This window comes from Campylobacter showae, assembly GCF_900573985.1.
GTDB lineage: Bacteria > Campylobacterota > Campylobacteria > Campylobacterales > Campylobacteraceae > Campylobacter_A > Campylobacter_A showae_E.
Genome location: NZ_UWOK01000001.1, coordinates 857,854 through 1,319,226, shown reverse-complemented (window position 1 = coordinate 1,319,226; position 461,373 = coordinate 857,854). Strand labels below are relative to the sequence as shown.

At 45.2% G+C, this 461,373-nt stretch carries 446 protein-coding genes, 5 tRNA genes, 6 rRNA genes, 1 other RNA gene and 4 pseudogenes (1 of these 462 only partly in view); 157 read left to right on the top strand and 305 right to left on the bottom strand.

Annotation, left to right across the window (positions count from 1 at the left end; genetic code table 11):
* Positions 1-95: 95 nt before the first annotated feature.
* Positions 96-605, top strand: a complete 510-nt coding sequence (locus EE116_RS06610; protein ID WP_122873758.1) for a hypothetical protein — start codon at positions 96-98, stop codon at positions 603-605.
* Here the strand turns inward: EE116_RS06610 and EE116_RS06605 are convergent, their stop codons facing one another.
* The gene (locus EE116_RS06605; protein WP_122863615.1) at positions 606-890 is read right to left on the bottom strand and encodes a hypothetical protein; all 285 of its coding nucleotides are present in this window, start codon (positions 888-890) and stop codon (positions 606-608) included. It abuts the gene before it with no gap.
* A complete protein-coding gene (gene rsmH / locus EE116_RS06600) occupies positions 880-1,812 on the bottom strand; it encodes a 16S rRNA (cytosine(1402)-N(4))-methyltransferase RsmH (protein ID WP_122873757.1) in 933 nt (310 codons plus the stop codon). The genes EE116_RS06605 and rsmH overlap by 11 nt, the downstream gene beginning before the upstream one ends.
* 54 nt (positions 1,813-1,866) lie before the next feature.
* Between rsmH and EE116_RS06595 the strand changes: the two genes are divergently transcribed.
* The 5 genes from EE116_RS06595 (at position 1,867) to EE116_RS06575 (ending at position 7,615) form a co-directional block, all read left to right on the top strand.
* Entirely contained in the window at positions 1,867-2,454 is a 588-nt protein-coding gene (locus EE116_RS06595) for a class II aldolase and adducin N-terminal domain-containing protein (protein WP_122873756.1), read from the top strand.
* Positions 2,455-2,573: 119 nt separating this feature from the next.
* A complete protein-coding gene (locus EE116_RS06590) occupies positions 2,574-4,037 on the top strand; it encodes a peptidylprolyl isomerase (protein ID WP_122873755.1) in 1,464 nt (487 codons plus the stop codon).
* 16 nt (positions 4,038-4,053) lie between these two features.
* A complete protein-coding gene (gene ftsA / locus EE116_RS06585) occupies positions 4,054-5,484 on the top strand; it encodes a cell division protein FtsA (protein ID WP_002948629.1) in 1,431 nt (476 codons plus the stop codon).
* Between the two features lie 18 nt (positions 5,485-5,502).
* A complete protein-coding gene (gene ftsZ, locus EE116_RS06580; RefSeq protein WP_009496063.1) occupies positions 5,503-6,657 on the top strand; it encodes a cell division protein FtsZ in 1,155 nt (384 codons plus the stop codon).
* Between the two features lie 283 nt (positions 6,658-6,940).
* On the top strand, positions 6,941-7,615 hold the full coding sequence (locus EE116_RS06575; RefSeq protein ID WP_206159240.1) for a hypothetical protein: 675 nt from the start codon (positions 6,941-6,943) through the stop codon (positions 7,613-7,615).
* Positions 7,616-7,901: 286 nt separating this feature from the next.
* On the opposite strand, the pseudogene EE116_RS06570 reads toward EE116_RS06575, so the two are convergent.
* The 18 genes and pseudogenes from EE116_RS06570 to rpmH form a co-directional block, all read right to left on the bottom strand.
* Positions 7,902-8,123: pseudogene (locus tag EE116_RS06570) on the bottom strand (suppressor of fused domain protein); the annotation flags it as partial.
* 136 nt (positions 8,124-8,259) lie between these two features.
* Entirely contained in the window at positions 8,260-8,553 is a 294-nt protein-coding gene (locus EE116_RS06565; RefSeq protein ID WP_122873754.1) for a metal-sulfur cluster assembly factor, read from the bottom strand.
* Complete coding sequence (locus EE116_RS06560; protein WP_122873753.1) at positions 8,550-9,752, bottom strand: peptidase M50; 1,203 nt, start codon at positions 9,750-9,752, stop codon at positions 8,550-8,552. Before EE116_RS06560 ends, EE116_RS06565 begins: the two co-directional genes overlap by 4 nt.
* An 8-nt stretch (positions 9,753-9,760) precedes the next feature.
* Positions 9,761-10,099 (bottom strand): hypothetical protein, encoded by a 339-nt coding sequence (locus tag EE116_RS06555; protein WP_122873752.1) that lies wholly within the window; start codon positions 10,097-10,099, stop codon positions 9,761-9,763.
* A 205-nt stretch (positions 10,100-10,304) separates the two neighbouring features.
* Positions 10,305-10,490 carry a peptide ABC transporter ATP-binding protein gene (locus EE116_RS06550; RefSeq protein ID WP_122873751.1) on the bottom strand — a complete coding sequence of 62 codons (186 nt, stop codon included), beginning with the start codon at positions 10,488-10,490 and terminating at the stop codon, positions 10,305-10,307.
* 175 nt (positions 10,491-10,665) lie between these two features.
* Positions 10,666-12,204: a bifunctional phosphoribosylaminoimidazolecarboxamide formyltransferase/IMP cyclohydrolase gene (gene purH, locus EE116_RS06540; protein ID WP_122873749.1), complete on the bottom strand. Its 1,539-nt coding sequence runs from the start codon at positions 12,202-12,204 to the stop codon at positions 10,666-10,668.
* 278 nt (positions 12,205-12,482) lie between these two features.
* On the bottom strand, positions 12,483-13,223 hold the full coding sequence (locus EE116_RS06535) for a TerB family tellurite resistance protein (protein WP_122873748.1): 741 nt from the start codon (positions 13,221-13,223) through the stop codon (positions 12,483-12,485).
* Positions 13,224-13,227: 4 nt separating this feature from the next.
* The gene (locus EE116_RS06530; RefSeq protein WP_122873747.1) at positions 13,228-14,286 is read right to left on the bottom strand and encodes an SDH family Clp fold serine proteinase; all 1,059 of its coding nucleotides are present in this window, start codon (positions 14,284-14,286) and stop codon (positions 13,228-13,230) included.
* A 162-nt stretch (positions 14,287-14,448) separates the two neighbouring features.
* Positions 14,449-16,638, bottom strand: a complete 2,190-nt coding sequence (gene purL, locus EE116_RS06520) for a phosphoribosylformylglycinamidine synthase subunit PurL (protein ID WP_122873745.1) — start codon at positions 16,636-16,638, stop codon at positions 14,449-14,451.
* Positions 16,639-16,982: 344 nt separating this feature from the next.
* On the bottom strand, positions 16,983-17,735 hold the full coding sequence (locus EE116_RS06515) for a DUF8095 domain-containing protein (protein ID WP_122873744.1): 753 nt from the start codon (positions 17,733-17,735) through the stop codon (positions 16,983-16,985).
* 10 nt (positions 17,736-17,745) lie between these two features.
* Positions 17,746-18,483, bottom strand: coding sequence for a DUF8095 domain-containing protein (locus EE116_RS06510; protein WP_122873743.1), 738 nt, complete (start codon positions 18,481-18,483; stop codon positions 17,746-17,748).
* 32 nt (positions 18,484-18,515) lie between these two features.
* The gene (locus EE116_RS06505) at positions 18,516-19,253 is read right to left on the bottom strand and encodes a DUF8095 domain-containing protein (protein ID WP_241091651.1); all 738 of its coding nucleotides are present in this window, start codon (positions 19,251-19,253) and stop codon (positions 18,516-18,518) included.
* 31 nt (positions 19,254-19,284) lie between these two features.
* Complete coding sequence (gene mnmE / locus EE116_RS06500; protein WP_122873742.1) at positions 19,285-20,604, bottom strand: tRNA uridine-5-carboxymethylaminomethyl(34) synthesis GTPase MnmE; 1,320 nt, start codon at positions 20,602-20,604, stop codon at positions 19,285-19,287.
* Positions 20,601-21,743, bottom strand: a complete 1,143-nt coding sequence (locus EE116_RS06495; protein ID WP_122873741.1) for a Jag N-terminal domain-containing protein — start codon at positions 21,741-21,743, stop codon at positions 20,601-20,603. The genes mnmE and EE116_RS06495 overlap by 4 nt, the downstream gene beginning before the upstream one ends.
* On the bottom strand, positions 21,743-23,293 hold the full coding sequence (gene yidC, locus EE116_RS06490) for a membrane protein insertase YidC (RefSeq protein WP_241091693.1): 1,551 nt from the start codon (positions 23,291-23,293) through the stop codon (positions 21,743-21,745). The genes EE116_RS06495 and yidC overlap by 1 nt, the downstream gene beginning before the upstream one ends.
* Before the next feature lie 11 nt (positions 23,294-23,304).
* Positions 23,305-23,646, bottom strand: a complete 342-nt coding sequence (gene yidD, locus EE116_RS06485; RefSeq protein WP_002946838.1) for a membrane protein insertion efficiency factor YidD — start codon at positions 23,644-23,646, stop codon at positions 23,305-23,307.
* Positions 23,647-23,648: 2 nt separating this feature from the next.
* Positions 23,649-23,993 carry a ribonuclease P protein component gene (gene rnpA / locus EE116_RS06480; RefSeq protein ID WP_298789827.1) on the bottom strand — a complete coding sequence of 115 codons (345 nt, stop codon included), beginning with the start codon at positions 23,991-23,993 and terminating at the stop codon, positions 23,649-23,651.
* A complete protein-coding gene (gene rpmH / locus EE116_RS06475; protein ID WP_002946826.1) occupies positions 23,981-24,115 on the bottom strand; it encodes a 50S ribosomal protein L34 in 135 nt (44 codons plus the stop codon). Before rpmH ends, rnpA begins: the two co-directional genes overlap by 13 nt.
* A 135-nt stretch (positions 24,116-24,250) precedes the next feature.
* Here rpmH and EE116_RS06470 point away from each other — a divergent pair, with 135 nt between their 5' ends.
* The 3 genes from EE116_RS06470 to EE116_RS06460 are packed head-to-tail and all read left to right on the top strand — an operon-like array spanning position 24,251 to position 26,592.
* Positions 24,251-24,727, top strand: a complete 477-nt coding sequence (locus EE116_RS06470) for a GNAT family N-acetyltransferase (RefSeq protein WP_122873739.1) — start codon at positions 24,251-24,253, stop codon at positions 24,725-24,727.
* Between the two features lie 39 nt (positions 24,728-24,766).
* On the top strand, positions 24,767-25,396 hold the full coding sequence (locus tag EE116_RS06465) for a uracil-DNA glycosylase (RefSeq protein ID WP_122873738.1): 630 nt from the start codon (positions 24,767-24,769) through the stop codon (positions 25,394-25,396).
* Complete coding sequence (locus tag EE116_RS06460) at positions 25,393-26,592, top strand: hypothetical protein (protein WP_122873737.1); 1,200 nt, start codon at positions 25,393-25,395, stop codon at positions 26,590-26,592. The genes EE116_RS06465 and EE116_RS06460 overlap by 4 nt, the downstream gene beginning before the upstream one ends.
* Here the strand turns inward: EE116_RS06460 and EE116_RS06455 are convergent.
* From EE116_RS06455 to EE116_RS06390, 14 genes are all read right to left on the bottom strand, one after another.
* Complete coding sequence (locus tag EE116_RS06455; protein ID WP_122873736.1) at positions 26,580-26,978, bottom strand: YbgC/FadM family acyl-CoA thioesterase; 399 nt, start codon at positions 26,976-26,978, stop codon at positions 26,580-26,582. The two genes, EE116_RS06460 and EE116_RS06455, sit on opposite strands and share 13 nt — an antisense overlap.
* A 9-nt stretch (positions 26,979-26,987) precedes the next feature.
* A complete protein-coding gene (locus EE116_RS06450; protein ID WP_122873735.1) occupies positions 26,988-28,010 on the bottom strand; it encodes a hypothetical protein in 1,023 nt (340 codons plus the stop codon).
* Between the two features lie 9 nt (positions 28,011-28,019).
* Positions 28,020-28,874: a cell surface protein gene (locus EE116_RS06445; protein WP_122873734.1), complete on the bottom strand. Its 855-nt coding sequence runs from the start codon at positions 28,872-28,874 to the stop codon at positions 28,020-28,022.
* 298 nt (positions 28,875-29,172) lie between these two features.
* Positions 29,173-29,700: a threonine/serine exporter family protein gene (locus EE116_RS06440; RefSeq protein WP_122873733.1), complete on the bottom strand. Its 528-nt coding sequence runs from the start codon at positions 29,698-29,700 to the stop codon at positions 29,173-29,175.
* On the bottom strand, positions 29,693-30,475 hold the full coding sequence (locus EE116_RS06435; protein ID WP_122873732.1) for a threonine/serine exporter family protein: 783 nt from the start codon (positions 30,473-30,475) through the stop codon (positions 29,693-29,695). Before EE116_RS06435 ends, EE116_RS06440 begins: the two co-directional genes overlap by 8 nt.
* Positions 30,472-30,939, bottom strand: a complete 468-nt coding sequence (locus tag EE116_RS06430) for a DUF4149 domain-containing protein (RefSeq protein WP_122873731.1) — start codon at positions 30,937-30,939, stop codon at positions 30,472-30,474. The genes EE116_RS06435 and EE116_RS06430 overlap by 4 nt, the downstream gene beginning before the upstream one ends.
* Positions 30,940-31,094: 155 nt before the next feature.
* A complete protein-coding gene (prmC, locus tag EE116_RS06425) occupies positions 31,095-31,943 on the bottom strand; it encodes a peptide chain release factor N(5)-glutamine methyltransferase (RefSeq protein ID WP_122873730.1) in 849 nt (282 codons plus the stop codon).
* Positions 31,930-33,135 carry a M48 family metallopeptidase gene (locus tag EE116_RS06420; RefSeq protein ID WP_122873729.1) on the bottom strand — a complete coding sequence of 402 codons (1,206 nt, stop codon included), beginning with the start codon at positions 33,133-33,135 and terminating at the stop codon, positions 31,930-31,932. Before EE116_RS06420 ends, prmC begins: the two co-directional genes overlap by 14 nt.
* An 8-nt stretch (positions 33,136-33,143) precedes the next feature.
* Entirely contained in the window at positions 33,144-34,274 is a 1,131-nt protein-coding gene (locus EE116_RS06415; RefSeq protein WP_122873728.1) for a WD40 repeat domain-containing protein, read from the bottom strand.
* A gap of 5 nt (positions 34,275-34,279) precedes the next feature.
* On the bottom strand, positions 34,280-35,641 hold the full coding sequence (locus EE116_RS06410) for a sodium-dependent transporter (RefSeq protein WP_122873727.1): 1,362 nt from the start codon (positions 35,639-35,641) through the stop codon (positions 34,280-34,282).
* A gap of 169 nt (positions 35,642-35,810) precedes the next feature.
* On the bottom strand, positions 35,811-37,751 hold the full coding sequence (locus EE116_RS06405) for a BCCT family transporter (RefSeq protein WP_122873726.1): 1,941 nt from the start codon (positions 37,749-37,751) through the stop codon (positions 35,811-35,813).
* Positions 37,752-37,889: 138 nt separating this feature from the next.
* A complete protein-coding gene (locus EE116_RS06400; protein WP_122873725.1) occupies positions 37,890-39,347 on the bottom strand; it encodes a DKNYY domain-containing protein in 1,458 nt (485 codons plus the stop codon).
* A complete protein-coding gene (locus EE116_RS06395) occupies positions 39,344-40,858 on the bottom strand; it encodes a DKNYY domain-containing protein (RefSeq protein WP_122873724.1) in 1,515 nt (504 codons plus the stop codon). Before EE116_RS06395 ends, EE116_RS06400 begins: the two co-directional genes overlap by 4 nt.
* Entirely contained in the window at positions 40,852-41,070 is a 219-nt protein-coding gene (locus EE116_RS06390) for a hypothetical protein (RefSeq protein ID WP_122873723.1), read from the bottom strand. The genes EE116_RS06395 and EE116_RS06390 overlap by 7 nt, the downstream gene beginning before the upstream one ends.
* Before the next feature lie 597 nt (positions 41,071-41,667).
* Between EE116_RS06390 and EE116_RS06385 the strand changes: the two genes are divergently transcribed.
* Positions 41,668-43,104 carry a catalase gene (locus EE116_RS06385; RefSeq protein WP_122873722.1) on the top strand — a complete coding sequence of 479 codons (1,437 nt, stop codon included), beginning with the start codon at positions 41,668-41,670 and terminating at the stop codon, positions 43,102-43,104.
* Complete coding sequence (locus EE116_RS06380; protein WP_122873721.1) at positions 43,101-43,589, top strand: ankyrin repeat domain-containing protein; 489 nt, start codon at positions 43,101-43,103, stop codon at positions 43,587-43,589. Before EE116_RS06385 ends, EE116_RS06380 begins: the two co-directional genes overlap by 4 nt.
* A gap of 1,002 nt (positions 43,590-44,591) precedes the next feature.
* Here EE116_RS06380 and hisD read toward each other — a convergent pair.
* Genes hisD through EE116_RS06345 form a run of 6 tightly spaced genes read right to left on the bottom strand, consistent with a single transcriptional unit; the run spans position 44,592 to position 51,336 of the window.
* The gene (hisD, locus tag EE116_RS06370) at positions 44,592-45,887 is read right to left on the bottom strand and encodes a histidinol dehydrogenase (RefSeq protein ID WP_122873720.1); all 1,296 of its coding nucleotides are present in this window, start codon (positions 45,885-45,887) and stop codon (positions 44,592-44,594) included.
* On the bottom strand, positions 45,884-47,008 hold the full coding sequence (locus EE116_RS06365) for a 1-aminocyclopropane-1-carboxylate deaminase (RefSeq protein WP_122873719.1): 1,125 nt from the start codon (positions 47,006-47,008) through the stop codon (positions 45,884-45,886). The genes hisD and EE116_RS06365 overlap by 4 nt, the downstream gene beginning before the upstream one ends.
* A gap of 40 nt (positions 47,009-47,048) precedes the next feature.
* Positions 47,049-48,116 (bottom strand): OmpA family protein, encoded by a 1,068-nt coding sequence (locus EE116_RS06360; protein ID WP_122873718.1) that lies wholly within the window; start codon positions 48,114-48,116, stop codon positions 47,049-47,051.
* Positions 48,103-49,440, bottom strand: coding sequence for a MotA/TolQ/ExbB proton channel family protein (locus EE116_RS06355; protein WP_122873717.1), 1,338 nt, complete (start codon positions 49,438-49,440; stop codon positions 48,103-48,105). Before EE116_RS06355 ends, EE116_RS06360 begins: the two co-directional genes overlap by 14 nt.
* 8 nt (positions 49,441-49,448) lie before the next feature.
* The gene (fbaA, locus tag EE116_RS06350) at positions 49,449-50,513 is read right to left on the bottom strand and encodes a class II fructose-bisphosphate aldolase (RefSeq protein ID WP_122873716.1); all 1,065 of its coding nucleotides are present in this window, start codon (positions 50,511-50,513) and stop codon (positions 49,449-49,451) included.
* Between the two features lie 10 nt (positions 50,514-50,523).
* Complete coding sequence (locus EE116_RS06345; protein WP_122873715.1) at positions 50,524-51,336, bottom strand: peptidylprolyl isomerase; 813 nt, start codon at positions 51,334-51,336, stop codon at positions 50,524-50,526.
* Positions 51,337-51,445: 109 nt separating this feature from the next.
* Between EE116_RS06345 and nth the strand changes: the two genes are divergently transcribed.
* Entirely contained in the window at positions 51,446-52,081 is a 636-nt protein-coding gene (nth, locus tag EE116_RS06340; protein ID WP_122873714.1) for an endonuclease III, read from the top strand.
* 392 nt (positions 52,082-52,473) lie between these two features.
* On the opposite strand, the gene EE116_RS06335 is transcribed toward nth, so the two are convergent.
* The 8 genes from EE116_RS06335 to EE116_RS06300 all read right to left on the bottom strand — a co-directional run bounded on the left by EE116_RS06335 (position 52,474) and on the right by EE116_RS06300 (position 59,264).
* Complete coding sequence (locus tag EE116_RS06335) at positions 52,474-53,751, bottom strand: M20/M25/M40 family metallo-hydrolase (protein WP_122873713.1); 1,278 nt, start codon at positions 53,749-53,751, stop codon at positions 52,474-52,476.
* 15 nt (positions 53,752-53,766) lie between these two features.
* Positions 53,767-54,027, bottom strand: a complete 261-nt coding sequence (locus tag EE116_RS06330; RefSeq protein WP_122867530.1) for a heavy-metal-associated domain-containing protein — start codon at positions 54,025-54,027, stop codon at positions 53,767-53,769.
* On the bottom strand, positions 54,020-54,349 hold the full coding sequence (locus EE116_RS06325) for a hypothetical protein (RefSeq protein WP_002946762.1): 330 nt from the start codon (positions 54,347-54,349) through the stop codon (positions 54,020-54,022). Before EE116_RS06325 ends, EE116_RS06330 begins: the two co-directional genes overlap by 8 nt.
* Positions 54,346-55,419 carry a transglutaminase-like domain-containing protein gene (locus EE116_RS06320; RefSeq protein WP_122873712.1) on the bottom strand — a complete coding sequence of 358 codons (1,074 nt, stop codon included), beginning with the start codon at positions 55,417-55,419 and terminating at the stop codon, positions 54,346-54,348. The genes EE116_RS06325 and EE116_RS06320 overlap by 4 nt, the downstream gene beginning before the upstream one ends.
* Before the next feature lie 425 nt (positions 55,420-55,844).
* Positions 55,845-56,717 carry a carbon-nitrogen hydrolase gene (locus EE116_RS06315; protein ID WP_122873711.1) on the bottom strand — a complete coding sequence of 291 codons (873 nt, stop codon included), beginning with the start codon at positions 56,715-56,717 and terminating at the stop codon, positions 55,845-55,847.
* A gap of 100 nt (positions 56,718-56,817) precedes the next feature.
* Positions 56,818-57,285, bottom strand: coding sequence for a low molecular weight protein-tyrosine-phosphatase (locus EE116_RS06310; protein WP_122873710.1), 468 nt, complete (start codon positions 57,283-57,285; stop codon positions 56,818-56,820).
* 14 nt (positions 57,286-57,299) lie between these two features.
* Positions 57,300-58,220, bottom strand: a complete 921-nt coding sequence (locus tag EE116_RS06305) for a cation diffusion facilitator family transporter (RefSeq protein ID WP_122873709.1) — start codon at positions 58,218-58,220, stop codon at positions 57,300-57,302.
* Entirely contained in the window at positions 58,221-59,264 is a 1,044-nt protein-coding gene (locus EE116_RS06300) for an agmatine deiminase family protein (RefSeq protein ID WP_122873708.1), read from the bottom strand.
* A 155-nt stretch (positions 59,265-59,419) separates the two neighbouring features.
* Here EE116_RS06300 and EE116_RS06295 point away from each other — a divergent pair, with 155 nt between their 5' ends.
* The 4 genes from EE116_RS06295 to EE116_RS06280 all read left to right on the top strand — a co-directional run bounded on the left by EE116_RS06295 (position 59,420) and on the right by EE116_RS06280 (position 62,665).
* On the top strand, positions 59,420-60,073 hold the full coding sequence (locus EE116_RS06295) for an amino acid ABC transporter permease (RefSeq protein ID WP_122873707.1): 654 nt from the start codon (positions 59,420-59,422) through the stop codon (positions 60,071-60,073).
* Positions 60,060-60,734, top strand: a complete 675-nt coding sequence (locus EE116_RS06290) for an amino acid ABC transporter permease (protein WP_122873706.1) — start codon at positions 60,060-60,062, stop codon at positions 60,732-60,734. The genes EE116_RS06295 and EE116_RS06290 overlap by 14 nt, the downstream gene beginning before the upstream one ends.
* Before the next feature lie 8 nt (positions 60,735-60,742).
* On the top strand, positions 60,743-61,477 hold the full coding sequence (locus tag EE116_RS06285; protein WP_122873705.1) for an amino acid ABC transporter ATP-binding protein: 735 nt from the start codon (positions 60,743-60,745) through the stop codon (positions 61,475-61,477).
* 351 nt (positions 61,478-61,828) lie between these two features.
* Entirely contained in the window at positions 61,829-62,665 is an 837-nt protein-coding gene (locus EE116_RS06280; RefSeq protein WP_122873704.1) for a cysteine ABC transporter substrate-binding protein, read from the top strand.
* A gap of 345 nt (positions 62,666-63,010) precedes the next feature.
* On the opposite strand, the gene groL is transcribed toward EE116_RS06280, so the two are convergent.
* Together groL and groES are read right to left on the bottom strand one after the other, a co-directional pair.
* A complete protein-coding gene (gene groL / locus EE116_RS06275; protein ID WP_122873703.1) occupies positions 63,011-64,645 on the bottom strand; it encodes a chaperonin GroEL in 1,635 nt (544 codons plus the stop codon).
* A gap of 22 nt (positions 64,646-64,667) precedes the next feature.
* Entirely contained in the window at positions 64,668-64,928 is a 261-nt protein-coding gene (gene groES / locus EE116_RS06270; protein ID WP_122873702.1) for a co-chaperone GroES, read from the bottom strand.
* A gap of 171 nt (positions 64,929-65,099) precedes the next feature.
* Between groES and EE116_RS06265 the strand changes: the two genes are divergently transcribed.
* Positions 65,100-67,685, top strand: coding sequence for a translocation/assembly module TamB domain-containing protein (locus tag EE116_RS06265; RefSeq protein WP_122873701.1), 2,586 nt, complete (start codon positions 65,100-65,102; stop codon positions 67,683-67,685).
* Positions 67,686-68,266: 581 nt separating this feature from the next.
* On the opposite strand, the gene EE116_RS06260 is transcribed toward EE116_RS06265, so the two are convergent.
* The 6 genes from EE116_RS06260 to EE116_RS13300 are packed head-to-tail and all read right to left on the bottom strand — an operon-like array spanning position 68,267 to position 74,065.
* Positions 68,267-68,896: a tetratricopeptide repeat protein gene (locus EE116_RS06260; RefSeq protein WP_122873700.1), complete on the bottom strand. Its 630-nt coding sequence runs from the start codon at positions 68,894-68,896 to the stop codon at positions 68,267-68,269.
* Between the two features lie 9 nt (positions 68,897-68,905).
* Complete coding sequence (locus tag EE116_RS06255) at positions 68,906-69,553, bottom strand: tetratricopeptide repeat protein (protein ID WP_122873699.1); 648 nt, start codon at positions 69,551-69,553, stop codon at positions 68,906-68,908.
* A 9-nt stretch (positions 69,554-69,562) separates the two neighbouring features.
* Entirely contained in the window at positions 69,563-70,195 is a 633-nt protein-coding gene (locus tag EE116_RS06250; RefSeq protein ID WP_122873698.1) for a tetratricopeptide repeat protein, read from the bottom strand.
* 52 nt (positions 70,196-70,247) lie between these two features.
* Positions 70,248-70,847 (bottom strand): NUDIX domain-containing protein, encoded by a 600-nt coding sequence (locus EE116_RS06245; RefSeq protein WP_122873697.1) that lies wholly within the window; start codon positions 70,845-70,847, stop codon positions 70,248-70,250.
* Entirely contained in the window at positions 70,832-72,205 is a 1,374-nt protein-coding gene (gene mgtE / locus EE116_RS06240; protein WP_122874449.1) for a magnesium transporter, read from the bottom strand. Before mgtE ends, EE116_RS06245 begins: the two co-directional genes overlap by 16 nt.
* A gap of 3 nt (positions 72,206-72,208) precedes the next feature.
* Entirely contained in the window at positions 72,209-74,065 is a 1,857-nt protein-coding gene (locus tag EE116_RS13300; RefSeq protein ID WP_163028038.1) for a peptidoglycan DD-metalloendopeptidase family protein, read from the bottom strand.
* Positions 74,066-74,179: 114 nt separating this feature from the next.
* On the opposite strand from EE116_RS13300, the gene EE116_RS06225 reads away from it, so the two are divergent.
* From EE116_RS06225 to EE116_RS06210, 4 genes are all read left to right on the top strand, one after another.
* On the top strand, positions 74,180-74,896 hold the full coding sequence (locus EE116_RS06225) for a plasminogen-binding N-terminal domain-containing protein (RefSeq protein WP_122873694.1): 717 nt from the start codon (positions 74,180-74,182) through the stop codon (positions 74,894-74,896).
* Positions 74,896-76,278 carry an FAD-linked oxidase C-terminal domain-containing protein gene (locus EE116_RS06220; protein ID WP_122873693.1) on the top strand — a complete coding sequence of 461 codons (1,383 nt, stop codon included), beginning with the start codon at positions 74,896-74,898 and terminating at the stop codon, positions 76,276-76,278. Before EE116_RS06225 ends, EE116_RS06220 begins: the two co-directional genes overlap by 1 nt.
* 191 nt (positions 76,279-76,469) lie before the next feature.
* Positions 76,470-76,862, top strand: a complete 393-nt coding sequence (locus EE116_RS06215) for a hypothetical protein (RefSeq protein ID WP_163028037.1) — start codon at positions 76,470-76,472, stop codon at positions 76,860-76,862.
* Between the two features lie 9 nt (positions 76,863-76,871).
* Positions 76,872-77,702, top strand: coding sequence for a YihY family inner membrane protein (locus tag EE116_RS06210; protein WP_122873691.1), 831 nt, complete (start codon positions 76,872-76,874; stop codon positions 77,700-77,702).
* Here EE116_RS06210 and EE116_RS06205 read toward each other — a convergent pair.
* The 12 genes from EE116_RS06205 to EE116_RS06150 form a co-directional block, all read right to left on the bottom strand.
* Positions 77,699-78,973, bottom strand: coding sequence for a ComEC/Rec2 family competence protein (locus tag EE116_RS06205; protein WP_122873690.1), 1,275 nt, complete (start codon positions 78,971-78,973; stop codon positions 77,699-77,701). The genes EE116_RS06210 and EE116_RS06205 overlap by 4 nt on opposite strands.
* A 23-nt stretch (positions 78,974-78,996) precedes the next feature.
* On the bottom strand, positions 78,997-80,406 hold the full coding sequence (locus tag EE116_RS06200) for a replicative DNA helicase (RefSeq protein ID WP_122873689.1): 1,410 nt from the start codon (positions 80,404-80,406) through the stop codon (positions 78,997-78,999).
* A 269-nt stretch (positions 80,407-80,675) separates the two neighbouring features.
* Complete coding sequence (gene ispG / locus EE116_RS06195) at positions 80,676-81,734, bottom strand: flavodoxin-dependent (E)-4-hydroxy-3-methylbut-2-enyl-diphosphate synthase (RefSeq protein ID WP_122873688.1); 1,059 nt, start codon at positions 81,732-81,734, stop codon at positions 80,676-80,678.
* Positions 81,735-81,805: 71 nt separating this feature from the next.
* Entirely contained in the window at positions 81,806-82,924 is a 1,119-nt protein-coding gene (locus EE116_RS06190) for a hypothetical protein (RefSeq protein WP_122873687.1), read from the bottom strand.
* 9 nt (positions 82,925-82,933) lie between these two features.
* Positions 82,934-84,400: an MBOAT family O-acyltransferase gene (locus EE116_RS06185; protein WP_122873686.1), complete on the bottom strand. Its 1,467-nt coding sequence runs from the start codon at positions 84,398-84,400 to the stop codon at positions 82,934-82,936.
* Positions 84,401-84,991: 591 nt separating this feature from the next.
* Positions 84,992-85,735, bottom strand: coding sequence for a DUF4272 domain-containing protein (locus tag EE116_RS06180; RefSeq protein ID WP_122873685.1), 744 nt, complete (start codon positions 85,733-85,735; stop codon positions 84,992-84,994).
* A gap of 235 nt (positions 85,736-85,970) precedes the next feature.
* Positions 85,971-86,603 (bottom strand): DUF417 family protein, encoded by a 633-nt coding sequence (locus tag EE116_RS06175; protein ID WP_002946673.1) that lies wholly within the window; start codon positions 86,601-86,603, stop codon positions 85,971-85,973.
* 442 nt (positions 86,604-87,045) lie between these two features.
* Positions 87,046-89,145: a primosomal protein N' gene (locus EE116_RS06170; protein ID WP_122873684.1), complete on the bottom strand. Its 2,100-nt coding sequence runs from the start codon at positions 89,143-89,145 to the stop codon at positions 87,046-87,048.
* A complete protein-coding gene (locus EE116_RS13050) occupies positions 89,145-89,561 on the bottom strand; it encodes a type II secretion system protein (RefSeq protein ID WP_163028036.1) in 417 nt (138 codons plus the stop codon). Before EE116_RS13050 ends, EE116_RS06170 begins: the two co-directional genes overlap by 1 nt.
* A 620-nt stretch (positions 89,562-90,181) precedes the next feature.
* Positions 90,182-90,685, bottom strand: a complete 504-nt coding sequence (locus tag EE116_RS06160; protein WP_122873682.1) for a type IV pilin protein — start codon at positions 90,683-90,685, stop codon at positions 90,182-90,184.
* Positions 90,686-90,817: 132 nt separating this feature from the next.
* Positions 90,818-91,042 carry a hypothetical protein gene (locus EE116_RS06155; RefSeq protein ID WP_002946662.1) on the bottom strand — a complete coding sequence of 75 codons (225 nt, stop codon included), beginning with the start codon at positions 91,040-91,042 and terminating at the stop codon, positions 90,818-90,820.
* A gap of 7 nt (positions 91,043-91,049) precedes the next feature.
* A complete protein-coding gene (locus EE116_RS06150; protein WP_002946661.1) occupies positions 91,050-91,283 on the bottom strand; it encodes a hypothetical protein in 234 nt (77 codons plus the stop codon).
* Positions 91,284-91,350: 67 nt separating this feature from the next.
* On the opposite strand from EE116_RS06150, the gene uvrB reads away from it, so the two are divergent.
* Positions 91,351-93,327: an excinuclease ABC subunit UvrB gene (gene uvrB / locus EE116_RS06145; RefSeq protein ID WP_122873681.1), complete on the top strand. Its 1,977-nt coding sequence runs from the start codon at positions 91,351-91,353 to the stop codon at positions 93,325-93,327.
* A 682-nt stretch (positions 93,328-94,009) separates the two neighbouring features.
* On the opposite strand, the gene EE116_RS06140 is transcribed toward uvrB, so the two are convergent.
* Complete coding sequence (locus EE116_RS06140; RefSeq protein WP_122873680.1) at positions 94,010-94,714, bottom strand: metallophosphoesterase; 705 nt, start codon at positions 94,712-94,714, stop codon at positions 94,010-94,012.
* Between the two features lie 297 nt (positions 94,715-95,011).
* Here EE116_RS06140 and EE116_RS06135 point away from each other — a divergent pair, with 297 nt between their 5' ends.
* Positions 95,012-97,468, top strand: coding sequence for a molybdopterin-dependent oxidoreductase (locus EE116_RS06135; protein ID WP_122873679.1), 2,457 nt, complete (start codon positions 95,012-95,014; stop codon positions 97,466-97,468).
* Positions 97,469-97,658: 190 nt separating this feature from the next.
* Here the strand turns inward: EE116_RS06135 and EE116_RS06130 are convergent, their stop codons facing one another.
* From EE116_RS06130 to rpmB, 6 genes are all read right to left on the bottom strand, one after another.
* The gene (locus EE116_RS06130) at positions 97,659-98,342 is read right to left on the bottom strand and encodes a hypothetical protein (protein ID WP_241091495.1); all 684 of its coding nucleotides are present in this window, start codon (positions 98,340-98,342) and stop codon (positions 97,659-97,661) included.
* A 104-nt stretch (positions 98,343-98,446) separates the two neighbouring features.
* Positions 98,447-99,058: a LysE/ArgO family amino acid transporter gene (locus EE116_RS06125; RefSeq protein ID WP_122873678.1), complete on the bottom strand. Its 612-nt coding sequence runs from the start codon at positions 99,056-99,058 to the stop codon at positions 98,447-98,449.
* 329 nt (positions 99,059-99,387) lie between these two features.
* On the bottom strand, positions 99,388-101,481 hold the full coding sequence (locus EE116_RS06120) for an RNA degradosome polyphosphate kinase (protein WP_122873677.1): 2,094 nt from the start codon (positions 101,479-101,481) through the stop codon (positions 99,388-99,390).
* Positions 101,482-101,863: 382 nt separating this feature from the next.
* Entirely contained in the window at positions 101,864-102,088 is a 225-nt protein-coding gene (locus tag EE116_RS06115) for an HP1242/YdcH family protein (protein WP_002946649.1), read from the bottom strand.
* A gap of 211 nt (positions 102,089-102,299) precedes the next feature.
* Positions 102,300-103,424, bottom strand: coding sequence for a potassium channel family protein (locus EE116_RS06110; RefSeq protein ID WP_420886350.1), 1,125 nt, complete (start codon positions 103,422-103,424; stop codon positions 102,300-102,302).
* A 27-nt stretch (positions 103,425-103,451) separates the two neighbouring features.
* Positions 103,452-103,643 (bottom strand): 50S ribosomal protein L28, encoded by a 192-nt coding sequence (gene rpmB / locus EE116_RS06105; protein WP_002945979.1) that lies wholly within the window; start codon positions 103,641-103,643, stop codon positions 103,452-103,454.
* Positions 103,644-103,855: 212 nt separating this feature from the next.
* On the opposite strand from rpmB, the gene EE116_RS06100 reads away from it, so the two are divergent.
* The 3 genes from EE116_RS06100 to EE116_RS06090 are packed head-to-tail and all read left to right on the top strand — an operon-like array spanning position 103,856 to position 106,805.
* A complete protein-coding gene (locus EE116_RS06100) occupies positions 103,856-105,214 on the top strand; it encodes an STAS domain-containing protein (RefSeq protein ID WP_122873675.1) in 1,359 nt (452 codons plus the stop codon).
* An 11-nt stretch (positions 105,215-105,225) separates the two neighbouring features.
* Positions 105,226-105,873: a ribulose-phosphate 3-epimerase gene (rpe, locus tag EE116_RS06095; protein ID WP_122873674.1), complete on the top strand. Its 648-nt coding sequence runs from the start codon at positions 105,226-105,228 to the stop codon at positions 105,871-105,873.
* Positions 105,870-106,805, top strand: a complete 936-nt coding sequence (locus tag EE116_RS06090) for a 3'-5' exonuclease (RefSeq protein WP_122873673.1) — start codon at positions 105,870-105,872, stop codon at positions 106,803-106,805. Before rpe ends, EE116_RS06090 begins: the two co-directional genes overlap by 4 nt.
* A 123-nt stretch (positions 106,806-106,928) precedes the next feature.
* Here the strand turns inward: EE116_RS06090 and cysE are convergent, their stop codons facing one another.
* The 16 genes from cysE to yajC all read right to left on the bottom strand — a co-directional run bounded on the left by cysE (position 106,929) and on the right by yajC (position 124,664).
* The gene (gene cysE / locus EE116_RS06085) at positions 106,929-107,465 is read right to left on the bottom strand and encodes a serine O-acetyltransferase (RefSeq protein ID WP_420886354.1); all 537 of its coding nucleotides are present in this window, start codon (positions 107,463-107,465) and stop codon (positions 106,929-106,931) included.
* Positions 107,466-107,475: 10 nt separating this feature from the next.
* Positions 107,476-108,387 carry a cysteine synthase A gene (gene cysK, locus EE116_RS06080; RefSeq protein WP_122873671.1) on the bottom strand — a complete coding sequence of 304 codons (912 nt, stop codon included), beginning with the start codon at positions 108,385-108,387 and terminating at the stop codon, positions 107,476-107,478.
* Between the two features lie 94 nt (positions 108,388-108,481).
* Positions 108,482-109,375 (bottom strand): Gfo/Idh/MocA family protein, encoded by an 894-nt coding sequence (locus tag EE116_RS06075; protein WP_122873670.1) that lies wholly within the window; start codon positions 109,373-109,375, stop codon positions 108,482-108,484.
* Complete coding sequence (locus EE116_RS06070) at positions 109,368-110,453, bottom strand: DegT/DnrJ/EryC1/StrS family aminotransferase (RefSeq protein ID WP_122873669.1); 1,086 nt, start codon at positions 110,451-110,453, stop codon at positions 109,368-109,370. The genes EE116_RS06075 and EE116_RS06070 overlap by 8 nt, the downstream gene beginning before the upstream one ends.
* A gap of 8 nt (positions 110,454-110,461) precedes the next feature.
* The gene (locus tag EE116_RS06065) at positions 110,462-111,130 is read right to left on the bottom strand and encodes a 3-methyladenine DNA glycosylase (protein WP_122873668.1); all 669 of its coding nucleotides are present in this window, start codon (positions 111,128-111,130) and stop codon (positions 110,462-110,464) included.
* 134 nt (positions 111,131-111,264) lie between these two features.
* Complete coding sequence (locus tag EE116_RS06060; RefSeq protein WP_122874448.1) at positions 111,265-112,080, bottom strand: TIGR00282 family metallophosphoesterase; 816 nt, start codon at positions 112,078-112,080, stop codon at positions 111,265-111,267.
* On the bottom strand, positions 112,080-112,841 hold the full coding sequence (locus tag EE116_RS06055) for an ATP-binding protein (RefSeq protein WP_122873667.1): 762 nt from the start codon (positions 112,839-112,841) through the stop codon (positions 112,080-112,082). Before EE116_RS06055 ends, EE116_RS06060 begins: the two co-directional genes overlap by 1 nt.
* Positions 112,838-115,795, bottom strand: a complete 2,958-nt coding sequence (gene mfd / locus EE116_RS06050; protein ID WP_122873666.1) for a transcription-repair coupling factor — start codon at positions 115,793-115,795, stop codon at positions 112,838-112,840. The genes EE116_RS06055 and mfd overlap by 4 nt, the downstream gene beginning before the upstream one ends.
* The gene (locus tag EE116_RS06045) at positions 115,785-116,939 is read right to left on the bottom strand and encodes a folylpolyglutamate synthase/dihydrofolate synthase family protein (protein ID WP_122873665.1); all 1,155 of its coding nucleotides are present in this window, start codon (positions 116,937-116,939) and stop codon (positions 115,785-115,787) included. The genes mfd and EE116_RS06045 overlap by 11 nt, the downstream gene beginning before the upstream one ends.
* The gene (locus tag EE116_RS06040) at positions 116,939-118,474 is read right to left on the bottom strand and encodes a GGDEF domain-containing protein (RefSeq protein WP_122873664.1); all 1,536 of its coding nucleotides are present in this window, start codon (positions 118,472-118,474) and stop codon (positions 116,939-116,941) included. The genes EE116_RS06045 and EE116_RS06040 overlap by 1 nt, the downstream gene beginning before the upstream one ends.
* Complete coding sequence (lptE, locus tag EE116_RS06035) at positions 118,464-118,997, bottom strand: LPS assembly lipoprotein LptE (protein WP_122873663.1); 534 nt, start codon at positions 118,995-118,997, stop codon at positions 118,464-118,466. Before lptE ends, EE116_RS06040 begins: the two co-directional genes overlap by 11 nt.
* Before the next feature lie 3 nt (positions 118,998-119,000).
* Positions 119,001-121,472, bottom strand: coding sequence for a leucine--tRNA ligase (gene leuS, locus EE116_RS06030; RefSeq protein WP_122873662.1), 2,472 nt, complete (start codon positions 121,470-121,472; stop codon positions 119,001-119,003).
* A gap of 8 nt (positions 121,473-121,480) precedes the next feature.
* Entirely contained in the window at positions 121,481-121,819 is a 339-nt protein-coding gene (locus EE116_RS06025; protein WP_122873661.1) for a DUF6394 family protein, read from the bottom strand.
* 9 nt (positions 121,820-121,828) lie between these two features.
* Positions 121,829-122,800, bottom strand: coding sequence for a protein translocase subunit SecF (gene secF / locus EE116_RS06020; protein WP_122873660.1), 972 nt, complete (start codon positions 122,798-122,800; stop codon positions 121,829-121,831).
* Positions 122,801-124,381, bottom strand: coding sequence for a protein translocase subunit SecD (gene secD / locus EE116_RS06015; protein ID WP_122873659.1), 1,581 nt, complete (start codon positions 124,379-124,381; stop codon positions 122,801-122,803).
* Positions 124,374-124,664, bottom strand: a complete 291-nt coding sequence (yajC, locus tag EE116_RS06010) for a preprotein translocase subunit YajC (RefSeq protein WP_122873658.1) — start codon at positions 124,662-124,664, stop codon at positions 124,374-124,376. The genes secD and yajC overlap by 8 nt, the downstream gene beginning before the upstream one ends.
* Here yajC and EE116_RS06005 point away from each other — a divergent pair.
* The gene (locus tag EE116_RS06005) at positions 124,637-125,938 is read left to right on the top strand and encodes an apolipoprotein N-acyltransferase (RefSeq protein WP_122873657.1); all 1,302 of its coding nucleotides are present in this window, start codon (positions 124,637-124,639) and stop codon (positions 125,936-125,938) included. The genes yajC and EE116_RS06005 overlap by 28 nt on opposite strands.
* Positions 125,939-125,949: 11 nt before the next feature.
* Here the strand turns inward: EE116_RS06005 and EE116_RS06000 are convergent, their stop codons facing one another.
* On the bottom strand, positions 125,950-126,543 hold the full coding sequence (locus EE116_RS06000; protein WP_122873656.1) for a hypothetical protein: 594 nt from the start codon (positions 126,541-126,543) through the stop codon (positions 125,950-125,952).
* Positions 126,544-126,676: 133 nt separating this feature from the next.
* Positions 126,677-127,879, bottom strand: coding sequence for a methionine adenosyltransferase (metK, locus tag EE116_RS05995; protein WP_122873655.1), 1,203 nt, complete (start codon positions 127,877-127,879; stop codon positions 126,677-126,679).
* 142 nt (positions 127,880-128,021) lie between these two features.
* Between metK and sstT the strand changes: the two genes are divergently transcribed.
* The 4 genes from sstT (at position 128,022) to EE116_RS05970 (ending at position 134,996) form a co-directional block, all read left to right on the top strand.
* On the top strand, positions 128,022-129,326 hold the full coding sequence (gene sstT / locus EE116_RS05990) for a serine/threonine transporter SstT (RefSeq protein WP_122873654.1): 1,305 nt from the start codon (positions 128,022-128,024) through the stop codon (positions 129,324-129,326).
* A 15-nt stretch (positions 129,327-129,341) separates the two neighbouring features.
* Positions 129,342-131,063: a M3 family oligoendopeptidase gene (locus tag EE116_RS05985; protein WP_122873653.1), complete on the top strand. Its 1,722-nt coding sequence runs from the start codon at positions 129,342-129,344 to the stop codon at positions 131,061-131,063.
* 174 nt (positions 131,064-131,237) lie between these two features.
* The gene (locus tag EE116_RS05980) at positions 131,238-131,675 is read left to right on the top strand and encodes a hypothetical protein (RefSeq protein ID WP_122874447.1); all 438 of its coding nucleotides are present in this window, start codon (positions 131,238-131,240) and stop codon (positions 131,673-131,675) included.
* 360 nt (positions 131,676-132,035) lie between these two features.
* On the top strand, positions 132,036-134,996 hold the full coding sequence (locus EE116_RS05970; RefSeq protein ID WP_122873651.1) for a TonB-dependent hemoglobin/transferrin/lactoferrin family receptor: 2,961 nt from the start codon (positions 132,036-132,038) through the stop codon (positions 134,994-134,996).
* Positions 134,997-135,217: 221 nt separating this feature from the next.
* Here EE116_RS05970 and EE116_RS05965 read toward each other — a convergent pair whose 3' ends face one another.
* The gene (locus tag EE116_RS05965) at positions 135,218-136,090 is read right to left on the bottom strand and encodes a LysR family transcriptional regulator (RefSeq protein ID WP_122873650.1); all 873 of its coding nucleotides are present in this window, start codon (positions 136,088-136,090) and stop codon (positions 135,218-135,220) included.
* Between the two features lie 164 nt (positions 136,091-136,254).
* Here EE116_RS05965 and EE116_RS05960 point away from each other — a divergent pair, with 164 nt between their 5' ends.
* Genes EE116_RS05960 through EE116_RS05895 form a run of 15 tightly spaced genes read left to right on the top strand, consistent with a single transcriptional unit; the run spans position 136,255 to position 147,914 of the window.
* Positions 136,255-138,339, top strand: a complete 2,085-nt coding sequence (locus EE116_RS05960) for an ATP-dependent helicase (RefSeq protein ID WP_122873649.1) — start codon at positions 136,255-136,257, stop codon at positions 138,337-138,339.
* Position 138,340: 1 nt separating this feature from the next.
* The gene (locus tag EE116_RS12455; RefSeq protein ID WP_163028035.1) at positions 138,341-138,478 is read left to right on the top strand and encodes a hypothetical protein; all 138 of its coding nucleotides are present in this window, start codon (positions 138,341-138,343) and stop codon (positions 138,476-138,478) included.
* Positions 138,475-139,296, top strand: a complete 822-nt coding sequence (gene truB, locus EE116_RS05955) for a tRNA pseudouridine(55) synthase TruB (protein ID WP_122873648.1) — start codon at positions 138,475-138,477, stop codon at positions 139,294-139,296. The genes EE116_RS12455 and truB overlap by 4 nt, the downstream gene beginning before the upstream one ends.
* Entirely contained in the window at positions 139,290-139,520 is a 231-nt protein-coding gene (csrA, locus tag EE116_RS05950) for a carbon storage regulator CsrA (protein WP_002946591.1), read from the top strand. The genes truB and csrA overlap by 7 nt, the downstream gene beginning before the upstream one ends.
* Complete coding sequence (locus EE116_RS05945) at positions 139,520-140,263, top strand: 4-(cytidine 5'-diphospho)-2-C-methyl-D-erythritol kinase (RefSeq protein WP_122873647.1); 744 nt, start codon at positions 139,520-139,522, stop codon at positions 140,261-140,263. Before csrA ends, EE116_RS05945 begins: the two co-directional genes overlap by 1 nt.
* Before the next feature lie 10 nt (positions 140,264-140,273).
* The gene (gene smpB / locus EE116_RS05940) at positions 140,274-140,729 is read left to right on the top strand and encodes an SsrA-binding protein SmpB (RefSeq protein ID WP_002946587.1); all 456 of its coding nucleotides are present in this window, start codon (positions 140,274-140,276) and stop codon (positions 140,727-140,729) included.
* A gap of 9 nt (positions 140,730-140,738) precedes the next feature.
* Positions 140,739-140,951: a tautomerase family protein gene (locus EE116_RS05935; protein WP_122873646.1), complete on the top strand. Its 213-nt coding sequence runs from the start codon at positions 140,739-140,741 to the stop codon at positions 140,949-140,951.
* A gap of 1 nt (position 140,952) precedes the next feature.
* Positions 140,953-141,567: a TlpA family protein disulfide reductase gene (locus EE116_RS05930; RefSeq protein WP_122873645.1), complete on the top strand. Its 615-nt coding sequence runs from the start codon at positions 140,953-140,955 to the stop codon at positions 141,565-141,567.
* On the top strand, positions 141,557-141,868 hold the full coding sequence (locus tag EE116_RS05925) for an ATP-dependent Clp protease adaptor ClpS (RefSeq protein WP_122873644.1): 312 nt from the start codon (positions 141,557-141,559) through the stop codon (positions 141,866-141,868). Before EE116_RS05930 ends, EE116_RS05925 begins: the two co-directional genes overlap by 11 nt.
* 43 nt (positions 141,869-141,911) lie before the next feature.
* Positions 141,912-144,077, top strand: coding sequence for an AAA family ATPase (locus EE116_RS05920; RefSeq protein WP_122873643.1), 2,166 nt, complete (start codon positions 141,912-141,914; stop codon positions 144,075-144,077).
* An 18-nt stretch (positions 144,078-144,095) separates the two neighbouring features.
* Positions 144,096-144,755, top strand: a complete 660-nt coding sequence (gene aat / locus EE116_RS05915) for a leucyl/phenylalanyl-tRNA--protein transferase (RefSeq protein ID WP_122873642.1) — start codon at positions 144,096-144,098, stop codon at positions 144,753-144,755.
* 55 nt (positions 144,756-144,810) lie between these two features.
* Positions 144,811-145,248 (top strand): flagellar basal body rod protein FlgB, encoded by a 438-nt coding sequence (flgB, locus tag EE116_RS05910; RefSeq protein ID WP_122873641.1) that lies wholly within the window; start codon positions 144,811-144,813, stop codon positions 145,246-145,248.
* 9 nt (positions 145,249-145,257) lie between these two features.
* On the top strand, positions 145,258-145,755 hold the full coding sequence (gene flgC / locus EE116_RS05905) for a flagellar basal body rod protein FlgC (protein ID WP_122873640.1): 498 nt from the start codon (positions 145,258-145,260) through the stop codon (positions 145,753-145,755).
* Positions 145,756-145,760: 5 nt separating this feature from the next.
* Complete coding sequence (fliE, locus tag EE116_RS05900) at positions 145,761-146,063, top strand: flagellar hook-basal body complex protein FliE (RefSeq protein WP_122873639.1); 303 nt, start codon at positions 145,761-145,763, stop codon at positions 146,061-146,063.
* Between the two features lie 3 nt (positions 146,064-146,066).
* Positions 146,067-147,914 (top strand): penicillin-binding transpeptidase domain-containing protein, encoded by a 1,848-nt coding sequence (locus tag EE116_RS05895; RefSeq protein WP_122873638.1) that lies wholly within the window; start codon positions 146,067-146,069, stop codon positions 147,912-147,914.
* Between the two features lie 919 nt (positions 147,915-148,833).
* Here the strand turns inward: EE116_RS05895 and rrf (EE116_RS05890) are convergent.
* The 10 genes from rrf (EE116_RS05890) to EE116_RS05845 all read right to left on the bottom strand — a co-directional run bounded on the left by rrf (EE116_RS05890) (position 148,834) and on the right by EE116_RS05845 (position 159,202).
* A 5S ribosomal RNA gene (gene rrf / locus EE116_RS05890) occupies positions 148,834-148,952 on the bottom strand.
* 169 nt (positions 148,953-149,121) lie between these two features.
* Positions 149,122-152,027: ribosomal RNA gene (locus EE116_RS05885) — 23S ribosomal RNA — on the bottom strand.
* Between the two features lie 485 nt (positions 152,028-152,512).
* Positions 152,513-152,588: transfer RNA gene (locus tag EE116_RS05880), tRNA-Ala, on the bottom strand.
* 12 nt (positions 152,589-152,600) lie between these two features.
* Positions 152,601-152,677, bottom strand: a tRNA-Ile gene (locus EE116_RS05875).
* Between the two features lie 119 nt (positions 152,678-152,796).
* Positions 152,797-154,307 (bottom strand): 16S ribosomal RNA (locus tag EE116_RS05870).
* Together the 16S, 23S and 5S rRNA genes with 2 tRNA genes alongside form the textbook arrangement of a ribosomal RNA operon.
* 269 nt (positions 154,308-154,576) lie before the next feature.
* A complete protein-coding gene (locus tag EE116_RS05865) occupies positions 154,577-155,890 on the bottom strand; it encodes a DUF945 family protein (protein ID WP_122873637.1) in 1,314 nt (437 codons plus the stop codon).
* Positions 155,887-156,459 (bottom strand): DedA family protein, encoded by a 573-nt coding sequence (locus EE116_RS05860; protein ID WP_122873636.1) that lies wholly within the window; start codon positions 156,457-156,459, stop codon positions 155,887-155,889. The genes EE116_RS05865 and EE116_RS05860 overlap by 4 nt, the downstream gene beginning before the upstream one ends.
* A 9-nt stretch (positions 156,460-156,468) precedes the next feature.
* Complete coding sequence (locus EE116_RS05855) at positions 156,469-157,059, bottom strand: lipid-binding SYLF domain-containing protein (protein WP_122873635.1); 591 nt, start codon at positions 157,057-157,059, stop codon at positions 156,469-156,471.
* A gap of 18 nt (positions 157,060-157,077) precedes the next feature.
* Positions 157,078-158,631, bottom strand: coding sequence for a ribonuclease Y (gene rny / locus EE116_RS05850; RefSeq protein WP_122873634.1), 1,554 nt, complete (start codon positions 158,629-158,631; stop codon positions 157,078-157,080).
* Complete coding sequence (locus tag EE116_RS05845) at positions 158,564-159,202, bottom strand: 5-formyltetrahydrofolate cyclo-ligase (RefSeq protein WP_122873633.1); 639 nt, start codon at positions 159,200-159,202, stop codon at positions 158,564-158,566. The genes rny and EE116_RS05845 overlap by 68 nt, the downstream gene beginning before the upstream one ends.
* A gap of 52 nt (positions 159,203-159,254) precedes the next feature.
* Between EE116_RS05845 and EE116_RS05840 the strand changes: the two genes are divergently transcribed.
* From EE116_RS05840 to EE116_RS05830, 3 genes are all read left to right on the top strand, one after another.
* Positions 159,255-159,839, top strand: a complete 585-nt coding sequence (locus tag EE116_RS05840; protein ID WP_122873632.1) for a TlpA family protein disulfide reductase — start codon at positions 159,255-159,257, stop codon at positions 159,837-159,839.
* On the top strand, positions 159,839-160,708 hold the full coding sequence (gene ftsY / locus EE116_RS05835) for a signal recognition particle-docking protein FtsY (RefSeq protein ID WP_122873631.1): 870 nt from the start codon (positions 159,839-159,841) through the stop codon (positions 160,706-160,708). Before EE116_RS05840 ends, ftsY begins: the two co-directional genes overlap by 1 nt.
* 107 nt (positions 160,709-160,815) lie before the next feature.
* A complete protein-coding gene (locus EE116_RS05830; RefSeq protein WP_122873630.1) occupies positions 160,816-161,511 on the top strand; it encodes a suppressor of fused domain protein in 696 nt (231 codons plus the stop codon).
* Positions 161,512-161,797: 286 nt separating this feature from the next.
* On the opposite strand, the gene EE116_RS12595 is transcribed toward EE116_RS05830, so the two are convergent.
* The 6 genes from EE116_RS12595 to pgp3 form a co-directional block, all read right to left on the bottom strand.
* Positions 161,798-163,417: a hypothetical protein gene (locus EE116_RS12595; RefSeq protein WP_206159239.1), complete on the bottom strand. Its 1,620-nt coding sequence runs from the start codon at positions 163,415-163,417 to the stop codon at positions 161,798-161,800.
* A gap of 240 nt (positions 163,418-163,657) precedes the next feature.
* A complete protein-coding gene (locus EE116_RS05820; RefSeq protein WP_122873629.1) occupies positions 163,658-164,830 on the bottom strand; it encodes a sensor histidine kinase in 1,173 nt (390 codons plus the stop codon).
* Positions 164,818-165,090 carry a hypothetical protein gene (locus EE116_RS05815; RefSeq protein WP_122873628.1) on the bottom strand — a complete coding sequence of 91 codons (273 nt, stop codon included), beginning with the start codon at positions 165,088-165,090 and terminating at the stop codon, positions 164,818-164,820. The genes EE116_RS05820 and EE116_RS05815 overlap by 13 nt, the downstream gene beginning before the upstream one ends.
* Positions 165,083-165,745: a response regulator transcription factor gene (locus EE116_RS05810; RefSeq protein WP_122873627.1), complete on the bottom strand. Its 663-nt coding sequence runs from the start codon at positions 165,743-165,745 to the stop codon at positions 165,083-165,085. The genes EE116_RS05815 and EE116_RS05810 overlap by 8 nt, the downstream gene beginning before the upstream one ends.
* Positions 165,746-166,023: 278 nt before the next feature.
* A complete protein-coding gene (locus EE116_RS05805; protein ID WP_122873626.1) occupies positions 166,024-166,470 on the bottom strand; it encodes a DUF1104 domain-containing protein in 447 nt (148 codons plus the stop codon).
* Positions 166,471-166,524: 54 nt separating this feature from the next.
* Complete coding sequence (gene pgp3 / locus EE116_RS05800; protein ID WP_122873625.1) at positions 166,525-167,364, bottom strand: peptidoglycan metallopeptidase Pgp3; 840 nt, start codon at positions 167,362-167,364, stop codon at positions 166,525-166,527.
* A 92-nt stretch (positions 167,365-167,456) separates the two neighbouring features.
* On the opposite strand from pgp3, the gene EE116_RS05795 reads away from it, so the two are divergent.
* Positions 167,457-168,122 carry a lipid-binding SYLF domain-containing protein gene (locus EE116_RS05795; protein ID WP_122873624.1) on the top strand — a complete coding sequence of 222 codons (666 nt, stop codon included), beginning with the start codon at positions 167,457-167,459 and terminating at the stop codon, positions 168,120-168,122.
* Positions 168,123-168,151: 29 nt separating this feature from the next.
* Here the strand turns inward: EE116_RS05795 and EE116_RS05790 are convergent, their stop codons facing one another.
* Positions 168,152-168,361 (bottom strand): hypothetical protein, encoded by a 210-nt coding sequence (locus EE116_RS05790; RefSeq protein WP_002945385.1) that lies wholly within the window; start codon positions 168,359-168,361, stop codon positions 168,152-168,154.
* A 160-nt stretch (positions 168,362-168,521) separates the two neighbouring features.
* Here EE116_RS05790 and EE116_RS05785 point away from each other — a divergent pair, with 160 nt between their 5' ends.
* From EE116_RS05785 to modD, 10 genes are all read left to right on the top strand, one after another.
* Positions 168,522-168,959 carry a Fur family transcriptional regulator gene (locus tag EE116_RS05785; RefSeq protein ID WP_122873623.1) on the top strand — a complete coding sequence of 146 codons (438 nt, stop codon included), beginning with the start codon at positions 168,522-168,524 and terminating at the stop codon, positions 168,957-168,959.
* 109 nt (positions 168,960-169,068) lie between these two features.
* Positions 169,069-169,410, top strand: a complete 342-nt coding sequence (locus EE116_RS05780) for an HMA2 domain-containing protein (RefSeq protein ID WP_002946902.1) — start codon at positions 169,069-169,071, stop codon at positions 169,408-169,410.
* Positions 169,407-170,054: an aminotransferase gene (locus tag EE116_RS05775; RefSeq protein WP_122873622.1), complete on the top strand. Its 648-nt coding sequence runs from the start codon at positions 169,407-169,409 to the stop codon at positions 170,052-170,054. The genes EE116_RS05780 and EE116_RS05775 overlap by 4 nt, the downstream gene beginning before the upstream one ends.
* Before the next feature lie 22 nt (positions 170,055-170,076).
* The gene (locus EE116_RS05770; protein ID WP_122873621.1) at positions 170,077-170,469 is read left to right on the top strand and encodes a hypothetical protein; all 393 of its coding nucleotides are present in this window, start codon (positions 170,077-170,079) and stop codon (positions 170,467-170,469) included.
* Positions 170,470-170,481: 12 nt separating this feature from the next.
* Complete coding sequence (locus EE116_RS05765) at positions 170,482-170,787, top strand: magnetosome protein MamC family protein (protein WP_231679322.1); 306 nt, start codon at positions 170,482-170,484, stop codon at positions 170,785-170,787.
* On the top strand, positions 170,784-171,128 hold the full coding sequence (locus EE116_RS05760) for a hypothetical protein (RefSeq protein WP_002946910.1): 345 nt from the start codon (positions 170,784-170,786) through the stop codon (positions 171,126-171,128). The genes EE116_RS05765 and EE116_RS05760 overlap by 4 nt, the downstream gene beginning before the upstream one ends.
* Entirely contained in the window at positions 171,112-173,187 is a 2,076-nt protein-coding gene (locus tag EE116_RS05755) for a heavy metal translocating P-type ATPase (RefSeq protein ID WP_122873620.1), read from the top strand. The genes EE116_RS05760 and EE116_RS05755 overlap by 17 nt, the downstream gene beginning before the upstream one ends.
* 41 nt (positions 173,188-173,228) lie before the next feature.
* Complete coding sequence (locus tag EE116_RS05750) at positions 173,229-174,665, top strand: alanine/glycine:cation symporter family protein (protein WP_241091692.1); 1,437 nt, start codon at positions 173,229-173,231, stop codon at positions 174,663-174,665.
* On the top strand, positions 174,662-174,946 hold the full coding sequence (locus EE116_RS05745) for a helicase (protein ID WP_122873618.1): 285 nt from the start codon (positions 174,662-174,664) through the stop codon (positions 174,944-174,946). Before EE116_RS05750 ends, EE116_RS05745 begins: the two co-directional genes overlap by 4 nt.
* The gene (modD, locus tag EE116_RS05740) at positions 174,930-175,772 is read left to right on the top strand and encodes a ModD protein (protein ID WP_122873617.1); all 843 of its coding nucleotides are present in this window, start codon (positions 174,930-174,932) and stop codon (positions 175,770-175,772) included. Before EE116_RS05745 ends, modD begins: the two co-directional genes overlap by 17 nt.
* Before the next feature lie 319 nt (positions 175,773-176,091).
* On the opposite strand, the gene EE116_RS05735 is transcribed toward modD, so the two are convergent.
* The 38 genes from EE116_RS05735 to mqnE all read right to left on the bottom strand — a co-directional run bounded on the left by EE116_RS05735 (position 176,092) and on the right by mqnE (position 212,154).
* Positions 176,092-176,973, bottom strand: a complete 882-nt coding sequence (locus EE116_RS05735; protein ID WP_122873616.1) for an EamA/DMT transporter family protein — start codon at positions 176,971-176,973, stop codon at positions 176,092-176,094.
* Between the two features lie 154 nt (positions 176,974-177,127).
* The gene (locus tag EE116_RS05730; RefSeq protein WP_122873615.1) at positions 177,128-179,392 is read right to left on the bottom strand and encodes a TonB-dependent receptor domain-containing protein; all 2,265 of its coding nucleotides are present in this window, start codon (positions 179,390-179,392) and stop codon (positions 177,128-177,130) included.
* A 203-nt stretch (positions 179,393-179,595) separates the two neighbouring features.
* Positions 179,596-180,456, bottom strand: a complete 861-nt coding sequence (locus EE116_RS05725) for an energy transducer TonB (protein WP_122873614.1) — start codon at positions 180,454-180,456, stop codon at positions 179,596-179,598.
* On the bottom strand, positions 180,456-180,848 hold the full coding sequence (locus tag EE116_RS05720) for a biopolymer transporter ExbD (RefSeq protein ID WP_002950784.1): 393 nt from the start codon (positions 180,846-180,848) through the stop codon (positions 180,456-180,458). Before EE116_RS05720 ends, EE116_RS05725 begins: the two co-directional genes overlap by 1 nt.
* The gene (locus EE116_RS05715) at positions 180,841-181,668 is read right to left on the bottom strand and encodes a MotA/TolQ/ExbB proton channel family protein (RefSeq protein WP_122873613.1); all 828 of its coding nucleotides are present in this window, start codon (positions 181,666-181,668) and stop codon (positions 180,841-180,843) included. The genes EE116_RS05720 and EE116_RS05715 overlap by 8 nt, the downstream gene beginning before the upstream one ends.
* A 9-nt stretch (positions 181,669-181,677) precedes the next feature.
* A complete protein-coding gene (locus EE116_RS05710) occupies positions 181,678-182,502 on the bottom strand; it encodes a ChaN family lipoprotein (RefSeq protein WP_122873612.1) in 825 nt (274 codons plus the stop codon).
* 83 nt (positions 182,503-182,585) lie between these two features.
* The gene (locus EE116_RS05705; protein WP_122873611.1) at positions 182,586-183,239 is read right to left on the bottom strand and encodes a thiamine phosphate synthase; all 654 of its coding nucleotides are present in this window, start codon (positions 183,237-183,239) and stop codon (positions 182,586-182,588) included.
* 48 nt (positions 183,240-183,287) lie between these two features.
* The gene (gene thiH / locus EE116_RS05700; RefSeq protein WP_241091691.1) at positions 183,288-184,421 is read right to left on the bottom strand and encodes a 2-iminoacetate synthase ThiH; all 1,134 of its coding nucleotides are present in this window, start codon (positions 184,419-184,421) and stop codon (positions 183,288-183,290) included.
* 241 nt (positions 184,422-184,662) lie between these two features.
* Positions 184,663-185,439 carry a thiazole synthase gene (locus EE116_RS05695; RefSeq protein WP_122873609.1) on the bottom strand — a complete coding sequence of 259 codons (777 nt, stop codon included), beginning with the start codon at positions 185,437-185,439 and terminating at the stop codon, positions 184,663-184,665.
* Between the two features lies 1 nt (position 185,440).
* Entirely contained in the window at positions 185,441-185,635 is a 195-nt protein-coding gene (gene thiS, locus EE116_RS05690; RefSeq protein ID WP_122873608.1) for a sulfur carrier protein ThiS, read from the bottom strand.
* Between the two features lie 88 nt (positions 185,636-185,723).
* On the bottom strand, positions 185,724-187,955 hold the full coding sequence (locus EE116_RS05685; RefSeq protein ID WP_122873607.1) for an MMPL family transporter: 2,232 nt from the start codon (positions 187,953-187,955) through the stop codon (positions 185,724-185,726).
* The gene (locus tag EE116_RS05680) at positions 187,952-188,473 is read right to left on the bottom strand and encodes a LolA family protein (protein ID WP_122873606.1); all 522 of its coding nucleotides are present in this window, start codon (positions 188,471-188,473) and stop codon (positions 187,952-187,954) included. Before EE116_RS05680 ends, EE116_RS05685 begins: the two co-directional genes overlap by 4 nt.
* Complete coding sequence (locus EE116_RS05675; protein WP_122873605.1) at positions 188,448-188,879, bottom strand: acyl-CoA thioesterase; 432 nt, start codon at positions 188,877-188,879, stop codon at positions 188,448-188,450. Before EE116_RS05675 ends, EE116_RS05680 begins: the two co-directional genes overlap by 26 nt.
* A gap of 1 nt (position 188,880) precedes the next feature.
* Entirely contained in the window at positions 188,881-190,578 is a 1,698-nt protein-coding gene (locus tag EE116_RS05670; protein WP_122873604.1) for a glycosyltransferase family 2 protein, read from the bottom strand.
* A complete protein-coding gene (locus EE116_RS05665; protein ID WP_122873603.1) occupies positions 190,575-192,254 on the bottom strand; it encodes an AMP-binding protein in 1,680 nt (559 codons plus the stop codon). The genes EE116_RS05670 and EE116_RS05665 overlap by 4 nt, the downstream gene beginning before the upstream one ends.
* Complete coding sequence (locus EE116_RS05660; protein WP_122873602.1) at positions 192,244-192,780, bottom strand: COG4648 family protein; 537 nt, start codon at positions 192,778-192,780, stop codon at positions 192,244-192,246. Before EE116_RS05660 ends, EE116_RS05665 begins: the two co-directional genes overlap by 11 nt.
* Positions 192,764-193,015 (bottom strand): acyl carrier protein, encoded by a 252-nt coding sequence (locus tag EE116_RS05655; protein ID WP_002946939.1) that lies wholly within the window; start codon positions 193,013-193,015, stop codon positions 192,764-192,766. The genes EE116_RS05660 and EE116_RS05655 overlap by 17 nt, the downstream gene beginning before the upstream one ends.
* 2 nt (positions 193,016-193,017) lie before the next feature.
* Positions 193,018-193,275 carry a phosphopantetheine-binding protein gene (locus tag EE116_RS05650; protein ID WP_122873601.1) on the bottom strand — a complete coding sequence of 86 codons (258 nt, stop codon included), beginning with the start codon at positions 193,273-193,275 and terminating at the stop codon, positions 193,018-193,020.
* Positions 193,272-194,024 carry a lysophospholipid acyltransferase family protein gene (locus EE116_RS05645; protein WP_122873600.1) on the bottom strand — a complete coding sequence of 251 codons (753 nt, stop codon included), beginning with the start codon at positions 194,022-194,024 and terminating at the stop codon, positions 193,272-193,274. Before EE116_RS05645 ends, EE116_RS05650 begins: the two co-directional genes overlap by 4 nt.
* Positions 194,002-194,682, bottom strand: a complete 681-nt coding sequence (locus EE116_RS05640) for a beta-ketoacyl synthase chain length factor (protein ID WP_122873599.1) — start codon at positions 194,680-194,682, stop codon at positions 194,002-194,004. Before EE116_RS05640 ends, EE116_RS05645 begins: the two co-directional genes overlap by 23 nt.
* A gap of 16 nt (positions 194,683-194,698) precedes the next feature.
* Positions 194,699-195,118, bottom strand: coding sequence for an excinuclease ABC subunit A (locus tag EE116_RS05635; RefSeq protein WP_122873598.1), 420 nt, complete (start codon positions 195,116-195,118; stop codon positions 194,699-194,701).
* A 9-nt stretch (positions 195,119-195,127) separates the two neighbouring features.
* Positions 195,128-195,580 (bottom strand): excinuclease ATPase subunit, encoded by a 453-nt coding sequence (locus EE116_RS05630; protein WP_122873597.1) that lies wholly within the window; start codon positions 195,578-195,580, stop codon positions 195,128-195,130.
* 16 nt (positions 195,581-195,596) lie between these two features.
* A complete protein-coding gene (locus EE116_RS05625) occupies positions 195,597-196,838 on the bottom strand; it encodes a beta-ketoacyl-ACP synthase (protein ID WP_122874445.1) in 1,242 nt (413 codons plus the stop codon).
* Positions 196,838-197,551 carry a 3-oxoacyl-ACP reductase FabG gene (gene fabG / locus EE116_RS05620; protein WP_122873596.1) on the bottom strand — a complete coding sequence of 238 codons (714 nt, stop codon included), beginning with the start codon at positions 197,549-197,551 and terminating at the stop codon, positions 196,838-196,840. Before fabG ends, EE116_RS05625 begins: the two co-directional genes overlap by 1 nt.
* The gene (locus tag EE116_RS05615) at positions 197,544-197,984 is read right to left on the bottom strand and encodes a hotdog family protein (protein ID WP_122873595.1); all 441 of its coding nucleotides are present in this window, start codon (positions 197,982-197,984) and stop codon (positions 197,544-197,546) included. The genes fabG and EE116_RS05615 overlap by 8 nt, the downstream gene beginning before the upstream one ends.
* Complete coding sequence (locus EE116_RS05610; protein WP_122873594.1) at positions 197,981-199,147, bottom strand: beta-ketoacyl synthase N-terminal-like domain-containing protein; 1,167 nt, start codon at positions 199,145-199,147, stop codon at positions 197,981-197,983. The genes EE116_RS05615 and EE116_RS05610 overlap by 4 nt, the downstream gene beginning before the upstream one ends.
* Entirely contained in the window at positions 199,134-199,529 is a 396-nt protein-coding gene (locus EE116_RS05605) for a hypothetical protein (RefSeq protein ID WP_122873593.1), read from the bottom strand. Before EE116_RS05605 ends, EE116_RS05610 begins: the two co-directional genes overlap by 14 nt.
* 590 nt (positions 199,530-200,119) lie before the next feature.
* The gene (locus EE116_RS13220; protein ID WP_122873592.1) at positions 200,120-200,698 is read right to left on the bottom strand and encodes a ComEA family DNA-binding protein; all 579 of its coding nucleotides are present in this window, start codon (positions 200,696-200,698) and stop codon (positions 200,120-200,122) included.
* Between the two features lie 767 nt (positions 200,699-201,465).
* Positions 201,466-201,584, bottom strand: a 5S ribosomal RNA gene (gene rrf / locus EE116_RS05595).
* Positions 201,585-201,753: 169 nt separating this feature from the next.
* Positions 201,754-204,659: ribosomal RNA gene (locus EE116_RS05590) — 23S ribosomal RNA — on the bottom strand.
* Positions 204,660-205,144: 485 nt separating this feature from the next.
* A tRNA-Ala gene (locus tag EE116_RS05585) sits at positions 205,145-205,220 on the bottom strand.
* Between the two features lie 12 nt (positions 205,221-205,232).
* Positions 205,233-205,309 (bottom strand) — tRNA-Ile (locus tag EE116_RS05580).
* Positions 205,310-205,428: 119 nt separating this feature from the next.
* Positions 205,429-206,939 (bottom strand): 16S ribosomal RNA (locus EE116_RS05575).
* A gap of 471 nt (positions 206,940-207,410) precedes the next feature.
* Positions 207,411-208,103, bottom strand: a complete 693-nt coding sequence (locus tag EE116_RS05570) for a prepilin-type N-terminal cleavage/methylation domain-containing protein (RefSeq protein WP_122873591.1) — start codon at positions 208,101-208,103, stop codon at positions 207,411-207,413.
* A gap of 12 nt (positions 208,104-208,115) precedes the next feature.
* Positions 208,116-209,315 (bottom strand): ArnT family glycosyltransferase, encoded by a 1,200-nt coding sequence (locus tag EE116_RS05565; RefSeq protein WP_122873590.1) that lies wholly within the window; start codon positions 209,313-209,315, stop codon positions 208,116-208,118.
* A gap of 15 nt (positions 209,316-209,330) precedes the next feature.
* A complete protein-coding gene (locus EE116_RS05560) occupies positions 209,331-209,771 on the bottom strand; it encodes a phosphoribosyltransferase (RefSeq protein ID WP_002950644.1) in 441 nt (146 codons plus the stop codon).
* A 9-nt stretch (positions 209,772-209,780) separates the two neighbouring features.
* Positions 209,781-211,073, bottom strand: a complete 1,293-nt coding sequence (locus tag EE116_RS05555; RefSeq protein WP_122873589.1) for an NCS2 family permease — start codon at positions 211,071-211,073, stop codon at positions 209,781-209,783.
* Positions 211,074-211,083: 10 nt separating this feature from the next.
* Positions 211,084-212,154 (bottom strand): aminofutalosine synthase MqnE, encoded by a 1,071-nt coding sequence (mqnE, locus tag EE116_RS05550; protein ID WP_122873588.1) that lies wholly within the window; start codon positions 212,152-212,154, stop codon positions 211,084-211,086.
* A 111-nt stretch (positions 212,155-212,265) separates the two neighbouring features.
* Here mqnE and EE116_RS05545 point away from each other — a divergent pair, with 111 nt between their 5' ends.
* The 5 genes from EE116_RS05545 (at position 212,266) to EE116_RS05525 (ending at position 219,475) form a co-directional block, all read left to right on the top strand.
* Positions 212,266-214,722: an HD domain-containing protein gene (locus EE116_RS05545; RefSeq protein WP_122873587.1), complete on the top strand. Its 2,457-nt coding sequence runs from the start codon at positions 212,266-212,268 to the stop codon at positions 214,720-214,722.
* Positions 214,723-214,724: 2 nt separating this feature from the next.
* A complete protein-coding gene (glmS, locus tag EE116_RS05540; RefSeq protein WP_122873586.1) occupies positions 214,725-216,560 on the top strand; it encodes a glutamine--fructose-6-phosphate transaminase (isomerizing) in 1,836 nt (611 codons plus the stop codon).
* Between the two features lie 144 nt (positions 216,561-216,704).
* Positions 216,705-217,127 (top strand): hypothetical protein, encoded by a 423-nt coding sequence (locus EE116_RS05535; protein WP_122873585.1) that lies wholly within the window; start codon positions 216,705-216,707, stop codon positions 217,125-217,127.
* 102 nt (positions 217,128-217,229) lie between these two features.
* Positions 217,230-218,366 carry a cytochrome C gene (locus tag EE116_RS05530; protein ID WP_122873584.1) on the top strand — a complete coding sequence of 379 codons (1,137 nt, stop codon included), beginning with the start codon at positions 217,230-217,232 and terminating at the stop codon, positions 218,364-218,366.
* A 50-nt stretch (positions 218,367-218,416) separates the two neighbouring features.
* Complete coding sequence (locus EE116_RS05525) at positions 218,417-219,475, top strand: hypothetical protein (protein WP_122873583.1); 1,059 nt, start codon at positions 218,417-218,419, stop codon at positions 219,473-219,475.
* Positions 219,476-219,700: 225 nt separating this feature from the next.
* Here the strand turns inward: EE116_RS05525 and EE116_RS05520 are convergent, their stop codons facing one another.
* Positions 219,701-220,537, bottom strand: a complete 837-nt coding sequence (locus EE116_RS05520) for a tetratricopeptide repeat protein (protein ID WP_241091649.1) — start codon at positions 220,535-220,537, stop codon at positions 219,701-219,703.
* Between the two features lie 130 nt (positions 220,538-220,667).
* Between EE116_RS05520 and EE116_RS05515 the strand changes: the two genes are divergently transcribed.
* The gene (locus EE116_RS05515) at positions 220,668-221,039 is read left to right on the top strand and encodes an HIT family protein (protein ID WP_122873581.1); all 372 of its coding nucleotides are present in this window, start codon (positions 220,668-220,670) and stop codon (positions 221,037-221,039) included.
* Positions 221,032-221,883, top strand: coding sequence for a cache domain-containing protein (locus EE116_RS05510; RefSeq protein ID WP_122873580.1), 852 nt, complete (start codon positions 221,032-221,034; stop codon positions 221,881-221,883). The genes EE116_RS05515 and EE116_RS05510 overlap by 8 nt, the downstream gene beginning before the upstream one ends.
* Here EE116_RS05510 and EE116_RS05505 read toward each other — a convergent pair.
* From EE116_RS05505 to phsA, 5 genes are all read right to left on the bottom strand, one after another.
* Positions 221,880-223,004 carry a sensor histidine kinase gene (locus EE116_RS05505; RefSeq protein WP_122873579.1) on the bottom strand — a complete coding sequence of 375 codons (1,125 nt, stop codon included), beginning with the start codon at positions 223,002-223,004 and terminating at the stop codon, positions 221,880-221,882. The genes EE116_RS05510 and EE116_RS05505 overlap by 4 nt on opposite strands.
* Positions 222,988-223,656: a response regulator transcription factor gene (locus EE116_RS05500; protein ID WP_122873578.1), complete on the bottom strand. Its 669-nt coding sequence runs from the start codon at positions 223,654-223,656 to the stop codon at positions 222,988-222,990. The genes EE116_RS05505 and EE116_RS05500 overlap by 17 nt, the downstream gene beginning before the upstream one ends.
* 124 nt (positions 223,657-223,780) lie before the next feature.
* The gene (nrfD, locus tag EE116_RS05495) at positions 223,781-224,752 is read right to left on the bottom strand and encodes an NrfD/PsrC family molybdoenzyme membrane anchor subunit (RefSeq protein ID WP_122873577.1); all 972 of its coding nucleotides are present in this window, start codon (positions 224,750-224,752) and stop codon (positions 223,781-223,783) included.
* Entirely contained in the window at positions 224,745-225,314 is a 570-nt protein-coding gene (locus EE116_RS05490; RefSeq protein WP_122873576.1) for a 4Fe-4S dicluster domain-containing protein, read from the bottom strand. The genes nrfD and EE116_RS05490 overlap by 8 nt, the downstream gene beginning before the upstream one ends.
* A 10-nt stretch (positions 225,315-225,324) precedes the next feature.
* Entirely contained in the window at positions 225,325-227,613 is a 2,289-nt protein-coding gene (phsA, locus tag EE116_RS05485; RefSeq protein ID WP_122873575.1) for a thiosulfate reductase PhsA, read from the bottom strand.
* A 300-nt stretch (positions 227,614-227,913) separates the two neighbouring features.
* Between phsA and EE116_RS05480 the strand changes: the two genes are divergently transcribed.
* The 3 genes from EE116_RS05480 to EE116_RS05470 all read left to right on the top strand — a co-directional run bounded on the left by EE116_RS05480 (position 227,914) and on the right by EE116_RS05470 (position 232,071).
* Positions 227,914-228,477 carry an RBBP9/YdeN family alpha/beta hydrolase gene (locus EE116_RS05480; RefSeq protein WP_122873574.1) on the top strand — a complete coding sequence of 188 codons (564 nt, stop codon included), beginning with the start codon at positions 227,914-227,916 and terminating at the stop codon, positions 228,475-228,477.
* A gap of 85 nt (positions 228,478-228,562) precedes the next feature.
* Positions 228,563-231,640, top strand: a complete 3,078-nt coding sequence (gene ccsA / locus EE116_RS05475) for a cytochrome c biogenesis protein CcsA (RefSeq protein WP_122873573.1) — start codon at positions 228,563-228,565, stop codon at positions 231,638-231,640.
* Positions 231,640-232,071 (top strand): fatty-acid--CoA ligase, encoded by a 432-nt coding sequence (locus tag EE116_RS05470; RefSeq protein ID WP_241091648.1) that lies wholly within the window; start codon positions 231,640-231,642, stop codon positions 232,069-232,071. The genes ccsA and EE116_RS05470 overlap by 1 nt, the downstream gene beginning before the upstream one ends.
* Positions 232,072-232,204: 133 nt before the next feature.
* On the opposite strand, the gene EE116_RS05465 is transcribed toward EE116_RS05470, so the two are convergent.
* From EE116_RS05465 to EE116_RS05450, 4 genes are all read right to left on the bottom strand, one after another.
* Positions 232,205-232,702: a phosphatidylglycerophosphatase A family protein gene (locus tag EE116_RS05465; protein WP_122873572.1), complete on the bottom strand. Its 498-nt coding sequence runs from the start codon at positions 232,700-232,702 to the stop codon at positions 232,205-232,207.
* A gap of 572 nt (positions 232,703-233,274) precedes the next feature.
* On the bottom strand, positions 233,275-234,459 hold the full coding sequence (locus tag EE116_RS05460; protein ID WP_122873571.1) for a sulfate adenylyltransferase: 1,185 nt from the start codon (positions 234,457-234,459) through the stop codon (positions 233,275-233,277).
* Positions 234,437-235,363 carry a response regulator gene (locus EE116_RS05455; RefSeq protein ID WP_122873570.1) on the bottom strand — a complete coding sequence of 309 codons (927 nt, stop codon included), beginning with the start codon at positions 235,361-235,363 and terminating at the stop codon, positions 234,437-234,439. Before EE116_RS05455 ends, EE116_RS05460 begins: the two co-directional genes overlap by 23 nt.
* An 18-nt stretch (positions 235,364-235,381) precedes the next feature.
* Positions 235,382-236,512 (bottom strand): bifunctional 2-C-methyl-D-erythritol 4-phosphate cytidylyltransferase/2-C-methyl-D-erythritol 2,4-cyclodiphosphate synthase, encoded by a 1,131-nt coding sequence (locus EE116_RS05450; RefSeq protein WP_122873569.1) that lies wholly within the window; start codon positions 236,510-236,512, stop codon positions 235,382-235,384.
* Between the two features lie 99 nt (positions 236,513-236,611).
* Between EE116_RS05450 and thiC the strand changes: the two genes are divergently transcribed.
* The 5 genes from thiC (at position 236,612) to EE116_RS05425 (ending at position 241,528) form a co-directional block, all read left to right on the top strand.
* Positions 236,612-237,946 carry a phosphomethylpyrimidine synthase ThiC gene (gene thiC / locus EE116_RS05445; protein WP_122873568.1) on the top strand — a complete coding sequence of 445 codons (1,335 nt, stop codon included), beginning with the start codon at positions 236,612-236,614 and terminating at the stop codon, positions 237,944-237,946.
* Positions 237,936-239,036, top strand: coding sequence for an Mrp/NBP35 family ATP-binding protein (locus EE116_RS05440; RefSeq protein WP_122873567.1), 1,101 nt, complete (start codon positions 237,936-237,938; stop codon positions 239,034-239,036). The genes thiC and EE116_RS05440 overlap by 11 nt, the downstream gene beginning before the upstream one ends.
* Before the next feature lie 77 nt (positions 239,037-239,113).
* Entirely contained in the window at positions 239,114-239,380 is a 267-nt protein-coding gene (locus tag EE116_RS05435) for an ACT domain-containing protein (protein WP_005871308.1), read from the top strand.
* A gap of 9 nt (positions 239,381-239,389) precedes the next feature.
* The gene (locus tag EE116_RS05430) at positions 239,390-240,727 is read left to right on the top strand and encodes a PFL family protein (RefSeq protein WP_122873566.1); all 1,338 of its coding nucleotides are present in this window, start codon (positions 239,390-239,392) and stop codon (positions 240,725-240,727) included.
* Positions 240,728-240,835: 108 nt separating this feature from the next.
* Positions 240,836-241,528 carry a cytochrome-c oxidase gene (locus EE116_RS05425; protein ID WP_122873565.1) on the top strand — a complete coding sequence of 231 codons (693 nt, stop codon included), beginning with the start codon at positions 240,836-240,838 and terminating at the stop codon, positions 241,526-241,528.
* A gap of 80 nt (positions 241,529-241,608) precedes the next feature.
* Here the strand turns inward: EE116_RS05425 and EE116_RS05420 are convergent, their stop codons facing one another.
* Positions 241,609-242,448: an alpha/beta hydrolase gene (locus tag EE116_RS05420; RefSeq protein WP_122873564.1), complete on the bottom strand. Its 840-nt coding sequence runs from the start codon at positions 242,446-242,448 to the stop codon at positions 241,609-241,611.
* A gap of 2 nt (positions 242,449-242,450) precedes the next feature.
* Positions 242,451-243,302, bottom strand: a complete 852-nt coding sequence (locus EE116_RS05415) for a radical SAM protein (protein ID WP_122873563.1) — start codon at positions 243,300-243,302, stop codon at positions 242,451-242,453.
* Between the two features lie 229 nt (positions 243,303-243,531).
* Here EE116_RS05415 and EE116_RS05410 point away from each other — a divergent pair, with 229 nt between their 5' ends.
* A complete protein-coding gene (locus EE116_RS05410) occupies positions 243,532-245,121 on the top strand; it encodes an ABC-F family ATP-binding cassette domain-containing protein (RefSeq protein WP_122873562.1) in 1,590 nt (529 codons plus the stop codon).
* A 598-nt stretch (positions 245,122-245,719) separates the two neighbouring features.
* Here EE116_RS05410 and msrA read toward each other — a convergent pair.
* Positions 245,720-246,832: a peptide-methionine (S)-S-oxide reductase MsrA gene (gene msrA, locus EE116_RS05405; protein WP_122873561.1), complete on the bottom strand. Its 1,113-nt coding sequence runs from the start codon at positions 246,830-246,832 to the stop codon at positions 245,720-245,722.
* 563 nt (positions 246,833-247,395) lie between these two features.
* A complete protein-coding gene (locus EE116_RS05400; RefSeq protein WP_122873560.1) occupies positions 247,396-248,016 on the bottom strand; it encodes an IMPACT family protein in 621 nt (206 codons plus the stop codon).
* Between the two features lie 97 nt (positions 248,017-248,113).
* On the opposite strand from EE116_RS05400, the gene EE116_RS05395 reads away from it, so the two are divergent.
* From EE116_RS05395 to EE116_RS05325, 17 genes are all read left to right on the top strand, one after another.
* On the top strand, positions 248,114-249,697 hold the full coding sequence (locus EE116_RS05395) for a cyclic peptide export ABC transporter (protein WP_122873559.1): 1,584 nt from the start codon (positions 248,114-248,116) through the stop codon (positions 249,695-249,697).
* 56 nt (positions 249,698-249,753) lie between these two features.
* On the top strand, positions 249,754-250,023 hold the full coding sequence (locus tag EE116_RS05390; protein ID WP_122873558.1) for a DUF2470 domain-containing protein: 270 nt from the start codon (positions 249,754-249,756) through the stop codon (positions 250,021-250,023).
* A 345-nt stretch (positions 250,024-250,368) separates the two neighbouring features.
* Positions 250,369-251,094 carry a TonB-dependent receptor gene (locus tag EE116_RS12755; protein ID WP_241091647.1) on the top strand — a complete coding sequence of 242 codons (726 nt, stop codon included), beginning with the start codon at positions 250,369-250,371 and terminating at the stop codon, positions 251,092-251,094.
* Complete coding sequence (locus EE116_RS12750; RefSeq protein WP_338120540.1) at positions 251,067-252,086, top strand: TonB-dependent receptor domain-containing protein; 1,020 nt, start codon at positions 251,067-251,069, stop codon at positions 252,084-252,086. Before EE116_RS12755 ends, EE116_RS12750 begins: the two co-directional genes overlap by 28 nt.
* Positions 252,087-252,099: 13 nt before the next feature.
* Complete coding sequence (locus EE116_RS13045) at positions 252,100-252,414, top strand: TonB-dependent receptor domain-containing protein (protein ID WP_277418947.1); 315 nt, start codon at positions 252,100-252,102, stop codon at positions 252,412-252,414.
* A 175-nt stretch (positions 252,415-252,589) separates the two neighbouring features.
* Positions 252,590-253,219, top strand: coding sequence for a MotA/TolQ/ExbB proton channel family protein (locus EE116_RS05380; RefSeq protein WP_122873557.1), 630 nt, complete (start codon positions 252,590-252,592; stop codon positions 253,217-253,219).
* Positions 253,197-253,619 (top strand): ExbD/TolR family protein, encoded by a 423-nt coding sequence (locus tag EE116_RS05375; RefSeq protein WP_122873556.1) that lies wholly within the window; start codon positions 253,197-253,199, stop codon positions 253,617-253,619. Before EE116_RS05380 ends, EE116_RS05375 begins: the two co-directional genes overlap by 23 nt.
* Before the next feature lie 50 nt (positions 253,620-253,669).
* Entirely contained in the window at positions 253,670-255,742 is a 2,073-nt protein-coding gene (locus EE116_RS05370) for a TonB-dependent receptor (protein ID WP_122873555.1), read from the top strand.
* A complete protein-coding gene (locus EE116_RS05365) occupies positions 255,732-256,712 on the top strand; it encodes a FecCD family ABC transporter permease (RefSeq protein WP_122873554.1) in 981 nt (326 codons plus the stop codon). Before EE116_RS05370 ends, EE116_RS05365 begins: the two co-directional genes overlap by 11 nt.
* Position 256,713: 1 nt before the next feature.
* Complete coding sequence (locus tag EE116_RS05360) at positions 256,714-257,481, top strand: ABC transporter ATP-binding protein (protein WP_122873553.1); 768 nt, start codon at positions 256,714-256,716, stop codon at positions 257,479-257,481.
* A gap of 30 nt (positions 257,482-257,511) precedes the next feature.
* The gene (locus tag EE116_RS05355) at positions 257,512-258,333 is read left to right on the top strand and encodes an ABC transporter substrate-binding protein (protein WP_122873552.1); all 822 of its coding nucleotides are present in this window, start codon (positions 257,512-257,514) and stop codon (positions 258,331-258,333) included.
* Positions 258,333-259,118, top strand: a complete 786-nt coding sequence (locus EE116_RS05350) for an energy transducer TonB (RefSeq protein WP_122873551.1) — start codon at positions 258,333-258,335, stop codon at positions 259,116-259,118. The genes EE116_RS05355 and EE116_RS05350 overlap by 1 nt, the downstream gene beginning before the upstream one ends.
* Positions 259,119-260,342: a radical SAM protein gene (locus EE116_RS05345; RefSeq protein ID WP_122873550.1), complete on the top strand. Its 1,224-nt coding sequence runs from the start codon at positions 259,119-259,121 to the stop codon at positions 260,340-260,342.
* Positions 260,339-260,848, top strand: a complete 510-nt coding sequence (locus EE116_RS05340) for a flavodoxin family protein (protein WP_122873549.1) — start codon at positions 260,339-260,341, stop codon at positions 260,846-260,848. Before EE116_RS05345 ends, EE116_RS05340 begins: the two co-directional genes overlap by 4 nt.
* A 566-nt stretch (positions 260,849-261,414) precedes the next feature.
* The gene (galU, locus tag EE116_RS05335; RefSeq protein WP_122873548.1) at positions 261,415-262,248 is read left to right on the top strand and encodes a UTP--glucose-1-phosphate uridylyltransferase GalU; all 834 of its coding nucleotides are present in this window, start codon (positions 261,415-261,417) and stop codon (positions 262,246-262,248) included.
* The gene (locus EE116_RS05330) at positions 262,235-263,464 is read left to right on the top strand and encodes a glucose-6-phosphate isomerase (RefSeq protein ID WP_122873547.1); all 1,230 of its coding nucleotides are present in this window, start codon (positions 262,235-262,237) and stop codon (positions 263,462-263,464) included. Before galU ends, EE116_RS05330 begins: the two co-directional genes overlap by 14 nt.
* A gap of 715 nt (positions 263,465-264,179) precedes the next feature.
* Complete coding sequence (locus EE116_RS05325; RefSeq protein ID WP_122873546.1) at positions 264,180-264,617, top strand: Dps family protein; 438 nt, start codon at positions 264,180-264,182, stop codon at positions 264,615-264,617.
* 1,117 nt (positions 264,618-265,734) lie between these two features.
* On the opposite strand, the gene EE116_RS05315 is transcribed toward EE116_RS05325, so the two are convergent.
* The 12 genes from EE116_RS05315 to napA form a co-directional block, all read right to left on the bottom strand.
* Positions 265,735-266,925, bottom strand: a complete 1,191-nt coding sequence (locus tag EE116_RS05315) for a major outer membrane protein (RefSeq protein WP_122873545.1) — start codon at positions 266,923-266,925, stop codon at positions 265,735-265,737.
* A 178-nt stretch (positions 266,926-267,103) separates the two neighbouring features.
* Complete coding sequence (locus EE116_RS05310; protein WP_241091646.1) at positions 267,104-267,667, bottom strand: c-type cytochrome; 564 nt, start codon at positions 267,665-267,667, stop codon at positions 267,104-267,106.
* Positions 267,668-267,748: 81 nt separating this feature from the next.
* Entirely contained in the window at positions 267,749-268,936 is a 1,188-nt protein-coding gene (locus EE116_RS05305; protein WP_122873543.1) for a porin, read from the bottom strand.
* A 304-nt stretch (positions 268,937-269,240) separates the two neighbouring features.
* Positions 269,241-269,723, bottom strand: coding sequence for a hypothetical protein (locus EE116_RS05300; RefSeq protein WP_241091645.1), 483 nt, complete (start codon positions 269,721-269,723; stop codon positions 269,241-269,243).
* Positions 269,695-270,330, bottom strand: a complete 636-nt coding sequence (locus EE116_RS05295) for a hydrogenase-4 component G (RefSeq protein ID WP_122873541.1) — start codon at positions 270,328-270,330, stop codon at positions 269,695-269,697. The genes EE116_RS05300 and EE116_RS05295 overlap by 29 nt, the downstream gene beginning before the upstream one ends.
* A 69-nt stretch (positions 270,331-270,399) precedes the next feature.
* Entirely contained in the window at positions 270,400-270,747 is a 348-nt protein-coding gene (locus EE116_RS05290; RefSeq protein WP_122873540.1) for a chaperone NapD, read from the bottom strand.
* Complete coding sequence (locus EE116_RS05285; RefSeq protein ID WP_122873539.1) at positions 270,744-271,715, bottom strand: WD40 repeat domain-containing protein; 972 nt, start codon at positions 271,713-271,715, stop codon at positions 270,744-270,746. The genes EE116_RS05290 and EE116_RS05285 overlap by 4 nt, the downstream gene beginning before the upstream one ends.
* Positions 271,712-272,182, bottom strand: a complete 471-nt coding sequence (locus EE116_RS05280; protein WP_122873538.1) for a 4Fe-4S dicluster domain-containing protein — start codon at positions 272,180-272,182, stop codon at positions 271,712-271,714. Before EE116_RS05280 ends, EE116_RS05285 begins: the two co-directional genes overlap by 4 nt.
* Complete coding sequence (locus EE116_RS05275) at positions 272,179-272,778, bottom strand: nitrate reductase cytochrome c-type subunit (protein ID WP_122873537.1); 600 nt, start codon at positions 272,776-272,778, stop codon at positions 272,179-272,181. Before EE116_RS05275 ends, EE116_RS05280 begins: the two co-directional genes overlap by 4 nt.
* Positions 272,775-273,575, bottom strand: a complete 801-nt coding sequence (gene napH / locus EE116_RS05270) for a quinol dehydrogenase ferredoxin subunit NapH (protein ID WP_122873536.1) — start codon at positions 273,573-273,575, stop codon at positions 272,775-272,777. Before napH ends, EE116_RS05275 begins: the two co-directional genes overlap by 4 nt.
* Positions 273,572-274,336, bottom strand: coding sequence for a ferredoxin-type protein NapG (gene napG, locus EE116_RS05265; protein WP_122873535.1), 765 nt, complete (start codon positions 274,334-274,336; stop codon positions 273,572-273,574). Before napG ends, napH begins: the two co-directional genes overlap by 4 nt.
* Positions 274,337-274,338: 2 nt before the next feature.
* Positions 274,339-277,125: a nitrate reductase catalytic subunit NapA gene (napA, locus tag EE116_RS05260; protein ID WP_122873534.1), complete on the bottom strand. Its 2,787-nt coding sequence runs from the start codon at positions 277,123-277,125 to the stop codon at positions 274,339-274,341.
* 608 nt (positions 277,126-277,733) lie between these two features.
* Between napA and EE116_RS05255 the strand changes: the two genes are divergently transcribed.
* Positions 277,734-278,249: a ClbS/DfsB family four-helix bundle protein gene (locus EE116_RS05255; protein WP_122873533.1), complete on the top strand. Its 516-nt coding sequence runs from the start codon at positions 277,734-277,736 to the stop codon at positions 278,247-278,249.
* A 126-nt stretch (positions 278,250-278,375) separates the two neighbouring features.
* Positions 278,376-279,131 (top strand): hypothetical protein, encoded by a 756-nt coding sequence (locus tag EE116_RS05250; protein WP_241091644.1) that lies wholly within the window; start codon positions 278,376-278,378, stop codon positions 279,129-279,131.
* Positions 279,132-279,450: 319 nt separating this feature from the next.
* Here EE116_RS05250 and EE116_RS05245 read toward each other — a convergent pair whose 3' ends face one another.
* The 5 genes from EE116_RS05245 to panB form a co-directional block, all read right to left on the bottom strand.
* Positions 279,451-280,785: an OprD family outer membrane porin gene (locus EE116_RS05245; protein ID WP_122873532.1), complete on the bottom strand. Its 1,335-nt coding sequence runs from the start codon at positions 280,783-280,785 to the stop codon at positions 279,451-279,453.
* A gap of 151 nt (positions 280,786-280,936) precedes the next feature.
* Positions 280,937-281,977, bottom strand: coding sequence for an AI-2E family transporter (locus EE116_RS05240; protein ID WP_122873531.1), 1,041 nt, complete (start codon positions 281,975-281,977; stop codon positions 280,937-280,939).
* Positions 281,978-282,254: 277 nt separating this feature from the next.
* The gene (gene ruvB, locus EE116_RS05235) at positions 282,255-283,274 is read right to left on the bottom strand and encodes a Holliday junction branch migration DNA helicase RuvB (protein ID WP_122873530.1); all 1,020 of its coding nucleotides are present in this window, start codon (positions 283,272-283,274) and stop codon (positions 282,255-282,257) included.
* Positions 283,275-283,530: 256 nt separating this feature from the next.
* A complete protein-coding gene (locus EE116_RS05230) occupies positions 283,531-284,418 on the bottom strand; it encodes a tetratricopeptide repeat protein (protein WP_122873529.1) in 888 nt (295 codons plus the stop codon).
* A gap of 196 nt (positions 284,419-284,614) precedes the next feature.
* The gene (gene panB / locus EE116_RS05225; protein WP_122873528.1) at positions 284,615-285,418 is read right to left on the bottom strand and encodes a 3-methyl-2-oxobutanoate hydroxymethyltransferase; all 804 of its coding nucleotides are present in this window, start codon (positions 285,416-285,418) and stop codon (positions 284,615-284,617) included.
* Between the two features lie 84 nt (positions 285,419-285,502).
* Between panB and EE116_RS05220 the strand changes: the two genes are divergently transcribed.
* Both EE116_RS05220 and ssrA read left to right on the top strand, forming a co-directional pair.
* On the top strand, positions 285,503-285,910 hold the full coding sequence (locus EE116_RS05220) for an Hpt domain-containing protein (RefSeq protein WP_122873527.1): 408 nt from the start codon (positions 285,503-285,505) through the stop codon (positions 285,908-285,910).
* A 66-nt stretch (positions 285,911-285,976) separates the two neighbouring features.
* Positions 285,977-286,334: a transfer-messenger RNA gene (ssrA, locus tag EE116_RS05215) on the top strand.
* Between the two features lie 291 nt (positions 286,335-286,625).
* Here ssrA and EE116_RS05210 read toward each other — a convergent pair.
* The 8 genes from EE116_RS05210 to EE116_RS05175 form a co-directional block, all read right to left on the bottom strand.
* The gene (locus EE116_RS05210) at positions 286,626-287,345 is read right to left on the bottom strand and encodes a fumarate reductase iron-sulfur subunit (RefSeq protein WP_122873526.1); all 720 of its coding nucleotides are present in this window, start codon (positions 287,343-287,345) and stop codon (positions 286,626-286,628) included.
* Positions 287,338-289,356, bottom strand: coding sequence for a fumarate reductase flavoprotein subunit (locus tag EE116_RS05205; RefSeq protein ID WP_122873525.1), 2,019 nt, complete (start codon positions 289,354-289,356; stop codon positions 287,338-287,340). The genes EE116_RS05210 and EE116_RS05205 overlap by 8 nt, the downstream gene beginning before the upstream one ends.
* A gap of 18 nt (positions 289,357-289,374) precedes the next feature.
* On the bottom strand, positions 289,375-290,073 hold the full coding sequence (locus EE116_RS05200; protein WP_122873524.1) for a fumarate reductase cytochrome b subunit: 699 nt from the start codon (positions 290,071-290,073) through the stop codon (positions 289,375-289,377).
* 105 nt (positions 290,074-290,178) lie between these two features.
* Positions 290,179-290,994 (bottom strand): prolipoprotein diacylglyceryl transferase, encoded by an 816-nt coding sequence (gene lgt / locus EE116_RS05195; protein WP_122873523.1) that lies wholly within the window; start codon positions 290,992-290,994, stop codon positions 290,179-290,181.
* On the bottom strand, positions 290,991-291,548 hold the full coding sequence (locus EE116_RS05190; RefSeq protein WP_122873522.1) for a hypothetical protein: 558 nt from the start codon (positions 291,546-291,548) through the stop codon (positions 290,991-290,993). The genes lgt and EE116_RS05190 overlap by 4 nt, the downstream gene beginning before the upstream one ends.
* 49 nt (positions 291,549-291,597) lie before the next feature.
* Complete coding sequence (locus EE116_RS05185; RefSeq protein WP_122873521.1) at positions 291,598-293,757, bottom strand: heavy metal translocating P-type ATPase; 2,160 nt, start codon at positions 293,755-293,757, stop codon at positions 291,598-291,600.
* Entirely contained in the window at positions 293,757-293,960 is a 204-nt protein-coding gene (locus tag EE116_RS05180) for a heavy-metal-associated domain-containing protein (protein ID WP_002953060.1), read from the bottom strand. Before EE116_RS05180 ends, EE116_RS05185 begins: the two co-directional genes overlap by 1 nt.
* Positions 293,957-294,511, bottom strand: coding sequence for a GNAT family N-acetyltransferase (locus EE116_RS05175; RefSeq protein WP_122873520.1), 555 nt, complete (start codon positions 294,509-294,511; stop codon positions 293,957-293,959). The genes EE116_RS05180 and EE116_RS05175 overlap by 4 nt, the downstream gene beginning before the upstream one ends.
* A gap of 117 nt (positions 294,512-294,628) precedes the next feature.
* Here EE116_RS05175 and EE116_RS05170 point away from each other — a divergent pair, with 117 nt between their 5' ends.
* The 3 genes from EE116_RS05170 to EE116_RS05160 all read left to right on the top strand — a co-directional run bounded on the left by EE116_RS05170 (position 294,629) and on the right by EE116_RS05160 (position 297,331).
* On the top strand, positions 294,629-295,336 hold the full coding sequence (locus EE116_RS05170) for a YebC/PmpR family DNA-binding transcriptional regulator (protein ID WP_122873519.1): 708 nt from the start codon (positions 294,629-294,631) through the stop codon (positions 295,334-295,336).
* A 14-nt stretch (positions 295,337-295,350) separates the two neighbouring features.
* Complete coding sequence (locus tag EE116_RS05165; RefSeq protein ID WP_122873518.1) at positions 295,351-295,845, top strand: peptidylprolyl isomerase; 495 nt, start codon at positions 295,351-295,353, stop codon at positions 295,843-295,845.
* Positions 295,846-295,960: 115 nt separating this feature from the next.
* Positions 295,961-297,331 carry a cation:dicarboxylate symporter family transporter gene (locus EE116_RS05160; RefSeq protein ID WP_122873517.1) on the top strand — a complete coding sequence of 457 codons (1,371 nt, stop codon included), beginning with the start codon at positions 295,961-295,963 and terminating at the stop codon, positions 297,329-297,331.
* A 49-nt stretch (positions 297,332-297,380) separates the two neighbouring features.
* Here the strand turns inward: EE116_RS05160 and EE116_RS05155 are convergent, their stop codons facing one another.
* Positions 297,381-298,091 (bottom strand): DUF6882 domain-containing protein, encoded by a 711-nt coding sequence (locus EE116_RS05155; RefSeq protein WP_122873516.1) that lies wholly within the window; start codon positions 298,089-298,091, stop codon positions 297,381-297,383.
* A gap of 136 nt (positions 298,092-298,227) precedes the next feature.
* Here EE116_RS05155 and pepT point away from each other — a divergent pair, with 136 nt between their 5' ends.
* Together pepT and EE116_RS05145 are read left to right on the top strand one after the other, a co-directional pair.
* Positions 298,228-299,463 (top strand): peptidase T, encoded by a 1,236-nt coding sequence (gene pepT, locus EE116_RS05150; RefSeq protein ID WP_122873515.1) that lies wholly within the window; start codon positions 298,228-298,230, stop codon positions 299,461-299,463.
* Positions 299,464-299,847: 384 nt separating this feature from the next.
* On the top strand, positions 299,848-300,417 hold the full coding sequence (locus tag EE116_RS05145) for a tetratricopeptide repeat protein (protein WP_122873514.1): 570 nt from the start codon (positions 299,848-299,850) through the stop codon (positions 300,415-300,417).
* Between the two features lie 191 nt (positions 300,418-300,608).
* On the opposite strand, the gene dcuC is transcribed toward EE116_RS05145, so the two are convergent.
* The gene (gene dcuC / locus EE116_RS05140) at positions 300,609-301,916 is read right to left on the bottom strand and encodes a C4-dicarboxylate transporter DcuC (RefSeq protein WP_122873513.1); all 1,308 of its coding nucleotides are present in this window, start codon (positions 301,914-301,916) and stop codon (positions 300,609-300,611) included.
* 1 nt (position 301,917) lies between these two features.
* Here dcuC and EE116_RS05135 point away from each other — a divergent pair, with 1 nt between their 5' ends.
* On the top strand, positions 301,918-302,112 hold the full coding sequence (locus EE116_RS05135) for a hypothetical protein (RefSeq protein ID WP_241091643.1): 195 nt from the start codon (positions 301,918-301,920) through the stop codon (positions 302,110-302,112).
* Here the strand turns inward: EE116_RS05135 and pepE are convergent.
* Entirely contained in the window at positions 302,109-302,819 is a 711-nt protein-coding gene (pepE, locus tag EE116_RS05130) for a dipeptidase PepE (RefSeq protein WP_122873511.1), read from the bottom strand. The genes EE116_RS05135 and pepE overlap by 4 nt on opposite strands.
* 251 nt (positions 302,820-303,070) lie before the next feature.
* Here pepE and EE116_RS05125 point away from each other — a divergent pair, with 251 nt between their 5' ends.
* Positions 303,071-304,513: a nicotinate phosphoribosyltransferase gene (locus EE116_RS05125; protein ID WP_122873510.1), complete on the top strand. Its 1,443-nt coding sequence runs from the start codon at positions 303,071-303,073 to the stop codon at positions 304,511-304,513.
* Between the two features lie 1,776 nt (positions 304,514-306,289).
* Here the strand turns inward: EE116_RS05125 and EE116_RS05120 are convergent.
* From EE116_RS05120 to EE116_RS05090, 7 genes are all read right to left on the bottom strand, one after another.
* On the bottom strand, positions 306,290-306,556 hold the full coding sequence (locus EE116_RS05120; RefSeq protein WP_122873509.1) for a Txe/YoeB family addiction module toxin: 267 nt from the start codon (positions 306,554-306,556) through the stop codon (positions 306,290-306,292).
* Positions 306,549-306,818, bottom strand: coding sequence for a type II toxin-antitoxin system RelB/DinJ family antitoxin (locus tag EE116_RS05115; RefSeq protein WP_122873508.1), 270 nt, complete (start codon positions 306,816-306,818; stop codon positions 306,549-306,551). Before EE116_RS05115 ends, EE116_RS05120 begins: the two co-directional genes overlap by 8 nt.
* Positions 306,819-308,003: 1,185 nt before the next feature.
* A complete protein-coding gene (locus EE116_RS05110) occupies positions 308,004-309,887 on the bottom strand; it encodes a nuclease-related domain-containing DEAD/DEAH box helicase (RefSeq protein ID WP_241091642.1) in 1,884 nt (627 codons plus the stop codon).
* Between the two features lie 49 nt (positions 309,888-309,936).
* Entirely contained in the window at positions 309,937-310,182 is a 246-nt protein-coding gene (locus EE116_RS05105) for a hypothetical protein (protein ID WP_122873507.1), read from the bottom strand.
* Positions 310,179-310,526 (bottom strand): type II toxin-antitoxin system HicB family antitoxin, encoded by a 348-nt coding sequence (locus EE116_RS05100; RefSeq protein ID WP_122873506.1) that lies wholly within the window; start codon positions 310,524-310,526, stop codon positions 310,179-310,181. Before EE116_RS05100 ends, EE116_RS05105 begins: the two co-directional genes overlap by 4 nt.
* Positions 310,523-310,753 (bottom strand): type II toxin-antitoxin system HicA family toxin, encoded by a 231-nt coding sequence (locus tag EE116_RS05095; protein WP_122873505.1) that lies wholly within the window; start codon positions 310,751-310,753, stop codon positions 310,523-310,525. The genes EE116_RS05100 and EE116_RS05095 overlap by 4 nt, the downstream gene beginning before the upstream one ends.
* Before the next feature lie 150 nt (positions 310,754-310,903).
* Positions 310,904-311,497 carry a metallophosphoesterase family protein gene (locus tag EE116_RS05090; RefSeq protein WP_122873504.1) on the bottom strand — a complete coding sequence of 198 codons (594 nt, stop codon included), beginning with the start codon at positions 311,495-311,497 and terminating at the stop codon, positions 310,904-310,906.
* Positions 311,498-311,692: 195 nt separating this feature from the next.
* Here EE116_RS05090 and EE116_RS05085 point away from each other — a divergent pair, with 195 nt between their 5' ends.
* From EE116_RS05085 to EE116_RS05075, 3 genes are all read left to right on the top strand, one after another.
* Positions 311,693-312,067, top strand: a complete 375-nt coding sequence (locus tag EE116_RS05085; RefSeq protein ID WP_122873503.1) for a hypothetical protein — start codon at positions 311,693-311,695, stop codon at positions 312,065-312,067.
* A 133-nt stretch (positions 312,068-312,200) separates the two neighbouring features.
* A complete protein-coding gene (locus tag EE116_RS05080; protein WP_122873502.1) occupies positions 312,201-312,878 on the top strand; it encodes a metallophosphoesterase in 678 nt (225 codons plus the stop codon).
* Between the two features lie 256 nt (positions 312,879-313,134).
* Complete coding sequence (locus tag EE116_RS05075; RefSeq protein ID WP_122874441.1) at positions 313,135-313,788, top strand: metallophosphoesterase; 654 nt, start codon at positions 313,135-313,137, stop codon at positions 313,786-313,788.
* A 226-nt stretch (positions 313,789-314,014) separates the two neighbouring features.
* On the opposite strand, the gene EE116_RS05070 is transcribed toward EE116_RS05075, so the two are convergent.
* Both EE116_RS05070 and EE116_RS05065 read right to left on the bottom strand, forming a co-directional pair.
* Entirely contained in the window at positions 314,015-314,509 is a 495-nt protein-coding gene (locus EE116_RS05070) for a hypothetical protein (RefSeq protein WP_122873501.1), read from the bottom strand.
* A 46-nt stretch (positions 314,510-314,555) separates the two neighbouring features.
* Complete coding sequence (locus tag EE116_RS05065; protein WP_122873500.1) at positions 314,556-314,975, bottom strand: hypothetical protein; 420 nt, start codon at positions 314,973-314,975, stop codon at positions 314,556-314,558.
* Between the two features lie 157 nt (positions 314,976-315,132).
* On the opposite strand from EE116_RS05065, the gene EE116_RS05060 reads away from it, so the two are divergent.
* Positions 315,133-315,579: a helix-turn-helix domain-containing protein gene (locus tag EE116_RS05060; RefSeq protein ID WP_122873499.1), complete on the top strand. Its 447-nt coding sequence runs from the start codon at positions 315,133-315,135 to the stop codon at positions 315,577-315,579.
* A 51-nt stretch (positions 315,580-315,630) separates the two neighbouring features.
* Here EE116_RS05060 and EE116_RS05055 read toward each other — a convergent pair whose 3' ends face one another.
* From EE116_RS05055 to EE116_RS13215, 18 genes and pseudogenes are all read right to left on the bottom strand, one after another.
* The gene (locus EE116_RS05055) at positions 315,631-317,112 is read right to left on the bottom strand and encodes a type IV secretory system conjugative DNA transfer family protein (protein WP_122873498.1); all 1,482 of its coding nucleotides are present in this window, start codon (positions 317,110-317,112) and stop codon (positions 315,631-315,633) included.
* 213 nt (positions 317,113-317,325) lie between these two features.
* Complete coding sequence (locus tag EE116_RS05050; protein WP_122873497.1) at positions 317,326-317,724, bottom strand: hypothetical protein; 399 nt, start codon at positions 317,722-317,724, stop codon at positions 317,326-317,328.
* Positions 317,725-317,795: 71 nt separating this feature from the next.
* The gene (locus EE116_RS12590; RefSeq protein WP_206159238.1) at positions 317,796-318,896 is read right to left on the bottom strand and encodes a hypothetical protein; all 1,101 of its coding nucleotides are present in this window, start codon (positions 318,894-318,896) and stop codon (positions 317,796-317,798) included.
* A 16-nt stretch (positions 318,897-318,912) separates the two neighbouring features.
* Positions 318,913-319,347: a tetratricopeptide repeat protein gene (locus EE116_RS05040; protein ID WP_122873496.1), complete on the bottom strand. Its 435-nt coding sequence runs from the start codon at positions 319,345-319,347 to the stop codon at positions 318,913-318,915.
* A 94-nt stretch (positions 319,348-319,441) separates the two neighbouring features.
* Positions 319,442-319,885 (bottom strand): Lcl C-terminal domain-containing protein, encoded by a 444-nt coding sequence (locus EE116_RS05035; RefSeq protein ID WP_122873495.1) that lies wholly within the window; start codon positions 319,883-319,885, stop codon positions 319,442-319,444.
* Positions 319,886-319,915: 30 nt separating this feature from the next.
* A complete protein-coding gene (locus EE116_RS12585; RefSeq protein ID WP_122873494.1) occupies positions 319,916-320,872 on the bottom strand; it encodes an Lcl C-terminal domain-containing protein in 957 nt (318 codons plus the stop codon).
* Positions 320,873-320,929: 57 nt separating this feature from the next.
* A complete protein-coding gene (locus EE116_RS05025) occupies positions 320,930-322,081 on the bottom strand; it encodes an Lcl C-terminal domain-containing protein (RefSeq protein WP_122873493.1) in 1,152 nt (383 codons plus the stop codon).
* A 470-nt stretch (positions 322,082-322,551) separates the two neighbouring features.
* Positions 322,552-322,944 carry a hypothetical protein gene (locus EE116_RS05020; protein WP_122873492.1) on the bottom strand — a complete coding sequence of 131 codons (393 nt, stop codon included), beginning with the start codon at positions 322,942-322,944 and terminating at the stop codon, positions 322,552-322,554.
* A 12-nt stretch (positions 322,945-322,956) separates the two neighbouring features.
* A complete protein-coding gene (locus EE116_RS05015; RefSeq protein ID WP_122873491.1) occupies positions 322,957-323,235 on the bottom strand; it encodes a hypothetical protein in 279 nt (92 codons plus the stop codon).
* A 23-nt stretch (positions 323,236-323,258) separates the two neighbouring features.
* Positions 323,259-323,708, bottom strand: coding sequence for an Lcl C-terminal domain-containing protein (locus tag EE116_RS05010; protein WP_122873490.1), 450 nt, complete (start codon positions 323,706-323,708; stop codon positions 323,259-323,261).
* A gap of 9 nt (positions 323,709-323,717) precedes the next feature.
* Complete coding sequence (locus EE116_RS05005; RefSeq protein ID WP_122873489.1) at positions 323,718-326,012, bottom strand: Lcl C-terminal domain-containing protein; 2,295 nt, start codon at positions 326,010-326,012, stop codon at positions 323,718-323,720.
* Complete coding sequence (locus EE116_RS05000; protein ID WP_122873488.1) at positions 326,009-327,328, bottom strand: 5-methylcytosine restriction system specificity protein McrC; 1,320 nt, start codon at positions 327,326-327,328, stop codon at positions 326,009-326,011. Before EE116_RS05000 ends, EE116_RS05005 begins: the two co-directional genes overlap by 4 nt.
* Before the next feature lie 4 nt (positions 327,329-327,332).
* Positions 327,333-328,955, bottom strand: coding sequence for an McrB family protein (locus EE116_RS04995; protein WP_122873487.1), 1,623 nt, complete (start codon positions 328,953-328,955; stop codon positions 327,333-327,335).
* Between the two features lie 101 nt (positions 328,956-329,056).
* Positions 329,057-329,509 carry an Lcl C-terminal domain-containing protein gene (locus EE116_RS04990; RefSeq protein WP_122873486.1) on the bottom strand — a complete coding sequence of 151 codons (453 nt, stop codon included), beginning with the start codon at positions 329,507-329,509 and terminating at the stop codon, positions 329,057-329,059.
* Positions 329,510-329,538: 29 nt separating this feature from the next.
* Positions 329,539-330,105, bottom strand: a complete 567-nt coding sequence (locus EE116_RS04985; RefSeq protein WP_122873485.1) for an Lcl C-terminal domain-containing protein — start codon at positions 330,103-330,105, stop codon at positions 329,539-329,541.
* An 18-nt stretch (positions 330,106-330,123) separates the two neighbouring features.
* Positions 330,124-330,513 (bottom strand): TM2 domain-containing protein, encoded by a 390-nt coding sequence (locus EE116_RS04980; RefSeq protein WP_122873484.1) that lies wholly within the window; start codon positions 330,511-330,513, stop codon positions 330,124-330,126.
* Between the two features lie 21 nt (positions 330,514-330,534).
* Positions 330,535-330,942 (bottom strand): TM2 domain-containing protein, encoded by a 408-nt coding sequence (locus EE116_RS04975; RefSeq protein ID WP_122873483.1) that lies wholly within the window; start codon positions 330,940-330,942, stop codon positions 330,535-330,537.
* 194 nt (positions 330,943-331,136) lie between these two features.
* Positions 331,137-331,233, bottom strand: a pseudogene (locus tag EE116_RS13215) (NINE protein); the annotation flags it as partial.
* 807 nt (positions 331,234-332,040) lie between these two features.
* Between EE116_RS13215 and EE116_RS04965 the strand changes: the two are divergent.
* From EE116_RS04965 to EE116_RS04950, 4 genes are all read left to right on the top strand, one after another.
* Complete coding sequence (locus tag EE116_RS04965) at positions 332,041-332,499, top strand: hypothetical protein (RefSeq protein ID WP_122873482.1); 459 nt, start codon at positions 332,041-332,043, stop codon at positions 332,497-332,499.
* A 65-nt stretch (positions 332,500-332,564) separates the two neighbouring features.
* Positions 332,565-333,377: a mobilization protein gene (locus EE116_RS04960; RefSeq protein WP_241091640.1), complete on the top strand. Its 813-nt coding sequence runs from the start codon at positions 332,565-332,567 to the stop codon at positions 333,375-333,377.
* A gap of 162 nt (positions 333,378-333,539) precedes the next feature.
* The gene (locus tag EE116_RS04955) at positions 333,540-334,670 is read left to right on the top strand and encodes a Y-family DNA polymerase (RefSeq protein WP_277418963.1); all 1,131 of its coding nucleotides are present in this window, start codon (positions 333,540-333,542) and stop codon (positions 334,668-334,670) included.
* Positions 334,671-334,742: 72 nt separating this feature from the next.
* Positions 334,743-335,159 (top strand): hypothetical protein, encoded by a 417-nt coding sequence (locus EE116_RS04950; RefSeq protein ID WP_122873480.1) that lies wholly within the window; start codon positions 334,743-334,745, stop codon positions 335,157-335,159.
* Here the strand turns inward: EE116_RS04950 and EE116_RS13210 are convergent.
* Complete coding sequence (locus tag EE116_RS13210; RefSeq protein ID WP_420886349.1) at positions 335,156-335,569, bottom strand: transposase; 414 nt, start codon at positions 335,567-335,569, stop codon at positions 335,156-335,158. The two genes, EE116_RS04950 and EE116_RS13210, sit on opposite strands and share 4 nt — an antisense overlap.
* Between EE116_RS13210 and EE116_RS04940 the strand changes: the two genes are divergently transcribed.
* On the top strand, positions 335,478-337,349 hold the full coding sequence (locus EE116_RS04940) for a site-specific integrase (protein WP_241091638.1): 1,872 nt from the start codon (positions 335,478-335,480) through the stop codon (positions 337,347-337,349). The genes EE116_RS13210 and EE116_RS04940 overlap by 92 nt on opposite strands.
* Before the next feature lie 458 nt (positions 337,350-337,807).
* Here the strand turns inward: EE116_RS04940 and EE116_RS04935 are convergent, their stop codons facing one another.
* The 8 genes from EE116_RS04935 to EE116_RS04895 form a co-directional block, all read right to left on the bottom strand.
* On the bottom strand, positions 337,808-338,320 hold the full coding sequence (locus tag EE116_RS04935; protein WP_122873478.1) for a hypothetical protein: 513 nt from the start codon (positions 338,318-338,320) through the stop codon (positions 337,808-337,810).
* A gap of 119 nt (positions 338,321-338,439) precedes the next feature.
* Positions 338,440-339,513 carry an ABC transporter substrate-binding protein gene (locus EE116_RS04930; RefSeq protein ID WP_122873477.1) on the bottom strand — a complete coding sequence of 358 codons (1,074 nt, stop codon included), beginning with the start codon at positions 339,511-339,513 and terminating at the stop codon, positions 338,440-338,442.
* 17 nt (positions 339,514-339,530) lie between these two features.
* On the bottom strand, positions 339,531-340,478 hold the full coding sequence (locus tag EE116_RS04925; RefSeq protein WP_009649659.1) for an aldo/keto reductase: 948 nt from the start codon (positions 340,476-340,478) through the stop codon (positions 339,531-339,533).
* 23 nt (positions 340,479-340,501) lie between these two features.
* Complete coding sequence (locus EE116_RS04920; protein WP_009649680.1) at positions 340,502-341,287, bottom strand: ABC transporter ATP-binding protein; 786 nt, start codon at positions 341,285-341,287, stop codon at positions 340,502-340,504.
* Positions 341,284-342,306: a FecCD family ABC transporter permease gene (locus EE116_RS04915; protein WP_009649720.1), complete on the bottom strand. Its 1,023-nt coding sequence runs from the start codon at positions 342,304-342,306 to the stop codon at positions 341,284-341,286. Before EE116_RS04915 ends, EE116_RS04920 begins: the two co-directional genes overlap by 4 nt.
* A gap of 41 nt (positions 342,307-342,347) precedes the next feature.
* On the bottom strand, positions 342,348-342,650 hold the full coding sequence (locus tag EE116_RS04910; RefSeq protein WP_122873476.1) for a hypothetical protein: 303 nt from the start codon (positions 342,648-342,650) through the stop codon (positions 342,348-342,350).
* 97 nt (positions 342,651-342,747) lie between these two features.
* The gene (gene ttdA / locus EE116_RS04900; protein WP_122873475.1) at positions 342,748-343,647 is read right to left on the bottom strand and encodes a L(+)-tartrate dehydratase subunit alpha; all 900 of its coding nucleotides are present in this window, start codon (positions 343,645-343,647) and stop codon (positions 342,748-342,750) included.
* Complete coding sequence (locus EE116_RS04895; protein WP_241091637.1) at positions 343,640-344,080, bottom strand: ribosomal maturation YjgA family protein; 441 nt, start codon at positions 344,078-344,080, stop codon at positions 343,640-343,642. Before EE116_RS04895 ends, ttdA begins: the two co-directional genes overlap by 8 nt.
* Before the next feature lie 243 nt (positions 344,081-344,323).
* Between EE116_RS04895 and EE116_RS04890 the strand changes: the two genes are divergently transcribed.
* From EE116_RS04890 to EE116_RS04875, 4 genes are read left to right on the top strand one after another with little or no spacing between them, the layout of a single operon-like run.
* Positions 344,324-345,382 carry a GNAT family N-acetyltransferase gene (locus EE116_RS04890; RefSeq protein WP_122863437.1) on the top strand — a complete coding sequence of 353 codons (1,059 nt, stop codon included), beginning with the start codon at positions 344,324-344,326 and terminating at the stop codon, positions 345,380-345,382.
* Positions 345,360-345,728 (top strand): ASCH domain-containing protein, encoded by a 369-nt coding sequence (locus tag EE116_RS04885; RefSeq protein WP_103580452.1) that lies wholly within the window; start codon positions 345,360-345,362, stop codon positions 345,726-345,728. Before EE116_RS04890 ends, EE116_RS04885 begins: the two co-directional genes overlap by 23 nt.
* 10 nt (positions 345,729-345,738) lie before the next feature.
* Positions 345,739-346,653 carry a hypothetical protein gene (locus EE116_RS04880; protein WP_232037819.1) on the top strand — a complete coding sequence of 305 codons (915 nt, stop codon included), beginning with the start codon at positions 345,739-345,741 and terminating at the stop codon, positions 346,651-346,653.
* On the top strand, positions 346,640-347,113 hold the full coding sequence (locus EE116_RS04875; protein WP_122863436.1) for a GNAT family N-acetyltransferase: 474 nt from the start codon (positions 346,640-346,642) through the stop codon (positions 347,111-347,113). The genes EE116_RS04880 and EE116_RS04875 overlap by 14 nt, the downstream gene beginning before the upstream one ends.
* Before the next feature lie 2 nt (positions 347,114-347,115).
* On the opposite strand, the gene EE116_RS04870 is transcribed toward EE116_RS04875, so the two are convergent.
* The 6 genes from EE116_RS04870 to EE116_RS04845 all read right to left on the bottom strand — a co-directional run bounded on the left by EE116_RS04870 (position 347,116) and on the right by EE116_RS04845 (position 352,558).
* Positions 347,116-347,430: a hypothetical protein gene (locus tag EE116_RS04870; RefSeq protein ID WP_122863435.1), complete on the bottom strand. Its 315-nt coding sequence runs from the start codon at positions 347,428-347,430 to the stop codon at positions 347,116-347,118.
* A gap of 96 nt (positions 347,431-347,526) precedes the next feature.
* A complete protein-coding gene (gene larB, locus EE116_RS04865; RefSeq protein WP_122873474.1) occupies positions 347,527-348,273 on the bottom strand; it encodes a nickel pincer cofactor biosynthesis protein LarB in 747 nt (248 codons plus the stop codon).
* Complete coding sequence (gene larE / locus EE116_RS04860) at positions 348,260-349,039, bottom strand: ATP-dependent sacrificial sulfur transferase LarE (protein ID WP_122873473.1); 780 nt, start codon at positions 349,037-349,039, stop codon at positions 348,260-348,262. The genes larB and larE overlap by 14 nt, the downstream gene beginning before the upstream one ends.
* Positions 349,011-350,429, bottom strand: a complete 1,419-nt coding sequence (larC, locus tag EE116_RS04855; RefSeq protein ID WP_122873472.1) for a nickel pincer cofactor biosynthesis protein LarC — start codon at positions 350,427-350,429, stop codon at positions 349,011-349,013. Before larC ends, larE begins: the two co-directional genes overlap by 29 nt.
* 2 nt (positions 350,430-350,431) lie before the next feature.
* On the bottom strand, positions 350,432-351,682 hold the full coding sequence (locus EE116_RS04850; RefSeq protein ID WP_122873471.1) for a lactate racemase domain-containing protein: 1,251 nt from the start codon (positions 351,680-351,682) through the stop codon (positions 350,432-350,434).
* Between the two features lie 156 nt (positions 351,683-351,838).
* Positions 351,839-352,558, bottom strand: coding sequence for a DUF1722 domain-containing protein (locus EE116_RS04845; protein ID WP_083827858.1), 720 nt, complete (start codon positions 352,556-352,558; stop codon positions 351,839-351,841).
* A gap of 4 nt (positions 352,559-352,562) precedes the next feature.
* On the opposite strand from EE116_RS04845, the gene EE116_RS13040 reads away from it, so the two are divergent.
* Complete coding sequence (locus tag EE116_RS13040; RefSeq protein ID WP_122873470.1) at positions 352,563-352,802, top strand: restriction endonuclease; 240 nt, start codon at positions 352,563-352,565, stop codon at positions 352,800-352,802.
* 304 nt (positions 352,803-353,106) lie between these two features.
* On the top strand, positions 353,107-354,321 hold the full coding sequence (locus EE116_RS04830; protein WP_122873468.1) for an ATP-binding protein: 1,215 nt from the start codon (positions 353,107-353,109) through the stop codon (positions 354,319-354,321).
* A 58-nt stretch (positions 354,322-354,379) separates the two neighbouring features.
* Here the strand turns inward: EE116_RS04830 and EE116_RS04825 are convergent, their stop codons facing one another.
* The gene (locus EE116_RS04825; protein WP_241091636.1) at positions 354,380-354,616 is read right to left on the bottom strand and encodes a hypothetical protein; all 237 of its coding nucleotides are present in this window, start codon (positions 354,614-354,616) and stop codon (positions 354,380-354,382) included.
* A 450-nt stretch (positions 354,617-355,066) separates the two neighbouring features.
* Here EE116_RS04825 and EE116_RS13035 point away from each other — a divergent pair, with 450 nt between their 5' ends.
* Both EE116_RS13035 and EE116_RS04815 read left to right on the top strand, forming a co-directional pair.
* On the top strand, positions 355,067-355,198 hold the full coding sequence (locus EE116_RS13035) for a hypothetical protein (RefSeq protein WP_277418946.1): 132 nt from the start codon (positions 355,067-355,069) through the stop codon (positions 355,196-355,198).
* Positions 355,191-355,499 carry a YolD-like family protein gene (locus tag EE116_RS04815; protein ID WP_002951954.1) on the top strand — a complete coding sequence of 103 codons (309 nt, stop codon included), beginning with the start codon at positions 355,191-355,193 and terminating at the stop codon, positions 355,497-355,499. Before EE116_RS13035 ends, EE116_RS04815 begins: the two co-directional genes overlap by 8 nt.
* A 291-nt stretch (positions 355,500-355,790) precedes the next feature.
* Here the strand turns inward: EE116_RS04815 and EE116_RS04810 are convergent, their stop codons facing one another.
* The 12 genes from EE116_RS04810 to EE116_RS04755 all read right to left on the bottom strand — a co-directional run bounded on the left by EE116_RS04810 (position 355,791) and on the right by EE116_RS04755 (position 364,705).
* Positions 355,791-357,407 carry a tyrosine-type recombinase/integrase gene (locus EE116_RS04810; RefSeq protein ID WP_122873467.1) on the bottom strand — a complete coding sequence of 539 codons (1,617 nt, stop codon included), beginning with the start codon at positions 357,405-357,407 and terminating at the stop codon, positions 355,791-355,793.
* Positions 357,408-357,482: 75 nt separating this feature from the next.
* Complete coding sequence (locus EE116_RS04805; RefSeq protein WP_122873466.1) at positions 357,483-358,790, bottom strand: tyrosine-type recombinase/integrase; 1,308 nt, start codon at positions 358,788-358,790, stop codon at positions 357,483-357,485.
* 154 nt (positions 358,791-358,944) lie between these two features.
* Positions 358,945-359,035, bottom strand: a tRNA-Ser gene (locus EE116_RS04800).
* 143 nt (positions 359,036-359,178) lie between these two features.
* Positions 359,179-359,421 carry a helix-hairpin-helix domain-containing protein gene (locus EE116_RS04795; RefSeq protein ID WP_122873465.1) on the bottom strand — a complete coding sequence of 81 codons (243 nt, stop codon included), beginning with the start codon at positions 359,419-359,421 and terminating at the stop codon, positions 359,179-359,181.
* 213 nt (positions 359,422-359,634) lie between these two features.
* Positions 359,635-360,321, bottom strand: coding sequence for an orotidine-5'-phosphate decarboxylase (pyrF, locus tag EE116_RS04790; protein WP_122873464.1), 687 nt, complete (start codon positions 360,319-360,321; stop codon positions 359,635-359,637).
* Positions 360,318-360,713 (bottom strand): transcription antitermination factor NusB, encoded by a 396-nt coding sequence (gene nusB, locus EE116_RS04785; RefSeq protein ID WP_122866360.1) that lies wholly within the window; start codon positions 360,711-360,713, stop codon positions 360,318-360,320. The genes pyrF and nusB overlap by 4 nt, the downstream gene beginning before the upstream one ends.
* Before the next feature lies 1 nt (position 360,714).
* The gene (ribH, locus tag EE116_RS04780; protein ID WP_021090940.1) at positions 360,715-361,185 is read right to left on the bottom strand and encodes a 6,7-dimethyl-8-ribityllumazine synthase; all 471 of its coding nucleotides are present in this window, start codon (positions 361,183-361,185) and stop codon (positions 360,715-360,717) included.
* Positions 361,186-361,202: 17 nt separating this feature from the next.
* Positions 361,203-362,321: a cation diffusion facilitator family transporter gene (locus EE116_RS04775; protein WP_122873463.1), complete on the bottom strand. Its 1,119-nt coding sequence runs from the start codon at positions 362,319-362,321 to the stop codon at positions 361,203-361,205.
* Between the two features lie 9 nt (positions 362,322-362,330).
* Positions 362,331-362,654 (bottom strand): DMT family transporter, encoded by a 324-nt coding sequence (locus EE116_RS04770; protein WP_122873462.1) that lies wholly within the window; start codon positions 362,652-362,654, stop codon positions 362,331-362,333.
* On the bottom strand, positions 362,651-362,980 hold the full coding sequence (locus EE116_RS04765) for a DMT family transporter (protein ID WP_122873461.1): 330 nt from the start codon (positions 362,978-362,980) through the stop codon (positions 362,651-362,653). The genes EE116_RS04770 and EE116_RS04765 overlap by 4 nt, the downstream gene beginning before the upstream one ends.
* The gene (kdsA, locus tag EE116_RS04760) at positions 362,970-363,776 is read right to left on the bottom strand and encodes a 3-deoxy-8-phosphooctulonate synthase (protein ID WP_241091635.1); all 807 of its coding nucleotides are present in this window, start codon (positions 363,774-363,776) and stop codon (positions 362,970-362,972) included. Before kdsA ends, EE116_RS04765 begins: the two co-directional genes overlap by 11 nt.
* Positions 363,776-364,705 carry a DMT family transporter gene (locus EE116_RS04755; RefSeq protein WP_122873459.1) on the bottom strand — a complete coding sequence of 310 codons (930 nt, stop codon included), beginning with the start codon at positions 364,703-364,705 and terminating at the stop codon, positions 363,776-363,778. Before EE116_RS04755 ends, kdsA begins: the two co-directional genes overlap by 1 nt.
* Positions 364,706-364,807: 102 nt before the next feature.
* Here EE116_RS04755 and der point away from each other — a divergent pair, with 102 nt between their 5' ends.
* The 6 genes from der to EE116_RS04720 all read left to right on the top strand — a co-directional run bounded on the left by der (position 364,808) and on the right by EE116_RS04720 (position 372,211).
* A complete protein-coding gene (gene der / locus EE116_RS04750) occupies positions 364,808-366,211 on the top strand; it encodes a ribosome biogenesis GTPase Der (RefSeq protein WP_122873458.1) in 1,404 nt (467 codons plus the stop codon).
* Positions 366,204-366,731, top strand: coding sequence for a shikimate kinase (locus EE116_RS04745; RefSeq protein ID WP_122873457.1), 528 nt, complete (start codon positions 366,204-366,206; stop codon positions 366,729-366,731). The genes der and EE116_RS04745 overlap by 8 nt, the downstream gene beginning before the upstream one ends.
* A gap of 303 nt (positions 366,732-367,034) precedes the next feature.
* Entirely contained in the window at positions 367,035-368,117 is a 1,083-nt protein-coding gene (gene trpS, locus EE116_RS04735; RefSeq protein ID WP_338120524.1) for a tryptophan--tRNA ligase, read from the top strand.
* A 15-nt stretch (positions 368,118-368,132) separates the two neighbouring features.
* On the top strand, positions 368,133-368,573 hold the full coding sequence (locus tag EE116_RS04730; protein WP_122873454.1) for a copper resistance protein CopD: 441 nt from the start codon (positions 368,133-368,135) through the stop codon (positions 368,571-368,573).
* A gap of 9 nt (positions 368,574-368,582) precedes the next feature.
* Positions 368,583-369,827: a serine--tRNA ligase gene (serS, locus tag EE116_RS04725; RefSeq protein ID WP_122873453.1), complete on the top strand. Its 1,245-nt coding sequence runs from the start codon at positions 368,583-368,585 to the stop codon at positions 369,825-369,827.
* Entirely contained in the window at positions 369,827-372,211 is a 2,385-nt protein-coding gene (locus EE116_RS04720) for a tetratricopeptide repeat protein (protein ID WP_122873452.1), read from the top strand. The genes serS and EE116_RS04720 overlap by 1 nt, the downstream gene beginning before the upstream one ends.
* Positions 372,212-372,435: 224 nt before the next feature.
* Here EE116_RS04720 and EE116_RS04715 read toward each other — a convergent pair whose 3' ends face one another.
* The 27 genes from EE116_RS04715 to EE116_RS04585 form a co-directional block, all read right to left on the bottom strand.
* Positions 372,436-373,134, bottom strand: a complete 699-nt coding sequence (locus EE116_RS04715; protein ID WP_122873451.1) for a vWA domain-containing protein — start codon at positions 373,132-373,134, stop codon at positions 372,436-372,438.
* A 194-nt stretch (positions 373,135-373,328) separates the two neighbouring features.
* Positions 373,329-374,846 (bottom strand): 2-isopropylmalate synthase, encoded by a 1,518-nt coding sequence (locus EE116_RS04710; protein ID WP_122873450.1) that lies wholly within the window; start codon positions 374,844-374,846, stop codon positions 373,329-373,331.
* A gap of 123 nt (positions 374,847-374,969) precedes the next feature.
* On the bottom strand, positions 374,970-375,749 hold the full coding sequence (pssA, locus tag EE116_RS04705) for a CDP-diacylglycerol--serine O-phosphatidyltransferase (protein ID WP_122873449.1): 780 nt from the start codon (positions 375,747-375,749) through the stop codon (positions 374,970-374,972).
* On the bottom strand, positions 375,730-376,374 hold the full coding sequence (locus tag EE116_RS04700) for a phosphatidylserine decarboxylase (RefSeq protein ID WP_122873448.1): 645 nt from the start codon (positions 376,372-376,374) through the stop codon (positions 375,730-375,732). Before EE116_RS04700 ends, pssA begins: the two co-directional genes overlap by 20 nt.
* Positions 376,375-376,378: 4 nt before the next feature.
* Positions 376,379-378,307, bottom strand: a complete 1,929-nt coding sequence (gene ftsH / locus EE116_RS04695) for an ATP-dependent zinc metalloprotease FtsH (protein WP_122873447.1) — start codon at positions 378,305-378,307, stop codon at positions 376,379-376,381.
* Between the two features lie 18 nt (positions 378,308-378,325).
* Positions 378,326-379,156, bottom strand: a complete 831-nt coding sequence (locus EE116_RS04690; RefSeq protein ID WP_122873446.1) for a 50S ribosomal protein L11 methyltransferase — start codon at positions 379,154-379,156, stop codon at positions 378,326-378,328.
* A 12-nt stretch (positions 379,157-379,168) separates the two neighbouring features.
* On the bottom strand, positions 379,169-379,534 hold the full coding sequence (locus EE116_RS04685) for a chemotaxis response regulator CheY (RefSeq protein ID WP_002952918.1): 366 nt from the start codon (positions 379,532-379,534) through the stop codon (positions 379,169-379,171).
* A 66-nt stretch (positions 379,535-379,600) separates the two neighbouring features.
* On the bottom strand, positions 379,601-380,311 hold the full coding sequence (gene hisA / locus EE116_RS04680) for a 1-(5-phosphoribosyl)-5-[(5-phosphoribosylamino)methylideneamino]imidazole-4-carboxamide isomerase (protein WP_122873445.1): 711 nt from the start codon (positions 380,309-380,311) through the stop codon (positions 379,601-379,603).
* Positions 380,311-380,922: an imidazole glycerol phosphate synthase subunit HisH gene (gene hisH, locus EE116_RS04675; protein WP_122873444.1), complete on the bottom strand. Its 612-nt coding sequence runs from the start codon at positions 380,920-380,922 to the stop codon at positions 380,311-380,313. The genes hisA and hisH overlap by 1 nt, the downstream gene beginning before the upstream one ends.
* Positions 380,919-381,815 carry a PDC sensor domain-containing protein gene (locus EE116_RS04670; RefSeq protein WP_122873443.1) on the bottom strand — a complete coding sequence of 299 codons (897 nt, stop codon included), beginning with the start codon at positions 381,813-381,815 and terminating at the stop codon, positions 380,919-380,921. The genes hisH and EE116_RS04670 overlap by 4 nt, the downstream gene beginning before the upstream one ends.
* Before the next feature lie 2 nt (positions 381,816-381,817).
* On the bottom strand, positions 381,818-383,596 hold the full coding sequence (pglF, locus tag EE116_RS04665) for a UDP-N-acetylglucosamine 4,6-dehydratase (configuration-retaining) (RefSeq protein ID WP_122873442.1): 1,779 nt from the start codon (positions 383,594-383,596) through the stop codon (positions 381,818-381,820).
* Entirely contained in the window at positions 383,597-384,685 is a 1,089-nt protein-coding gene (gene pglE, locus EE116_RS04660) for a UDP-N-acetylbacillosamine transaminase (protein WP_122873441.1), read from the bottom strand.
* A gap of 258 nt (positions 384,686-384,943) precedes the next feature.
* A complete protein-coding gene (pglD, locus tag EE116_RS04655; RefSeq protein ID WP_122873440.1) occupies positions 384,944-385,537 on the bottom strand; it encodes a UDP-N-acetylbacillosamine N-acetyltransferase in 594 nt (197 codons plus the stop codon).
* On the bottom strand, positions 385,524-386,129 hold the full coding sequence (pglC, locus tag EE116_RS04650; RefSeq protein WP_122873439.1) for an undecaprenyl phosphate N,N'-diacetylbacillosamine 1-phosphate transferase: 606 nt from the start codon (positions 386,127-386,129) through the stop codon (positions 385,524-385,526). The genes pglD and pglC overlap by 14 nt, the downstream gene beginning before the upstream one ends.
* Positions 386,122-387,249 carry a N,N'-diacetylbacillosaminyl-diphospho-undecaprenol alpha-1,3-N-acetylgalactosaminyltransferase gene (gene pglA / locus EE116_RS04645; RefSeq protein ID WP_122873438.1) on the bottom strand — a complete coding sequence of 376 codons (1,128 nt, stop codon included), beginning with the start codon at positions 387,247-387,249 and terminating at the stop codon, positions 386,122-386,124. Before pglA ends, pglC begins: the two co-directional genes overlap by 8 nt.
* Positions 387,250-387,308: 59 nt before the next feature.
* The gene (locus EE116_RS04640) at positions 387,309-389,669 is read right to left on the bottom strand and encodes an STT3 domain-containing protein (protein WP_122873437.1); all 2,361 of its coding nucleotides are present in this window, start codon (positions 389,667-389,669) and stop codon (positions 387,309-387,311) included.
* On the bottom strand, positions 389,659-390,786 hold the full coding sequence (gene pglJ / locus EE116_RS04635; RefSeq protein ID WP_122873436.1) for an N-acetylgalactosamine-N,N'-diacetylbacillosaminyl-diphospho-undecaprenol 4-alpha-N-acetylgalactosaminyltransferase: 1,128 nt from the start codon (positions 390,784-390,786) through the stop codon (positions 389,659-389,661). The genes EE116_RS04640 and pglJ overlap by 11 nt, the downstream gene beginning before the upstream one ends.
* Positions 390,783-391,766, bottom strand: coding sequence for a glycosyltransferase family 2 protein (locus tag EE116_RS04630; protein WP_122873435.1), 984 nt, complete (start codon positions 391,764-391,766; stop codon positions 390,783-390,785). Before EE116_RS04630 ends, pglJ begins: the two co-directional genes overlap by 4 nt.
* Before the next feature lies 1 nt (position 391,767).
* The gene (locus EE116_RS04625) at positions 391,768-392,832 is read right to left on the bottom strand and encodes a glycosyltransferase (protein WP_122873434.1); all 1,065 of its coding nucleotides are present in this window, start codon (positions 392,830-392,832) and stop codon (positions 391,768-391,770) included.
* Positions 392,833-392,925: 93 nt separating this feature from the next.
* On the bottom strand, positions 392,926-393,681 hold the full coding sequence (locus EE116_RS04620; RefSeq protein ID WP_122873433.1) for a glycosyltransferase family 25 protein: 756 nt from the start codon (positions 393,679-393,681) through the stop codon (positions 392,926-392,928).
* A complete protein-coding gene (locus tag EE116_RS04615) occupies positions 393,678-395,192 on the bottom strand; it encodes an MATE family efflux transporter (RefSeq protein WP_122873432.1) in 1,515 nt (504 codons plus the stop codon). Before EE116_RS04615 ends, EE116_RS04620 begins: the two co-directional genes overlap by 4 nt.
* Positions 395,192-396,424: a Vi polysaccharide biosynthesis UDP-N-acetylglucosamine C-6 dehydrogenase TviB gene (gene tviB / locus EE116_RS04610; protein WP_122873431.1), complete on the bottom strand. Its 1,233-nt coding sequence runs from the start codon at positions 396,422-396,424 to the stop codon at positions 395,192-395,194. Before tviB ends, EE116_RS04615 begins: the two co-directional genes overlap by 1 nt.
* Positions 396,421-396,864, bottom strand: coding sequence for an ecotin family protein (locus tag EE116_RS04605; protein ID WP_122873430.1), 444 nt, complete (start codon positions 396,862-396,864; stop codon positions 396,421-396,423). The genes tviB and EE116_RS04605 overlap by 4 nt, the downstream gene beginning before the upstream one ends.
* Positions 396,861-398,183 (bottom strand): UDP-glucose dehydrogenase family protein, encoded by a 1,323-nt coding sequence (locus EE116_RS04600; RefSeq protein ID WP_163028059.1) that lies wholly within the window; start codon positions 398,181-398,183, stop codon positions 396,861-396,863. The genes EE116_RS04605 and EE116_RS04600 overlap by 4 nt, the downstream gene beginning before the upstream one ends.
* Entirely contained in the window at positions 398,180-399,166 is a 987-nt protein-coding gene (gene galE / locus EE116_RS04595; RefSeq protein WP_122873428.1) for a UDP-glucose 4-epimerase GalE, read from the bottom strand. The genes EE116_RS04600 and galE overlap by 4 nt, the downstream gene beginning before the upstream one ends.
* 181 nt (positions 399,167-399,347) lie before the next feature.
* Positions 399,348-400,259 (bottom strand): DNA ligase, encoded by a 912-nt coding sequence (locus EE116_RS04590; RefSeq protein ID WP_122873427.1) that lies wholly within the window; start codon positions 400,257-400,259, stop codon positions 399,348-399,350.
* Positions 400,256-401,314, bottom strand: coding sequence for an NAD-dependent epimerase (locus tag EE116_RS04585; RefSeq protein WP_122873426.1), 1,059 nt, complete (start codon positions 401,312-401,314; stop codon positions 400,256-400,258). Before EE116_RS04585 ends, EE116_RS04590 begins: the two co-directional genes overlap by 4 nt.
* Positions 401,315-401,535: 221 nt before the next feature.
* Between EE116_RS04585 and EE116_RS04580 the strand changes: the two genes are divergently transcribed.
* Positions 401,536-402,858, top strand: coding sequence for a right-handed parallel beta-helix repeat-containing protein (locus tag EE116_RS04580; protein ID WP_122873425.1), 1,323 nt, complete (start codon positions 401,536-401,538; stop codon positions 402,856-402,858).
* Between the two features lie 17 nt (positions 402,859-402,875).
* On the opposite strand, the gene EE116_RS13030 is transcribed toward EE116_RS04580, so the two are convergent.
* Positions 402,876-403,001 (bottom strand): hypothetical protein, encoded by a 126-nt coding sequence (locus EE116_RS13030; protein ID WP_277418945.1) that lies wholly within the window; start codon positions 402,999-403,001, stop codon positions 402,876-402,878.
* Positions 403,002-403,159: 158 nt separating this feature from the next.
* Positions 403,160-404,077 carry a 3'-5' exonuclease gene (locus EE116_RS04575; protein WP_122873424.1) on the bottom strand — a complete coding sequence of 306 codons (918 nt, stop codon included), beginning with the start codon at positions 404,075-404,077 and terminating at the stop codon, positions 403,160-403,162.
* Between the two features lie 63 nt (positions 404,078-404,140).
* Between EE116_RS04575 and waaC the strand changes: the two genes are divergently transcribed.
* The 4 genes from waaC to rfaQ are packed head-to-tail and all read left to right on the top strand — an operon-like array spanning position 404,141 to position 407,856.
* The gene (gene waaC / locus EE116_RS04570) at positions 404,141-405,127 is read left to right on the top strand and encodes a lipopolysaccharide heptosyltransferase I (RefSeq protein ID WP_122873423.1); all 987 of its coding nucleotides are present in this window, start codon (positions 404,141-404,143) and stop codon (positions 405,125-405,127) included.
* Positions 405,120-406,013 carry a lipid A biosynthesis lauroyl acyltransferase gene (locus EE116_RS04565; protein ID WP_122873422.1) on the top strand — a complete coding sequence of 298 codons (894 nt, stop codon included), beginning with the start codon at positions 405,120-405,122 and terminating at the stop codon, positions 406,011-406,013. Before waaC ends, EE116_RS04565 begins: the two co-directional genes overlap by 8 nt.
* On the top strand, positions 406,007-406,771 hold the full coding sequence (locus EE116_RS04560; RefSeq protein ID WP_122873421.1) for a glycosyltransferase family 2 protein: 765 nt from the start codon (positions 406,007-406,009) through the stop codon (positions 406,769-406,771). The genes EE116_RS04565 and EE116_RS04560 overlap by 7 nt, the downstream gene beginning before the upstream one ends.
* Positions 406,768-407,856 carry a putative lipopolysaccharide heptosyltransferase III gene (gene rfaQ, locus EE116_RS04555; protein ID WP_122873420.1) on the top strand — a complete coding sequence of 363 codons (1,089 nt, stop codon included), beginning with the start codon at positions 406,768-406,770 and terminating at the stop codon, positions 407,854-407,856. The genes EE116_RS04560 and rfaQ overlap by 4 nt, the downstream gene beginning before the upstream one ends.
* Positions 407,857-408,221: 365 nt before the next feature.
* On the opposite strand, the gene EE116_RS04550 is transcribed toward rfaQ, so the two are convergent.
* The 3 genes from EE116_RS04550 to EE116_RS04540 form a co-directional block, all read right to left on the bottom strand.
* A complete protein-coding gene (locus EE116_RS04550; protein WP_122873419.1) occupies positions 408,222-408,986 on the bottom strand; it encodes a hypothetical protein in 765 nt (254 codons plus the stop codon).
* 175 nt (positions 408,987-409,161) lie between these two features.
* Complete coding sequence (locus EE116_RS04545; protein ID WP_122873418.1) at positions 409,162-409,920, bottom strand: polysaccharide deacetylase family protein; 759 nt, start codon at positions 409,918-409,920, stop codon at positions 409,162-409,164.
* Positions 409,910-411,247, bottom strand: coding sequence for a hypothetical protein (locus EE116_RS04540; RefSeq protein ID WP_122873417.1), 1,338 nt, complete (start codon positions 411,245-411,247; stop codon positions 409,910-409,912). Before EE116_RS04540 ends, EE116_RS04545 begins: the two co-directional genes overlap by 11 nt.
* A 163-nt stretch (positions 411,248-411,410) precedes the next feature.
* Between EE116_RS04540 and EE116_RS04535 the strand changes: the two genes are divergently transcribed.
* A complete protein-coding gene (locus tag EE116_RS04535) occupies positions 411,411-412,700 on the top strand; it encodes a glycosyltransferase family 9 protein (protein WP_122873416.1) in 1,290 nt (429 codons plus the stop codon).
* Here the strand turns inward: EE116_RS04535 and EE116_RS04530 are convergent.
* Genes EE116_RS04530 through EE116_RS04515 form a run of 4 tightly spaced genes read right to left on the bottom strand, consistent with a single transcriptional unit; the run spans position 412,648 to position 416,873 of the window.
* A complete protein-coding gene (locus tag EE116_RS04530) occupies positions 412,648-413,835 on the bottom strand; it encodes a glycosyltransferase family 4 protein (protein ID WP_122873415.1) in 1,188 nt (395 codons plus the stop codon). The two genes, EE116_RS04535 and EE116_RS04530, sit on opposite strands and share 53 nt — an antisense overlap.
* Positions 413,832-414,905, bottom strand: coding sequence for a glycosyltransferase family 9 protein (locus EE116_RS04525; protein WP_122873414.1), 1,074 nt, complete (start codon positions 414,903-414,905; stop codon positions 413,832-413,834). The genes EE116_RS04530 and EE116_RS04525 overlap by 4 nt, the downstream gene beginning before the upstream one ends.
* Positions 414,892-415,944, bottom strand: a complete 1,053-nt coding sequence (locus EE116_RS04520; protein ID WP_122873413.1) for a glycosyltransferase family 4 protein — start codon at positions 415,942-415,944, stop codon at positions 414,892-414,894. Before EE116_RS04520 ends, EE116_RS04525 begins: the two co-directional genes overlap by 14 nt.
* Positions 415,941-416,873 (bottom strand): glycosyltransferase family 9 protein, encoded by a 933-nt coding sequence (locus EE116_RS04515; protein WP_122873412.1) that lies wholly within the window; start codon positions 416,871-416,873, stop codon positions 415,941-415,943. The genes EE116_RS04520 and EE116_RS04515 overlap by 4 nt, the downstream gene beginning before the upstream one ends.
* Positions 416,874-417,006: 133 nt before the next feature.
* Here EE116_RS04515 and EE116_RS04510 point away from each other — a divergent pair, with 133 nt between their 5' ends.
* Together EE116_RS04510 and EE116_RS04505 are read left to right on the top strand one after the other, a co-directional pair.
* A complete protein-coding gene (locus EE116_RS04510) occupies positions 417,007-418,038 on the top strand; it encodes a glycosyltransferase family 4 protein (protein ID WP_122873411.1) in 1,032 nt (343 codons plus the stop codon).
* Positions 418,022-419,194: a glycosyltransferase family 9 protein gene (locus tag EE116_RS04505; RefSeq protein ID WP_338120523.1), complete on the top strand. Its 1,173-nt coding sequence runs from the start codon at positions 418,022-418,024 to the stop codon at positions 419,192-419,194. Before EE116_RS04510 ends, EE116_RS04505 begins: the two co-directional genes overlap by 17 nt.
* A 259-nt stretch (positions 419,195-419,453) precedes the next feature.
* On the opposite strand, the gene EE116_RS04500 is transcribed toward EE116_RS04505, so the two are convergent.
* The 6 genes from EE116_RS04500 to gmhB form a co-directional block, all read right to left on the bottom strand.
* Complete coding sequence (locus EE116_RS04500; RefSeq protein ID WP_122873410.1) at positions 419,454-419,762, bottom strand: YolD-like family protein; 309 nt, start codon at positions 419,760-419,762, stop codon at positions 419,454-419,456.
* Positions 419,755-421,017 carry a Y-family DNA polymerase gene (locus EE116_RS04495; RefSeq protein ID WP_122873409.1) on the bottom strand — a complete coding sequence of 421 codons (1,263 nt, stop codon included), beginning with the start codon at positions 421,015-421,017 and terminating at the stop codon, positions 419,755-419,757. The genes EE116_RS04500 and EE116_RS04495 overlap by 8 nt, the downstream gene beginning before the upstream one ends.
* Before the next feature lie 94 nt (positions 421,018-421,111).
* Entirely contained in the window at positions 421,112-421,678 is a 567-nt protein-coding gene (gene gmhA, locus EE116_RS04490) for a D-sedoheptulose 7-phosphate isomerase (protein WP_122873408.1), read from the bottom strand.
* The gene (rfaE1, locus tag EE116_RS04485; protein WP_122873407.1) at positions 421,665-423,071 is read right to left on the bottom strand and encodes a D-glycero-beta-D-manno-heptose-7-phosphate kinase; all 1,407 of its coding nucleotides are present in this window, start codon (positions 423,069-423,071) and stop codon (positions 421,665-421,667) included. Before rfaE1 ends, gmhA begins: the two co-directional genes overlap by 14 nt.
* Positions 423,064-424,050 carry an ADP-glyceromanno-heptose 6-epimerase gene (rfaD, locus tag EE116_RS04480; RefSeq protein WP_122873406.1) on the bottom strand — a complete coding sequence of 329 codons (987 nt, stop codon included), beginning with the start codon at positions 424,048-424,050 and terminating at the stop codon, positions 423,064-423,066. The genes rfaE1 and rfaD overlap by 8 nt, the downstream gene beginning before the upstream one ends.
* Complete coding sequence (gene gmhB / locus EE116_RS04475; protein WP_122873405.1) at positions 424,047-424,571, bottom strand: D-glycero-beta-D-manno-heptose 1,7-bisphosphate 7-phosphatase; 525 nt, start codon at positions 424,569-424,571, stop codon at positions 424,047-424,049. The genes rfaD and gmhB overlap by 4 nt, the downstream gene beginning before the upstream one ends.
* Before the next feature lie 140 nt (positions 424,572-424,711).
* On the opposite strand from gmhB, the gene EE116_RS04470 reads away from it, so the two are divergent.
* Positions 424,712-425,017 carry a c-type cytochrome gene (locus EE116_RS04470; RefSeq protein WP_122873404.1) on the top strand — a complete coding sequence of 102 codons (306 nt, stop codon included), beginning with the start codon at positions 424,712-424,714 and terminating at the stop codon, positions 425,015-425,017.
* A 142-nt stretch (positions 425,018-425,159) separates the two neighbouring features.
* Positions 425,160-425,462, top strand: a complete 303-nt coding sequence (locus EE116_RS04465) for a c-type cytochrome (protein WP_122873403.1) — start codon at positions 425,160-425,162, stop codon at positions 425,460-425,462.
* Between the two features lie 222 nt (positions 425,463-425,684).
* On the opposite strand, the gene EE116_RS04460 is transcribed toward EE116_RS04465, so the two are convergent.
* The 4 genes from EE116_RS04460 to EE116_RS04450 form a co-directional block, all read right to left on the bottom strand.
* Positions 425,685-426,233 (bottom strand): NAD(P)H-dependent oxidoreductase, encoded by a 549-nt coding sequence (locus tag EE116_RS04460; protein ID WP_122873402.1) that lies wholly within the window; start codon positions 426,231-426,233, stop codon positions 425,685-425,687.
* Between the two features lie 466 nt (positions 426,234-426,699).
* Positions 426,700-426,855 (bottom strand): hypothetical protein, encoded by a 156-nt coding sequence (locus EE116_RS12445; protein WP_163028032.1) that lies wholly within the window; start codon positions 426,853-426,855, stop codon positions 426,700-426,702.
* Positions 426,852-427,064 carry a cbb3-type cytochrome oxidase assembly protein CcoS gene (ccoS, locus tag EE116_RS04455; protein ID WP_002949952.1) on the bottom strand — a complete coding sequence of 71 codons (213 nt, stop codon included), beginning with the start codon at positions 427,062-427,064 and terminating at the stop codon, positions 426,852-426,854. Before ccoS ends, EE116_RS12445 begins: the two co-directional genes overlap by 4 nt.
* On the bottom strand, positions 427,061-429,463 hold the full coding sequence (locus EE116_RS04450; protein ID WP_122873401.1) for a heavy metal translocating P-type ATPase: 2,403 nt from the start codon (positions 429,461-429,463) through the stop codon (positions 427,061-427,063). The genes ccoS and EE116_RS04450 overlap by 4 nt, the downstream gene beginning before the upstream one ends.
* Before the next feature lie 61 nt (positions 429,464-429,524).
* On the opposite strand from EE116_RS04450, the gene EE116_RS04445 reads away from it, so the two are divergent.
* On the top strand, positions 429,525-429,758 hold the full coding sequence (locus EE116_RS04445) for a hypothetical protein (protein WP_122873400.1): 234 nt from the start codon (positions 429,525-429,527) through the stop codon (positions 429,756-429,758).
* Positions 429,759-429,782: 24 nt separating this feature from the next.
* Here the strand turns inward: EE116_RS04445 and EE116_RS04440 are convergent, their stop codons facing one another.
* From EE116_RS04440 to EE116_RS13025, 3 genes are all read right to left on the bottom strand, one after another.
* Positions 429,783-430,199 (bottom strand): hypothetical protein, encoded by a 417-nt coding sequence (locus EE116_RS04440; protein WP_163028031.1) that lies wholly within the window; start codon positions 430,197-430,199, stop codon positions 429,783-429,785.
* Positions 430,200-430,348: 149 nt separating this feature from the next.
* Positions 430,349-431,182 (bottom strand): cation diffusion facilitator family transporter, encoded by an 834-nt coding sequence (locus EE116_RS04435; protein ID WP_277418962.1) that lies wholly within the window; start codon positions 431,180-431,182, stop codon positions 430,349-430,351.
* Complete coding sequence (locus tag EE116_RS13025; RefSeq protein ID WP_277418944.1) at positions 431,121-431,459, bottom strand: cation efflux transmembrane domain-containing protein; 339 nt, start codon at positions 431,457-431,459, stop codon at positions 431,121-431,123. Before EE116_RS13025 ends, EE116_RS04435 begins: the two co-directional genes overlap by 62 nt.
* A gap of 142 nt (positions 431,460-431,601) precedes the next feature.
* Here EE116_RS13025 and rho point away from each other — a divergent pair, with 142 nt between their 5' ends.
* Entirely contained in the window at positions 431,602-432,948 is a 1,347-nt protein-coding gene (gene rho / locus EE116_RS04430) for a transcription termination factor Rho (RefSeq protein ID WP_122873398.1), read from the top strand.
* Between the two features lie 531 nt (positions 432,949-433,479).
* Here the strand turns inward: rho and EE116_RS04425 are convergent.
* The 5 genes from EE116_RS04425 to nusA form a co-directional block, all read right to left on the bottom strand.
* Positions 433,480-434,514: a minor capsid protein gene (locus EE116_RS04425; RefSeq protein WP_277418961.1), complete on the bottom strand. Its 1,035-nt coding sequence runs from the start codon at positions 434,512-434,514 to the stop codon at positions 433,480-433,482.
* 28 nt (positions 434,515-434,542) lie between these two features.
* Entirely contained in the window at positions 434,543-437,128 is a 2,586-nt protein-coding gene (locus EE116_RS04420) for a DNA polymerase III subunit gamma/tau (RefSeq protein WP_122873396.1), read from the bottom strand.
* A gap of 538 nt (positions 437,129-437,666) precedes the next feature.
* Positions 437,667-438,050, bottom strand: a complete 384-nt coding sequence (locus tag EE116_RS04415) for a hypothetical protein (RefSeq protein ID WP_163028029.1) — start codon at positions 438,048-438,050, stop codon at positions 437,667-437,669.
* Between the two features lie 333 nt (positions 438,051-438,383).
* A complete protein-coding gene (locus tag EE116_RS04410; protein ID WP_122873394.1) occupies positions 438,384-438,803 on the bottom strand; it encodes a hypothetical protein in 420 nt (139 codons plus the stop codon).
* A gap of 342 nt (positions 438,804-439,145) precedes the next feature.
* Positions 439,146-440,246 carry a transcription termination factor NusA gene (gene nusA, locus EE116_RS04405; RefSeq protein ID WP_122873393.1) on the bottom strand — a complete coding sequence of 367 codons (1,101 nt, stop codon included), beginning with the start codon at positions 440,244-440,246 and terminating at the stop codon, positions 439,146-439,148.
* Between the two features lie 148 nt (positions 440,247-440,394).
* Here nusA and EE116_RS04400 point away from each other — a divergent pair, with 148 nt between their 5' ends.
* From EE116_RS04400 to EE116_RS04365, 8 genes are read left to right on the top strand one after another with little or no spacing between them, the layout of a single operon-like run.
* Entirely contained in the window at positions 440,395-440,637 is a 243-nt protein-coding gene (locus EE116_RS04400) for an HP0268 family nuclease (RefSeq protein WP_122873392.1), read from the top strand.
* Between the two features lie 8 nt (positions 440,638-440,645).
* Positions 440,646-441,947 carry a tRNA (N6-isopentenyl adenosine(37)-C2)-methylthiotransferase MiaB gene (gene miaB / locus EE116_RS04395; protein WP_122873391.1) on the top strand — a complete coding sequence of 434 codons (1,302 nt, stop codon included), beginning with the start codon at positions 440,646-440,648 and terminating at the stop codon, positions 441,945-441,947.
* A complete protein-coding gene (locus tag EE116_RS04390) occupies positions 441,937-442,563 on the top strand; it encodes a lysophospholipid acyltransferase family protein (RefSeq protein WP_122873390.1) in 627 nt (208 codons plus the stop codon). The genes miaB and EE116_RS04390 overlap by 11 nt, the downstream gene beginning before the upstream one ends.
* Positions 442,560-443,012: a hypothetical protein gene (locus tag EE116_RS04385; protein WP_122873389.1), complete on the top strand. Its 453-nt coding sequence runs from the start codon at positions 442,560-442,562 to the stop codon at positions 443,010-443,012. Before EE116_RS04390 ends, EE116_RS04385 begins: the two co-directional genes overlap by 4 nt.
* A 56-nt stretch (positions 443,013-443,068) precedes the next feature.
* Positions 443,069-444,070: a hypothetical protein gene (locus tag EE116_RS04380; protein ID WP_122873388.1), complete on the top strand. Its 1,002-nt coding sequence runs from the start codon at positions 443,069-443,071 to the stop codon at positions 444,068-444,070.
* Positions 444,063-444,587: a hypothetical protein gene (locus tag EE116_RS04375; protein ID WP_122873387.1), complete on the top strand. Its 525-nt coding sequence runs from the start codon at positions 444,063-444,065 to the stop codon at positions 444,585-444,587. Before EE116_RS04380 ends, EE116_RS04375 begins: the two co-directional genes overlap by 8 nt.
* Positions 444,580-445,107, top strand: coding sequence for a hypothetical protein (locus tag EE116_RS04370; RefSeq protein WP_122873386.1), 528 nt, complete (start codon positions 444,580-444,582; stop codon positions 445,105-445,107). Before EE116_RS04375 ends, EE116_RS04370 begins: the two co-directional genes overlap by 8 nt.
* A 60-nt stretch (positions 445,108-445,167) precedes the next feature.
* Positions 445,168-446,520, top strand: coding sequence for a DUF438 domain-containing protein (locus EE116_RS04365; protein ID WP_122873385.1), 1,353 nt, complete (start codon positions 445,168-445,170; stop codon positions 446,518-446,520).
* A gap of 85 nt (positions 446,521-446,605) precedes the next feature.
* Here EE116_RS04365 and EE116_RS04360 read toward each other — a convergent pair whose 3' ends face one another.
* From EE116_RS04360 to panC, 4 genes and pseudogenes are all read right to left on the bottom strand, one after another.
* Entirely contained in the window at positions 446,606-447,238 is a 633-nt protein-coding gene (locus EE116_RS04360; RefSeq protein WP_122873384.1) for a DUF2971 domain-containing protein, read from the bottom strand.
* A gap of 430 nt (positions 447,239-447,668) precedes the next feature.
* Complete coding sequence (gene tilS, locus EE116_RS04350) at positions 447,669-448,655, bottom strand: tRNA lysidine(34) synthetase TilS (protein ID WP_122873383.1); 987 nt, start codon at positions 448,653-448,655, stop codon at positions 447,669-447,671.
* Position 448,656: 1 nt separating this feature from the next.
* Positions 448,657-449,963: pseudogene (gene rimO / locus EE116_RS04345) on the bottom strand (30S ribosomal protein S12 methylthiotransferase RimO).
* Position 449,964: 1 nt separating this feature from the next.
* The gene (panC, locus tag EE116_RS04340; RefSeq protein ID WP_122873382.1) at positions 449,965-450,786 is read right to left on the bottom strand and encodes a pantoate--beta-alanine ligase; all 822 of its coding nucleotides are present in this window, start codon (positions 450,784-450,786) and stop codon (positions 449,965-449,967) included.
* Positions 450,787-450,893: 107 nt separating this feature from the next.
* Between panC and prfB the strand changes: the two genes are divergently transcribed.
* From prfB to EE116_RS04320, 4 genes are read left to right on the top strand one after another with little or no spacing between them, the layout of a single operon-like run.
* Positions 450,894-451,994: a peptide chain release factor 2 gene (gene prfB, locus EE116_RS04335; RefSeq protein ID WP_122866430.1), complete on the top strand. Its 1,101-nt coding sequence runs from the start codon at positions 450,894-450,896 to the stop codon at positions 451,992-451,994.
* Between the two features lie 11 nt (positions 451,995-452,005).
* Positions 452,006-452,311, top strand: coding sequence for a type II secretion system protein (locus tag EE116_RS04330; protein ID WP_122873381.1), 306 nt, complete (start codon positions 452,006-452,008; stop codon positions 452,309-452,311).
* Positions 452,308-453,651, top strand: coding sequence for an FAD-dependent oxidoreductase (locus EE116_RS04325; protein WP_122873380.1), 1,344 nt, complete (start codon positions 452,308-452,310; stop codon positions 453,649-453,651). The genes EE116_RS04330 and EE116_RS04325 overlap by 4 nt, the downstream gene beginning before the upstream one ends.
* A gap of 19 nt (positions 453,652-453,670) precedes the next feature.
* A complete protein-coding gene (locus EE116_RS04320) occupies positions 453,671-454,279 on the top strand; it encodes a tetratricopeptide repeat protein (RefSeq protein ID WP_122873379.1) in 609 nt (202 codons plus the stop codon).
* A gap of 362 nt (positions 454,280-454,641) precedes the next feature.
* Here the strand turns inward: EE116_RS04320 and EE116_RS04315 are convergent, their stop codons facing one another.
* Positions 454,642-456,654 (bottom strand): TonB-dependent receptor domain-containing protein, encoded by a 2,013-nt coding sequence (locus tag EE116_RS04315; protein WP_122873378.1) that lies wholly within the window; start codon positions 456,652-456,654, stop codon positions 454,642-454,644.
* A gap of 216 nt (positions 456,655-456,870) precedes the next feature.
* Between EE116_RS04315 and exbB the strand changes: the two genes are divergently transcribed.
* The 6 genes and pseudogenes from exbB to EE116_RS12730 all read left to right on the top strand — a co-directional run.
* Positions 456,871-457,299, top strand: coding sequence for a TonB-system energizer ExbB (exbB, locus tag EE116_RS04310; RefSeq protein WP_002952142.1), 429 nt, complete (start codon positions 456,871-456,873; stop codon positions 457,297-457,299).
* A complete protein-coding gene (gene exbD, locus EE116_RS04305; protein WP_002950018.1) occupies positions 457,292-457,669 on the top strand; it encodes a TonB system transport protein ExbD in 378 nt (125 codons plus the stop codon). Before exbB ends, exbD begins: the two co-directional genes overlap by 8 nt.
* The gene (locus EE116_RS13020; protein ID WP_122873377.1) at positions 457,635-458,480 is read left to right on the top strand and encodes an energy transducer TonB; all 846 of its coding nucleotides are present in this window, start codon (positions 457,635-457,637) and stop codon (positions 458,478-458,480) included. Before exbD ends, EE116_RS13020 begins: the two co-directional genes overlap by 35 nt.
* Positions 458,481-458,988: 508 nt before the next feature.
* Positions 458,989-460,344, top strand: a complete 1,356-nt coding sequence (purB, locus tag EE116_RS04290) for an adenylosuccinate lyase (RefSeq protein WP_122873375.1) — start codon at positions 458,989-458,991, stop codon at positions 460,342-460,344.
* Between the two features lie 372 nt (positions 460,345-460,716).
* Positions 460,717-460,941 carry an anion permease gene (locus tag EE116_RS13015; protein ID WP_277418943.1) on the top strand — a complete coding sequence of 75 codons (225 nt, stop codon included), beginning with the start codon at positions 460,717-460,719 and terminating at the stop codon, positions 460,939-460,941.
* A gap of 43 nt (positions 460,942-460,984) precedes the next feature.
* Positions 460,985-461,373 (top strand): annotated as a pseudogene (locus EE116_RS12730) (DASS family sodium-coupled anion symporter); it runs 747 nt beyond the window's last position.

Below are 461,373 nucleotides of genomic sequence, written 5' to 3'. Positions count from 1 at the left end.
ATACTCTTAAAAAAGCGTTGCTTTAAGGCCAAATTTTAGCTTGGATTACGAAGTTTTTGCTATAATTGAGGCTAAATTTAAGGATAATCATAAATATGAAAAATAACACGTTTAAAAATTTAATCCTAGAAAATATCTTTGTTATCTCGAAGCAACCCGTGCTGTTTCGCGATCTGCTCGAGGCAAACTGCCTTTTTAACGAAGGCATGTTAGTAGATCCTGCTAAGCTAAATTTTAAATTTCGCTACGCAAGAACTTACCTAGTTTACGGGCTTTTGTGCTTTGTCGTGTTTTTTATTTTACTGCTTTTAACGCATCATATTTTTACTAAGCTTGACTTTCACCTCTCGATCGTTAGCGCCGTGGTGGGCACTTCAGCCGTTTTTATCGGCTTTGATATGTTTAAAATTTGGGCGAGAAAAGCCGTGAGCAAAGAGCTCATAAAAAAAGCTTGGAGCGTGCATTTTCCGTATTTTAGCTACGAAAAATACTCCACGAAAGTCGAGATGATCTACAACGAAGCGGTAAAAAACGAGATCCCGCGCAAAGACTTGGAGCAATACGTCCTAGAGCGCCTAGTTGCGCAGTCTGAAGCCGGGATTTAGCTATTGCAGGATGAGCGGGTCTAAAATTTGATTTTTGTATTTCATTCTCTCGAGTTTTAAGCGAAGCTCTCTATTTTCTTCGAGCAAGACGTCGCGTTTGCCGCTTAGATCGCCGATTTCGCGACTGATGTAATAAATTTGATTCGTGATGTAAATTTTAGGTAAAAACAAAGCAAGCGCGATAAAAAGCCCGAGATACGCCGTCGCTAACGTTTTGTAGTCTAAATTTCGTTCCTTTTTTTGCTCGCCGCCGCTAAACTCTAAAACCTCGTTTTTATCTTGCATTTTTACCTCTTGAAATTTTAAAAATCCTCATTTTCGCGCAGCTTGAGCGCGGATTTGCCTTGATCTCGGCAGCGCATGGCGTTATTGCCTTTTTACTGACTATTTTACCCAGCGCGTTATCCCCTCCGCACGTGCATCTAAGGGCTTGCGGCGGACAAATGCAGCTTTGCGCCCACTGTCTAAATTTATTTTTTACGATGCGATCTTCTAGCGAATGAAAGCTAATTATCGCCACAACGCACTCGTCGATCTGCGAGTCCTCGATGCTTTGTAGTAAATTTTGCAGCTCGCCAAGCTCATTGTTTACCTCTATCCTTATCGCCTGAAAAGCTAACGTCGCCGCGCTAACGCTGCGTCCATTTATACCTTTTAGCCCGATTATTTGCGCGAGATGTTCGGCGCTTTTTATCTCGCCGCTTTGCCTGGCTTCTATGATTTTAGCAGCAAATTTAGCCGGATTTGGCAGCTCGCCATAGTCAGCAAATATACGCTCTAGCTCTTTTGCGCTATAAAAATTTACAACGTCGTAAGCTGAAAATTTAGCCTGCGCGTCCATGCGCATATCTAAATTTTCACTCTTTAGTCCAAAGCCGCGCTCATTTTTATCTAGCTGCAGCGACGAAACGCCGATGTCGGCTAGGATACCGCGAATTTGACCTTGTTCCACTTTGCTCAAAATTTCTGAAAATTTACTCTTAAAAATTTGCGCTCTTTGACCGAATTTTTTCAGTCTTTCGGAGCTAAATTTGATCGCTTCTTCGTCTTGATCGCAGGCTATCAAATTTACGTTTTGATTTTGCTCTAAAATCGCGCTGGAATGCCCGCCGTATCCGAGCGTACAATCAACAATCGCGCCACTTTTTATATCCTCAAAAGCTCGTAAAACTTCATCAAGCAGCACGGGAACGTGTGGGGAGTTCAAATTTAGCCTTTATTTTTTGTGTATAATAACAAAAAAAGTTTATAAAAGGTTAAAATGGACTTAAAATACTGCGCAAGCGAGATCAGCAAAATCGCTCTTTCGATGTTTAGAAAAAACTTTTTCGGCGTCTTTCACGGCTCTATCTCGGCCAGGATTTTGCATGATTCGTTTTTGATAAACAAAAGAACGACGATTTTTGACAACCTCAAAGAAGAAGATTTGATAATGTTAAACTCAAAAAGGGATTATCGCTGGAACGACGCGAGCATAGACGCAGACATCCACCTAAATATATACAAAAATATAAATGAGGCCAAATATGTCTGCTACGCCATGCCGCCCTACCTAACGGCTTATACTTTGGGTCATTCTTTTATTCGCCCGAGGGATTTTTTTGGTTATATCAAGCATCACGAGATCCCGATTTATGATCCAAAACAGTTTGACGACTGGTATGAGCGCGCGGATACAGAAATTTATCGCTATATGTTAGAGAATAAAACTAACATAATGGTTATCAAAGGATACGGTGTATACGTGCATAGCAGGACCCCGTATCAGCTTGCAAAAGACGTCGCGATCCTTGAAAATACGTGTAAATTGCTAAGCATAGCTCGCCTTTACGAATCTGAACGAAACTAACGTCTTTAAAAATGTTAATTTTTTTGAAATTTTATCGATAAAAAGCGCGTTTTTAAGGTGATATTTACGATATTTCAGTAAAATAATGCATAAAATTTTTATGAATTTGAAGGAATTAGATGATAACTTGGATGCAAAAGCATAGAAAATACCTCGTCGTGACGATCTGGGTAAGCACGATAGCCTTCGTCGGAGCAGGCTTCGTCGGATGGGGAGCATACGATCTAAACGCGAGCAGAGCTACCTCGGTGGCTAAGGTCGGGCACAGAAATATAAGCATCCAAGAGTTTCAAAACAGATACGGTCAGCTTCACGCATACTATAGTCAGCTTTTTGACGGACAGCTAAGTGACGAAAAGGCAAGCGAGCTAGGCATTGAAAATTTAGCTTTAGAGGCGTTAGTAAACGATGCTATGCTTTTAAATTTCGCAGATGATTTGGGGCTGGGCGTAAACGACGAAGATATAGTAAAATACATAATCGCAGATCAAAATTTCCACTCAAACGGCAAATTTGACAAAGAGCTTTACAAAAATACTTTAAAAAGAGCCAGAACTACTGAAAGCGAATACGAGGAAAGCCTAAAAAACGTAATACTTTTAGACAAGCTAAGACATGCTATAAATTTACCCGCAAACGCTCAAGATATAGATATGCTAACGGCTAGCTTTTTGATGCAGGATAAAATCTCTATGAAAGTCGTAGAGGCTGGCGCAGACGAAATAAAAATAGATGAAGATGCGCTAAAAAAACTCTGGGAAGAGCACAAAAACGAATACAAAACCATGACCGAATTTAAGCTTGATACCAAATTTATCCCAGCTATATCAAGCGATTCAAATACTAACGAGCTAACAGAATTTTACAACAAAAACAAAAACGAATATAAAGGTAGTGACGACAAGATAAAAGAATTTGAGGCTGTTAAAGATGAAGTACTAAAAGACTACAATCTCAAACAAACTAAAAAAGTCGCCCTTGAAGAGTATCTAAAAATCAAGAAAGACGAGAAGCAGGCAGACGTATCGATAGCTACATTTGAAGATAATGCGAGCTTGCCGATGGACGAGCTAAAACTAGCAAAAAAAGGCGATACCCTAAAGCCGTTTGAATACGAAGACGGCTATATGATAGTAAAGGTAAAAGAGATCGTAGCGCCGAGAGTAATGAGTTTTGACGAGGCGAGGGATCAAATTTTAGAACTTTATAAAGAGCAAAAAACTAAAGAAATCGTAGAAGCAAAAGCAAAAGAGTTGCTTGAAAAAGGATTTAAAGGTACCGACATAGGGTTTGTCAGTAGAGATACCGTAAAAGCTGAAGACGGACTAAGTGAGGGCGAGTTTAATATATTCGTCAATCGCCTGTTTGAAAAAGGCGGCAAAAAGGGCTATGTGTTGCTTGACGACAAGGCTGTAGTCTACGAGGTAACGGAACAAAAACTAACAAATAGCGAAAAAGAGAAAGAATATAAAGAAATAATAACGCAAAATGTAGGTTACTTGAAAAATAATGAGCTCATTAGGGATTTAACGGCTGTATTAGCCAAGCGTTATCAAGTAACGAATTATTATACAAAAAAATAATAAGAAGGTATCTGTTTTGAGTACTAAAATTTTAGGTATTGACGTAGGCTCTGTTCAAATTTGCGCTGTGATAGGCCAGCACGATGAAACAGGACTTAAAATAATCGGAATAGGAACTGCAAAAACTCAAGGTATAAAAAAGGGCGTAATAACAAATATCGAGCTCGCATCAAAATCAATAAAAAGCGCTTTAATAGACGCTCAAAGAGTGGCCGGCACAAGATACGAAAAAGTAGTGGTTTCAATCTCGGGAGCCTATACAAAAAGCGTTGACAGTAACGGCGTGGTAAACGTTCCCACGTATGAAATAGGCATAAAAGAGATACAACGCTCGATGTCTGAGTCTGAGCGAAGAGCGCAGATACATAGCGACTACGAGAAGCTACATATACTTCCTTATAATTTTAAAGTAGACGATCAAGAGCATATAGAAGATCCTTTGGGTATGAACGGTAGCAGGCTTGAGGTGCAAACGCACATCATAATGGCGCAAAAATCATCTCTTAGTAACCTAAGAAAAGCGTTAAATTTGGCTGGAGTCGAGCCTGATAATATCGTACTTTCCAGCTACGCTTCGGCTATCGCGACGCTAAATCAAGATGAAAAAGATTTGGGTGTAGCATTTATAGATATGGGTGGCGCAACTTGCAATATGATAATTCACTCTGGAAATTCGATAAGATATAACGAATTTTTAGGCATAGGTTCGTCAAATATAACCAATGATCTATCAGCAGCGCTTCATACGCCTATTTTAAAAGCTGAAGATATAAAATTAAATTACGGAATTTTGCTAAATAATGCCAACGAACTAGTTGAGATCCCGCCTATTAACGAAGATGGCAAGGTTCAGGAAGTATCTCTTGACGTTATTTCAAACGTCATATATGCAAGAGCCGAAGAGACGCTAATGATACTTGCAAAAATGCTCGAAGATAGCGGATATAAAAATTCAATAGCCGCAGGCGTAGTTCTTACCGGCGGCATGACTAAACTTGAAGGTATCAGAGAGCTTGCTATAGCAGTATTTGATAATATGCCGGTGCGAATAGCAAGACCAAAGGAAATGGAAGGGCTATATGAAATTTTAAGAGATCCGGCAAATTCTTGTGCGATCGGACTTTGTATGTACGGTGCAGGCTACTTTACGCCTTATGAAATCGACTCTGAAAAGAAAATGCGATATAAAGACGAGATTGTAGTAAAAAATAAGATTTTAAAAGATATAGTCTACGACAATGGAGTAAAAATCGAAGATAAAAAAAATATCGAAGAAGTCGATAATAAAATCTTTAGAGGAAGTACTCTGGATGATAACTATATAGATGATTTAAGAATCGATGACGACAGAACTTTACAAGACGAACTAAATGAAGATTTAAATAAAAAAGAAAAAAAACCAAATATTTTTTCTGTGATTTGGAATAAAATAACACAACTATTTTAAAAGGAGATTGGATCAACTATGGGTAACTTTATGGTAGAAGAGAAAAAGCCTTCATACGGCGCAAAGATAAAAGTAGTAGGCGTAGGCGGTGGTGGTGGAAATATGATAAATCATATTATTAGAGAAAAAGGCGATGAAATGGATATCGATCTAATAGTCGCTAATACCGATGTAAAAGCACTTGACAGCTCTTTGGCCTTTACTAAACTGCAGCTTGGAGAGAAGATCACAAAAGGTCTTGGTGCTGGTATGAATCCGGACGTAGGAACTAAAGCCGCTCAAGAAAGTTACGAAGAGATCAAATCTACACTTGAGTACTCAGATATCGTATTTATAGCATCAGGCCTTGGAGGCGGTACCGGTACAGGCGCAGCTCCGGTGGTAGCACAGGCAGCTAAAGAAATTGGCGCCTTAACTATCTCAGTTGTTACTATGCCGTTTGATTTTGAGGGTAAAAAGCGCTACAATCTAGCCCTAAAAGGTCTTAACGAGCTAAAAAAAGAGTCCGACTCTATAGTTGTGATACCAAACCAAAGACTAAAATCCCTTATAGACAAAAAAGCTGGTATAAAAGAAAGTTTTAAAATAGTTGATAACGTTTTAGCTCGAGCCGTCAGCGGTATGTGTACCATAGTTCTTGATTCGGGAAATAGCGACATAAACTCTGACTTTGCAGACGTTAAAAAAGTAATGGAACATCGCGGTATGGCGCTGCTTGGCATAGGCGAATCAGAAGGTGAAGGCGCAGCCCAGGAAGCAATCAAAAACGCAATACAATCTCCACTACTAAGCGACATTACCATAAACGGCGCAGTGGGCGTTCTGGTACACTTCAAATATCACCCAGACTCTCCTTTTAGCGATATAGAAGAGGCTATGTGCCTAGTACAAAATGCTGTCGATGATGATGCAGATATTATATTCGGTACGACAAGCGACGAAAGTTTTGAAAATAACAAAATTCAAGTTACTATAATAGCCACCGGCTTTAGAGACAAAGAGGAAGAAAGACCTACGCCCGTAGCCTCTACGCCCGACGCTGCATTTAAAAAGTCAAGAAATCCGATTCTAGATGAAAGAATCAGCAGACTAAAGGTTAGCGGCGGATACAATAGCGAAGAAGCAACTAATATGCTAGAAACGCCATCGTATATCAGAAACCAAATGGATTAATGAATAAGGATTGGTCTTCCAATCCTTTAAAAATTTAAAACATAATAATTAGGTGGCAAGTTAAATTTTATATTATTCTAAATTTGGTCAAAAATTAAGTTGCAAGTAGTAAATTGATTTTTTAACAAATTATACTATATTTCGTTAGTCACAATATATTCAGGATATTCTTATTCTACAATAAAATTATTCCACTAAAAATAATTTCAAAAACATAGTTTTAGATTTTATACTACCCCAAAAACACTATAATATAATGCCAAAAGCAAACCCAATCTAGCGAGTGCGATCTATCGCAGATGTCAGCGAACAGCGCGTGTATCACATAATCTTTCCGCGAGGCTACTTCGGCGCGCCCTATGCGCCGCATCTGGCGAAATACCATCCAACCTGGCGGTTTGAGGGCAGCGAGGCAGGATATAAGCTCGGCGGGGTTTTGGATGAGGCGAACGGCGATGCGCAAAATCCCCTATTTCATCTTATCACGCTTGATCCGCTGCCCCGCGACTTGCCCGTGCGATCGCTATCCCGCTTAACTCTCGCCGCGCACGTTAGAGAGATAAACGAAGGCGAGATAGTCTTTTACGAGCACGACGCGCAGGGTATACCGCGGCGTATCGGAGACAGGACACAGGTCGAATACGCCTTTGAAGAACCGATAAAGGAGTGCGAGGTCGCTCTGGCGCCTACGCCGGCGCGCTGGGCGGCTCAGGACTGGGGGATGTCAAATAGTAGGCAAAACCTCGCGCGCATCGGCGGCGAGCCATCATGGATACAGGGCGCCTTGGTGCCGACGTGCCCGATATGCGGCGAAAAGATGGAGTTTTTGATGCAGCTTGATAGCGAGCTTCCAACCTGCGAACAAGGCGGCGAGGTATATTTCGGCAGTGGCGGGATTTTATACGTGTTTTGGTGTGAGCGGACGCGGGTGAGCGGGTTTTTTATGCAGTGTACGTGAGTAAATTTGCTTTTTATAAATTAACCAATAAAATTTGAGCGTATTTGTGTATAACCAAAAATCAGCTAAATATGTTGCTGCAAATCCAATCATTTCGTGTTTGTGTAAGATGAGATTTTAGGCAAAGCCAAACAGGTTAAATTTTACTGATTTTTATGAGAAATCGGATATATAAATTAGAAATTAATAGCAAAAGAGATAAAAATAGCCAGCAAGGACTAGCAAATTTCCGGCCACTACTTACTGCCAAGGCTAAATTTGCCTTACCGATCTGATTGCTATTAAATCAAACGTATTCTTTCGTTCGCTTTAAATCGGTGATTAGTAAAGGATTATCCTCGCGCATCATGTTTATCAAACGCTCTACGCGCTGCGTAGTCGGGTCTTTGCGTAGCCAGTCTAGCTCGCGCTGCGTAATGCCGACCATTTGTAAAAACTCGACTCTGCCGTTTGGCGTATCTATGCCGCCTAGCACTGGATCGGGCGCGAAGGCGACGCTATCCAGCTCATCATTCGTATTTAGGCACCAATACGAGCTTGTCTGGACAAGACAATCGCGCCCCGAACAAGCTTATAAACAGATTAAAACCGAGGTCAAATTTTGCCGAGCTGTCGGCTAAATTTGACCTTACATAACGCCAAAATCACGCTCCCAGCGCCGCCCTCACCTCGTCGCTCGCCATCTCGATACTCCACGCAGGCTCCCACACGAGGTCTATCTCGCACTCTTTTACTCCGTCGACATTCAGCACCGCCGTCTCCACCCAGCCCAGTATCATCTCATGCAGCGGGCATGAGCGCGTAGATAGCGTCATCGTGACCTTTGCTTTGCCGTTCTCGTCGCAAACCGCGTCGTAAATCAGTCCTAATGACACGATATCAAAGCCAACCTCGGGATCGACGATGTTTGAGAGCGCATCGTATATTTTTTCTTTCATTTTTCTTCCTTTACTCCAAATTTCGTAAATTTAAAAACATTTATCATATTTATCGCGACTAAAACGATACTGACGAGCAGGCAAGCCACGCCGCAGTGCGCGAGCGATTTTATCTCCAGCCAGACGCCAAGCTCATAAAGCACGAGACCAAGAGCATTAAAGCCGATACCGATATATGCTGGCTTTTTAAGTATCATCTGATCTAGCAGCGGCACCTTTGTTTTACCCACAAAGGGCGCTACGTAGTGATACCAGATGAGAAACGGCGCAATCTTGTAAAGATGAGCCGCGATGAAGGCGAATAAAAATCCGTAAATCAGCATAAACACCGCCATATCGTATCTATCCGCCGCAATCAATACGCAAAAAAGTACAAAGGCCGCGAGCGAAAGAGCGATATTAACGTTCCAGTAGTCGTATGCTTTGCGAACGCGCTTTTTTAGGATATGTAGCGCCTCGGCGACGAAGCAAACGATCGCTGCTCCAAACGCAAAGTACGCGTAAATTTCGCTAAGAAAGAGCAAAATGCCGGCAAAAATATAAAACCCGAAGGCAAATTTACTAAGCGTAAATTTTAGATCGTGCGCCAGGGCAAACATCGGTAGCAGCACGGTCGCCACGCCTACGATGATGAAAAAAACAAAGCCGAGTACGAAATAGACGTGAAATTTAAGCGCGAACATAAAATCCATCGGCAAAGTGCCCGAAAGTATCATCAAAAGGCAAAATCCAAGCGAGATGCCGGCGAGTAAAAATACCGCCGAAACAAAGAGCATAAATGATGCGAAGCTCTTTTTTTCATTGTCCATAAAGCTAACGATATAGGTCGTGCCAAAAAACAGCAGCGCAAGAAAAAGCGCCATGCCGCCGCCGTGCATGAAGCCCGTTTTGCCGCTGATCATCCCGTAGCTCATCGACGCCACGCCCGCGCAGTAAAGGGCTAAATTTGCCACCGCGCCCTTGATCGTCGAAAACGGCTTTTCTAAGATCACCGAAGTGAGCTGATAAAGCGCGCCGATGATGATGCTCATAACAAAGCCGACGAAAAACACGTGTAAAAATCCCGCCGTCTCAAGCCCCGCGATCGTCTCAAAATCCGCCGCGAAAAAGGCGGGAATGCTCGCGATCAAAAAGCAAATGCCCGCGATAAAATAACCGCCGACTAGCTTAAAAGGCGGCGCAAAGGTGTTTAAAAGCATAGCTTATCTCAGTGGCAAAGGCTTGTGTCTACGTTCTTGACGTCCGCGCCCTGCTTTAGGCTAAAGGTCATCTTGACCGCCCCGCCCTCCAGATCCTCGCGCTCGATGTCAAACTGCTCCTGTATTTTAGGGATCAGTCCGGCTGGAAATTTATGATTTACCATCACGATTTTGGTGTTTTGGTTTGCAAATTTGATCGCCACCAGCGCGTTTACCATAGGCTCGGGCGGTACGCACGGACGGCTGTCAAAGCCGACGAAATCCACTCCGCCTTCGCTATATTTATAAAACGGCACCGTTGCGCCCTCGGCGTTAAACTGCTCGGCGTCTTTGAAAAAATCGCTCATTTTTTTATCCTTATTTTAAATTTGGATAATTATACTCTTATTTTGCATGCGAGCGTCTTGACTTTGCTTAAGGGATTAAATTTTAAATTTGACGGCCGCGGAGTCAAATTTGAGCGGCAAAACCCGAGCGTTGATGTGTGAAATTTGAGATGAGATAAAATTTGGCGGCGCAAATTTGACCGCCGATTAAAAGACAAAGCACCGCCTAGCAGTACTGCTTGTAGCCTTTTTTACAGAGCTGTTTTTTGCCCTCTTGTTTTAGGATTTCGTTTTTGCTCTCGCCGTTATAGGTCGAGTTTTGGTCGCTGCCGCCGACCTTTTCGCCGTTTACGTAGATATTAGCCGCATATAACCCAGCCAAAAATACCAAGAAAATCAAAATTTGCTTCATAAATCGCTTTCAATTAAATTTAATCTCCAAAGCGCAAGCAAATCGCAGTCCAAATTTAAAAGCGAGCAAGTAAAATTTGAGAAAAGCGGAGCAAGAGGGCCGCTAATCAATAAGCTTAAAGCGGCAAAACGGCGCAGTCAAATTTACGCCGCCTCGCCGCAAAAACGATCAAATTTTAGTGTAAAAAGTGGCGCACACCCGTAAAATACATCGCCATGCCGTGCTCGTTTGCCGCCTGCACGACCTCGTCGTCGCGGATGCTACCGCCCGGCTGTATCACGGCCTTTACGCCAGCCTCGCTTGCGATATCTATGCTGTCGCGGAACGGGAAAAATGCCTCGCTAGCAAGCGCGCAACCGCGTAAATCAAGCCCCATATCGCGCGCCTTCGCCACGGCCGCACGCGCGGCGTCCACGCGGCTAGTCATACCCATACCGATGGCGACTACGGCGCTGTTTTTCACGTAGACGACGCAGTTGCTTTTCGTGAGTGCCGCAACCTTCCACGCGATCTCAAGGTCTTTTAGCTCAGACTCGCTGGCTGCACGCGCGGTTTGTAGTTTCATATTTTCTAGCTCGCTAGCTTTCACCTCGTCGCTTTGCTGATAGACAAAGCCGCCGTCAACGTGCTTAAAGTCGTATTTGTCGTTTGCGCGCTGTAAAAATTTATTGCCCTGGGTGAAAATTTTGATGCGTTTTTTGGCTTCAAATACCGCAAGCGCGTCCTCGTCCACATTTGCGGCGATGATGACCTCGACGTAGATTTCGTTGATTTTCTCTGCCAAGGCGCGGTCTAGCGTGCCGTTTATCGCTACGACGCCGCCGTATGCACTGACGGGATCGCATTTTAGCGCTTCTACGTAGCTTTCTAGCAGATTTGATTTTACGGCAAAGCCGCAGGCGTTAGCGTGCTTGACGATGGCGACCGCAGGCGCGGTATCAAAGCTGCTTGCAAGCGCCAAAGCGGCATTGATGTCGGTAATGTTGTTAAAGCTAGCTTCGCCTTTTAGCGCGGTGAAGTTGTTGCTGAAAAAATAATCAAACTCGTATAGCGCGCCCTTTTGGTGCGGGTTTTCGCCGTAGCGCGCGTCAAAAACCTTGCTGCCAGCGATAAATTTCATCTCGCCAAAGCCCTCGTTAAAGCGCTCGTTCATATAGTTTGCGATCATCGAGTCGTAGGCCGCGGTGTGTTCGTAGGCTTTTATCATCAGATTTCGCCTAAAAGCGGCCTTTTCGCTCTCGTCCGCACCCCCTATGACTCGTAAGATCTCGTCATAATCAAGCGGACTCGTGACGATATAAACGCTAGCGAAATTTTTAGCCGCCGATCGCACCATCGCAGGGCCGCCGATGTCGATGTTTTCGATGATCTCGTCAAAATCATCGGTGCGGATGGTGGTTTGTTTAAACGGGTATAAATTTACGCAGACCAGATCGATGCCGCCGATGCCGTATTGCGCGGCTTGGCTTACGTGGTTTGCGTCGTTTCGCTTGTGCAATATCCCGCCGTGGATTTTTGGGTGCAGGGTTTTCACGCGCCCCTCAAACATCTCGGGCGAGCCCGTGTATTCGCTCACTTCGACCGCTTTTACGCCATGCTCTTTTAGCAGTTTGTGCGTACCGCCCGTACTTAGTATCTCAAAACCGAGTCGCTCGAGTCCTTTTGCAAACTCTACGATGCCTTCTTTGTCGCTGACGCTGATTAATGCTCTCATTTATATTCCTTTCTTTATCGGTTTGTCCTTTGAGTGCTTTTTCGAGATCTTGCAAAATTTTCGCTCCGCAGGCTATATGCCTAGCGCACGCTCAATTTTGCTTCAAAACTCGAAAAATCATCTCAAAATACCGCGCCGAAATTTGATTAAATTTTAAGAACCCAAAAGCGTAGAATTTTGAGATGGATTTAAATGTTGTGCAGAAAATTTGGGCAAGGCTAGACAGATAGTCTGGCGCAGTCCCAAATTTTCAAACTCATTTAAAGACACTCAAAAGGCTAGCTTTTTTGTTTTATGGTTTCATACGCCTCATTTATCTCTTGCAGTTTTCTGGTACTCTTTTCTATCATCTCCTCGCTCTCGCCGCGCCCCATAAGGATATCGGGATGATATTTTTTCACCAGTTCGCGGTAGCGCTTTTTTACTTCGTCAAACGGCGCGCCCTCTTTTAGCCCAAGCACTGCATATGGGCTTTTCGTGCGCATTTCGTAAGGATTACGCCGCGTCTGCCTTTGATCGTAAAATGCCTCAAACCTCGCCAGTATCGCTTCAAAAATGCCCTCGTCAAGCCCAAATCCTGAGGCGATCTGCTCGATGATATTGCGTTCGCTTTTGCTAAATTCGCCGTCTATATAGGCTAAATTTAACAAAAACGATATCTTCGCAGCTGCGGCATCTTGGCTAAGACGGAAGCGATCTCTGTACTTCCGCGCGATAAAATAGGCATTATGCACCGTCTCTTTTTCGCGGTTATAGATCTGCTTTAGCTCCGCTCTCATCGCTGCGTCGTTACCGAGCCTTAGCGTGATATCATCTAGCGTCTCGCTGATGAGGCGAGCCTCTAGCTCGTTTACCCTGCCGTCGCTTTTAGCGACTTTAGCAAGCAGGCTAACTAGAAATTTAGCCTCTTCAAACATCGCCTTTTTTTGCGAGCCGCCTAAATTTACGGGATTTTGACTAAAATTTGAAACCAGATAATAAATCCCGTAAAATATCAAAAACCAAAAAATGAAACTCAAAATATCACCATAAATGATAAATCGTATTTTTGAGTTTGCCGCCCACTAGCTCGTTCTTGCGCCACGAGCTCTCGTCGTTCATCACGTTCCAGCGGCGCTCATCGGGGCGATAAAACCAGTCTTTGTCGATCTGATAATAAATCTGCTTGCCGTTTGCCTCGATGATGTTTGCGATGTTGTTGTCGTGGTAGCTGTTCTCGTCGTAGTCGGTAAAGGCGCGCTGCCCCATCTCGGAGTAAAGAAGCGTTAGCTCTTGGAGCATCTCGTTTAGCTCGTTGTCCATCTTTTGCACGTGCAGTCCGATCTCCTCGGCCTCGCGGAAAAGTATAGGATAATCATGCGCCGGATAGTCGCTGTTTAGGCGCTCGGAGATGTTTTGGATCTTTGATTCGTCGTTCATATGGTAGCGCAAAAGCTCGCAGCAAATCTTTAGCGAGAGCGAGCTGGCGCGGTCTACGGCGCCAAAAACCAGCGGATGGATGTAGTTGTATAGCGATTTATACGGGTTTTCGTCGTTGTCCTTTTCGTGCATTTTCCACAGCTTTATCACGCGGTTTAGCTCGTCCATCGACACGCTAACGCGCTCGTTGCCGTTGTCTATCGGGCTCATCGCGTGCTTTAGCGAGGTATCGACGGCTGTTAGATACGCTAGCGGACCCATCACGATCTCGTTTGCGCCAAGCGCCATCATCGTCGCGGCCGACGCGCAGTTAGCCGGAATGAGAGCGGTGATGTTTTTGCAGTAGTTTCGCAGGGTACTGATGATACGAAGCGCTGCGATACCGCTGCCGCCGTCGCTTTTGATAAACAAAAACGCATTTTCTATCTTTTTGCCCTTTAAAATTTCATACATCGCGCTCGCGTCGTTGCCGCAGACGCTGCCCGCGTTCGAGTTGTAATAGGTGATGAGCGTGCCGCCCAGTTTGGCCTCGACCGCCTTTAGTACCTGCTGAGTCTCGCTAAATAGCACCGGCGGCTTAGCTACGCTTTTTTGATCCATTCCCCTGCCCTCCTTTTGCGGCTGTTCTTCTTCTTTGTTGTTTAAAAAGTCTTTCCAAGACATCTACTTTCCTTTCAAATTTTGGTTAAATTTTCACGGTTTTTTAATATCGCTTGTAAAATTTGGCACTAAAATGCTTGAGCAAACGCTGCCTAGACGAGTCAAATTTAGTAAGCGCGTCAAATTTGCGCCGCACAAATTTAACCTGCCCAGCGGCGTCAAATTTTAGTCCTCTTGGCGGATGATTGCGGCAAATTTATTAAAATAGACCTCGCTCACGTCGCTTAGCTTTTCCTCGATATCGTTTAGTTTAAATTTATCTCCACCCACGCTACCGATTTTTTCAAATTTGACGCCGTGTTTAGCGGCTAGGGATTCAAATTTAGCCTCGTCTCTTACGCCGACGATCGCACGCGAAAAGCTCTCATCAAAGATGAAATTTGGCTTTTTAACGTCAAATTTGCACTCCGCGCCAAGCCCGCTTAGGCATGCCATTTTTGCTAGCGTTATGGCTACGCCGCCCACGCCTACGCTGTTTGCAAACTCTAGCACGCCCGATTTATTTGCCTCGATGACTAGGTTCCACAGCGCGCGCTCTTTTTTGTAGTCTACCGCAGCTAGCTCGCCGCCCACCGCGTCAAATAGCGCCTTAGCGTAAAGCGACGCAGCAAATTCGCCCTTCGTCTCGCCAAGCACGTATATCGCCGTACCGGCGCGCGTAAAGACGCCCGGAAGGCTCGCGTTTGCGTCCTCGTTTACGCCCACCGTCACGATCGCGGGCGTCGGATAGACGCTCACGCCCTCAGTGTCGTTATATAGGCTCACGTTGCCGCTCACAACTGGCGTATTTAGCTCGCGGCAAGCCTCTTTGATACCCTCGCAGCCCTGCGCGAACTGCCACATAACCTCGGGATTTTGCGGGTTGCCGTAGTTTAGGCAGTCGGTGATGGCTAGAGGCGTCGCTCCGCTCATCGCGACCTTTCGTCCAGCCGCCGCGACCGCTCTAGCCGCGCCGTTTTTGGGGTCAACGAAATTCGCCCTCGGGTCGCACTGTGCCGCCATCGCGATCGCCCTGCCCGTTTCTTTTACGCGGATAACCGCGGCTCCCAGAAGCCCCGGCTGCTTGATGGTGTTTGTTTGGATGTTTGCGTCGTATTGATCGTAGATTAGCGACTTGTTTAGCACCTCTGGCTCGCTAAGTAGCTTCCAAAACGCGGTTTTATTATCGACGTTTTCAGGGATTTGTAAATTTTTGATTTCGTCTAGGTATTTTGGGCGCGCAGCCGGTCGGTCAAGCACCGGAGAGGCCTCGCTCAGCGGCGCTATTGGTATCTCGCCCGCTAGCTCGCCGTGCCAATAAAGCTCCATCACGCCGCTATCTGTCACCTCGCCGATGATCTCGGCGTCGAGATCCCATTTTTTAAATATCTCGAGTATATTTTGCTCGCAGCCTTTTTTGGCACAGATGAGCATACGCTCCTGAGACTCGCTTAGCATTAGCTCATAAGGCGTCATGCCCGTCTCGCGCATAGGCACGCGGTCTAGATACATCTTCATGCCGCTGCCGCTGCGTCCGGCCATCTCAAAGCTGCTCGAAGTAAGCCCCGCCGCGCCCATATCCTGGATGCCTACGACGTAGTCGGTTTTAAAGAGCTCCAAGCACGCCTCCATCAGCAGCTTTTCGGCAAACGGATCGCCCACCTGCACGGTCGGGCGCAGAGATTTGTTCGCGTCGTTAAAGCTATCGCTGGCCATCACCGCGCCTCCAAGCCCGTCGCGGCCGGTCTTTGAGCCGACGTAGATCACGGGATTGCCGATACCTTCGGCCCTTCCGTAAAATATCTCGTCGCTCTTACAAAGCCCGAGCGCAAATGCGTTTACTAGGATGTTGCCGTTAAAGCTAGGATCAAACGTCGTCTCGCCGCCGATAGTAGGTATGCCCATGCAGTTGCCGTAGTGAGCGATGCCCGCGACCGCGCCTTTTAGCAGGTAGCGCTGTTTTTTCGCGTTTTCGCTCTCGCCGCGCACTTCGCCGAATCGCAGCGAGTTCATATTCGCAACGACTCTCGCGCCCATCGTAAATACGTCGCGCAGTATCCCGCCCACGCCCGTCGCCGCGCCCTGAAAAGGCTCGATGAAACTCGGGTGGTTGTGGCTCTCCATCTTAAACACCGCTGCGATGCCGCCTCCGACGTCGATGACGCCCGCGTTCTCGCCCGGACCCTGGATCACCCACGGAGCTTTAGTCGGGAAGCCGTTTAGGTACTTTTTGCTCGACTTGTAGCTGCAGTGCTCGCTCCACATCGCAGAAAATATCCCAAGCTCGAGCAAATTGGGCTCTCTGCCTAGGATCTTTAGGATCTCTTCGTACTCTTGGTCGCTGATTTTGTGCGCTTTTACGGTAGCTTTATCCATTTTTAGCCTTTAAAAAATTTTGGTTGATTTTACTTAAATTTGCATAAAAAGATGATAAACCAAAGGAGCGAAAACAGAACAAATTTGACGAATAAAATAAGAGTCTAAACTTCATATAGCAAGCTAAAATGTTATATTTGTAGTTATTGATTCGGCTCTAAATTTAACCGAAAAATTGGCATTTTTGCGGTGCGGGTCTTGGCGAGCGGCTCAAATTTTAGACAAATGCCAAATTTGAAGCAACTGTGGAAAATTAAAAATTTAAGCATATTAGTACCCTAAATTTGACGTAAGTAAGCCGGGTTCTGCGTCAAATTCGGCGGGCGATTGCCCGCCGCAAACGACTACTTGTTCGGCATGCTATAGTAGCAAAGTATGTTTAGCAGGATACGTCCTTGCTTTTTGAGGTCTTGATCGATGACGTCTTGTTTAAATTTCGCAGAGGTCGCCTGCTCTTTAGCTTCGGCTAGTTTGCTACCTGACAGGTTAAATTTAAAGTCCAGATTTTTTATCTCAAAGCCCTTGTTTCCGACTATCTTCGCGTCGATCACGGTAGCGAAAAACTCGTCAGACGCGCCCACGTAGTAGTTAGTCACGCTTCTAGCGCTTATAGGTTCGCCGCTAAAAAACGCCTTGCAAACGGGAGATTTTTGCGCGCTATAAATCACGCTCTCAAGGATCCCGCCGCCAAATTCGTAAAACTTAAATTTCTTTGAGTTTTGTAGCTTTTTTATCTCGTCTTTATCGCTCAAATCTACATTTTTACCGCTATCCAGATCAATCACTATCAGGGTTTTTACGCCGTCCCCGCTCGCATAAACCGCACCTAGCTGCCTACTCGCCGAGTCGCTCTCGCCCGGCGCCTTTACCTCGGCCCTACCCATGTAATCGCCGAATTTTTCCACGGTTTTGCCGCCGCTAGTCTCATAGACCGTGGTTTCGGTTATAAATCCGATCTCTTGTATGCTGGCGTCGTTTTCCATATACGTACGCCACGCTCTCTCGCCGCCCATATCGCCGGTAATACCCGCACAACCGCTAAACGCTAATGCCGCAACAGCCGCCGCTACCGTCTTAAAAATCATCGTATTTTTCATTTTATTCTCTTTACTTCTCGCTCAAAGAGCAAATTTGACTAAGCCTCGGCTCATACCTGCGCAACTCGTTTTGGATTTTTTCCTCAAATTTAGGCGTTTTTTCGGCGACTTCTCGCAAGCCGTCGGAATTTGTAAAATTTTTTATCTGAGATTTTAAAAGTAGCGCGCCGCTTTTGGATGAAATTTTTGCCTGCGTTATAACGGCCGTAAAATACCGTTTTTCTAAATTTTGCGCGTCGTAGTGGCTAGATACGGATTTCACGCTCACGCTGCCGCCTTTTTGAAATGCCTCGCAAACTGAAATCGGCGCCTCAAAAACCGCTACCATCGTCAAATTTGAGCTAAATTCGTAAAATTTGATCCGCCGAGCGCCCCGAAGCTCGGTTACGCTTGCTTCATCTTTTAGATCAAACTCCGCCTCGGTATCGGCATCTTTTAGCATAAACGCTCTATCGCCGCTTTTGTAGACGGCTCCGAGCCTAAAAGGCAGCCTGGAGCCGTCTTTTTTAGTGAGCGCAAAGCCGGTAGCCTCGCCGTCCTCAGGCTGAGTGCGAAAATCACGCGAGAAAAACGCCGTCAAAAAGGCAACCTCTCTAACGGCGCCGTCAGTATCCAGATATCTCGTCCAGTTATCCTCGGGAACGTCGATATTTGAGATGTCGCGCTCTGCTTTGTTTGCGCTGCTAGCGACACCCGCACAACCGCAAAACGCCAACGCCGCAACAGCCGCTAGAAATAAGTTTTTCATCTCGCGTTCGCGTTTAAATTTGATAAAAGCGATCAGTTTTTAGGCGCGGCGCAAACGATATTTGATAGGATTTGCTCCTGTTTTTTAGCGTCGGCGTCTATGACTTTGTTCCTAAATTCCGCAGATCGAGCCCGCGTCTGCGTGCTAGCTAGCTTGCTGTCGCTAACGAAAAATTTAAAGTCTAGATTTTTGATCTCGGCGCTTTTGCCCTTTTTCACTCCGATATCCATCAGGGTCGCGAAAAATTCGCTATTATTGGCGCTTTCTTTATCGTAATAATTAGTCACGGCATGAGCCTTTACCGCCTTACCCGCCGCAAAACTCTCGCACACCGCGCCCGAGTCCGCGCTAAAAACTACGCTCTCTAATATGCCGCCGCCAAACTGATAAAATTTGACCTTTTTAGCCCCTCTTAGAGTCGCAAGCTCGTTTTTATCGCGCATATTTATGTACTGATAACCAAATTTCTCTTTATCGTTAAGCTCCAAAACTATAAATGAAATACCGTTTTGCGCGTACATATCGCCAAGCTTCAGGTTTTGACCGTCTTTTTTTATGAGCGCCATACCGATGATATCGCCGTTTTTTTGCGCATAAGTTGCGCTCAAATTTTCCGAGAAAAATGCTATATTGCCGACGCTGCCATCATTTTCTAGATATTTGATCCAGTCCGGCGCAGGCGATACTACGTTAGCCGCTATATGATCCTGTGAAGGCATGCAACCGCCCAGCAACGCAGCTATAGCGGCTATAGATAAGATTTTTTTCACTATTTTTTCCTTTTTTATAGAGTAAATTTCGTTATTTGCCGAGGCAAAAGTTGCTAAACATTTCGTCTAAAATTTCGCTTCTCTCAAACGGCTTTGTGATCGACGAGATTTGCTCTATCGCCGCATTTAGCTCATAAGCAAAAAGCTCAAGCTCAGACTCGACAAGCAAATTTAACGCTCTTTTTAAAGCCTCGCTCGCCGCTTCGCAGCTTAAAATTTGACGAGTGGAGTTTAGTAGTATCTCGCTCGTCTCCTGAGCGTCGAGATAGGTTTTTAGATTGCTTATTATCTCGTCAGTTCCTTGCTTTGCGCAAATTTTTATCGGATTTTCGGGACTTGTAAATTTAACGCCGAGGTCGCATTTATTTAGAACGTAAAAAATCTTTTTTTGTGAGTTTTTTAAAAGCTCCAGGATCTCGTTATCCTGCTCGTCCGCCTCCTGCGACGCATCAAAGACAGCCAAGATGACGTCGGCCTCCTCGATAGCTCGCAGAGAATACGAAATGCCGATTTGCTCGATTTTACCCGCGTTTTTGCGGATGCCTGCCGTATCGATGATACGCACTAGATGAGTGCCGATTTTTAGGGCTTCCTCGATGCTGTCCCTAGTCGTGCCGGCCTCGTCGCTGATGATCGCGCGCTCGTAGGATAAAAGCGAGTTTAAAATCGAGCTTTTGCCGACGTTTGGCTTGCCTACTATCGCGATTTTAAAGCCCTCGAGCAACCCTTTTCTGCTCTGGCTTATGGCGACGATTTTATCTAGTTTAGCGCTGTTTTGTTTTAGCATTTGGCTGATACTTTCTAGCAGATCGGCAGGCAGATCATCGTCGGCATAGTCGATGCTAGTCTCCACAAATGCCAGAGTTTTTACGAGCTCGGAGCGGATTTCATTTGCAAATTTAGCTAGATCGCCTCTCATCGTGCGGGCAATGATTTTGACGCTATCCTCGCTTTTTGCGTTTATGAGCGAGTTTATCGCTTCGATCTTGCTAAAATCCATCTTGCCGTTTATGAGCGCTCGCTTGCTAAACTCTCCTGCGCGGGCGAGTCTGGCGCCGTTTTTTATAAGCTCGCCCAGGATCAAATTTGCCACCACTAGCCCGCCGTGGAGCTGAAACTCCACCACGTCCTCGCCCGTGAAGCTGTGCGGAGCTTTAAAATAAATAAGCAAGGCTTCGTCGATGAGCTCGCCTTCGGCGTAAATTTTAGTTAGAGTAGCGTAACGCGGGGTAAGAGAGGTGATTTTGGTGAGTTTTAGAGCCAGACCAAGGGCATCTGCGCCGCTTAGCCTGATGATGGAGATCGAGCCTACGCCATGCGCGGTGGCGACGGCGGCTATGGTCTCGTTCATTTTTTGATAAAGTCGTTCACGACTACGAACTGCCCGTCGCTATTTGACTTTACGCTTACGTATTTGTCGGGGAATTTTTCGCGCAGTTTTTCAAGAGCGATCTTAACCAAAACGCCATCTAAAGACTTGGTTTTAGCCTTGCCCGTTTCCTCCACGCGCTCGATTATTCCCTTTAGATACTGATCGATCGCGGCTTCTTGATTTTGCAAAAATTGCGCGATCTCAAGACGCACGGCAAGGCCGTATTTCGAGCTGATCCAGTTATAGAGCAGATATGAGATCGCCTTGTATCGGTAGCCCTCTTTGCCGATGAGTAGCGCCGCATCCTCGCCGTCAAGCTCGATTATTACGGTCTCGTCGTCAAATTTGCGCACGTCTATCTTATCTATCGTAAAGAAATTTCCGCCAAAGAGCTTTTCTACGCCCTGCTTTATCTCGGGAAGTACTTTATCGATGTCGGCTTTTGGTTTTTGCTCTTTTTGTTTTTGAGCCAATCCGCGGTCGGCGCGAGAGTCTTGTTTTTCTTTTTTAGCTAAATTTGGCGCGGCTTGCGTCAAATTTGCCTCGCCGCCGGAAGCTTGCGAGCCTAAATTTTCGCCGCTTCCCGCTTTTTCCTCGCCTTCGTAAAAGTCGTTTTTATTAAAGGTATCGATGATCGAGTGATCAAGGATGCTTTTGCCGCTCTCTTTTTTGGGTTGTTCTTTTTTATGCAACTCTTTTTCTTTTGCTTGAGGTTCTTTTTGCGGTTGCGATTCTTCGACTTTAGACTCGTTTACCGCGCCAGTTTCGCTTTGCTTCGCCGCATGATTTTTATGATGATCGTGGCGATTTTTATGATTTTTTTTCTTTTCGTTTCGGTGATTTTGCTCTTCGCCGGAGTTCTCTTTTTTCTTAAATTCTTTCTTTTTTTCGCCGCCGTTTTCTTTATGACCGTTTTCGCGAGCGGCTTGAGGGGCTTTTTTTGCTTCTTTATGCACGCTCTCTTTTACCGCTTCGATGATCGCCGTTTTTTTGAAAAATCCCAAAAAACCGGGGCTCGGGTTTTGTAAAATTTTGATATCAAGCTCCGTGACGGAGCAGTTTAGCTCCTGCGCGGCCTTTTGAAAAGCCTCTTGTAGATTTTCAGCTTCGATTCGCATTAGGCCTTTACCTCGGCTTTCTTGTGCTTTTCAAAGAGCTTGTTTACGAAAACTTGCTGGATGACCGAGCAGACGTTGTTTACGAACCAGTAAAGCGTAAGTCCCGCAGGGAAAGTCACAAAGAAAAACGTAAAGATAAGCGGTAAAAATTTCATTATCTTTTCTTGCATCGGATCGCTAAAGGTCGTCGGCGTGAGCTTTTGCTGAAGGAACATCGTCGCACCCATCAAAATAGGCAGCACAAAATACGGATCCATCACCGAAAGGTCGTGTATCCAGAGTATCCACGGCGCTGCTTTTAGCTCGATCGCGTTTAGTAGTACGCGGTAAATCGCAAAGAAAATCGGAATCTGCATAAGTATCGGCAAGCAGCCGCCCATCGGATTTGCACCGTTTTTCTTATATAGCTCCATCATGTGCATATTTAGCTTTTGCGGATCGCCTTTGTATTTGGCTTGTAGCTCTTTTACCTTCGGCGCTAGATCTTTTAGCTTGTTCATCGATAGCATGCCTTTGTAGGTTAGCGGGAAAAGCACGATCCTGATAACCAGCGTCAGAACGACGATCGCCCAGCCCCAGTTACCGATATAGCCGTAAAGTAAATTTAAGAATGCAAACATCGGCTTTGCGATAAAGGTAAACCAGCCGTACTCGATGACGTCTACGAGCTCCTCGTTGATCTGACTTAGAGTAGCGTGGTCTTTGGCGCCGATGTAGCCTTTGGCTTTAAAATTTTGCTCGCCTTTTACGAATATTACGGCATTGCCCGCGCCGTCTTTTGAAACGACGGGATTTAAGAGTCCGTCAAATTTAAAAAATAAAGCCGTGTAGTATCTGTCGCTTGCTGCGGCTATATTTACGTTATTAAAGCTCTCGGTCGCGTCTACGTCGCCGTCCTCGATGATGGTTAGTTTACCGTCGTTATGCTTAAGAAGTGCGCCATGCACGGTGTAGCTGTCGATCGCGACGCTTGGACGAAAGCCCGGAGTCACGTAGTATTCGCCCGCGCTCACGCTAAGGTCTAGATCGTAGCTTCCGTTTGGATAAAACGTGATCTTTTTGGTTACGCTAGAGCCCTCTAAATTTTGCGTTAAAACTATAGTTTTTGGCTCACTAGTTAAATTTATTTCGCTAACGTCGCTTGCGTAGGCTACCTTAAATGCTTGCTCGTTTAAAGCCTTATCGCTAAAGCGTACCTCAAGCGGCAGCGGCTGCGTGCCGGCTAGCTCTATGCGCTCGCCCTCGGCGTTTTTATATTTTTCGTCGTTTAGATAAAATTTCGAAATCCTGCCCAGCTCATCTATGCGCGCCTCAAAGTGCTCGCCCTTTATCACAGCGATCTCGCGGCTTTGCGTCGCTACGGCTTGCGGAGCGCTAGTAGCCGATGCGGTATTTGTACTCGAAGCGGCATTTGCTTGGCTTGATTGCTGCGCAGCTACGGTTTGGTTTTGATCTAACGGCAAATTTTTAGGAATAAAAAAATAATCGTAAGCGATAAAAAAGATAAAAGATAAAACGGTCGCTAATAACACGCGTTTTTGAACTGACATATTGTCTAACACTATTTTTCCTTTTGAAAGTCTAAATTTTTAATAACGTAGAATTTATTTTTTTTATACGGGACAAACCAAAATGCGATATGTGATTTTAAATTTTGATTGGATATAAAAAAAGAGTTGAAATTTTTACTGATGACGGGGTAGTCGATGCCGCCTTTAAAGAGTTGATTACAGCGTAAAATTCTAAAAATAACCGCGAAGAGCGCTGAGAAAAAGCCGTTAAATTTGAACTGCCAAACAGCAAATTCAGAGCACGAGGGATAGTATCTGCAAGACTTCGGAGTAAATTTGGAGATATAATCTTGATACGCTTTTATCAAAAATAAAATAGCTTGTTTTATCATTTTCATATGCCTGATTTTATACATCCGAGTTTTTTCATAGCCCAAGAGATATTTTTTTTGAGCTTTAAAAACGAGCTTTTATCTAGCCCGTTTTTAACGACTATCACGTAAATGCCGTCCGCAAGCTCGTTTGAAATCTCGACGACGACCGCTCGCAAAAGCCTTTTACATCGGTTGCGAACGACGGCTTTGCCCACCTTTTTGCTGGCTACGACGGCTAGTTTGTTTTCATTGCAAGGCTTAAAAAAGACTATTGCCTCCTCGCAGTGCCATTTGATGGCCTCTTTGTAGACGCTTGAAAACTCCTTTTGGCTGCTTATAGAGCTAAATTTGCTTAAACGGCCAATCTTGCTCTGCCTTTTGCGCGTCTTGCGTTTAGCACTTTGCGGCCGTTTTTAGTTTTCATGCGGACGCGAAACCCGTGAGTGCGTTTTCTAGGGGTTTTATGAGGTTGGTATGTTCTTTTCATAAATTTTTCCTTATGGTGATTTTGATATAAGTCGGTGATTTTATCAACAAATCGCTTAAAATCCTTTTAATAAATTTTTAAACTTCGTTTTAAAATAATAAAAATATAATCGCTTATTAAAATTTAGGAGCAAATTTGCCTTACGTTATTAGAAAAGCCGTTAGAGCGGACATTACAGCCGTTTGCGAGCTGGTTAAAGAACTAGCCAAATACGAAAAAATGAGCGATGAAGTAAAATTTACGCCCGAAATTTTCGCGGAGTCTGTTTTTGAGAAAAACTATGCCATGATTTTAGTCTGCGAAACAGAAGGCAAAATCATAGCTTACGCCATATATTTTTACACCTTTTCCACCTTTTTGGGACTTGGCGGGATGTACTTAGAGGATCTATACGTCCAAAAAGAGTATCGCAACAAAGGCATAGGAAAAGAGTTTTTTAAATGTTTAGCCAAAATTTGCAAGGACGAAAACCTCCAACGCCTCGAGTGGGCGTGCCTGCACTGGAACGAGCCGGGCATCAAATTTTACGAAAAAATGGGCGCAAAAAACCAGTCCGAGCAGTGGCGAAACTACCGCTTGGACGGTGAAAATTTAAGCAAACTCGCGCTTTGATTTATCTGTTTTTAACGCCCTTTTGGATATCATCGCGCGATGAGTTACGCAAACGAAATTTTAAGAGAACTTTACTATCTTAGGGCATTCGGATATAAATTTGCCGATTTTTCGCCTTCGACAGCGGCCTTGCCGAGAAGTCTTGCCGAGCTAAACGCAAGCATCAAAGAGTGCAATCTCTGCGAGCTTTGCAATAGCGCAAACCACGCGCTAACGGGACTTGGGGATAAAAACGCCAAAGTAGTTTTCGTATTTGATGCGCCAAATACCGCCGAGGATGCGAGCGGAGAGTTTTTGGTGGGCGACGATAAGTTTTTGCAAAATTTAAAAGACATAGCAGGTCTTGAGAAAAACGAAATTTACGTCACGAGCCTGCTAAAATGCAAGCCCGCAGCCAAAGTTCCGACAAACGCCTACGAGCTTTGCGAGCCGTATTTTAGCGCGGAAGCTCGTCTAGTCGCGTCAAAGCTCATCGTAGCGCTTGGTGAAGAGGTTTTTTACAAAATGATAAAACAAAGCGCGCAAAGCTTTGAAACCATAAGGGGAAACATAATGAAATTTAAACACTCGGCCCTGCTGGCGACCTATTCGCCGACCGTCGTAGCGAAAAATCCAAGCAAAAAAGAGCTGTTTTTCAGCGATCTAAAAAAGATAAAAGAGTACCTATGAGAAAAATTTTAACCGCTTTACTGATCTGTTCGGCGCTATTTGCCAGGAGTGACAAGCCATCCGATATCCCGCCTGCAAGCGAAATTTATATAAATTTAGAACCCGTAAAATGTAACGATACATGTTTGTTAGAACTCGTTAGAGAGGGTCTTTTGCACAGTTTTTTAGCTCGCTATGAAGGCAGCTCGAATCAAGAAATTTTACAAGCTTTTAACGCGCTAAACGGCTCATACGTAAACGCCGGCACCGAGAGCCTGACGCCAAGCTCAAACGCCGAGTTTAAGATCGCCGTCATCATCCCGCAGGATAGCATAAAAAGCTACGCCGGCGTCGTCTCAAACGCGGTTATCGCCTACGTCGTCAGGCAAAACGCTGCCATCGACGTTAAATTTTACAACATCGGCAACGAGGCTCCAAGCGCTATCGACGGCGCCCTAGCACGCGCTAAAAGCGAAAATATCGCCTATATCATCGCGCCGTTTACGCCTGTAGGCGCAAAATACCTAAACGAGGTTTTAGATCCATCTATGACTGCTTTTGTGCCGACTTTGCACATCTCTAGCGTCGATTCTCCTCAGGATAATTTGATATTTGGCGGTATAGACTACAAAGGGCAAGTTGAAAAGCTACTAAATTTCTCAAACGGCCAAGTCGCGGCATTTTCTGACGGTAGCGCGCTAGGAGCGGCGCTAAATCGCTACGCTGACGAGTTTAGCGGCGGACTAGCCTACGAAAACGAGATCGCAAGCGGCGCGACCGATCTAAAGCCGATGTTATCCGGCAACTCAAGGCTAAGCGGCGCGACAGTTTTTCTAAACGTTCCGCTCGTAAAAGCCTCGATGGTAAGCTCTCAAATGCGCCTTTACGACGTCAAATTTAACGCTCTTTTAAGTACCCAGATCAACTACGCGCCGAGCATCTTTAAACTCACGCAACCGCAAGATAGAGAAAAGCTCTACATTGCCAACTCGATCTCCAAAACCGACGGCGCGCTGGACTCAAATAACGAAATTTTGGGGCAAAATTTAAACTTCAACTGGGTGGGCTACTCCGCTAGCGCCGGGCTCGACTACATCTATGCAACCTACCTAAACCGCGGCGCGCAGAGGCTTTTTAGCCAGAGCGTCGAGGACTCGCAAATCATCTATGATACGAAGGTTTTAAAAGCCGGCGAATACGGCTTTTACGAGCAATAAGAGGAGAGAAAATCCACTATCTCCTCGCTCATCTTAGCAGGCCTTAGGTTGCTAACAAACGCGACCTCGACGTCCGCTTCAAAGATGAGCTCAGGCTGGCATTCGCCGCTTAAATTTGCGATTTTATAAATTTTTTGATTTATGAGCGCGGAGGCTTTTTTTAGGCTTGCCACGCTCGTTTTTACCTCGAGCAGATCGCCCAGGACGGCCGGTTTTTTAAATTTCGCTCGAATCTCGCTCACGACAAAATGCCCGTCCTTGCTAAAAGGCTTAACCTCCGAGTTAAAAAACATCTGGCTGCGCGCCCTTTCGCAATATTTTATATAGTTTGCGTGATAGACTATGCCGCCCGCATCGGTATCTTCGTAGTAGATTCGTATTTTCAAGGCTGCTCCTTAGGCTTTTAGATCAAGCTCTATTTTACCTAGTTTTCTTAAAAGCTCCATTATATCTGTTCCTTTTTCGCGTTCGGCTTTCAGGAAATTTTCAAAGAATTCTCGTCTGATGTCTTTATCTACGTATGTTTTGCTTTTACTTGTGGCTTGGATGGGTTTAAACGCCGTCGCCTCGCTTGTATTTTCCTTAAATTCAGCCCTGCCCTCAAGCAGGTTTTGTATATCCAGACCCTTTTCTATCGCATCTCGAACGAATTTTATAAACGCCTTTTTGCTCTGCTTGTCCTTATACTCGATACTCTCAAGCTCCCTAAACTCCACGGGAGCCTTGTTTTTATTAATGACTATCGTGATATTTTCACCATCTACGGATATTCTTTCCGCGCCGCTCTCGCCCAAACGCTTCAGCACGGTATATTCAGCCCACCTATCCTTAAACTCGTCCACGCTCATATCGGAGTCGAGGATTTCCATCCCCCTATTCCCTGCATTATATTCTATGCCCAAAAATGGGTATTCGTGGTTTATGTATTTTTTCGCAAATTCATCAACATTTGTCGTATCGTATCCCGCCAAATCCCGATTAAGTTTATCGAAACCAAACGCCCCGCTACTATTTATAAATTTCTTCAGATTTTCCGCTTCGCTCCTACTAAAAGAGCCGTCTAACCCGCTTATCTTACCCCATACGCTTATCTTTTCGTCCAGAGTATATCCGCTCAGAGAAAATATGCCTCGTATATTAGCCGGTGCGCCGGGCGGGAGATTTTTTATCTCCCTGATGGCCGCTTCCATCTCTTTGATGTTAAAGTCTACGTAGGCACCTTTTAGGCTTGATACGTTTTCGCTATTTTTTGGGTTCGCTTGATTTGTCGAATTTGGCTGCGCGACCGCCATATTCGAAGCCTGATTTGAGGTTAAATTTATAGCCTCTTTTTCCTCGCGTGCTTTTAAATTTCGCTCATGAGCGCTACTAAAATCATAATTTACGTTTGCGTTAAATCCGTTTATACCGCTTATCATATTAATCCTTTATGCCTTTACGTCAAATTTACCTAGCCTTGCTAGTTGATTTAAAATTTCAGTTATATCCGTCCCCTTTTCCTGTTCGGCTTTCAGGAAATTCTCGAAAAACTCTCGTCTGATGTCTTTATCTACGTATGTTTTGCTTTTGCTCGTGGCTTGGATGGGTTTAAATTTGGCTTCTCTATTTTGCTTGGCTAAATTTTCGTTGTATTCTCTCATCTCTTGATTGATTTTTGCTACGGCTTCTTTGTGGGCTTTCGTGGTTTTCTCGATATCTTCCGCGTAGAGTTTTTTAAATTCTTCTATACTGATGTCGGTTCTTTGCAGCAAAGCAGCTCCGACGTCGCCCATCGCAGCGTCTTCAGGCAAAGAGTCTTTAAAAGCTCTCAGCTCCTCTTCCTCCTCCTTTGTTCCGAGCCCCAGCATTTTACCCGAGATAGTTGGTTTACCGTCTATGGATTTGCTTTTTAGCCACCACGAATACGAATCTAGAGTAAAATCAACGACCTTTTCCTTTGCATCCAGCTCATCTCTCATTATCATCTCATGCATCTGTCCGGGCGCGTATTTTTGGGCTAGCATCGCGTCGATTTTCTCTATGGTTTTGGTTATCCAGCCCTCTTCGCTCCTATCAAAATTGATATTTTCAGCCGCAAATATCTCGTAGGTAGTTTTATTCATATACGCTTGCGCTATGCGCGCATCCTCGTCGCTTTGCACGCTTTTTTGAGGCGTTTTATTTAAAATTTGCATATCAAAAGGAGCGATTTTAGCGGCGCTTGCTTGAGCTTTTTGCAGGTCGGCTTTTGTTTCGAAATTCGGCTGATAACCCGCCGAGTTTAAATTTATGCCTTCTATCATTTTTAAATCCTTTTAAATTTAGATTTTAAGATAAATCGGTAAATTTGAGAAAAAATTTAGGGTAAAGATAAGGAAGGATATCAAATTTAGCTCCCGTTTCGAGAGCTAAATTTAATCCAAATTTGAACGCAAAAAAGATAAGCGGAAGTATCTTGCGATGAATTTAAATGTTTTCTACTTCGCTATGCTTGCAGCTAAATAGAAGAAGTAAATTTCCTCCCAAGACTAGACATATAGTCTGTCGCAGGGCAAAATTTTCTAGCCTATTTAAAGACGCTTAAAAGACGCCGCACAAAATTTACTTTTCGCTGGGCTTTCTCGTCGCCAGATCGCACTTGGCGCCTCTGGTTATCATCAACGACTGATCGTAAAACAAAATAAGCACCACAGAAACGCCCACGCCAAGCGCTAGCGAGACAGTCGTGGTCGTGATCGCGTTATCGAAAAATATGATTAGATATTCATTTTTCTTAGCGATATCAGGCTCGTTTAGAAACGAAAACAGCGCCAAGATGCCCTTATACGCATAGACTCCCGGTACCATCGGCAAAAGTGCGGGAAACGCGATGATTTCGGCCGGCACCTTAAGCCGTTTGGCAAAGAGCATACCTAAAATCCCGCTTAAAAAAGAGACGATAAGGGTGGCTACGCTGATGTTAAAAAATCCCATCTGCATGATCCAAAAGCGGCTAGCGTGCGCAAATGCCGCAAGTAGCGCACAAAAGGCGAGAGTTCTTTTTGGCGGAGAGCTAGCGTAGGCAAAGCCAAGCCCCGCCACCGCGGCAAAAGCGCCGTCTATAAGAGTCGCAGTCAAAAGCTCAAACATGTAAAATCTCCGCATTGCTAAGCGAGAGCGTGATATAGACGCCCACTGCTATGCAAAGTATCAGGATGCCCGTACTCACGGCCCTGCTGATACCCACAAGCGTGTTGTCGTTTAGGATATCAAAGACCGAGTTTATGAGAAAAACGCCCGGCATCAAAAATAGTATCGACGAGCCGATCGCCACGTCGCTAGTGTGCGTAAAGCCGTAAAATACGCCAAGATAGGCGATAAACGAGACCGCAAACGAGACTAGGACGTACTGGATTTTTAAATTTACGCCCATTTTAGCAAGCGCAAATCTAAGGCTATAGCCGACCAGAGTCGCGAAAAATACGCAAGCTACCGAGCCCATATCGCCGCCAAAAAGCTTGCAAAAAGCCGCATTTGCAAAGCTGATCAAAATAAGCGAGCTTGCAAATTTATTCGCTCCTATTCGCATGACGCCCTCAAACTGCTCTTTGGCCTCGTCTAGGCTCAAATTTTCATCCAAGATCCGCCAGCTAAGCGACGAAAGCTCGGAAATGCGGCTAAAGCTCACCTGCCCCAGCGGGATCTTTTTTACGTAGGTTCGGCGCAGGGAGTTATCGGCCGAGTCCATGACGCTAATCGTAAAATACTTCACGAAAATCGTCACGCTAACGTCGTAGCCGTAGCGCCTAGCCACGCGGTCTACGCACTTTTCGACGCGCGCGGTGTAGGTGCCCGCGCTCACCATCTCCGCCGTGTAGTCAGAGAGAAAATCGGTTAAAATTTGGATGTCGGGCTTTGCGCTCATTTTTCGGCAATTTTAAATTTGATAAAAAACAAAGCTAGCTGCGCAAACAGCATCAGCTTCATCGTCCACTCGCTAGCCGCGTGCATCTGCCTAAACTCGGCCGTCTGCGTCGCCGCCTCGCCAGCCGTCTGCGCGTCCATGACGAAAGGCGTGAAGTAAAATACGAACGAGAGCGCAAGGGCTAAATTTATCGCGCAAAGCATACCCATGCTAAATTTAGCGGCGAATTTGACGCTAGATCTAAACGAAGCAAGCTCGTAAAGCGCGGCTATGACGCTAACGGCCAGCAAGGCGTAGTTAAATTTGACAAATATCGTAGCCATCAGTTTGCCGCTTTGAAACTGCGTGAGTACGCCCTCGCCAAGTATGCTCTGCGGATAAAAAATCGTCGGCGCAACCAGAGCGCCCAGAGCCAGCTCCGTGCCGATGAGCGCGCCAAGAAGCAAAAAATAAACGCTTTTCATAATTTTCCTTTTTTTGATTTACTGCCCGCATTTTAGGGTTATAGCATTTAAAATTCGCTAAATTTGAGTTAGAAGAGCGGGAATTTGCAAGCCCAAAATTTGATGCAAGCTCGGTCAAATTTGGTTTTTCGGCAAAGTCCGAACCGCGTGCAAATTTAAAAATTCGCAAATATATTTTTAGCGACGAATCCGCGGTCAAATCCGGCTAAATCCTGATAAAACTCTGCCTCGAAGCCGTTAAATTTAAGCGCGTTTTGCATGCTTTCTCGCTGATCGTAGCCTATCTCGCAGGCCAGGTATTTTACGCCGCGATTTTTAGCAACGAGGATAATGTTTTTTAAGATCTCATCGCCAGCCGCGCCGCCAAAGAGCGCCTCGTGCGGCTCATTTAGTACGAATTTATCAAGCCTGTAGTCCCGCGAGATGTAGGGCGGATTTGAAACGAGCAGGTCAAATTGCCCGTAAATTTGATCCAGATACGCGCATTTTACGAACTCTATCCTATCCTCTACGCCAAATTTCGCCGCGTTTTGCCGAGCTAAATTTAACGCCTCGTCGCTGATATCGGAGGCTATGATTTTAGCGTTTGAGTTTAGTGCGAGGCAAATGCTGATTATCCCGCTTCCCGTGCCTATCTCGGCAACTAGCGGCGGCCCCTTTGGGGCGGGTAAATTTGATAAAATTTCAAGAGATTTTTCAACTAAAATTTCAGTCTCGGGGCGTGGGACCAAAACACCCTTTTTTACGCTAAAGCTAAGTCCATAAAAGCCCGCCTCGCCCGTGATATACTCTAGCGGCTCGTGATTTGCAAAGCGTTTTGCCAGCGCGAAAAACCCCTCCGCGTCCTCTAGCTCGCGGGTTAAATTTAAAAATATCCACTCGATTTTTACGCCGAGGTGTCGCATCAAAAGCGCCTTGGCTACGCGCGCGGGATTTGCGCCGTTTATCTCGCACGCTGGAGTTATCTGCGAGGCGGCGGCTTTTAGCGCGTCATTTATCGTCATTTTCCAGCTTGCTTATACGCTCAAAGAGGCTTGGATGCGAGTGATAGAAAAAGGCGTAGAGCGAATGAGCCTTCGGGAAGGCCTTGTTTTCGGAGCCTAGCTTTTTTAGCGCGCTTATCATGTCGGCCTTGTTTGAAACCTCGCCAGCGAATTTATCGGCGCCAAATTCGTTTGCGCGGCTAAAATACGAGCTAATAGGCGAAAATAAAAATCCGAAAATTGGCGAAAAAAGCAGTAAAAACACGATCACTCCGCCGCCTGCCGGGCTGAGCCCTAGGGCGTCGTACGCCGAGTCAGGGATGTTGCCAAATATAAAAAACATCACAAAAAGCATAACCGCGCTTAGAGCGATCATTTTTAGGATATCTTTGTGCTTAAAGTGCCCCAGTTCATGCCCCAAAACGGCGATTATCTCGGCAAGACTTAGTTTTTTAACAAGCGTGTCAAAAAGCACCACGCGCTTAGTCGCGCCAAGGCCGCCAAAATAGGCGTTTAGACGGTTGTCGCGCTTGCTAGCGTCTATCGTAAAAACGCCGCTACTTTTAAAGCCGCACTGCATCAAAAGCCCTTCTATACGACTTTTTAGCTCACCCTCTTCCAGTGGCTGCATCTTGTTAAAGATAGGCGCGATTAGCGTCGGGTAGATGAGATTTATCACGAGCGCGACTCCAAAGCTCAGCAAAAACGCCCAAAACCACCAAAAATCGCCCAAAAATCCAATGCAAAGCAGCACCAGCCATACAAACAGCGTGCCAAACACCAACGTTAGCACAAGCGTTTTAGCTAGATCGAGCGCGAAAATTTTAGGCGTTACGTTTGAAAAGCCGAGCCTTTTGTCTTTGACGAAGGTTTCGTAGATATTTAGCGGTAGCTCCAGCAGCGACGAGATGATCAAAAAGCTCATCACAAAGATGATATGATCTCGCAGTTCTCCCGTTTTGTAGGCGCTCTCATACAGCTCGCCCAGCCCCCAGCACGCCCACATCACAAATATCGCGGCGTGATAAAACAGGCTTGTTATCTCAAATTTTTGATTCGTTATCGCGGCTGCGGCGGCGGTTTCGTATTCATTCTGCTCTAGCACGACGGCGGGCTTTTTCGCCTCCGAGCGGATGAAGTTTATCTGCAAAATCGCCAAAATCGCCTTTGCGGCGACGTAAAAAAAGTAAATTCCGAGTAAAAAATAAAACATATTTTTCCTTAAATTTTATAAAGGCTAAAGCAGCCGTAGTCGGTGCGCACGGCCAAAAATTCCTCGCCGTTTATGTGCTCAAATTTCGCCTCGCAGCGCTTCACGACGTGCGAGAGCTCAAAGCTAAGCTGCAAATTTCCGCTTTTTAGGTCAATGACGCGGGCTTTGTCGTAGCTAACTAGCGCGAGTCGCGAACCGTCCGCGCTAATGCAAAACTCGTCCGCTTCGGTGCATTCGCCCTGCAACCACGCGGGCTTTAACCGCTCGCCGCTTACAGCATCAAGGCAACCTAGCTTGCTCGTGTAGCGCTCCTTGCCCAGCACCGAGCCGTCCGCTAAAAAGCAAATTTTATCAAAAATGCCAAAATCGCCTCTGATCTCGTTTAAAATTTCTCCATTTAGCGTGCTTAAAATTTTGATCTCGTTTTGCTTGCAGCAAAGCGCGAGCCGCGTGCCGTTAGCGTCGAGCGCAGCACAAAGGATCGGCGAGTAGTTTTTCATTTCGGATTTGTATTCGGCCAAAGGCGAAATCTCGCCGCCGCGCAAAGTAAAAATTTGACCAAACATCGCAAACGCCGCCGTATCTTTCGCAACGCAAACGAAACTCGTAAATTCTTTGCTATTTTTAAAGCTCAACCCTTGAGAGAGATCGTTAAATTCGCCGCTCGAGGGATCAAATTTGAATATAAAATGATCCAGATCCAAAAGCAAAATTTCGCCCGCGCGCTCCGCCTGCCACGCAAGCGGCTTTGGCAAGAGGGTCTGCTGCTTTACGGCGCCGCTCGCGTTCAGCCTGACGAGAAAATCATCCAGTGCGCCGCCCTCTTTGTAGCCGCCGCATTTATAGACGAAAAGATCATCGCCAGCGCCCGCAAAGGCTAGCGCGCCCGTGTATCCGCCGCCGATATATACGTGCAAACTCGCTTCGCCCGCTTTTGCGTCCGCGTTTTGCAGGACGTAGCCTTTTTTTAAGCTCTCCCACTCCTTTTTCACGCAGGCTTTTTGCGCTTCGCCAGCGCTAGCAAACTCCTTTTGCGTCTGCCTCGTTTTGCCGTTTTTGATGCTCTCGCTAAGTAAAATTTGACCCTCTACGCGCAAATTTAGGCGATCGCCGTTAGATAAATTTACGAGACTTGCCATCAAATTTACTTTAAAAAATTATCGTAAAACGAGCTGATAAAAAGCACCAAAATGATAAACGGTACGACAAATTTGATATACCAAAACCAGATATTTACGAGTTTTGCGTATTTTTCGCTGCCTTGCATTATCTCGCGTTTGGCTTCGTCTTTTAGCACCCAGCCGACAAATATCGCGCATCCTAGCGAAGTCAGCACGAAAAATATCGTAGCGCTGATGGCGTCGTATGCGTCAAAGATATTTTTACCGAAAATTTTAACGTCCGCAAGCAGATTCGTAGCCATCAAGGACGGTAAATTTCCAAATATAAATATCGTGCCTAGCACCAGCAAAATCGCGCTTTTGCGTTTGATTTTAAATTTCTCCTGAAGCGTCGTGATGATAACCTCGTAGATCGGCAGCGAGGTCGTGAGCGCGGCGATCATCAGCAGCGCAAAAAACGCGACTGCGAAAAATCCGCCAAAAGGCATATGCGAAAAAACGATCGGCAAGCTCTTAAACACGAGGCTTGGGCCGCTATCGGGCGAGACGCCGTAGCTAAAGAGCGACGGAAATATCATAAAGCCCGCAAGCACGGCGATGAGGGTGTTTAGGATGCCCGTGATGATCGAGATTTTAACCAGCCCTTCGTCCTTTTTAACAAAGCTTGAAAGCGTAATCATCACGCCAAAACCAAGCGAAAGCGCGAAAAATACCTGCCCCAAAACCTCGACAAAAAGCTTTAAATTTATCTTTGAAAAATCTGGCGTGAGGTAAAATTTAATTCCCTGCGCCACGCCATCTAAGGTCAAGTTTTTTACGATCATCACGATCATCAGCACGAAAAGTAGCGGCATGAGGTACTTCGCCGAGCGCTCTATACCGCCGACTGCGCCCTGCACCAAGATCGCGTAGTTTACGAGCACGAACACGAGCGTCGCAAAGCTAATAGCCAGCGGATCGCTCACGATATTTTGCTCGTAAAACGCGCTCGTAGCCTCAAAGCTCAGCACCTGCGAGAGATCGAGCATACCAAATGCGATCTGCGCGATGTAGTTTAGCACCCAGCCGCCGATAACCATGTAGTATGCCATGATGCCAAATGCCCCAAGCAGCCCCATCCAGCCCACGATTTTCCATGCCGGATTTATATTTTTACCGCCAAATGCGTCCACGGAGTTGCATTTTAGGCGTCTACCGATCGCATTTTCAGCCAAAATCATCGGTATACCGATCACGATCATCGCGATGCAAAACACGAGCACGTAGGCGCCGCCGCCGTTTTGCCCGACCAGATACGGGAAACGCCACGTCGCGCCAAAACCGACCGTAGCTCCTGCAACGGCTAAAATGTATGTGAGTTTTGAACTCCACGATTTTCTATCCATCTGTATACCTTTGTGAAAAAGAGAGATTATATAAAAATTTTATTTAAAGTTTTTAGAACCATCTTTAAAATTTAAAACAAATCCGGATTAAAATTTGTAAATATTATTAGAAAAAGGCTACTTGGCATAAATTTAAAGGCGTAAATTTATGCAAATTTACGCCAAATTATTATTTTCTAACTACATGCAAGAACTGCATATGTTTGCGGTATTGCTCGATGACGTCGTTTATCAGCGTGGCCTCGCTCCAACCAAGCACGTCGTAGTCTTGACCGCCCTCTTTTAGATATACCTCGGCTCTGTAGTAAAGATCGTCGCCTTCAAGCTCTCTAGTGTAGTCCGGGCTCTGGCTTTTGGTGAGATATACGCCGTATCTAAAGTCCATCTCGTCGCCAAGCCCGACGTTTAAATTTACGAAATTTTCAGCTTTTGTTACATTTGCCTCAAGGCCGTTTTTGGCAAATTCATCTTTTAGCTCGTTAAAGGCTTTTAGCACGACTTCGTTTAGAAATTTACTGCCGTCTTTTTTGCTAGGTAGCGTGATGATCGCACTTAGACGCTCTTGCCACGGCTTTGAAAGATCGCTAAGAGGCATGTTGTTAAAGTTATTTGTCTCTTTTTTGGTCACATCGACGCGCAGCGCCTTAAATAGCCCGTAAATGGCGCCAAGTAGCACTATGGCAAACGGCAGCGCCGTAGCGATAGTAAGCGCTTGAAGCGAGCCAAGGCCGCCGGCTAGCATCAAAAATGCCGCCACGACGCCCACTGTAACGCCCCAAAAGACCTTTTGCCAAACCGGCGTATCGTCCTTGCCGTTTGAGCAAAGCATGTTCATCACGATCGCCGCTGAGTCGGCCGAAGTGACGAAAAATATGACGATCATAAAGACCGCGATCGTGCTTAGCACGCCTGAGAAGCTAAATTTTTCTAAAAACATAAAAAGCGCCGAAGCCGAGTCGGAATTTACGGTCGTAGCAAGCTCGCTAAATCCGCCCTGAACAAGCGCGATCGCCGAGTTACCAAAAAAGCTCATCCAAGCAAAGGTAAAACCAGTTGGCACGAAAAGTACGCCGATCACAAATTCTCTTATCGTCCTGCCCTTTGAAATTTTGGCGATAAAAAGCCCCACAAACGGCGACCAAGATAGCCACCAAGCCCAGTATAGCAGCGTCCAACCGCCAAGCCAGCTCTCATTTTGCCTCTCGTAGGCGTAGAGGTTAAAGGTGTTTGAAATAAGCGTCGAGACGTAGTCGCCGCTATTTTGCACAAACGACTTTAAAAGCTGCGTCGTATCGCCTAAAAATAGTATCAAAAACATAAAACATATAGCTAGCGCGATGTTTGAGTTTGATAAAATTTTAATCCCTTTATCTACGCCGCTTGCCGCTGAGATGGTCGCTGCAAAACAAAGCACGATAAGAAGCGTGATATGCATAGTCGGCAGGCCAAAAACGTGCGTAAGGCCCGCATTTACCTGAAGTACACCGTATCCTAGCGATGTCGCCACGCCAAATAGCGTCGCCACGACGGCAAATGTGTCGATAGCGTTGCCTATCTTGCCGTAAATTTTATCTCCGATGATCGGATAAAACGCCGATCTAAGCGTGAGCGGCAAGCCGTGTCTATACGAGAAAAAGGCGAGAATTAACGCCACGATAGCATAGACCGACCATGCGCCCATACCCCAGTGAAAGAAGGTGATATTCATCGCAAGTTTTTGCGCTGCGATAGTTTGCGCGTCGCCGAGCGGCGGATTTAGATAGTGCATGAGCGGCTCGGCCACGCCAAAAAATACAAGCCCGATGCCCATGCCGGCGGCAAAAAGCATAGAAAACCACGAGATATTTTTGTGCTCCGGCTTTACGTGATCGGCTCCCAGTTTGATCTCGCCAAGCTTGCTAAAGCCAAGGATGATGATGCTTAGAAGTATGACGGCGACGGCCAGGATGTAAAACCAGCCAAATTTGGCCGCGATGTAGTTTTGCATACCTTTAAAAAACTCATTTGAGAAATTTGGAAATATTGCTGCAAATGCCGTTATTAAAAATATGACAACAAGCGATGGGATAAACACCGAGTTGTTAAATTTAGACCTTTGAAATTTGATCATTTTTCTCCTTTTTGTAAATTTCAGCTTCACTTTAAAATAACAAAAAAGAGTAAATATGTCAAATTTACTCCTTAAATTTTTGGCTAAATTTAAGGAGTAAACCACTGCAAAAAGGCGTTTTGAAAATTTACATCAAATTTATATGAAGTCTCTTTTTGCGCTTCTAGCTTTTGTCACTCCAAAAATGATCGCAACGATAAAAGCGATGCCAAATGTGATATAAAGTATGATGGTCGGCTTTTCTACCTCGATGCGAGATATCGCCACCTCCTCGCCGCTAGCAGGTACTAGCGCGCCGGTTTTTATAAGCTCGTAAATATCTTTTGCCTCTAGATTCTTGCCCTGAAAGTGCGGCGGCCTGGTTAAAATTTCAACCGCTCCAAGATCAACCACCTCATAAACGCTATGCTTTATGCCATAAAATGGCTTTATCTTGCTAAAAAAATAGAGCTTATCGCCGTTTGCATATACAGCGCCATACTCGCCATCTTTTACCAGCCCTATCTCACGCCAAGAGCTATTTGGGGCAAATTTATATAAAGAGACTGTTTGCGCCACTAAGTGCCTGCCGTGCTTTGAGCGCTGCCACTCTTCGCCTTGCTGTAAAAAATACGCTGAACTCTCATCTACAAAAACGTCAGCAAAGAGCCTTTTTAACTCGCCTTTTAGCTGGTAGTCTGAAATTTTAGCCTGTTCGTTTTTACTGCCATCCCAAAAGTAAATTCCATCTTTGCTGGCAAAAAGAGGCCAAAACGAGTGCACGTTATCCACGCTATAAATGGCGCTATAAGGCATATTTTGGGTGCTAAATTTACGCTCATTTGCAAACGCCGCCCCACTTTTTGGCTCAAAAAGATATTCTATATCGTGCTTTGGGTCGTAGCATATCTGGCGCGTCCCATCTGTGTAGCTTGTATCAAGCTTATAAAAGCCTAAAAATAGGCTTTTGCCGTCTGTGTAATATCCGCTAGGAGCGCCATTTTCTGCCGTGATGTATCTTAGCTCGCTAGGCTGCGCGTCAAGCTTTTCGCCCTTGTAGTAAAGCGTGCCGCCATCTCTTGCAAAGCCAGCGTCAAATATAGGCTCTAAATTTGCACTTTCAACCAGCTTTGTCCTATAAAAATATGAGCTATCATCGTAGCTTTTTATAAAAACGTGAGCAAGGTTTTTCATAATGGCACTAAATTCGCTAAATCCCGCCTCTTTCTCGCTTCTAGTGCTGCAATAATAGCTTATCTTGCCGTCACTTATATAGCCATTGCCAAGCACTTTGGCACTTTTTGGATCAAGACCAGGCAAAATTTCTCTAGCGCAATAGACGCTGTTTTTATCAGCCGCCACGTTTGAGTAATCATACGCGTGTTTTAGCTTTAAGACCCTAAAACTAGCCTCATCGACGCCTTTTAGCTCATACTTGCCACTACCTGAAATTTGAACGTAAATTTTACCCTCAGGCGAGCGGTAAAACTCGCTACTATCAATGTTTGAAAAGCCTCTTTGATACTCTCCCTCACACCACAGATAAAGCATTGCCAAAACAAAACATAGCGTCAAAATGACAAAAAGAAAAAGTATCTTAGTCGCAATTTTTCTCATAATCTATAATCATCTACCCTTTTTTTAAGCTTATTTGCTTGCTTTTTATTTTTAAAAATAGCGCCAACCACCGAGACTATAAATGCAATGGCTAAAAATATCCAGTAGGCATATTTTTGCGAGTAATCATCAAAGTCGCTTATCGCATCGATCACCACCTCGCCTTCAGTCGGCGTCATAGCGCCTTGATCTACCATTTTTACTATCTCATCAAGTTTTAAATTCTTAACATTTGAGTCATAAGGACGAGTGAGAATTTCAACCACGCCAAGGTCGTTTATATCATAAACACTGCTGTTAAAACGCCAGCCGTAGCCAACATTATCAAAATAATATGTCTTATCGCCGTTTGCATAGACCGCTCCGTAGCCATCGTTTCTTACAAGACCTATCTTTCGCCACTGCTCTTTTGTATCAAGCCTTACGATAGACGTGTGGCGCGAGCTTAGGCTGTGGTTATTTTTTGTGTTGTGCCAAATTTCATAGGTTTTTAAAAAATATGTCTTGCCATCACTTATCACCACGTCGCCATATAGCGGCGTTATCTCGCCTTTAAACGGATCATCGCCATCCCTTACAAACTCACCCTCATCTATGCTGTTATACCACTGCCACTTTCGCTCCCAGTGATAGATACCGCCTTTACCGCGAAAAAGAGCGTGATAGGCGTGCTTATCTTCTAGGTTAAAAAGTGGCTCGTATGGGGCAAATTTTGGGTCAAATTCATGATCATTTGCATAGACCATGCCAGAATTTGGCTCATAAAGATAGTGAATGCGCCATATCTCGCCGATATCACGCATTTGTGGGCTAAATTTGATCCCTAATTTTGTGCTGTCATAATAGACATTTTCTCCGTCAGTCGTAAAATGCACGCTCTTTCTGCCAGATACCTGCTCGATATATCGCATTTTGCTGGCATTTGCGCGATCTAGCTCTTTGCCCTCATGATAGACCTTTACTCCGTCGCTTGCATAGCCAAAGCCCAAGATCGCTGCTAAATTTGTGTTATTAACCTCTCTAAATTTATAGATATGAGTTTGCGCTTTTGGAGTATTAAACATTTTATGTGAGAAGATGTCCCAAAACTCTTTAAGTGCGGATATTTCGAGGTTTGTCTCGCTTACGCTATCGCAAAAATATGTTATCTTGCCATCGCCAAAGTAGCCATTGCCAAGCGCTCTAACGCCATTTGGATCAAGCCCGCTCATCACGAGATTACCGCAATACACCGCCTTATCGCTAGCGCCAACGTTTCTGTTGTCGTATTTGCCGGTGTCAATGTATCTAAATTTACTAGCCCTCACGCCTATTAGCTCAAATTTACCGCCGCTTGGCACCATGGCATAGACCTTGTCATCTTTGACGTAAAAAAAGCTATTATTTAGCTCTTTACTATCGCCAATATCGTCATCTAAAATAGAAACTAACCCAAAGATAAAAAAGTAGGTAGCAAAAAATATTACAACAATGGCGATCATTACGGAAATTAGCGGATGTTTTTTTAACATTTTAGCTCCTCGGCGATCTCAAGCACTTCAAAATAGTCGTTTTCAAGCTCTTCTAGCTCGTTATAAAGCGCGGTAAGGCCTACTTCTTGATAAATTTTAGAGTCGCTTGCTAGCAAAACGCCGCTCTTTTCATTTATGCTAAAATTTATACCGTTTAAAATTTCATCTGCGCCATTTTTTTTACTAACGTCTATCAGGTCATTTAATACCATTTTCTCTCATTTTTAAAATTTTTCGCGATTATATCAAAAGCGAGCTAAAACCAAATTTTGTTATAATCGCAGCATAAATTTATACTTTTAAGCAAGCGCTTTATGAATCTTTCTATGAAAAAATTATTAATTCCTATATTTTTTAGAGATAGTCTTAAAACTAACGATACAAAAGACGCAATAGAGTAAACCGATCACCGGTAAATATTTATTTGGCTCAATTAAACTTAAGAAATTCTCTTTCTTCTTCCTTTTAAATTTAGATAATCTACGCTTAGTACGAGTGAAGTTGAATTAAAACCTCTTTTCTTTTAGTTCAATAGCGTTATTTTCAAATTTTAGTCAAATTAGATACTTTTGAGACCTCTATATCCATAGGCTACGTACTTATTTTTACTTCGCTACGTTTGTTATTTTTAAGAACGCAGCTCTCATCGCAACCTACTGCTTCCTTGAATGTAGTTAAGTTATAGATAGCCTTTTTCTATAGCTCCAAATTTATAAGATTATTTATTAGTAATTTTTATTATTTAATAAAAATTTTATTCTAAATAAGTATAATTCCGAAATAACAATTTTTATTAAAAAGGAAAGAATATGAAAAAACTAACTACCACTTCAGGCAATCCGATAGCCGACAATCAAAACTCGCTCACCGCGGGCAGCCGCGGCGGCATAATGCTGCAAGATTATCAACTACTTGAAAAGCTAGCCCACCAAAACAGAGAACGCATCCCGGAAAGAGCCGTCCATGCAAAAGGTAGCGCTGCGTACGGTACTCTAGAGATCACGCACGATATCTCACGCTATACCAAAGCAAACGTCTTGCAAAAAGGCGAGAAAACGAGGCTGTTCCTGAGATTTTCTACCGTAGCCGGAGAGGCCGGAGCGGCCGATGCCGAGCGCGACGTAAGGGGCTTTGCGATTAAATTTTACACAAAAGATGGTAACTGGGACTTGGTCGGAAACAACACTCCAATTTTTTTCATCAAAGACCCGTATAAATTCCCCGATTTCATCCATACTCAAAAACGCGACCCGCGCACGCATCTACGTTCAAACGAAGCCGCTTGGGATTTTTGGAGTTTGAGCCCTGAAACTATGCATCAAGTTACGATTTTAATGAGCGACCGCGGCATACCTGCTAGCTACCGCCATATGCATGGATTTGGCAGCCACACCTATAGCTTGATAAATGACAAAAACGAGAGATTCTGGGTCAAATTTCACCTCAAAACTCGTCAAGGCATTAAAAATTTAACCAACGATGAAGCCGCGCAAATAATCGCAAAAGACAGGGAGAGCAACCAAAGAGACCTCTTTGAAAGCATAGAAAAAGGAGATTTTCCAAGTTGGGATTTTAAAATCCAAATAATGACCCAAGATCAAGCAAAAAGCGTCAAATTTAACCCGTTTGATCTAACCAAAACATGGTCGCATAAGGAATTTCCGCTTATCGACGTTGGCGTCATGACGCTAAATGAAAATCCTAAAAATTATTTCAACGAAGTAGAGCAAGCCGCATTTAGCCCGTCAAATATAGTCCCTGGTATCAGCTTTAGCCCCGATAAAATGCTTCAAGCCAGAATCTTTAGCTATCCGGACGCTCAAAGATACCGCATAGGCACGCACTACGCGCAGCTAAGCGTAAATCGTCCGATAAGCGAAATAAACACCTACGTCGTGGGCGGTGCGATGAATAACGGAATGTATGAACTCGACGACAAGGCCTACTATGAGCCAAACAGCTTTGGCGGCGGCAAAGAAGATAGAAGCCTGCTAGAGCCTGATATAAATTTAGAAGGCGCAATGCAAAGATACGACCATAGAGCCGAGGATCAGGATTATTACTCACAACCTAGAGCGCTTTTTGCACTAATGAACGATAGCCAAAAATCACAGCTTTTTAGCAATATCGCAGAGAGCATGGCTGGTGTGAGCGAAGCGATAAAAGAGCGCGCAATAGGGCATTTTGAGCAAATCTCGCCAGAGTACGCAAACGGCGTCAAAGCAGCGCTAAAGGCTAAAATTTGACAAATTTAACGCAGGCTGAAGAGCAAAGATATAGCGAACTTTGCGCCATGGCGCTTGATTTTGCCAGACAAGACGAAGCAGACGAGCTAGAAAAAATGATAAAGGCGGGGCTTAGCGTAAATTTAAAATCAGCCAAAGGCGATACGCTTTTGATGCTGGCTAGTTACAACAATGCTCTAAATACCGTAAATGTGCTGCTCTCAAACGGCGCTAGAGTAGATGAACGCAACGATCGCGGGCAAACTCCGCTTGCGGGCGCTGCGTTTAAGGGGCACTTAGATGTAGTAAAAGCGCTAGTTGATGCTGGGGCTGATATCGAAGCAAATAATGGTCTGGGCATGACGCCTTGGGCTTTTGCGGTGATGTTTGGTAGAAGCGAAACGGCAAAATTTTTACTTAGCAAACGTAAAAAAGAAAATATATTTCAAAAACTAGCGGTTAAATTTTTAGAAATTTTTAGCAACAAGAGTGCAAAAACTGCCTAAATTTAACTCATTTACAACCTTCTAAACTCCGTCTGATTTACGGCGGGGTTTAGAAACTTTAAGACAGGCGGCTAAAAATAGACAACGGTAACGTATTTTTGCAAATTTGCTCAATTTTAAGCAACAGCATGTGCAAGGCTGATTTGCGGCGATTACGCAAGCTTGTAAAGGGTTAAATTTAGCGGCTCTGTTAGTCCAAAACGCCAAATTCTATGTACCCTTCCATCGCGACAAATAAAAAATCGGGACTGCAAAAATAGCAATACTCGGGGATATTTTCAACCGTAAATTTTAAGAAATCGTAAAAATACTCGGACGCAATTTTAACTCCTGCGCCGGTTAGATTGTCGCGGACATAGTTTATCTCGCCGTTTAAAATTTTACTTTGTACACTTGGATTTGAGCTTAGAAAATTTTTAATATCGGCAAAATTTTTGTAACCAGCCGTTTTATAGTCTTTTAAAATTTACAAAACGGGCTTTAAGCCGACAAAAGTAAAATTTCGCTCTATAAACTCCGGCTCCATCGTCACTAACACGCCACTTTTGACCTAAATTTGACAAAAAAGCAAGCATTTCATCACTCGCTGAAATGAAATTTGAAATTAGATTTTTCGGGCTCAATTGTTTCCTTTTGCAAGATTGGCGTAAAATTTGGCAATCCGCTTGCTTGTTTTGTAAATTTCACACGCTAAACTTGCGGCAAAGAATTCGCAAAAACCGTAAATTTAAACAAAAAGGCGTTATATCTTGAGATGATTTTTGAAGTTACGACGTAAAAATAAAACGCAGCAAACCGATCGTCCGTGAGTATTTATTTTTACTAGCCCTTTAAAAAGCACTCAAAAACTACTCAAAAGTCACGGCGAATTTAAAATTTATCTAAAAAAGCAAGAGATATTATATCTTAGAGAGATTTGCGAAAAATAGGCGTAGACTGGACAAGCCAGTCCGTCAAGCCGATTTTTCGCGAGTTCCGTTAAAAGCTCCCAAGAGATGATATCTATTTCAAAGCCTCAAGTCTAACCGCGACCGAACGCTTATGCGCTCCGAGCCCCTCGGCATCGGCTAGCTTCATGCACGCGTTTCCCAGCTCGCTTATGCCTTTTGCATTTAGCGAGATGAGCGAGGTGCGCTTCATGAAATTTTCAACCCCCAGAGGCGAGTAAAATCTCGCGCTACCGCCAGTCGGGAGCGTATGGTTCGGCCCAGCCAGATAGTCGCCCATCGCTTCAGGCGTAAAATGCCCGATAAATATCGCGCCGGCGTGCCTGATCTGCCTAGCCAGCTCCATCGCGTCGTTTGTCGCGATCTCTAAATGCTCGGGCGCTAGCTCGTTAGCCAATCTCACGCACTCATCCAGGTCGCTAGCTACGATGATAGCGCCCTTTTTATCGATACTAACCTGCGCGATGGGCTGCCTAGCTAGAGTCTTGATCTCCTCGTTTATATGCCTTTGCACCGCCGCGCCGAAGGCTTGGTTGGGCGTGATGAGCACGGCACTGGCCATCTCGTCGTGCTCGGCCTGCGAGAGTAGATCCACGGCGATGTGGCGAGGGTCTGCGCTCTCGTCGGCGATGACGCAGATCTCGCTAGGGCCCGCGATCATATCGATATTTACTTCGCCGTAGACGAGTTTTTTAGCCGTCGCGACGTATATGTTGCCAGGACCCGTGATGACGTCGGTTTTTTTGATCGTTTGCGTGCCGTAGGCCATCGCCGCAACCGCCGACGCACCACCGACTTTATAGGCTTCCTTGATGCCGCAGATATGCATGGCGGCTAGAAGCAGCGTATTTACCTTGCCCCCGACGGCAGGCGTGCAGACTGCGATCTCTCCAACTCCCGCAACTAGAGCCGGGACCGCGTTCATGAGAAGCGAGCTAGGATAGGCGGCCTTGCCTCCTGGGATATATAGTCCCGCGCGGTCTAGCGGAGTGTACTTGGCGCCTAGCAAAACGCCGTGTTCGTCGTGCTCCATCCAGGTTTTTGGCAGACCCTTTTCGTGGTAGCTTTTTATGCGCTCAAAGGCTAAATTTAACGCGTTTCGCAGGCAGCTATCTATGCCGTCATACGCCTTTTGCATCTCTTCAGTGCCGATTTTTAGGCTATTTGCGTCGGGTTTCCAGCGGTCAAATTTCTCTATCTGCTCAAAGAGTGCCTCGTCGCCTCTAGCGCGCACGTCCTCAAGTATCTGCGAAACGGCGGGCATAACCGCGCTCATATCGCCGTTTGAGCGGTTTACCAAAGCCGCAAAATAGTCCTTAAAATTTTCGTTGCTAGTGAGTAAAAACTTCATCTCGTCTCCTTAAATTTTCTTTCGTATCTTAGTTTTTGACTGATATTTCCGAGCGCGCCGCCTTGGTGGATGTATAAAATCTCGTTTTTAAACGCGCCCAGGTTTGCCATCATCGTTAAAAAGCCGACCGGATCGTAAATGAGCTCAAATTCTATCCCCGTTTGCTCGCATACTTCGCGCCAAATTTGATAAAGCTCCAGCTTTAGATCGCCGAAATGATATTTCTTAGGCGGCTGCAAAATGCGCGCCTTCGAGTTTGGCGTCAGCGCTTCGATCTCGCTTTTTAGGTAGTCTGCGTCGCCCACGCAAGGACAGGTAAAAACGTCAAATTTGACGTGCTTAGCTAAAAATGCCGCCGACGTGCCGGTACCTGAAGGCAAAAATATATCCACGACTTTACCCTCCGCATCCGCCCAGCGCTCTATCTGCCTAGCCTGCGAGATAAAGCCCGTCTCCGCCTGCGGCTGCCAAACGCCCTCGTTTATAAAAAGCGAATCGCCGATGAAGCAATCCTGCGCGGCGGGTAAATTTGAGCTTGTTTGGTCTGTGGATTTTTTTAAATTTGAGTTTTTATGGCTTACAAATTCGCCGAAATTTGCGCTTGCGAGCTTTGCCGATCCGTCAAATTTGATCAAATTTTCTCTGCCTAGATTTTGTAAATTCGGCGCGATCTCGGCTTGCGAATTCGGCATATTTTTCGCGCTTAAATTCGTATCCGTAAAGCTGCATCGTTCGTCAAATTTATCCAAATTTAACCCGTTTCTATCAAAAGCATCCGTCAAATTTACAGCCTCATCGCCGTAAATCTCGCCCTTTTTTAGGCCGGCTAGTTCGTAAGCTAGAGCCCTAGCCTGTACCCGTCTATCTTTATCTATATAGATTTTCATCCCGTTTTCAAGGGCGAATTTAAAATTTCCGATCGGATTTTCTGCTAAATTTGAGTTTAAATTTGAAACTACGTAGTGAAACTCTAAGCCCTTCATCTTGGCAAAGACGCTTAGGCTATACATCGCGTTTGACTGGCTAGAGCCATAGCTAACGACGCGCTTTATACCGCCAAGACCAGCATGCAAAAAATACTCCAGCTTTCTAGCTTTATTGCCGTTAAATTCGCCGTCCATCAGATCGTCGCGAAGTACGTAAAACTCGAGTCCGTTAAATTTAGTCTTTTGAATACTTTTGATTTTGCCGCTCCAAGAGATCTTGCATCTCTTTCATCGACTCTTTGTCCGAGATCGAAAATTTGATCTCGATGCGCCTTGAGGCGTCGGGGTCTTCTTTGCCGTTTTTCATCACCAGATCGCTAAAACTGCGCCCGCTAGCGATAAGATAGTGCTCTAGGCGCTTGTCCTTGTTCCACGAGTAGATAAAATCCAGCACCGAATACGCGCGCTTTTGCGACAGATCAAGGTTGTACATGTAGCTACCTACGGAGTTCGTATGCCCCTCGATCACGATCCTATCGATGTGTTTTGCGATCTCTTCGTTATTTAAAATCGCTTCGAAATAAGTCTGCAAAATTTCCTTTAGGCGCGCTTTTGCTTCGTCTCTTAGCTCGTACGAGCCCGTGTCAAAAAGTATAGACTCGGGCAATGATACGACGCCAGAGCTAGGATCTATGCTGACCTTGTTTCCGAGCTTGGCGCGTAAATTTGATATGACGTTTGAGCGAAGCGAGCTGATGTCTTTGATCTTGTCTTTTGTTTTATTAAAATCCTCTTCCAGCGCGGCAAATTTTGAGATTTCATCGCCGTATTTTGCGTTTAGCTCGTTTAGCGCCTCGTCTTTTTGCGCTAAAACTTGCCCTAGCTGCACCACTCTATCCTGCAAATCCGCGATAGTTTTGTTTGCGTCGTTTAGATTTATCTCGTAGGTTTGGGTTAGATTCGTGAGTTCGTTTTTCTCTTTTTTAACGCCTTCAAGCATCTCGTTTACGAGCCTGTTTATGTCGGCAAGCTCTTTGTTTTCGCTCTTTGCGCGGTCCAAATTTGAAAAAATTTCTTTTATGACGTTTTCTTTACGGACGAGCTCGCTTTGTGATGAGGCGATTTGCTTCTCGCGCTCGCTCAAATCTTTTTGTAGTTTTGCCAGATCGCTTTGGCTAAGGACGTATTTTACGACGACGGCACCGATGATGAGCATAAAAACAAACATCAGCCCAGCCATCAGGTCCGCATACGATATCCAAAAGGTCTGGTCTCCGCTTTTGTTCTCGTTACGCGTTTTCATCTAGCATACTCGCCTTTTCGATGGTTTGCAAGATCTCATTCGCCTCTTTATCAAGCTCGTCGATGTCTTGCTTTAGCCCTTCAATGAGCGCGCTATTATCATCATAAGCCTCGATTGCTTCATCATCAAAGGCCTTTTTAAATGCCTGTACGCCGTCAATCAAGCTCTCTTTAAAGCCATCCATTGCAAGTTTTTGTTTTTCTAAGATTTCACTACTAAATTTAGAAAGAGACTCACTGAAATTTTTAACATTATACTCTAGTTCGCCCACGCTCTTTTCGAGCCTTGCGATACGCTCGCCGCCCACATCGTAGAGGCGGTTGTACTGCTCGGCAAATTTTAGTTGCATATCTTTGATGTTGCCGTTAAATTTATTGATAACGTTCAAGATTTCGGCATGGACTTTGATAAGATCTTTTTGATCCTTCGAGGATTTTAGCAGCGTATTCATCGTTTGTTTGATGTGTTCGCCGCTTAGTTTGACAGCCTCTTCTTCGTTTTTCAAGATATTTGTAAAAGTTTTAAATTTAGCCTCGATAGTCTTATCAAGCTCCTCAAAGAACTCGGCGTTACTAACATGCTCAAAGATCACTCCGATCTTTTCAAAGTGTCTTAAATTCTCTTGCAAATATCTTCTATCAAGCTCCTCTTTCGTCCAGAAAAAGCCGCTAGTAGCATTTTTTTGTCTTCGCACTAGCGTTTCAAATTTGCTCGTTCCGTATTTTTCAAAAAATATCCACCAAAGCGCTAAAAAAATACCGTAAATAGAGATGTAAAACGCAGTCGCCACGCCGCTAAGAAGGGTTGAAATTTCAGTTTCGAGCTCGGTAGTATTTGAAGAGTTAAACTCAGGCATAGAAACCGCGATACTGATAAATGTTCCCAAAATACCCAGCATCGGAAAGATACCCGCACCCACGGAAGCAAAATTTTCGTTACGTAAATTCCTGGTGTAATAGGCGACAAATTCGTCAAATCCTGCGTTTGACTTCGTATCTTTGCCTATAACTAAAAGATGTTTGATGATGTATTCTTTTAGATTTCGCTTAAAATCAGCCCCGCTTTGCTCAAAATAGCAGCAAGCAAGTTCGGCGCTATTTTTAGCAAAGATTAGCGAAATCACCCAAATAATACCCATCATAATAACCGTGTGTAGGCCGATTTGAAAATCTATATACCCAAAAAACCCAAGAAGCGCGACGAGATATATCGCCGTCGGCAAAAATATAATTTTCGTATATACGAAAAAAGATTGCCTGCCTTTTACCTCAGGCAACGCCAAATCGGTGAAATTATCGTTTCTCGCTTCTTTTTTGGGTTCCATTGTAAGCCTTAATTTCTATTTAAGCAGTTTAAATCTTCAAATGCAGTTAGCAGGCGTTTTACCATCGACTCCTCGCCGCTTCGTAGCCATTTGCGCGGATCGTAGTACTTTTTGTTCGGTTTGTCGTCGCCTTCAGGGTTGCCGATTTGACCTTGTAGATAGGCTCTGTTTTTTAGCTCGTACGCTCTCACGCCGTCCCAAAACGCCCACTGCGTATCGGTGTCGATGTTCATCTTTACTACGCCGTAGCTGACGGCATCTTTGATATCCTTTAGCTCACTACCGCTACCGCCGTGAAAGACGAAATTTACGGGTTTATCGGTTAGGGTTTGAAATTTATCCGCAACGTATGCTTGTGAGTTTTTCAAAATTTCCGGTCGAAGCACGACGTTGCCAGGCTTATACACGCCGTGAACGTTACCAAAGCTGGCCGCTATGCTAAATCTATCGCTGATTTTACTTAGTCGCTCATATGCCCGCGCGACGTCTTCAGGCTGCGTATAAAGAAGCGCATTATCAACACCCGTGTTATCCACGCCGTCCTCTTCGCCGCCGGTTACGCCAAGCTCGATTTCTAGGCTGATGCCAAGCTCGCTAAGCTCTTTTAGATACTTCTCGCAAGTGCTTAAATTTTCCTCCAAGCTCTCTTCGCTAAGATCAAGCATATGCGAGCTAAAAAGCGGCACGCCGTGAGCCTTTTTATATTCGCGACTAAATTTAACCAGCTCGTCGATCCACGGCAGTAGCTTTCTAGCCGCATGATCGGTGTGTAGGATCACCGGTACGCCGTAAGCTTTGGCCAGCAGATGAACGTGCTGCGCGCCTGCTACTGCGCCTAGCACATCGGCATTCCCGCAAGCTTTGCCGGCATAAAAGCCGGCTCCGCCGTTACTAAACTGGATGATAACGGGTGAGTTAGCCGCCTTCGCCGCTTCTAAAACAGCATTTACCGAGTCGCTTCCGACCACGTTTACCGCAGGTATGGCAAAGCCCTGCTCCTTTGCGTATTTATACAGCCTAGTTACGTCATCGCCGCTTAAAACGCCGGCTTTTACTACGTCTAAAACACCCATTTTATCGACCTTATTTATATTCTACTTTAGCTTTTGAGCGAAGCTCGTCGCCTCTTTTTCTGATATCGTTTCTAAATTTCTCCATCTTTAGGTTGCCCTCGATTTGAGGTTTAACCTCGTTTAGACCTACAGTACCGGCAGCTTTGCTATCCTCTTTTAGGATTACGTGGTAGCCGAAATTTGATTTAACAGGTTTTTGAGTTACTTCGCCTTTTTTAAGCGCAAATGCAGCGTCCGCGAAAGGTTTTACCATTTGAGATTGGCCAAACCAACCTAGTTCGCCGCCGTTAGCCGCAGAGCCTTGATCGGTAGATTTAGATTTTGCTAGCTCTTCGAATTTTTTAACCAGCTCGTCGCCTTTTAGACCTTTTAGCGCAACTATTATGTCGTTTGCGTCTTTTTCAGTAGCCACTAGGATATGTTTAGCTCTTACTTGTGCAGGCACGGCAAATTCGGCTTTATTTTTGTTATAAAAGTCGCTGATCTCGCCTTCGCTAACTTTGATATTATCGAAAATTCTCTTCATCCAAAGATCAAGCGCAAGGTTGTTTTTTAGCTCTTCAAGCGCAGCTTTGTATTCGTCGGTTTTTTCTAGTCCGCTCTTTTTAGCCTCGTCTAGAAGTAGTTTTCTGTTGATAGTCTCATCGATCACTTTTTTTTGAGTGTCTTTAGGTAGTTGCTCTAGTGTTACGCCAGGCATAGCAGCAAGCGTGAAAGCTACATCCTTATCGGTTACTTTTGTTCCGTTTACGGTGGCGTACTCCGCCGCACTTAGGCTTAGAGCCGCAGCCAAACTAAGAGATGCGAATAAAATTTTATTCATCTTTGTTCCTTAAATTTAGATTTTTGCGAGGGTGATTATAGCAGGAAAGTCATTAAATATAAGTTATAATTCATCGAAAATTTAAATAAAAACGGCTAAAATCGGCGCTATGAGAACGAAAAAAGATATAAACGCTATCAAAAATTTATTTTTAGAAAATTTCAAAGACGCGGGCAGCGAGCTTAAATTTGGCAACCTTTACGAGCTGCTAGTATGCGTGATGTTAAGCGCGCAGTGCACCGATAAGCGCGTAAATTTGATCACACCTTCGCTTTTTGAAGCATACCCGGACATCGCGAGCCTAGCGCAGGCAAATCTCGGAAGCGTAAAAGCGCTAATAAATTCCTGTAGCTTTTTTAACAACAAGGCCGAAAATTTGATCAAGATGGCAAAGAGCGTGATGAGCGAATTTGACGGCGAGATACCAACGACCGAAAAGGAGCTGATGAGTCTAGCCGGTGTGGGTCAAAAGACCGCACACGTCGTGCTGATCGAGCATTTCGGATCAAATTTGATGGCGGTGGATACGCACGTCTTTCGCGTGGCGCATAGGCTTGGTCTTAGTAGGGGCAAGACGCCCGAAGCCGTCGAGCTTGATCTAACTAAAGCCTTTAAAACGCAACTAAATACGCTTCATCAAGCGATGGTGCTTTTTGGCCGCTACACCTGTAAAGCGATCAAGCCAAACTGCAAGGAATGCTTTTTAAACGAGCTATGCAGCAGTAAAGATAAGAATTTTCCGTAAATTTAAGCCTGTAAACGCGGAACTAAATTTTACGGGTTAAATTTGATGTTTTAAAATAGCGAAGCAAAAGAGCTTTTTAACACCGCCTATCACATAAGACGTTAAGGTAACAACATATCTTTGACACAAAGGCAAGCGTCACACACTTAAAATTTTAATAGAGTCAAATTTGCGTTTTCAGGGTACGGGTCTCGGCGAGGAAAATTTGAAGCCGAATTTACAAATTTGGTAAAAGTTGGCCTCAAATTTGGATTAGAAACGACGAGGCGAAGTATCTTGCGATGAATTTAAATGTTGCGACGAAATTTTCGACCGAAGATAGAACATATAGTTCATCGAGGGAGAAAATTTCTAGCTCATTTAAAGGCGCGCAAGAGACAAGCCGTTCCGTGCTACTGAAGTCTAGCGATTATATTTCTTACGACTTCCGCTATCATCTCCACCGACGCTATCTCACAGTGCTCATTCACGGAGTGTGGCGAGTGGATATTAGGGCCTATGGAGCAGGCTTGCAGCTCGGGCTGTTTTGCAACCAGTACGCCGCACTCAAGGCCTGCGTGCACGGCGGCAAATTTGGCCTGCGGCTTTTGTTTTTGCAACTCCTCAAGCACCAGATGCGCGAAGTCGCTGATGCGCGGCGCCCAGTTCGCCGAGCGGTCGGTTACTCTAACCTCAAAGCCCAGCGCGCTAGCAAGAGTAGCGGTCTCAAAGCCTAGATTTTCGAGCCCCTCGCGCTTCATCGCGCGCCCGAAAAAATCAAATTCAATCACTTCGCCCTTTTGCTTGACGGTCGAGAGATTTATGCTTTCGTTTACCATGTCAAGCTGCGTGTCGTAGCTGCGCACGCCCTGAGCGAAGGAGTTAATTAGCGCCAAAATTTTGCCGCTGTTTACCAGCACGTCCGCTTCGCCCTCGCCTAGGTTCTTTACCCGCGCTAGGCCGCGCTGCGCCGGCTCATGCGCGCACAGCGCCTTACAAACGGCGTTTGCGGGGATCGAGTTGCTCCTCTCGCCAAAATCCAGACTGATTAGCTCGCAGCCCTCCTCGGCGAGAAATTTCGCCAGCAGCTTCGTTGCGTTTGGGATATTTTTGTGTATCTCGTTGCCCGAATGCCCGCCGCTAAGCCCCGTGACACCGATCTCGTAAATTTTACCGCTCTTTTTGATGGTCTGCGCGCTGATTTTTGCGCTCACGTTTATGCCGCCCGCACACCCTAGCGTCACGCGGTCGTCCTCTTCGCTGTCTAAATTTAGCAGATTCGGCGATAAAATTTTACCTTTAAAGGCGTTTGCACCCACGAGTCCGACCTCTTCGTCGTTGGTAAATAAGCACTCTAAATTTGCAAACTCCCGCATCGCGCCCATCATCATCGCCACGCCGATGCCATCGTCAGCGCCCAGAGTCGAGTTTTTCGCCCTTAGGATGCCGTTTTCTTCGATGAGCTCTAAATTTGGCGCCGTGCCCACGCAGACCATGTCGTAGTGGCTTTGCAGGCAGATTTTAGGCTCGCCCTTTACGGCGTGGATATTGCCCGCCTCATCGACGTTCACGCTAAAGCCAAGGCAGCGCGAAAAATCCGCCAAAAACTCCCTCATCTGCTCCGTCTCGTAGCTGCAGTGAGGTATCTCGCACAGCTTCTTAAAATCATTCATAACTTCGTTTTTTTGCATGTTTGCTCCTTAAATTTACTTAACTATCTCGCCCGTATAACCCGTCGTCGCCACCGCATCTAGCAGCTGCTTCTCGCTCACGCCGTCTTTCGTCTCGACGCGGGCGGTTTTATCGTGCAGACTAGCCTTGGCGCTGATGACGCCGTCTACCTTTAGCAGGGCTTTTCGCACCATCGCCGTACACAGCGGGCAGTGCATTCCCTCGACTTTGATAACAAAATTTTGATTTGCAAACGCCATGCTTGCAAGCAGTAAAATAGATAGAATTTTATTCATAAATTTTTCCTAAAACTTCGGGGTATGATAGCAGAATAATCACAAAAACAGCTAAAAAAACGTAGATAAAAATCCACTTTTTGCGGCGATTTGCGAGGTCGCAGGATTTTGGCTTTTTGAAAAAATAAAACGCGCTCGCCGCAAAACAGATCGCGGCAAGTGCGGTAAAATAGGGCCTTAGCTCGGTTAAGCTCTCGATAGCTTCCGAGCTAAGCAGGCTAAACGAAGCGCCGAAAATCAAAAACAAAAGCGCGGGCAGGCAGCAAAGAGTCGCCGCCAGCGCGCTCGCGACCGACGCAAGAGCTAGCCAAAAGCCCTTCATTTGACCTCTTGCGACTTGTAGTCGTAGCTAAAATCTTTTGGAGAATAGTAATTTAGCACGTTGTCGTCCACTTCGCCGTAAGGATAGCCGAAGTTATTTAGCGGAAATTCCGCAGGTTTTGGCGATAGGACAAAGTCGCGCGCATCGTTAAAGCCGATCCAGCACATCTCCCAGTTGCCAAACAAAAACTCGCGCACTTTGGCAAGCTTGCTGTCGTCGTTACTTAGCTTCTCGCCCAGGCGCACTTTAGCGACGTCCGCAGGATCGACAGGGATCCAGCCGTGGCCTTTGAGATAAAATTCCGCCCTGCAGTGTTGACCGCCCGAGATCGCTGCGAGCCCCTTCTCATCGGCCTTTCCCATCTCGTTTGAAAATCTGCTCTGTCCCACTCTGATGCCAAAAATCTCGCGCGCAGGGATGCCTACGGCTCTGCAAAGCCCCACGAATACGGAGTTTATGTCGGTGCATTTGCCCACCAGCTTGCCGCTTTCAAGTATCGCTTTTACGTCGCCCGTGCCGCAGCCTAGGACGCTGTTGTCGCGCTGCATGGTGTTTGCCACCCACGTGTAGATCGCCTTTGCGCGCTCCAGATCGCCTTTGATGCCTTTAGTTATTTCATCGGCTTTTTGCTTTACGATGCCGTTATTTGGGATGTGCTGAGTAGGTTTTAGATAAAATTCCGTCTCCGGGCTTAGCTTTTCGTTCGGGTTAAATTTGACCTTGCTAAAATCGGCGTTTCGCTCGAAGGTCTCGACTCTAAATTTAACGCTAAGCGTCGGCTTTGCCACCTCGGCGTAGTCCACGTAAAGCGTCGGGATCGCGTCGTAGTTCACCGACGGATTAGCGAAATTGCCGTCAAATTTGATATCGCTTACGCTCTGATACTCTCTGATGAACGGCAGCGGTATCCACAGCCTGGTTTTCTTGCCTGCCTCTAAAATTTCGTGATTTAAAGTAAGGTCGAAAACCCTCTTGTTGCCCATGGCCTTGCTGCCTCCGAAAACGGTGCTCGGAGTTGCCATAACGGCGCCTAAAATCGCAGTGTTTCTTAAAAAATCGCGTCTTTGCATGAAATGCCTTGTATAAATAATAGCTGCCCCGCAACTCTTGGGCGGTATTTTACTAACGAAAGGCTAAATTTGGCTTTAAACAGGGGTGTTTTCACGTACTGTTTGGGCGTGGTCAAATTTTGGATAATTTTTTAAATTTTACCGGCCGAGACCTGTACCGAGAAAGTGCTAAATTTGGTTTGGTTAAAATTTATGTTGTTAAGTTGTATTTATTTGCATAGCGGCTTAATTTTAGAATTTTTAAGCTGCTGGTCTAGGTGGGTCAAATTTAAGCACTTAACTTCAAATTTGAATAGAAAAAGTTAAGGCGAAGTGTCGTGAGATGATTTTTGGGGTTGTGCGGTAAAATTTTGGCGAAGATAGAACGCGTAGTTCATCGAGCCAAAATTTTACAAACTCCGCAAAAAGCGCTCGCGAGACAAGCCTCAGTCGATAAATCTTTTTGTTAAATTTGCGTACGCATCTATTCTTCGGTCTCTCAAAAACGGCCAAATCCTGCGCACTTCTTCGCTTCTGGTCATATCGATCTCTACGATATGGCAAAGCTCGCTCTGGCTATCGGCGCGGAAAAGCTCCTCGCCCTGCGCGCCAAAAACAAAGCTGTTGCCCCAAAATTTGATCCCCTCCATCACGCCGCTTTCGTCGCCTTCAAAACCCACGCGGTTTACGGCTATCACGGGTAGGCCGTTTGCGACCGCATGTCCGCGCTGCACGGCGACCCAGGCCTCTAGTTGGCGCGATTTTTCCGCCTCCTCGTCGCCCTCGAACCAGCCGATCGCGGTCGGATAGATGAGCAGCTTCGCGCCGCGCAGAGCCATGAGGCGCGCAGCCTCGGGATACCACTGATCCCAGCACACCAAAAGCCCGAGTCTACCTACGCTCGTATCGATCGGCTCAAAGCCGATGTCGCCCGGAGTAAAGTAAAATTTCTCGTAAAAGCCCGGGTCGTCCGGGATGTGCATTTTGCGGTATTTACCCGCGACGCTGCCGTCTTTTTCAAAGACGAATGCGGTGTTGTGATACAGGCCGTCCGCGCGCTTTTCAAATAACGAAGTGACGAGCACGACGCCGTTTTGACGCGCTACCTCACCCCAAAATTTGACGTCGTTTTCCCAGCCCTCGGCAAGATCAAAAAACCTCGTCTCCTCGCTCTGGCAAAAATACTGCGTCTGGTGCAGCTCCTGCAGCACGACAAGCTCCGCTCCGCCGCTGCTAGCCTCACGCACAAGCTCAAGCGTCCTTTGCACGGTTGCGTCTTTGGTGCCGTGAAATTTTTGTTGGATTAGCGCTACTTTCATATTTTTCCTTACGATTTAAAATTTCAAAATTATATCAAAGCGGGGATAAATTAGGGCTTGAACGGCTGATCTGGCGAGCAAATTTCGCCGCGCTAGCCGCTTATAAAATTTGCTTTAGACTCTCAAGCAAGCCCGCGCAAGAGCGCGAAACGTCCTCGTAGCAACGCTCAAAATCGCGAGTGTAATATGGATCGGCGATTATTTTGCCGCTTGAGGCTTCGCTAAATTCGAGCAGAAATTTTACTTTTTCGTCAAATTTAGTCCCAGAGCCGAATTTTCGCTTTAGAGTCCTTAAATTTTCATCGTCCATTATCAAAATAAGATCGCTGCTATCAAAATCCTTTTGCGTTATCAAGGTCGCTTTGTGGGGCGTCACGGGTACGCCGTTTTGTTTCAAAACCCGCACAGTTTCGTAGTACGGCGGCTCGCCTATCTCGTCCTCGTGCGTGGCGCGCGAGTCGATGCTAATACGCCCCGTCAGACCCGCATTCTCGCTCAAATTTTGCATAACCGACTGCGCCATAGTCGAGCGGCAAATATTTCCGTGGCAGACGAATAAAATTTTCATATTTTTCCTTTGATTTAGCACTCGCACGAGCCGTTTTGATCGTCGCACGGATCAAGGTGCGTCGTGATCTGCCATTCAAACTCGCCGTATTTAGCCCTGATAGCGGCTTCTATCTCGTCTGAAATTTTGTGCGCGTCGTAAAGCGAAATTTCGCGATTAAAGACTAGATGAACCGCGACGTAGTAGATGTTTGCGCTCTTTCTGGTAGCTAGGCCGTGATAGCTTGCTATCTGAGGGCGCGAGCGGATTATCTCCTCGATTTGCGCCGTTATTTCGGGCTCTAGCGCGCGGTCTAGCAGCACGCCTACGCTTTCTTTCATCAAATTTATCGCGCTAACGGCGATGTAGCCGCTAATTACTATACCAAAAACGGCGTCTATCGCGGCAAATCCCGTAAATTCGACCAAGATAAGCGAGGCGATAACGGCTAGGTTGCTAAAAAGGTCGCTTTTATAGTGTAGCGCGTCGGCCCTAACGATCAAATTTCTCGTGCGGCGAGCGACGCGGGAGAGGTAGGCGACCAGCAGCCCCGTAACCGCGACCGATAGCGCCATCGCATAGAGCGAAAAAGCCGTATCTACGGGCGCTTGCTCCGTTTGCAGCTTACGCACGCTCTCGTAAAATATAAACGCGCCGGCACCCACGATCAAAACGCCCTCAAACATCGCCGCAAGCGCTTCTAGCTTGGCGTAGCCGAAGTTAAATTTAGCATCAGGCGCAGCTTGGGATTTACGAATGGCGAAGAAATTTAGCACGGAAACTAGCAGGTCAAGCATCGAATCGATCGCCGAACTAAGCACCGCTACCGAACCGCCGATCAAACCAGCGGCAAATTTAATCAAGGCCAATGCAAACGCCGTCGCGCCCGCGACTATCACGGCTCTGCGGCCTAAAATTTCATTTTGCCTTTTTATACCGGCATTGTTTAGTTGCATTTAGATTTCGCTTTCGGCTTCGCTCGCACCGCTATACTTGTTTTCCGCTTCACTTCGTTCGCTAGAAACATACTTCGCTTCGCTATACTTATTTTGACTCGAGCAGTGCAGCGAGCCGTTTTGACGCACAAAAACAAGCGAATCCACGCCGATTATCTTGTGATCAGGTAACTCCCGCGCCAGTCGATCAAGCACGATTTTATCGTTATCGTCGCCGTATGTCGGAACGATAACGGCGCCGTTTATAAAGATAAAATTCGCATACGTGCAGCCAAGCCTCTTGCCGCCGTAAAATTTAGCCTTGGGAAGCGGCAACGGCACGAGCTTAAAGCCCGTGTTTTCAAGCTCTTTTTTCATCGCACCTAGCTCCTCGAAATGCTCGTCATTTGGATCGTCGCAGCATGCGTACGCGATGGTATCAGGATCGATAAAACGCGCCAGAGTATCGACGTGACTGTCGGTGTCGTCGCCTTTTATAAAGCCGTTTTTAAGCCATATCACGCGATCAAGACCGAAAAGCTCCTTAAGCCGTGCCTCGATCTGATCTTTGTTTAGATGAGAGTTGCGGTTGTCGTTTAGCAGGCACTTCTCGGTCGTTAGCAGCGTGCCGCGCCCGTTAAAATCGATACTGCCGCCCTCAAGCACGAGATCGATACTGCGCAAATCGCTTTTAAAACGTTTGGCAAGCTCTAAATTTACGGCGTTATCTTTCGAGCTTTCAAATTTGCCGCCCCAAGCGTTAAATTTGAAATCATAGCTGACGATTTTAGCGCCGTCCTGCACGTCTATCATGCCGTAGTCGCGTATCCACGTATCGTCGGTGTCGATTTTTACGAACTCCACGTTATTAAATTTAGCAAATCGCTCCGCAAAAATCCTCTCCTCAGGGCAGATCAAAACGACCTTTTGAAACGGTATGATCGCGGCGACCAGACTCTCGTAGGCGTCTAAAATTTCATTTAGATACGGCTTCCAGTCGGTGTTTTCGTGCGGAAGCGATAAAAATATCAGCTCTTGTTTTTCCCACTCTGCAAACGCTCTCAAATTCGTCCTTTATTTAAATAATTTCTATCAAAATTTAGGAGTTATGATACCTTTTGCAAGCTTAAATTTTAAAATAAATCATACAAAATTAGTTTTAAATTTAGTTTGCTTTCGCTACAATCTCGCGAAATTATCAAAAAGAAGCTAAAAAATTTATGGATTTTGAGTTTATAAAAGAATTTACGCCGATGTTCGTAAAGGCGGGCATTTTCACCGTCAAGCTCTCGCTTTACGGCATCTTGCTCTCGCTTGTTATCGGCATATTTTGCACGCTGGTTAAATTTTACAAGGTCAAGATCCTGATGCCTATCGTAAACGGCTACATCGAGGTTTCCAGAAACACGCCGCTGCTTATACAGCTTTTTTTCCTCTACTACGGACTTAGCAAATTCGGGCTAAATTTGAGCGCTTTTACCTGCGCGGTCGCGGGGCTTGCGTTTCTAGGCGGCAGCTATATGGCGGAGAGTTTTCGCCTTGGCTTTGAGGCGGTGAAAAAGACGCAGATCGAGACCGCGCTTAGCGTCGCGCTCACGCAGGGGCAAATTTTACGCTACGTTATCCTGCCTCAGGCTTTTAGCGTCTCGATCCCTTCGATCGCGGCTAACGTCATCTTTCTCATCAAAGAAACCTCAGTTATCAGCATTATCGCCCTGCCCGACTTGGTCTATGCGACCAAGGACATCATCGGGCTTTACTACATGACCGATGAGGCGCTTTTTATGCTCGTCGTTAGCTATTTGATTATCATTTTGCCGATATCTTTGGCGTTATTTTGGCTTGAAAAAAGGATGAGAGTTGGACGGAGTTAGTATTTTATTCGACCCGCTGGTCTTAAAGCGGCTGATTTTCGAGGGGCTGTGGATGAGCGTGCAAATTTCAGCCATCTCGATCGCCATCTCTCTTGTTTTAGGCACGTTTTTGGGCGTGCTGATGAGCTCAAAAAACAAATTTATCTTTTTCGTGCTAAAAATTTGCCTCGAAATCGTTCGCATCATGCCTCAAATCGTCTGGCTATTTTTGTTTTACTACGGCGCGAGCAAGGCATTTGGGCTTGATATTTCCAAATTTAACGCCTCGCTCATCGTATTTAGCTTGTGGGGCGTGTTTGAGATGATGGATATCGTGCGCGGCGCGATCGTTTCGATACCGAGGCATCAGTTTGAAAGCGCGGCGGCGTTGGCGCTTAGCAAGGCTCAAATTTATCTTTACGTCGTGATCCCGTTAGCCACGCGCCGCCTAGTGCCCGCGGGCGTAAATTTGCTAAGCCGCATCATCAAAACCACTCCGATCGTCGCCCTCATCGGCGTACCCGACCTGCTAAAAGTCGGACAGCAAACGATCGAGACCGCGAGCCTAACCGCCAACCCAACCGTGCCGTTTTGGATATACGGCTTTATATTTTTATTATATTTTCTCGTCTGCTATCCTATCTCAAAACTATCCAAGATACTTGAAAACAGATGGGCATAAGGAATCAAATGAGCGAAATTTTAAAACTCTCAAATTTAAGCAAATCTTACGGCGACTTGCAGGTGTTAAAAGGTATCGACCTTAGCGTCAAAAACGGCGAAGTAGTCGTGATCCTAGGGCCATCAGGATGTGGCAAAAGTACGACTCTGCGCTGCATAAACGGTCTTGAGCCATTTGATGGCGGACAGATAGAGATAGCCGGCGAAAAGATCGATAAAGACTACAAAGACTGGATCAAAATCCGCCAAAAAGTGGGCATGGTTTTTCAAAACTACGAGCTGTTTGACCATATGAACGTCATCGAAAACATCGTGCTAGGCCCGGTAAAGGCGCAAAAAAGAAGCCGTGAAGAGGTCGAAAAAGAAGCCGAGGCGTGGCTGGAAAAAGTAGGCCTAAAACACAAAAAATACGCCTATCCAAAGGAGCTTAGCGGCGGGCAAAAGCAACGCATCGCTATCGTGCGAGCGCTTTGCATGAGGCCCGAGATCATGCTATTTGACGAGATAACGGCCTCACTAGACCCCGAGATCGTGCGCGAGGTGCTAGACGTCGTCATAAACCTCGCAAAAGAGGGCATGACGATGCTAGTCGTAACGCACGAGATGGGCTTTGCTCGCTCGGTGGCAAATCGTATCGTCTTTATGGATGAGGGCAAGATCGTCGAAGAGAGTGAGCCTGAGGCATTTTTCACACATCCAAAAAGCGAACGAGCGAAGAAATTTTTAAATTTATTTTCGTTTTAGCGGCCTAAATTTGACGTTTTTTAGGCTAAATTTGAAAGCTTTTCGTCAAATTTAGCTGTTAAGTTCTTGTGCTTTCGTTAAATTCAAATAACCTAAATTTAACATCCTAACTTTAACTCAAATTTACTCAAAATAACCGGCTCAAATTTGATCTGCTAGCCATTTCTTAAATTTAAAATTAAATTTGCAAATTTATATTGAGTAAATTTTACACTCCATTTTAGATATAGAGTTACGTTTTTAAACAAAATTGGATTATTCTCTGCGCCCGTCGTCCAAAAAAGTACAATTTTAGTCGCATTTTAGCCAAGCTTTTGTATATTTTGCGCACTTTATTTTAAAGGAGAAAGAATGAGAAAACTTCTGTTTTCATTTTTGGCAACATTCGCCGCCGTCTTTCTAACGGGTCAGGCTAATTTGCAGGCTGCCGAAGCTGACGTTTTGGCTAAAATCAAAGAGCGCGGATACGTGCGTGTGGGCGTCTTTAGCGACAAACCGCCGTTTGGCTACGTCGATAAAGAGGGCAAAAACCAAGGCTATGACGTCTATTTTGCCAAACGCATCGCAAAGGATCTGCTAGGGGACGAGAGCAAGGTTAAATTTGAGCTCGTAGAGGCAGCAGGCCGCGTAGAAGTGCTAGTAGCCGACAAGGTCGACATCACTTTGGCAAATTTCACCAAAACCCCTGAGCGTGCTAGAGTCGTTGATTTTGCGCTTCCGTATATGAAGGTGTCGCTTGGCGTAGTTAGCCCAGACGGCGCGGTCATAAAAAGCGTGGATGAGCTAAAAGGCAAAAAACTAATCGTCAATAAAGGCACGACCGCGGATGCGTATTTCACGAAAAATCACCCTGACATCGAGCTTCTAAAATACGACCAAAATACAGAAACTTTCGCCGCCCTAGTCGATAAAAGAGGCGTAGCGCTAGCGCACGATAACGCGCTGCTTTTTGCGTGGGCTAAAGAAAATCCTGGATTTACCGTCGGTATCGAGGCTCTAGGCGAGGTCGATGTCATCGCGCCTGCTGTCAAAAAAGGCAACAAAGCGCTACTTGAGTGGCTAAATAACGAGATCGTGGAGCTAGGCAAGGAAAATTTCTTCCACAAAGACTACGACGCTACGCTAAAACCGATCTACGGCGATAGCGTAAATCCAGAATCTCTCGTCGTCGAAGGCGGCAAACTATAAAACCCAAAGTCGGAAGAAATTCCGACTTTTTCATTCTATACATTTTAAAATTTAAAGCATTAGGTAAATTTACCACCAGCACAACCTATCGTTTCGATATTTTAAATACGACTAAAATTTTACGCTTGCTTATTATTAAAGCAAATTTGATCCGAAAAATACAATAAATGAACCGCCAAATTTAAGCTCACATATCAAAGTTTGTAAATTTTAATCACTATAGAATTCAAGGATATTTTTTAATTATTAGAAAGGATAGTTTTGTGGATTTTCCTTGTACAATTTGCAAGGAAATTTTAAAGAAAAACCTGCGGAAAGCCGAAGCTCTCCGCAGATAAAGGTGTATTACATCATTCCGCCCATACCGCCCATTCCGCCCATATCAGGCATCGCAGGCATCGGTTTATCCTCTTTTAGCTCGCTTATAGTAGCTTCCGTAGTTAAAAGCAGGCTCGCCACGCTAACCGCGTTTTGAAGAGCCACGCGCTCGACCTTGACCGGGTCGATGATACCGGCTTTAAACATATCCACATACTCGCCCGCAGCTGCATTAAAGCCGTAGTTGTCGTCTTTGCTAACGCTTACGGAGTTTGCTACTACGCCCGCGTCAAATCCCGCGTTTTCAGCGATCTGGCGTAGCGGAGCGGTTAGAGCGCGTCTTACGATATCTGCGCCGATAGCTTCGTCGCCGCTTAGTTTTAGATCTACTTTTGCGCTCGCTTTGATAAACGCAGCGCCGCCGCCGATCACGATGCCCTCTTCTACGGCCGCCTTAGTCGCGCTTAGAGCGTCGTCTACGCGGTCTTTTTTCTCTTTCATCTCGGTCTCAGTAGCCGCTCCGACCTTGATAACCGCTACGCCGCCGCTTAGTTTAGCTAGGCGCTCTTGTAGTTTTTCCTTGTCGTAGTCGCTCGTGGTTTCTGCGATTTGAGCTTTTATCTGGATGATTCTAGCGTCGATTGCCGACTTCTCGCCTGCACCGTTTACGATAGTCGTATTATCCTTGTCGATGATGACGCTTGAAGCTTGACCCAGGTCGCTTAGAGTCGCACTTTCTAGCGTTCTGCCTAGCTCTTCGCTCACTACTTCGCCGCCAGTTAATATCGCGATATCCTCAAGCATCGCTTTTCTGCGATCGCCAAAGCCAGGAGCCTTAACCGCAGAGATATTTAGCACGCCGCGAAGCTTGTTTACTACTAGCGTCGCAAGCGCCTCGCCCTCAATATCTTCAGCGATGATTAGCAGCGGTTTGCCCGTTTTTTGGATCTGTTCAAGCACAGGTAGTAGATCTTTTAAATTTGTAATCTTCTTATCAAATAGCAATATGAACGGATTGCTTAGCTCAACCTGCATCTTTTCGGCGTTTGTGATGAAGTACGGGCTTAGATATCCGCGGTCAAACTGCATACCCTCGACCACGTTTAGCTCGTCGTGGATGGATTTTGCTTCCTCTACGGTGATGACGCCGTCTTTGCCGACTTTTTCCATCGCGTCAGCGATCAGTCCGCCGATAGCAGAGTCTGAATTTGCCGAGATAGTGGCTACTTGCGCGATCTCTTTTTTATCGGTTACTTTGCGCGATAGGCTTTTTAGCTCGGCGATTATAGCTGCGGCCTCTTTATCCATACCGCGTTTTACCTCGACCGGATTTGCGCCTGCGGTGATGTTTCTTAAGCCCTCTTTAAAGATAGAGTGCGCCAAAACCGTAGCTGTAGTCGTACCGTCGCCCGCCTCGTCGTTTGTTTTGCTAGCGACCTCTTTTACTAGGCCTGCGCCCATGTTTTCTAGAGCGTCTTTTAGCTCGACCTCTTTAGCTACGCTCACGCCGTCTTTGGTGATCGCAGGAGCGCCGAAGCTCTTTTGCACTAGTACGTTTCTGCCGCGAGGCCCCATCGTTACTTTTACCGCGTCGTTTAGTTTTCTAACGCCTTCGTATAGTCTATTTCTAGCCTCGTCTGAAAAAAATATCTCTTTTGCCATTTTTATTCCTTTAAAATTTAGATTATTTTAAAACACCCAAAACATCTTCGATTTTTAGAACCAAATATGTTTTACCATCAAGCACGACCTCGGTGCCGCCGTATTTAGCGAAAACTACGCTATCGCCCACGCTCACGCCTTCTACCTCGCTTGATACCGCCAAAACCTTACCGCTTAAAGGTTTTTCTTTTGCATTATCGGGTATAATGATGCCCGAAGCGGTCGTTTTGATGTCCTCAAGACGCTCGACTAAGACTCGTTTGCCTAACGGTTGAAAATTCATGATTCATCCTTTATGGTTTGATTTTACTTTTTAGCACTCTTTTGTTTTGAGTGATGAAATTATAGTCAAATTTTTAGAATTTGTCAATAATTTAGCTAAAATTCTTAACAAGTCTTAGTATAATCGGCTCAAGTTTCATAATAAAATTAAACTAAATCTAAAGGATAGACGATGAAAATTTTAGGCGCCATACTCGGACTAGTTTTTGCTTTGCTTATCGCAGCTTACGTTGCGGCCTTTACGGATTTTGGCAACGGTTTTGTTAAACCGTATGCCCAAAATTTGATTAAAGAAAAAAGCGGATTTGACGTCAAATTTGATAAATTTCAGATCCGTCCGACGAGCGTAGATATCGTAGCTAACGTAAACGGCGAGATCGTAGCGAACGTAAACGGCGGGCTTTCGATTTTTTCGCAAAGCCTCGATCTAAAATACGACGTCGCCGTTAGCGATCTAAAAAGCCTGGGCGTCAAGCTAAACGAAGCTATGAAAATCTCGGGCATCGCAAAGGGCAAATTTAGCGATTTCGCCGCTAGCGGAGTAGGCCAAATGCTAGGCTCAAACATAAGCTTCGACGCAAATTTAAAGGACTACAAGCCGCTTTCTTTAAAGCTCGACGCCAAAAATTTAGAGGTCGAAAAAGCTCTAGCGCTAGCCGGCCAGCCTATCTACGCGCGCGGTAAAATCTCCGCCGTCGCAAATATAGTAGAAAGCGGCGGCAAGCCAAACGGCACTGCAAATATCGATATCTTGGACGTCAAAACCGATAACGCGCTCATCGCAAAGGATTTTAACGTCACTCTGCCGTCAAATTTCGCCGCAAACGGCAAAATCGTAGCCGACGTCAAAGACGGCATCGTAAACGCCAAAAGCGCGGTGATCACGCCGCTAGCGACGATCGGCAGCGACAAGACGATCTACGATCCAAACTCAAACACCCTAAGCAGCGACGTCAAGCTCATCGTGGACGATCTAGCCAAATTTGAGCCCGTCGTGGGGCAAAAACTTAGCGGCGCGTTTAAAGCAAACGGCAACGTCATTGCCACCGCCGGCGAGCTAAAAAACTTCGACGTCAAGATTGAAGGCTTTGGCGGTAACGTCGATGCGGTGCTAAACGGCGGCAAGCTAATCGCAAAAATCAGCTCGCTAAAACTTGACGAACTCGTTAAAATCGCTGCTTTCCCGGCATTTGTCGGCGGAACGATCAGCGGCGAAGCGGTGCTAAACGACGTACATAACACGCAAAATATCTCGGGCTCGGTTAAGCTCGCCACCAAAAACGCGCGGCTAAACCCGGCCGAGCTAAAACAGGTCGCAAAGGAGATAAATTTGAGCAAGTCTCTAGCCTTTGAACTAAACGCAAACGCCGACGTTGCAAGCTCAAAAGCCAAATTTGACGCCTCGCTAAACTCCGAGCTTTTAAAACTAAAAAGCCTAAGCGGCGTTTACGGACTGGATGATAAAAACGCGGACGTCAAATTTGACGCGGGTATCGATGATCTGGGTAAATTTGAAGAGCTAATCGGCAAAAAGCTATCGGGCAAAGTGGACGTAAAAGGCGCAGTAAAACTCGTAAATAACGCGCTTAGCGAGCTAGTTCTAAACGCAAACGCTCTAGGCGGCAAGATCGACGCGAACCTCAAAAACGAAAAACTCGCGGCAAATCTAAGCGCGCTTTCGCTCAAAGACGCATTTACGCTGGCTGCGCTGCCAAACTACGCCGACGCCGTGATCGACGGAACGGTAAACCTAAGCGGGCTCGATCCGAAAAATCTCAGCGGTACGGCTAAATTTAACGTCAAAAACGGCATAGTAAATAGTGCGGTCGTAGCAAAAGAACTAGATAAGCGCTTTCCAAACGGCACGAAATTTGACGCTAACGCGGACGTCGTTATAAACGGCGGCAAGGCAAAATTTGACGCCGCAGCAAACCTCGTCTCAAACGCAAACAAGAACCTAATAGCGCTAAAAAATCTAAAAGGCGACTACGAGCTTGAAAGCGGCTCGGCGAAGGCGGACTTTGAGCTTAGCATAAGAGAGCTAAAAGAGATCGAGTTTTTGGTCGGGCGACCGCTTTACGGGCCTTTGCTGATTATCGGCGACGCGACGAAAACTGGCGAAAAGCTAAGCGCAAACGTAAATTCGCGACTCTTTAACGGCGATCTTAAGGCGGTCTTAAAAGACGACATCCTAAACGCAAATTTAAAAAGCTTCACCGCCAAAGGCCTCACCGACTTTTTAGGCCTCTCGCACGTCTATGACGGCACTGGCGATATGACGATGGACTACAACCTCGTCTCGCAAAAAGGTAAATTTGACGTCACCGTAAATGACGGCAAGCTAGCAAAGACCGATTTTACCGAGCAGGTAAGAACCTTCACGGGACGCGACATCACGAGCGAAATCTATAAAAACAGCAAAATAAAAGGCACGATAAATAAAAATCTCATCGACTTTAACGCCGACATGAACGCGACTAGAAGCCACGTCTGGGTAACTAGCGGCAAGTACGACATGGCGACAAAAGCCGTCAATGTACCGATAAAGATGAACTACGAAAAAACCGACATCGACATCACAGTCACGGGCACTAGCGACAACCCGAAATACACGATCGGCTCGGACTACCTAAAGGGCAAGGCGGTCAAAGAGCTGGATAGATTTTTGGATAAGAAATTCGGCAAGGACGACGAAAATGGCACCACGGGCGATGCGAAAAAAGATGCGATAAAAGGGCTTCTCAAAGGGCTATTTTAGGTAAATTTGAGCTAAGCGCGGCGGTAAATTTGACGCCGAATTTGAGTAAAATAAGTTCGGTAAGTGCAGCAAATTTAAGCTGGAGCTTGCTTGCTCGGTGTGGCAAATTTGAGCTGCTGCTCGGCTAAATTTGGTCGCTTGACTAGGCGGTCAAATTTACGATTTGCTAGGCGGTAAATTTGAAAGCCGCTTTGCGGTCGCCAAATTTGACGACATCGTTGTCTGATTTGATTTTGGACTTTGTTGCTTAAATTTACGGTTTGGTTTTAGAGGCTGCAGTCAAATTTGACACACACTATTTCGCCGTTAAATTTAAACTGCGAAGAGTTAAATCGGATCAAATTTGATTTTACCGAGCAAGACGACAAATTTAATTCAGACACGATTCAAACGAATTTTGTGCAGCAGGTATGTAGCAAAAAGAAGTAAATCTTAAACGAGAAATCTCAGCGAAAGCAAACTCCGCAAAGCCCGGAGTCAAATAAACGCTTGCCTAAAAATTAAAACAGCGGCTAGTTAAATTTGCCGCCAAATTTAAGCCCCGCTCGTCAGGCAAGCAAAATGGAGCGAGGCGCGAAATCTTATTTCGCCTTCTTGACGAGTTCTCTAAATTTAACGCAGCCTTCCGTATATCCGTAGTCGCAAGCGGTCCCGTAGATATCCATCGCTTTTTTCATGTCATTTTCGCTCTTTTCGTATCCTTGCGCGAGCATATAGCAGCCTTGCGAATCCTTGTGGTCGCAGGCTAGCGAGTAATATTTGCGGACTTTTTGCGGATCTTTTTCGCCGCCGTATTCGCCGCTATGATGAGCAGCCGCCCTATAGCACGCCTCGCCGACTCCGCCCTCGCAGGCTTTTTCATAAAGCGCCGCCGCCTTTTCGTAGTCTACCTGAGAGATTTGCCACAGTATGGTCCCCTCGTACACCGCGGCTACGGCCGTGCAGCCGTCCATATCGCCCATATCGCAGGCCTTTTTATATAGCGCAAAGATCTTTTCGCCGCTGTCATCGTCGCTATATGAGAGCCCCTGCTCGCCCAAAAACGCCGCCATATAGCAGCCGGCGGCATTTTTATCGTCGTTGCAAGATTTTTCAAACAGTCGTGCGCCGTTTTCGAAGTCCGATTTTTTTAGATAAATTTTCGTGGCTTGTTCAAAGTTCCCGCCAAAAGCCGCCGCCGCTAAGATCGCGGCTAAAATAATCTTTCTCAACGCATCCTCCTATTTGCTAAATTTTTTAGATTTGGCGCAGCCGCGGCCAAGGCCGTTTTCGCAAGCAAGGCCGTAATATTTCGCCGCCTCGGCGCTATTTTTAGGCGTTCCGTCGCCTGATTCGTAGATATCGGCCGCGTTGTAGCAGCCCTCGGCCTCTCTTGCTTCGCAGGCTAGTTTATAGTATTTTAGCGCATCGGCGAATTTCGAGGCGTTGTCGTGCTTCTTAGCTATCTTTAGGCAAGCCTCCCCGTCTTTGCTCTCGCATGCTTTTTCATAAAATTCAGCTGATTTTTCCGTATCGTCTGGCTCTACGACAAAATTATCGTTTGACGGCGTAGAGTCGTAAAAATCGCCCGCCGCCGAGCAAGCTTTAGCGTAGCCAAGACTGCAAGCGCTTTTATAAAGCTCAAAAACTTCGCTGTTTATTTGCGCATACTCGTCATCGTCTTTTAGGTCGTATGTTTGATAGGCTTTTAGCTGCGCGGCTATGTAGCAAGCGACGGCGTTTTTATCCTCGCGGCACGATTTTTCGTAGAGTTTGGGCACGTTTTTATCGCCCATATCTTGCAGGTATTTTTTAGTAGCGATTTCAAAATTCGTCTGCGCGGCCGCCAATCCGGCTAAAATCAAAACGAGATAAATTTTCTTAAACATAGCGGCTCCTTATTTTTTGTTTTTGTAAAGTTTTCTAAAATCGGCGCAAGATCCCCTAGAGCCGTAGTCGCAAGCTAACCCGTAAAAATCCATCGCCTTCGTCTCGTCTTTTTTTACGCCCTCGCCCCTTTCGTACATATCAGCTATCGCGTGGCAGCCGCTCGCGTCCTCGTACTTGCACGCGGTTTCGTAAAATTTAGACGCTTTGGCTAAATTTTGCTCCACGCCCCTGCCTTCGTCGTAGTATCCGGCCACTCTCGCGCACGCGGCGCCTACTTTGCCCTCGCAAGCTTTTTCGTGAAATTTCATCGCCTTTTTATAGTCGGTTTCTTGTCCGGCCTGTCCGTTTTCGTAGATGTCGCCCAGAGATTTGCATCCGTCCATATCGCCCGCATCGCAAGCCTTTGAAAACTGCTCGAAGCCTTTTGCCTCGCTAGAGTTTTGCGAATAGGCATTCATGTTTATAAAGCCCGCGGCATAGCAGCCTACTATGTTTTTCTCCTCGTAGCAAGACTTCTCAAAGAGCTTTAAGGCGTTGTCGTAGTTGTTTTGAGCTAGCTCCGCACTCGCCTCCTCGAAAGCAGGCACGGCGGCAAAGGCAGCGGACGCCAAAAAAGCGACGCAAACAATTTTCTTTAGCATTTGTTTTCCTTAAATTTGATTATTTTTCGTGAAATCTAAAATTTGACGCAAACTATCTGCCCATTCTATCAAAAAACCACATAAAAGCAAACATCAGCCCCGTGGCCTTGGTTTTGGTTTCGTCGAACATAAACTCGCGCGCCCGCTCAAGTGGCACGTAAACAGGCTCGATATTTTCGCCGTCTATGCCGCCGCCCTCGCCGATCTTCATCGCGTCGTTTATCACGGCAAAAAACATCGTTTGCTTCGCTCCGCCAAACCCCAGCGCGCCGCGAGTGGATGTTATGCGCTCGACCTTGCTCACGGCAAAGCCCGTCTCCTCGGCGATCTCCTCGATGACGGTCTGCTCCTCGCTCTTGCCTTTATCCATCAGACCCGCGCAAAGCTCGTACGTATAGCCCTCGTCGCCCTTTTGCGTCAAATTTAGTTCGCGTCCGTCTTGCAGGTTAAACCAAACGGCGGGGCGAAACTGCTTAACCAGCAAAAACGCGTCCTTGTCCTCGTGATAAAGCAGTACCGAGACGCTATCGTGGGCCTTGATACACTCCCATCTGACGGACTTTTCGCACAGATCAAAGGAAATTTGATACGGCTTTACGTAGCGCGGGGAGGTTAAATTTTCTATCTTGATATTTTTTACAGAAGTATCCATTTTGCCAGTCCTAAAAAGCTAAAAAAGCCGACCGTATCGGTAACGGTGGTAAGCAGTACGGCGGAGCCTACGGCGGGATCGATGTCAAATTTCTTTAAGCTTAGCGGTATCAAAGTACCGAAAAATCCTGCGAAAAACAAATTTATCAGCATCGAAGCGCCGATAACGACGCCAAGCATCGGGCGGTTAAACCATAAAGAAGCGATAACGCCCATCAAAAACGCAAAGGTTAGTCCGTTTATAAGCGCGATACCAACCTCGCGTTTTAGCGCATTTGCAGCGTTTTTAAACTCGATTTCTCCCAGAGTTAGTCGGCGCACGGTAACCGTAAGCGCCTGCGTGCCGGTGTTTCCGCCCATGGATGCTACGATTGGCATCAGTACCGCGAGCGCTACGTAGCTGGCTATCGTCTCGTCAAAAAGCCCGATGATCGAGGAGCTAATAAGTGCGGTAAATAAATTTATAAGCAGCCAAACGGCGCGCGCGCGAGTGGCCTTAATCAGGCTCGTATCCTCTTCCTCAGCCTCGTCGTCGACGCCGGCTAGGTTATAAATTTGCTCCGTGGCGCTTTCTTTTATAAAGTCGTGGATATCGTCGGTGGTGATACGACCTAGCAAATAGCCCTTGCTATCTACGACTGCGATCGAGTTCATATCGTAGTTTTCGACCGTTTCTACGACCGTCTCGATAGGCTCGTTATCTACGGCTACGTTGGGCTTATACTTATCCTCTTCGCTCTTTGCGATGATCTCTCTTAAGGTTTGGTTAAAGTCAAATAGTATCAGATCCTCAAGCGGCACCGCATGGAGCAAAACGCCCTTTTTATCGGTGATAAAAAGCTGCGAGACGTTTTCTAGTTTGCCCTCTTCTTTCTCGCGCCTTAGCCGCTCTACCGCCGTTTTTAGCTGCTCGTCGATATGCGCACTAAAAAGCTCCGTCTGCATAAACGCGCCCGCCTCGCCCTCGTCGTAGCTGCGGATACGTAAAATCTCCTCCTGGTCGTCCTTATCCAGACCGTCAAAGAGCTCCTTGGCTTTTTGTTCGTCGATCTCCTCGATATACTCCAAAAGCTCGGCGGCGTCGTCGCTCTCTAGCTCCTCGATCGCCTCGATGATTTTGTCGCTGGGTATCTGCTCGATCACGTCCTTTAACATGTGATCGGGCATCTCCATCGCTACGTCGCCCAGGATCTCGGGGTCGAGCTTTTCGAGATATTCGCCAAAGAGCTCCTCATCGTGCTTTTTAAGCGTTTTTAGGTGCTGGGCGAGGTCGGCGGGGCTTAGCTCCTTATCGATCGTCTCGTTTAGGTGCGAGTCTAGCAGTTCTTTGGCTTCGTTTAATTGCTCGTTTTCTTCCATCATTTACTTCTTTTTGTCGCTTGACTCGGCGGTTTTATCTTTTGATTTGGTCTTTTTGTCGGCGGCGTCTTTTTGCTTTCTAGACTTATCTTTGCTGGCGTTTACGTCCTTTTTCTTTTTGGACTCGGTTTTGGTTTCTTTATTTGTTTTATCCTTTTTCTTATCCGTCTGTTTTGGTTTGTCTTTATTTTTAGCGGACGAATTTGACTCTGACTTTTTCGCCTCTTTGCTTGATTTTTTTGGCTCGGCTTTGCTTGTCGCCTTGCTTGCGGCTTTTGCGGAGGTCAAATTTGACTCTGGTTTTGCAGATTTTGCCGCGGCTAAATTTGCCGTCTCGTTCGCGTCCGTTTTGGTTCCAGAGGAGTTGCTTTCTGCTTTGGGCTGCTCCGTTAAATTTGACTCGGACTTGGTTAAATTTGAGTCCGTCAAATTTGCATCATCGGCGCTGCTTGCAAGCTCGCTCGTCAAATTTGCTTCGATTTTGGTTGCATTGTCTTCCTTGTTGTTACCCTTTATCTCTTTTGTCAAATTTATATCGGTTTTTAAAGAGCCAATGTTAGTTAAATTTTCCTCTGCTCTTTTCGTCTCCGTAGTTAAATTTAAATCTCCGCTAGAAAAGGTAGAATTTGCATCCGTCATCGTCAAATTTACGTCTGTTTTTGGCTCGGTTATAGGATGCTCCCAGTCCATCGCCGCATCAAATTTCTGCTCTTTTTCAGGGATTTCATCCTTGTTGGCATACTCTTTTATCTTGTTTTCAAACTGTTTTATATATTTTTGAAATTTAGCGCTTTCATTTAAGGCAAATACGCTTTTAGCTACCTTTATCTCGGTCTCCGGGTTTATAGCGTTACCGTTTTTATAAACGCCGAAATGCAGGTGCGAACCCGTACTCATGCCCGTGTTTCCTACATATGCTATGAGCTGACCTTGTTTGACCTTAACGCCGCTTTTTATACTTTTAGCAAAGCCGCTAGTGTGCGCATATAGCGTCTCGTAACCGCTAGTGTGACCTAGTATTACTACCTTGCCGTAGCCGCTTTTAGTACCGACGAATTTAACCGTACCCTCGCCTGCGGCCTTTATAGGAGTGCCCTTAGGAGCGCCGTAGTCCACGCCTAGATGGGCCTTATAGCGCTTTAGTATCGGATGATAGCGCTTGGGCGTAAAAGGCGAGGTAATACGAGCGTTTGCGATCGGCCTAGTTAGCAAAAATTTATCGTTTTTCTTACCGCTTTTGTCGTAGTATTTGTTTTCATATTTATAAACAGTGTATTTTTTACCGCTGATTTCGATCGTCGCCCAGTATATCTCAGGAGAGCCAAACGTGCGTCCCAGTCTCATCTTTTGCGTATACTCCATCGCGAGCCTGTCGCCTTTTTTTAGCTTCGTAAACTCTTTAGCACCCACTTCGCTTCTCATAGCTAGATAAAATCCATGCGCCAGCGCCGCGCTACCCGTAGCTTCTAGTATATCTTGCGAAGGATTCGAGACGATCGGCATACTAAGTACGCGCCTATAAGTCTGATACGAAATCGATGAGAGCTGAAATTTAAATTTACCCTCTTCGTCTTTATAAATTTGCGCTTGAAGCTCTTCGTTTATGGGTATGAGAACTTGTTTTAATCCGCCGCTTTCGTCCCTTAAAATTTGATACGGAATACCTGCAGTTATCTCGCTCACAAACTTCTTATCGTCCGAATCCATATCGTAATAAAGAGAAAGCGGAATGGAATTTTTCTCCAAAAAAGTTAAAAACGTATCTCCGCTAGGCCAATTAAGCTCCTCGACGGTAGATTGTATAGGTGCGGCGGCGAATAAATTTACCGCCAGCAGTAAAGCTAATGAAAATTTCTTCATAAAATCCCTTGATTTAAAAGTCGTATTTTACTCGAAAATTACTTACATTTTGCAAAACTAAGCCAGTTTCAGATATAATGAGCGCTAAAATTTCAAACTTTCAGGAGATAAATTTTGAAAAAATTTCTTTTATTTTTAGCGGCGGCTTGCCTTAGCTTTGCGGCCGAGTTTTCGATGAGAGAGTATAAAACCCCGCTAATAAGCGTGGATGAGGGCGTAGGCACGATCATAGACGGCTCGGACATCGTCGTAGGCAGTAGCGGCGTCGTGATGCATAAATTTGAAGGCTCTCAAAGCTCTATCATAGCTCGCGCGGTTGTCACGCAAAAAGGCGGCGGCTTTGCGAAGGTGCGATTCGAGGTATTTGACACGCTAGCGCAAAAAGCCCTACCGATACCTGGCATAATGCCTAAAAGCGGCGACGAGATCATCCTAAACTACCTCTACAACCGCTCGCTCATCGTTGTACCAAACAAAGAAATTTACACCGAAGTAACGAATGCGTTTAAAGACATCACCTTTATCCACCCAGATATCGTGGGATCGTATCTAAGCTACGAGTATAAGCCAAACCCTAGCCGCGACGACTTTCGCAAAATGTGCTCCCAAAGCGCTGCCGGGCTTATTTTCATCGCTATGAACAATGAAGCGCTTTTTGCCGACTGCCAGAGTTTCGAGCCGCTAAAACGCTTCCAAAGTGGCGCGGTCAAGTACTACCAGCTGCCTTTCTACACTCGCGTCAAGGATATCGATACGGTATTTTGGAAATGGGGCTCGGAGCAAATCAGCGACTTTGACCGCCACTACAAAGCTCTTTTGAAAGAGAAATGATGCACGAAAAACACGCTAATTTTTTTGTAAATTTACTAGGCTCGGATAACGCCTACTTCGACGACGCGCACAGGATCGCATACTGCTACGATGCTACTAGAAAGCGCCATTTGCCTGACGGCGTGCTTTTCCCTAGAGACGAGCGCGACGTAAGCGAGATTTTAAAATACTGCAACGAAAATAAAATCATAATCGTGCCTAGGGGCGCTGGCAGCGGCTTTACGGGAGGTGCGCTAGCGCACGAGGGCGGCGTGGTGCTTGCATTTGAAAAGCACATGAACAAAATCCTAGAAATCGACATGCAAAACATGGTCGCAGTCGTGCAACCTGGCTGTATAAATATAAATTTGCAGCGCGAAGCCGAGAAGCTAGGTCTTTTCTATCCGCCAGATCCCGCCAGCCAGGAGTACTCGACGCTAGGCGGCAACGTCAGCGAAAACGCGGGCGGCATGCGCGCCGCAAAATACGGCATCACCAAAGACTACGTCATGGCGCTGCGAGCGGTGCTGCCTAACGGCGAGGTGATCAGAGCCGGCAAACGCACGATAAAAGACGTCGCCGGATACAATATCGCGGGCATTCTCATCGCCAGCGAGGGCACGCTAGCGGTAATAACCGAGATCACGCTAAAACTCATCGCAAAGCCTAAATTTAGAAAAACGGCGATGGGAATTTTCCCTAGCGTAAACGCTGCGATGAACGCCGTTTATAAGACGATGGCCGCAGGCGTGACGCCCGTAGCCATGGAGTTTTTAGACGCGCTTTGCATACGTGCGGTCGAGACTAAATTTAACAAAGGCCTACCGCAAGACGCGGGCGCGCTGCTCATCACCGACGTAGACGGCGACGTTTTAGACGGCCTAGAGCAGGATCTAGCCACGATAGAGCGAGTGTTTAGAGAAAACGGCGCTAGCGAATTTAGACGCGCCAAAGACGAGAGCGAGCGAAACGACATCTGGTTTGCCCGCCGCAACTGCTCGCAGGCGATAAATATCTACGGAAATTTAAAGCTAAACGAGGATATCACGGTGCCGCGCTCAAAGCTGCCCGAGCTGCTTGAGCGCATCGGCGGCGTCGCGGAAAGATACGGCGTACAGGTGCCGTGCTTTGGCCACACCGGCGATGGCAACGTGCACACCAACGTCATGGTCGTAGATAGAGCCGATCCGGTGCAGGTAGAGAGCGGCCACAAGGCGATCGAGGAAATTTTTAAGATCGCGGTGGAGCTTGGCGGCACGCTTAGCGGCGAACACGGCATAGGTATCAGCAAGGCTGAGTTTATGCCGCTTGCCTTTACGGACGCCGAGATGGAGCTTTTTAGAAGTATCAAAAAGGCATTTGATCCAAATAACATCCTAAACCCTTTTAAAATGGGGTTGTAAATTTGGCGCAAGGCGTAGCTGATTTTTTAAAAATAGTCCTTGACATCTTGGTAATTATTTTTATGGTTGTAGTGCTTTTTAGGAAAAATGACGAAATATCCTTTAAATACGTTGATTGTGAAGATTTATTTATACGCCCCGATCCGTTTTTAAAGATAATGTACTTTTTAATGTTCTCATGTTGCGGCACAATGTCGCTATTAGGCCGAGCAGCAGATGGAAATTTATTCGCCGACTACCATCTGCTGTTATTTCTTTACGATATGCTGTCGGTTTGCCTGTTGGCTTTCGCTTTTTATACCCTGATGCAAAAAGGCATAAGAGTTAAGCAAGACGGCATCTCAAAAGAGATAGGATTGTTTGGCTTTAAACGCGCCTATGAAGTTAAATTTGACGAAATGATTTATGATGTCGGAGTTGCCTTCAGGAACAATGAAAAAGTATTCAAAATAAAAAGCGAGAGCGGCGATACCAAATTTGGGTTTAGGCTATTGTATGCGAGAAAAGACATGGATGATTTAGAAAAAATGATACGAAAAAACGTCAAATTTAAAAACCTTAAACCCATAAGCAGTTACATTTAAGGACCCAAAATGAACCCGCAAAAATTTGAAAAGATAAAACAAACGCTTAAAATTTGGCTCACGGCGATGCTAAAGATCAAGGACAAGCAGCTGCTGCACTACGCATCAAGCCTGAGCTTTCATACGATGCTCTCCATCATCCCCGTGCTGCTCATCTCGCTTTCGCTCTTTACGCAGATGCCAAGCTTTAGCGTCTATTACGCCAAGATCAAGGAATTTATATTCGCCCAGCTACTACCGTCAAACCAAGACGCGATCTCAAACTACATCGAGACTTTTTTGCAAAACAGCTCGAGCCTTGGCATCCTCGGCCTTGGCGCGATTATCTTTACCTCGATCATGTTTTTTGCCGATTACGAATACGTCATCAACCGCATCATGCACACGAGTAGCCGCAAATTTTGGAACTCGCTGAGTGCTTATTGGACGCTCATTACGCTAGCTCCCTTAGGGCTTGGACTTAGTTTTTATCTCTCAAATTTATTTCAAGATATGCTAAACTCCAGCGCCTACACGAAGTGGATAAATTTTCTAAGCATTTTTCCCTACCTCATCATTTGGGCGATATTTTGCGTGACGTATCTCATCTCGATAAACCGCCAAATCGCCCTAAAAAACGCGCTTTTTAGCTCATTCGTCGCCTCGCTCATCTGGTATCTTGGCAAAAGTATCTTCGTCTTTTACGCCGCAAACAACAAAACCTATCTTAGCATCTACGGTTCGTTTTCGGTGGTGCTGCTCTTTTTCGTGTGGATTTACGTGTCGTGGATCATATTTCTCTACGGCGTGAAGCTGTGCGCGTATCTGGAAAAAGTAGGCGTCGAAGACAAAGAAGCTTAAAAAAGCGCGACAAAGCAGAGTAAATTTAGCGGCACGATAACGGCGGCTAAAATTTTGTTTTTGACGCTCGATAAACTCAGCGCGTTGTAAAGCAAAAACAGCCAAAACGGCACGCTCAAATTTACCCCCTTTGCGCGCCACGAGAGAAATTCTAGTAGGTATTCGTCAAGCGCGCCGCCAGCGCCAAACGCATGCAAAAGCGCGCTAATCGGATAAAACAAGCTAAAAAGCGGCGTGAGCGGCAAGACGGCTAGCTGCTGGGCGCTCACGAGCGGAAAAAAGTAAACCACTGGCAAAATCATCCCCGAAAATACCCAAAAATTTAGCAAGATAGCGTTTGTCAAATTTGAAAACCGCTCGCCAAAGTGCCGCAAATACAGATAAATATAAAACACACCCATACACGAAAAATAAAATCCTACGCTAAAAAGCAGGCTCGGCATCAGCGCCACGGCGGCGCAAATCACCGTAAAAAGCAGCTCAAAGCTAACGACGCGCACGTTTCTAGCGAGCAAAAATAGAGCCAGTAAGCTCATCAAAAACGCCCGCAAAAAGGACGGCACGAAGCCGATCAAGGCAAGATAACAAAACAAAACCGCAAAAATCGCGGCCGAGAGGTCAAATTTGGCGTTTCGATACGGAAAATACCGCGCCTGAAAATAGCGGTAAATCGGGCGCATGATAAAATATAACGCCACAAAAATCAGTCCCAAATGATAACCCGAGATCGCGATGAGGTGCGCAACGCCGTAGAAATTTACGTCTTGGCGCAGCTCCTTGCCCACGGGTGCAGCCAGAAACAGCGCCGTAAAAAGTTCGGTCATTTTCTCGTTTTCGTGTTGCGCGGCAATAAACTCAAAAATTTTATCGTAAATTCGCTCCTCGCTCGCGGCGTACCTAAGCTGCGTCACGCCGTAGCTAGGCATAAAAAACGAGCCGCTTAGGTACTCTTTAAATTTGACGTTTTTGTTTTCGGCGCCGATTAAAATTTGCTCGTTCGCTCCCGCGTCAAAGTCCGTTTGCGTCGTAGTGTAAAAGCTAAAATCATTCGTTTTTAGCTTTAAAACGCGGTAAATTTTGCCTTTTACGTTCGTTTTTTCGTAGTTTTGTAAAATTTTAGCTTGCAGGATAACGCCGTTTTGGGATTTAAATTCGCAAAATTTATAGTAGCTAAAGCCCAAATTTAGCGCAAAAACGAGCGCGCACGCAAGGCAAAATACATAAACCTCGCGCGCGTTTTCAAAGATAGATTTACGTTGCGGCTTTTGCAAAATTTAAGCTTAAAGGGCGCATTTTAGGCGTTTGGGTTAAACTCCGCCACGTGCGCGGCGCCAAAGCTCTTATCGACAAAGCGCGTAAATTCCTTCTGAAATATTACCTCCACCGTGCCGACCGGGCCGTTTCGGTTCTTGCCCACGATGATCTCGGCATCCTCTTCGATCTTGTTTGGGACGAATTTACGCACATACTCCTTGCCCTCGGCGTGCGCCTTTTTCTCGGCCTCCTTCTCCTCCTGCTCGCGGTAAACCTCGTCTCGGTACACGAAAAGTATCATGTCGGCGTCCTGCTCGATGGCGCCTGATTCGCGTAGGTCGCTTAGCATCGGGCGCTTGTTGGCGCGGGACTCTAGGCTACGGTTTAGCTGGCTAAGCGCGATGATAGGCATGTCTAGCTCGCGCGCTAGTAGCTTTAGTCCGCGCGAGATTTCGGCGATCTGTAGGTGGCGATCGGAGAAATTTGACGTCGCCATCATGAGGCCGATGTAGTCGATGACGCACAGCGTGATCTCGGGGTGAGCAGACTTGAGCTTGCGCATCTGCGTGCGGATCTGATGGATATTTACGTAGCCGCTATCGTAGACGAAAAGCTTGCGGCTAGCCATATCATCGCACGCGTCGCTTAGGCGCGACCACTCCTCGTCGTCCATTTTAGCAGTCATTATGTTTTGTAGCGGGATCGATGTTTTGGCGCTTAGCATACGCAGCATGATCTGCTCGGCCGGCATCTCAAGAGAGAAAAATACGACTCCGCCGCCGCGCATCAGCACGTGGTTCATCAAATTTAGGCAGATCGTGGTTTTTCCCATACCCGGGCGCGCTGCGATGATGATGAGATCGCCGTGTTTAAAGCCCTTCGTCATCTCGTTTAGCTGGCGAAATCCCGTGTCGATACCCACGATATCCTTATCCTCGAGCAGTTTTTGCTTTTCTAGGTGTGCGATGACGTCTGCGATGATGACAGCAGCGTCCTTTACGACACCCGCGCTCTGCCCGTCCACTAGCGAATAAAAACTCTGACTCAGCTCGTCCACCATATCGCGGCTAGGCTTGTCCTCGCTCACTTTGCTAGGTATCTGGTGCGCGATTTTGACGAGGCTTCGCTTGATCGATTTTTCTTTGATCTCGGCGGCGTATTTTTTCACATCCAGGATCGAGTTCGTGCCGATGATCTCGCTCATCACGTTCTCATCAAATTTACTTCCTAATTTGGTTTTTAAAAATCCCGTTTCTACGGGCAAATTTTCATTCAGACACTTTACCATCGCGTCGTAAACGTCGCCGTGAGCGCGCAGATAAAAGTCAAACGGGCTGATGATATCGAAAATCTCGCTTAGATTGTCCGCGCTATAGATGATGGACGCGAGGATCGCGCGCTCCATATCTAGATCATAGAGATTGTGCATATCGATGTTTTCTTTTGCCATTTTCGTATCCTTTAGTTTTGTTAAATTTGCCTGCGTTTGGGCGGATTTTATAAAATTTGAATTCAATTTTGACGCTTGCTCGTAAATTTGCTTTAGATTTGAACGGTCAAATTTGAGTTAGCGCCATAAAGAGCGTGGTTTCGCAGGCTCGCACTGATAAATAGAGTTCAAATTTGACGAACAAATTTAAACCCGAGCCAGAGGCAAATTTATCGGCTCAAATTTGACCGAGCCGAGCGTCGCCAAACGTCAAATTTGACGCCTGAAATTTACGCCCGCGACTTTATCTCGTCGTCGATCTCGAGTAAAAATCTATCGACTAGCTCGCCCTCGGGCAGCCTCGCGACCACCTCGCCTTTGCGCATTATCATACCGTTTCCTTTGCCAAAGGCTATCGCCACGTCCGCGCCCTTAGCCTCGCCGATCGCGTTTACGACGCAGCCCATCACCGAGACGTTTAGCGGCTCTTTGATGTGTTTGGTTTTTTCTTCGACGAGCTTTACCGCAGCCATCAGATCAGCCTGCAAACGCCCGCAGGTCGGACATGAGATGATATTTAGCCCCTCTTTTTGGCGGCCGCTGTCTTTTAGGATCGCTTTTGCGACCTTGATCTCTTCTTCTAGCTCGCCCGTGATGCTAACTCGCATCGTATCGCCGATGCCCTCCAGTAGCAGTCCGCCTAGCGCGATCGCAGACTTTATCGTCGCGTGAAAGCTAGTGCCAGCCTCCGTAACGCCGAGGTGAAACGGATACGCCACAAGCGGCCGAAGCGCACGGTAAGCGGCCATCGTGCGCTCGACGTCGCTTGATTTTAGCGAGATTTTGATATCGGTAAAATCAAAATCCTCGAGCAAATTTATGTTATAAAGCGCGCTTTGCACCATCGCTTCGACCGTGCGGCCGTATCTGTCCTCAAACTGCTTTTCTAGCGATCCTGAGTTTACGCCGATGCGGATGGGCAGATTTCGCTGCTTGCACGCGTCCACGACGGCTTTGATGTTCTTTTTTGAGCCGATATTGCCCGGGTTTATGCGGATAGCGTCGACGAACTCGCTAACTATCACGGCGTAGTTGTGGTTAAAGTGGATGTCGGCGACGACGGGCAGCGGGCTAGCTTTTACGACCTCACGCAGTGCGGCGGTGTCCTCTTTGTCAAACACGGCGCAGCGCACGATATCGCAGCCGGCAAAATAAAGCCGCTGTATCTGCTCTAGCGTGCCTTTTACGTCTTTGGTCTTGCTAAATGTCATCGACTGCACCGATATGGGCGCGTCTCCGCCTATTTTTACATCGCGGATTTTTATCTGTTTCGTGGGGTATCTTTGCAAATTTGGCCTTTAAATTTTATTGTGCGATTATATAAAATCTTGGCTTTTAAATAAATTTACCGCCCCAAAACCTACTCGCCAAAAACCTCGCGCCTATACTCCCGCGTATCTATAAATTTAGCCCTCAGGCTCTTTTGATTTTCTACGTGCGCGTCTATGTTTTTGCTAGTTATCTCTACACCTAGCCCCGCGTGCTCGCCCCGCCCCGACAAGAACTCCAGCATCATATCGCCGAGCCTTGCGTTATAGTGGCTAGCTTCCCAGTAGTACGGCGAAATTTGGCCTGCGTTTTTAGGTAGCTCCTGAGTCGTTATCTCGTTATAAAGGCCAAAATCCACTATCCTAAACGGCCTCTTTCCAAGTCGCTGGGCAACCTCTTCGTTTACGGCCGTTATCTGTTTTTTCCACTCATACCATGCCGCGTCAAGCCCGACTCTGTAGTCCATAACTTCAAGCAGCCTAGCATGTAGCGGACTTATAGCGATATCAAGGGTTATATTATTTTCGTGAGCATCCGTTAAAATCTCGATAAAATTTTCATAAGACAGCCTTGATACCTCGTCTCTTTTGCGTTCAGCCATATATCCGCTCTCTATCTTTTTTACGGAGTATTCACGGTAGCCCCCGTTTCTTCGCACCTCTTCTAGCAGCGACGCCTCGGTCCGTCTGCCGTCAGGCTCAAAGAGCGGAGTTTTGCCGTATTTTAGGACAGTCGCTACCGAGTCGCGAAGCGTCTGGAAGCTAAATAAAATTTTATACGCGCTATGATTTTTAAAATACTCCTCGAAATCATCGGCCTTGCTACCGCCGCCTAGCATCGTCTTGTCGTCAAAAACGAGCAACGCCTGCTTTAAATTTCCTTGTTTTATCGCCCATTTTAGATAGGCTTTAGCTTCGTTTAGATTGCTTCCCGATACAGCCGCGTTAAAGGCGGGCTGCATGAAATACCTATGCGCCGAATTTAGAGCCGTTTGAGGGCGAGAGTTTCCTAAAAATATCGACGCGGGCCTGATTTTTTGAATCTTTAAAACCTTCATAAAGCGCGACTGCAAATCCTCTCTGGGCTTATTTTTAAAGATATCCGTATCGTAAATCCTGTATGGATCGACCAGGTAGTTAAAAACCGCCACGAGCGCGAAAATCAAAGCCGCCGCGGCCAAAAAGCTAAACGTCCATTTTTTAAATTTCATACGATTTTCCTAAAAGTTAAAATATAAAAATTGAGACATTTTGTGCAAATTTAAAACGCCCAGCGTAAAACAAAGCACGGCTAGGGTCAAATTTAGCCCGCCGAGTCTAAAGCCTTGCAGTTTTTGCGCAGAGTTTTTAAATAGCAGCGCTACCGCAAAACCAGCGATAAGGTAGTAGAACAAGGTGTTTGTGCTGTCTATTTGTATATTTGGATTCCACTCGCCAAATTTTACGCCGTACTCCCTCAAAAAACCGACCTTTTTCTCTAGCCGCGAATTTAGAGTTAGTCCGCCGCCTAGGCCAAACATCCCCTTTAGCACCTTTAGCGCGTCGTCCCACTCCTTTGCTCTAAAAAACACCCATGCGATATTTACGAAGTTAAAGGTTATAAACCAAGCTATGAATTTATTTAGTCTAAAGCCCAGCTCGCTCCAAATCCTTTGGACGATCAAAGCCGCGCCGTGCAGACATCCCCAAAATACAAACGTCCAGCCCGCCCCGTGCCAGATGCCCCCTATCACGAAGGTAGCAGCTAAATTTACGTACGTTCTCGCCTTGCCCCTGCGGTTGCCTCCCAGCGGGATATAGACGTAATCTCTCAAAAAACGGCTTAGCGTGATATGCCACCTGCGCCAAAAATCCTGAATATTTAAAGCCTTGTAAGGCGAGTTGAAATTTATCGGGAGTTTGATGTTAAAAAGCAGCGCCGCGCCGATCGCCATATCGCAGTATCCGCTAAAATCAAAATAGAGCTGAAACGTGTAGCTAAGGCTAGTCGCCCAAGCTTCGATCAAATTTAAGCTCGCGGCCATGTCAAAGCCCTCGGTCGCCCAAACGGCGAAAGTATCGGCGATAACGACCTTTTTAAAAAGCCCGATAGAAAATATAAAAAGCCCAAGAGCGATATTTTTGTAGTTGATTATTTTATTTTTAGCTTTTGCAAACTGCGGCATCATCTCCTCGTGATGTACGATGGGGCCGGCGATTAGCTGCGGAAAAAACGTAACAAACAAGCAGTAATTTAAAAAATCATACCGCTTCGCGCTCTCTTCTGCCGCGCTATCTACCAGATACGCGATCTGCTGAAACGTAAAAAACGAAATAGCAAGCGGCAGGAGTAAATTTAGGTGCGATATCTGCGTACCGAAGGCGAAATTTACGTTGCCGATCAAAAAATCGGAGTACTTAAAATACCCAAGCAAAGCCAAATTTGCCGCGATACCAAGAGCAAGGAGAATTTTTTTTGAAATTTTAGGATTATTTTTACAAAGCTCTAGCCCAAAAGAGTAGTTAAATATCATCGAGCCTACTATTAGCGGTAGATACGCGATGTTCCACCAGCTGTAAAAAAATAGCGACGATAGCACCAAAAAGCCTTTCGCCGCTTCGCTAAGGCGCTTTTTATTTAAGAAAAAATATACGAAAAAAGTTATGGGCAAAAATAAAAATATAAATTCGTAAGAGTTAAAAAGCATTATCCATCCATTGATTTTTAGCGCAATTATAATAAACATTATTTAATATTTAAACAAAATAAAAATTAATTAATTGCTACCGAGCAAAAACTAAACGCACAAGCGGCCAAATTTGAAGCAAGGACGTAAAAATAGTCTGCCAAAGTTGCAACTTAAATTTGAGCGAAATGACGCAAGAGGCGGTATCGCGAAGTTAGACTAGGCGCGGATGAAATTTGCGGGCGGAGCGTATGCTTGATATGTAATAAAGCAAATTTTAAACGCAACGACGTATAGCAAAGAGAAACAACACACAAAGATAAAGCGAAATTTAATTTTTAAGCGTAGGCTAGTTTAAATTTGAGTTAAAGAATACAAGAACGGCAGTATCGCGAAGCTAGACTAAGCGACTTAAAATTTTACGATGGTGATTATTGTGCATGAGTAGCGACCGAATATAGCGATGCGAGAAAATACCGCTACACGGAAATAAGGTGCAGTATTTTTTCTTTAGACGAGGCGGAAATGAGCCGAATGAAGGAGCGTATATTATAATACGTGACTGAAATTCGGCGAAATTTCCAACGACGTATAAAGGAAAAAGACGCGCCGCTAGGTATTTAAGTCCGGATAATCCCACGCATTATATTCGTCAGTTAGATTATCATTTTCGTCCCCCTTGCAGCACAGCCACTCTAGCCCGCCGCGCCTCTCCATCACGACCTCTTCGTCGAGCCCCGCGCAGTCTGAGCCGTGCACGCGGGCATTGACGCACGCCCAGTGGTAACGATAGACGAGATCAAGCGCTTGCAGGATTTCATCAGTACCCCGCAGCTTCACGCGCTCCGAAAAATCACCGCCGATAAAGGTATCCATCACAAATTTGCAGTCGCAGATCTCGTTTGGGAAATTTAGCTCCTCTACGAGACCCATGGCCCACATCAGCGCCCACAGCGACTCGTATTTCCAGCCCATATTTACGGCCTCGTTATAGCTCGCCTCGCCCTGCACGACGCGGCGTTCCATGCGCGTTAGCTTGTCTATGCACCCAAAGCGATTATCCAAAAAGTCCTTCGTGCCCTGCTTGTCTTCGTCGGTTAGCTCGCCGTTATCTCTGATCGTGCAAGCACACATTATCGCGGCAAACGAGCAGATCGCACGGGCGATAACCTCGTCCTTTTCGCGCGGAGTGATCTCACCCGTCTCATATCGTAGCGGCAGATGGTCAATGTACGGCACGCCTTGGGATTTTAAAATTTCTATGCTTATATCCTTGCGCTCCTGCGCGGTCTTGCCGATCTTTGCGGCGTTTGCGCTATTTTTGCCGCCTCTTTTGAAAAAATCGAAAAATGCCATATTTTCTCCTTTAAATTTAGGGCTGCATTTTACCTAATCTCCGCTTATAGCAGCATTTTACGCGTACACGGTTTGCTAAATTTAACGAGCGAGCAAACAGATAAAATTGATTTGGTATATATTGAAAAAGCAAAGTAATTTTGTAACGAAATAGTAAAAAGTAGAGATGAGAAAAACGGCCGCGAGCGGAGAAATAACTAAATTTAGGTCTACCGCTCGCTAAAATCTGCAAATTTTACTTAGCCGAGCAGCTTTTGCAGCACTCCAAAATCCTGCGAGCCGCATTTGAGGCTACGATTAGTCCCGCAGCAGACATTATTATATCTTTTAGCACCAGTCGTCCGGCACCCGATAGATACGGGAAGCCGTGATTAGGACTTTCAGTGATGCCAAGTGCTGGATTGCCTAGATTTGGCACCCAAGTCTCAGGCGTCGTTATCAAAAAGCTAAGCGTTACGATAGACATGCCAAACGTCAGCAGTCCGCCGATAAGCCCTAGTTTAGGGAACCAAATGCCAAGCAGCACGAGCGTACCGATAGTGCAGATCATCGCGCCGATCAGATACGAAACCGCGTAAGTACCGTTTTGTTTATGCCACTCGATGTTTTTAGGCACGACCAAGCCTTCCGGATTTTTGTGCAGGTTGTACTCGGCGACCATTTTGCCCTTGCCGTTATCTACGATATCTTTTTTGCTATACATGTAGCTAAAAAACGGGCTGTTGGTTACAAACGGCACGATGCCGTCGGCCTCGTATTGCACGACTTTGAGTCCGCCTATCCACGCCATCACGATGAAAATCGCGACGCTAACGTAGTTTACGAAATATTTTTGCGAGCCTGCTAGGGCTTGTAAAAATTTTTGCATTAAGTTCCTTTAGGGTGATTTTTATAATTTTAATTAGACTGTATATTTAAGGCTAGATAAAATTATAACGGGATTATATATAAATCATATAAAATTCTGCTTAAAAAGATAAGCATTATCATAAATGAAAACTTTAATTACATTTTAGTTTTGATTTAAGTAAGATTTTAAATTCATAATATCTTTATCTGCAAATAGCAATCAAAACACACTAAAGACTATTTGATAGATTTGGCTGGTCTACGTGAGCGGATTAATAGCAAAACTTGCGTTAAATTTAAGACTTAATCTCTAGCCGCCAAAACCAAAACTAGCTCGTTTTAGCTTAAATTTTGACACCAAGCCGAATGTGAAATTTGATTTTACAAACCTTGCAAAACATTTAAGACGCTTTCTAGCCACCCAAATTAAACATCGAAAATCAAACGAAAAGAAATCAAATTTACGAAAAATTTATCGGATCCATATCGACGTCAAAGCCGTGCGCGGCACAGATGCGAGCGGCTTTTATGAGCGGAGCGTGCGAGGCGCAACGCAGCAAAATCTCAAAACGGTATTTGCCGCCAAGTATTTCGATCGCGCACTTGCCGTGTCCGACTATCTCGAGCGAGGTTTCGGCGGCGCGCAAATTTTCAAGCTCGGCTACGCAAATTTCAAGCCTTTGTTTTACCGCCTGCTCGCTTTTTTCAGAAACGACAACCCGCAAAAGCCTAGCAAACGGCGGATATATCGGCTCTCTAGCAAGAATCTCCTCAGCCAAAAACGCATCGTAATCCGTGATAAAATTTTCAAAAAACTCCCGCTGCCTACTCTGCACGACCACGCGCCCCTCACCCGAGCGTCCTGCCCTGCCCGCCACCTGCATTGCCAGCGCCAATGTCCGCTCGCGAGCGCGAAAATCAGGGAAGTTTAATAGCTCATCGACGCCCATGATGACAGCAAGATCCACGTTGTGGTAGTCGTGCCCCTTACTCAACATCTGCGTGCCAACGAGCGCGTCTATCTCGCCTGCATTAAAGGCTTTTAGCGTCTTTTCGAGCTTATTTTGCGTCGTGATCTCGTCGCGGTCGAATTTCTCGATCCTTGCCGCTGGAAACGCCGAGCGCAAGGCCTCCGTTAGCTCGTCGGTGCCGATTTTTTTCGCCTCGATCATCTCGCTACCGCACTTCTCGCACGAGCACGTCGCAGCTGTCGTAAAGCCGCAGTACTGGCACTTTAGCACATTTCGTTTCTTATAAAAGCTCATCCCGACGCTACAAAATGGGCACTTTATAGTACTGCCGCACTCGCGGCACGACAGATAGCGGAAGTTTGCGCGCGTCGGTAAAAATACGACCGCCTGCTTACTGCTCGCAAAACTCGCCGCAAGCTCGCCTAGGATCATATCGCTTGCCCCCGTCTCACTCTCGTCGTAGATAAATTTTTTCTCGCTTTTAAAAAACGTTCCCCTTAGCCTAAAATGAGGCTGCTTTTTGAAGCTCACGACGCTCGGAGTAGCAGAGCCTAGCACGACTTTGACGTCAAATTTGCTCGCTAAAAATAGCGCGAGGTCGCGGGCGTTATAGTGCGGATTTTGCGCGGATTTGTAGCTGTCGTCGTGCTCCTCGTCGACGATGATGAGTCCAAGCTCGCTAAATGGCAAAAACAGCGCTGAGCGCGCGCCTGCGATCAAATTTATCTCGCGACTCTGAAATTTTTGCAGGATTTCGCCGCGTTTTTTTGGGGTTATTTTGGAGTGCCAGACTCCGAATTTTTCGCCAAAATAGCTCTTTAGCCGCTTCGTCATCTGAGGCGTTAGCGAGATTTCAGGCATCAAAAGCAAAACTTGTTTGCCCGCGAGTAGATATTCGCGGATAAGGGAAAAATAAATCTCGCTTTTACCGCTCCCCGTATCGCCGAAAATCAAACTCGTTTTGTGAATTTTGGCAAAATTTAGCGCCTCTTGCTGGTCTTGGTTTAGGCTTGGGATTTTTGGGAAAAACTCGGATATATTTAGGTGGTCGAAAGCCGTTTTGGGCAACTGCTCAGAGGTATTAAATTTTAATTCAGTAGCAACGTTCCCATTTGAGTTCAAATTTTCCTGATAGTCGCCGCTATTTAAATTTTCAGGCAAATTTGACTGCGATGTTTCGTTTAATTCCGTAGTCAAATTTAACTCTTTGCTATCGTCAAATTTGACATCTAAGTTATCGTTTAGCTCATTTTTGTCGCTCAAAATTTGCACCTTCGTCAAATTTTGCAAGCAAGGCGCTTCAATTTCTAGTGGATTAAAAAGCCCAGCCGCAACAGATAAATTTACGACATAGTAATGCGAGATAAATTTCAAAAGAGAGATTTGTATCGGTGTAAGCGTGGCGGGTAAAATTTCTAAAATTTCAAGCGTTTTAAAATTCGGCTCGGCTACGCTTTGGAGGACATAGCCGATAGTTTTTTTATTTTTTATATTGATTAAGACTTGGGTAAAATTGGGTATTTTAAAATCTGAACAATATGTAAGCGGCTTAAGGTTTAAGCCGCTCGGAATTATTTGGTAGTAGGGCATTACTCCGTCAATTGTTTGCAGAGTTTGTCGTTTTTTGGGCAACTAAAAGAGCCATCGGCAGTATCATAAGCAAAATCTACGCTTTGATTTTTATTTAACGCAAAGGTATATACAGTCCTGCTGCCTGTCGTGCCTCCTTTTTTCCACCCAGATACATCAGAAGCGCCTTTTTCTTTTATACCGTTTTGCAAAACATTAGCAAAAATATTCGTTGCTCCAGATTTTTCAAGGCTATCATAAGTAAATTTGCCAGATAGCATATCAGTATTATGCTTATTTATTATACCGCTTCGTATCGAGGCTATATCACTTCTAGCTTTAACGAGCACCGCATCATCTCTCGTTACAAACAATCTAGGCACAGCAATACTAGCTAGTATTCCAATAACAACTATTACAAATACTAGTTCAAGCATCGTAAATCCACGCTTCATAATAACCTCTTGACGTTTTTAAATTTTTGGAAAATTATACCACTTTATATTAAAAAATAGCTTTTGATCCAACAGGGTATTCACTGTTTTTTAAACTGATAAAATCATTATTTCTTTCAAGAACCTTACAATAGTTTATAATTACGCTTGGATCTAGCTTTATAACTACATGACTGGCGGCGTCTTTTATAAAGCGGAATTTTAACACGCAGTCTTTAGTCTTAAATATCAAATACTGTGCGGGTAAGTAGCATTATTTAGATTGACACTACCGCCAAAAGAAACGCTTGGAACGTTCGTCATATCTTTTATATCGTTTGATATCCCGCCTTACGAGGCATTATACGCCATCACATCGCTCATAAGCTGTTTTGTATTGGCTAAAATTTGAACGAAATTCGCATCATCTCTAGCAAGAGTCAAGCAAGGAATCGCAAAATGTGGTAAGTATCCCCAAGATAACTATAACAAATATGAGCCCTATCATAGTAAATGCGTATCTCATATCTTTTCCTAGATAAATTTAGGGCTAAATTAAAAAAAGCCCAAAACTTGCTAAGGCAAGCTTGGGCTTTAATTATTAAGCTTATTTTTTCTAAAAATTAGAATTTAACGTTTATACCGCTGATCGCAACCTCGCCAGCGCCGCTCTCTGTAATAGCTCCAGTTGTTTTATGTGAGAAAGTAAATTTGCCTTTTACTAAAGTATCAACACCTTTGCTAGCTAAGACCTTTTTGCATATTTCTGTAGTCTTATCAGTGCCCCCTTCTACCTTTAAGTGAGCAGGCTTACCTGTAGTACCATCAATAGTTGGAACCAAAGTAACTTTCACGCATTTTTTACCGGCAGCTACTATTTCGTCTGTAAGGGCTGCACCACCGTTACTAAGCTGAACATTTGTCATACCACTTAATTTTGTAGCAAATTCACCTTGTGAAGTATAATAAGCACCCAAGTCACTGATTAGTGTAGTTAAGTTTGTTCCAGCTTTTGCTATCTCAGCGTCATCTCTAGTCGCAGTTAGTCTTGGGATAGCTACAGCAGCCAAAATACCTAGTATAACGATCACGAAGATCAACTCAATCATTGTAAAACCTTTTCTCATATGAGACTCCTTGTGTTTATTTCTGCATACACTTATGCAGTTGGCGGGATTATATAGATAATTAGCTTAAAAATAGATTAAAATGAAATCTTTTTATATGGGTGCGTGTAAAAAAGTAATCTAGGATAAAATTTAACTTATTTCTTTACTTACTTTTTGGGCCAAAGAGCGCAGATCGCGCTCCTGCTGATAGTTTTCATAGCATTTTTGGACAAAGGCGCTTAGTAGCTCTTTGACGTCGAGATATTTTTTGCCTCCGGTAAAGGTCTCCCACTCTTTTTCAAAATTTTGGGCAAAGTCGTCCTCGAGGCTGATGTTGTAGAATGTGGAAGCTATTTTTACCGTTATTTTTTTCATTGTTTATTTATTTTCCCAGTACCGCTTCGATCTTGCGGATAACGTCGTCGCTCTCGGTGTTTTTGGTTCTCAGGTCTTCTTCTAGGCGGGCGATTTGATTTGTTTTAGCTTCGTTTTGGGCTTTGACGCTGATTAGTTCGTTGCGTAGAGACTCGTTTTCTTCGCAGATTTCGTTATATCTAGCCAGCAGGTCGTTTACCTTGTCGGTTAGGGTGTTTAGTACTTTATCGTTATCAAACATCTTTTTCCTTAGTTTTGGTATAATTTTACGTAATTGTAACAAAAAAAGCTGATTTTTAAGGTAAAAAATGAAAAATTTTGAAATTTCGTCCAAATTTAGCCCGAGCGAGGATCAGGCCCGCGCAGTCGCTAACATAGTAGCCTCCGTAAGATCTGGCAACAAATATCAAACGCTTTTAGGTGTCACGGGCTCAGGCAAGACCTTTACGATGGCAAACGTTATACGCGAGCTAAATATGCCAACGCTAATCATGACGCACAACAAGTCCCTTGCCGCGCAGCTTTATAGCGAATTTAAGGGCTTTTTCCCTAAAAATCACGTGGAGTATTTCATCAGCTACTACGACTACTATCAGCCCGAAGCCTACATCCCGCGTCAAGACCTTTTCATCGAAAAGGACAGCTCCGTAAACGAAGAGCTCGAGCGTCTGCGCCTATCTGCGACGGCGAGCTTGCTTAGCTTTGACGACGTCGTGTGCGTGGCGTCGGTGTCGGCCAACTACGGCTTAGGTAATCCTAGCGAATACCAAGGCATGGTCGCGTATCTGGGCGTGGGCGAAAATATCAATCAGCGCGCGCTACTGCAAAAGCTCGTCGATATGGGCTACAAGCGAAACGATAACTACTTCGACCTAGGCGACTTTCGCGTAAACGGCGACGTGGTGGACGTCTATCCCGCATACTGGGGAGACGAAGCGCTTCGTATAGAGTTTTTCGGCGACGAGATAGACGCTATGTATCACTTTGACGTGCTGGAAAACAAAAAACTAAAAGACGTGGGTAAATTTACGCTTTATGCCACGAGTCAGTTTATCGTGGGCGCAGACCGCCTAAAAATCGCCATCAAACAGATAGAAGAGGAGCTAGAAGAGCGGCTAAAAGAATTTAACGAGCAAGGCAAGCTCGTCGAGGCTCAGCGCCTAAAACAACGAGTGGAGTTTGACCTAGAAATGATGAGCAGCACGGGCATGTGCAAGGGCATCGAAAACTACGCGCGCCACCTAACCGGGCAAAAGGCAGGAGAGACGCCCTACTCTATGTTTGATTATTTCGAACTTGGCGGCAAGGACTATCTAGTCATCGTGGACGAAAGCCACGTGAGCCTGCCGCAGTTTCGCGGGATGTACGCGGGTGACCGTAGCCGAAAAGAGGTGCTGGTGGAGTACGGATTTCGTCTCCCGTCCGCGCTTGATAACCGTCCGCTTAAATTTGACGAGTTTATAAACAAACGCGCCAAATTTCTTTTCGTCTCGGCGACCCCGAACGAATACGAGATAAATTTAAGCCGCGGCCACGTCTACGAGCAAATTTTACGCCCGACGGGACTGCTAGATCCCTTAATCGAGATAAAAGACAGCGAAAATCAGGTGGAGATTTTATTTGACGAGGCAAAAAAAACCATCGAGAGAAACGAGCGCGTACTAGTCACCGTGCTTACCAAAAAGATGGCCGAGGAGCTCAGTCGCTACTACACCGAGCTTGGCATCAAGGTCAAATACATGCACTCCGATATCGACGCCGTCGAGCGAAACGAGATCATCCGCGGACTGCGCGGAGGCGAGTTTGATATGCTTATCGGCATAAATTTGCTAAGAGAAGGGCTTGATCTGCCCGAGGTTAGCCTCATAGCCATCATGGACGCCGATAAGGAAGGCTTTTTGCGCTCAACGACGAGCCTCATACAAACGATGGGGCGCGCGGCTAGAAACGTAAACGGACGAGTGCTGATGTTTGCCAAAAAGATCACCAAATCCATGCAAGAAGCGATGGATACGACGCTAGCTCGCCGCAAGATGCAGGACGAATACAACCGCGCTCACGGCATCGTCCCGCGCTCTGCTAGCCGGAACATCGAAGAGAGCCTGCACGTCGAGGATGAGGGCGAGATATATAAACGCGGCAAAAATCTAGAAAAAATGCCTGCCGCCGAGCGAGCGAGCATAATCAAAGAACTAAGAAAGCAGATGCTAGAAGCCGCCGAGCAGCTGGAGTTTGAGAAGGCGGCGGCGTTGCGCGACGAAATCGCCAAAATCCGTAAACTTTAAAATTGGCGGCTTGTCTTTTTCCGCCATACTTCGTTACCGGCTCAGTCGGCTTCGGTCACGGACGACCAGTCCGCTCCCTCGCCTCGCTCGCCGCTGCCTCGTCTGACGAAAAAACACTTCGCCTTATCGTTTTGCGTTCAAATTTGGGGTCCAATTTGGCTAAATTTGTAAATTTGGCTTCAAATTTTACTCACCGAGATCCGCATCTTGAGAATACTAAATTTGGCTTCAAAGAATTTTTAAATTTTATGAGCGAAAAGCTTTCGTCCCGAAAATTTGAGCTGAGTTTGTAACGAAGCCAAATTTTCGTGCCGCGATTTATCGTGGGCGCGAGCGACAACCGCTTTGAGTGAGTAAAATTTTAAAAATTTTATAAAACTTATACTAAAATTAGTCCCTTACACAAAGAATAACCGTTTAAGATTACTCTTTGCTTGTTGTAAAAGAGGTGAGGCTTGGATTTTGCTTCCTTTGCGGTCGCAACTGCAAAGCAGAGCGTAATTCAAGTCCTTCCCCCTTAACAAAGAAGCAAGACGGCGTCAAACAATCATTTTCGTTTAAAGAAATTTAAGGACATAACGTTAAATTTGACCAAAAACTAAATTTAATACTTTATAGACTCGAGTCTCGGTGCATAAAATTTCAAATTTTAGTCAAATTTAGCCTCAAATTTCAGCAAATTTTACTCTCCGTCCTCGATATTTTCCTGCATAAAAACCCGCATACTCGGAAACTCGAGCGCGCAAAGACAGCCAAAATCTTGCTTATAAACGCAGCCCGTGTCGATATTTGCGCTAAATTCCGTGATATCGGGGCTAGCGATCGGCGTATGGCCGTAGACATTAAAGACGCCTTCGTTTTGGCTAAAATCGCCTCTGCCGCAAAGTACATGCCGCCTAAACTCCGCCGCGCTATCGCCGTGCGAGTTACGTAGCGCCCACATCCGCCCAATCGCCGAATGCGACGCGACGAGCCGCCTGCCTTGTGCGTTTTTGAACTCGGCAAACTCCAAGTAAAGCGGTAAATTTGATAAAAACTCTATATGTGCGAGCTTCTGGGTGCGGATAGCTTTATCGTAGGAGGCGAAAGTCTGCGCGCCGCCATTTAGGTAAAACCAGCGCGGATCATTAGGCATTTCGCCACGTAAAAATGCGTCCTTGTGTTGCAAAAGGCGGTATTCGTGATTGCCCATCACAGCCGCGTAGCCTCGCTGCATCGCTAGCTGCACGACCTCAAAGCTACCATTTCCGCGGTCTATCAGGTCGCCGACGAAGCAAATTTTAGAATCAGCGCCGCGTGGCAAGCGATCTATAAGTGCGCAGAGGGTTTTATAACAGCCGTGAACGTCGCCGATAAGATAAATTTGGTCGCCATAATCATTTAACATTTTTATTTGCCTATCTTAAATTTGGCTCAAATTTTAGCCATTTTTTATAAATTTTACAGTCGCTTTTACGCTCTTATACGCTTAAAACCAAACAATACCTACTAAAAATCACATTTTTTATATACTTTTTATTCTTTATCTCTTATAATATCATATAACTATAAAATTAGTTTTTATATTTCAAGGAGGTTTAATAAATAACGCCGACGGCTTCAAATTTGGTCATAGGCTTGGCCGAGAGTATACTTAACGCAACACCAAAGACGAGATAACCAAATTTCATTTCAAGGGAGAAAAATGAAAAGACGAAATTTCTTAAAGCTTAGCGCGCTAGCCGGCGTCAGCCTGCAAGCTAACAGGATAGAGGGCGTCACTCAGACACTTTTTGATCAGAAAAAGGTTTTTTGCGCAAATAGATTCGGTCCGTTTTACGCAAACGTAGTCAGCGGACAGATAACTAGCATAGATCCTTTTGAGGCGGATAAATTCCCGAGCACTTTAAATAACGCCGTCGCAGACTGCGTCCAAAACGAAAGCAGAGTACTATATCCTTGCGTTAGAAAGAGTTATTTGGAGAAAAAAGGACCAAATAAACCCGAGCTTAGAGGCGAGGAGGAATTCGTAAGAGTTAGCTGGGATACGGCGCTTGATCTAGCCGCAAAAGCTCTAAAAGAAAATTTTGAAAAGTACGGCCCCGAGAGCATCTATGGAGAGTGCTACTGGTGGGGCGGCAGCGGTAAAGTCAGCTGGGGTAGAGCTACGGCTAGAAGGATGCTAACGATACTAGGCGGCTTCGTCTCAGAGGACGGCAACTACTCCTATGGTGCTGGTCACGTTATCATGCCTCACGTTATCGGAACTATCGAGCCAAACGAAGTTCCTACGAAATGGGAAGCGGTACTAAAGTCTGCTAAAACGATAGTTTTTTGGGGAAGCAATCCCGTAGTAACCAATGAAATAGGCGTAGGCGCTCCAACTCACGAGGGCTACGACGTGTATGCCAAGCTAAAAGATATGAATGCAAAAGGCGAAAAGAAAATTTACGCCGTAGATACCTATAAAAACGATACGATCAGGTATCTAAACTCGGACTTTATAGGAGTGGTGCCGGGGACGGATACGGCCATGATGATAGGCATGTGCCACTATCTATACGAAAATAAACTATACGACGAAGCCTTTATAGGCAAATACACCGTTGGATTTAATAAATTTAAAGATTATTTCCTAGGCACTAACGACAAGGTGGTTAAAAATTTAGACTGGGCTAGCAAAATTTGCGGCGTAAGCGTCAAAAAGCTAGAGGAGCTATGCGTGTCGCTAGCTAAAAACGAGTCTTTGATAATAAGCGGTTTTGCTATCCAAAGACAAGATCACGGAGAGCAGTCATATTGGGCTCTCATCACGCTAGCCTCGATGCTAGGATACATAGGCAAGGAGGGCTGCGGCTTTATGACTTGCGATCAGGGGCATAAAACCAGCACGGATAGCTTTATCGCACCGGCTCTAAAAGGCCTAAGCTCGGTTCCTAGCGAAAAATACACCACAGAAAATAGCCCTTGGGTAAAAAACAAAGGCTACGTCATGCCAAACAGCAGAATAATAGACGCACTCCTAAATCCGGGCCAAGAGATGCAAAGAAACGGCGAAATTTATAAACTCCCGCATATGAGAGTTTCCGTAAGCGCTAGCGGCTCGATATTTACGAGACATCAGGATATAAACCGCGCGGTACAAGCATGGAAAAAGCTCGATACCGTGATAACCATAGAGCCTTATTGGACTAGCGGAGCTAAGCTCAGCGACATAGTCCTGCCTGCAGCTATCGAGCCTGAGAGAAACGACATAGAGCAGTCAAACGCTACTGGCGAGTATATCTTTGCCATAAAACAAGCCGTTCAGCCTATGGGCGAGAGCAGGAGCGATTTTGAAATTTGCAAAGGAATTTGCAAGAGATGGGGCATGGAAGAGGTATTTACCGAGGGCAAGACCGAGATGGAGTGGATAAAAGAAATTTTCGCCGACGCCATGGACCAAGCCAAAGCGCTCGGATACGATAATCTGCCTACGTTTGACGAGTTTTGGGAGAAAGGATACGTAAAATTCGACAAAAAAGACGAAGAGAAAAAATACTACACTAGATTTGCGAATTTTAGAGAAAATCCGAATAAATTTAGACTCGGAACGCCATCGGGAAAGATCGAGATTTACTCGCCCGTCATCGCAAAAATGAAATACGACGACTGCCTAGGGCATCCGGCATGGTTTGAGCCTACCGAGTGGCTTGGCGATAAAGAAAAAACAAAGAAATATCCACTCGCACTAAATACTCCGCACTCTCGCTTTAGGCTACACTCTCAGCTAGATAACTCCATAGTTAGAAAATACGCTGAAGTAAACGGAAGAGAGCCTATATTTATCAGCCAAAGCGCGGCCAAGAAGCGCGGCATCGCAACAGGAGACGTGGTTAGGGTGTTTAACGACAGGGGCGAAATTTTATGCGGAGCGATAGTGAGCGACATAACCCAAGACGACGTCGTAATCATATGCGAAGGCGCATGGTACGACCCCGAAGTCTACGGCAAAAAGAGCCTGTGCCAGCACGGATGCGTAAACGTGCTCACAAAAGACAAAGGCACGAGCAAGCTAGCGCAAAGCAACATCGCGCATACGAATTTAGTCCAAGTCGAAAAATATAAAGGCGCAATAAGACCTATCAGAGCGTTTTCAAAACCAAAAATCATAGGCGCTTAAATTTACGGCGGGGCTTAGGCTCCGCCGTTTTTGAATGTTATTATCTCCGCGGTTTATCAGATCAGCCGTAAAGCAAATTTTAGAATCAGCACCACATGGGAAACAATCTATCATGGGCAAAGGGTTTTACAGCAGCCATGAACGTCGCCAATGAAGTAAATTTATCCTTTATTTTACTAAATTTTAGCGGTTACTGACGATAATCTTTGTCGAAAAGCTTATCTAGACTGTCTTTTCTGTATTCCAAGCCCTTCAAGATCGCCTCCACGCCATCTCTAGTTAGATCGCGGAATTTGACGCCTTCAAAATCAAAATACACCGTCATCCCGTTATCGCTGATTTTAATAATCCGCATAGCATATTGAGAAAGACTAAATTTATCTACACCTACGCAATTTATTAGCTCGTCGGCATATTTAGCAATTATATCCTTTATAATCATTTTTGATTTATACTGCTGCTCAGTCGCATAAGTAGCCACGCTCGGAGCTAGTTTTTCAATGTTTTTCTCATAGGCCTTAAATTTATCGGTCTTAGTTACCGTCCCATTTCTTGAAGTTTCAAGGACAGATTTTAAAAACTCTATATTCAAATTTATCATAGCATAGGCATCGACCTTTATCCAGTCCAGCGCATCCTTATCAGCGTTGATATATGGGTTAAATTTGCTCGGCAAACGCATTTTTGACGCGTTTAAATTTCGCCAAAATTTTTCGTGAGCCTCCTGGCTAAATTTAATCTGCCCGCCTGCAACATCTATCGCAACCTTTCTAGCTATATGTAAATTTTCGCTAGTTGAGCTTCCGTCGCCTTTTGATGCTATGCCGCACCCGCAAAATATCAGCGCAATCATAAAAATAATCAGCTTTTTCATCGCTTCTCCTGTAAACATAATTTTGCGAAATTTTACTACCGCAAGCATTAAATTTTACTTGCAAAATACGCGCAAGCTAAATTTCGCATCAAATTTGAGCACCCTCACTCGCCGACAACTAACATCACGCCAAGCGCTATCATAGTAACGCCGACGAAAAATTCCAAAATTTTCCACGCGGCGGGGTTTTTAAACAGCGGCGCCAAAAACCTAGCTCCGTATCCGAGCGAAAAGAAAAACGCAAACGACGCGCACATCGCGCCCATACCAAAGAGTCCCGCACTCTCGCTAAATTTCGTAGAAACCAAGCCAAGAAGCACGACCGTGTCAAGATATACGTGCGGATTTAACCACGTAAAAGCTAGCGTTAGAAGCGCCGTTTTAGCCGCACCGCGCGTATCCTCGCCGCCGGCTGCTAGAGCATGCGATGCGCTAAATGCGCTATAAAGGCCACGAATTCCGTAAATGCTCAAAAAGACAAATCCGCCCCAAAGCGCGGCGGTTTTGATGATGGGATAGCGCTCAACCACGTAGCCAAACCCCGATACGCCCGCAAAGATCAGTGCAGCGTCGCTAAGCGCGCAGATAGCGCAAACTAGAAAAACATGCTGTTTTTTGATGCCTTGTTTTAGCACGAAGGCATTTTGAGCTCCGATGGGTAAAATCAGCGAGAGCCCGAGCGAAAAACCAGAGAAAAAGGCATTGAAAGAGTTCATTTTATCCCTTAAATTCGGCGTATTTTGGTGTTTTTCAAATTTTGACCGAAATGCGTGCGACAAAAAGCTCGGCGAAGTAAAATTCGCGACATGCGGAGATTTCTGTAAATTTGTGAGTTAAATTTTAACAGCATCAAGGTGCAGGTCTCGGTGGGTAAAATTTGAAGTCAAAATTTACAAATCGACTTCAAATTTGAATATAAAACGACAAGGTGAAATATTTTTGTTCTAGACGAGGCGCTTTTAAATTTGGCGACGGGAGTTGCCATATAGGTAATGACCGAGCCGAATTTACAAGTAACGAAGTATAGAGCAAAAAGACGAGCCGCTCAACTTTCTTTTAGCAGTTTCGCCACCATCTGCTCGCTCTTCCCCTTATCGGTATCCTTTTTCGTCGCCTTATATATCCCGCTCACGTACTCCTCGAGCACCTCTTGCGAGTTTATACGCGCGTCGCCCTCTTTCGGTCTTACCTTGGCATATTCGCCGCTGTTTTGCAACTCAAACGCTAGCTCGTTATCGCTAAGCTGCAAGCGCAAAAACTCCAGCAAACGCTCTTGCAAATTTTTATCGATTATCGGCGTCATGAGCTCTAGGCGGCGCTCGAGATTTCTCGGCATCCAGTCAGCGGATGCGATGTAAATTTGAGGGTCGGCGTGCCTAAAATAAAATACCCTCGCGTGCTCAAGGTATTTGCCGATGAGCGATCTCACGCGGATATTTTCGCTTAGGCCTTTCACGCCAGGACGCACGCAGCAGATGCCGCGCACGATGAGATCGATCTTCACGCCCGCGCTACTTGCCTTTACCAGCGCGTCCACGATGTCGCTATCGACTAGCGCGTTCATCTTGGCCACGATCCTGCCCTGCTCGCCGTGCGCGGTCTCGGTCTTTATCATCTCTAGCACGCGCTCTTTTATCTGCATCGGCGACATGGAAAGCGTCTGCAAACGGCGGTTTTTAGAAAAACCCGAAAGTATGTGAAAAAACGTCGTCGTATCGCTCGCAAACTCCGCCCTGCTCGTAAAATAGCTCACGTCGGTGTAAATTTTCGCCGAGCCGCCGTTGTAGTTGCCCGTGGATAGATGCATGTAAAATTTGAGCTTGCCGCCCTCCTGGCGGATGACTTGGCTCACTTTTGCGTGCACCTTAAAGCCCGTGATGCCGTATATCACGTGTGCGCCGGCGTCCTCTAGAGCCTTTGCCCAGTGTAGGTTGTTTTCCTCGTCAAACCTCGCCTTTAGCTCGACCATCACGGTTACCTGCTTGCCGTCGTTTGCGGCGTCGATGAGAGCCTGGATGATAGGCGAGTTTTTATCGACGCGGTAGAGCGTCATGCGGATCGAGATCACGCGCGGATCCTTGCTCGCCTCCCTGATAAACTGCACGACGGGATCAAAGCTCTCGTAGGGATGCACGACTAGCACGTCTTCTTTATCGATGACGTCAAACATCGAGAGATGAGTGCTAAAAGGCGGCAATGTCTTTGGCGCGTACGGCGGTAGGCAAAGGTACGAAAATTCTTTATTTCCCACGATTTGCCAGAGCGAATTTAGCGTGAGCGGGACGGTGTACTCGTAGATATCCTTATAAAAAATCTTCATATGCGAGTTTAGAAACTCGACTATCTCGGCGTCGGCGTCCTTTTGTATCTGCATGCGGACAAAGGCGCCCTTGCGGCGTAGCTTGAGCCCTTGCTCGAGGATCATCATAAAATCATCGGCCTCTTCTTCCTCGATGACGATATCGGCGTTTCGCGTGACCCTAAACGCCGCCGAACTAAGCAGCTTGTAACCCGGAAAAATCTCTTCTGCGTGGCGGTGTACGATCGTTTCTATCGGCACGTAGACGTTGTCGGCCGCTTGATAAAATCTCGGCAAAACGCGCGAGATGCGTATCATGCCAAATTTTATAATCTCTGGACTATCCGCGTCGGCAAGCTTAACGGCTAGGCTAAAGCTAAGGTTGTTTAGATGAGGATACGGGTGCGTGGCGTCAACCGCGATAGGCACGATGACGGGCAGGATATTTGAGAAAAAATACTCGTCGCATTTAGCGCGAAGTTCGGGCGAGATTTCGTCGTAATTTTTCATAAAAAGCCCGTTTTGCGCGAGCTCTTTTAATGCGTCTTTATAGTGTTTTTCCACGAGCGCGAGTTCGTCTTTGATGTATTTTCTGATCTCTCTTAGCTGCTCGAGCGGACTCATGCCGTCGCTACCGCTAGCTGCGACTCCCGCGGCAAAAAGCTGCTTTAGTCCCGCGATGCGGATCATATAAAATTCATCCAAATTCGTCATATAAATCGCGATAAATTTTAGCTTTTCAAGCGGCGGCAACGCCTTTTCGCATTGAGCTAAAACGCGCGAGTTAAAGCGCAACCAGCTAAGCTCGCGGTTGATAAAAACGCTCTTTGTCTCATCCATTTTCCATCCTTTTTAAACTTTTATAAATTTTAGCGAATTTTATCTTAAATCACGGTCTTTCCGAAAAGTGCGAGTTTGTGTCGTAATAAACAAAAAAATTAAGCTTCGGCAAAAATAGGCAAGAAAATAAGATGGAATATATTTGGGCGGTTATTATTTTATGCGTCGGAATGGCGGTTTTTGGGTACTCAAAAAGATTTCGATGTAGCCGCGTTGTAAATTTGAAAACAAATTTATATTTTGCATCAAATCTGGTGTTTTTGCAGCGATTTTGCATTCTGGTTTTGAGTTAAATTTGGCGCGATTTGCAGCTAATCAAAGATAAAAATTTGAGAGAATTTGAGGCAGAAAACGGCGGTACAAATCGTCCGCCGCTATTAAATTAAAGATTATTTTCTTTTTTATACTCGGCTAAAAAGGCGTAAATTTCGTCTTTTAGTCTGAGTTTTTCGCGTTTTAGAGCATCCACTTCCGCATCGTTATAAACGTTGCCTTTTTGCATCTCGGCGATCTTTTCGTCTAGGTCGTTGTGTTTGTCGAAAAGCGACGTAAATCTCGCATTCGTGCCTTTTAGCTTGGTTATAAGCTCTCTGTCTTCATGAAACATATCTGCTCCTTTGATGGATTAAATTTTAATTTAATTTTAGCGAATGTTATTTTAAGAGCTGGTTAAAAACGCGCCGTATTTGGGCGATTTGGCAAATTTTACCTAGCCTACGTCAAGCTTAAATTTATCAAATTTTATGGCACCGATGAATTGTTTTTGCGTCAAATTTGCAGTGATTTTGCAACGTAAATTTACCGTGCAAAGCTCAAATTTAAACGTACTTTAGCTCTTCTGGCTTATGCTTGCTTTTTATGACGCGTTTGGTTAGGCGTATCGACTCGCCGGTGCCGATAACAAGCAGCTTCGTGCCTGTGCCTATCAGCGTATCGCCCTTTGGCATCGGGATAAATTTGTTATTTACGTCTTTGATGCCAACGACGTCGGCGTTTGTTATATTTCGCAGGTTAGTTTCTTTTAGGCGTTTAAAGCGCACCCACGAATAATCAGGCACCAATATCTCCTCGATGTCGATCGGCGAGTCTTGCTTATACAAAAACTGCTCGAGCAAATTTTCCATATCCGGACGTACGCTCATCGCGCTAAGGCGCTGGGCGACGAGTTTTGACGGGCTCACGACGCTGTTTGCGCCGAGCTTTTTTAGGCGCTCGGTATCGTCTTGGTTATCGGAGTTTGTCATTATAAAATACGGCTTTTTGCGCCCGATTTCTTTTTCAAACAGCCTTACTGTTGCGATGAGAGCGATGTTGTCAGCGATATTTGGACTTAGCGTGATCATGCCTTTTGCGCTTGAAAAATGCGTCTTTAAAAGCGCCGTTTGCGTGTGCGGCTGAGAGACGATATAGTATGGATACTTGTATTTTTCCGCGATTTCCGGCAGATCCTCACGCGGATCAATAACGATAAATGGGATGTGATTTTCCCTAAATTCGCGGCTTAATTCCATTGTGTATTGGTTGTGATAGCAGATGACAAAGTGGTTTTTTAACCTTGCGATTTTATATAACATTCGTCTTTCCTTTATGATCGCTACGAGCGCGCCTTTTTTTAAAACTTCGAGCATCAAACCCGTAGAAAACGTAAAAACGGCAAAGCCTAGCAAAATAAAAGTGATAGTAAAAATCCGGCCGGCCGGAGAAATAGGCGCGACCTCGGTAAAACCGACGGTCGTAAAAGTCATACCGGCCTGATAAATCGCGTCTATCAGGCTAAAATTATCGATCGTGACATAGCCCATAGCCCCGACCATCATCATCAAAACGACTAAGATGAGCGGTAAGCGAAACGGGCGAAGTTGTTCGTAAAGTTCGGTATTAAGACTAATTTGAGGTTTTGCAGAACTTGACCAGTTGAGGAATTTTAAAATCTTTCTAAACAAAGACAACTCCTCAAATTTGCGGTAAATTTAGCGTGACTGTTTTCTCATTGTTCTTAGCGTAGAAGCAGCTACTTTGATCTTTCTCGTAGTGCCGTCCTCTAGCGTAACGCGGATGGTTCTTAGGTTTGGCAAAAACCTTCTTTTCGTTCTATTTTTCGCGTGGCTGACATTGTTGCCTACCATCGGACCTTTGCCTGTTATTGCGCATACTCTTGACATATTTGTTTCCTTAAAAATAAAAATTTCTGCTGATTTTATCCAAAATAAACAAAATAAAAGCTTAAAGCCGCTTTTACAAACGCGTTAGTTTTTAAACTGAATTTATGGATAAAAAAGCTAAAATAACAAAATTTAAACACGGTTAAATTTTAAAAAATTACCGGCTCGATTTACGTAAAAAATATCATTTTTTTAGGAAATTCTTTTATCTTATGAGATTAGATTTTAAAGACGACGTAGCTATATTTTATCCTTCCGGCTTTTTAGACGGCGATATCGATAAATACGAAATCAGCGACGCAAATATAAAATATCTACGCCAAAAAGCTCCGCGTCATATCCTAATATCGCTTAAAAATACCGTTTATTTTAACAAGGTAGGCTTTAATCTAATCCTTGAATCCGTCTCAAGAATAACAAAGGAAAATGACGCCGATATAGGCTTTTGCGACTACAATGAGATAAAATTTAAAGCGCTCAAAAGAATGTCTAAAGACGTTTTAAATTTATCTTTTTTCGAGACGCTAAACGTCGCTCTGCTTTTTTGGGGAGCATTTGAATCTGAAAATAAACAAATCATAGTTTTTAATGCCGATATCGAGCAAAAGCGCCAGATTGCGCTAACATTATCGGGGCGCGGATACAAACCGACTATCGCAAAAGACGAGGAAGAATTTAATCGTTTACATAAAGATTTTGAGTGCGCCATCCGCCTGACCGACATCAAATCAAATAAAAAAGAATTATCCACTACCCTTAAAGAAAACGTAGTGGTTTACGAGATAAACGGCTTTATAGACTCGGAATTTGCAGACAAATTCGCTTATAAAAGTTTCCTGCAATCGCTAAAAATCGGCTTTAAATTTTTTGTTTTTGATATGAAAAAATCAAGTTTTATAAATATTCACGGCGTGTCGTTTTTGGCAAAACTCGCGATGGAGTGTGCCGATAGCGGTGCAACCATAGCTATGTGCGGACTAAAAAAGCCTAACGTCTCAAAAGCGCTACTTCATGATTTAGAGGACTGCGGGATACTACTTTACGATACGATCCAGGATTTTTTCAATGACGACGCGACAATAGAAGGCGGCGGTAGCATAGAAGACGAAAAACCTAAAAATATAACAAAAGAATTAATAGATCTTTTACCGGATATCTTAAAAGTAGTGATGGACACGCTAGCCTCTTTATCAAATTTACCTATTTCTCGTAATAGCACCGAAGTAACAAATTTTAGTTGCGACGAGGAGAAATTTTGCATGGGCTCGGTAGCGTTTTACGGCGAGATGAACGCCAAATTTATCCTCTGCGTCGAAAAAAACGCCGTTAGTAGTATCTGCAAAATTTTACTCCAAGAAGGCGGTGAAGCAAGCATAACCGAAGCATATGCAGACCTGCTTAGCGTCATCTCAGACCGCATTGAGGCATGGCTAAAGAGCCGAAAGATAGAGGCGAATTTCACCTTGCCGCATGTTTTTGAAGAGATCAAAGAGGAAGACAAAAAAAACAAAGGCGCCCTCGTACGACTCGATATAGACGGCATGGACGCGATATTTTTTCTAAGCAAATAAAGGACACTAAAATGTATGTAGCACCGAGTATTTTATCGGCGGATTTTGGAAATTTAAGGGCTGAGATCGAGGCCATCTGCGAAGCCGGAGCCGATCTTGTACATGTTGACGTGATGGACGGGCATTTCGTGCCAAATTTAACCATCGGCCCCGTCGTCGTAAACGCCGTAGCCAAGGCTGCTACAAAGCCGCTAGATATACATCTGATGGTTCAAAACAACACCTTTTTCGCCGATCTTTTTTTGCCTCTGAAGCCTAAATTTTTAAGCTTTCACATCGAGGAGGAAAAGCATCCGCTACGCTTAATCGATCACATCCGAAGCCACGGCGTAGGACCCGCTATCGTGCTAAACCCGCACACGCCGGTCACAGCGATCGAGCACATCGTAAATGAGGTCGATATGGTGCTGCTAATGAGCGTAAATCCGGGATTTGGCGGTCAAAAATTTATCCCTTCGGTACTCGAAAAAGCCCGTAGCTTACGCGAAATGATCGAGCGCAAAAACGCCAAATGCATGATCGAAGTCGACGGAGGCGTGACAGGACTAAACGTCGCGCAGCTAGACGAAGCGGGCGTGGATATCGTCGTGGCGGGCAGTTATATATTTTCGTCAAATTCATACGAGCACTCTATCCGCTCGCTAAAGCTCGAGTTTTGAACCAAGATTTTGAAAATTTACTAGCCGTCATCGCCAAGCGAAACGTGCCCTACGCGGACTTCGTCGCCGCAACCAAGCAAATGGACGAATATGCCGAGCTTTTTGATGTTCGCGACGTGCAGATGTGGCGCGCGCTGGGGCTTGATATAACCCGCACCGCAAAAAACCAAATCGAGCTAAAAACGCGGCGCAATGAGATAAAAGATCAAATTTTTTGCGTCGTGGATATAGAAACTAGCGGCGGCATAAATAGCGGCCAGATCATAGAAATCGGCGCACTAAAGCTACAAAATGGCGAAATAATCGGCAAATTTGAAACATTCGTGTATGCGCCGTACGTCCCGGAAAATATCAGCGAACTAACGGGAATCACCGCAGAGCACCTAAAAAACGCGCCAAGCCTTGCCTTTGTCATGGAGCAGTTTAAAGTCTTTTTGGGTCAGAGCGTTTTCGTAGCACACAACGTCCGCTTTGACTACGGCTTTATCAGCGCGACGCTGGAGGCGCTAGGATACGGAGAGCTACTAAACCGCAAACTCTGCACGATCGACCTAGCCCGCCGCACTATCGCCTCGCCAAAATACGGTCTAGGAACGCTAAAAGAACTTTTAGGCATCGACAATACCCATCATAGAGCCCTAAGCGACGCTATCGCGGCGGCTGAAATATTTAAACACTCACTGCAAAAGCTCCCGAGCGAAGTAAAAACAACCGAGGATCTAATAGAGTTTAGCAAATCAGCCAAGACGATGAAACGACTCAAGATCACGACGAACGAAGCCGGCGAGCCGGTCAAATTTGACGACGCTGTGCAGGCTGATAAATTTGACGATAATAAAAATTTGAGCGCCGCGAATGATGCGCAAAATTTAAACATCGGCAGTAAAACACAAAAAGCAAAAGAGCCGAAACTTCCGATATTTGAGGAGTAAATTTGGCTCAAATTTGCTGCAAATTCTACTGCCCAAATTAAATTTGCCGAATTTAAATCTCGCCGTTTATTTAAATTTTAAAATTTGATGAAATAAAAAAGTTTGAGCCGGCGTAAATTTGACCTACTCGCCGACTCGTTCTCCGTTTATCCGCACGATCCTAGCAGGAATTCCTACGACCGTAGCATTATCGGGCACGTCTTTTAGCACGACCGAGTTCGCGCCTATTTTTACGTTTTCGCCGATTAGGATATTTCCCAGCACCTTTGCGCCGGCTGCTATCGTGACGCCGTTTTTTACGGTCGGGTGGCGCTTGCAGCACTCTTTGCCCGTACCGCCCAGGGTTACTTGATGATAGATCAGCACGTCATCGCCCACCTCGGCCGTCTCGCCGATAACCACGCCCATGCCGTGATCGATAAAAAGCCGCCTGCCGATCTTGGCGCCCGGATGTATCTCGATGCCCGTTAAAAAGCGAGACATCTGCGAGACGAAGCGCGCCGTAAATCGCCAATTTTTAACATGCAAAAAGTGCGCGAATCTATGAAAAAAGACGGCATGGATGCCAGGAGTGTTTACGAGGATCGCCCCGTAGCAGCACGAGGCTACCGACGGGTCCTTTTCGCGTACGGTCGCGACTAGTTCGTTTAGCTCAGCTATCAGTCCCAAATCACGCCTCGTAAAGCGGGGTACTAAGATACCTCTCGCCGTTATCAGGAGCTATGAAAAGCACCTTTTTGCCCTTACCTAGTCTCTTTGCGACCTTCACCGCAGCCGCCAGAGCCGCGCCGCCCGAGATACCCAGCAGGATACCTTCATCTTTAGCCAGCTTTCTAGCCGTCTCAAAGGCCTCATCGTTATCTACGCGCTCTATCTCGTCGATATAGGCGGTCTCGAGCGTAGCCGGGATAAAGCCCGCTCCTATGCCTTGGATCTTATGCGGACCCGGTTTTTCGCCGGAGATCACGGCAGAGTCGTTTGGCTCGACGGCGACGATTTTAGTCTTATAGCCGTTTGCTTTTAGCGCTCTAGCCGTGCCACTTAGCGTGCCGCCAGTGCCTACGCCGGCTACAAACGCGTCAAGCTCTTCAAAATCATCCATGATCTCTTTTGCAGTCGTTAGCTCGTGAGCCTGTGGGTTAAATTTATTTTCAAACTGGCTTAGCATTACGTAGCCTTTTTCACGCACGAGCTCGGTCGCTTTTTCGATCGCGCCCTTCATGCCCTTTGCGCCCTCGGTTAGCACGAGCTCCGCGCCGTAAGCCTTTTGCAGCTTGCGTCTTTCTATACTCATGGTTTCTGGCATCACTAGCACGACCTTGTATCCTAGCGCCGCACTGACCATAGCCGCGCCTATGCCGGTGTTGCCGCTAGTTGGCTCCACGATGACGTCGCCTTTTTTTAGCGCGCCCTCTTTTTGCATGCCTAGGATCATATTTGCAGCGATTCTATCTTTTACCGAGCCGCCCGGGTTAAAAAACTCAAGCTTTGCATAAATTTCAGCCATGCCCTCTTCGTGCACGCTGTTTATCCTTACGATCGGGGTTTTACCGATGGTTTGGACGATGTTTTCATATATCATTTAGACTCCTTTTGAAAAAATCGTGTAATAATAACTTCTTTTTCTATAAATATAAATAAAAAAATAAATTTTCTTTTATAATTCAGCTTAAAATTTAGCTCGCGTTCTCTATAATTTTTAGCGTTTTTAGGCTGTCCTTTATGCTAGCGCCCGAGCTTTGCCCGCTGCCTAGTAGGCGCACGAAGTCCTCCAGCTCGCTTGTTAGCGGATCGGTTCTTTTGACGAATATATTTTGCATTTTGCACGCGCTCGCGCCAAATTCGCTAAATTTAATAAGACTCTGATTTAGCAAATCAGCCTCGTAAACCGCCCCTTTGCACGCAACCTCGACCGTTCTTTTGCGTCTATGCGCGAGCCAGCTAGTGGCGATGAGAGCCGTTATCTCGCCCTCAATCTCAAACGACAAAACCGCGTTGTCTTCAAATTTGGCGTGGATTTTGCGCGAGCATTTTATATCGGCTCTTTTTATCTCTTTGCCGCTTAAAAACCTAATGAGATCTATATCGTGCACGGCTAGATCAGCCAGTATCCCAACGTCTGCGATACGCTGTGGAAATGGCGCGTTTCTAGTTATTTGCACGCTGTAAATTTCCTCGTTTTCAAGCTCTTTTTTTAGAGCCGCGATCGCTGGATTAAAGCGCTCGACGTGCCCGACGACTACCTTTAGATTTCGCTTTTGCGCTTCGTCAAGTAAAATTTGAGCGTCTGCGGCATTTGCGCAAACGGGCTTTTCGATGAGCAAATTTAGCCCCTTTTGCATGCATTTTAGCGCCGCTTCTTTATGTAGCGAGGTCGGCGTAGCGATGACGGCGGCGTCTAAATTTTCGCTCTCTAGCATCTCGTCAAGACCCAAGTAAATTTTTTGCGCGAAATTTTCCTTGCAAAACGGATCGCAAAGAGCGGCTATCTGCACGCCAGCGACGTTTTGTAGCGCGCGGTAGTGGTTTTTGCCCATGACGCCAAGACCTATGAGCGCAAATTTAAGCATTATTTATAACCTCGATGACATAGTCTTGCTCCTCTTTGGTTACAAACGCAGACATCGGTAGCGCCATTATATCCTGCGCTACCGCTTCACTCACGGCAAAATCCCCAAGCTTATAGCCAAGATCCTTAAACACCTCTTGCAAATGCAGTGGCACGGGGTAATAAACTCCCGTCGGCACGCCTTTTTGCGCGCAGATTTCTAGCATTTTCGCTCTATCTTTTACGCGGATGCAGTACTGCGCCCACGCCGAGACGTTGCCCTCCGCGACGAAAGGCGCTACGACGCCCTTTAGTTCGCCAGTATATCTCGCCGCGATCTCTTGGCGTCTTGCGATTTCGGCGTCAAGGTATTTTAGCTTGACGTTTAAAATGCCCGCCTGGATGGCGTCGAGTCTGCCGTTTATACCGATGTATTTGTGGATGTAGCGCTCGGACTGGCCGTGATTTAGCAGGATGCGTATCTTTTTGTTTAGGGCGTCGTCGTCGGTAAATATCGCTCCGCCGTCGCCGTAGCAACCAAGCGGCTTAGCCGGGAAAAACGAGGTCGTAGCGATGCGCGAGAGGTTGCAGGATTTTACGCAGTTTTGACTCGCGCCGAAGCTTTGCGCGGCGTCCTCGATGACGACTAGATCGTGCTTTTGCGCAACGGCATTTATCGCCGTCATATCCGCCGCCTGCCCAAAAAGCGACACCGGCACGATAGCCTTGGTCTTTGGCGTGATCTTTGCTTCGATCAAATTTGGATCGATGTTATACGTCCTCTCGTCGATATCGACAAATACGGGCTTTGCGCCCAGAAACGCTATCATCTCGGCCGTAGCGATAAAGGTAAAAGGCGTCGTGATGACCTCGTCGCCGGGCTTTATATCAAGCGCCATAAAGGCTAACAGCAGCGCGTCCGTGCCGCTACTGCAAGCTATCGCGTGCTTTGCGCCGCTAAATTTAGCCAGATTTTCCTCCAGCTCGCCGACCTTGCCGCCGATATAGACCGAGCTATCTAGCACCTCTTTGATCTGCTCGTCGATTTCGTTTTTGTATTTTTGATACTGAGCTTGTAAATTTATAAAATTTATCTTCATCCTTGCTCCTATTTTATAGATTTTAGTATTTCTTCGCCGGCATCGTCTAGCCTCTTTCCGTTAAAGTGCGCCTTGCAAAACTCCACTATCTTGCCGTGAAATTTGGCGTAAATTTCATTCATGCCTAACTCGCGTCCGTATGCTTTGCAAATCTGCTCGCTATCTACGGCCTCTAGCCACTCCTGCGCCTCTTCATAGCTTTCAAACCCATATCCCAAAAAGCTCAAAATCCGCAAAGCGTAACTATCTACGACCATCACGTCGCGTCCGCACGCGTAGCAAAGCACCGCGTCGCAGGTCTCTGCGCCGATGCCTTTGACGCCAAGCAGCCACTCTCGGCTTACGTTTTCTTTGAAATTTTCAAAATCGCCGAATTTTTTAAAAATCGCGTCACAAAGCGTTTTTAGGCGTTTTGCCTTTGTGTTGTAAAAGCCGCTTGGTTTTATGAGCAAGGCTAGCTCGGCCGCGGGAGTTTTTACGATGCCCTCAACGCTCATCAAATTTGCGTTTTTTAGATTATTTAGCGCCTTGTCCGCATTTTTCCAGTTGGTATTTTGTATCAAAACGGCACCCACAACGACCTCGAAGGTGCCCGCATTTGGCCACCAAAGAGGGCCGTCCGCGTCAGCCTTTACGCCCGCGTTTTTTAGCGCTAAAAAAAGCTGCGTGCTATCCATAGTTTTTCCTTTTTTCTTTGTTTTTAGCAAATTTTACGCCAGACTATTGCTCAAATTTTACCTCCAAAACGCCGCCGCGCTTAAATTTGAGTAAAAGCCGTCGCTAGCCTTGTGCGGCTCAAATTTGCGCTCGTTTATATAAATTTAACCGCTCGCTGCACCAAAGGCTCGCTAACTCCGTCTATCACGCGGACCTTAAAGGCATCCGTGCAGCGCCCGCCGTCAAATTCAAACACGACCATTTGAAAGATTCGCCTGCATTTTTCATTTACCTTAAACGAGTGCTTTAGCCCCGTTAAAAAGCTCTTCACCGGCGCTTCAGCATCCATGCCGATGACGCCGTCAAATGCCCCACTAAGCCCTACGTCGCTCACGTATGCGGTGCCGCTAACTATTTGCAAATCATCGGTGCCAACGTGCGTGTGAGTGCCCGCTATGGCTCCTATTCGCCCGCAAAATAGACTAAAAAAGGCGTTTTTCTCACTCGTGGCCTCGGCGTGAAAGTCTATGAGGATATTTTCGCTCTCGCACTCCTCTAGCGCGCGCTCGGCCTCCAAAAAGGCGTTGTTCGTATGCGGCAAGCCGTAGTGCCCCATCAAATTTACCACGCTTAGGCTCTTGCCCTCTTTACTCAAATTTATCGCGCCGCGCCCCGCAGTTCCCGTGAAGTGATTATACGGGCGAATGATAGGCAGGGCGTCCATCAACGCGACTACGTCTTTTTTATCAAAGCTATGATTGCCGCCCGTGATCGCGTCGATACCGCACTCTAGCAGCTCATGCGCGTTTGTTGCGGTTAGGCCAAAGCCGCCGCTTGCATTTTCGGCGTTTGCGACGATAAAGTCAAGCTCAAACTCGCGCTTAAATTTTGGCAAATTTTGTATAACAGCGCTTCGTCCTGCGCGTCCGACGATATCGCCGACAAAGCCCACTCTAGTCAAATTTGCCATCAAATTTTATCTTTATAGCTCAGATAAAACTGCCTCGCGGTGCGTCCAGAGCGGCTCGCGCGAAGCTGTGCGTATTGCTTAGCTAGCTCGTGAAGCATGGCTCTGTCGCCAACGAAATCTTTAAAATAAAAATCAACTATCTTTAGATAGTCCGTAAAGCTGCCCTGATAAAAGCTGAGCCAAAGCCCGAATCTATCGCTAAGCGCGATCTTTTCTTCGACCGCGTCGCTATAGTGCAGCTCCGTCTCGCCGACTTTTGCACCCTCGTTGTCGCTTTTTAGTTCGCTGATCAGGTGGCGGCGGTTTGAGGTGGCGTAGACTAGCACGTTTTTAGGCGCCTTTTCGATCGAGCCCTCAAGCACGGGTTTTAAAAATTTATAGCTCATGTCTCCCGCCTCAAAGCTAAGGTCGTCGCAAAAAATGATAAATTTAAAACTGCTATCCCTAATCTCGTAAATGATCTCGGGTATCATCTCCAGCTCGTCGTTTTTTAGCTCAATTAGCCGCAAGCCATCTGGGTAAAATTTAGTAAAAACGGCCTTAACCAGGCTGCTTTTACCGCAGCCTCGCGCACCCCACAGTATCGCGTGATTTGCGCCCTTGCCTTCTAAAAAATTTCGCGTATTTTCTACGAGCTCTTCTTTTTGCTTTTCAATCCCGATAAGCCCGTCAAGCTGCGTAAAATCAACGTCTATCACGCCTTTTAATGCGCCGAATTTACGCCTATAAATCGCTGCGGCAGTCGTGTTCCAGTCTATCATTTTTCCGCCCGTCCTTTGTTTAGTTTTCTAAGATAGATCAAGATCTCCTCTATCACGTCATCATCGTCTTTGCTCTTTGATCTTAGCCTGGTTTGCTCGCCGTTTTGCGCGGTTAGTACGATATTTTGCTCGGCATTTGAGATGGCTTTAAAGCCCGCTTTTATCGCTAAAATTTTAATTATAATGAGACTTAAAAACTGCTTGGTGTAGATGTCGGGCTTGCCGAATCTATCCTCGATCTCGCCCTCTATCCCGTAAACCTCGGCCACCTCTTTGCACTTGCTAAGCCGTCTATAAAGCTCCAGACGCAGCCTATCCTCGCCGATAAACTCCGAGTTTAAAAACGCGTTTATGCTGAGTTTCAGATCGATTTTTGCGCTTTCAAAGCTCTCTTTATTTAGCAGTTTATTTATCTCTTCTTCGAGCATTTTGATGTAGAGCGAGTAGCCGATCGCCTCGATATGGCCGCTTTGAGCTTCGCCCACCAGGTTGCCGCCGCCTCTGATTTCCAGATCATGGTAGGCTAGCACGCTGCCCGAGCCCAAAAACGAGTTGCTCTCAAGCGCGACTAGGCGTTTTAGCGCGTCCGCGCTTAGGGCGTTTTTGTCTTCGACCAGGAAGTAGCAATACGCCTGCTTGTCGCTCCTGCCGACGCGTCCGCGTAGCTGATGCAAGTCTGCGATACCGAATTTATTCGCGCCCTCGATGATGATGGTGTTTACGTTTGGCAGATGGATGCCGCTTTCTACGATACTAGTGCTTAGCAGCACGTCGTATTCGCCGTTTTCAAACTTCATCATCTCCTCTTCGGTCGTTTTGGCGTCGATCTTGGAGTGCAGCGTGAGGATGCGTAAATTTGGCATGATGTCTAAAATTTGCTTTTTTGCTTGAGGCATCGTGGCGATGTGGTTGTGGATATAAAAAATTTGCCCGCCGCGGCGCAGTTCGCGCATGATGGCCTCTTTTACCGCCTTTTCGTCCCACTCGCGCACGCTGGTTCGCACGTCTAGGCGCGAGCTTGGCGGAGTTTGTAGGACGGAATAGCCCTTGACGCTTGAAAGCGCCATATTTAGGCTGCGCGGTATCGGGGTTGCGCTCATAGATAGCACGTGCGAGGCGCTTGAAATTTCTTTTAGTTTTTCTTTTTGCTTGACGCCGAATTTATGCTCCTCATCAATGATGATGAGGCCTAAATTTGACGGCTTAACCGATAAAAGCGAGTGCGTACCCACGCAAACGCAAGGCTGTCCCGCCTCCAGCGCCTTAACCGCAGCCACTTTTTCCTTTGCGCTCGTGAAACGGTCAAGTTTAAAGACGCTAACGTCAAATTTGCCCAGCCGCTCTTTTAGGCTTTTAAAATGTTGCGAACTAAGAAGCGTCGTCGGCACGAAAAATAGCGCCTGAAAGCCCGATTTTACGCATTTAAATATCGCGTTCATAGCAACCTCGGTTTTACCGAATCCCACATCGCCGCTAAGCAACCTATCCATCACCTTGCCGCTTTTTAGGTCGTTTGCGATGTCGCTTGATGCGCGCTCCTGATCTCTCGTGTAGGCAAAGCCCGCGTTTTGCAAGAAATTTAGATACTCCGCATCGTCTTTTTCGATGATTTCGCCGCGGATTAGCTCGCGCTGGGCAGCTAGTGAAATAATCTTTGACGCGATTACGAAAAGCTTGGCTCTAACTTTTTCTTTTATCTTGGCAAAATTTGCCTTGCCCAGGCGGTCTAAAACCGCGATACTGCCGCTACCCGCGACGTATCTGTCGATCAAATTTAAATGCTCGACGGGCAAAAGCAGCTTATCCTCGTTTTGATAAACGATCACGACGAACTCGCGCGTCCTGCCTAGCACCGTTAGCTTTTCAAGCCCCGTAAATTTGCCGATGCCGTACTCCTCGTGCACGACGTAGTCGCCCGCCTTTAGCTCGTCGATCGCTAGACTCGGTTTTTTGGCGCGCTTTTTCTTTTCAAATTTGTTTAGCGATACGATGATTTCACTTGGTGAGACCAAATTTAACGCCGCTTCGGTTTGCACGAACTCGACGTTTTTGTATTCGCTTAAATTTAATGCGTTAAAAAGACCCTCGTTGCGCGCTAAAACCTTGATTTTTTTATTTTTATTTAGCTCGAAAAAATCGGCGTTTAAAGTTACGCTTAAGTCTTTATAAACTTTAGCTGCGGGCAATACTGGCAAATTTGCCACATCGCCTAGATCCCGCTCAAAGTCGTCAAATTTTTTCGTTAAAACCGTTTTAAATTCGCGCGTATAGTCGATAAATCCATCTATCGCCCAAAATCCGAGCGTCTTTAGGTCGCTGATTAGCGCGTCCGTTTGCATATCTTTTATTTTTTCGGAGGTTTTTTTAAACTCGGCCTCGCCCAGAGCCGCGATAAAAGGCGAAATTTCAACGCTTTTTAGTTCGGTTTTGTTTGAAATTTGCGTCTGCGTGCTGTAGTGCCTGATACTCTCTATCTCATCGTCAAATAGCAAAATGCGGTTTGGCTCCTGCGCGCCGACGCAAAAAATATCTATAATCTCGCCGCGAACGCAAAACTCGCCCTCGCTCTCCACGATACCCACCGCCTCGTAGCCAAAGCGCAGTAGCTTTTGGGTTAGCTCTTTTGGATCGATTTTATCGCCGAAATTTAGCGTTAGCTTTTGTAGATGTTTTTTGCCCGGAAGTTTGTTTAGAACCGTGCAAACGGGGCTGATGAGGAGCTTTTTGCCCTCGAATTCGTAAAATTTGGCTAACTCGGATGATAGCTCGAAAAGCTCGGCGCTAAAGCTGCGCAGATCATCACCCTCGCGCGCTCTAAAATCGGGCAATCTAAAGACCTTAAGCCCGGCAAATTCCGCCGCGCTAAGAGCCGCGATAGCCTCCTTATCGTCCTCGCAGACGAGCAGCTGCGCATCGCCTCCGTTTAAAAAATACTCAAAAACCTCACTTTGCACCGCGGTACCTTTTTAAGAAGGCTTCCACGAGGTAAAACGACCCGAACGCCAGATACTCCTCGTCCGCACGCACGTCCGTAAAGTCCGCAAACTCAATATCTAGCTGGCGCAAAGCCTCTTTCACCTGCTCCGTCGCAAGCTCGCGGCCCGGCGTCTCGTACTCGATGATGTAGGTCTTTTTGACGATTGGCCTGATCGCCTTTATGACGGCTTTTATGTCCTTGTCCGCAAAGGCGTTAAAGATCAAATTTAGCTTTTTGCCCTCAAATTTTTTAGCTAGGGCTTGCGCCGCCATCTCATTGTGTCCGACGTCGATCGTTACGTTTGGCGCGATCTTTTCGCAGCGTCCGCTTAGATCTAGCGCGCCTAAATTTGATAAATTTAAGCTAAATCCAAGCTCCTTAAACGCCGAAGAGCTAAGAGTCAAATTTGAGCGCAAAAACTTGGGCAAGCCGAATTTCTCCGCGTAAATTTTAATCTCGTTTTTATCCTCGTTGGTCAAATTTTGGGAAGCGAATTTGAGCGTCGCACCTTTTTTATCGGCGATTTTTCGCGCGATACTGGCGCAAAGCTCGCTCATATCATCATTTATCAAAGCAACGTCCGCCATCGCGTTAAATTTAGTCGTCGCGATCCGCTCTAGCGTATCGCCCAGCAGCGCCGTGTGGTCAAAACCGATCGGAGTAAAGAGGCTAAGGCGCTTGTCAAACACGTTCGTAGCGTCAAATTCGCCGCCTACGCCAGCCTCGCAAACGAAAAAGTCGCACCCCTCAAAAAGCGGAGCGCAAAGCAACGTCGCGTACTCGAAATACGAAAGCGAACGCGCGACCTCGGGGGGCAAAATTTTAATCAGCTTCTCGTGAGCCGTCTCGAGCGCGTCCGCGCTAGCTACGGCGCCGTTCATCCAAAATCTCTCGCGAAACTCGAAAATATGCGGGCTCGTATAGTGGCCGACGCTATGACCGCGCGCGAGCATTTGCGCTAAAAATCGCCCCGTGCTACCCTTACCGTTCGTGCCGATAAGATGGATGATTTTTGGTATTTTAAACGCGCCCTGCACGAATTTAAAGGCATTCGGCATGCGCGCGCGGTTGATTTCCTTGTAAAAAAGGGGTTTGTTTTCTAAAAAATATTCGAGTTTCATTAAATTTTAGGCATTACCTGATCTCTGCCGTTTTGCTTAGCCTGGTATAGCATTTTATCCGAAGCTTCTAGTACGGCTGCTTGGCTTTGATTTTGGCTGCGTATCGCAACGCCGCAACTCACCGTAACGCTAATGCGCTCGTCTTTGTATAAAAATTTGGAGTTTTTTAGCACATCGCGCACCTTGTCCGCAAACTCTATACTCTGTGCTATATCAAACCCCGGCAACAAAACCACAAACTCCTCGCCGCCGTATCTAGCTACGAAATCGACTTCCCTAGAGTTACCCCTAAGAGTTTTTCCTACGCTTGCTATTATTACGTCGCCGGCGTCGTGCCCGTATATATCGTTTATATTTTTAAAATGATCTATGTCAAAAAAACACACGGCATAGTCGGCATTTTGTTGTAAAAAATCAATCTCTAAACGCCCAAGCTCTTCCATTAACGCTTTTTTAGTCGCTGTTTTAGTTAAAAAATCCTCTTTACTCTCGGCTTTCGCGCTTTCTAACTCTACTTCTAGCCTGCTAACTTTAGCTTGTAGTTCTTGTATAGTTTGCTGATCGCTTAGCATCTGCTCGCCCAATTGTTTAACCTCGACGTCCAGGGTATCGGCGATATTTTTTAACTTATCCCTGATCCCCTCGAAACTATCTTCGTTTAAATTTATCGAATTTAGATCGTTTTTGATAAACTGCATCTGGCTTGAACTTTTAGAAGAACTGCTGATCAGGCTTGCTATTTGATCGTTTATACCGTCCAAAACCTTATCCAGCGATCCGACTTTCGTAGAAATCTCGGCCCTATCAAGTTCGATACGCTTTTTGGTCAAAATTTCTATATTTTTTCTAGTAGCAAAATCCTCCAGAAGATTTGGATCGCCTTTTAAAACTTTATTTACTTTTTCTATTTCGCCGTCGATTTTATCGGTGATAGAAGGTCTTAGCATATCCGATATGAGCGGGACTAGTTTTTCGCAAGCCTGCTCTTTCGTCAAAACATCCTCAAGCTCAGCAACGATATCTTTTAAGTCGCTAAAATTTTTAACACCGTAAACGCCCAATCTTTTCAAAAAACTATCGTCGTAATCAGTTAAAAAATCGAACCATTTATCTTTTATTCTATCTATAGCTTGCGCATCTAGTCTTCTATTTAGAGCTTCCGAGCTTGCTTCGGCTAAATTTTTAGCATTTTTATTATGCAACGAAGCTACGGCCTGAAAAACCTTTTTATTCATAGCTACGAGCGCATTTATTAGTTTTGGATACTCGGCAAGCCCGGGCGAATTTAGCCTAGCCGCCATAAAAGCAAAAAGCTCGTCCAAGTTTCTTACGTTTTTTTGTTTTAGTTGCGCCTTAAGCTCATCGTTTAGGCGAGCCGAGTATTTTTCAAGCTTCTGACAATCAGGCACTATTACGCCGTTTTTTTTCGCTATCTCGCAAAAAACCTCGGCGTAGTTATCCGGAGTTAGCATGAGCCCGCGCTCTTTCATGGTCTGGATAGATTCTTTTATGACTTGGCTGACGCTAGTCGCCATTTTTTAGCCCTTTTACCGCAAGCACGGCGATATATTCGTCAAAAGCCTCCTGCGAAGCCTCTTTTATGGCGTTGTATTTTTCGCTCTCACTGATAACGCCGTCGGCAAATCTAGTATCCCTTACCTTTTGCGAAACGGTAAAGTCGTGCTCGCCAGAAGTAGTCACCGATAGTATCTTGCCGCCTTTTAACTTGGTGTCGAAATTGAGCGTTAGTATCGCCTTATACGACGTCACATAGCCGTTTTCATCATATAATAGCGCTTGGTAGTTAAGCGATTTGATCGAGACGGTTATCGCCGTAGGCTCGTTTTTATCGTAGCTCATGCGCTTGCCTAGCCTTGTTACGATACCCTCTAGTACGCTATCTTTGATCCAAACGCTGTTTTTAGGCTCTTCTTTGCTTATTAGCACATTTACGTATACACGGTCGCCCATTATGTCGTTCGTAATCTTTGAGACGGGCTTATAACCACATCCAACCAAGATGAAAGTTGCCAAAAGTAGTAAAATTTTTATCTTCACGATTTAGCCTTTTATTACAAAATTTACGAGTTTGCCGTTCACGTAAATTTGTTTTATTATTTCTTTTCCTTCTAGCCATTTAGCCGCACTTTGTCTAGCTAGAGCTAAAACCTCGTCATCGCCTGCGCTACTCGGCGCTTCAAATTCGCCGCGTCTCTTGCCGTTAACTGTGATAGCCAAATTTAAGCTATCTTTTTCAAAAACCTCGTCCAAAATAGTTATCGGAGCAAAATTTGCCCTGCCAAATAACTTCTCACTAAGCTCGTTTGCGACGTGCGGCACGATAGGTTCTAGCAAATTTAAGATGATAAAAAACGCTTCCGTCGTTACGTCCTGATTATCCTGTGCGTTTACGGCATTTAGAGCCTCCATGCAGGCGGCGATTAGGGTGTTAAACGTAAAATTTTCCTCGTAAACGTCGTTTGATTTTTTAAGCGCTTCATAAACCTTCATACGCGCGTATTTTTCTTCTTTGCTCAAATTTGCGTGCGTTATCTGTGGGATTTGCATGCATCTTTTTACGCCCGAGCTTCGTTCGTATAGGCGGTTTATAAATCTAAACGCGCCCTCGACCGCACTGTCGTTCCACTCAAGCTCTTTTTGCGGAGGCGCGGCAAATAGGATAAAAAGCCTAGCCGTATCGGCGCCGTATTTATGTATGATGTCATCTGGATCGACCACGTTGCCTTTGCTTTTACTCATTTTTTTGCCGTCTTTTAGTACCATGCCCTGAGTAAGCAGGCGCTCAAACGGCTCGTCGTCTCTGAGGTAGCCTAGATCTCGCAAAGCCTTTTGGAAAAATCTCGCGTAAAGCAGGTGTAAGATCGCATGCTCGATACCGCCGATGTACTGATCCACATTCATCCAATAATTCACGCTTTTAGCGTCAAATGCGCGTTCTTGCCACGTTTTTTCATCGCTCGCATATCTAGCAAAATACCAGCTACTCTCGAAAAACGTATCCATCGTATCGGTTTCGCGCACAGCCTCACCGCCGCATTTTGGGCATTTGACGTGTTTCCAGCTCTCGTGTTTATCGAGCGGATTTCCTTCGCCTGTTATCTGCACGTCGTCAGGTAGCGTCACCGGCAGATTTTCGATCTTTTCAGGCACGACGCCACAGCACTTGCAGTGCACCATCGGTATTGGAGCGCCCCAGTAGCGCTGCCTAGAGATACCCCAGTCGCGGATCTTAAAATTTACGACGCGTTTGCCGATCTTGTCCGCTTCAAATTTTTCTATGATTTTTAGTTTGGCCTCTTCGCTGCCAAGACCGTTTATGAGTGGCGAATTTATAGATATTCCGTATTCCGTTAGCGCCTTGCCGCCCTCAAATTCGCCCTGCGCAGGTTTAACTACCCACTTTATAGGTAGGTCAAATTTACTCGCAAACTCATAGTCGCGCTCATCGTGAGCCGGCACCGCCATAACCGCGCCGCTACCGTAGTCCGCTAAAACGAAATTTGCCACCCAAACCGGCACTTTTTCTCCGGTTAGCGGATGCAGGACGTTGATGCCTAAAAATAGACCGTCTTTTTCGCTAGCTTGGCGTTCTCTCGGACTTTGATTTAAAATTTTTCTAATTCTCTCAGCTTTATTCGCCTCTAGTTTACCGCTGTCAAGTAGTCTTTTTACTATCTTATGCTCAGGCGCCAAGGCTGCATAGCTAACGCCGTAAATCGTATCTGGGCGCGTAGTAAATACCTCAAAGCCATCTATCTGGTCGCCGCCTTCTAAAATTTGCTTCGACTCCTCGTCAAGCTCAAATTTAAACTCCAAGCCAAAGCTCTTGCCGATCCAATTTTCCTGCATCGTGAGCACTTGAGACGGCCATTTGCCCTCAAGGCGCTTTAGGTCGTCTAGTAGCTCCTGCGCGTAGTCGGTGATCTTTAGATAGTAGCCAGGTAGCTCGCGCTGGATCACGGCGTTACCGCATCTCCAGCAGCATCCGTCCTCGACTTGCTCGTTTGCAAGCACGGTTTGGTCGTATTCGCACCAGTTTACGACCGCGCTTTTGCGGTAGACCAGCCCTTTTTCGTACATTTTGATGAAAAATTCTTGTTCAAATTTAGTATAAAGCGGATCAGACGTCGCAAATTCGCGCTTTTTAGAAAAGCTAAGTCCTAGCGTTTCAAGCTCTCCGCGCATGTAGTCTATATTTTCGTAAGTCCAAATTTTAGGATGGATTTTGTGCTTTATCGCCGCATTTTCCGCAGGCATGCCGAAGCTATCAAAGCCGATCGGATGAAGGACGTTGTAGCCGCGCTTGCGGTAGTAGCGAGCCAAGGCATCGCCGATGGTGTAGTTTCTCACGTGTCCCATATGGATACGTCCGCTAGGATACGGAAACATGCTTAGGATATATTTTTTAGGCAGACTATAGTCGTCTTTGGGCTCAAATTCGCCGTTTTTACTCCAAATTTCTTGCCATTTTTTTTCTATTTTCGCCGGCTCGTATTTTAAAATTTCACTCATTTTTACTCCTAAAATTCTTCTTGCGTCTTGCCGGACTCGACCAAAACAAGCGCCAAAGAAAAGACGTTTGCTATCGCGGCGCCGATCGTTAGCGAATACGCCATGTGCGCGTTGCCGTTTACCTGAAGTAGCACAAAAGCCGGAATAAGGTGCAAATCAGCCACTAGCGAGCTAGCAAAAAGCTCGGCGGCAAAGACGTTTTTGACGCCGATTTTTAGCAGCGTCGAGATCACGTTTACGCTCGCCGCCACAAATAGCGCAATCTCGTTTTTATCGTACAAAAACCCCGCCGTCGTCGTCAGGCTCATAAGCGCGAAAAATATATAAACAACCTTGCCCCAGTTCATCGCTTCTCCTTATATAGTGCCTTTTTCAAACATCGCGCGTTGCTTGTCTTTCTCTCTTTGTACGCGCGCCTTTTCCGCTTCCATAGCGCGGTATTTCTCCACGCTAAATTTAAACCACAAAAGCATAGGCGCAGCGACGAATATCGAGCTAAGCGTACCGATGACTATGCCCACTATCAGCGCCAAAGAAAATCCGTGTATCATATCTCCGCCGAACAAAAATAGCACGACGACCGTGATGAGCGTGGTGCCCGAGGTGAGTATCGTTCTAGTTAGCGTCGCAGAGACTGATTCGTTTATTATCGTATCAAGATGCGTGCTCTTGCTGGTTTTGATATTTTCTCTGATACGGTCAAAGACGATGATCGTATCGTTTAGCGAGTAGCCTACGACCGTAAGGATCGCCGCAAGAGTGTCCAAATTTACGTCGATAGCAAAAAAGCTGATCGCGCCCATCGTGATCACGACGTCGTGTATCTCCGAGGCCACCGCCGCCATTGCAAATCTCCACTCAAATCTAAACGCGATGTAGATCAAGATGCCCACGAGTGAGATCGCAAGCGCCATCACGCCTTTTTCGCGTAGCTCGTCGCCGACTTTAGGCCCGACTACGTCCGTACGGCGGATCTCAAATTTACCCGTATCTTTTAAAAGTTCGGCTACGCTAGCTCCGACGTCGCTACCTAAATTTGAGTTTGCTCCCGAAAATCTAATCGTAACTTCTTCCGCTGAGCCAAATTCCGTAACGCTGGCGTTTTTATAGGCTTCGTCTTTTGCTAAAGCCGCGCGAATTTTATCTAGCGAGACCGCGCTATCGTATTTCACCTGAATGAGCGTACCGCCCGAAAAGTCGATGCCGTAGTTAAAACCTTTCGTCGCCATCAAAAAAAGCGAACCGAAAAACAGCACGGCAGAGACGGCGAGCGCGATGTAGCGCTTGCTCATAAAATCATAAACATGTGCCTTTGAGAAAAATTGCATTTATACCCTTTTATAACCGAACCAAAACCGCGTGTTACCGCTTTTTTCTATTTTATTTATAATCGTATCAAACATACCGTGAGTACCCAAGATTGCCGTTATCATCGAGGCGATGATACCTATGCCCATAGTAACGGCAAAGCCCTTCACAGGTCCCGTACCGTAGGCGTAAAGCACGACCGAGGTGATAAGCGTGGTCAAATTTGCGTCTATGATCGCACTCATCGCGTTTTCGTATCCCTTTTTCACGCTCGTTGCGATACTAGCCCCGTCGCGCAGCAGCTCTCTGATACGCTCGTTTATGATGACGTTGGCATCCACGGCCATACCGATGGTTAGCACTATACCGGCCATTCCCGGTAGCGTTAAAGCCGCGCCGAACATCGCCATCACGGCGACTAGTATCAAGATATTTGCGACAAGCGCTATATTTGCCAAAATGCCGCTAAATCCGTAATAAGCTATCATAAACAGCACAACCAAAACCGAAGCCGACGCAAGCGCGATCATAGATTGCCTTATGCTATCTGCACCCAGGCTCGGTCCTACGCTTCGTTTTTCTAGCATTTTTACCGGAGCTAAAAGAGCGCCGCTTCTAAGAGCGATAGCTACGTCGTGAGCCTCCTCGACGCTAAATCCGCCGCTTATCTGGCCGCTTCCGCCGCCGATTCTCTCGTTTATCGACGGAGCCGAGTAAACCCTACCGTCAAGCACGATAGCTAGGCGTTTGCCGACGTTTGCGCCGGTAAAATCGCCGAAAATTCTAGCTCCCTCGGCGTTTAAAGTAAAGCTGATGATAGGCGAGTTCGTGCGCTGATCAAAGGCGACTCTAGCGTCCGTTAGCATCGCGCCGTCAAGTACGGGGATGTTTTTTACGACGTATTTTATCTGCTCGTTTTTGACGTCCGGATAGACGATGTCGCCGTAGCTCTCAGCCTCGGCCTCGCTCATAGAGTTTGCCTGCGACTGGCGCTTTTCATCGACGGCCATTAGCTGGAGGTGTGCGGCTTTTGCGATGAGATCGCGTGCTCGCTGCTCATCAGCCGCCGTTTTGATGCCAGGAAGCTCGACTAGGATATTATCCTTGCCCTGTCTTGCTACCGTAGGCTCGGCTAGACCGAACTGATCGAGTCGGTTTCTGATAGTTTCTACCGCTTGATTTATCGCGTATTCGATAGTTTCGGCCTTCTCCGCGTCAGTTAGACCGACAGAGTATTTTAGACCGTCTTTTTGTACGTTAAGACCCTTGATGTCTTTTAGCATGCCGTCGATTTTAGCGGCTTCGTCCGCGTCTAGTAGCTCAAAGTCCACCTTATCCTCGCGAATCTTAAAGCTATCGATCAAAACGTCCTCTTTTTTCGCAAAATAGTTCACACTAGCGGCTATCGACTTGATCTTTGAGTGCACGGCCTCCTCGGTCTCAACGCCAAGAAGCATATGAAGTCCACCCTGCAAATCAAGCCCTAGACTGATTTTAGACCCGCCCAGCTTGTCCGTAAACGACGGCGCGGAAAAGATAATGCCGAAAATCAAAGCCAGAGCAAAGATGATCAGCCTATACGTTATTTTGCCGTTACGCATTTGCTTTCGTCTCTGTTTTTTCTATTTTTCTTGCGACAAATTCGCGTGAAACGCGCACAATTACGTCGTCGTTAAGCTTAACTCTGATAAAATCCTCTTCCGGTTTTATCACCTCGCAGATTAGTCCGCCGCTAGTTATGATCTTGTCGCCTTTTTCGAGTGCGGCTAGCATCGCGGCATGAGCTTTTTGCTGTTTTTGCTGCGGTCTGATAACCAAAAAATAAAATATCGCGAAAAGCACAACTGGAAACAATAATGAAGCTACGAAATTTCCTTCTTGCATGGGGTTCCTTGATAAAAAAAATTTTAAGCCCCTATTTTAGCACTAAAATTATAATAAAAGCCTTTGTTGGCGCGATTTTAATCTCAAATTTTATACTAGCCGACGTTTTAGGCGGCGAAATTTTAAATTTTATCTCGCCGTTTTTTTCGATCGCGGGCTTTTATTTGCTACTCAAATTTGACCGTTGCAGCTTTTTTTGGACGGGATTTTTTATCGGGATTATTTGGTTTTACTGGATCAGCTTTAGCCTCGTTTATTACGAGCTTAGCTACCTCATCCCGCTTGAGATTTTAGCTATCGGGCTAATTTACGGCGCGCTGTTTTTGATAGCGGGCATCCCGGCTCAAATTTGGCTAAAGGCTTTGCTGCTTATCTTGGTTTCAAATATCCACCCCTTCGGCTTTAATTGGCTAAATTTAGAAGCCGTTTTCGTGCCGGGAATTTTTGCGCCAAATTTGCTCGCCCTTGCGTTTATTTTCGCCGCGATTTTGTGCCTGTTTTACGTCAAAAACCGCTTCAAATTTATCGCTTTTGGCGTGCTTTTAGCCTGCGCAGTGCAGTATGGTACGCCAAATTTTAAAACTCTGCCTTTTGAAATAAAGCTCGCAAACACCGAGGTTCCGCAAGAGCTAAAGTGGCAAAAGCAGCTAAAAAACGAATTTATAAATCAAAATTTAGCCATCATAGATGAGGCGATAAACGCGGGATTTAGGGCGGTTATTTTGCCTGAGAGCGCCTTTCCCGTCTATATGACGCACGAGCGAAATCTCATCTCCGAACTACTGGAAAAATCGCAAAAAATCGCTATCGTCGCGGGCGCGCTAGCTCGCGAAAACGGCGCCAACTACAACTCGGCGTTTTTCTTTGACCGCGGTAAGGTGCGGCGGCTGGATAAATTTATCCTCGTGCCCTTTGGCGAGGAGATCCCGCTACCGGCATTTGCGCGAGATTTGATAAATAAGATATTTTTTGGCGGCGCGAAGGATTTTGAGACGGCGAGCGCTCCTAGCGACTACGAGATAGATGGCGTAAAAATCAGAAACGCGATCTGCTACGAAGCGACGCGGGACGAGCTATTTGAGGGCGAATTTGACGTAATGATCGCGGTTACTAATAACGGCTGGTTCGTGCCTAGCACCGAGTCCTTTTTACAGCGAAATTTAATCAAATACTACGCGACGAAATACAACAAAGCAATCTATCACAGCGTAAACGGTTCGCCGTCTGAGATAATCACGCCAAAACAAGGCTTACTCGATAAATTTTTCAGATAAATTTGCTAAATTTAGGCGTTTTTGCGTTTGCGAAATAGCAACCGAATTTGCAACGCTACGTAAAATATGCAAGCTGCCACAATAATCAAAAATATAAAATCAATCGTCATCTGCCAAAACAGCTCGCTGGGAGACCTCAACACCCATTCGTATTCAGGCGAGTATCTTGGATTGCGATAACCGATATAGGTGCCGTGAAAGTCCAAATTTATCGTCAATACCGTAGCAAAAATACCAAAAATAGAAACAAATGCTCTGCTTGCGACACTTTGTTTTTTTACGGCCTTTGCCATGGCGACCCTACCGGCCCTATGACACAAAAAGCAACCCATGTAAACAACAAGCGTGATGACCTTGACAACCCCCATATAAGCGATATAAAGTGCGGCTTTTTGAGTAAAATCGGTATGAGTAAAGGCTCGCTCTACTGCGGGGTAAATTTTAAGCATAGCTTCCACGAAATCCCTGGCCAAAAAGGAGCGAGCCAGAACGTCAAAAGGCAACACAAAAATACCTAACGCGCAAATAAAATAAAAAGCGCAAAGCCCGAGCAAAAAGAGTCCGAGCGTCTTGTTTACACCGTTTTGGTTTGTTGCCGTTTGCATTTTAATTCTCTTTAAAATTTGTCGCGCGGTTTTTGGAGTAAAATTTAAGACGTAAAGCGGGACGAAATTTCATACGAAGCCTTAAATTTGAGGGTAAATTTAAGCCCGCGTTAAATTTAGCGGGCTTGAGAGATTATTTAATCAAAGCCTTGAAAGTATCAACCGCATCAAGCTTTTCCCACGGATATTTGGCGTTTCCGACTTGACCTTTGGCTGCTACTTTAGCGTATAAAAACGTATCTTTGCCGGGTTTATCCAGGCCGAATTTGTTCGTGATCCAGCGCGGAGTGAGGGCGAAATTTTCGCTAACGAAATTTGACAGCATATCGTCGTTTACGCCGGCGATCTGCGTGCCCATCGTATCGACGCTAACAGAGGTAGGCTTTGCCATACCGATAGCGTAGCTTAGCTGGACGATGCATTTTTTAGCAAGGCCCGCAGCAACGATATTTTTAGCTATCCAGCGCGCCGCATAAAGACCGCTGCGATCGACTTTCGTGTAGTCCTTGCTGCTTTGCGCGCCGCCGCCTATCGGGCTATATCCGCCAAAACTATCCACGATGAGTTTGCGGCCGGTTAGTCCGCTGTCGTGAAGCGAGCTGTGATTTACGTAGCGGCCGGTCGGATTGATGTAGATGAGCGTTTTGCTCTTGTCATATAGGCCCTTTGGCAAGCCTGCATCGTCGATGAGAGTTTGCACTAGAGCGCGCAGCTCCTCGATCTTCATCGTCTCGACACAAGGGGCCGAAACTACGATAGTATGGATGCTTTGCGGCTTGCAGCTTTCAAAGTTGTCTTTGGTGCCGTAGTCTACCGTGACCTGAGTTTTGATATCGACGCCGAGTTTATCGGGATTAGCTTTGGCAAATTTATAAACCTTATCGCAAAGCATTCTGGCGTATGTTATGGCTGCAGGCATATATTCGTTCGCTTCGCAGCTAGCAAAGCCAAACATTATGCCCTGATCCCCGGCGCCTATCTCGCCGCCTTCTTGATCGACGCCTTGGTTTATATCCGCACTTTGCTGATTTATGCAGATTTTTATCTCGACGTCGTCTGGGTGCAGGCACTGCTCTCTGGTAAATTTAGACTTACCGTCGTAGCCGATCTTAGCCAGTGCGTTTTTAACGATACCTTCGTAGTCTTTAAAGCTTAACTTGACTTTAGAGTTTATCTCTCCGCCTATTATAATGTTTTTACCCGCGACGAAAACTTCGCTAGCGACGCGGCCGTTTGGATCTTGCATCAAGATCGTATCGACGATACTGTCGGCGATGATGTCGGCGCATTTATCCGGGTGGCCCGGGCTCACAACCTCTGAAGTAAATAAATACATACTTTTCCTTTATGAAAATTAATCTCGCAATTGTAACATTTCATAATAAAATTCAAATTAATCTCGCTCAAAGCTTGTAAATTCCGCGTAAATTCGGCTATAATCCTAAACTAAAATTAAATTTTAAGGCAAGGACACTAGAATGTTTAGCAAACTGGCAAAAAGGTTCGCCGACGGAAATTTGATCGTTCAAATTTTGATCGGCATAGCTCTAGGCGCCGTTATCGGCTTTTGGACACACTATCAGGCGGCTCCTTATAACGAGCTAATCGCAAAAGGCGTGAGCGACGCAGCGCAATTAGCCGCAGCAAAAAAAGACCTAACCGACGTGGCAAATTCGGTCGCAAACTCCATCGCCGTTTTGGGCAACCTCTTTGTCGGCGCGCTTAAAGCTATCGCGCCTATCCTAGTTTTCGTACTAGTTGCGACGTCTATCATCGTAAAAGAATTCGGCCACGCAAAAGGTATGCAAAAGGTAGTTACGCTTTACCTAGTCGGCACTTTTCTAGCTGCAGTAGTTGCGGTTGTCGCTAGCTTTCTTTTCCCGATGGAGCTCGTGCTAAAAGGCGTAGAAAGCGCAAATATGAGTGCTCCGCAAGGTATCGTCGATGTCTTAAAAGACCTCATCTTTAAGATGGTTCAAAACCCTATCAGCGCGCTTTCTAGCGGCAACTACATAGGCATCATCACTTGGGCCGTGGGCGGCGGTATTGCGATGAGATTTTGCACGCAAGAAACTAAAAAAGTATTCCAAGATGTCAGCGACGGCGTGACTAAAATCGTTAGATTTATCATCCGCCTAGCGCCATTTGGTATCTTTGGCCTAGTTACTATCAGCATCCACGAGACAGGCTTTGAGGCGCTTGCGGGCTACCTAAAACTAATCCTCGTTCTAGTGGGCGCGATGGCTTTCGTTTCCTTCGTCGTTTACCCTGCGATGGTGTTTGTAGTTACTAAGAAAAACCCTTATCCATTAGTGATGACTTGCGTTAGAGAGAGCGCGGTTACGGCGTTTTTCACTCGCTCGTCTGCGGCAAATATCCCGGTAAATATGGCGCTTTGCAAAAAACTAGGGCTAAAAGAGGAGCTCTACTCAATCTCGATCCCGCTAGGAGCTACAATAAACATGGGCGGCGCAGCCGTAACTATCGGTATCTTGGCGCTTGCGGCGGTAAACTCGATCCCGTCTATCACCGTTGATTTTGGCGACGCGTTACTGCTTTGCTTTATCTCGGCTCTGGGCGCTTGCGGAGCTTCCGGCGTCGCTGGCGGCTCGCTACTGCTAGTGCCGCTTGCTTGCGCGCTATTTGGTATCGGTAACGACATCGCGATGCAGGTTGTCGGCGTAGGATTTATCATCGGCGTGATCCAAGACTCGGTAGAAACAGCCGTAAATAGCGCCTCAGACGTGCTTTTCACCGCCGTAGCTTCAGAGACCATAGAGTAAATTTAAGGCCGCAAAATGAACGTTTGGGACTTGACCCCGCTTTTTAAAAACGAAAAAGAGCTGGAGATTTCGGCTCTTTTGTTACAAAACGAGTGCGAAAAATTTGAAGCCAAATACTCGGATAAATTTTTAAATTTAAGCGACGAGGAGTTTTTTGCCGCGCTTAACGAGTATGAAAATTTACTAGAAAACATCGCTCGCGTGCAAATTTACGTGAGCCTAGTTTTTTCAAAAGATACCTCAAAGGGTGCGTTTTACGCTAAATTTGACGAGCTTAGCTCAAAGGCGCAAAATCATCTGCTCTTTTTCGAGCTTAAATTTAACGAATTTGACGAAGCCAGACAAAACAAAATCATCGCCAAAAGCGCGAGACTTGGCTACTATCTAGATAGTATCGCAAAAGAAAAAGCCCACCAGCTAAGCCTAAAAGAGGAGCAAATTTTACTCCGCACGGCAAACACGGGCGCGGAGGGCTTCTCGCGGCTTTTTGACGAGACGCTAAGCGCGCTTAAGTTTAAATTTAAAGGCAAGATGCTAGGCGAAGAGGAGATTTTATCCAAGCTTCACAGCCCAGACCGCGCCGAGCGAAAGGCGGCCGCAAAGAGCCTCTCTGGCGGCCTAGCGCCGCAGCAGCATCTGCTTAGCTACATCTATAATATGATAAAAACCAGCCTAAAAACTAGCTGCGAACTGCGGAAATTCGACCTACCCGAAAGCCCGCGGCATTTCTCAAACCAAACGACCAAAGCTAGCGTGGACGCGCTCATAAAGGCGGCCGAGACGAGCTTTGATCTGCCGATTAAATTTTATGAGAAAAAGCGCAAAATTTTAGGTTTTAAAAAGCTTTACGACTACGATAGATACGCGCCGCTGGGCGAGAGTAAGAGCGTTTATAAATTTGAAGAGTGCAAAAAAATCGTGCTCGAGACCTTTTCCAAATTTAGTCCAAAATTCGGCGATATAGCCGCTCGCGCGTTTAAAGAGGGCTGGATCGACGTTTATCCTGCCGAAAATAAACGAGGCGGCGCCTTTTCGCAGTCAGGCGTCGCAAAGGCCCATCCTTACGTGCTTTTAAATCACACCGACGAGAGGCGGGATCTTTTTACCCTAGCGCACGAGTTAGGCCACGCCGCGCATCAAAATCTAGCCTATGAAAGCGTAGGATTTCTAAACGCCGACACGCCGCTAACTACGGCGGAGACGGCATCGGTCTTTTGCGAGATGCTGGTTTTCGATCACATCAAAAGCACGCTAAAAGGCAGAGAAAAAACTGCCCTACTCGCGGGCAAGATCGAGGATATCTTCGCCACGCTCTATCGCCAGATAAACTTCACGACCTTTGAGCGCCGAGTCCACGCTCACGAGGGCGAGATCAGCGCCGAGGAGCTAAATAAAATTTGGCTCGAAGAGAGCGCAAAGATGTTTGGGTCAAGCGTCACGCTAAACGACTACTACAAAATTTGGTGGAGCTACATCCCGCACTTTATCCATACGCCGTTTTACTGCTATGCCTACTCGTACGCGCAGCTTTTGGTGCTGGCGATTTTCGGGCTTTATAAAAGCGGCAAATGCGAAAATTTCGTGCAAATTTACACCGAGTTTTTAAGCGCGGGCGGTTCGCGCTCGCCAAAAGAGCTGGTCGGGATGTTTGGCTTTGATATAGAAAACGCTGCGTTTTGGCAAATCGGCATAAACGAGGTTAGAAAGCTAGTGGAGGAGTTTTGCAAAGAAGCGTAGCAGGCGCAAATTTGACGCGCTTTTGGGAGTAAATTTAAAAGCGCGGCTAAATTTGACGAGCCAAACCGAGTCAAAGGCGACAAATTTGACGCTAAATTTTGCGTTTATTTGAAGCCAAATTCGGCGTGGCTACTACGGGCGACAAATTTGAGAAAAGGTACAAAAGGGGGCAAAATGCTTGATGAGATTTTAGACGACGAGAGATTTGCGGCGATGATGAAGGAGCACGTTTTTGAGTGCGTGGAGTATCTGCTAAAAAACGATCGCTCCTTTTCGGCGATGGCTAACCTTGATCTGGTTAAATTTAACCCCAAGCTGCCGGAGTATATTAAGAGCACTTTTACGGCGCCGGTTATCGTCTTTACTCTTGCCGGCTACACCTTTAGCAGCGCCAAGCTAACTCCGGACGAGCTAAGCTTTGAGGCAGGATTTGGCAAAGAAAATTTCGCCAGCGTCGTTAGCTTTCCGCTTGGAGCGATCGTGCAAATTTTAGTTGAAAATAGCCCGATTTTGGTAAATTTTTCTATTTACAAATCCCAAAAAAATCAGCTCGAAAAGTCGATGTCGGCACTAATGTCAAACCCAAATAATAAAGATCTGTTTAAAAAGTAAGCAAATTTTTACCCGCCGTTTTGCTCACGCTGTTTTTATAGATTTATTTTATGCGCATTTCCTTGATTTGAGCCGTGCAATATTAGTTTTGCAGGAGCAGACGGCTTTACAGCGCTTACTGCGCTTTGCTTTTCGACAGATACAAGCTTCATCTTAAATTTACTAAATTTGCTTAAGCAAAATATTATCCTATTTGTACCGGTTTTACCAACAACAATCCTTTTATTCCTTAATATAAAAAATTGATTTATAATTTTTAAGATAAACAACTCATTTTTAATCAAACTATAAATAAATATTTATTATCATTTCGCCTTTATAGCAAATGAATATCAAAACTAGCGTTAATAAGGACGGAAAATGAATCATCTTAAATTTTCTCTTGCCGCTTTGCTTATTTTGTCGAATTTAAATGCAAAAGAGGCCGAAGTCGAGCTAAAGGAAGTAACGGTTAGCGGCGAAGCGGAGGCGCAAAGCGATCCGATGCAAAAAAAAGTCGGCCAAAACGTAAAAAGCTCCAAAGAACTAACCAAAACGCAGGTCTCAGACAACAGAGACCTCGTGCGATACGAAACGGGCGTAACGACGGTGGAGGCCGGGCGTTTTGGTCAAAGCGGCTACGCGATAAGAGGCGTGGAGGAAAACCGCGTGGCTATCACGGTAGACGGCCTGCATCAAGCCCAAACGCTAAGCTCGCAAGGCTTTAAGGAGCTATTTGAAGGATACGGAAACTTTAACAACACCCGCAACGGCGTAGAGTTTGAAACGCTAAAACAAGCCACTATTTCAAAAGGTGCAGACTCCGTTCGTACGGGCTCTGGCTCTCTAGGCGGCTCCGTGATGTTTGAAACAAAAGACGCAAGGGATCTTTTGCTAGATAAGGACTACTTCTACGGCTACAAAGGCGGCTACAATACCGCCGATAATCAAACCATGCACTCGCATACCTTAGCCGGTAGGTTTAAGTGGTTTGACATCCTAGCCGTACAAACTAAGCGCAGACACCACGAGACGGAAAACTACGGTTACAAGGGTTATGACGATAGCGTGCTAGGCAGAACCAGAGAAAAGGCCGACCCGTACTATATCAAAAAAACGAGCAGCCTCATCAAGCTAGGTTTTCAGCCTCACGAGGAGCATAGATTTACCTTTATGTCAGATACCTACAAAAACCGATCTCAAGGCAAAGACCTATCATACACGCTTACGCTTTCTAGCAACAGGGACGAGATCATAGATACCGGTCTAAGATACAACGACGATATGATGGATAGGAAAAATCGCGCTTTTGCCTATGAAAATTTTAGCGAAACTCCGTTGTGGGATACGATGAAATTTACATACTCCAACCAAAAAATCAAATCCCGCGCCAGAACCGAGGAACACTGCCAAGCAGGAGAAAACTGCGCTGAAATTTCAAATCCTATCGGACTTCAGGTTAAAAACAACAAGGTTGTCGATAAGTACGGCGGCGAAGTAACTTTACAACGAACACAGGAAATCGACCCCCAGTACGGCGGACTAACGTGGGTAAACAGACTCGTAGATAGCCAAGGAGCCGTCCATGATCAGAATAAATTTAGCATCAATCAAAACGTAAGCAACACGTGGCTTGACTGCTCGGTATTTGACTGCTCTCAGCCAAATATCGACGTGCTAAAATACGACTACGCCACCGACCAGTACGTCAAATCAACCGTTCCACTAGATAAAAGCTATACCGACGCAAGCACGGGCAAGACCTTTAAACAAAGCTCGCAGAGCGGATACCTAATCACTCCATACGGCAAGGGCTACTTAAGCCGCGACTGGAAAGAGCGCGATCTAGACACGAACACCAAACAGTTTAACCTAGACTTTAACAAATACGCCAAAACGGGCGACGTAGAGCACGATATCGCATACGGACTAAGCTTTGCTAAAACCGAAAAATCCATGACCAATAAGCAAGGCTACGATGCTACGAGCAGCCGGTGGTGGGCGCCTAAGACGCTAGGCACGGATTTTACCGGCACGCCGTATACGTGCGAAAATGCTCCGCTCACGCTGCTTTACGCGCTTTGCCCTAGAACCGAACCGCTCACGTCGTTTTTAATCCCGGTTAAAACAAAAGAAGGCGCTTTGTATCTAAACGACGATATGCGCGTAAACGACTGGCTGGGGATAAATTTAGGCTACCGCTACGACAAGATAAAATATAAACCAAACTACGTCCCGGGCTCTACGCCTAAAATCCCGGACGATATGGTGCTAGGCCTTTTCGTACCGTATAATCCTAGCCCAGAGCCAAAATGGTGGGACTACGCGGATAGAGACGAGTGGAAAAGGGCGTATGACGTGTGGAAGCAAGAAGCACCTAATAACGCGCTAGCAAATATAAAATACATAGCCCAAAATAAAAAATTTACCAACAGCTCTTATGCTATCGGAGCCGACATCGATCCGCTAGATTACTTTAGAGTACAGCTAAAATACTCCAAAGGCTTTAGAGCGCCGACCACGGACGAGCTATATTTGGCGTTTAAACATCCTGATTTTACCATCCAACCAAATCCGGATCTAAAGCCCGAAATAGCTAAGACAAAAGAGCTTGCATTGACGCTGCACGAGGATAAAAGCTTTATAACCACTAGCTTTTTTGAGACCAAATACGATAACTTTATCGATCTAATCTCGCTAGGCACTAAAAGCTACGCCACGGGCGGTGGCGGCAACACCATACCTTTTGCACTATACGGCAACGTAAACCGTAGCAAAGCAACCGTACGCGGCTTTGAGATAAACTCTATGCTTCATTTTGGTCAAATTTCAGACTCGTTAAAGGGCTTTCACGCTAGCTACAAGCTAACGATGCAAAAAGGCAGAGTACAAACCGATAACGACGGTAAAGTGCCGATGAATGCCATCCAGCCGACCACTGCGATCTATGGTCTAGGATACGCAAGCCCGGCGGATAAATTCGGCGCCGACATCTACGTCACTAGCGTCGCATCTAAAAAAGAAAAAGACACCTATAATATGTTCTGGCGTCTAGATACCGACCCGTACGGAAACCCATATAATACAAACAGCTACTCAAAATGGCGAAGCAATGCCTACACCCTAGTAGACGTCGTAACCTATGTACGTCCGATTAAAAATTTGACGTTTAGGCTAGGCGTTTATAACCTAACTAACGAAAAATATATCACTTGGGACGCTGCGCGCTCTATCAGGCCTTTTGGTACTATGAACATGATCGATAGAACCACGGGTCTAGGTATCAACCGCTTCTACTCGGCTGGTAGAAATTTCAGGCTAAACTGGGAATTTACATTCTAAACCGCATTTTATTCAGACGGGCTCTTGCCCGTCTCCTTGCTTTTATTCTTATATACTTTCCATTCAAATTTGACCGTAAATTTGGAAGTTATAAAATCGTCAAACCAAGATCATCTCCAGGTTCGGCAAGGATATTTTGCGCCAAATTTTCGCAAGAGTATTTAAATTTACGCGCCGAAAAGGCTAAATTTAGCCAAATTTGACACTTTCTCTAAAGCAGATTAAAAATTAAAACTAGTCTTAATCTTTAAAAATTTATGCAACGCTTCCTCGTTTTCTTTTAACGCGGCGGCATAAACCGAGCGAGTGAGCTTAAATTTAGAGATGTTTATCTCAAACAACCTGCCGTTTTTTAGCTCGTTTTCGATCAAAAATCTCGGTAAAAACGCCACGTACGTATCGGCATGGTTTGACGCCAACGCGCGGCAGACCATTATCGAGCCGTCTAGCGAATACGCCACGTCAAGCGCATGTGCGTCCACGCCGTGCTTATGCAAGATATCATCCAGATAAGTTCGCGTCCTATCTTTGATAAATTTAAACTTAATAAGCTCCTCTGGCTTCACGCTTTCGGCGATTTTTTTATTAGAGACCAAAATCAGCTCGTAGTCGAATAGTTTTTTAACGAGCAAGCTGCTATCAAGCGATTGCTCAAGGATAATAGCGATGTCGCTGCGGCGGTCTTTTAGGTAGTTTATGAGCTCGTTTTGCTCTTTTATCCTGATATCTAGCTCGCTGCCTACGCTTTGCGAGATTTTATCCAGCAGTATAGAGATGACCGCCTCAGCGATGAGCTGCGTGGTAGCGATGACTAGCGGCACTTTATCGGTTTTTATGCGCGCCAGCTCGTCTTTAAAGCGAAACATCGCGCTCTCAAACTGAGTACAGAGTTTATAAAATTTCTCGCCCTCGTGAGTTAGGACGATGCCGTTTTTCTTACGCATTATTAGCGTGGTTTGTAGCATCTCCTCGAGCTTTTTCATCTGGAGAGTAACTGCTGGCTGCGAGATGCCCAGCGCCCTTGAGGCTTTTGAGAAGCTTCTTTCTTTCACTATCTCCATAAAGGTATAAAATTTACTAAAATCATTGATCATATCGGGCTCCTTATTATTATATCAGCTTATAAAATCATATTTTTAATATTGTATTGATTTATATCTAAAAACGCTCTTAATCAGACCCAAATTTAAATCAGCGGCGATTTTTAAGCTTATTTTGTTAGAATTTAATCATTTTAATAAATAAAGCAGGAATTTTAATGCCCGATTTACTAGACGAACTAAACGAAAGCCAGCGCGAGGCCGCCTCGCATACGGACGGAGCGATGCTGATTTTAGCCGGGGCCGGCAGCGGTAAAACCAAAACCATCACCACTCGCCTAGCCTATCTCATAAGCGAGCTAGGTATCCCGCCTTCAAATACCCTAACGCTAACCTTCACCAACAAAGCCGCAAGTGAAATGCGAACCCGTGCGCTAAAAATGCTAGGCGACGCAGGTAAAAATTTCACTCCGCTACTTTGCACTTTCCACAAATTCGGGCTTTTGTTTTTAAAATTTTACATCGACCGTCTAAAGCGCAAAAACAACTTCGTTATCATCGACACGGACGATAAAAAGCGGATTTTAAAAGGCTTTGAGGGCGATATTCCAACCTCGGTGCTAGCTAGCGAGATCTCAAATTTTAAAAACTCGCTTCTAAGCGTAGAAGAGGTGCTAAATCACGGCGGTATGTTTGCAAACGGGCATAATTTCAAAGACGGCTACCACGCAAAGCTAGCGAACATCTACAAACTCTACGAAGAGTATCTAGCCGCAAATAACCTCGTGGATTTTGACGACCTGCTTTGCCTTAGCTATAAAATTTTAGACGAGGATGAAGCTCTAGCGCGCGAGATCTCGCACAGGTACGCCTACGTTATGGTGGACGAATATCAAGACACCAACGACTTACAGTATAAGCTCCTGCGCAAACTCTGCTGCACGCACGAAAATATCGCTGTCGTGGGCGATGATGATCAGAGTATCTACGGCTGGCGCGGCGCAAGAATCGAAAATATATTAAATTTTAAAGACCAGTTTAAAGACGTCAAGGTCATAAGGCTAGAGCAAAACTACCGCTCGACGAGTCAAATTTTACGCGCGGCAAACGAGCTCATCGACCATAACAGAAACCGCCTAGGTAAAGAGCTAAAAAGCACCAAAGAAGGCGGCGAGGACGTCGCGCTAATGGAATCAGACGACGAAACGATGGAGAGTCTAAAGGTAGCCAAACGCATCAAAAAGCTGCTTGATAGCGGCGCGCAGGCTAGCGATATCGCGATCTTGTACCGCATAAACGCCCTCTCCCGCTCGCTCGAAGAAGGCCTAACCAAAGAAAAAATCCCGTATAAAATGGTCGGCGGAGTTAAATTCTACGAGCGCGCCGAGGTCAAAGACGTCATCAGCTACCTAAGACTGGTCGCAAACGAGAACGACGACTTCTCGCTAAAGCGCGTCATTAACCGTCCAAAGCGCGGTCTTGGCAAGGTAAGCCTCGCAAAGATCGAAAAGATTGCCTTCGAGCATAAATTTTCGCTATTTGAAGCGATATCTAGCCTGGACGAAAACGACAAGGATCTAAGCAAAAAGATCGTCTCAAGCCTGGGCGAATTTGCGGCAAATTTAAGAGAGCTAAAAGAGTGCGACTCGCCGTACGAGCTAGTGGATAAACTAGAAGCGAAATTCGGCATCAAAAAATACTACGAGAGCCTACCCGACGGCTCCGAGCGCGTGGCGAACATTGACGAGTTTTACGCTACGATCAAGGATCAAATCAAGCAAAATCCAAGCTTTTCTATCGAGGAGTTTTTAAACGAGATCGCGCTACAAAGCGAGCAGGATAACATCGGCGGCGAGGCGATCTCGATCATGAGTATCCACGCGAGCAAAGGGCTTGAGTTTGAGCATCTTTTCGTGATCGGGCTTGAAGAGGGATTTTTCCCGCTTCTAGGAGAGGGTAGCGACATCGAGGAGGAGCGACGCCTAGCCTACGTCGCCATCACCCGTGCCAAAAAAACCCTGACGCTAAGCTTTGTAAATTCGCGCTTTTATAAGGGCCAGCGAACGAGGCTGGAAAAGAGCAGATTTTTAAGCGAAGCAGGCGTTTGCAGCGGCAGCCTCATCATCCAAACGCAAACTCAAACCGCAGGCGAATACAAAAAAGGTGACCTCGTCAAGCACAAAATTTTCGGTATCGGGCGCGTGACGGCGGTAACAAAGATTAAAAAAGAGCTAAAGCTAACGATAAATTTCGGCGGAATCAGCCGCGAGATAATGTCTAGCTTCGTCGAAAAAGCGGTGTAAAATGGGTAAATTTGAGGCTAGTCGTGCCAAATTCAGCGTTAAATTTGATCAAATTTATGTGCTCAAATTTGACGCTCGCGGCTCAAATTTAAAAAACGCCGCAAATTTAGCTCAGACTCCAAAGGTCAAATTTAAATGAACGCGCTTTTTGTCGCAAATAAGCCAGCAGGCATAAGCTCAAATCATTTTTTAAGCAGGCTAAAGCGCAAATACGGCGTCAAAAAAGCTGGCTTTTCGGGCACGCTTGATCCCTTTGCCAGCGGCTGCCTGATCGTGGCTCTAGGCAATCACACGCGGCTTTTTAACTACATAGATAAAACGCCCAAAATCTACGAAGCGACTATGTGGCTAGGAGCCGTAAGCGCTAGCCTAGATAACGAAAATATCGAGGAGATCACGCTTTGTCCGCCGTTAAATTTAGCCGACATAAAAGCGGCGCTAAGCGAACTAAAAGGCGAGATCGCCTACGTACCGCCCAAATTTAGCGCCAAGCACGTGGGCGGCAAGCGTGCGTATGAACTAGCAAGAGCGGGCGAGGAGTTTGAACTAAAAAGCCAAACAATGAGCGTTTTTGACGTAAATTTGACTGCGTATATGCATCCGTTTTTGAGCTTTCGCATTAGCGTTAGCGAGGGCTCGTACGTGCGCTCGTACGCTCAAATTTTAGCCGAAAAGCTTGGCGCGAGAGCCACTCTAAGCGCGCTAAAACGCGTGAGCGAGGGTAAATTTGTTTACGAAAACGAGCGATTTTTAAATCCGCTTGATTTTATCTCATTGCCGCGAAACAAATATCTTGGCGACCCCGCAGACGTAATGCTGGGCAAAAAACTGAGCGTAGAAAAGCTAAAATTTGGCGCCGAAGGGCTATATTTAATAAACTTTGATGATTTTTTTAGTATCATTGAAATCAAAGACGAAACCGTAACATATAAACTAAATAAGGTCGAAAAATGCTAATACTCGCAAGAAAAGAAGACGAAAGCATAATGCTGGGAAACGATATCAAAATCACGGTCGTAGGCATCTCAAAAGGCGGCGTAAAAATCGGCATCGACGCGCCTAAAAATATGATGATCCTGCGCTCTGAGCTAGTAGAAGACGTAGCGGCGGAAAACAAACAGGCCCTAAACGGCGCGGGCGAAGCGAGCCTAAAAGAGCTGAGCGATAAAATCGTAAAATAATGAAAAGCTACTCGAAAATCAACTCCTTTTTAAAGATCGTCGGCACTCGCGGCAACTACCACGAGATCGTCTCTCGCTTTATTTTAAGGCGCGAAATTTACGATGAAATTTTCTTTGAAAAATCTAGCGGCTTCGCACTTGAGTGCGATAACGAAAATATCGAAAATAATATCGTTTTAAAGGCCAAATTTGAGCTAGAAAAAGCGGGCTTTAAAAACGAGCTAAATGAGTTTTTCGCCTCGCATAAAATCGTGATAAAAAAGCAAATCCCTTTAGGCGCGGGTCTAGGCGGAGGCAGCTCAAACGCGGCTACGTTTTTAAAGATGGCGAACGAGGAGTTAAATTTAAAACTAACTCGCGAAAATTTGATGAAAATAGGCGCAAATATCGGCGCGGACGTGGCATTTTTCGCTAGCGATTTCAATGCGGCAAACGTCGGCGGTATCGGCGAGATAATAAGCGATTTTGACGACGAAGTGCCAGAGGTAGAAATTTTAACGCCGAGCGTATTTTGCTCGACGCCTGCGGTTTACGGCGAATTTAGGGCAAATTTTATGGATAGCATCGACGTAAATCTAGCGGCAAAAATGCGCGAGATGGCGACGGCGCAGCTACTGGAGCGGTACGAAAATCGCAAGCTAAACGATCTTTTTGCGCCGTGCTTTAAAATTTATCCGCAGATGGATAAATTTAAAGATTTTTTCCTAAGCGGTAGCGGCGCGAGCGTGTTTTTCTTAAAATAAAAGGTAAAAAATGGGTAAGGATTTAGCCAAAAATAAAAAGGCGCTGTTTGACTTTAGCATCATCGAGACCTTCGAGGCGGGCATCGTGCTAAAAGGCAGCGAGGTAAAGGCTCTACGGGCGGGCCGCGCAAACCTAAAGGATAGCTTCGCGCGCGTGATAAAGGGCGAACTGTTTTTGCTAAACGCGCACATCAGCCACCTAAACACGACGCACTCGGCGTTTCGCCCGGACGAAAGGGCTCCTAGAAAGCTGCTGATGCACCGCAAGCAGATAGATAAAATTTTCGGCCAAGTCACGCAAGAGGGTCTCACGCTAGTCGTTTTAGCGCTCTATCTAAACGATAAAAACATCGTAAAGGCGCGGGTTGCGCTAGCAAAAGGTAAAAATTTGCACGATAAGCGCGAGACGATAAAACGCAAAGAAGCCGACAAAGAAGCGCGCGCGGCGATGAAAAAATACGCTTAAGGAAAACCGATGCCCTACGTAAATATAAAAATCACAAAAGAAAAAGAAGTAGTAAGCGCCGAGCAAAAGCGCGCGATAATAGCGGGCGTAACGAAACTGCTGGGCGATACGCTAAAGCGCGACGCGAGCAGAACAGTCGTCGTGATAGAGGAAGTCAGCACCGACGACTACGGATTTGGCGGCGAAAGCATAACCGAGCTAAGATCAAAACAAGGAAAATAATATGAAAAAAAACATAAAGGCGATTTTGGCGGCTTTGGTCTGCGCGATATTTTTAGCAGGCTGCGGCGAGGATGAGACGGCGAAAGCCCCCGTAAAAATAGAGGGCTATAAAACAGGCGAGGAGATCGCGCTAAAGAGCGTGTTTGGCAAAGATCTCACGCTAAAGCGCGTCGAGGGAGGCTTTGTGATCAAGGGCGACGAGGATAAAATTTTGATGTTTGATATATTCGGCACGTTTTGTCCGCCGTGTCAAAAAGAAGCTCCCGATCTCACCAAATTTCAGATCGACAATCTAAACGACTTTACGATCGTGGGGCTAACGCACTTTGAAAACGTCACGAACGAGTACGTCGTGGAAAATTTCGCGCAAAAATACAACGCCTTTTACTTTATCTCAAACGATATAAAGACAAACGACAAGCTTTCGGCGCAAATTTTAGAGGATATAAAATACGAGCGGCTTGAGAGCGTGCCGATAAAAATGGTGCTAAAAGGCGGCGTATATCAGGAGCTAACCGACGTAGATAGCGGGAAATTCGGCGTGAAATACTACCTAGGCGGCATCCATCTAGACGCGATGACGAAGGATTTTGAAAGAATAAAAAATGCCCGCTAAAACCGCCACCGAGCGGGAGCACGGCATAGACGTAAAGGAAAAACCTGAATTTCCGCGCAAATTTAAGGTTATTTTACTAAACGACGACGTTACGAGTATGGATTTCGTCGTGAGCGTGTTGGTTGAGATTTTTCACCACACAGCCCAAAGCGCGGCAACCGTGATGTTAAAAATCCACAACGAAGGCAGCGGGGTGGCGGGCGTCTATACTAAAGAGATCGCCCAAACAAAACAAAACCAAACGCTAAAAGCCGCAGCCGCCGCGGGCTACCCGCTAAAAGCTGTCGTCGAGGAAGAATAGCCCGCAAAAACGGGCGCGCAAAAGGCGCAAAGAGGAGGAAATGATGTTTGACTCGGATTTAAGCTATCTTTTGGAAAAGGCCGGGCAGTTTGCCTACTCGAATTTTCACGAGTATCTAACCAGCGAGCACGTGCTTTTCGTGCTGGTAAATTTAAACGAAGAGACTAGAGATATCCTAGCAGAAGCTGGACTCACCGACGTCGAGGGACTAAAAAGCGATCTAAAAAACTATCTACTGCAAACCAACGAGCAGGTGCCGCACCACAAACAGCCGCGCATGACGGTGCTTTTGGAACAAATTTTTAAAGAGCTAAACACAGAGCTAAAAGATAAAAACGTCGGCATCAGGGATTTGCTATTTAAAATCGCGGCCAGAGGCGACACGTACGGGGCTAAAATTTTAGAATTTTACGACGTCGATCCGCAAAAGATAAAACAACACGCAAAAGACGACAAGCAGTCTCGCGCTAAAAGCTTCCAAAACCTCGCCAAATACTCGTCAAATTTAACCAAACTAGCCGCCGAGGGCAAAATAGACCCGATCATCGGGCGAGAAAACGAGCTAGCAAGGCTAATGCAAACGCTAAGCCGCCGAAAGAAAAATAATCCTATCCTAGTGGGCGAAGCGGGCGTTGGCAAAACAGCCGTAGTCGAGGGGCTCGCGCTAAAAATCGCAAGCGGCGAAGTGCCGCAACGGCTAAAACAGGCGCAAATTTTCGCACTAGACATCGGCGCGATGATAGCTGGCACGAAGTATCGCGGCGACTTTGAAAAACGTCTAAAAGACGTGATGGACGAGGTGGCCGAGCAAGAAGACGCGATAGTCTTTATCGATGAAATCCACACTATCGTGGGCGCGGGAGCCACGAACGGCGGCGGGCTTGATATGTCAAATTTACTAAAACCGGCTCTCGCAAACGGCTCGCTTCGCTGCATCGGAGCGACGACGTATGCGGAGTATCGCAGCTTTTTTGAAAAAGAAAAAGCCCTCTCGCGCAGATTTGCTAAAATCGACGTCGTAGAGCCTAGCACAGACGAGAGCGTCGAGATCCTAAAAGGACTTCGCGCCAAATACGAGAGCTTTCACGGCGTCAAATTTAGCGACGAAATTTTAGCCAAAAGCGTGGAGCTAGCCAAAAAATACTTAAACGATAGATTTTTGCCAGATAGCGCCATCGATCTTATCGACGAGGTCGGCGCAGCTCTAGCCCTGCAAAACAAAAGCAAAACCGTAAAAATGTCCGATCTAAGCGCGGTTTTAAGCAAGATGGCAAATATCCCGGATACAAATCTAAAATCTGACGCCGCGGCAAATTTGAAAAACCTAGCCCAGAGGTTAAAGTCTGAAATTTTCGGTCAAGACGATGCCGTCGATACGCTAGTGGCGGCAATCAAGCGCTCCTATGCGGGGCTAAAGCAGCCAAACGCACCCGTTGGAGTGTTTTTATTTACAGGCTCAAGCGGCGTAGGCAAAAGCGAGCTAAGCGCGGCTCTAGCGCGAAATTTGGGCGTGCACTTCGAGCGGTTTGATATGAGCGAATATATGGAGAAACACAGCGTCTCGCGTCTCATCGGCGCGCCTCCGGGATATGTAGGTTTTGAAGAGGGCGGCATACTCACAAACACCGTTAAAAAGCACCCTTATAGCGTGATTTTATTTGACGAGATCGAAAAGGCCAGCGACGAGATGATAAACGTCTTTTTGCAAATTTTTGACGGCGCTAGCCTCACCGATAACACGGGCGCAAAGAGCGATTTTCGCAACGCCGTCATCATAATGAGCTCAAATTTGGGCTCAAAAGAAGCTCCGACGCTGGGCTTTAGCAAAGACGAAAGCGGTAAAGCGGACTCGGCGGTAAAGGGTTTTTTTAGCCCCGAGTTTCGCAACCGAATCGATAAAATCGTGCATTTTAACGACCTTAGCAAGAACGCGCTAAGCCTCATCGCGCAAAAGATCATCAACGAGATAAACTCAAGCCTAGCCGAGAAAAAAGTTGTCCTAAAAGCCTCCGCCGAAGCTAAAAAGTACCTATGGCAAAAGGGCTATAGCAAGGAATTCGGCGCGCGAAATCTAAAACGCCTAGTGCAAGACGAGATCTCGACCAAGCTTAGCGACGAGATACTTTTCGGCGCGCTAAAAAACGGCGGCGTCGCAAATATCGGGCTAAAAAACGGCGAGCTGGCGTTTAAATTTGAAGCTTTAAAATAAGCGGTCGCGGGGTCAAATTTGGAAAAAATTTATAACTTTCCCGACCCCGCAAACGCCCCTGCAAACTCCCCTTTAGCCGTCGGCGGCGATCTAAGCGCCGATGCTCTTTTGCAAGCTTACGACAAAGGCATTTTCCCGTGGTTTTTGCCCGGTGAGCCCATATACTGGTGGTCGCCAGATCCCCGTGCGGTGCTGATTCCAGGTGAAGTGCGCGTGCAAAAAAGCATAAAATCCGCGCTTAAAAAATTTGAAGTGCGGTTTGATTACGACTTTGAAAATTTCCTAAAAATCTGCAAAAGCGAGCGCGAAAAACGCGAACCCACGTGGCTATCGGGAGACATCGTGCGCGCCTACGTAAATTTGCACCGCCTGGGCATATCGCATAGCGTAGAGGTATACGAAGACGGCGAGCTAGCGGGTGGGCTTTACGGGCAAATTTTTGGCAAGGTTTTTTGCGGCGAAAGTATGATTAGTCTAAAAACCGGCGCGTCAAAAGTCGCCCTCATCGCGCTTTGCCGCGCTTTAGAGCCGTTTGATTTTCTCATCGACTGCCAGGTTATGAACGATCATCTAAAATTTATGGGCGCAAAGGCGATAAGGCGAAGCGAGTTTTTAGCCAAATTTAACGAGCTAAAAAATCAGCCTAGCGGCTTTGGCGAATTTAAAAATTTACTCTAGTTTTGGAACGTCTTTTGCTTATTATCTCGCAAAATTTAGAGAAAAAGGCAGGAAAATGTTCGCAGGCATCCAAACCTCAAAATCAAAACCGCTCGTAGAAAGCGCGCTGGCAAGCAGAAATTTACGCCAGCAGATGATTTCTAGCAACATAGCAAACATCGATACGCCTTTTTACAAAGCCCGCGACATCGCGTTTGAAGCGGCTCTGTCGCAAACGGCGCAAGAAATCTACGGCAAAGACGAAAATAAAATTTTAAAACTCGCGCAAACGGACGGCGCGCATTTTCCTCGCGTGGATTTTCCGGCATCAAACGGGGCAACGATATTTTTACGCGACGGGCATATGGCGCGAAACGACGCAAACACCGTCGATCTAGACGTCGAGACGACCGAGCTTAGCAAAAACGCGATAATGATAACCGCGCTTGATCGCGCCATGAGGCAAAGCGGCCAGATATTTAAAAACGTGGTTGATGCCAGCAGCAAAATTTAAGGATAGATTATGAGTAATTATTTAAACGACTTTGATATCAGCGGATACGGACTAAGCGCACAGCGCTTTAGGATGAACGTCATTAGCTCCAACATCGCCAACGCAAACACCGTGCGAACGGCGGAAGGCGGTCCGTATAGACGCCGCGAGGTGATATTTAAGGCGGTTGATTTTGATAGCGTACTAAACGACGAAGTGGCAAAAAAACACAACTTGCTCGAATACGAAAATCCGCTAGACGATAAATTCTATACAAAAGACGCAAAACCTGCTATAATGAGCGTCGTAGTTGACAAGATAGTGCGCGACGACAAGGATTTTAAGCTAAAATACGATCCGTCTCACCCCGACGCCGACGCGAGGGGCTACGTAGCGTACCCAAACATCAATCCCGTCATCGAAATGGCGGATCTGATCGAAGCTACGCGCGCCTATCAGGCAAACGTTTCGGCATTTCAATCGGCTAAAACGATCGCTCAAAGCGCGTTAGAATTATTACAAGGTTAAATTTTATGACAAACATAGATAAAATCGGCTCGGTTGCTTCGCCGTTTGAAAAAAAAGAAGCAAATACTCTGCAAAATCAAAAAGGCGAGCTAAATTTCGGCGACGTGCTAGATAGCTCGCTAAAAGAGCTAAACGAGATACAAATCAACGCAGACAAAGCCATCGCCGATCTAGCAACGGGCGAGGTAAAAGACCTGCACCAAGCCGCTATCGCTATTGGCAAGGCCGACACGTCGATGAAGCTTATGCTAGAGATCCGCAATAAGGCTCTAAGCGCGTATAAAGAAATCTCAAGAACGCAAATTTAACCCTTGAATCAGCGAAAATCAAAAACAATCGCTTTATTTGCGTTTATTTTATTTTTTATCTGCATATTTTTGGCAGTTATCTTTTACCGCGCAAATATCGAAAGACGCCTGCCAAAACTGGAAACCAGCGACATAAACACAGCCCTACGCGGCAACATCATCACAAAGGACGGATTTAGCATCACCGGTAGCCAAAAGCTCTACAAAGTGATGATAGATACTAGAAATATCGACCCCGATAAAAAAGATTTATTTATCAAGCTTTACTGCATATATAGCGGCGACGATATCAAGCGCGTAACTAAAATCATCAACAGCCAAAAAGGCGCCGTTACGCTATCCTATAAGATCGACGCCAAGGGTGCGGCCTATCTGCAAGAGCTATCAAAAAAGCTGTATAGAAAAAAAATCTTTATCCCGTATGAAGACCCAAACACCGGAGCTGCGATACTGCGTAATATGAGCATAATAGAAAGCGGCGAAAGCAGACAATACGTTGCCGCCGACGCACTCACGCCGATGATAGGCTACGTAAAAAAGGTCGAAAAAGACGGCATCACCAAAACAGAGGGCGTAAAAGGCGTAGAAAAAGCCTACGAATACTACATCTCCTCGATCCAAGACGCCAAACTGCTAGGCCCGAAAGACATCGGAAACAACATCATCCTTACGAGCGATTCAAATTTGGCCAACCGCGTGGACGGATACGATATCATCCTAAACGCCTCGCTTAAATTTCAAACCAGACTAGAGCAAATCATCGATGAAAAGAAAGAATTTCTAAACGCAAAAGAGATAATCGTAGGCGTCATGGACTCAAAAACGGGCGGTCTGCTAGCACTTGCCAGCACCTCTAGATATAGCCCCTCAAACATCAGAAAACAAGACTACAAGTCGCTAAACTCCTCGGCAACGGAGTACGCATACGAGGTCGGCTCGGTTTTTAAACCGTTTATTTTTGCCCTCCTTTTAGCAAACGACAAAATCAATCCGCTCGAGCGCATAAACACCTACAACGGCGTCTATCAACTAGGAAAACGCACGATAAAAGATACGCACCCAGAGCCCTTCCTCACAGCCGAAGACATCATCGTATATAGCTCAAATATCGGCATGATACAAATCGCCCAGCGCCTAGACGGTTCCCAAATTTATTCAGGCCTTCTAAATTTCGGCTTCACGCAAAAAACAGGCATCGATATGCCATACGAACAGATCGGAAATATGCCGCCGGTAGCCAAGCTAAATTCGCAAATTTACAAGGCCACGATCAGCTACGGATACGGCTTGCAAGCGACTTTTATCCAGCTTCTAAAGGCGTATAACGTATTTAATAATAAAGGCGTAATGGTGACGCCAAAAGTCGTGGACTCGCTCTATAAAGACGGCAAATTTTTCGTCGTAAACGACCCAAAGCCAGTCGAAGCCATAAGCCAAGAAGCAGCCGAAAGAATGAAGCGCATCCTAATAAAAACCGTCGAGATCGGCACCGGCAAAAGAGCAAAGGTGGAAGGTCTAGAAATCGGCGGAAAAACAGGTACCGCACACATAGCCACGACCGGGGGCTACGCAAATACCTACAATGGCTCGTTTTTCGGATTTGTCAACGACTCGCAGGGCAATAGCTATACGATCGGGGTTTTAGCCAGAGAACCAAAAAAACCGTATTATTATTTCGGCGCCCAAAGCGCGCTACCGACCTTTAGAGCAGCCGTAGAGCTAATGGTAGAAGAGGGATTTTTAAAGCCCGATGAAAATTTGACCGCGCCTGAGCAAGCCGCGCCGCCAGCAGAAAATACAGAGAAAAAAACCACAAACTCAAATTCTAAAAGCAAGCAAAAAAAGAATTAACTCTCAATCACCCATATACAATATTAAATTAGACTTAACGGAACTTAATTTAAATATAAGAAGTATTAAGTTGCTATGAAAAACATGAAAACCAAGTGTATAATCCGTTCAAGAATTTCTAAGCTAAATTTATAGAAATCTTATAGCATTTTTATCTGATATAGAAGCTCTAAAATAGCATAATTTTCCAAAGTCTCAGAAAAACAGTCAATAAAATAAGCAAATTGAGAAACTTTAACAGTATCGGTATTAGTTCACCAACAGAGTAGCTCATGACTATTTGGTATAAACTTTGCCGTCCATTTTAAACATACCGTTCCGATTGGAGTAATGAGTTAGTAAAAGCGGCTTTCCCAATCTCAAAGCAAAGCTTCTAGGCGGGCTTGGAAATCTCACCGCAAGATTTACTTATTTTTTACTTCTAAAAGTTTTTAACTTATCTTGAGTCTAAAAAGCATAAAACCTAGCTTAACACACCCAAGTTGGATACTCAGCCAACTACACTAAAAGCTCTCTATGGAATAAAGGCAAAAATGCTAAACAAAAATAAGATAATGGTTTGAGCTATTAATTATAGTTTCTTAATAAAATCCCAGACAATGCAATCCACCCAAACATATTTCATAAGACATAAAAACAAAAACAGACTAATGTGATACATACCCTAAAACAATTCAAAAAAGAATATGATTGAAGCAATTCGAAAGACATAACGTAAGAAATAAAATATAAATTTAAAAAGTCAAAAACAAATATCCAAAAACAAATTATAAAGCCAAGATAGAGATACAAAAACCAGTTAAAATAAAAAACCAAAAAACAAATTTGTAAAAATATACAATATATTACAAGAGAACTAAATCAAAGAATAAAGAATGTAATGTAAAAAGTATAAAGGAATAAAAGCATAAAAAAACAAAGCCCGCAACGACCTACTTTCCCGACATCCCAGTAAGGGAGAGTATCATCAGCCAGGACGAGCTTAGCTTCTTGGTTCGAGATGGAGCAAGGCGTTTCCTCGTCTGTATAGTCACGGGCAGTGTTAAAGAAATAAACTATATTAATTTACTTCTTTAACACTGCTATTTAATTGTTAAAAATCAAATCTCATTTTAACTAAAACAAGATCTTGATAAGGTATAGATTAGATATTTTATTTCGAATTTTCGAAATAAAATTACCCTTAACAAGGAAGTGATGCTTATTAAAAGATAAGCAGACGAGCTATTAGTACTGGTCAGCTAAAGGACTTTCATCCATTACACACCCAGCCTATCAAACTTATAGTCTATAAGAGCTCTTAAAAGAAGATTCATCTTGGAGTTGGCTTCCTGCTTAGATGCTTTCAGCGGTTATCACATCCCGACATAGCTACCCAGCGCTACCCTTGGCAGGATAACTGGTACACCAGTGGTCGGTTCAACCCGGTCCTCTCGTACTAGGGTCAACTCTCCTCAATCTTCTTGCGCCCACGGCAGATAGGGACCGAACTGTCTCACGACGTTCTGAACCCAGCTCGCGTACCGCTTTAAATGGCGAACAGCCATACCCTTGGGACCTGCTCCAGCCCCAGGATGCGATGAGCCGACATCGAGGTGCCAAACCTCCCCGTCGATGTGAGCTCTTGGGGGAGATCAGCCTGTTATCCCCGGGGTACCTTTTATCCTTTGAGCGATGGCCCTTCCACACAGAACCACCGGATCACTAAGACCGACTTTCGTCCCTGCTTGACGTGTATGTCTCGCAGTTAAGCTGGCTTTTGCCTTTATACTCTGCGAACGATTTCCAACCGTTCTGAGCCAACCTTTGTAAGCCTCCGTTACATTTTGGGAGGCGACCGCCCCAGTCAAACTACCCACCAGACATTGTCCTACTTGAGGATAACTCAAGCTAGTTAGCTATCAGAATAAAAAAGAGTGGTATCTCAACAACGGCTCACCATAAACTGGCGTCTATGGATCAAAGCCTCCCACCTATCCTGCACATTTTTATCCCAATAGCAGTGTCAAGCTGTAGTAAAGGTCCACGGGGTCTTTCCGTCTTGCCGCGGGTAGGAGGAATTTTCACCTCCACTACAATTTCACTGGATCCCTCTTCGAGACAGCTCCCATCTCGTTACGCCATTCATGCAGGTCGATATTTAATCGACAAGGAATTTCGCTACCTTAGGACCGTTATAGTTACGGCCGCCGTTTACTCGGGCTTCGATCAAACGCTTCGCAGAGCTAACGTCATCAATTAACCTTCGAGCACCGGGCAGGCGTCACACCCTATACATCCTCTTACGAGTTAGCAGAGTGCTGTGTTTTTGGTAAACAGTCGGGAGGGACTCTTTGTTGTAACCTTCAATGCTTACGGAGTAAATCCTTCACAAAGTTAGGCACACCTTATACCGAAGATACGGTGCTATTTTGCAGAGTTCCTTGAAGAGAGTTCTTCCACGCGCCTTAGAATACTCATCCCACCCACCTGTGTCGGTTTACGGTACGGGCAACTATAACTAAACTTAGAAACTTTTCTTGGCTCGACAGTATCAGCAATTCGCTATCCATTCCGAAGAACTTCAAACGCCTGTGGGGTCTCGGCTTAAAAAGATCCGGATTTGCCTGGATCTTAACCTACACCTTTCGACTAGCACTACCATCCGCTAGCTTGCTTAACTCTAAGCGTCCTTCCATCGCACATTATAGTTGGCATTGGAATATTAACCAATTTTCCATCGCATACCCCTTTCGGACTTTGCTTAGGACCCGGCTAACCCTACGATGACGAGCATCGCGTAGGAAACCTTGGGTTTACGGCGTTGGGGATTCTCACCCCAATTATCGCTACTCATGCCTGCATGCTCACTTGCATTCGCTCCAGCGCTCCTTACCGGTACACCTTCGACGCTGAATGCAACGCTCTCCTACCACTTAGTAAAACTAAGTCTAAAGCTTCGGTACTCATTTTAGCCCCGTTATATTTTCCGCGCAGAATCACTAGACCAGTGAGCTATTACGCTTTCTTTAAAGGATGGCTGCTTCTAAGCCAACCTCCTGGTTGTTTAAGTAACTCCACATCGTTTTCCACTTAAATGAGATTTAGGGACCTTAGCTGTTAGTCTGGGTTGTTCCCCTCTCGACGACGGATTTTATCACTCGCCGCCTGACTGCCATGATTACACACTAGGTATTCGGAGTTTGATAGGGTTTGGTACATTGGTGTATGCCCTAGCCCATTCAGTGCTCTACCCCCCAGTGTTACTACATGACGCTATACCTAAATATATTTCGGAGAGAACCAGCTATCACGATGTTTGATTGACCTTTCACCCCTATCCACAAGTCATCCCAAGGCTTTTCAACGCCAGCGGGTTGGGTCCTCCACCGGCTCTTACACCGGCTTCAACCTGCTCATGGATAGATCACATCGTTTCGGGTCTGCAGCATCTGACTAAACGCCCTATTAAGACTCGCTTTCGCTACGGCTCCGGGTTTCCTTAACCTCGCCAGACACCACAACTCGCAGGCTCATTATGCAAAAGGCAGTCCATAACACGTCATAAAGAATCGTGCTCTGAATGATTGTAAGTAAATGGTTTCAGGTTCTATTTCACTCTGATCACCTCAGTTCTTTTCACCTTTCCCTCACGGTACTTGTGCGCTATCGGTCTAGTAGTAGTATTTAGGGTTGGATCGTGGTCGACCCGGCTTCAGACAGAATATCACGTGTTCCGCCCTACTCAGGATACTGCTAAGTAAAACAAAGCTTTCATATACGGGAGTATCACCCTCTATGCTTAATCTTTCCAGATTATTCTATTAGCTAAGTTTAGTCTATATCGCAGTCCTACAACCCCGTTAGTAAACTAACGGTTTGCCCTCTTACGCGTTCGCTCGCCGCTACTAGCGTAATCTCTTTTGATTTCTTTTCCTGAGGGTACTAAGATGTTTCAATTCCCCTCGTTCGCTCCATATTAGGTAGTTAAGCTCACGCTTAACTGGGTTGCCCCATTCAGAAATTCCCGGATCAAAGCCCCTTGACGGCTCCCCGAGACTTATCGCAGCCTGGCACGTCTTTCATCGCCTCTACTAGCCAAGGCATCCACCACTTACTCTTAGTAGCTTACCTTTTATTAGTATATAATATATTCTAATTCGCATCACTTCCTTGTTAAAGGTAACTCATAAATTTAAGATTTCATAACTAAGCCTCAAATTTAAGATCTATTACTAAATTTAAATCTCTAGCTTTTAAGACGGAAAGCATTGACTAATATCTAGGTAAGTTTTAAATCCTGTGATATCTTGTGACGTCAAACTTCTGCATTAAGCAAATAAGCAAGATCTTTAAATCTTTAACAAGTCCTGTAAAATTGTTTTATTTATTAAAACTTGATTGTGACTTTTAACAATGATAAACTAAATAACGTTTAGACTTCGCAGACTAGCAAAGCTAGTCTTTGCGACCAAGGGCTAAAAAGCCCTTTGGAAACCCCTAAAGCACACCGCTTCTTTCGAAAGCGCCGTAAAAATAAAGAGTCTATTTCGACAAAGTCTAAACTAAATATTTAATAAAAATACTTAGTTTAGACTTTTTTGATGTTAAACTAATCATGGTGGAGAATAGCGGGATCGAACCGCTGACCTCCTGCGTGCAAAGCAGGCGCTCTCCCAGCTGAGCTAATTCCCCAATTAAATTCTCTGGTGGGCCTAACAAGACTTGAACTTGTGACCTCACCCTTATCAGGGGTGCACTCTAACCAGCTGAGCTATAGGCCCCTATAGGTTTGCGTCAATCTTTCAAAACTAAACAAGGTCGATTGAGTAGATTATCTATAGCGATAACCTAAATTTTCCTTTGACGAATATCTTGTGAGAGAATATTCGTTGTACTCTAGAAAGGAGGTGATCCAACCGCAGGTTCTCCTACGGTTACCTTGTTACGACTTCACCCCAGTCGCTGATTCCACTGTGGACCATAACCAGTTTGGTATTTGGGCTTCGAGTGAAATCAACTCCCATGGTGTGACGGGCGGTGAGTACAAGACCCGGGAACGTATTCACCGTAGCATGGCTGATCTACGATTACTAGCGATTCCGGCTTCATGGAGTCGAGTTGCAGACTCCAATCCGAACTGGGACATATTTTATAGATTTGCTCCATCTCGCGATATTGCGTCTCATTGTATATGCCATTGTAGCACGTGTGTCGCCCCGGACATAAGGGCCATGATGACTTGACGTCGTCCACACCTTCCTCCTCCTTGCGAAGGCAGTCTCATTAGAGTGCTCGGCCGAACCGTTAGCAACTAATGACGTGGGTTGCGCTCGTTGCGGGACTTAACCCAACATCTCACGACACGAGCTGACGACAGCCGTGCAGCACCTGTCTTAACATTTCTGCAAGCAGATACTCTTCCATCTCTGGATGATTTGTTAGATATCAAGTCCGGGTAAGGTTCTTCGCGTATCTTCGAATTAAACCACATGCTCCACCGCTTGTGCGGGTCCCCGTCTATTCCTTTGAGTTTTAATCTTGCGACCGTACTCCCCAGGCGGTATACTTAATCCGTTAGGTGCATTACTGCCTCGACTAGCGAAGCAACAACTAGTATACATCGTTTAGGGCGTGGACTACCAGGGTATCTAATCCTGTTTGCTCCCCACGCTTTCACGCATTAGCGTCAGTTAAGTTCCAGCAGATCGCTTTCGCAATGGGTATTCTTCTTGATCTCTACGGATTTTACCCCTACACCAAGAATTCCATCTGCCTCTCCCTTACTCTAGATTATCAGTTTCCCAAGCAGTTTAACGGTTAAGCCGTTAGATTTCACAAGAGACTTGATAATCCGCCTACGCGTCCTTTACGCCCAGTGATTCCGAGTAACGCTTGCACCCTCCGTATTACCGCGGCTGCTGGCACGGAGTTAGCCGGTGCTTATTCCTTGGGTACCGTCATAATTCTTTCCCAAGAAAAGGAGTTTACGCTCCGAAAAGTGTCATCCTCCACGCGGCGTTGCTGCTTCAGGGTTTCCCCCATTGAGCAATATTCCCTACTGCTGCCTCCCGTAGGAGTCTGGACCGTGTCTCAGTTCCAGTGTGACTGATCATCCTCTCAGACCAGTTACGCGTCATAGCCTTGGTAAGCCATTACCTTACCAACTAGCTGATACGATATAGCCCTATCCATTACCGAAAAACTTTCCCGTATCTACTTATATAGATACGGAGTATAAGGTATTAGCAGTCGTTTCCAACTGTTGTCCCTTAGTAATGGGCAAGTTAGCTATATATTACTCACCCGTGCGCCACTAAGATTAAATAGCAAGCTACTTAATCTCCGTTCGACTTGCATGTATTAGGCACGCCGCCAGCGTTCACTCTGAGCCAGGATCAAACTCTCCATATTAAATTACCTAAATCATTAAAGATATTAGGATTTTATTATGAAGTTTTAATCAAAAAACTTTAATTTTATTAATTAGTTTTATCTCTTATCTACTTTCCAAGGAAAGCCTGATAAAAGATTGGCTCAATCGATCACTTGTTTAGATTTCAAAGATTGACTAATTAGTTTAACAGTGTTAATTTAAAAAACTCGCTTTCTGTGAAGCGGAAAGTGAATTATATAGAAAACATGCTTAAACAAACATAAAATTTGTCTAAGCATGCTAAATTTTATTGAAGAAGAGATTTTAAGGATAAATTTTCATTAAAGATCAAGTCTTGCGTTCTTTTATTGTATTTAAAGATAGTTACGTATTTGCCGCCGTTTTCTATAAATAGTCCGCCGTTTACGAGCATAGCATCTATCCCCTCTTTTTCCTCGCTGCTGCCGAATACAAACCCGCCAGGCGTCGTATCAAGCTCGATTTTACCGCTAAAATTTATAGCGGTCGGGATATTTTCGAGCAGATTTTGAGTATCTATACCGTCCGGATCGATAGAAATCTCAAAATTTGAGACATAGCTCTTGCCGGCCACATTTTTAAAATTTAAATTTTCAAAGGTAAGTTTCGGCGCTCTTTTTATAAATTTATCAAGTGCTTGCATTATCGCCGCAAGCTGAGCTTCAGGCTCTCCCTTCGCGTTAATAATATCTTCAAACGCGCCTTTATCTAAATTTGAAAATTTCGTTTTGATCAAAAAGTCTTTAAATTCATATTTTCCATATTTTATTTTCTCTATAGTGCTCGTATCATCCTGCGTTAGAGTATCGCTTAGCACGGTTAGTTTTGAGTCGCTCGCTATCTTTCCGATCTGCAACGCCTCAGCGCCTGAAATGACGTCTATACCGCCGAGTTCAAATTTATAAGTGCTATTTACAAGCGCTTTAGAGATCATTTTCGGCTCGATCGGCGTTTCGTACTTCACGTCATAGTCGATATTTTTGATCTTTATAGCGACGCCTTGTTTGCTAGCAAAGTCGATAAAGTCGTTTACGAAAGAGACTCCGGTTATTTTCTTTTCGCCGTTTATATCAAAATTTAAAAACGATTTGGCAAGATTTAGCTTATTGCCGTCTTGTTCTTTTTGCACTCCGACTAGCTCAAAGACGAATTTTTTATCTCCTCCAGAAGCGCCGTCGGCGTGAAATTTGATAGGTCTAGTCGTATCAAATATCTCTTTTATGAAATTTTTATACGGATCGTTTAAAAACTCGGCATCGCCCGCAACTTCAAATTTACCTAGCAAGCTGTCAAAGCCGTGCGAGATATTCATGTCGATTTTTATTGTTAGATCCTCTGGTGCACCGTACTCTTCGCCAAGAGAGACGAGCTCGTTTATGTAGTTTTTAGACAAAACTACATCGTAGTTTGCGTGCGACTTTAGCAGACCGCCCTCAAATACGCTGTTTTTGACCTCCATACCGTTTGCTTTGATTAGGTTCAAAGCCTCGTTGTACTTTTCCTCCACCTTGTTTGCGTTAAATTTTAGCCCGCCAAAAACCACGCCGGCTATAATCACCAATACAATGAGTAACTTTTTCATTCCGACCTTCCTTTCTTTTTTGTTGCTTGTTGTAGATATACCCAGATGAGCGTCAGTAGCGAAAACATCGCAACCGGCATCAGCCAGCCGTTTTCGCCCATAAAATCCCACGCCCGCTCAAACGCCTCGCCCGCCCAAAAGCTACCAAGCCCGAGCAAAATCGCCCAAGCTACCGCGCTAATAACGTTTATCACGCTAAATTTAGCGAACGAATACTTCGTAAGCCCGATAGCAAGCGGGATGAGAGTCTTTAGTCCGTAGATAAATTTTTTGAAAAATATTATTTTATTTCCGTGTTTTTTAAACAAAATTTGAGAAAAGGCAAGCTTACGTTTATGTCTAGCCAGATACGGCATCACGGCCGCGCGGTTATACCTGCTGACATAAAAAAGCAGCGTATCGCCGATAGCGTTAGCTGCGGCTGCCAGCACGATACTCACGGTTATGTCCATCTTGCCTAGATGAGCTAGCACGCCGGCCGCGATGATAGCAACCATGCCTCCTCCAAGCGAATATAAAAACACTATCACGTACCCGTAGGTCGATAGCGAGGTTAGCATCTCTTGCAAATTTGGCCTTTAGTATTTTGAGATAGCGCCCATTAGCGCGTTATATCCATAGCTATCCATCCTTAGAGGCGCGTCGCTAGTTTTAGCCAGCACCGCTCCGCCAAAGCTCGCCCCGGCAAAAAATCCGTCGTTGTCCGTATACGCGTAGATATCGCTAGTAAAGCTAAAATCGCTCACTCTACCGTAAAATTTGCCCGTATCGGCAAATGCAAACGATGCGTCGGCGTTTATCGTGATTTTGGCATCTTTTATGTCGGCTACGAGGCTATCTTTTAGGATAAATAGCACGAGCGAGCTATTTTCGTAGCCAACTTGCAGCCCGATACTGCCGCCGCTGATATCCACGACCATCATTTCGCTAGGCGCGTACGGGTTTCCCACGAGCATCACGCCCTTGCCGTGCATGCCGCCCAGTACGAAGCCGACTTTAGTAATGCTCGGAAAAACGACGACCGCTTTTGCGTTTTGAAGCAAAGACTTAACCGGCGCATCAGAGTTTTTACGCATCGTCGTCGTAAAAGAATTTGATGCGTTTAGCACGAGTTCGTCGTTTGCCACGAGCGCTAAAACGCAAAAAATCGCTAGTAAAATTTTTCTCATTTTCTACCTGAATTTGACCTATTTCGCCATTTCTATGGCTCTAGTTTCTCGGATCACGTTTACCTTGATCTCGCCCGGATACTGCACCTTGCTCTCGATCTCGGCGGCGATTTCTTTGGCTACGAGCACCGCTTCGTCGTCGTTTATGAGCTTGGCGTTTGCGATGACGCGGATCTCGCGACCGGCGTTTATCGCGTATGCCTGCTTGATACCCTCTTTGCTTTTTGCGATGTTTTCTATCTCTTCGACACGTTTTAGGAAGCTTTCAAGCACCTCTCTGCGCGCTCCGGGGCGAGCCGCGCTTAGAGCGTCCGCGGCGCAAACGGCGGCGCTTTCTACGCTAGTTGCCTCCTCGTGTCCATGGTGGGCGTAGATGGCGTTTATGACTACAGGATGTTCTTTGTAGCGTTTGCAAATTTCAGCACCCAAATCGACGTGACTACCCTCAAATTCATGCGTCAAGGCCTTGCCGATATCGTGCAGCAAGCCCGCTCTTTTGGCTAGCTTTTCGTCTCCGCCCGTTTCAGCCGCGATGATACCCGCTAGATGGGCTACCTCGAGGCTGTGCGCTAGGGCGTTTTGTCCGTAGCTGGCTCTAAATTTTAGCTTGCCGATTAGTTTCATTATCTCCGGATGGATTTTGCTAAGACCCAGATCTATGACGATATTTTCGCCCTCCTCTAGGATCGATGCTTCAAATTCTTCGCATACTTTTTTGTGTAGATCTTCTATCCTTGCAGGCTGTATTCGGCCGTCTTGTACTAAAAGCTCTATCACGCGCGTAGCAATCGCCCTTCTATAGAGGTTAAAACTGCTTAGCGTGATAGCGTGCGGCATATCGTCGATGATGATATCTACGCCTAGCACCATTTCTAGGGTCTTGATATTGCGCCCCTCTTTGCCGATTATGCGTCCTTTTAGCTCGTCGTTTTTGATATCCACGACATTTATCAGACGTTCGGCGGCAAATTCCCCCGCAAATCGCGACGTAGCCTGCGCCAAAATATAATTCACGCGTTTTTTAGCCTCGCGTTTGGCCTCCTCCTCGTGTTTTCGCACGATGTGAGCGATCTCGGCGCGGCTTTTTTCCTCTACTTTTTTTAGTACCTCTTCGCGCGCCTCTTCTTGCGTTAGGCCGGCGGCGTGCTCAAGTACCTTTAGCGCTTCTTGCAGTTTGGCTTGATAGCTTGCTTTTAGCCCAAGCCCCTCTTCATAGACGCTTTTTGCTTCATTTCGGGATTTTTCTAGCTCAGCTCTGCTTTCGTTTAAAATTTCTTGCTCGTTTAGCAGAGTTTGCTCTTTTTTACCGATCTCTTCAAATTTTTGCGTGTACTCTTTTTGTAGTTTTACGGTTTTGTCGTCGTATTTTTTCTTGGCTTCAAATTCAGCCTCTTGGACTTGGATTTTAGCGTCTTTTAGCGTGCGCTCGGCCTCAAATTCTATAGCTTTAGCCTTTGCTTTAGCCTGCTCTAAAAATATATTGTAGTTAGCGTCATTGATTTTTTTAGCGATGAGATAGCCTGCGCCAACGCCCGCCGCACCTGCTCCTAAGCCGATTAAAATATCTATCATAGATTCCTCTTTTTACGTAAATTTTGCTCGGGGTCAGGTAAAAATCACAAGTAACATCGTGATCTTCAGATATGATTTCATTAGTAAAATTGTCTAAAATTTCAACGAATATCAAGGTAGGTCGGTAAGGCAAATTTGCAAAAAATCTATCGTAAAAACCTTTACCGTGCCCTATTCGCGCCATATTTCCGTCCACCCCGAGAGTCGGAACTATAGCTACGTCTATACGCTTTTTAAATATCTTGGTGCTTAGCGGCTCTTTTACGCCAAATTTCGTCCGAGATACAAGCGGTAGCCTGAATTTTACCATTTCTAAACTAATACCAAGCATAAACGGAACGAAAATTTCATACTTTTTAGCTAGCTCGCGCCTCAAAATGTAGCAATTTGGCTCATAAGAAAGCGGATTAAATATCAAAATCCGTTTCGCTTTAAGCTCGGTTAGCAAATTTAAAAGCGGCTTAAACATCTTGTAGTGTTTCGCTCGCGCAGAAATTTGAACCTCTTTTTTCAAAATCCGTTTCGCGTCGCGCCTGAACTCTTCTTTTATCAAATTTAACGCTCGTTTCATAAATTTTATGTATAATTCAAGCCTAAAACCAATCTTAGACAGGAATTATTAAATGAAAATAAATCTTTTGATTATACCATTTTTAGCACTATTTTTAAGCGGTTGCGACAATGAAAATGTAAGCGACGCAAACAGAACTAGCGACGCGACGCCGACAACAACCACGTCTGCTCCGACTCAAAGCCAAAGCGCAAGCACAAGCATAGAAGCGCCGTTTGAGCTAACGCTAATGGACGAGAGCAAGATGACGCTACAAAAATTTGACAAAGGCTTTAAAGTCGAGGGCAATGACGAGGCGATTTTGTTTAACTTTTTCGCCACCTGGTGTCCGCCGTGCAAGGCAGAAATCCCGCACCTAAACAACCTAAGCGATAAATTTAAAGGCAAGCTAAAAATCGTAAGCGTATTAATGGAAGACAAGTCAAAAGACGAGATAGACGCGTTTATGAAGAAATTTAAAATAAATTTCGGCATTAGCTACGGCGAAAACAACTTCCTCTTCGCAAAGGCTCTAGGCGGAGTCGTAGGCATCCCGTACATGGTGCTTTATAAGCCAAATGGCGAATACGCCACGCACTACGTCGGACTCGTGCCAGAAGAGATGCTAGAAAGCGATATAAATAAGGTAATCAACTAATGTTTGGCTTTTTAAAAAAAGGGCTTGATAAGACGCTTGCGGCGATCCGCTCGTCAAAACCTGCCGATAAAAAAATCTCAAAGGAAATTTTAGAAGAGATTTTGCTCGAAGCCGACATCGCCTACGAGATCGTCGAGGAGGTCCTCTACTACCTGCCGCCGCAAAACGAAGTAAAAAAAGACGATCTGAAGCGGCTTTTAAATACCTATTTCATATACGAAAACGAGCGCGAGGCAAAAGTCGGAAAGCCTTTCGTGGAGCTTATTTTGGGCGTCAACGGAGCTGGCAAAACGACCACGATCGCAAAGCTTGCAAATTTATATAAAAATGAAGGCAAAAGCGTTATTTTAGGCGCCTGTGATACGTTTAGAGCTGGCGCCATCGAGCAGCTACGTCAGTGGGCTATCAGAACTGACGTTCCTATCGTCGCTACGCAGCAGGGTCACGATCCGTCTGCGGTCGCCTTTGACGTTATCAGCTCGGCCGTCGCCAAAAATCTCGACAACGTAATCCTCGACACCGCCGGCCGCCTGCAAAATCAAACAAATTTAGCGGGCGAGCTAAGCAAGATCGTCCGCATCGCAGACAGAGCCTATGCAGGCGCACCGCACCGCAAGATTCTCATCCTCGACGGTACTCAAGGCAACGCAGGCCTCGCTCAAGCAAAGGCCTTTAACGACATCGTGAGTCTTGACGGCGTCATCATCACCAAGCTTGACGGCACCCCAAAGGGCGGAGCGCTTTTTGGCGTCGCGCGCGAGCTAGAGCTGCCGATACTCTACATCGGCACCGGCGAGACGATGAACGATCTAGTCAAATTTGACCCGCACGATTTCGTAGATACTATCGTGGATGAAATTTACGCCTAGATCTCGCGGGCGTAAATTTTAGCTTTTTAAATTTATCCCCTCCACTGAAATTTGCAAATTTTATATATAATAACCCCGCTTAACGCAATCTAATAAAAGGCATAAAAATGACGACGCAAGAGTACGAGGCTAAATTTAGCGAGGACGATGCACCCGGCTGGGACGCGATAACAGGCGCGCTAGAAAAAATCTACGATCCCGCAAACGAGCGCCACTATGCATCTCGGCTGCATGCGAGTCTGGGCGGCGAGGATTACCTGGACGGTGTCAGTATATTTGACTCCATCAAAGGCACACCGCACCGCCACCTCGTGAGCTTTGGCATGAGCGAGCTTTACTATGATCCCCAAAGCTCTCAGGAAGAATTTAGCGGCTGGGGATTTGAGTTTAGTATGCGCGTCGCTCCGTTTGCGGACGATCCGGGCTCAAAGTCCTGCGATGATACAGTAGTCCCGCATGAGCCTTTTTGGGCGATATCTCTTATGCAAAATCTCGCCAAATACGTCTATAACAGCAAAAAATGGTTCGAGGCTTATCATTTTATACCGACCAATTCGCCTCTGCGCCTTAATACCGATACGAAACTAGTAGGCGTCGCCTTCGCGCCAGATCCAGTGCTAGGCGGTATAGATACGCCAAACGGTAGAGTCGAGTTTTTACAAATGGTCGGCATTACGCAGCGCGAGCTAGACTGGCTACGCAAAGACCCGACTACGCAGCGCGTAGAGCGTTTGATAAACATGATGCGCGAGGATAATCCTTTACTAATCACCGATTTAAAGCGAACGAAAGAATACGTTTGATTTAATAGCAATCAGATCGGTAAGGCAAATTTAGCCTTGGCAGTAAGTAGTGGCCGGAAATTTGCTAGTCCTTGCTGGCTATTTTTATCTCTTTTGCTATTAATTTCTAATTTATATATCCGATTTCTCATAAAAATCAGTAAAATTTAACCTGTTTGGCTTTGCCTAAAATCTCATCTTACACAAACACGAAATGATTGGATTTGCAGCAACATATTTAGCTGATTTTTGGTTATACACAAATACGCTCAAATTTTATTGGTTAATTTATAAAAAGCAAATTTACTCACGTACACTGCATAAAAAACCCGCTCACCCGCGTCCGCTCACACCAAAACACGTATAAAATCCCGCCACTGCCGAAATATACCTCGCCGCCTTGTTCGCAGGTTGGAAGCTCGCTATCAAGCTGCATCAAAAACTCCATCTTTTCGCCGCATATCGGGCACGTCGGCACCAAGGCGCCCTGTATCCATGATGGCTCGCCGCCGATGCGCGCGAGGTTTTGCCTACTATTTGACATCCCCCAGTCCTGAGCCGCCCAGCGCGCCGGCGTAGGCGCCAGAGCGACCTCGCACTCCTTTATCGGTTCTTCAAAGGCGTATTCGACCTGTGTCCTGTCTCCGATACGCCGCGGTATACCCTGCGCGTCGTGCTCGTAAAAGACTATCTCGCCTTCGTTTATCTCTCTAACGTGCGCGGCGAGAGTTAAGCGGGATAGCGATCGCACGGGCAAGTCGCGGGGCAGCGGATCAAGCGTGATAAGATGAAATAGGGGATTTTGCGCATCGCCGTTCGCCTCATCCAAAACCCCGCCGAGCTTATATCCTGCCTCGCTGCCCTCAAACCGCCAGGTTGGATGGTATTTCGCCAGATGCGGCGCATAGGGCGCGCCGAAGTAGCCTCGCGGAAAGATTATGTGATACACGCGCTGTTCGCAGTATCTTTTGAGCCTGAATTTCTTGCCGCCAAAGCAAATTTCATCGTTTGGCGCTTTTTGTGATTTATCAGAGTCGGATTCGTTTGAGTTAAATTTAGAGCCGTATTCAGCCGCGCACGCTTTAAGATTTTCGCTCGCTTGAGCTTGCTTGGCACCGCTGCATTCGTTTGCATCCGTTTTTAAAATTTCATCCGCTGCCGCTTGAGCTTCGCCGTCTGCGTCAAATTTAACCCGCTCAAAAGTAAATCCCACGGCCTCCAGCCAGTAGCCAATATAATCTAACAGGTCGCACGGACGGTCGAAGAAGTCCTCTGCAAGCGCGAACTCGCAGGCTAATTTTACGTTTCGAGGATCGCGGGTCTGAAGCAGGCAGCTAAAAATTTTTTGCCGCTCATCCCTGCTCGTCCGCGGATCCGCAAGCTTCTCGCGCCAGATTTGCGAGCTCTCGTAGCTAAGTTCGCGCCACGGATACTCCGCGTAATACGCGCTCTCGCTCGGCTGCAGTTTAAAAAGCTCGCCCAGATACGGGTGCAAAAACGGTGCGAACTCGAGACTTGCCATGGCGATGACCTCTTCGGCGTTTTTCCAGCGCGCGCTCTTTTCATCTCTGCCGCGTTGCCGTACACTTTTGCCTGCGCTTTCGTCTGCCCGCGCCGAGCGTGCATTTTCTCCCGTCTGCGCCGCACTTTTGTCCTGCTTTGTTTTGCGCCACCCTGCTGCTTCTTCGCGTAAAATTTCAACCGCCGTGGCGATCAGAGCTTTAAAATCATCCTCGCCTACATAGCCCAGAGCGTCCTTTAGCAGCGTCCCGCCCTCTTGTCGCCCGCGCAGCAGGCTATCCGCTAGCGTAAAATATGCTGCCGCGTCTCCTTGCAGCCGCCAAAACCACTCGTATAAATCTGGCACTCTAAAGCCGTCGCGTTCGAAATCCCGCGCTAAATTTAGCGCCTCATCCCGCTTGTCCATACTTATTTTCCTTTATAGTTTTATCGCAAATTTTACCGGAATTTTATCTTGCTTTTGCGCCAAATTTAAAGCCATCGGTTGCGGAAAGATTAAGCTTTAAGATAATTCAAGAATCATGCGGATTAGGCGATACGAAAACCAAAATTTCATCTCGCAAACCGCAAATCAAACCTGCTTAAATTCGACGCTGCAAAAGCAGGTTTAAATTTACGGTTCAAAAACCGACCTTGCGCCACCCTCTTAAATTTTCATCGCGCTCCCGCCAAACTCCACGCGAAACTCGGTTAGCCCCTCGCTGCTTTTACACGAGATTTTAAACCCAAGCTCCTCGCAAAATGTTTTGACGATATGAAGCCCGATGCCAAAGCCGCCGTTTCGCTCGTCAAACCGCGTATAAAGCTCGAAAATCCGCGGCAAATTTTCCTTCGCGATACCTGCGCCGCTGTTTGAGATCGTGAGTGCTGCGGGAGTTAAATTTACGCTTACCGAGCCGTTTTCGTCGCAGTATTTTATGGCGTTGCTGAGCAGATTATCTATGATTTTTCTCGTTTTTTTATAGGACGAGCGTAGCTGCACTTCGGCGATTTGAGTGCTTAGGTTTATATTTTTTTGCTCCAAATTTAGTCCAAAATACCCGATCCTCTCGCGCACCAGCTCGCTCAGGCTAAAGCTCGTCGCCGCGCCGTCCTCTTTGCCGCTAAGCTTTACTAGCGTGAGGTCCTCGTATAGCGTCGAGATCGTTTTGGAGGCTGTTTTTATGTTGTTTAGATATTTTTTCGGATCGGTTTCAAACATCTCGATACTCATCAAAATAACACTAAGAGGCGTGTTTATCTCGTGCGTCGCATCCCTGATAAAGCCGTTTAAAAAGTCGATGCGGCGATAAAGCGGACGCAGCGAAAGACGTATGATAAAATAAGCTATGATTAAAATAGCAAGAAGTATCATAAACGAGAAAAATATTATTTTGAGTTTTAGCGTGAGAATCGCAAACTCGGGATCCGCGACCTTGACGGCGACGTAGTACTCCTCCTCGCCGAGGCGATTTTTGAGGTAAAACTGCACCACCGAGCTCGTTCCGTCCTTGTATCTTTGCGGCATGCCCTCGCGCGGCTCAAAGTCGTCCTCGATCTCCTCGCCCGTTTTTAAATTTACAGCAAAAGCCTCGACGTCGTCGAAATCATCGTCGTCTATCTCGCCGTTTTTTTGCAGTTTATTTTGCAGGTGATGCTGCAAATCTCGCACGATAAAGACGTCGCGATCGAGTATAAAATGCTTCTCGCGCTCGTAAAACATCTGCGCGAAAAAGACCAAAAATGCGGCGCTCGTGATGAAGTAAAGTAAAAATATAGGCAAAATTTGACGGTCCGAAAGTGCTGCAAAGGCTTTTTTAAGAGGTTTTAGCAAGGACATTTGCCACCTTTTGGGTTAAATTTGAGAGTATTTTGCGGACGTAAATTTTGATGTTTAAAACAGTAAAAGTTTTGCGCAAATTTGGATAAAATTTGAGGCTCGCCCCCTGCCCTTTGCCACGCGGTAGCCGTAAATTTAATAAAATTCGGCGCTAAATTTTGAAATCTAGAGCCGCAAATTTCATAAAAATATCGCGTAAATTTAGTAGCGTTTTTAGCCCAAAACCCAAACCTCCGAACGACCGTAAAAAGCTTAAACATATTTATAGCCTAGCTTTGAGGCGCTAACGATACGCTCTTTGCCTAAAATTTTACGCAGCTCCGCGATATAAACGCGCAAACTAAGCTCGCTAGGACTCTCGTCGTAGTCCCAAATTTGAGAATAAATCTCCTCTCTGCTTAAAAATTTATCCTGATTTTTTAGCAAAAGTGCGAGCAGCCTAGACTGTTTTTTAGGCATCGAGACAGCCTTGCCGTCACGAAATAGCAAGCCCTGATTCATATCAAAGCCCAAATTTTCGCCCAGATTTATCAGCTCGTTTTTGTTATGTACGAAGGTGCGTTTTAGCAGATTTTGCACGCGCAGATGCAGTTCCTTTAGCTCAAAAGGTTTTTTGATGTAGTCGTCGCACCCGCTAGTAAAGCCGGTTTGCACGTCATCAAGCGTATTTAGCGAGGTCGTAAATATACAAGGCGTGTTTTTGCCTGCGTTTCGCAGCTCCCCAAGTAGCGCAAAGCCGCTGCCGCCAATGATCTTGACGTCAAATATCCAAAGATCGAAGTTACTTTCATAAGCCAAATTTAACGCATCGTCGTAGCTTTTCGCGCCCGCAGTCTCGTAGCCCTGCGCCTCCAGATACGCGCGCATCATCTCAAGCAGCATATTTTCGTCCTCGACGATCAAAATTTTACTCATTTTCGCTCCGTTTTGGTTTGTTTTTGTCGTTTTACGGCGTTTTACCCGCTTGATTTTCGGGTTTTATTTATCCTGCTTGTAAGGCTCGTTTTCATCTGAGATTTTCAAAGAGCGCTCAAATTTAGCTACAAATAAATCCTGCGTAAATTTATCAAATTTCATCTAAATTCCAGGGTAAAATTTCATAAATTTACGTCGTCGCCAAAATGCTTAAATTTGTAAAAAGCGGGGCAAATTTAAACGAAAATCCGCCCCGAAAAGCCTAAAAAAGGCCGAATTTACTCTTTACTGCGCGGCATATGAGAGCCTTTGCCGTCTTTATCTTTTATAAATCCGCCCTTAAAATCATGCTTAAATTTCTTGTGAAAATCATCGTCGTTATCGTGATCTTTTAGCTCGATATCAAGCCTTTTAGCCTCCGCCACGCTTAGCAAGCCAACCTTGTCATTGTAGTTTTTTCGAAAATCCTGCATGAAATTTTGCCTATCGGCGACGCTCATGGCATCCATTTTCTTTACCATCTCGGCTTTTAGCCCGCGCTTAGCCTCTTTTGCCTCGTATCTTAGTTTGCCCGCGCGTTTGTCTATCTCAAACGCTACCTCGCTAAGCGTCTTTGCATCGGCGTTTGCGACCATTTTATAAAGCTCGTCGTTCGTGCTATTTTCAAGCGACGCGGCAAAAAGCCCGCCCGCAACCAACATACTAATCAAAACTACTTTTTTCATTTTCTCTCCTTTAAAAAGATGAGCGAAGTTTAAAGAAAAGTCGTGAAAAAAATGTTAATTTAAAATTTCGTTGATTTTTTTGACGAAATTTAGCGGATTTACCTGCACGCCGCCGGCGATCACGCCAAAGTGTAGGTGCGGCCCGCTCACTCGTCCGCTAGCGCCGCTAAGCGCGATGATATCGCCTTTTTTGACGCTTTGTCCGACTTTGACGTTTAGCGCGCTTAGATGATAGTACTGCGTGTAAATGCCCTCGCCGTGATCTATAACCACAGATCCGCCCGCGTAGTATCGATCTTTTGCGATGGCGACTACGCCGTCGTTTGCCGCGATCACGGACGTGCCGACCGCTGCCCTAAAGTCCGTGCCGCCGTGGTAGCTTTTTAAAGTGCCGTTAAACACGCGCGCAGTGCCGAACGGACTTGTGACCGCCGAGCTCATCGGTAGGATAAATTTAGAGATAAATTTTAGCCCGGCATTAGCTGTGGCATAGATTTTATTCGCCTCCTCGCGCTCCTCCTCGATGCGCTTTAGCACCTCTTTTGGAGGCGTCACCTTGCTGCCTTCGACAGTTATTTTTTCTTTTTTGTATTCGCCCTCTACGATCTTAAAAACTATCGTCTCATCGCCGCTTTTAACCCCATTTATTAGCTTTATTTCGCCCTTTTGGCGGTATCCCGCGGAAACGACGGCAAATTTTAGATTTTCATCGCCAGGCACGCTAAGCCAGCGCTTTTTCTTGCCGTCGATGCTTAAATTTCCGGCAAATTTTGCCTCAACTTGCACTATCTCCACGTCACCGTTTACGATAGACTGAGTTTCGCTCGGCGCGCTGCCCTGCACTTTTGCGCTCAAATTTAAACAAATCAAAACGGCTAAAATAATTTTTTTCATTTATATCCTTTACGTAAATTTAACGAATAATTTTTAAATTTAATAAAAAAATACTATAATAGCGGGTGAATTTTACGAAAAAGGAAACGAAAATGAAAAGATTTTTAAAGCTTGCCGCTTGCGCGCTTTTGCTCGGTCAGCTTGCTTATGCGGATTTTACGCAAAATCAAAAAGTACGAACTTCATTTGATATCTTAAATGATCTAGGCTCTAGAAAACTGCTAAATTTAAAGGATACCAGCGAAATAAGAGGCATCATGGTTATCCCTGAGGTAGTTAGCGGCGGTCTAGTGGTGACGACTCATACTGGAGACGGTATATTCGTCGGCAGAAATGATGAAAATGAATGGAGCAGTCCGATATTTATAAATTTTAAAGGCGGCGGCATAGGCCTGCAAGGCGGCTATAAATCAACCGACCTTGTTGTGCTTTTTAAATCAAGAAGGTCGTACGCAGGACTAATAAACGGCAAAGGTCAAATTGATCTTAGCGCCGATGCCGTAGTGTTAGCCGCCGGCGAAAAAGCTGGCATAATGAGCGACCTGCCTGAAATTACGGCCTGGGCTACGCTTAGAGGTAAAAGTAGAGGCCTTTTTGCAGGCGTTAGCATAAATACGTCTCTAGTCGTAGTCGACAAGCAGGCTACGTATGATTACTACGATAGAATGTACGATATGGAGGACATCTACAACAACTCTCCAAAAGATTCTAGATATACAAAAACGCTAAAGGAAGTATTGAATAAATATTTTAAATGATTAAGCAGAAAAACGGTTTGGCCTAGCGGCTAAACCGTATAAAGAGAGACGAATCTTTTTTTATTAATCGGCGAAAACTGAGTCATATACTCAAACGCCTCTTCATAATCTCCGTCGGTATATTTTGCGACCTCTTCGATAAGTTCGAAAAGCTCTTCATCGTCAAGCGATTCAAAATTGCCTCGGTTTTCCAAAACCTCTAGCAAAACCGCTTCAAGCTCTAGCTCGTCATACGTCATGGCTTCCCTTTTAAATTTTTTGCGGAATTATGCCAAAATAACCTTTATAACCGCTTAGTCAAAATCTCTATTTTTTGAGAATTGGTCTTAAATTTATCGCATTATCAGCTTTTTTTTACTATAATAAAAAGTAATTTTAATCGGCTGAAACGGTGGCAAAATGCACACTTTTGATAAATTTTATATGAAATTTTTAGAGCTTTTGCGGGATTACGGATATAAAAATTCCGCGGCAAAAGAGCAAATTTTAAAAATTTTATTTTCCAGCGACGAGCACCTTAGCGCGAGCGAAATACAAAATAAAATCAAGAGCGAATTTAGACGAAATGTGAGCCTCACGGCGATCTATCAGTTTTTAAATTTTTTGCAGGACTTCGGTTTCGTTTTAAGCTTTGAAGAGAACGGGATAAATAAATTCGAGCTAAATTTAAAGTCGCATCACGACCATCTAATCTGCATAAAATGCGGCGCGGCGGAGAGTTTTTTCGATAAATATATAGAAGAAAAACAAGATCAAATTTGTTTAAATTTGGGCTTTAAACTCGAAGGCCATGCGATGATTTTATACGGAATTTGTCCAAAGTGCCAAAACAAATAGCCTATTTTGCGCCTATTTATCAAAAATGATTTGATAACGATATGCAAAAAAGTTTCAGTTAAATTTAAGCGTAGCAAATAGATAATACGCCAAAAAATAAAGGAGAAACATGAGCGCAGCACCACATATACCATCGGAGTTAGTCTTACGCATAGCTTCGTATTTTACGCCGATCCACCACGTCGCAGGCCGCCTAAGAGTCCGCGTCAGCAGCGATATCAAAAAAGAAGCGGACAGCTTACCGTTAGAAAAAATAGATCAAACGATCAAGCAAATAGACGGCATAAAAAACGTTAAATTTAACAAGCTAATCGGCTCCGCAACGATCGAATACGACCACGAAATTTTCCCGAAAAAGATGTGGGACGATCTGCTAAAAGGCCAAAATTTACACGAAATCTCAGCCCTCATCAACAATCTAGCTCAAAAAGCTACCGGCGGCGCAAGATGAACGAGGAGCTAAAGCAAGCCGCAAATGCGGTGTTTTTACTAGAGTCGCAGGGGGTTAAATTTTACGAAAACGTCTGCAAAAAAGATGAAATTTTTGATCAAATTTTAGCGGTTAGACGAAGCGGACTGGAGCTTTTAAAATCCTACGCAGACCCTGCCGATCCGCAAGTTTTTTGCGCTTTAGCGTGCGAGGATCTTGACGCTTGCTTTATAAAAGCCCTAAACTACGAGCTTGAGCTAAACGCATTTTATGAAAATTTGACCGACAGCCTGAGCGATGAAAACTTTAAAGACGTCTGCTTTAGGCTCTGGGCTACGTCAAATAACGAATACATTCCGGCTCTCAAAGCAAAACTGGCTCAAATTTTAGCCGCGCAGTTTCAAGGCACAGGTGACACCAATCAAGAGGAACAAGTGCAAACGGCTCAAAATCCGAGCGAAAATATCTTAAACGCTTTTGATTCGGATGGCTTTAAACAAATCAGTCAAACGCTAGAGCGCATAGGCTCTGGACAAGGCAGCAAAGAGGACGCTATCGCGCTTTTAAACAATCCGAATTTTTCGTTTTTCGGCGGACTAGCGCTGGGCGGCCTAGCCAGTATGATGCTAAGTAAAAATTTAGACAAAAATAAAGATAAAGAATAAAATTCAACATAAAGGATAAAAAATGGCATTACCATTTATCGCAGGAGCAATCTTAGGAGGTTTAGCCGTCGCGGCTTTTAACAATAAAGACAAAATCAAATCAACCATTGAAACCGGACTAGATAAAGGCAAAGAATTTGCCGAAAACGCAAAAGAATTTGCCGAGAAAAAAATAGGCGAAGCAAAAGAGTACGCCGAGAAAAAATTTGCTAAAACAAGCGAAGAAAAAGCCGAAACAAAAAAACGTACAAGACGCACGAGCGCCGAAGTAGCAGCCGAAAAAGAGAGCGAAAAAACAAAATCTAAGAAAAAAAGCGCTCCAAGAGCTAAAAAAGCTCCGGCAAAAGCGGCTACACAAACCGAAATTTTAGCCGAAGATATCGCAAACGCGCTTGAACCGAATTTAGAAAAATAATAAAGGTATAGAATGAATTTAACATCAACAACCAGACTCCCAGTAGATCATATGATAAGCGGCGCGCTAATCGGCGCGATAGCAGCGGGCGGCGTAGAAATACTAAACTATAAAAAAGGCAAGGTCAGCAAGACGCAGGCCGTAGCTAAAACGACTAAAATCGCTATCCAAGGCGGTATCGTCACGGCGTGCGCTATCAGCGCATCAAACAAACTAGTCTCGGCGCGCTATCTTGCGGCTGCGGCAACCGTTGCCGTCGGTATCGCAGGCGTGGTTGCGACGGAGAAACTAATCAAAAATTTAGAGGAAAGTAAATGAAAAACCCATACATCAATCAAACTCAAACAGTAAATCAGCTAAACGACGACGGCAGCACGACGACTACGACGACTACGGTAAAGACTACCGGCGCGCCAAGCGCGTTTGACCGCGGCATAAACGACGCGCTAAAAGACTTTGTCCCGGCAAATTTTAACGCGGCAGGCTTTATAAAAGGTGCGCTCATAGGCGGCGTCGTGGCATACGTGCTAACAAACGAAAACGCGCAAAAAGCGCTATTTTCAGCTATCGCAAAGGGTTCAAATTTGCTTCAAGCAGGATTTGAAGAACTAAAAGAGCGATTTGAAGACGTAAAGGCCGAAATTGACTCCCAAAAATAACGTTCGCATCGCGCACCTGACTAAAAACCGCGTGCGCTTCGTCAGCGAACGCATCGGCGAGGACTGCGACGAGAGCCGCTTGGAGGCTCAAATTTCGGAGTTTAGGTACGCAAAAAGCGTCAGGGTAAACAAAAAAGCAAAAAGTATCATCGTCGGCTTTGAATCAAATTTAAACGAGATCAAAGAGTTCATCGAAAATTTGCCGATCGCAAATTTTAACAAGCGCAAAAATAGCCCGAGCAAGGCTGAGATTTATAAGGCGGCAACGGCTCTAGCCATCACGCCTCTTATAAATAACAACGGCGTAAAGGCTATGGCTAGTCTGATAGCCGCAGCTCCGCTGTTAAAAGAAGGCGCAAGCGAAGCCGTAAACGAAGGCATAACCTCAAAAGTACTCGAAGCCACCGCAGTGGGCGTGAGCTTAGCTAGGCGCGACTTTTTAGCGGCAAATAGCACAAATCTCATGCTAACCATCGGCGAATACATGGAAGAAAGCGCCGTACACCGCAGCGACGACCTCATCAAAGAGCTAGCCCGCCCAAACATCGAAGAAGTCTGGATCGAGATAAATGATCACGGTAAAAAATCTCTCAAAAAAATCCCGACCGTCGACATTAAAGTAGGCGACATCGTAGTCGTCGGCACAGGCGAGAGCATCGGCATCGACGGCTACATCGTGGAAGGCACCGCAAGCGTAAATCAAGTCTCGATGACGGGTGAGGCAGAACCCGTCAAAAAAGAGCGCGGCGACCGCGTGATGAGCGGAACCGTCGTCGAGGACGGACGTATAAAAATCTGGGCCGAGAGCATAGCCGCCGAGAGCGCGACTGCTAGGATAAAATCCTACATTCAAAGCTCGCTAAACGAAAAATCGGCCGTCGGACTAAAGGCCACGAAGCTAGCCGACAAACTAGTGCCTGTGACGTTAAGTCTAGCCGGCGTTTCGTATCTGCTTAGCCGCGATATGACGCGCGTAGCTAGCGTCTTGCAGGCGGACTACTCCTGCGCACTAAAGCTAGCCACACCCGTAGCATTTAAATCAAGCATCTCAAAAGCCGGCCGCAACGGCGTACTGATAAAGGGCGCCAAAGCTATCGAAGCGCTAGCGAGCGCCGATACTTTCGTCTTTGATAAAACGGGCACGCTAACGCACGGCAGCCTAAGCGTCGTCAAGGTTCACTCGTTTAAAAAAGAATTTACCGAGGCGCAGCTCTTAAATTTGACCGCAAGCGCAGAGGAGCACTACTTCCACCCGGTAGCCGAGGCTATCGTAAAGGCCGCTAGAGAGATAGGCTTTCATCACATTCACCACGACGAGGTCGAGTTTATCGTCGCTCACGGCGTAAAAACATACGTAGGCGGCAAAGAGGTCGTGATCGGCTCGCGGCATTTTTTAGAGGACGACGAGCAAATTTCATTTAGCAAACACGAAGAAATCATAAAAAGCGAAGTAGATAGCGGGCTCACGCTGCTTTACGTAGGCTACGACAAGGAGCTCTTAGGCGTCATCGCCATGCGCGACACCATGCGAGAAAACGCCGCGCAAACGCTAGCAAAGCTACGAAAACTCGGCGTAAAAGAGTTAATCATGCTAACGGGCGACGTGCAATCTAAAGCCGATCAGGTAGCAAGCGAGCTAGGTATCGATAGAGTCTATGCAAACTGCCTACCTACCGATAAAGCAGGCATTATCGAGCAGCTAAAAGCCGAAGGTAAAAAAGTAGCCTTCGTCGGAGACGGTATCAACGATGCGCCAAGCCTCACCAAGGCGCACGTAGGTATCAGCATGCAAAAGGGCGCCGATATCGCAAAAGCCACCGCCGACATCAGCCTACTAAAAGACGACATCGGCTCAGTCGCCGTTGCAAAAGACGTCGCAAATAAAACTATGAGGCTGATAAATACGAATTTTAACGCCACCGTCGGCATAAACTCGCTCATCTTAGCGGGCGCTACGTTTGGCCTTTTTAACCCTATCGCCACAGCCGTTTTACACAACGGCACGACGATCGGACTGCTGGCAAATTCGATGAAAGGCGTCAAGATAGGCGCGAAGTAAATTTGAAGGAATGACGGTTGATAGATAAAATTTTAAAATTTATGAACGACGAGATGTCGCTAGCCAACGACTTTTTATACGGCTATTTTTTGGTTATCGTGCTCGTTCTTACCGGTATTTATTTTAGCTATATTACTAGATTCGTGCAGTTTAGGATGTTTTTCGAGGCGTGCAAAGTCCTAGTCGAGAAAAAGGACAAATACAACAAGCACCACCTCACGCCTTTTCAAGCGCTTATGATCTCCACCGCCTCGCGCGTGGGCATCGGAAATATCGCCGGCATCTCCGCCGCTATCGTAGCTGGAGGACCTGGCGCGCTATTTTGGATGTGTTTGATGGCGTTTTTGGGCGCGGCTTCAGCATTTGCCGAGAGTACGCTAGCTCAAATTTACAAGACCAAAGACGTATTCGGCTTTAAGGGCGGCCCGGCATACTACATCAAAAACGGCCTAGGCATCAAGTGGATGGCAAGTCTTTTTGCCGTCATTCTCATCATCACGTACGCATACGGATTTAACGGCCTGCAAAGCTACACCATGACCTCCGCCTTTCAAATTTACTACGACCAAAGCGCGGGTGCTACGAGCTTTAGCGATAGCGGCCTACCCGTGGGTATCGGTATTATCCTAACAGCATTTGCGGCGGTGATGTTTTTTAGTAAGAGTCACGTCATCGGCAAGGTTAGCTCTTATATCGTGCCTTTTATGGCGCTTGCTTATATCTTGCTAGCCTTTATCGCGATATGCTTAAATTTAGACAAGCTCCCGTCCGTCTTTGATATGATTATAAAAAGCGCCTTTGATTTTAAGGCGATATTCGGCGGATTTGCCGGTAGCGTGATCGTCTACGGTATCAAGCGCGGACTGTTTTCAAACGAAGCGGGCATGGGTTCTGCGCCAAACGCAGCAGCCGCTGCCCACACTAGCCACCCCGTAAAGCAAGGACTCGTGCAGGCGATGGCGGTTTTTATAGATATGACGATCTGCGTGGCTTCCGGTATGATAGTGCTTTTCTCGCAGGCTTATATCACAAAGCAAACGGATGCCGGCGGCGAGCCGCTCACCGCTCTTCCTTTAGTTCAGGCTGCTATGCGCGAGTACTTCGGCGAGATAGGGCTACACTTTACGACGCTTGCGGTGGTACTTTTTGCTATCACGTCGCTGATCGGCAACTACTACTACGCACAGGCAAATATCAAATACCTCACCAAAAACCACAAAATCGCCATAGCCTTTAAGCTAACGGCGGTCGCGATGATATTTGTCGGAGCGCAGATGAACCTAACTATCTCCTGGAATATCGCCGATATCACGATGGCGGCGATGGCTACGATAAATATCGCTGCGATCTTTATGCTATCAAAAGTCATGATAAAAGCCCTAAAAGACTACGAATCGCAAAGAAAAGCGGGGCTAAATCCGGAATTTGACCCTGAAAGCATAGGCATCGCAAACACAACTTGCTGGAGAAAAAAATGAACATAAACGGACAACTTTTAAATTTACAAACCCATAGAAAAGTCGCAAAAATCGGCATGAGCGTCACTCTAGCCACAGTTTGCCTAACGGCGCTGGGACTTAAAGGCAGAAACAAAAGCCGCTGCGAGAAGCTACATACGATCGCAGGTATCGCATTCGTGGGCTTTTCGCTCTATCACGCGGGGCTTTACGAAAACGGCATCTTTAGAAATATGATCGTAAACGCAAATAAGAAAAACGCCGAGGCAAAAAGGCTAGCAAGCGATGATCAAGATAAGTGATGCAGAAATTTTAGCCTACATCGGCGAAGACCTGCCCTACTTTGATCTTACAACCTCGCTTCAAGGCATCCGTAAAAACGCCGTTTTAACCATACTGCCGCGCGAGGACGTGACGGTTAGCTGCGTAGACGTAGCGGCGGGTGTCGCGCGTTTGCTAGACTGCAAGGCACAAATTTGCGTCCCAAACTCCGCCGTCGTAGCCGCAAAAGAGCCGATCGTAAAAATCAGCGGCAGCTACGACGGCGTACACAAAGCCTGGAAGTTAGCGCAAATTTGCCTAGAGTACGCCTGCAAGATCGCCACCTACGCAAGAGCGATGAACGAGGCGGCAAAAAACGTAAATCCAAAATGCGAAATCCTAGCCACGCGCAAGAGTTTCCCGTTTGCTAAGAAATTTTGCCTAAAAGCCGTGCTTGAGGGCGGCTGCGGCATACATAGACTAAATTTGAGCGATAGCGTGCTGTTTTTTAAAAATCACATCAAGGCTTACGATTCGTATGATGAGTTTTTGGCTCAAATTTCAACCTTTAAAGCAAAAGCTCCCGAACGTAAAATCGCCGCCGAATGCGAAAATTTAGACGACTGCGAAGCGCTTTTAAGAGCGGGCACCGACGTCGTGCAGTGCGATAAATTTACGCTAGAAGCGGTAAAGCGAGCAGTAGACTTGCGAGATAAAATCGCTCCAAACGCAGCCCTAGTCGCAAGCGGCGGGATAAATCTAAAAAACGTCCGAGAATTTGCTAGCGCCGGCGCGGACGCACTCGTTACGTCAGCGATGTACACGCAAGGCATGGCCGACATTACCGCGGTTTTAGAGATAGTATAATTTGCAAATTTGACGGACTCTTTGGCGCGTCAAATTTGCGCTTGAGTTTAACGTATAGCTATCTCAAACTTTCTTATTTTCTACCCCCTTCCACAAAGGTTTCCTTGTATAGGTGATCTCATTTTATCGCGTGGTAAAATAGGCCACTAAACTACTGCTCAAACATAAGCATATAAGTTTAGCCAAAATAAATAAAGCGCTATGTATATTAATACTTTAAAACTCAATCTTAAAATACTTACCGCAAGCCAACCCAAAGCGGCAATGTTTTATCTCGCCGCTAGTTTTAAATTTTAGCTAAATTTGGCTTCAAATTTAGCTATTTTGCCTCTACGCTTGCTCGCTCATAGTGTGCGATGATTTTGTTGTGAATGAGTAGCGAGATATAAATCACAGTACCGCCTAGGCAGAGTCTTAGTATGTCCGCGTCTTTGTGCCAAAATACTAAATTTACGATGATGGCCGCAGGTATGAGAGCGTTATTCATGATAGCTAGAGTGCCGCTATCTACCTCGCATGCGCCTTTGTTCCATAAAAAGTATCCTAGACCGCTAGCTCCGATGCCTAGCCAAAGCAGTACTGCGCCTTGCGTGAGGTCGAGGTTGATTTTTTCAGGATTGCCAAACATAGCAAAGGCTATGCCCGTAACCGCCGCGGCCCCTACGAAAAAGTAGCCAAAAACCCCTCTTTGCTCGTTAAAATCGCGCTTTTCTAGCAAAAATTTATACGCACTCTGTCCGACGCCAAAGCATAAATTTGCCCCCTGCACGAGCAAAAATCCGTGCCAAAAGCCGCTATTTACGTTACCGTACTTGATGATGAGCGCGCCTAAAACCGCCGTGCCAACGCTAAACAGATACAGCAGCCTAAGCCTACCTGCGAGCACATCGTAAACCACGCTCACGTAAAACGGCGTAAATATCGTAAAGAGCGCGACCTCGGCGACGCTAAGGTAGGCAAACGAGTTGTAGTAAAAGATATACATCGCGCCGATCTGAATCGCGCCGATCGCGGCTACTTTGGCGTAGAGGGCGAGATTTTGCACGATAAAATCCTTAATCATAAAGGGCAAAAATACGCCAAGCGCTAGCGCTACGCGCGAAAATGCGGCGAAGTAGCTATCCACTCGCCCCGCCAAAAACTCGCCGATGAGGCTAAAACTAAACGCCCAAAGCACCGTAACAAAGATCAATTTTTTCACGTATTCTCCATTTTGAGCTAAATTTCGTCTGAAATAGTAGCAAAATAGGCTTAAATTTATATGCAGTCAAATTTAGCAAAAAAAGATTATGTAGGTCAATTTTAGAGCAGAAACCAAGAGCGCCGCTTTTATCGCGGCGACTCGGTCGTTAAATTTAATATCTATACTCAAAACTTCCCAGTATCGTCCTACCCCTGGCAGCATTGTTAAAGATAGTGATATCGTCGTTAAATACGTCGCTTGAGTAAGATGAGTTATAAGTATAAAGCGCATCCATGTAGTTTTTGTCGAATATGTTTTGCACTTCAAATTTAAAGGTTAAATTTTTAATCGGCTCGAAGGTGAGGTAAAAATCGAAAATAGTCGGGATTTTTGGCAGTTCTTGCGTATTGATAATCTTAAATCTCGGATCATTTTCGTCAAAAGCACCCCAGTTAAATTTAGGATTTATCCTTTTTGCCTTACCAGTAATTTTGGCTATAGAACCAATAACTAACTTTTCATTAAAAAGCCTAGTTCCAACGTCTATCGTAGCGTAATATTTCGGCAGTTCGCTAAACTGTGTAGTTCCACTAGCAGGTCCGTTCGTCCAGTCTAGCGCAAAACTATCTGAGGGCTGATAGGAGGATTTTTGACGAGTGTATGAGGCTTTGGCGTAAAATACGTCCATATCGTATAAAAACTCAAGCTCAAAGCCTTTTAAGGTGGCTTTGTCATTTAATCTAGCCAAAAACATCGTAACGTCGCCGCCAGCATTTGTGTAGCCGATTATCCTGTCGTAGATAAAATTTTTTATTTTAGTGTTATAGTAAACAGCTTTAAGCCCAAAAACGTCATCGTCTGAAAAAATACCGTGCTTGTGGCTATTAAAGCCGATCTGATAGGTTTTTGCCGTTTCTGGTTTTAGCCCGGTGTTTATATCTTCATAAACAGAGCCGGAAGAAAAAAGTTCCTGTACGTTTAGCGGCCTAGTCGTCCTTTCGTAGCTGATAAACGGCGAAAACAACTCGTCAATCTTGGCTGAAGCCATAAGAGAATAGTTTAAATCGGTATCTTTTCTTTTAAAGTCTCCGGCCTCTTGTGGAGAGCAGTAAGGATTCCCTGCTAAGCATTTGCCTTTTATACCGCTCGTTTTCCAATTTACGAGATTTAAATTTGCATCGAAGGTAAAAATGTCGTACTCAAGCGAATTATCTAAATAATAATTAAATATCTTTTGTTTACCGTTTGGTATAGGATACGCCGTTCTAAGCGTAGAGTACGCCTCGTCTCCCGTAATGCGTTTATATTCGTTATTTAGGGCATTTATGCCTAGTTTTGAGCTAAATTTAAGCTTATCTGTTATATCAAACAAAAAGGTATTGCTAAGATCAAAAACCAGAGAACTATTTTTAAATTTCATCCCTTTTTCAAGATCCGCCCACGCCAGTCTTGCTTTTTTATCGTAAATTTGTCTGATTTTATTATAAGATAAGAGCAAATTTATATCGATCAGGTCAGAATACGGATCAAAACGATAATCAAGCTGATAGTTGTCGCTGGTTATATCTCTTTTAGCTAGATAATTGCTATACCTCCTGTATGTCAAAATAGCTTTGTTTATCTCACTATCGTATTCCAGCTTAAAAAGATAGCTTTTAGGACGCTGCTCCAGCGAATCGGTATCTAACGCCGTAGGCAAATCAGGCATGCCGTCTCCGTCGATGTCTTTATCATTGTCTTTTATTTTGCCACCGCCGCCTATCTTATAGTCTTGCGAGATTTTTTTACCGCTATATCCAAAAAGTACGCCCAGGCTTTGTCCGCCGTCAAATTCTTTTTTTGCCGCGACACTACCCATATAGCTTGGCCCCACGCCGTTTGAGCCATAGCTATATCTACCTAAAAAGCCAAAAATGTGGTCGTCAGTTATAACGTCATTTATGCCTATGGTTCTAAAATTCGCACTTCCCATAAGTCCGTTTTGAGCACCGCTAAAACTTCCTCTCTCGATGTCTATACCTACTAGGAAATTTTGATCTATGAGTGCTCCAAAGGCTGAAGTGCCAATGTTGCCGGTAAAGTTATGAACCCCACCCGTATCGCTCGACGTACCGTAATAAGTCTGTGTAACTCCATCTATCATCGTGTTTACGCGCCCAAGCCCTGTAAGCCCGCGGATATTTACGGACACGCTGCCCTGGGATTGGTCTATTTGCGTGTAGCTGCCTGGCAAGCTTCTGACTACGGAGTCTATACTTTGATTTTCGCTTCTAATATCCTCTCGCGAACTAACGGCTCCAGGCGTCGAAAACGCCTTTTCGCTATTTTTGACCTCAGTAGCCGAGACTTCCAAGGTACTAAAATCGACGTCTTTTGCGTCAGCGCTCGCTAAACAAATAGCCAATATGCAAGCTATGTTAAATTTAAAACTATTCATAATGCTTCCTTCTAGATTATTTTTTATACGCGGACGTCAGGCGGCTTAAATTTGAAAGCGTCGATAACTTCTATGACTATATGGTAAGCCGTATCAAAATCATTATCTTATCATTTAAGAATTGTATCACCGCATATATAAATTTTTACTTATACCGGTTATCTTTATTTAACTCTTTTTAAACTATGGCACGATAGATAAATTTATTTTTTTGAGGCTTTATATTTTTTTATATTAAATTCGATTGGAAAATTTAACGTCAGATCGTGATCTGAGCCCATCATTTCACTAGGAGGTGACGGCAGGGGTGAAGCGCGGCTAAAAAGCTCCGTCGCTTCGTTGTTTAAAATCTCAAATTTGCTCCCTTTAGTCAATAAAACGCTTAGCACTTCGCCGTTAGCTGCTATTTTTACTTTTACGTAAACGACACCTTCAAATCCACTTAGAAGAGCGTCGCTCGGGTATTTTTTGTGCTTGTTTAAGTGGGACACAACCATACCTTGCCAACTTTTTTTATCTGCGCCGGAACCTGCAAAACTGCCGACTATCCTAGTTCCGCTACCGCTAACGGGCGCCGAAGCTACGTTATCCTTGGCTACGGAGTTTATATCCGAGTCCAAATTTGAAACTTTTTGTGTGTCTTCATTGCTTTTTTTGTTTGTTTCCTTGGCGATTTTTACTGGTTTTTTTACTATTTTCTTCGGTTTTATTTTAGGTTTTATTTTTTTTGGCGTTTCCTGTTTTTTTACGACTTCGATTTGAGATTTTATCTCCTCTAACGAGGCTACCTCTGGCTTTTCCTCTTCTTTGGCCTCTGTTTCTTCAGGTTGCGGTGCGGAGGATTTTTGAGAATTTACGGCGATCTCTTTGAAATCGCCTATCGACAGATCTGAAATTATCATAATCGACTCGATTTGGTCGTTTTTTATCGGATAATCAAAGCCACCGAAATTCTGCTCCAAATTTATAGCCTTGCCGCTATTTGCGATAAAAACAAAAAGCGCCGCATGCAACGCTGAAGCAAGAATAAAAGCAAATACCCAAGCAAGACGTGGAATTTTCATCAGTTTACAACCTTTGTCGAAAAGGCTATTTTGGTATATCCGGCTATCTTCACTCGCTCGACGGCATTGATCAAAATCTCATAAGGCACGCTTTTATCGACGTGAAAATACACTATCGCCTCATAGTTGCGTCCGCTTTTTATATCCAGCGCCTGCGCGATATTCTCCGCTAAAACGGCTTGACTGCCCAAATAAATTTCGAATTTATCGTTTATGCTTAAGATTATAGGCTTATTTACATCCTCTTTTTGTTTGGCAACAGATTTTGGCAGCTCGACTTTCACAGAACTGGTTACTATGGGCGTAACTACCATAAATATAATCAAAAGTACTAGCATAACGTCGATAAAAGGCGTTACGTTTATCTCGCTTAGCTCTTCTTCGCTATTCATTTTCCGCAGCCAGTCTATCAAATATCAAATAAATTTGAGAACTAAGCAGCCCTAAATGAGCATTAAATTTAACGCTACACCGCACCAGATAGTTATAAACCAAAACTGCTGGTATCGCGGCTACGAGTCCAAGAGCTGTGGCAAAAAGCGCCTCTGCAATACCAGGAGCCACCACGCTTAGGCTGGCGTTGTTGCTGTTTGCTATACCCACAAAGCTGTTCATTATGCCCCAAACCGTCCCAAAAAGCCCGACAAAAGGTGCAGACGAGCCGATGCTAGCGAGCACTCCAACCCACCCTCTCATCACGTTCGCGAGCGACGATTTTTTAAGATCAAGCCTTTGTTTTACTCGCGATTTCATATTTTCGTCAAATTTGACGCTTTTTTTGCTCTCATCCTCAAGTTCTCTTATAAAATCCACTGCAAAACTCTTTTTCTTTAACTTTAAAACCCGCCAATCAGACGCATCTTTTACAGTGTTTTCGTCAAATTTGAGTCTACGAAATGCCAGCTTAAACTGGATAAATTTGACGATAAAAATCGTCCACGTAATGACGGAAAATAAAATCAAAACGCATATAACAATCTTTACGACTATATGTGCGTTCTTAAAAAGCGAAATAAATGACAAATCTATGCTCGGCGCCTGAGAATTTGAGGCGATGTCGGTCAAATTTTGTTCCGCGCCAAATTTCAAGCCAGTTTGAGATGAATTTACATCAAACGCTACTTGGCTATCGCTTGATTTTTCAAATTCGCTTACGTTATTTTCACCAAACAACAAACAAAAAGAAAAAATAATCACTAAAATTTTAGCCATCTCGTACCTTTATTTAAATTTCCATAGATAATCAACCTCTTTAGCACTCGTATCGTCGCCATCAAAGCCTAAAAACAAAGTTTTAAATTTCTTTTTCGTTTTAAAATCCATAAGATGAAGCGGCACCCCTATGTCCTTTTGGACGTGATACCTCCCAGCTATAAGCAAAGCGAAATTTGCAGATTTATTTACGACGTCAGCCATCCTACGATCTTTGTACTGCTGAGCCTGGACAAGCTTCTGTATATCTTGCTTATTTACGCCTCCGTGCACTCTACCGACGATTTTCACGATAGCTTCTTGAACGCTTTTGGATGCGGAAAATTTACCCGATATAGGCTGGGCACCGGCAAATATCAGCTTTATTTCGTCTTCGCTTAAATTTGCGCACTTGATGTTAGCGCTATAAAATGCTGTTTCTAACACTCCTTTGTAATGCCTTAACTCCCACATTTTATCATTCCATTTTATAGCTTTAATCAATTCACCCGAACGAGTTTTTTTATCCAGGCCATCCGCATATTTTTGCTTATCGCCTCCAAGCATCTCAAAAGCGACGTCTATGTTTTTATTTTTTGAAAGCGCTTTGATGAGTAAAATTTCGGCCAAATGGTGGTCAAAGTCATCGTGTAGCTCGCCTACCAGTAAAATATCAGCATCTAACACTTCGACAATAAAGCCGTCAAAATCCATCGTTTTATTTGTACTTAGATTGACGATTTTAGCCGTAGCCTTGATATCATCTAGCTTTTGTGGCGTGACTTCATATTTGCCGCTACATCCAACCAAAAATAGAGCAAAGATAAGAAAAATAACGATTTTTAAAGTATTCATTTTTATTCCTATTATCAGTTATTTTAGATAATGACTATAGTATAAAATTTGTTATTAAAGTAGTATTAATCAAAATTAAAAAATTAACTCAAAAATCCCCGCATCATATACGCTCCGGCTACGCCCGCATCCTTGATCTCGCTTAGATTTTCAAAATTTATCCCACCGATAGCGTAGGTTTTTATGCTTAATTTCTCGCAAATCTCCCGTAAAAATTTAAGCCCCCTGCCTCGCTCTAGCGCGTGAGAAGGCGTATCAAAAATATGTCCCGCCACGACGTAATCAGCGCCTAGTTCCTGCGCCGATGAAGCCTGCTCTAAAGAGTGGACCGAAACGCCGATTTTAAGTTTTTGCGTTAAATTTGACCCGCAAATGTCGCCGCCTCTCTCTTTGTCCGAGCGTGCGCCGTCAAATTTAGCCAAATCTCTCAAATTTATAGCCGACTCGCCACTTAACGCCGCAAATTTAGTAAAGGGAAGGTGTAGCTCACAGACGCCTAGTTTGCTCGCGACGTTTGCGTAAGTGTGCAAAATAAGCCGCGCACCAGAGCCACACTCAGCGATGATCTCAAGCGTTTTTCGGGCTAAATTTTCGTATTCATCCTCGGACAGATCGCTCTCCCTGAGCAAAATTTTATCCGCCTTGCCGCTTTGCGCTACCCACCTAACATCAGCGAAAAAATCCTCGCTCAAGCGGCGATTCGTCACCCAAACGAGCTCAAATTTGTCAAATTCCATCGCCATTTACCTCAAGAGCCAAATTTTACGCCCGCAAAAACCGCCGCCCTAAACGTAAATATGCTCGCTCATCACGGGCTGCAAATTTAGCCCACGCACCGCGCCCAATATCTCCTCAACCGAGCGCGCGTCGCTGATCTCAAACTGCTCGTCGCCCTTTTTGGCCTTATCCGAGTGCGTCCCAACGCCCGTGCTAACGCCGGCTGAGATTTTGTTCGCGGCGACTGCGATGACGCCGTCACGAAACCTGGCCAGCTCGCGCGTGGAGATCGTAATATTTGCGTAGGGCAAAAAGAGGCGGTACGCGCAGATGACCTGAAACAGCGCCCTCTCGTCAACATCTCGCGGGCCGACGTGAGCCTTGTTTATCGCGGGGCGCAGGCGCGGGCAAGATAGCGCGATCTCGGCGTGCGGATACTTTTGCTGTATAAAATGCGCGTGCAGCGCGGTGGCTAGAGCGTCCTTTCTAAAGTCGTCAAGGCCCAAAAGCGCGGCAAATCCGACGCTGCGCATGCCGCCCATGAGAGCGCGCTCCTGGGCGTGGAAGCGGTAGGCAAACGAGCGCTTGACGCCGCCTAGGTGAAATCTCGCATACGCCGCCGGGTCGTAAGTTTCTTGAAAAACCACGACGTAGTCCGCGCCGCAACCGTGTAAAAACGCGTATTCGTCGGCATTTAGCGGATAGATCTCGATTCCGACGTTGCTAAAAAGCCTAGACGCCTCTTTGCAAACCTCACCGATATAGCCCAGGTCGCTTTTTTTCGCGCTTTCGCCGGTTAGGATCAGCACGTCTTTTAGCCCGCTTTTTGCGATATTTGCTAGCTCTGTCGCCGCCTCGTCCGCCTTTAGCCGCACGCGCGAGATCTTATTTCGCGAGCTAAAGCCGCAGTAAACGCAGTCGCTATCGCAAAAATTTGAGATATAAAGCGGCGTAAAAAACTGCACCGAGTTGCCAAACTGCCTGCGCGTCCTATCTCGCGCCGCTTCCGCCATCTCGCCTAAAAATGCGCCCGCAGCAGGGCTTAGAAGCGCTTTTAGTCCCTCTGCGCCTAGATTTTCCTCGTTTAGAGCGCGCCTAACGTCACCGGCGTCAAATTTCGCATAGTCGTAGTCTTCGCGCGCCGCTAGCACCCGCCGCATCAGCGCTTCATCTATGCGCTGCGCGCCGCCAGCATACTCCATCACGTCTATATTTTTCAAATATTTCTCCGTTTTTTATCTAAATTTCGAGCGTTAAATTTGATCGTTTTTAGGGCGCGAGGCGGCAAATTTTACGCGCCTAGACCCGCGCCTTTTCGGCGCTAAATTTAAAACCGCGCGAAATCGTCAAATTTAAAATTCGCAGGATTTAACGAGGTGAATTTTATCCTCGCCCGCATCAAATTTGACGCCGTTTTTCATGCCGTCAAATTTAAAGCCAAATTTACTCCAAAAATCCCGTCAGCGGACTCGATGCCCGCGCGCTTTCGCTCACACCACCAAGCCCGGATAGATACGCCAGCCTGCCCGCCTGTATCGCCAGCGCAAATGCCCGCGCCATAGTTTTTACGTCGCCGGCAGTCGCGATAGCGGTGTTTGCCATCACGGCCGCGCAGCCCATCTGCATTGCTTCGCACGCTTGCGCGGGAGTGCCGATACCCGCATCTACGATCACGGGCAGGTCTATCTCGGCGAGCAAAATTTTTATAAATTCGCGCGTACAAAGGCCTTTGTTCGTCCCGATCGGAGCGCCAAGCGGCATCACGCACGCAGCCCCCGCCGAGGCTAGATCGCGCGCGACGTTTAGGTCGGGATACATATAGGGCATCACGACAAAGCCCATGTTTGCGAGCTTTTCGGTCGCTTTTATCGTCTCGTAGTTGTCGGGCAGCAGGTATTTGCTGTCTCTGATAACCTCAACCTTCACGAGGTCGCCGCAGCCGGCCTCGCGCGCTAGCTTTGCGATACGCACGCACTCATCGGCATTTCTAGCGCCTGAGGTGTTTGGTAGCAGCGTCACGCCCTTTGGGATAAAATCTAAGATATTTTCTACCCCGCCCTCGTTCACGCGCCGAAGCGCCAGCGTCACGATCTGCGCGCCCGCCTCGTGCACCGCGGCCTCCAAAAGAGGTAGCGAAAATTTACCCGATCCCAGGATAAAACGCGAGCTAAATTTATGCCCGCCAAGTTCTAAAATATCGTCTTTTTCGTCATTTTTCATCTCAGCCTCCGCCTACAAAATGCACTATCTCGGCCGAGTCGCCGTCTCGTAGCACCGTATCAAATTTATCCTTGGGCAAGATTTCGCCGTTTAGCTCGACTGCGATGCGCTCAGGCTTTAGTCCCTTTGCGGCGAGCAGCTGCGCTACGGTTTTGCCGATAAACTCGCCCCCGTCTTTGCCGTTTATTTTTAGCATTTTCTTTCCGTTTTATTAAATTTAGCGCGCCCGTGTGGGTCAAATTTCGCGCTGCGTAAGCTCGCGATTATACCTCTTTTTGCTAAATTTAAGCCAAATTTTTCATCGCAAGCATGCAGGCGGCAAGCCCGTAAAAAGCGACGCAAAGGCTAACGGCTAGTCCAAAAATGCTAACTGCGGGCGTCTGGCTAAAACTAAGCGCAAAAAACGAGATAAAGCTCGTGATAAACGCGGCAAATATCCCAAATACGCGCTCTCGCCGCGATAAGTCCTCGTTTAGCGCAAAGATAAGATAATCGATCCCGACCGCGCTTGCCAAGATAAGCCCGAAAATCGCAAAAATATTTACGTGAACGCCGAGCGCCGTAAAGCCGCAAAGCACGACCAGCACGCCAAGCGCGATGACGCTCATAACCAAAAGCGAGCGCGCCGCTCCAAAAAACGCCCACAAAAGCACAAATGCAACCAAAAACGCGCCGCCCTTTAGCACCGCGGCCCAGGCCTTAGCCTCAGTCAAATTTTGATTTAGCGCGCCGACGAAATCCACGCTAAATGCGCCGTTTGATTTTAAAATTTCATCCGTTTTCGCGCTGCTCTCTAGCCCCTCGGCGTATACCGCACTGCTGTTTTTGCTCGGTAAAAATCGAGTTAAATTTTTTGCCGCGTCAAATTCTAAAATCTCGCTAACGCCGATAGTTTGCGCGTTTGCGATCTTTTCTAGCTCGGATTTTACCAGCTCGCTAGGCAAGCCAAACTGAGCGTAAATTTTAAATATTTCCTCTTCCTGCGCGGCTTCTTTAAAGATATTTTTTACATTTTCCTGCTCGGCCAGACTTAGGATAAATTTAGAAATCGAGGCATAGTCTTTGACGAGATTTGCCTGCTTTAGCTCGCGCATTAGCCTCTTTTCATCGCTGGCTATATCACTGCCGCCCTTTAGCACGATGATGGAGTTTTGCGGCGCGGCGCCCGTTATCTCGCTGATCTTTTTAGACTGCTCCAGTAGCTGCGCGGGCGAGTTTGCATAGTCCTTGATCTGCTCTGGCGCGCTTAGGCTTTTAAAATTTAGAGCCAAAATTCCCGCGCAAAGCGCAAACGCGGCAAGTAAAATTTTTAAATTTATCGCTCCCGCCGCGCGCTCGCAAAGTCTCGCAAATTTATCAAAAAATCTCGAAAACACGGCGCTTTGGGAAAACGTCGCGCCCTCAAAAACAAAAGGCAGGCAAAAATATGTAAATAAAAACGCCCCAAGCAGCGTAAATAGCGAAAATATCGCAGTTTGACGCAGTAGCTCAAGCGATGAAAAGGCAAAAACGCCGTATCCGCTCATCGTGATGCAAAGTCCGAGCAAGAAAATTTTAAGCATCGGGCGCACGCTCTCAGCCGCCACGGGCGCGTTTTGATTTTTACCCAGCCAGTGCAGCGCAAAATCAAACATAAGGCCCACGAGGCTCGTTCCGATAACCACGACCATGACGCTAAGGCTCTCGTAGATCAAAAGCGAAACCGCAAGTCCGCACGCAAAGCCAAAAATTGCGACGAAAATGACGCAAAAAATGCGCAAATTTTTAAATGCGAGCAGCAAAAAAATCGCGCAAAAACTAAGCGAAACCGCGCTCATAACGGCGCTTTCCTTGTCGCCGCCCGCTTTTCCGTAGGCTCCGTATAGCGCGCCGCAGCTAGCGTAAACCAGCACTGCGTCCCCAGCCGCGAGCTCGCGTACGCTTTCATAAAATTTGATCAAATTTCGCGGCTCGTAGCTGGGCTTTAGGCGCGCTTTTACGAGGTAAAATTTACCGCCCTCATGCGCGGCTTCCAGCATCAAATTTGACAAATTTAGGCTGATTTTTGAGCTCTCTAGGCTCATATGCGAGCTTAAGGCAAAAAAATCATCTTTCGCGTTAAGCGGCTTAAAAGCGAATTGATTAAATAAATTTTGCGCGCTTTGTTTGAAAAACTCGTTTTTGTCTTTTACTAAAAGTTCATAGGTTTGCTCGTTTAAAAGCGCGATCTTTAGGGCATTTAGCTGAGTTAGATAGGAGGTTAAATTTACGTCCTGCTTTGCGCGGTACTCTTCAAAAACTCCGCTTTGTTCGGCTAAATTTTCGCTTTTTTCTAAAAACTCAGGCGAATTTGAAGCCAGCAAAAACTCGTTTGAAGCGCTATCGAGCATCGATTTTAGCGCGGTTTGCTCGGAGGAGTTTTCAAAATTTACGAGAGAAAAAATATCCGCGTTTATCTTTTTAGTGTTCGTGATACAAACGGCGAGTGCGGCTAAAAACGTCGCTAAAAAGATAAAAAAATGCGCGGATTTTTTCATTTTACGTTGTAAAAATCATTTACCGTTTTATCGCCGCTAACCTCGTTTAACACGATCTTGCGGACGAATTTATCGCCTCCTACTAAGATTCGCGTAAAGATTTGCTTTAGCAGTAGATTTTTGGGCGTCAGCTCTATTTTCCAGTTGTTTTTATCGCCCGAGATTTTAAAGATAAATTCCTTCTCAAGCTCGTCTTTATCAAGCTTTATGATAGATAAAAAGAGCTTTTTATCAAAATTTTGATCGATTTTTATGAGCTGGTTGCCGCTTTTTTGAAAGATACCGCGCTCGTTTATGACGATGCTCACCGCGATCGGGCTTAGCGTGTCGTAGAGCAGTTCGCTTTGACTGAGTTCAAATTTGCCGTAGCTTTTAAACTCCACGTTAAAACCGCTCAAAAACTTCGTCTGAGCAAAATCGCCGCTGATGTTTTGCGTTTTGATTTGAGATTTTATCTCATTAAAATCAAGCCCCATCAGGCTCGCAGCCAAACTAAAAATTATCGCTATTTTTTTCATTTATATACCTTTTTATTGCATTTTGTAGCTCTTGCGGGATTTCAAAGCACGTCTGCATCGCGCGCATATCCACGGCCGCCTGCGAGCTCGCGCCCGTGCACAGCGTCTCGCCTGTTTTGGCGCTTTTTACGACGTAGCCGATTCTTAAAAAGCACTCGCACTCCTTTAGCGTCGCCTCAACCTCGATTTCATCGCCGAAAAATACGGGTTTTACGTATTTCGCCTCGATTTTTACGATCGGGTAGGCGTAGCCGTCCGCTCTCATCGCCTCGTAGTCGTAGCCTATCTCCTCTAGCAGCGCGCATCTAGCCGTCTCGAAATACTTCACATAGTTGCCGTGCCACACGACGTTCATACTGTCCACGTCGTAAAACTGCGCCTTTAGCGCGACTGATTTTGATATCATCTCATCTCCAAAAATCAAAAAAATTAAACCACTGCGTAGGCGTTTGCTTGCAGCGATTTTCCAGCTCGCGGACGTAAATTTGTAGATACTGGCGCGCTGAGGCGGCCTTATCTCGCCCTAGCTTTACGGCGCTTGCTAACGGCACTAGCTCGATCCTAAATTTGCCGCCGATCTTTTGACACCACAGCGAGCTTATCTTTACGCCTAAAATCCCCGCGATGAGGTATGGACCGTAGTTAAAGCCGGCCTCATTGCCCAGAAATTTCACGCGCGTGGCCTTATCGCCGCCAAGAGGCGTCCTGTCGCCCATTATGCCGATATGCTCGCCGCTTTCGACGATATTTTTTAGCTCCAGCATCGCGGCCACGTCTAGCTTATTTACCGCCATCATGCGCACGCTGCCGTCATTTTTGCTGATTTCGCGCAGCACTTCGTTAAATTTGCGCGAGTTCTCGTCATAGGTCAAAATCACCATCCTAAAGCCATCGACCCGCGCAGCCAAAGCCTTGCAAATTTCGACGTTTCCAAGGTGCGCCGTGAGCAAAATTTGCCCCTTTTTCGCGCCGATTAGTTCGCTTTTTATGCGCTCTAGATCAATGATTTCTAGCTCGTCATCCTTGATCTTGCCTTTCCAGACTCTAAATTTATCGCAGATAGCGCCGCCAAAGGCTTCAAAATGACTAAAAACGCTCGTTCCTTTTAGCGTCTGCGCGCCGGCAAAAACGCTTAAATTTAGCCTAAATGCCGCGATGTTCTCGCGCTCGTTTTTTGAAAATATATAATAAAACCAAACCACGATTTTAACGATAAACTTTAGCGCAAACTCAGGCAAAATTTGTACTAAAAATAGGCTAAGCCTTAAAAAAAACGCCCCTCCTCTTTCCTGCTTTTTCCACCATAGATTTTGCTCGGCGTTTTCCAGAGGTTCTACGGAAATTTGAGCGTTCGCCCCATTTTTTTCGCTCGAATTTAACCCGCACGCTCGCCAAATTTTACCCAGCGCAAATTTAGGCAGAGAAAAGAAGCATTTTGCGTGCATGAGGCTGATTAGCGCGTTATCGCGTAGCATCTTAAAGTGCGAAACGCCGCCCTTTTCGTAGCGTACGCACGTATCGATCCAGCGCACGTCGATGCCCTGTCTTACGGCATTTACGAGGATCTCGATGTCAAATTCCATCCTATTTGTTTTGCTTTTTGCCGCCGCTTTTTTAAGCTGCTCTAAAGGATAGACGCGAAAGCCGCACATAGCGTCTTTGACGCCAAGGCTTAGCGTATTTATCGCGACCCAAAAATTCGTGATCTTTCTGCCGTAAACGCGGGATTTTGGCGCATCCTCGCCGTAGATGGGATTTGCGCAGACGATACTTTGCGGGTGCGTCTCGCTCTGCCTCAAAAACTCGCCGATGAGCGCAGCGTCGTGCTGAAAATCGGCGTCGATTTGTAAAACGTGGCTAAAGCCGCGATTTAGAGCAAATTTAAACCCGTCCTTCATCGCGATGCCCTTGCCGCCGTTTTGCGCGCGCGTGAGCAGCAAGATCCCCTCCGTGCGCTCAAGCTCCGCTAAGATTAGCTTGCTCGCCTCGTCCGAGCCGTCGTCCACGACGATAACGGGCAACTCGTATGTTTTTAGTGCGGCGATCAGGGCTTTGATATTTTGCGGGTGATTGTAAAAGGGCACTAAAAACGCAAATTTATTCAAAGCGCCGCCCTGCCGACCGAGCACTTTTCGCCGTTGCAAAATAGCTCAAAGTAAAGCTTGCCGCCGCGTTTTTCAAAACAAACGCGAAGTGCGTCGCCAGGTCTTACAAATTTCATAAATTTTAGATTTTCCACCGTATTAAGACCACTAACGTCGATACCTACGCCGCTAGCTAGCTCAAAGACGTAATCAAGCTGCATAAATCCCGGCAGTAGCGGTAAATTTGGAAAATGGCTCTCGAAAATCTCGAGACCTGCGTGCATGATAGCGCTAAATTCGTATTTTTGCGCGTGCTTTTCGAGCCGATCGCCGTTTTCGTCAAATTTGACGCTGTTATCGTTTGTGCCGCAGCTTAAACCACTCTCCAAATTTTGGCCGCTTCCATAAATTTGACCGCCGCAAATTTCGCCCGCTTCATTTACGCGCCCGCCGCTCCAGACGGGTTTGGGACTAGCAAATAGCGTGTTTTCAAATTCGCTTTTTTCAAATTTACCCTGCTGGTTTCGCGGCATTTTTTCTACTATTTTAAAGTATCGGACGCTGTTTTTAAACTCAAGCTTCAAAAGCTCTTTTAGCTCGGCTACTGCGCCTTTTTTGCCTATTTTTCTAAATTTTTTTAGCCCTTCGCCGTTAAGCTGCAAAAGCGCGGCGATGCGCTTAAATTTCGGATGCGGCGCGCAGTAGCAGTCCGCGAGCAGGCCGCTTTCTAGTAGCTTTGCTTCGATACTCTCCAGGCTCACGCGCTTGTCGTTTAGCTTCACGATGCGGTCTATCCTACCTTGTAGCGCGAGGCGGCCCTCGTCGATGCTGGCCGCGTCGTTAGTCTGAAAAAACTCGCACCAAGGCGAGCTCACGTTTAGCGCACCTCTATCGTCCAGCCCCGCATTCACCGCGCCAAATAGCCCAAGCCCGTCGCCGCAGTCTTTTGCCACTATGCCAGTTTCCGTGCTGCCGTAGATTTCGATGATACGCGCGTCGCAGATTCGGCCTAGCTCGCCTCTTAGCTCCTTTTTTAGCGGCGAACCCGCACTTACGATCCCGCTTAAGCCTTTTAGCGCGCTTGCGGCGGGACTTTGAGCCAGAGTTCTAAGTAGCACCGGACTAGCGATAAATACGTGATTTGCAAGGTCTAAACCCAAAATCGCCTCTGGATAGTTTAGCTCGTCCGCGATGACGCGCGCACCCAGCACCAGAGGCAAAAAGACCTTAAACGTTAGCCCAAACATGTGCCTATGCGAAACGCTCGAAAAAAAGGTATTTCGCTCGCTAAAACTTAGCTCGGCGGCTAAATACTCGCTCTCTTTTATCATCTGCGCGAGCGTTTTTTCTATCATCTTGCTTTTGCCGCTAGAGCCCGAAGTTTGCAGATAAAATTTAGCCTGCGGATCAAATTTAAGCCCTTTCGCAGGCTCGTTTGCAAGAAAATTTAAAAAATTTTCGTCGTTTACGGCGGTCAAATTTGTCTCATAAACCGGCTTTGCCAGCACGCAAGGTGCGGCACCCGCCAAAAGCGAGCCGAAAAACGCAGCGTAAAATTTAAACGCGTCGTCAATGTAAATTTGCAGCTCCTTTACGCCGTTTTTTTCTAAAAACGCGGCAAATCTAAGACACGCATCAAAGACGTCGCGCGAGTCGTCCGCAAATCTAAAATTTTTTAAATTTTCTTCAAAGCTCATCGCTCTTTATAAATCTCTTTCTAAATAAAATTTCCCCGAAAAACAGCGCCCCCATCAGCGCGTAAGATACCGCGCCGCTATAAACGCTCCAGTAAAGTTTATCCTCCATCAATGCTAGCGCGAGCGATATGGCGGCGTTAAAAACAAAAAAAGCGCACCAAATTTTGGTCAAATTTCGCGTATAAACCACGCCTTTTTCGTCCAAATTTGGCTCTTTTAGTTTTGCGATTTTGGTGATGACGGCTTCGTTTTTTAGGCTAAAAGCAAAAAACACCAAAAAAGCCAAACTCACCAAAACCGGGTAAAGGTACGCCAAAAATCCGCCCCTAAAAATCATACAAACTATGAAAAAAACGGCCGCCGCGATACTAAGCCTCCTCTCAAAGCCGCTTGAATACGCCCCGCGCGCTATCCATAGCACAGCCAGCGCCCAAACGACCCAAAATGCAAAATCGCCCGCGAAAAATAGCGCGAATGGGTAGATGACGCTAACTACGCTTAGGGCGATTTTAAGCTTGCTCGTCAAATTTTTTAGCCACCGCGTTTACGATGTCTTCGAGCGTTTTTACGTTTTTAAAGTCTTCAGGCATCAATCGGTGGCCCGTTTTGCGCTTGATGTGATCTATAAGATCGATCGCGTCGATGCTATCTATCTGCAAATCCTCGTAAATGCGCGTTTGCGGCGTGATTTTAGCCTCGTCGATCTCAAAAAGCTGCACTAGCGCGGACTTTAAAATCTCAAAAATTTCTTCCTGTTTCATCGTTATTTCCTGTTTTCAAAGATATATTGCGCGAGGCTTTTTACGCTGTAAAAAATCTCTTTTAAATTTGCGGTTTTAGAATCAAGCACTAGGCCGTAGTTTTTTTGCACCGCAAGGCCAAGCTCGAGCGCATCGACGCTATCAAGACCTAGCCCTTCGTTAAAAAGCGGCGCGTTTTCGTCGATATCGCTCGGTTTCATATCCTCCAAATTTAAGCTCTTTATGATGAGCTCTTTTATCTCCTCTATTAGTTCGTTCATTGTTTAAACTCCTTTGTATAATTTTCGCTGATAAAAGCGTGCAGCTCTCTGGCCCTGATCGGATTTGGCCTATCCGCGCAAAATCCGTCCAAATTTAGCCTAAAAAGCTCTTTGAACTCGTATTTTATCATAACGCTCGGGGTTTTGTACCAAGGCTCGTGTTTTTTGAGACTGGGCGGATCCATTTTAATGGCGATGGCGACTAGCTGTTTTGCCGCATTTACAGCGATATAGGCGGCTGCTTTGTGAAATACGATCTCACCCGCCGTGCGCGTACCTTCTGGAAATATTATCAAACTCTCACCGCTTTTTAGCGCATCCGCGCTCTTTTGCAAGAGCTCCTCGTTTGCCGTGTTTAGGATGTAGCCGCAGGATTTTATTGCGGGAGCTAAGAAAATATTTTTACCAAGGCCCCCTTTTACCACGCAGTTTGCGCGGCGGATGAGCGCTATCAAAAATACGACGTCTAAAAGCGACGGGTGGTTTGCGATGATTATCTGCGAGGCGGAGCCAAGCCCCAAAGGAAGGTCAAATTTGGTGCGCTGATAGCCGCAAATTTGAGTAGAAAATATAAAAAATCTCCAAGCCAGACGCACCAAATCTCGGCAAAAATTTCTGACAAATTTAAATTTATAAAGCCCAAGAAGCGCAACCGGAACAAAGATCAAATTTCCAAGCGCGCAGATGAGTCCAAATAGCGCGAAATTCGCCCCGACTATAAAAATTTTAAACCCGTGACGAGGGCTCATAATCCCACCGCCAAGCGGAGTTTTTATCCACGCTTTGCCAAGAGCATTTTTGCTTCGGATCGAAATTTTGCAGGAATTTAACGAGCAAATTTTCATCCGTTTTGCCGTCCGGCTCGCCTTGAGACAAACTCAAATTTTCGCCCTCGCTAACTAGCAAACAAACCATACAAGAGGGCGCAAACTCGTCAAAATACTCCTGCGAAATACTCTCGTGATAGGCTAAAACTAGAGCGTTTTTGGCTCCGCTTTTTAGCATCAGATGCGCCTGCACCAAAGCGTACTCTAGCGGCGCGTATGCAGAAACGGCCGAGATTTCGCTACGATTTTTAAAATTTATCGCCAGAAGCGAGGAAAGGGCGTTGTGTACCGAGAGCGAAAACGAGGTCGGCGATATGAGCTCGCCGTGAGCTAGCGTATTTTGTAGCTCAAAACAGCGATTTATCTCGCCCTCATAAGAGCTAAAAACGATAGGCATATCAAGCGGCGCGATGTTTTTGGTTAGATCAAAGGCGCACTTTGCCGCGCGGCTAAGCCTACGGCGCTCAAGCGGGGGCACGTGCGAGACATCAAGCTCCCTCTCGTATGCCGCCAGCTTCGCGTCCTGCGAGCCGTTAAAAACAACCGCGTCGAAAAAATCGAGTTTAAAATTTAGCCTCATTCGCCCCTCTCGCCGCTTATTTTGCTATATCGCCTTTTAGCGTTACACCCGCCATCAAAGCGCCCGCACCGCACTGAAACTGCGTTTTGGAGTCAAAGGGTTGTTTTTTGTAGTAGCCGGTTAAATTTACTACCCTCGCGCCACCCTCTTGCACCGCGCGCTCTTGGAAAGTTTTTATCGCCGACAAAAACGCCCACTGGCACGCCTCTTTGTCGCTTTTGTTAAAGGCGTTGGTTTTTTTGTTAGCCATTAGGCCGCTTTTGATGATGCCGCCTTTCGTACCCGAGCCAAAGCTTAGCTTGATGTTTGGATCTAGCACCTCTTTTGCTTTCGGCGAGCTTAGCGCCTCCTCGATCGAAAAGTGATGCACGTCGTCGCGCGCGCTCAAATTTAAAGCCAAGGCGCAAACGCCTGCTAAAACTAATAATTTTTTCATTTTTTCTCCTTATTTCAAATTTGCTTTCAACGCCACCGCAGTCGCCATATTTCCGACCGCGCATTGAAATTTATCCTTGCTGTCTAGCAGCTTTTCTTTAAAATTTCCTCGCATGTTCACAACGCTGCTTTTGCCCGCGTTTTTCGCCGCCGTTTGCAGATCGACCAAAACCTTAACGAAAACGTATTCGCAAGACTCCTTGTAGTTATCCTCGCGCTGGTCTTTTACCGCGTCGCCGAAACCATCTTCCTCGACCGCGCGGTATTTGTTGCTACGCCTTTGCGATTTTACGGGCTCTAGCTCTTCGTCCGTCTGCTTAGAAAACTGCAAGCTTATATCTTTTAGCAGATACTTCTTTGCGAATTTAGACTCCAGCGCGCTTGCGATATCGTGCTCGTAAAACTCATCCTTTGCCGCCGCAAAAGAGAAAATCAAAAGCAAAACGGCTAAAATTTGCTTCATATTTTACCTTCAAATTTTAAATTCTTTTAAATATCAGCGAGGTATTTACTCCGCCAAAAGCAAAGTTGTTGCTCATAACAAAATCCGTATCTATCGCTGTTTGCTCGGTCAGGTAAAATAGCGGCGCGCAACTAGGATCGACGCTGGTCAAATTTATCGTCGGGAAAAATCTTTTCTCCCGCATCATCATCACGCTAAATATCGCCTCCAAACCGCCGCAAGCTCCTAGCGTATGACCTAGGTAGCTTTTTAGCGAGCTGATAGCGATCTTATCGCCGAAAAGTTCGTTTGTAGCGATACTCTCGGCGATGTCGCCCTGCTTGGTCGCCGTGGCGTGAGCGTTTACGTAGCCGATCTTTCCCGGCGTTAAATTTGCATCTTTTAAAGCTAGAGCCATCGCGCCTTTCATCGTTGCGCTTTGCGGGCGCGTGACGTGCGAGCCGTCGCAGTTTGAGCCAAAGCCCACGACCTCGGCGTAAATTTTAGCCCCGCGCTTTACGGCGCTCTCTTCGCTCTCTAGCAAAAGCATCCCAGCACCCTCGCCAAGCACCAGCCCATCGCGCTCCTCGTCAAACGGAGTAGGCGAAATTTCAGGCGAGCCGTTTTTCACGCTAGTGGCGTAGAGCATGTCAAACACGTATGCCTCGCTCGGGCACAACTCCTCTGCCCCGCCTGCTAGCATCATGTCGATCTTGCCGCTTTTGATACTCTCGTAGGCGTATCCGATCGCGTGCGAGCCGCTCGTACACGCCGATGACGTCGGGATAATACGCCCTTTTAGCGAGTAAAAAAGCGCGATATTCGCCGCCGTGGTGTGAGGCATCATCTTGATGTAGGTGTTGGCGTTGCACTCGTTTTCGCCGCGCTCTAGCAGCTTTGCCATCGCTAGTATCGACTCGGTGCTGCCCGTAGACGAACCGCATGCGACGCCTAGTCTGCCCTCTTGCACGCTAGGATCGAGGCTCGCGGCGTCTAAATTTTCACCCCGCATTAGCCCCGCGTCTCTTAGCGCCAGCCCCGCCGCCTCGACGCTATACATAGAAACAGTGCCCAGGCTCCTTAACTGCTTGCGGTCCCACGAACTAGGGCACTCATAGTCCTCTATGGGTGCAGCTAGGCGGGTGTTTAGATCGGCGTATCTATCCCACTGAGACATGTATCTCACGGCGTTTTGGCCGAGCTCAAATTTAGCCCTTATCTCTTCCCAGCTCTTGCCAAAGGCGCTCACCATACCCATACCCGTTATAAAAACTCGCATCAGCAAAACCCTCCGTTTACGCCGATAACCTGCCTCGTTATGTAGGCTGCGCCCTTGCTTAGTAAAAACTCGACCAAAGGCGCAACCTCGTCTGCTTTGCCAGCTCTTTTAGCCGGGATGGCCTTTAAAATCTCCTCCATCGGCAAGCCGCCGTCCGTCATATCAGTCTCGATGAGTCCGGGTGCGATACAGTTTACGGTGATATTTCGCGAGGCAAGCTCGACGGCGAGGGACTTTGCTGCGCCGATGAGGCCTGCTTTGCTAGCCGCGTAGTTGCTCTGTCCGCGGTTGCCGATGACGCCTGAGACCGAGCTCATGACGACGATACGAGCGGGCTTTTTAGCGCGAATCATAGGCATGAGAGCGGGTTTTAGGACGTTATAGAAGCCGTTTAAATTCGTATCTACGACACTAAACCAATCCTCGTCCTCAATGCCGACAAAGGTGTTATCGCGCGTGATGCCGGCGTTTAGCACGACAGCGTAATAAGCTCCGTTTGCCTCTATATCGGCCTCGATCGCCGCCCTTGCCGCCTCGGTATCTGCGACGTCAAATTTTAAAGCAATCAAATTTAACTCGTTTTGTAAATTTAATAGTCGCTCGCTCGTGCTTTTGCCGTGCAATACAACCTCGTATCCCGCTGCCGCCAGCCGCCTAGCCACCGCTTCGCCGATGCCGCGACTCGAGCCCGTTATCAGCACTCTTTTACTCATCTAGTATCCTTTTTACGTATTCCTCGTCCGGGCTTAGCACATTTAGCGTCGCGCGCGCCCCAAGCTCGCCGTTTACGTAAAGCTCACAGTCGTAAACGCCAAAACCGCTTGCGTCTTGTATCGAGCAAGCCGCCTCGATGAGGACCTCGTCTCCTGCCGTTAAAAACGGCTTAAATATCTCAAATTTTCTACTGCCTAGCAAAAAACCCAGGCCAAATTTCATACCTTTTAGCTCGCGCATCTTTGAGTCGTAGATACCCAGCGACTGCGCCATCATCTCGACGGTTTTGTGCATGGCGAATTTGCCGTTTGAAAGAAATTTATTATCCTCTTTTATCACGCTTTTGGTTTTTATGCGACCCTCTTCAAATTTAAGCACCTCGTCAATAAAAACGATCGCCGTACCGTGCGGGAGATAGTCTCCTAGGCTCATTTCGCCCTCCCAAACACGATCGCCGCATTATCTCCACCAAATGCAAATGACAGCGACATCGCCGAATTTACGACCGCTCTTTGGCCAAATTTTACCAAATTTATCCCCTCTATCTCATCATCGTAAACGCCGTCGTAAACGTGCGGCGGCAGCGCGGTTTCGCCTCTAGCGCAAAGCATGGCACAAAGCGCGCTCTCGATGGCTCCTGCGGCTCCTAACGTGTGGCCGATCAGAGATTTAACAGAGCTAGCAAAAACGCTCGGCATGAGCGAATGCACGATCTTTGCCTCGATTTTATCGTTTGCCTGCGTGCCGGTACCGTGCAAATTTATATAATCTACGCTGCTTAAATTTGCCGCCTCAAGCGCCTTTTGCACGCACTGCGTTTGCATCTGCCCGCTAAAATCGGGCTGCGTCATATGAAACGCGTCGCAGTTTGAGTGCTCGCCCGCGATAACTAAGTTTGAGATTTCATCCCTGCTCGCCACGAAAAAGGCCGCCCCTTCGCCGATATTTATACCGTCGCGATTTTTGGAAAACGGATTGGTCTCTCGTGCACTTAGGATGCCTAGGCTATCAAAGCCGTTGATCGTGAGCGTGTTTAAGCTATCCACGCCGCCGCAGATCACCGCGTCGCAAATGCCGGACTCCAGTAGCCTTTTTGCCGTTATGATAGCCTTGACGCCAGACGTACAGGCTGTCGAGACGGAAAAAGCCACGGAACTAAGCCCGTAAAAATCGGCAATAAATTCGGACGGGTTGGCTAGAGAGTTGCGATTTATGCCAAATTTTGAAGCGTCGAAAAACCCCGTCGCGGCAAAATCCTTAAATGTTTCGTAGTTTTCCTCCACGCCGCTAGTAGTCGTACCCACGACCACGCCGACGCGATTTTTGCTGTATTTTTTGATAGCGTCTCGCACTTCTTTATCGATCTGCAAAAGCGCACTTAAAACTAGAGCGTTCGTGCGTGTTTGCAGGTGTTTTGGCGTATTTTGGCTAAATTTAGCCAGATGCACGCCGACCTTGCCGAGGATAAAGCTTTTATCCACCCTAAAGCCTTCGCAAACGCTCAAAAATCTCTTTTCTCCGCATAAATTTGCAAAATTTTCCTCTGCATCGGCTCCGGCTGCGCTGATGATGGCTGGCTTACTAACGTATATCAAGAGCTCTTACCTTAAAATTTTCGTTATTTACCGTTATGGCAGCCTCTTTTTGATTTGATTTTATGGCGCTCAGAATCTTTACAAAAAGCTCGTTGTATGTGCTATTTGGTGGTAAAAAGCCTATAGCTTCAAAATCGCCACTCGGTCTCAAAACTCGTCTAGCCAGCGGAGTGCCCATGGAGTTTATCATCGTAAAATAATAGTCCTCTTTTTCGTGCGAAATATAGAGCAAATTTGAGCCGCTTTGCGAAGTCACTTCAAATTCGCGTTTATCGAAATTTACGATCTGCGGAACATCAAATTTAGCCTTAGCCGTACATCCGCCGAGCACAAATGCCACCGCAAAAATAGATATAAATTTTAAAACTTTTTTAAAACTCACCCTTTGGTCGCCTTATTAAATTTTGTTTGTTTTAGAATAATGCACAGATTATATCTTTTTAACCTTTAAAAACAACGCAGGGTACAAAATTTGGTCCCTCAAGATTTTTTTTAATAAAATTTGTCGGACTTTGATAAAAATTTTAGCAACGAGATTTCGGTTTTAAAAAATGCAGCAATGTAAATTTGGTAGCTGTGCTTTTAAAATTGACATATTTCAATTGTACGCATAGATCCGCGTACGGAGAATTAAATTTGGCATTGTCAGCTGTGGCACTATATTGCAACTTTCAAAATAACACCACCAAAATATATTGTTTTTACAGCCATTAACCATCCATAATAAAGATAACAGCAGCCGGTTTTTAAGTTGCTTGCTTACTGGTAGACATTTTTATTGTTTTTTGACTAACATTTACCAATGGCGATTAATGTCAGATATAGCACTTTAATTTTGCATTTATAGTGATTTAATCGGTTGTGGAGGGTGTATATAATCAGAAAGCATTGCGTAAATCCCTTCAGATTATTTGCCAAAAAGGATTTACACAGTTTAATTTATAGGCTCAAATTTGAGCTACACAACATAGACTATTCTGATTTTTTCTTTGTAGGTTTTTTAGCTTCAACTTCCTTGCCTACATTTTCTTCAACCTTCTTTTTTGAAACTTTTGTCTTGGTCTTAGCCTCATCAATATCTTTTTCTATTTTATCTTCACCGGATTTTACTTTATTTTTTATACTTTTAGAAGCCTTTTCTTCTATGTCCGCTTTAGATTTATCCACATCTTTTACAGGCGCAGCTATTTTGTCTTCTACATCTTTTGTTTTTTTAGCGACTTCTTTTTTGCCCTGTTTTACTTTGTCGGTCACATCATTGACTTCTTTTGCCTTTTTGGATACTTTATCGCTTGTAGGCATTACGCTCGTGCCGCTCGTAGATATGTCGCCTTTTAAATTTTCAAAAGTCTTATCGCCGATACCGTTTACGTTTTTAATATCCTCTATGCTTTCAAATTTGTTTGTTTTTCTGTATTCAATAATAGCATCAGCCTTTGCTGCACCAATGCCGTTTAAGCTCATAAGTTCCTCTTTTGTAGCAGTATTTAAATTTATAGCGGCAAATACCATCGAAGCGCATGCCAACATTGATAACATAAATTTGTTCATAGTTTTTCCTTTTTAAAAAATTATTTCACATTCTACCAAAAAATAATTATAAAATTATTAAAAAATATTATTAATATAAACCAGTGCTGCAAATGTATTTAAGCAAATCAACTTCTAAATGAAAATCTAAAAAAGCTTAATATTAGTGTAACCAAGGGCCACAAAAAACGTAGTGTAAGCAAAACACATTTTAATCCCACCATTTTCCCCTAAAAATACTTGAATAAAGTTTAATTATAGCTTGAGTACATTTTAAGGTATTTGGCTTGAATTTTTCCTTACTTTAGTTTTAATCTGTCACCCTTTTATCGTATGCAAATAAAATATAGCACATTGATTGCGAGATTATTGCATAAATTACTTTATCGTAAAGCGATGTTATCTACTGACTAAAATGACTTTTGCTTTATGTTATGATTTACCTTCAAAAAATATCATACACCACAAAAGACTTCCATTGCACTATGGCCAACTTTAGAACTTCTATTCGTTAGGCGACCTTCCTCTTTGGATTCAGCTCATCCTATCACAAACTACTTTTTCACGCCATGGTCTTTACCTGACACCCTTAAAATATAACGCACTAACAGTAGCCATACAGCTTCGACTTGCACAAATCAATCCCACACAAATCCACAGCACACACAACCACCTATATCATCCTCATGTAAAATTTAATAGCATCACTCTTAGACACTAGATAAACACACTTTAGAATAAAGAATGTAATGTAAAAAGTATAAAGGAATAAAAGCATAAAAAAACAAAGCCCGCAACGACCTACTTTCCCGACATCCCAGTAAGGGAGAGTATCATCAGCCAGGACGAGCTTAGCTTCTTGGTTCGAGATGGAGCAAGGCGTTTCCTCGTCTGTATAGTCACGGGCAGTGTTAAAGAAATAAACTATATTAATTTACTTCTTTAACACTGCTATTTAATTGTTAAAAATCAAATCTCATTTTAACTAAAACAAGATCTTGATAAGGTATAGATTAGATATTTTATTTCGAATTTTCGAAATAAAATTACCCTTAACAAGGAAGTGATGCTTATTAAAAGATAAGCAGACGAGCTATTAGTACTGGTCAGCTAAAGGACTTTCATCCATTACACACCCAGCCTATCAAACTTATAGTCTATAAGAGCTCTTAAAAGAAGATTCATCTTGGAGTTGGCTTCCTGCTTAGATGCTTTCAGCGGTTATCACATCCCGACATAGCTACCCAGCGCTACCCTTGGCAGGATAACTGGTACACCAGTGGTCGGTTCAACCCGGTCCTCTCGTACTAGGGTCAACTCTCCTCAATCTTCTTGCGCCCACGGCAGATAGGGACCGAACTGTCTCACGACGTTCTGAACCCAGCTCGCGTACCGCTTTAAATGGCGAACAGCCATACCCTTGGGACCTGCTCCAGCCCCAGGATGCGATGAGCCGACATCGAGGTGCCAAACCTCCCCGTCGATGTGAGCTCTTGGGGGAGATCAGCCTGTTATCCCCGGGGTACCTTTTATCCTTTGAGCGATGGCCCTTCCACACAGAACCACCGGATCACTAAGACCGACTTTCGTCCCTGCTTGACGTGTATGTCTCGCAGTTAAGCTGGCTTTTGCCTTTATACTCTGCGAACGATTTCCAACCGTTCTGAGCCAACCTTTGTAAGCCTCCGTTACATTTTGGGAGGCGACCGCCCCAGTCAAACTACCCACCAGACATTGTCCTACTTGAGGATAACTCAAGCTAGTTAGCTATCAGAATAAAAAAGAGTGGTATCTCAACAACGGCTCACCATAAACTGGCGTCTATGGATCAAAGCCTCCCACCTATCCTGCACATTTTTATCCCAATAGCAGTGTCAAGCTGTAGTAAAGGTCCACGGGGTCTTTCCGTCTTGCCGCGGGTAGGAGGAATTTTCACCTCCACTACAATTTCACTGGATCCCTCTTCGAGACAGCTCCCATCTCGTTACGCCATTCATGCAGGTCGATATTTAATCGACAAGGAATTTCGCTACCTTAGGACCGTTATAGTTACGGCCGCCGTTTACTCGGGCTTCGATCAAACGCTTCGCAGAGCTAACGTCATCAATTAACCTTCGAGCACCGGGCAGGCGTCACACCCTATACATCCTCTTACGAGTTAGCAGAGTGCTGTGTTTTTGGTAAACAGTCGGGAGGGACTCTTTGTTGTAACCTTCAATGCTTACGGAGTAAATCCTTCACAAAGTTAGGCACACCTTATACCGAAGATACGGTGCTATTTTGCAGAGTTCCTTGAAGAGAGTTCTTCCACGCGCCTTAGAATACTCATCCCACCCACCTGTGTCGGTTTACGGTACGGGCAACTATAACTAAACTTAGAAACTTTTCTTGGCTCGACAGTATCAGCAATTCGCTATCCATTCCGAAGAACTTCAAACGCCTGTGGGGTCTCGGCTTAAAAAGATCCGGATTTGCCTGGATCTTAACCTACACCTTTCGACTAGCACTACCATCCGCTAGCTTGCTTAACTCTAAGCGTCCTTCCATCGCACATTATAGTTGGCATTGGAATATTAACCAATTTTCCATCGCATACCCCTTTCGGACTTTGCTTAGGACCCGGCTAACCCTACGATGACGAGCATCGCGTAGGAAACCTTGGGTTTACGGCGTTGGGGATTCTCACCCCAATTATCGCTACTCATGCCTGCATGCTCACTTGCATTCGCTCCAGCGCTCCTTACCGGTACACCTTCGACGCTGAATGCAACGCTCTCCTACCACTTAGTAAAACTAAGTCTAAAGCTTCGGTACTCATTTTAGCCCCGTTATATTTTCCGCGCAGAATCACTAGACCAGTGAGCTATTACGCTTTCTTTAAAGGATGGCTGCTTCTAAGCCAACCTCCTGGTTGTTTAAGTAACTCCACATCGTTTTCCACTTAAATGAGATTTAGGGACCTTAGCTGTTAGTCTGGGTTGTTCCCCTCTCGACGACGGATTTTATCACTCGCCGCCTGACTGCCATGATTACACACTAGGTATTCGGAGTTTGATAGGGTTTGGTACATTGGTGTATGCCCTAGCCCATTCAGTGCTCTACCCCCCAGTGTTACTACATGACGCTATACCTAAATATATTTCGGAGAGAACCAGCTATCACGATGTTTGATTGACCTTTCACCCCTATCCACAAGTCATCCCAAGGCTTTTCAACGCCAGCGGGTTGGGTCCTCCACCGGCTCTTACACCGGCTTCAACCTGCTCATGGATAGATCACATCGTTTCGGGTCTGCAGCATCTGACTAAACGCCCTATTAAGACTCGCTTTCGCTACGGCTCCGGGTTTCCTTAACCTCGCCAGACACCACAACTCGCAGGCTCATTATGCAAAAGGCAGTCCATAACACGTCATAAAGAATCGTGCTCTGAATGATTGTAAGTAAATGGTTTCAGGTTCTATTTCACTCTGATCACCTCAGTTCTTTTCACCTTTCCCTCACGGTACTTGTGCGCTATCGGTCTAGTAGTAGTATTTAGGGTTGGATCGTGGTCGACCCGGCTTCAGACAGAATATCACGTGTTCCGCCCTACTCAGGATACTGCTAAGTAAAACAAAGCTTTCATATACGGGAGTATCACCCTCTATGCTTAATCTTTCCAGATTATTCTATTAGCTAAGTTTAGTCTATATCGCAGTCCTACAACCCCGTTAGTAAACTAACGGTTTGCCCTCTTACGCGTTCGCTCGCCGCTACTAGCGTAATCTCTTTTGATTTCTTTTCCTGAGGGTACTAAGATGTTTCAATTCCCCTCGTTCGCTCCATATTAGGTAGTTAAGCTCACGCTTAACTGGGTTGCCCCATTCAGAAATTCCCGGATCAAAGCCCCTTGACGGCTCCCCGAGACTTATCGCAGCCTGGCACGTCTTTCATCGCCTCTACTAGCCAAGGCATCCACCACTTACTCTTAGTAGCTTACCTTTTATTAGTATATAATATATTCTAATTCGCATCACTTCCTTGTTAAAGGTAACTCATAAATTTAAGATTTCATAACTAAGCCTCAAATTTAAGATCTATTACTAAATTTAAATCTCTAGCTTTTAAGACGGAAAGCATTGACTAATATCTAGGTAAGTTTTAAATCCTGTGATATCTTGTGACGTCAAACTTCTGCATTAAGCAAATAAGCAAGATCTTTAAATCTTTAACAAGTCCTGTAAAATTGTTTTATTTATTAAAACTTGATTGTGACTTTTAACAATGATAAACTAAATAACGTTTAGACTTCGCAGACTAGCAAAGCTAGTCTTTGCGACCAAGGGCTAAAAAGCCCTTTGGAAACCCCTAAAGCACACCGCTTCTTTCGAAAGCGCCGTAAAAATAAAGAGTCTATTTCGACAAAGTCTAAACTAAATATTTAATAAAAATACTTAGTTTAGACTTTTTTGATGTTAAACTAATCATGGTGGAGAATAGCGGGATCGAACCGCTGACCTCCTGCGTGCAAAGCAGGCGCTCTCCCAGCTGAGCTAATTCCCCAATTAAATTCTCTGGTGGGCCTAACAAGACTTGAACTTGTGACCTCACCCTTATCAGGGGTGCACTCTAACCAGCTGAGCTATAGGCCCCTATAGGTTTGCGTCAATCTTTCAAAACTAAACAAGGTCGATTGAGTAGATTATCTATAGCGATAACCTAAATTTTCCTTTGACGAATATCTTGTGAGAGAATATTCGTTGTACTCTAGAAAGGAGGTGATCCAACCGCAGGTTCTCCTACGGTTACCTTGTTACGACTTCACCCCAGTCGCTGATTCCACTGTGGACCATAACCAGTTTGGTATTTGGGCTTCGAGTGAAATCAACTCCCATGGTGTGACGGGCGGTGAGTACAAGACCCGGGAACGTATTCACCGTAGCATGGCTGATCTACGATTACTAGCGATTCCGGCTTCATGGAGTCGAGTTGCAGACTCCAATCCGAACTGGGACATATTTTATAGATTTGCTCCATCTCGCGATATTGCGTCTCATTGTATATGCCATTGTAGCACGTGTGTCGCCCCGGACATAAGGGCCATGATGACTTGACGTCGTCCACACCTTCCTCCTCCTTGCGAAGGCAGTCTCATTAGAGTGCTCGGCCGAACCGTTAGCAACTAATGACGTGGGTTGCGCTCGTTGCGGGACTTAACCCAACATCTCACGACACGAGCTGACGACAGCCGTGCAGCACCTGTCTTAACATTTCTGCAAGCAGATACTCTTCCATCTCTGGATGATTTGTTAGATATCAAGTCCGGGTAAGGTTCTTCGCGTATCTTCGAATTAAACCACATGCTCCACCGCTTGTGCGGGTCCCCGTCTATTCCTTTGAGTTTTAATCTTGCGACCGTACTCCCCAGGCGGTATACTTAATCCGTTAGGTGCATTACTGCCTCGACTAGCGAAGCAACAACTAGTATACATCGTTTAGGGCGTGGACTACCAGGGTATCTAATCCTGTTTGCTCCCCACGCTTTCACGCATTAGCGTCAGTTAAGTTCCAGCAGATCGCTTTCGCAATGGGTATTCTTCTTGATCTCTACGGATTTTACCCCTACACCAAGAATTCCATCTGCCTCTCCCTTACTCTAGATTATCAGTTTCCCAAGCAGTTTAACGGTTAAGCCGTTAGATTTCACAAGAGACTTGATAATCCGCCTACGCGTCCTTTACGCCCAGTGATTCCGAGTAACGCTTGCACCCTCCGTATTACCGCGGCTGCTGGCACGGAGTTAGCCGGTGCTTATTCCTTGGGTACCGTCATAATTCTTTCCCAAGAAAAGGAGTTTACGCTCCGAAAAGTGTCATCCTCCACGCGGCGTTGCTGCTTCAGGGTTTCCCCCATTGAGCAATATTCCCTACTGCTGCCTCCCGTAGGAGTCTGGACCGTGTCTCAGTTCCAGTGTGACTGATCATCCTCTCAGACCAGTTACGCGTCATAGCCTTGGTAAGCCATTACCTTACCAACTAGCTGATACGATATAGCCCTATCCATTACCGAAAAACTTTCCCGTATCTACTTATATAGATACGGAGTATAAGGTATTAGCAGTCGTTTCCAACTGTTGTCCCTTAGTAATGGGCAAGTTAGCTATATATTACTCACCCGTGCGCCACTAAGATTAAATAGCAAGCTACTTAATCTCCGTTCGACTTGCATGTATTAGGCACGCCGCCAGCGTTCACTCTGAGCCAGGATCAAACTCTCCATATTAACCTTCTTTAGCGCAAAGCAAAGCTTTGCTAAGAAGCAACGCTAAAGACTAAGATTGCTCACGCAATCTAAATTAGCGTTTAGCTAAATCAAATTTAATTGATTTAGAATTTATATGAAGTTTTAATCAAAAAACTTTAATTTTATTAATTAGTTTTATCTCTTATCTACTTTCCAGGGAAAGCCTGATAAAAGATTGGCTCAATCGATCACTTGTTTAGATTTCAAAGATTGACTAATTAGTTTAACAGTGTTAATTTAAAAAACATAATTTAAGAGCTAGTTTCAAAAACTCTCAAAAATTAGAGAATTGTTTATTTAACTCAAAATTAAAACTTACGATATTAAAAGAAAAGGCTTTATTAACGTGAAAGTTAAAGGTGGTTTCTCAATTCGTGAGCTCGAATTATACAAGCAATATACTTAAAAGAAGCTGAAGAAACACACAAGGTAGAAATAAATTTATTTAAATCAATACGAAACTCTAGTAAAGCCCGTTTCAGGTGTTATATATATAGTAGCATTTTTATCAGCAGTTCCTATGGAAATAAAACAATTATCACTTGCAATCAATATTCTATCATATCCCCTTGTAGCGCCCCCACCACCTGTCGTGCTAGCCTTTTTCATAGGGCGACCAAATTCATCAAACGATATTGATGTTGTATTGGCAGCGCCACAGCCATTCGATAAATCAATTCTTGTTATTCCGAATTTTTTTGTTATATTATATTTGCTATCTGCATTATTGCAACCTCCGCCCGAGGCGCCACTACTCCATCCTGCACTCATAATTTTTGAAGGATTTTGAGGATCTCTTGCAGCCTCATTAGAACTATTTAAATTCCCCGTAAAACCCCCTACTCCGTCAAAGTAAACACTATATGTCCAATCCGTATTCTTACTACCACAAAATCCACCTGTGTTAAAAGAAAGAGTCCACCTTTGTCTATACCATTGTGTATCATTGGCCGGATTTGCCAAATCTATACTAAATTTATTATCTTGCATAGCAAGATGCTGAGTATATCTGATATGAGATGCTATTTGATCGACAGCTTCAGCGAGATTATCACGTTCAAGTCTTGGTATCACCATAGCAGCTAAAATTCCTATAACAACAATAACAATGACAAGCTCTAGCATAGTAAAAGCTTTTTTCATTAAATTTATCCCCTAATCATCTTTTATAATTTTAAAATTTGCGATTTTTACGCCAAATTTATAGACCGCTATATTACCATAATTATCTTTCTGGTCCAAAATTGCTAATCGCAAATTTGCGTCCGGCCGCGTATCTATGCCGTAAAATTTAAGTCTCAAATCTAGCTTTTTATCGTCCGTGAAAATTTTTTCTACGCCCTCATTTTTTAGCTCTTTTGCAAGCTCTTTTGCTACATGATATCTGTAAACAAAATGCTTGGTCGGATCTTTTAGCACGCCGTAAAGCGTTTCATTAAAAAGTACAAACAAAAACCCAACGAGCAAAGAAAACGCGGCAAATGAAGCTAAAATTTTATATCCACGTCTAAACATCGGTAGTCTTACACGGTACGAGCTAAAAAATACCCGAACCAAAATCGGCACCGAAATAACGCAAAAAGGCAGGTAGTTTTCGAGCTCCAGTCGCTGCCTGATCGACAAAAACAAGCAAAACAAAAATGCCGTTATGCAGACGAACCAGAGCAAATTTTTAGTCTCTTTTATCCAAATTCTATACATCGCATAGACGAAATAGACAAAGATAAAAGGCGAAAACGCGGCGGCAAAAATACTCACGGTATCAAGCAGATGACCCCTAGGCTTGCCGCCCGAGTCAAATCCGTAAAGATAAAAGCAAAGCGCGAAAAGTAGCGCCGCAACCCACGCCATCTTAGCGTCGCGCCTATAGACGGCAAATATAAAAATGGCCGAAAAATAAACTAAAAACGCGCCGCTAATAAAAGGCAATACACACAAAAGCGCGTAAAAAGCGAGCATTTTGCGTAGTTGATAGAGATAAATGCTCAAAAGCGAGAGCGCGATTATGATGCCGGCATCGTTTACCAAGATCGCCGACGCCATCGTCGCAGGAAGCAGTACAAACACGACCGCGCTTACTACTCGGTCAAATTTGCGTTTTAAAATTTGCTTTGATACCTTGTAGAGTAGCGCGACGCTAAAAATGTGGCAAATAACAAAAGGAAGGCGCAAAGCATAGTCGTTTTGCCCGAAAATCTCGACCGAAAATCTAGCCAAAACAGCTGAAATTTTAGGCGAGTTATAAAACGCATCTGCCTCGTAGTAGCTAATGCTAAGCGTGCTAATCGCATACGACAAAAAGCAAAAATCAATAAGGCAGATGATAAAAAGTAAAAACGTTTCCGAGCGCAACATGGCTAAATTTTAGGCTTAAATTTGCTCTTCCCAGAAAAACTCTATCCACTCATGCGCCTCTCTTACCGTAAAATCAGGCAACAAAAGCGCTTTTCGTTTATAAAAGATAGTCGCGATCTTTAGCTCGATATGCGGGAAGCGCTTTAAAAGCTCTTGTTTTATGGCTACCATACTCTCCCCCGTGTCGATCATGTCGTCCACTATCAAAATTTTATTAAATTTAGATAGATCAGGGATGTTAAAGATATCGATGGTATCGAGCTTTTGCGTCTCTTCGTAGTGGATTGAGTTTAGCGTAAAAAGATTACGGTTATTTAGCAAGCTCGCTAAAAAATGTCCCAAAGTAAGTCCGCCGCGGGCAATCGCCAAAATCACCTCGGGCTCGAAATTTGCTTTGATATCTCGCACCATTATTTTTACGTCTTTGTGAAATTCCTCAAACGGATACTTTAGCATATTTTCTCCTTAATGCACTAAAAATACAATAAAACTAATGAGCGCAAGCACTATGACGCCGATATTTACGTACTCCCACTCGCGTCTCATGATACGGACCAACAGATACGCCATAAATCCAAACGAAAGTCCCGTCGTGATCGAGTACGTAAGAGGCATCAAGATAACTATCAAAAACGTCGAGATGGCGATGGCCGGATCTTTAAAATTTATATTTCCAAGCTCGCTAAACATCAGCACGCCGACCATCACAAGTATCGGATATATCGCGTTTGAAGGTATCGCTTTAAAAAGCGGCAGCATGAAAATCGTAAACACAAAACATAGCCCGCAAAACACCGCCGTTAGTCCCGTTTTACCGCCCTCCTCGACGCCGCTAGCACTCTCGGCAAACGACGTCGTCGTACTAACGCCTACTAGCGAACCAACCATCGTCGCTACCGCGTCAGCTTCGAGGGTTTTTTCTAGTTTTTCCACGCCTTTTTGATTGCTCTCATCAAAGATCCCCGCTCTATTTCCCACGCCCGCTAGCGTGCCGATAGAGTCGAAAAGATCGGTCACGAAAAAGGTAATGATCACCGGAAGCAGAGCAAAAGATAACGCGCCCATGATATCAAGCTCTAAAAATATCGGCGATATCGAGGCCGGTAGCGAGATAAATTCTTTCGGATAAGGCGCGATACCGAAAATCCAAGCGATCACCGATGTCGTAAATACCGCGATGATGAATGCGCCCTTAACCTTCCACGCCCAAAAAAGTATAACGAAAAACAGTCCCACAAAGCCCAAAATAACGTTTGGATCTTTTAAATTTCCAAGTCCGACCAGCACCGCGTCGTTATTTACGACTACGCCCATTTGCTGAAGCCCGACGAAAGCGATAAAGGCGCCTATGCCCGCGCTTATCGAGCGTCTGACGTCATCGGGAATAGATTTTAAGACCCAGATTCTAAAATTTGTAAAAGATAGCACTACGAAAATTATACCCGAGATAAAAACCACGCCCAGAGCCGTCTGCCACGGTATTTGCATGCCTAGTACGAGACCAAAGGTAAAATACGCGTTCAGCCCCATTCCCACGCTCATAGCCACGGGCGTGTTCGCCCATATGCCGTTTAGCACGGTAGCGATCACCGTAATGAGCGCCGTAGCCGTGATGAGCGCATCCATCGGCATGCCGGTTTTGCTCATGATTATCGCGTTTACGGGCACGATATACATCATCGTTAAAAAGGTCGTGAGTCCCGCGCTAAACTCGGTCTTTACGCTAGTGCCGTTTTGCTTGAGTTTAAAAAAATCCAATTCCGCCTCCTTAGTTATCGTAAATTTTTAGTTCGTTATACAAGCTATCTCGCTCGACGGGGAAAAAGCCCGAAGTCTGAATGAGATCGGTAAAATTTCTAAGACTCATACCGCTTGCCGATTTCGCTCCGGCCGCGCTTTGGATGCTCTCTTTTTCTATCGTGCCATCTAGATCATCAGCACCGAATTCTTGCGCGACCATGGCTAAATTTATCGTCGAGGTCGCCCAGTACGCCTTGATGTGTGCGACGTTATCGAGCACTAGGCGCGAGATCGCAAAGGTCTTTAAAATTTCGGCCGAGCCGGGATAGTTTTCCACTTTTAGATAGTTGTTGTCGCGCTGATAAACAAGCGGGATAAAGGCGTTAAATCCGCCAGTTTTGTCCTGTAAATCGCGAATCCTCAGCATATGATCGATGCGGTTTTGCCTGCTTTCTACGTGGCCAAACAGCATCGTGGCGTTGCTTTCTCTGCCCTTTTCGTGCCAAAGGCGGTGGATTTTGAGCCAGTTTTCCGAGCTCACCTTGCCTTTACAGATTTTACGTCTAACCTCTTCGTCAAAGATCTCCGCTCCGCCGCCTGGCATCGAGTCCACGCCGTATTCGAGCATTTTTTTCACTACTTCTTCGTAGCTAAAGCCGTGTTTTCGCGAGAGGAAATCAACCTCCGCGGCAGTTAGCGCTTTGACGTGGATTTGAGGGTATTTTTCCTTTATTTTTTTAAAAATTTCCAAATACCACTGCCACGACGTCTCAGGATTATGCGCCGAGACGATATGTATCTCTTTTGCGCCGCCGGCGACGCTTTTTTCGACGATTTTTAGGATCTCATCGTGGCTCATCGTATATGGGTTTGGGTTTTTGCGGTTTGCCGAAAACGCGCAAAATTTACACACGTCCGCGCAGATGTTGGTCGGATTTATATGCCGATTTACGTTAAAAAACACCTTTTTGCCGTGCAGTTTTCGCCGTTTGGCATTTGCGAATTTACCCAGCGTAAAAAGGTCTAAGTCGTACAAGCCTGCGCATTCGTCTGCGTCCAGACGCTCGCCGCTTTGGAGTTTTTCTATTAAATTTGTCAAATTGTATTCCGAAAATAGATATTAAACGGCGATTATATGTTAAAAAAGCTTTGTTTTTGCAAAATTTTAGTATCATCGGATAAAATTTACACAAAAAGACGGCGGTAAAAAGTGGCTTTAAAAGGAAATTTAAGCGGCGTTTTGGGCGGCGCAAATTTGGCCTCGCAGCTAAAAAAGCTTCAGGGCAAGGGCTTTGCAAATTTCATCGCAAAGCAAAGCGACGAGCTAATAAAAGCTCTATGCGCGCGGGTTTTGGACGAGATTTTCGCGGACTTTAACCCAGACATCGATTTTATCCCGTTTTGCGTCATCGCTACCGAAAAGTACGCCGATAATCTCATCTCCACAAGCTCGGTTTTAGAAGTTTTACTCGTCTTTAAAGAAAACGCCGGCTTTAACGTCAAATTTATCCTAAAAAAAATAGTCGCCGCGCTGGAGGGCTCAAATTTAAAGCTAAATATTAAAATTTGCGAGTTGGACGAGATTTTCGAATCTCACAAAAACGACCACAAAGCAAAGGCCGCGTTTAGCCGCATCCGCTATATCTGCGGCTCGCGGACGCTTTATAAGGCCGCCCGGTCGGAGATTTATAAAACTCGCGAGTTTAACGCGCAGGAAAATCTCAAATTTTACGCCAAAAACCTAGGCGCCTTTAACGAGATCCCGAACATAAAGCAAGAACCCGATCTTAAAAACGACCTTGGCGGCACAAACGACATCTACTACCTAAACTGCGCTCTAAACGGCTTTGAAAACGAGATCAGCATGCGCTCGCAGGCTCTAAAATTTATCGACGAAAAGGAACTTAGCGCGCTAAATTTGGCGGCTGATTTTATCCTTTGCGTAAAATCGGCGCAAAATTTAACCTCCGACTCCGACGTTTTCGATCCGTCTAAGCTAAACGAGATCACCGCACTCATGCAAACCAAGTCCAAAAAAACGCAAGAAAACAGCAGCGTCATCTCGCAAAAACTCTTTTCCTGCATGCATTCAGTCGCCGTTTTCTCGCGCTATCTGGTCGCTAGCTTTTACAGGAGCAAATTTACAAGCGGGGTTAAATTTAGCCAGTTGCGAGCCGCGCAGCTAAAAAACGGATTTTATAGGTTTGAAAATACGATTTACGTCCCGCTACACGTCCGCCCTAGGCCTCTAAATGCAGTGCTCAAGCAGCTTTTAGCCCTCGGCGATGCGGAGTATAAATTTGACGTTGGGACGATCTTTTACCTAAAACGCGCGCAAATCAGCAAAGAGGACGCCGAGGATTCGCTCGCGCTTTTTAGAAAAATTTTGATGCGAAACCACGCTCACTGCATTATCAAGGCGCTTTTAGACGCGGAGATTTTACCCGTTTTGGTTAAACCGCTCGAGCACGCCGTAAATTTGGCCGAATTTGACGGCTACCATAAATTTAGCGTCGGCGAGCACTGCGTGCTAAGTGTCAAATTTGCCGAAAATATCAAAGACAAATTCGTAAAATCGCTTTGCGACGAGCTTTGCATCGAGGGGCGCACGCTGCTAAAGCTAGCCTTGCTGCTACATGACGCGGGCAAGGGGCTAGGCGGCGATCACTCGGTCGTTGGCTCAAATGTCTTTCGCGCCTACGCCGCAAAGCTAAATTTGAGCGCAAAGGCCGTAAATATCGGCGTTACGCTCGTGCGCTACCACACGCTGATGAACGACGTGGCAAACCGCGAGGACATCTATGATCAGCGCACGATTTTTAGCTTTATCTCAAAACTAGGCGATCCGCAAACGCTAAAACTCTCCTACATCGTCGCTTATTGCGTGATAAGCGCGACCGACGAAAAGCTCTATACGCCATATCTGGCGCGACTTTTGCGCGAGCTTTACGGCATTTGTTTGCAAAGCTTCGAGGATGAAAATCTGCTAGACGAAGCTTCAAGGCGCGTAAAAAAGGAGCTTAGCATCAGGCGAAACGCTAAATTTGCAGCCTTAAGCGAAAATTTGAAAGAGAAAATTTTCGCCATACGCTCAAATTTACTCTTCGCCAAATACCAGCCAGCAGATATCATCAGCATCGCCTGGGCCGCGCAAAACGCAGATAAACTAAGCATACAGGTACAAAATCACCAAAGCCTAAGCATCGAAATTTACGCGCAAAACTACCCGAATTTAGCGGTTTTGCTCTCGTCTTTGGCGCATCTTGATCTTGGATTTATGGAGATTTTCGAGCTGTTTGACGGTAAATTTTACGTCAAGCTGGAGTTTAACAAAAACGTAAAATCAAGCGAGCTAGAAACCTTAAAAAACCTCATCGAAATCTCGCTAAAAAGCGGAGCCTCGGCGCAGATAAATCATCCGACAATACTAAAAGGCGAGCTAAATTTCGACCAGGGCCACTCGCAAGAGTACGCGAAGCTGGGCATAAACGCAAAAGATCAGCGCGGGCTGATGGCTTACGTATTGGGAGTTTTTAAGGAATTTGATGTAAAAATAGCCAACGCCAGAATCCAAACCGTAAAAAACAGGACGCGAAATTTGCTGCTTATACAAAAGCGCGAGGGCGTGGATTTGGGCGAAATTTTAAAATTATTAGAAAGCGAGTAAACATGTGCGGAATCGTCGGTTACGTCGGCAATAGAGAAAAAAGGGAGTTTATTTTAAACGGATTAAAAGAGCTTGAGTACCGCGGCTACGACAGCGCCGGCATGGCGGTGATGAGCCTGGATGGCGGTTGCGACAAATGCGCGCAGGAGATCGCCTTTTTCAAAGCCATCGGCAAGCTTGAAAATTTAGCCAAAAAATCAGAGGGCTTTAGCTCTAGCGGTGAAGGCGTCGCGATCGGTCATACGCGCTGGGCTACGCACGGCAAACCCACCGAGATCAACGCTCACCCGCACCTGGGCGAGCACTCTTTCGTCGTTCATAACGGCATCATTGAAAACTACAAAGAGCTAAAAGAGGAGCTTGAAGCAAAGGGCGTTAGCTTCCTTAGCCAAACCGACACCGAAGTCATCGTGCATCTTTTTGAGGAAAATTTAAAAACCATCGGCGAACCGTTTAAGGCATACGAAGCCACGGTAGCGCGCCTGCATGGCGCATACGCGACGCTACTGATCACCAAAACGGCTCCTGGGAAAATATTTTTCGCCAAGGACGCCGCGCCGCTAGCTATCGGCAAAAGCGAGGGCAAAGAGGTATTTTTCGCCTCCTCGGACGCCCCGCTAATCGGCCTAGCCAAAGAGGTGTGCTATCTGGACGACAAAAGCTACGGATTTGTTAGCATTGACGAGATCGCGGTTTTTAAAGACGCAAAAAAACTAAGCCCGAGCTTTGCCGCGCTGCCTGCGGATAAAAGCTATGCGCAAAAAGAGGGCTACCGCTTTTTCATGGAAAAAGAGATCTACGAACAAAGCGCGGTCGTAAGCGAAACGCTAATGGGACGCGTCAAAGAGGATGCGGTAGGTCTTGAAAATTTAACGAACGAGTATCTACGAAATATCGACGATATCGTGATCTGCGCGTGCGGCACTAGCTATCATGCGGCACTTACTGCTAGCTACCTTTTCGAGCGCCTAGCAGACACTAGAGCCAAGGTCGAGATCGCGAGCGAATTTCGCTATAGACGCCCAAAACTAAACAAAAACGCCCTTTTTATCGTCATCTCGCAAAGCGGCGAAACCGCCGACACCCTAGAAGCGCTAAAAATCGCCAAGCAAGCGGGACTAAAGACGCTAGCTATCTGCAACGTCGATAACTCCTCGATCGTGCGCCTAGCGGACGACACTCTGCTCACTCGCGCCGGCATCGAAAAGGGCGTAGCCAGCACCAAAGCCTTCGCCACGCAGGTCGTAACGCTGTGGATGCTAGCGCTGCAAATCGCGCAGGCTAAGGCATCGATAAGTAAAGACGAATTAAAAAGCGAGATCGCAGCACTCCTGCACGTTCCGCAAATTTTAAATATCAGCAAAGAGCCGCAAGAGCGCATCCGCCGCCTAGCCAAGCACTATTTGCACGGCCACGGCTTCTTTTTCATCGGGCGAGATATATTTTATCCGCTAGCGCTAGAAGGCGCGCTAAAGCTCAAAGAGATCTCCTATCTGCACGCCGAGGGCTATCCAGCTGGCGAGATGAAGCACGGCCCTATCGCACTTGCCGATGAGAGGCTCTTTACGGTCGCGCTAATGCCAAAAACCGTCCTCTACGAAAAAACCAAAAGCAACGTCGAGGAGCTAGCCGCTCGCGACGCCTATATACTTGCTATCAGCCCCGAGGAGTTCGAGCTTAGCGACGATTTTATCAAAACGAGTAAGCAAGCTCACCCGATGAGCGAGTTTTTCGAGATGATGATCATCTTGCAGCTTTTTGCGCTAGAGATCGCCGTGAGGCTAGGCAACGACGTGGATATGCCGCGAAACCTTGCTAAAAGCGTTACGGTAGAGTAAATTTAGTAGGCGAAATTTGACGGACGACGCTAAATTTCGCTTTTAATCCTAATCTGCAAATTTAGGCGAGAGGTTCACTCGCCTAAATTTCTCTCAAATTTTATTCTAAATTGAAATACAAATTTATCGGTGCCCGGGAGAATCATGCAAAATTTAAACGAAAAATATGAAATTTATCAAAAAAGGCTAGATAAAAAGGCGCTCCGCCTCACGTCGCTGATGAACGACGCAAAATGGCTCAAGCTCTGCGAAATTTTAGATGTCTCTGGCTGCAAGGGCTTACGCATAAAACTACTATCAAGCGGCGAAGAGATCACGCTCGTCTGCGGTTTTGGGTGCTTACAGGACGGGTATTTTGACTGCGCAAACGGAGCTATTTTGTTTAAAGATCTGCACTGGGTTTTCGTGCCTAAATTTTACGAACAAACGCGTATGAATAGAGCCGAAAAGCTCGCCTCAAATTTTATCCCAAATCCACTTAAAGCGGTGCTGGACGCCATGACAAAGGCGGGTAAATTTGACTACGAAATAGACGAAAGCGGGCTAAAAATTTACGGATATAGATAAATTTAGCGCAGGTAAACGGAGTCAAATTTAAAGCCACGCTTGCTCGCCAAATGCTACAAAATTTGATAAAATTTGACGAAATTTAAACTCAAGGGAGCAAATATGGGCGCTCATCTATGTCCAAAATGCGGCAAAAACACGATATATTTCGACGGAATCTGCCACTCGTGCGGACAAAGGCAGAGGCGGGATGAAATTTTAAACCTAAGCGCCGACGATGTAGAAGCGATGATCCTAAAAATAGCAGACCGCATAGACGAGATCGAAAAATGGGATGAGATTTGCAATGATTTTTGGGCGCTTTTTAGCCTGCTGGACATCCACGATCCAAGGATCGCGCGAGCCGCGGCAGCAAAGGAAATCTACTATCCGCCAGAGCTCTACTTCGGTGCGCCAGAGGATGTAAAAGACGCACTCATAACAAAACTAAACTCACTAGAGGACAACTCCAAAAACGTACTAAATCACCTTCTTTGCGCGCTTGCCTGGCAGGGCGGCGAGCAGACGGCCGAGCTTTTTTATGAACTGTATAAAAACCCGAAGCCCTGGCGTAAAAAGCTCTACGTGGGCACCGAGTTTTACGCAAAAATCGGCGGATGGGAGTTTGATGAGACGGGCGAGCGAAAATCGCTAGTTTTTGAAAAGTGCCTCACCGCAGTGCGCGTAAAAGATGGCGAGATCGAGAGCCAAGACGCAAATTTAAACCCAAACCAAAACACGGATGAGCCCGTGCAGATCGGCGAGCCTACGGGCCAAAAGTGCGAGTTTTGCGGCTGTGAGATACTGGATATGTTGCGACTAAAGGCCACTGATCCGCGGCTTGCGTTTTTAAATTTAAAGCACGACGCGATATTTCGCTGTTGCCCGACCTGCGTCGGTTCGGTCAGATATTTTTGCAAGCGCGGCCCAGACGGCGAGATAGAGCTAACCCATGATGGCGAAGGATTTGACGAAAGCTACTTTTCGCAGGAGGATTTTACGCGTCTGTGCGGTATGAAATTTAAACTAGGCGGCGAAGTGTCGCCGTTTTACGGCTGCTTTAGCGAGCTTGATACGACCGTGGGCGGCTATCCGCAGTGGGTGCAGGACGCCGAGTATCTAACCTGCCCTAGTTGCGGCGGGACGATGAAGCATCTAGCGCAGATCCCATTTGGCGAGATGATACAGGGCGAGGGAATCATATACGTGCAAATTTGCGAGAAATGCGAGGTTTTGGGCGGCTGTTTTCAGTGCACGTGAGGCGGACCAATTAGCTATAATGCGAGTAAAATTTGATTTAAGGAGAAAATATGGGGTTATTTGGTTTTGGTAAAAAAGCTGAAAAAGCGCAAATTCCAAGCACTTTTGCCGGCAGAGTGGATAAATTTTGGACGGAATTTAGCGGCGTGATAGATGAGATCAAGGCCGATTTGGCAGCGGAGGAGTTTGAAAAGGCGATGCGAAAGACCGACGAGAAGCTTCGTATCTGCCTTGCAGAGCCATATTTTATGACTGGGCTTGCGGGCGATAAGCTCGATCTGGTGCTAACTCCCGAGGGCATGAGGCACCGCCTATTTTGGCTAAATTTTATTAAAAACGCTATGCCAAAGCAGCTTGAGAACAGAATGCTCTGCACGCTCGGAAAGCCGCGCGCGCCACGAGGTATCGGCGGGATAGAGATGTATGGCACGAGCGTAAACGCCGAGGAGTCGATGATCTACGCGCAGTTTAACGAAAGCGACGTGGATATCAAAATTTACAATGCAAATTTAGCGGCTCTGCTCGCACAGGACGAGGGCAAGGCCTACAATCTTAGCTTTATCCTGCTTGACAATATGATCGGCGAAACGGCGATCATAAATACGCTAGGCGAGCTTGAGGTGCTAGCCGAGCCCGAAGAAAACGGCGTGCCGCTAAGCGAATTCGCCGATCTGGTCGATGAGAAATTTGGCGAAAAAGCCGCTCGCGAACCGCTAAAGAATTTTTTCAGCTACGAGATGGAGCCTCGCGGAAGCGAGGTGCGCGAGGACGTGATCGTGGGCACCACCTGCCTGACCAATATCGTAAATCAGTATCTAAACGGCGAGCGCGACATCTACAATGAAGCTTACGAGCTTGGCATCAAATTTTGCTTTCTTAGCATAGGTAACGGCGGCGATATGCAGGCGGGCTTTGATCTGCGAAATAAAATCGAGGACGAGGAGCTAGAAAGCTGTGGCTCGTTTTTGGAGATAATCGGCGGCGCAACGGGGCAAAGGCGCGCATATATCGATCTAATCTGCTACGACGAGGAAAGACTAAAAGAAAAAGTAAGCGAGCTTTGCAAAAAATACGGCGCGAATATACAAATCCACGACTTTAAGCGGTAAATTTAGCTACGGGCATCAAATTTATTTTGGATTTGCGCGCCCACGCTATTTTAATTTTGGCGCTAAATTTTACTTTTTTGATGTTGGTTGCGGCGGATTATTCCGCCCACTTCTACTAGCTCAAAAGCAACATTTAACAAACATCACAGCGTATGTGGCTCTAAATCTCTCTGTGCTAGCTGTATTTTTAAATTTACAGCAGCAAGGCCTATTTGCCCATTCATCTCAACGCAAATTTTTTAGATACTGGCACGCACTAAATTCCCCAAGCTTACAACCTCTATCGTAAAGTTCTTTGGCGGCGTTTTTATTCTTTTCTACGCCCATGCCTTTTTCGTAGGCAAAGCCCAAATTTGAGCAGGCTAGCGCACTCGCGCCCGAGCAAGCGTTAGTAAAGAGCACAACGGCTCTTTCGTAGTCTTTCTCTACGCCCTCGCCCTTAAAATAGCAAACCCCAAGATCAGCGCAAGAGTCCACGTGTCCGCGCTCGCAAGAGGCCGCAAATATCTGCGCCGCCCTTGCTGCATCCCTTTCTACGCCGTCACCCATCGCGTAGCTTAGGCCAAGATTGTAGCACGCCGTTTCCTCGCCTAGCTTGCAGGCTTTGGCAAACAACTCGTTAGTTTTTTTGCCGTCAGGATAGACGCCAAGCCCCTTGCCGTAGCTATACGCCAGGCTCGCGCACCCCTCGCCTACGTCCTTTTCGCAGGCTTTAGCAAAAAGCTCGTTTGCCTTTTTGTGATCTTGCACCGTGCCCTGCCCGCTTTGGTAAAGTAGCCCCAGATATACGCAGGCTTTGTCCGCACCCAGCCCGCAAGCCTTGTCGTAGTATCGCACGGCTTTTGTAAATACCTTATCAAATTCGTAAAAATACCCAAGTCCTGCGCAATACATCGCGTTTTTCTCGCCGCCTTCATCACAGGCAAGCTCTAAGTTTTTAATCGCGAGCGATAATCTTTTACAAATTTCATCGTTTCCCTTCTTGCACTCCTTGCTAAGATCAGCCAGCTCGCCCCCAAAAGACAGTGCCGCAAAAAACGCAAGCAAAATAAAACGTCTCATAAGCTCAAATTTCCTTTCAAATTTTATAAATTGACCGCCGTAAAACGCCGAAGCCAAGATGCCTGAAGTATAAATTTAAAAAGATTAAAATTCAAATTTGGCTAAAATCGCTATCAAAAAGGAGCTTAAAATGATTTTTGAAGACGAGCTGATTTTCGTCGAGCGAGAAACGAGCGAGATACCGTGGGTAAAAATTTTTACCAAAACACCGTTTAAGGAGCTCACCGACTGCGACGATGCGACGCAAAAAAGGGTATTTGAAGCAGTTTTAACGACCGAAAAAGTAATGAGAAAATTTTACAGTCCAACCAAAATAAACATCGCAAGCTTTGCAAACTACGTGCCGCGCGTGCATTTTCACGTGATGGCGAGGTTTGAGAGCGATAGCTTTTTCCCCGAGTCCATGTGGGGCAAAAAGCAGCGCAAGGGCGAGCTAAATTTACCTGATTTTGCCGAGTTTTCTCAAATTTTAGCGCGCGAGCTAGGCAGAGCCCGTGAATAAAAAGATACTTCTAACGCTCGCGATCATCGTAGTAGCAGGCGTTTTAATGGTCTATAAGGCGCGCTGGGACGAGCAAACGCAAACGGAAAATATCAAAAAATTTCTCGACTTTCAAACGCAAATTTTAAATAAAAACATAGAAGAGGAAAAACTCTCCGCAATGACGGTTGCGACGCTGCTAGCGCAAAACGAACACGTGAAAAAATGTATGAGCCAAAATAACCGCCAAATGTGCCTAGAGACGCTTGGAGAATTTACAAAAACGCTAAGCAAGGTGCCGATCTACGAAAACGCCAAATTTCACATCCACACGCCTGAAATGAGGAGCTTTGCTAGGAGCTGGATACCGCTGTATAACGACGATCTAACGAACTTTCGCCACCTGCTAGCCGAGGCCAAAAACGGCGTAGCCGCAGGCATCGAGGTCGGTCGCGCGGGAGTTTTCATTAGGTCGGTCGCGCCGATATTCGAGGATAAAAAGATGCTCGGCAGTATCGAAGTGCTGCTTGATTTTAAACATTTGAGCGACTTTTTTGCGCAGCAAGGGCTCGGACTTTTCGTATTGCTCGACGCCCGCGGCGATCTGCCCTATCAAAACAGCAGCGACGAGGGCATCATCGAGGGCTTTCATTTCGTAAATAAGAGCTACGCGAATTTAAACGTCTTGCCGATGCTAAAGGATATCAAATTTAAAAGCGGCGGATTTTATCAGACGGATTCGCACGCCTTTACCGTCCAGCCGATGAACGACGCAAAGGGCGAGCGCGTGGGCTACTTCGTGATTTATTTTAACTCGGACTCAAAAGAGCGAAATTTAGCAAAACTCGGCGTTTGGTTTGATTAGTCAAGCAGGCTTTTTGAGTACGGCGAAAATTTGTAGGTAAAGACGCTGCCTTTGCCCAGTTCGCTTTTAACGCCGTACTCCACGCCGTTTTTCACGCAGATGCTTTGCACGATATTTAGCCCTAGCCCAAAGCCGCCCTGCACGCCTTCGTCTCTGACGTAGCGTTTCCAAATTTTACTCGTATCTTTTATGCCTTCGCCCTCGTCCTCGACTACGAGCACGATTTTGCCGCTTTTTTCAAAAAGGCGCAAATTTATTATCCCTCCTTCGCGGCTGTATTTTACGGCGTTGCTTAGGTTGTTGTCGATCAGTCTGCCCGCCTCTATCTTGCTCATGAAAATTTGCAAATCAGGCTCGATGAAGTCGTAAATTTTGATATTTTTCGCCATCGCGATACCGCGCATATACCGCGCTCGCTCGAGGCTAAATTCGCTCAAATTTAAAATCTCTGGCGGAAATAAAATGTATCCGCGCTTGATGTAGTATTCGGTATCCTCATATGTAACTTGCATTTGCTTTAGGGCCGAGCGCATGCGGGTGACGTATTTGTTATCAAGACCTAGCATCTCGAGGTTTATGCCGATGACTCCCAGCGGAGTTTTTAGCTCGTGCATCGCGTCGTTAAAAAAGTTATTCATATATTTTTTAGCGTCTTTGTAGGGCTTTATGCCGCTAACAAACGACAAATAAAGCGCGAAAAATACGACCACGAGCGCAAACGCTAGAGTTAGAGCCGTGACAAATAAAATCCTAGCCACGTTTTGCTTTTTGGCTAGCACCAGATAATAAAACTCGCCGTCCGCGCGAAAATAGGTTTTGTAAAAAAGATGTCCGTTTTCTTGCCTGGTGATAAATTTTAAATCGCTCGGGCGCGCGTCCAAATTTGAGACGACTTGCTTTTCTTTGAGATCAAAAACGCCGTATTTATATGTGAGCGAGATAGGCAAAGTCTTGTTTTTATCGAGCGCTTTGCGGATTTTGCCCTCGTACTCGAGTAGCTCGAACATATTTTTTGAGTATTCGTCTTTGGAGCTTAAATTTATAATCTCGTAGCTTTGAAATATAAACAAAGCCATGATGATAAAAGTGGCTAAAATAGGGATTTTAAGATTTTGAAACATCTATCTTATAGCCTAGTCCGCGCGCTGATTTTATAAACTCCGGAGTCGTTTTTTGACGGATTTTTAGTATATGCATGCGCACGTCGGCGGGGTCGATCTCCTTATCGTTCCACACTTCGGCTCGCAACCTTTCGATGCCTACGAAGCTGTTTTTATGAAATAGCAAACACTCGATGATAGCAAATTCTCTCGTACTTAGCTCGACGGGCTCGCCTTTAAATTTGAGCCGTTTTTTAGCCGTATCGAGGCTAAAGTTTTCGTCGATAGCGATCAAGTTTTTATCGTCTCTGCCGTGATATTTTCGCATTAGCTCGTTTACTCTAAATTTTAACTCGGCTAGTTCAAATGGCTTTTTTAGATACTCGTTACAGCCCAGCTCGTATCCGACCGCCATATCGTCTATATCTACAAGCGAGGTCATTATCATTATGGGCGTTTCGCATCCGATATCTTTGGCGTATTTTATCACCTCGTGCCCGCTGATGTGCGGGACCTTGATATCAAGTATCAGCAGGTGATAAAAGCCCGCCGCTATCTTGTCGCAGGCTACCTTGCCATCGGCAGCCTCATCCACCTCGTAGCCAAGACTTTCTAGGTATTCGCTAACGCTCTCACGATATACGAAGTCGTCCTCAAGCAGTAAAATTTTCATAAATTCTCCGAATTTTATCGCAATATTTTAAGGGAGATGATAGCTAAAAATGATTTTGGATCGTCTGAATTTAAAAAGGCCCGGCGAGTTTACCGAGCCTAATGCGTATAGTTTAGCCTAAATTTCACGCGCCCGTGAAAACTTGACCGGCATAAACTATATAGTATCTTAGCATCACGACGCCGCAGATAACTACAAGAGAGTTTGCTATGATGTAGCCCACTCTATAAGCGTGATTTTTAAGAGCCGTTAGCGCTATGGTGATAGGGGTCAAAAGTCCGATACCCACGACGCCTATCCAAAATATTAACGCGTATTGTCCGGTGCTTAGAGCTTGTTTTGCGGCGACCGCGCTAGCTCCGCCCTCAAAATATAGTCCCAAAAATAGTATAGCTATAAGCGGTATCTCGAAAAGTACGGCACGCAAATCCATAACCAAAAGATACTTCACGTTGTCTTCGTTAAGAAGGTGTTTGAAGCAAAAAAGTCCGACCAAGATGTTTGTCGCTACGCCTGAGCTAAAGCCTGATGTTAGGAACAAGATTGGCAGAATCGGCGTATTCCAAAGCGGAAGCTTCGTAATCGCGCTAAGCAAAAAGCCCGTATATATACCCACGCCGATCGCAAGACCGAAAAGCGCCATCTCGACTATCTTTGAAAGAGGCGCAAAAGAGCGAATCAGCCTAGAAATAGGACGTAAAATCGCTAGAATTTTATACTTTTCTATCTCTTCTTCAAAAATAATTACCGCAAAAAGGTAAGCCAGCGGCGTATAAAGCAGCAATAACGCAACGCCGATAGACATAACCGAGCCGAAGTTATACTTAATCAAAATCCAGTAAAAACTAAGCGGTTTGCCAAGGTCAAGCACCAAAAGCGCAAGGCCCACGGTAATCGTTATAGGAGCCACTAGAGCGCCCGCCTTTACCATCGCGTCCCATATGCTGCCGTCTTGTTTTTTGTGGTAGTTCCACTTAACAAGCAATGCAACCATCATCGCGCCTGCGGACAAACCCGCCAAAAATAGATAAACCGCTATCGGCCACGGCCAGTAAATTTCGTTATATTGCGCTACGCTTCCCCACATATTATTCATGGCTTCCTCCTTTGCGGTTAGCTATCATAGCAAGCTTCGGTTTGGTTTTAAGCTCGGCTTTAGGATAGTAGTGAGCTTTATTATTTAAAATTTTACTTACTTCGCTGTTTGGATCATTTATATCGCCGAATGCCAAAGCATCGGTCGGACAAACGGTCACGCACGCAGGCTGCTCGCCTACGCTGACTCTAGTTTCAAAGCAAAACGTACATTTGCCTATCTCGCCGGTTTTTGGCTCGACGTAGCGAGCGTCGTAAGGACAGGCCAGGATGCAGTATTTGCAAGATACGCAGGTAGAGTGATCTAGCAGCACGATGCCCTCCGCCGTCTGAAAGCTAGCTCCAGTAGGGCAAACCGCCACGCACGGAGCATCCTCGCACATCACGCAGCTGTGTCTGCTAAAGTCGGTTTTTAAATTTGGGAATTTGCCCTTTATCTGCGAATGGACTTGAAGTCTAAAAACGCCTCTAGGCACTTCGTTTTCGCTCCTGCAAGCCACCGAGCACGCTTGGCAGCCTATGCAGAGGTTTTCGTCATGTATCATTCTATACGCTTTTTTCATCTTTTTTCCTTTACGCTTTTATTATCTTGACGCCGACGTTTCGCACCATCGTGGAGGCGACGGGGCCGATCACGGTAGGATCTAGTAGCTTGCTTTGATTCGTTCCTACGCCGTTCGTGCGTTTTAGTCCGGCGCTTTCGTGACCGAAACCGTGATAGACGAAAAGCGTATCTTCTCTGATGCCTTCAGTCAGCATCACGCTTGCTTTTTCTTTTGCGGTTTTGCTTTGCAAGGTTATTTTGTCGCCGTCTTTTAGCCCGTATTTTTTCGCGGTATTGGGATGTATCCAAACGGGCGCGCTACTCATCAGGTCGTTTAAAAATTCGACGTTTTGCGTGTGGCCGTTGGTATGTATCGGCGTTTTACCGCTCATTAGACAAAGCTCCTCGCCGAAAAATACGTCCATGCCCTCGGCGTTTAAGCAGCCGTATCCCGGAAACTGCTTTTCGACCTTTTCGCTAAAGAGCTCGATCTTACCGCTATCGGTTTTAAATTTGACCTGCGATTCCATCAGCCCGTCGTCGCCCACGAACTGCTGCGCGTAAGGGAATTTTTTCGTAAATTCTTTTACGCTATCTTTTTCTCTAAACAAAATCCCCGGCACCTTCCACGTGACGTAGCCGTCTTTAACCAGCTTCGCCAAAAGCTCGGCGTTTCCCTTTACTTGCTGCATTCGCCACTCATCCATCGTATTTGAAGTATATAGCTCGTCTATTTTCATCCTGCGGGCTAACTCTCTAAAGATATCGTAGCCGTTTTTAGTATCGCCTACGGGATCTACGACCTTATTTCTTATCATATATGCGGGTTTTAGGCCAGATTTATCCTCGATACCTTCGTCGCGCTCCAGATAGGTGCTCTCAGGCAGTATCACGTCCGCCCATATCGCAAAATCGCTCATATAAATATCCGAACAAACGATAAAGTCAAGCTTTTTAAGGCTTTCTATCGTAGTTTGCGTACCTGCGACGTTGATAGGGTGGTTAAACCTTATGCTAAACCAGCCTTTTACGGGATAAGGCTTCTCGCTTAGTATGGCTTGCGGGATCTCCATCAAAACGCCGTGGCTTCTGCTGACGAATTTGTTTCGTCCGTCCTCGCCCGCAGCGTCTATTCTAGGCACTTTAGGTACTTTTATCGCGGCGTCCGGGTTTGTGATCTCAGGGATTAGCTCTTCGCCGATTAGTTTGTTGTAAAATTTAGCCTTTTTACCGCCAAAAATTCCGCCCTTTTTCTCCCAGTTGCCCATCATCGCGTTTGCCGTCATTATGGCTCTGGTGCGGATGTATTCGGCTCTAGTTGTAGTGGTGTTGTGACCGAAGTCGATGATGACTTTAGGTGCGGCTTTCCAGATTTCGCCAGCGATTCGCTCGACCGTTTTTGCAGGTATTCCCGTGATCTTTTCTTGCCACTGCGGAGTTGTGTCTTTGGTCGCTTCTACGACTTTGTCAAATCCGATCGTAAATTTCTCTATAAATTCTTTATCGTATGTGCCATTTTTGATCCATGTATGGATAAGGGCTAAAACAAATGCTAGATCAGTTCCCGGTTTTACGGGTAGCCACTCGTCGGCTTTTGAGGCTACGACGCTAAAGCGCGGATCTAAAACCAGCAGCTTGGTATCTTCTTTCGCGGCCATTTTAGCTAGCTTTTTAGCGTCGGCGATGACGATGCCTTCAAAGAGATTGTGCCCGAAATTTACGACGTATTTTGCGTTGCCGAAGTCTCTTTTTAACTTCGCATCGCCGTACATATGCTCGCAAACCATCTGATAGGTGATCGGACAACAGGAAAAGTGAGAAAAGCAGTTTGGCGAACCGTATGCGCTAGCAAAGGTCGTCATTAGCTTGTGCGTTTGGCTTGATTTTGCCGTAAATACAAAGCTCTCGGGACCGTATTTTTCCTTGATTTCTAGCATTTTTTTAGCGACTAGATCTAGTGCCTCGTCCCAGCCCGCCTCGCGCCATTTGTTTTCGCCGCGCTCGCCTACTCTGATGAGCGGTTTTACGATGCGCTGCGGATCGTAGAGCTGATTGTGCCCGCTGCCGCCCCTTGCGCACACGGAAGTCGCCGTGCCGCCTACTTTGCCGTTGCCTTGGATAAAGACGGTTTTGCCGTCTACGACCTTGGCCTCGATAGGACAGCGAGAAGAGCACATCTCGCAAAAACTATAAACGGTCTTATCGCCGCCTTCTAGCGCTTTGGCGCCGACTGCGCCTAAAGTACCGGGCGCGTAAGTCATCGCAAGCAAGCCCGTGGCCGTGGATGCTTTTAAGAAATTTCGCCTCGAAGTATCCATTTTTTCTCCCTTTTTGAAATAAATTTGCCGAAATCTTAAATAATCAACGTAAATTATACGTAAATTTTTCGTATCAATATAAATTTTAATTGATAACGACTATTTCGTTTTTTAGGGAACAAGCTTAAATTTAACTTCAAATTTGTCAAATTTACAAATATCAAATTTTAACGGTTGATGATATTTAATCTGCCGTTTACTTAAATTTATAACTTAAAAAGTATTCTTGCGATTCGCGTCAAAAATTATTTTAATTTTATTTGTATATAATTCGCGTATTTTTTCAAAAAGGCAAATTTAATGAAAAAGCAAATTTACGTCATTCACGGCTACGACGCTTCTCCGCAAAGTCACTGGTTTTCCTGGTTTAAAGAAAAGATGCGCGGCCTTGCCGAGGTGGAAATTTTAAAGATGCCAAACCCGCAAACACCGAAGCTAAACGAGTGGCTAGAAACAATGAAGCAAAACGTAAATTTGGGAGAGAATTCATTTATCATCGCTCACAGCCTAGGCACGATAACTAGCCTAAATTTTCTTAGCGGTTTTGCAAATTTGCCCAAATTCGGCGGTCTAGTCCTTGTATCGCCGTTTGACGAGCCGATTAAGGAATTTGCTATATTAAATGAATTTTGCGAGCCGCAAATCGCCTATGAAAAGATAAAATCAGCGGCGAATTTTATAAAAGTAATAGCCGCAAAAGACGACTATATCGTGCCTTGCGAGCTTAGCCTAAAGGTAGCGAGAAATTTAGGCGTAACGCCCGATATCTTTGAAAAAGGCGGACACTTTATGAGCGCGGACGGTTTTAGCGAATTTGAGTTTATATTAAATTTATTTAAACTTAAAGACGAAAAATTATCATAAAATAATAACTAAAAAGTAAGTTTATTTAAAAAAAATTACTATAATGTGCATTTTGATTTACTAAATTTATGTTCAAGGATCTGTTTTGAGCGAGTTAAAATCCCTATTTTTCAGTATGACGTCAGCCGTCGTGCTACTTATTATATTTGCTATCGGTAGCGGCGCGGCAACGATAATAGAAAGCTACTACGACACAAAAAGCGCGTGGGCGGCGGTTTACGGAGCGAGTTGGTTCGCTTTAGTGCAGGTGCTTTTAGGTATAAATTTGGCTTACAATATTTTTAGATACAACCTTTTAAGAAAAGAAAAACTACCCGTTTTGATATTTCACGTTAGCTTTTTGTTTATGCTACTTGGCGCGGCAATGACGCGATATCTTGGCTTTGAGGGCAACATCCACATCAGAGAAAACGAAACCTCAAACGCGGTATTCGGATCCGTTTCCAGAATAGAAATCGCAGCCGAAAAAGACGGTCAAATTTACTCAAACTCAATCCCGAAACAAATCACTTCCGTCGGCTCAAACGACTTTAACTTGCCGCTTGAAATCGCGGGAAAAAAAGCAAATTTAACCTTTGACGGATACTACAAAAAGGCCGAAACCGAGTACTACGAAGCGGAAAAAGGCGAACCGCTCGTTAGGCTTGCGGTCTCAAGCCCGGACTCAAAAGAAGAAATAAGCCTGCAAGCCGGCGAAACTCGCGAGGTAGGCGGCGTTAGCTTTGCATTCGACGCGCAGCCGTTACTTGAAAATTTCGTCAAAATCGAGCTAAAAGATGGTAAATTTTATCTAACTTCGAACCAAAATATCGGCTACTTTACGATGACGACCAACGAAAAAGGCGAGTACGCGAAAGACCAAGCGACCGAGTTTTTACCGATGCAGCTCTATACGGTCACGGACGTAAATTTCGTTCCAAAATCATTGCTAACCAAGGCGGCCAAGCGAGTCGTGAGCAAAAACGGCGAATACGACGCATTGGTGGCAAATTTGACGTTTGACGGGCAAACCCAGCAGCTCATGCTCTATGAAAACAGCTACATACCTGCTAAAGCTAAGATCGACGGCGTGCTTTTTAACGTTTATTGGGGCTCAAAGATGGTCGAGCTTCCATTTTCTTTAAAACTTGAGGACTTCGAGCTTAAGCGCTATCCGGGTTCAAATTCGCCGATGAGCTACTCTAGCGACGTCATCGTCGAGGACTCTAGGACCGGAAACTACCCGTATAAAATTTATATGAACCACGTACTAGATCACGACGGATATAGATTTTTCCAAAGCAGCTACGACCAAGACGAGCTTGGCACCGTACTATCGGTAAACCGCGACCCGGGCAAGATTCCGACCTATGTCGGCTACTTTTTGCTGGGACTGGGACTATTTTTTAACGTCGTAAATCCTCGCTCGCGCTTTAGAAAACTAGCTAAAATGATAAACGAGGATGCCGTTAAAAAAGTCGCGAGCTTTGTGATAGTGGCCTGCTTTGCGGCATTTGCTCCAAGCAAAACCTACGCAGCCGATAACGCTAGAAATATCGATGCAAACCATGCCAAAGAGCTTTCGACGCTAATCATCCAAAGCGCCGACGGAAGAATGAAGCCTTTTGATACCGTAGCAAGGGAAATTTTAAACAAGATCCACCGCAGCGATACGCTAGACGGCCTAAATGCAAACCAAGCCATACTTTCTATGATGATAAACGCTCCGTACTGGCGCGACGTGCCGATAATCTATGTCGGAAATAAAGAGCTAAAAAAACTAATCGGCATAGATGAAAAGGCCAAATACGCGAGCTACAACGACTTTTTTGAAAGCGACAAAGACGGTAAAATCACCTACAAACTCAACAAATTTGCCGAAGCAGCAAACCGCAAAACGCCAGGCGAGCGAGGTACGTTCGATAAAGACTTGCAAAAAGTAGACGAGCGCCTAAATATCCTTTATATGGTGTTTATAGGCGAAGTTTTTACGATGTTTCCAAAGATGGACGACCCGAATAACAAATGGTACGGTATAGCTTCGGCTATGATGTACCTTCCTAAAAACGAGAGCGAGCCGATCGGCAGGATGCTAAGGAGCTATTTCACTAGCGTTGCCGAAGCTACAGAAAACAACAACTGGCGCCGAGCAAATCAAGCTCTAGCCGAGATCAAAACCTATCAGCAAGAACACGGCAAAGCGGTCATCCCGGGCGAAAAACGCATCGAGATGGAGCTGTTTTTTAACGAGTATAAAATTTTCGAATCGCTAACGCCGGTATATCTTTTGGCTGGGTTTGGCCTTTTGTGCTTCGTGTTTGCTAAGATGGCAAGGCCTAAACTAAATATCAAATGGCTATTTGGTATCGTTTACGGCGTAAATATCTTGGCATTTTTACTGCATACTTTCGGCATCGGCATACGCTGGTATATCGCTGAGCACGCACCGTGGAGCAACGCCTACGAGTCGATGATTTATATCGCTTGGGCGCTTAGCTTATCAGGCCTCGTGTTCTCGCGCCAAAGCCCGATAGCTATGGCTCTAACCTCGATTTTAGCGGGCGTTACGCTATTTGTCGCACACCTTAGCTGGATGGATCCGCAGATCACTACTCTAGTGCCCGTACTTCAGAGCTACTGGCTAACGATCCACGTTTCAGTCATCACGGCTAGCTACGGATTTTTGGGACTTTGCTCGCTGCTGGGTATGTTTACGCTCGTACTTTTTGCCCTGCAAGGCGGCAAAGAGCATAAGGAAATTTCGCGAAATATCCTAGAGGCTACCCGTATAAACGAGATGGCGATGATACTAGGCCTTAGCCTGCTTACGATGGGAAACTTCCTAGGTGGCGTTTGGGCGAACGAAAGCTGGGGTCGCTACTGGGGTTGGGATAGCAAGGAGACGTGGGCGCTGGTTTCTATTTTGGTCTATGCGGCGGTTTTACACATCAGATTTATCCCTAAGCTAAACAGCCAGTACGCATTTGCCGTGACTTCGATGTTTGCTTATTGGTCGATCATAATGACCTATTTTGGCGTAAACTTCTACCTAAGCGGTATGCACTCGTATGCTGCGGGCGAGCCGATACCGGTGCCTACTTTTGTGTGGGTTGGTGCGCTTTTGATGGTCTTGATCGCGGTTTTGGCGTACTTTAGAAAGCCCGATAAAACGGTAAAACTATAATGAATCAAACTACGATAGTAATAATTCTAGCGACGATTCTTTTGATGCTCGTCGCTTCCCTTGTTTTTATGGCGGTTAAGCTAGGTAGCGACAAAATCGCGGCCAATAATGCGGCAAAAGAAGCCGCCAATCGAGGCATCACACTAGATGATTTACTCGCCGTAGCAAACGATCCAGGCACTAGCAAAAATAAGTTATTTTCTATTTTGAGGACATTTTCTTCAAATTTTAGGTTACCGCCTAAAAAAGACGGCGTAGCGCCCGAGGATGCAAAAGAGTATTTAAATTTTATTCTAGCTATAGCTTCACATAAAAACGCTGACGCCAAACTAATAGCTTTTATGACTAACGAACTAAAAAAGAAAAATCCTGAATACGCAAGAGAGATCGACGCCTATGAACAAAAAGGCATGGCGCAAGCAAAAAAATAAGCTCGCGCCGATTTCTTTTTCTTCAAACTTCACTATCCGTCGCTATGATTTAAAATAACCGTAAAAGTTTCCAAATTGGCGGTAAAATTTACCGGATTTGATTTGACAACCGCCCAAAAATCGCCGAATAACCCTACTTCACAAACGGCAGCTCAAATTTAATCCACTCATAGTCAAGCCCGATCTTCGTCACGGCCTCGTAGCAAATCGTGCTAAGAAGCCCCGCAAAAAGCCCTGCTAGCATATCGTCGCCCATCACGCCGAGTCCGCCCTTGACATCCCTATCGATGCGCCCGATCACGGAAGGTTTCCAGATATCAAACACCCTAAAAAACAGAACCGAGAGCGCAAACTGCACCGCCGTAGCGCTGCTGATAGATATCGCCAGCCAAACGCCCGCAACCTCGTCTATCACGATGCTGCCGTGATCGTGCATGCCGGTTTTTGCTTCATAATCGTCGATGATCTTTATGCTATATAAAAAAAGGCAAATCGAAACCAAAAATAGCGTGGAAGCGGGCAAGATCGTCAAAATCCCAAACGCCGCGACCGCGCCCGCTATCGAGCCTACCGTGCCGGGAGCTTTGGGGCTTAGGCCGGCGCCAAAAAACGTTAAAAACAACCTTTGCATATTTTTCCTTGAAATCAAATTTAAATCATAAACGGCGCACTTTTACTCGCCGATTTTTAGTACGATTTTAGCAAATTTAGCTTGCAAATTTCAAAATTCGGACGTCAAATTTGCGCCAAACTCGGATATTTTCAAATTTAAAAACACGGGCCGCTAAATTTGAACCAAAACCGCAAATTTTACTCAGGCTTTTAGCTCTCAAATTTTGACAACAAGCACACCCGTGCCTGCGCAAAAACCCGCACCTTTAAAACATCAAATTTGACGCCAAGTACGGCACGACGTCTCTTGCAAACAAAGTCGCAAGCCGCCCAGCGCCATAAATAAACAACACTAAATTTAAGTTTTTGCGGTGCGGGTCTGGGCGAGTAAATTTAAAGCCCGAATTTACAAAAACTTGGTTATAAATTTGAGCGCGAGAATTTTAGGTGTAGTATCGTGAAACAAATTTAAATGCCTTACTTCGCCTACGGATCAAATTTAACAAATATAAGACACGTGCTAAAATTTGCCGACTCTGCAAAAAATGCCTGCTAGACTAACCGCTTTTGCCAAAATCTCAGAAAGCAAATTTAAGTCAGCGACGTCGTCTGATAAAGCTTCATCAAATTTTCGTAAAACTCCCTCTCCGTCTGCTTTTCGAGCAGTCCGTTGCTAGGGAAAAGATCGTCGCAAAGCTTTTGGATATTTTCAAATCGGTTCGGGAAAAGCTCGCTCAGTATCATCGCCGAGATGTCGCGCCGCATGAGGATCGCAGGCGGCAAGATACCCGCTAGCAGCAGCGTTTTTAGCGTCTGGGCGTGGTATTTGATGTGGTGGTGCTGGCCGTGCGGGCAGGTCTTGGTGCTAACTAGCGTCTTGCACTCGTCGCAGTAGACGAGCTCGGGCAGCACGACGATATCTAAATTTAGATCGTTTTTATATCGCTCTAGCACCGTGTGGGCGACGTTGTGATCGTAAAACATCCCGATACCCGCGTGATTTTGCCCCACTATGAGCTTATGAGCGCCTAGCCTATGCGCCGCGATGCACTCTAGCGTCGGATTTAGGTGCGAGCTAAAGAGATTTGAGTTCTCAAAAGGCACGATGATCAGGCGGTTTTTGGGGACGTAGTTTTGGATGAAGTACTCCAGCACGCTTTTTTTGAGCAAAAAGCTCATCATCTCGTCCGCGCCGTGGCTTTTTAGTAAAAATAGCAACACCAGATCGGAGCTATCTATCGTCATCCTGATTAGGCGCTCGTGCGCGCGGTTAAAGGGCTCCGCGGTTAGCATGATCGCCGAGACCTTGCGGACGTTTTGCTCTCTTTTGACCTCTTCGATCAGTTTTCTTACCTCGGCTAGCTTGTCGTCGTAGATTTTTATCTCGCCGCTCACGGCCAGTTCGCCGCTTTGGCTTTGTTGCGCGGGCGCGGCTTCGTTGGCGCGAAAGATATTTTGCGAGCTTTTTTCGGCGTTAAATTTAAAAACCTCGCCGACCTCGATATACCCAACCACCTTGCCGCCGTTGATAAGCTCGATATGATCGCCCTTTGAGGCGTTTTTTATCGTTTCTTGGTTGCGCTTGCCGTGCGGCGCAAAGATAAAAGTATATGGCATCGGTTCGCCGGCCAAAAAGCCCGTTTCGTAGATCTCGTTCGCCTCTTTTTCATTCATCAGGCGGTTAAATTTGCTAAAAATTTGATTTTCTATGAGATCAAGCGCGCCGAAAGCCTCGTCGTTTATCCAAACGGCGTTATTTTTTCTTGACGACGTCATATTTTTTCCTCTTTTCCCAAAGCGATTTGCGCGAGATGCCTAGCTTTTTGCTAAGCTCGGTATCGGGGTATTTGTCCTGATAGTTTACGATGATGTGCTTGATGTAGTCGTCGATCGTCAAAATTTCGTCGATTTGGAAATTTTTCTCGTCGCTTGCGATGTTTAGCGTCTCCATCGGCGCTTCTTCGTTAGGATTGGTCGAGCTTGCGATGAGCTTGCGTTTAGCGGCGAGAGATACGATCTGATTTTTGGCCTCTTGACGTAAAATTTGAAAATTTGAAAAATACAAAAGCGTGCGCGGATTTGCCGCGGCTATGGCCTCTAAGTCGATGCCTGGCTCTAGCGGGACGTATTTGAAGCTCAAATTTAGCGCCTTTGCGTACTCGAAAACGAAATTATCGGCGTTTATCATTTTATTGCACTTTATGAGAAGCGGCAGCTTTATGCGCTTAAAGTCGAAATTTAGCGCCGAGACGGCCTTAAAATGATAGTTTAAGTAGTCCTGATAGGTCTTTATAAATGTTTGCAGCCGCCTAAACTCCTCAAAATGCTTGATCTTTCGCACCAGCTCCTCGATCATAAACGGCTTTTGTATGTAGTCGCTAGCGCCCGCTTTTATCGGGATCGAGACGGTGTCATTGCTGATGTACGTGATGAGCAGGATGACGACGGAGTCTTTAAATTTTTGTATGATTTTTAGCGTCTCGTCGCCCGCAAACGCGCTAGAGAGCAGCACCACGTCAAAGTGCACGTCCTTAGCGCCCTCCTTTGCCCTCTGCTCAGGCTCGCTTTTCATCGCATCCATCGCGCTTCTTGTGATCTCGCACTCATAGCCTAGATTTTCCAGCTTTGAGGCGATGCTTTGGGCTAGGTAGATTTCGTTTTCTATTATCAAAACTCTCATTTTTTTACTTTCGTCGTTTTATTTTTGCGTCCAGTCGTAAATTTTTAGACTCGCCGACGCCGTAGCGGCTATGCCCTCGCCTCGCCCGGTAAAGCCCAGCTTTTCGGTCGTCGTGGCCTTTACGTTTATGCGGCTCGGGGTCAAATTTAGCGCATTTGCGATGTTTATTTCCATCGCAGATTTAAATTTGCTAAGCTTTGGTCGCTCGGCTATGACGGTGACATCGGCATTAATAAGCTCAAATCCGACGCTTTGAACCAGCCTATATGCTTCTTTTAGTAACATAGCTGAGTCTGCCCCCTTAAATTTATCGTCGATATCGGGGAAATGCTCGCCTATATCGCCCAGACCGGCGGCTCCCAGTATCGCGTCGATGAGCGCGTGGATAGCTACGTCGCCGTCGGAGTGAGCCTTTAAATTTCGCTCAAAAGGGATTTTTTCGCCGCCGATTGTTACGAAACTTCCCTCTTTTTTCTCTTCTTCAAAGGCATGCACGTCAAAGCCGTTTCCCACGTAAATTTCGCTTGACGGCGCACCAAGGCCGCAAATTTTAGAAAGGTCGTCTTTAAATGTGATTTTTCTAGCGTTTTCATCGCCCTGCATGTACCAAATTTTACCGCCCGCAGCCGCTATTGCCGAGCTATCGTCGGTGCAAATTTGACCCGCTTCAAGCGCGCTTTTTAGCATCTCCGTGCGCGAGAGTTGCGGCGTCTGGATGAGCTTGATCTGCTCTCTATCGACGGCCTGGGAGCCTAGATAAACGGTATCTGGCACTTTTAGCGCAGGCACGACGCAGTCGGCGTTTTGGATGCCGCCTATGATGCGCGAGAAAAGCTCGGCACTAATCATCGGACGAGCGATGTCGCTCACCAAAACATACTCGCTTTGGACGAGTTTAAGAGCATTTTTTAGGCTCTCTTGACGGGTCGCACCGCCTTTTACGAAGCGATACGTTGGGGCAAATTTGCTCATATATTTTTCCTCGTTTGAGGCAATGATTATCTCTTTAAAAGCATAATGCGAGCTTAAATTTTTAGCGGCAAAGAGCCATAGCGGATCGCCTCCGACGCGCAACCACTGCTTTTTAACGGGCATCTCAAAACGGCTAGAGCTTCCAGCTCCGAGCATTATCAGCGTAACGTCTAGCAAAATTTCTCCTTTGGCAAAGTGTTACGATATTATACATCCTAAAAGCTTGTTTTTATCTTTTTTGAGTAAGATTAGAACCAAAATTTTAAGGAGCGAAACATGAAAGAATTTCGGGTCAAATTTGACTCCGCCGACAAAACTCCAACGCAGATGTACTACGCTAAAAAAGGCGTTATAACGCCCGAGATGAACTACGTAGCGCAAGCTGAAATGCTAGATCCCGAGCTCGTTAGAAGCGAGATCGCCGCGGGCAAGATGATAATCCCCGCTAACATCCATCACGAAAATTTGCTCCCGATGGCGATCGGCAGGGAGGCCAAAACCAAAATCAACGCAAATATCGGCAACTCAAGCCTAAGTAGCGATATCTGCGCCGAGCTTGAAAAGCTGCAAATTTGCCTAAAATACGGCGCCGACACGGTCATGGATCTAAGCACGGGCGGTGATCTGGATGCCATTAGAAGCGCTATAATCGCAAATTCGACCGTCCCCATAGGCACCGTGCCGATGTATCAGATCATCCACGATATAAAAGAAGTCGAAAATTTAACGACGGACGACATCCTAAAAACGCTCGAAAAACAGGCGCGTCAGGGCGTTAGCTACTTTACTATACACGCGGGCTTTTTGCTCAAATTTATGCCGCTGGTCGCAAAGCGAAAGATGGGTATCGTTAGTCGCGGCGGTAGCTTAACAGCTAGCTGGATGATGCACCATCACAAGGAAAACCCGTTTTACGAGGCCTTTGACGATATTTTAGAAATTTGCGCCGCTCACGACGTCGCGCTATCTCTAGGCGACGGGTTGCGTCCCGGCTGCTTATACGACGCGACCGATGAGGCTCAGCTTAGCGAGCTGCGGGTTTTAGGCGAGCTAACGCTGCGCGCATGGGAGAAAAACGTACAGGTGATGATCGAGGGGCCGGGTCATATTCCTTTAAACCAAATAGAGTATAATATGAAAATCGAACGCGAGCTGTGCCACGGCGCGCCTTTTTACGTGCTAGGACCGTTGCCTACGGACATCGGCGCGGGGTATGATCACATCACTTCGGCTATCGGCGGGACGATGGCGGCCTTTTACGGAGCCTCGATGCTGTGCTACGTGACGCCTAAAGAGCACCTTGGTTTGCCAAACTCAAACGATGTGAGAGATGGCATCGTAGCGCATAAGATCGCCGCTCACGCAGCCGACGTCGCGCTAGGCAAAGCAGGCGCGATAGAGCGAGATCACGCGATGAGCGATGCTAGATACGCTTTTGACTGGAACAGGCAGTTTGAGCTAAGCCTAGATCCCGAGAGAGCGCGCGAGCTACACGATGAGAGCTTGCCGCAAGAGTCGTTTAAAAAGGCGGAATTTTGCTCGATGTGCGGGCCTAAATTTTGCGCGTATAAAATTTCGAAAAATCTAACGAAGGAGAAAAATGTTAAGTAAAGAGGATGTCTTAAATAGACTAAAAGGCGTGATATATCCGGGCTTTGAGAAAGATATCGTGAGCTTTGGATTCGTAAAAAACGTCGAAATCGGCGAGAAAATTTTAATCGAGGTCGAGATCGTAAGCTCAAATCCGGATGTAGCAAACGAGCTGCGAACCGACATAAAGCGCGTGATGGGCTCAAACGAGTGCGTCATCAATATCATCCAACCAAAAATCCCAGAGGAAAAAAGCAACAGCCAAAGCGGTAAAAACATCGCTCCGCAGATCAAAAATTTCGTAATGGTAAGCTCGGGCAAAGGCGGCGTGGGCAAGAGCACTACGACGCTAAATTTAGCTATCTCGATGGCAAAACTAGGCAAAAAAGTAGGCATCCTAGACGCCGACATCTACGGCCCAAATATCCCTAGAATGCTGGGCGAAGTGGGCACGCAGCCTCAAGTCGTCGGCAACAAGCTAAAACCGATCCTAACTCACGGCGTCGAGATGATGAGCATGGGCGTGCTAATGGAAGAAGGCATGAGCCTCATCTGGCGCGGCTCGATGATCATGAAAGCTATCGAGCAGCTGCTAAAAGACGTATTTTGGAGCGAGCTTGACGTGCTGTTTCTGGATATGCCTCCGGGAACGGGCGACGCACAGCTAACTCTGGCTCAAAGCGTACCGGTGACTGCTGGCGTGTGCGTCACGACGCCGCAAGTGGTAGCCCTAGATGACAGCAAAAGAGCACTTGATATGTTTGAGAAGCTTCACATCCCGATCGCGGGCATAGTGGAAAACATGAGCGGATTTATCTGCCCTGAAAGTGGCAAGGAGTATGATATATTCGGCAAAGGCACGACCGAGGAGGTAGCAAAAGCCTATAGTACCGAAGTGCTAGCCGAAATCCCTATCGAGCCTGCCGTTAGAGTCGGCGGCGACAGCGGCAAGCCGGTGAGCTTTTACGAGCCAAACTCGGTCACGGCTAAACGCTACGAAAAAGCGGCGGCTAGGCTGTGGGAGATAATCGAAAATATCAACAATGACGGCGGCGCGGACAACTCGTCTATCCAGCCCGTGATGGACGGCAAGAGTGCTTGCTCGAAGTAAAATTTAAAATCTAAAGCCCGAATTTGATCAAATTTGGGCTTTAACTCTCGCAAATTTACAAATTTAGGAGAACGACGATGAAAGCGATCGTAACGGTGATCGGTAAGGACAAGGTTGGCATTGTGGCGGGCGTTTCGGCTAAGCTCGCGCAGCTTGGGCTAAACATAGACGATATCAGCCAGACGGTTTTGGATGAGTTTTTTACGATGATGGCGGTGGTTTCCAGTGAGGAAAAGCAGGACTTCACGGCTCTGCGCGAGGAGCTAAACGAGCTAGGCGAAAAGTTAAAAGTAAAGATAAATATCCAAAGCTCGGCGATCTTTGACGCCATGCACAACATCTAAGGCGCACAAATGGACATCAAAAACGTAACCGAAACGATCGCGATGATCGAGGAGCAAAATTTCGACATCCGCACGATCACGATGGGTATCAGCCTGCTTGACTGCATCGATCCCGATATCGACAAAGCAGCGGAGAAAATTTACGCCAAGATCACCGACAAGGCGCGCGATCTCGTAAAGGTCGGTAATGAAATTTCGGCAGAGCTTGGCATTCCGATCGTAAATAAACGCGTCTGCGTAACGCCTATCGCCATCATCGGCGCGGCGACGGATGCTGCAGACTACGTCCCGCTAGCTAAGGCGATGGACGAGGCGGCGAAAAAGGTCGGTATCGACTTTATCGGCGGCTTTTCGGCGCTCGTACAAAAGGGCTACGCAAAGGGCGATAAAATTTTAATCGACTCCATCCCCGCCGCGCTCGCCGCGACGCAAAAGGTCTGCTCGTCGGTAAATATCGGCTCGACCAAGACGGGCATAAATATGAGCGCGGTCGCCGACATGGGGCGCGTGATCAAAGAAACCGCGCGGCTTTCGGATCTAGGTGCGGCAAAGCTAGTCGTGTTTGCCAACGCCGTCGAGGATAATCCCTTTATGGCGGGCGCATTTCACGGCGTGGGAGAGGCAGAAGTCGTCATAAACGTGGGCGTTAGCGGCCCCGGCGTCGTTAAGCGCGCGCTTGAGAAGGTGCGCGGAGCGAGCTTTGACGTGGTCGCAGAAACCGTGAAAAAGACGGCGTTTAAGATCACGCGTATCGGACAGCTCGTCGGTCAAATGGCGTCTGAGCGGCTGGGCGTGAAATTTGGCATCGTCGATCTCTCGCTAGCTCCGACTCCGGCGGTGGGCGATTCGGTCGCGCGCGTGCTTGAGGAGATGGGCTTAGAGCGAGTCGGTACGCACGGCACAACCGCGGCTCTGGCACTGCTAAACGACGCGGTCAAAAAAGGCGGCGTGATGGCGTGCAACCAAGTAGGCGGGCTTAGCGGCGCATTTATCCCCGTCTCGGAGGATGAGGGTATGATCGCCGCGGTGCGCGCAGGATCGCTAAATTTGGAAAAGCTCGAAGCGATGACCGCGATCTGCTCGGTGGGGCTCGATATGATCGCAATCCCGCAGGATACGCCCGAGCAGACGATCGCCGCGATCATAGCCGACGAGGCCGCGATCGGCGTGATAAATCAAAAAACGACCGCCGTGCGCATCATCCCAAAAGGTAAAGAGGGCGACACACTGGAATTTGGCGGGCTTCTGGGTAGCGCGCCCGTGATGAGCGTAAATAAAAACTCATCGGCGGACTTCATCGCCCGCGGCGGCCAGATCCCCGCGCCTATTCATAGTTTTAAAAACTAAATTTACAAAGTCCGCTCAAATTTGCGGACTTTATCTTTCAAATTTATACGCGATGTTTAATATCTTTTAGTTAAAATAACGCCAAAAATTTACGTCAAGGATCTATAAATGAAAATTTTACGTTTTTTAGCGGCGCTTTGTTTTGGCGCGGCGGTAGCATCGGCGGCTGGTGACGGCAAGGTAACGAGCATCGATATTTACGTGACGCCGTACTACTCGGCAAATGCCGGCAAGGCTGAACATGTAAAGGTTTACGACAAGATAGATGGGCTGCTAAAAAGCGGTACGCTAGAGGACTTTATGAGCGCGGAAAAGATCGTGCAGGACGCTCCGCAGATGGTCACGCCGATGACTCTTTTCGTGCTTTCGGCTCGCGCTTACGATCTTGACCTGCGCGACGAGGCGGTGTTTTGGTTTTATAACGCTAAAAACCGCGCGATCTTGCTAAGAGAGATTATAAATTTGGACGACGGTAGATTTTTTGAGGTCAAAAGCGCGATAGGAGCGTTTATCAAGCTAGTGGGCGACGTGGTAAATCCATACGCGTTTTGCGACATCAAAAAGCAGCAAGATATCGCCGCAAAATCGCTTGAGTGGAGCAAGGCAAACGTCTATGAAGCTATGTTTTTACCGGAGTTTGAGTCGCCTCATGCAGACAGAAAAGAAGCTCTCGCAAAAGCAATAGAAGCCCTAGAGGCACGCGCGCAAAAAGAAAAAGATTATTTTCTGGACGAGGAAAATTTGGCTAAATTTAAAGCCATGCGCAAGCAAAATAGAACCGACGAGAGGTTTTGTTTTTAGGATGCAAAGCGGGCTTTAACCCCCGTTTTCGTCAAATTTAACTAAGCTAGCCGCGTCAAATTTACCGCCGCAGCCCCGCTCTACTCGTCCAGCTTCTGCGCTAATTTTTCCCAAAGCTCGCTTAGACCCAGGATATCGTTATGACCGGCGTTTAGCTCGTAAATTTGATCTCCGGGTTTTAGAAATTTAAATAGCCTGCGCGAGTTATCCACGCCGATTAGCTCATCGTGCTCGCCGTGAAATATCGTCACCGGCCCGCCAAAAGCACCGACGAACTCAAACGTAGGAATTTTATATTTGATTAAAAATTTCGGCACAAAGGGCATTTTCTCGCGCGCCAGATCCTCTAGGCTAAAATAAGGCGCGATCAAAATCAGCCGCTTAGCGCCGTATTTTTGCGCCGCGCGAGCCGCTAGCCCGCTACCCACCGAGTAGCCCACTGCCGCGACCTCGCCCGCGTCATACTCGCGCAAAACCGTCTGCATCATCACGTCCGCATCCGCATAAAGCTGCTCCTGCGAGCTTATCTCGCCGCCGCTCTTGCCGTAGCCTCGGTAGTCAAATAGATAAAAATCATAGCCCAAATCCGTAAAATACCGCGCATACTTGCCCCAGCCTTGCAGATTGCCCGCATTACCGTGAAAAAATATCGCCGCGCCGTTTTTTGCCTTACGTTCACCGTTCGCGTCGCTATAAATTTGCCCGCCGTCCCTGCTCTGCGCTAAAAATTTTAGCCCGCTTATCCACGTGCCGTTTGCGTCCAGTCTTATCTCCTCAAACGGCTGGTCAAAGCTAAAATCATGGTTTGACTCAAGCTTGCTCGGGAAAAATATCAGCCGCTCCTGAAAAAAATAAAGCAGTGCCAAAAGCGCCATATATAGGATCAAAACCATAATGCCAAGCCGTAAAATTACGTTCATTTTTACCTTTCAAATTTATCTGCGCCAGATTTTCTCCGCTCAAAAAATATCCTAACCCTATCGCCGCCATCGCTTCCGAATTTCTCCCGTGCCGCGAGCCTGATCTCGCCAGCTAGCCGCTCGAAATAGCCATCATCTCCAAATAGATAAATTTGCTTATAAAGCGGCAAAAGCGCGGGGAAATTTCGCCCGATGAAAGCTAAAATTTTATCCCTAAAATTTGGATAGAGATTTAGCCTATCAAACCAAATCTCGTCCGCCGCGTCGCCGTAGCGGGATATGATATCAAAAACTGGCGTGATCTGCGGGAAAATCGGCGCGACGAAGATATATGTTTTAACTCCCGCGGCGCGCAGTTTTTTTATCGCTGCGATCCTTGCTGCTACGGGGCTCGCGCGAGGCTCCAGCGTGCGGCGTAAGCTTTCGTCTACCACGCTCAAACTCATGCCTATGCGGACGTTTGGCATGGTTTGCAGCAGATCTATGTCGCGCTTCACAAGGCTTGATTTGGTTAAAATTTGCAGGTTTGTATCCGAGCCCGCTAACGCTTCAAGGACTTTTCGCGTAGCTCCAAAGCGCGCCTCGTACGGATTATAGCAGTCGGTGACCGAGCTCATAAATACGCGCTCGTTGCCGTGTGAGGCAGCAAATTTAACTAAGCTTGCCGTATCAAATTCCTTCGCGTCCAAAAACTCGCCCCACGCCTCCTCGTGCCCCGTGACACCGCGCATAAACTCGGCGTAGCAGTAGATGCAGCCGTGCGGGCAGCCTATGTACGGGTTGATCGCATAGCCGCCGCTGCCGATTTTGGAGCGCGAGAGGATATTTTTGGCACGGATTTTTGCGACTTGCATTTGATTTTTGCCTTTAGTTGCTCGGATTTTTAGGAGAGATTTTAGCGAAAATTTGGACTTTAAGCTAAAACGACGCAGTTTTACCGATAAAAAGATAAACTTATCAAATCTAAGCTCGTTTTATAACCTACCCAAGTAGCACGCTACGCCGTTTTGCCGAAGTTTATACTGATTTTAAACGACTTTTTGGCAAAATCTACGGTTTAAAAAGTCAAATTTAAGGAAAAATATGCTTGAAGTCAAAAATTTATTAATGAGATTTAACGCGCAGCTGCTATTTGAGGACGTAAATTTAAAACTCACTCGCGGCAATCGCTACGGACTCATCGGCGCAAACGGCGCGGGAAAATCGACGTTTTTAAAAATCCTCTCAGGCGAGATCGAAGCAAACAGCGGCGAGATCGTCATCGAAAACGGGCTAAAAGTAGGCGTGCTAGGGCAAGATCAGTTCGCGTTTGAAAACTTTAGCGTCAAAGACGCCGTACTATACGGCAACAAACGCCTATATGACGCCGTCAAAGAAAAAGAAAAGCTCTACATGAGCGAGGAGTTTACCGACGCTATAAACGACCGCCTAGCGCAGCTTGAAATGATAAGCGCCGAGGAGGATCCTAGCTACGAGTACGAGGTGCGCATCGAGAAAATCCTAAGCTCGCTTGGTTTTAGCGACTTTGAAAAGCCGATGAGCGAGGTCGAAAACTCGGATAAATTTAAAGTCCTGCTCGCTCAAGTGCTATTTCCAAAGCCGGACATTCTTTTCCTCGACGAGCCCACCAACAACCTTGATATCGATAGCATAAAATGGCTAGAAAACGAGCTAAACCGCCACGAGGGCACGATGGTGCTAATCAGCCACGACCGCCACTTCTTAAACGCGGTTTGCACGCATATCCTAGACGTGGATTTTAAGAAAATCAGGCAGTTTGCGGGCAACTACGACGACTGGTACATTGCCTCGACGCTGGTTGCCAAACAGCACGAGATGGAGCGCGACAAAAAGCTAAAAGAAAAAGAGGAGCTGGAGAAATTTATCGCACGATTCTCCGCAAACGCGAGCAAAGCCCGTCAAGCCACCAGCCGCCAAAAGCAACTAAACAAACTCGACATCGAGGAGATCAAAGTATCAAGCAGACGCGATCCTAGCATACTTTTCCGCACCAAGCGCGACATCGGCAACGAGATCCTAGAGGTGCGCGGCGTCAGCAAAAAATACGACAAGGTTTTATTTGAAAATTTTAGCTTCAAGCTCGAAAAGAACGACAAAGTCGCTATCATCGGCGCAAACGGCGTGGGCAAAAGCACGCTGGCTAAAATCATCATCGGCGAGGTCGCTCCGGATAGCGGCGACGTGCACGTGGGCGCTACGATAGAGCCTAGCTATTTTGCGCAGGATACGACAAACAAAATCACCGGCGAGCTCAAACTCTACGAGTGGCTGCAAGACGAAAACAACAAGGACCTAGACGAGATCCGCAAGTGCCTAGGCCGCATGCTGTTTAGCGGCGCCGAGCAGGAAAAATCGGTCGGCAGCCTAAGCGGCGGCGAGAAACACCGCCTAATGCTAAGCCGCCTGATGCTAGAGCGCGGCAACCTACTCGTGCTAGACGAGCCAAACAACCACCTCGACCTTGAGGCCATCATCGCTCTAGGCGAGGCGCTGTATAAATTCGTCGGCAACGTCATCTGCGTGAGCCACGACCGCGAGCTCATCGACGCCTTTGCTAACCGCATCATCCATCTAAAAGGTAACAGTGAGGTCATCGATTTTAAGGGAACTTTTGAAGAATACGCCGCGATGAACGAGGGAGCGACGTCTTAAATTTATCTTTTTTTGATTTTAGCTTTGATTTGGCGGGCAAATTTGATGCTCGCTAAATTTAAAAGCAAATCCAAGCAGCAAATTTAGCTCCGTTTTACTGCTTGGATTTAAATTTTACTCGCACAGACCTGCACCGCGAAAGTGGTAAATTCGGTTTGATCAAATTTGACGCCATGTGTTAAAACCTCTCTACACAAAAACGATTGTTTGAAGTCGTCTTACTTCTTTGTTAAGGGGGAAGGGGCTTAAATTACGCTCTGCTTTGCAGTTGCGAGCGTAGCGAAGCAAAAGAGCTCCCTCCCCCTTAACGATCCCTTATCCCCTACGACGTGAGAAGTTGCTGCACTGCGTGCAGGTTAAATTTGACGCTATCGCGTCGCGTGTTTTAAATTTACATTTTCAAGATATGGGTCTCGGTGAGTAAAATTTGAAGCCGAAATTTACAAATTTGACTTCAAATTTGAACGTAAAACGATAAGGTGAAGTATTTTGAGATGATTTTTGGGGTTTTGAAGTTAAAATTTGACGAAGATAAGGCATATAGCCTATCGAGTCAAATTTTAACAAAATCCACAAAAAGCGCTCAAAAGACAAGCCGCTACTTTTTAGAATATTGAGAGTCGAGATACGGTATCAGATACCCATACCCCTGCTTCTCCATCTCATCCTTCGGCACAAACCTCAGCGCGGCGCCGTTTATGCAGTATCTTAGCCCTCCTTTGTCGCGCGGACCATCGTCAAATACATGCCCCAAATGCGAGTCCGACATCGCGGTTTTGACCTCGGTGCGCACCATGCCGTACGATAGATCGGACTTTTCGGCGATCAGGCTAGCATCTATCGGCTTCGTAAAGCTCGGCCACCCGCAGCCCGCGTCAAATTTATCATACGAGCTAAAAAGCGGCTGACCGTTTGTGATATCGACGTAGATGCCGATGCGCTCCTCGGCGTTTAGCTCGCTGCTGTGCGGTCGCTCGGTCGCGGCGTGCTTTACGACCTCATATGAGATGGCGCTGAGCTCATTTTTTAGCGCAGCGTCGTCTTTGTTTTTGTAGTTTTGCAGATTTTGCTTCATATCGCGCTTTTTGTCGCTCAAAATTTCGCCCTTTTTAGGCAGGCTCTCAAAGGTCACGTGGCAGTAGCCGTGCGGGTTTTTGTCCAGGTAGTCCTGATGATACTCCTCGGCTTTGTAGATATTTTCTAGTGGCGCGACCTCGGTTACGATGGGCGCTTTGTAGTTTTTTTGTTGCTCGGAGATAAAGGCTCTGATCGCCGGCTCGTCCGCCGCATCGGTGTAGTAAATACCCGTACGGTACTGCGTGCCGCGGTCGCCGCCTTGCTTGTTTAGGCTAGTGGGATCTATGGTGTTAAAGTAAAATTTGAGCAAATGCGGCAGGTCGATCACGTACTCGTCGTATTCGACCCAGACGGCCTCGGCGGCGTTCGTATCGCCCGTGCAGACCTGCTCGTAGCTAGGGTTTGGCACCTTTGAGTTTGCGTAGCCCGTGTAGGTGCTAACCACGCCCGGAAGCTGCTTGAGATAGGCCTCCGTGCCCCAAAAGCAACCGCCTGCCAGTACGATCGTTTTGTTCGCGGCCGCAGGCTCTTTTGTTTTATGATTCATCTGTTCTCCTTGTAAATTTAAAAATATACCTAAAAATAGCGCCAAAGCACCGACTATTCCTACTGTTTTTAACGTTTTGCCAAGCATTTTCGCTCCTTGTGGCTTAAATTTTTGATTAAATTTGATTCGGGCAAATTTGGCTTCAAATTTGACGGTTTTGCATTTTACGCACCGAGACCCGCATCTTGAAACTGCTAAATTTGGGTTGGTTAAATTTAGCGTTGCGAGTTTGGTTTCCTTGCGTAAATTAACCTTTCTTGTTAAGGGGGAAGGGGCTTGAATTACGAAGTCGCTCCCTTCCCCCTTAACGGATCCCCCAACCCCTACGACGTGAGAGGTTGCTGCACTACGTGCAGGTTTAATTTCAGCGCTTACGCGCTTCAAATTTTAAATTTGCATTTTCAAGATGCAGATCTCGGTGGGTAAAATTTACAAATTTGACTTCAAATTTGATCGCAAAAAAGATAAGGCGAAGTATCGCGAGATGATTTTTCGAGTTTTGAAGCAAAATTGAGCGTGCGCTAGGCATATAGCCTGCGGAGTGAAAATTTTGCGAAATCTCGGAAAAGCGCTCGCGAGACAAGCCTTAGCCAAAATCAGCAAAATTATAACCGTCTAGCATAAACCCAACGTGAATTTTGCCTCTTAATTTATTCTCGCGCGGCTAACGGCAAGGCGTAAAATTTAAACCCCTCCTGCTCAAACCCGCTCGCAAATGCCTGAAATTCCTCAAATTCGGCGCTGCTAAACTCCGCTCGCCAGATCGCACCCCCTTCGTTAAATTCGCGCTCAAAGCCTAGATTTCGCTTTTCAAAATAGTGCTCAAAGCGCGAGCCAAGCGCGTACGGCGTAAAAAACAGGCAAAGCGATTTTATCTCAAATTTAACCAGCGCCCCGCAGCCCTCAGCCTCCTCTATCGCCGCATTTGCCGCTGTGCCATAAGCTCGCACGAGCCCGCCCGTACCTAGCTTTATCCCGCCAAAATACCGAACGATGAGCGCGCCCGCGTTTACGAGCTGGGCGCCTCTAAGCGCATTTAGCGAGGGCTGTCCGCTCGTGCCCTTTGGCTCGCCGTCGTCGCTTTGATTTTCCACTATCTGACCGTAGCCGTTTCGCTCGCGCAGCGCCCACACGACGTGCGCGGCCTTTGGATGCTCGGCCTTTAGCCGCTCGTGAAGGGCTTTAAACTCGCAGATCGGGCACAAAAAACACAAAAACGTCGATTTTTTGGCTTCAGTTTTGGTCGATACGACCCGCAAAACCGTTTGCAAATTTCTCCTTTAAATAAAGCCCGATTTTAGCGAAATTTTAAAAATATTCTTATAAAATGGCGACTAAAATGAAATAAGCTCTCAAAAAAGAATGAAAATGTTTAAAAAAATATCAAAAAAAACGTTTTGGCAAATCATCGCTATGATCGTTTCCAGCGCCGTTTTTAGCGGCTCGGGGATCTTAATACTAGCCTTTATCAACAAATACCTCTTAAATTTAAAAGAACAAGACGCTCAAATTTTGCTCGCGTTTTTCGCGCTTTTGATTTTGTTTTTGGGCTTTTCGGTGCTCTCGCGTATCGCTCTTAGCGTGATCGGCAACGACTTTGTCTACGAGCTGCGAGCCAAAACGATAAAACGGATCCTAGATACCGCAAATCAAAAAATCGTAGCCGCGGGCAAGTCAAATTTGATCGCCTCGCTCTCAAGCGACGTGCGCAGCCTAACCGACGGCTTTATGCAGGTGCCAAGCATTATCCAAGGCGTGCTTATCATCGGCGCGACGGGCGCTTACGTGCTTTACATCTCGGCCGAGATTTTCGTGTTTTTGGTGCTTTGGATGAGCGCGGCGACATGGATTTGCCGATACTTCATCAAAAATATCCACAAATACTACGAACAATGCCGTAACGGCGAGGATGCGCTGTACCGCGACTATCAGACCTGCATCGAGGGGCATAGGGAGCTTAGCTTAAATTTAGCCCGCGCAAAGCGGCTTTTTTGGAACCGCTTTATCCCAAACGCAAAAAGCCTGCGCGAAAACATCGTAAAAGCCGAGATCCATCAATCCTTTATGAGCAACTGGCTAAACACCGTGATGTTAGGCGCCGTGGGTATCGAGATATATTTTTGCCTAGCCTACGACGCCGCAAGCCTGCAAGACGCGATCACGGTTGCGCTAGCGATACTTTTTTTGCGAGCGCCTCTCATGATGCTGCTTTACTCGGTGCCTAGCGTATTTCGCGCGCGTATCGCTTACGAGCGGCTAAAAAAGCTAGACCTAGCGCCATTTGAGCCGGAATTTGAGCTGGGCGAGACGGCTCCGCAAATTTGGCAAAAACTGCGCCTAAAAGATATAAATTTCGCCTACGATGAGGGGAGCGAATTTGCGCTAAAGGATATAAATTTAGAGATCAGACGCGGCGAGACGGTGTTTTTGATCGGTAAAAACGGAAGCGGCAAAAGTACGCTATTTATGATTTTAGCAGGGCTTTTAGCGCCAAAAAGCGGCGAGATGTTCGCAGATGACGTCAAGATCACCGAGTCAAATTTAAAAAGCTACGCAAACACGATCAGCGCGGTGTTTAGCGACTTTTATCTCTTTGACGAAGTGATGAGCGACGATGAGACGCTGATAGAGGGGCTGCTAAAAAAGATGTCGATAGAAAACAAAGTAAGCGTAAAAGACGGGAATTTTAGCACGCTAAATCTCTCCCAAGGCCAAAAAAAGCGCCTCGCGATGGTCGCGGCGTTGCTTGAAAAGCGTAATTTTTTGATCCTTGACGAGTGGGCGGCCGATCAAGACCCCGAGTTTAGGCGGCATTTTTATACGGAGTTTTTGCCAGGGCTTAAGGCGCAAGGCTATACTGTTTTTGCGATCAGCCACGACGATGCGTATTTTGATGCGGCGGATAAAATTTACGAGATACGAAACGGGCAAATCGCGCTCGTTAAGGGCTAAATTTCAGCTAAAGATGGTTAAAATAACGGATATCATTTTAAAATCAAGGAGACATAATGCAGCTAAGCGAAGAGGCAAGAGAAGCCAAAGACATGGCGCTAGGTATGATGAATGATAACTTCATCGGCCTTACAGAGGATATGTGCGCGAAATTTGGCGGCTTTACGAACCCGCAAAACGTCAAAATGACCGATATCACCGAGGACGGCATGCACATCGCGTGCGATGAGGGCGAGGTCTTCGTGCCGTTTGAGAAAAAAGCCGAACTAACGGTCGAGAGCCTACGCGACGAGGTCATAAACGTCGTAAACAGCATGGAGGGGTAAACCTCCTCTGCTCCATTAGCAGTAGCACAAATTTACTGTGTCTGCTTGCTTTTATATCAAATTTAACCCTCAAATTTACTCCACTTCAAATTTATTTTAAAACCTTTCAAATTCGGCCTTTAAATTTCACGATTTAAACGCGCAACATCGTCCGTAAAACTAAATCTAAAATCTCACGAGCGTCGTTATAATCGTAAATCAAAATTATAAGAATTGATTTTTATTATTAATTAATACCAAAAATAGTAAAATAACGAGAATTTTTATCATTATTAATTATAATAAAACAAAGGGAGCCAAAATGAGCAAAAAAGATTAGGCGCGCAAGGCGGCAAATTTATACTTTTGTCGCTCGTTGCAGCCGCGAGCCTAAACGCGCAAACCCAAAACGTCACGCTTGATGCCGCCATAGTAACGGCGACGGGCTTTGAAAGCGCACTAAAAGAAGAGACCAGAAATATATTCGTCGTAACCAAAACAGACATCGAAGCCTACGGCTACCGCACGATAAAAGAGCTCGTAGAAAAGATCCCTAGCGTCAATTTCGTCAGCACTTCAAGCTTAGGCGAAAACATAGATATGCGCGGGCAAGGCATGCGCGGAGACGGCGCGACGCCAACCATGGCCGTAAAAATCATGCTAAACGGAGTGCCGATAAATATGGTTGATGCGGCGCACGGCATCATACCGCTTGAGATGATCGCGATCGAGGACGTCGAGCAGGTCGAAGTGATGCCAGGAGGCGGGGCCGTGCTATACGGCAGCGGCACTAGAGGCGGCGTGGTAAATATCATCACCAAGCAAAGACCGCGAGATTTTTTCGCAAACGTAAGCTCAAAAATCGGCTCGTATAGCTACCGCGACGCCACAGCAACCGTCGGCGGAAACGTGAGCGAGGATCTGTTTTTAAAATTTAGCGGCAAAGCATTCGGTCAAAAAGGCTACAGACACGACTACAAGGAGCGCGGATACTACCTAAGCGGCGGGCCAAACTACAAATTTAACGACTCCCACTCGCTAAATTTGACGCCTAGCATATTTAAATCAAAAAGGAACGATCCGGCACCCTAACCCAGGATCAAGTTTCGCAAAACCGCAGACAAAACGCCAATAACGGCCTAACAAAGCTTTTTGAAAACGAAAAAATCGACGTAAACGCCGTTTATGAGGGTAAATTTAACGACTTTTACTCGGTAAATTTGATGCCGTATTATCAAAAAATCAAAATCAAAACCTCATCGACCGAGTCGGCTCGCGGCGTGCGCTATCCGATGGAGGGGCTTTTCGGCGATAAAAAATACGGCGTAAATTTTAAAAATAAGCTTGACTACGGCAGCGGCGAGTTTATCTTCGGCTACGACTACGAGCAAAACAAGGGCGAAAGAGAGTCGCACTATGCCGTAAAAATGTCGCCAGTGATGAGTATGAAGCACGATACGACGCTCGATCTAGAAAAGACCACTCACGCGCTTTATTTTATGGAAAAGCATAAATTTACCAAGCTTTTCGACCTAAGCTTCGGGTATAGATTTGAGCTCGCGCAGTACGAGGCGAGCAGAGTTTCTGATATGAAAGGCTTTAGAAACGGCATGCCTTTTCCTCCGATGACCAGCTACAACGCCATAAGCGACGGCAGAGATATCGACAACCACGCGTTTGAGTTTACGCCCAATTTCAGATACTCAGACACGGGAAACGTATATTTTAAATTTGAGCGCGGCTACATCTCGCCCTCGCCTTCTCAACTAACCGACAAAGATCAGATCACTAAACAATACAAATTTAACGACCTAAAATCTGAAAAATTTAACACCTACGAGATCGGGCTAAAAGATCACGTCGCGAGCATGCCGGTAAACGCTACCGTGTTTTTAACCGATACTAGCGACGAGATAGCCTATGCCGAGCTCGGGGCCAATCACGGAGACGCTTGGAAATACTACAACATCGCAAAAACCAGACGCTACGGATTTGAGTTTTTTAGCAGGCAAAATCTCTTTGATAAGCTGATTTTGAGCCAGTCGTACGCCTACGTAAACGCCACGATCAAAAAAAGGCGATAACGCCGGCAAAGAGGTGCCCTACGTTTCAAAACACAAATTTATATTCGGCGCGGACTACGAGATCGTGAACGACTTGCACTTGTTTGCGGACTATAAATTTTACTCAAAGAAAAAGGACGTAAACTACGACAACATCTCCTCTCGCAGCATCGTGGACGCAGGCGTTTCGTATAAATTTAAAAACGGATTTGGCATAACAGGAGGCGTAAAAAATCTCTTTAACAAAAAATACTACGACTACCAAGGCAAAAACAACCAAACCGGCATCTACGAGTACAGTCCGGCAAACGAGAGAAACTACTACGTAGAGTTTAAGTACACCTACTAAACCGCTAAATTTAGGGCTCTGTACCCTAAATTTGCCTTTTTGGACGCTCCGTTTTTCTGCGAAACGTTATTTGGATTTTATTATCTAACGTTATGAAATACCGTCAAATTTTATTACCGATTAATGATAGCAGCGGTATAATAAACCGCTTTTGATAATTAATATTAGGATTAAAATGTTTGAGTATATAGAAGTCGGCGGTATATTTATGTGGCCGATATTTTGCCTCTCGGTGCTCGGTATTGCGGTGCTTCTTGAAAAGGGAGCGTATTTTTTATTTACCGAGATAGACGCGACTAGTTCGTTTAAGATCAAGCTTTGCAATCTTATTTTAGAAGGCGACTACGCAAAAATCAAAGAGTTTTGCAAAAGCTACAAAAACTCGCTTGCCAAAACCGCGCTTTTCGTAGCGGAAAATTTGGGCGAAGGTGCAAGCAAAACGCAGATCGACTACATCGCCGAGGAGGCCGTATCCATGCAGCTAACCTCGCTTGAGCGGCGCACGTGGATACTGGGGCTTTGCGCGAGCGCGAGCCCGCAGCTAGGGCTACTGGGCACCATAGTTGGTATGATAAAGGCCTTTAGCGGACTTAGCGGCGGAGTGGACGCTCCGCTCGTTGCGGTCGGTATCTCCGAGGCGCTTTATACGACGGCTTTTGGGCTTATAGTGGCGATTCCTTGCGTGATATTTTTTCTCATGATTAGCAAGAAAATAGATTTCATCCTAAACGACCTAAACCGCATTATGAGCCTGTTTGGACGCAGTTTTGAAAGGAGAAGCTGTGAAGTATGTCCGCAGAAATAAGACCAGATACGCCGGCATCTCGATGCTAAATCTGATCGACGTGATATTCGTGCTTTTGCTATTTTTTATGGTTACGACCTCTTTTAATAAATTTGCCCATATCGACATCGCCCTACCCCAAAGCGCGTCAAATTTAGACGAAAAAGATACCAAAAACGTCGAGGTTTTTTATCTGCTTAGCGGCGAAGTGCTTTTAAGCGTAGGCGGCGAGCAAAAGAGCCTAAATTTGACGGATCTAGCCGCTCAAATCGCAAATTTAACCCCAAAGCAAAAAGAGAGCGTCAAACTAAACGCCGATGAAGCGATAAACTACGGCGAGGTCGTAAATTTGATCTCTATTTTAAAAGATAGCGGTACGCAAAACGTCGAGCTAAATATCAAGAAAAAGCCCAAAGGATAGAAAATGAGCCTAGTTTTATCTCCCTGTAAATTTAACCAAGGAGAGTAACTATGATTGCCAGATCAAGCAAAGGAGCTATCGCGCTTTCGCTGATAGCGAGCATAAATTTATACGCCGCAGAGGGCGGCTCTACGAGACTAGACGCCACCGTCATAACTACGACGGGCTTTGAGAGTGCGCTAAAAGACGAGGTTAGAAACGTAACCGTTATAACCGCAAAAGAGATAGAGGATAGGGGATACCGCGATATCAAAGAAGCGCTAGAAAAAGCTCCCGGCGTCAGCCTAAACGGCAACAACGTAGATATGCGCGGACAAGGCTCCAGAAGGAGCTCGTCGGCTAGATCTACTACGACCGTAAAGGTGATGGTGGACGGCGTCGCGCTAAACATGATAGACACTACGCCTACTAGAATCCCCGTAGATATGATACCTATCGAGGACGTAGATAGGATAGAGATAGTCCCGGGAGGCGGCACCGTGCTATACGGCAGCGGTACGATGGGAGGCGTGATAAACATCATCACCAAAAAGAGCAAAAAGAAATTTTACGCGGGCGTCTCTAGCAAGCTAGCCTCCTACTCCTATAAAGACGTAGCCCTAAACGTCGGCGGCGGAGTGACGGACGCGCTATCTTTAAAACTAAACGCGAAAAAATCGGACTCAAACGGATATAGACGCGGGGATAAAACCAAAGAGGACTACGTCTCGGGCGGCCTAACCTATCAGATAACGGACGATCGGGCGCTATCTATCGACTCAAGCTATTTTAAAGACAAAAGCCGCACCACCGGCGCTCTAAGCAAAGCTCAGCTAGAGCAAGACAGAAGGCAAGCGGGATCAAGCAAAACCGACTATCTAAACAAAAGAGTTAGCGTAAACGCCGACTACTCTATAAATTTAAACGACGCGCTGACGTTTAATCTATCGCCTTATTATCAAAAACTCACCATGGACTCGTATAGCGCCTACAAAGACGGCGGCAGCGGAGAGCTAGGGCTAACCGATAAACAAGCCGGAGCTAAATTTAAGGGCAAATACGGCTACGGCAGCGGAGATTTTATATTCGGCTACGATTTTTTAAGACAAGAGGCCAAAAGATCTATACGCTCAAAATCCACCGGAAGACGCGGCCCTGTCATGGTAAGCGCCGACGTCACGACCAAATTTGACGTAGAAAAGAAAACGCATTCGTTTTACTTACTAGAAAAGCACGACTTCACCGATCAGTTTTCTTTGAGCGCGGGATATAGGTTCGAGCTAGCTAGAAACGATATGGATAGACGCTCAAAATCCGTCGTAAAGATGACGCCTGGCCGGACGATAACTAGCGATTCGTCCTTTAAAGGCAAGAAAAACTCGGACAACCACGCCTTTGAGATAACGCCTAGCTTTAAATACTCAGACACCGGCAACGTTTATTTTAAATTTGAGCGCGGCTTCGTCTCGCCGTCGCCCGTTCAGTTCGTCGATAAGCCAAACAGAACCGACTACGTAGTAAATAATCTAAAATCAGAAACCTACCAAACCTACGAGCTTGGCGTGAGGGATATGATCTATGATAATTTCATAAGCGCGACCGTGTTTTTAACCGATACGAAAAACGAAATCTACACCAGAACGCTAACTAACAACATAACCGACGGCTGGTTTTTTATAAATTTAGACGACGTTAGGAGATACGGAGCCGAGCTCTACGCCGAGCAGCAAATTTTAGACAACTTAAAAACCAGCCAGACCTTCTCCTACGTAAAAGCCGAATTTAAAAAAGGCAACAACAAAGGCATGGAGGTGCCGACCGTACAAAAGAGCAAATTTGTCGCTAGCATCGACTACGAGCCGATCAAGGATTTAAATTTACTCCTTGACGTCAAATACCTATCAAAGCTAAAAAGGGCTATCTACTCGGGCGTGACGGACATATCTGGCTACGAGACGCAAACCGTATCCAGAACGCTAGTAGATCTTGGGGCGAAGTATAAATTTAAAGGCGGATTTTCAGTCTCTGCGGGAGTTAAAAATTTATTCAACAAAAAATATAACGCCTATCAAAGCGAGCTAGAGGACATATACGAGCCTGCCGACGAGAGAAACTACTACGTAGAGTTTAAGTATGCCTACTAAAAACGGAGTTACGGCGGTTTTGGCGGCGCTTACGGCGCTGCTTTTTATATTTTCGCTTAGCCTCGGCGGCGCCGATATCTCGTGGCAAGATATAATCAAATTTGCAAGCGGCGGCGAGATAGACGAGATAAAGGAAACCATCCTGCTAGAAATCCGCCTTCCACGCGTCATAATGGCCTTTTTGATCGGTATGCTTTTAGCAAGCTCCGGCGTCGTCGTGCAAAGCGTATTTTTAAATCCGCTAGCAGACCCCTACATCATCGGTATCGCCTCCGCCGCGACCTTTGGCGCCGTGGTGGCCTATCTTTTAAAATTGCCCGATTTTTACTACGGAGTGTTTGCATTTTTCAGCGCGGCGATACTTTCGGTGCTGATCTTTAAACTCTCCAAAAAAGGCAAATCCATCGCCACGCTTCTTATTATAGGCATCGCGTTTTCGTCGTTTTTGGGTGCATTTACGAGCTTTGCGACCTACCTCATCGGCGAGGATAGTTTTAAGATAGTAGCGTGGATGATGGGCTACGTGGGCTCTGCCAACTGGGAAAAGATCGCCTACATCAGCGTTCCTCTCGTGCTATCTATGGCGTATTTTTACTTTAAGCGATTTGAGCTAAACGTCATATTAAGCGGCGACGAGGAGGCTCAAAGCCTAGGCGTGGACGTAGAAAAGATGAAAAAACGCCTACTTATCGTTTCATCCTTAGCCGTGGCGTTTTCGGTAGCGTTTACGGGCATGATAGGCTTTGTTGGACTAATCATCCCGCATACGCTGCGCATGATACTAAAGACCTCGAGCAACATCGTTTTGATACCTATTAGCGCCTTTGCGGGCGGGTTTTTCCTGCTAGCCTGCGACACGATAGGCAAAAGCGTCCTAAGCCCGACCGAGATACCTATCGGCGTGGTTACGGCGTTTTTCGGCGCTCCGTTTTTTCTATTTTTAGCTATCCGCTCAAGCAGGAGCATTTAAAGTGAAAATAGAAAAACTATGCTTTAGCTACGGCAAAAAAGAGATACTAAAAAACGTAAATTTAAGCCTCAAAAATGGTCGTTTCGTAGGGATTTTGGGTCCAAACGGCTGCGGCAAATCCACTCTTTTAAAAAATATCCTAAGAATTTTATCGCCAAATAGCGGCGTAATAACACTGGAAAACAAAAAGCTGGAGGATTATTCGCTAAAAGAGCTGGCTAAAATTTTAGGCTTCGTCCCGCAAAAAACGGTTTTAAGCATGCCTCTTACGGTCGAGGACATCGTGCTAACGGGGCGCTTTTGCCATCTAAAAAGCCAGTTTAGCGGATACGACGCAAACGACGTAGCCAAAACCTACGAGATCATGCGCCTACTTGACGTAGAGCGGTTCGCCAAACGCAGCGCCCACTCTTTAAGCGGCGGCGAATTTCAGCGCGTACTGCTAGCTAGAGCGCTAGTTAGCGAGCCAAAGATTTTGCTTCTTGACGAGCCTACGAGCGCGCTGGATCTAAACTACGGGGTTCAGATGCTAAAGATCTGCGAGAATTTGACCGCGGAGCTAAATTTACTCTCCGTAGCCGTGCTGCACGATCTAAATTTGGCCGCTATGTTTTGCGACGAACTCGTGATGCTAAAAGACGGCGAGATACGCTATACAGGCACGGCAAAGCAGCTTTATACGAAAGAAATTTTACATGAAATTTACGGACTAAACTGCGAAATTTTAGAACACGACGGCATGCCGTTCGTAGTGCCAATAAAGCGATAAATTTACAAATCAAATTTGAAAGGATTTTCTATGAAAAAAATAGCCGCACTTTTACTTGCTGCCAGTTGTCTTTTGGCAAATTTAACCGCAAACGCGCCCAAAAAACTAGTCGTACTAGACCCATCGGTCGTCGAGATAGTCTATATGCTAGGCGCGCAGGATCAGCTAGCGGCCATCGCTACGCTTCAGTTTTCTAAAATTTGGCCCGAGGATCAAACCGTAAAGCTAAAAAGCGTAGGCACGTACACAAAGCCAAATATCGAGCAGATCGTCGAGCTAAAGCCTGATCTTGTTATCACCAGCTTTCACTCGGCAAACGTAAACGAGAGCCTTGCTAAATTTAACCTAAAAACCCTCACGCTAAAAGCCGATAGCGTCGGCGATATCTACAAAAATATCGAAGAAATCGGCAAAGTAACGGGCAAAGAGCAAAAAGCGAGCGAAGTCGTAAGCGAGATAAAATCCAAAATCGACTCTTTTGCAAACAGCGAAGTAAAAGGCAAAAAAATACTCGCAGTATTTTCCTCGACGCCGCTTACCGGCTTTAGCTCAAAGACGCTGCCGGGCGATATCTTTAACAAACTAGGACTAAAAAACATCGCCGATAACGTAGAGGGCTCGACTCCGATCGTCTCGACCGAGTTTATCTTGTCGCAAAATCCGGACTTCATCGTCGTTATCGGCGGTATGGGCGGTGATGGCGAAAATTTCCTAAAACAAAATCCGGTGCTTAAAAAAACGGCCGCCGCAAAAAACGGCAAAGTGCTCACCGTGCCCTCCTCGATGCTACTTAGAGGAACGCCTCGCATAGGCGAAGCCGTAGATAAATTTTACGAGATGCTAAGCAAATAATGCGCTATTTTCTAGTCTCGCTCGTCTTAAATTTAGCTCTGCTTTTTTTGCCGTTAAACTCGCGCCAGATAGAGAGCGCAAAACCGCAAGAAACGATAAAGATCAAGCTAAATTTGACGCAAGAAGAGCCTAGTAAAGAGACTAGAGAGTATGTGCCGCCTCAAAGCGCCGAGCCGCTAGAAAAACCTATGGAATGGCCGCAAGAAACGCAGCCTCAACCGGTCAAATTTGAGCCTGAGCCCGAGCCCGAAATTTTAAAGCCCGAGCCAAAGCCGGTAGAGCCGGAATTCAAAAAGCCAAAGGAGGAGAAAAAGCAACCCCCAAAGCCCAAAATAAAAAAGCAAATCTCGCCAAAGCCGGCGCAAGCGGTAAAAGACGAGCCTAAATTTGAACCAGCACCAGCGCCCATGCCGACTCAAATTTTACCCGCCGAGCAAAGCGCGCAGCTTAGCTCAAATTTAACCCCTGCAAAGCAGCCCGCCGCGCAAGATAGCGGCGAAGCAAAAGAGCAAAACGCATGCAAAGAGGGCGTGGGCTTTACCGTGGCGCGCGAACCCGAGGCCAAATACCCCAAAAAAGCGCTCATGCTGCGGCTAAGCGGGACGTTTAGAGTCGAAGTAGATTTTAAATTTGACGGAGAGATAAAGATCATAGCCGTTCGCGGGAAAAATAAAATTTTTAACGACGAAGCGGTGAAAATAACAAAGGAGTTAGAAATTAAAGCGTTAAAAAATATATCACACTGTATAATTACCAAACCTTACGAGTTCAAAACGGAGGAATAGATGTTTGAAACCAGGCAAAAAGGGCACGCCGGACCGACGCGTCCTAAAAAGATAAAGATGGCGACTAACGCCGAGGTCGAGAAATTTTTAACCGAGGAGCTGCCGACGCAAAAGGACGGCGTGATATATATCCACGTGCCATTTTGCGATAATATCTGCTCGTTTTGCTCGATGAACCGCACGAAGCTAGAAGACGAGCTAGATAGCTACACGCAGTATCTACTGGGCGAGACCAGGAAATACGGTAAATTCCCGTATTTACAAGCCAAAGATATCCGCAGCGTCTATTTTGGCGGCGGAACTCCAACGATACTAAAAGAAAAGCACCTTGAGCCTATTATCATGGCTCTGCGATCAAATTTTAATATCTCGGACGACTGCGAATTTAGCCTAGAAACCACGCTGCATAATCTAAATTTGAGCAAAGTGCGCCTACTAGAAAGCCTAGGCGTAAACCGCTTTAGCATCGGCGTGCAGACCTTTTCGGACAAAGGTCGCAAGCTGCTAAATCGCGTCCACGACAAAAAAGGCGCGATAGAGCATCTAAAGATGATCAAGCAAAATTTTAGCGGCATGGTTTGCACGGATATTATATTTAACTACCCTGAGCAAACGATAGACGAAGTGCTAGAAGACGCCCGCCTAGTCGATGAGCTAAAGATCGACAGCACGAGCTTTTATTCGCTTCAGCTTTTTGAAAAATCGCAGCTCGCAAAGACGGTCTCGCAGGACTACTACGACGTAAATTACGAGCATAAGCTGCACAACGCTTTCTTTGAAAAGCTGCTGGGCACTGGCAACTACGAGGTACTAGAGCATACTAAATTTAATCGCATAGGCCGCGACCGCTATCAGTATATCCGCCTAAGCCACGAGGGCGCCGATATCCTGCCGCTAGGAAGAGGCTCGGGCGGAAGGCTAGGCTACTACGACATCTATAACGCAAAAGAAAAAATGCGCATGATAAACAAAGTAGACGACAAACAGCGTGCCGAAGCGCGACTAAAAAGCCTCTTTATGTACCCAAAAATCGACATCGCGCAGGTAAAAAGCCTAGTTAGCGATGAGACGTTTGACGCGCTAATGGAGTTTTTCAAAAAATGCGAAAGCAAAGGCTATATGCACATAGAAAACGGCTTTTTAAACTACACAACCGACGGCGTATTTTGGGGTATGTCGATCGGCACTGAAGTAGCAAATATCTCACAAAAGGACTTTGAATGAAAAAAATAGTTATCTACACGAGCGCGACCGGAAATACCGAGAAAGTCGGTCTTGCCATAGCAAACGAGCTTGGCTGCGAAGCGGTCAAATTTAGCGAGGATCTGCATCTGGATTTGGATCGCTACGACTTTATCGCGCTTGGATTTTACGTCGATAAGGGCGATGCCGAGCCTAAATTTAAACGCTTTTTGCGCGAGATAAAGGGCAAAAAAGTGGGCGTATTTATGACGCTAGGCATGGATCCCGAGCACGAGCACGCGATGAACTGCCTAGAAAAGGCAAAAGTCGTATTGCGCGAGGGCGAAAATGAAATTTTACGCGAGTTTTACTGTCAAGGCGCAATCGATCCAAAAGTCATCGAGCAGCTACGCAAAATGGGCGAAGCAGCGCCAAACGACCCGCGCTACGCCGTAACTCCGGAGCGCGAAGCCAGATGGGCTAGAGCCGCAACTCACCCAGACGCAAACGACCTAGAAAACGCTAAAGCAGCGTTTAAAGGGATATAAAATTGCCGCCGCCTGGCGGTAAAATTTGCTCAAAAAACGGGTGCATTTTAAACTCATAAATTTGCGCCCTATTTTTAGCTTTACTTTAAATTTTACTCACCGAGACCCGTATCTTGAAAACTATAAATTTGCAAATTTAATTCCAACAAAATTTCCAAAATCTGCGACGCTTTGCGCGAGCAAAGCAGTGTCGCTACCTTAAACGTGCAGTGGGGTTAGAGAGGGCTTGGGAGAGGAAGGGGCGACGCTTCGTAAGTAGAATCCCCTTCCTCTCCCAATAAAAGAGGAAAGCTTTAATTTGATAGAAGCTACAAATACGTAACGTTAAATTTGATGAAAACAAATTAGCACCATAGAGATGCAAATATCGGCAAGTAAAATTTGCAATTTTAACTTCAAATTTGAACATCAAGAATTAAGGCAACGTACCGTGAGATGACTTTTAGTAATTTCACTTCGTTACCCCCCCCCTGCAAGGCAAGCCGCAAATTTATCGCCAAATCATCCTTAATACTCCAAATTAGCCAAAACTCGCTATAATCTCCTAAAAAATCAAAAGGAAAATCATGATACAAACTTGTTTATTTCCCGCTGCGGGCTACGGCACGAGATTTTTGCCTGCGACCAAATCGCTGCCAAAAGAGATGCTGCCGATCCTCACAAAACCGCTGATCCACTACGGCGTGGACGAGGCGCTGGAGGCCGGCATGAAAAATATGGCGTTTATCACAGGCCGCGGCAAGCGCGCGCTGGAGGATTATTTTGATATCAGCTATGAGCTAGAGCATCAGATCTCTGGTACGAACAAAGAACACCTACTCGTCGATATCCGCGAACTGATGGCGCGCTGCACGTTTTCATTCACGCGCCAAGAGAGCATGAGAGGCCTAGGAAACGCCATCCACACGGGCAAAGTCCTCGTACGAGACGAGCCGTTTGGCGTGGTGCTAGCAGATGACCTATGCATCAATGAAGATGGCGAAGGCGTGCTATCTCAAATGGTAAAAATCTACGAGAAGTACCGCTGCAGCGTCGTCGCCGTGATGGAAGTGCCGATCGAGCAGAGCAAAAACTACGGCATCGTCACGGGTCGCGCGATCGAGGACGATCTGCTCATGGTTAGCGACATGGTCGAAAAACCGGACCCAAAAGAAGCTCCGAGCAACCTAGCCGTCATCGGTCGCTATATCCTGACGCCCGATATTTTCACTATCCTAGAGCGCACCAAGCCCGGCAAAAACGGCGAAGTGCAGATCACCGACGCGCTAAAAGAGCAAGCCAAAGACGGCATGGTGCTGGCGTATAAATTTAAAGGCAAGCGCTTTGACTGCGGTAGCGTTGAGGGCTTCGTGCAGGCGACCAATTTCTTCTACGAGCTAGGCAAAAATGCTAAAAAATGAGCTATTTTTCGAGCGTACGCCGCTAAGCGCGATCGGCTCCTACGCCAAACGCATGAACGACGAGCTAAAAGGCGGCGAGATCGGCTACTATCACCTGCCCGAAATCGGCGCAAATTTACTAAGCGAAATCGCCGAGTTTGAAACGACGCTCGCGCACGTAAAAAGCGTAGTGCTAGTAGGCATCGGCGGTAGCAGTCTAGGCGTCAAGGCGCTAAAAACGATGCTCTCAAGCGCAAAAAGGAGCCGCGAGCGAGAGCTTTATTTTCTTGATAACGTAGACGCCTTTAGCTTTGAAAGCGTTTGCGAAAGTGTCAAATTTTACGAAACGCTTTTTATCATCTCGTCAAAATCGGGCACCACGATCGAGACGATCACGCTATTTAAGTGCATTTTAGAGCGCTTTAAACCCTCAAATTTGAGCGCAAATTTTATCGTCATCACCGATCCCGCCTCGCCGCTAGAAGCCTACGCGAAGCAAAACGGTATCAAATTTTTTAATATCCCTAAAAACGTCGGCGGCAGATTTAGCGTGCTTAGCGCGATCGGTCTGGTACCGCTAATGCTATGCGGATACGACGCGGCGGCGCTGCTAGAAGGCGCGCGAGCGTGTAAAAGACGATTTTTAGAGGACGGCGACGATACGCTGCTACAAAAAGCCTACCACTACGCGACGCACAAAAACGCCAAGATCAACGTGATATTTAGCTACGGCGATAGGTTTTTGGAGTTTAATGACTGGTACGTGCAGCTGTGGGCGGAGAGCCTGGGCAAGAAAAAGGGCTACAAACGCTACGGACTCACACCCGTCGGACTCATCGGTTCGCGCGATCAGCACAGCTTTTTGCAGCTCATCATGGACGGCGTGAAGGACAAAACGGTAAGCTTCATCAAGGTAGCCGTCGCGGACGCAAACACGGCGATACCGAGCATTAGCCTAAACGGCCTTGAGGGCTGCGACTTCGTAAACGGGCTAAATTTGGGCGAGCTAATCAACGCCCAGTGCAGCGCCACCATGCATGCGCTCGTGCAAGAAGGCATCAGCGTGGACGTCATCGAGCTTGAGCGGCTAGACGAGGCGAGCGCGGGATTTTTGATTTATTATTTCGAACTTCTCACGTCGGCTACTGGCATAATGCTAGGCATAAACACTTACGATCAGCCGGGCGTCGAGGTCGGCAAGCGCATACTAAAGACGATGCTGACAGCCGGAAAATAAAGGCTGCGGCGTAAATTTATGCGGATTTTGCTTTATGAAGCTGCGGCAAATAAGCCGTTAGTCTCGCAATTTTTTGAGCTGACGGCTCAAATTTGTGGTATTTTTGGTAAATTTGAGTTTAAATTTGCCCTGGCTTTATTTTGGCATATTTGAGGCGGAAATTTAACGCGCATCCACCAATACCAGCAAACGAACGACTAATCTCCACTACCCTATACGCTTTTATTTCGTTTTTGCAGTGTTGATAACTCAAGGCGTAAATTTGGCGCAACGTTGCGTGATCTTTAGTCTTTGCCAAAGTTGTGCGAATAAATTTATCGGCAAATTTGCTAGATTTTACTTTTTCGATACCGCTGGCTTGATCATAAATATTATTTGGCAAACACACTTATAGACAAATTTAACAGCTTCTGCTGTATATCATCCTATAATTTGCAATATAAATTTCTAAACTTTTGCCCTCTCATTACCAAAACTTTCTTTCTGGGTATTTTTGGCATGTTTAGTGAAATTTAAAAACCTACCAAAGAACGTGGACCTATTCGATCAAAAAAATTTTTATACCCCGTAGTAATATTTATCAACACTTGACAAAGTAATGTATTCTAAATTCTCAAAAAGTCTTCACAAACAATAATTTTTATTATTTGCAAATTATTTTTCTTTAAGTTTTATATGCTATAATTTCGTCACAAATCAAATCAAAGGAGACAAAATGTCAAAAGTTGTTACCCAGTTAAATCAAATCCAAGCTGACGCTCATGCGTTATTCGTTAAATTTCACGACTACCACTGGTATGTAAAAGGTATTCAGTTCTTTAGCGTACACGAATACACCGAAAAAGCGTACGAAGATATGGCAGAGATATTTGATGACGTCGCTGAGCGCGCTATACAGCTAGGCGGTAGAGCTATCACCAAAACAGAAGAGCTAAACAAGTTAGCTCATCCAAAAACAGATAACAAAGATAGCTACACCCCAACCGAGGTTTTAAAAGGCGTTTTGGCCGAGTACGAGCACTTGCTGGGCGAATTTAAAAAGCTAGAAGAAGTCGCTGAGGAAGCAAAAGACAGCACGACCGTAACTATGGCGCAAGATCAAATCGCCAAATACGAAAAAGCTATCTGGATGCTAAAAGCTACTTTGGCATAATTTTCGGGGCGAAAGCCCCTTTTTCTATTCTTTTTTTCTTTCAAATTTTAATTTCTACAAAATATCAACTTAGTTATCTTTAACATTTTCAAAACAAGCAGAAACTTAATACTCCAAAAAATCAACTTAAGCTCAACGAAGCTTAATACAAACATAAATAGCATTGAGTTGCAATGAGAACTATATTTTAAAAAGTAACGAGCCAAGCGAAGTTAAAAATAAGCATATAGTTAGTTTCAGAATTTCAGAGACGAAATTTAGAGAATTTTATAATATTTTTTATTTAGTATAGAAGATAATAAAATAGCGGATTTTACTAAAATCTTAGAAAAAAGAATCAACAAAACAACTAAAAACATCAGAATTTTAGTATCAAAAAAGTGCGAGCCCTTAAAGAGTAACGAGCGTAGCGAAGTTAAAATAAGTAATTTTAGCGACAAGATAGAGATTTTTAAAAGCAAGAAAGGTAGTGGTAAATAAAACACATGTATTTGGAATGCGAAAGCATGACGGCAAGATCTATGCCCAAATAATTAAAAACTACTCTACAAATGAGCTAATACCGATACTATATTTATTGAGACCATTGGAAACGCCTATGATGGTTAGGTTGACTAGCGAGCAAAGACTCATTGTAGAGTAAAATATTCAAAGAATGAACTAGTTTGCTATTTTGCAAGAAGCCAGCAGTAAAACCACATAAAAGGTCGAGAAAATTTTGGGATTATGTTAGATTGTCTAAATTTAAAAGAATCTTCTCTAAAGCATAGTAACACCGTAGTGACTACAGGAAGTCTAAGAAAAAGAGAGTTTTTGCTTCATTAAAAGAGCGTGAATTTAGGCTCAATAACAGTAAATATACAAAAACTTTCTATCATATTTTACCAAAGATGACAAGAGAGAATCCTCCTTAACTTATCTTGAGCCTAAAATTAGTTTATCATATAATGTAGTGATTTGGATGTTTTATTTGGGTGTTTTTGCTTGCAAATTTTATCAAGTACTTTTTAGATAACTTTAAAAGTCAAGTAAGGATTTGTACCTTATTTTTTTGAAAAGTATAACATAAAGACCCATAGAAAGGATATATCTCGGGATAAACCCGAGATATTTAAAATTAGAATGTGTATTTAGCTTGGAATCTTAGCTGTTTAGTCTTGTCTTTTGAGTCATCTTGGTGCTTGTTAATCTCATACGCATAGAAGCTTGAGAACTGAAGTTTAGCACTATAGTCATAAGTTAGTCTTGCTACATACTCTTGATATTTCTCTTTATCGCCTGAAGCAAGTTTAACTTTACCGTTAGAGTAATCGCCGCCCACTCTAAATTTCTCAGCAAAAGTGTATCCTGCCTTTAAGAACCAGAAGTTTGCTTTACCCTCAAGAGCAGTATAGTCAAGAGCAGATTTTATCTCGCCTACATCTATGAATGAACCTTGATCCTCTAAGCTTACAAAACCTTTAGCTTTGTCGTGAACTTTGTAGCCTATATAACCGGCAGCTACATCAGCGCCAAATACTTTTGTACCAAGCTCACCTGCATAGAAATCCGTATCTTTAAAGTTAACGCCAACATTATTGTCTATATCAGCGTGTGCATATTGAACTTGAGCGCCAATATTTACATCATCAGTAACATTAAGACTAAAGTTTACGTCACCTATGATGAGGTTAACAGAATCAACCAAAGATGCATACCATAGTTGGAAGCTTACCGGATCATAAGAGCCAATAGCGGCTACCGCATATAGGTTGTTATTAAAGATACCAGGGGCATTAGTGTAAATAGCGCCATCGCTCTCGCCGTTATTTTCTAATGCATCAAAAGCAAATGCAGTTAGAGTCAAGCCTGTAATATCTCTATTTTCAACTCTGACGCCAGTGCCTACAGCATCATCAGTAAAGAATGAACCTATGGTTTGCTTGCCTGCAGTTATTGTAGTGTTACCTACGTTATATCCAAGGTAAAATTCTTTTACGTTAAATGGACTTGTTGTATCTGTTCTATCGCTGCGTCCATCTGCATTAAAAGCTGAGCTATCATTAGAGTTGTATCTAAGCGTCAAAACACCAAAGAAATTATCATCTAAAGCAGCTTTAAAAGAAAATTCTGATTTAAATTGGTGATGTGCAGTCGTATTATCTTTTACGCCGTTAGCTTGCTTAACTGTAACGTTATTATATCTATATCTTGCATATCCAGAAAGATCTACATTTTTGATCGCCTCTTCAAGCGGCGTAGCACTCGCTACAGTTGAAAAAGCACCTAGTGCAACCAAAGCAGCCAATGAAATTTTAGCAATTTTCATTATTTTCTCCTCAAATAAGATTTAATATTTTAGAATCTTAACATAATGTAGCCTTTAACAAGCTTAAAAATTTTATATTTCTTTGGAATATTACCGAGCGTTTACTAAAATATACTATAGAGATTTAAAATTTGAAATATTTTTAACATGCCGAGCCAAATCGACTCGGCAAATTGGATTATTTTAAGTAGCTTCCTTGAGTAGGAGTAGTAGAGACGTCAGAGTTTTCCTGTTCGCTTCCCTTATATTGCAAAGCATCTTTGCCCTTTAAAAAGGCAATAATTGCCCCAAGGTCGCTATATTTTGTTTTAGCGGCAACGGTTTTCATTAGATTTCTCATATTTCCGCCATAGTCAGAATCGTTTAGATAACCAGAAAAAGCAGCCTCTATATCCTCTGCACTTACTTTAGTTAACTTTTTGGATGTGCCATAAGCTCTTTTATTCCCATCTTCGCCGTGACAAGAAGCGCAATTTTTAGCATACAGTTCGCGACCTTTTTCCACGCTATACCTTCTTTTGGTATCTACGCCGATATTTAAAAACTTGCCGCCACTATCAGTCTCAGGAGCTTTTTCATAAACGTTTATACTTATATTTTCGTCTTTAGAATATTTTTCTACCAAACTTTTTAGCTCTTTTGCAAATTCACCCTTTGCCTCGAATATATAACTCGGCTCGTCTGCAGCATTTAAAGAAAAAGTCAAAAGACATGCTAAAAGCGAAAAATGCATAAATTTCATGAAAAACCTTTTTGATAAATTTAAAAATCCCAAGCAAGGGAAATTTTGCTTGGGATTATAGCATAAAACTAGCTTTTTTGATTAGAAGCTGTATTTGGCTTCGAATCTTATGCGGTCGTGTTTATTTTTATGATCTCCGTCTTTTTCTTTAGCTGCTGCATAGAATGTAGAGAAATTAAGCTTTTTGCTGTAAGCATAGCTGCCGCCGACGTTCCACTCGTCTCTATCAACTCTCTTATTGTATCTATAGCTATAGCCTTTACCGTCTATATAGTTAGCATACAAACCAAATTCATTAAATTTATATGACGCTCCGATAAACCAATAGTCGTTTTTGCCTTTGATATTGTTATAGTATTGAGCGCTACCGTTCATTACAGAGTTAAGTAATTTGCCCGGATTGATTAATTTGCCGTTATCTTCAACAGTTACGAAAGATTTTTTATCGTCTTTGGCCTTATAGTAGATATAACCAGCATTTAAACCGACTCCGGCAAATCCTACGTCACCTTTAGCAGCAAAGAAATTTGCATCGCCAAAGTTATTGTCGTCTGATTCGTTGTGAACATATTGTGCTTGTAAGCCTAGTTTTACCGCATCTAGATCAAATTTCAAAGCCGCATCAGCTGCAAATAAATTTGCGGTATCCTCAAGGTATGCCCACCAAGCTTTAAAGTTTACAGGATCATAGCTTCCCATTGCACCCACGCCATAGTAGTTAAGGCTTTTTGATCCTGCTAGGCCTGATAGTAGTCGACCGTCATAGTCAATGCTATCGGTTTCAAGTGCGTCAAAAGCAACACCAACCAAAGTAAGACCTGATATATCAGTGTTTTGTACTCTTAAGCCAGTTCCTACCAAATCATCGTCAAAATATGTTTTAACAAATTGCTTGCCAGCTGTTATTGTAGTATTGTTTATGTTGTAGCCAAGATAAAATTCTCTTACACCAAATGAGCTTGTAGTATTGGTGGTATCGCCATTAAATCCAGAACCGTCACTTGCTGCGTATCTTAGACCCAATACGCCAAAGAAGTTGTCGTCAAGAGCAGCCTTAAAAGTACCTACAAATCTGAAGTTATGATTTGCATTATTTTTGTTGAATGCGCCTGGCATACCATTCCAGCGGACTTTATTGTGAGTATATCTATATCTTGCAAATCCAGAAAAATCTACATCTTTAATAGCTTCTTCAAGCGGAGTAGCATTTAAAGTAGAGAAAGCGCCTAGCGCAACCAAAGCAGCTAAAGAAATTTTAGCGAGTTTCATAAGTTCTCCTTTATAAAAGTTTTATAGTCATAATTTTAGCACAAAATCGGTCGTGGTAAGCTTAATGCAAAAATTTGACATAAATAATCATAAAACACGAATATATCAAGCTGTTTTAAGGCTATTTTTGATACTTAATATTATTAAAATAAGAATACTGCCAACAAAGCTTAAATATGAAAGCTTAATTTCAAGGATTTTTGCGAGATAAAAAGATAAAAAAGGGGACGCACATCCCCTTCTTAAAAGGAGTTCTAACTTTGATTGCTTGTGAGAATTATAAAATATTTCGGTAAATCAACGGCTAATCAAAGCTGATATTTTCACTTTTTGGAACATCAATTAGAATTTTTTTGTTGCTTTCTTGTTGCTGTGGGCTTTTTACAGAGTTTGTGCTTTTAAATTTCGCCACTTTTTTTACTTTATGCGTAACGTGGTGCGCTCCGCTTTTTATAAGTAGCATCTCTGTAACGAGACCGCCCGAAACGCTAGCATAAACGGTATCTCCGCTAGAAAAGTAAAATTTATCCGCACAGTACTTGCCGCTAGGCAGCTTGCCGTTTGATACGTCGATTGATTTTATATCGTAGCAGTATCTGCCGCCGTCGTAGGTTACGCTTGATATCACGCCGCGCAATGAGCCCTTAGCGGGCGCAGGTTTTTGAACGACTGGTTTTTGGACAACTTTTGGTGGCGGTTTTTGCTCAAAAAAAGCACAACCACTAAAAACCAGCAAAACGGCGACTAAATTTAAAAACTTAAGCCTGAACACTGAGTACGTTCCCACCGAGTTCGGCTATTCTTTTATCTACGGCTTGCGTTGCCTTTTCTATCGTTTTTTGCGAAATTTCAGGCAGTTTACCACCCCAAATTTTCTCAGCCTCTTTAAAGCCCCTTAGCATGCCTTCTTTTCCAGCTTCTAGCTTTTGCAAGTCGTCTCCTGCGGCGCTAATAATAAAATTTGAAATCCTATCCGCGGTGTTTGTGATACCGAAAAATCCATTCTCGCTCACTAGATCGCTGGCTTCGCTTTGGCTTAGTTGCGTTATAGGCTTGCCTTCATAGCCGATAGATTTAAAATCGACGCCGGACAAGATATCATTTAGGGAATTTATACTTTTGCTTTGAGCACCAAAAATGTCACTAAATTTTGCAGAGCCATTAAAAGCTGAAACCTGAGATAAAAAATTTGAACTCGAATTTGAGTCCGCTCTAGCTTGAAAATGCGACAAATAGCTATTCGTTAGCTGCTTTACGTCGATATTTGCATAGGCTTCTTGCATTCTTTTGATATTTTCGTTTTGATCTACGCTTGCCGAGTTTTGGACGTTCTGCACATCGTAGCGAGGTTGCGGGATGTATAGATTTTGGGGTAAGCCGTTCATGCTTTGCATTTTTTATCCTTTAGATTTTATTCTGTATTATATATCGTCAAATTTAGGATAAAGTTAACGGGTAAAAAATTATTTTACCCTATCGCCGACGTGGCCGTTATATACGATATCCTTAGCGTCGATATTTTCGTCAAGTAAAATCTCGCTTATCTTGCCGCTTTTTTTGATGCTTTCGATATCTTTTTCCAAGTCCTCTTGATAGCTATATATCATAGCGGCCCCAGCTACGCCCTCGACGCTTTCTAGCGCCTTAAAAAGCTCTATCTCGCCATCTAAATTTTCCGCGCTCATCACGACTACGATTTTGCCCTCTTGCGATGCGATAACCTCGCAGCCTTTTACTTGTTCGATTCTTTTAGCTACCTCGGCAGCTTCGTTTCCGTCTTTGGTATATACTATCGCACTTGATATGTTCATTTTACGCTCCAAAATTTAACCTCTTTTTCGTACGCGACGCTGATTAGCCTGCCGCTATCGGAGAGGTAAATTTCATTTAAAATTTGCTGTCCGGTTTTTACGGTCGCGAGTTTTGTTTTGCTTGCGATGTCGTAGACCAAGATATCGCTCTCTTCGCCGTTCATATACGCTAGCGTTTTGGCGTCGTCGCTAAGCCCCGTCGCATAAACGATAAAATCAGACTTAAAATAGCTCATCGAGCCGTTAAAAACGCCTGCTTGTTTGTCGATACAGCCCACGGCTACGACGTCATTTTTGTAGTCAATGTCGTACATATTGTCTTTAAAGAAATTTAGCGTTTGCTCGGTTTGGCGAGTTTTTAGATTATAGATATAAATCACGCCACTTTCGGCTCCGATAGCGATTTTGTCGCGGGTTTTGTTGATCTCAAAATCAACGTAAAGCGCGATAGAAAATTTATGTTTAAAGACCGCTTTTTTACTCTCTAGGTCGATATAGTAAATTTCATTGCCAAAGTCCGATACTACCGCCGTTTTTTCATCTATGAAAAAGGCTTTTTTAGCGGATTTATTAGCTAGGTGCATATTGCTAACCTCGTTCCAGCCATTGTTTTCTTTTTTAAAAACGTATAAATAGCGCTCATTGTAGTCCATCTCGGTTAAAACCAAAAGCATATCGCCCAAACGGTCGATACTAAAAACTTTCGCGGGCTCTTCGTCGCTAAAGTGTGTTTTGACCGTACGAAATTTGATCGGTTCTAAAAATTTATCCGCCTTTATGTCGTAAATATCAAGCTCGCCGCCGTCCGTGCCTAGATATAAAATTTCATCTATCAAATTTGAGCTTATCACGTTTGCGCCGGCTTTTATGACCTTATCAGGTTGTGATATCTCAAGCGGTGCCGCCGCTAAATTTGCGGTCAAATTTAAGCAAAAAATCGCCGTAAAAAATAAAATAAATTTTCTCATAACGCCTCCATTTTGATACTATTTGCGAAGCAAACTTCCATACACTGCGCGCAGCCCGTGCATTTTTGATTTACGCTCGGGCGAAAAACGCCTAAAAAATCGATCGCTCTAAATCTGCAAACGTCCTGACAGCTACAGCAAATCGTGCCGTTCCACGCAAGGCAACTATGCACATCTATAAAAATTTTAGCTTCGATTTTAGCTGCAAATTTTAAATTTAAAACCTCTCGTCCCGTCTCCTCGCAAGCGAGCGCGCACTCTTTACAAAAGTTGCATCCCAAGGACTTAAATTTAAAATTTACTCTCTCGTTTTCAAAACTCAAAAGCTCTCTATCGCAAGCGCTAACGCAAGGCGCTTCGCAATCCACACAATTAAATTCGCCGCAAAAATAAGGCGGAGCGATAAATTTTTGAGCGGTTTTGCCGCCCAAAAATTTAGCAAATAGTTCGCGTCTGGATACGCTCACCTAACGCCTTCGTTTAGTACGTCTAACAGATTGGAATGCTGAGACGAGTTAGCGTCGCGGTACTCCGGCTTAAAGTTATTTTTAAACTTAGCCTCTACATTCGCCTGTGGTACGTGGCAAACGGTACAGTTAAAGCGGTCGTCGCTAAGCTTACCGTCGAGGTCTTTTTTGTTTCTTATGCTATAAAGGTGCGATTTAGGGATCGCGGTCGCGCCGACGTCTTTTGCGACTTCAGGCATATGGCATGTAACGCACATATTATTATCCGCAGTTATCGGTATCAAACCCTCTAAATCATGAGGTATCATCGGCGGCGCATTTTCAAAAGAGCGCTCATATCTTTGCGCTTCACCTGCGGCAGGTTTCGTCCAGTTGATATCGGCTAGCTTTACCTCTTCTTCGTCCATAACGTCGTTAGCCGAACGCAAGATATTTAGATCCTTAGCTTCTTTGCTATCGGATGATTTTGATTTATTTTTTTGCTCTACTTTTTGAGTTTGTACGGAGCTAGATGATTTTTGTTCTTCTTTAGCTTCGGCATATCCCGAAAATACGAGGACGGCGCACGCCAATCCCGCCAAAATTCTCGCCTTCATTGATTTTTCTCCTTTAGTAAATTTTTAATATTAAATTTGAGCGCGTCGTCGTCGCAGACGTCGATACAGCGTCCGCAGCTGATGCACTCGCTCGAGGTTATAAACCCGCTTTGCTTGCCTATGATGCCAAGCACTTGGTTTTCCGGGCAGATTAGCTTACATTTCATACAGTTGGTGCAGCTAGCCACGTCGTGCTTTACTCTAATAAGGGCAAATTTGCCGGCTATCGCGTAAAAAGCGCCTAGCGGACAAAGCTTTGAGCAGACTAATCTATCGCCGGTAAACGCGTCTATCGCAAACACCCCAAACGCCACGAACAACCACAACGTGCCGCCGTAGATGACTCCGCGCTGAATAATGCCGATAAAGCTAACGCCCTCAAACGCCGGAGCCGAAGTGACTAGCGAGATAAAAAGCGTAAATCCTAAAACGTAATATCTCGCGCTTCGCGTGAAATTTACGAATTTTTTATCTTTATCGTAGCCAAGCTTTACTCGGACCCAGCGAGCGGTTTCAGTGATGATATTTACCGGGCAAACCCAGCTGCAAAATGCGCGCGGAGCGACGATCGCGTAAAAAGCAAATACGATAGCGGCCCCGACAAGAGCGCCCGAAGCAATACTAAAACTAGCTAGATATAACTGCAAAACGGCAAACGGATCGCTAAGAGGAACAACTCCAAAAAGCAAAGATGAGCTGAGATTGCCTTGTAAAATTTTAATTCCGTAGTAGTTGCTCGCAAAAAACAGCCCTAGGATCAAAATTTGACTTATCCTTCTTAAAATCAAATATTTCATAGCAAATCTCCGCTATTTAGATAGTCGTTTAGCTTTTTCTCATCAGTTTTAAACTCTTTTGGCTCAGCGTCTTTTAGCTTTTTATCCGCGCCCTCGACCCAGCCTTTTACGTACTGTTCGTTGCTAGAGCCAAGTCCTATCTCGCGCGGAAGCACGAAGATAGAAGCCTTTGGCGTCACGCAAACTTGCTCGCACATGCCGCAGCCAGTGCAGTAGTCGGCGTCCACGACCGGTTTAAAAAACGCATGCTTTTGCGTGCGTTCGTTGCGGACATATTCAAGCCTTAACGCTTTATCTATCAAAGGACAGGCGCGGTAGCAAGCGTCGCAGCGAAGCCCCTCGTAAGCGATGCAGAAATTTGGATCCAGCACCGCGATACCCATTTGCGCTTTGTTTATATTTAGCTTGCCGTTATCCTCGCTCACCAGCTTCGTATCTAGAGCTCCGGTCGGACAGGCGACCGTGCACGGGATATCCGTACACATATAGCAAGGGATATTTCGCGGAGTATAAAACGGAGTGCCATAAGGCAATCCGTCGTCTAAATCCGCAAGCTTAAGCGTATCCCAAGGACAGGCTTCTACGCAAAGCCCGCAGCGTATGCACTCGCTAAGGAAATTTTTCTCCTTTAAAGCACCCGGCGGCCTGATGAGTAGAGTTTGGGCTTTAGCCGTCGTTTGCGTACTCCAGATAAAGCCGCCCGCGAGAACCAAACTAATCGCTTTTAACCCAAATTTTAAAGCCTCTCTTCTATTTTGCATTATTAAGCCTTGTAAATTTTAACCGCGCATTTTTTATAGTCCGTCTCTTTTGAGATCGGGCAAGTCGCATCTAAGCAGACTTTGTTGATATATACGTTTTCATCGAAAAACGGCACGTACACTAGGCCCGAAGGAGTTTTATTTCGTCCGCGCAGATCCAGTCTTGCTTTTACCTTACCGCGGCGAGACTCGATCCAAACTACGTCGTTATGTTGTAAATTTAGCTTCTGCGCATCGCCTTCGTGCATGTAGCAAAGCGCTTCAGGTACGGCGCGGTAAAGCTCAGGAACGCGCATAGTCATAGTGCCGGTATGCCAGTGCTCCAAGACGCGGCCCGTGCATAGCCAGAAAGGATACGTAGTATCAGGCATCTCGCAAGGATCCATATAAGGACGGAAGAAAATTTTGGCTTTATTAGCGATAGAAAATTTCTCGTCTCCGCTAGTTACTTTGGTCAAATCGCCTTTTTGCAACTTGGCTTTTTTATTGCCGTAGAATGCAAACTGCTTGCCATCCTCGGCAAATTTTTTCGCATACGGATCGTATTTAGCGTTAAATCTCCACTGAGTCTCTTTTCCGTCTACGACGGGCCACCTTAGTCCGCGCACTTTGTGATAGGTATCAAAGTCTGCTAAGTCGTGTCCGTGGCCGATACCGAATTTGCGATAGTCTTCCCAAAGGTATTTTTGGATGAAAAATCCGTATCCGTTAAATACTTTGCCGTCGCTGCCTATTATCTTTCTGCTATCGCCGAAAACCTCAGAGTTATCAAAGTCCTCCATTATCGCGTCTTTTGCAGGGTAGCTCTTAGCTTCTTCGTTTGCGAAAAGCACGTCAAATAGCGTATCTTCTTCGCTATAACCCATAGCTTTTGCCTCTTCTAGCACGCTTGGAAGCGTTAGCTTATCATCCACCTTTTGTTCGCCCCAAACCTCTTTTAGCTTAAAGCGTTTAGCAAATTCCAGCATCTGCCAAGTATCGCTCATCGCTTCGCCTACCGGAAGGACTTGCTGACGCCAGTGCTGCGTTCTACGCTCGGCGTTACCGTACGCGCCCCATTTTTCGTAAATCATCGCGGTAGGCAAGATTAGGTCGGCAACCTTAGCCGAGATGCCCGGATACGGGTCCGAGACGATGATAAAATTATCCATCTCTCTAGCGGCTTTTATCCAGTGGTTTGCGTTTGCGGTATTTTGCCACGGGTTATTTACCTGAACCCACGCCCATTTCATCTTTCCGTCTTCCATATCGCGCATCATTTTTACGTAGTGGGAGGCGATTTTCGGATTTAGCGTATTTTTAGGCAGTTTCCAAATTTTCTCGCTTATTTCGCGGTGTTCGGCGTTGTCTACGACCATATCCGCAGGCAAGCGGTGAACGAAAGTACCGACCTCGCGAGCCGTACCGCATGCGCTTGGTTGTCCTGTTAGAGAAAACGCTCCGTCGCCCGGTTTTGCGTGTTTGCCAAGTAGCATATGCACCATATAGGCTTGCTCGTTTACCCATGTGCCGCGTTGGTGTTGGTTAAAGCCCATCGTCCAAAAGCTCACTACTTTTCTACCTTTTTCGATGTACCAGTCGGCTAGTTGCTTTAGTTTTTTCTTAAATTCTTCCAAATCCTCGTTCGGATCGCCTTTTATTAGCGGAGCGGAGAAGTCAAGCGTATAAGGTTTAAGAGCTTCTTTAAATTCTTCAAACGTGATTTGCCAGTGCTTGCCCGCGGTAGCCGTATTTTTATTTTCTAGCACGTCTCCCTCTTTATAGCCTAGATAGCCCAAAGTTACGCCTTCGTTTTTGCTTAGTTTCTTATGAAGCTCTGTCTCTACGACGTCCTTTTCGTTTGAGTAGTTAGGGTGGTTTGGATTATTTCTAAGTCCGTAGCCGATATCGGCAGGCCCCGTCGCAAACACGCAGTGGCTATTTACGTAGTCCCAATCAATGGCTTCAGGGTGATTATAAACGATCTCGTGAGCGATGTAGTTCCAGATAGCGACGTCTGATGAAGGAGCAAAGATAATCTCCGTATCGGCTATATTTGACGTCCTAGTCGAATACGTACTTAAATTTACGACCTTTACGCGCTCCGGATCGCTTAGCTTTTTATCGCTAACGCGCGCCCAAAGTATCGGGTGCATCTCGGCCATATTAGCGCCCCAAGCCACGATAGTATCGGTTAGCTCTATGTCGTCGTAGCAGCCCGCAGGCTCGTCGATACCGAAAGTCTGCATAAATCCGACGACCGCGGACGCCATACAGTGGCGAGCATTCGGGTCAATAGAGTTGCTTCTAATACCCGCTTTCCATAGTTTGACGGCTGCATAACCCTCTAAAATAGTGTATTGACCCGAGCCGAAAACGCAGGCTGAATGCACGCCGTTTTTCTTCATGGTCTCTTTATATTTTTCCGCCATGATGTCAAAGGCTTTTTCCCAGCTAATAGGCTTAAATTTGCCTTTTTTATCAAATTCGCCCTTTTCGTTCACGCGCAAAAGCGGCTGAGTGATGCGGTCTGCGCCGTACATGATCTTGGCGTTAAAGTAGCCTTTGATGCAGTTTAGGCCACGGTTTACCGGCGCTTCAGGGTCGCCCTTGACGGCTACGATTTTGCCCTCTTTGGTTGCGATCATTACGCCGCAGCCAGTTCCGCAGAACCTACATGCGGCTTTATCCCAGCGCCAGCCCTTTTCGGCGGCGTTTTGCGCAGCTGCCATAGAGCTAGGCAGCGCTATACCGGCACTCGCGCAAGCAGCCGAAGCGGCGGCGCTTTTTATAAAATCTCGTCGATCCATTTTCTCTCCTCGTTTATTTTTTAAGATAGTTCTTAAAAATCAGGCGGATATTAACCGTTACAACCTAAATTTAAGTTGATTAAAAATAATTAATTCTTTGGCAGTATTTGGGGTTTAAATTAAGACCAAAATTATCTTTATTTTGCCTATTTTAGGGCTAATGCTTAAAATTACGTATAAATATAAAATCTTATATTTACAAAAATCAATATGCTTTTTGATAACAAAACCCATAATATCCCAGAAACTTTTTTTAAAATATAAATTTAACGTGTAGATCCGTAACAATTTTAAGACACAAATATAAATTTTTATATCTAGGTTCAAAACTACTGCATATTTTTAATTTTAAGCCTTAAAAACGGCTAATTTTAGGCTAAATTATCAAAGGTATAAAATTTATTAAAATTCAAGACCGTAAAACTCACAAATTTGAAATTTGATCAAATTTGAGCTGTATATTTAAGTTTTATTTTTAATTTTTAAAATATAAATATAAATTAAATTTTACCTTTTATATTTTGTAGCTTTTGGTAATACCCGCATCTTTAAAGCGTAAATTTAATAACGCGCTGTAAAATTTGCTCAAATTTAACCAAGGATAAAAAATGCCGCGACCGACGAATAAAATAGACTTACTAAGCGCTTCAGAGACAAATTTTAAAAAGCTTTTATCGCTAGTTGAAAGCATGAACAAGGCAGAGCAAGAGGCTAAATTTGACTTCGAGGATAGGGATAAATGCGTCCGCGACGTGCTCGCGCACCTTTACGAGTGGCATTTGCTTTTGATAAATTTTATCCAAAAGAACCTAAGCGGTGAGCGGGCTTCGTTTTTACCCGAGCCGTACAACTGGAAAACCTACCCGCAGATGAACATGCAAATTTGGCGAAAGCACCAAGATACACCGCTTTACGAGGCTAAAACTCTGCTGGCGCAAACACACGAAAAAGTAATGCATCTTACGGCAAATTTTAGCGACGAGGAGCTTTTTGCTCGCGGATATTTTAACTTCACGGGCAACCTAAATCTCGCCGCCTACGTCACCGGCAGCACCTCATCACACTACGACTGGGCGACAAAAAAGATAAGAAAACACAAAAGAAGTCTAAAAGCTAGCTTGTGATCTGCCGCTTTACTAGTCAAATTTAGGCAAACAAATTCGCCAAATTCGGTCGCTCATTGCTTTAAATGCGTCTTAACATTAAGCTAAATTTAGCTAGATTTAGTCTTTTAAATTTTAGGAGAACGAATGAAAATAAAATTTTCTCTCATAGCTGCCGTTTTGGCGCTAACGGGATGCGGCGATAACAACATCGATATCGTGAAAAACTACACGCTGCCGTTTAAAAAGTCAATGACGATAGGCGCTGCCGTCGACGGCTACAAAGGCTGCCAAAACGTAAAGTGGGAAGACGTTAGCGGAAACGATCTAAAGCTGGTAAAAGTAACTTGCGAGGTTAGTAGCGACATACTCAAAGCGGAATTTGACAAACAAAACGCTCGCTACGAAGAGGCCGTACAAAAAGCCAAAGACGACGCGCAAAAAAGCCTAGAAAAGACGCTAGAGCGGATAATAAACAACTACAACGAACTAAAAACCGAAGGCAGCAGCGACGCAAACAAAGAGGAGATGCTGGCGCTGGCAAATAAATTTTGTAAATACGACGAAGAAAAAGCAAAGAAAAGTAGCTTCAGCGCGCCCGTAAACTGCGATAACGACGCGATCGCGGACGAGCTCGCAAACAAATACAAGCTAAACGGCAATGCCTTTTTATTTAGCACCTTCGTAAGCCAGTTTCAATGGGCCGCGTTTGATTCGCAACGCCCGCCAAAACCGATATTTTTCGGAGATATGCCAAAGCAGATAAACTCGCGCTCGTACGAGCTCAAATTTATCATCAATACCGACAAAACCGTCGATATCGACCGCAAAGCCGTGATGATAGAGGACGGCGAACGCAAGGAGATCGGTAGCGGCGTACTCGGTAAATTTTACGAAAGATAGGCCTTCATTTACAGCTTGCACGGGCTAACGATTTGCCCTTGCAAGCTTAAATTTACGTTTGCTTTTGGCCGACACGCACAAAGCATGAAAGCAAATTAGATCGCTACGGACAAATTTTAGTCTTTAAATCCACGCTATTTTTTCAAATCCCACTTTATCAAATTTAACTGTTCTTGATTTTATCTTTTAAATTTAAGTGCAAATTTACTCAAAAGATCAAATTTATGCAGGTTTTACGAGGTCAAATTTGCGCATAAAACGCAAGAAAAACAAAAAAGAAGTAGCGGACGCGTCAAATTTGCGTCCGCGTGGCTAAAAGCTAGTTTAGAAGGTTAAATTTATATCCGACTTGTAGCCAAAGCTCGTTGTTATCGGTCTTTTTGACTGCACCCATAGCATCAAAGTTCTTTCTCTCAAGAGCCGTGTAGGTGACGCTTGCGCTTAGCCCTTTGACCCACGGCATATCGTAGCTAGCCTGCGCCGCCCAGCCTTGGACGTTCATGTGCGTGTTAGCCGCGGTCGGACCGGCGTTGCGGTGAGGGGCATCTTGCTTGCCTTTTACTAGATGAAGTTTCGCTTTTAGGCCCTCGGCGCCGACTTCTTTAAAGTCGTACTCAAACAAAAGCTTATGCGTATTCATACCCGCATATCCTGTAAACACGAAAGGTCCGCGAATAGGAAGCAGCGTGTATGAGCCGGGGCCGTTACCTAGACCAAACGCCAAAGCGTCGTTGTCGCCGACGGTCGTATAGGCGTAAGAGGCGCTAAAGCCCACGAAATCATAAATCCCCGCTCTTAGGCCGATCATATTTCCGTCGTAGTTTAGATCTTCCAGGCCTCTTGTAGTGCGAGAGCCTTTGTACATCGCGTCAAATCCGAGTTTAAAGTCGCCGACGGGTACTTTATAGTTGGCCTCGGCTAGGTAAAAGTTGATGTCGCCTTGCAGCGCGCCGCGCCTAAGATCGGTCACTCTAGCGTATGCGCCGGTTAGTTTTAGATTCGGTATGCTTTGGTTGATGACCGCGCCGGTAAAGATATTATCAAACTCGTACGCCACGGGTCCCATACCGCCGACGATGACTCTATCTTTAAAGTGCGGAGCGCGCCCCTCTTTACCGCCCGTTACGACGGCGCTTCTGCCTTGGAATTTATAATACCAGCCGCCGATCAGAGTTGTGTTTGGGATGTCTTTATTTACGATCGTTAGACCCTCAAATGCCTCTTTAAACGCGCGAGTCGGATTGCCCGCTACTAGCGGAGTATTTACGTATTGACGGCCGAATTTTATATCGGTCTGCCCTATACCGTAGCCCAGATACGCTTCAGACATTACCGCACCTTGCGTTCTCCACTCTTTATCGTATAGAGTGCCGCTTTTTCTCATGCTGTTAAACGGCAAGAAGTTGCCCTGCCCCGTAACTCCGAGCCTAAAGCCGTAAAACGGATCGGTCACGTATCCGAGCTCAAGCTGTATAGACGTCAGCTGCTCATCGTGTATCGGCGCGCGCTCGTCTTTTTGATCGACGTAGGTGGCTTGGATCTTGCCTGCTAGTTTTCCTTTGGTGAACGCCTCTCCAAAGGTGTCGGCTGCGTTTGCGGCGCCTAAAAAGCCAAGCGCCAAAACAGCGGCTAAACTTAGTTTTGCTAGTTTCATAAAAACTCCTTGGTTAAATTTAGCAAATTTACGTTCCGCAAATTGAATGCGGAACATTAATTTTTATATTTAAGGATTATAGCACAGAAAATAATAAAATCCGTGTTAGATTTGTGATATTTGCTAAAAATATCGCCAAATTTAGGCAAATTTAGACGACTGAGTGCTCTTTAAGCAATGTATAAAGCTTGATAGTCGAGATAAAAAACGTCACGATCGCAGGACCTAAGATAAGTCCCCAAAAGCCAAACGTCGAGATACCCGCTATCATCGAGAAAAATAGCAGCAGTTCGTTGATTTTGGTCGGGATTTTTACGAGCTTGTCGTTGATAAATTTAATCACGATCGGCTTTAAAAACGTATCTGCGACGATAGATATCGCGACGATAGTATAGACGGCGATGACGATCGCAGCCGCGGTGTTGCCGTTAGCAAACTCGTAAAGGCTAATAGGCCCCCACGCGAGCAAACCGCCAACGACTGGCACGAGCGAAGTAAAGGCAAAGAGTATGCCCATCAAAAAGCCGTTGTAGCCGTACGAAATCGTGATGATAGCAAAGAGGCAACCCTGCAAAATCGCGTTTAAAACGATAGAGTAAAGCACGACGCTCATGACGTTGGCCACTTCGCTAAGTATAAACTCGCTCTCGCTCTCTTTCATCGGAAGCGCGCTTTTTAGGTAGCCCACGAGCTCGCTACCGTAAAGCACCGCAAAAAAGAAAAACACGAGGATGAAAATCATGTCGATGAGAAATTTTACGCTTGATTTGCCGATGCCGCCAAGGCTAGAAAGCACGTTGCTAGATATCGCTCCGATGTCGATGTCTGCGATCATCTCTTTGATTTTTGGTTCTAGAAATTTGATCGGTTCGGGTAGCTGAAAATTCCCGCTTTGAAAATAATTTAGCGTATTTGTTATGTAGCCGGTGTTAAAGTTTGCGGCGTGTTTGGCGATCTCGATCACGGCGTACAAAAGCGGCGCGATAAATAGCGAAAACAGCGCTAGCGTCGTAAGAGCCGCCGAGAGCGTTCTTTTGCCCTTCGTTAGTTGCAAAAATTTGACGTTGACGTTTGAGGTGGCGACGGCTAGCAAGGCGGCGATAAAGATGTTTAGCAAAAACGGCTTAAAAAGGTACACGACAAGCGCCAACGCACAAAGAGCGAAGATACCGAAAAACACTCGATTATTCATTTTTTTTCCTTTGAGGGGCTTATTATATCAGATTTTGCGGGGTTTTGCGGACAGGCGGCACTTGGGCGCGGTAGTCTTATGACGGCTGATAAATTTGAAGCGAAATTTGAGCGGGTTAAATTTTCTGTGTACTTTTAAATCGAGCATATAACGAATGCGGTCAAATTTGACGGCCGACTAACCAGACGGCAGCAAATTTAAAAGCTCAAATTTTACTTACCGACGGCTTTAGACAGATTTAGCAAAAAGCAACCATCTGAGTAGAGTCAAATTTGCATCACTCCTCAAACAATCCCTTTTGCGTATCGCCGTCAAATTTGAGCTTAAACACCTCGTAGGCTTTTGCACTAGCTAGCCTGCCTTTAGCGGTGCGCTCGATGTAGCCGTTAGCGAGCAGATAGGGCTCGATCACGTCCTCGACCGTGCCCTCGTCTTCGCTTAGAGCCGCCGCGATCGTACTTAGCCCCATCGGGCGACGTTTGGCGGCGAGAAGGATTTCTAGGTACTTGATATCCATCTCGTCAAATCCTATGTCGTTTACGCCAAGCGCGTCCAGAGCCTCTTTGGCGCGAGGTTGCGAGATGATGGCTTCGTCGTTTACTTCGGCAAAGTCTCTTATGCGCTTTAGTAGCCGTAGCGCGATCCTGGGCGTAGCGCGCGAGCGAGCGGCAACCTCGAGAGCGGCGGCTTTTTCGCACTCTTTGCCAAGCTTTACCGAGGCGATCTGCACGATACGGGCCAGCTCCTCGCGGGTATAAAACTGTAGCCTAAAATCCATCCCGAATCTATCTCGCAGGGGTGCCGAAATCATACCCGCGCGCGTCGTAGCGCTGATGAGCGTAAATTTAGGCAGGTCGATCTTGATAGTCTGCGCCGCAGGCCCCGAGCCTATAATGATATCTAGGCGAAAGTCCTCCATCGCAGGATACAGCACCTCCTCGATCGCGGGGCTTAGGCGATGTATCTCGTCGATAAAGAGCACGTCGCCCTCTTGGAGGTTGGTTAGCACCGCCGCCAGATCGCCGCTTTTTTCTATCATGGGTGCGGCCGTCATCTTGATACTCACACCCATTTCGTTTGCGATGATGTGCGCCAGCGTCGTCTTACCAAGGCCCGGAGGCCCATAGAAAAGCACATGGTCTAGGCACTCGCCGCGCTTTTTAGCAGCTTTTATAAAGACGCCTAAGTTTTGCTTGATCTTTTCCTGCCCGATGTAGTCCTCAAAGCGCGTGGGGCGCAGCGACACCTCAAAATCGTTTTCAAAGCTTATTTTTTCTATTTCGACTATTCTATCCATTTTTTCGGCTCTGTTTTTCGTAAATTTGCCGCATTTTACAAAATTTTGGGTAAGTTTTGGCTTTCGCCTTTGTTCAAATTTGACTCGGCATTCAGCGGTAAATTTAGGAGATGAGGTGATTAAATTTGAATAAAAACGGCAAATTTAAGGCGGTGGAGTCAAATTTGACTCCGTAAGGGCTAAGGTTTCAAAACCAAACAAAGCTCAAATTTATCCGCCTCGCCGAAGCGGATAAATCTCAAAAATCAGCCCGAGCTTAAAACTCCGCTATCCTCGCTTTTAAAAGCTTGCAATCGCTATCGTTGCCAAATTTACAACCCTCCGCGATAGACTCGAATTTTTCGTAAATTTCGATATTTTTCTCGTAGTTTTCAAAGCCCAGAGCCCTGCAGCCGTCGTCGTTGCCGAGCTTGCAAGCGCGCGAATAGCCGTCGTACGCGTCGTAAACCGCAAACTTCACGCCCTGCGCGTGCTCGTAAACATAACCCAGAGCATAGCAGCCAAGCGCGTTTTTCATGTAACACGAAGTGTCAAAGGCCTTGTGCGCGCTTGCTAGATCGCGCTCTGCGCCCAGCCCCTCGTGCATCATCCTGCCGTAGTTGTAGCAGCCCGCGCCGTCAAATTTCCTGCACGCTTTGGCGTACAAATTTACGGATTTTTTGAGATCGTTTTGCGATTCATAGATGAGGCCGAGGTTGTTGCAAGCCGCCTCAGAGCCCAGCTCGCAGCCTTTTTCGTAGAGGCGAAATATTTTATTTTCATCCTTGGTGCCAAAAACTTCCTTGACGTTTAAAAGCGCCAGATCAAAGCAGCCCGTGCCGTTTCCCAGCTCGCACGATTTCTCAAAGAAAAGCTCGGCTTTTTCGTTGCTTTCCTGGGCTCCAAGCCCGCTAAAATGCATACTGCCCAGCGCCGCGCAACTCATCGCGTCGCCCTCCTCGCAAAGCGGCGATAAAATCTTAAAAGCAGCGTCATAATCGGCATTTTCGATAGCCTGTCTCGCGGCCTCCTCGCGCTTAGAAAACCGCTTCTCATTCTGCGTTTGCTCGTTTTGCTCGCCTAGGCTATCGATGCCTAGCCCAAAATTCGGATTTGAGGCCATTAGCGCGCTAAAAAACGCCGCTAAAATCAATAAAATTTTCAAAACTCGCTCCTTGTTTTTAATCTAGCCTTGTTTTGATAGCCAAATTTGCCCGTCAAATTTGGCGAGGGGCGGGTAAATGCAAGTGATCAAATTTAACCCAAACTCTACTCGCCAAATTTAACGCCTAAGGACCAAATTTGCCGCCGTTTGCCGGGTGATCAAATTTACCCCGCCGACTAGATTTGCCCAAAACAAGCTAAATTTTATACTCGAACTCCTCGCTCGGAAAGGTCTTTTTTCTAACTTCGCGAGCGTAGGCTTCTACCGCCGTTCGCACCAAATTTGCTCCGTCAAGATAGCGCTTGACGAATTTTGGCTTAAACTCGTCAAAAAAGCCGAGCATATCGCTCCACACGAGCACTTGTCCGTCTACGTCGGCACCTGCGCCGATACCGGTGATGGGCATTTGTACGCTCTTTGCGACCTTTGCCGCAACCGGGCTTAGCGTGCCCTCGACCACGGCCGAAAACGCTCCAGCACGCTCGAGCGTTTTCGCCTCGTCGATCAAGCGCGCTTCGTCAGCCTCGCTGCGTCCTTTTATCTTGTAGCCGCCTTCGTTTCGCACGAACTGAGGCATGAGTCCGATGTGAGCCATCACGTTTATACCCTCGCCAACGAGCCTTTTTACGATGGGAGCGGCTTTTAGACCGCCTTCAAATTTGACGGCGTCCGCGCCCGCTTTGATAAATTTAGTCGCGTTTTTTAGTGCGGATTTTTCATCCTGATAGCTGCCAAATGGCATATCGGCCACGACAAAAGCGCGCTTTGCGCCCTGCAAAACGGCCTTAACGTGATAAAGCGCGTCGTTCATTTTTAAGCTAAGGGTGTCTTTTTTGCCGTTAAAGCTCATATTTAGACTGTCGCCAACCAAGATAATATCGACGTAATCATCAAAAAGCCGCGCAAAAAGAGCGTCATAAGCGGTGATCATAACGATAGGCTCTACACCCTTTTTATTAATTATATCATTAATTGTAACTTTTTTGTCATTTTCTAGCATAAATTTTTCCTTAAATTTCGGTATTTTATTTTTAATTTTATCAAAAAAATGTTACAATCACGATAATAGTTTTAAGGAAAATAAATGGGAATACTAAGAAGCCTTGAGATAGACTACTCTTACGACATCGTGGAGGAGTTTTTGTCGCATTACTCCTTGATGTGCGATCTGATGGAACCACTCATCATAGGGCTCACCAGACCGGATAGGTATAGTGGCTATATCGGCGAGCTTTTTAGAATTTTTCATAATATTAAGTCTGCTGCAGGCTTTATGAAGCTTGATCCTATATTAAAATTAACTACGCTAGCAGAGGAAATTTGCGGCGAAGCAAGGGAACTACAAGGGCCCGCAAACGATGACTTTGTAGACTGGTTGCTTTTGTTGAGCGACCAGTTTAATAGATACAAAAACGATATAGAAAACGATGCCGAGTTTTTCAGTCTGTTGGACGCCAATATCGTAAAAATCCCTCAAAAACTAGACGTTTGACAAAAAATACAAAAAATAATATAATCCACAACCTTTAAAACGAGGCTAAATTTAGCCTATTCTTACGGGAGCGACTTGGCTTCGACAGGAGCAGAGCGGTCACGGTGGCACGTCGCTTTGAGCAAAGCGTAAAAAGCTCAAATAAATTTAAACGCAAACAACGTTAACTACGCTCCTGCTTACGCTAAAGCTGCGTAAGTTCAGTTGAGCCTCGCCTAGTCCGATACTAGCTAAGATAACAGCGAGTAACCCTAGCTAGCGTAGGTTGGCGGCCTGACGAGCTGCTAGCCGAAATCTTGTCTTAGTCTAAAATAAGGTTTTGGAAAGTGAGCCCTTTTAGATGAAATTTTCACTTTTGCTAAACGTGTAGAGGCTGCGATCGGTTTGTTTTTGGACAGGGGTTCGATCCCCCTCGCTTCCACCAAGTGTCATTTTATAATATTTCAAAATCTACTAAAACACAAATTTAAAGACATTTTTACCTTTATCATACTTTTAAAAAATAAGCCCGATCAGACCAAAGATGCTACTATCAAATCAAATTTTTATTAAAGCAAAATTTGGCGTTTTTGTATGTCCATGTTTTTCAAAAAATCACATACGGCATAGATCATCAAAATTTAAATAAATTTGACAATAAAAATTTGAGAGAAGTAAAATAGAAATAGAAGTAAAATTTGAAGTTAAATTTAAAAGGGGTCCTAAGACCCCTTGGCTACTTTATTACAGCCATCTTTCTGCGCATATATGCGATCCTGCTTTGAAGTGGAAGGTGTTTAGGGCAGTTATCCTCGCAGCCTAGCAAAGTCATACAGCCAAACACGCCGTCATCGTCGCCGATAAGCTCGTAAAAGTCCTCGTCGGTTCGCTTATCAAGCGCGTCGATTTTAAATCTAGCTACGCGGTTAAGTCCGACCGCACCGATGAAATCAGGCCTCATGATAGCCGTACCGCACGCAGCTACGCAGATACCACACTCGATGCAGCGGTCAAGCTCAAATACCTCTTGCGCGACTTCAGGCTCGACTTTTTCCTCAAGCTTGGAGATATCGGTCTCGTGGTCTGTGTGTATCCAGCTCTCCACGCGCTTACTCATCGCATTCATCCAGTTGCCGGTGTCTACGCTTAAGTCTTTTAGTAACTTAAATACTGGCAAAGGCATAAGCTCGATCACGCCGCCTGGATAGTCTTTAGTTAGCGTACGGCAAGCAAGCTTTGGCGTACCGTTAACTAGCATACCGCAGCTTCCGCAGATACCGGCGCGGCAAACGAAGTCAAAGCTAAGATCCGGGTCAAATTTCTCGCGAATTTGATTTAACGCTATAAAAAGCGTCATGCCGTCGGTTTCTTCTAGCTCGTAGGTCGCGAAATGCGGCTTTGAAATTTTGCTTAACGGATTATATTTAAATGCTTTTATGGTTATTTTTCTACTCATATCCTATTCCTGCTCTTTCGTTTGGTGCTTTATATTTAGGCTGAAGATCATAGTGCATTAGCGCTTCTTGGATCTCATATCTGCCTTTGCCTTCGGCTTCCATTTTGGCGCGGATCTCATCGACCTGCGCTTGGCGCACGGCGCTATCCGGGTGCTCGATGATGTTGCCCTTAGCTCCGTATCCGCGGAATGCCGGCGGAATTTCCATTTTCATAATATCAAGCGGCTCATACACGATAGTCGGTAGCGTATCGCCCTCTTTCCAGCTAGTTAGAGTTCTGTTTAGCCAGTTTAGGTCGTCGCGTTTCGGATAGTCTTCGCGGTAGTGCGCTCCGCGGCTCTCGGTGCGATCAAGCGCGCCTTTTGCGATACAAAGGGCCAGTTTTAGCATCTTTGGTACGCGGTAGGCTTCCTCAAGCTCAGGGTTGCCAAATAGTGCTTTGTTTGCGACTTTAACGTCTAAAGATTGTTTATAAAGCTCTTCTAGCTCTTTTACCGCTACGGCTAGACCTTCACCCGTTCTAAAGATCGCCACGTGCTCCCACATGATATCTTTCATCTTATTTTTTATCTCAAATACGTTAAATTTGCCCTCTTTTTCGACAAGGCTCTTTAGATAGTCTTCCTCTTTTTTAACGAATTTTTCGATGTCGTTAGTATTTATCTCGATCTCGTGGCTACCGCAGTAGTCAGCAAAATAATCACCCACGATCATGCCTGCGACGACCGTTTCCGAAACAGAGTTACCGCCTAGACGGTTAAATCCGTGCATATCCCAGCATGCTGCCTCGCCGGCGCTAAATAGACCCGCTAGCGTCGGGCTCTCGCCTGTAGGCTTAGTTTTTATGCCGCCCATTGAGTAGTGCTGCATAGGCAGGATCGGCGCCCAGCCTTTACCGCGCTGACGTCCGTTCTCGTCAGTATATACTTCGGTATCGGCAGGATCGATGCCGTTAAAGATTTCGCAAATTTCTTGAACGTCGCGTAAGTTTTTCTCGATATGCTCGCGTCCAAGGATCGAGATATCTAGCCAAACGTGCTCGGCGTAAGGGCCTTTTACACCTTTACCTTTTTTAATATGCTCCATGATGCGGCGGCTTACGACGTCGCGGCTAGCTAGTTCTTTCTTCTCAGGTTCGTAGTCGGGCATAAAGCGATATCCATCCACATCGCGTAAAATTCCGCCGTCGCCGCGGCAACCTTCTGTTAGCAAGATACCGCTCGGAACGATCGGAGTCGGGTGAAACTGCACCGCTTCCATGTTTCCTAGTTGCGCTACGCCCGTCTCAAGAGCGATAGCAGCGCCAATACCTTCACAAACTACGGCGTTTGTGGTGTGTTTATAGACCCTACCGTAGCCGCCCGTAGCGATCAATGTGCCTTTTGCGACGTATGCCGTGATCTCGCCATTTACCAGATCGCGAACGATCGCGCCATAACAGCGGTTGTTTGCGTGGATTAGCGCGATAGCTTCTTTTCTATCGTGGATTTCGACGTTATGTTTTAGCGCTTCGTTTGCTACGGCAAAAAGCATCGTGTGACCCGTAGCATCCGCCGTAAAGCAGGTTCTCCATTTTTTAGTTCCGCCAAAGTCGCGACTGTGGATTAGTCCATGGACTTCTTCTTTTTCTACGATAGTCGTTTTTTGAGCGTTGATGATAGCGCTTCTCTCGCCTTTTGTGATACGAGTCCAAGGCACGCCCCAAGCCGCTAGCTCGCGGATCGCCTTAGGCGCGGTTTGACAAAACATACGTGCAACTTGCTGGTCGCAGCCCCAGTCGCTACCTTTTACCGTGTCGGCAAAGTGTACGTCCTCGTTGTCGCCTTCGCTCATTTTTGAATTTCCCAAAGAGGCTTGCATGCCGCCTTGTGCAGCCGCAGAGTGCGAGCGCTTAACGGGAATTAGGCTTAAAACTACCGTACTTAGCCCCTTTTCTCCAGCGGCAACGGCAGCGCGAAGCCCCGCTAGACCGCCTCCGATAACCAATGCATCATAATATTTTACGTTCATTTTTTAAAGCTCCTTTTCCTAAAGACTGATCCACACGAAATCGGCGATCAGCGCGATGACCGCGAGCACTCCAAAAACCGCAAATATCGCTGTTTTGGCTTTATTTCTTTTTGCGAACATCTCTTGTTTGTTTACTCCGTCGATGCTTATCCATTTTACGTATAGGCGGTACATTCCCACGCTAGCGTGAACGACCATAAATACAAGTAAAGCGAAGTAAAAAATTTCTAGTTGATGAAATGCAGCCGCTGATTTATCGGCAGTGATGTGTCCGCCGAAGATTATATCGACTAGGTGCGCGCTAGCTGCGAAAAATAGAGCAAAACCGGTCAAAAACTGAAACCACCAAAGCGTAGTGTCAAGGTGCTTCATGCGGTCTTTGTGACCTCTAAACATGATGTATTGTCTATAGTTTGCAGGGAATTTTCTCATCGCTAAAAATGCGTGAGCGATAAAAACGACGAATATTACCGCAGCGATAACGTTAGTGATCCACCACGTAGCCTCGCCGAATAAAAATTTAGCCTCCGCAAAACCTACAACGGCGTTAAATGCGCCTTTGCCGAATAAAATGGTAGAGGTAAATACCATGTGGCACAAAATAAAACAGGCCAAAATCAGTCCCGTTATACTTTGCCATCTGTCCCAAACGGCAGGAGTACGACTTTTTTTCGTATCCGCTTGCCTACCCAAGAAGCCCTCGATTAGCCCACTCATGAGCCCTCCTATAAAATTGAGATAAGTTATCATAACTTAAAAGAAAATTAAATTATGACACTATAAAAACGGCGTAATAGTATCGTAAATTACTTTAAAAACCTTTTAAAACTTTGTATATTTTTTATTTAAGATAAGATAAAGGAAAATACCGCATGCAAACATCAATAAAGATAGTATTTGCCCCATAGAAAAATTTAAAAATACAAAGCCGATCCCAAAATCAGGCTCTCTAAAGAACTCGCATACAAACCTAGCAAAGGTATAAAGTATGGCATAAAGAGCGATAAGTTCGCCGTCAAATTTTTTAAATTTTCTATAAACAAAAAGGATAGCAAAAACTGCAAGCCCCTCCAAAACGGCTTCGTAAATTTGCGATGGATGGCGCATCTGTCCTGCGACGTTGATCGCCCATGAGACGTCCGTGATACGACCGAAAAGCTCTTGATTTAAAAAATTTCCGATGCGACCGAAAAAATATCCAAGCGGGATGCTAAGCGCGACGAGGTCTAAAAGCTGCCACAAATTTTGCTTAAATTTACGGCAAAAAGCCCATGTCGCTATCAAAAACCCGACCACCGCGCCGTGATAGCTCATACCGCGAATGCCGACAAATTCACCGTTGTGAAAGGGGTTAAAAATCTGCCAAGGATGAGTGAGATAATAAGCGGTATTTGGATCATAAATGACGATGTAGCCCAGCCTCGCGCCCAGTATCACGCCGATTTCCACCCAAAAGAAATAATTATCAAGCATCGAATTTGAAATTTGCATATTATCGCGCTTGACGATAAATTTAGCCACCCCGAGCGCCACGAGCAGCGCCAGGACGTACATTATCCCGTACCAGTGCACCTTGATGCCAAACAGCTCAAACGCGACCGGATCGAAATTTATATAAAAGTCGTTCCACCAACTCATCTAGGTACGACTTTGACTTTTAGCGTATTTTCTATGCCGTTCGCAAAATCCTCGAAAAGATACCCCATCGCGCGATAAAATTTACTTTTTGCTTCGTTTTGCAGGACCGGGGCTAGCTTTTTAGCGTAGGGTAGCAGATACGAGCTTAGTAAAACGCCCAGAATTTCCTTCGTTAGCTCGTCTTGTTTTAGCTCGACGACGGAGGAGAAAAACGAAAGCTCGTTTGTTGCGCTATCAAGCGCGCTGACATTTAAATTCGGGCTAAATTTACATTTTTTATAAAAGCCCTCCAGGCGCGCCTTATCGCCCTCGAAAAAAAACTCCGCGTTAAAATATTTTTTCAAATTTGCGAAGTCTTTCGCGATCTCTTCTATACTCTCGCCTTTTACCGACTCCTCGTATAGCTCGCGCCCCTTGGCGTTTGCTTCGCTGTCGTTTGTTATTATCCATTTCGGATTTTTATTTAGCTCGCTAAAAAGCTTCGTGCTCGGCGGCAAAGCGAAATTTAACGCAAATATTCTTGCGATCACGGCATAAAATTTACCCAAATTCATCATTTTCCTTTGTATTTTTTGCGGGATTTTACAAAATTTAGGCTAAATTTTAGATTTGTTTAAATCGTAATCTGATCGAATTTAACACGACCGTGACCGAGCTAAAGCACATCGCCGCAGCCCCGTAAACAGGCGTTAGCATGAGTCCTAACGGCGCTAAAACTCCGGCCGCGACGGGGATGCAAACGGCGTTATAAACAAACGCCCAAAACAAATTTTGCCTTATCGTTTTCATTGTTTCTCTGGCTAAATTTATCGTAGAAACCGCGCTTTTTAGGTCATTTTTTACTAGCACTATGTCGCCGGCCTCTTTTGCGATGTCCGCGCCGCTACTCATCGCGATGCCGGCATTTGCTTGTTTTAGCGGTGCGGCGTCGTTGATACCGTCGCCGACAAACAGCACCGCACCCTCTTCTTGCAGGCGTTTTATGGTTTCAAATTTTTCATTAGGCAACATACCGGCAAAGACCTTTTCTACGCCTAGCTTGCACGCTACGTTTTTAGCGGTGAAGGCGTTATCCCCGGTTAGCATCACCGGCGTTACGCCGGCGCTTTTTAGGCTTTGCATAGCCTGCACGGCGTCGTCCTTTACCCTGTCGCTAAGCGCTATAAATCCAACGTAAATTTTATCCACGGCTGCGAGTATTACGCCGTTTCCTTCGTTTTGTGCTTTGGCAATTTGCTCTTTGGCCTGCGCGCTTATCTCCACGCCAAGCTCGCTCAAAAATGCCTCGTTGCCTGCTATCACGCTATCATCGTCGCTCTTTACGCCGCGTCCCGCGATATTTTCAAAGCCCTTTTCGTCGCCTAAAATTTTAAGCCCTAGCTCGTTTGCGTATCTAACGATAGCAGTTGATATCGGGTGCGAGCTTTTGGCCTCTAGCGCGGCGATTTTGGCTAAATTTTCATCGTTTATATCGGTAAAATTTACCGAAATTTCGCCCTTAGTTAGCGTGCCAGTTTTATCAAATACCGCGTATTTCACGCCGCCAAGAACCTCTAAAACTTCGGGATTTTTGATGAGGATTCCGTTTTTAGCGCCTAGAGATAGCGAGGAGACGATAGCTATCGGGGTAGCTAACCCCAGCGCGCAAGGACACGAGATAATCAGCACGCAAACCGCGCTTAGCACGCCTTGCAGCGCATTTCCCGTAAGCGCAAACCACGCAAAAAACGTAACGACGGCGATAGCGATCACGCTAGGCACGAAGATATTTGCCACGCGGTCGGCAAAGCGGCTAATAGGCATCTTTTTGCTCGACGCGTCGCTTAAGAGTTCTAAAATTTGCGACAAAAGCGTCTGGCTAGCGAGCTTTGTAACCTTTACGTTGATGTAGCCGTTTAAATTTATAGTTCCGGCATTAACCTCGTCGCCTTGTTTCTTGTAGACGGGCAGGCTCTCGCCCGTTAGCATCGAGGTATCGATCTCTGCGCCGCCGTTTATCACGACTCCGTCGCAAGGCACCGCGTAGCCACTCTTTACGACCGCGATGTCGCCTATTTTTAGGCTCACGGCATCCACTTCCAGCGCGCTGCCGTCTTTTTGTAGTACGAGAGCGGTCTTTGGCGACATATTCATGAGAGATTTTATATAATCGCCTGCCCGAGCTTTTGAGCGCTCTTCTAAAAATTTACCCAGCAGCACGAAAGCCGTTATCATAGCCGCGCCCGAGACGTAGAGGTGGCGCATGTTTTCAGGTAGGCGCTCGCCCGCGATAAAAACTCCCATCGAGTACGCAAGCGCCGTGCTTGTTCCCAGCGCGACGAGTACGTTCATGTCGAAGTTTTTGTTTTTCAGCGCGCCGTAAGCATGGATGAAAAAATCCCGCCCGCACGTAGCTATCGTAATAAAGGCAAGTGCCAGCATGATAGCTGATTTTGCCACACTTGGCTGCTCGCTCATCTCAATCGCCATGATCACCGCGCTAAAAGCTGCAGCGGCTAGGAAATTTCGGCGTAAATTTAAAATATGTTTCTCGCGTTTGGCTTCAAATTCCGCCAAATCTTTGGCCACGCCGTAGCCTAGTTTTTTTATTTTTTCCTCTATCGCGGCTTGCACTTCGGCGCTTTCTATGATAAATTCACCCGAGCCGTTTGCAAAGCTGACCTTCGCATCTATCACGCCCGAGATCTTTTTAGTTACGCGCTCGATGGCGTTTGAGCAGTTTACGCAGGTCATGCCCGCGATGTTTAGTTTGATATTTTGCATCAAATTTTCCCTATGACGCTAAATCCCAAATCATCCAGCTCCTCTTTAAATTTCGCCTCGTCCTTGCCGTCTAAATTTACGCTCACGACCCTTGGTTCTACGCTTAGATCGACCTTTATCTCGCCGTATTCATCACCAAGAGCGTTTTTTATGGTGTTTGCGCAGTTTTCGCAGTGGATGTTAGCAACCTTAAATTTAGTCATTTTATCTCCTTTATCATGTGGTAGTATTTGTGAGAATTTATGATCATTTCGCAGTCGGTCTCAAAGCCCAAACGCTCGTAAAAAGCCATGGTTTTAGGCTTTTTTTCATCGACGATGAGAGCTACTTTTTTGATATTTCGTTTTGGCGCGAGGGTAAAGATAAATTTGATCAGCTCTTTTGCTATACCTCGTCCGCGAAATCTCTCGTCCACGGCGAGACTATCGATATATAGCTCGTCCGCGAAGCACTCGGTCTGCGGAAATTCGCTTAAACCGAGCGTTTGCAAATGCGTCCTAATAGGCCCATCTAGCGCATCGATCTCGCCTCCGTCGTAAGCGCAAATCGCCCCCGCGATCTCGCCGTCAAATTTGAAAACAAAAACGTTGTTGTAGCTTAGGCGGTTTATCTCGCTTCTAAAAAATTTATGCAAAATTTCATCGCTCTTAACGGGGTCGCTCACGCCGCTAAGCGTAAATGCGATGTCCTCCATGGCTAAATTTAACAGCTCTATGCAGCGCGCGGCGTCGTCTTTTCGGGCATTTAAAATCATACGCGGATTATAGGACTTAAAGCTAAATTTTTTGCTAATACGCTCAAAACCTCGTATTTTTAAAAAAATGCAAAATTTTTTTAGATATAATTGGGCAAAAATTTTTAAAGGAACGAAATGGGACGAGCGTTTGAATATAGGCGCGCCGCGAAGGAAGCGCGCTGGGACAAGATGAGCAAGGTTTTTCCAAAACTCGCAAAAGCCATAACCGTGGCAGCTAAAGAGGGCGGCACCGAGCCTGATATGAACCCGAAACTTCGCGCCGCGATAGCTGCAGCCAAGGCGCAAAATATGCCAAAAGACAACATCGATGCGGCGATAAAACGCGCCAGCGGCAAGGATAGCGCGGATATCAAGACTATCTTTTACGACGGCAAGGGTGCGCACGGCGTGCAGATCATCGTCGAGTGTGCTACTGATAACCCGACTCGCACGGTCGCTAACGTCAAGGCGATATTTAGTAAAAACGGCGGCGAAATCCTGCCTAGCGGAAGCTTAAATTTCATGTTTACGAGAAAGAGCGTTTTCGAGCTTGATATGCCAGCAAAAGAGCTTGACGAGATCGAGCTAGAGCTCATCGACTTTGGTCTAACCGAGATCGAGGAAGAAGACGGCGTGCTCTATATCTACGGCGATTACGCAAGCTTTGGCACGATAAGCGAAGGCATCGAAAAGCTAGGACTAGAGGCTAAAAAAGCAAGCCTGCAGTACATCGCAAACTCGCCGGTAAGCCTAGACGAAGAGCAAATGAACGAACTAGAAAAGCTACTCGATAAGCTCGAGGACGACGACGACGTACAAGCGGTTTATACAAATATCGAATAAATTTAAGGAACAAAATGAGAAACGACGAACTAAAAATCTACGACATCGACGCGGCCGAGCTTGCTAAGCTCAAATTTGCCGTGATCCACACCGAAAAAGGCGATATGAAGCTCGAGCTCTACGGCGACGAAGCGCCGCAAGCGGTGACGAATTTCGCGCACCTAGCCAAAAGCGGCTTTTACGATGGGCTAAATTTCCACCGCGTGATCCCAAATTTCGTGATCCAGGGCGGCTGCCCGCACGGCACGGGAATCGGTGGACCGGGCTGGCGCATCAAATGCGAGTGCGTAGGCCAAAAACACAAGCATAAACGCGGAGCGCTATCTATGGCGCACGCCGGACGCGATACGGGCGGCAGTCAGTTTTTCGTCTGCCACAGCGCGCAGCCGCACCTTGACGGCGTACATACGGTGTTTGGACAGATCGTGGACGAGCCGAGCCTAAAGACTCTAGATAGCGTCAGGCAAGGCGATAAGATAAACTCGATCGAAATTTTAGAGAGTTTGTAAAATTTGATGAAATTTGCGGCGGCGGGTAAAATTTGACCAAAATCGCCGCGATTTTATCTTTTTATATAAATTTATTTGTTAAAATAGCTTTTTAATAATTTTTAAAGGACACCTCTTGAACCCAAGCGTTTCAAACGCGGCAAAACCGCAAAAACCTTTTCTTATTAGAATGTTTACCAACCTCGCGTTTTGGGTCGTTTTCGGCATCATCGCCGGTATCGCGGTCGGTATGATTTTCCCCGACCTAGGCATCGCGAGCAAGCCGGGCATCGACTACTTTATCAAAGCTTTAAAAGCGCTCATAGGACCAATTATCTTCCTCACGATCGTCTCAGGCATCATTGGACTTGAGAGTATGAAGGAACTGGGCTCTATCGGACTTAAGGGTTTTATCTACTTTGAGGTCGTTAGCACCATAGCGCTTGCCGTGGGTATAATCTTTGGCGAGACGCTAAGGCCGGGTCACGATATGCACCTTGACTACACGCAACTTGACGCCTCTAGCGTAGAAAAATTTACGAGCCAAGCCTCAAATATAGACGCAAATAGCGGAATTTTAGCGCATACGCTTCATATTTTACGCGGCGCTGTACCGGTTGACGGTATCTTCCCTTACGTGCATCTACTTGATCCGTTTATCAAATCAAACACGCTTCAGGTGCTATTTTTGGCGATCGTTACGGCTGTTGCGATCTCGTTTTTAAAGCACGACTACAAAAAGAAGATCCTAAAACCGCTTGAAATCGTTCAGCACTGGGTGCTAAAACTGCTTACGATTTTGATGCTATTTAGCCCGGTTGCGGCATTTTCAGCGATGGCGTTTTTGATCGGCAAATTCGGCATTAACTCACTTTTAGGTATGCTTGAGCTACTTTTCGTTATGGCGATTGCAAGCTTATTTTTTATATTCGTCGTTCTGGGTATAATTTGCTATTTTGCAAAGGTTAATATCTTTAAATTTATGCGCTTCATCGCAAAAGAAGTCCTGATCGTGTTTGCGACGAGCTCCTCGGAGACCGCGCTAGCTCCGCTCATGCAAAAGCTCGAAGCAGCTGGCATCCACAGGGGCGCGGTCGGACTCATCATACCGACTGGATATTCGTTTAACCTCGACTGCACGAACATCTACCTATCGCTTAGCGTTATTTTCCTCGCTCAAGCCTTCGATATCCCGCTAACAATCGAGCATTTGATACAAATTCTCGTCATCTTGATGGTAACGAGCAAGGGCGCCGTCGGCGTCACGGGCTCTGGATTTATCATACTTGCCGGTACGCTTGCCGCGCTTCCTAGCGCAGGTATTCCTGTCGTTACGGTTGCAGTGCTGCTTGGCGTGGATAAATTTATGTCCGAGATGCGCGCGGTCGGAAACCTCTGCGGTAACGCCGTAGGCTGCCTAATCATCTCAATCTGGGATAAAAAAGTAGATATGGAGAAATTCCGCTACGCCCTCGATCATCCGGACGAGTTTCACTTCCATTCGTAAATTTAAGGCGGTGGGCTTTTAGCTCATCGCCTCGCTCAAACTACCCAAATTAAAATTCGTATTTAAACTCCGAAATCCTGCCCTTATCGTCAAATTTAATAAAAAGCTCTTTTTCGAATTTAGCTACGATTTCGTCTTTGCCTTTTTTAAAAAATCCGCCCTTTTCGACGTTTTCATCAAATTTGACTCCGTTAAATTCCAAAAAGCTTTTGATAAAAATTTTGTGATCGACGTCGTGATTTTGTATGCAGCCGCTTGCGATTTTAACAAACTCGTGCGCGCCAAGAGGCTCAAAAAGAGAGGCCGGCGCATCGGTGATCGCTACAAACGCGCAGCCCTTATCGTGCCTGCAGCCGTAGTAGCATAAATTTTCGCCCACAGCTCCGCATGCGGCGATGCAAAGCGTATGGCCGTTAAAGGTTTCATCAAGCTCAAAGCTAGGCTCGCTAAAAGCCTGCAAGTCCCACTCCGCCCCAGCGCGCAACACCTCCGCCGAAAATCGCGTCGCCTCCTCGCCAAAGTTATTTACGTTCGCGTGCCCCCACAGCCACGTGTCGCTCACGTTTGACTCGCTGCCGATAAACTGTATCTTGTAAATTTGATCGCCGAAAGCTATCTCGCAGCGATCAAAATCCACGTTCCAGCCGAGGTTGCCGACGATATCCGCAAATCTACCTTGCACCGCAGCCATCTTGCCCAGCGTCGCCGAAAACACCTGATGAAAGTCCGAAAAGTCGCCTACGTAGCGTAAATTTCGCATTTTTGCTCCTTTAAATTTAGTTTGCGAATTATACCGATTAAATTTTAAACTTGCCAAAAAATATTAAAATTTTATTTTAAGCTTAATTAAAAGATAGTATAATTTCATAAATTTTATCTCAAATTTAGGAGCAAACATGGACATAGTCGAGAGATTTTTACGCTATACGAAGATCAACACAACGACAAACCGCGAAGCGGGCGCGGCGGGCGTGATGCCTTCAAACCCTACCGAGCACGATCTAGCAAAGCTGATAGAAAGCGAGCTAAAAGAGCTTGGCCTGCAAAATATAAAAAGACGAGAAAACGCCATAACCACGGCCGTTTTGCCGTCAAACTCCTCTAAAAGGCTGCCGTCTGTGGCGTTTTTTGCGCACCTTGATACGAGCGCGGAGCAAAAAAACGACACGAAAGCGCAAATCGTGCGCTACGAGGGCGGCGATGTCACGCTAAACAAAGAGCTGGGCATAACGCTAAAGCAAAGCGAATTTCCAGAGCTTGCTAACTACGTCGGAGACGACCTCATCGTAACGGACGGCACCAGCCTGCTAGGTGCGGATGACAAGGCCGCGATCGCCGCCATCGTAAACGCCGCGCAGTTTTTCATACAAAACCCGCAAATAGAGCACGGCGACGTGACGTTTGGCTTTTTACCCGACGAGGAGCAAGGCCTGCGCGGAGCCAAGGCGCTTGATATCTCGGAGATAAAGGCCGATTTTGCTTACTGCCTGGACTGCTGCGGTATCGGCGAGCTGATTTACCAAAACTGGAACGCAGGCGACGCGGTCGTGACTTTTACCGGGCAGTCCGCGCACCCGATGAATGCCAAGGGCAAGCTGGTAAATTCATTGTTGCTCGCGCATAAATTTATCTCGATGCTACCGGGCGGCGAAGCACCCGAGTACACGGACGGCGTCGAGGGATACTACTGGGTCAAGGAGCTATCTGGCAACAGCGCAAAGACCGTGCTAAAGCTCGACGTTCGCGAATTTAACGAGGCAAAATACGCGCAGCGCATGGCGTTTTTACAAGATCTTTCCGACTCGTTTACTAAAATTTACGGCGCGCACAGAATTCAAATCAGTCTAAAAGACCGCTACAAAAACGTATTTAACTACCTAGCGGACGGCGAAAACAGCCTGCCCGTCGTCGCGGCAAAACAAGCCTACGCTCGGCTAAACATAGAGCCAAAAGTCATACCGATGCGAGGCGGCTACGACGGCGCCGTCATCTCGGAAAAAGGCATACCGTGCCCAAATCTCTTTACCGGCGCGCACAACTTTCACTCCATCTACGAATACCTGCCGGTAAAATCGCTACGCGCGGCCAGCAACGTCGTCTGCGAGATCGTAAAAATCATAGCAGAGAAATAAACCGGGTCAAATTTGAGGGCGAATTCGCTCTCAAATTGTAAAAGTCAAACTGAAATTTACGCGTTCTTTGAAAATGCCGGTTTTTAAATTTATGCGCTTTTTGGTAAGCGTGCTTTGCACTCAAATTTTTAGGCTACTTTTTTAAATTTGCGATCCGTAGCCGAGACAAATTTAGCTCGACTCACTCGGGCTTACGGCAGCGTTTTGCCCGCCCGAGCACCGTAAATCCGATCAGGGTCAAATTTCAACCGCCTCTTATCTTACGCTCCGAGACACGCCCCTTTACGGCGCTAGCCCAAATTTACGTAAAATTTAACCCGCTCGCCCGAATTTAAGCTCGCTTTGCGTAAAATGCGAAAGCAAATTTAAATAGGAGCAAATTTGATGAAAAAGATATTTTTACCGCTAATCGCGGCTTCGGTTTTGGCTGTCGGCGCCGACATAAACGCGTTGCAAAAGCAGTGCGACGGCGGAAACGGCGCAAGCTGCTACGAGCTTGGAGTTTTATACGATAACGGGCGAGATGGAGCCGTGCAAGACTATCAAAAGGCGGCCGAACTCTACTCAAAGGCGTGCAAGCTAGGTAGCGGCGCAGGCTGCTCAAATTTGGGCTTTTTATACGACAACGGAAGCGGTGTAGCGCAGGACGGCAAAAAAGCCGCCGAGCTTTACGCAAAGGCGTGCGATATGGGCGATGAGGCGGGCTGCTCAAATTTGGGCTTTGCCTACGCAAACGGACGCGGCATGAAGCAAGACTACGCAAAAGCTAGCGAATTTTACGCCAAAGCCTGCGACATGGGTAATGGCGGCGGATGCTACAACCTAGGCAACCTATACGCGCAAGGACGAGGCGTCAAAGAGGACGCAAATACGGCCGAAAAATACCTCAAAAAAGCGTGCGAAATGGAGCCCGAGCTAGCCTGCGACCGATATAAAAAATTTATCCAAAGATAGCACGGCCGCCTTTGCGCGGCAAATTTGACTCGGTAAATTTGATAGAAAAAGCGCTTGTTTGAGAGAAACGAGGTGTGCAAGGATTAAATTTAACTAATTTTCTAAAATTTAGAGATTTAAAAAAGGGTGACAAACGCCTTTCACGTAAAAAAGTCGGCAAGGCGCCGACTTTATCAAATTTAACTCTAAATTTAGAGCATAAAAAACGCTATAACACACACGGCTATCGCCATCGCAGGAGCCGTTCGCTTAGCTATCTCGACCGGGCTAACCATAGCTAGACCCGCGCACACGATCGCTGCACCCGCGATAGGAGACGACGAGCGGCCTAGCGCGCCAGAGATCGCAGCAGCCATACCTAGCTTATCCTGCGCGAAGCCAAGATCTGCGGCATGAACGGTGATAGCTTGGTTAAACGCCATCGTAGCGGCATCGCCAGAGCCGGTGACCGTACCCATGAGATACGGCACGAAAGTACCGCCGTAGCGCACGAACTCCTGAGAGTGCTTTAGCCACTCGGTGACCGCATCGATCGCGCCGCACGCCTTTAGACCCGCGACGAAAACGCCGGCGGCGATGATGATACCCATGACCTCAGCGTAGGCGCTACCCATACCGTTAAAAAACTCCTTGGTGATCTTTTCCGGGCTCGTCCACGTGATGAAAACCGCGATGATAGCGCCAAGGATCATAGCCTCGGCCACGCCCATCTTCGTCCATGCTAGCCATGAGATTTTATTTAAGCCGGTGCCGCCGACGACTAGGATAACTAGCGGGATGAGAGGCGCTAGAGCAAATAGCAAATTTACCTTCGTCTGCGTCGCTTCGCCGGCGTTGCTTGTAGATTTAGGCGAAAAATCCTGCCCTTTTTGATAATCTTTAAAGATAATCGCCGTCAAGCTAATCACGATCAAAACGACGATACCGGCGGCTACGGCGTTTGGAAACTGCACGCCGATGACGTCTTGGACGGTGTAGGCTTCGTTTGTCTTTTTAACCATGTCGGTTACGAAGATGTTGTGCGCAGAGCCCGGGCTTAGCACGCCGCCAAACGTACCGGCAAACACCGCCGCTCCCGCCATCGCAGGACGTACGCCAGAGGCCATCAAAAGCGGTATCATCGTAGCTCCCACCGCAGCCGAGCAGCCCGCAGCCGACGGTATCGCGATATTGATGAAATAAGTCAGCACGAATGTAGTCGGAATCAGCAAAAATCCGATATTTTTCATCGGCTTCGTAAGTAGCAAAACTAGGTGCTGGTCGCACTTAGTAACCTTCATAACGTAAGCAAAGCCCATGCTAGCGCAAATCGCCTTGATAAGCCCCGCCGAAGTCATCGACTTCGTAAAGCTCTCAAGCGCTCCGAGCGGATTTAGGCAGATGACGCAGAGTACGAGTCCCACGCCGATGAGCACGGTTTTGGTCTCTCTTTTTTTGACCAATAAAAACACGACGGCGATCAAGCCTATGACCGCACAGATTAGCTTAGCAGTAGCCATTTTGTCCCCTTTCGTTTTGTGTTTTATACCTGTTTCAAATTTGACTCAAATTTACGCCGTTTGGATTTTGCGCGCTAGTTTCGAGTCAAATTTAATCTTTTTATTTTTGTCGCCGATCGGTACCCAATCCAAATTTGAAAGCTTTTCTAAAACCGTTTCAAATTTGAAATTTGAGCCGCGAATCGAAAACGGCTAAAATTTAAAGCTATCTCCGACCTTTATGAGCTCGGTTTCTTTTTGATACGCCATTTTTAAAACGCAGCTTTCATCCATACCCATCACGGTCGCATTTTCGCCTTTTATCCTTAGAGCCGTGCCTTCAGGCAGCGCGTAGATCAGGCTTTTTTGATTTACTATCAAAAACTCCTCCAGCCTCTCCTCCCTGCTTTCGCCGTTATGTCCGGCGATCTTGCCGCTGATAAAATGCGGATTTATCTGATGCGGGAAGATATTTAACGCGTCAAAGCTCTTTGGCATGATGATAGGCATGTCGTTTGTCGTCATCATCGTGCTTCCCGCGACGTTTGCGCCCGCACTCCAGCCAAAATACGGCACTCCGGCCTCCACTCTTTGCCTGATAGCTTCGACTAAATCAAATTTATAAAGATAGTAAAGCAGTGCAAAGGTATTTCCGCCGCCGATGCAGATGGCTTTGGCCTCGGCTACGGCGCGTTTTGGATCGCTAAATTTATGGATGGACGCGATATTTTTGTATTCCAGGCAGTCGATGACCTTTTGCTCGTACTCGTCGTTTGTGCGGCGAACTCCTGCATACGGGATGAAAAGCACCTGCTCGTCCCAAACCTCGCACTCTTTTAAAAAGTCGTATATCCAGTTTTTACAGTGCTTAAGATAGCCCGTATCCTTGTAGCTTGAGCTGCTTAAAAGCAAGGCTTGCTTCATAAAATCCTCCTAAATTTACAGATTTCATATTCTTAAAACTCAAAAAAGTAATTTAAAATATAAAAATAATATAAAAATTTTTTTTAAATAAAAACTTTAAAACTATATGCTAATAGAGCTTAAAAACCGATAAAAAGTGATAATATTATGAGATTAAATAATATATTTGTTAAAAACCGTTCCGCTAAATTTCAGCGTCTCGCAAGCCGCGGGGTTATATCATTATCAAATTTTAACGAGAAAGGGCAAAAATGACGCAGTTTGACGCAAGAAACGTCAGCATGGTGATGGATTTTTACGAACTTACGATGGCGGAGGGGTATTTTAAAAGCGGGGACCAGCCGCGAGTGGCGTTTGACGTTTTTTACCGCAAAGTGCCTAGCGGCGGCGGTTTTGCGATATTTGCGGGACTTGAGCAAATCATTGAGTACGTAGAAAATTTTCGCTTTGAGGATAGCGACGTAGCTTATCTGCGCTCGTTAAATTTATTTAGCGAGGATTTTTTGGATTACCTGCGTAAATTTCGCTTTAGAGGCGATATATACGCATTTGCCGAAGGCACGATCATCTATCCGCAAGAGCCGTTTATAACCGTCGTGGCCTCGCCTATCGACGCGCAGCTCATAGAAACCGCGATCCTATCGCAGATAAACCACCAAAGCCTCATCGCGACCAAAGCTAGGCGCATCGTAAAAGCCGCAGACGGCAGGAGCGTGTTTGACTTCGGCGCCAGACGCGCGCATAACTTCGACGCGGCCGTATACGGCGCTAGAGCGGCCTATATCGGCGGCGTGGACGGCACGGCGACGGTTTTGGCGGCTAAGGCTTTTAGTATACCGACGACCGGCACGATGGCGCACAGCTGGGTGATGTATTTTGGCGACGAATTTGAAGCCTTTAAGCGCTACGCCCTGCTCTATCCGGGCTCCGCTTCGCTGCTCGTAGATACCTACGACGTGCTGCATAGCGGCGTGCCAAATGCGATAAAAACGGCAAAAGAAGTGCTTGAACCCATGGGTAAGCGTCTAAAAGCCGTTAGGCTAGACTCGGGCGACCTAGCGTATCTATCTAAAAAAACCCGCGCGATGCTAGATGCGGCGGGGCTACAAGACTGCAAAATCATCGTCTCAAACAGCCTGGATGAATACACCATCGCCTCGATTTTAACCCAAGGCGGACGCATAGACGGCTTTGGCGTGGGCGAACGACTGATAACGTCAAAAAGCGATCCGGTTTTCGGCGGAGTCTATAAACTAGTCGCAGTCGAAAAAGAAGGCATTTTTAGCCCGCGTATAAAGGTCTCGGAGGCCGTAGAAAAGATGACTAACCCGGGTCTAAAAAAGGTCTGGCGCATATATAAAGGCGGTCAAGCCGTCGCCGATTTGATCACGAACGCGGACGAAACGCCCGACCTCTCAAAACCCTACCGCTACATAGATCCCGATAGGCCGTGGAAGGAGCTGTATTTTGAGGGTTGCACGGCGCGGCAGCTACAAAATCTAGTCGTAAAAGACGGCAAGCGCGCAGCCGAGCCGGTAAATTTATCGCAAATCAGAGACTACGTAAAAAAGCAGCTCGAAAATGAAATTTGGCAGGAAGAGCAGCGCTTTGAAAACCCGCACAAACACTACGTCGATATGAGCGTGGGGTACTACGAGATGAAGATGAGTCTTTTGCGCAGTACAAAAAAATAAATAAAAAAACAGGCGGCTTAACTTTTACGGTAATTTTTATCGCACAAACACAAGTTTATAGATGCGAGAGACTAAGCCGCTCGTTAAATTTTCATATCGACAAAAAAAAAGTAGCAAAATAACGGTTTTCGCTTTTTAATATCAACCTATTTATTTGAAATGCGGTCCGATTTTAGAAATTTAACTTGCAATACCCTTGCAAAGCTAAATTTGGATAAAAAAAATTAGCTTATTTTGATTTCACTTTTAGTGCAAATTTTATTTTTTAATATTTTTAAAATCCAAATTTACGCGCAAAACCGCCCAAAATAGCATAGAATAAAAAGTATCTGCAAGTTTAAAATTAGCTTGATTTTACGGACTTAAACAGCTTGCGATACTTTATACATATCACAAGATCTGTCGTCCGAAAATCAAAGTATCGCTTTAGCTCGTCGCGCCTCGTCGCAGCTTTGACTAGGCTTATTTCGCCTATTTGCTATAATAATTCCTTTGGGCTTATTCACTACTTTACTACGAAACTCGTAGATAAAATTTACCGCCATTAGACATTATTTTAATGCTAGATTGTCGCTATCGCTTACAAAATACGGTTTATCTTTAACTTGGATTACTGATCCGTGCTAATAATTTGGGTATTGTATATCATTTTGGCTGACTTGGATGTGTAAAATTTGACTGTTTTTATTGGATAGTCAGAGAAAATATCAGCAAAAAACACTGCTGGTAGTTTCTTTTTATTGCCGTAACTTACTGGGTTTTCTGTACGCTTCTTGAAGTAGTGGCGGACAGAGAGGGACACTCCGCCGTACTATAAAATTTTTCTATCATTTACCACCTTTCTAAGCCCTAAATACGGGGATTTATACTATATGATATTGTATAATTTTTTACCTTTATTTACAATTATTTTTCTATCACAGACTCATCTATTTCTACAACAAGCAAAATACCGATATATCAAGATTATAAGTAATTTTATAGTTAAAAAACTGTACTAAATTTTGGAACAAGCTTTAGGAGCATTTGAGTTCACAATTCAAATCTCTTTTAGGGTATACGATTAAAATCTCTTTTTAAAATATACATAAGCATGCGTAAAACATAAGAATATTTTATCTTATTTCGTATATACTTATAAAAATAAATACTAGAGAATACATTTATTCAAACAAGATTAAAAGTATTTAAAAGCGGTAATTCTTTGGCACTGAGGCTTCTAAAAAGCCTAAAATTAGGCAACTTTAAAGAATTTACACTAAAGAGCCTTAATGATAACGAAGTGGTTTAACTCCGGTCAAAGAGGATAAGTAGAGCGAATTCTTTAAGACGCTAGATGAGCTAAAAGATGCGAGCGTTAAATTAAAAGAATTGAACAGGCTTTACCGCAAGAGCGAAATTTTGCATTTAAATTATACTAATATGATGCAGTTCAAATCGTGATAATCTTTCACTATTTCTTAAAAAAGCGTGAAAGACGCCAAGCAATGAGCTAAAACGAGCTAGAAAAATACTAAAGCGTTACGCATGGGTTAATTCCCATTATGACGATCACTCTTAAAATTTCAATTTTTCAAACTACTTTACCATAAAATTTACTTATACTTCCGCTTAAAAACGCCAGCAACGGCGCATTTTTATCTAAAACGGCGACAACTTAGGTAAAATTTATGAGTTTTTCAAGCTATCCTCTCAGATGCGTTAGCGTTGGGGCTTACAGCCTCCGTGCGGCATCTAGCCGGCGATGCGATCCTCTTGGCATCGGCTTAGCTAAAATTACTTCTCTTTGTAATGCGTTCCGACTTGTAAAATTTGCACCGTATCGCCCTTGGTCCTATAAACGATGCGGTTTTTACCGTCTATCCTGCGAGAGTAGCAACCGCTTAGATCGCCTTTTAGCGCTTCGGGCTTGCCTATACCTTCTGCTTCATTACCTCTAACGATGTCTTTGATGAGTATATTTATCTTCGCAAAAAGCTTCTTGTCGCTAGTAAAATTTAGGTAATTATCCCATGCGTCGGGATAAAACTCGATATTAAGCATCGGCTAAACTCTCAAGCTCGCTTAGATTTTTTCTTATCATCTTTACCTTGCCGCTATCTATATTTTCTATCACGCTTTTTAGATACTTCGCGTCTATTTCGTCTTTTTGCGCCGTTATGGCAAAGGGTATGGCTTGCTTATTTACCGATTGCTTTAAAAATAGCTTTATCGCCGTACCAAGATCAAGCCCGAGCTCTTTAAAGAGTTTATCGGCTTCGTTTTTGAGTTCTTTATCTACTCTAAATTGTATTAATGCATTCATTTATATGACCTTTGAAGTTAAATTGACCGCATTATAGCATATTTTTATATCCGACTCTCCTCGTATGCGTATTCCTCGTAAATTTCATCGTAACTCTCGTCAAGAAATCGCCTCACTATAAGAAAAGTCGTTTTGTATACCGGTTTTTATGTCGATTTGGTTTTTTTGGCATTAGTGCTGCTTCCTCGCATGTTTTACCCTGCGACAAGCACCTCTTAAAACCCGCCTCACACACATAAGCAATAGTCCATATTTATGTTTTTATTAAAAACCGGCCTTGTAATATCAATGGGTAAAGTCGGCATCAAGCCGCAAGCCTTGGCGAGGCATATTTTTTACTACCTGTTACTCCTTCCCGGTCACAGCCTCTCTAGCATCCTTTAGCTTCTCTTGTAGCAGATATCTTACGATAACCATTTGCTCAACGCTGAGGTCTTTTAGCTCATAGGCGTTCGTTCGGTTTTTAAAGTTAAATTCCGCTATCTCTTTTATAAATTAGGCAAACAAGCTTTTATTTGGCTCGCCGCTATCTAAATTTTGACCTTCATTTCGAAGTATCGGTAGCCTGCTCTCAAACCTATCCAAATCAAATGAAGTAGAAAAATAGATAAAAAATCCTTCCCTAAAAGCTCCACTACGGCATATTTATCGGTAGCTTCTTTTTATCTCCTCTCTTTTGTTTACACGCTCTTTGCATTTTCGTTTTGAATAACTCGCAACTCTCGTCTCGCCCAAAGGTATAATAGCTACGTTGCTTAATGTTTTAAATTTTCTCATTTTATTTTTCTCGTTTTCTAAATTTGCTATACGGGGGGGGGGGGGGGTAAATTTGTCTATTCGCTATTTCGAAGTAGCCTTTAGAGCCCTTAACTCATCTTGCTTATATCGTCTTTATTGATGCAGTCTCTCGCTCTGTCCTTAAATATATCGTCGTCAATATTTTTTAGATAATCCTGATAACTCTCGTTTTTTGATTTGAAATTCCCTATAAGCCCTAAACTTATGTCGTAGCATCCTATCAACACTGCGACGGACCTGGGCAAGGTAAGCTCTAGCCTCACCCTGCCGAACTTCGTCAAATTTAAGTTTGAGAGTATAAATTTACGTCCAAGATGAGCAAAGACTGCGAGCCTGAATTTAACCTTGCGGCAAGAAACGCCGTAAGCCCAAATTTAAAGCTAAATCTTACCCAAATAGCCCTGCTATTATAGCAAACAGTTCGCTTCCGGCCACCACTAGCTCGGCTCCGTCTTTTATATCTCTTAGCACGGGTTTTATGGAGGCTAGTTTTATTTTTGAGCTTGCGGTTTTTTCGTCTTTACTTGGCCCTTCGGCAGCTTTTGCTATGCTTGCGTATTTTTTTATCGTTTCTATTACGCTTTTAATCTCATCGGGTAAATTTTCGTCAAGTTTTTCCGGAATCGAAACGTATAAATTTTCCTTGCTTCTAGTTAATAAAACATAAATTTTTCTATAAAATAGCTTGCGGTCGTTTTTTAGCGTCGTTTGCAGAAACGGCAAAAAGTTGTGTATAACGATATTTTGAGCTTCAAGGCCTTTGATAGATTGCATTGTAAGCACGTCTATGTTTTTATCTTTTGGCAAGGCGTATTCTTTTATGGCCTCGACCGATTTTTTACTATTGCTTAAAACTACGCTAGTTTCGTTTATGGGCAAGGACTCTAAAACGCCTCTAAGCTGCGCAAAGTCATCCATAGCCCTTACGTTTACGCTTCCGTCTTGCAGTACGCATTCGATGTCTTCCAGAAAGCTTTTATCTAGGTAAAAGCTGTTTTTATAGTAGGTATTTATCGCGCTATCGTTTTGCAAGATTTCAAATGCGCACCTAGCGATATTTGACGGCGTTCGGTAGACGTTTTTTAGGTTTTTTACCCGCCCTCTCATATCTATGCGCTCAAATTTTGGATGATGAAAGATATCAGCGATGCTATTCATCGTATAGGGGTAAAATTTCTGCGCCTCGTCTATAAAAAACACGCAGTCTTTTATCTCCTCGTAAATAACCCTCATAAATCCCGCCGGCATATCCTGCGTCTCGTCGCAAAGGACATAATCGATCGGATGTTTTGCCAGATGAGCGCTAAATTTAGCTCTAAATTCAGTTATGGCTTCATCCGTTTCAAAGATTTTGTATTTTTCATCTAGGCTCGTCTTTTCGTCGATACCAAGTTTAGCCTCGTCAAATCCTATGCGATTTAAAAGCGAGATAATGGAGTATACGGCTATACTTTGCTTCATAAACCTATCGCCAAAGCTTGATCTTATGTTTTCGGCTAGGTTTTTGTTAAAACAAAGCACTAAAAATTTCTCGCTATCGTCTCGCTCTAGCCTATTTGCGACGAAATTTGCTAAAATCATCGTCTTGCCCGTGCCGGCCACGCCCCTTATCACGCGAAAGCCGCCTGTATAGCCGCTCATGATACTAAGCTGCTTACGGTCAAAAAAAATAATCTCGTCTTTCGTAATTATCGGGATGATTTTTTGTTTTAGCTTGCTTTGACTGACTAGCATTTGTGAGATTTTTAGAAACTCTTTTTTGTTTGGGATGTGATCCGCAACGGATGAGTGGAAAAACCTGGCAAATATGTCGTTGTTGTTAGCTAAATCATCTTTAAAAAATGTATGGTTTTTAAAGTTTTTATAGCTTGGATTTTTTTCATAAAATTTATCGGCCTCATCCTTGCTAACGGACGGAAAGATTACTCGGTATTCCACGTTTATCGGTACTTTTTTAAGTTCGGACTGGATTTTAGCAAGCAGCATTCTTTGATAAATTTTAACCTGCTCGTAAGGGTCGTTTGCGCTATCTATCTGATTTAAATTTGACCAGTTTTTGACCTCGATGACGTAGATACCAAATACAGGATGAAGCAATAGCAGATCAATCTCCTTTGATGAGCCTGCCGCATCATCAAGCGTGGCTTTTGGGATGAGATAGTAGTTCTCATCGCCTTTGGAGTTTAAAATTTTGCCTATGGCTTCAAATACGTCCGCCTCGCCTTGCTCGCCTTTAAAAATTTTACTAAATATGCTTTTTATTATGTTCAAGGGATTTCCTTTGTTAAATTTGAAGTATTATAGCGGTTTTTAAAAATGTTTACTTGCCGGTATTTATAAATATCTTGCAAAATTTCTCCCAATCGTGCAGATAAACCAGCCTCTCACCATCTATCTCCTTGCCGTTTTCGTCGACAAACACGCCTTGCGTCGAGCCAAGACTCTTTTTGAGCCAAAATTCGTAAAACGGCAACCTTTTAATATCGCTTTCTTTGACGCCAGAGTAGTAGCCGTTTGAAAATATCTCAAGTCCGAAGTAGGTTTTTTGTTTAGCCTGCTCTCTCATAGAGATAATGCTCTCCTGGCGGTATCGCTAAGCCAAGCCGAGCGGTTGTTGGTTATTTTATCTATGGCGTTGATTATGGATTCGGGCATAGTGATATTGATGCGTTTAAATTTTGTATCGTCGCCGGGCTCGATTATTTTTACGCCCTCTTTTAGGTCCGTTTCTATGACGAATCTAAAAGCCTTTTTTACGTCCGCTATCGCTTCAGCCTCATTTTCGCCGTCGCCCATAACCAAAGGATAATCTTTATATCTAGCCAGATATCCGCCGCCTTCGTCCTTTGATAGCTTTTTGACTATGATCTCGTAAGGCAAATTCATGTAGTATTCAACGTCTTTTTTCATTGATCGTCCTTTAACGCTTTTAAAACTATTTTTACGTAAATCGGCTTGATCGGGCGTTTATACGGTATGGTTATCGTATCTTTGCCCGACTTTCTAAACTGCCAATGGCTTGAACCGTTATTTGAGGCGCTATATCCTTCGTTTTCTAGTAAAATTTTAAGCGTCTCAAACCTAACGTTAAGAGGATTTTGGGTAAGTTCGCGTATCAATTTATCTTTTTTGCTCACCTTAAATCCTTATTTTTAGTAAGTATTATATACACATCTAGCTTACTTTATTTTTAATGTTTCAATCGTTCTAAAAATTTTAAACGACGTAGCTTATCAAAAAACCAATTCGTAACTCGCACTAAAGCCATTTTTTCAGTTAGAGGCGTTTTATATCTCCACGACGATAATCTTCGGTTCTTTTAAATTCCTATCGCAACCGGGATTATAAATCGTGGTATACTTTAGCCTGCATATATTTTTTATAGGATTATGGGTATGCCCGCAAAGAAGGATTTTTGGGCTTATGACTTGTTTGCCGATAGCATTATAAAGTTTTTCGCTACCGTAATCATTGCCGCTAGCACCCACGGAAGCCTTCGTGTAGGCAGGCGGAACATGCGAAAGTAAAACATCGCACTGAGTAAATTTTTCATAATTAGGCCTCAAATATGGAACACAGCCGAATTTTACTCCGTCTATTTCTTTTACGGCGTTGTCTGCGTAAACTTTTGGGATATCGTTTAACCACTCTTGCTCGTAGGCCAGCCCTACGTCGTGATTTCCGCTGCAAACAAATACAGGTTTAGTAAAATTTGTAATCCATTTGCTAACGTAAGCTATCTGCGGAGCTATCCCGCCCTCGTCAAAAGCGTCGATAAAATCGCCCGTTATACAAATAACGTCGAAATTTGATTCAGTATCTTTGATAAATTTGAACCACGATTTATTAAAATGCAGATCTGTCGCATGGAGAATTTTCATTGGGAAGCCTTGAAATTTATTGGAATTTTAACATGGGTCGAATAAAAATATGATTACGTGAAGTCCAATTTTATGGGCTTTTAACAATATCAATAAATAAATTTACGATTTTTCTCATGCGTGACCCGTTTTTGCTTGCATCCATTCTCGTGATTCGATACACTGCCCTTATAACTTCAATAAAAAGGAGAACTCATGGTTAGATATACAGATTTTTTCAAAAACTGTAGTATCATTTTTTGTGGTGAATATTTTCAAGTTGCGGGCTATATCGGGCTAAAATTTTATCAGCTCAATCTGCCAAACGACCCCTGGATGTGGGAGAACAGCGATGAAACGCTGGAAAAAATAGAGTTTGATGAAAAAGCAGGAGAATACTTGTGTTTCATTGAGACGTCTTATTTTTCGGATCACAGCTACTACTGTTTCGTAAAATACAAGCTTGAAGACGGCGAAGATTCGAAAGTATTTCGCGTCAAGAGCTACGAGTTCGTTCATCCGCAGGACTCAAAGCGCATAGAAGAGCTGGAAGAAATTGTTAGAAACAGCGAAGGGGTATACTTGAAATAATTTTTCAGCTGAAATTTGTACAAATTACTACAAATTTCAGCCAATTTTTATCTTTTATGAATAAAATTCCACTACCTTTATACAAAAAACTTAACCCAAAAATTTTCCACAAATTTACGCACAAGAACCAAAAATGATAAAGATAAAACATATAAACGAAGATAACTATGCGCGGATTTTCGTATTCGGCGATCTGCACGGCAGTCTCGGGCTTTTTGAGCTGATGATTGAAAAGATAAATTTAACAAAAAGCGATTTGGTTATAATCCTAGGCGACAGCTGCGACCGAGGTGAGGATACGATCGGACTGTATCAAAGATATATCGAGCTAATCAAAGACGGATACAACCTACTTCACGTGCTTGGAAATCACGAAAAGATGATGTTTGACGGATTTTTCGGTTGCGATCCGATGGAGTATCAAATTTGGATCAAAAACGGCGGAAACAAGACGAAGAAATCAATTTGTAAGAGAAATTTAAGTAGATTTTCTCTTACTTGGCTCAAAAATTTCATCAGCAATATGCCCCACGTCGTAAGCTCTGAAAAAAGCATATTCGTCCACGCAGCCTTTGACGGCGGCAAAAGCGAAGAGGAGCAGGACGAGGACTACGTACTATGGAGTATAGAGCCCTTTTGGGAGAGTAATAATACGGGTAAGAGGATATTTCACGGGCACGTCGCAAGCGAAGAAAATAGGATAACCAGACGCGAAAATAACGTCTTTTCGATGGACGTAGGGGCCGTGTTTTTCAAGCGCCTAGTTATCATGGAAATAAAAAGCGGCGCGAAATTTGAAGTAAGCCTATAAGTCTAAATTTAAGCATAAATTTAGCATTTTAATAGGATAAATGCAGCTAGGCTTGTAAATTTAGCAAGGTTGCGTAAGCCGTACCCGTCTCAAAATCTAGAGCAAATTTAAAGCCGCACGGCTTATACCGTCTTAAATTTAATCCAAAAGCCAAAAAACAGGCAAATTCGCAAATTTGGGCAATCTTTTACGAATTTGAGCGTCAAGGATTATTTGCTTGGCCGCCGTAAATTTTAAATACATTTTAGGAAAAACGATGATTTATTTTACCTCCGATTTGCATTTCGGACATAGTAGTATCATGAAATTTCATCCATGCTTTAGGCCTTTTTCTGGCGTAGAGGAGATGGATAGGGCGCTCATTCGCCTCTGGAACTCGCGCGTAAATCCCTGCGACACGGTTTATAACATAGGCGATCTAAGCTTTCACAAGGATATGCAGACCAGCATATCAATCTTTAGCAAGCTAAACGGAAAGCACGTCCTAGTGCTAGGAAATCACGATGAAGCGATAAAAAAGCGCAAAGACGAGCTACTAGGCATAAAAAAGCAAGACGGCAACGCGCTGTTTGAGGAAATTTGCGAATACAAAGATATAACCGTGCAGCACGGACAGGATAAATTTCGCCTCGTGCTCTTTCACTATCCGCTAGCCGAGTGGAACGCATGCCACCACGGCGCGATCCAGCTCTACGGCCATATCCACGCAAATATCGCAAATATAAAAGGCAAGGCGCTAAACGTCGGCTACGACCTGCACGGCAAGATTTTAAGCTTTGAGGAAATTTATGATTTCGTTAAAGACCTGCCGCCGTTTGAGTATAGCGAACATAGGATGTTTAGTGAAGAAGATAGCGTAGAGAGCCGGAGCGCAAGGATAAAAGAGGTTTTGGAAAAAAATAACACATAGAGGATGTATTTTAACGGTTAAATATATTGATATCCATGAAATACTAGGAGTATTTGCGTATTGAGATAGCCTTTAATCGGCTATCTCAAATCTCGCTACAACTATAAAATAAACAGGATAAATACTGACTGTTACATTGTAAAATAATATCAAGAACAATACTTGGGGCTTTATATTTTAAAACAGAGTATTAATAAATTTTACCCAGTAACATATAGCCATAACGTCATTTATATATTTTTAAAGCATAGGCCGTGATTTTGGTATTAGTATAAGTATCTCTTTCTTGTTTTACATTTACCCCACCAAAAAATCCTTTAGTTACTTTAGCATCGCCGTAAACGGTTCCAGAGTTTGTTGATTCATTTTCTATTACTAAGCCATTGGCGCCCAGTTTAACAGCTTGCTCCCTAATGTTAATATCGGTATCCAAAGAATCTTCTTCGCATGCGCTCACTTGTCCTAATATCTGATAATTTATGCGCTGTAAATGAAAAGCCGGAATATCAGGGCATATGCTTTTTAAATATTCAAGTCTTTGCTCTTTCTTTTTTCTTTTTTTAGCATCGATGATTCCGATTTGTGCAAAAGTCAAAAAATAGTCAAAAACTATTGATGCAAATAAAACAACGCCAGATTTCCATTCCGTCAAAGCACTAAATATAAAAACCAAAGCAACGAAATTTACAAACCCAAAAAAACAAACCTTAAGCAATAACATAAAATTTCCTCCTATAAATTAAAATAAACACGATCTGTTGCCAAGATCACCTTAGATTAAATTTAAATGTGCCCCTGCTTGTTACTATTTTTATATTTTCTACAGCGCATTCCACAGTGTTAAATCCAACAGTCTCACCAAAATCAAGCCTCACTACTCTTTGATCCGGTATTTGCCTAACGCCCTCATTTGTAACTTCGTCAAATGCGTCGTTACCGGTAAACATAGAAAGAAGTGTTGAAGCAAGCGCCGCATATACTTTTTCATAATCTATGAGCATACATTCTCCATCATTAACTGTCGATTTAGAAAGGTCAACGGTTAAAGAACCATTATATAAAGACTTTATCTCAATATAATTAACGTTATTATTCTTGCGCACAAATCTTATGTCTATCGGCGCATCTTTTCCAAACGCTAACGACGCTCCAAACAATAAAACAAAAACTAAAAACAACTTTTTCATAAAATTCTCCTATATGAATTTAAAATAAAGAATAATTTTTATAAAAATTATTCTTGTAGGATACTAAAATTTATCAATTTTTGCCGTATAGAATAAATATTTCTAATAGCATAATATTGCTCAATATAATTCAAAAGTTACCCGCAAAGGATAAATTATGCAAATATACGAGCGTATAAATCAGATCCTAAAAAACAAAGGCTTAAAGAAAAAAGACTTTTTAAATAGATTTCTTTCTCTAAATCCGACTCTAAAAAGTAGCGGCGAAAGTCCGTCGATACCATCTATCTACAACTACCTAAGCGGCAACAGAGAGATCAAAGCCGAGCTAATTCCATTTATCGCCAAGGCTCTTGAGGTTAGCGAACAAGAGCTTTTTTTAGACGACGATAACTCGGCCGATCTGCTAAAAGGGCTACTAAATAGGCAAGGCCAGAGCTCGGCGCTAAACCGTAAAAATCAGCTCATCATGGAGCTGCTTAGCCTTTGCGAATATGCCTCCGAGCCGCTTTTGGAGCGGATTTTAGGCGTACTTGAAAAAAACAAAGAAGTATGCATTCAGGGTATGAAGCAGCTCTCCGATATAAATTTGAACAGACTTTAGTATGCCTTAATCACGACTTAGGCCTCGCAACTACCCATCGCCCCTGCCGCATTAAATTCCAAGCACACTATCTTTTAGCTCACCAATTTTCTCCTTTCCGCTCTTTACGTCCACGAGGGTTATCTGCCCGTTTCTAAAATGCCATTCGTTAAATTTCATCACGCATCCTTTGGCTTTTTTTTCGAGTATTTTTTCTTGTAGTTTATTTATGAGCTCAAACTCATACGTTGCCTCGCGCTTCTCGATCTCGTCTATAAACATCGGCTTTAGCAAATTTCTCTCACCGTCATGTAAACACTCAAAAGGCTTTAGTTTAGAGCAGTTTACCGCGTCCGCGCCGATGGTAAACAAGCTTTTGTTTTTCATCAGATATATGTCTACCATATTTCCTATCAAGGCTTCGTATTTATCATATCCCAGCTCCTTTTTTAGAGTGGATTCGTTTTGAAAGGCGAGGATAAGTTCGACCTTACTTTGGCGCAAAATTTCCTCGTGAAAATTTGAGTTTTTGCCGGCGATTTTTGCCGTTTCATCTAAAAATAAGCTAATAGGGATCAAATTTTTCCCACCGGCTCTTTTGATAAAGCTCGGAATAAAGCTATCTAAAAGCATAGCCAAAGTTTGGCTACTTGAGTTTATCGCGTTAAACACGACTATCTTGCCTTCGTTTAGATACTGCGAGATACTGTTTTTGTTGGCGTTTACCGTCTCGTCGTCGGCTAGTTCGTTGATAACGGTAGCCATGATGGAGAGATTTCTAAAGTCATTTATTACCCTTTCCTCGTTTTTTGCTTTAGTAAGATCAAATCTACCCATAATATCGATCAAATTTTGCTTAGACGCTAGCAGATCTTTAAGCCTCAGGCGAACCTCTTTTTTCTCGTTTACGACTTGGTCTAGGTTTAATTTCAAGTCGCCGTTAACGCTTGCTAAAAATTCGGTAAATTTTAAAATATCCTGCGTCAAATTTCTTATAGTGTGGATATTGAACGGATATGCGTCGCTTAGGCGGACGGCTTGAGCAAAACCCCTTATGTTATGTTTTCCAACGATGTCCGTAAATTCGCCCAATGCTTTTAAAAAGTTAAATATACTCAGCGTCAAATTTGCGCCGTATTCTTGCCAAAAACTATCTATGGTTTTCATAAGAGAGCTAGTGGTATTTTTAAAGTCTCTGCCCGAGATATCTTTGATCAAATTTATCTTTTCGCCAAGAAACGTTCCGACAACGACGACATCCTTTAACCTGCCCGCTCTTTTAGCCAGAGCCTTAACCGCGCTCTCTTCGCAACCTTTGTAGTCAAACACGAATATTCCATGCCCTCTTTGCATCCTGTCGAGCAAATTTGGATATATCATCGAAGTAGTTTTGCCGCAACCAGTCTCGCCGATGATAGCAGCGTGAGTGAAGTTGCAAGGGATTATGAGATTGCCCTCCTTGCAAATTTGCGCGTCTTCTTCTTGTTTGGCAAATCCTATCTCGCCAGAGCTTTGCTCTCCCTCTTCGTACCTTAAAAAACCTATCGGTCTCATCTTTTCTCCTTTGTTTTGAAATTATGATGGAATTGTCGCATCTTTCTTTCAGAAGCTTCTGAATGACGCGCCTGTCGGGGTTTGATTAAAAATTTGAGATAAAAAATGGAAGGTAAATTTGAGAAAATTAAGGCAAAAGAGGTAAAAAAATAGCAGAAAGGTAAAAACTAGAGTTAAATTTAAAGGGCGCGGTAATATTTGCGCCCAAATTTACTATAAATGCAGCAAAAACATCAAAAAAACGCCAAATATCGTCCCAAAAACAAATGCCTCAAGCCTAATAAGGGAGATGTTTTTTATAAACTTATTCATAGATTTTATAAAAGTATTTTGAGCGCGGGTGTATTCTATTGCTCTTTGTCTTAGCAAATAGGTGCACGGAAAGATATTTTCCTTAAAGTAGGAAACGCAGTCTTGTAGTCTCTCGACGGTTTCTTTAGGGTCGTCTATGCCTATACCGGCCGTTGCTAGTACGAATTTTATCTCTAGCGCCTCGACGGAGTTTTGGGTTTCGTCGGCAAATTTATCGTATTTTTCCTTGATATAGGCGATTATCTCCTCGCCGCTTTTCCCGGCTATTTCGCTTTGCGCGCTATCTTGTGGTTCTTGCATATCTTCTCCTTTGTAAAAATATGCAAGAATTATAGCTTTAGTCTTTCAGAAGCTTTTGAAAGCCGCCACTGCTACATTTTAGGATGAAATAGATCGTTTATGAAATTTGGATTTAGCATAAACATCATGGAGTAAAAGGTTAAAATTTGAGCCGTCGTTTCCTCGTCTTCTTTGGCATTTGGACTAACGAGTAAAATTTCGTCTTTCTTATTTTTGTTTAAGATATGTTTGCACTCTTTTAAAAACTCTATTAGTTTATCTGAAAACAGCCCCATGACATGCAGGGTCTTATCTTGGATCTTGATAGCTATTTTTTCTTTGAAGTCTATTAGGGTGATTGGATTTGAGGTTAAATTTTGCGTAAAAAAAGCCATTGTAGGCGATGCTAATTTGACCGGTGATGGGGCGGCATACATCATTGCGGATGAGGTAGCACTAGGCGTATTTACAGCGGGCAAAGGTTTGCCAACTATTATTTTATAAGCTTTGGCTGCATTTAAAGATATATCCTCAAAAAGTTCATCGTCAAATTTTGCCTTTAGAATACCGCTTAAAGAAATTTCTGAATCAACCACCGAAAAAAACGGTAAGTAAAATAGCTCAGAACAATCTTTGTCTATTTTAAATACCTTGTCCATTACTTTCAAGAAATTATTTTCGCATATCGGAAGCCAAATTCTACAATCATCGTTGCAAGAAGTAATGGCCAAATACTTATTAACGGCCAATTTTATAAACTGAGCTTTTTGAAGCCTTCTTTCTTTATCTTTGCAAATTTGAGAAATAGCGTTAGGCGTAGGTATTTTAATCTTTTTCTCTAAGTCGCCGATATTTAATTTAATGGTTTTTGTTTTACCGTTTTCTTTAACTTTGCTCTTCAGTAGCCCATCCAGCAAGGACTCCATAGGTACTTTCAAATAACCTTCTTTGGCAACTGAATTATCTCCTTCTTTGGCAACTGAATTATCTCCTTCTTTGGCAACTGAATTATCTCCTATATAATCAAAAAACGCCTCAAAGTGCTCGCGTTTATTTTTAAAAAATTCTATGTAGTTACTGTTTTTTAAAAAACTATTCTCTATTTCGCCTCTACCTTGTTTATATATTATGTACAGTTGTTCGTATGTAGCGGTGAGTTTCGTGCTTGCGTTTAATGCGTCTTTTTTGTTCATATTTTATTCCTTAAATCTAAAATTCAAGCGATAAGTCGTCTTCATTACTCTTATTAAAAATTCCTCGAAAAGGATGTTTTTTAAGTTCTATCTCGTAAAGCTCATTTTCGATTTTTTCCCTTAGATGTTCGTCGTCGCAGTCTAAAGCCTCAAGCGCTTCCTTGAGCAACTTTTGAGCTTCGTCGAGCTTATCTTGCCTCGCAAGGCAAACGGCGAGCCTGTAAAGACATCTGGCAAGCTGATCCTGCGGGACTTTGCGAACTATGTCTTTTAGCTCGCAAATCGCCTCTTCTTTTTCCTTCTTTGAAATTTTAAGCTCCAAAAGTCCCAAATTTAGCTCAAAAGCGCGCTCGAAAAGATTGTTTTCCATAGCAACGGCGATGTGCTGTTTATAAAAGCGTTTTTTATCAAATTTAACGCTTAGAGACGTTGTTCTTTTTAGATTGTTCATTTTTGTTCCTTTGGGCTGAATTATACCAAATTTAGGCTTTATAATGTCCTGAAAGCGGCAAACATTCACCGCCTCAAGGCCGAAATTTTAAATTTTAGTAGTTTCGGACGCAGCGGATGAAGTGGCGATCTGAAGATCTTTCGAAGTCGCCGTAGCTACCGTCTATAAAATTCACATTCCATATACAATTCCTACTGATTACACTTTTTTCACTTGTCCAATATTTCCCAGATTCGATATTTTTAAAGGCTTCGTTTATCGCTGGATTATACCTACCATCGTCGGTAATGCTCAAAAGTTCGAATCTAGTAGGCAGCCTCCAGTCCGAATATCCGGCTAGACCTAGCTTTTCGCAATAGCGTCTAGAGTCATTCCATTCGTATTTATAAGTAGTGTTGTCCTGCCACATTAATCTCCCAAGCTTGTCTTCCTCGCATATTACGACTCTTTTATCGTCGTCCCTATGACAAACAGCTTTTAAGGCTTCGGAGTTCGCTGATACAAAAAGTAGCGCTATAGCTATTAAATATTTATTCATAGATTATCCTTTATTTTTAATTTTCTAATATCAATACTCTCTCACGCATCTTGCAAAGCAATCAGCATTCTCTCCGGCCCAGCCGACGCCGCCGAATAAATCAAAACTGATAAGCAGCATGATGGACGGATATTCTGCGTGCTTCGTATTGCTCCAGTACAAACCGGTTTCGAAGTTTTTAAAAACAGGATTTATGGATCCGCTAGAATAATAGCGACCATCAGTTATACTTATCAGCTCTTTCCTGCTAGGTAGTTTCCAGTCGCTAAAGCCTGCAAATTTTAAATCCTTGCAGTATTGTTTTGCTTCATCTAACGTCCCTTTAAATATTTCGGCGCCGTCTTGCCACATTAGTCTATACGCCGTGTCTATCACAACCTCTTTAACATCGTTTCGACGCATAAAGTTGTTATGTTCCAACAAAATATAATCGGATGACACTATTTTGGGTTCAGCCAAATTTGAAATTACCTTCAAAATATCATCCAATACTTTAGGTTCATTGCTTTTAGGTCGCATATTTTGACCTGCTTGAGGGGATTTAACAACCCTAACGCAACGAATGTAATAACGATTGGTTAATTTAATACCCCATACCCCTTCGCTACCTTTAAAACTTACGGCCCATGCATTGGACGAATCGGCGGAATTTTTTACGGAACTCCAGTAATATGCCGATTTGGCGTTCTTAAAAGCTTCGTTTATAGTTAACTTGTTTTCGCTATCGGCAGTGATACTTAAAAGCTCCGATCTAGTAGGCAATCTCCAATCTGAACGACCGGCCAAATTTAGATCCTCGCAATAGCGGCCCGCCTCATCCCAAGTGCCTTGAAAAATTTCCGCTCCATCCTGCCATTCAAGCTTACCTAGTTTTGCTTCCTCGCATATTACGATATTTTCAGCGTCATTTTTATCGCAAAACGCCTTTAAGGCTTCGGCATTTAAGGTTACACAAAATAGCGTTAAGGTTATAAAAAATTTATTCACGAATTTTTCCTTTATTTTAATCTTATTTATACAGCTGTTTCTACGGAAACTTCAAAATCAATACCGTCTAACGCATCGTACAAAACTTTTACCGGACGCGCTACTCCAACCTTCGTATCCGAATTTAAAATTTACGACCCAAGCATTAGGTGAGCTATCCGCGCTTTTCATAGAGCTCCAGTATCGATCCTGCTTAACGTTTTTAAAGGTGCCGTTTATAGCTGGATGATCCTTGCTATCGTCAATGATGCTCAAAAGCTCAGATCTTGTAGGCAGGCTCCAGTCGTCATACCATGCAAAATTTAAGTTTTCACAGTAATGCTTAGCTTCGTCCCATGTGCCCTCAAATATTTTATCATCGTCTTGCCACATCAATCTATAAGTAGTATCCACTACGGTTCTTTCACTATCGTCACGATACGTCACTTCATAACTTGAAGGCATCGTTTCGGACTGAGTTAAATTTGGAGTTTGTGTCCTAGAGTTAGATGCATAAGAAAACATTTCATTATAGTATATGATCATGGGGACAAACCGGGAAGAGGATTTATGTTTTTCAATATCTTCCTTCATCATTTCAACGACAGCTAATTTTATACCAAGAGCCTTTTGACCATTCAATGTTGGAATTTCTTTGTCTATTAGGCTAGTAGGAATAGCCTCAGATAACATTAAGGAAAATAGACAGTTTCTTTCTTTTGTTTTTTCTTGATAGCATTGCATTGTAGCTTCTGCAAAAGCATGGATAATTGCTTTTGTATGCTTGTCGGCGCTTACTTTTTCTTCGCTTATTGACTTTAGTAGATCCAACATTTTTTTGCTGCGTATTTTGAGGTATTTATACTCAGAATTTATCAAACTATAATTCATAAGCAGAACCGACCGTTTAAAATCCGTCTCTACTCCCAAGCCAAGCATATATTGCTCTCCCAGCTTTTGGCACGCTTCGTAAAAGCCTCTATAACAGTATTTGGTCCTAAATTTAGCTAGTTCTTTATACTTGCCATTTCTCAAAAGCCCATCAGGATCTTCATCCATATACTCGTTAAAAACTCTTTTATAAGCCTCTCCTTTTAATGCAGGCGGAAGTCCGGCTTTTTTAAATTCTGACTTGTAAAACTCTTCGGCCTCAACTTCACTCATCTGATCGGCAGTTGCACCTACGGCGAAGATTGCAAAAAGTGCTATAAACGCTAGAATTTTTTTCATTTTTGCTCCTAAAATTAATAGTTGCGTACGCAACGAACGAAATTTCGATCGTTAGCTCCGCCGTAATTGTCACTATCCCGTGCATATTTTATCTTTGATACAAATAAAAAAGATGAAGATTTTGGATGCTTTGTAGAGCTCCATAGATATTGTTCTTCTGTGTTTTTGAAAAACATTGTTCTTGTTTTTATTTGGTATCCTCAAAAACTCATCCTTGCTCGGTAGCCTTCAATTCGAGTATCCCGTGAAATTTAAATTTTCGCAGTAACGTTTCGCTGTGCTCTAATCGCCTTCAAATATATCCGCTCCGTCTTGCCACATCAGCTTATATACGCTATCTATCACGATGTTTTTGCTATCGTCGCGGTATATATCCGCTTACTTTTTAGACTCATGTTTGCTATCTATGCTGCCAAGCAGGGCATTGACCTCGTCAATCTCATTTTGCGAGAGCTTTTTATTGAGCTCTTTTATTTTAAAAAAACCGCCAAAAATTTAAAAATCTTAGATTCCGCCTCGCCGTTTCGCTTTAAATCCAGAGCCGCTAGGCCAGGAAATACCACTTCATCATAATCTTTTTTTGTTAAGCCCAGCATATCGGTTGGAAGCATGGTGCTATAAACAAGCGCTATCGCGCATGCGTCTTTTACTCCGATATTATCTTTACAATCCGAAGCGTAGGCTCTAAATTTACTATTTATGACTTTTACTACTTCTTCGTCCGGATATTTGGCTAGCTCGTCCGCTATGTCCAAGGTTAGTTTATAATACTCCCTAAGCCCTTCGTATTTGGTGTTTTTTATAGCATATTCTATATATTTTTTAGCATCACTAAAATTTATTTGAGTATATAGTCCGACCATAAAATCCCCGCCTTAATCGCCGCAAGCCTCGGGCAAGCCTCTTTTGCAGTAGAATAGTTGCATTTCGCCGATTTTTTTAAAGTTATGATTATCCCAGTCGTCGAAAGGCTCGTTTCGGTATTGCGTAAATACGGTATCATACGCCTTGCCTTTTAGTGGAGTTGGCATACCACCTAAAAGCCTATCGGCGCCCCTACTAAAGGCCGAACCCACGTCGTCTAAAAATCCCTTTGCGCCCGCCAAACTAGCAAGCGCAACCAAAAGTACAAAAGGCGCAATTAACTTTTTCATATTTTCTTTCTAAAATTTAAATTTTATTGATGATCTCTCACGCAGCGCACGAAATTTGACTTATCTAGCTCGCTCCAATTATCTCCGCCTCGTTTGAAAACGACTATCCACGCACGGTTTTTATCGCCTTCAAATTTATCCCCGCTCCAGTAAGACGCGCCGACTCGGGCTATGTATTTAAACTCTCTTTTTATAGCCGGTTCATATCTGCTTTTATCGGCTATGCTTAAAATTTCAGCCTTATTCGGTAGTCTCCAGCCGGCGTATCCAGCAAAATTTAGATTCTCGCAGTAGTCTTTAGCCTGCTCAAACGTAGCCTCTGCTATCTTTGTGCCGTCTTGCCACATTAGATTTCCAAGCTTTTTGTCTGCGCATACGACAACCTCGTTGGCGTCGTCTCTTTGACACCGCGGCGTTATCTCCGCCGCGTTTAAAAGAGCGCAAAATGCTGCTAGAAAGATAAATTTTTTCATATTTTCTCCTTATTTTAAATTTCTCACGCAGCGTGCGAAGCTATCTGCCGAGTTTATCTTGACCCAGTTGTCAAAGCCACTACCAAACTGCACGACCCAGACTCCGCCGGCATCAAAGCTAGCTCCGGTCGAGCTCCAATACGAGCCGTATTTATCGCCGCCCTCTTTGCCAACGTGTTTAAACGCCTTGTTTATAGCCGGTTTATATCTGCCGTAGTCGGTTATACTTAAAAGCTCGCTGGCGCTTGGCAATCTCCAGTCCGAGTAACCGCCGTAGTTTAAATTTTCGCAGTAGCTCACGGCGTCTTTATACGAACCTTTAAAAATTTCCGCCGCATCTTGCCACGCTAAACCATAAATCGCATCTACGACGATGCCCGAGTTTGCGTCTATGCTAAAACCGTCGGTGAATTTGTATTTTTTGCCTAAAATTTGCAAATTTGACTGCGGCATTGTGGACGCAGGCGTTTGCTGAGGCAAGGAAGCTTGCGGCGCCTGAGTTTGACTTGGGATATATTCTTTAAATATATCTCTCTTGTATTCTAGAAAATGAGAAATATCGGCTTGTTCCCTGGCTGCGCTACTATCCGCAAATATACTAACAGCAACAAGAGAAAGCTCAACCGGACTACGCTCTTTGCCGTCCAGCGTAAGGCTACCGACCTGACTAGGAAGCATTTCCGATAAATTCATAAAAATTATGCAAGCCGAGTAATCTTTTTCCAAGCAAGCTGTAAGTGTTCCTATATACATTTGCTTGGCGATCGCAAGCTCTTTGCCTTTACCCGCATTGCTCTTCTTTGCCGTTATTATAAATCCGATGTTTTGAGCAACCCTATCTTTTAGATACTCATAATCCGTATTTTTAGCAACGTGGTTAAAAAGATTTTGAGCTGATTCGAAATCCACGTCTAATCCTATGCCCAGCATGAAATTTTCTCCCAGCCTCATGCAGGCCTCCAAAACGCCTTTTTGGCAATACCCCAAACTCGTTTCATTAAAATTCTTGAAATCTTCTTTAAGCCAAAACGTATTGGAGTCTCTTATATACCCCTTGCGCTCGTCTTCATATCTGCTTTTAGGAAGTGATTCAAACTTAAAATTTTGTTTTATATTTTGTTGCGAGCTTTGGTCTAAATTTTGCTTACTTGTATTTTTAAAGTAAGCCTTGATCTTATCTGTCAAATACGGTTCTACCTCTCGGTAAGTTAAAGTATATTTGTCTGAGCTTGCGCTGTTGGACAGATAGAATGTATCGATTGAACCCTGATCTATTATAAAATAATCATTTACGATTTTTATATTCGCTTTGTCTTTTACGGTTTTAATTTCTTGCAAGCGTTCATTAGCATAGGAACCATATCCATATTTGTCTAAATTATCCGCTATATGCTTTTTAATAGCCGCAGCCAAACCCACTTTATTTTTTACAATATCTGAGGTTGGTATCTCCTTTTCGCCTATGTAAATTTGCGATTCAAAAGCAGGATGAGCCGTACCACAAGCATCATAATGATCATAATTTCCTATCAATACCATATCTTTATAGACATAATAAACATTTCTACTAGATGTTCTCCCTTGGCTACTACAAAAAAATCCATGATCGGTTTTAACGAAATCCTCTATCATTCTTTCGGCATATTCTTTAAGATCGGCAGTCTTTATGAGCGGATATTGAACGCTCATATCTTCATGACACTCATAGGCTTCACCTTCATCGTTATATTTTCTTTTCTGACAAACAAGGCCTTTAAAAATCGGCACATGAAGCTTTTGTTTCAAAGTCTCCTCTCTAATATCTCCGCTTTTTGAGGTAATTTTTATTTTGACTTCATCTACGGAAAGTAGCTTAATATCGACTTTTTTTGCATAATCATCGTATGCTCTACAAGAAACACCCGATACGTCAAAATCGATTTTTTCAAGCCTATCGTCCATATTGCATCCAAAACGATTAGGGCCCATGGTTACCTCCCAGCTCCCCTGCTCTTTTCCGCCCGTTGCTTTTGTCGGTTTTAGCGCTGTTAATATAACACTGACATTGGAGTCGTCCGACGAATATACCACCTGGCTTCCATACCAAAATTTAGCGTCTATTTTGCCGTATTGCGTTTCTTGAGCTTGCGGACTTGAAGCTCCCTCATCGCTTCGGCTCTCGGCTACGCTTTGCCGTTCGCTTGCTTTGGCTGTAGCTTTTGCGCCGCCGGTACCGGTATCTTTTAAAATACTTCCAAATTTTACGGCGTTTGCCAATTGAAAACATAAGCCTACCGCCAATGCGACCATTAGAAATTTTTTCATTTTATCTCCTTGAAGTTTTTCTTTATAGCATTGACTAAATTCGATTTAAAATCGATAATACGCCGCTCAAATTCTTTTTCATAGGTATTTTCATCATCTGAAGCGTTAAAAATACTTAATAAAAAAACGGGTTCTTTTTCTTGTTTTTTATCTTGAAAAATTACTTTATTCGGAAAGCTACTTTGAGCATATATCAAAATCCCCATTTCTGCTTTGTAGGCCGCGATATATTTACCGATTTGGACTAAATTTGATATATCGGTTTCGTTGCAAGGGCTATTTTTATTACAAAAATGCCTATATTTAGCATCTAAAACGGCTAAAATTTTCCCTTGTTCGTCTGTTATCGCAAAATCAGGTTTCAAATTTGAGTCCGGAATTTTATACTGCGTTTCTAGCCTAAAATTACCGCCAAATTTGTCTAATACGCTTCTTATGAGCCTCTCGACATAAAGCTCAAAAAGATTAGGCGCATATAGCAAATAACCAAAATTTAGATTTTTGACGGCGTTTTCGTTCACGCATCTTGAATCTTGTAAAATGATAACTCTGGCGATTTGTAGAGCGATTTTGTAGTCTTTATAAAGCTCGTTCATCACGGATTTTGAGTTTAAGGCTACGTTTATATCTTTTACGCTTTTCATCTCGCCGTTAGCGTTAGCTAGCAAAAAATTTCTAATCTCCTTATCGTAAAGCGCAAATTTAGGGTTTTTTCTAACCAAGATATCGTAAGCTTTTAAAAGCACCCTTGCGACCACTTCGTCGGGCACTCGCGAGCTTTTGCGGCTTGAAATTTTACCCATAAAGGGCTGATCTTTTTTGATGAAATTTTTAACGTCAAGGCTTCCGTGCAGGGCGTAGTCTCTAAAAGGAATCTTTTTATAAACGCTTGGGAAGCCGCTTAGCTTGGCTAGCTTTAAGCGGCTGATAAATGAGGCATAAAGGACGTAGTCCATAGGAATGTCGCCGCTTGCGCCTGCGACGCTACCGCCAGAGCTAAAAAACGACGAGTCGATAGTTTTTAAAAGCTCGGCTTCTAGTTCTTTGCCGAAACGAGAGTTTATGACGTACTCTTGCCCCTCAAAGGTAAAACGGCCTATATAGTTGCCGAATATATAGTTACCGTCTTCGCACTTTTTAAGGATATAGTGCGCATCTTCTTCTTGATGCGTTTTTTTATTTTTTACTATTTTCGGCTTAAATTTATCGTGCCGTCCGTTTAAAAAGATTACATCCGTCTTGCCTTTTGCCAGCTCGTCAAAGGTGATTTCTTTTTGATACTCGGTGTACTTGCAGCGGCTATTATCTTCAAACATCGCATTAGCCTACGAAAATTTTCTTAGCCGTTTCTAGCTTTTTCTCTACTTCGCCGTCGCTAAACTGCGTTCTTATGTATTCGCATAAGATCGGTTCTATATGCCTATCCCAAATTTCTTGCTCGCTCATTTTGGCTTTTTTTAGAAAATACGAGTGTCCGATCTCGTAAGCTCTGCCTAAATTTAAGCCGTCTTGCTCTTGCTTGCCGTTTAGCTCATACGTTTCGCTAGTAATATATTTATTTAAATTTTCGCATTTTTCTTTATAGCCGCTGTATTTTTTATCCAAATCGTTTAAAACATCATAATCGCACTCCATCAAAATCCACGTAAAGCGCCTTCTTAGAGCCAAGTCAAAGCAGTCTATGCTCTTATCCACGTCGTTCATCATACCGATGAAATAGATATTTGCAGGTATAAAGAACTCTTGATTGCTTAACGGAAAGTTTTTGGTCTTTATGCTTTCTCCGCGGTAATTTTCCTCCAAAAGCGATAACGTCTCGCCAAATACCGCCGCTATGTCAGCTCTGTTTATCTCATCTACTATGAAAAAGAAATTTTCTTTATCGTTTTGCGCTGCTTTTAAACAAAATTCTTTAAATATGCCGTTTGTCAAAGCCAAATTTAAATTTCCGTTTTGTATCCCGACCGGTTTTATGCCGTCTATAAAATCCTCGTATTCAAAGCCGCTGTGAAACTGCACCCATTCGGCTCTAGCGCGATTTGGGTCTAAAATATCGAGGCGGTCTTTTACGAATTTCGTCTTGCCGGTTCCGGGCGCGCCGTAGTAGATGATATTTTTTGAGTCGTTTTGTGTTAAGCTATAAAAAGCTCCTACTATTTTGCCGACTTGTCTGTAAATACCCGAGTTTTTGTCAAACAACTCTTTGCTGCTACCATCTAAGCTATTTTTAAATTTATCCCAATCTATTTCAAAGCTTTTTAGCGGCTCATAGTTTTCTTTTATAAAAAGTTTAATCTTGCAAACGAATTTATTTATTTCATAGCATTCTTTTAGTTTTTCGGCTAAGTCATCATCTATATCTATACATTTTTGATTATGATTGTACGATAACTCCCAGGATTTATTGTTTAAAAAATTACCGCAGAAGTAGTCAAGTAATTTTTTAAATATATTCATATATATGATAGTTTTATTGTCGGCATCTTTTAATTTAAAACTGCAAATTTCCAAAATTTCGCAAAACGCTTCGTATAAAATTTCAAAATCCTCTTTTTTAAGCTCTTGAAATTTGTATAGTAAAATAGAGATACTTGTATTGAACTGGTCTTTTAACCCAAAATCACTATCTATTTTAAGTTTCTCAATATTTGGTATATAGTTGCTAAAATTTTCAATTTCACCGCTTTTGCATAGATGAAACATTTTATTTGCTTCCTCGTAGCATTTCTCTAGTGTAGTTTCAAATTTATCAGAAAAATTCTTACCGGAAAAAGATCTTTTATTGGTTGCTTTTTGGTTTTCTTTTTTTGTATATAAGATAACGTCCCCCTTGCGAGCATCCCAATCAAAATCCTTAAACACTTTCAAATTTCCCTTGCAGTCGACGATCCTACTAAAAATCTCATTTATCTTTAGTATCTGCTCAGCAGTAAAGTTATTCATTTTATTCTCCAAAATTTAAAAAGCTCCCATAATGGGAGCAAAAAAGCTTTTTTAAAGTACCGCCGCTAAGTCCGAATTTCTCAAAAAAGAAATTTCAAAAATCAATCCTGCCGGACGCACCGCACGAAGTTGCGATTAGAAACGTCGCCCCAGCGAGCGCCACCGTACCTGATATTCACGATCCAAGCGAAAGACGAGCCGTCGGCGCTTTTAGTCTGGCTCCAATAATACGGATCGTCAGAGTCTACTATGTATTTAAAAGCGGTATTTAGAGCGGGGTTGGATCTTGCTTTATCCGTTATGCTTAGCAGCTCAACTCTCGTAGGTAGCCGCCAGTCTTTGTACCCGACTAGGCTTACTAGCTTGCAGTATTCTTGCGCCTGCTCCCACGTTCCTTCAAAGTTTTGCTTCTCGTCCTGCCACATTAGTCTTCCTAGTTTCTTTTCGCTACATACCACTACGTTTTTATCGTTATCTCGGTAGCACGTAGGACTTAGCGCCTCTGCATTTAGCAGACCGCAAAACAGCAAGGAAGCGGCTATATATCTTTTCATACTTTTTCCTTTATCTAAATTTTCAAAAATCAATACTGCCGGACGCACCGCACGAAGTAGCGATAAGAAACGCCGCTCCAGCCAACGCCGCCGAACCAGAAATCCACGAGCCACGCACGAGACGAGTCGTCGGCACGCCCAGTAGAGCTCCAGTACCGGCCGTAGCTTTTCTCGCCTTTGTCGTTCGTCTCGTATGCGACGTTTTTAAAGGCTTTGTTTATAGCGGGGTTAAACCTAGTATCGTCCGTGATACTTAAAAGCTCGTTTGCCGTGGGCAGTCTCCAGTCATCAAAACCGGCAAAATTTAAATCATCGCAGTAGCGAACCGCCTCGGCGTAGGTCATAGGCTTATCGTGCGAGTTTTGCTCCTCAATAGAAGGGATAATAAGCGGGGACATATCCTTCCCATAGCTATCCTGCCACATCAGCTTATATACGTCATCCTTGACGACATTCAGAAGGTTATCTCTGCTAAAGCCCGCAGTGACGTCGTCTTCGTCGCCGACGGTCTTTTTGATAAAACCGATAGGGTCAAAGCCAAACGCCGCGCTAGAGCACAGCAGGCATGCTAGCAGGGCGGAAGTAAATTTAGTCATGTTTTCATCCTTTTAAATTTAGCCTAAGAAAAAGGCCGAGATTTTTTTGAAATTGTCCTTTTTAATGCCGAAATATACCAAAAATATATCCGCCAGCCACCACAAAAGCAAGGCGGCAAGGGCGATAGCGGCCTCGTCGGGATTGGTTTTTGACGCCCTTGCCATGCCGACTGCTAACACGAACTTCAAAACCCCCGCGCCGCCGTCGCCCTTATAAAACCTATCAAACCCTATAAAGCCGAACAAAATGCTTATGATAAGACCCAAGATAGGACTTTTTAGCTGTGAGGTTAGCGGCTTTAGATCGGGCATATTGCCTGCCGCCTCGGCTCTATCTAGCTCGTTTTTAACGATCATCAGATGAGTGTCTGAAACCTTACCTTTAAATAACAGATACGAATTACCCACTATTTTTCCTTTAAATTTGGCTTACAAAGAAGCCATTATTTTTTTGAAATTGTCTTTTTTGATGCCCATATAGACCAAAAATAGATCGGCAATACACCAAATAAGACTCGCAAAACTAATCATCATCGCCATAGCCGCCAGATCCTCATCGCCCTTTTGTCCCGCTTGCACGGCAAAAAACATCGGCGCAATGCAAAGGATTATTTTGAGTATTCCAAGTCCGACATCGCCCTTATAGAGCCTATCTACACCAAGCCAGCCGAATAAAAATCCAAGCACCAGTCCGACCATAGGGCTTTTAAGCGCAGTAGCCGTCAGGGTCAAATCAGGCCTCTTGCCAGCTGCTTCGGCTTTATCCAGCTCGCTTTTTATAACCATCAGATGAGTATCTGAAACTTTGCCTTGAAACAGCATATACGCGTTGTTCATTTTTCTTCTTTGGATTAAATTTTAAATTCGTCTATTTAGATTGTCTTTTTTGATACCGATATAAACCAAAAACAAGTCCGCAAAACACCAAATAAGACCTGCGCACATAATCACGGACGCAACCATCAGCGCTGCGTCGCTATTTGTTTTTGTAGCTGATGCGAACAGCAGAGCCGGTGCGACACAAAGTAAAATTTTAAATACACCAAGCATTATGTCGCCCTTATAAAACCTATCTACGCCCAGCCAGCCTAGAAAAAGGCCGAGTACGAGACCTATGGCCGGAGATTTTGGGCTTGCGGGTAATTTTGATAAATTTGAAGTCGTGTTCGTAGTTTGCCCGGTTTGTTTCTCGCTTGTGGCGGGTTCAAATTTGGTTTGTAAATTTATATTTTCTTTGGATATATTCGTTTTGAGCTCTTGTTTGAGGGATTGCGTCTCTTTATTTAAATTTATCGCGCTTTCTTTTGTCTCGCTAATAAAATTTTGTGCAGCGACTTCTTTTTCGTCGTTTAATTTTACGTTTGTATTTTTATCACTACTCAAAGCTTGCATTATTTTGTTGAAGTTATCCTTTTTGATACCGAGAAATACCAGACTTATATCCATAAAGTACCACACGAGCCCTATAATAGCCAATGGAAACGCGCCTAAGATGACTGCTAAGATAGGCAACATAGAACAAATAAGTAACTTAAATACCGATAGTCCCATATCACCCTTATAAATCCTATCTGATCCAAGCCAGCCTAGAAAGACGCTGATAGCAAGCCCTATGTTTGGTGATGAAAGCGTGGGGACTACCGATAAAACATCAATTTTATGCCCTTCAGCCTCCAATTTTTCGATTTTGTTTTTGATTCCTATCAGATTTGCGTCCGACACCTTGTCTTTAAGTAACATAAACGAACAAATGTCCATTTTATTTTCCTTTCTATATGAATAAATTTATGAAATTATATCCTAATTTATATATTATTTGAATAAAAATAAAATGTTCTAAATCTGAAATGTGGATTACGCTAAAAACCTTATAATTAATACAGGAAATTGGCGAACAAGCCGATTTTCAAATTTAAACAAAAAGGAGGAATTGCCATGAAAAATGGTAATCCTAAAATATTTAGTAGTCTCGAGGAGGCCAGGACCTACTACGCCTCTCTTTCGAGAAAGTTGCTAGCTAAAAAGGAAGATACGCTTTTTAGACTCGCCAAAATCAATGCGGAAATGGAAAATTTGGAAAAGAATTTTCGCGAATACAGCCTTGCATTGCCGCTCTGCGATCAAAAAAGATACTATCTATCGATGCTAATCGATATGGAACGGACGTCAAAAAAGGGCGCGCCGGAAAACACAAACTACACGGTCGCCGATATAGATGGGCTCATCGAGGTACTCAACAAAGATGCGGCTAGGCCTATTTCTAGCATATCGGCACCTCCGTCGCAGTCGGCTAACGAAAACTATACCGGCAAAGAAAACAAACAGTCGGCTACCGCGACTTCTACCGACTCTACCGACAAGAAAGCGGAGGTCGGGGATGGCAAGAAAAAGTAGCCTATCTAACGGTATCCATAATGGATACCACGCTAACGACGATAAATTTAAAAAAGGAGACAAAAATGTCAGTTTTAAAAAATAATCGGTTTACAAGTAAAATGACGTGTTTTAAAATTCAGCGTAGCGCGCCTAACGCCTTTGCACACAACGATCGCAGCCAAACGGTGGATCACGCATATCCGCAGTTTTCGCATCTCAACGAAGTCGACGCGAGTGCGTTTCTCGCCGAAGAAAAATACCTATGTATGCTTACGCAGGCGATCCAAAACTACATAGCTAGGACGGGTCAAAGAGTTCAAGTCGATCCAAAAAACATCAGACGCTCGGCCATAGTACTGATTGAAGACCGCCATACTCTAGACGACATCGGGCGGCTTTGCGATGTAATAGAGAGAAAATACGGATGGCGCACGATACAAATCGCTATCCATAGGGATGAAGGCCACTTCGACGAGAACGGCGTTTGGCATCCAAATGTGCACGCGCATATCGAATTTTTCGTGCTTGGAGCGGATGGGGTAAATCTTTATAAAAGCCGCGACTTTGGGCCCTTAAAGATGAAGGAGCTACAAACTCTAGCCGCAAACGTTTTAGGCATGCGTCGAGGCGTCAATTACTCCGCTATCGGCCAAACGCCTAGAAAAGGGTTGCCTCATCAAGCGTATAGAATTTTGGCCCAAACAATCTCGCAATTTACAGCCAAAGTGGAAAATCTAGAAAAAAAGGTTGCCCGAAAAGGCGCGCAGATCGAGGAGCTAAAAAAGCATATCAATGCGCTTCAGAATCAAAACGACGAAGGACTTGAACAGGCTGAAGGCCAAAAAGCGCTAAGAAAAATATTTGAGCGCATACGCTATCACATAGACGATATTTAGCCGCCACCGTGAGTATCTGACTTGGATACTCACACTCACGATATCCACAAAAAAACAAAAATTTAACCCCCCTCCTTTTTTCGTAAATTTAAGTCATAATTTTTACCGATTTTTTCTATAATCCCATTATGAAAAACAAAAACCGAATTTGCCGAAAATGAAATTTCAACCTTAAACCAAAGCAAGAATTTAACCCCAAGCATCTACGCCGTCATCGATCTAAAATCCTTCTACGCCTCGGTCGAGTGCGTGGAGCGAGGGCTTGATCCCTTTGAGACGAATTTAGTCGTCGCAGACGCCAGCAGGGGCGAGGGTAGCGTGTGTCTAGCCGTTAGCCCCGCACTAAAGGCTCTTGGCGTAAAAAACAGATGCAGGCTGTTTGAAATACCTAAAAATATAAAATATATAATTGCGTCGCCCAGGATGCAGTTTTACATCGACTACGCGGCTAAAATTTACGGCATATACCTAAAATACGTAGCCAAAGACGACATCTACGTCTACTCCATCGACGAGGCCTTTATCGACCTCACCTCGTATCTAGAATTTTATAAACTAGAAGCTAGAGCCATGGCAAAGATGATAATGGACGACATCCTAAAAACCACGGGTGTAACGCCGACCTGCGGCATGGGGACGAATCTATATCTAGCCAAAATAGCCCTTGACATCCTAGCCAAACACAGCGAGGATAATATCGCTTTTTTAGACGAAGCTCTCTATAAAGAAAAGCTCTGGACGCACCAGCCGCTAAATGATTTTTGGCGCATAGGCAAGCAAACTAGGGCTAAGCTTGAGCGATACGGGATATTTTGCATGAAGGATATGGCAAACGCGCCATTTAGCCTGCTTGAAAGAGTGTTTGGCATCGACGCCTATATCGCGCTAGATCACGCAAACGGTATCGAGCCCACCACTATAGCGGACATCAAGGCCTATAAGCCCTCTACCAAATCATACTTTAGCTCTGAAATTTTACCCAGGGACTACGAGAGGCTAGAGGCTCTAATCGTGCTAAAAGAGATGACCGATAGGCTAGCTCTAAAGATGATAAACGAGGAGGTGCGGGCTAGCGGGCTCACTATAAATATCAAATTTGCGGGCAAAAACGAGCCCGCACAAAGAGCCACGGTAAGGTTTAAAACGCCTAGCAACATCGCTAGCGTGCTCATGGACGCGGCGCAGGAGCTATACCTAAAAAAGATAAAAAATGCAGGCCTCATCAGACAAATCGGCATATCTGCAAACGACGTCGTAAAGGAAAGCAAAACCGAAAAAAGCGGTATTATGTAGCAAACGCACAAGACTTTCATTATAAAATCCGCTAAAATTCAGCCTATTATAGCATATCGCAAAGGATTTTATATGGCCGAAACTCACGTAATATCCGCTCTCGTTAGTAAACACTCTGAGCTTCAAGGAAGTATCAAATATCATAAAGAAATCGTTTTAAAGCTAAAATCGGAGCTTGAAACTATAGATAAGGCTATTGCGATATTCGACCCTAGTTATAAAACTACGTTCATTCGGGCTAAAAGGATTAGTAATGCTTCGTATTTTCCTCACGGTGAGCTAAATCGTAGGATTATAGAGTGTTTAAAGATAAAGCCTAGCACTGTAAATGAAATAGCCGAGTATGTTTTTAAAGACGAGAAAGTAGACGATGCTCTCATCGCCAAATATAAGCAAAACATATCCTCTTTAATTTCAAAACTCATAAAAAGAGGAACTGCCTCGTTATTTACCGACAATAGAGTAAAATTTTATAAGATAGCTTCTTAAGCTCCAAGCCTCTCGGCTACTCTATGATTGCCTTGCCAGTAACCGCAAAACTCGTTAGATATTGAGTTGTCGGCTAGGCATCTTGATAAAATATCGTCCATTATTGCTTTATTATCTAGCCTTCTTGTGTCCTCTCTATAAGCTATTTCGTTAGCATAGTTTGAAAGATAAAGCGTTCCTAGTTTATGGCATTGACCGTATTGCAAACGTCTAAATCTAGCGTTAAAGCTTTCCGATTGGTTATTGTTTTCTCCGTTAGAGCACTTGGTACTTATGCTTTTAAAAGCCAAGGAGGCCAAAAGTATCAAAGAGCATGATATGCTTGGCAGATATATAAATTTAGATGGACTACTATCACTAAATTTGTTTTTAAAACAGAGTTTAAAAGAAGATAGCTTGCCCAGTGTCATATCAAAAGAGGTTGATGATATCTGCAAAAAGCTATCTTGCGCCGATCCTCAAACCAAAAAGTTTCTTGGCAAAAGAGTGCTTGAGGCAACGATAGATAACATAAATCACATATCATATAAGATGTGCAAAAACCAAAAGCTACTAAATGATAAGCAACAAGCATTTGTGCCACTTAGCAAAAAGCATAAGAGCACAAATTTAGATGATGGCACCAAAGATGAGATAGCAAAGGGCATTAAAGAGGCTAACATAGATAGCTATCAAGACGACATAGAGGCTTTAAAAAAGCAGAATTTGGTGCTACCTTTTACTAAAAAGTCTTTAAAGCACTCTGTTTGTGAGCTAAGAGATGCTATAAATGAGCTAGCTAGGCAAAAGGGGGCACTCACACAAAACGATATCCTAAGAATATTTGGTTGTGAGCTATCGCCAGATGGAGATAACGAGCTAAGCGATGATCTAAAATTTGGATATGGAAATTTAAATGATCCTACCTTTGGTGGTAAGGTGAAGCTATATAAGGCAGATAAATATGAAGATAAAGGTATAGTTTTAAGTGATATTGAGGCTAAAGATCTTGCGATAGATGACACAAGTGATGCTAGTGGCATGACTTTCAATGAAGCTATAAATTTCTTTCAAAAGCTCTTCTCAAATAGAGCTAAAAGTCTTAGATACAAACTAGACTCTTCTACTAAAAATGAGAGTAAAGCTAACTTGGTCACGCTAAATAGCGCATTTAAAAACTATATATCAAACACAAGCATTTCAAATAACTGGAGTGATAGCACATTTGGCCTTGTTAGACATGTAGGGCGGTTAATGTCTATGAAATTTGGCGACGAGCTAGACATCAAAAAGATAAAAAGAGATGACTTACTAAATTTTAGAAATGTCTTACTACAACTACCAACCAAGCTCTCTCAAAATAGTCTCTATAAAGATAAAAGCTTAGATGAGATCATAGCTTTAGCAAAAGATAGACCAAAAATTTCTAAATCAACTATCAAGAAATATATTGTTAGAGTTAGTGAGTTTTTTAAATACTGCTACGATAGCGACTATATAGATAAGAATCCAGCTATAGATCTACAAATAAATTTAAACCAAGATGACGTTACAAATAAAAATCCTTACGAAGATAGTGACGTAAACGCACTTTTGGATATTGTGAACAAGATCAGATCAAGTGGTGATACTAAAAGTCAAAGAATTAGCAAAGATGAGCTATTTTTCGTTACCCATATAGCAGCTTATTCTGGCATGAGACTAAATGAGATAATCCAGTTAAACACAGATGACATAGTTGAAAAATATAACATAGTATGCTTTAGTTTAAATACAAAAATAGATGTAAAAACAGGCAAGAGCAAGACTTTAAAGACCAGAAACTCTGTAAGGATAGTTCCTATCCACTCTAAGTTAAGTAGCATTGGGCTATTTGAATTTATAGAGAATAAAAAGAAGCTAGCTAAGCAAAGTGGCAAAGCAGTTAGGCTATTTAGCTGTGACAATAAAGACTTTTCTGAGTATTTTAGAAAGAAGATCAATACTAAAGTTATAAAAGATGATGATAAGACAAGGACATTTCACTCATTTAGACACACTTTCATAAACAAGCTCATTCAAAGTGGTCAAAGGGTCGAGCATATAGCTGCTCTTGTAGGGCATGAACAACAATACAAAATCACTATGAATACTTATGGGGAGCCAGTAACTCCGAAAATTCTAAAGGATCTAGTTGAAGAGGTAAATTTTTATCAAGGAGGGGAAGGGTGAGCGTAGTAAACTATTTAGAATGATGGGATTGTTAACATAAATAGTAAAGGTTGATTTATAATTTAAGGTTATTTAAGATTCTGAAATTATGCTTAATTTTATGACTTTTTAATATTTTGCTATATGTTATTTTATTTATCTTAAACGGATCAATAAACAACGAAAAGCATAACCTGAACCAGCTTGCATATATATTCTATATATGGTATTTGCTATCAAAAAGCCATCTTGTATTTCATCTGGGCGAGGATACTTTTTGTCTAACAAGTCAGACAAAAGACCTCGTTAAGGATTATCCCTAAAACCCCATATTTATTATACAGCCTAAAAAATTACTGTATTTTTTCCATAAGAACCAAACACTAATAACTCAAACGCATCTTTATTTTCAAAAAAATACCCTCCTTGCTGGTTTGTCCAGTAAAGAGGGCACATATCAAAACCCTTCTCTTTTTCTTTTATAGAACTTTTGCGTTATATACTTCTTCGGGCTTAGCGGCCAATAGTCTTGCTGCCATATCTTTTTTCATCTGAATCAAAGTAGTCTCTTCTTCTTCACTTCTATCTTCTTTTCTTGATAATTCAATAAATTCTTTTAGTACAAAACCTGGCTTTATGGTTATAACGACTGTTTTATCTCTATACTTGAATTTAAAATAATATCTTCCATGGGGACTTTCTAAGACTTCTTCAGCTTCTTTTAAATTAATATCAACGGAAATTCTACCACCTGTTACGCATCTTGTTACCATTTCAAAAGCATCTAGCCCTCCCGGTCCCGGAAATGCTGTAATAAGATATATCTCTCTTCTTTCTAATAATTTCCCATCATCTAAAAGTGGAAAGGCTCTACTCATGACTTGAAATGCATGAGCTACTCCCCCGGGATAATCTACACCATGATAGTTTAGTAAATCATCAAAGCTATATTCTAATTCATGTCCTTTTTCTAATACTTTTATTTTATCCATGTTTCTTCCTTTCTTGTTAAAACTACTTCCTCAATATTGTAGCAACTTCATCATCTGATAATTTGTAATCATATTTCTAATACTTTTATTTATCCATGTTTCTTCCTTTCTTGTTAAAACTACTTCCTCAATATTGTAGCAACTTCATCATCTGATAATTTGTAATCATATACATATTCAAAGAAATTCTTTAACTCTACTTCCATGTCCATATCTGAAAACAATTTTGGATACTGTATTTTTGCAGCCCATTTAACTGTAAGCGGAGTTTCAACCCCAGGAGGATCCCACCTATAAACACCTATAGGAATTTTGTATACTTGTTTGTTAGCTACAGCTTTAATTGTTGACCAGTCTCTACCTTCCTGCTTATTTTCAATAAAGTCTTCCGGCATTAAGTCTGAATGATTTCCTAAATAAATGATATCAGGGTTCCATACAATCATCTGCTCCATGTCCACTTCAGCCAATTTACCCTTAAGCTCGTGGGCCGGATTATAGGCTCCACTTGGTTTCATCCAATGGTCGTATGTTTTTACAGCTATTTTCATGTCACTATAAAACTCTATAACTTTTGGTTTATCTTCATCTTTTATTTCAGCTAACTTTAATGTTACTTCATTAATTCCTTTGTCCATATATTCAACTAATAAGTCGCCACGTTCTTTCTTTTGAAGTACTTCAGATATCATTTTTATATTTTCTTTTATACTGTCAAATTCTGCCCTCTTTAAAGCTACTACCTTAAGTCCTGCAGCTTCCATTTTTTCAATTTCTTTCTCAATATTCGAATAAATAAACACTACATCCGGTTTTAGCTTCAATAACTCTTCCACGTTAACAACTGAGTCTTTTGAACACCATTTAGTATTCGCATTAGCTAGTTGTGGATACATGTTTTTTAAAACACTTTCTTCAAAAGCTTTAATAGAAGATGGGTTGCATCCTACAATTTTATCTGTCTTTCCATCAATTGCATATATTATAGACGGAAGAGGCTTGTCCACCGTTGCAATTCTTTCCGGTGTTTTTTCAAATTTAATCGTTTTTCCTCTAACATCAGTAACCGAGTATTCGCTTTCTTTTACCTCTTTAACTTCTTGCACTTGACTAGCTTCTTTTTCGCTGCCGCCACAAGCATTTAAAATTAATGCTAGTACTAAAAATAATAATAAACTAATCCTTCTTTTCATTTTTCCTCCTTTGAAAATTATACACTTAGTGGATAAACTCCAAACAAATCTGCAACTTCTTCTCTTAATATATGAGGTCTTTGTCTAAGAGCTTTGCCAACTTCTATCTTTCTTTCTAAATCAACTTGATTAATTCTTTCTTTTAATTTTCCTTCTTGTTCACTCCTTTCTTTAGCAGAGTAAGGTTCTTGATATAGGGTTTTAATAGCTTCATTAATTTCATCTTTTGAATTAAAGGTTCCCAGTACAGAATCTATAAAAGGAAAGGACAGAATATATGCATATGCCGCTTGAACCAAAGTTTGGTCTTCTTTTATACGAATAGCGTTAAATATATCTTCATAAAGCAACAAGTCTCCTGTTGCCAGCGGATTCATAGCTATTGTCCCTATATCTTTTTCATGAGTCTTCATTATTCCTTTTAATCTGTATTTGGAATTAATTATATTAAAGCCCTGTAAACTATAATCAAATTTATACTCCCCAATCATCTCAATTAGTTCTTTATTTTGTAAGTGTGAAGAAAAAGTAATATGCTTAATAAGTCCTTCTTCTCTTGCTTTTTCCATCTCTCTTATAGCTCCATAGTTTTTAGCTCCTCTCCATTCTTCAAAAGATTTTACACCCCAAAGACAAGTAAAGGAGTCAATACAACTTATTCCTAAATTCTTCAAAGAATTTTCAAGATTTTTTCGAAATGTTTTAGAATCTCCGGCATGTGTCTTTGACATAATATAAAATGGTTTTTTATGCTTCTTCATTTCTTTTATGGCTGTACCTAATATAAGTTCTGAACAATTGTTTCCATAAGTATCGCCGGTTTCAAAGAAATTTATTCCTTGTTTATATGCATAGAAGAAATTTTCTGCATGTTTATCTATATCTTGGGGATTCTTTAAGTGATGACTTCCCATAGATATTCTTGAAATTTGTATGCCTGTAGATCCTAATTTTCTATATTCCATTCATTAACCTCCTTCTAACAGTTCTATATGGTTTTATAAGGTGCAACTGTTTTGTATTCAACTTCTTCTGCTTGAAAAACTAAAATTTTAGCTTTGATCTGAAAATACTTTTGTAAGTTATCTTCAGTAATGGCTTTCGAACTTTCATCAAAGGTTGTTTTGTAGTCACTACCGATAAACAAAGTTTTGTCAGATATCTGCAATGCATGACTAGGAAAATGAGTGTTTATTATGCAAGCAGATTTTTTATTTACATTTATATGTTTAATTGCCTCTATGATTCTAATTTGATTCTTCATATCCAGGTTTGACTCCGGTTCATCTAAAATAAGAAGTTTTGGATTAGAAACAAGAGCTCTCGCAATCATAACCATTTGAAGCTCTCCTCCGGATAGCTCATCACAGTATCTATTTGATAGCTTTTCAACTCCTAATTCTTTTAAAGTTTCATAAGCTTTATCATAATCTTCCTTCGTAGGGATATGGAAAAAACTGTTTTCCTTGTCTAAACCCATCACAACCATTTCTAAAACCCCATAACTAAACACACTTTTCTTAACTTGAGGAACATAACTTAAGTTTTCCCATAATTCTTTTTCTGCATATTCATTTATATCTTTGCCGAACAATAAGGCTTTTCCCGTGTCCCATTTTAAAAACCCCATAAGACACCTTAAGAAAGTAGTTTTACCCACCCCATTGGGTCCAAGAATGGACATTATTTCTTCTTCTTTTAAATCAAATGAAATATCTTTTAAAATTTTTCTCTTGCCATATGAAAAAGTACCTTTTTTAACTTGGAGTATCATCTTCTTTCTCCCAAATTTTTTCTAAGTATAGTTATGAATAATGGCGCACCTATAAATGCTGTTAATATTGAAATGGGAATTTCATTGCTTGTAGCTGCTCTTGCAAGGGTATCTATCAGTAATAAATAAATTGCTCCCATAACACAACAAGTTGGAATAAGGTACCTATTATCATTTCCGATAACCATTCTGGCCAAATGGGGAATTATTAAACCTATCCATCCTATAATTCCACATACAGAAACTGTAGTTGCAGTTATCAATGTTGAGAGTAAAATAACCACAATACGTAATTTTTTTACATTAATTCCTAAAGACCTAGCCTCATCAGAATCTAGAGATAAAAGATTCAATTTCCACCTTAATAGAAAGAAGCCGAAAATACAAGGTATTATTATTATTGAACAAATAACAAGGTCTCTATAGGATACACTTGCTAAACTTCCCAGCAACCACATAGTGATAGTTGGAAGCTTATCTTCCGGATCTGCTATATATTTAATAAATGATATTGAAGCATCAAATAGTGACTTTACAATTACTCCGGATAAAACTAACACATACAAATCTGTTCGTTTTTTTACTCTGGATAGGTTTAAAACTATATAAACTGCTAAAAGCCCCAGAAGCAAAGAAACTTGCTGAGTCACTATCATGTCTAGGGATAATAATATAGATAAAGCCGCCCCAAAACCTGCTCCTGAAGACACCCCTAGTAAGTCCGGGCTAACTAAAGGGTTTGAAAAAACAGTTTGATATGCTGCTCCTGCCAGTGATAGCCCTGCACCTACTAAAACTGCCATAAGTATTCTAGGTAGTCTTATGTCAATTACTACACTAGTTTCATGTACGCCTAAGCCGCTAACATCTCCGGTTATTGTTTTGTATATAATCATAAATGCTTCATAGGGGCTAACCGGATATCTTCCTAAACAAATAAAAGTTAGTATTAAAAGCAATAGCAATACAGAGAGAACCAATATGCATAATTTTTTATTCTTAAAGAAACCTTTCCCCATTTATCCACCCTTTCTAATTATTAGTTATATTATAGCACTTGCTATATTTGAAAGTCAAGATATTGATACGAATATTCATCTTTAAAATGGTCATCATCATACTCTTCATATACATAATCATAATTTAACCTAAAATGCACATTACCAATGTACGCATCTACCATTGTTGTGTTAGCAGTCGGTTTTTTAGTGTAGGCTTCTATGGTCAGGCTTGCTGGCATAAAAGAGTTTTGGTAGTTAAATTCACTCCTAGCAATAACACATTTTTCATTTAGGTATGAATTGCAAAATTCTAAAAACTTAGCTCCTAATTCATCTGCTAGCTCTCTTTGTGTGCTAGCCAAATCTACAAACTGATGTGCCCCGTGAGGTAGATCACGTCGCCGGTCTTGATATCCGCTAGATCCTCGGGCGCGATCGGCGTGGTTAAAATTTTCTTACTCATAGCGCGAACTCCTTGTGCGATTTTACGTCAAAATTTAGCCCCGCGTCCCAGACAATGTGGCCTTTGCGGTGCGACCAGCAGCCCACGTTTACGGCGACGGCGATGACGCTAGGATGGCGAGCGCAGTTTTCGATATGCACGCCCATCACGGAGCTTGCGCCGCTCATGCCTTGCGGGCCCAGGCCGATTTTATTTATGCCCTCTTCGAGCAGCTTTTCGGTTAGCGCGGCGCGGTCGTTTGGATTGCGCGAGCCAAGAGGCCTCATCAGCGCTTTTTTAGATAGCAAGGATGCCACGTCGATCGAGGTGCCCACGCCTACGCCCACTAGCAGCGGCGGACAGGCGTTTATGCCATAGCTGGTCATGATGTCCATGACGAATTTTACGACCCCCTCGTAGCCCATGCCTGGCATCAGCACGGTCGCCTTGCCGGGCAGACTACAGCCGCCGCCCGCCATATAGGTGTGTATCTCGCACTCGCTGCTTTGCGGCACGATCTCCCAAAATACGCTCGGCGTGCCCTTGCCGACGTTTTTGCCGGTGTTGTACTCGTCAAAGGTCTCGACGCTGTTGTGGCGCAGCGGAGCCTCGCGCGTCGCTCGCAGTACGGCTTCGCGCAGCAGCTCCTCAAGCTCGCCGATGAGCGGGAAGTTCGCTCCGCAGCGCACGAAAAACTGGATCACGCCCGTATCCTGACAGGACGGACGGTCTAGCTGCTTAGCTAGGCGCTGGTTTTCAAACATCGTTTTGTAGATCTCCTTCGCTAGCGGCTGCGTCTCGCGTTCGCTAAGCTCCAGCAGCTTCGCCGTCACGTCGTCAGGCAACACCTTGCCCGTATAGCCGACGAATTTCGCCATGACCTCGGTCATCTTTTGCACGGCTTTTTGTTTATCCATTGCTTCTCCTTTGCTTGTTTTTACTTTCAAATTTTTCATAAGCGCCCGCTAGGACGCAGCCAACCGCGTAGCAGAGCAGATCGGCGAAATCAAACGTCCCGCCGATCATTACTTTTAAAATTTTATTTTCTATACCTAAAATTTGCACTGCGCCAAAATACTGCGCTATCTCCAAAGCCGCGGCAAACGCGAAAATTTTAAACGGTAAATTTGAAGGCGGCGCGCTAAATGCAGCTCGAGCCAAAGCGTAAAGCAAGATAACCGCCAAAACGTCGCCCGCATAGTGGCGCACGAAACCGCCCTTTACGCAGATCGCTATGTAAATTTCAGCCGCTAAAATCAGGACTGTCATGACCAAAAACGCTAGCCTCGTTCGCACGCTTTGCCTTTTTACTAGAGCTTCCTTTTGTAAGCTTAAATTTATCTCTTGCAACGCTTTCCTTTTAAATTTAGCCTTCAAATTTAGCTGTAAAAACCACGTTTCAAATCAAAGTGGGCTAAAACATCACATTTTTCACTTTGATTTGAAACGTAAATTTTTTTAATCTTTTTATTATCGTTTTAAATTCAAAAAATACCTTTAAAGATCCTTGCCGATATTGCGACGATGGCTTTAAAAGAATAAAATTAGATAATCTTTGATACAATTGCTTGGAAAATTTCAAGAGGTGTTAAAATGTCAAATATCCAAGAGAAATATATACGTGAAATTAACACATCTGATTCCTTTTTCGACTCTTTAAGGCAAGACTATAAAGGTTTTGATACATGGATAGCGAAAAAAGCGGACGCTGGCGAAAAAGCATATATACTCTTTGATGATACCAAGATAGTGGCTTTTTTGTATCTAAAAATAGAAAGCCCAATAGATAATACGGATATAAGTCCGGCACTTGACACAAATGTGACATGGCTAAAGATAGGAACTCTTAAAATAGATGCGCATGGGACAAAGCTTGGAGAGCGTATTATAAAGAAGATTTTTGATTTTGCCGTAGCAAACAATATTTATAATATCTATGTAACGTCTTTTGAAAAACAAGCACCTTTAATAAAATTATTAAAAAGATATGGGTTTGTCCAGCACGGCAAAAAAATCAATGAGCTAGTATTAATAAAAAATATACCGACTCAAGTGCAGGCACTAAAAAATGATATACTGCTGGACTATCCGGCTATTAATGCGACAAGCGACAAATATCTTTTAAGTATATACCCAAAATATCATACTGGTATGTTCTCGGACTCTATGCTAAACACAGAAAGCTATGACATACTAAAAGACATGTCTGAATCAAATAGTATTCATAAGGTGTATATAACGGAAATGAAAGGTGTCGAGCAACTCAAGAGAGGCGACTGCTTGCTCATTTATAGAACAAAAGATAAAAATGCCCAAAGCGCGAACTACTCATCCGTCGTAACCTCCTTGTGTGTTGTAGAAGAATATAAAGATTTATCCAGTTTTAGTGACTTGTATGATTTCATCAAGTACTGCAAGCCTCATAATATATTTACTGATGATGAATTAGAGAATATATTTATCAAAAAAAGTTACACAAAAATAATAAAAATGGCATACAATATATCATTTAAAAGACGTGTTATTTTAAAGAAGATTAGAGAAATTATAGGTTACGAAGAAGCCTACTGGGGTTTTGTGAAGCTTACAGATGAGGCTTTTTTTGCAATTTTAAAAGAAGGTTTAGTAAATGACAGCATTATTATCCATTAAGCCGGAATTCGCTGAGGCTATTTTTGATGGTACGAAAAAATTTGAGTTTAGAAAGGTAAAATTTAAAAAAAACGTTAATAAGATTAAAGTATATGCCACAAAGCCAGTTGGAAAAATTATAGGAGAATTTATAGTTGATAATATTTTGGAGGCAAGCCCAGAAGAGCTATGGGATAAAACGAGTATGGACGCTGGCATAGATAAAGAAAGATATCTAAAATACTTTAATGGCAAGAGTACCGGTTTTGCCATTAAGATTAAATCCGCAAATAAATATAAAGAGGCAATTTGTCCTTATTTGCAATACCCAAATTTTGTGGCACCACAATCGTTTATGTATATTTAGGAATGTAAAGATGAAAATAAACCCATATTGCACACAAGCTATATTTATAAATTTAGATTCAGATATCGCCGATAAAATAGAAGCAGTACTACATTTAAATATATTTTTGCCAAACGATAGAGAGTATTCGTATATAGAAATAGGTATATTGATTTCTAGAAAAGAGTATAATAATCTTGATAGAAATTTTAATATAGAGATCATGTTTCCATTTGACATACTTAAGGATGAATTTATAGACATAAAAGATAAGCTTCGTGATGGTAAGACATTAAATATGATTTTTAACGAAGAGACTCATTTGGATAAAAATAAATTAAATTTTAGACTAAGAGAATATAAGCTTGGAGATATAAAACTTTGTAAGACCACTATAAATAGCGATTCTAGTATAACAATGAGTGTAGAAGAAAAACAGAAAAACAGCTATTTTAGATTTAGGATTAAGAATATTAGAGATAAGATAACAGATACTGTTCTTTCAGATACAAAAGTCAATCCGTTTATAAAAATGATAAAAACAATTGGAATTTCAATAAATTTAGATAGGCAATTTACTAAACAATCAGACAAAAGGATAAAATTTAAAGAAATTAATACTTTCGTTATACTTGACTCTACAACTGAATTGATTGAAAAAAGCAGACCTATAAAAAGCTTTAGGGTTTTAGAAGATAATCTATGGAATCAATATATAGGAAGTGATGCAAATCAAAAAATGACGGTCTATCAATTTAAAGATAAAATATTAGGCGACGGTACGATAGACAATTATCAGCTTTTCTTAAAAAGCCTTCATCATAAAAGCTCAAAATTCGAAAAATATAAATTCTTATCATTCGTAATATTTGTGGCCATAATATCTAATGCTATTTACAATGCTATTTGCTGCTTATTAAAACGGTTTTTTAATGTTACCTTTTGACAATACAATCGACCTAACACTGCATCATACCCAGCTGATAAAGGCAGAGATACAGAATAAATATACATTATATAACTATATCAAAGATGCAAAAAAATACTATCCAAGTTTTGATATTTGGTATTTTACAAATGTACTGCCGTCATTAAAAGACGGGACAAAAAAAATTATAACTTCCTGTGATGATAATAATCTCAGGGGTCTTGCTATACTAAAATATAACGAAAAAAAATTATGCCACTTATCTGTTATGCCCCCTTATAAAAATAAAGGCTACGGCATAAAACTTTTTAAGCAAAGCTTTATAGAATTAGAAACAGAAAAGCCTTTCCTGACAGTGTCCGAAGAAAAATTAATAGAATTTAAAAAAGTATTTGATTACTTTGAATTTGAACTTACAGACATTATAGATGGGTATTACCGAAAAGGCAAAAAAGAGTATTTTTATAATCAAATATAATCCTACCCCTCAAACTCCAGATAAATCATATAGCTTATAGTGTTTAGATTGTGCGATACGCTTTTAATACTAAATTTTACATTTTCAAGTCTGGTTACGCCGGTTATTTTTAGTTTTATGCCGGCCCTTAGTTCTCTACCAGTGGCGGTAAGCGAGCCGTTTATTCCGCCGCGTCGTAGTTCGTTTAGCTTGGCTTCGCCCTTTTTAAAGGCTTCATTGTCTGATTTTGGCTCGGGGATATTTAGCTTATAGGTTTGCTCTCCGCCGCCGATCTTAGCTTGTTTATCTTTACCGTCTTTACTATCGTGCCACTGCACTATTACGGCTTGGTAGCTGTTGCGGTTTGCTTCTGTGATCGATAGGCTCTCGCACTCAAATTTATTCCGTTTATTTGTCTGAGTGCGGGCGTAATTTTACAAATGATTTATCAGACTTGCATTATACGCAGCGCCAAAGCCGTTATCGATATTTACGACGCTAACGCCGTTTGCGCAGCTGTTTAGCATCGCTAGTAGCGCCGCTAGCCCGCCGAAACTCGCGCCGTATCCCACGCTGGTGGGCACCGCGATCACCGGCACGCTCACGAGGCCTGCTAGCACGCTAGCTAGCGCACCCTCCATGCCGGCGACCGCGATCACGACCTTTGCGCCGCGTATCTGCTCTAAATTTGCGATCAGCCTGTGCAGCCCCGCCACGCCCGCGTCGCTAAATTTGCGCGCGTCGTTGCCTAGAAATCTCGCCGTCTCGTACGCCTCCTCCACTACCGCGCCGTCGGCGGTGCCTGCGGAGACTATCGCGATGTAGCTTTGCGTGAGCGCGGGCTTGCTAAATTTGACGCTGATGATGCGGCCGCGAGCGTTAAACTCCGCCTGCGGCAAGATTTCGCGCACCCGCTCAAAAACCCGCTCGTTCGTGCGCGTGATTAGGATATTTTGCTCTCTCGCGCCGATCGCTTCTGCGATGCGTAAAATTTCATCATCCGTTTTGCCCTCGCCGTAGATCACCTCGCCCGCGCCGTTTCGCAGGGCGCGCTGAGTGTCGATTTTGGCGCAGCCCACGTCGCTAAAAGGAAAATCCCGTAAAAACTCTATCGCTTCGCGTTCGCTTTTTTCGCCCGATTTTACGGTACGGATGAAATTTAAAGCCTCATCTTTCGTCATTTAAAATCTCCCCGCGAAGCCCCTTTAAATCAAGCAAAATATCATACTCGCCAAGCGCGGCGATCTCGCGTACGACGGCGCTAAAATCTCCCGCGCAAAAGCGCCTAGTCTCGCTCGCACCCATTTGCAGCTTAAAGGCTTTGCCGTCAAATCGCGCGCGAATGTTTAAAAATCCGTGCGAGATTAGCAGATTTTCGGCTCGCTCCACGAGCGAAATTTCCTCCGCGGAAAACTCCCTATCGTGCGGTAAACGCGTCAGAAGGCACGCGTAGCTGGGCTTATCCGCGGTCGGCAGTCCAAGCTCGCGGCTAAGCTCTCTAATCTCTGATTTTTTGAGGCCTTTAAGCGGCGAAAGCACGCCAAGCTCGTCTTTTGCTTTAAGCCCCGGGCGGTATTCGCCAAGGTCGTCTAAGTTCGTACCGTCGGCGACGTTTGTAAAGCCTAGATGCTTTGCCAGCTCGATTAGCCGCGTAAAAACCGCCTTTTTACAGACGTAGCAGCGATCTTGCGGATTATTTTTTACCGCTTCGGGTGCTTCTAGCTCTAAAATTTCATGCCTGATGCCGTAAGTACGGGTAAATTCCATCGCCTCTTTTATCTCGCGCCCCGACATATAGGGCGATTTTAGCGTGATAGCTACCGCGCGCCGGCCTAGCGTATCGGCAGCAACGCGCAACAGTAGCGAGCTATCCACGCCGCCGCTAAACGCTACGGCTAAATTTTCCAGCTTTTTTATATCATTTTTTAGAATTTCTAGTTTCGTCATATTTTTTTAAAGTCTCGTTTCTAACCTCGCGGATCGTCGTTTGAAATCTCTGCGCGGCTTTTTTGCAGTCCTCGAATTCGGGCTTGATTTTTAAAATTTCGGGGTAATTTCGGGCTAAATTTTCGTCCGTTAAATTTTGTTCGGCGTTAAAACCGCAAACTCGGCCACGCGAAATTTTAAGCCTTATTTTGCCGTATTTAGTCTCTACCTCGCAAAACTCGTGCGCAAGCTCCGTTTTCCTCACGGCGCACTCTCTAACTCCGATCGCCGTCGTATGCGCGAAAATTAGCCCCTTTATCCGCGCGGCGTCCTGCTTGCGGCACAGCGCGTTTAGCTCAAAGCCCGCGCGCCCTTTTTTCATAAAAATAGACCTGCTAAATACGTCCAGCGCGCCGCTATCTCGCAAAATATCGCACGCAAAGGCAAAGCTCTCGGCGTCCATGTCGTCGATATTAGTGGAGATTAAAATCCGCTCGCAAAGCTCGCCGTAGCCGATCTGCACGCTCAAATTTGGCTCATCTCTCAAGCCTAAATCCTCGCTCGTTTCGCAAAGTATCACGCGAAGCGCGTTGGCAAAATCTGCGACGTCTTTATCGCCAGCGCCGTAGCCCGTGCTTAAAATTTTAAAATTTCGCGGCGACTCGCGGCGGTCTTGCTCCCTTAAATTTAGTGCGCAGGCCTTTAAAATCGCCGCTCCTGTGGGCGTAGTCATCTCGAAATTCGCTCGCCCTAGGCTTACTTGCGCGCCTTTTAAAATTTCGCAAACCGCAGGCGCCGGTACGGTCAGCCTGCCGTGAGCGCAGTGCGCAAAACCGCCGCCAAGCTCGATAGGCGAAGCAAAAATTTGCGGCGCACCCAAGGCCTCCAAGCAAATAGCCGCGCCCACTACGTCCGCGATGCTGTCCGCGGCGCCCACTTCGTGGAAATGTACTTGCTCTGCGCTGGTGCCGTGGATTTTGGCCTCGGCCTGCGCGATAACGCTAAAAATTTTGCTTGCCGTTTTTTTTACGAAAGCGCTTAGGCTAGAACCCTCGATAAGCTCTAAAATCTGCGTGAAATTTCGCGGACGCGGATGGTTTTGGGCGGGCTTATCCGCTCTAAATTCGGCGCCGTGAATTTTGCCGTTTAAATTTTGACGCGGGCTAAATTTAGCGCCTAAGAGGGCAAGCGGAATTTGGCTCAGATTTGCCGCGCAAACGACGTCTATTTTGGTTGCGGAGATACCGCATTTTAGCACTTTGCGCTTGCGTAGGTAAAATTCGCTAGCTAAATTTAGCTTAGCAAGCTGGGCGCAAAGATAGCTAAAATCCGCGCCCAGATCCACCAGAGCGGCCAAGTTCATATCGCCGCTGATACCGCAGCTCGCATCGTAATATAAAATTTTAGCCAAACTTACGCCTTAGGCACCGTCATCGAGCCAAACGGCAGGATGATGATTTTAGCGTCCGCGCCCTTTTGCGCGAGCGCGTCGTCCACGGCCTTTTGGATGTCGTGGTAGGGCTTTAGATGCACGGCGCGCATCTCATCGTCGCTTAGATCACTTACCGCCCAGGTCTGCGCCCAGAGCGAGATTTCGGCCATCTTAGCGGCCTTGTGATAGCCGAGCTTAAAGCCCGCGCTGATCTTTTCTAGCACCTTTTTTGGCGTGTCGGCGGAAGCCATCAGATCAAAAAACGGCTTTGGTCCGATACCGGTGCGGCACTTTGCGACCATTATCAAAATCCCGTCCTTAGCAAGCGCTAGCTTGCCGTTGTCTAGGGCTTTTTGCGCTTGATAGAGATCGACGTCCATCGGATAGGGCGCGACCGAGATCACTATATCGGCTTTGCGCGGGATATTTACGCAAAAGACCTCGTCTGCCTTTTTCACGCAGTCGTAAAAGCTATCGTTTAAGTGTCCGGCGCTTGCGTAATACACGCCGTGTTCGCTATCAAGCACCGTCTGGATCGAAAAAACGTCGATGTGCGTGAGCACCTTCATCGCGTCGATCATATCCTCGTGCACGGGGTTGCCCTCTAGGCGCAGAGCTTGCGCATCGGAGCTTAGTGCGAGCTTGTGATTTTGCGTGATGCTCTCGTACGACGCCGTGCCCGGCAAAAAGGCCTTTCTGCCGCCCGTGTAGCCCGCGAAATAGTGCGGCTCGACCGAGCCGATGACGATCACTTTTTTAGCTTCGGCTACTATTTTGTTTAGATACATCTGCGTGCCGTTTTTGCTCTCGCCTAAAAATACCATCTCGTCGTGCTTGGAGTCGTGATCGTGAACTTCGTTTTTGGCACTGATTTCAGCATAAATTTCTTTGCCGAAGATCATCTCGTACTCATCGAGCGTACCCTCTCTGTGGCAGCCGGTGGCGATGATGAAAATTTTATTTTTCTCGCGGATTTTTGGGTAAATTTGCTTTAAAACTTTTGCCGTCGGCGTAGGTCTCGTGCCGTCGTTTACGATGACGACGATCTTTTCGTCGCCCGCGATAAACTCATCGAAGCTTTTTTGATTTATCGGATTTGCCAGAGCCTTTGCGATGAGCGCCGTTTCGTCGAATTTAGCCACGGGGTTGGGGTTAAAAACTCCCAGTAAATTTTTTTCCGGAACGCTTAGGTCGATGATATCATCTTTGCCGTAGCGAATAGGAATTTGCACGTTTGCTCCTTAAGTATAATCATTAATTTTTTATCTTAGGATTATATATAAATTTTTCTTTTAAATGTATTTAAAAAGGGTATTCAATTTTTAAATTTATAGAGCGGATAAAATTTATTATGGTTCTTTGTCAATAGTGGGGGTGTAAAAACACCTCTATCTATTGCAAAGACGTAAATATATCAATTTTCTAAATCTTTCATAGTTTCTTAGTCCATAAGATACTCTTTTTATTACTTTTATTTTGTTGTTATTTCCTTCTACAAACCCATTGTTTATTTTATATTCTACTATATTTATTATCTCTTTTTTCCAACTTGTTATTGTATCTGCTAGTTTTATACTTTGCTTTATATTAAATACTCTCAATTTTTCAATTAATTGCTCTATTCTCCTTCTCATTGTCTTTACTGTCTTGCTCTCAAACATCTTGTAAAATTCTTTTATTATTCTATACATCTTTTTCAATGTCTTATCTACTTTTAATATCTCTTTTAATATTTCTTTTTGTCTTTGACTAAACTGACTTATTGGGCTTTTACTTAGTATTTTCCAATATTTTTTTAACTTCTTATACTTTTCATTGTCTTTGTTAAATAATTCTACTCTTAAATCTCTTAATGCCCATATCCCTTGTCTTATTACATGATATTTATCTGCTACTATTTGGGCCTGAACTATATTACTATTTATTACGCTTCTAAATGGCTTAAACATATCCATTACAACTACTTGTGGTTGTATTTCAAATTCGTTTATTATATTTTTTATTGTTTGTGAATGTCTATTTCTTAATATATCTACTAGTTTACGGTTTTTATCATACATCGCTAGCTGATATTTCTCTTTTTCTATATTTCCTTTAAATTCGTCTATATATATGACTGATGTATCTGGAGAGGTTTGTCTTTTTAGGGCGATTGCGTTTTATGAGGGAGATATTAAGCATATTTATTTTGTCGCAGAGACTAAAGGGTCTATGAACTCTATGCAACTTCGCCAAATCGAAGAATCTAAAATTCACTGCGCAAAGGAGCATTTTAAGGCTATAAGCAATGATAGCGTGGTCTATGACGTAGTGGATAGCTATAAATCACTACTGGATAAAGTTATGAGGTAAAAAATTTATTAGGAAGTTAGGTCGCAGTATAAAAGAGCCTGTGCAATATTCCAAAAATGGTTATTGTGCTGCTCCTTTTGAGGGAAAATTTGACTGCCATTTGTCAATATGAAAATCTGAGGTGATATTGCTTAAAACTCTACCAATAAAATACTCAGTATGATAGAAAATCACAGCGACTGACTTAATCTTACCAGTTTTAATTCGAATTAAATTTAAATATACAATTATCTTAACCAAAACATCCTTGCAAATTTATATAAATTATAGTATTATACTCCTAAATATTTAAGGATAAAATACTATGTACATCAAACGAGCCATAAGCGATGAAATAAAAGAGTATATGAAAAGCTTTCCAGTGCTTTTGATAAGCGGAGCTAGACAAGTTGGCAAATCAACCCTTGCTTTAAATTTAGATATACCAAACTACGTGACGCTTGATGATATAAATATCTATGAAGCAGCGAGAAACGATCCAAAAGGCTTTATAGAACATTGCGAGAAGCCTATCGTGATAGATGAGATACAAAGAGTTCCCATACTGCTTCTAGCCATAAAAGAATTTGTAGATAAAGATAGAACAAACGGGCAGTTCATACTAACTGGCTCTGCAAATTTAAAAGGCTTTAAAGATATATCAGACTCACTTGCTGGTAGGATAGGCATAGTGGAACTCTACCCGCTTTCTCAAAAAGAGCTAAGCCATAGTGATGAAAATTTGATAGATATTTTAAGTGGTGATATAAGCCATTTAGCATTTAGAAAATACGACAACGACGGCTTATCTGAGAAGATCATAAACGGCGGTTATCCAGAGATCACAAAGATAAGCTCTGAAAAATCAAAATATCTCTGGTTTAGCTCGTACATAAGAACATATATAGAATCAGACGCCAAAGAGATAGGTAATATAAGAAATATGGATAAATTTATCACGATGTATCGTCTGTGTATGCTAAGAAGCGGCAATATCTTTAACAAAAACGAGCTATGTCTAGAGTCTGGGCTTGATAATAAGACATTTGATAGCTATTTTAGCGTGCTTGAGCATACCTATCAGATCCAAAAGCTTCAGCCGTATTTTAACAACGCTCTAAAAAGGCTCATAAAAACACCTAAAATTTTTACTACCGACACAGGGGTACTGGCACACTTACTACAAATTTCTTCAGCACAAGAGCTTGCAAATTCTCTTTATAAAGGTGCCATATATGAGACGTTTGTATTTGATGAGCTACTAAAAGCAAATACAAGTAGCAAAAAAAGAGCAAATATATACTACTATAGAACGAGTGATCAAAAAGAGATAGACTTTATCCTTGAGATATCAGGTAAGCTCATAGCCATAGAGGTCAAATCTTCAAAAACTATCAGCAAAGATGACTTTAAGCACATCTATCATCTAAAAGAAAATTTACAAAGTAAATTTGATAAAGGCATAGTTTTTTATGTTGGAGATACGGCTATGAAGCTAGATGATGATATGTTTGCCTTGCCGTTTGGATTTATGGGGTGAGAGATGGCCAAGAAGATACAATGCTAATAATTTGGCTTCTATAGCAGCTTACGATAATCTACCTTCCCAAACCATCATATCCTGACTTTACGTTTTGCTCTATAATTTTTATCTCACTTGATTGTTGTTTTGATTGCTCTACTCCAAAGTTCTTATCAAGTCCTTGATCGTATAGCTCTTGCTTTGTTATTTTTAGTGAGCCAAATGATATATGATCCTCTGTTAGATATATCTTATCTGTTTTATAACGCTCCTTTAGCTTATTAAAGCCTTGCATATCTTGCCAATCTTTCATATATGTTTTTATATTATAAATTAAGCCTTTATAGTTAATCTTAGCTATATCCGATAGATATTTTTTAAAGTTTTCAGTTCTATTTATAAAAGCTAAATAGTATCTATTTATATCTAGAAGGTTCTCGATAATATATATTATTGATTATGAAATAGTTTTTTACCCAATCTTGCAATACATTACCAATAATATCAGTATGGGTTATTTTTACTTTTGTATTTACTATTGAAAAATATATAGAACCTTTACTTCCTTCCCATTTTATATTTTTTAATTCATTAAATAAAGAGCTGGCGGTGATATATCGTTTAGGCATTTGTTTAATCCATTTTTCGTTTTAAAAGCAAAATTATATCTTAACATTATTTAGTTTTTATTAAAAACTTGTGCAAATGCTACATAATACCGGAAAAAAGCCTCTTTGAAGAAGAAGACGCAAAAGAAAAAACTGTGCTAAAAACCCTAAACAAGATAAAAGAAAAATACGGCAAAAACTCCATCCTAAGGGCTATCGACCTGCTACCGGAGGCCACCGGACGAGATAGAAACAAAAAGATAGGAGGGCACAAAAGCGGTGAATAAGGATAGAGCCAAAATTTTTAGCTCGTTTAATCCTCTCTCAACCCTAGAAAAAGCCCTAAAAGCGCAGGAGCGAGAAAAGAGCGAAAAGCTAGACCTAGACGAGTCTAAGATAGAAGAGATCCTAAATAAAATAAGCAAACTAAAGCCCGCCGACAAAGTAAAAATCACATACCACGACGGACAGGGCTACGTGAGTATAGAGGGGCTGGTTTCAAACGTAAATTTGATGGATAAAAGCCTAACGGTAGTGAAGACGAGGGTCAAATTTGACGATATTTACGCGGTTGAGGTTGTTTTGTGACGGCGGCTTTTGCAGCGCACGAGATGATACGTACGGCACAAATTTTACTTTGCCCCCGCTTTTCTTGACGGATAAAATCTAAGAAACTGCAAGTAAATCCGCCACATCGGTTTAGAATTTGTGTAGTTTGGTGTGTAGGGTATAAATTTACGAAGCAAACCTGTCTGAATCAATGTTTTTTAAATTTCTCCATATCTAGCTAAATATAAATTTAATCTTAAGTGAAATGAAAAAAGGAAGAGGGTAATAAGCTCATTATTACCCTCTTTGCACTCTTTTGATTTTAAATTTTTAAATCATATCGATGCAAGTCATCGGAGCTGGAGTAATATAAATACGGCGTTGGTTTTTTTTGATTTTTTGGCATTGCTTAACGGTGCTACTATTTTTAGTCTTAAGATGTGGCAAGTCGTTACTTTTAAGATATTCAAAATATTCCTGCGGGATGCCGTCAAATGCTTTCAATATATGCATTTGTGTTTTTATAGCGCTACTCTGAGAATATATAAGCTCCGAATTAGACTTGTTGTTTCGCAACATTAAATTAGTTATATTTGGTAATTGCTCTCGTTTATTGCTCATAAAATTTGAGTCGTTTGACGCATGTCTTAGTACCGAAGCAATATCTGGCATAAATTCGCTAACACCTTTACAAGCGTCATACTCGCGAATTATCTGAGCGAAATTCCCCCTCAAACGATGAGCGCTAACATCTTTACTATTTACAACCTTGTCTATTGCCCTATTAACCCTATGCTCCAAAGCATTTTTAGTTTTACAAATACGCTTTATATTGTCTATCCAGTCATAACTGGCTAAGTCGTGAATATTTTCATGAAGGACCATTTCGTCTTCTGAGGTATTTCCGAATTTTTGTTTAGCAGTTTTGACTCTAATAAGCTTTATGCCATTCTTCTCAAAAAAGCTATCTTTATCTAGTCTCATAAACTCTTCCATACGAAGTCCGGTATGTAAAATAAATCTTATATAATCAAGTAGTTCTTTTTCTATCTTGTATTTTCCTGAAAAAATCTTTATAAATTCATCATCCTTAAAATTCCTCTTTTTATTATATTTATTTACTCTATACCTCATAAGCATATTTTTAAAAAATGGATTTTTATTAATTATTCCCCTATACTCCAAGTACTCAAAGAATTTAGACAGATAACCGATTGTATTATTGGATCTATCCTTGCTACTTTGGTTGGAAATATACTTTTGAAAACCTTTAGCATCTTCATATTTCACGTCCACAAGACTAATCCCATTCTCATCCAAAAATTTTTTTAGTCTACTGATTGCAAGCCTATATTCTTTTATTGTAGACTTTGTACAATTCTGCATATCCCTCTTATCTTCCAAATATTCCTCCAATAATTCCATAATGTTTTTATCTGGCGCATTATTCCTTAACTGCTCATAGCTATTTTTACTTTTAGATTTTTTTAATGCATAGCTACCGATAGCCTTTGCGATACGATTCGAAATAAATTCTCCGCAAACCAAAACACCGCCTTTCGTAAATTTTATCGTTTCTTTTTCTGGATAAGAATTTGCCCCGTCGGTATACAAATTTGACAGTTTGTGATCTATGATTTCGTCTATCTCTTTTTGGAATCTTAAAAAGCCCTTATCTTTGTTATTTTTGGTAAAATCATCCGCCAAAGATCGGTATTTTTCGATATCGCTTTTAGGAATACTTTCGCAATATTTACTTACAAGCACCCCCGAGGCCTTAAGCCATTTTTCTCTAGAAGCTCCCTTGACCCTACCAATCTGCTTAAAACAACTTTTTATATCGTCAGACAACTTTTTAGGCTCGCACATATAATGCCGTTTAATAGCACCATGATCAAGCTCATCGTATTTGCTTACTTCGAATAGTTTCCTTACGTTTAGTTCCACTTATTATCCTTTTCTTGAAATATAAGCGAAAGTTTATAAGTCATCCTTCAGAAGCTTTTGAATGTCGTTAAATGGCTATTTTGGTGTTTTTTGTTCCTTTAAAAATTTAAATATATCCAAACCTTTCATCACTTTTTGCTTAACTTTGAGCGATATGCCTTTTGCATAAGTATCGGTCGCCAAGTCGGTGGAATGCCCTAGAAGAATGGATGTGATATCTGCGATTCCGTTTTCTAAGCAATAATCCTTTACGGCTTTAGCAAAATTTCCTCTAAGTCGGTGAAACGATACGTTTGCTTCCGGTATGATTGTATGAATATGTTTATTTAGTCGCTTGCTAAAATAGTCGCAATTGCCTCTGTCTACTTTTATCTCTTCAAGCCATTTCATATCGCTAAGATAATCTATATCTTGATGTATTGGTATTTGTCTGTATTTAACGGCTCCTCCTTTTTGCTTTGCGGTTTTTACATTGATAAATTTTACGCCCTCTCGTTCGTCTATGCTCATGCCGTCTAGTTGCCAAATTTCATTTAACCGCAGGCCGGTATAGAGGGCAAACATCATATAGTTTCGTAAATCGAGCCTATCTGTATCAAATACCAAACCAAGCTCGCCCATAGTAAAGTTGTCTTTAGGAGATTTTTCTTCGGCCGTAATCTTAAATGAAGTTAAGGTTTTAAATGGATTGCTGGCGACTTCGTTGATTCTTATAGCATATTCAAATAATCTTTTAGAGTATGATATATAATTGTTTACGGTTTTCTTGTGAAGTTTTTGGGTTTTTAACAAATGACTTTGAAAATTCTCGGCACTATTATAATCAAGTTCCGACATATCTTTGTTTTTAAAGAACTCGTCTAAAATTTTGCCCGTCTTTACGTAATAACCCTTCGTCTTATCGCTTGACTTTAGTTTTTCGCATTCGGTTTGTATGTAGCGTTTGGCTATTTTTTCAAACGATAGATGCCGCTTAGGCTTTTGCGTGTCTTTTTGTATGATAGAGGGAGTTTCTAGAGCAGGGGTGCTTTGTTCTTGATACAATGTCACGTTATAAAACTCGGCGACGGCAGATTGAAAAAGACTTTTGTATTCGCAGATATCTAAAAATAGCTTATTGGCCTTTATGAAAGAATCCGCATCCTCTTTCGATCTTCTTTGATTTCTTATTAATAAGGCTAGAGAAGCAGGCTTTCTCGCAATTCTTTGCATTAGCGTCAAATTTACCTTGGCCTTTATTTTACTTGCAAGTGTGCGAGCTTCACTCTCGTCGTCGGTAAAAAGACAATATCTGACGGTGGTTTTTCTACCGTCTTTCATAGCCGTATCGAAATAATAAAAATTAGGTCTGTTTGAAATTTTCGTGATTAACTTAGAAAGCATGTCTTGCCCCCAAGTCTTGAAAAATTTCTATCACAAATTGCCGAATTTGCTATCACAAGCGAAAAATGTCCGAAATTTGGTACAGTAAATTTGTATTTTTTATGAGCGCAAACATCAGTAAATACGTGATTTGCAAAGAAATTTGAATATCTCGTGGCGGACAGAGAGGGATTTGAACCCTCGAGCCCCGGTTAGAAGCTGCACCCTTAGCAGGGGTGTGGTTTCGGCCACTCACCCATCTGTCCACAAAAAAGAAACCGCATTATAATTAAATACCGCTGATATCTTGCTTAAATTTGTATTTTCGCGCCTCTTGCTCTTGCACGGAAAAAGTAGCGTAAAAATTTTATCAAATTTAAGCGGCTTGTCGCTGGTCAAATTTGAAATTTTAGTCCTTCCAAAGCCACCATTTCAGCTTGGCTTTGTCGGGACGGGGCGTATTTGCGTAGTAGCAAACCATGCGGTAAACGTAGAGGATGCACCTGTCGTTACCGCGTCCGAGCGCCTTTGTGCGTTCAAACATCTCGTCTGGATCCGCACCCTTTAGCGAAGTGATGTCAGTGTAGCCGAGTGCCAGCAGATCGGCCTCTGTCGCCTCGCCGACATAGGGTATTTTCCTAAAATCGCTCAAATTTACCTCAAATTTCTTTTAAGCTCCGCCAAGCTCACCGCTTTGAATGAAATTTTAAATTTCATTCCTGCGCTGCAAAGCTCGCTAAATTTTATCTCGCTGCTGCACTCAGTCACCGCCCGAGCTGTCCTTGCGCGATGAGTTAATTAAAATTCTCGCGCGGAAAATCCTGCTGAAAATAAACTTGCGTCTAATTTTACGCAAGCTTTGGCGCTAAATTTGCCCTAAAATCCGCTCGCAAATTTCGCGCGGATCAGCGCTTTGATAAATCGGCCGACCGACTACTATAAAATCAGTCTCCGCCTCGCGCGCGACGCCAAGATCCGCCACTCGCTTTTGATCTGCCGCACTCTCGCCAAACGGCCTTACGCCAGGGCAGAGCGTGATAAAATTTGCGCTCGTTGCGTCCTTTATCAGGCGGCTCTCGAATGCCGAACAGACCATGCCGTCAAGCCCCGCTTCATAGCTCATCACGCTAAATTTTCGCACGGCGTCGTCCAAATTTTGCTTGTAAACCGCGCTAAATTCGGTCTCGTCAAAGCTAGTTAGCGCAGAAACCGCTAGCACCAGCGGACGCGAAGCTAGCTTGTCTAGTCGCTCCATCACCGTTGCCATCGCGCGCTTGCCGCTGCTTGCGTGCACGTTTATCATATCGACGCCGATTTTAGCGATCTCCTCGGCGGCATCGGCCATCGTGTTTGGGATGTCGTAGAGCTTTAGATCGAGGAAAATTTTAAAATTTCCGAGCTTTTTTAGCTCCTCCACAAATCCCGCTCCGTCGCGCAAATAAGCTCGTAGACCAACTTTAAGCCAAATTTTATCCGAAAAGTCCGCAAGCCCCTCCGCCAGCTGCAAGCACTCCTGCTTCGAGCCCAAATCAAGCGCGACGCATAGCTTCACAAATCGGCCTTTAATGCGTCTAGCACGCCGTTTATAAATTTCGGTGCCGAGTCTCCGCCCAGCTCTTTGCCAAGCTCGATACCCTCGTTTATGATGACGGCCTTGTCGGTCTGGGTAAATTTCATCTCGTATGCTCCCAGTCGCAGCACGGCGCGCTCGATGCTGCCGATCTCGTTTATCTTCCACTCTTTTAGGCGCGCGTTTAGTAGCGCATCAAGCTCATCCGCATGCTCTAAAATGCCGTGAAAAAGCGACAGCGCAAGGCTTCGCTGATCGTTTCTGATCTTTTTTTCTTCTAAAAATTCCTCGACGAACTCCTCGCTGCAGCTGCCCATTTCGCGCGCGTATAGTAGCGAAACGACGGCCTGCCTAACCTGATGACGAGTCGCCATTTCACGCCTCCAAATTTTTATATAAGCTTAGCATCTCGATCACGCCCGTCATCGCTTCAAAGCCCTTGTTTCCGGCCTTTGAGCCCGCTCTCTCGATCGCTTGCTCGATGCTATCTACCGTTAGTACGCCAAAGGTCACCGGCTTGCCGTATTTTAGTGTGACGTTTGCGATGCCCTTGGTGGTCTCGGCGCTCACGTAGTCAAAGTGAGGCGTAGAGCCGCGAATCACCGCTCCCACGCAGCAAACGGCGTCAAATTTACCGCTAGCTAGCGCCTTTTCAAGCGCCATCGGTATCTCAAACGCGCCCGGCACCAAAATGAGGCTCAAATTTGCCTCATCGCCGCCGTGGCGCAAAAACGCGTCCCTCGCGCCCTCGACCAGCCTATCGGTGATGATGTGGTTAAATCTCGCGCCCACTATGGCGACCTTTTCGCCGCCTTTTAAAGCCAAATTTCCTTCGATTATTTTCATGTCTGCTCCTTAAATTTCTATCCGTTGTAGTCCGTGTCACGCGTGATGATGACCTTATAGCTAGGATATGCGCTACTTACTTGCGATAAAATTTCGCGGTAGAGCGCCGAGCTATCTGGCGCGTTAAAGTCTATGACAATATCAAACGTGATCGTATTTGTCTCTTTATTTATGTAAAATCCATGCATCTGCTTGATAAATTTATGTCCAAAAACTATCTTTTCGACGTTTAGCCTTGTTGCGTTGTCCTCTTTGTTAAATGCATAGATGCCAATGGTATCTAAAACAATGTTAAATTTCGCAAAAATTTCATTTTGTATTCGCCTAGTAAGCGCATCTATCTGCGCGGCGTTCATGTCGTGCGCCACCTCTATATGCACGCTGCCTAGCTTCTTGTCTGGGCCGTAATCGTTAAACATAAGGTCATACACCCCTAGCACGCCGTCAAACGAGCCTATGCACTCATAAATTTGCGAGCTGTCGCTGTTAGGCATCCTCGCGCCTAAAATTTTATCTATCGCGTCACGTAAAATTTCAAGTGCCGCCTTGATAAGAAGTAGCGATATGATCACGCCAAAATACGCCTCAAGACTAACGCCAAAAAATACAAAGACCAAAGCCGCCAAAAGCGTACCAAGCGAGATGAGAGCATCAAATTTCGCGTCCACTCCGCTTGCTATGAGTGAGTCGGAATTTACCTTTTGTCCGACCCTTTGCGTGTAAAGACCAAGCGCAAATTTGACCACAACCAAAACGGCGATCAAAATAAGCGAGATAGTGTCGTAGTTTGGGGTGCTTGGCGAGATGATCTTTTTAGCCGACTCAACCACGGAGGTGCCGCCTGTATAAAGTATGATCACGCCTATAATGATAGCCGTTAGATACTCCACTCTGCCGTAGCCAAATGGATGCTCTTTATCAGGGCTTTTCCCGGCTATTTTTATGCCAACGATGGTGATGACCGATGAGAGCGCGTCGCTTAGGTTATTTACCGCATCTAAAATAATAGCGATCGAGCCGCTAGCAAAGCCCACTACCGCCTTTATAGCCGCTAAAATGGCATTTGCCACTATGCCTATGAGGCCTGTTTTTACAATACTCTTATCTCGCGACGTGACCTGCTCTACTACCTCCAAATTTGTCCCTTAGATTATCTTTAATATTACCGCGCTTAACGTTATTAACGATAGATAAAACGCCTTTTTCACGCTCATTTTTTCGCCGTTAAAAATCACTCCGACGCCCACGGCTCCGACCGCTCCGATACCGGTCCAAATCGCGTACGCCACCGACATCGGCATTGCCTGCATCGCGTAGCTAAGAAGCCAGAGCGAAAGGGCGAAATTTGCGACCAAAATCAAAAAATTCGCCGCCTTTTTCACGCCGAAGCTTTTTTGAAATTTGGTTAGAAAAAACACGCCCAAAACCTCGCAGCACCCAGCCGCCAAAAGAGCTAAAATATGCGTCAAGATTTTAGCCTTTTTAGCCCCAGTACGCCCGCAACTAGCGTCGCTATGAAAAATAGCCGCAATAAATCTGGCGTCTGGCCGCTTGAGCTGTATTCGCTAACGCTTTCGGTGACCACGATAAAAAATGCTCCAAACCCCACAAATACGGTATATGCAACGCTAACGGGCAAGTATTTCATAGCCTTCATAAACGATACGAAGCTAACGCAGACTAACGCGGCAGTAAGCGCGAATCCTACGACGTTTTGGGCGTGTTTTAGCCCGTACGCCCAGCCGCACTCGGCGACCGCGCCGCCTAGCACCCACAAAAAGCCCTTAGTTTGCATCGCCCAGGGCGTCTTTTATCTTAAAAATTTGAGCGATATTTGCGTCTAACTCATCCAAATTTAGCATATTCGGCCCGTCGCAAAGCGCCTCGCAAGGATTTACGTGCGTCTCGTAAAAAAATCCGTCCACGCCCGCAGCCGCCGCAGCTCGCGCTAGATACGGCACGAATCTCGCGTCCCCGCCGCTTTTTTCGCCAAGAGCGCTTGGCATCTGCACGCTGTGAGTCGCATCGAAAATCACCGGCGCAAACTCCCTCATCAGCACCAAATTTCGCATATCTACGACTAAATTTCCGTATCCAAAAGTGCTGCCTCGCTCCGTTAACCACACTCCGTTTTGTTTAGCAACCTCGTATCCGTCGCCGCTAATACCCCTTGTTTCCAGCACTTTTTTAACTGAATGCTTCATAGCAGAGGCGGCTAAAAACTGACCTTTTTTGATATTTACGACCGATTTTGTCTTAGCCGCGGCTACGAGTAGATCGGTCTGACGGCACAAAAACGCCGGGATTTGCAGCACGTCGGCCACTTCGCCTACGGGTGCAGCCTGGTAGCTCTCGTGGATATCGGTTAAAATTTTAAAACCGAATTCCTTTTTGACCTTGGCTAAAATTTCGCACCCTTTTTCAAGTCCGGGTCCGCGAAATGAGCTTATACTCGTGCGATTTGCCTTGTCAAAGCTTGATTTGAAATAAAAATCTATCCGCTTATCTTCGTTAAATTTAACTAGCCTTTTTGCCACGTCAAAAACGAGTTGCTCGCTTTCTATGACGCAAGGCCCTGCTATTAGTATCATCATCTCTCCCTTGCTACGATTATTCCGCTGATAACGACCAGCATTATACCAAAAAATGCCGCGGCATTAGGTAGCGTATCGCCCATAAAATAGCCCACGACGAGCGAAAATACGACGTCCATATAGCTTATCGCGGCGACCGAGCCCGCCTTTTTGCTCGCCGCATACGCCTTCGTCATATAAAACTGGAAAAAATAGCCCGCAAGCCCCATTAGCACGATTAGGATTACGCCTTTAAAATTCGGCGCCACAAACGGCGAAAGCAAGAAATCTAGAGGCTCAAATTTGACCCACTCCGCAATGCCCATCAAAAGCATCGGCAAAGCCGTTCCCCACGCCATAAAGCTAAGCACGATAACGCTCGTGTCGTAGCTTTTGCGAAGAGTTCTGACGCTAAGCATCGCAAGCGCCGCCCCCACGCCGCTCCAAAGACCCAGCCAGTCGGTTTTGCTGATGCCTAAATTTGGTTGGATGATAAAAAGTATGCCGATAAAGCCCAGAAATATCGCGCCCCAGCCCTTTTTGCTAAGCGCTTCTTTTAAGAAAATCGCCGCAAAAATCGCCGTGAAAATTGGGCTGGTTTTTTGAAAAGTATAGGCCGCGCCTAAATTTATATGAGCGATGTTGTAAAAAAGGGCAAAAAGCGCGATCGTGCCGATAAATCCGCGAAACATCAGCACGAAAAGCTGCCCGCCTTTTTGGTACGTCGGCGGCCTTTTGTAAATCGCGTAAAGCACGATGGCAAGCCCGACGGCGTTTCTAAAAAATACGACCTCGATGCTAGACATCTGCTCGCTCAAAACCTTCGCAAAGCCCCCGACGGCAGCAAAAAACATACACGCGATGATCATATAATAAGCGCCCAAATGGTGCAAAACGTATCTACGAAACAAAATTTTTCCTTTAAATTTGGTCATATTGTAGTGCAAAACGGCTTAAATTTATAAACAATGTAAGCAAAAAATTTGTATAATTGGGATTTAACGCGGCGAACTTAGCCGTAAATTTAACGGGATTTTTAAGGGAAAATTTTGCAAAAGATAATTTTAGTCGGCAAGCCAAACGTCGGCAAAAGCTCGCTTTTTAACCGCTTAGCCGGCAGACGTATAGCCATCACTAGCGACGTTAGCGGTACGACGCGAGATACTAACAAAACAATCATAGAAATTTACGACAGAAGCTGCGTTTTGATCGACAGCGGCGGACTGGACGATAGTAGCGAGCTCTTTAAAAACGTCAAGGCAAAAACCCTAGCCGAAGCCAGAAGCTCGGACGCGATCATCTTTATGGTCGACGGCAAAATGATGCCTAGCGATGAGGACAAAGCCCTATACTACGCACTTTTAAAGCTAAATTTGCCGACAGCACTCGTAATCAACAAAGTCGATAGCAAAAAAGACGAGCTGCGAAGCTACGAGTTTGCAAATTTCGGCGCGAAAACGAGCTTTGCTATCTCAGTTAGCCATAACGCCGGCATCGACGAGCTAGCAGACTGGATCTACAAGCAACTAAAAGATGAGATCCGCCCCGACGTAGGCGAAGATCTGGACGAGTTTTTGGAAAATTTCGGCGACGACGGCGAGGTGGTCAGGGAGATATCGGCTCGCGAGGACTACGAGCGCAAAAATATCCAAGTAGGCATCATCGGACGCGTAAACGTCGGCAAAAGCTCGCTACTAAACGCGCTAGTAAAAGAGTCCCGCGCGGTCGTGAGCGACGTAGCTGGCACGACGATAGACCCGGTAAACGAGACTTTCGTCTATGAGGATAGGATTTTTGAGTTCGTCGATACGGCTGGCATCAGAAAACGCGGCAAGATAGAGGGTATCGAAAGATACGCGCTAAACCGCACCGAGTCCGCGCTCGAGCTCGCCGACATCGCGCTTTTGGTGCTTGATAGCTCCGAACCGCTAACCGAGCTTGACGAGCGTATCGCGGGCCTAGCGGCTAAATTTGAGCTCGGCGTCATAATCGTGCTAAACAAATGGGACAAAAGCGAGGAAGATTTTGATAAATTTAGCCGCGAGATCAGGGATAAATTTAAATTTCTAGCCTACGCGCCGATCATCAGCGTTTCGGCTCTGGGCGGCAAAAGAGTGCATAAAATTTACCCGCTGATTTTAGAAGTTTATAAAAACTACACGCAAAAAATCCAAACCGCAAGGCTAAACGAAGCCATCGAAGAGGCGGTAAAAGCGCATCCTATACCGCGCGAAAAGGGCAAAAGCGTGAAAATTTACTACGCGGTACAGTTTGGTTTCGCACCTCCTAAGATCGCGCTCGTGATGAACCGTCCGCGCGCCCTGCACTTTAGCTACACGCGCTACCTGACGAACAAACTACGCGAAAAATTTGACCTATCGGGCACACCGATCGTGCTGATCCCGAAAAATCGCAGCGGTTCGGACGAGGAAAACGAGGGAAAAAGTGAGTAGAAATCTAGTTTTCATCGGCTTTATGGGCGTTGGCAAAGGCACGGTAGCAAGGCATATCGTAAAAAAAACGGGCAAGCTGTTTTTAGACACCGACGAGCTGATCGAAAGCGAGCAAAATTTAAAAGTTAAAGAAATTTTCGAGAAAAAAGGCGAGGAGTATTTTAGAAAATGCGAAGCAAAACTCGCTAAAAAGCTGGCCAAAAACGTAAAATCCTCGGTGATAGCGGCCGGCGGCGGCTTTGCAAAAGTCAAAGGCCTAAAAAAAATCGGCAAAATCATCTATCTAAAATCAAGTTTCGAGGCGATTTTAAAGCGAATAGACGAGAGCGGCGAAGCGCAGATGCACTACGCCAAGCGCCCGCTTTTAAAGGATTTAAACGCGGCCAAAAAGCTTTTTGACGAGAGAAAAAAGATGTATAAAAGCGTCGCCGATCTCATAATAGACGTCGAAGGCAAGGAGCTGGAGCAAGTCGCGAAAGAGATCGAGACGGAACTAAAATCAAGAAAAAGGATTAAGTAAAATTTCAGTTGAAATTTGAGCGTAAATTTCAAATTTGCGGCTTTAAATTTCTTTTTTAAATTTGAGCGGTTTAAATTTAATACGAAAGCGTTTGGCCGTATCGGCGTGAAAATTAGGCGCGGTCGTATCGCTGAAATTTGAGTAGCGAACGTCAAATCTTAAGTGAGCTAAAATTTAAGTTCAAAATCGGCGGATTGCAAAATTTAGAGCAAAAAGATAAGTAAAATTTTAAATTTAGCAGATTACAAATTTTGTATGATTTAATGCAAATTTTGAAGCGGCAGTATTTTGCGATGATTTTTTGTGGCTTTGAAGTTAAAATTTGACGAAGATAGGGCATGTAGCCTATCGAGTCAAATTTTAACGAAATCCGCAAAAAGCGCGCAAAAGACAACGCGCAGCAATAAGAAAGAGAGAAAAATGAGAGTACTAACGGGTTTGCAACCAAGCGGCAAACTACACCTAGGCAACTACTTCGCCTCGATCAAGCAAATGGTTGAGGCGCAGGGGCAAAACGAGATGTTTATATTTATCGCAAACTATCACGCCATGACCTCGGTCGCCGACGCGGGGAAGCTAAAACAAAACACCTATGAGGCCGCAAGCGCGTTTTTGTCACTGGGTATCGATCCGCAAAAGAGCGTATTTTGGGTGCAAAGCGACGTCAAAGAGGTTTTAGAGCTCTACTGGATACTGAGTCAATACACCCCGATGGGCCTGCTTGAGCGCGCGCATAGCTACAAGGATAAGGTCGCAAAGGGCCTCACCTCGCATCACGGGCTTTTTAGCTATCCCGTTTTGATGGCGGCCGATATCCTGCTATACGGCGCACAGGTCGTGCCCGTGGGCAAGGATCAGATCCAGCACGTCGAGATCGCGCGCGACATAGCGATCAAATTTAACAACGAGCACGGCGATATATTTGTCCTGCCTGAGTATAAAGTCGATGAAAACGTCGCTACCGTGCCGGGCACCGACGGCGCGAAAATGAGCAAAAGCTACGGCAACACGATAGATATTTTCGCCGGCGCCAAAGGGCTAAAAAAGCAAATTTCAAGCATCGTGACAACCTCTGAGCCGCTCGAAGCGCCTAAGCAGTGGCAAAACTGCAACGTCTATAATATAGCTAAATTATTCCTAGACGAGGACGGACAGCGCGACTTACAGGCTAGGTATGAGCGCGGCGGCGAAGGACACGGACACTTTAAGATGTATCTAAACGAGCTGGTTTGGAACTATTTTGCGGACGCGAGAGAGAAATTTGATTATTATTTAAATCACGCGGGCGAAGTGGATGAAATTTTAAACGAAGGCGCGAAAAGAGCGCGAGCCGTAGCAGCGCCGATAATGGAAAAAATACGCGCCGCAACCGGCATTTATAAATAAATTTAAAGGAAAAAAGTGCAAGCAATCTACCCTTACGCGCATCTTATTCATCTGATCTGCGCTATCATTTTCGTCGGATTTTTATTTTTTGACGTGATTATTTTTTCAAGAGCCAAAAAGAAACTGCCCGCAGAAATAGCGCAAAAAGCGCAGCAGGCTATCTCAAGCGTCGCGATAAAGATCATGCCGCTTTGCGTGCTGATTTTGATTTTAACGGGCGGCATGATGATGAGTAGTTGGGTCGGCTCGAAGGCGGGCGGATATTTTGAATCGAATTTACAAATCGTCTTTATGATAAAGGTTATTTTGGCGCTACTAATATTTGCAGCGGTAGCAACCAATCTCACGTGCAAATTTATACTAAAGCGCCCTAGCCCGCTAGGCAACATTCATCCGTTTGCATTTGCGGCGGCTGCGGCCATCGTAATACTTGCTAAAGTTATGTTTATGGTTTAAGGAGAAGACATGATAAATTTAAAACTACTCGACACTCGCTACGACGAGTTCGTAAAAAAATTACAAGGAAAAAACGTAAAAGCCGAGGTTTTAAACGAGCTTTTGACGACGTTTAACGAGCTAAAAGCAAAACGTCAAGCGCTAGAAAATTTCCAAGCGATCCAAAACGCTAAGAGCAAAGAGCTAGGCATAAAGGCCAGAAACGGCGAGAACACCGACGAGCTAAAAAACGAGCTAAATTTAAACAAAGCGGCGATGGGAGATGCCGCAGAAATCGTGCGCGCATACGAGGAAAAGCTCGAAAACATCGCAAGCTGCGTGCCTAATATCACCGACGAAGACGTACCGTTTGGCAAGGACGAGGACGATAACGTCTGCGTAAAAACCGTGCTTGAGCCGACCAAATTTGACTTCACGCCAAAGGAGCACTGGGAGCTTGGCGAGAGCTTAGGCTGGCTTGATTTCGAGCGCGGCGTTAAGCTCTCTGGCTCGCGCTTTTGCGTGTTAAAGGGCATGGGAGCGCGCCTATCAAGAGCGCTAGTTAACTACATGATCGACTTTAACAACGCGCGCGGTTTTGAGCTGGTTAACGTGCCGTTTTTGGTAAATGCAAATACGCTTTACGGCACCGGACAGTTGCCTAAATTTGAAGACGATCTATATAAGGCTCAGGGCGAGGACCTGTATCTAATCCCTACTAGTGAGGTGCCGGTGACGAATCTTTATAATGACGAAATTTTACCCGTAGAGAGCTTACCGATAAAGATGACTTGCTACTCGGCGTGCTTCCGTAAAGAAGCGGGCTCCGCCGGACGCGACACGCGCGGCATGATACGCCAACATCAGTTTGAAAAGGTCGAGCTCGTAGCCATCACGACTCCAGAGCTTAGCGCACAGATGCTAGACGAGATGGTAGCGTGCGCTAGCGATTTGCTAACGAGCCTTGGATTGCCGCACCGCCACATGTTGCTTTGCAGCGGAGACCTTGGCTTTAGCGCGGCAAAGACGATAGACCTCGAGGTCTGGCTACCGGGGCAAAACAAATACCGCGAGATAAGCTCGGTGTCAAATACCCGCGACTTCCAAGCGCGCAGGGCTAAAATCCGCTACAAAGACGGCAAGAAAAACGCTCTGGTAAACACCCTAAACGGCTCGAGCCTAGCCGTAGGCAGAACGCTCATAGCGATAATGGAAAACTACCAAAAAGCAGACGGCAGCATCGAGATCCCGGAAATTCTTAAAAGGTATATGTAGTGGCGCAAAACGACGATGAAAACGTAGTAATCCTCGAAGAGGCCGAGCCAAGCGATAAAGCACCTCGACCGGAAGAACAAGAAGGCAGCGAAAGCGACGAGCTGGTTTCGCTCGACGAGCTAGAACCAGTAGTCCCCGAACAAACCGCAGACGCGCAAGATGACGCCAAAAAAAGCAAGAAAAAGCTTTTTATCATCGGAGGATCGGCGGGCGCGCTCGTCATCATCTTGGCCGTAGTTTTATTTTTCGTTTTTAGAGGCGAGAAAAAGCCGCCGATAGACGAAAAACAGATCGTAAAAGATATCGAGGAGCACTACGAGTCGCAAAAATTCGGCAGCTCGAAGATCGACGACATGATCGCTAAGGCAAATTTACTCTACGAAAAGGGCAATAAATTTGAGGCGCTGAAAATCTACGAAAACATCGCAGTTTACAACCAAAGCCTCTCAAACTATAATCTCGGCGTTTCACAGATGAGGCAGGGCAAATTTGAAGACGCGCTAAAAAGCTTTAAAAAAGCTATCGACAATAACGAAAATGTCGCCGTTAGCGCCATAAATGCCGCAGTTAGCTCACTGGAGCTAAAAAACGAACAAAATTTTAACTACTATATAAATCTCGCAAGCTCGTTTTTATATAAAGAAGCAGACTCTCCGCTATACAACTACTACTACGCGCTCATAAACTACTATAAAGGCCAATACGTCGAGGCTCTAGCGGCCCTCTCGCACGCCGAAAACGGCTACTATAAAGATCGCTACGACTACCTAGCGGCTAAAATTTTAAGCTTTATCGGCGACGACACCGAAGCGATAAAAAAGCTAGAAGCTCAAAAAGAATTTGACGCAGATCTAGCTCTGGGTATGCTCTACGCAAGGCTCGGGCAATACGAAAAGGCCAGAAATAGGCTAAATTTAGCACTAAACAAAGGCGGCGACTCAAATAAAATAAACTCGATGATAGCCATCATCAACCTAAAAGACGGCAATTTTGAAGCTGCGACCAATGAAATAAAAGCTGTTTTTCACGAAGATCCGCTGTTTTTAAACGCGAATTTCCCGATCAAAACGATCCTAAAACCAGAGCTTTTCGACGTAAATTTAGCTCAGGCGCACTTTAGAAACGACCTATTTTTCGACAAAACCAAACGCTACGAGACGCTGTTTTACTTCGCGCCTTATAAGGTTTTTGACCCTACCCAAACGATAAACTATATAAGAAAGGGTGGAGTGAGCCTATTTTTGGATGATGCAAGCGCGGCGGGCAACTACCTAAACGCTAGCGGCGCGCTCTCAAAGGTAAATTTAGAGCTATCCTCAGCCATCGCAAACGCCCTAAACTACAAGCTAAAGCAGGCTAACGCGCAGTTTGCATCGCTCATCTCGCTCTATCCCGAACACTCGGTTTTACACTACGACCTAGCCCTTAGCTACGCGCAGCTGGGCAACTTTAGCATGGCGGCAAAGCACTTTATCATGAGCTACCACCTAGACCCGACGAACCACCTAGCAGGCGTGCTGGGCGCCATCGCAAACGACATAAACGCCGTAGATAACACCAAACTACTACAAGAAATTTCAGAAAATCTCGACCACGACGCGAGCTCAAAAGACGCGCCCGTAAGCCAAGCTCTAATGGCGCTCATCGCAAACAATAGCGGCGCTCTCATGCGCTGGCTAGAACAAGAAAAGGAAGAGAGCGCGCTAAATTTGGCCTTTGACGCGATAATCGCAAAGATGACCGACAAGGGTGAGGAGTTTGCCAAAAAAACGCAAATTTTAAAAGCTAAGCTGCCTGATGATATCGTGGCGAACATTCTTGATTTTATCGCAAACTACAAGGATGAAGGCATCAAAAAATACGTCGAGCAGATACAAATTTACTTCCACGACAAGCGGCTAAACGACGCGGCGTTTTACCACGGCGCAAACATCATCAAAGAGCAATACATCAAGCTTTTGCAAATCTCGGGTCTGCTAAACTACGAGCGCGAGAAAATAAAAGCGCTGCTAAAACAAGGCGCCAATAACTCCGACTTGCTCCAAACGCTAGCCTACATCGATATTTTTACGAACGATTTTGAGGAGAGCTATCAGATCTACAACCGCATAATCGACGAATTTAAGATAAATGACGCGGGCACGCTGTTTCTAGCCGCCGTGGCCGCCATCGGCTCAAATCACCCGCAAAACGCAACCGCACTTTTGGAGCTATCTAAGCTCACCGATCCAAACGCGATGGAAAGCCGCGTGGCGCTGGGGCACCTATATCAAGAGATCGATAACATCGAGGCTGCGACGATACAATACGGGCTAATAAAAGATCCGAATTTTAAAAGTAAATTCGTTGATTTTATGATTGATTACGAGAAGCTGAAAAAGTAGTTTTGTGCGGGCGATAGGCGATAAATCCGTCGCAAAGTCGCCCGAATAATTTTTATAGATAATAGCGCCAAAGCGAAACGGCTTTGTTAAATTTGACGAGAAATAAAAACAACTCGCCTCGTCAAATTTGATCGCCCTGCTACGCTTTGCGCTATGACTAGCTATTTAAAAAACAACCGCAAATTTACAAAAGCACGGCAATAAGCCGTGCCTCAAGTCAAATTTTACTTATCCTCAAGCACCTTTTCGCGCCACTTGGAGCTTGATTTTTTATCCATCGCCATATCTTTGGACATCTCGGCAGCGGCCTCAAAGTTTTTCTGCACGCCCTCGCTGCTGTTTTTGTATTTCACAGCGTTAGTGCCCTTTATGCCTAGGCTCTGCGCCTCACTAACCGCGTCGATGTTCGCTCCCAAAAATATAAACTCCCAGTCGTATTTTTCCTGCTTGTCGCTTATCATCTTTTTTATCTGCGCCTTTGAGTACTCCTTGCTCGAGTTTTCCTGTCCGTCGGTTACGATCACGAAAAGCACGGCTCTGTTTTTAGCATAGATATCCTCGACTTTTGAGATTTTATTTATCGTATCACCCACGGCGTCTAATAGCGCGGTGTTACCGCCAGCGACGTAGTCCTTATTCGTTAGCTTTTCAACCTTTTTGATATCGGCTCTATCGTGCAGAGTTTTAAAATTCGTATCAAAAAGCACCGTCGTTACCTTGGCGTCCACGCCCGCTTCTTTTTGCTTGTCGATCATCGAGTTAAAGCCGCCGATAGTATCGCTTTCAAGCCCGCTCATCGAGCCTGATTTATCTAGGATCAGCACCATCTCGAGCTGCTTTGGCTCAGATTTTTGCGGCGCTTCTTCGCTTTTAGCAAACGCAAATACCCCGATAATCATCAACAAAAACGCGATTTTTTTCATATTTTCTCCTTTGAAAATTTGGCTTGATTATATCAAATTTTAAAGACGCGGCGGTAAATGCGAGGAGGTTTAAATTTGAGTTTTATATTTTTGTTGGTTTTAAAACAAGCCGAATTTAAAGGTTAATTTTACAAATTTAAGACCCGAATCCGAGCCTTAAATTTGTTAAGTGACGCGGTCAAACCGCTCAAATTTTACTTTGTTGCGGCAATCTTTACGTAGCTATTTAGCGCGCCTATATACGCTCTAGCGCTCGCCGTCATCGTGTCGATATCAAGTCCGTGTCCGATGACGGTTTTGCCGTCAAATTCGACCTTCACTACTACGTTTGCCAGCGCGTCCTTGCCCTGCGAAACGGCGTTTACCTTATAGTCTTTTAGTACGCCGTTTATGCCGCTTAGACGGTCGATGACTTTAAATATCGCATCCGCCGTACCGTTGCCTAGCGCCGCATCGCTCTTGATCTCGTCGGCGTGACGAAGCGTGATAGCAGCGCTGCTTAGGCCTTTGTTGCAGCTGCTTTGCGTTAGCGTCAAAAACTCGAAAACTTCGGGGATCTTGATGATTTCGCTAGTTACCAGCGCGCGCAAATCGTCGTCAAAGATCTCTTTTTTCTTATCCGCTAGCGCCTTAAATTTCTCAAACGCCTCGTTTAGCGCGCTATCTTCGAGCTCAAAACCAAGGCTTATTAGCTTATCTTTAAAGGCGTGGCGACCCGAGTGTTTGCCTAGTATCAGCGAGTTTTTATCCAGTCCGATGCTCTCGGCGCTGATGATTTCGTAGGTTTCTTTGTGTTTTAGCACGCCATCTTGGTGGATGCCACTTTCGTGAGCGAAGGCGTTTTTACCGACGATGGCTTTGTTTGGCTGAGGCTCGATACCGATGATGCCCGCTAGCAGGCGCGAGCTAGGATAAATTTCTTTATATACTATGTCCGTGTAAAGCGGTGCGAATACGTCGCTACGCGTCTTTATCGCCATCACGATCTCTTCAAGCGCGGCATTTCCGGCACGCTCGCCGATGCCGTTTAGCGTGCACTCGACCTGTCTGGCGCCCGCTTTTATCGCGGCTAGCGAGTTTGCCGTAGCTAGGCCTAGGTCGTTGTGATTATGCACGGAGATGACTGCGCGACCGTTTATAAATTTAACCATTTCTCCTATGCGAGCGGTAATCTCCTCGGGATATAGATACCCCACGGTGTCTGGGATGTTGATGGTTTTTGCTCCGGCGTTTATAGCGGCGTCGCAAATTTCTTTTAAAAAGCTCATCTCGCTCCTGCACGCGTCCTCGCAGCTAAACTCGACGTCCTCGCAGAAGGTTTTAGCATATTCCACGGCTCGCACGGCGCGTCTAATCACTTCATCTGGAGACATTTTTAGCTTAAACTCCATATGGATCGGGCTCGTAGCGATAAAGGTGTGGATGCGCCTATTTTTTGCCGGAGCTATAGCTTCGCCCGCAGCCTTTATATCGCCGTCCACGGCACGGGCGAGCGAACAGATAGAAGCGTTTGAGGCTTGCTTGGCGATCTGATGTATCGCGTCGAAATCGCCCCTACTAGCCGCCGCAAAGCCGACCTCCATGACGTCTACGTTTAGGCGCTCTAGCTGGCGCGCGATACGGATTTTCTCCTCGGTATTCATTGATGCGCCGGGGCTTTGCTCGCCGTCTCGTAAAGTCGTATCAAATATTATTATTTTATCATTGTTCATTTTTTATCCTTTTTGGGGTTTTTGTTTGTGTGGTTAAATTTTTATTATTAGGGTGTGAAAGAGTCGCTGCTTAGCGCAGCAGCAGAAGTAGAGAGAAAAATGCGTTAAATTTGACGTTGCCGTTCATTCGCTCTCCTTTTGGTTTTTTTTGTTTTTACATCTCATAAAAACATAGCGGATTATACCGTAAGAAACATAAACGCTCATTAAAGCCGTAACCGCCTCGATCGGGTAGATATAAATAACCGAAAACGCGACCGTAAGGCCGACTAATATGCGTAAAAAATGGGCTTTTTTTAGATCGATTTTTTTAAAGCTAGGGTAGCGGATGTTGCTTACCATCAAAACGGAAAGCAAAATTTGCAAAAACAGCAAAAACCATTCGGCACTTCTAGTAAAATCATACTCCAAGCTCAGCCCAACCCAAAATGCAGACACAATGGCCGCCGTTGGTATCGGAAGGCCGATAAAAACAGACGGCTCGTAGGTGCCGGTCATTACGTTAAACCGAGCAAGTCTAATAGCACCAAAAACTACAAACAGTGCAGCGACTAGCGAACCCAAACGCCCAAAGCTGTGTCCGACCGTAAAGTAAAAAAGCATCGCGGGCGCGACGCCGAAAGCTATAATATCGGCAAGACTGTCAAACTCCACGCCGAATTTTGACGTAGTTTTAGTTAGCCTCGCTACTCGCCCATCAAGTCCATCCAAAAATAGCGATAAAACTATGTAAACAATAGCCTTAAAAAAGTAGCCGTTAGCCTCCTCGACTAGTCCTGCGCTGGCCGCGATATAGCCGCGGACGGAAGCGATAATACTAATAATACCCAAAAACGCTGAAGCCGCCGTGAATAAATTCGGCAAAATATACATTAACTGAAGTTTATGCTGATTGTCTTGCATCTTTTTCCTCGTAGCTAAAAAACCCTAAAATGCCCGCGCTCGCGACCTTTTCGCCTACGCTGACGCTTATTCTCGTATTTGCGGGTAGTATCAAAATCGCCTCACCACTACTTAAAAAGCCAAATCTCCTGCCCGCTTTTAGTCGGCTAAAATTTTCAAAAGAAATACCCTTGCTAAGGGGTCCCACGACGACGCGGATCGCAAATTTATTATCCGAGTTTTTACAGACAAACAAGGCACGCTCGTTTAAATTTTTAGAAGCTTCCATAGCGTTGCACAAAAACAGTCCGTGCCTTTGTTTGGCCTCTAAAAGCTCCATATCGCAAGGAGCTCTGAGTGCGCCCGCGTCAAATACGCCCTTGCGGATAGTTATGGCTACGCACTGCGTATCAAAATAGTAAATTTTATCTATGCTTTTTATCTTACCGTCGATCGGACTAAGTACGGCGTACGCATCATCGCTACCTAGTGCTCGCTCCGGGTTTCTAAACCAAAATACGCAAAGCGCAAAAAGCACGAAAAATAAAATTTGACATACGCCCAAAACCAGCGCAAGCAAAAGCAAAAGCCCTAAAACGAAAACGTATTTGTAGCCCTGTTTTGCGATTAGCCCGATGTTTTGCATATCTTTACGCTTGTTCCTCTTTATTTTCTTCCAAATTTACTAGCCTGCTAGGCATGCCGCGCTCTTGTTCGTAGTTTGCGATGATCTCTCTAACCTTCGCACCCTCGATAGTTTCCTCCTCGTAAAGCGCCTCTACCATCTTTTCTATCGCGTCGCCGTAAGTTCGAAGCGTCTCTAGTACGTGTTTATAACGCTCATCTAGCGTATTTTTGATAAATTCATCTACTTTTTCCGCCGTCTTGTCGCTGTAATCCCTGTCGGCCTGACCGCCAGCAAGGAAAGTACTGCGACGCTTTTCAAGCACCATAAGTCCCGCAATATCGCTCATGCCGTATATCGAGATCATCGAGCGAAGTATATCGGTCGCGCGCTCTAGGTCGTTGCCAGCACCGGTCGAAATCTCTTTTATAAAGACCTCTTCCGCTGCGCGCCCCGCCAAAAGCACATCCACTTCAGCCATCAGCTCGTGGCGCTGCATCATAAATTTATTCTCTTCAGGCGTATGGAGCGTGTATCCCAGTGCCGCAAGCCCGCGCGGTATGATCGATACTTTGGTGACTCTGTTTGCGCCTTTGGTGGTCTCTGCTATGAGTGCGTGTCCGCTCTCGTGATAGGCCACGATGCGTTTTTCTTTCGGATTTATGCGGCGAGATTTTTTCTCAAGACCAGCGATCGCTCTCTCAACGGCCTCGAGCAAATCAGCCTGCTCGACTTTGCCTTTTTCTTTTCTGCCCGCTAGTAGCGCGGCTTCGTTTATGATGTTTGCTAGATCCGCTCCCGCAAGGCCCGCCGTCATGCGCGCGATATCCTCGATACTAACGCTATGATCTAGCTTAATATCTTTTATATGTACGCGTAAAATTTCGATCCTACCTTTAAAATCAGGCTTATCTACAAGCACCTGCCTGTCGAATCTACCCGGCCTTAAAAGCGCGGCATCAAGCACCTCCGGACGGTTCGTCGCGGCAAGTACGATAACGGGCGACGCATCCGAGCTAAAGCCGTCCATCTCAGCCAAAAGCTGGTTTAGCGTTTGCTCGCGCTCGTCGTTTCCGCCGATCATTCCGCTAGCTGCGCGGCTTTTGCCGATAGCGTCGATCTCGTCTATAAAGACGATTGCCGGAGCTTCTTTTTTTGCATTTTCAAAAAGATCCCTCACGCGACTAGCACCTACGCCAACGAACATCTCTATAAAGCTCGATCCGGAAACCGAGAAAAACGGTACGTCCGCTTCGCCCGCAACGGCCTTTGCAAGCAATGTTTTACCCGTACCCGGAGGCCCCACTAAAAGCACGCCTTTTGGGATTTTGGCACCCAAATTTATATATCTATCCGGATGCTTTAGAAAATCCACGATCTCTTTAACTTCTTCTTTTGCTTCCTGCACGCCCGCCACGTCGGCAAATTTAACCTTCGGTTTTTCAGAGTTTACTAGTTTTTTAGAACTTCCCATGCCAAGTATACCGCCGCCCATATTTCTCTGCATGCGGCTAGCCAAAAACATCCAAATTCCAAAGAAAATAAAAATAGGAAGCACCCATGAAAAGAGCATTTCAGTAAACCAATTCGTCTCGCTATACGCTCCATAAGGGATCTTTTGCTCCTCTAAAATCGGCACTAGAGTCGGATCGTTGACCCTTTTGGCAAAGTATGTTCTGCCGCCGTTATCCACGGCTTTTATCGAAGTTTCCGAGATGCCTACTTGCGCTACTTGCTTGTTTTTTATCATCTCTTTTATCTCGGAGTATGAGGTGCTTTTAGAGCTGGCTGCGCTCTGTCCTAGTAGCGTGCCGTCCATCTCGCCGCCTCCAAGCCCGCGAAATGCTATCACTATCACGATAGCAAAAATGGCGAAAATCAAAATCGGATTTTTATTAAAAAAATTATTTCCGCCGTTATTTAAATTTTTATCATCGTTTTTTCTGTTATCCATTATGTTCCTTAAATTATTTTAAGCTTTTTGAAATACGAAGCTTTTCCACTCGTTTTTAGTTTGACTTTCTACCAGTTTGAGCGACGAAAAAGCCTCTAAAATTCGCGTTTCGTATTTATCCAAAACGCCTGCTAAAACGAGATACGAGCCCTCTTTTAGCAAATTTATTAGATCATTTTTTAGCATTAGTATCACGTCAGCGATTATATTTGCGACGACGACGTCGTATTTTTTACCTAAATTCGCCACCGAACCGGTCCAAATTTGATTAAATTTAACCCCATTTAGTTTGGCGTTTTTCTGCGAGCTTTGCACTGCTTGCTCGTCAGTATCGCAGGCATCCGTGACGCAGCCTAGTTTTGCTAGAGCGATGCTTAGTATCCCGCTTCCGCAGCCCACATCAAGCGCGCTCATGCCGTTTGCGGCGTATTTTTGCAGACACTCTATACAAGCGCTCGTACTCTCATGGTGACCCGAGCCAAAGGCAAGAGCGGGGTCGATGATAATATTTTCAAACCCGCCTTTAGACTCTTCCCAGCTTGGGTGGATGTAAAATTTACCGATTTCTATCGGTCTTACGTTTTTTTTGTATTCGTTTAACCAGTCTTTATTTTCTTTTTGGCTTTTTGTTATCTTAAATTCGATCTCTCGGCCGAGCGCATTTTGTAGAGATTTTGCGTATTCTTGCAGGCCAAATTCCACTTCGTCTAGCTCGTCTTCATCTCGGACGATAAACCCGCCGGCAGTCTCCTGCGTGCAAGTAACGCCCAAAGAAAAAACGAGATCCTCGAAAAGCTCGCGAAGCTCCTGCGAGCAAAGAACTTCAAGCTCGTAAAATTTATCTTTCAAATTTACGCTCTTTTAGCCCAAGACGTCTTCAAGTTTTTCTTTTAAAACTTGCGGCGTAAACGGCTTTACGATGTAGTTATTGACGCCTGCTTTTAGCGCGGTGATGACCTCGGCTTTACCGCCCTCGGTCGTTACCATGATGATAGGCATATCGACGTATTTTGCCTCGGCGCGGACCTTTTTTACGAGCTCAAGGCCGTTCATTTCAGGCATATTCCAGTCGGTAATAAGCACGTTTATATCGCTGTGCTGACCCAAAATTTGCCATGCTTCGACTCCGTGCTCGGCCTCTAAAATTTCTTGATGCCCAAGCCTTTGTAGGGTGTTTTTTATAATTCTTCTCATAGTAGAGCTGTCGTCGACTACTAATATTTTCACAATCGTATCCTTTTTTAAAAAATGTCCAATTCTAGCAAATTTTATATTTAAATTTACTTTAAAATTTTAGCGGCCCAGTTTAAAAGCCTCTTTTAGATCGAGCGTCCCTTCGTAGTACGCCTTGCCCACGATCGCGCCGTAAACGTCTCCCGCGCGCATTAGCGCCTCGATATCAGAGATATCTTTTACGCCGCCGCTTGCGATCGTATTTATACCGCTTGCCTTTGCGATTTGCGAGGTAAACTCAACGTTCACGCCGCTAAGGGTGCCGTCTTTTGAGATATCGGTACAGATTACCGCTTCGACTCCGGCTCCGGCAAATTTATGCGCTAGCTCGGTCGCCCTCATCTGCGACACCTCCGCCCAGCCTTGCACGGCAACGAAGCCATCTTTAGCGTCTATGCCGACGGCGACGCGGTATTTTTGCGCCATTTCTTTAGTAAAATTTGGATCCTTTAGCGCTACCGAGCCCAAGATAACGCGCGTTATGCCGCTATCAAGGTAGCTTTTTATTCGCGCTTCGTCGCGTATCCCGCCGCCGATTTGGATTTGTAAATTTGCGGCTTTTGCGATCTTTTCTACGGTTTTTAGATTTACCGCTTCGCCCGCAAACGCTCCGTCAAGATCGACGACGTGAAGCCACTTTGCGCCCATATCTTCAAACCTTTTGGCTAGCTCCCACGGCGCGTCCGAGTAGATTTTGGCGCTACTCATCTCGCCTTTAAAAAGCCGAACCGCCTTGCCCTCTTTTAGATCTATCGCAGGGAAAATTTCCATCACATCTCTCCGAAATTTCGTAAAATTTTTAGCCCCGTCTCATAGCTCTTTTCGGGGTGCGGCTGAAAGCCGAAAATGTTATCTTTACGCACCGCGCTTACGAATTTATAGCCGTATTCGCTAAAGCCAAGCGCCGCATCGTCCTCGCAAACTACGTGATAAGAGTGCACGAAATACAAATACTCGCTAGCCGCCAGATCCTTATTTATCGGCGTTTGCTTGGTAAAATTTATCGTATTCCAACCCGTGTGAGGCACCTTTAGCGGCGCGTCAAATTTAGACGGGTCAAATTTAACCACTCGCCCTTTTACGAGCCCGAGCCCCTCGTTTACGCCAAACTCCTCGCTTTGCTCAAAAAGCAGCTGCATACCCAGACAAATGCCTAAAAACGGCTTTCCGCCGGCCGCGGCTTCTTTTATCGCGGGGATAAAGTCTCTATCTTTTAGCTTTTGCATCGCTTCGCCAAAAGCCCCGACGCCGGGCAAGATTATCTTGTCAAATTTAACTAACTCCTCGCCGCGAACCGCTAGCCGAGCCTTTAAATTTAAACTTTCAAACGCGTTTAACACGCTTCTTAAATTTCCCGCGCCGTAGTCGATAATGCCGATCAATGCGAGCTCCTTTGCTTGGTTGCAAAAAGATAAACGCTAAGCGCGATCATCAGCATCGCAACGCCGCCGATTAGATAGATCGCATTTATGATGTGATCGGGCGCCGTGATGGCAAATTTAAACACGAGCATCAGCGCCTCGATCGCAAGCGCGATGATGATCGAGCCGATAAATCTAATCATCGTTTTATTTTCCATATCCTCGCCGCGCTTGCTTTTACCCAGCACCTCTTCTTCAAATATCGCTTTAACCAGATCAAAGATCGCAAGCGCCAGCGTCAGCACGATCGTGTGCTCAAACATCTTTTCTACTTCGATATTTAAAAGATCGTTAGCCAAAAGCCCCTTGAGCGCGTCGGCGAACAAAAACAAGGCTATGATAAAAAGCGCGACCGAAAACGCGGCGTAAACGACCTTTAGAAATTTGCCAAAGTAGCTCTCTAGCTTGCCGTGGGAGACGATGGCTAGGATATTTTCTAGCGAAACGTCGATACAAGCGACGAATTTTAGCTCGCCCTTATCGTCATATATCGGAGTGGACGCTGTCACACACAGCTCGCCCGTGAGCGAGGACGGGTACGGGTCGCTTAGCACGCAGCGCTTTTCACGTACCGCGGTGTAATAATAAGACTTATTGCTGCAGTTTTCGCCGCCGCCGGCTTTGTATTTTTCGTTTAGACTCACGGCGTCGCCTATTTGCACGCCGTTTGCGTCAAGCACGTAAAACGCGTCAAAGCCCTCTATCTCGTGCGCCATTTTATCAAAGCCGCTTTTTATCGACTCGGCGTTTACTCCAGGCAGCCTATTTGGCAAATTTTTACTAAAAAGATAGCATATATAGGCTCTAGCCTTGTATCTTAACTCTGAAAACCTCTGTATATCTTGTAACGTCAAATTTATTCCTTATTTAGAGCGTGATTAAACTCCGGCACGATCTCTTTTAGCCCCGCTGCAACGTCGTCCGCGTGCGTTAAATTTTTGATTTGTTCATTTAGTTTAGCCACGTCGTATTTGCTAGAGTGCGTCACGAAAATAGACTGAAACTCGGTTTTTACGTCGTCTTTGTTGATTAAAAGCTCCTCATAAAGCTTCTCGCCCGGACGAAGACCGACGAATTCGACGCCCAGGTGTTCTTTGTTTGATAAAATCAGCATCTTTTTAGCTAGATCGGCGATCTTTATCGGCTCGCCCATATCAAGCACGAAAAGCTCGCCGCCCTTTGCTATCGAGGCGGCCTGAAGCACGAGCTGACAGGCCTCGGAAACCAGCATAAAATACCTCGTGATGTCAGGGTGCGTGACGGTTAGCGGTTTATTATTTTCGATTTGTTCTTTAAATTTCGGTATTACGCTGCCGCTTGAGCCTAGCACGTTGCCAAAACGCACTGCGACTATCTCGGTTTTAGCAGGCAAATTCGAGTTTAGCGCGTAAAGCTCGCACACGCGCTTAGTCGCACCCATGATATTAGTCGGGCGCACAGCCTTATCCGATGAGATCATCACGACCTTGCTAACGCCGTATTCGATAGATAAATCGATCAAAATTTTAGTGCCTATTATGTTATTTACGACAGCAGCCTTCGGGTTTGCTTCGCAAAGCGGCACGTGCTTATAGGCTGCGGCATGGATCGCGATCTGCGGCCTAAACTCCTCAAACACCGTGCGCAAGTCCGCTTCGTTTACGATATTTATCATCTTGCTCACGGTTTTGTCGCTGTGGGTTATCTCGCCGATTTTATAGAGATTAAACTCGCTGTGATCGATCATGATTAGCTTGCTAACGCCAAATTTCAAGCACTGCTTGCAAATTTCACTACCGATACTGCCGCCGGCTCCCGTGACCAAAACGACCTTACCGCCTAAAAATTTCTCCACCGCAGTGCTATCTAGGTCTTTTGGCTTTCTAGCTAGCAGATCCTCGATCGAGATATCTTTGATCGCGTCCTTGCCCGTACCAAACATCGAGAAGATCTTAATATCGCGGATACCGTAAGCCGTAAGCTCGTCAAAAAGCTCCGCCAGCTCGTCTTGACCGAGTGCTAGCGCGATGATAGCGGTTTTTACGTTGTACTCTTTGATCAAATTTGCGATTTGGCTCTTTGGTTGCACTAAAAATCCGTCGCAGTAAGTGCCGACTAGATCGCTCCTGCCGTCTACCACGCCCACGGCATATAGATCGATATAGCCCTGCCTAAGCCCCTTTAAAACGTGAAGCGCCTTTGACGTAGCGCCGATAACTACGCAAGGCTCGCCCGTGTGCGGCTTTTTAGAAAAGTCTAAAAACATACGCTTGGCGATCCTTAAATTTCCGATTAGCAGGCACGAGATAACGGCGTCGATAAAAATCACGCTTCGCGGAAACGGATTAAAAAGACTAGGCGCCGCAAAATAAACGATCCAAAAGCAAACGATCGCGCAAAGATGAACGAGGAAAATTTTCCTCGCTTCGTTTAGTCCAAAAAATCTCCACGGCACCTTGTAAATTTTAAAAAGCCACATGAAAAATAGCTTTAAAACCACCATCGTAGCGCAGCCTGCGACCAGTCCGCCTCTAAAATAATCAGGCAGCACGCCGCTAAATCTAAGCAAATACGCCAGATAAAACGACGCGACGAATATCGCGACGTCAAAGCCCAGAAAAAACGCAAGCCGCTTTAGCTTCGTCGCCTTAAACATTTATAAATTTTCCTTTACGATTTTTACTACTCGCGCAAATTCTTCGTCCCCCATCGCAGTGCCGCTAGGCAGGCAGATACCGCGTGCAAACATATCTTCGCTAGTACCGTCCGTGAACGCTAGCGCCCCCTCAAACACAGGCTGCATATGCATCGGCTTCCAAAGCGGACGGCTTTCTATATTTTCCTTCGCAAGCGCCTCTATCACGCGTAGATGCGCGCCTTTTTCTTTAAACAGAGCGGTCGTTAGCCAGCGGTTGCCGCGGGAATTTGCTATCTCAGGCATAAACTCAAGCTCGGGAAGCTCTTTTTTGTACTTTTCAAAAATTTCGCGTTTTTTCATCACGCGCTGCTCGAGCACCTCCATCTGCGCCGTTCCGATCGCGCCTAGGACGTTGCTCAGGCGGTAGTTGTAGCCGTAGTCTTTATGCTCGTAGTGCAAAAACGGCTCTCTAGCTTGAGTGCTATAAAATCTCGCCTTCTCGACGAGATCTCTTTCGCCCACTAGCATGCCGCCGCCGCTTGTAGTGATGATTTTGTTACCGTTAAAGCTATATGCGCCCAGCCGTCCGAACGTGCCCAGCGCTTTGCCGTTCAAAAAGCCGCCCAGCGCCTCGGCCGCGTCCTCGACGACGGCGATGTTTTCTTGTTCGCAGATCTCGCAGATCTCTTTCATCTTTGCCGCCTGTCCGTAAAGGTGCGTTACGACGAGCGCTTTTGGTTTTTTAGGCGAATTTGCGATCGCCTTTTTTAGTAGCTCGGGGCTTAGATTCCAGCTTTCGTCGCTATCGACAAAAACGGGCGTAGCGCCTTGATAAAGTATCGGACTAACGGACGCCATAAAGGTAAACGTAGATGCTAGCACTACGTCTCCCGCGCCGATACCAAGCACTCTTAGCGCCAAGTGGATCGCCGACGTGCCGGAATTTAGCGCCAGCGCATCGGGCGCGCCCGCATAGTTTGCCACGCTTGCTTCAAATTTATTCACGTATTCGCCAAGCGGCGCGATATAGTTGCTCTTAAAAACCTCGTTTATATACTCTTGCTCTTTGCCGCTCATGTGTGGCGGGCTTAGGAAAATTCTTTGCATTATTATTCCTTAAAGAAATTTACGCATTGTAGCACTTAAAATCTAAATATTTTTATAAAAACTCGTTTAAATTTGCTTTTAGGCCGTAGAAAATGGGGATTTTGTTAAATTTTGCGTCAAAATGTATTTTGGAACTGCAAATTTGACGCAGCATGGGACTTGGCTAAATTTTATCTATTTTTTTAGTTTGCGACGGTTTTATTATTACGAGCGCAAATTTGACGAGCGGTATTTTGGCTCTCAAATTTAACTCAAATTTCACCTAACTTTAGCTGGATTGCCGTAGGCGACGCTGCCGTCTGCGATATCTCTTACGACGACGCTGCCCGCTCCGATGATGCAGTTTGTGCCGATTTTTACGCATTGGATGACGCATGAACCTATGCCTACGTGGGTATTTTGCCCCACTATCACACCGCCTGCTAGCGCCGCATTTGGGCTAATATGCGCGAAATCGCCGATCTCGCAGTCGTGCTCGATGATCGCGCCCGTGTTTATTATCGCACCCTCGCCTATCACCGCGCGCGCGTTTATGACGGCATTTGGCATCACGACCGCGCCCTCGCCTATTTGCGCGCTCTTGCTTACTACCGCACCTGGATGGATCAAGTGTGCAACGCGAAAGTCGGCGTTTTTTACTCTTTCTTGCAGGATTCGTCTGATTTTATTATCTCCGATAGCCACGATCATGTCGGCTTTTTCCAGACTCGGGTCAAATTTGAGGACGCTTTTACCGTCAAATTTGGCATCGTCTAAAAACACGACCTCGCCGTATCCGCAGGCTCTAGCCACGTCCGCGACGACGGCTCCGTGCCCGCTAAAGCCGTAAACGTAAATTTTAGTTGCGGCCATTAAATTTCTCCGTCGTAGCCATACCCTCTTTGCTCACGCCGCTTCGTTTTAAGACCTTTTGCACGGTTAAAATCGCGATTTTCACGTCCAGCATAAAACTAAGCTCGCGGACATATCTCGCATCAAATTTAAACTTCTCCGCCCAGCTGATCGCGTTGCGGCCGTTTACCTGCGCTAGACCCGTGATACCCGGTCTCACGTCGTGGCGGGTCGCTTGCTCGGCGTCGTAAAGAGGCAGGTATTCGACCAAAAGCGGACGAGGCCCGATGAAGCTCATATCGCCTTTTAGCACGTTAAAAAGCTGGGGCAGCTCATCAAGGCTGAGGCTTCGGATAGTCTTGCCGATACCGTTTAGGCGCATCTCGTCGGGTAGCAGCTCGCCGTCCGCGCCGCGCTCGTCGCTCATCGTTTTAAATTTGTAAATTTTAAAAATTTTAGCGTGCAAACCCGGGCGCGCCTGCGTAAAAATGACGTCCTTGCTAACCTTAAAATATATCAAAACCGCGACGACCGCCATAATCGGCAGCGTCAGCACGATCAAAAAAATCGCGCCGCAAATGTCTAGTAATCTCTTAAAAAACGCTCTATACATCGATAAATTTCCTATAAATTTCTATATATTTTCGCGCGACCGCTCGCTCGTCAAACTCACGCACGGCAAGCTCCCGCCCGTTTCGCCCCATTTGCGCGGCCAAATTTTCGTCGTTTAACAAAATCTCTATCTTTGCGGCTAGATCCGCAGAGCTTTTTACCTCGCAAAGCAGGCCGTTAAAGCCGTTCGTCACGGCCTCGTTGCAGCCGGCTACGTCGCTAGCCACGACCGCACGGCTCATACTCATCGCCTCTAAAACCGTGCGGGGAAAGCCCTCTTTGTAGCTTGGAAGCGCGAGTAGATAGCTAGCCTTTAAAAGCTGGGGCACGTCGTCTCTAGCGCCCAGATACCGCACGGCGCCGCCCGTTAGAAACTTCGCGTCGGCTGTACTTTTGTTTCCCTCAAACCCTTCGCCCGCAAAGATGAACGCGCAGTCATCGCGCCCGCGTAAAAGCTCTGCCGCCTCGTAAAACTCGCGCACGCCCTTGTGCCACATCGCGCGCGCTATCATAAGCACGATCTTTTTGCTGCGCAGATCCTCGCCTAAATTTGCGGCCAGCACGCTATTTTCGTCAAATTTGAGCGTATCCACGCCCACGCTTTTTATCTTAAAAATTTTCTCTTCGGCAATCAGCCCGCGAGCTAGAAAATACGCCGGATCGGCCTCGTTTACGAATACGCAGCCGTCGCTCATCTTTAACGCTTTTTTATAAAGCGTCTCGATCGCGGCGCGCACTAGACGGGTTTTTAGGTCGTTATCGATATAAAAGCTGCCAAGCCCTTCAACCAAATTTATCACGCGCTTTATGCCCACTTTTTTAGCGGCAAAGGTGCCAAACACGTTTGATTTGTGCGCCGAGGTTTGTAGCAGATCCAAATTTAACCCGCGTAAAATCTCGGCGAGCTTTTTTGAGTTTTCAAGCACGGTTAGAGGATTTAGGCTCGCGCGGTCAAGCTCGTATGTCACGCAGTTAAATTCGCTTTTTAGCCTATCCGTGTAGTCGCCCTTTGGCGCGATAGCAAAAACCTCGTGCCCGAGCCGCTTTAGCTCGCGCATGATCGGCGCGCGGAAAAAGTAAATGCTCATATCGGCGTGAGATAAAAATCCAAATTTAGCCATTTAAAAAACCTCTATCGCAAATTTAGCGGACACCTGCGCCTTGATCAAATTTACCGCCCTCATCTTAGCAACCTATAAATTTTAACCGCGCCGTTTAAAACGACCGGCTCAAACAACTCTTTGTCGTAGTTTTCGAGCACGAAAAGCTGTATGTAGGCCGAGTTTAGCACCGCTTCGTCAAGCACCAAAAACCGCCTGTAATCCTTCATAAAAATGAGATAAATTTTACCGTCCGCGTTCATCTCGTGCTTTTTGACGACCAGTTTATCCTTTTCGTCGTAACTTGTTTCAAAGTACGTATTTACGGGCATTTCGCGCTCGCCGATATAGACTTTTGACGCGTCGCCCGATACGCTAAACCCTCCGCCGATATTTATCGTATCGCCGTCCACCGAGTAAGGTTTGCCCGGATAAAATATCGCTCCATACTCCTCGCCGCTGTTTAGATCGAGGTTTGAAAAGCGCAAAACGGCGCTAAAGATATCGATCATGGAGTCAGGCAGATAATAATAAATCTCGCGTGTTTTTTGCGGCGGGCGGAAATCCTTGCCGTTTAGCGAATACAAAAATGAATTTACGCTCGTGGCGTTGTAGTCCTTCATCATTTGGTTCAAATTTAACCCGAATCTCTCGCTAAAATTTCGCTCGGTGTACTCGACCTCCAGACGCGCCATATTTGCCGACATGCGCTGGTTGCTAGCTAGCGCAAAGCTCACGGCAAAGTTATCCCTGCCTAGGTGCTTGCCGCCGTCGATGAGGGTCTTGACGTCCGCGTAGTAGCGGATCGGATAGCCATAGTCCCACCACGCCAGCACGTAATCCTCGCGCCCCGCGATCTTGTGTAATTTATCCAGGCTCTCGACCTCGCTTTTGGCAAAAACCGTGCCGACTTTGTAGCCGTAAATGTGCTCAAGACACGGCATCAAAGAAAGCGCGGCGATACAAAAGACGCAAATTTTTTCTAAAAGCGCGTGTTTTTTGAGCGAGCTTAACCCTGAAACCATAAAATAAGCCGCCCCGCAAACGATCGCCGCCGCTGCAAGCGTAGCTAGATATACGCCAAGGCTCGCCTCGCCGTCAAAATTTGGCGCAAAAACGGGAGATTTGCCGTGCAAGAGGCTGTAGTATTTATCAAAATATAAAAAGAAAAACGCAAAAAACGCCGCTAAACAAACGGTGCAAAATTTATCTAAAATTTTATCTTTTTTGAAAAAATCCACGCAAAGGACGGCGAAATACCCAAACCCTATCGCCATCGCCGGCACGGAGTAGATCGTAAATCTAAGCCCGCCTTTTAGCGCCAAAAATCCAAGCAGTAGCATCGGAAGGGCAAGCAAAAACGAGCGAAATTTAAAACACAGCGCCGCGACTCCTACGAGCGATAAAGCAAAAGTAACGATATGCCCGCTGATACGCTTAGCAAAGGCGTTTATCGACTCAAACTCAAACGAATAATCGCTCATTTCCATTATCGTTTTATTTACGTTGTAAAAATGAAAAACCGGCTCACTACTCTCGGAAACTCCGCGAAATATGTAAAATTTAAGCTGAAATAAAATTTGATTTAGTCCGCCGCTATAACCCAGAAGCGCGACGGCTAAAGCAAGACAAGCCGCGATAGCGCGCTTATCCCAGATCTGCGGACGAAATCTCATCGCTAGATAAAGCGCGACCGCAAGCGCACTTTTGGCGTAAAAATCGATATAGGTAAGTGCGACTATCATCAAAATAGCCGCTTCGTAATTTAGCGCGTTTTTCCTATCGAAAATCAAAGTATAGAGCAAAAATGCGCCCAGCATCGCAAAATTTAGCGAGTACGAGCTAGGATACCACCAGTCGTTTATCAGGATAAAAATCGGGATAAAAATGAGGTCGTTTACGTTTTTTTTCTGCGCGAGGCGTATCATAGCCCAGACGCTAAATGCAGGCAGCACGATCGTGAGCATATCGGTGTCGTAGTAGCCGGCCATCGTGCGGTTGTAGTAGCTGTTTGCGATGCTAGCTAGCAGCGCCGCCGCAAAGCCCATGCCAGGCGTCTCGTACTCTTTGGCTATCAAAATCACGGGAATAACGATAAGCGAGCTAAAGAACACGCTCATGTAAAGCAAAATGGTCTCGAAGCTAAAAGGTAAAATTTGATACAAAAAATACGTAAGCGTCGGCATCGAACGGCCGTAGTAGCTAAGGTCGTTTGGCTGATGAAAGCCCGCTATCATATCGCGCGCGCCCTCGGCAAAGGCATAGCCGTCGTTAGTGCTAATCATGAGCTGATCGTTCCAGAAAAAGTGCTGATATTCGCCCGCCCAATACACCCAGTACAGCCTGCAAACCACGCTAAAAACAAACGCCGCAAGCATCAAAAAGAAAGTCTGTTTTGAAAATTTAAATTTATCCAAGAGTCCCGAAATTTTACTCGACATTTTTACCCTCTAAGTATCCTATGAGCTGCGCCGCGACGGCGTTTTTATCAAATTTTACTACGCGGCCGTACGCTTTTTTTTCGTAATCCCGCCTCAAATTTTCATCCTCAAGCGCTCGCCTCATCGCAGTCTCCATCGCTTTTTCGTCATCAACGGGCGTTAAAACGCCGTATTCATTGTCGCCAAGAAGCTCTCTAGCGCCGCTTTTGTGATCGGTGGAGATGATAAATCTCTCGCAGGCAAGCGCCTCTAAAAGTACGTTTGAAAAGCCTTCAAACATCGAAGCGCAGACAAAACACTGCGCGTTTTTGATAAATTTAAACGGATTTTTGTCCGTGCCTAGTAGCTTTACGCGCGAGCTTACGCCAAGCTCGTCGATCAAATTTTGAAGCTCGACTTGCAAAGGCCCCTTGCCTAAAATCCCAAGCGTCGCGCGCTCGTCGTTTAAATTTGCGATTATTCTTATTAACATCGCTTGATTTTTACCGCTATCAAGCCGCCCGATATTTAGAAAAAACGGCTTAAATTTATCCTCTAGCGGCTCATCGGTAAGAGTTTTTATCGCTGCTAAATCAACCGCATTATATAGTACCTTCGTCTTTTCCCCGTCGCAGCCGAAATTTCGCACTAGATCCTCGGCGTTTCCCTGCGCGTTGGCCAAAATCAGATCGGCTCTAGGATAGAGCGCCTTAACTAAAATTCTATTGGCAAGCCCGCTAAGGCCACTTTTATAGATGACCGACGGGCAGCTGCGCTCGCTTATCACCATCCGTCCTTTTAGGCCTAAAATTTTAGCCGCTAAAGCCGCGTAGCAAGGACGATTCATTAAAACAAAATGCGCGTCGACGCCCATATTTTCGCAAAGTTTTTTGTATTTTAGAGCTAAAGAGGGTAGCGCAAAAGCTAGTCGAAAAAGCTTTTTTACGCCGCTTTCATAAGGATCCGAGCGCTCGAGGAAGTGAATTTTTACCGCACTTGGTATCTCGTAGGCTACGACCTCGCTCATCAAAACGAGATGAACTTCGTATTTTTCGCACAGAGCCGGGAGCAGATTTGAGACCACGCGCTCCGCGCCGCCAGGCCCCATCGAGTAGAGAAAAACGGCTAATTTTTTCATTCGCCGTGCGTTTTTTTATATATCCAAACGCGAATTTTAGTTAAAAACAAAATCATCGACTTTGGAAATGGGCTTAAAATCAGCATTGCAAGCGCTTCTTTTGTAAATTTAAATTTGAGGCTTTTAAAAAGATATTCGTACATTTTTTTGTATTCGCCGCCGAATTTAGCATAATACGCCGCCATTTTGTATAGGATCGCGATATGAGCATCGTTTACGCGAAATTTCGGCTCGGCCGAATTTGAGCCGCTTGCGCTAGCTTGAGCGTTTTTCTCGGCGATCTTTTGCAAAATAAGCTCCGCAGTCATAGCGTAGCCTTTCATTATGCAAAGCGGGCGTTTAAACGAGTTTATCGTGACGCTGTCGCTGCGGTGAAAGCGGTAAATACGCACGGCATCGTGCAGGTAGTAAGCAGGAAGGTCAAAAAGATAGATCCAAAGCGTATTTTCACTACCGTAAAGCCCCTTTTTAAAGCGCCTCTGACCGATGGCGTCGCGGCGAAACATTATCAAAAACTCGCCCGTTATCTTGCCGTCGTAGTAGTCCTGCGGCGAAATTTCCCCGCTTTTACTCAGTCCAAATCCCGAAAATTTCGTCGTCGGCTCGCCGTCGATCTCAAAATAACAGTTCGCCCATACGCTAGCATACCCCTGCTCTAGCACGGCCGCCATCTTGCTTATGGCGCCTTCTATTAGCAAGTCATCGTCGTCTAGTATCACGAAAGCATCGCCGCTAGCGTGATCAAAGCCGTTGTTTTTATTGCCGTTTGGGCCGCGGTCGTAAGTTTGGTTTAAGACGTATTTTACGTTGTCAAATTTGGCGACGTAGCTTTGCGCGAGCTCGCGCGTGCCGTCGTTTGAGTTGTCGTCGCTGATTATGATTTCTTTATTTTCGTAGTCTTGAGCCAGCGCGCTTTTTAGGGCGGCTTCAAAAAGCTCTTTGCGGTTGTAGGTTGGGATTATTATGCTTACTTTTAGCATTTTAGCCCTTTATATTTTGAGTGATAAAATCCATCCACTTTTGATAAATTTGATCGGTTTTAAAGCTATTTTCACGCTCGCTAGCATTGTTTACAAGCTCCTGTCTTAGCCCCTCGTCGCGCATCAAAAGTTCGATTTTGCTTCCGAGCGCTTTTACGTCGTCTATCGGCACCAAAAATCCGTCCTTGCCGTCCTCGATGAGCTCTTTTGCACCGCTTGTCGCAGTCGCTACCCTGGCGCAGTTAAAAAATACGCTCTCGATTAAAACGTTTGGCAAGCCCTCGGTTTTAGAGCTTGAGACGAGGATTTTAGCCCTTTCGTAAAGCGAAGCTACGTCGCTTGTTTGCCCGATAAATTCGGCATCCAGATGTAGCTGCTCGTGCGCGATGAGCTCTAGCCTTTGCCTCTCTTCGCCAGCGCCCGCTATCACGATTTTCCAGTCTTTTAAAAGCTCTTTATCGACTAGGCTCATAGCCTTTAAAAATACGTCGCAACCTTTAAGCGAGATTAGACGGCCGACGAAAAGGATGATATTTTCCTTCGGCAAGCCCTGCTTTTTGGCTTCAAACATCGGATTGTACATAACGGTTTTATTTTTTACGAAGCTATAGTATTCGTAGTCCTCTTTCGTAAGGACCGTGAGTCCGCTAGCTAGCGGATAGAGCAAACGGCGCAAAAACAGCCAGCCGCGCCCTTTGAAAAAATCGGCGCTTGAATGCTCGCTGATAAAAAGCGGCTTGTTTATAAATAAATTCGACAAAATCACGTTGATATTGGTACTGTCCATCGAGGATATAACGACGTCGAAGTCGCCGTTTTTGATCAAATTTCGCTGATAAAAAAACTTTTTCACGCGCCTTATTAAATTTGCGAAAAACCCCTTTTTCACCATCGGGAAAGGCAAATCTATCAGCTTTATCCTCTCGTCTAGCTCGTAAAACGGTGGTTTGGTGTCAAATTTTAAAAGCGTTACGTCGTGAAATTTCGCAAAATAGCTCGCTAGCAAGCTCATAACGCGCTCGGCGCCGCCTGCTTGCAGGGTCGAAATTATAAATAAAACCTTCATTCTCTCTCCAAATTTTAATCGATGCGCGAAAATTTAATAAATCTTCAAAATTACTGATTTTATAAATTTTGAGCTTTATAATCGCTTAGTTTCTTATCTTTTAAATATCCGCTCATAGCCCAAAATTACCGCTTCAAAGCGCGTTGCGGCGACATATTTTAAGCTATTTAGACGAGCTAGCGGTGAGACTTTTGCCTGCGCTCTTTGCACCCGCTCGGCTTGGATATTTGAGTCCGCTAAATCGGTCGGATGCGCGAAAATATCGCTAAAATACATCTTTAAGCCGTTTTGCAAAAGTAAAATCCGCCAAAAATCGGCCACGCAAAGCGCCTTTTTGTGCGTTTGCAAAATCGCTTCTGCCGCGCGCCTATCAAGCACGTAAGCAGCCGCTCGGTAGATCGTGCCGTAAGAGCGCTTTGAGACCAGCCAAAAATCATCTTCTAGCTTTTTACCGAATGCGCTAAACCGCCCCTCCAGCCCATCCTGCGCGCCGCAAATGAGCACCGAGCCCGCATCCATCTTTGCAGCCGTTTCAAACGCCTTTTTCACGCCGTCCTCGCCTCCGATAACGTCGTCTTCTAAGATGAGCGCAAACCGGGCGTTGCTTTTTAAAAACTCCTCGTAAGCGCGCACATGAGATAGCGAGCAGCCGACCTCGGACGGGCTTAACAGCCTGCCGTAAGCCTCAAGGCTAGGCAGCGCGTAGCCGTAGTACTCCTTTGCGCTCATCGCTCTACCGTCGGTCGCTTCGACGAGCTTAAATTCGCCGTAGTTTTTAAACCGCTCTTTTAGCTTTTCGCGGCGCGTCTCGTCGCTTTTTAGCGAGATAACGAATACTAAATTTTTCATCTTTTAAACTTTGATTTGATTTTATTTATCACGACTAGCTGTTCTCTTTTGTCAAATATCAAAAATAGGCTCGCAGCGTAACCGAGCGCAAGCAAAACCGCCGAATACGCGGCAAATTCGCCCCAGCTTGAAATCTGCACAAAATTTCGCAGCCAAAAAAATAGTCCGCAAACGGCCGCGAAAACGGCTAAATTTTTAAAATAAACGCCGTAAAAAGTAGTAAGCGGCAAGCTCAAATTTAACGCGGCGTTTATGAGGTCAAATCCCAAAATGCGCACCGAATAAAGCGCGGCGCCGACGGCCGTCATACCGTAAATGCCGTAGTCCGTAAATTTAAGCACGGCAATCTGCGCCAAAATCGTGCCCGCGCCCAAAATCGTGTTTGCTATCGCGGGGCGTTTTAGTTTATTGGTCGCACTGTCGAGATTAAATAGAGAAAAAACGTAGCTGATAAATATAATCGGCACTAGAGTTATCATCGAGAGATTATAGATTAGATTTATCTCGTCCGCGTTTTTAAAAGGCAACCAAAGCGTGTAAAATTCGCGCCCGAAAGCCACGAAAATGGCCGCTGGTACGCTCATGACAAATGCCGTAACTCGCATCGAAAATTTAGCCTCCGCAACAAGCGCGGTCAAATTTGATTTGGAGTAGTGCTCGACGAATTTGGGCGCAAATATCGCGCTAAGCTGCGCTACAAAGCTCTCTAAAATGATCGGAGCCGCCTTTGAAACGGCTAAAATTCCCGTCGCGTTAGCGCTTAAAAATATGTTGCAGATAAACAGATCCATACCGCTCATAAGCACGCGGTTTAGGGCGTTAAAGCTATTATAGACGCCAGATTTCAAAAGCTCTTTTATACGTGCAAAGTCAAATTCTCGCGGGTTAAATTTAAGCTCGGGAGTGATGCGGCGCGAAACCCAAACGCTCGTAAAAAAAACAAAGAGCGACGCAACTAGAGCGGAGATCGCGATATAGGCGATCATCGGTCTAAAAAAATAAAAAAGCGCTACGATGAGAGCGGCTAAAATGGCGCTAGACGCGGCGTTGCGAACGGAGATGATGTAAAGCTTGTTTTTGATAAACATCGATACGCTGATGACGCCGTTAAAAAGTCCGACGCAAAAATTTATAAAATAAAACGCGAAAGTAAGCCGCACGTCGCCTAGTAGCGCGTCGCTCACGTTTAGCACGCTTTGCAAATTTAAGATAAAAATACCCGCGCCAAGCAAAATAAGAACGCAAAAAAAGATATTTACGACTAGAACCGACGAGTAGTAGGCGTTTGCCGCGCAGTTGTCGCCTCTGTGCCACTCGTACGCGACGAAGCGGCCGCTAACCGAGTTTATCGCAGCGGTTACGACTAGGGCGTAAGCCACGATAGCGTTAGACAGCCCGACAAAGCCGTAGGCTTCGTTGCCTAGGCTTTTTAGGATGTAGGGCGTGAGGAAAAAATTTATCCCCATCGAGACGATAAAAACGACGATGGAGCTGATCAAATTTACGAGCATTACAGCCTTGCGTCAGCGTTTTCGTAAACGTTTTTGATATCGTAAACGAGCGCTTTGCTAAATTTTAACCCTTTAAATTTATCGTGTGCGACGGCGATCACGACGCAGTCGTAGTCCGCTTCGTCAAAGCTTTTTAGCGGCGCGATACCGTATTCGCGCTTTACCTCCGCTTCGTCCGCCCACGGATCGTAGACGTCCACACTGCAACCAAAATCCCTAAGCTCCTCGATCACGTCTATCACGCGCGAGTTGCGGATGTCGGGGCAGTTTTCTTTAAACGTAAGCCCAAGCACCAAAACGCGAGCCGAATTTATCAAAACGCCCCTTTTTATCATCAGTTTTACGACCTGATCGGCGGCGTATTTGCCCATATTGTCGTTTATACGGCGTCCGGCTAGGATCATCTCGGGATGAAAGCCCAGCTCCTGCGCCTTGTGCGTGAGATAGTATGGATCTACGCCGATGCAGTGGCCGCCGACTAGGCCCGGGCGGAAATTTAAGAAATTCCACTTCGTGCCCGCCGCCTGCAAAACGGCGTTCGTGTCGATGTTCATCTTGTTAAATATCATCGCAAGCTCGTTCATAAAGGCGATATTTATATCGCGCTGAGTGTTTTCGATGACCTTGGCGGCCTCGGCGACCTTTATAGTAGGCGCTTTGTGCGTGCCGGCCGTTATGATCGAGCGATAGACCTCATCGACCTTGTCGGCTACCTCGGGCGTCGAGCCGCTAGTGATTTTTTTGATTTTAGTTACCGTGTGCTCTTTGTCGCCCGGATTTATGCGCTCAGGCGAGTATCCGCAGAAAAAGTCCTCGTTAAATTTAAGCCCGCTTTGCTCAAGCAGCGGCACGCAGATCTCCTCCGTAACGCCCGGATACACCGTGCTTTCATACACGACGATATCGCCCTTTTTTAGTACCTTTGCGACGCTTTGCGTGGCTTTTACCACTGGCGTCAAATCTGGACGCTTGTTTTTATCGATCGGCGTCGGGACGGTAACGATAAAGAAATTACAATCCTTTATATCGTCCAAATTTAGGCTAAATTTCATACCGCTTTCTATCGCTTTTTTCATCTGCTCGGCGCTTAGCTCTAGCGTGCGATCATACCCGCTTTTAAGCTCCTCTATGCGGGCAGCGTTTACGTCAAAGCCCGTGACTTCATATTTTTCGCTAAATGCAGCCGCCAAAGGCAGCCCGACGTATCCTAGTCCGATAACGGCTATTTTCATTTATTTTTCCTTTTTAATTTTTTTGATTCTATCGTTTTTACGCGTTCATACACTCTTATTTCCGCGCCTACGCCTTGCGGAGTTATTATTTTAATAGGGCTAACGCCCGGTAAAATTTGAGTGAGCTCATAATAAACCCGCCTCTTTTTCTTTCCGTCCTTGCAAAGCATCATCGTTTGCGCTAGCTCGTCGCCGCCGCTAAATTCGTAATACATCCCGCTCGCGTCCTCTTTTTCCTCGAGTTTCCCGCCGAGTAACAAGGCGAAGTTGCAGTCGATTTGCATCTCTTTAAAAAATGCGACTTCGTATTTAAAATAATCAGGCGGCATCTTTGAGATAGGCAGCTCGAAAATATTTTCCTCGGTTTTTGGTGCGTTTTCGCCCGCCAAAAGCGCAAGCGGCAGCACGCAAGTCGCGATAAAAAGTAAAATTTTCCTCATGATTTCACTCCTATTTGGAAATACTTAAAGCCCAAGTTTGCCAGATTTTTCGCGTCGTATTGATTGCGCCCGTCAAAGATCACGGCGTTTTTTAGCCGCTGTTTCATCTCCATAAAATCAGGCGACCTAAACTCGCTCCACTCGGTCACGAGCGCGAGAGCATCGGCGCCGTTTAACGCGTCGTATTTGTTTGGGGCGAATTTTAAATTTGAGTTAGGTAGATATTTTTTTGCTTCGTTTGCAGCCTTTGGATCGTAGGCGACGACGTTTGCGCCCGCGTTTTCTAGCGCCTTTATGAGCACTAGCGAGCTAGCCTCGCGCATATCATCGGTATTTGGTTTAAAAGCTAGACCCCAAATCGCCACCGTTTTGCCGCTCAAATTTCCGCCGAAAAATGCTGAAATTTTTTCAAAAAGTACCGTTTTTTGCGCCGCATTTCTAGCCTCAACCGCGCTTAAAACCTGCGGCTCAAAGCCGTTTTGCCTAGCGGTGTAGATGAGCGCCTCGACGTCTTTTGGAAAGCAGCTGCCGCCGTATCCGCAGCCGGGGTATATAAAGCTATAGCCGATGCGAGAGTCGCTGCCGATGCCTTTTCGCACCAAATTTACGTCCGCTCCCACGCGTTCGCAGATCCCCGCGATCTCGTTTATAAAGCTGATTTTAGTCGCTAGCATCGCATTTGCGGCGTATTTGGTCATCTCGGCGGACTTTACGTCCATGGCGATAAATCTATCGTGATTTTTCATAAAGGGCGCATAAAGCTCGCGCATAACGCTTTGCCCCCACTCGCTACTAGCGCCCACTACGACGCGGTCTGGCTTTAAAAAGTCCTCAACCGCCGCGCCCTCTTTTAAAAACTCGGGGTTTGAGACGACCTCAAATTTGACGTCTATGTTTCTCTTTTTTAGCTCGCCCGCGATCACTTCGGTTACCTTCTCCGCCGTACCCACGGGGACGGTTGATTTATCCACGACGATTAACGGCGAGGTTAAATTTTGCCCGATGCTTTTTGCGACTTCTAGCACGTATCGCAGATCGGCCTGCCCGTCCGCGCCCATAGGCGTACCCACCGCGATAAATAGCACGCTAGCGTGCGCCAAGGCTTCTTTTATATCGACGCTAAATTTGAGCGCGCCGTTTGCCCTGCACTCAGCCACGATTTCAGAAAGTCCGGGCTCATAGATCGGTATAACGCCGCTGTTTAGAGCGTTTATCTTTGCTTCGTCCACGTCCACGCATATGACGTCGTTGCCCATTTTAGCTAGGCACGCGCCGCTAACTAGCCCCACGTAGCCCGTGCCTACGACTGCGATCCTCACAGCCGTTTCTCCCACTCAAGCGCGGTTTTTATGATGAGCGCGAGATCCTCTCTCTTAGGCCGCCAGTTAGTTAATTTTCTTATCTTTTCGGGCTTTGCGATGAGGCACGCCGGATCGCCCTCTCTACGAGGCGCGCTAACTACTTTAAAATCAACCCCGCTTACTTTTTTAGCCGTTTCTATAACCTCTTTTACGCTAAAACCGCGGCCGTAGCCGACGTTAAAGGTCTCGCTTTTTTCATGCTCGTTTAGATACTCCAGCGCGCTTAGATGCGCGTCCGCTAGGTCGCTCACGTGGATGTAGTCCCTCACGCAGGTGCCGTCTGTCGTCGGATAGTCGCTGCCGAAAATCCCCATGCTTTCACGCTTGCCCAGAGCCGTCTGCGTCGCGACTTTGATTAGGTGCGTGGCGTTTGGATAGTTTTGCCCGATGAGCCCCTCCTCGTCGGCGCCCGCGACGTTAAAGTAGCGCAAAATCGCAAATTTGAAATTTTCATTTGAAGCGGCGTAGTCTTTGATGATCCACTCGCTCATTAGCTTGCTTCGGCCGTAGGGATTTATCGGATTTGCCGCGGTTTGCTCATCAACCTCGCCGATTTCTGGCTCGCCGTAAACGGCAGCGGTGGAGCTAAATATAAATTTATTTACGCCGTACTGCTTGCAATAAGTCAAAATTTTAGCGACGTTTGCGGTGTTGTTTAGGTAGTATTTTAGCGGATATTGAGTGCTTTCAAAAACCTCGATAAATGCGGCAAAATGGATAATCGCGTCAAATTTGCCCTCCGCAAAAATCCCGCCTAGATCATCTTCCAAATTTGCCTTTACGAACTTAAATTTACCGATTTTCTCAAGCGCGTCAAGCGCCTTTGTGGTGCCTTTGCAGAGATTATCCACGACCGTTATCTCGTGTCCGCCTTGCTTTAAAAGAGCCTTTAGCACGTGAGATCCGATGTAGCCCGCTCCGCCTGTTATTAAAATTTTCATAAATTTACCTTTTGAAATTTAGATTTTCCGATTTTATCATAAAAGATAAAAAGGTAAAATAAAAAATGAGGCGTCGCCAAGCCCGCATGCCAAATTTAGCCGTCCTATCACGCGCTTAGCGTAAATTTACGGCACCGACCTCAAAGCGACCGACGGGCAAATTTGACCGAAACGGCCGAATTTAATCCTCTCTAACCCGCAAAAATATCGGAAACCTAGGCAACCCTTTTGCGGTTAAATTTTGATACTTGTAGGTTATTATAGAGCCGATTTTAGGCGGATTTGCGCGCTCTTCGTCGCTAAAACCCGAGCCCACTTTAAATTTGACTCCGTGCGGGATTTGCTCGTCCGTGTTTGAGCCGGCCGCACCGAGCGCCTTGCAAGTTACCGAGCCCATGAGCCCGGCGTATTTGCCCGTGCCCTCGTTTATAGCCGTCACCTCGCACTCGGCGTCTTTAAATTTTTTATATTTCAGCGCGTTTTTACTTCGTTTTCGCTCGTAGGGTGCATTTGGTTCTCGCACGACCGCGCCCTCGCCGCCATTTGCGACGATATGCTCGGCAAATGCCTCAAATTCGGCGTTATCTTTTACTTTTACCTGCTTTATTATCTTTAAATTTTGCCCGGCTTGCGGGTTCTTTGCGATAAATTTTTCAAGCTCGCTAAGACGCTCTAAAAGTCCGCCGCCGGCCTCAGGCACGTCAAAAACGTAAAATTTAACCTCGCTCCACGCCGCGACGCTGGGCGTTTTATCCATCACGATCGATTGGATTTTTTCAAATTCGCCCCGTGCGGTGTAGAGCTCGCCGTCGAGCGCAAAAGACGGAAAATGCGCACTCCAGCCACCTGGCGCGGCCAAAATTTTACCGTTTCGCGAACGCAAATTTCGCCCGTCCCAGTAGGCGCGCACGCCGTCAAGCTTCTCGCTAGCTAGCCATCCGCCGACATTTTGGCCTTTGTATTCGCTAAGTTTTAAAAGCTCAAATTTATCTTTTTTAGCGGCACCTGCGCCCACTGCATTGTTTAAATTTTCGCTCTGCGCCGCTAGAGCTAAATTTAAAAAGACGGCTAACAAGAGCGCGAAAAATCTCAAATTTTAACCCCGTAAAACTCGCAGTACCACTCGATAAACCTCGCTACGCCGTCATTTACGCTAGTGTTTGGCTTGTAGTCAAAGTCCGCTACCAGATCACCCACGTCCGCATAGGTCGCAGGTACGTCGCCGGCTTGAAGCGGGAGGAAGTTTTTTTCTATCTCGCGGCCGATTTTTAGCTCGACGGCCTTGATGTAGTCCATAAGTTCTACGGGACTGTTGTTGCCGATATTATAGACCTTAAACGGCGCGCTTGAGGTGGCGGGATCAGGGTGCTTCGCGTCCCACGCCAGATTTTGCTTGGCGGGGTTATCGACGCATTTTATGATGCCATTTACGATGTCGTCCACGTAGGTAAAGTCGCGCTTCATCTTGCCGTAGTTAAAAACGTCGATTTTCTTGCCTTTTAGCGCGGCGTCTACAAACAAAAACAGCGCCATATCGGGGCGCCCCCACGGACCGTAAACAGTGAAAAATCGCAGTCCCGTAGTCGGCACGCCAAAGAGGTGCGAATACGTATGCGCCATCATTTCGTTACTTTTTTTAGTCGCGGCGTAGAGGCTGATCGGGTGATTTACGCCTTCGTGCGTAGAAAACGGCATATTTTCGTTTAGGCCGTAGACCGAGCTCGAGCTTGCGTAGACCAAATTTGCGGTTTGGTTGTGGCGGCAGCACTCGAGGATGTTCATAAATCCCGTGACGTTGCTGTCGATGTAGGCTTGCGGATTTATTAGCGAGTAGCGAACGCCCGCCTGTGCGGCCAAATTTACGACGCAGTCAAAATTTTCTTTCTCAAATAGCCTCTTCATCGTCTCGGCATCGGCTAGATCGGCCTTTATAAATTTTAAATTAGGCTGCGTTTTTGAGGTGATAAGCTTGCCATAGTCTATCTCGCTCACGTCAAAGCCGGCCGTTTTTAGGCGCGAGAGCTTTAAATTTACGTCGTAGTAGTCGTTTATCACGTCGTATCCGACGACCTCGTCGCCTCTTTTTACGAGGGCGTTTGCCAAGTGAAATCCGATAAATCCCGCCGTTCCGGTTACTAAAATTTTCATGTTTTTTCCTTTGCGATTTTGACGCTATTTTAGCACAATCTCATTTATTTCGCCGTTAGCCGCCGAGCTAGAAAGTAAAATTTGAGCAAATTTGCGCGGCCTTGGGGTCAAATTTGACGTTTAAATTTGCAAATTTAAGCAAAGATTCTTAAACGAACTTTTAAAAATTTTACTATTTTACTGCTATAATAAACTCGTTAAATTTACACGAGGAGACGACGATGCCTAGTATCAAAAAAGCCGCCTTGTCTTGCCTTTTTAGCGCATTTGCCCTGCTCGGACACGCAGCCGAGCTCTACGTCTCAAAAGATCTGGGCGACAACGCAAACGCGGGCACCAAAGAAGCGCCGCTAAAAAACATCGAAAAAGCCGCTCAGATAGCCCAAGACGGAGATAAAATTTACGTCGCCGAGGGCAACTACTACGGGCTAAGAGACAAGGGCTTTATCATCATTAAAAAGCCCATCGAGATCTACGGCGGCTACTCCAAGGACTTCGCCGCGCGCGACGTTTTAAAGTACCAAACACGCATCACGCCGCCCGCGTCCGCTAACGGCACGGGCTCGTCAAATCCGCTAGTCGAGATGGACGTTGTCGCAGCGCCAGGAGAGAGGCTCGTTTTTGACGGCATTATCTTTGACAAGGGCAACTCAAACGCCTATGACGCCAGCAGAGGATGGCCACGAGGCGTAGAAACAGGCATGCTCGTCCTGCCGCCCGGAGTCGGTCAAAACGGCAAGACTACAAACGTCATTACGGCCGCCAAGCCGCTTTTGGGCGGTAAATTTTTAGGCGGCGGCGAGCTTGCGATACGAAACAGCGTCTTTAGCAACGGCAACAACTCCGCAGTGAGGCTGGGTGCTCACGGCGAGGTAAATATCACAAACAACGTCTTTGTCGCAAACGCCATCAGCGCCTGCGAAATTTGGGGCGCGAAAAATCAAGCCGACGCCGCCAAAATCGACTTTAGCTACAACACCATGCTTTTTACGTGGCCGCGAACGGCTAGCTTTGGCGACGGTGGCCAAGGCTTTAAGGTCATGACTAAAGCAGACGTTGTCATCCGCCGCAACATCATCGGCCTCTCGGCCTTTGCGGCGATAGAGCGCGCCCGTATCGACAGCCCCGTAGCCATGGAAAAAGGGCGAAAAGTGCGCGTAAACGACAACCGCTTTTTCCTCAACAAAAAAGCCGACGTAATCCTGCCGGGGCTCGGACTTTTCGAGACTATATTTGCAAAGGATTTTGCAGATGTGGATCTCTTTGACGAGGCGGTCGGTAACGAGGAGCTAAAGGACGATAAAACGCTGCGAAAAGCCATAAATAAGGCGTATTTGGAGGGATTTTTGGACGCTTCGTACAAAGAGAGCGTGGAATACGATCCAAACTCGTTTACAAACGAGCTAAGAAGGGTGTTTGGGATAAATCAAATCGCGACGGGACAAAGCGAAGTATCGATGTTTGCCAACAAATATCCGCTAAAAGACGCGGTTAAGCTCTTTGGCGCGGTCGAAGGCTACGGCGCGCAGGAGATAAAGTACTGATTTGCCAGGCGTTTTGTCTAGAAATTTGACGTTTGCGGGATTGTTTTCGTGCCGTCTTTCGTCAAATTTGATTTAATCGTGGCAAATTTTACGGCACCGCATTGCACATCTATCGTTAAATTTGACGCCATGCGCTTTTGCAAATTTTAAACCGCTTACAAAATAAAATTCGCCGAGCAAATGCGAGCCTACTCGGCACTCAACCGCGCCAAATTTGACCGCACCCTAAAAACATACGCGTCAAATTTACCAAGCCCGTGCCGTTTCGAGCCGTTTTGGCCTGCCAAATTTCGCTAACCTCTCACTGCTCGTCCAAATTTATCTCGGGCATATTTTCTTCGGTGTAGTACTCCTCTGCCCCGGCCTGTTCGCCGTCTTCGTCAAGCTCGGGCTCATCCTCGTAGTTTTGCGTCTCAAGGCGCACTAGTTCGCGATCGACCGCCTCGCAAAAAACCGGCGTATAGCCCATCTGAGCGCAGTTTGCCGCTAGCCACTCGCTCATCACCGAGATATCGTCGGCGTAATCATCCAGCGTCAAATTTCCGCGCAAAAGCTCGTATTTTAGGAAAAGCCAGTAGGTGTTTAGCACGTCGCTTTCGCAGTATTCGTTGATCTTATCTATCTTGCCGTCAAAAAACAGCTCCATCACCTGATCGCCGTGCACGTCGTATTTACCGGGCAAATTTAAGCTAGCGCAGAGCGTGTCCAGCTTTAGCCCGCGCACGGAGCCAAACTCGCTCACGTGGTCAAGCAGATCAAAGTGAAATTTACCGCTGTATCGATCGCGGTAGTTGCCGTCCCATTTGCCTTTGCCAAGCTCCTTGTTTTCGACCTCGTAAAAGCTCGGAAACGAGACGTTGTACCTCATCGCGCGCATTAAAATCATCGGCAGGTCAAAGCCGCGCCCGTTAAAGCTCACGAGACGCGGGTTGTGCGAGTTTACGAAGCCGATAAATTTATTTAGGATTTCGCGCTCGTTTGCGCCCTTCATCGTGCTTACGCGCAAAAATTTACCGTACTCGTCCGCCATCACAGCTGAAATCGCCACGACGCAGTGAAACATCACGGGTAAAAACTCGCTTCCACTTGCTGCTTTTTGCGCGGCAAACGCCTGCCTCGCCACCTCCGCGTCGCTTCCCTCAAAGCCGTAAATTTTACGCAAAAGCGCGGTGTCCGGCACCGTTTCGCAGTCAAAAACGCAGATATAATTTTTAGCCATTTCAAACCTTTTTTAGCTATTTTTGCCTAAAATGATAGCTAAAAATCTTTATAAAAGCGGTAAATGAGTAAAAATTTAAGCCCAAACATCGCCGTTATCAAGCTCTCCGCCCTGGGCGATATCGTCCATGCGACGACCGTGTTGCAGTTTATCAAAAAGCACTTGCCGCAGGCTAAAATTACGTGGTTTGCCGACGCTAAATTTAGCGAGATTTTGTTTCTTTGCCCGCAAATTTCGCGCGTCGTATCGCTACCGCTAAAAAACGGCGAATACAAAAAAAGCTTGCAGCTGATCGCCTCTGCTAAGCAAGAAGGAAAATTTGACTACGTCATTGACCTGCAAGGGCTTCTTAAATCCGCCGCAGTTGCGAAGCTTCTTGGCAAAAACAGTTACGGATTTGATAAATTTAGCGCCAAAGAACCGCTTGCGGCGCTGTTTTACAAGCATAAATTTAGCTGCGACTACGCCCAAAACATCATCTTGCGAAATTTGGGCCTTACGGCTTTTGCTCTGGGTTTTAGCTTTAGCGAGGATGAGATTTTAGCCAAACAGCCTTGTTTTAACGCCCAGCAAATTAAAATTGAAAGCTCGAAAAAGAAAATTTTGATCGCTCCTTTTGCTAGCGAGCCCAGTAAAATTTACGATAAATTTGAAGACGTTATCGCCCTACTAGACGAGCCGCAAAATGAAATTTTCGTCTGCTTTAACGGCGAAAACGAGGAGAAAAAAGCCATAAATTTGATCAAAAACTCAAACGCAAAACCGCTAAGCTTAAGCCTAAAAGAGCTCGTAAATTTTATCTCGTCCTGCGACCTTGTTATCGGCAACGATAGCGGCGTGACACATATCGCATGGGCGCAAAACCGCCCCTCTATCACGCTTTTTGGCAACCGCCCCGCAGAGCGAAACGCCTTTGCGAGCCCCATAAATTTAACGCTGGACGCGGGCAAAAAAATAGACGCGAAAAAGATAGACAAAAGCGACTTTTGCGTGCGAGATATCGCGCCGCAGGCTATCGCAAGCGCGGCAAAAAGGCTACTTGATGCGTGATTTATTTTACCTTTGGCTTTATAGATTTTTTAAATTTATCTTTACCGTTACGCCCACGTTTTTGCTGGATCCTTTTTTAAATTTCATCGCATTTTTGTTTTATAAATTTGACGCTAAGCACACAAAAATCATCAGAGCAAATCTAAATTTTGCCTACGCGGGCGAGCTCACGGCCGAGCAAAAAGAGCAAATCATAAAAGACACGTACCAAAACTTCGCCAAATTTGCGGTAAATTTTATAAAAAATCAAAACGCGAGCAAGGAAAAAATCCTAGAAAAAGTCGAATTTAAAAACTTAGAAATCTTTCAAAACGCGCTCGCATCGGGTCGTCCGATCATCGTACAAACCGCGCACTACGGGCAGTGGGAGCTCTTTTCGCTGGCGATGGCGGCCAAATTTGGCGGCGTTAGCATCGTCGGACGCGCGCTTGATAGCGCGGTCATGCAGCGCATTTTGGCGGCAAACCGCACCCGCTTTGACATCGAGCTCATCGACAAAATGGGCGGCGCCAAGCAAATCCTAAAAGCGGTTAAGGCGCGCCGATTGGTCGGCATCCTAGTCGATCAAAACACTGCAAAAGACGAGGGCGTAGAGGTCAAATTTTTCGGGCGAAAAGTCCTACATACGCCCGCAGTTAGCATTTTCGCGCAAAAAACGGACGCTCTCATCGTGCCCGCATTTATCCGCGAAAAAGGGCCAAACCTCAGCGAAATTTGCTTTTTCCCGCCGATTGACGTTAGGGGTTTTGATAAAGACGAAGCCGTACTAAAAGCCACGCAAGCGCAAGCTGACGCCACCGAGGCTGCCGTACGCGAGAAGCCCGGCGAGTACTTTTGGTTTCACAAACGATTTAAGCATTTTAACGAGGAAATTTATAAATGCTAAGCGTCGTTATCCTCACGCTTAATAGCGAAAAATACCTCGCCGAGGTGCTAAAAAGCTGCGAATTTGCAGATGAAGTCGTAGTCGTCGATAGCGGCTCGCAGGACGCTACGGAGCAAATTTGCGCGGGGTTTAAAAACGTCAAATTTCACAAGCAAAAATGGCTGGGATTTAGCGCGCAAAAGCAGCTGGGCGTGGATCTAGCGCGCAATCGCTGGGTTTTCGTGCTAGATAGCGACGAGGTGATTTTAGAGCCGCTGAGGGAGGAAATTTTGCAAATTTTACAGCGTCCCGAGTTTTGCGCATACGAGGTGGCTCGCGCAAATATCTTTTTCGGTAAAGAAGTGCGCACTATGGGGCTTTATCCAGACTGCACGGTTAGGCTGTTTGACAAGACGCGGGCGGAATTTGACGGGCGAGAGATACACGAAAAGGTCGTTTTAAAAAGCGCGGCGAAAACGGACGAACAAACCTCGGCAAACGGCACAAATTTAACCGCCGCCAAAAATCAAATCGGCAGGCTAAAAAATCACTTCAAACACTATGCCTATGATAGCATCGAGCAGTTTATCGCCAAGCAAAATCGCTACTCGAGCCTGGGCGCAAAGGGCGCAAAATCAAGTAAATTTAAAGCCATTTTAAATCCCGCGTGGACGTTTTTTAAGCTATTTTTTCTAAAAGGCGGCTGGCGCGAGGGCTGGCGCGGCTACGTGATAGCAAGGCTTTACGCGCAATACACATTTTGGAAGTACGTAAAATGAAAGATAAAAAAATCAAAATTCTAGTTATGAAATTTAGAAACATCGGCGACGTGTTGCTCACGACTCCGCTCATCGAAAACCTGCGCCGCATCTACCCTGACGCGCAGATAGATTTCGCGCTAAACAAGGGCACGGAAGCGATGATCGAAGGCAACCCGAACATCCAAAACATCCACGTCTACGACCGCGCAAATATAAAAGAGGTCGGCTTTTTCAAACGACTTTGGCGCGAGCTAAAGTTTATCCGCACCATCAAAAAGCAAAAATACGACATCGCCGTGCAAACCACGACGGGAGACCGCGGTATCATCGTCGCCAAATACGCCAAGATAAAAACCATCGTGGGCTTTGAGGGCAAAAACAAGACCGTAAATAAAATAATAACTCACAAAGCCCCTAAAATAGGCGGCCTACGCCACACCGTGGATAGAAATCTAGACGCCTTAGCCGCGCTCGGGCTTGAGCCTAGCGGCAAAAGAGTGAGCGTGTATTTTGATCCAGAGTGCATCAGTCATCTAAATTTGCCGCCTAAATTTATCCACGTGCATCTAACTAGCCGCTGGATGTTTAAGTGCGCGGACGACGAAACTATGGCTGCGATAATCGACTTTTGCGAAGAGCTTGGCGTGCGCGTAGTGCTGACGGCCGATAACAACGACGCCGAGCTAAAAAAGCTAGACGACGTGCTGGCGCTGTGCTCCTCTAGCCCCGTAAATCTAGGCGGCAAGCTCACCCTAAAGCAAACCGCCGCTCTATCAAAGCGTTCCGCGATGTTTATCGGCGTGGATACGGCGATCATGCACCTAGCTGCGGCTAACGACGTGCCCGTGATCGCGCTGTTTGGGCCTAGCGGGGCGTTTGAGTGGGGGCCGTGGGATAACGAACTAGACGCAAACGGCTACACGCAGCGCAACGGCAACCAAACTATGGGCAAGCACGCGGTATTTCAAAAAGACTGGGACTTCGTGCCGTGCGACAAAGAGGGGATGATAAAGCACGGCGTGGAGCGAACGCTGATGAGATTTGAGGGCGAGGAGCTGGAGGCGATAGAGAGGAAAATCAGGGAAAATTTAAGCCAAAGCTAAGCAGGCTTTGTAAATTTCGGCCGTTTTGGCTAAATTTTACGAGCAAATTTGAGCCTCGAGCGGTAAATTTGGCTGTTTTGGTCAAATTTGACGATCAAATTTATCGGCCGAGCTTGTCATAAAGTCAAATTTGGCTTGAACACTAGCCGTCAAATTTGACCTTCTTGATTTTATAAATTTGAGCGCTTAAATTTGACGCCTAAGCCTTCTTTTCATTAAACATATACGAAATCACGAAAACGATCAGACAAACGGGCGCGAACGCAAATGCAAACGGTGCATAAATTTAGGCGCTAATTTTTAAAATTTTAGAAATAAAATTTGCGCGGCTAAGGCTTTTTAAAATTTTGTTTTGAAGCGATCTTTCAACCGACTTTTGCTTCTCTACTGCGTAAATAATATTCTTCCAATGGATAATTTAGATTTCCGCAATTATCGAATTCCTTACCCTCTTTTTTTGTATCAAATAGTATTACTTTGCTCCTGTCTTCATAATGTTTTTTAGTAATAACATCGATTTTTGCTCTATTATATAAGTATTCGCTGTGATTATAACGTAAGTAATTTTTATTAACTAAAACAAATTTATCTAATAATAAATAGGCTATAACTGTTTTGTCATCGCCATCAACACGAACTATCGGCCTATCAAATCCGAAACCTGCGCCGTCTGAAGATATTTTTAGATATTTTTTCGGATCGGTTTTTTTAGCCTTTAACTCTTTCATAAGTATCTCCTCGGTCATTTTTCCATCTTTATAATACTTTTGTAATAATTCAAACCAATTAGATAAATTTATATTTTCTAATTCATAATATGCAATTTCATATGTGCTGTGCCAAGAACTACCGTAATTGTAAGTCCTATAATCGTCAATCATTTGATCTAGTTTTAGCTCATAATCCAAATACTGCCCTATCGCTCTTTTATACAGCTCCTCTCTCGGCAAAATTCTATTCTCTTTGAGGCAGTATCCTTGCTTGTATTTGTTGTAGTCGGGAAGGGAAACTATCGCAAAGCCTTGCGAAGTGGAGTAATCGGGCACGATGCGAATAAATGCTGCACAGAGTATCGCCGCTAGAAGTAGTACTACGGCTAGGATTTTAAATTTAAATTTGTGAAATTTCATAATGACCCTTTAAATGTCACTAGTAAAGCAAACACATATCTCTCCGCCCCGTTAAATTCTACCTTCGCTCCAGCTCCGCGTTCATCGCCCTGAGCTTTTTAAATTTGAGCCGAATTTATGCAGACCGAGACAAATCCGCCAAAACTCCAAATTTTACTCAAATTTAAGGCAAATCTTACTTTTTTATCTTCGAGTATATCCCGCCCAAAATGTCGTTTTGATAGATAAAAAGCGTGCGCTTTAGCCACGCAGCGTCCTTTTTAGCGGCGATGCGCTTGATAGCCGATAGGTCGCCGTCTGGTCTGTTTATACCTCGCTGCGTCGTGAAAAACGCCTCGTAACCGGCCTGCCTAGCTAGACGCATCAAATTTTCGTCGTATTTGCCGCGCGGCCAGCACAAAAGCCTATCCTCGATGCCCAAATTTTTGCGCATAAACTCGCGGCACCGAGCGAAATTTTCCTCAGGCGGGAGCGCACCGAAATACTCGTCAAAATGCGTGTGCGTATGCGAGTGAAAGTCAAAAACGTCCCGCATAGCAGCTATCTCGTTAAGGTTCAAAAACACGTCCTGCGGGCGCTGGGGCGCTGCTTTTTTGTATTCAGAGTGAGTTAGCTCAATAAACTCGCCCCGCCGCATACTCGCGCGCTCGATCCACTGCGTCACTAAAAATATCGTCGCCCGTAGCCCAAACTCGCGCAAGATCGGGTAAGCGTAGACGTAGTTATCCTTCCATCCGTCGTCAAAGGTGATGAGGACGCTTTTTTTAGGCACGGCCAGTTCGCCTTTTTTGTACAGGGTAAACTCCGCCGCGCTTAGAGTTTTGTAGCCCGCCTCCGCTAAAAACCGCATCTGAGAGGCAAAATCCTCTACGCTAGAGGCGATAAATCCGCCCTTTTTTAAAACGTGATGATACATCAAAACGCTAACACTCAACGCCACCTCCTTTAGCTCCCGTCCGCGCAGCTAGCAAGACGAAAAATCCTAGCATATAAAACATATAAAGTATGCGTAAATTTATCGCCTCAAACAGCCCGCGCACGCCGAAATAACACACAAGCGAGATAAAAATCGCCGCAAAAAGCAGCTCGCGCGAGCGCAAAAAATGCCTAAACGAATATGCTAAAAGCGAGATAAAACCGCCAAGTAGCAGCGCCGTACCGACCGCGCCGTAGTAGTAATAGTGCCCGATAAAAAACGGCTCGTCGTTAAACCAGTACCGCTCGCCGTTTGGCCTCGTCTGCATCATCGAGATATGCGCGCCTTTGTCCGCCTCGTCACGCAAAAAGGCGTCGTACTGCTCCTTGCCGTATCCAAGCCCCGTTATCGCACGCGGACTCGCAAAAAGTAGCGGCAATCGCTCCTTTAAAATCAAATCGCGCCCCGAGCTAAAGCTAAGCCCCGCAAGGCGCTCCCTCATGCTCTCATTTTCGAGATTTGCCTCGCTCACTATCCCGATCTGCAAAAATTTATACATCGCAGTAGGCGAGCTCAAAACCGCCGCCGATGCGCCCGCGACGCAAACGGCGAAAATAACGGCAAAGAGTTTAAATTTACGTTTCGCTTCGCCGCCTAAGATATACAAACAAAAACCAAATAAAACAAAACAAGCCAGTACCGCACCCCAGCTACCTCTAACGCCGCTCAAAATATCAAGCCAGGCGGCCGCCAGACAAAGCAAAGCTACCAAAATCCGCGCCCAAAGCCGCCTAAAGATAAAAACTCCCGCCAGCGCAAAAGGCAAAAATCTATCCACGTAATCCGCGTACGCTCGGCGCACCACCCGCGCGTCAAATTCGCCCGCGCTGCCTAGCCTCTCAAACTCGCTAAAAAGCGGTGCGGCGTAGTAGATGCTAATAACCGCAAAGGCCGCTATCAGCGCGTAAAAAAAGGCTTTTGACTGAGCGGCCTCGCCGTTTGCCGCGACGTAGACGATGAGCAAAAACGCAAATCCGCGCCCAAACTCCCCTGCCGCATCGCCCAGAGAATCAAACTGCGCCGCGTAGGGAAAAGCCGAGATCAAAAACGCGTAAAAAGTAAATGCGATAAGGCAAAATGCGGGCACGCGAGAGATGCTAAAATTTGCGCCGACTCTTGCGGCAAATCGCGTCCTATCCGTGAAATAAAGCCAGATCGCGCAGACAAGCGCGAGATAAAGCGAGACATTTTTCGCCGCCGTCATACGCGGCATATGCTCGCAAGCGATAAAAACGCAAACGAGATATAGCGCGGCGTTTTGCAGGCGGTTTTGCAGTTTCGTCATTTTTTTCCTTAAATTTTAAACGCCCATTATAACGATAAAATCATTAAAATCCAGTAAGCGGTTTTTGGCTAAAATTTACTTGCGCTAGCTCAAAAACCGGCCGTAAATTTATAAATTTATGCTAAATTTAGGCTAAATTTTATAAATAATAAAGGCTTACGTTTTGATATATTTTCTCATTTATTTGCTGATTTACCCGTACCTTTTTGCTATGAAAAAACTAAAATTTAAAGGCGAAAAAGGCAAAATTTTACTCATCCAAACCGCAAAAATCGGCGACTACGCAAACTCAACCGTGATTTTTGAAAAGCTGGGCAAATTTGACGTGCTAATCGACGAGATAAACCTAGCCTTCGCAAAACACGACAGCCGAATAGAAAAGATATTTACGATAAATGACGTAAAGCGTAAAAAAACCTCAAAAATTGGACTCGCGCTTGAGCTTTTTTCGCGCGGCTACGAGAGCGTCTACGTGCTGATGCCAAACAGCTTAAATCTCTTTTTGGCGCGCTGCACTCTAGCTAAAAACATCGTCGCCGTGCATCACTACGCTGCCTCCAGCGACTTTGCCCTGCTGGCGCTCGGTATGAAAAAAGTGCCGCACACTCTGCAAGATCTCACGCTGCTAACCTACCTAAAAACTGTCGGCGAGAGCACGCTAAAATATGAAAAATACTTGCAACAACCGCTCGTTGTTCCGCGCGAAAATATCGTAAAAAGCGGTAAATTTAAGATCGGCGTGAGCCTAAGCGCGGGCAATAAAATGAAAACGCCGCCAAAGAAAACTTGGGAGAAAATCTTTGAAATTTTCGCTAAATTTGACTGCGAGGTTTATATTTTTGGCGTAGGCGAGGAGGCAGCGCTGCTACAAAACCTGCTCGCGGAAAATACGGACGAAAAGCAGACAGAAAATCCTAGCGACCGACAAATTTGCGCGGATTTGACTAGCAACAACGCGAGCGAAATTTACGGCGATCTTGAAAATGTAAGCGGCGAGCAATCAAAGGCTCAAATCTGCAGCGAAAAGGGCATTAGCAGTGGGTCAAATTTGAGCTCGCAAATTTGCGATACTTACGTAAAAAAATTCGGCGAAAACGAGCTAAAAATCATCTCTTTGATAGGTAAAATCAAGCTTGAGGAGTTGCCGTTTTATCTCTCGCAGATGCAGCTTTACGCGAGCTCAGATACGGGCAACTACTACGTCGCAGATAGCGTGCGCACGCCCACGATCTGCCTGATGGGGCCTTGTTTTGCCAGCGAGCAAAGAGGCGTCGCCGACTCACTCGTGATCAGCTCGCGTCTGCCGCCCGTTAGCTCCGTGTTTAAAACCATGCGCGATATCGACGCGAGCGCGTTTTTCGAGCTTAGCGACCAAAACCTCGCAGACATCGAGGCCTTCGTCAAAGTTCGCTATATATCCTATCTATCCCGCGAAGATAATTTTCTATGCTAAATGCCTTTATAACGGCATCGTCGGGGCTTTTTGAGCTGGGTTTGCGCAGGCTCTCAAAGCAGGCTAAAAGCGCGTCCGAGCTTCTTTGAACTATAAAAAAATCTTGCTTTTTAGAGGAGATTTCATAAATCTCCCTTATGACGGCGATATCAGAGTACACCGCACCAAGCCCGCAACCAAGCGCCTCGATGACGACTCTGGGCAGTCCCTCATCGCTGGAAAATCCAAGCACGTAGTCGCACGCGGCATAAATCTCGTCCATCTTGGAAACAAAGCCTAAATACTCGGCCTTACCTGATCTTATCAGCGCGTCAAATTTGGCTTTCGCGTCCGCTTTTAGCTCGCCTCCGCCTGCAAAATAGACCTTTACATCGCTTCTTTTTAGCCCCACAAGCGCGTCAAAAACGAGCTCGTGACCTTTAAGCGTCAAGAAATTTGCAGGCATTACGATATTTATTTTTTCGGCGTCAAATTTGGCTTTTAGGGTGCCGTTTTTATCGTCGCCGCTATTTTTTAAATTTGACCGAGAACGGCTCAAATTTTCGCTCGCCTCAGATTTTTCCCGCTTTAAAACTGGCGCCTCTACGGGATTATAAACCACGTTTTTAGGCATATTTATCTGCGCGGCGTAAAAATCGTAAGTAGCGTTTGAAACACAAACGGGCGTAAATTTTAGCTGCTTTAAAATCTCAAGCTTAAAGGGCTCGACGGCCGAGTTTTTACGCAGGTGTTGGACTACCGCGATATTTAGGGCGTTTGCGGCGGCGATATAGGCGAGATTGGTTGAAAAGTGATTATTTAGATGAAGGATATCGGGCCGCACCTGCCGTAGCAAGCAAAGCGCGTAGTCGTAGTCTTTTTTGTATAGGTATTTTGCCAGCATTTGCCTACCAAGCGCGCGCAAAAGCTCTTTTTTTGGCTTTGAGGGTTGCTTTTTTGGCTCAAATTTTATAAATTCCGCCCCGACCTCTTCGATGATTTGCGAGATTTTGCGTCCGCCCGCCTCGTAATCAGTCTCAAAAAACGCGCATAGCTCGTACTTTTGCTGAGCGGCAAGCCCCCGCAAAAGATACAAAAAGCTCTTCGTCCCGCCGCCGTATTCTCGCCCCGTATCGACGAACAAAATCTTTTTCAAATCATTTCCTTTAGTATCTCCCAGACCTCGCGCGCCTCGATTTGCAGCATGCACTCCTGAAATTTGCAGTTTTTGCCGACGCAAGGCGAACAGGTGCGCGGCTTTTTGATAAATTTATGGATATTTTCGTCAAAATCAGGGTTTGAGTTTACGGGCGAAGCGACGGCAAAAAGCCCGATCGTAGGCGTTTTTAGCGCGGCTGCGACGTGCAGCGGGCCGGTATCGGGCGTGACAAGCACGTCAAGCCTAGCTATCAGCGCGGCAGCCTCTCGCAGACTAAATTTACCCGCCGCATCTATCACGTGCGCGCTTCTTAACTCCTCGTCTAACTGCGCGGTCATCGCTCGCTCGACGGGGCTGCCCGTTAGCACGATGACGGCGTCCGTGCGCTCCAAAATAATTCCCGCCAGCTCCCGCCAACGCTGCCAAAACCACTGCCTGGAAACCGTGCTAGCCCCCATCTGAAAGCCGATAAATTTGCGTTTGCCGTCTTTTTTTAGCATTTCATCGACGCGGGCGAAATCCTCATCGCGCAGATACAAATTTAGCCTCGTGTCGCGACTTTCGATACCTACGAATTTAAGCTGTTCGAGGCGGTTTAGTACGACGTATCGCTCATCTCCGTATGGCTCGGGCGCGTTTGAGTGAAAGGGACTAAATTTATTGCCGGCATTTGGCAGCTTAAAGACGTATTTGGCCCCGCTTAAAACGGCTAACGGAGTGGCCTGCGGCTCGTTTGAGTGCAGGATAAAGATGATGTCCGGTTTTATCTTTTTTAGCTGCGATAAAGCGCGTAAAAAACCGCCTTTTTTGCCGTCGTAAAGCAAAATTTCATCGATATTCGGATCGGTTTTAAAAAGCGGCGCGGTAGATGGATTTAGTAGCGCGACAGTGCGTACGTGCGGGAAATTTTGCCGAAAAACGCGAAAAACGGGCGTGTTAAAAATCGTATCGCCAAGCGCGGTGTTACTAAAAAAACAGACCGTTTGGACGGACTGCGTAACCAGCTGCGTTTTGCGCACGCTTTTAAAGTGCAAAATAAGCCGCGCCGCGCTCTCAAAGAGCTTCATACATCGCTTCCGTCTGCGCGACCATCGTCTCTATCGAGAAGTTTCGCACGATAAATTCCCTCGCGTTCGCGCTAAATTTCGCCCGAAGCGCAGCGTCTTCTATCAGCGTTTTTATAGCCACTTTGAGCGATTCTTTGTCGCCGTTTTTAAACAAAAGCCCCGTTTTGCCGCTGCTTATCGCCTCACCGATACCGCCCGCGTCGCTACCGATGCAAGGCACCCCGCACGACTGCGCCTCCAGTAGCGCCGTGCCTAGCGCCTCCATCTTTGAAGGTAGCACGAAAACGTCAAAACTGCCCAAAAACTCGCTCACGTCGGTGCGCGAGCCTAGCATATAGATGTTTGGCGTTTTTATTTTTTTTAGATTTTCCTCCTGCGGACCGTCGCCGACCACGACTAGAGCGGTATTTGGTAGATCTAGCTCGCTAAAAGCTTCAAACAAGAGCTGGTGATTTTTCGCCGCGCGCAAAACCGCCACGATACCGACTACGACGCAGTTTGGGCTCAAATTTAGCTCTGCTTTGATATCTTTGGCAAAATTTGGATTAAACCTTGCCGTATCCACGCCAGTATAGATAACGTCTATCAAATTTCCCCGCACGCCCTGTGAGATGAGCTGGGCTTTTACGGCATTTGAGACGGCTACGATTTTATCGTTTACGTTGTAGCTAAATGCCGATCTGATCGGCGTTTGCAGGTGTCTGGTGCGCACTACTTTAGCGCCCGTTAGCTTTGCGACGATCGCGCCGATGTTGCCGTCCTTGCCAGAGTGCGTGGCGATGATCGAGATACCTTTTTCGCGCACGAAACGGCAAATTTTAAAAATTTCAAAAATATTATAAACCTTGCTCAGATTAAATTCCACAAATTCGCAATCAATGGGCTTTTCAAAGCTTTTTGAGCCGGGATTTAGCGCGTAAAATACCTTAAATTTATCCTTATTTAGTCCGTTTATGACGCGCTGCGTGCGGTGCTCCTGACCGCCGAATCCTAGCGAGCTTTCAAGCTCTAGGATGTTGATTTTGTCCGTCTTTTTCATATATTTTTGACCGCCTCGTAGATTTCCTCGTCCGCCGCGTCCTGCGCATTTTTACTAGCGCTTTGCAGCACAGCGCACTCCGCTCCGCCGTAAATCGGAGCCCAGCGAGAGGCGTCCGTTTTACCAAGCACCAGCACCGTTTTTACGCCAAGCGCGGGAGCCAAATGCGCTACGCCGCCGTCAAGCGTGAGGACAAATTTAGCCGCCCAAATGTAGCCTGCAAGTTCATCTAGGCTCGCAGTCGAGGCAAACTCCACGCCCGCTTCTCGCGCTACTTTTTCGCCTAGTTTCGCATCCTCGGCACTAATGGCTACGCGTCCGAAATTTTGCTTTAAAAATCCCAAAATCCGTAAAATTTTAGCCTCGTCCATACGGTTTTGCTCTACTCTTGAGGAGACGTGAAAAAATACGAAATCCTTAAATTTCTCGCTTTTAAAGCTCGGTACGTAAAGCGTCTTTTCCCCGTCAAATTTCGCTCCCAGCGGTGCGGCTAGCTCATAGCAAAGCAGCACCTCGTGAGGAGGCGGATTAAAGCTTAGTTTATGCGTTATCAACGACCCGCCCTCGTTTTGCTTTGCCGCTCCTATCGTCGTTTTAGCTGCGGCGGCTCTGGCAAATATGGCGGCAGAAGGCGAATAGGCGCTTCTAAAAATCACCGTCGCATCGTATTTTTCGCGGCGAATTTGAAGCAAAATTTTACATTTCCCCCAAAACGCTCGCACCTTTGCCGCCGCTCCTTTTACGTGCTTTGGTTTAGTGTAGATATATATTTTGCTTAAAAATGGATTGCCGCGAACGACGCATGCGTTTAGGCTATTTACCACGATGTCGATCTGCGCGCGCGGATGAGCCTTTCGCAGCGCTTCAATCGCTGGCGTCGTGCAGATGAGATCGCCGATGTTATCGTTTCTAACGAGCAAAATTTTCACTATTTTCCTTTTTTTGCGCGATTATACCTATTTTACGCTTATACTTATTTACGTCCGCATCCGTCACACGCCCGGCATAACCTAAAATTCATCAAAAAACTTATAAAATACCGCTAAATTTTAAAAGGCGAACATGAAAAAAATAGTATTTTTAAGGCTCGATCTGGACGCTATCGGCGGGGCGCAGAGATATCTCTCAAGGCTCGTTAAAGCCCTAAAAGACTCGGGCGTTGCGTGCGAGACGCGCGGATTTAACGGCAGCAAAAAACTAAGCTCGTGGATCAAAGCCCTGCTTTTTAACTCGCAAGCAAAGCGGCAAAAAGGCGCGGACGAGATTTATTTTAGCCTTGAGCGCATCACCTGCGCCGATATCTACCGCGCGGGTGACGGCGTGCATAAAGTCTATATGAAAACCAAGCCTTTTTGGTTCACAAATCCCCTAAATTTCGTAGTTCCCTACCTTGAAAAGCGTACTTTTAAAAACGCTAAAAAAATCATCGCCAACTCAAATTTCATAAAGCGTCAAATTTGCGAGACCTACGGCATCGCCGAGGAAAAGATCGCAGTCGTCTATAACGGCGTAAATTTGCCTATGCGCGTGCAAAAAGGCTCGGCAAAGCTCGCTCTTTGCGAAGAATTCGGGCTTGATTTTCACCTACCGACGCTGCTGTTTGTGGGAAGCGGCTTTAAACGCAAGGGCGCGGAGGAGTTTTTACGCATCGCGGCTCGTCTAAAAACCCGCGTAAACTGCCTGATCGTCGGCCGCGACAAAAACGCCGCCCGCTACAAAAATCTAGCCAAGGAACTCGGCCTAAACGCCGTATTTACGGGCGCGCAAAAAAGCGCGGCGAGATTTTACGAGGGCAGCGAGCTCTTTTTGTTCCCGACGGCGTACGAACCGTTTTCAAACGTCGTTTTAGAGGCGCTTAGCTACGGCTGCGTCGCTATTACAACCGCTCAAAACGGCGCGGCGGAGATACTACCGGGGGAGTTTGTGATGAGCTCGCCGCAAGACTACGGCATCTGCGCTCTGATCGACGATATCCTAAACGACGACGAGCGGCTAGCAATGCTACAAGAACGAAATTTGGCGCTTGCTAGCGAGTTTAGTATCGAAAAAAACGCGAACGCGACGCTGGAGATCATACGTGCGAATCTTGATTGAGCTACCGACCTGGCTGGGCGACGCCGTGATGGCAAGCGCCGCAGTGGAGACTATCGCAAAGCACGCGGCGGTTGGCGCGGGAAATTTGACGGGCAAATTTGCGGACCTGGGCGAACGAGATTTTAGCTTTTCGTCGCAAAATTTCGGCTCGGTAACGCAAGAAATTCAAATTTTTAAAAACGGCGCAGCAAATTTGGACGATAAATTTGACGCGGATTGCGGCGTAAATTTGACGGCGAGTGAGCGAGAAAATCAAAATCTAGAAAAATTAGCCGATGAGCCCGTTAAAATCGTATTTTTCGGCTCATTTGCGGCGTGCGAGCTTTTTAAAGCTCACCCAAACTGCGAATGCGCCATCGTTGATAACAGCAAAAAGGCTAAATTTAGGCTCTGGCGGCTATTTTGGCAGGCTAGAAATCTCGGTAAATTTGACGCGGCGTTTAGCTTTAGAAGCTCGTTTGCGAGCAAGGTTTTACTTTACGGGGCGCGGGTGGAGAGAAAATTTGTTTTTCAAAAGAGCAAAGACGGCGCGCATCAGGTGCAAAAATACCTAAAATTCGTCAAAGCGGCGTTAAATTTAAAACGGGCGGACGACAAGCTGAAGCTTTACTTTGAGCCGCGCAAATTTGACGCTCCAGTACTCGGGCTAAATCCGGGAGCTAGCTACGGAAGCGCCAAACGCTGGTACCCGGCCTACTTCGCACAGGTGGCGCTATATTTTAAAGACGAGTTTAAGATTATGATTTTTGGCGGCGCGGGCGAGCGGGATATGTGCGAGCAGATCGAGCGAATTTTACGCCAAAACGGCGCGGCGTGCGAAAATATAGCGGGTAAAACGAGCGTGCGGGAGCTTTGCGAAAATATCGGCGGCATCGGACAAAGCGGCGGGATATTCGTCACGAACGACAGCGGCCCGATGCATATCGCAGCAGTCTACAAGACGCCTACGATCGCGCTTTTTGGGCCGACGAGATTTACGCAGACCTGTCCGTGGCGCAACGAAAACGCTCGCATCCTGCACCTAAATCTAGAGTGCATGCCCTGCATGAAGCGCGTCTGCCCACTAAAAACCCACGCCTGCATGAAAGATCTCTCACCGCAAGCCGTCATAGAAACGATCGAGCGAGAGTTTTTTGCAAAATCGCAAGGAGATTAGGCGTTTTAGCGAGTGCGCGGCTGTTTTCTTGAGCAACCGCAAATAAGCAAAAGCTCCTCGCGCACAAATGCTTTGAAAAAGGCGCGCGACCGAATTTAATGCACGCAAGGCACGCATTTGAGATAGCGCAAAGCCGCTTAATCAAGGCAAATTTTACTATACCGATTTTTAATTTTTATCCGTCAAGAAAAGCGCGATCAAAGTAAAATTTATGCCGTACATATCATCTCGCACACCGCAAAACGACCAAGATGCCGCCTCACGAAACAACCTCAACCGCGTAAATATCGTCAAATTTGACCCTCGTTTTTACTACCGTTAAGCTTTTATCCATCAAATTTACGTTTGAAACCAGCCCTTCTATACTCACGTAGCCCTGCCCGTCATGGTATGTGATTTTTACCTTGTCGGCGGGTTTTAGTTTGCTTATTTTGTTTAGGATCTCTTCTATCTTAGACTCGTCCAGATCTAGCTTTTCGCTCTTTTCTCGCTCCTGCGCTTTTAGAGCTTTTTCTAGGGTTGAAAGAGGGTTAAACGAACTAAAGATTTTGGCTCTGTCCTTATTCACCGCTTTTGTGCCCTCCTATCTTTTTATTTCTATCTCGGCCGGTGGCTTCGGGTAGCAGGTCGATAGCTCTTAGGATAGAGTTTTTGCCGTATTTTTCTTTTATCTGATTTAGGGTTTTTAGCACCGTTTTTTCTTTTGCGTTCTCTTCTTCAAAGAGGCTTCTTTCGGTTTTGCTCTCCTTTACGACGTCGTTTGCAGATATGCCGATTTGCCTGATGAGGCCTGCGTTTTTTATCTTTTTTAGATATAGCTCTTGTGCTGCATCCATGAGCACGCTAGCGATATTGCTAGGCGTTTTAAACCTTACCGTTGCTCTTTGCGCGGGTTCGTTTTTATCGGCGAATTTGATATTTATCGTGAGCCCGCTAGCCCGCACTTCCTCGTTTATCATCTTTAGAGCTAGCCTATCGGTCATCTCTTTTAGCACGATTAGAGCCTCCAGCCTCTCGTAGTCTCTTGGTAAAATTTCCGAGCTAAAGTAGGATTTGGTTGAGGGCTTATAGGCTTTGATGTCAGCTATAGTGGTGGGCTCGATACCGTTTGCGTGATCTAGCGCGATGTAGGCGTCGATACCAAAAACTCTCTCAAGCAGGCTAAAAGGAGCGTTTGCCATATCCTTCATGCAAAATATCCCGTATCGCTCAAGCTTAGCCCTAGTTTGCTTGCCTATGCGCCAAAAATCATTTAGCGGCTGGTGCGTCCAGAGCTTTTCTTTATAGAGAGCTTCGTCTAAAAAAGCGATATTATCCTCGCTGTGTTTGGCTAGGATGTCAAGGGCTATTTTGGCTAGATATAGATTCGTCCCCATGCCGCAGGTCGGCGTTACACCCGTGGTTTTTAGGATGTCGTCCATTATCATCTTTGCCATGGCTCTAGCTTCTAGTTTATAAAATTCTAGATACGAGGTGAGGTCGATAAAGGCCTCGTCGATGGAGTAGACGTAGATGTCGTCTTTGGCTACGTATTTTAGGTATATGCCGTAAATTTTAGCCGCGTAGTCGATGTAAAACTGCATCCTGGGCGACGCAATTATATATTTTATATTTTTAGGTATTTCAAACAGCCTGCATCTGTTTTTTACGCCAAGAGCCTTTAGTGCGGGGCTAACGGCTAGACACACGCTACCCTCGCCCCTGCTGGCGTCTGCGACGACTAAATTCGTCTCAAAGGGATCAAGCCCTCGCTCCACGCACTCGACCGAGGCATAGAAGGATTTTAGATCGATGACGGCGTAGGCTGGAGTTTGGGTTTTCATGGGTGATTAAATTTGCTTGCGCGCTAGGCGGAGTTAGAGAGCGGCTGGGCGGGCCAAATTTGACTCCGCCGCCGCAAATGCTTTTAAATTTAGCCTAAAACGCATCGTCGATGGCTTGGCAGATGATATGCCCTATCATTATGTGCATCTCTTGGATGCGCGGCGTATCGTTTGACGGCACGACCAAATTTAGCTCACAAAGCTCGTTCATCGCGCCTCCCGTGCGGCCGCTTAGTCCAATGGTTTTGATACCGATTTTACGCGCGAGCTCGAGCGCCTTTACGACGTTACCGCTGTTTCCGCTAGTAGAGATCGCAATGAGCAGATCGCCCTCGCGGCCCAGAGCCTCCAGCTGACGCGAGAAAACAAACTCATATCCGTAGTCGTTGCCGATCGCCGTGAGCGCGGAAGTATCGGTCGTTAGAGCTATGCCAGCTAGCGCGCCGCGCTCGGTTTTATAGCGACCCGTTAGTTCGGCTGCGATATGCTGCGCGTCTGCAGCGCTTCCGCCGTTTCCGCAAAGTAAAATTTTACCGCCCGCCTTTAGCGTCGCTACCGCCGTTTCGCAGGCTTTTTTAATGTCGTTTTCTAGCGCAAAGGTCGCCTTTATCGTAGCTAGATGTCCTTCTAGCTCGCTTTTTATCATCTCAAGAGTCTTCATTTTTTATCCTTTTTATCGTCGCGCTCGTGCTTTTGCCGGCTACAAAATCCACTAGCCGCACGTCTTTTACAACGCTGCTTCCCACGACCTCTTTGCCTTCGTAGTCCGCGCCCTTGACGAGCACGTCGGGAAGTAGCTTTTCGATCAAATTTAGAGGCGTTAGCTCGTCAAATATTGTCACGTAATCAACCGCCCCGAGAGCCGCTAGCACGGTAGCGCGGTCGGCTTGCGCGTTTACGGGGCGAGCGTCGCCTTTTAGCGCGCGCACCGAGGCGTCCGAGTTTAGTCCGACGACTAGTATATCGCCGAATTCCCGCGCCTTCGCTAGATAGCTCACGTGTCCCGCGTGCAGGATATCAAAGCAGCCGTTTGTAAAAACGAGCCGCTTTTCGCCGCGGTTTGCCAGCGTCGCGGCCAGCTCATCCGCGCTTTTGATTTTCTCCTCAAAGCCTGCCGCATTTTTACGGCGCACGAGTTCGTTTATCTCCTCAAAGCTAGCCGTAGCCGAGCCGACCTTAGCCACGACGACTGCGGCAGCTAAATTTGCCGTCTCGATCGCCTTTTTGATGCCTTCGCCGGCACCCAGCATCACGCCAAGCGTCGCTAGCACCGTATCTCCCGCGCCAGTTACGTCAAAGACCTCTTTTGCCAGAGCGGGAAATTTAACTGCCTGAGCGTCCTCTAAAAGCGCGATACCCTCCTCCGAGATCGTGATCAGCGAATGCGTCAAATTTAGCTCGTTTTTTAGTAAATTTAGCGCCGTAAAAAGCTGCTCGTCGTTTTCTATTTTAAAGCCCACTGCCTCGCCCGCTTCTTTTTTATTCGGCGTTAGTAGCGTGGCGCCCTTGTATTTCGAGTAGTCCACGCCTTTTGGATCGATTAGTACGGGTTTGCCCGCATATGCGCAGGCTTTTATGAGCTTTTGGCACAGCGACGGCGTCAGCACGCCCTTGCCGTAGTCCGATAGCAGCGCGACGTCGTAGCTCTCTAGCGCGCGGGCGAAATTTGCCGCCAGCTCGTCCTCGCACGTTACGGCTTCGACGCTTTCCTTGTCTATGCGCACGACTTGCTGATGCGTCGCCATCACGCGGCTTTTTATCGAGCTCGTGCGCCCTTTTTCTCTTTTTATAAACTCAGCCCTAGCGCCCTGCTCGCACAAGATCCGCTCTATCTCGTCGCCCGTCTCATCGTCGCCGAGTACGCTCATGACGCCAACTTTTGCGCCTAGCGAGAGCAAATTTAACACCACGTTGCCCGCTCCGCCTAGGCGTTTGGTTTCGTTTTTTATCTTTACCACTTGCACCGGAGCTTCTGGCGAGATACGCTCGCAGCTGCCCCAGATGTAGTGATCGAGCATCAGATCGCCCGCGACCAAAGCACGTACTTCACGCATTTATCTCTTCCTCGTATATCCTTTTTATCTCGGCTGCGTAGTCTTTTATGCCCTCTTCTAGGCTAAATTTGGGCTCGTATCCCAGCGCCTTTTTAGTCGGCTCGATGTCTGCTTGCGTGTGAAACTGATATGAGCGCGCGTACGGGTTTGGGATGTATTCGCAAGGTAAATTTGACCCCAGCTCGCGCTGCAAGATATCCACGATCTCTTGGAAGCTTCTTGCCGTGCCCGTCGCCGCGTTATACACGCCGCTTGGTGCATTTAGGGCGAGCAAATTGGCCTGCACGATGTCTTTTATATAGACGAAGTCACGCTTGATTTTGTCGCTGCCTTCAAAGAGGCGCGGATTTTTCCCGCTCAAAATTTGCAGACCAAACTGCAGCACCATCGAGGCGGTTTTGTTTTTATAAAACTCCCTCGCGCCGTAGACGTTAAAGTATCTCAGCCCCACGACTACTACGCCTTTTTTAGCGTATTTTCGACCCAGATCGTCCATTTTTAGCTTTGAAAAGCCGTAGACGTTATTCGGCGCTTCGCATTCGCCGACTCTTTGCGGGCTTTTTGCGTTGCCGTACGTAGCGCCGGAGCTTGCGTATATCATGCGCGCGCCCGTTTTTTCGCAGATATCTAGCATATCTTTAAAGCTATTTAGATTAGTCCTCATTAGCTCGCCCTGCTCGGTTACAGTGGTATCCGAGATCGCCGCCTCGTGAAAGATTGCACCCGGGGCAAATTTCTCGATCATAGATAGCGTTTTTGCGCAGTTTATGTCGCCCTCATAAATTTCGCCCGAAAAGCCGAGCAAATTTTTAAAATGCCCGAAGCTTTTTAGATTACCGTTGCTAAATTTCTCGTCGCTTCTAAATTTGTCCACGGCGAGCACTTCTACGTCTTTTAAATTTTCATCAAAATAATGAGCCAAATTTGAGCCGATGAAGCCCGCCGCGCCCGTAATTACTACTCTTTTTATATCTTTCATATTTTTCCTTCTTTTTTTAAAAACTCTAGCGCCTCAGCCACGCTTTTTAGCCGGTCGCCGAGTTTTAAATTTACCCCGACGCCAGCGCTCTGCCCCGCCTGCACGTCGCTATCCTTGTCGCCTATCATGATCGAGCGCGCAAGGTCGATGTTTAGCTCGTTTGCGGCCTTTAGCAGCATGCCTGGCTTTGGTTTACGGCAACCGCAAAGAGCCTCAGGCGCGTGCGGACAAAAGTAAATTTTCTCTATCTTTACGCCCTTTTTTTCAAACTCGCCCAGCATAAACCTGCAAAGCTCGTCAAACTGCTCCAGCGTGTAGTAGCCTCGCCCGATGCCCGATTGATTCGTCACTACAACTAGCGCGTAGCCGGCCTTGGCAAACTCTCTCAAAGCGGCGAAAATGCCCTCTTTAAAAACGAAATCCTCGCGCCTATAAACATAGCCCGCATCCTCGTTTATCACGCCGTCGCGATCAAGAAAAAGCGCCTTTTTGGGCACCGTTTTAAGCTCTATTTTATCCATGTCGAAAATTATACAAAAAAAATCTAAATTTAACCGAAAATCGCCGCCCGCGCCGCGATATAAACTAATGTAAAAAAATAATGTAAAATTTAGCTTTTAAGACTATAATACGTCTACAATTTTATCAAAAAGGATTGAAAATGAAAAAGCTTATCATTGTTTCAGGAGCTGCCGCATTGCTAGCGGGTAGCCTATTTGCCGCTGACGGCGCGACTCTTTACAAAAAATGCGCAGCCTGTCACGGACCGAAAGCCGAAAAAGTGTATCTAAATAAAGTTCCTGCGCTTAACACGCTTTCAAAAGAAGAGATCGCCGAGAGCCTAAAAGGCTATAAAGCAGGCACTCTAGATAAATTTAAAAGCGCAGCTATGATGAAACCTATCGCAAAACCTCTTAGCGACGATGACATCGCGGCTCTATCAGAGTACATCCCTACTCTAAAATAACCCTTTTCGGCGGAGTTTTTCCGCCGATTTTTCTCTGCTTTTTATTTCGCGCTTCATTTTAGTAACTTTTTTATCAAATTTCTTTTCTTTTAAGCTTTTAGGGCTATAATCTCGTCTAAATTTCTATCAAAAAGGACGAAAGATGAAAATCTATCACATTGCAACTGCCGTTTTGGCGCTAAATTTATCTCTGCTTGCGGCTGACGGCGCAGCTATTTACAAAAAATGCGCAGCCTGTCACGGCGAAAAAGCGGACGTAAAATACGCAAACAAAGTACCTGCGCTAACTAGCATCAGCAAAGAGGACCGCATAAAAGCGCTACAAAGCTACAAAGATGGCTCAAACAATAACTTTGGCATGGGCAAGGTCATGCAAATCCACGCCAAAAACCTAAGTGACGAGGATATGGCGGCTGTTAGCGAGTATATCGATAGCTTGAAATAATACCTGCGATTTTAACATAAAAAAATATCGGCGGTCGATGAGATGAATTACGAAGCGACCGCGTCAATCTTGCACATAGACTTTACTCGTTCGCAATGCTTAAATCATACTTTGAGCGCGGCAATTTCGAGCAAAATTATTATATACGCCAGCGCCGACTAGCTAAAAACCGGGCTGGCGGCTTCACTTAAAATCACGAGCTTGTAACTACGGACGGCAAAACTAAATTTGATACTCGTTAGTACTTAGCTCTCCTCGTAAAAGCTTGCCAAAGCGCGCGGCTGCGGCGTCTACGGCATCGTCGCCAAACTCGCCGGGCTCAAATCCGCTGCTGATAAACGGCACGGCAAAGTCCATCCCGCAGTAGTTTGCCGCGATCTTAAGCGGCGTTAAAATTTCATCCAAGCTAAAGCCGATCGCGCCCTGTTTAGAGTATTCTCCAAGCGGGGTGCTGACGCTTAGCGCAAGCTGCAAGACCTTGCCTTTAAGCGCGCCGGAACCCACTAGCTCGTGCGAAAAGACGATATCGATATAGGCTTTTAGCATAGGCGGCACGTTTAGCCAGTACATCGGGTACAAAAATACAATGCGCTCGGCAGCCGCTAACGCGTCTTGCTCTGAGCTGGCGTCTATGCGTGCGATATCTAAGCCGTAAAGCCCCTCCAAATGGCGCACTTCGACGTCCGTAGCAGCCTTTGCTACCTGCGATAAAGCTTTGTTTACGCGAGATGCGGCGAGATTTGGGTGCGATAAGATAACTAGCGTTTTCATGTTGTTTCCTTTGTTTAAATTTGCGGAATCATATCGTTAAAAAGCTAAAAGTAGATTAAAAATGCTTGCCAGAGCGAAGCTTTTACAAGCAAGAAAGCAAAAAATTATTAGGACTAAGCCACGCCCGCTAGGTGATTGCGGCGATTAAATTTAAACGGCTCCGGACCGCCTAAACTCCAAGCAGGCGGCATACCCAGCGGGTGCGTCAAGCGGCAATCTTGATTTGATTGCGAGGCATCGCTAGAGCGAGTAAATTTAGCCGACGAGAGGCTAAATTTGCCGGCGACGCGCTTGCCGGCAAAGGATAGCCGATTTTTTACGCCGTTAGCTTACGCTTGCGCGCTTTTATTATTTTGCACGGTAAATTTGCCGTCCAAGACGCCAAAATCTCACGCTTAATTTTTGTCCGTCATTATGCCGTAGTTAGTCGAAATTTAACGATGAATTTAACCGCAAAGGATTAAATTTACGGTCCAAATTTTGACTCCAAACACTCGTCGTCAAATTTAAAACGCAAATATCGCCCACTCTCAAAATCAAATTTCGCGGCAAATTTTACGACCCAAAATAACCGAATTTTCGCGGCAAAGACGAACTGAACACAGGCGTAAATTCGCCTCACTCAGGCGGCTTATAGCCCTTTTCTTTACGGCGCAGCTCCAGCTCATAGGCATCATTTAGCGCGTCTTCGTCGTCAAATTTCGTCCCGTCCAAAAACTTTCGCTCATCGTCAAACTGCCTAGTTTTGAGCCCCCACAGCAGCGCCGCCAGCCCGCACGCGCCCAGCAGCGTCGAGACCCCGATCATCATCGCCACGACCGCCCCGCTCATCGCTCGCTCCTAGCCCGCAGCGCGTTTAGCACGACCGCGACCGAGCTTAGCGACATCGATAGCGCAGCCACGGCGGGCGCGACGTAGCCGGCCATCGCCAGCGGTATCGTCACGGCGTTATAAACGAGCGAAAAGACCAAATTTTGCCGCACGATGCGGTAGGTTTTGCGCGCGAGCGCTACGGCAGCCGCTAGCGAGGCGGGATCGTCTCTCATCAGCACGACGTCGCTTTTTGCGATACTCACGGCCGCTCCGCTACCCATACACACGGCCACGCTTGAGAGCGCGAGCGCGGCGGCGTCGTTGATCCCGTCGCCTACCATCAGCACGTTTCGCCCTTGCTGAGCCAGTCTCTCTACGTAGGCGGCCTTATCCGTGGGCAGAGCGTTTGCGACCGTTTCGCCCACGCCTAGCTCCTCTGCCACGCGCTTTGCGGCGTATTCGTTATCGCCCGTTAGCATCGCTACGCGTATGCCAGCGTTTTTTAGCGCGGCTACGCACTCTTTGGCGCCATCTTTTAGGCTCTCCTCTAGCTCAAATGCCGCTGCGATCCCCCCGTCTGCAGCGAAAAAATAGCAAGTCCCGCGCACTGCTTCGCCGCCATAAAGCCCTAGCTCGCGCATAAATTTCTCGCTCCCGCCGGCTAGATTTATGCCGCCAAATTTAGCCCTTACTCCGCGCGCTGCGATGTTTTCAAAGCCGCTTAACTCTAAAAGTTTTAAATCCCTAAAATTTGCTCGAAGATACTCGCCAACGACGCAGCTAACGGGATGATCCGAGCCGCTAACTAACGAAAAAAGCGCGCTTGCGTCAAATTTGCCCACGCGCGTAAATTTACTCACCTTAAGCCGCCCTGACGTGAGCGTGCCGGTCTTGTCAAACACGGCCGTATCGCACTTAGCTAGGCTTTCGATGATGCGCGCTTCTTTAAAAAGTATCCCGCGCCTAAAGCCCGCCCCAAGCGCAACGAGCGTGCTAACGGGCGTAGCAAGCCCAAGCGCGCAGGGGCACGAGATCACAACGACCGAGATCGCGACGATGAGCGCGGCGGAGAGCTCGCCAGTGCGCCAGAACCAAAACGCAAACGTCGCTAGCGCCAGCATCGTGATAGCAGCTGAAAACCTCGCCGCGATAGCGTCTGCGAGTGCCTGGATTTTGGGCTTTTTGGCTGCGGCGGTTTCGAGCAGATTTATGATACGCGCTAGCACCGACTCGCTAAATACGGCGCCAACCTCATAAACTAGCGTGCCGTCCACGCACACGGAGCCGCTTTTTATCTCATTTTCGCCCTCTTTCGCGCTCAGATACACTGGCGCGCTCTCGCCGCTAAGGCTAGAGAGATCAAAGCTCGCCGCCCCGCTTACGACGACGCCGTCTAGCAGCACGCGCTCGCCAGCTCTCACGACCACGAGTTCGCCCACCCTCACCTCCTGCGCGCTTTTTAGCGTTATCTCGTCGCCGTCTTTGACGCTAACGGAGTTTAAATTTAGCGAGTTTAGATTATCGAGCGTGTCGGCGGCCTTTTTCTTGCTCAAGATTTCCAGATATTTGCCGATAAATACGAAAGTGATTATCATCGCAACCGAGTCGAAATACACCTCTCCTTGCCGCGAAAACATCGCGTAGATCGAGAAAATGTAAGCTGCTAGCGTGCCCGTGACGATGAGGCTATCCATGTTTTGCGTTTTGTTTTTTAGCGCGCTCCAAGCACCCCTAAAAAAACCGCTTCCCGTGTAGAAAAGTACCGGCGTAGCGAGGATAAATTCGGCGAAATTTATTATAGAGCGCACGTCCTGGCGCATGCCCGTGAAGTAGCCGCCGTACTGAGCGACGGCCAGCCACATGATGTTCATCGTGCAAAATATCCCGACAAGCAGCCGCGCGTAAAATTCGCGCCTCTGCCCCGCGAGCCTGTGCTCCTGGGCCTGTGCGTCGTATGGGTAGGGCTCGTAGCCGATGGAGCGGATGAGAGCGAAAATTTGAGCCAAATTTATCTCGTTTTCGTCCCAGACAATGAGGGCTTTGTTATTAACCGAGTTTATATTTACCTCTAAAATTCCCTTCTGCGCAAATAAAACCTTCTCGTTTAGCCAGATACAAGCCGAGCAGTGGATACCCTCGATGATGAGCGAGATTTTATTAAATCCATTCTCGTTTTTGACGTAGTTTTGATAAATAGCCGCGAGGTCCTCTTGCGACTTTTGCGCCGTATTTTTCGCGCCCCGAGCCGGATTTAGCGTAGTTTTGCCAAGCCTTTCGTAAAACTCGCCAAGCCCGCTTGCGTTAAGTATCTCGTAAACTCCCGCGCACCCCTCGCAGCAAAACAGCTCCCCGCCGCGCTCTATCAGAGCCTCGCGCTCAAATTCGCCCCTGCAATGCGCGCACTTAAATTTGCCCATCGGTTACTTTTTTCTTTCGTTTTAAGATTTTAGATTATACGTAAAATTTCTAAAGCCTCGCTTGATTTTGCAAGCTTTGGCGTGGATTTCGCTTGCGCCTGAATTTGACAGCAAATTTGACAGATTTTGCTCACGCATAGACGTAACCATAAATTTGATCAGATTTAGACAAAACCCGCACCTTGAAAACGCTGGCAAATTTACGAGCGAATTTTTAACGCTTACAAATTTGAGCCTCGAATTTTACAAGGAATTTTTACCCATAACCGCTCTTTGGAAACTTGTAGTAATATAAATGGCGTCTTGAGCGCTAAATTTACTACTTTTGCTCTCTTTTTAGCAAGCAAGCTATTGTGATTATAAAAAGTATTTCGGCTAAAAATATGCCAAACCCTTGGGCGATAACAGCATTCTCCGGCTGAGCCCCGACCGCAAACGGGAGTACCGCACCCAAAATAAGCGCTAAAATAATCGTCGCAGCGGCAGGCAAAAACAGATCTATGAAAAATTTTGCAATTTCGTCAAAGCAACTTAGCCGCTTATAAAGCACTGCGCACACGCCGCTAAAAAATATCCAAAAACCAACCAAATAAGCGATATTTAGCTCAAGCCAATCAAGCGGATCGCCCAAATCGCCTAGAGGATCGGCATCTCCTGCCGGATTATACTCTGTAAAAAGCACAAGCTCTACCGCGCTAGTCGTAAGCCCGTAGATACTCATAAAGCAAAAACTCATTGAAAATGCACAAGTCAAAATTTTTAAAAATGCCATTTTTTCTCACGATTAGATTAAAATTTTTACGCTCTAGTTTTATATTTTTAAGCCGCACGATTATAACACATTAAAACGTCCTAGGCGCTACCGATTTGCCCCTCTCTCAACCCTCACGCAAACTCCCTATCTATCACGATGAAAATTTTATACCCCGGAAAGCTTAACGCTACTTCGCGTTCTATCTCGGCGCGCAGACGGCTTAGATTTTTCTCGGCAAAATCGACCACTACGTCAAACCTCACGCTCTTTTTCTTGCTATCGATGAAAAACGCGTGAAATCCGCGCACGCTGCTAAACTCCGAGAGCAAATTTGCCACGCAGGCGCGGCTCTCGTCCTGCCCCAAATTTACGCTATAAACGCCAAAAACCAGATAAATCCTGTAAATTTTATAAATCTCGATTTGAAGCTCGTTTAGCCTCTGCGAAACCTCGCTAAGAGGCAAATGCTCGTCTATCTCGACGTTTACCGAGCCCACGTATCGCTGCGCGCCGTAGTTGTGAAGTATCAGGTCGTATGCGCCGCGCACGATCTCGCAGCGATTTACGGCGGCGTAAATTTCGTCGCTGATCTCCTTTTCGACGCGCTGGCCGATGATTTTATCAAAAGTTTCTTTTATCAAAAGTACGCCGTTTATGATAATAAAAAGCGACGCCAAAGCACCCGCATATCCGTCTATCTGGATGTCGGCGAAGTACGAAAGCGCAGCCGAAGCAAGGATCACGCACGATATGATCGCGTCGCCCAAAGCCTCCTGTCCTACGGCTTTTAGTGAGATAGATTTGGTCTGTTTGCCGATCTTTTTATAGTAAAAGCCGAGCGCAAATTTGACGAATATCGCGCAAAACAAAAACGCCAAAAACGGCATCGTAAAACTGGTGGGCTCAGGTGCAAAAATATTTTCGACCGAAGTTTTTAGAAACTGAAATCCTAACATCAACACGATGACCGAAACGATAAGACCGCCGATATACTCGGTCCTGCCGTAGCCGTAAGGGTGGGGCTTCGCCCGGTATCTTGCTAGCTAGTTTTGAGCCAAATATCGTGATGATACTTGAGCCTGCATCGCTGAGGTTATTTACGGCGTCTGATATCAGAGCGACCGGGTTTGAGACTATGGCGATAAAAATTTTCACCGCGGCTAAGAAAAAATTTGTAACTATGCCGATAAGCGCGGTTTTTATTATCGTTTTTTCGCGCTTGCCATCTTTAAAATCCATCATTTTGAGATTTCTTTTCATTTTTGGCGAGATTATATCACTTCTTGACATCAAAGCCAAAATTTTATAAAATGCGGGCTTTCAAAACTTCTTTTGAAACTTAAATTTATCTACAAAATTATTCCGTAATTTTAAAGAGGACACGATGGAAAATAACGCAACCCAGCCTGCAAATTCCACGCAGGAAAGTCAAAAAACGACCAAAAAATATCCAAACTCGCGCACTCATATCCCCGTCGACGGCCACAAAATCGAAGAACTAAGAATGCTAAGCTTAGACGAGCTAGTGCAGATAGCAAACAGCGTCGGCGTCGAAAATCCGCGCGAATTTCGCAGACAAGATTTGATATTTGAGATCCTAAAAACCCAAACAAAACAAGGCGGATTTATACTTTTCACGGGCATTTTAGAGATCACGAGCGAGGGCTACGGCTTTTTGCGCTCGGTAGACGCGAACCTCAGCGACAGCTCAAACGACGCCTACGTATCAAACTCTCAAATTCGCAAATTTGCCCTGCGTGTGGGCGACATAGTGACGGGTCAAGTACGCGAGCCAAAAGATCAGGAAAAATACTACGCCCTGCTAAAAATCGAAGCGCTAAACTATATGCCGCTAATCGAGGCCAAGGAGCGACCGCTATTTGACAACCTAACGCCGCTTTTCCCGACGGAAAAACTTCGCCTCGAATATGATCCTATGAAGCTAACGGGCCGCGTGCTCGATCTCTTTACACCACTTGGCAAGGGTCAGCGCGGCCTCATCGTCGCCCCGCCTAGAAGCGGTAAAACCGAGCTCATGAAAGAGCTAGCCCACGGCATCGCGCGCAACCATCCAGAGTCTCATCTCATGGTGCTACTCGTGGACGAGCGTCCAGAGGAGGTCACCGACATGCAGCGCTGCGTAAAGGGCGAAGTGTTTAGCTCGACGTTTGACCTGCCTGCAATGAATCACGTGCGCGTCGCCGAACTCGTCATCGAAAAGGCCAAGCGCCTCGTAGAAATGGGCAAGGACGTCATCATCCTGCTAGATAGCATCACCCGCCTAGCGCGTGCGTATAACACCGTAACTCCGCCAAGCGGCAAGGTACTAACCGGCGGCGTGGACGCAAACGCCTTGCACAAGCCGAAACGCTTTTTTGGCGCGGCGCGAAACATCGAGCACGGCGGTAGCCTCACCATCATCGCCACTGCACTCATCGACACGGGCTCACGTATGGACGAGGTGATTTTCGAGGAGTTTAAAGGCACGGGCAACAGCGAAATCGTACTAGATCGCAACATCTCCGATCGCCGAATCTACCCGGCTATCAACGTACTAAAATCAGGCACCAGAAAAGAGGAGCTACTACAAAAACCGGACGAACTACAAAAGATCTGGGCTATCCGCTCGGCTATCGCAACGATGGACGACGTAGAGGCGCTTAAGTTTTTATACGCCAAGATGCTAAAAACCAAGGATAACAAAGAGTTGCTTTCGATACTAAACGAATAGTGAAGTTGTGTTTTTAGGTAAATTTAACCCTTGCGCGAGTCGTTTCGGCTCGCCGACCTACTTCAAAATACTCTAAATTTTATAAATTTACAAACCGTCGCCGCTTAAATTTATGCCAGCGACGGCTATTTGAACGCCAAAATTTAACGCGGCCTTTCAAATTTACCTTTAGCTTTTGCTGTCCGCCGCTTTGCGGGCATGAGCAATCATTAGCGTTTTTTCGCTTTTAGCTTTTTTATCTCGCTTAAAAGCTCTTTGTTTTTAGCGTTCATCGCTTCTTTTTCGGCTTGCAAATCACTAACTTGCTTTTTTAGCTCCTCAATATCCATTCTATCCTCCACGAGAGTAAATTTAAGGCACGGCCTTTGATAGAATAGTAACTTAAATTTTAAATGGGGTTGGTTTGGTAAAAATATGGTATAATTTCACAAGTAGGTAAGCGAACGGCTCGTCAAACAGCCCAGCTTCTTAGCAAAGCATTACCGCCCCTGGGGATAGAAACCTGTGTGAGGGTGTGGGTGGTCTCACCGCTTACCTATTTTTTAAAGCTTTTATTGTGGTATCCCAACGCTTCTTGTTTATGTGAAAAATCACGCCGTCGTTTATATTTATGCCGATGTCAATCATTTTCTTTTTCTTATCGTCTATCGACTTGCCGATAATTACGCCATCAGCTTTAAATGTAGCTTCTTTTATAAATTCAGGGTTTCTCAAGGCGTCTATGATTTGATTTTTTAAATCATCTTTGTTAATAAACATCTCGGGGTGTTTTTCATATAAATAATCAATACTGCCCCGTATGGTATCCGTTTTCAAATTTATCCTTTTAGCTAGTTTGCGCGGAATATCAAAATGCTTCACGTTCCTGGTGTCGTATTCGTTTAGCCTTTTCTTTTTGTAAATATCTCTCAAATCAAGTGCACGCCCCTGCTGCGTTATCAAATCCCGCATAGTGATCTTACCCTGCATAAATAGCTCGGCTCTGCCTTTGCCTAGCGTCTTTTCTATCACTTCGGGGCTTTGGGTTTTTAGCCAGTCGTTAAACGTCATATCCTGCGGCACGTAGCCGTTCATACTTGACCTAGTGCGACCGCTTGCTTCGTCCATTCCCCGGGCGCCCAGCTCATCCCAGCTTTTGGTTACGGGTATTATGGTGCTACGGCAATTAAAATGAGTATTTACGCGCGGTTTGCGAAACGGGAAGTTATGCCCGATAGGTTTGTAGTCTTTATCCCACGTTAGGCCGTCGTAGGCTCTACATAGCTCAGACGTGCGAGTATCTAGCGTGGCTTGGTATTTGTAGCATTTTATGACGCCCGCGTTTGCTTCAAAAAAGGCTTGGCGAATTTCGCTTACTATTGCGCCCGCTCCGGTTAGAGCGATAGCCGTAGCGTCGCGTTTGTTTTTTTGCAAAGCCTGCGCTATTCTTTGGGCTAACATCGGCGTAGTCTCGCCTAAACTCACGCCTATTTTTAGCTCGCGTTCAAGGCGCTTTTTTTGATCGGCGTTTAGTCCGTTGTTCCACGCTTTGACGGTAGCGCCCTGCCAAAAATAGCAAAACGGTATGCAAATTTAACGAGCTAAATTAAACGCCTCAAATTTCTAAAATTTCAGGCTCTCCAAATAGTCGCTTGGCTTCTTTTAAAACCGCCTGATTTTTTGCAGCCTTAGGATCGGCTTGAGTTTTTGCGACCAAATTTGGCGCAGGATTTTGAGCGTTAAAATTTGTCTCGCTTAAGGACGAGTCGTTAAAATTTGATTCGCTTTGAAACTCTTCGCCGCTTAAATAATTTACCGTATCTAAATTTTGCCTTACAGCCGCGTTTACAGACTCGCTTGCGTCTTGCTCAAAAAGGCCGTCATTATACTCGGCCACCTCGCTAAACATCTCGCTCACGTCTTCAGGATCAAACGGCGGCTCGCCGAAGCTAGCCGTCTGCGGCGTGTGGTTTTGGTTAAATTTAGCGGCGCTGCTTGGTTTTTGCTCCGTTTTTGCGACATTTTGGCCCTCTAGCCGCCTTAGTTCGTCGTCTAAAAACGCCAGATCTGCACCTGCTAGGGTGCCATCGTCGCTCTTAAATTTTAGCGAATACGCCTCGTGAAAATCGTGCGTGTCATCGCGCATGCTCTCAAAATCAGGCGCAAATTTAGGCTCTGTCGGCCGCTCTAAACCCGCCTGAATTTGCGAGCTTTGCGTCAAATTTGACTCGTTTTCGTTTAAATTTAAGGACGCGGTTTCGTCGCGTAGAGAGTCGCTATTAGCTTGCGTGCTCGGCGCTGAGTCGTTAGCCGTTTGAAAAGTACCCGCCTGCGTTTGCGGCGTCAAATTTTGCGTTTGCTCGCCCTGCTCGCCGCTTTCAAATTTAGCGTCTAGATTTTGCTCTGAGGGCACAGCCGTCACGCTCTCACCTTTACTGTCCGAAAACAAATTTTCAGTCAAATTTGAGGGCTCGGGCTCTTGCGCTTGCTCGTTTTGGCTTAAATTTTCAGGCGCGACGTCCGCGTCAAATTTGCCACTCTCATGGTTTGAAACAGTTTTGGCGTCATCAGATTTTTCCGCGCTAGCGTGCTCATCACCCAAATTTACCGCACCCTTTTGCTTTTGCGCCCCTATTTCTGGGCTTTGCTTGGGAGTTATCTTTATCTTTGCGCTCTCGCCAAAAAGACTGCGCAAGATCTGCAAAATCACCTTTGAACCCTCGCGAAGCCGCCGCTGATCCTCGCCCGCCGCACTTGATGCTAGGCTCATGCAACCGTCCGAAAACTCCAAAAACTCTATGCAGTTTTTAAAACACTCGCCAAGATCAAAGCTGCGGTCGTAAATTTTGGCTAGAAACGCCTCATAGGCGGGGTTTTGAGTTTTCGCAGCGAGGGTTTGCTCGCCCATCTCCTGCGGCATCTTGGCATTTAAATTTGCCGAGCCGGCTAGAGTCTGAGCGCTCAAATTGCGCCCCTGAGCCGCGCCGTTTTGCGAGGCGAGTTTAGCCCCGTTTGCACCCGTCAAATTTGATCCGTCCGTAGAGGGTGAAATTTGACCAGTCTGCGCAGGAGCAGTAAATTTAGCCGCTTCGCCTCGTCCGCTCGTGAAATTTGAAACCGCGCGCGCATGCGAATCCGCAAATTTTTCTCTCGCATCAACGGCTATCATCTCGTCGATCGATTTTAGATTTATCGCCTCGATCATCATAAAAAGCATCACGCCAAGCACGAATCCGCCGTCGCTGCTAACGCTTAGCATCGAGCGCGCCTGCGAGAGGATCCTAAAAAATCTCTCATACAAAAGTAGTGAGTATTTCGGGCTTTGCGCGAGGAAATTCGCCTTGAGATTGGCCGTTATCTCATCTATCACCATCTCGGCGTCATAGCTCTCTAGCTGCGCTACCACCGCGCTCACAGCAGGTTTATCGCCACTCATAACGAGAGATAAAATCTCCTCTATGCGCTGCGGATCAAGGAGTCCTAGCATCTGCGCGACGGCGCTTTGCGTGAGCTCGCCCTTGGCGTAGATGATAGCCTGATCTAGCAGCGTAAGAGTATCGCGCAGCGAGCCTGCGCCGCTACGAGCGAGGATCTCGAGAGCCTCTTTTTCGTGCGGGACGTTTTCGCGGTTTAGGATAAAATCAAGATGCGCGACGACGTCCGGGCGCGAGATCTGGCGAAATCTAAAATGCTGCGTACGCGATAGCACCGTGGCTGGGAGCTTGAGCGGATCGGTCGTAGCCAGGATAAATTTGACGTAGGGCGGCGGCTCCTCGAGCGTCTTTAGCAGCGCGTTAAACGCGGGTGTGGAGAGCATGTGCACCTCGTCGATGATAAAAATCTTAAAGCGAGCGATCGCCGGAGCGTACTTGGTCTGCTCGATGAGCCCCTTTATATCGTCGATACCGCGGTGGCTGGCCGCGTCCATCTCGATGATATCGATATGGCGGCCTTCGTTTGCGGCAATACAGTTGGCGCACTGCTCGCAGGGCTGGCTAGTCGGTCCGTGATCGCAAACCAGCGCCTTTGAAAATATCCTCGCGCTTGAGGTCTTGCCGCTGCCGCGAAGCCCCGAAAAAAGGTAGGCGTGAGTGAGGCGGTTCTCGTCCAGAGCGTGCGTGAGGCTGGTGCTGACGGCCTCCTGGCCTACGAGCTCGCTAAAATTTCGCGGTCTATATCTAAGCGCTAATGCTTGCAACACGGATTTTCCTTAAATTTAAGATGAGATATTCTACTTTTTTTTGGATAAAAATTTAATATATTATGACTCGGCGCGACGCAAAACGAGTCGGCAGGTAGGCCAAATTTCGGCTAGCAAATTTGCCTGCAAGCACGAATTTATCGTGTGCGGGCGCTAGACGAGCAAGAGCGAAAATCGGACCAGCAAATTTAACGCTCGCGCTTTTTTGACTCTCGTTGGACGGCGCCAAATTTGACGAAAATAGCTCCGCCTAAATTCCGCCAAATTTAGCCGCGGATATTTTGGCAATTTCGCAAAATTTGCTATAATCGCGCGAAAATGAAATTCAAAAAAGGGAGAAAATGAGAAAAGTTATATTGTGCGCGCTTGCTTTGGTATTTGGATTTTTAGCTACAGGTTGCGAGAGGAACGACTACCAGCACCCGATGTACCGCTCTACTAAAAATAAATAACCTAAAATTTGGCGGTTTATCTGCCGCCTTAATCTTAAATTTATCTCGTTGCCGCTTTATAAAATTTGACGCTTGCGCGGCGTATTTTAAAATTTCATGTCCTCGCAAACCTCTTTTATCTTGTCATCCACCGATTTTATTACGGTCGATTTTATGCTAACCCCCTTAGCCTTCAAATCATCCTCGTTTGTCAAAAACCATTTTCTAGTTTCGATGTAGTCTTTTAGATACTCGTTTTTATCCGTTTGACAAAAGCCGTCTATGTTTGCATGCCTATTTGTACGTATTTGCCAGTATAAAATTTGGCTTGCTATCGCGTGTATTCTTTTGTTTTCAAGGTATTCTGCCGTATCCGCTTTGCGAGCTTTGTCGTAAATTTCGGGATATTTTGAAGAGTAAAGCGCATTCATATATTTTATATATTCGCGCAACTTTATGAGTCTTTCGTGCTGTTTGACGTCTTTAAGCATCTTTGGTATGTTTACTTGAGACTCGTCCGACCTATAGTTTTTAGATTTGGGCTTAGAATACAGAGGATTTTTTATCCAATACGCCGTAAAATTATTCGTGAAAATAATCGATAAGTTATTAAAAGCCGCAAGCCTGATTTTTTGAAACATCTTATCCTTAGCCTCAAATTTCACCATATTTTCTATAGTTTCCCAGGCTTTTTCGTTAAATTCTATCGTCTCTTCAAAAGAATACTTGTTGTTAGCGTAAAAGAATACTTGTTGTTAGCGTAAAAGAATACTTGTTGTTAGCGTAAAAGAATACTTGTTGTTAGCGTAAAAGAATACTTGTTGTTAGCGTAAAAGAATACTTGTTGTTAGCGTAAAAGAATACTTGTTGTTAGCGTATAGGACGGTGCTGCCTGATGTGTTCATGATATACATCATCAGCCTAAAAACATACCAGTCCGCGTACTTTTCCGCATCGTCGTCTGGTAAATTTTCTTTCCATCTTTTTATGAAATAATCCTGCAAGGCAAGCACGGGCTGGACGATAAGGATTTTTTCATCGACAAAGGGTAGTTTGGTTAGAAAATTGCCATACACCATCATAAAATTTGCGCCTATTAGCCACTCTTTTGCTTTTGGATACGGCTGCCCGTCATAGAGCCACTCGCTCCTTTGGTTTACGTACATGCCGATATGGCCGACTACGAGAGCTATCAAAAGTAGTTTTTTGAGGGATTTGGTTTGAGTCGGCGATTTTTCATTCATTTTGAATCCTGCGAGGTTATTGCGGATATTTTACATATTGTATCCTTAAACATTTTTAAGATTATATTTAAATGCATTGGATTTATTTGCTCTATGGTTGCTGCGATTTTGTAAATTTGGCGTCAAGATTTTTGCAGTGCGGGTTTTGCGAGAAAAGCGTGGCAAATTTGTTGATTTATGAATAAAATTTAACGCATTAAAAATAGAAAATAAAAAAAGCGGCAAATTTTGGCAAACGAAGTGGATCAAATTTGAGTAAATAAATTTATCTCAAATTTGGCCCAGACGCCGCGCCTCAAATTTACCGCCCGAAACAAATGCGACTAAAAGGCTCAAATTTGACTACAGATCGCCAAATAGCGCCTTTAGATCCTTCGCGTTTTCGTCTTTGCTCTCGCCTCTAGCGCCAAGCTCGTTTAGTTCGATCTCGTGGCCTGTTAGCATGCTAGCTAGCCTGATATTTATACCGCTTTTGCCGATAGCTTTGCTCTTTTGCTCGGTTACTAGACTCACGACGGCTTTGTTGTCCTCGCCGATTTTAACCGAGCTGATGATCGCCGGCGCCATCGCTCTCGTGATGAGGATAGTAGGCTCGGCCGAATACTCGATCGCGTCGATATTTTCGCCGTTTAGCTCCTTTGTAACGGCATTTATGCGCACGCCTTTGGTGCCCACGGTCGCGCCCACGGGATCGACGTTAGGCGAGGTAGCTACGAGTGCTACTTTAGCGCGTTCTCCCGGGATTCTAGCGCTTGCCGCGATCAGTACGAGTCCGTCTTTGATCTCCGGTACTTCGGCTTTTAGTAGGGCTTCGAGGAACTTTGGCGACGTGCGGCTTAGCTCGACCTTGATGCCCATAGATTTGTCGATATAGACGCTTTTTATGACGGCTTTTACGACGTCGCCCGGCTTAAATTTCTCGCCTTTTATGCGGTTTTTGCGCGGCATCACGGCTCGTAGCTCGTCTATCTCAATGAAGGTATTTTCCTCGCTATCTACGCGCGTGACCGAGCCAAAAACCATGTGTCCGACCATGTCTTGGTATTTTTGAAAGATTTTTTCCTCCATAAGGCGCTGGATGTGATACTCAAGCTCCTTGTGAAGCGTCTGCGCGGCGGTGCGACCGAGGTTGTCGGTAGATAGCTCGTAGGTTAGCTCGTCGCCGATCTCTACGCCAGAGTCTACTTTTTTAGCTTCGCTTACGCCGAGATAATGCTCGTTATCCTCGGCCAAGCGCTCGTCGTCGTCCTCTACGACGGTGATTTTTTGATATAGATGAAGGGTCTTGGTCGCATTATCTATAACCGCGTCGTATTCGTAGTTTTCTCCGTAAATTTTCTTTGCGGTATTGATAATAGCTCTTATGACGCGCTCTTTTACGTCTTCGATTTCGAGCCCTTTTTCATTTGCGATAGATTCTATGATATCCGCTATTTTTTCCATATTATTTTTGCTCCATTATTTAAATTTGGGGGAATTTTTGAGTTAGAGGGGTATTATACAAGCTTTATACTTTTAAGAAGTTTAATGCGTTTTTTAAGATGTTTTTGCTATATTCACAGATTAAATTAAAGATTTCAAAGGATTAAAAATGGAGCTAAAACTCGCTAGAACGCAACTTGACGCCAAACCAAAAACGATCTCTCTTGAAAAAATCGAAGCGGCATTTGCCAAAGATCCGCAACAAATTTTCTATTTCGACAGAGAAAACAGCCACAAACAACTCATCGCTTTGGTGGAGTTTTTCGAGGAAAAAGGCCTTAGCGTCTATCACCGCACCGTTCGCTACGGCCTAGACGAAAACGACTACATGTACGAAGTGCATATTTTATAAGGCGAGTTTTGAGCAAAAAGGTATTTATCCAAACGCTAGGATGCGCTATGAACGTCCGCGACAGCGAGCATATCGTCGCCGAACTAAAAGAAAAGGAAAATTACGATTTAACGGACGATATCTCCGAGGCCGACCTCATCCTCATCAACACCTGCTCGGTGCGCGAAAAGCCCGTACATAAGCTTTTTAGCGAGGTCGGCGGCTTTGAAAAAGTAAAAAAAGCGGGCGCTAAAATAGGCGTTTGCGGCTGTACGGCAAGCCATCTGGGAAGCGAAATTTTTAAACGGGCGCCTTACGTGGATTTCGTCCTGGGCGCGCGAAACGTCAGTAAAATTTCAGCCGCCGTTAAGACGCCTAAATTTATCAGCACCGACATAAATCACGACGAGAGCGAGTACGCATTCGGCGAATTTCGCGGCTCGCCGTATAAAAGCCACATAAATATCTCGATCGGCTGCGATAAAAAATGCACCTACTGCATCGTCCCGCACACCAGAGGCGACGAGATCTCTATCCCGGCAAATTTGATCCTGCGCGAAGTAAAAAAAGCGGCTGAGGGCGGAGCGAAGGAAATTTTCTTACTCGGGCAAAACGTAAACAACTACGGCAAGAGATTTTCAGGCGCGCACGAGAAGATCGATTTTAGCGACCTGCTCGTAAAGATTAGCGAGATAGAGGGGGTCGAGCGCATACGATTTACCAGCCCGCATCCGCTCCATATGGACGATAAATTTTTAGAAATCTTTAGTCAAAATCCCAAAATTTGCAAATCCATGCACATGCCGCTTCAAAGCGGAAACACCAAAGTCCTACGCGAGATGAAGCGCGGCTACACCAAAGAGTGGTTTTTAGGCAGGGCTGCTAAGCTACGCGCGATGTGCCCGGATGTTAGCATTTCGACCGACATTATCGTGGCGTTTCCAGGCGAAACGGACGAGGAGTTTGAGGACACGATGGATGTGCTGGAAAAAGTACGCTTCGAGCAAATTTTTAGCTTTAAGTATTCGCCTCGCCCGATGACTAAGGCGGCGGAGTTTACAAACCAAATCGACGAAGCCGTCGCAAGCGCTCGCCTAACCCGCCTACAAAGCCGCCATAACGAAATTTTAGACGAAATCGTCGCGGCGCAAAAAGGCAAAATTTTCGACGTATATTTCGAGGAGCTTCGCGCAAACGGCGGGGTTGCCGGCAGGAGCTTTAATAACTTCCTCGTTCAAGTCGCAGGTAGCGAAGAACTGCTAGGCAAAACGCTAAAAGTGCGCGTGAACGACCCAAAAAGAATGGTGCTTTACGGTGAGCTTGTGGGCTAAATTTAAACGAAGTGTTTTTATAAATTTAGCCCCGCGCATTATCTATTTTTTTATTTGGATTATATTTTTAACCTGCAAAAAGAACTTTTCTAAGACAAATTTGACAAACGAGCCCTGCGTCGTGCTGTTTTGGCACGGCAGGCTAGCGCTAATGAGTTTTGCCTACGTGCACTGGTGGAGAAACGGCCAAAATCCTCAAAGACGCGCCAAAGTCATCATAAGCGACCACAAAGACGGCGAAATCATCGCGCGCGTGATTTCGTTTTTCGGTATCGGCGCTATCAGAGGCAGTAGCTCAAAAGGCGCAGTGAAGGCCCTTGCACAAAGCTTTAGAGAGCTAAAAAGCGGCGTCGACGTCATCATCACCCCAGACGGTCCGCGCGGCCCCTATCATAGCGTCGCCGACGGAGCCGTCGTCATCGCGCAAAAGCAAAATGCGCCTATACAAATTTTAAACTACGAAGCGAGTAAATTTTGGCGGCTAAAAAGCTGGGATAAGATGATAATCCCAAAGCCGTTTAGCGAGATTTCTTATACGCTCTCACCGCCTTTTAGCGTGACGGGCATGGAGCTAGAAGCCGCAAGAGAGCAGATAAAAAAGGAGATGGAAAAATGAGCTCAAAGACCGTTATTTTAATTATCGGAGCGCTTTTGGCGGCTATTTTTGTCTCATTTGTTACGCTTAGTCCGTCTTACAAAAACGCGCTTGGAGCCAAATTTTACTACGAAATGGGCGATTACGAAACCGCCTATAGGCTCTCAAAATCAGCCTACCATAAAGACATCTACAACAAACTCGCTCACACCGTGATGGTACAAAGCGAGATCTCGCAAAAATACGCCCTCTACATCGCTCGCTCAAACAGCTACCTAGAAAATATCCAAAAAATCAGCAAATCAGGCAAGGTAAGCAAAGTAAATTTAGACAAAATTCGCATGATGTGCGACATCGCCGTGAGCGACTATGCAGAGCTTAAACCGTCAAATTTGACAGACTCAGACCTGCAAGAAGAAGCAAAACGAATAAAAGATAAATTTTTAACCCTACAAAAAGAGCTGTTTTAACTCTATTTTATGGCTTTTTGGGTATTATAACGCATCGTAATTTTTAGGAGAAATCTTTGCTGATACGTCGTTTTTTTAGCGTTTTATATCTTAGCGCCGTTATCCAGTCTAAAAAATGCATATTTTACGGCGAGGTATACAAGGGCGCAACTCCGATCAAAACGATAAAAAATGAATTTGACCTAGAAGAGTCCGGCAAAATCTCAGACAGAATAAAAGAGTATCTAAAAAATCTACAAAAAGAGTATAAATGGGTTTATATTTCGCTGTTTTTCGACGCGCTCGAACAAGGCGCATTTGAGGCAAAAAATGCCGAAAATCTTGAAAAACTAGGCATAAAAACAAAGGAAATAACTTGCATAAATCCTGCTAAAAATTGGCTGATCTATGCAAAACTTTCAGACGTTAAGGCCGCCGAGAGTAAATTTGGCAATACGGACATAGACGTACTTTATTCGCCCATAGTACTTATACAAAAAGAGATCGAGAAACAAAAATTATCTACGGCAAAGACGCTTTTTATTTATGCGTGCAAGGAAATTTTCGCCATCTGCATTACATCGGGTAACGGCGCAAAATACGCCACGGTTTGTAAGCTAGATGAGGACGACGGCGACGAGAACGTCGAATTTGATAAAGAAAACAGCGACGAGATAGATGATTTTATCACGAACGTAGACGAAAGCTTTAACAACATGGACGGTCTAGAAAATTTAGACGATATGTTAAAGACCGGCGATAGCCAAGAGGAGTTTGCCGACCTAGACTACGATATAAATATGCCAGAATCCACCGATGTAACCGCCTCGGTATCGATATTTGGACGCGATATGAGTATGTACCGGTATATATCGCTGGCGCTTAAAGAATTTTATTCAAATCCGCTTTATGAGGGCGATTTTATCGAAAACGTCGTGATATTTGACGCTACGGAGAGGACGAGCGCTACGTTTTTACACTATCTAGAAAACGAACTCTTAGTAAAGACCGCCGTTTATCCCGTCGATACGCTAAAAACGATGACCGAACTAATGAAAAAAGAGTTGGAAAATGACTAGTTATAGCTTTATAAAACCTCAGAGAAAACCGATTTTTAACCTTTTTAGCAAAATTTGGCTGTTTTTTATCGCTACGATAGTATTGCTTTTTGCTGCGGCAAATTTCTTTGTTGAGTTTAAAAGTAACTCGCTACGAAACGAAACGCAAATTTCAAAACAAAAACAAGAGCAGACGCAAGAGCAAATCAAGCAAGCCGACGAGCTCACCGCGCTTTTAAAGCAAAGAAGAGATAGCGCAAACGAAATAGCGGCCTCAAATGCCGTCTTAAAACAAAGCCTGCGTAATCTACTTGATCTTGTCCCCTCAAGCATAACGCTACACGAGATCTCGATGGATAAAAGCTCGCTTATCGTAAAGGGCACTACGCCTAGCCGAGATATTTACAATATGTTACTCGCCACGCCGCTAAAGTCGATTTTTAACACGTCAAATACCTCTTTTTATCAGTTAGATAACGGCTGGCTAAATTTCATCAGCACAAACAAAACCGACAGCTTAGAGGGTAAAAATGAGTAAAGATAGAAGCCTACAAAATATCGACGTTACCAAATTACTCATCTATATTCTCATTTTTATAGTTGCTTGCCTTGTGATGATATTTGGCTTTTTAATACCGAGTATCAAAGAGTACAAGCAGGTTAAATACGAAAGTCGCATGCAAATCGCCGCAAGTGCGCAAACGCAAAGGCTCTACGACGCCAAATCAAAAGCCCTAAACGAGATAAAGCAAAACGACAAAGCCGCGTTAGACGCTCTTGAAAACAAATTTGACGTAGAGAATTTTACTCAATTTGCCTCAAAGTACTTTATGAACGTAAATCTAAGCGAGCTAAAAGAGGCCGCAAAAAACGGCGAGATCTCGATCTATGAGCTAACGGTAACTGGCTCCATGAAAACTCCTGCTAAATTTTACGAGTTTATGGACGCACTACAAAGCTACGAAAATATCGTCAAAATCGATTTTCCGATCGAAATGCGCAAGGATGCCGAGAAGATCGACGCGACCTTTGTCGTCAAAATTTACAGCTTAAGATAAATCAAAGTTTTTACTCTCCGCTTTTTGTATAATCCTTAAAATTTAAGTTAAGGATAAAAAATGATCAAATTTAACAACGCCGCCGTTGCTTTGGCGACTGCGATTTTGAGAGATTACCTCAGCGGAGCGGCAAATTTTTTCGCCTCTAGAAAAGCTGCAAAATCAGAACTAACAAAACTCACGCCGGCCGATTTTAAAAACGTGCGCGCAAATTTGCTAAATTTAGGCTTTAAGAGCGAGTTTATCGACGAAAACGCCGCCGAGCTATCAGAAATCCTGCGCGGTATCCTAATAGCCGAGCGACCCAAGCTGCCAAAAGACCACCCTGTCGCCACCTACATCGACGAAAACGATGCCGCGCGCGAGCTGATCGCAAAGGCAAAAGAGCTGTTAAAAAAGAAATTTATCAAAAACGAATGGCTTGAAATTTACGACAAACTGGGCGGCTTTAACAGGACGCACTTTGCCAGAAAGCAGCACCAACTCTACTCAATGCTCGAAAACAAGGGCTTTGACCGCCCGTCGCGCTTTATGTGGAGCTTTGATAATAAGGTCCGCGACGGTATCGCCGCAGCGCGCGAGCTGCTAGAGTGCGGCAAGGCTGACGAGTTTATCGCGGCGCAGCACGAGATCTACGAAAATCTACTCGACCTGCTCGGACGCGAAGAAGCAGCACTCTATCCGACGTCGCTGGAGCTAATTAGCGAAGATGGGTTTCGCGCGATGAGACGAGGAGATGACGAGATCGGATATTTTCTCATCGAAAAGCCGAGCGAATTTTATCCGTTAAATTTAGACTCCGGCGGCGACTCGAAGTCAAATTTAAAGGACGTAAATTTGCAAAGCGAATCAAATTTAAGCGCGGTAAATTTGCAAAACGGCGACCTAAACGAAGCGGTTTTAAATCCAAGCTTCCTAAAAGAGTTGTCAAATTTGATGAGCAAATACGGGCTAAATCCGACTGCGAGCAGCGATAAAAATGCCGTTTTTGACGTCGCTACAGGCAAGCTCACGCTAGAGCAGATCAATCTCATTTATAAGCACATGCCCGTCGATCTCTCATTCGTCGATGAAAACGAGATCGTGAAATTTTACACCGACACCAAGCACCGCGTATTTCCGCGAAGCGCGGGCGTCATCGGGCGCGACGTAAAAAACTGCCACCCGCGCGAAAGCGTAGCTAGCGTGCTAGAGATCATCGACGCCTTTCGCAAAGGCGAGCGTGACGAGATCGACTTTTGGCTGGAGCTTCACGGCAAATTTATCTACATCTACTACGCCGCCGTGCGCGACGAAAACGGCGTATTTAAGGGGGTGCTAGAGATGATGCAAGACGTCACGCGCATCCGCAGCCTAGAGGGCAAACGAACGCTGGTGACGTGGGACGATCTAAAGAAAAAGTACGGGGAGTGATAGTTTACGACCAATAAATTTACTTGAACTTAGTAGCCCTTGGCTACTAAGTTCAAGATATTATAAATCAATTTTTGTTTGTATCTTAGATATCTATAAGCTCATCATCATATCTACTTTTATACATGCTAATTTTTACTTTATTGTCGTTTAATATATGCTTTATAGCATTTACTAAACATTTCAAATTGCAAGCCATATTGTTTTCGCCGTAATTAATTCTAGGCAAAAATCCCCTTCCTAGAACTATACGCTCTATATCTACATTATTGCAAACATTGTCCAATATTGCCCTATATTCATGCTCATATTCCCAAACATTATCTTTTCTGGTTAATATATCGATTATGTTTTTTTCAGAATGGAAATATGATTTACCTTCATAAATATTGATATCTTTAATTTTCTGACGATATCTTACCTTTTTTACATATTTTCTACGAAATGCTTCTTTTACACTAAAATCTATCCTTAGCCCTAGATGACTATTTGCATAATGTGCCCACATAAGTAGCTCGTGATTTCTATATTTACCGTTTTTCTCAAAATCATCAAATTTATCACTAAAACAACATATATTTTTTTCTAGTTTTCTTTCATACATATTATCTAACACTTCTTTAATACTAATTCCTTGTTTATATATAGCGTTAAACCAACCCTCTCTAGCGTCGTTAAAGGTAGTAAAATTAGGAGCGTAAAGTTGTTTATTTTCCAATATGCCTCTTAGCGCTTATTACTGTCAGAATAAAGCGAACATACAAAATTAGAATGAACATCTATTTCGCCACTATGAACAAACGGTCTAAATTTTGAAAATATCTTGATTTTCTCTTTTGTTTGCGACATTTTTATAATCCTCTATTAAATAATACTATCTAGCATATGAAACAATAGCATATTTTAAATATTTTTTGAATTAATTTTTAGTAGATTTACATTGTTCTTGTATAAAAGCCAAAATATTATAACCGTGAACAACAGAAGAAGCAATACTTAGTTTATCAGATAATGGACAGCATCACACGCATTTCAAGAAATAATGAGATTTTAATCCATCTCGGCCACGTTTGCGCCTTTTCTAAAATTCAGATATTTTTTCAGCACCAGCTCGTGACCGAAGTGTAGATCGGAGGTAAAATAAACGCTCATAAAAGATCCTCAAATAGCGCAAGATCCGCTCCCACGGCAAATAAAAATCCGCGGTTTATCGGCGGGATTTTTAGAGTACGGCACGCTTCTTTAAATTTTTTTTCCATAGCTGCTTTGATATATGGCGTCACAAGGATAAATTTTTCGCTCGCGCCGACGGCTACCTTGCCGCCTAGCACGCAGTCTGCACCGTTTTCTAGGCAGCGCGCACATTCGTTTCGCTGCGCCAAGCTTAGCACGAGCCCCAGCCTCTTGCATGTCTGATCCACGCCGCGAATTTCGTTTGTACCGCGTTTTACGAGATAAATTTTAGGTGCGGGATTAGAAATTTCAGGAGTTAAGCTTAACGCATCGGCTGCCAAAAACTCAAAGCTTTTTTTCACGCCGCTAAAGTATTCGTTCAAAAACGGCTCGCTAAATTTCGCGCGAATAAATCCGCGTTTAAACCGGCCCGTTAAATTCGTCTCGTCGGTGAAGTATTTAAGATTTCGCTCACGCAAAAACCGCTCCAGCTCGCACTTTCGCACGCCTAAAAGCGGACGAGCGATCACGTAGTCCTCGCGAGCTTCTAGCTCTTGCATACCCAGTAGCTCGCTAAGCCCAGCACCCCGCCCAAGCTGCATCAAAAACCACTCGAATTTATCGTCAAACTGATGTGCCAAGATCAAATTTTCATATCCATGCTCGCAGCAAATCTCGGCGAAAAAATCATATCTGACCGCGCGTGCTTCGTGCTCGAAATTTGACTCGCCCAGATGCACGTTTTTTTCGTAGATTTGTTTGTTAAATTTAGCCGCTAGATCTCGTGCCGAGGCGACCTCGTCCTTGCTTTGCGCGCGGATGTTGTAGTCCACGATCGCAAGGTCAAATTTCACGCCAGCCTCGTCCAAAAGGTAAAAAAGCGCCGTGCTATCGACGCCGTGCGAAAAAGCAAGCAGATTTCGCCCCGATTTTAGCTTGCGTAAAACGGGCGCGCTTAGCACTTTAGGCCTTTGCCGTGATCTTGCCTAGCGCCTGGCTGCCCGCTACCTGCGTGATCTCGCACCAGTAGCGACCGCCGGTTTCTAGCTGTTCCACGTCGCTTTCGTTGATCAAAATTTCGCCGTCGATGTCCTTGTCCCATAGCGCCTTTTTCGCGGCATAAAACATCTCGCCCTCGCTGCTTTCGCCCTCGAGCGATACGATAAATTTTTGTCCCAGCTCCTGCGCGAAGCTCGCTTCTATCGCGGCGCGAGTGATCTTTTCGATCTTGCTTAGGCGTTTTGAGATGATTTTGGCGGGCACCTGCTCCATCTCGTACGAGAGCGTGTCCTCCTCTTTGGAGTAGGCAAACGCCGAAACGCGGTCAAATTTAAACTCCTGCAAAAATGCGCAAAGCTCGTCAAATTCGGCTTCACTCTCGCCCGGGTGTCCGACTATGACGCCCGTTCGTAAAAACGCACCAGGCGCATTTTTCATCAAATTTAAAAGCTCTTTGATCCGTGCCGCGCCGCTTCCGCGTCTCATGATTTTTAGCATTTTCTCACTCGCGTGCTGGATCGGCATATCAAAGTAGTTTACAAACACGGGCGAGGCGATGATGCGCTCTATTAGCGCGTTTGAGGTCGTGCTTGGGTAGAGATAAAGTATGCGCGCGGTTTTGACGCCCTCGATCTTTTCGACCGCGCCAATTAGCGAGATGAGGCCGTCGCTAACAGCGTGATCGCGCATATAGGAGCTGCTGTCCTGCGAGAGGAAACTAAAGTCGTAGTAGCCCTTTTTTACGAGCTTTTTAACCTCGTCTACGATGTTTTCGAGCGCGCGGGATTTTAGCTTGCCCTTAAAGGTTGGGATCGCGCAGAAGCTGCATTTTTGATTACAGCCCTCTGAAATTTTGATGTAGGCGTGGTAGTTTGAGCCCGTTATCACGCGCTCTTCGCTTGCTTGCAGGTAGGTGCTCGGGCTAAATAAATTTTGCTTTTTTAGGATGATTTCATCGATCTTGTCGTAGTCTCCGACGCCGGTGAAAAGATCAACCTCGGGCAGCTCCTTCATCAGCTCCTCGCGGTATCGCTGCATGAGACAACCCGTAACCACGAGCAAGGAGCCTTTTTACGTGCTTCGTGCATATCTAGGATCGCGCGGATACTCTCCTCTTTTGCCGAGTTTATAAAGCCGCAGGTATTTACGATGATGACGTCGGCAGAGGCGACATCAGGCGTGATCTCGTAGTTTGAGAGGCGTCCGAGCATGATTTCAGAATCCACAAGATTTTTGTTACAGCCTAAGGATACTAAGTGAAGCTTACCCATCTTATACCCACAGATTGTCGATCAGGCGCGTTTTGCCGACATACGCGGCGACTAGGATGATGGTGTTGTCCGGCTCTATTAGCGAGATCTCGTTTAAATTTCTATCCACGATCGCGACGTAGTCGACGTTTAGCGACTCTAGAGTTTGTAGCATCTCGCCTTTTATCGTTTGTGCGTTTAGTTCGCCAGCCGCGATCAAATTTGAGGCTTTTTTAAGCGAATGCGAAAGCTTAAGCGCCTCTAGCTTTTGCCCTTCGTCTAGGTAGGCGTTTCGCGAGCTAAGCGCCAGTCCGTCGCGCGCGCGAACGATCTCGCAAGGCACGATCTCTAAATTTAAAAAACAGGTCTTTACGAAATTACGCACGATAAGCAGCTGCTGCGCGTCCTTTTTGCCCATATAGACGCGCTTTGCGTTTGTTAGATTAAAGAGCTTGTTTAGCACGCGAAGCACGCCGTCAAAGTGCCCCGGGCGAGTCTTGCCCTCGAGTACGCTTGCTAAATTTTCAGGCGCGCTAATTAACGGCTCGGTATCAAAATATAACTCCCTAGCCTCAGGCGCAAACATAGCATGCACGCCCAGCTCCTCGCAAATTTTAGCGTCGTTTTGTTCGTTTTTCGGATAATCTTCAAAGTCCTCGCCGGCTAAAAACTGCGCCGGGTTCACAAAAGTCGAAACGATCGCGGTTTTGTTCTCTGCTACGCACTTTTCTATGAGGCTAGCGTGTCCGTCGTGAAGCGCGCCCATAGTGGGTACGAAGCCGATATCTTCGGGATTTGCCGCGACAAAATCTCGCAGCTGTTCTGCTGTTCTTAAAATTTGCATTTTTTCTTCTTTGTGTCTAATTTTAACGCGCGATTATATCAAATTTTATCTTTACTCTTACAAATATGTTATAATCACGCCAAAAAGCACAAAAAAGGTCTTAAATTTTGGATAATTACGAATACACGGAACTTCTAAAAACCCTAAGCACGAAAGTAGAAAATATCGCGGGCGTCGTAAAGCCCGAGAGCATCAAAGCTCGCCTAAAAGAGATCGAGGAGATGGAAAACGATCAAAATTTCTGGCAAGATATCGCAAAAGCAGGCGCAATCGGCAAGGAAAAAACGAAAATTTCAAACATCTTAAATAACTTCCTAAACGCCAAAAGCGCCGTAGACGACGCAAAGGATCTATATGAGCTGGCAAACTCTGAAAACGACGAAGAGACTATAAATTCGCTCTTTGCCGAGGCTGGCGAGTTAGAGGATAAGATAGTAAATTTAGAGATTTCTATGCTGCTTAGCGGCGAGGACGACGGCAAAAACGCCATCGTCACCATCCATCCCGGCGCGGGCGGCACGGAAAGTAACGACTGGGCGAGTATGCTATACCGCATGTATCTGCGCTTTTGCGAGCGCGAGGGCTTTAAGGTCGAAACCCTGGACTTCCAAGAGGGCGAAGAAGCCGGGCTAAAAGACGTTAGCTTTATCGTTAAAGGCGTAAACGCTTACGGCTACCTAAAGGCCGAAAACGGTATCCATCGCTTAGTACGAACCAGTCCGTTTGATAGCGCGGGTCGCCGCCATACAAGCTTTACCAGCGTGATGGTGAGTCCAGAGATTGATGACGACATCGAGATAGAAATCGACGAAAAAGATCTAAAAATCGACACCTACCGCGCAGGCGGAGCGGGCGGTCAGCATGTAAATAAAACAGAGTCTGCCGTGCGTATCACTCACGCGCCTACCGGCATCGTCGTACAGTGTCAAAACGACCGTAGCCAGCACAAAAACAAGGCCACCGCGATGAAAATGCTAAAATCGCGCCTTTACGAGCTAGAGCTGATGAAGCAACAAGAAGCCGCCGGCAGCATCGAAAAAAGCGAGATCGGCTGGGGTCACCAGATCCGCTCATACGTGCTTTTCCCGTATCAGCAGGTCAAAGATAACCGCAGCGGAGAGGCGTATAGCCAAACTGACGCGATACTAGACGGCGATATAAAAAAGCTCATCGAGGGTGTTTTGGTAAGTCAAAAAAGCATAAACTAGAAAGGAAAAATATGGAAATTTCAGCTCTTTTAAACCAACTAGGCTATAACGAAAACGACGCGACCGCCGCGCAGGTTAAGCGCATCCTAAACAACTGCGACGGGTTAAATTTAAGCAGCATTATCACGCTAAACGACCACCTAAAACCACTTGGCGGCTTTGTAGCGATGAGCGGCAGCGAGGACGTGTTTAAGATAAAAAACGCGGGCAAAACGCCGGGCGCGCTAAACGTGATCGAAAACTGGGCTGAAAAAAACAAGATAAACATAAAAAAAATAAACGAAACTACGCACTACATACTAGGAAAAAACATATGAAAAACTACGATATCATCGTCATCGGCTTTGGCAAAGCAGGCAAAACTCTCGCCGTAAAAGCCGCAAATTTAGGCAAAAAGGTTGCCGTGATCGAAAAATCGGCGCAGATGTACGGCGGAACATGCATAAACGTCGGCTGCATCCCGACAAAAAAGCTAGTAAATTTAAGCAAAGAAGCGCAATACGTAAATAACAACGTCGCGGGCGAATACTTCACGCTAAGTATCGAGAAAAAAGATGCTCTCGTCTCCGCGCTTAGAGCAAAAAATTTCGCGATGCTTGACGGCAACGCAAACGTCGACGTGATAAACGGTACGGCTAAATTTATAGATAAAAACAGCGTCGAAGTCGCGGCGGCAGACGGCTCAAAAAGCGTATTTACCGCGCCTACGATCGTTATAAACACTGGCTCGGTTAACGAAAAACCTAGCTTTGAGGTTAGCTCAAATTCTGCTTACGACAGCACGGGGATTTTAAACCTAAAAACGCTTCCAAAACACCTAGTGGTCGTAGGCGGCGGATACATCGGACTTGAGTTTGCCTCGATGTTTGCCGAGTTTGGCACAAAAGTCACTATCGTAGCTCGCTCGGGCGTGCTAAAAAACGAGGACGAGGACGTAAAGCAGAGCGTAAAAACGCTACTACAAACGCAAGGGATCGAGATTTTAGAGGGCTGCGAAGTTAAAAATTTAAAAGATAGCACGCTAAATTTCACACAAAACGGCGAGGCAAAGAGCCTTGACACGGACGCATTTTTACTAGCGACCGGGCGCGTAGCGGCGACTGCGGAGCTAAATTTGAGCGCGGCGGGCGTACAAACGGACGCCAAAGGAAACGTGCTCGTAAACGAGTTTTTGCAAACCGCCCAGCCGCATATCTATGCGGTAGGCGACGTTCGCGGCGGCGAGCTTTTTACCTACACGAGTTTAGATGATTTTCGCATCGTATTTGACAAGCTTTTTGGCGCAGGCAAACGCAGCACGCTAAACCGCTCGCCTCACGCCAGCACGCTTTTTACCGAGACCCCGCTAGCTAGCATCGGACTAAGCGAAAAACGAGCCGCGGCACAAAATTTGGACTTTAAAGTCCTAAAACTCGCGCTAGCCGTAGTCCCCGGCGCAAAGGTAGTCGGCAACGAAACCGGCTTTTTAAAAGCGATCGTGGAGGCAAAAAGCGGCAAAATTTTAGGCGCGGCGTTTCACTGCGTTTACGCAAACGAGCTTATCAACGAAATCGCCATGGCAATGGCTCTAGGCGCGGGTGCTGATTTCTTTAAAAATCAGATTTTCACCCATCCTAGCATCAGCGAAGCGCTAAACGACCTCTTTGGACAATTTTAAAACTACGGAAAGGTAAAAAATGAGAAATTTACTTCTTGCCTTTATCGGGTTTTTATTCGTAGGATGCGCAGCTTCAAGCGGCGGCCCTAGCGACAACCCGGACTATGATTTTAACAAACGCGCCATAGAAGTACTAAAACCCAAATGCGAAAGCGGCAACTACTCCGCGTGCAACGATCTTGCCATCAGCTACCAAAATTTGCAAGATCACAAAACCGCCCTCAAATACTACGAAAGAGCGTGCAAAAACAACTATCAGGCGGCTTGCACAAACCTTGCCAACATGTATCAAACCGGCCTTGGCGTAAGCAAAGACGCAAACAAAGCTCTTGAAATCTACAGCGCCTCTTGTGCAAACGGCGGCGCGTATTCGTGCTACTATCTAGGCGAGTTTTACCGCTCAAACGCCGACGGCAAGGAGCCCGACTACGTAAACGCCATGTCGGCCTACGATAGAGGCTGCAAACTAGGCGACGTACCGTGCTGCACAAATATGGCCGTACTTTACGAACACGGACTAGGCGTAGCGCAGGACGAGTCAAAAGCCAGAAGTATCTACCGCTCGGCGTGCTTTAGCGGCGATACCTCTGCATGCGACAACCTAAAAAGAATGGGCAGAAAACGCTAATATAAAACATCAAATTTAACGCCTTTAAATTCGGCGTTAAATTTACTACGGCGAGTCAAATTCGGCTCGCTTTTTTGCTTATAAATTTACTCCCCCGAAAAACCCGCATCTTGAAAATGCAAATTTAAAACTATCCGTTAAATTTGACGCCGCGCGCCCATAAATTTAACTCTGCAAATTTACCTTCACGATACGCGGTAAATTTCGCTTGTTTGGCTAACGCTGCGTAAATTTGAGCGCATTTAAAACAACAATCCTTTGCCGCAAATAACAAAAGAAACAACGCTAGATTTGAGTAAATTTAAAAAGCTAGAAAATAGGGGCTTAGATTTAAGCCCCAAAGGCGTGAGTTTAGAGTAAAATTAAAATTTATAAGATACGTTAATCTTAAAGTTTCTGCCCGGCTCCCAGTCTACATAGTCTGGATTGCCTGTATAATCAGCCATTCTTTGAGACTGCGAAGCATAAGTTTTATTAAAGAGGTTGTAAATTCCAGCATTTATCTCTAGCCCTTTAAATTTGCCGCTACTTGGCGTATAGCTAGCATAGATGTCGCTAACTGCATAGCTTGGTATCTTGGCATTTTCACTATCGCCAGCTGATATGGTATTTTTTGAAGCGAAGTAGATTAGGTTGTAGCCTATTAGCGTATCGATGCTAGAAAATGTGTACTCGGCGTTAAATGTATATTTATCGCCCTGATCGCGGTAGCCGATGACGTTTGAGGTGTAGTAGCCGCCGCTTGCCTTAGCGACCCTATCTTTATATTTTACCTTTTGGTGGGTGTAGCTAGCAGCTAGGCTTAGCGCGTCTAAATTTAGCCTTGCAAGTAGCTCAACGCCGCTTATATCGGCTCCGCCGGCATTTATCCTAACTAGAGTTTGATTTACGCGACCGCTTTGTGCATTATTATCTACTATTAAATTTTTATATTTCGTCATGAAGTATTTTGCAGAGAGGCTATATGAGCTAGCTTCGTTTATATCGCCATGATATTTAAGACCGGTTTCATAGCTATTGCCGGTCGTAGCTTTTAGATCTTTATTTGCCGCCCAGTTTAAGGCGCCTCTTCTGCCTTCTCCGCTAGCCATCATTGATTCCATGACGTCAGGCCCTCTAAATACTCTTGCATAGCTTGCAAATGCGTTAAGTCCTTTAAGGATCTCATAGTCAAGCGCAAGTGCCGGGGTAAATTCATCAAATTTATAGGTATAACTCTTTACGTTTCCGGCTCTACCATCATAGCTTTTTAACTCGTGGCGAGTGTATCTGATACCCGGAGTAACGGTTAGCGAGCCAAAATTTAGCGCGTCTTCTGCGTAGATTGAGTAGTTATTTACCTTTTCAGGATAGTTGTTATTTGGCTTATTAAAGTTTTTACTTTGATAAAACTCGGCTCCGTATCTAAGCGTCTGCGTCAAAGCGCCGGTCTCGACTACGCTTTTAGCCTTTGCATTTATACCGTTTGTTTTTACGCCTAAAATTTTTAAGACCGGATCATCTTTTTTATGCTCGGTATTGTATACCGTTACATCTAAATTTAGAAGATCGCTTGGTTTGTACTCGTATTTTAGCGTTGTAGTATCACGTTCATATTTTCGGTTATCAACAGGAAATTGACCAGTATACCAGCTGCCAAACTCGGCTCTCATTGGATACATGCCTTTAAATTCATTATGTTCTCTTGAGATAGAAATTCTATGCGCGTCAAGGAAGCTGTAACCAAGCTTTAAAAGATAGCTAAGGTCGTTGCCGTCGCCGCCTATCTTTCTTTTGTTGCCGCTTTTGCCGTAGTCGTAGCCCTTGTGATTAATAGCAGCTATAAAATCAAGCCCTTCAACCGGTGCGGTAAAGATCATAAGGCCTTGCGAAAATTCATCGTTGTTTGAGGCATAGCCCGTTTTGATTTTTGCGCCGATGATTTCGCCATCATCAAGCAAGTCTTTTGCATCCACCGTTTTAAAGGCGACCGAGCCGCCAAGCGCGCCCGAGCCATTTACCACTGATCTTGAGCCAACCTCGACATCGACTGCTTTTATAAGATCCGGATCTATAAGCAAGTCGGCGTTATGGTGAAAGGTATTTCCGTTTTGTTTTGCGCCGTCTATCGTGATATTTAGACCGCGGTCGCTAACGCCCCTCATATATATTTTTTGATTCATGCCGTTCGTGCCGCCTACGTAAACGCCCGGGATATCGCGCATCACGTCCTTTACTAGGCCGGCGTTTCTCGTGCTTATCTTTACGTCGTCCACGCCGTAGCCGCCGCCGGTGCTTGTTACTTCTACGCCGCTTAGCGTTACGTTTTCGGCGGCATTTGCGCCGATGGCCAGAGCCGCTACGAAAGAAATCTTCGCAACATTGTTAAAACTCATTTTTTCTCCTCTTTAAATTTACGAAAATTTGCGCCGATTTATAAAAATATTTAAATTTTGTTTTCTTTAATCCGCTCAAATCTTGAAAACGAATATTACAATACTAAGACTAAATTTTAGATAAATTTATCTAAAATATTACTTGCCTATTCGTTATTGACAATAAATACCATAATCTGATATAATTGGCGCGCAAATTTTATAAGAAGGCATTAAATGGAATTTCTCAAACACAACGTCGATTACGTTATCATCGGTATTTTAGGGCTTATGAGCTTTGTCGTAGTATGGCTCACGATAGAGCGCTTGATCTTTTACGCAAACGTTAAATTTGAAAATTATAAGAATCAAGACGACTTTGAAGAGAGCGTAACTAGAAATTTAACAACGCTTTATATAGTTTATTCAAATGCGCCGTATATCGGGCTTTTGGGTACGGTCGCAGGCATCATGGTGACCTTTTACGACATGGGTATGAGCGGCGGCATCGACACTAAAAGCATCATGGTCGGCCTATCTCTCGCGCTAAAAGCAACCGCGCTAGGCCTCATCGTCGCGATACCTACGCTAATGATCTACAACGCGTTTATGAGAAAAGTGGACGTTTTAGTAAACCGCTACAAGGCTTCACGTGAGAATGCCTAAAAAAGAGGGATTAAACGTAATCCCACTCATAGATATTATGCTCGTTTTGCTAGCTATCGTGCTTAGCATCTCTACCTTTATCGCTCAGGGCAATATCAAAATCGACCTGCCAAACAGCGAGAGCGCAGAAAAAAAGCAAGACGAAAACGATAAAATCGCTGTTTTAATTAATAAAGATAATGAGTTTTTCATAGGCGAAGAGAAAATCGCCGAGGAAAATTTGAAAGAAAAGCTAAACGAGATAAAAAATGAAACGTTAATAGAACTCAAAAGCGATAAAGAGAGTAAATTCGACTCGTTTATCAAGGTTATCGACATACTAAAAGAAAAGAATCATGAAAACTTCGCTATCACGACAACAACTGAATAGACGCGCCAGCTTTACGGGGCTTGGTGTTTCTATCCTGTTGCACTCTATCCTCATCGGGTCTTTTATCAAATTTTACGAAGAGCTAAAACCGATGCCGGAAGAAAAAAGCGTCAAGATAGCGCTAAATACCTTTACGCCGCCAGCAGCTCCGCTCCCGCCGGCACCAACTCCGCCTGCCCCGCCGCCTCCGGCACCGCCTGCGCCTCCTCCGCCAGAACCTGTCGTCACGCCGCCTGAACCGCCAAAACCGGTTGAGCCGCCTAAGCCGATAGAAAAGCCAAAGCCTGTGGAAAAACCAAAACCGATAGAAAAGCCGGTTGAAAAGCCAAAGCCTAAACCTACGCCAAAAACGGTTAAAACGCCTGAACCGGAGCCGGAACCGCAAGTCGCGCAGATAGCACCGCCCGCACAGCCGTCGCCGCCTACCCCTGCACCGTCTTCGGCACAGCCAAGCAGCGCCCCAAGCTCGAATATAAAATCAAATTTACCGCCTAGCGGAGCGGAAACCGTCGGAGAATTTAACTTCGCGACATCAGCCGGCGACGAGAGATTTTCTAAAATCCAAAAGGCGATACAAAAGCACCACAAATATCCTAAACGCGCGCAAAAAATGCGCCATCAGGGCGTCGTAGAGGTTAGCTTTTTATACAAAAAAGACGGCACCGTCCGCGACGTAAAAGTGATAAAAAGCTCGGGCTACGAGACGCTAGACGAGGCCGCAGTCGAGCTCATAAACCGCGCCGCACCGGACTTTCCGACGCTTGATCGCGACTACGTCATCAAAATTCCGGTTAGCTACAAACTTACGTAAATTTAAGCCGTTTTTGCGGCTTAAATTTTATATCCGTTTTTTGCTTGCTATTTTTTAAATTTAATAAAAACCAACCCAAATCGCCGCAACAAAATTTGATGTAAACATAAATCTGCGCGATAAAATTATGTAAACTAAAGGCAGTAAAAAATATACAAAATTTAAATAAATAAACTAACGACATCAAAACACACTAAACTAAAAAATAGAGAGCCGTTTATTAAATCCTTGCGCAAACTGTCGCCAAAATATCGACGACACTCAAAAGCGCCCGCTAACTCACACCAGCCTAGCGGCCTAATTTATTTAAGTTAAATGTAAAGTCTTGCTTGCAACGCATTAAAGTTGACCGTAACGGCTTATCTTTTCGCCAAAATTTAACTACTTAATTTTTTACTAAGCTTATATTTTCAGACTAAATTTGATATTTAAATTTTAACGGTCAAATTCTGTCAAAATGCCTTGCTAAAATTTCGTCAAATCAAATTTTTATCCATAGGAGGACAAGATGACATCAGGAACGCTTGACAGCAGAGTTTTTAGAGTAATGTTTGTTAGCGAGGATATGAGAAAGATATTTAGCGACGAAAATAAGGTACAAAAGTGGCTGGACACCGAGGCTGCACTAGCTAGAGCGCAAGCAAAGCTGGGCATCATCGAGCCTAGGCGCGCCGAGCAGATAACTAAATTTGCCCGTGCAGAGTTAGTCGATCTAGACGCGATCGGAGAAAATTACAAAAGTTCAATCACTATCGTGCCGCTTTTAAAAGAGTTTAAGAAAGTCTTTGACGACGATAGCGGCGAGTTCGTACACTGGGGCGCGACCAGCCAGGACATAATGGACAACGGCATGGTGCTGCAAATCCGCGAAGCTATAGCGCTTCTTAAAAAACTACTCGAAAAAACCTACGACGAGACGCTAAAGATCAGCGAAAAATACAAAAACACCGTCATGGCGGGTCGCACGCACGTTATTCACGCGCTACCTATCACGTTTGGCTTCAAAACGGCGATGTGGGCACAGAAGATTAGGCGTAGCCTAGATAGGCTAAAGGAAATCGCTCCTCGCGTACTAGTAGGACAGCTCTCAGGCGCCGTTGGCACGCTAGCATCGCAAGAAGGCAAGGGGCTGGAGATGCAAAAGCTAATGATGGATGATCTGGGGCTAAACGTACCGGTGATTTCATGGCACCCTAGCCGCGACCACATGGCCGAGTATGTCTCGACGCTAGCCATCATCGCAGGCACGATCGGGCGTATAGCGCGAGAGATCTTAAGCCTCCAGCGCACCGAGATTTGTGAGGTTGAAGAGCCGTTTTTTATGGGCAAAGTCGGTAGCTCTACGATGCCGCATAAGCGCAATCCTCAGGTCTGCGAGGGCGTCATCGCACTGACTAAGATTGTGCGTGCTCAGGCTCCTTTGATGGTGGAGGCTATGGAATGCGAAAACGAGCGCGACTGGGGGTGCGAAGCAGTCGAGTGGGACGCGATACCAAAGTCATCCATCCACCTTGCAGGCGCGCTTGAAAAGATAAACGACATCCTAGAAAATCTCATCGTCTATCCGCAAAACATGAAGCGAAATTTGGGCGCGCTAAAGGGCGCAATGCTAAGCGAAGCCGTGATGCTGCATCTGGGCGAAAAGCTAGGCAGGATGAGTGCTCACGAGATCGTTTACGAAGTCTGCATGAAGGCTTTTACCGATGGTAAACCAGTCATCGACGACCTGCTCGAGCGCGAAGAGGTAGCAAAGCACTTCACCAGAGTGCAGCTCGAGGAGATCATGGACCCGGAAAAATACGTCGGCCTAAACGCGACATTCGTAGACCGCGTGATAGAAGATAGTAAAAGCTATGTAAAATAAGGCAAATATGACTCGGTAGTAAGCGTTTTAGCAAAATTTAACTTCGCGGAAAGGGCGGTAAATTTGCGCTCTAGCTCGGTAAAAATGCGGCTAAATTTGAACAAGTAGACACAGCGGCTAGCTCGTCAAATTTAGCCTTAATCTAAGCGACGCAAATTTGAGTTGCGAAATCCAGGCGACAAATTTTGGCTACTAAATTTAAACCGTAAAATTTAGTAGCCCGCCTTTACAAGAGAAGGTTTCGTACTAAGGCGGTTAAATTTAGCAAGCTGTCAATTTGCCGCGAATAAAAGCGTATAAAAAGTCAAATTTGAGTTCAAATTTTGCAAAAAAACAAAGCGCAAATTTAAAACAAAAAAAGAAAGGTCTAAAATGAATAACGCAGTAAAAGCCCTGGCAATAATCATCATCGGGCTTGCGGTGTGGTTCTCGCCAAATCCTGAGGGTGTGAGCAAGGAGGGCTGGCATCTCTTCGCTATCGTTTTGGCGACGATTTTGGGGCTGATTTTGCAGCCCTTGCCTATCGGAGCAGTAGCGATGATCGGCGTCACGGTCGCGATACTAACCAAGGTCTTGAAGCCCGCGGAAGGCCCTTAGCGGCTTTGCCAGTACGACGATATGGCTCATCGTCGCAGCCTATATGATCGCGCGAGGCTTCATAAAAACCGGTCTTGGACGGCGAATAGCATATAAAATCATCTCAATTCTAGGCGACAGTGCGCTAAAGTTAGGATATGCGATAGTTATCAGCGACGCCGTCATTAGTCCCGCGATGCCAAGTTCGGGAGCTAGAGCGGGCGGGATAATGTTTCCCATCGTAAATTCGCTCTCAAAGGCCCTTGGCAGCGAGCCTGACGAAGGTAGCCGCAAAAAAGCCGGGCGTTTTTCATGCAGACGCTTTGGCAAGGCAATACGATAACAAACGGCATGTTTTTAACCTCGATGGCGGGCAACCCTCTCATCGCATCGCTTGCGCTCTCGGCCTTTAGCGTCGAGATATCGTGGACGCTCTGGGCGCTTGGCGCTATA

Coding starts and splice junctions, on each gene's coding strand:
- EE116_RS04550 (WP_122873419.1), bottom strand. CDS start 408,986: ATGAAATTTCACAAATTTAAATTTAAAATCCTAGCCGTAGTACTACTT.
- EE116_RS04400 (WP_122873392.1), top strand. CDS start 440,395: ATGGAGCTAAAACTCGCTAGAACGCAACTTGACGCCAAACCAAAAACG.
- glmS (WP_122873586.1), top strand. CDS start 214,725: ATGTGCGGAATCGTCGGTTACGTCGGCAATAGAGAAAAAAGGGAGTTT.
- EE116_RS04885 (WP_103580452.1), top strand. CDS start 345,360: ATGACAGCATTATTATCCATTAAGCCGGAATTCGCTGAGGCTATTTTT.
- EE116_RS05070 (WP_122873501.1), bottom strand. CDS start 314,509: ATGTTATTGCTTAAGGTTTGTTTTTTTGGGTTTGTAAATTTCGTTGCT.
- EE116_RS04825 (WP_241091636.1), bottom strand. CDS start 354,616: ATGAAAGATTGGCAAGATATGCAAGGCTTTAATAAGCTAAAGGAGCGT.
- EE116_RS05380 (WP_122873557.1), top strand. CDS start 252,590: ATGTTTGAGTATATAGAAGTCGGCGGTATATTTATGTGGCCGATATTT.
- EE116_RS05170 (WP_122873519.1), top strand. CDS start 294,629: ATGGGACGAGCGTTTGAATATAGGCGCGCCGCGAAGGAAGCGCGCTGG.
- EE116_RS05345 (WP_122873550.1), top strand. CDS start 259,119: ATGTTTGAAACCAGGCAAAAAGGGCACGCCGGACCGACGCGTCCTAAA.
- EE116_RS04995 (WP_122873487.1), bottom strand. CDS start 328,955: ATGAATAACTTTACTGCTGAGCAGATACTAAAGATAAATGAGATTTTT.
- EE116_RS05715 (WP_122873613.1), bottom strand. CDS start 181,668: ATGGCTAAAATTTTAGTGATTATTTTTTCTTTTTGTTTGTTGTTTGGT.
- EE116_RS06445 (WP_122873734.1), bottom strand. CDS start 28,874: ATGATAGAAGGCATAAATTTAAACTCGGCGGGTTATCAGCCGAATTTC.
- fliE (WP_122873639.1), top strand. CDS start 145,761: ATGACAAACATAGATAAAATCGGCTCGGTTGCTTCGCCGTTTGAAAAA.
- purL (WP_122873745.1), bottom strand. CDS start 16,638: ATGGATAAAGCTACCGTAAAAGCGCACAAAATCAGCGACCAAGAGTAC.
- EE116_RS12595 (WP_206159239.1), bottom strand. CDS start 163,417: ATGGACAAGCGGGATGAGGCGCTAAATTTAGCGCGGGATTTCGAACGC.
- EE116_RS05315 (WP_122873545.1), bottom strand. CDS start 266,925: ATGAAAATTGCTAAAATTTCATTGGCTGCTTTGGTTGCACTAGGTGCT.
- napG (WP_122873535.1), bottom strand. CDS start 274,336: ATGCAAAATAGAAGAGAGGCTTTAAAATTTGGGTTAAAAGCGATTAGT.
- EE116_RS06040 (WP_122873664.1), bottom strand. CDS start 118,474: ATGGCGACTAGCGTCAGCCAAGTCATAAAAGAATCTATCCAGACCATG.
- EE116_RS06175 (WP_002946673.1), bottom strand. CDS start 86,603: ATGCAAAAATTTTTACAAGCCCTAGCAGGCTCGCAAAAATATTTCGTA.
- EE116_RS05055 (WP_122873498.1), bottom strand. CDS start 317,112: ATGAGACCGATAGGTTTTTTAAGGTACGAAGAGGGAGAGCAAAGCTCT.
- rpe (WP_122873674.1), top strand. CDS start 105,226: ATGTATGTAGCACCGAGTATTTTATCGGCGGATTTTGGAAATTTAAGG.
- rfaE1 (WP_122873407.1), bottom strand. CDS start 423,071: ATGCGTGAAGTACGTGCTTTGGTCGCGGGCGATCTGATGCTCGATCAC.
- EE116_RS05145 (WP_122873514.1), top strand. CDS start 299,848: ATGAAAAAGATATTTTTACCGCTAATCGCGGCTTCGGTTTTGGCTGTC.
- EE116_RS05425 (WP_122873565.1), top strand. CDS start 240,836: ATGAAAATTTTACGTTTTTTAGCGGCGCTTTGTTTTGGCGCGGCGGTA.
- EE116_RS04565 (WP_122873422.1), top strand. CDS start 405,120: ATGCGTGATTTATTTTACCTTTGGCTTTATAGATTTTTTAAATTTATC.
- EE116_RS05355 (WP_122873552.1), top strand. CDS start 257,512: ATGAAAAAAATAGCCGCACTTTTACTTGCTGCCAGTTGTCTTTTGGCA.
- EE116_RS04440 (WP_163028031.1), bottom strand. CDS start 430,199: ATGAGTTTTTGCTTTATGAGTATCTACGGGCTTACGACTAGCGCGGTA.
- EE116_RS06070 (WP_122873669.1), bottom strand. CDS start 110,453: ATGAAGATAAATTTTATAAATTTACAAGCTCAGTATCAAAAATACAAA.
- nrfD (WP_122873577.1), bottom strand. CDS start 224,752: ATGAATAATATGTGGGGAAGCGTAGCGCAATATAACGAAATTTACTGG.
- EE116_RS13300 (WP_163028038.1), bottom strand. CDS start 74,065: ATGAAGAAATTTTCATTAGCTTTACTGCTGGCGGTAAATTTATTCGCC.
- EE116_RS05200 (WP_122873524.1), bottom strand. CDS start 290,073: ATGAGTGGGCTAATCGAGGGCTTCTTGGGTAGGCAAGCGGATACGAAA.
- EE116_RS06590 (WP_122873755.1), top strand. CDS start 2,574: ATGATAACTTGGATGCAAAAGCATAGAAAATACCTCGTCGTGACGATC.
- EE116_RS05255 (WP_122873533.1), top strand. CDS start 277,734: ATGCCGCGACCGACGAATAAAATAGACTTACTAAGCGCTTCAGAGACA.
- flgB (WP_122873641.1), top strand. CDS start 144,811: ATGTTCGCAGGCATCCAAACCTCAAAATCAAAACCGCTCGTAGAAAGC.
- EE116_RS05985 (WP_122873653.1), top strand. CDS start 129,342: ATGAACGTTTGGGACTTGACCCCGCTTTTTAAAAACGAAAAAGAGCTG.
- EE116_RS05330 (WP_122873547.1), top strand. CDS start 262,235: ATGCTAAAAAATGAGCTATTTTTCGAGCGTACGCCGCTAAGCGCGATC.
- ttdA (WP_122873475.1), bottom strand. CDS start 343,647: ATGGATAAACAAAAAGCCGTGCAAAAGATGACCGAGGTCATGGCGAAA.
- EE116_RS04805 (WP_122873466.1), bottom strand. CDS start 358,790: ATGCTTTCTAAGTTAATCACGAAAATTTCAAACAGACCTAATTTTTAT.
- EE116_RS04985 (WP_122873485.1), bottom strand. CDS start 330,105: ATGACTAAATTTACTTCCGCCCTGCTAGCATGCCTGCTGTGCTCTAGC.
- pgp3 (WP_122873625.1), bottom strand. CDS start 167,364: ATGAAAAAAATTATTTTAGCCGTTTTGATTTGTTTAAATTTGAGCGCA.
- EE116_RS04325 (WP_122873380.1), top strand. CDS start 452,308: ATGAAAAACTACGATATCATCGTCATCGGCTTTGGCAAAGCAGGCAAA.
- purB (WP_122873375.1), top strand. CDS start 458,989: ATGACATCAGGAACGCTTGACAGCAGAGTTTTTAGAGTAATGTTTGTT.
- EE116_RS04580 (WP_122873425.1), top strand. CDS start 401,536: ATGCCTAGTATCAAAAAAGCCGCCTTGTCTTGCCTTTTTAGCGCATTT.
- EE116_RS06190 (WP_122873687.1), bottom strand. CDS start 82,924: ATGAAATTTAAAAAATGGACGTTTAGCTTTTTGGCCGCGGCGGCTTTG.
- EE116_RS04370 (WP_122873386.1), top strand. CDS start 444,580: ATGAGTAAAGATAGAAGCCTACAAAATATCGACGTTACCAAATTACTC.
- EE116_RS04520 (WP_122873413.1), bottom strand. CDS start 415,944: ATGAAAAAGACGGACAAAATCAACATCCTAGAGCTTGAAAGCTCGCTA.
- EE116_RS06150 (WP_002946661.1), bottom strand. CDS start 91,283: ATGTTTGATAACGATAAAGTACTAAACACCCTAACCGACAAGGTAAAC.
- EE116_RS04875 (WP_122863436.1), top strand. CDS start 346,640: ATGTTACCTTTTGACAATACAATCGACCTAACACTGCATCATACCCAG.
- phsA (WP_122873575.1), bottom strand. CDS start 227,613: ATGGATACTTCGAGGCGAAATTTCTTAAAAGCATCCACGGCCACGGGC.
- EE116_RS06245 (WP_122873697.1), bottom strand. CDS start 70,847: ATGGATACTTCTGTAAAAAATATCAAGATAGAAAATTTAACCTCCCCG.
- EE116_RS05720 (WP_002950784.1), bottom strand. CDS start 180,848: ATGAATAGCGAAGAAGAGCTAAGCGAGATAAACGTAACGCCTTTTATC.
- EE116_RS06185 (WP_122873686.1), bottom strand. CDS start 84,400: ATGCTTTTTAACTCTTACGAATTTATATTTTTATTTTTGCCCATAACT.
- EE116_RS04575 (WP_122873424.1), bottom strand. CDS start 404,077: ATGGCTAAAAATTATATCTGCGTTTTTGACTGCGAAACGGTGCCGGAC.
- EE116_RS05515 (WP_122873581.1), top strand. CDS start 220,668: ATGATTTTTGAAGACGAGCTGATTTTCGTCGAGCGAGAAACGAGCGAG.
- EE116_RS06390 (WP_122873723.1), bottom strand. CDS start 41,070: ATGGTATTAAATGACCTGATAGACGTTAGTAAAAAAAATGGCGCAGAT.
- EE116_RS06125 (WP_122873678.1), bottom strand. CDS start 99,058: ATGAACTCTTTCAATGCCTTTTTCTCTGGTTTTTCGCTCGGGCTCTCG.
- EE116_RS06135 (WP_122873679.1), top strand. CDS start 95,012: ATGAAAAGACGAAATTTCTTAAAGCTTAGCGCGCTAGCCGGCGTCAGC.
- EE116_RS04940 (WP_241091638.1), top strand. CDS start 335,478: ATGCTTGGCAGATATATAAATTTAGATGGACTACTATCACTAAATTTG.
- EE116_RS06550 (WP_122873751.1), bottom strand. CDS start 10,490: ATGAAGCAAATTTTGATTTTCTTGGTATTTTTGGCTGGGTTATATGCG.
- EE116_RS04630 (WP_122873435.1), bottom strand. CDS start 391,766: ATGCTAAAAGTAAGCATAATAATCCCAACCTACAACCGCAAAGAGCTT.
- EE116_RS05655 (WP_002946939.1), bottom strand. CDS start 193,015: ATGAAACAGGAAGAAATTTTTGAGATTTTAAAGTCCGCGCTAGTGCAG.
- EE116_RS05245 (WP_122873532.1), bottom strand. CDS start 280,785: ATGAAACTAGCAAAACTAAGTTTAGCCGCTGTTTTGGCGCTTGGCTTT.
- EE116_RS04620 (WP_122873433.1), bottom strand. CDS start 393,681: ATGAAAAATTTAGTATTCGTTATCTCGCTAAAAAGCGACGAGACGCGC.
- EE116_RS05305 (WP_122873543.1), bottom strand. CDS start 268,936: ATGAAACTCGCTAAAATTTCTTTAGCTGCTTTGGTTGCGCTAGGCGCT.
- EE116_RS05980 (WP_122874447.1), top strand. CDS start 131,238: ATGCTTGATGAGATTTTAGACGACGAGAGATTTGCGGCGATGATGAAG.
- pssA (WP_122873449.1), bottom strand. CDS start 375,749: ATGCAAGACAATCAGCATAAACTTCAGTTAATGTATATTTTGCCGAAT.
- EE116_RS05565 (WP_122873590.1), bottom strand. CDS start 209,315: ATGTTGCGCTCGGAAACGTTTTTACTTTTTATCATCTGCCTTATTGAT.
- EE116_RS05290 (WP_122873540.1), bottom strand. CDS start 270,747: ATGAACATATCAAGTGCGATAGTATATACCAAAGACGGAAACGAAGCT.
- serS (WP_122873453.1), top strand. CDS start 368,583: ATGATAAATTTAAAACTACTCGACACTCGCTACGACGAGTTCGTAAAA.
- dcuC (WP_122873513.1), bottom strand. CDS start 301,916: ATGGCTACTGCTAAGCTAATCTGTGCGGTCATAGGCTTGATCGCCGTC.
- EE116_RS13210 (WP_420886349.1), bottom strand. CDS start 335,569: ATGACACTGGGCAAGCTATCTTCTTTTAAACTCTGTTTTAAAAACAAA.
- EE116_RS05745 (WP_122873618.1), top strand. CDS start 174,662: ATGAACATAAACGGACAACTTTTAAATTTACAAACCCATAGAAAAGTC.
- EE116_RS05945 (WP_122873647.1), top strand. CDS start 139,520: ATGAAAAGCTACTCGAAAATCAACTCCTTTTTAAAGATCGTCGGCACT.
- rpmH (WP_002946826.1), bottom strand. CDS start 24,115: ATGAAAAGAACATACCAACCTCATAAAACCCCTAGAAAACGCACTCAC.
- pglC (WP_122873439.1), bottom strand. CDS start 386,129: ATGTATAGAGCGTTTTTTAAGAGATTACTAGACATTTGCGGCGCGATT.
- EE116_RS05115 (WP_122873508.1), bottom strand. CDS start 306,818: ATGAATGCATTAATACAATTTAGAGTAGATAAAGAACTCAAAAACGAA.
- EE116_RS04975 (WP_122873483.1), bottom strand. CDS start 330,942: ATGAACAACGCGTATATGCTGTTTCAAGGCAAAGTTTCAGATACTCAT.
- EE116_RS05460 (WP_122873571.1), bottom strand. CDS start 234,459: ATGACGTCGTCAAGAAAAAATAACGCCGTTTGGATAAACGACGAGGCT.
- EE116_RS05430 (WP_122873566.1), top strand. CDS start 239,390: ATGGACATCAAAAACGTAACCGAAACGATCGCGATGATCGAGGAGCAA.
- EE116_RS06320 (WP_122873712.1), bottom strand. CDS start 55,419: ATGCAAAGACGCGATTTTTTAAGAAACACTGCGATTTTAGGCGCCGTT.
- EE116_RS05010 (WP_122873490.1), bottom strand. CDS start 323,708: ATGAAAAAATTTATCTTTCTAGCAGCATTTTGCGCTCTTTTAAACGCG.
- ccoS (WP_002949952.1), bottom strand. CDS start 427,064: ATGAGCGGGGCGGTCGTGGCGATGATGATCGGGGTCTCGACGCTGCTG.
- leuS (WP_122873662.1), bottom strand. CDS start 121,472: ATGAGTGAAATTTTAAAATACGAGCCGGCGAAAATAGAAAAAAAATGG.
- EE116_RS05395 (WP_122873559.1), top strand. CDS start 248,114: ATGTTTAAAAAAATATCAAAAAAAACGTTTTGGCAAATCATCGCTATG.
- EE116_RS06565 (WP_122873754.1), bottom strand. CDS start 8,553: ATGAAAGAAAAAATATACGATGCGCTCTCAAACATCGTCGATCCCGAG.
- EE116_RS06360 (WP_122873718.1), bottom strand. CDS start 48,116: ATGAAAACGCGTAACGAGAACAAAAGCGGAGACCAGACCTTTTGGATA.
- EE116_RS05925 (WP_122873644.1), top strand. CDS start 141,557: ATGCCCGCTAAAACCGCCACCGAGCGGGAGCACGGCATAGACGTAAAG.
- rpmB (WP_002945979.1), bottom strand. CDS start 103,643: ATGTCAAGAGTATGCGCAATAACAGGCAAAGGTCCGATGGTAGGCAAC.
- EE116_RS05525 (WP_122873583.1), top strand. CDS start 218,417: ATGGGGTTATTTGGTTTTGGTAAAAAAGCTGAAAAAGCGCAAATTCCA.
- EE116_RS05810 (WP_122873627.1), bottom strand. CDS start 165,745: ATGAGTAAAATTTTGATCGTCGAGGACGAAAATATGCTGCTTGAGATG.
- EE116_RS05275 (WP_122873537.1), bottom strand. CDS start 272,778: ATGAAGGCGAGAATTTTGGCGGGATTGGCGTGCGCCGTCCTCGTATTT.
- EE116_RS06055 (WP_122873667.1), bottom strand. CDS start 112,841: ATGATAGACTGGAACACGACTGCCGCAGCGATTTATAGGCGTAAATTC.
- EE116_RS06610 (WP_122873758.1), top strand. CDS start 96: ATGAAAAATAACACGTTTAAAAATTTAATCCTAGAAAATATCTTTGTT.
- EE116_RS04375 (WP_122873387.1), top strand. CDS start 444,063: ATGACTAGTTATAGCTTTATAAAACCTCAGAGAAAACCGATTTTTAAC.
- EE116_RS06255 (WP_122873699.1), bottom strand. CDS start 69,553: ATGTTTAAGAAAATTTATCTCGTTTTGATTTTAGCCGGATTGGCGGCC.
- EE116_RS06330 (WP_122867530.1), bottom strand. CDS start 54,027: ATGAATAAAATTCTATCTATTTTACTGCTTGCAAGCATGGCGTTTGCA.
- EE116_RS06000 (WP_122873656.1), bottom strand. CDS start 126,543: ATGCAAACGGCAACAAACCAAAACGGTGTAAACAAGACGCTCGGACTC.
- EE116_RS05470 (WP_241091648.1), top strand. CDS start 231,640: ATGAATCAAACTACGATAGTAATAATTCTAGCGACGATTCTTTTGATG.
- EE116_RS04640 (WP_122873437.1), bottom strand. CDS start 389,669: ATGTCGAGTAAAATTTCGGGACTCTTGGATAAATTTAAATTTTCAAAA.
- EE116_RS04465 (WP_122873403.1), top strand. CDS start 425,160: ATGAAAATCTATCACATTGCAACTGCCGTTTTGGCGCTAAATTTATCT.
- EE116_RS06305 (WP_122873709.1), bottom strand. CDS start 58,220: ATGCAACTAAACAATGCCGGTATAAAAAGGCAAAATGAAATTTTAGGC.
- EE116_RS06355 (WP_122873717.1), bottom strand. CDS start 49,440: ATGGAACCCAAAAAAGAAGCGAGAAACGATAATTTCACCGATTTGGCG.
- EE116_RS05350 (WP_122873551.1), top strand. CDS start 258,333: ATGCGCTATTTTCTAGTCTCGCTCGTCTTAAATTTAGCTCTGCTTTTT.
- rny (WP_122873634.1), bottom strand. CDS start 158,631: ATGATAGATATTTTAATCGGCTTAGGAGCAGGTGCGGCGGGCGTTGGC.
- EE116_RS06405 (WP_122873726.1), bottom strand. CDS start 37,751: ATGATCAAATTTCAAAGGTCTAAATTTAACAACTCGGTGTTTATCCCA.
- EE116_RS05630 (WP_122873597.1), bottom strand. CDS start 195,580: ATGAAGCAAATTTTAGCCGTTTTGCTTTTGATTTTCTCTTTTGCGGCG.
- hisD (WP_122873720.1), bottom strand. CDS start 45,887: ATGAAGTTTTTACTCACTAGCAACGAAAATTTTAAGGACTATTTTGCG.
- mnmE (WP_122873742.1), bottom strand. CDS start 20,604: ATGAACGAGACCATAGCCGCCGTCGCCACCGCGCATGGCGTAGGCTCG.
- EE116_RS06210 (WP_122873691.1), top strand. CDS start 76,872: ATGAACCCGCAAAAATTTGAAAAGATAAAACAAACGCTTAAAATTTGG.
- EE116_RS05185 (WP_122873521.1), bottom strand. CDS start 293,757: ATGCAAAATATCAAACTAAACATCGCGGGCATGACCTGCGTAAACTGC.
- EE116_RS05105 (WP_122873507.1), bottom strand. CDS start 310,182: ATGAGAGAGCAGGCTAAACAAAAAACCTACTTCGGACTTGAGATATTT.
- EE116_RS06180 (WP_122873685.1), bottom strand. CDS start 85,735: ATGGCATTTTTCGATTTTTTCAAAAGAGGCGGCAAAAATAGCGCAAAC.
- EE116_RS05820 (WP_122873629.1), bottom strand. CDS start 164,830: ATGTCCTTGCTAAAACCTCTTAAAAAAGCCTTTGCAGCACTTTCGGAC.
- nusA (WP_122873393.1), bottom strand. CDS start 440,246: ATGGAAAAAATAGCGGATATCATAGAATCTATCGCAAATGAAAAAGGG.
- EE116_RS05840 (WP_122873632.1), top strand. CDS start 159,255: ATGAAAATAAATCTTTTGATTATACCATTTTTAGCACTATTTTTAAGC.
- EE116_RS06065 (WP_122873668.1), bottom strand. CDS start 111,130: ATGGATAGCACGCAGCTTTTTTTAGCGCTAAAAAACGCGGGCGTAAAG.
- EE116_RS04415 (WP_163028029.1), bottom strand. CDS start 438,050: ATGCTTAAAGACGTCAAACAGCACGAAAGACTCATAAAGTTGCGCGAA.
- EE116_RS05410 (WP_122873562.1), top strand. CDS start 243,532: ATGCTTGAAGTCAAAAATTTATTAATGAGATTTAACGCGCAGCTGCTA.
- EE116_RS06295 (WP_122873707.1), top strand. CDS start 59,420: ATGGATTTTGAGTTTATAAAAGAATTTACGCCGATGTTCGTAAAGGCG.
- EE116_RS05085 (WP_122873503.1), top strand. CDS start 311,693: ATGGTTAGATATACAGATTTTTTCAAAAACTGTAGTATCATTTTTTGT.
- groL (WP_122873703.1), bottom strand. CDS start 64,645: ATGGCAAAAGAGATATTTTTTTCAGACGAGGCTAGAAATAGACTATAC.
- lgt (WP_122873523.1), bottom strand. CDS start 290,994: ATGAGTTGGTGGAACGACTTTTATATAAATTTCGATCCGGTCGCGTTT.
- EE116_RS13220 (WP_122873592.1), bottom strand. CDS start 200,698: ATGAACAAATTTATGTTATCAATGTTGGCATGCGCTTCGATGGTATTT.
- pepE (WP_122873511.1), bottom strand. CDS start 302,819: ATGAAGCAAGCCTTGCTTTTAAGCAGCTCAAGCTACAAGGATACGGGC.
- ruvB (WP_122873530.1), bottom strand. CDS start 283,274: ATGGATAGAATAGTCGAAATAGAAAAAATAAGCTTTGAAAACGATTTT.
- prmC (WP_122873730.1), bottom strand. CDS start 31,943: ATGACGATAAATGACGCGCTAAAAGCCGCCGCCTCGCAGATAACTCCA.
- EE116_RS05815 (WP_122873628.1), bottom strand. CDS start 165,090: ATGTTTAAGCTTTTTACGGTCGTTCGGAGGTTTGGGTTTTGGGCTAAA.
- rfaQ (WP_122873420.1), top strand. CDS start 406,768: ATGAAAGATAAAAAAATCAAAATTCTAGTTATGAAATTTAGAAACATC.
- EE116_RS05710 (WP_122873612.1), bottom strand. CDS start 182,502: ATGAATACTTTAAAAATCGTTATTTTTCTTATCTTTGCTCTATTTTTG.
- pglE (WP_122873441.1), bottom strand. CDS start 384,685: ATGCAAAGAATTTTCCTAAGCCCGCCACACATGAGCGGCAAAGAGCAA.
- pglD (WP_122873440.1), bottom strand. CDS start 385,537: ATGGCCGCAACTAAAATTTACGTTTACGGCTTTAGCGGGCACGGAGCC.
- EE116_RS05060 (WP_122873499.1), top strand. CDS start 315,133: ATGCAAATATACGAGCGTATAAATCAGATCCTAAAAAACAAAGGCTTA.
- EE116_RS05780 (WP_002946902.1), top strand. CDS start 169,069: ATGAGCGCAGCACCACATATACCATCGGAGTTAGTCTTACGCATAGCT.
- gmhA (WP_122873408.1), bottom strand. CDS start 421,678: ATGAAGACTCTTGAGATGATAAAAAGCGAGCTAGAAGGACATCTAGCT.
- EE116_RS04585 (WP_122873426.1), bottom strand. CDS start 401,314: ATGAAAATTTTAGTAACCGGAACGGCGGGATTTATCGGATTTCACTTG.
- EE116_RS06365 (WP_122873719.1), bottom strand. CDS start 47,008: ATGGACGGCGAATTTAACGGCAATAAAGCTAGAAAGCTGGAGTATTTT.
- EE116_RS06100 (WP_122873675.1), top strand. CDS start 103,856: ATGAGATTAGATTTTAAAGACGACGTAGCTATATTTTATCCTTCCGGC.
- EE116_RS04330 (WP_122873381.1), top strand. CDS start 452,006: ATGGAAATTTCAGCTCTTTTAAACCAACTAGGCTATAACGAAAACGAC.
- yidD (WP_002946838.1), bottom strand. CDS start 23,646: ATGATAAAACAAGCTATTTTATTTTTGATAAAAGCGTATCAAGATTAT.
- EE116_RS12455 (WP_163028035.1), top strand. CDS start 138,341: ATGGGTAAATTTGAGGCTAGTCGTGCCAAATTCAGCGTTAAATTTGAT.
- EE116_RS05155 (WP_122873516.1), bottom strand. CDS start 298,091: ATGCGAAATTTACGCTACGTAGGCGACTTTTCGGACTTTCATCAGGTG.
- EE116_RS05250 (WP_241091644.1), top strand. CDS start 278,376: ATGAAAATAAAATTTTCTCTCATAGCTGCCGTTTTGGCGCTAACGGGA.
- EE116_RS05560 (WP_002950644.1), bottom strand. CDS start 209,771: ATGCTAAAGTATCCGTTTGAGGAATTTCACAAAGACGTAAAAATAATG.
- EE116_RS04960 (WP_241091640.1), top strand. CDS start 332,565: ATGTCAGTTTTAAAAAATAATCGGTTTACAAGTAAAATGACGTGTTTT.
- EE116_RS05075 (WP_122874441.1), top strand. CDS start 313,135: ATGATTTATTTTACCTCCGATTTGCATTTCGGACATAGTAGTATCATG.
- EE116_RS05935 (WP_122873646.1), top strand. CDS start 140,739: ATGCCCTACGTAAATATAAAAATCACAAAAGAAAAAGAAGTAGTAAGC.
- EE116_RS05120 (WP_122873509.1), bottom strand. CDS start 306,556: ATGCTTAATATCGAGTTTTATCCCGACGCATGGGATAATTACCTAAAT.
- EE116_RS05760 (WP_002946910.1), top strand. CDS start 170,784: ATGAAAAACCCATACATCAATCAAACTCAAACAGTAAATCAGCTAAAC.
- EE116_RS05635 (WP_122873598.1), bottom strand. CDS start 195,118: ATGAAAAAATTATTAGTTTTAGCAGGCGTTTGCGCCTTGGCTTTAAAT.
- EE116_RS05040 (WP_122873496.1), bottom strand. CDS start 319,347: ATGAACAATCTAAAAAGAACAACGTCTCTAAGCGTTAAATTTGATAAA.
- EE116_RS04495 (WP_122873409.1), bottom strand. CDS start 421,017: ATGAAAACCCAAACTCCAGCCTACGCCGTCATCGATCTAAAATCCTTC.
- EE116_RS05465 (WP_122873572.1), bottom strand. CDS start 232,702: ATGCAAAGGTTGTTTTTAACGTTTTTTGGCGCCGGCCTAAGCCCCAAA.
- EE116_RS04605 (WP_122873430.1), bottom strand. CDS start 396,864: ATGAGGAAAATTTTACTTTTTATCGCGACTTGCGTGCTGCCGCTTGCG.
- EE116_RS06285 (WP_122873705.1), top strand. CDS start 60,743: ATGAGCGAAATTTTAAAACTCTCAAATTTAAGCAAATCTTACGGCGAC.
- EE116_RS06560 (WP_122873753.1), bottom strand. CDS start 9,752: ATGCTTTTAAACACCTTTGCGCCGCCTTTTAAGCTAGTCGGCGGTTAT.
- EE116_RS04765 (WP_122873461.1), bottom strand. CDS start 362,980: ATGCAAACTAAGGGCTTTTTGTGGGTGCTAGGCGGCGCGGTCGCCGAG.
- EE116_RS05490 (WP_122873576.1), bottom strand. CDS start 225,314: ATGAAAAAAGCGTATAGAATGATACATGACGAAAACCTCTGCATAGGC.
- EE116_RS06265 (WP_122873701.1), top strand. CDS start 65,100: ATGAAAATTTTAGGCGCCATACTCGGACTAGTTTTTGCTTTGCTTATC.
- pglF (WP_122873442.1), bottom strand. CDS start 383,596: ATGTTTAAGGCGACGAAGCTAAAGCGGCTTGCGTTTTTTCTGGGCTTT.
- EE116_RS05775 (WP_122873622.1), top strand. CDS start 169,407: ATGAACGAGGAGCTAAAGCAAGCCGCAAATGCGGTGTTTTTACTAGAG.
- EE116_RS06515 (WP_122873744.1), bottom strand. CDS start 17,735: ATGAAAAATACGATGATTTTTAAGACGGTAGCGGCGGCTGTTGCGGCA.
- fabG (WP_122873596.1), bottom strand. CDS start 197,551: ATGAGTAAAAGAGTGCTGATAACGGGCTCGAGTCGCGGCATCGGCGAA.
- ftsY (WP_122873631.1), top strand. CDS start 159,839: ATGTTTGGCTTTTTAAAAAAAGGGCTTGATAAGACGCTTGCGGCGATC.
- EE116_RS05100 (WP_122873506.1), bottom strand. CDS start 310,526: ATGAAAAAAGACGTTGAATACTACATGAATTTGCCTTACGAGATCATA.
- EE116_RS05080 (WP_122873502.1), top strand. CDS start 312,201: ATGATAAAGATAAAACATATAAACGAAGATAACTATGCGCGGATTTTC.
- EE116_RS05295 (WP_122873541.1), bottom strand. CDS start 270,330: ATGCAAAGCATGAACGGCTTACCCCAAAATCTATACATCCCGCAACCT.
- EE116_RS06120 (WP_122873677.1), bottom strand. CDS start 101,481: ATGGATGAGACAAAGAGCGTTTTTATCAACCGCGAGCTTAGCTGGTTG.
- EE116_RS05930 (WP_122873645.1), top strand. CDS start 140,953: ATGAAAAAAAACATAAAGGCGATTTTGGCGGCTTTGGTCTGCGCGATA.
- EE116_RS05725 (WP_122873614.1), bottom strand. CDS start 180,456: ATGAAAATTCCACGTCTTGCTTGGGTATTTGCTTTTATTCTTGCTTCA.
- modD (WP_122873617.1), top strand. CDS start 174,930: ATGATCAAGATAAGTGATGCAGAAATTTTAGCCTACATCGGCGAAGAC.
- yajC (WP_122873658.1), bottom strand. CDS start 124,664: ATGCAAGAAGGAAATTTCGTAGCTTCATTATTGTTTCCAGTTGTGCTT.
- EE116_RS05165 (WP_122873518.1), top strand. CDS start 295,351: ATGAGAAACGACGAACTAAAAATCTACGACATCGACGCGGCCGAGCTT.
- EE116_RS04450 (WP_122873401.1), bottom strand. CDS start 429,463: ATGGGCAAATTTAAGTGCGCGCATTGCAGGGGCGAATTTGAGCGCGAG.
- EE116_RS06385 (WP_122873722.1), top strand. CDS start 41,668: ATGAAAAAACTAACTACCACTTCAGGCAATCCGATAGCCGACAATCAA.
- purH (WP_122873749.1), bottom strand. CDS start 12,204: ATGAGAGCATTAATCAGCGTCAGCGACAAAGAAGGCATCGTAGAGTTT.
- EE116_RS05920 (WP_122873643.1), top strand. CDS start 141,912: ATGTTTGACTCGGATTTAAGCTATCTTTTGGAAAAGGCCGGGCAGTTT.
- EE116_RS05420 (WP_122873564.1), bottom strand. CDS start 242,448: ATGAACGTAATTTTACGGCTTGGCATTATGGTTTTGATCCTATATATG.
- EE116_RS05770 (WP_122873621.1), top strand. CDS start 170,077: ATGGCATTACCATTTATCGCAGGAGCAATCTTAGGAGGTTTAGCCGTC.
- EE116_RS05625 (WP_122874445.1), bottom strand. CDS start 196,838: ATGCGAGTTTTTATAACGGGTATGGGTATGGTGAGCGCCTTTGGCAAG.
- EE116_RS06215 (WP_163028037.1), top strand. CDS start 76,470: ATGTCGCTATTAGGCCGAGCAGCAGATGGAAATTTATTCGCCGACTAC.
- EE116_RS05805 (WP_122873626.1), bottom strand. CDS start 166,470: ATGAAAAAAGTAGTTTTGATTAGTATGTTGGTTGCGGGCGGGCTTTTT.
- EE116_RS06435 (WP_122873732.1), bottom strand. CDS start 30,475: ATGAGCGCAAAGCCCGACATCCAAATTTTAACCGATTTTCTCTCTGAC.
- EE116_RS13015 (WP_277418943.1), top strand. CDS start 460,717: ATGAATAACGCAGTAAAAGCCCTGGCAATAATCATCATCGGGCTTGCG.
- EE116_RS05180 (WP_002953060.1), bottom strand. CDS start 293,960: ATGACTAAATTTAAGGTTGCTAACATCCACTGCGAAAACTGCGCAAAC.
- EE116_RS05845 (WP_122873633.1), bottom strand. CDS start 159,202: ATGAAACGAGCGTTAAATTTGATAAAAGAAGAGTTCAGGCGCGACGCG.
- EE116_RS04510 (WP_122873411.1), top strand. CDS start 417,007: ATGAAAAAAATAGTATTTTTAAGGCTCGATCTGGACGCTATCGGCGGG.
- smpB (WP_002946587.1), top strand. CDS start 140,274: ATGGGTAAGGATTTAGCCAAAAATAAAAAGGCGCTGTTTGACTTTAGC.
- EE116_RS06170 (WP_122873684.1), bottom strand. CDS start 89,145: ATGCCCTACTACCAAATAATTCCGAGCGGCTTAAACCTTAAGCCGCTT.
- ribH (WP_021090940.1), bottom strand. CDS start 361,185: ATGAAAATAATCGAAGGAAATTTGGCTTTAAAAGGCGGCGAAAAGGTC.
- nth (WP_122873714.1), top strand. CDS start 51,446: ATGAGAACGAAAAAAGATATAAACGCTATCAAAAATTTATTTTTAGAA.
- EE116_RS06395 (WP_122873724.1), bottom strand. CDS start 40,858: ATGTTAAAAAAACATCCGCTAATTTCCGTAATGATCGCCATTGTTGTA.
- napH (WP_122873536.1), bottom strand. CDS start 273,575: ATGAAATATTTGATTTTAAGAAGGATAAGTCAAATTTTGATCCTAGGG.
- EE116_RS06345 (WP_122873715.1), bottom strand. CDS start 51,336: ATGAATAAAATTTTATTCGCATCTCTTAGTTTGGCTGCGGCTCTAAGC.
- EE116_RS05415 (WP_122873563.1), bottom strand. CDS start 243,302: ATGCAAGTCGCAAAAATCCGTGCCAAAAATATCCTCTCGCGCTCCAAA.
- EE116_RS06025 (WP_122873661.1), bottom strand. CDS start 121,819: ATGAACTGGGGCAAGGTTGTTTATATATTTTTCGCGCTTATGAGCCTG.
- EE116_RS05370 (WP_122873555.1), top strand. CDS start 253,670: ATGATTGCCAGATCAAGCAAAGGAGCTATCGCGCTTTCGCTGATAGCG.
- EE116_RS06200 (WP_122873689.1), bottom strand. CDS start 80,406: ATGGCAAAAGAAAACATCGATATGCACAATCTCTATGATCTAGATATG.
- EE116_RS05505 (WP_122873579.1), bottom strand. CDS start 223,004: ATGTTTCAAAATCTTAAAATCCCTATTTTAGCCACTTTTATCATCATG.
- csrA (WP_002946591.1), top strand. CDS start 139,290: ATGCTAATACTCGCAAGAAAAGAAGACGAAAGCATAATGCTGGGAAAC.
- EE116_RS04715 (WP_122873451.1), bottom strand. CDS start 373,134: ATGAAAAAAATCGCGTTTTTGTTGATGATTATCGGGGTATTTGCGTTT.
- EE116_RS05480 (WP_122873574.1), top strand. CDS start 227,914: ATGAAAAAGCAAATTTACGTCATTCACGGCTACGACGCTTCTCCGCAA.
- metK (WP_122873655.1), bottom strand. CDS start 127,879: ATGTATTTATTTACTTCAGAGGTTGTGAGCCCGGGCCACCCGGATAAA.
- waaC (WP_122873423.1), top strand. CDS start 404,141: ATGAGTAAAAATTTAAGCCCAAACATCGCCGTTATCAAGCTCTCCGCC.
- EE116_RS05210 (WP_122873526.1), bottom strand. CDS start 287,345: ATGAGTAGAAAAATAACCATAAAAGCATTTAAATATAATCCGTTAAGC.
- EE116_RS05190 (WP_122873522.1), bottom strand. CDS start 291,548: ATGAATTTGGGTAAATTTTATGCCGTGATCGCAAGAATATTTGCGTTA.
- EE116_RS05645 (WP_122873600.1), bottom strand. CDS start 194,024: ATGAGCCCTCGTCACGGGTTTAAAATTTTTATAGTCGGGGCGAATTTC.
- EE116_RS06410 (WP_122873727.1), bottom strand. CDS start 35,641: ATGGATAGAAAATCGTGGAGTTCAAAACTCACATACATTTTAGCCGTT.
- EE116_RS05440 (WP_122873567.1), top strand. CDS start 237,936: ATGTTAAGTAAAGAGGATGTCTTAAATAGACTAAAAGGCGTGATATAT.
- uvrB (WP_122873681.1), top strand. CDS start 91,351: ATGAAAAATTTTGAAATTTCGTCCAAATTTAGCCCGAGCGAGGATCAG.
- EE116_RS06250 (WP_122873698.1), bottom strand. CDS start 70,195: ATGCTAAAGAAAATTGTTTGCGTCGCTTTTTTGGCGTCCGCTGCCTTT.
- kdsA (WP_241091635.1), bottom strand. CDS start 363,776: ATGATACTAATAGCAGGGCCTTGCGTCATAGAAAGCGAGCAACTCGTT.
- EE116_RS05615 (WP_122873595.1), bottom strand. CDS start 197,984: ATGAGCCTAGGAGACTATCTCCCGCACGGTACGGCGATCGTTTTTATT.
- EE116_RS05665 (WP_122873603.1), bottom strand. CDS start 192,254: ATGAGCTTTGAAGAAAATTTAAAAAATTTTAGATTTGCGGACGACTCG.
- EE116_RS05340 (WP_122873549.1), top strand. CDS start 260,339: ATGAAAAAAATAGTTATCTACACGAGCGCGACCGGAAATACCGAGAAA.
- EE116_RS13040 (WP_122873470.1), top strand. CDS start 352,563: ATGACTGATGTATCTGGAGAGGTTTGTCTTTTTAGGGCGATTGCGTTT.
- EE116_RS05390 (WP_122873558.1), top strand. CDS start 249,754: ATGCAGCTAAGCGAAGAGGCAAGAGAAGCCAAAGACATGGCGCTAGGT.
- EE116_RS05000 (WP_122873488.1), bottom strand. CDS start 327,328: ATGTTTGAAGATAATAGCCGCTGCAAGTACACCGAGTATCAAAAAGAA.
- hisA (WP_122873445.1), bottom strand. CDS start 380,311: ATGGAAATTTTCCCTGCGATAGATCTAAAAGAGGGCAAGGCGGTTCGG.
- EE116_RS05285 (WP_122873539.1), bottom strand. CDS start 271,715: ATGAGAAAATTTATTTTATTTTTTACGGCGATTTTTTGCTTAAATTTG.
- EE116_RS05005 (WP_122873489.1), bottom strand. CDS start 326,012: ATGAAAAAATTTCTAATGGTCGCATTGGCGGTAGGCTTATGTTTTCAA.
- EE116_RS04830 (WP_122873468.1), top strand. CDS start 353,107: ATGTACATCAAACGAGCCATAAGCGATGAAATAAAAGAGTATATGAAA.
- EE116_RS13050 (WP_163028036.1), bottom strand. CDS start 89,561: ATGCTTGAACTAGTATTTGTAATAGTTGTTATTGGAATACTAGCTAGT.
- EE116_RS04920 (WP_009649680.1), bottom strand. CDS start 341,287: ATGATACTCCAAGTTAAAAAAGGTACTTTTTCATATGGCAAGAGAAAA.
- EE116_RS04700 (WP_122873448.1), bottom strand. CDS start 376,374: ATGCAAAACATCGGGCTAATCGCAAAACAGGGCTACAAATACGTTTTC.
- EE116_RS04385 (WP_122873389.1), top strand. CDS start 442,560: ATGAGCTCAAAGACCGTTATTTTAATTATCGGAGCGCTTTTGGCGGCT.
- EE116_RS05685 (WP_122873607.1), bottom strand. CDS start 187,955: ATGAAAAAATCCGCGCATTTTTTTATCTTTTTAGCGACGTTTTTAGCC.
- EE116_RS05175 (WP_122873520.1), bottom strand. CDS start 294,511: ATGATTTTAAATGCCCGAAAAGACGACGCCGCGCGCTGCATAGAGCTG.
- EE116_RS13020 (WP_122873377.1), top strand. CDS start 457,635: ATGAAAACTTCGCTATCACGACAACAACTGAATAGACGCGCCAGCTTT.
- EE116_RS06430 (WP_122873731.1), bottom strand. CDS start 30,939: ATGAAAAGCGTTTATTTTTTGCTTCTTGGCGCGCTCATCGGCACGGAG.
- EE116_RS04880 (WP_232037819.1), top strand. CDS start 345,739: ATGAAAATAAACCCATATTGCACACAAGCTATATTTATAAATTTAGAT.
- EE116_RS06155 (WP_002946662.1), bottom strand. CDS start 91,042: ATGAAAAAAATAACGGTAAAAATAGCTTCCACATTCTACAACATCAGC.
- cysK (WP_122873671.1), bottom strand. CDS start 108,387: ATGATATATGAAAACATCGTCCAAACCATCGGTAAAACCCCGATCGTA.
- EE116_RS06045 (WP_122873665.1), bottom strand. CDS start 116,939: ATGAAACTCGAATATTTTTTAGAAAACAAACCCCTTTTTTACAAGGAA.
- EE116_RS05705 (WP_122873611.1), bottom strand. CDS start 183,239: ATGGAATTTGACAAATTTGAGCTCGTTTGGGTGACGAATCGCCGCTTG.
- EE116_RS06160 (WP_122873682.1), bottom strand. CDS start 90,685: ATGAGAAAAGGTTTTACAATGATTGAGTTGATCTTCGTGATCGTTATA.
- EE116_RS05090 (WP_122873504.1), bottom strand. CDS start 311,497: ATGAAAATTCTCCATGCGACAGATCTGCATTTTAATAAATCGTGGTTC.
- EE116_RS04965 (WP_122873482.1), top strand. CDS start 332,041: ATGAAAAATGGTAATCCTAAAATATTTAGTAGTCTCGAGGAGGCCAGG.
- EE116_RS05325 (WP_122873546.1), top strand. CDS start 264,180: ATGTCAAAAGTTGTTACCCAGTTAAATCAAATCCAAGCTGACGCTCAT.
- EE116_RS06315 (WP_122873711.1), bottom strand. CDS start 56,717: ATGAAAGTAGCGCTAATCCAACAAAAATTTCACGGCACCAAAGACGCA.
- EE116_RS05640 (WP_122873599.1), bottom strand. CDS start 194,682: ATGAGGCTAAATTTTAAACTCGATTTTTTCGACGCGGTTGTTTTTAAC.
- EE116_RS04460 (WP_122873402.1), bottom strand. CDS start 426,233: ATGAAAACGCTAGTTATCTTATCGCACCCAAATCTCGCCGCATCTCGC.
- EE116_RS05020 (WP_122873492.1), bottom strand. CDS start 322,944: ATGGTCGGACTATATACTCAAATAAATTTTAGTGATGCTAAAAAATAT.
- EE116_RS05570 (WP_122873591.1), bottom strand. CDS start 208,103: ATGAAAAAAGCTTTTACTATGCTAGAGCTTGTCATTGTTATTGTTGTT.
- EE116_RS04930 (WP_122873477.1), bottom strand. CDS start 339,513: ATGAAAAGAAGGATTAGTTTATTATTATTTTTAGTACTAGCATTAATT.
- EE116_RS05530 (WP_122873584.1), top strand. CDS start 217,230: ATGGGCGCTCATCTATGTCCAAAATGCGGCAAAAACACGATATATTTC.
- EE116_RS06075 (WP_122873670.1), bottom strand. CDS start 109,375: ATGCTTAAATTTGCGCTCATAGGTCTTGGCGTCATGGGCAAAAACCAC.
- EE116_RS05790 (WP_002945385.1), bottom strand. CDS start 168,361: ATGACGTATGACGAGCTAGAGCTTGAAGCGGTTTTGCTAGAGGTTTTG.
- EE116_RS06450 (WP_122873735.1), bottom strand. CDS start 28,010: ATGATAAGCGGTATAAACGGATTTAACGCAAACGTAAATTATGATTTT.
- EE116_RS05855 (WP_122873635.1), bottom strand. CDS start 157,059: ATGAGAAAAATTTTACTAGCGATTTTTTGCGTTTTAGCGCTCGTGGCA.
- rfaD (WP_122873406.1), bottom strand. CDS start 424,050: ATGAAAGATATAAAAAGAGTAGTAATTACGGGCGCGGCGGGCTTCATC.
- EE116_RS05365 (WP_122873554.1), top strand. CDS start 255,732: ATGCCTACTAAAAACGGAGTTACGGCGGTTTTGGCGGCGCTTACGGCG.
- EE116_RS06415 (WP_122873728.1), bottom strand. CDS start 34,274: ATGGCAAGTCTCGTAAATTTATCTAACGGCGATCGCCTAAATTTGCGC.
- exbD (WP_002950018.1), top strand. CDS start 457,292: ATGCCTAAAAAAGAGGGATTAAACGTAATCCCACTCATAGATATTATG.
- EE116_RS05535 (WP_122873585.1), top strand. CDS start 216,705: ATGCAAAATTTAAACGAAAAATATGAAATTTATCAAAAAAGGCTAGAT.
- msrA (WP_122873561.1), bottom strand. CDS start 246,832: ATGCTTGGCAAAACGTTAAAAACAGTAGGAATAGTCGGTGCTTTGGCG.
- EE116_RS06605 (WP_122863615.1), bottom strand. CDS start 890: ATGCAAGATAAAAACGAGGTTTTAGAGTTTAGCGGCGGCGAGCAAAAA.
- EE116_RS04625 (WP_122873434.1), bottom strand. CDS start 392,832: ATGAAGGTTTTATTTATAATTTCGACCCTGCAAGCAGGCGGCGCCGAG.
- flgC (WP_122873640.1), top strand. CDS start 145,258: ATGAGTAATTATTTAAACGACTTTGATATCAGCGGATACGGACTAAGC.
- EE116_RS06510 (WP_122873743.1), bottom strand. CDS start 18,483: ATGAAAAACTTATTTCTAGCGGCTGTTGCGGCGTTGGCGTTTTGCGGT.
- EE116_RS05830 (WP_122873630.1), top strand. CDS start 160,816: ATGACGACGCAAGAGTACGAGGCTAAATTTAGCGAGGACGATGCACCC.
- EE116_RS05680 (WP_122873606.1), bottom strand. CDS start 188,473: ATGAAAAAAATAGCGATAATTTTTAGTTTGGCTGCGAGCCTGATGGGG.
- EE116_RS05795 (WP_122873624.1), top strand. CDS start 167,457: ATGAAAAGATTTTTAAAGCTTGCCGCTTGCGCGCTTTTGCTCGGTCAG.
- galU (WP_122873548.1), top strand. CDS start 261,415: ATGATACAAACTTGTTTATTTCCCGCTGCGGGCTACGGCACGAGATTT.
- EE116_RS05240 (WP_122873531.1), bottom strand. CDS start 281,977: ATGAATAATCGAGTGTTTTTCGGTATCTTCGCTCTTTGTGCGTTGGCG.
- EE116_RS06555 (WP_122873752.1), bottom strand. CDS start 10,099: ATGAGCGATTTTTTCAAAGACGCCGAGCAGTTTAACGCCGAGGGCGCA.
- EE116_RS05960 (WP_122873649.1), top strand. CDS start 136,255: ATGCCCGATTTACTAGACGAACTAAACGAAAGCCAGCGCGAGGCCGCC.
- EE116_RS04950 (WP_122873480.1), top strand. CDS start 334,743: ATGGCCGAAACTCACGTAATATCCGCTCTCGTTAGTAAACACTCTGAG.
- EE116_RS04365 (WP_122873385.1), top strand. CDS start 445,168: ATGATCAAATTTAACAACGCCGCCGTTGCTTTGGCGACTGCGATTTTG.
- EE116_RS05220 (WP_122873527.1), top strand. CDS start 285,503: ATGGGAATACTAAGAAGCCTTGAGATAGACTACTCTTACGACATCGTG.
- EE116_RS05205 (WP_122873525.1), bottom strand. CDS start 289,356: ATGAACGTAAAATATTATGATGCATTGGTTATCGGAGGCGGTCTAGCG.
- EE116_RS04990 (WP_122873486.1), bottom strand. CDS start 329,509: ATGAAAAGATATATAGCCGCTTCCTTGCTGTTTTGCGGTCTGCTAAAT.
- pglA (WP_122873438.1), bottom strand. CDS start 387,249: ATGGCTAAATTTGGATTTTTATCTCACGCCGATATGAGCATTTACTTT.
- EE116_RS13025 (WP_277418944.1), bottom strand. CDS start 431,459: ATGATGGATTTTAAAGATGGCAAGCGCGAAAAAACGATAATAAAAACC.
- EE116_RS05025 (WP_122873493.1), bottom strand. CDS start 322,081: ATGAAAAAAATTCTAGCGTTTATAGCACTTTTTGCAATCTTCGCCGTA.
- EE116_RS05695 (WP_122873609.1), bottom strand. CDS start 185,439: ATGAAAAATGACGAAAAAGACGATATTTTAGAACTTGGCGGGCATAAA.
- EE116_RS06495 (WP_122873741.1), bottom strand. CDS start 21,743: ATGCGAATCGAAGCTGAAAATCTACAAGAGGCTTTTCAAAAGGCCGCG.
- EE116_RS06460 (WP_122873737.1), top strand. CDS start 25,393: ATGAGAAAAATTTTAACCGCTTTACTGATCTGTTCGGCGCTATTTGCC.
- EE116_RS05035 (WP_122873495.1), bottom strand. CDS start 319,885: ATGAATAAATATTTAATAGCTATAGCGCTACTTTTTGTATCAGCGAAC.
- EE116_RS06335 (WP_122873713.1), bottom strand. CDS start 53,751: ATGCAAAAAAACGAAGTTATGAATGATTTTAAGAAGCTGTGCGAGATA.
- secF (WP_122873660.1), bottom strand. CDS start 122,800: ATGCAATTTTTCTCAAAGGCACATGTTTATGATTTTATGAGCAAGCGC.
- ftsZ (WP_009496063.1), top strand. CDS start 5,503: ATGGGTAACTTTATGGTAGAAGAGAAAAAGCCTTCATACGGCGCAAAG.
- panC (WP_122873382.1), bottom strand. CDS start 450,786: ATGCAAATTTTAAGAACAGCAGAACAGCTGCGAGATTTTGTCGCGGCA.
- EE116_RS04315 (WP_122873378.1), bottom strand. CDS start 456,654: ATGAGTTTTAACAATGTTGCGAAGATTTCTTTCGTAGCGGCTCTGGCC.
- truB (WP_122873648.1), top strand. CDS start 138,475: ATGAACGCGCTTTTTGTCGCAAATAAGCCAGCAGGCATAAGCTCAAAT.
- EE116_RS06530 (WP_122873747.1), bottom strand. CDS start 14,286: ATGTCTTGGAAAGACTTTTTAAACAACAAAGAAGAAGAACAGCCGCAA.
- EE116_RS06325 (WP_002946762.1), bottom strand. CDS start 54,349: ATGAAGGGCTTTTGGCTAGCTCTTGCGTCGGTCGCGAGCGCGCTGGCG.
- EE116_RS04925 (WP_009649659.1), bottom strand. CDS start 340,478: ATGGAATATAGAAAATTAGGATCTACAGGCATACAAATTTCAAGAATA.
- EE116_RS12590 (WP_206159238.1), bottom strand. CDS start 318,896: ATGAACAAAAAAGACGCATTAAACGCAAGCACGAAACTCACCGCTACA.
- EE116_RS06465 (WP_122873738.1), top strand. CDS start 24,767: ATGAGTTACGCAAACGAAATTTTAAGAGAACTTTACTATCTTAGGGCA.
- yidC (WP_241091693.1), bottom strand. CDS start 23,293: ATGTCAGTTCAAAAACGCGTGTTATTAGCGACCGTTTTATCTTTTATC.
- nusB (WP_122866360.1), bottom strand. CDS start 360,713: ATGGCGACTCGTCATCAGGTTAGGCAGGCCGTCGTTTCGCTACTATAC.
- EE116_RS05865 (WP_122873637.1), bottom strand. CDS start 155,890: ATGAAAAAGTTACTCATTGTATTGGTGATTATAGCCGGCGTGGTTTTT.
- EE116_RS05455 (WP_122873570.1), bottom strand. CDS start 235,363: ATGAGAGTTTTGATAATAGAAAACGAAATCTACCTAGCCCAAAGCATC.
- pglJ (WP_122873436.1), bottom strand. CDS start 390,786: ATGAAAAAATTAGCCGTTTTTCTCTACTCGATGGGGCCTGGCGGCGCG.
- EE116_RS05520 (WP_241091649.1), bottom strand. CDS start 220,537: ATGAGACGTTTTATTTTGCTTGCGTTTTTTGCGGCACTGTCTTTTGGG.
- galE (WP_122873428.1), bottom strand. CDS start 399,166: ATGAAAATTTTAATAACAGGCGGAGCGGGCTACATCGGATCTCACGTG.
- EE116_RS04935 (WP_122873478.1), bottom strand. CDS start 338,320: ATGGATAAAATAAAAGTATTAGAAAAAGGACATGAATTAGAATATAGC.
- secD (WP_122873659.1), bottom strand. CDS start 124,381: ATGCGTAACGGCAAAATAACGTATAGGCTGATCATCTTTGCTCTGGCT.
- EE116_RS04320 (WP_122873379.1), top strand. CDS start 453,671: ATGAGAAATTTACTTCTTGCCTTTATCGGGTTTTTATTCGTAGGATGC.
- EE116_RS06400 (WP_122873725.1), bottom strand. CDS start 39,347: ATGAGAAAAATTGCGACTAAGATACTTTTTCTTTTTGTCATTTTGACG.
- gmhB (WP_122873405.1), bottom strand. CDS start 424,571: ATGGATAAAATAGAGCTTAAAACGGTGCCCAAAAAGGCGCTTTTTCTT.
- EE116_RS06115 (WP_002946649.1), bottom strand. CDS start 102,088: ATGTTTCATGAAGACAGAGAGCTTATAACCAAGCTAAAAGGCACGAAT.
- EE116_RS06130 (WP_241091495.1), bottom strand. CDS start 98,342: ATGAAAAAGCTGATTATTTTTATGATTGCGCTGATATTTTGCGGGTGC.
- sstT (WP_122873654.1), top strand. CDS start 128,022: ATGTTTAGCAAACTGGCAAAAAGGTTCGCCGACGGAAATTTGATCGTT.
- EE116_RS04410 (WP_122873394.1), bottom strand. CDS start 438,803: ATGAATGAAAAATCGCCGACTCAAACCAAATCCCTCAAAAAACTACTT.
- EE116_RS05965 (WP_122873650.1), bottom strand. CDS start 136,090: ATGATCAATGATTTTAGTAAATTTTATACCTTTATGGAGATAGTGAAA.
- fbaA (WP_122873716.1), bottom strand. CDS start 50,513: ATGGGTGTTTTAGACGTAGTAAAAGCCGGCGTTTTAAGCGGCGATGAC.
- EE116_RS05050 (WP_122873497.1), bottom strand. CDS start 317,724: ATGCAAGAACCACAAGATAGCGCGCAAAGCGAAATAGCCGGGAAAAGC.
- rho (WP_122873398.1), top strand. CDS start 431,602: ATGGAAAATAACGCAACCCAGCCTGCAAATTCCACGCAGGAAAGTCAA.
- EE116_RS04915 (WP_009649720.1), bottom strand. CDS start 342,306: ATGGGGAAAGGTTTCTTTAAGAATAAAAAATTATGCATATTGGTTCTC.
- thiC (WP_122873568.1), top strand. CDS start 236,612: ATGAAAGAATTTCGGGTCAAATTTGACTCCGCCGACAAAACTCCAACG.
- EE116_RS06140 (WP_122873680.1), bottom strand. CDS start 94,714: ATGTTAAATGATTATGGCGACCAAATTTATCTTATCGGCGACGTTCAC.
- pepT (WP_122873515.1), top strand. CDS start 298,228: ATGGACATAGTCGAGAGATTTTTACGCTATACGAAGATCAACACAACG.
- EE116_RS04890 (WP_122863437.1), top strand. CDS start 344,324: ATGTCAAATATCCAAGAGAAATATATACGTGAAATTAACACATCTGAT.
- tviB (WP_122873431.1), bottom strand. CDS start 396,424: ATGAAAATAGCCGTTATCGGACTAGGATACGTCGGGCTGCCTTTGGCG.
- EE116_RS04540 (WP_122873417.1), bottom strand. CDS start 411,247: ATGACGAAACTGCAAAACCGCCTGCAAAACGCCGCGCTATATCTCGTT.
- EE116_RS05015 (WP_122873491.1), bottom strand. CDS start 323,235: ATGAAAAAGTTAATTGCGCCTTTTGTACTTTTGGTTGCGCTTGCTAGT.
- EE116_RS06060 (WP_122874448.1), bottom strand. CDS start 112,080: ATGGCAAATTTGACTAGAGTGGGCTTTGTCGGCGATATCGTCGGACGC.
- EE116_RS06220 (WP_122873693.1), top strand. CDS start 74,896: ATGCACGAAAAACACGCTAATTTTTTTGTAAATTTACTAGGCTCGGAT.
- EE116_RS04525 (WP_122873414.1), bottom strand. CDS start 414,905: ATGAAGCTCTTTGAGAGCGCGGCGCGGCTTATTTTGCACTTTAAAAGC.
- mgtE (WP_122874449.1), bottom strand. CDS start 72,205: ATGGAAGAAAACGAGCAATTAAACGAAGCCAAAGAACTGCTAGACTCG.
- EE116_RS05500 (WP_122873578.1), bottom strand. CDS start 223,656: ATGAAAATTTTACTGCTTGAGGACGACTTCGTATATCGTGAGAGCGTT.
- EE116_RS06005 (WP_122873657.1), top strand. CDS start 124,637: ATGAAGCTACGAAATTTCCTTCTTGCATGGGGTTCCTTGATAAAAAAA.
- thiH (WP_241091691.1), bottom strand. CDS start 184,421: ATGGAGTATGCTGGCGGCGCGCAGCGCATAGATGAAGCGCTGATGCGG.
- larE (WP_122873473.1), bottom strand. CDS start 349,039: ATGACGAAACTAGAAATTCTAAAAAATGATATAAAAAAGCTGGAAAAT.
- EE116_RS04560 (WP_122873421.1), top strand. CDS start 406,007: ATGCTAAGCGTCGTTATCCTCACGCTTAATAGCGAAAAATACCTCGCC.
- EE116_RS04615 (WP_122873432.1), bottom strand. CDS start 395,192: ATGCTCGTAAATTTGATCAGCTCCATCGTCGTTTTTATCGTCTCGATG.
- EE116_RS06310 (WP_122873710.1), bottom strand. CDS start 57,285: ATGAAAATTTTATTCGTCTGCCACGGAAATATTTGCCGCTCGACTATG.
- EE116_RS05970 (WP_122873651.1), top strand. CDS start 132,036: ATGAATCATCTTAAATTTTCTCTTGCCGCTTTGCTTATTTTGTCGAAT.
- EE116_RS05125 (WP_122873510.1), top strand. CDS start 303,071: ATGACGCAGTTTGACGCAAGAAACGTCAGCATGGTGATGGATTTTTAC.
- groES (WP_122873702.1), bottom strand. CDS start 64,928: ATGAATTTTCAACCGTTAGGCAAACGAGTCTTAGTCGAGCGTCTTGAG.
- napA (WP_122873534.1), bottom strand. CDS start 277,125: ATGGATCGACGAGATTTTATAAAAAGCGCCGCCGCTTCGGCTGCTTGC.
- EE116_RS05730 (WP_122873615.1), bottom strand. CDS start 179,392: ATGAATAGTTTTAAATTTAACATAGCTTGCATATTGGCTATTTGTTTA.
- EE116_RS04710 (WP_122873450.1), bottom strand. CDS start 374,846: ATGAACAATGATAAAATAATAATATTTGATACGACTTTACGAGACGGC.
- EE116_RS06440 (WP_122873733.1), bottom strand. CDS start 29,700: ATGTTTGAGCTTTTGACTGCGACTCTTATAGACGGCGCTTTTGCCGCG.
- EE116_RS05765 (WP_231679322.1), top strand. CDS start 170,482: ATGAATTTAACATCAACAACCAGACTCCCAGTAGATCATATGATAAGC.
- EE116_RS05785 (WP_122873623.1), top strand. CDS start 168,522: ATGCACACTTTTGATAAATTTTATATGAAATTTTTAGAGCTTTTGCGG.
- EE116_RS06280 (WP_122873704.1), top strand. CDS start 61,829: ATGAGAAAACTTCTGTTTTCATTTTTGGCAACATTCGCCGCCGTCTTT.
- EE116_RS05310 (WP_241091646.1), bottom strand. CDS start 267,667: ATGAAATTTATGCATTTTTCGCTTTTAGCATGTCTTTTGACTTTTTCT.
- EE116_RS06595 (WP_122873756.1), top strand. CDS start 1,867: ATGGACTTAAAATACTGCGCAAGCGAGATCAGCAAAATCGCTCTTTCG.
- larB (WP_122873474.1), bottom strand. CDS start 348,273: ATGACGAAAGATGAGGCTTTAAATTTCATCCGTACCGTAAAATCGGGC.
- EE116_RS05675 (WP_122873605.1), bottom strand. CDS start 188,879: ATGATATCAAAATCAGTCGCGCTAAAGGCGCAGTTTTACGACGTGGAC.
- EE116_RS04470 (WP_122873404.1), top strand. CDS start 424,712: ATGAAAAAGCTTATCATTGTTTCAGGAGCTGCCGCATTGCTAGCGGGT.
- EE116_RS06420 (WP_122873729.1), bottom strand. CDS start 33,135: ATGTTTTATTTTTTACTCGGAATTTACTTTTTTTACGTCGCCGCAAAG.
- ftsH (WP_122873447.1), bottom strand. CDS start 378,307: ATGGATAACAGAAAAAACGATGATAAAAATTTAAATAACGGCGGAAAT.
- EE116_RS05065 (WP_122873500.1), bottom strand. CDS start 314,975: ATGAAAAAGTTGTTTTTAGTTTTTGTTTTATTGTTTGGAGCGTCGTTA.
- exbB (WP_002952142.1), top strand. CDS start 456,871: ATGGAATTTCTCAAACACAACGTCGATTACGTTATCATCGGTATTTTA.
- EE116_RS05435 (WP_005871308.1), top strand. CDS start 239,114: ATGAAAGCGATCGTAACGGTGATCGGTAAGGACAAGGTTGGCATTGTG.
- thiS (WP_122873608.1), bottom strand. CDS start 185,635: ATGCTAAAAATAAACGGCAAAGACGGGGGCGAGTTTATCGGCAAAACC.
- panB (WP_122873528.1), bottom strand. CDS start 285,418: ATGCTAGAAAATGACAAAAAAGTTACAATTAATGATATAATTAATAAA.
- EE116_RS05750 (WP_241091692.1), top strand. CDS start 173,229: ATGAACGACGAGATGTCGCTAGCCAACGACTTTTTATACGGCTATTTT.
- EE116_RS05650 (WP_122873601.1), bottom strand. CDS start 193,275: ATGAACGAACTAATAGAGGAGATAAAAGAGCTCATCATAAAGAGCTTA.